Origin of the sequence: Methanolinea sp., assembly GCA_016699325.1 — an archaeon.
In the GTDB taxonomy this organism is placed as follows: Archaea; Halobacteriota; Methanomicrobia; order Methanomicrobiales; family Methanospirillaceae; genus UBA9949.
This window is the reverse complement of sequence record CP064971.1, coordinates 228264-689636: the sequence shown is the minus strand read 5'-3', so window position 1 is coordinate 689636 and position 461373 is coordinate 228264. Positions and strand designations below refer to the sequence as shown.

The following is a 461373-nucleotide window of genomic DNA, read 5'->3' as shown; positions in this document are numbered from 1 at the left end:
ACCCTCTCGATGAAGCATGGCTTGCCGATTTCGTCCGGCTCCACGAAGAGGTGCTGGTCATCGAGGAACTTGCACCGGTCCTCGAAGAAACGGTCCGCGAGGTTGCCGGATGCGTCACGGTTTACGGGAAGAAGGACGGGCATTCTCCCTACGAGGGAGAATTCTCCCCTCCAGCGGTTGCCCGGATCATGGCTTCATGCGGGTTTCATCCATCACGGACCTTCCCGGAGGTTTCTCCCAGGGCGGACCTGCCCCCCCGCCCCCCGATTCTCTGTGCAGGCTGCATGCACCGGCCGGTCTTCTACGCCATCAGGAAGGTATTCAGGGATGGTATCTATCCCAGCGATATCGGGTGCTACACGCTGGGGCTTCAGCTTGGTGCCGTCGACACCACGATCTGCATGGGCGCCTCGATCACGGTCGGCAGCGGCATGGTTCATGCCGGAGAAGAGCGGGAAATTGTGGCCACGATCGGGGATTCAACCTTCCTGCATACCGGCATCCAGGGGCTGATGAATGCGGTCTACAACGATGCACGGATGACGGTGGTCATCCTCGATAACCGGACAACAGCGATGACCGGCCACCAGCCAAACCCGACCACCGGGCTTACGGCATGCGGGACACCTGCTGTCCCTGTCTCGCTCGAAGCGGTCTGCAGGGCTTGTGGTGTGGCGTTCGTGGAGACGGTCAACCCCTACGATATGGCAGCCCTTACCGCCGCACTGAAGGATGCCAGGGAGCGCCCGGGGGTAAAGGTCATCATCGCCAAGCAGTTTTGTGTCATCACTGCCCGCCGTGCGGGGATCAGGAGGGGAAGATACCTGGTAGATCCTGAACCCTGTACCGGATGCGGCATCTGCATTGCATTCGGCTGCCCGGCCATCGAACGACATGATGAAAAGGCGTTCATCAATGAACTCTGCAGCGGCTGCTCGGTCTGTGCCCAGCTCTGCCCTGCCGGGGCGATCCGGAAGGAGGGTGCACGATGAGCGGAGGGTATGATATCATGATTGTCGGGATTGGGGGACAGGGGACCATCCTTGCCTCTAATATCCTGGGTGAGGCCTGCCTGATGGAGCAACGATCGGTCCGGGGCGCAGAGACCCACGGAATGGCCCAGCGCGGCGGATCGGTCGAGAGCCATATCAGGATCGATGGAAGGTACGGACCGCTGATCGCTCCCGGCACGGCGGACCTGCTCATCGCGTTCGACATGCTCGAAGCATTGAGGTATTCCCACTTCCTGAAAGACACGGGAAGGATGGTGGTCAACCGCCACATGGTCGTCCCGACATCGGTCTATGTCCAGAAGCTCTCCCTGCCTTCTGAGGAGGAGATCGTCTCGCTCCTGGCGGCAAAAGACCTCTGCCTCATCGATGCCGATGCGATCGCCCGGGAAGCGGGAAGCCCGCTTGCTGCAAACGTGGTGATGCTCGGAGCGGCATCGCACCATATGCCCCTGGCCGCAGATTCCCTGGCCAGGGCGATCGAGCGCCTGGTCCCCCCCAATACCGTGGTGATCAATACAAAGGCATTCGAGCTGGGCCGTGCAGCAGGGGAGACCTGCTGATCCGGGCAGGGTTTCCGCGTGAACCGGCACCTCGGCCCGTTTGAGGCAGACAGGATCTACCAGGGAGACGCCCTGGAGATGATGGCACGTATCCCGGCAGGATCGGTCGACTTGGTTGTTACCGATCCACCGTTTGCCATCGAATTCCGGGCGCAGCGCATGAACTATAACCGCACGGGACGGCATGTACTCGACGGTTACAGGGAGATAGCTGCGGATGACTACGCGGAGTTCACCCGCTCCTGGATGGGAGAGGCGTATCGCGTCCTCTCCGGTTCGGGGAGTCTCTACGTATTCTCGGGCTGGAACCGCCTGAAGGATGTCCTCTGCAGCCTCGACGATGCCGGGTTTGTCACCCTCAACCATATCATCTGGAAGTACCAGTTCGGGGTATATACCCGGAAAAAATATGTGACCAGCCACTACCACATCCTGTACGCCGTGAAAAACCCACGGCAGTATACCTTCAACAAAATGGACCATTACCCCGAGGATGTCTGGGTGATCAACCGCGAGTACTGGAAAGGAAAGCAGAAGACTCCCACCAAGCTTCCCCTGGAACTGGTCCGGAAGATCCTGTGCTATTCGAGCAATCCCGGAGACCTCGTTCTCGACCCGTTCCTGGGATCGGGCACGGTGGCAGTCGCCAGCAGGGAAACCGGGAGGCACTTTCTCGGGTTTGAGATCGTTGCCGAATACATCGCATTCGCAGAACAGCGCCTGCATGATGCGCCAGCCCGGATGGACAAAAAAACGTGAACGCTGAGGGGGAGATTTGAACTCCCGAGGGGCTGGACGCCCCACAGGCTTTCCAGGCCTGCGCCCTACCGCTAGACTACCTCAGCCAAGAAAAATGCATCCATACTGTACGCAGGGCATTTTTTTAAGGCTATCTCTTCCCGGGAGGCCGGGATGATTCCTTAGCCCTCTTCCAACCCCGGGGATACGTGCCCGTTTTCATGAAGACCGATGTTGGTGCAACCACCAGTCCGTGGTCCATTTCCCCGGCATCACGGGATGATACCATGGACCTGCCAAGACCGATCAGCTCTCCCTTCTCGGTAACCAGCACAACGGCCGCGCCACGCTCGAACCGGTCTGTCCCGGCGAGCCCTGCCCGGGCCAGCACGGCGCCGTGGCAGACCGCATCCACGGCAGAGTCCCTGACAACGACGCGGGGGACGCCCTCCAACGCGTCAATCGGGGGGCGAATCATCGAACCCAGGCCGGCGGGATCCCCCTGCGATGCCCGCACAACCGCATCTTTGAGCTGCTGGAGTGTTACGGCATCGCGCTCGTGGAAATTCCCGGCCATGGTCCGGCGCAACTCTTCCATGTGCGCCCCGCAGCCAAGTGCAAGCCCGATGTGGTGGCAGAGGGAGCGGATGTACGTGCCGGCATCGCACCGGATCTTCAGGAGGAACGATCGCCCGGAAACATCCAGCAGCCCAATATCCTGCACGGTTCGTATCCTGAGATTCCGGGCCACCGCGCTCTTTCTCGGCGGGCGCTGGTAGACCCTTCCCGTGAATTCCGCCAGCATGGACTGCATCTGTCCGGCGGGCACATCCGCATGAGTCCGGAGCAGGCAGACATATTCCTTATCCCCGGCAAGGAGGAGGGGGGCCAGGCGCACCGCGTTGCCAATCATCACCACCAGAACGCCGGACACCCCGGGATCGAGCGTTCCTGCGTGTCCAACCGGGGCGCCGAGGATCCCACCGGCCCATGCCGTTACCTGGTGGCTTGAAGGCCCCCGGGGTTTATCGATGATAAGGATGCCGGTATTCGTAATCCGGGAACCCGGAAACTCGGGGGTCATAGGGCGCGGGTCCTGCCGGGACTGGTTGCAAGGAAGGAATTGAGCGCCCGGAGGGTCCCGTCAAGCGAACCGTCACCGGTAACAGAAGGGACGACCCCGGCCCTGCACATGGCTGACGCGGTTGATTCACCGATAGCCATGAGGAGAAGTCCGTTCCGCCTCTTCCAGATAGCCCGTTCGAACGACATGGCGCTGGTGAAGAGGATGGCCTGCGCTTTTACGAGATCCAGTTCATATCCTGTAGGGATGAGCGAGTATATCCGGATTTCTTCAGGGATACCCCCGGCGTTCCTGATGCCGCTGATCAGGCCGGGGTTCGGGACGTCAGCGCGTGGGATACCGATCCGCTTATTTTGTATCCACTCCCCGAGGAAGGGGACAAGGGCAGACGAGTAGTAGCGGGGAAGGATCTCGGACTCGATCCCGAAGTGCCGGAGCGTTCTTGCCGTCTGGGGTCCTATGGCAACCACCCGGGGCCAGCGAGAGAGGCGGGGTGCAATGATCTGTGCAGGGAGCGCACTCGTGAAGAAGAGGCAGTCGTACAGGTTCTTTTCGACCGACTCCACGAACCTTGAGACAAGGGACTGGTTGATATCGGCCCGGAGCGGAGCTACAGAGTAGCACGTGTGTCCGAACGCCCGGCACCGTGCAGCATCCGTCGTCTCTTTTCCAGCGAGCCTGGTTACCGCGATGTTCATGTACCTGCACCCACCTGGTATGAATAATCCGGTTTCGATGTATTTATCTGCATCTCCCCGCAATGTTGCCCGGATGATGGGATTTCTCGCCGGGGTTGCCGCGGGCATCGTGCTCGGGGCCATCAGCGGGCTCGTGCCGGGGATCCACGTCAATACCATGGCCGGTGGCCTGCTCGCTGTCCAGACATCCCTGATACCGGTGTTCGGACCGGAAATGGTCGCGGCGGCAATGGTCGCGGCCCTGATCACCCACACATTTCTCGATACCATCCCCAGCACCTTTCTCGGGATTCCGGACCCTGATACCGCGCTCTCGGTCATCCCATCCCACGCGCTCTGCCTCGAAGGTAAAGGAGAAGAAGCGGTGAGGATAGCCGCGCTCGGGAGCGCAGGAGGTTTCATTGCCGGCATCCTGGTCGCGCTTGGCCTCCTTCTGGTGGCCCCGTATATCCAGAGTACGGTGGACTGGGGGGCAGGAATCGTCATTACCGCAGTGGCGGCCTTCCTTGTCCTGTGGAGCGAGTCTCCGGTGCATGCCTTTACGGTCTTCCTGGCATCCGGGCTGCTAGGCATCTTTACTTTCCATTTCGGGTTCCTCTGCATCTCACCCCTTGGATCCTCTGGCATGCTCATGCCGCTCCTTTCAGGGCTCTTTGGTATCTCCATCCTTCTGGTCTCCGGAAGCGGAAAAGTCCCGGAACAGCGGTTTTCCGGGCTATCTCTTTCCCGGAGAACCCTGATCAGGGGAGGTTTTGCAGGAACGGCTGCCGGTGTGGTGGTGGGCTGGCTCCCGGGACTCTCGAACGCCACCGCAAACGCGGTCATCGCCACCGGTACTCCGTATGACAGGGACCCCCGTGAGTACATCTTTGCCACCAGCGCAGCCAATACCGTCAATGCGGTGGTAGGACTGGCAGCATTTGCAGCGATTGCCCGGATGAGGAACGGGGTCATGGTCGCCCTCTCTTCGATCGAAGTTCCCCCCCTTGGCACCCTCATCCTCGCTGCAGCGCTTGCCGCATGCTGCGCCTACCTCATCACCATCCTGCTGGCAGGTTCCGCCTGGCGGCTGGGGGGAATCGATAAACAGGGGGTCAATCGTGCGGTGATCGCCTTCATGGTGGTACTCACCTTTCTCCTGTCAGGATTTTTTGGGCTGTTTGTCCTCCTGCTCGCGACCATGACCGGCCTCATACCACGGCTGCTGAACGTGCCCCAGCTCTTCTGCATGGGGGCAGTCATGGTCCCGGTCATCCTGTTCTCGTTCGGAGTTCCGGTTCTGTGAACGGCGGATTTACGGGAATACGGTTGTGGAGCAGGCTAATGACCCCGCAGCCCCATTAATAATGTACCATGGAATCCTACTGGTTCGGCGATAGAGAGGGCCCGGTATGCCATCCTGTCCACGATGATCCCGTGGTCTGTGCCGTGCGGGTCGAGAGCCTTGCAGAGGACGGCAACGCCTGCATGCCGGACTGGAGGGTTGCGGTCCGGTGCGGGGTGGTCCGCGACAGGGGAGAATACCTGGAACGCCTCCGGGACGTTTCATTCGCCCTTGCCAGGAGGAACCTTGAACGAGCCCTTTTTACCCGTTCGTCAGGACTAATCCAGATGGTCCGGATGCTCGACCTGCTCGATGAAGTCATCAACCTCCTGACCGAAAGGGCGGTGGAATGGCACCATGCCACCCGGCCGGGCTTCAGCCGCAAACGGGTGCTCCCGGCCGGCCGCAGCCACAACGAGCTGATACGCGAGGATGCTGACGATGCCCTTGCCGGCCTGCTCGATGAAATCGACCGGCTGAAAGATCGGCGATCAGAGCTCATGAAGGAGGTCTCCAGAAGGGCCGGGGAAGCGCTCCCGAACTGCAGCGCCCTTGCCGGTGGACTGGTCGCAGCCCGCCTCGCTGCAGAAGCCGGGGGAATCAGCGAACTGGCGGCCATGCCGGCAGCGACCATCCAGGTTCTCGGTGCGAAAACCGCCCTCTTCTCGCACCTCTCAGCCGGCACGCCGCCACCAAAACACGGGATCATCTACCAGCACGGCAGGGTCCACGGTGCACGTCGGGAGAACAGGGGACGGGTCGCCCGGACCCTCTCGGCCAAACTGGCCATCGCCGCACGCATGGATTATTACCGGAACAGCATCGACAAGGAATTTTTGAAAAGGGCGGAAGAATCGGTCCGCAGAGCAGGGAGAAGGGTATGATCTGGATTGAAGGGCAGCTGGTATCAGAAGGTCCGGGAGGGGTATATGGCGAGCGGATGATCCAGGGCTACCGGGCCTGGGATCCCAAACGGAGCAAGCTTGCCGCCCTCTTTCACCGTGGGGCGGAGCTGGAGCTGCAGGCCGGCCACCGCGTCCTCTACCTTGGTGCAGCAAACGGGACGACTGTCTCCCATGTTGCCGATTATACGGAAGTCGTGTATGCTGTCGAGATCGCGCCGCGGCCCCTTCAGGACCTGCTCGTTGTTGCTGAATCACGGAAAAACATCATCCCCATCCTTGCCGATGCCAGGAGACCAGAGGTCTACCGGTCACTGGTTGAGGAGGTCGATCTTATCTACCAGGACGTTGCCTCCCCCTGGCAGGTCGCGATCCTGCTGAAAAACCTGGGGTTCCTGAAAGAGGGCGGCACTGCCGTCCTGATCTTGAAACCGAGGAGCATCGATGTGACCAGGGACCCTGGCGATCTCTTTTTGGAAGCGGAGCGGGAACTCGTACAGGGAGAACTTGATATCCTTTCGCGGGTCATGCTTTTCCCATACTATCCTGACCATTGTGCATTCATCTGCCGGAAAACCCGGCCGGGCCACCACCCCGGGGAACAAGGAGAAGAACGTTCTGAAGCGAGGCGATAAAAAAGGGGAGCAAGTTATAAGATAACAGCACTGATAGCCCGGAGCAGATTCGAACTGCTGTCGCGGGATCCAGAGTCCCGCATGATTGACCGCTACACTACCGGGCTGAACACCCTAGCATATTACTGCTTTTTCTTAATTAACCTGACTGATTACGGCCCGCTGACCGGCATTTTCCACAGGCCCGGCAGACCTCGTCTATCGGCCGGATCCGGTCTCCTTTCCCGCAGAACGACTCCAGATCATCGACATCGCGCCGATAATAGATGTGCGGTACGAGCGAGATGTGGGTGTAGGGTCCCGGAGGAACCCCCAACCGGGTGGCGATTGCGTTCTGCAGGTGGACCAGTGCGAACATGTTTGCACCTGAAGCAGTGAGCATGTCGTTGCTCCTGAACACGACCTTCATGCCAAGGCGCCCGTCCCTGACCAGGCACTGCAGTAACTGGAGGCAGGGACAATCGTCGAGATGTTCATCGATGGGCGGGTTCCAGGTGATGGCAATACCCCTCCGGGTTACCGGTGATGAGGCGAGTTTCCTGGTGATGTATTCGATCTGGTCGACATGGATCTCCGCCCCCTCACTTGTATAGAGCCGTTCCCCCCAGTTGAAGATCCGGTCGTGATAGTCGTATTCAAAAACGGCAGAAGTGCCATTCAGGAGGTCATCTGCATATTTCTCCATGAATTTTCGTGAAAACCGGGAATGCGGGCTCACCATTGGTTCGGCAAGCGGGTTCTCCACCCTGACAGCGATCTCATCGAATTCGACCGTTGCCTCGCCGTCTTCGGTATCCAGCACCCGGCCCTTCTCAAGCACCATCTTTACCACCAGTTCGTGGGCGATGCCGATGGAAGGTGCCCTGATGATTCGCATACAGGGTATATATGTCGAAGTGGATAATGTAAAGGTAGTGGAAATGGCCTTGATGAGAGAGGTACCAAAAAAATGAATAACGGGCTGTAACCGTGTTCCAGGATCGCTCGTGGTGCCATGCGCGAGGGATAGGTGAATGTAGAAGGATTTATGATCCTGCAGGGTTTCTGATCAGGCAGACCCGAAAAGTGGGAAAAACGCCCGGAATCATATCTTTACCCGGTTTTACCCTTTTTTTCCCGTGTCCTGTTCCGTAATCGACCAAAAAGGATATATTAAGTGTTCCACAAATATTGAACCATATTCCGTTATTCGGAGTATGGAGCACAATGAACCGTTATTCGGCATCTGTCGATTACGAGTCACCTTGCGTGCATTGGATTGAACGTTCAAAATTGGACATGATATGAGTAAGGAGGACAAATGATGACTAAGCGCTTTAGCCTCATGCTGATCTCGCTGATTGCATTGGCATTGCTGATTCTTCCGGCATCTGCCGCAAACAACGTGATTGCAGCGGGCGGAGATGTTTTCATCGGAGAACAGGGTCTTAATGTATCTGCGGCAGTTGCATCCGGATCCACGATCGCATGGTTTGCATCTGGAACGAACCCTGCCACGGATGCCCCGAACTACCAGATCAACGTAGGAGATGCAACTAACTTCTACGTAGCGCCTGCGGACTTCGTTGGAAGGACCGGTAACTGGTATATCGGCGGCACCACAACGGTCGCCTTCAGCTGCGTTGACCCAAGCCTCGATATCAAAGTATGGGACAACAATGCGAACAAGGACGTCACCGGGAAGCAGGTTGTTTCCGGAGAATTCCTGAACTTCAGGGTCGAGACCAACACCTATTCCGTTACAAAACGTACGGGATACAATCCCGCAACCGATGGATTTGTTACCATCAAGGTCAAGACCGCTGACGGTGCCGTATACACTGCACTCTGGCAGAGCCAGACTGTCTCTGTTCCGTTGACCAAGCGGACGGTTGACAAGTCCCTCTGGTACTGGGTTGCAGTTACACCCACCACAGGATGGAACACCGCGGTCACCGATGCTGCCGGATCCAGGCTATACAAGGCCGGGACCTACACCGTGAGCGCCGAGCTGGCTCTCAACAGCATCAAGGACAACTACAAGGCACCTGACGGATCCGACTTTACCGGCAAGACCGTGACCGCACTCAAGACGGTTACCATTGCTGGTGACACGGTCAAGATCCAGGCAAGCAAGGACACCGTAGTCCGGGGCAACCAGTTCTCGGTTACCATCACCGGCCGGCCCAACACTGACTATTATGTCTGGGTCAAGGGCACCGGTGGCATGAGTGGTGGAGCAGGCGACCAGCCCCCGCTGATCTCGTTCGCCCAGGACGGCGTTGCACAGGATCCGGTTGCCGGACCCTACACGATTGGTTCCTATCCGTATGAAGGCGGAGCAGGGCGCACCATCAAGCAGGATGTTCCCGAACAGCCGAACAACGGTGTCCAGTACTACGCACTGGCAAAGACTTCCCCCAGCGGTACCCGCACCATCGGGTTCGTTACCGGTGCAGACACTGATGACAAGAAGTATACCATCCGCGTTGAGCAGAACTTCGCCGGCCAGTACAAGTCCGATGAAGTTGATGTGAAGGTCGAGAAGGGGACCGTGACCGTTGTCGCTGCCGGCGACCAGAGCTACTTCCTCGGGCAGGAAGTCCGCCTCTCCGGCACCAACTCCGAGACCGATGTCGTGTACCTTTTCATTACCGGCCCCAACCTCCCGCCGAACGGTGGCCTGATGTCCGACCCGAGGATCGCGGTCAACCCGTTCGTTGCACCGCCACTCTTCACCAGCACTGATGTCATGGATGATAACACCTGGGAGTACAAGTGGCAGACTGCCAACCTCAACATCGATGCCGGGACCTACACCATCTACGCGGTAGCAACCCCGAACGACAAGTCGAGCCTTTCCGGGACCCAGTACGGAACCGTTTCGGTCATCATCCGCAAGCCCTTCGTGACCGCCCAGGCTTCCCAGTCCACGGTTGCCCAGGGTGACAAGATCTATGTCCGCGGAGTTGCCGAAGGCAAACCCTCACCGGGCGTTGCAATCTGGATAATGGGCAAGAACTATGCAAACCGTGCAACCGAGAGCGTCAATGATGACGGTACCTTCGACTACGAGGTCTCCGGAGCCATCACGTCGACGCTGACCAGCGGGCAGTATTTCATTGTCGTCCAGCACCCGATGTACAACGACGTTTTCGATGTTATCCGCCAGGGAGACTACGTTGTGGGATCCTACCCAACCCGGTGGTCCAACCTGTTCAAGCTCTATGGCGCGGGAAGCCTGCAGGGATCCGATGCGGCCCATGCACTTACCGTTGCAATGGACAACGCGGCCATCGACGATACCTACACCAAGCTCCAGTTCCTGATCCAGGTGCCTGAGATCAAGATCCTCCCGGTCACCCAGAAGATGGTCGGGGACAAGTTCGAGATCAAGGGAACCACCAACCTGGCAGTCGACGACGAGATCCTCGTTGAGGTGTACTCCTCGTCATTCGGACCAACCCCGAAAGAGACCAGCGGTGAGTTCAGCGGTGCTTCCGGAACCGTGAAGGTTGTCAAGGGAACCGAGGGCTTCAACACCTGGTCCTTCCCGGTTGACACTACCACCTTCAAGCCCGATGAGTATATCGTGCAGGCCTCCGCCATCGGCCTCGAGACCGCACAGGACGTAACGGCAACCACGCTCTTCAACGTTGTTGCATATGTGCAGCCGACTACGGCGCCGCCGACCGCTCCACCGACCGCCCCGCCGACCGCCCCGCCGACCGCCCCGCCGACCGCTCCACCGACCACCACGCCTGGTTTCGGTGCACTGGTTGCCCTGATCGGCCTTGGTGCAGTTGCGTTCCTCATCGTGCGCAAGCACTAAACCAAAAAACCCACTTTTTTTAATCCATACCGTAAACTGCCACATATTTCCGGACTCCTTGTTTTATCCCGGCATTTCGGTTGGTGAACCATGCTACCGGCCGAATGACGGCCAGGATCAGCCAGAAAGGAGCATATAGGGGGATATCCCAGTTGTTAATAAACCGGGAAATTCTCCCGATCACTACCGGAGCTGCAGAGCCATGAAATTCACCGTAAAACTGATCGATATCGGAACCCGTGAAGTACTGCTCAATATCGAGGATGCCAGGAGTATTAATGCCCTTGCCGGTGACCGCGTACAGATCCTCAATGAGACCACCGGCGTCTCTGTGGCAGCATTCGTAAGTACCACCACTACCCTTATCCAGCAGGGAGTGGTGGGGATCTACCGGGTTACCAATGAGAAACTAGTGGTAGAGGATGGAGACCAGGTCGAAGTCAGGCTTGCCGATCGGCCAAGCTCGCTCCAGTTCATCAAGAAGAAGATGGACGGGGAACGGCTGACAAAGGATGAGACCTTAGCGGTGATCCGTGATGTGGTGAACCATGATATTACTCCGGCAGAGTTGACCGCATACGTCACAGCCTGCTATATCAATGCCCTGGATATTGCCGAGGTGGAACACCTCACCAGGGCCATGGTCGAGACAGGTGAGCAGATTACCTTCCACACTCATCCTATAGTCGACAAGCATTCGATCGGTGGTGTTCCAGGGAACAAGATATCCCTCCTGGTAGTGCCGATTATAGCGGCAAGCGGGCTGAAAATACCAAAGACCAGCTCGCGAGCCATCACCGGTGCCGGGGGCACCGCAGACCTGATGGAAGTCCTTGCCCCGGTAGAGTTCTCCGCAGAAGAAGTCCAGAAGATGACCCTGAAGGCCGGCGGGACAATCGTGTGGGGGGGAGCAACCAACATCGCACCCGCCGATGATCGAATCATTATCCAGGAATACCCTTTCAAGATTGACGCCCGTGGCCAGATGATTGCCAGTGTTATGGCCAAGAAATACGCGGTCGGAGCCGACCTGGTGGTTATCGATATCCCGGTCGGTGAGGGTACCAAAATCCTGAATGTTCAGGAGGGAAGGAAACTGGCACGGGAGTTCATCGAGATCGGCGAACGGCTGAACATGCGGGTGGAATGTGCTCTTACCTACGGGGATTCCCCTGTGGGGAGGAGCATCGGGCCGAAACTCGAGGTCAGGGAAGCACTCCGCATACTCGAGGGAGAGGTTGAGCCGGGATCGCTTTTCCAGAAGAGTGCTGCCATCGCCGGCATTGCCCTGGAGATGTCCGGAAAGGCCGCCCGTGGAATGGGTGGCCAGATGGCAGCAGATATCCTCAAGAGCGGGAAGGCTCTTGAAAAATTCCTTGAGATCATTGAGATCCAGGGAGGAGATCCCTCCGTGAAGTCTGAAGACATAGTCCCCGGGAAGTACAAATTTGTGGTCAATGCGCCCGCAAGCGGGTATGTCGTGGGAATGAATAACCCTGCGCTCATCAGCATGGCACGCAATGCCGGCGCACCTCACGATCGCGGTGCAGGGCTCCTGCTCCATGCCAAGAAGGGGAACCGGGTGGAGAAGGGCGAACCGATCTTCACCATTTATGCTGAACGGAGCTGGCGACTGGAGAAGGCTATCGAAGAGGGAAGGCGCCTGATGCCGGTGCTGGTTGAAGGGATGCTGCTTGACCGCGTCCCCCATGAGATAAAGTGGGTGTGAAGTGGGACAGGGGAAGACAACCCTGCTCTCCCGAGCAGTATTTCCCGCGACAACCATCTTTTATTGCTCCGAACACTGATACCAGATTATGCAGAGATACGGCGTCTATCTCCTCGCGTCCCTCCTCCTGATAGTCAGCTGTTCCGGGAGTGTTTCAGGAGGTTCCGTGCTCATCCATGTCATCGCGACCGATGACAACATCACCCCTGTCCAGGGGGCCTACGTATATTTCAACGACACCCTTGCCGGCAAAACTGACAAGGAGGGTTTCTTCGAGCTCGCCTTTCCAGGCACCGGTCCGGCACCAATTCAGATTGAAAAATTCGGCTACGATTCATGGTCGGGGTCTGCTGATGCGAATGCAACACAGGTAACGGTGGAATTGCAGCGGTCAAAGATGGCACTCCTGATCCACGTGTACGATGCTGACACGATGGAACCGGTCGAAGGCGCGGGAGTGACGATCGAATCGAACGGAGTCGGGAATGTCACGACTTCTGATTCGGAAGGGACCGCCAGGTTTTTCGTCATGGCGCATGCCGCATACCGGATAGATATCGAGAAAGAACAGTACCAGCCGCATACCCTCGAAGTTGAGATTGGGAATGTGGAAAAGAACGTCCAGGTCATGCTGTTCCGGCAGGATCGGTTCTCTCTCGTGGTGAAGGATGAAGGATCGGGACGTCCACTCCCCGGAGCCCGGATATTCGTCGAAGGAATTGAACGGGGAAGTACCGATCAGAAAGGAGTGCTCACCCTGCCGCTGCCAAGGGGCAAGATCTATCTCATCAGGGTTGTCAGGGAGGGGTACCAGGACTATAACGGGCGCCAGGTTGTCGAGCCTGATACCGCCTTTCTTACCGTCCCGCTCGGAAAAGCACCCTATACCGTCTTTGTGTCGGTATACAATGAAGAAAAAGAACCGGTCGAAGGTGCCCGGATTCTCATCGACAATATGCCTGCCGGAACGACAAGCCGGTATGGGAGGGCAGTGCTCTCAAACCTCACTACCGGCACGTATACCCTGGATGTGCACCGGGAAGGATACGTTTCGGTCGTATCTCCCCTGACCGTTGCCGCACAGGGCGAGGATATCGTCATCGAACTTGCCTATCAGAGGGTGAACGTGACCCTGAAAGCTGTTGAAGGCTCGTCAAAGCCCGTAACGCTGGCGAAGGTCACCATCAACGGAGAGGAAGCTGGATATACGGATGCCGGTGGTATATTGTCTGCCCGGCTCCGTGCAGGTCTTCCCACCACTATCCTGGCAGAAAAGGAAGGATACAATCCAGTAACCATCGTGCATACTCCCGATCCGTCCAGCGAAACCGTCCCTCTCACGATTCGCATGGATAAGAATTACACCTGGCTTCTTCTCGTGATTGGCGGACTGTTTGTTGTGGGAATCCTCGGGGCAGTGCTCGTTTTGAGGAGCCGGGGTACCGGTCGTGTAAAGAGAGGACGGAGAGGTCTCTGAACTCCCCCATCTTTCATCGCGGACCGGAATTCCAACGGGCATCACCGGTGCGATGAAAAAAAATCCATAATACCGGGCATTGCATGAGCCGGAATGCGGGCTCGGAGGTCTCGACTGTTCCTGCCCTGCAGTTGAGAAAGGAAGCGGGGCACGGTTCGTGGCCGGGCATATCCACTGGGAACCGGATCGAAAAGGATCGTCTTTTAGGAAGCGGACCCAGCGGGAATCGAACCCGCGTCCTTGGGTCCGAAGCCCAAGAGGATATCCTCTACCCCATGGATCCGCCCTTCCATTGGTATCATAAGATATTAAGCATTTTCCGCGGTACTACTCTATGGAATGATACTATCCTCGCAGGAAATTGAGAAACGGCTCGGGGGGCGGACCCGGGGCGGTTCCCTGGTCATCAGGCCGTTTTCTGCAGAGTGCCTGCAGCCAGCCTCATACGACCTTCGCATCGCGGAAGATATTGTGCTCCCCCGGTGTATCTGCACACTCGCCCATTCCCGCGAACTTGTCGGGCTACCGGCAGACCTTGCCGCAACCCTCCGGACACGGTCCTCGTATGGAAGGCGGGGAGTACTTGTGACTGCAGGGTACGTCGATCCCGGGTTCCGTGGCCAGCTGACGCTCGGACTCGTTAACATGGGGCCGGAACCGATAGAGATCCATGCCGGCGACCGGGTGGTCCAGATGATCATCCACCAGGTGTCCGGGGGTGGGAGGGCCTATGAGGGGAAATATCAGGACAGCACGGGAGCTGTCGGGGCCAGGTGACCTGTCATACGAACCGGGAGGAATTACATCGAGGTCCAAGAGGGGGGGGGTATCCCCCTCTATCCCATGTCGAATCCATTTCGCCTCTCTATCGGTTCGTATTCGGGCTGATCTTCATTGCTGCGGCACTTGAGAGAGGAATACCGGTCAGAAAAGGGATGGGGGTAGGAAATATCCCATTACTCAAAGATTGTCCGACCCGGGTGACCGGTCGACAGGCTCTGGCCCGGAATTTCCGGTCGCTCCGCTCCCCCCTTCCTTTCTCCGGAGCGATTCAACCCGGGGGACGCGGGAAAGCCCTGCAAGGACGATCAGGACGGCAATATACTGTGTGGTGCTGACCGGATAGTCCCCGGAACGCACTTCCTGGCCGGAGATACTGCGGTCTATCCAGTGTCGAATGGTCATGTAGCCCCGCATGGAAAGCTCGTTCGGTGGGCCGGCCACAAGCACCAGGGCCTTTTGGGCGTCTTTCAGGTCGCAGGATACCGATATCCCTTCGCCAACGGCCTTCCGTGCCATGGTGACCAGCCGGAAAGCTTTCTGGTGGCTTTCCTGGATCGAATGGCTAGCCGGGCGGAGCCTGGTGATGAGATCCGGGTTGAGTGCAGGAATGCGCTCCCGGTCGTAGCCGATGGCTATCCACCCCATCCCTTTGATGGTGTTTAAGATCTCCCCGGAATCCAGGGCCACTTCGGCTGATTCCTCCATAGGTCGGTCGCTCACCTCTCCTGCACGCAGAAGGAGGTTTATCTGCCGTGCGATCATGGCGTTTATCTCGTGGTATCCCCTGGAAACCATTACTGTAGGAATGACTGGTTTCTGCCATGGGAGCCTGAACTCGAAATCGGCCCTACCGGAGATCTCATGGTCTTCCCCCATCCCGGCTGCCCGGTGATACCACAGTTCATTGTCGTAGAGAATTGTGCCGTCCAGGAGCGGAGCGAGCGCAGTAATGGTATCTGCTGCACGTTCCTGCACTGCTTCACCCTCCCGCACACAGGGCAGGGTGAGGATACCGAAAACCGGTTCGTCCATGCGGTCCCTGAGGACCTGCACGAGGTCCGGGATGAGGGAGCACATCGTGCCTCCAAGACCGCTGGCGATAACCAGTGCATCGATATCACCCGGGTCGAGGCTGTGGAGCCTGGCTACAATCTCGTCATGGGGGAGCATATCCGGTGTAACGTGGGTATGGGAGGGGTCGAGGGACTGGAAGAAGATACGGTTCTCGTGAGGAATGGTCTGCAAGCTGGTCAGATCATCGGCGTTGTTATCAACCGCCACAGCATCAATACAGCGGAGTGAACGGGACCGGGTATCATGGAGGCTCAACGCATCGGCGATCCTGCATCCCGCGCCTCCGATTCCGATGAGTAAGACCCTCATTTCCTCCCTCATTCCCTGAAATACCGGATTACCGGCCGATACCAGATTACCCATTGAACGGGTCAAACAAAAAGATTATCGCCCGGTGACCATGGATCTGATCGGGCAGGAGGGCCAGTTACACGGTGTTTTTGTTTCATACCGGGATCGATTTCGTACATTTGCCCTCGATCCAGCTTGAAGCGTCCCGGTGCTGACCCGTCCTTATGAGGCGGCTGGTGAACGGGTGGAAAGCCCTGGAAGGGCAGTGATCTCTCGCGGTGACGATCGCTCGCAGGAACCAATAACTGAAAATCATAAAGCTATTTAATTTTGCGCTTGATATGTAACAGTGAGGTGAACTAACCTTGACAACGTATGGGATAGAATTTGTACCTGGCAATGTTAATGTCAAACAGGTGGTCAACTTCTGCAAGCTTGCAGAATCCAAGGATATTGACTATGCCTGGATCACAAATCACTACAACAACCGTCACTGCTACCCGACTCTCGCCATGATTGCCGCAGCAACCACCACCCTGAAGATGGGCCCGGGAATCATGAACTCCTTTACCGACACCCCGGCAGCGATGGCATCATTCTTCTGCACCCTCAACGAAATCTCCGACGGACGCGCCGTGCTGGGAATCGGCCCCGGGGATCTCTCAACGCTCCCGAAACTGGCAATCCAGCCCGAGAAACCAGTAGGACGTCTGGAAGAGGCAGTGACCCAGATCCGCAGGCTCTGTGCGGGCGAGGAAGTCAAGAAGTCAGGAATGCAGTTCTTTGATTATGACGGTGCAAAGCTCACTGGCGTGAACCTCCCCGGCAAGAAAGGTGTCCCGATTTATATCGGTGCCCAGGGCCCCAAGGTCCTTGACCTGGCCGGAAGGGTTGGCGATGGGGCGCTGATCAACGCATCCAACCCGAAGGACTTCGGAATCGCCATCCCGATCATCAAGGCCGCCTGCGACAAGGTCGGCAAAAAGGGCTTTGATGTCGGCGCCTACACTGCCATGTCCATCGACATGAACGAGAAGAAGGCCCGGAATGCAGCAAAGATCGTCGCCGCCTTCATCGCTGCCGGCTCTCCCCCTGACCTGATCGCACGCCACGGTCTCGATGCAGCGAAAGTGGCAAACATCAAGAACGCCCTTGCAAAATTCGATTTCAAGACTGCCGGGGACAATGTGGATGACAAGACCATAGACGCATTCACCATCGCCGGAACGCCGGACATAGTCCGGCAGAAGTGCGAAGACCTTGCCAAGGCCGGTGTCACCCAGATCATATTCGGATCCCCGCTGGGACCGGACATGACCAACTCCATCCGCCTGCTCGGCAAGTACGTCGTGTAAATCGGTCAGGGCGAAAACCTTTTTTTTCTTTTTGATGCCGGGCTGGCCCTCGCGGTTCGTACAATTTTAATAGGTTGCATTCGAATGGAAACCTGAAGCGATCATGTTCTCGGTGACCGAGATAACCCTGGGAGAGAGCAGGCTTGAGCTGCGCGAAGAACTGCTGACCGGCCACCGGTGCAAGATAGCCCCTGCCCGCCTGAACCGGCGGCTGGACACGGTATACCGGCCACCGGCTCCCGCCCCGGACTGCCCGTTCTGCAGGGAGAACGTCTTCTCTGCAACCCCGACATTTGCTGGCGGGGACCGTATCTGCATCGGTGAAAGCTTGACGTTTCCAAACATGTTCCCGTTTGCCGAGTGGCATACGGTAACGGTCGTCACCGCACGGCATGACGGAGGTGTATTCTCACGATCCGAGATCCTTGACGCCCTCACCGGGCAGATCAGGGCCTTTGAGGGAATCGGGGGGTACAAGAGCATCAACTGGAACTATCTTCCCTCAGCGGGAGCGAGCATCGCCCACCCCCACCTCCAGGGACTCGCTGACCGGCGGGCACCTGCCCTTGCCGAACACTACCTGAACCGGAGTGCCCGGTACCTGGCCAGGAACGGGCGGAGCTACTGGGACGATCTTGCCGACCACGAAGGAAACTCCCCCCGGTTCCTGTTCGAGAACGAGCTTTTCTGGTACGCCCACCATGTCCCCCTTGGTGAGCGGGAAGTCAGATGCATCCTCCCCCTCTCAACCTGTGAGGAATTCAGCTCATTCGCCGGGCAGTTCGCAGACGGGCTCCTCCGCATTCTGTCATTCTACCGGGATCTCGGAACCTATGCCTTTAATATGGCTCTTTTTTTTGACAAGAACAAAAACAGGAACGGATTTTCCTCGTTCTGTTCCATCATATCCCGGATAAACCCCAATGTTACATCGACGAGCGATACAGCATTCATGGAGCGACTCCACCTCGAGCCTGTAATCCTGACCCTCCCCGAGGAGTTCGGACGGGATTTCAAGGATCGGGGCTGAGAAGGGAAGCACTGGGAGGGGACTATAATCCGGGCCCTCACCTGGATAATCCCTGTTCTGGCTTAACTTTCCCAAACTTAATGGAGTTATGGAGTCTGTTTTCTCCTGTCCGGGTATCGTTCCTGCCGATGGAGGATTTCCCGTCCCACCTCCCGGATCCGGGCGTGAAATGGCCCTCCATTTTCAGGACAACTCCTTGCGACCGGACGCCCATGGTCAGGTCTCACCAGGAGGAGGCGATCACCCGTATACGGAACATGAGAGGGACAGGGGGCCGGGAAAGCACGATGAGAAAAAAACGAAGAAAGGTTCCGGACTACTCCGGCTTGCTGATCAGTTTGGTCTTGGAGACGATCACACCGTCCTTCTTGTGGGGTTTCCTGATGATGCCGTCGGCAGCCTTCTCGAGCTCGCGGGCTTCATCGCACAGGACTGCAGCGCAGCGCATCATTTCGTGAGCGCTGGTGACGATGGGGATATATTTCTCCCATTCCTTGGTCATGAAACAGCCCTTGACATTGACCATGGCGACAGCGGATGCGATCTCGTAAGCTGCACGGGCCTTGGCGAGAGCGTAGGGGTTGGTGAACTCTCCCTCGACCGCCTTGTCAGAAGAGACGACAACCTTGGGCAGAACCAGTTCCGCACCCTTCTTTCCGGCTTTTACCTGGTCGATTACCTTGTCGAGCGCCATCTGCAGCTTGCGGAACGCGCCGGTGAGGGCAAGGACCTTTACCAGGTTTCCATTGTAATCAGCCATCTCAATGGGGTCCAGGAACTCCCGACGGGCACCGATCATGGCGTCTCCCTTCATGATGATGTAGCCGAACTTGCCCTCCTTGATGTCAGCCCACTCCTTCTTGGTGGTGACATCGTCGGTGATAAAGACAACCGGGATTCCGGCAGCAGCGAGACGCTCGCGGGCGCCGGTCGGGCCGGGCAGCACCCCGTTCGGCGAAACAACGATGGCAAAGTCGGGTTTCCATGCTACCATGTTGTTGACAACCCGGTCGATATCCTCTGGCTGAAGCTTGGTTCCGCTGGTTGCCATAAAGGTCTGCATGTCCTCACGGTCTGCCCTCTCGTCGAGAAGGAGTTCGGCCATTACGCCGCTTGCGATGTTGCCCAGTTTGGCAACGCCAACTTTAACTACCATGTATGCACCTCTTTTTTCTTTATAACAGGTTACTATTTGTCCGTGCAGATATAAACGTTTTGAAATTCGATTCAAATTCAGTAATTCGGACTTTTATCGCTTTTTTATGGAAAGACCCGTCACTTGTCAGGCAGGAGATTAACAACCTGTTTCTCTTGAAGTCAACTATGTTAACGAAAAATGTTTAAATCTGATCCGCCAAACGGTTGATAATGAAAGATGGGCTGCTGACCGATCGCCAGAAAGAAGTACTGAGATACCGGAAGCAGGGGCTGACCCAGCAGCAGATTGCTGATATCATAAATACTTCGAAGGCAAATGTTTGCACGATTGAAAAATCGGCGATGGAGAATATCAGAAGGGCAAGAGACACGCTGGATTTCCTGTATACTCTCGACGCAACCCATCTCTGCACCATCGAGCCCGGGATGGACGTCCTCGATGTTGCCCCCTTCATTTACCAGGAAGCCGAGCGTATCGGCATCAAAGTCAAATATGATACCATCTCCCTCATCAACAAGATGCGGGAGGCGATTCCAGGACGGCTCCGGGCACGCCATATCAGGGACAGCATAGAAGTCTACATCAACGAAGAAGGGGATCTCTACTTCGGCTGAACCACGAGGGCGATCCGGTAAAAGACTCATGGAAGACCGTGCACCTGAGTCCCGGTGCAGGCCTCGCGAAAGTTTATATTCATTTCTGTATAATAATTATGGAAGCCTCTCTGAGGTTTCCGGCGAAAGCCGGGATTCTCACGGGTTGGCATGCGCGACCGTAAACGGGCGCAGCCGAGAAGGAGTTGTGATCATTCACAACGGGCTGACACGGTGGATCTGATAAGCGCACGGGTGGACGTGGATCTCACACGGCCCGCATGTACCGCGAGAACGGTGCATATGCGCAACGACTCAGTATCTGTTGGCGAAGACCACGTTGGACCTGATGGTCGGCGGAAACGAGAGATCCGCAGGGACCATTCGGACGATACTCCACAGGCCAGGGTTCGCACTGCCGGATGATTTCCGGCAGGCCAGTACCTGAATCCGGGCATCATGCTTTCTCGGAGCAGAACGGGCCACTCGCGGATCGTCTTTCCGTGGGAAACGCCGGGCCCGGAAGACTGCACACAACGTTTCAGATCATACAAGGATTGATACCGAATGCCAAAGATCAACACACCGCGAAAGGGATCCCTTGCATTCAGCCCCAGGAAGCGGGCAAAGAGCCAGGTCCCAAAATACCAGTCCTGGTCCGATTACGAGGGTACGCCGGTGCTGCAGGGATTTGCCGGGTACAAGGTGGGCATGACGCACGTGGTCATGGTGGATGACCACAGGAACAGCCCGACCGAAGGCAAGGACATCATGGTCCCGGTGACCGTCATCGAGATTCCTGCCATGAAGGTGGCAGCGATCCGGGCATATGCCCGGGATACCTACGGCAGGCATCCCCTGACCGAGGTATGGACAGAGAAACCGGATCCGGCCCTGGATAAGCGGATCACCCTGCCCGCATCATATGACGGTGCAGCAGCACGAAAGAAGATCGAGGAAGCGATAGCCGAAGGGAAGGTCGCCGACATCTTCGTCCTGATGCATACCACTCCTGAAAAGATCACCGGCATCCCAAAGAAGGTGCCCGATCTCATGGAGATCCGGGTAGCAGGAGGCCCGGTTGAAGGGCGTTACGAGTTCGCGAAGGGCCTGCTGGGAAAAGAGGTGAGCCTCGCGAGCATCATCAAGCCGGGATCCTATGCGGATATTACCGCGGTCACTACCGGAAAGGGTACCCAGGGCCCGGTCAAGCGCTGGGGGATCAAACTTCGCAAGCGGAAACACTCCCGGGGGGGCAAGAAGCGCCATATCGGAAACCTGGGTCCCTGGAACCCCCACCATGTCCGGTGGCAGGTGCCGCAGGCAGGGCAGATGGGATACCAGCAGCGGACGGAGTTTAACAAGAGGATTCTCTCAATCGGCGACAACGGGTCGGAGATCACCCCGTCCGGAGGGTTCCTCCATTACGGAGTTCTCCGCAACCCTTACGTGCTGGTGAAGGGATCCATCCCCGGACCTGCCAAGAGATTGATCAGGATCCGGCCTGCAATCAGGCAAGGAGAGCACGTTGTCAGGCAGCCCGCGATACAGTTCGTGAGCGTTCAGAGCAAGCAGGGGTGAACAGACAATGAAAGCACAGATCCTAGCACTTGATGGCACGGTTAGAGGGGACATTGAACTGCCCGAGGCGTTTGATGAAGAATACCGCCCCGACCTCATCAGAAAAGCTGTCCTTGCCCTCCAGAGCACCCGCAGGCAGCCGCACGGGACCTACCCCTACGCGGGTATCGAATCCTCGGCCGTGGGCTGGGGCAGTGGCCGGGGAGTATCACATGTTCCCCGTATCAGGACCGGCTCAAGGGCCGCGAAAGTTCCGCAGGCAAAGGGCGGGCGTGAGGCCCATCCGCCAGTGGTACAAAAAGTCCTCCTGCAGCGGATCAACAAGAAAGAGAAACAAAAGGCATTCAGATCAGCACTGGCAGCAAGCGCCTCGGAAGAACGTGTCCGGGCACGGGGGCACCTCTTTCCCGGGCCGCTTCCGGTGGTATTTGAGGACGGCTTCGAGAACCTGGAGAAGACTGCAGAAGTCATTGCTGCCCTGACTGCGGCGGGGGTGTTTCCCGATGTGGAGCGTTCCAAGCAGAGCAAGAAGGTGCGTGCCGGGCGGGGTAAGATGCGGGGCCGCCGCTACAAGCAGCGCAAGAGCCTGCTCATCGTTACCGGTGAAAAAATCCTGAAGGCGGCGCAGAATCTCGCCGGAGTTGACGTCGTGACGTTTGACCAGCTGAATACCGAGCTCCTTGCTCCGGGCACCCTCCCCGGCCGTCTCACGGTCTTTACCGAGAGTGCCCTCATGAAACTGGGAGGGCAGTGAGATGGTGCTGAAATATCCCTATGTGACCGAAAAGGCCATGATGGCGCTGGAGAATGAGAACAAGCTCCAGTTCCTCGTGGACCGGAACGCTACCAAGAGCCAGATCAAGCGGGAGATCGAGCGGACGTTCGAACAGGAAGTAACCGGGATCTCCACGGCAATGACCATGCACGGCGAGAAGAAAGCGACCGTCAGCTTTGCCAACGAGAAGGCTGCCGAGGAGATTCTCAGCAGGCTTGGCATAATGTAGGTGAGAGAGATGGGACACCGCATTATAACACAGAACAGGGGAAAAGGAGGCTCGACCTTCAGGGTACCGTCACACCGGTTCAAGGCAGCACTCCGTCACGCTGGAACCAGTGATACGACAGTACGGGGCACGGTAAGCGATATCGAGCACGATCCGGCTCGCCACACCCCAATCGCACTCGTAAAACTCGAGGACGGATCACGAATGTACATGCTGGTCACTGAAGGTATCGGCATCGGGGACGAAGTCGTCTGGGGGCCGGAAGCCGAGGTCCGGAACGGTAACACCCTCCCGCTCGGATCGATCCCGACCGGGGCATACGTCTGCAACATCGAAGCCAGGCCCAACGACGGGGGCAAATTCGTCCGCGCAAGCGGCGTCCAGGCCATGGTTATCGACAAGAGTGAAGGCCGGGTAGGCGTCCAGATGCCAAGCGGCGTGACAAAATGGTTCAACGCACGCTGCAGGGCAACAGTGGGCATCGTTGCCGGAGGCGGGCGCGGAGAGAAACCGTTCGCCAAGGCCGGTAACAAGTTCTACAAGGTGAGGAATAAGGCCTCGAACTGGCCTCGTGTGCGGGGTGTGGCCATGAACGTCATTGACCACCCATTCGGTGGTGGCGGCCACCAGCATACCGGGCGGCCCAAGACCATTGGCAGGGGGACATCTCCTGGAAGAACAGTCGGACACATAGCGGCCCGGAAGACCGGCCGCGGTAAGAAGTGAGGGGATTGACATGGCAAAGAAGACACAGAAGAGACTGCCGAGACGGCGCGAGGAGTTCACCTACCGCGGCTTCCGGATAGAGGAGCTTCGCAAGATGGGTATGAGCGAGCTCCTGCCGGTCATGCCCGCACGGGCTCGCCGGAAGGCAAGGAGAGGCCTGACACGAGGCGAGGAGCACCTCCTCGCCCGGTTCAGGAGCGGCGAGGCAAAGATCCGGACGCACCTCCGCGACATGATCATTATGCCCGATATGATCGGGAAGGAAGTAGAAATCTATAACGGAAAGGAGTACCTGAAGGTCGAGATCCAGCCTGAGTCGATCTTCCACTACCTTGGCGAGTTCGCGCTGACCAGGAGAAAAGTGACCCACGGGAGTGCTGGTATCGGCGCCACCCGGTCGAGCAAGTATGTACCGCTGAAGTGATGGACAATGGCACGCACAGGTTATTCAACATCCATTTCGGGCGATACCGTGGCCCGGGGAAAAGCAAATGAACTGCCGATCTCCCCGAAACATGCCATGGAGATAGCCCGGTTCATCAGGAACAAGAAGACCGGGGAGGCGGTAGCATATCTCGAGGATGTTGTCTCTGCAAGAAAAGCAATCCCCTTCCGGAAGTTCAACCGCAAGGTTGCCCACAAACGCGGACTCCCCGGCTGGGACGCTGGGAGATATCCGCGCAAGGCATCCCTGGCCTATATCCGGCTGATCCATTCAGTTACCAAAAATGCCGAGTACCTCGGCCTTGATACAGGGAACCTGCGGATCATCCACGCTGCTGCCAACAGGGGGAGAGGCATTGAGGGGATGTTCCCGAGGGCCATGGGCAGGGCAACCCCGAAGCGCCGGGAGACCGTGAATATCGAGGTCGTTGTGCAGGAGGTGCAGTGATGGCGGTAGAGAGAAAGTTCGTTGCCGAGGGAGCGCGACGCGCCCGGGTGGAGAAGCACCTGGTCAGGGAGCTTCGCCGCGCCGGATACGGTGGAATGGACCTGCAGAGAACCCCGCTCGGCACACAGGTAACGATTTACGCCGAGAAGCCCGGTATCGTGATCGGCAAGGGCGGAAAGGTGGTCAGGCAGCTGACCCAGGATCTTGCAACCGATTTCGGGGTCGAATCGCCCCAGATCGAGGTCCAGCAGGTTGCAAACCCAAGCTTCAATGCCCAGATCATGGCCGAACGCCTGGCCAATGCCCTCGAACGGGGCTGGTATTTCCGGAAAGCTGGATCGAGCATCATCAGGAGGGTTATGGAATCGGGTGCCCTTGGATGCGAGGTTATCATCGCCGGAAAGCTCACCGGTTCCCGTGCCCGCGTGCAGAAATTCACCCAGGGCTACGTCAAGCACAGCGGCGAGCCGGTCAATACCCTCGTTGAAAAGGGATATGCAGTCGCCGTCAAGAAGCTCGGCGTCATCGGTGTCCAGGTGCGTATCATACCGCCCGACGCAAAACTCCCCGACCATTTCGAGATGATCAAGCCAAAGGGCAAACCCCTGCCACCCCCCCACATAGAAGTGACCGATGTCGGCGAGGATATCACCAATGACCTCGAGGAGATGATCGAGGAGTATGCAGACGAGACCCTGCTGGAGGAACGGTAATATGGCGATATTCCGCGCACGCGACATCAGGCAGTTCTCTAACGTTGAGTTGCAGGAGCAGATGGATAAGCTCAAAATCGAGCTGATCCAGCACAATGGCAAGGTCAGCGCCGGAGGGTCAACCGAGAACCCGGGGAGGATCCGGGAACTCCGCCGGACTATTGCCCGGATAAAGACCGAGCAGAACCAGAGGAGAACTGCATGATTGCTCCCCGGAACATCCTGCATCACGAGCTTATCGGACTGGATGTTCTGGTCGTGGAGGCAACAAACCCCCTGCACCGGGGCATCAGCGGCCGTGTCATCGATGAAACCAGAAACACCCTCGTTATCCGCACTGCGTGCGGCGACAAGAGGATGCCGAAATCCCATACCCGGTTCCGGTTTTCGCTTGGCGGGGGCGTCCTGGTCGAGGTTGACGGTTCGGCGCTGGTCAATGCTCCCGAAAAGAGGATCACGCAGCATACAAAAAAGAGAGGAACATAATGGCACGAGATATTGGATTGGGCGTCCGGCAGCCTGAAGCGGCATGCAGTGACGCAAACTGCCCGTTTCACGGCAGTTTACCGGTGCGCGGCCAGGTGATCACCGGTAAAGTCGTGAGCGACCGCATGATGGGAACGGTGGTCGTGGAGAGAGACTACCTCCATTATGTGGGCAAGTATAACCGGTATGAGAAGAGGAGCTCGCGGATTCATGCCCATAATCCGCCCTGCATCCAGGCAAAGAATGGCGATACCGTCAAGATTGCGGAATGCAGGCCGCTCTCAAAGACCACCACGTTCGTGGTCGTGGAGGTGCAGCCACCATGAAAGCGAAGCAGTCAACGACCCCGCGGGCCCTCTCCACCGGGACGCGCCTCATGTGCGCCGACAATACCGGCGCCCGCGAAGTCCAGGTTGTCTCGGTATTCGGCTACCACGGCGTTCGGCGCCGGCAGCCAAAGATGGGCCTTGGGGATATCGCAACGGTGAGCGTCAAGAAAGGGACCCCGGACATGCGGCGCAAGCTGGTACGGGCGGTGGTCATCCGGCAACGCAAGGAGATACGAAGGCCGAGTGGATTGCGTGTCGCATTCGATGACAATGCCGTGGTTATAGTTGACGAGAAGAACGAGCCTCGCGGGACCGAGATCAAGGGGCCTGTTGCCAGGGAGGTAGCCGAGCGGTTTCCAAAGATCGGATCCATGGCTACCATGATCGTGTGAGGTGTTGCACTATGGTACGAATTGAAAGCAAACAGCCGAGAAAACAACGGAAAGCACGCTATACCGCACCATTACACCTCCGCAGCAGGCTCATCTCCGCACCGCTCTCGAAAGAGCTCAGGGAGGAGTACAAGAGGCGTTCGGTCCGGGTCATCAAGGGAGACACCGTGAAGGTTCTCCGGGGAGAATCGGCAGGCACGGAAGGGGTGGTGGAAGTGGTCGACACGGGCAGGTTCCGGATCGTGGTGGAAGGAATCTCCATTCCCAAGGCTGACGGGACCGAGATGCCACGTCCGCTCGACCCATCGAACGTCCAGATCACCAAGCTCAACCTCAAGGACGGCAAGAGGGTTGAAAAGCTCGCGGAGGGACGCTGATGTCGGACCATCTCAAGCGGCTCAGGGCCCCTGATTCATGGCATATCCCGAAGAAAACGACCACGTTTATCACCAAGACCGCGGCCGGCCCGCACAACGCGAACGCCATGCCAATTGCCGTCTGGCTCCGTGACCACATGGGATTTGCCCTGAACATGAAAGAGGTCAAGCAGATCCTTGGTCAGCGCGATGTCATCGTCAACGGACGGCCCTGCCGCGACCCGAAGATGGGAATAGGTATCTTCGATATCATCTCCCTGCCAAAAGCCGGGAAACACTATCGAATCCTCCGGGACAAGAAGGGCAGGCACAAGACCATCGAGATCGATGCCGAATCGGCAAGGACCCGCCTGGCAAAGATCCGGGGAAAGACCACAATTCCTGGCGGAAAGGTACAGTTGAACCTCCGGTTCGGAGGCAATGTTATTGCTGACAACCGTTATAAGACCCGTGATTCGGTGGTTCTCACGATATCGCCCGAGGACCGGTTTACCATCGTGGACCACTTCCCGTTCGCGGTGGGGAATATGGCCATGGTCATTGGCGGGAAACACTCAGGGAAAATTGCCCGGATCACCCGGATAGAAAAGATTCCTTCGAGTGTCCCGAACCGGGTGTTCCTCGTCGATGAGCGCGCCGGAACGACCTTCGACACTATAGATTCTTACATCTATATGGTAGGCAGGGAGACCCCCGCTCTTGCCGAATGGGGGATTGAGGAATGAACCAGATGCGCGAGCTCTACGTGGACAAGGTCGTGGTCCACATAGGCGTCGGAGAGGGCGGTGACAAGCTTACCAGGGCTACCGACCTGGTACGCCAGATCACCGGAAACACCCCGGTGAAGAGCAATGCCAAGAAAACCAATCCTACGTTTGGTATCCGGAAGGGGGCTCCTATTAGTTGCAAGGTAACCCTCCGGGGAAAGAAGGCAGGGAATTTCCTGGAAACGGCGCTCAAGATCATCGAGAAAAGGCTTTTTCAGACCCAGTTCGACCAGCAGGGGAACTTCTCGTTCGGGATCGAGGAGCATACCGATTTCCCAGGGATGTCCTACGACCCCCAGATCGGGATATACGGTATGGACATCAACGTTGTTCTCGCCAGGAAGGGCGTCAGGATATGCCGGCGTCACAAGGAGCAGCGGAAGCTGCCGCGGAAACAACAGGTGACCCAGGAAGATTCCCTGGCGTTCCTGAAATCACGTTACAACGTGGAGGTGCGGTAATGGGCGGAGAGAAGACAAAGAAGTTTGGCCGGGGCGCATTTGCATGCACGATGTGCGGTCGCAACCAGGGACTTGTCCGCAGGTACCATATCATGTTCTGCAGGCAGTGCTTCCGCGAATGGGCCCAGAAGATGGGCTTCAAGAAGATGAACTGAGGAGGAAGGTCCGATGGCAAGACTGAATACCATTGCAGACGGGATGAGTGCGCTGAAGAATGCCGCCGATGGCGGCAAACCAAGCGTCATCATCGAGCCGGCCGGAAAACTCCTCGGGGCCATGTTCCGCATCATGCAGGAGTCGGGATACATCACAGGGTTTGAATATCTTGACGATGGTCGCGGCGGGCAGTTCCTCGTCCAGCTGAACGGGAGAATCAACCGGTGCGGTGCCATTTCACCGCGATACAATGTCCGGCTCGCCGACCTTGAATACTGGGAGACGCAGTTCCTTCCCGGGAAAAACTTCGGCATCATGATCCTTTCCACATCGAAGGGTGTTATGACCCACGAACAGGCAAGGAAAGAGGGCGTCGGAGGGCAGCTGCTCGGGTATGTCTATTGAGGTGTGAAGGATGGCAACAGAACGACGTGTAGTCATACCCCCCGGGGTCACCATCGAACTGGACGGTCCGGTGATGAAGGTGAAAGGCCCTAAAGGAGCGCTCGAGCGGAATATCCGGTTCCCCCAGGTTGCTGTGGAAATCGAGGACAGTGAAGTGGTCATCTCCACGGCTTCGGACAGGAAACGGGTCATGGCCATGGTGGGTACCTTCGAAGCCCATGTGAGGAACATGTGCACGGGAGTTACCGAGGGCTTCGAGTACCGGATGAAAGTGGTGTACAGCCACTTTCCCATCCAGCTCAAGCTCCAGGGCAACCGGCTGGAGATCATCAATTTCCTCGGTGAGAAAAAGCCGCGCTTTGCCGCCATCGAAAACGGTGTTGCCGCAAAGATCAGCAACGATGAGATTGTCCTCACCGGGATTGACAAGGAACTCCTGGGCAATTCATCGGCAAATATCGAGCATGCGACCAAGATCAGGAAACGTGATCCCCGTATCTTCCAGGACGGGATCTATATCGTGACGAGGGGACGATGAAGATGGCCGATGAAAAGAAAAGACTGATCCAGGTCCGCTCGGAAAAAGGAGCCCGCTTCAAGCGCGACGGCGCAGGGAAGAAGAAGCAGCTCTCCGAATCCTGGAGAGTGCCGCGGGGGCTCCATTCCAAAAAGCGGCGGCAGAAAAAGGCAAAAGGGCCGCTTCCAACTCCCGGGTACGGCAGCCCGGTAGCGGTCCGGGGAATGCACCCGAGCGGGTACCGCGAGGTGCGGGTTTTCTCGATTAAAGACCTGGAAGGGCTGGATCCTGCCGAAAGCGCCGTTCGTATCGGTGCAGCGGTCGGTAACAAAAAGCGCCGGGAGATCCAGGAACAGGCGCTTTCAGCCGGGCTCAAGATCCTGAATCCCCGGGAAATCGGGAGCCCGGCAACCGAGGTGAGCGACGATGACTAACGTCGCAAACCAGCGGAGAATTGCGGCATCGATCCTTGACTGCGGAGAAAACAGGGTCTGGTTTGACCCTGATCGTCTCGCAGATATCAAGAACGCAATTTCACGAGAGGATATTCGCGCCCTTGTTGATGAGGGCGTAATCAGGGCAACCCAGATTCGCGGAAACAGCCGCGGCAGGGCCCGCGAGAAGATAGCAAAACGCTCCTATGGCCACTGCAGGGGGCCGGGAAGGCGGCGCGGTGCGGCGGGAGCACGTAACCCGCGGAAACGACAGTGGATACAGAGGATCCGGGCGATCAGGAAAACGCTGGCGTCGCTTCGCGAGAGCGGCGAGATCGATCGGAGCATGTACAGGGTGCTTTACCGAAAAGCTGCCGGTGGGCAGTTCAGGAATGTAGCGCACCTGCGGGCCCAGATAGAAATCATTTCCGGGAGGATGAAGTAACATGGCAACGGCAGCACGGTACTTTGTTCCTTTCCGTCGGAGAAAGGAAGGAAGGACCGATTACTACCGGCGGGCAAAACTCGTGGTATCGGACCGGCCGCGGATGGTGGTCCGGAAAACCAACCGTCACATCATCATCCAGATGGTCTCCGCAAGCCTCGAGGGTGATCATACCCTGGTCACCGCCAGTTCTGCAGATCTTGCCCGGTTCGGGTACCGGGGGTCCATGTCAAACACCCCGGCTGCCTACCTGACCGGCATACTCTTTGCGGTCAGGGCATTGAATGCCGATCACCAGAGCGCGGTCCTCGACATCGGCCTTCACAGGGCGACACCCGGATCCCGGGTGTTTGCCGCACTGAAAGGCGCGGTGACTGCCGGGCTCGACATACCACACGGAGAAGCGGTACTTCCCGATGAGTCACGGGTGAAAGGTGCACACATCGCTGCGTACGCGCCCGACCGCGCAGGAAATCTCGTGCAGAACGTGGAAGAGACATTCGACGCCATCATGAAGGAGTTGAGGTGAAATGCCATTCGAGAAGACAGAATGGGTACCGCTCACCGGCCTTGGCAGGCAGGTTGCATCGGGACAGATCACCAGTATCGACCAGGTGCTCGAGAGCGGACGCCCTATCAAGGAACCCGAGATCATCGATATGTTCCTTCCCGATCTCGAGGATGAGGTTCTCGATATCCAGATGGTGCAGCGCATGACCGACTCGGGGCGCAGGGTGAAGTTCAGGGCTGTGGTCGCGGTCGGGAACAGAAACGGGTATATCGGCTTTGGCCAGGGGAAGGATTCCCAGGTTGGCGATGCCATCAAGAAGGCAATTGTCGATGCCAAGATGAACATCATCAAGGTGAAGAGGGGGTGCGGTTCCTGGGAATGCGGTTGTGATGCGGCACATTCCCTCCCCATGAAGGTGGAGGGCACTGCGGGCAGCGTCAGGGTAACCCTGAAGCCGGCGCCCCAGGGAATCGGCCTGGTCACCGGGGAGATCAGCAGGAAAGTGCTCGAACTTGCCGGCATAAAGGATGCCTGGACGTTCTCAAAGGGCCAGACACGGACCACCATCAACTTCGCCAAGGCTACCTTCAACGCCTTAAAGGCGACCAACACGATCCGGATCGGGGGGTCGGTGTGATGTACGCCATCGTTCAGGTTCGCGGCGTGGTCAACACCCGCAGGGAGATCAAGGACACCCTCAAGATGCTCCGGCTCCACCATATCAATCACTGCGTGCTGGTTCCGGACACCCCTGAGTATCTCGGGATGATCAGGAAAGTCAAGGACTTTGTGGCATATGGAGAGGTTGACGCCGAGACCATCGAGACAGTCCTCAGGACCCGCGGGAGGGTTATCGGAAATGCCCCGCTAACAGATGATTACGTGAGGGGCAACTCCCCGTATGGGGGGATCAGCGATCTTGCCGCGGCATTGGCTTCCGGAGAAGCCCGGTTGACCGATATTCCCGGAGTCAAGCCGGTTCTCAGGTTGCACCCGCCGCGCAAGGGATACCGGACCATCAAGCGGACAGCACAACAGGGGGGAGCGCTCGGCTACTATGGCCAGGAGATCAATTCGCTCCTCCACAGGATGAGGTGAAGAAATGCCGGTCAATAAACGTTCCAAGTACCGCGGATCGCGGACATGCGGAGGAGGAACCCACAAGAACCGCCGGGGAGCCGGGAACCGAGGGGGGAGGGGACGGGCTGGTCACCGTGACCATCGGTTCTCCCACTACCTCCTTTCCGGAGAAATCCATAACGGCAAGTGCGGGTTTTACAACCAGACCCGCCGTGACCCTTCCACCATCTCCATTGGTGAACTCGATTCCATGGCCCTTTTGCTCCTTGCCGATGGAAAAGCAACCCGGGAAGGTGACGCAATCCAGATCAATGCAGATCAAATCGGCATCGATAAGATACTTGGCAGCGGAAAAGTCACGTTGAAGATGAACGTTACCGCGAAGTCGTTTTCCGCGCAGGCAAAGAGCAAGATTGAAGAAATGGGCGGTCAGGCCCTGGTCATCTGACCATTTTTCCAGGTGTGCGCATGGGAACACTGTTGGACCGCATGGAACCGCTGCTCGCTGCTATGCCGGCAGTCCGGAGCCCGGAAGGTCATGTCCATTTCAAGAACAAGCTGATCTGGACAGCGGGCATCCTTATCCTCTATTTCGTGATGACCAATATCCCACTCTGGGGTCTTGATCCAAGCTCCCAGGACCTGTTCGAGTTTTACCGTGCGCTCCTTGCCGGTGCGAGCGGATCGCTGGTCCAGCTGGGTATCGGCCCGATCGTCACAGCATCCATTGTGCTTCAGCTGCTCAAGGGAGCGGACATCCTCCACATCGATACCACTGAAGTCCGTGGCCAGGTCATCTATATGGGGCTCCAGAAGCTCCTGATCTTTGCCATGATCATCATCGAGGCGCTGCCGAACCTGGTGGGCGGATTCCTGATGCCGGATCCGGTCATCGCAGACATGTTCTTTGGGGGGAATCTCTTTGCAGTCTCGTTGATAATCTTCATCCAGATCTGTATCGGCGGGGTGCTGATCATGTTCATGGATGAGGTGGTGACCAAGTGGGGGATCGGTTCCGGCGTTGGGCTCTTCATCATCGCCGGGATCTCGCAGGCCATCATCAATGGTCTCATCTCCTGGATACCGGCCCAGGACCAGTATCCCGTTGGGTTCTTCCCGCGGATGGTGGCAGTGGTCATCGATGGGGCCAATTTCATCCAGTACATGGGACCGGAAGTCCTGGCATTCATCACCACCATCGCGATATTCCTCATCGTGGTGTACGTGGAGTCCACCCGGATCGAGATCCCGCTCGCCCATGCCCAGGTGCGGGGTGCCCGGGCCCGGTTCCCGGTGAAGTTGATCTATGCCAGCGTGCTTCCCATGATCCTCGTCAGGGTGCTCCAGGCCAACATACAGATGATTGGGTTGTTCCTGCACAATATCGATATCACGATTTTTGGGACTTTTTCCGGATCGCAAGCGGTCAGCGGGCTTATGTATTACCTGGCACCCATCAATGGTCCAAGCCAGTGGATGTGGTGGGTCCCGGCCTACAACATCACCAATGCGCCGTGGGAGATCATGGTGCGGCTTGCCGTAGACATTACCTTCATGGTTGTCGGCGGTGCGGTCTTTGCCCTGTTCTGGATAAAGACTGCCGGTCTCGATTCAAAGGATGTTGCCCGCCAGATCCAGTTGTCAGGCATGTCGATTCCCGGGTACCGGAGAAATCCCCAGATCCTTGAGAAGTACCTGGATCGATACATCCCCCGGGTCACTGTTATCGGAGGGGTCTTCATAGGGTTGCTCTCCGTCTTTGCCAACCTGTTTGGGGTCATCGGGGCGGTGAGCGGTACCGGACTGCTCCTGACGGTGAGCATCACATACCGGCTCTACGAAGAGATCGCAAGCCAGCAGATAATGGAGATGTATCCATTCATGCGGACCTTCTTTGGAAAGGAGTGAGACGAGAATGGGGAGGAGAGTCATCATTACAGGGGTTCCCGGAGTCGGGAAGACGACGGTGGTAACCGGAGCGCTGAAGGTTCTCGAACAAGAGGGGGTATCCTACCGGACCCTCAATTTCGGGACCTACATGTTCAACGTGGCACAGGTGGAGGGCATCGTACGCGATCGCGACGAGATGAGAAAACTCGACAAGGAGGTTCAGAAACGCCTCCAGAAACGTGCGGCCCAGGCCATGGCACGGGAAGAGGGGGATATCATCATCGATACACATGCATCGATCAAGACCCCTTCCGGCTACCTTGCCGGGCTCCCGGAATGGGTCCTCCGGGAGCTGATGCCTGATACCATCGTGCTTGTTGAAACCAACGAAGACCAGATTCTCCTCCGCAGGCTCTCCGATGAGACGCGGTCCCGGGATCTTGAAGGGTCGTACGGCATAGCCGAGCACCAGCAGTTCAACCGTGCTATCGCCGCGGCGTATTCCATGTACACCGGCTGTGCGGTGAAGTACGTCACGAATGCCGACCTCCTCCTGGATAAAGCAGTCCAGGACATGGCGGCTGTGCTGAGGTGAAACACGTGGCCCGGAAAAGTTACGGTGGGATCATCGCCCTCATCGTTGCAATGGTGCTGATCTTCTCCTATAGCATCCCGGCCGTCCGCGAGGGTGTCGGGGGAGCTCTTAACGCTGTACTCGGACCACTTGCCGGGACGATGCCGTTTTATATCATCATCATCCTGCTCTCCTCCCTTACCGCGCTCTATTCCTCGGTCATCCAGAAGTATACCATCGATTACGAACGCATGCAGGAAGTGCAGGAGCGTATGAAGGTTTTCCAGAAGGAGTTCCGCGAGGCGCAGCTTTCAGGGGACGAAAAGAAGATCAAGAAACTGGAATCGAGGCGGGATAAGGTGATGAAAGAGCAGCTCGAGATGTCGCAGCAGCAGTTCAGGCCCATGGCCTACATCCTGATCCTCTCGGTTCCCATCTTCTTCTGGCTGATTTACCGCCTGAATAACTTTCCCGATTCGATCGGGATCACCATGCCCTTCTTCGGCCAACTCCATCTCAATGACGTGGTGCTCGCCTTTATTCCGGCCTGGATTTTATGGTACATGATCTGCTCACTCACCCTCTCGCAGGTGGTTCGAAAAGCCCTGAATATCGGGGGAATCTGATGCGTATCACGGTGAGCGGGCTTCCCGGGAGCGGGACCACCTCACTGGCAACGCATCTTGCAGAGGTTCTTCAAATTGATCTTATATCGGCCGGAGAGGTATTCCGCAGGATGGCAGCCGAGCGGGGGATGGGTATTGCGGAGTTCGGGAGGCATGCGGAGAAGGATCCTTCGCTCGATCACATGATCGATGAACGGCAGAAAGAGATAGCCCTTTCACACGAGGACATAATCGTGGAGGGCAGGCTCTCGGCATGGTTTGTCCCTGAAGCCGACCTGAAAGTCTGGCTGTTCGCACCGGTCGAGTGCCGGGTCATGCGGATTCAGTCCCGCGATACTATCGCCCACCTTGACAGGGCGGCCGAACTGACACAGGAACGAGAGGCCAGCGAAGCGCTCCGGTACCGGACTTACTATGGGATTGATATCGCCGACCTTTCGCCCTACCATCTTGTTCTCAACTCGAGCCTGCTGTCGGTCGAGGAACTTGGAGAAATTGTCTGCTGTACCTCCCGCCTCATTGCTGCCCGGGCATCCTGAACCACGAAATGTGCCGATGGGCCGGTCCCCTGGCCAGCAGTCATTGGTGCCGGTATCGGCAGCGGCGTGCGGTTTTCGTTCTTTGCGACCGATCTTCCAACCTGTTTTATACCCCCTACCGGTGTATATTCCACATTATTCCCCTTTCAGAATATGATGAAGCCCGAAATCTGTGTGCATATAGTAACGGAATGGGACAACGATGAGCTTGCCAGGCTGTATACTGCCGGAGGCTGGTGGCTCAGGGCGCATGATCCCGCATTCATCCCCATGCTGCTCCGCGGGAGTTTCGCGTTCGCGGTGGCGACCGCAGGTAATAATGGGCCGGCGGTGGGGATGGGACGGGTCATCTCGGATGGCGTCAGCGATGCGTATATCCAGTACCTGGTGGTCATCCCGGAGTATCGGGGGATGGGGGTTGGACGCACGATCGTCCGGGCTCTGCTCAGGTTCTGTTTCTCCCGCCGGATCTACTGGATCGCCCTGATTGCAGAACCCGGGACCGAGGATTTCTATTCCGGCATCGGGTTCGTCCGTATGAAAGACCATGTTCCGCTCCGCTTCAGGGGGACGATCTGATCCATGCTCTCCCTTTGCTGATCCATACCCGCTCGATATGCAGGGCCAGCAACCTTTTACCCGCCATTGGCAGCGGTATTCCCTCTATGGCGCATGCGAAGCAGACGCTCCGGTATAACCGGAATCACCTTGTTGCGGTGTTCCGTGCCATCCGGGATGACCATGAAGGAGGTAACCTGGAGCGCTGCCGGGTTTGGCTCGTACCGGCAGGCAGTACCTTCTACTGAAAGCACGACAAGGCATGTTCAGGTGAGACCCGGGATATGAACATAAAATCAGCCGGCCCTGGAAAGTGGTGGTGGCCCGTGATGGGAAACCCCGTCTTATCCACCACCCAGGGTAAGGGCAAAGGATTGGATCAAACCGTATTTCTGCAGGAGCCCGACAACTCCATCGGCAATAATGCTCACCGCAATGGCCGAAACGAGCATTCCCAGGATTTTTCCAAGGATTTCCGTCACCGTAACACCAAGGATCTGCTGGATCTGGAAAGCGAAACGAAGGATCAGAAACGTTGCAGCGAGCGTCAGGGCAATAGCCACAGCGGTGATGATAAGCCCGATGTCCTCAGATAGAAGGAGCACGGTCGTTATAGCCCCGGGTCCACAGAGGAGCGGAGTGCCGATGACCACCCCTGCCGCGGTATGGGTGTGCTCCTTGGTACTGCCGATATCAATACCGAGCGCCATTTGCAAACCAAGGAGGAAGAGCAGGATTCCCCCTGCAATCTGGAAACTGGCGATGGTTATTCCAAGCGTGCCGAAAATAAAGAAATTGAAGAAGAGGAAGAGGTACATCAGGAAGCCGGCAACCGCTACGGCGATAAGTGCCTGCCGGTTGATCTCGGATGAACTCTGCCCGCTGGTCATCGAGGTGAAAATCGGGACCGAAAGCAGGGGATCCAGGATAACGAAGAGGGCCGCGAATGCGTAGGCAAGGGTGGCGATCGGGTCTGCCATGTTATATTCCCAAAGATACGTCCCGGTAGCGAATAAAGCAATTGGTGTTAAAAAACCCTGTCAATGCCGGGATAAGGAATGGAAAATCAATTCCAGGGATTGCTCAGGATATGACCATACCTGATAGATAGGGGGGTTGATGCCAGATTCTGGGGGGTGTCCGGCAAAATGAAAACCAGGTGGCATATCCCTTGAGCATAATACGGTTTACTTCGATATATTAAAAACTTCTCGATAGGGATTGAAAAATCGGACCTGCCGGTCAGAGCCCCCTCAGTATCACAGTCTCCTGTCCACCAGCCGTTTCGGCCGTCCTTTGAGGCGGTACAGCTCCAGTTCTCCCGGGCCGGTGAACGCGACAACTAGGGTGAAGAGGTCACCGAGCGACCGGGCAAGTGCCGGTTTACACCGGAAGAAGGTTTTCCTGAAAGTCTCGGCAATCTCCTCACCCGGTGTAATGGCAGGATCGGTACACTCCATGCTCACGCGAAGCACGGTTTCCTCTTCTTCGTCACCACCATACACGAATGCTTCATACTCCCCGGTAAGGTATTCCATGTTCTGACGCTGGAAGACTCCCTGCTCGATGTCCACCCGGTTCACGGGAGTTCCGAGGATCCAGACTGTTTCGGCCTCCCGCCGGGGGTGCATGATCTTCATATGGGTTCTTCCGCAGGGACAGGGTTCCCGGGAGAGCACCAGCGTAGTATCCTCGGTATCGTAATTGATCAGGAGGAACCCGGTCTTACCACCGACCGGGAGCAGCGTGGTCAGGACCGCCCTGCCGCACTCACCATCGGGGACAAACGATTGTAGGGCTGGATTGTAGACATCCAGGTGCACAAGGTCTTCAGGGACGTGGAGGCCGTTGCGGACCATGCACTCCCCGCACATGGTCCCTTCCGTGGAGCCGTAGGTATTGAAGACGTCGCGCTGCCAGAGTTCTGCGGCATACGACCGCGACTCCTCGGCGAAGCTTTCCCCTCCGGCAACCAGTCGTTGAACCGATGAGTCCTCCGGCATGAGCCCCTCTTCGAGCATCCGGCGGGCGAGGTGGATCAGCTTGAGGATGCTTCCTACAATCCCGGTCGGCTGGTAGGCGGTGATGATCCGGCTGGGAAAGATGCACTTGCCGGTTGGGATGATTACCATCCCGATATCACGTGCTGCCAGGGTCATGGTGTTTGCCCCCACGTTCATGCCATACGATGCACAGATAATGACCCGGTCACCCTTGCCGAAGCCCTGCGAGACAAAGCTCCGGGCGTATTTCTCCGCGTAGCGCGACCAGTCATCCCAGGTGAGAAAGAAGCTTTTCGGAGTGCCCGAAGTCCCGCTCGTCTCGTGGATGGTGAAGATATCCTCCCAGGCAGCACTTTTAAATTTGAAATCCCCGGTTGCCGGTGGCTGGTTCTCCCGGATAGTCTTCCCGGAGATGAGAGGCAGACCGAGCAGATCTTCGTGGGTGTTTATGGAACCCGGGTCGATGCCGTGCTCCCGGAACCAGGCCCGGTAGAACGGGGAGTTATCCGCTGCGTACCTGACCGTGTATCGCACCCGCTCATCGATGAGGGAATCGAGGTCGTGACGCGGGAGCCGCTCCACCGCTTCGTTGAAGAAGGTGCCTGGTGCCATGGGTAGTGAATGGGTATCCACTTAATTTAAGATGGTATGTCCTGCCAAAGGGAGTTTCACTCGTCTGCCGCATTTGCCATGTCCGCCAAAGAATTTCCGGCTGATGTTTGCCTCTGTGAATGTCCGATGCGTTCCCCGCATCCTTAACAGGAAGTATCAGCCTCATTTGCGGTTATTCGCTCGATCCACAGCTGCCCCCTGTGATAACCTACCACCAGATGGGGGAAATCCCTGTCCGGGAAGGAGGATGACGCCGCTCATAGCAAAGGCTATCATGTTATCCCGTTTCCTGCGGTAGAAAGGCGGGGGGGCGAAATCGGGGAACCCATCTGTGGGAAAAAATGAAAGCAGTTGCTTTTAGCGGTATCTCTGCAGTGGCCGGAACATCCTGGGGCCAGCACCGCTTCTTGGAGTATGGGCCCACCCTCAACTTCAACGCAGAAAGGGCCATCTCCGACAGTACCCGGGAGACCTGGCTCCGGGTTCCAAGAAAAATATCTTTATGTGGTCACCGGGAACCAATGATGAGTGAGGAAAAGACCATGGTCTTTGTCCAGCGATACAAGTGCAAGGTATGCGGATATATTTACTCTCCGTTGAGGGGAGAACCCCACAATGGCATTCCGGCAGGAACGGCCTTTGAGGATCTACCGGAAACCTATATCTGCCCTCTCTGTGGTATGCAGGGAAAGGGTAAGGTAGGGAAGTGGGGTTTTGAGGAATGGAGCCCAACCCGGTGGATCTGCTCCGTGTGCGGGTATGTCTATGACCAGAAGCGAGGCGAGCCGCACCGGGGGATCAAGCCGGGAACGGCATTTGAAGATCTCCCTGATGATTATACCTGCCCGGTCTGCGCGCTCGATCCCAAGATCTCGCTCCATTTCGGCAAGGTCTTGAAGCAGGGGTTCGAACCACTGGAGTTCTGAAGCCCCTCACCCTCTTTTCGCCCTGCCAAACCGGCCCCTGGAGGAATTGGAGGAATAATAGCCTTCTGATCAGGCCAGTTTCCGTGCGGCATCCCGCGCTGCCTGGCGGACCTCCATCTCGTCATCGTCAAACAGGGGTTCGAGTGCGGCGAGAAACCGGTGATCCCCGAGTTTTCCCAGCGCTTCGGCAGCGGCCTTCCTGACCCCTGCTTTCCTGTCGGCGAGGAGCTGCGCAACCGCCGGGGCTGCCCGCCGGTCCCCGATCTCTCCCAGGGCCCATGCGGCACCCTGGCGAGCCCACCGGTCGGTTTCAGACAGGCAGGCAAGGATGGGATCAACCGCACGAGGATCACGGAGGCTCCCAAGCGAACGCAACGTGACCCATACCACGTCCGGGACAGGGTCTGAGAGGAGCGCGATCAGGGGTTCGACTCCCCGCGGGTCTCCGATGGAACCGAGGGCCTCTGCCGCGCGTACACGGAAGGTCGGGTTGCTGTCCGAGAGCTGCCGGATGAGGATCCCGATATTCTGCTCATGACGCTGCTCTTTCCGAAGGATGGCATCCCTGACCGGATCGCGTTCGTTGCCAGGCATGGAAATTCCCGGAGGAATATCGTCATCTCCCTGCAATCAAGTTTCCTGTCCGGCTCTGTTCGCACACCAGGAGGACGAATTCCTATTAATACCGCCAGGTCGATCTCTCTTCATGGGGAGATGACGGAGTCAGCCATGTCCGAGAAAATTGTGCTCCCGACCGATTTTTCAGAGTATGCACGGATGACGGCTCGTCTGGTGAGCGAGGTTCCCGGGGTGAGCGAGGTTGTCCTCCTCCACGTTATCGAAGGAAAACGCGTAACGTCACCCGCCTGGGCCGGGAGCCCGGATACTGCAGCAGCACGAGCGTCAGCAGAACAATCCCTCCAAGAAGAAGGAGAAGAGATTGGCCGGGGGGGAGTTACGGTTAGATCTGAGATAGTAACCTGTGAACGAGGGGGTACTGCGGCAGCAATTCTCAGCGTTGCCCATCGGGAGACTGCTGATCTAATCATGATCGGTGCACGGGGAAAAGGACTGGTGGAGGGGCTCCTCCTCGGATCGGTATCTTCGGAAGTTCTCCGGCATGCCACGACCAGCGTGCTCCTCGTCCGGCACCCGCCTGCGTGGAGCTCCGCAACTCACGTTCGTTCTACCGGTGAGAGAGGTCGAAACAGGCTTTTTTCCAGGGTGCTTTATCCGGTCGATTTTTCGAAGCCCTGCGATGAGGGCTTTGCGTTTATACGGAGCATTCAGGGGATAGAAGAGATCATCCTGCTCCATGTCATCACCCAGGCAGATACCCGGCAGGAGCTGCAGGGTGCGATAAGGGAATCATACCAGGAGCTCCAGGCCCTCTGGGACTCTTTTGATAACGGCAGGACCAGGGTGACCATCCTGCTCAGGTTTGGCAGACCGGCAGATATGATCGTTGATATTGCCGAGAAGCAGGGGGCAACACTCATCTTCATGCCCCGGTTCGGCGCTTCAGATTTTATCAAGACCCTGCCTATCGGAAGCACTGCGAAGGCCGTGGCGCAGCAGACCCGGATCCCGCTGTTTCTCTTTTACCCCGAGATCATCCTCGATGTGGTCGCACGTGAGCTGGAACGGGACGAATTTCCAGGAGCAGAGGAGGTCTGGCGACAGGATTGGCAGCAGAAAGCAGATCCGGGCCGCGACCGTGTCTTCGGGGTGCTGGTGGAGGGAGTCCTGGTCACGGTAGCACGATGCAGGCGGACTCACGGGTTCCTCGAAGTTGACAGTGTCTTCACTATCGAAGAATTTCGCAAACGGGGCTATGCCAGGGAAGTGCTTGAACAGCTGGTTTCTTCCTGCGGCCAGGAGCCGCTCTACCTGTACTCCACGCTCCCGATGGTTGCATTTGCCCGCCAGCTGGGGTTTGATGAAATTGTGGAGGGCGACCTTCCGCCCGCGGTACGGGATCGTCTGAATCTCGCGCGGGAGATGGGCGATGGACCTGTCGTGCCTATGATGAGGCCTGCCGGTGGGTAATGGGTCTTTCCGGAGCAGGAGAACCTTTTCATTTCTTCGGGTACCCAGGAAAGGCGGCTTGCCGGTCAGAACCACGTCCCTCCAGGGAAGCATGCCATTCCAGAGGGGAAATCGCAGATGTTCCTGGCCACGAAAAACCCTTGAAAAAAAGATTAGATGAGTTTGAAGATCGGGTGATTGTCTGCCTTGACATCGATCCCGAGAGGGCGCATCGCTTCCAGGATCACGATATCCATGTAGGCTTGTGCCGTGATCATCGGCTCGACGTTCTCTATCGGGCCGTACATGATCAGGTCGGCACCGAGCGTGCTTGCGACCAGGTTGCAACCGATATCGGGTGCTGACCATGCAGCCTGCACCACTCCCTCCAACCCACCCTGGTAGTGGTGCAGCAACTGCTTGAGGTACGTGTCCTTGCCCTTCAGGGTTTCCAGAAGTTGCGAGGGATTCTTCTTCGAACCCTTCCAGCGCTTGAGCCAGGTCCAGGCAACGGTCATGTTATGGTAAGCACCACCAGTTGGCCATCCATGGATCGCCTTGCAGGCGAGAATCTCACGGTATGCGCTCCCTGACCCGAGACCGAGAGGGGTTGCAGCGGTATCAAGAATTGGGCGGGTAATTCCGCATTCTTCAGCGATGGTGATCATACCTTTGGCCTGACCCGCAACACCACCCTCAACCAGCACCTTCTCCCTGCCAGCCACGGATGGGTCGGCGGGGTTGAAGGCGAGTACAATCGCCGAGTTAACATCGCTGTTTTTGAGTGCTTCGATGTTTTCCGGAAGGATCGAACCGTTAATCGAGTTGTAGATCGCCCGGTTTGCCAGGCCGACATCGGTTACGTATTTGCATGCGTGAGCAAGAGCGGCCGGGACCGAAGAGTCCATCAGGAATGCGGTCTTGTTGTCAATGGTGTCGAACCAGCTGATGTAGCTCTCGAATGCCTGGGGGTACTCAGCGAGGATCTGGATGAAGTGGGGAATACCCACGATGTCCGAGAGCTCCTGGCACCTGTTCCAGAGTGCTTCCGCTGTGGCTTTGTCTATCTTTCCGGTTTTGTCATCAAGCACGATCTCGTGCTTGTTATAGAAGATTGAGCACGCCAATACGGTCGGGTACTCTCCGGGCTGTCCTCCGATTTTGGTGCCGTTGAAGTCCCAAACCTGCTGCTCTTTTCGAATCTGAACATGTTCTTTCACACCTCCATTACATTAAGACGTTGAGTTTCGGGAGCAGTACCAGGAGCAGGATAAACACTGTGAGTCCTGCCACCAGGCCATAGAGGATACCAATGTCCCGACCGATTTTTCTTCCGACGCGCTGGGCGATCTCGGCATCTGCAAACTCGATCTGCTTCTCGATCTTGTCGAGACGCTGCTCGATCTCGAGGAACTGGGGATTAACCCCTGCGACTGCCGCTTCAACACCGCCGGCGGCTTCCTTGACCTCGACGATCATGGGATCGGCGGCGAATGCACCGGGATCGCGTGCCTTGAGCTCGTTTATCTTGGCGGCGATGGTGTTGATGTCCTCGGCCTCCATGATATTGACGAGTTCACACTGCTCCTGGAACCGCTTGATGGCGTCGTCGGCGAGGTTCTCGATGAACGGAATGGCACCTTCTGCCCCGACAACCCTGCCTTCCTTGACCCCGTTTTTGTGGAGGGCCTCCATGGTATTTCCGGCCAGGTGACCCTTGACTTCGGTCCCGCAGAGCAGGAGGAAACGGATATTGGGGTTGGAGATGATATTTGCGATGACCTTCTCCAGTCCGAGATTCTCGGTCTTGCAGGACCCGCAGATGGCGGCTCCCCTGTCACAGATCCCCGTCTCATCGAGGTGGGAACCGCAGGTCATGACCGCAACCGGGTTGTTGGCGTCTCCGGAGTGGAAGTCACCCTTGACGATCGGCCACCCGCTTGCTGGTGATTTCTTTTCTGCCATGTCTCTCACCTCACACAAACACCGCAGGTACCGTAACCAGGATCAGGGCAACGAACAGTCCGATAGCAAACCCGATAATGCCCGATTCGGTGATGGCCGAATCGAACTTGTTTGAGCGTGCGATGATCTGCGCCTTGTAGCGCATGTTCTCGACCATCCGGTCGATTGCGACCATCCTGATGGGTCCTGCCATCTTTGCACCTTCTTCTTCTGCCATTTTCAAATCACCCCATTAACACGAACCCTAGAAGGGCAAATGAGACGATCAGGCCGATCATGATGCCTTCGACCTTGCCTGAGTAGACGCCAGCCGCAAACCTGTTGCGGTACCCGATATCGACGACCATCTTCTCGATCACTTTCATTCTCGCGTGAATCAGGGCGAGTTCGCCTGACATCGGCTGGACCACTCCACCCATCTCTTCGGCACCGCCGGCGGCTTCCTTGACCTCGACGATCATGGGATCGGCGGCGAATGCACCGGGATCGCGTGCTTTGAGCTCGTTTATCTTGGCGGCGATGGTGTTGATGTCCTCGGCCTCCATGATATTGACGAGTTCACACTGCTCCTGGAACCGCTTGATGGCGTCATCGGCGAGGTTCTCGATGAACGGAATGGCACCTTCTGCCCCGACAACCCTGCCTTCCTTGACCCCGTTTTTGTGGAGGGCCTCCATGGTATTTCCGGCCAGGTGACCCTTGACTTCGGTCCCGCAGAGCAGGAGGAAACGGATGTTGGGGTTGGAGATGATGTTTGCGATGACCTTCTCCAGTCCGAGATTCTCGGTCTTGCAGGACCCGCAGATGGCGGCTCCCCTGTCACAGATCCCTGTCTCATCGAGGTGGGAACCGCAGGTCATGACCGCAACCGGGTTGTTGGCGTCTCCGGAGTGGAAGTCACCCTTGACGATCGGCCACCCGCTTGCTGGTGATTTCTTTTCTGCCATATCTCTCACCTCACATCAGATGGAACACGTATATTCCTGCAATGAAGAGCCCCACTGCAAGCCCGTACCAGAAGGCGGTTACCCCTCCGGCTACCGAGAGGTTGTTGTCACGTCCCGGGAATGAGGCAAGCAGGTTGCCCTTTCCTGAGAGCATGTTGACGACATCGTCGGCAATAGCCTCGAGTTCTGCCACTTTCTCGATTACGGGGGCAAGCGACTCCCCTGCTGTAGTCACGATACCGATCATGGGGTCGACGACCAGGCCGTATTCGGGAAGAACCTCAACGTACATGTTACAGTCCCTCCACTTCAGGTATCGGCTTGGCATCAAGCCAGGATGCTGCATCGCGCTTCGAGAGTTCGATATACTTGATGTATGTGTAATACCAGCCAACGACCGCGACGAACAGCGACACTAGTGCCGCACTCATGCCAACGAGGGGCATGGACATGACCGCAGCGGCAATCATGGAAAGGAATCCACATTCGGCTGCAAGGTAGAGCATCCGGTCCTGGGTCCAGCTGGGGCCGAGGCACGCATTGAACGGGTGCTGGATGGCGATACCACCGAGCATGAAGGCCGTGGCGATGAGTGCACCGCCGACGAACGAGGCTTCGTAGCTCGGAAGTGAGAGTCCGAGGATGCTGACGCTGCCGGTTGTAAGTCCCGAAAGCTCGAAGGATCCGCTCATCATGGCGGCGTAACCCATGAGCACCAGGGCCCCGATGATCGCCATTTCCACGAGGGACTGGATCATTACCGGGATCCTCATGTTCAGTACATTGTTGGACAGGTATCCGAGAATTGCCCCGATGACTGCTGCCAGGACTATGGCGATTATGGGTGCAACGATCCCGTATTTGGTCGCAAAAAGCATTGCAATGACACCTGAGCCGAATGCCATCATACCGGCAGACGGGACGCCCGTTCCAATACCGTAGCTGCACAGGTGCTTGATGGTGTGACTTCCCCAGACCAGGGCAGCGACAGTTGCCAGTCCTCCGAAGAATGCGAAGTACTGGGTGCCAGTGAGCACGTTGGCATAGGTGAGGTATACACAGATCACGGTGGCGATGAGGCCGGCGACCATGATCGTGTTGTGGGGAATGCCTCCCTCTATCTTTTCAACTTTTATTGCCATGTCAGCACCTCACAGCGCAACGATCATGATCGCGACCATCCCACAGACCGCGGAGGCGATTGCCGAAGCCACGATAGCACGGGGGAATCGCTTGAACTTGGGGTCATGGGGTCCTTCGATCGTACCGGTGATGTTATACGCAGCAAGCACCGCATTAACAAGGAACATCCCAATGGCGAAGATACCGGCGAGGGTGACGGCGATAGGGAAGACCTGTCCTGGCAGTGCGTTCATCATTCCGGGGAGCTCTTCCTTGTAAACACCAAGGAGCATTATGTAGATGAGCGTACCTCCGGCACCTCCAAAGAGGCCGCCAATGACACCGCCGATATAAGAGACGAACGGAAGCCCGTGTCCCTCAGTCCCCTGCGATTTGTATTCCGCCTGGGTATCCCCGGTAATCGGGTCTTTTGCAACCTTTCCTGATGCCGAGGGAATTCCCATGCCGAAGACGTAGATTACGTTCACGAACATGCAGGTGATGGCCATCATCAGGCCTCCCCCGATTGCACCGGTGATAGTTGCTACAACGATGCCGAGCTCAGCTGCCCAGGCACCGCCGAAGAGTCCGGCAAGCCCGGCTCCGGCCGCAAGCATTGCCACTCCGGTTGCGATACCGGGTGCCTGCCCCATTGCCGCGGGCGCACCGCCGACCGGCACGAAGTGCACCCCGAACCCGATGAAGATTCCGCCCACGATAATGCCGATCAGGGCCATTAACGCCATTCCGGAACCGACGAGGAAATAGGTCGCGGCGATGATGACGAGAAGAATGATGATACCGATGAAGGTCGCGGTCATGTCCATGGCGTCAGCGGCTGTCGGTTTTGCAGCGATCGCGGTCATGCGGATGCCCCCTCAGGCTTCGTATACGGGCCGAAGTTCTTCCGGGCCCAGACCTCGATGTACCGGTCGATCACCATGAATAGCAGGATCAGGATGATACCGACGATGATTGCACCCCAGCCTGCGCCGATCCCTTCGAAGATCACGGTTCGCCAGAGTTCGAAGAAGACGATCAGCCCGAAACAGATTCCTGATGCCGGGCCGCCAAGCTTTGCGGAGAACCAGCCGTTATCAAGAGAGTTCCTGTCACCAGCTTCGGCATACCTGACAATGTTACCGGAAGCAGCGATCGGGACCCCTGCACCGTACTTCTGGTTCTGATACTGCCGCTCCTTCCCATAGAACGGGTTCCCGGTTGCCGACCCTGCTGCACCGAGCGCGATACCCCAAACGATGCCGAGGAGCGGCAACGGGAACGGGTGGCCAAGCGCGGCGTTGATCAGGTGGCATAAGGTCACGGTGGTGAATATGGCGACAAAGGCATGTGCCATGGTCACCGTTGTCATCGACTTCAGGATATCGATGTATACCGGCTGTCCGAATTTAGCGAGACTTGCAATTCTCCCCAGGTATGCGGTGGTAGCATAGATTCCCTGGATGAAGACGGCGATGGTACTTCCGAGAATGAGTGCAAGTATCGGGTTAATCTGCATTGCCATAAAGGCCCAGGCAAGCCCGGCGCCAAGGGCAATCCACAGCCCATATGCCGGCGGTTCACCGGCAATGGCTTTATTGAAGATCCGGTGCAAATATCCCATCTGCGGAGCTAGCTGAACCTGGGAGTTCGGGTCACCCTGTGATCCGATATCAGATTCAGTGTTCTCGGCAGCACCGGCAACGGTGGCAAGTGCCCCTGCCAAAGCAGTTATTCCAATGCCAAATACAATACTTTCCATTTAGCCTCCTCCCTGCGTGCTGAATAGTGCACGAGAGTGTTCATCATGCATTGCCACTCACAACGAGTACAAACCCTTTGTGGTTCAGGAAACAGTTGCGCCGGTAATAAGTTAAAGGTTTCGAAATTTTTGCTTATATACCGGTTTTTTGCGTTTTAATCCCAAAACGGCGGGTTTTCCAGCGATTTTTAACTCATTCACAGTTGACTTAAATAAAGCATGCTTGTTTAAAAGTCAACCAGGCTTTTCATAGCAGAAAAGCGGAGGTCCAGTGGAACGGGAGCAAACCCGTCCATTCACTTCCCATGATATTTCTCGAGAACGTCGTACACCGATCGGATTTCCCTTCCCTGTTTTCGCCCTTCTGCAAGGAAGGTATCGTAATGGGGGCCGGACACCAGGAGAGGCCGGGTGCGGAACATTGCTCCGTGAAGGGAGAGGTCAAAGAAGCGGGCTTCGGCTTCGGTGAGGTGCAACGGGCGGTATTCACCGGTGTGGGGAATAAAAAGCGGGTTTGCCTCCCGCGGTGTCCTGAGAGCAAGAGATGAGAGCGGGGTCGAAGGGAGTGGCTCTGCGATGGAAACAAAGAGGTCATCGAGAATATGCTCAGCGATAAACGTTTTTGTCAGCTCGTGATCACCAGGCTCTTCGCTCGGATAGCCGACGATGAAGCTCCCGGCAACCGCGAGCCGGTGCTGCCGGCATGCCGCGATCGCGTCGGCGACCTGGGAGCTGTTCACCCCCTTTCCCATCTGGGCCAGGACCCGATCGCTCCCGGACTCGATGCCGAAGAAGACCCATCCGATGGTGTATTTCCGGATGGCATCGAGTATCTCGTCACTGATACAGTCGACCCTGATGTCGGGAGCTGAGACATTCCGCGGTCCCATTATCTCTGCCATTCCCGACAGGAGGTCAACAAAGGACCCGGGATCCATCTTTCCGTCCCGGTACTGGTAGAGGGAACCGGTACCGCCGGAGATAGAGATCCTCCGGGCACCCTTCTCTCGGAAGGCCCGGACTTCAGCAAGGATGTCGCCGATCTCCCGGCTCCGGATGGATCTCCCGAAGAACCGGGGCACCTGGCAGAAACTACAGGCCCCGAGGCATCCCCGGTGCGTCTCGATGTAGACATTCGCACCCCGTATGTCCTGGGATCCGATATCATCAGGAATGAGCGGGAGCGGTCGCTCGAGTGTTGACGGGGTAACGGGCGGGTTGATGATTACCTCGCCGTCCCGGACATAGGCAGTCCCGGGAATAGTGCCAGGTGACCCCTGGGTAAGGAGTGAGATGACGACCTCTTCCCCCTCACCGATGACTACGGCATCGGGGGCAAGTTCTCCGAGGACCATTCCAGGGGCTGCCGAGACCGGCCCGCCGACATAGCATTTCGTTCCCGACCGGTGTGCCCGGGAAATAAAGTCCCGGATTTTCGGATCGAGCAGGTGCTGGGTAGAGTAGAGACTAAGAAATACAACTTGGGACGGGTCCGCAGAAAAGTCCCGGTGGAGGGTGACCGAGGCACCGGCCGACCTGAGGAGCCCCCCGATTACCATGGCACCATAGGTATAGAATCCCGGGGAGATGACCTGGACCTGCATTCGCACTGTACCCATACGCTTGAGAGAAATATTAAACTCCTGATTATCCGATACTCTCTGGCACGAATCGGTATCCTGTCCTGATGCCGGGACGGGAGTGTTCATTATACGCATATGAGAAATAATTAAGGGAAGAACCATGCGAATCTGTATTCCATCCAAGGGACCTGAACCCGGAGACCTGGTCGACGAACGGTTCGGGCGTGCACCGTATTATGTGATCTTCGATGCGGAAAGCGGGACGACCGAATCGTATAAGAACCCCGCTGCCGAGGGCATGGGGGGGGTCGGGCCCCGGGCTGCGCAGTTCCTACTCGATAAGAATGTACAGGTGCTCGTCACTGCACGGATCGGTGGAAATGCCCTTGGGGCACTGAAGGCCGGAGGGATCACCATCCTCCTCTACGATCAGGCAGGAAGCACGGTCAGGGACGCCATCGCCGCATACAAGAGCGGAGGGCTGAAGGAACAATAGGCGGTTCATGATAATTACTGTTGCAAGCGGAAAAGGGGGAACCGGGAAGAGCATGGTTGCCGCCAACCTTGCCTGGTCTCTTGCCGCTTCAGACCCGGTAACGCTCGTTGACTGTGACGTCGAAGAGCCGAACCTGCACCTCTTTTTCCCGGAAGCCCGGGCGGTAGTGACTCCGGTGACGATCATGGTTCCGGATGTCGATCCGGACCGTTGCACGCTCTGTGGTGACTGTGCCAGGTTCTGTGCGTTCGGGGCGCTTGTTGCGGCAAAGGACCGGGTACTTTTCTTCCCTGAACACTGCCATTCCTGCGGAGGGTGCACCATCGCCTGCCCCGTGGGAGCGATCGCGGAGATCCCCCGTCCGATTGGGACCGTTACGGAACGAGCAATTACCACCTCATTCAGGCTGGTGACCGGCACGCTCAATGAAGGTGAAGTGCTGGCAGTGAAGGTGATACAGAAAGCAAAAGACGCTGCAGGGAGTGCTGCGTGGGTCATTCTCGATGCCTCTCCAGGGACATCCTGCCCCGTAGTAGAAACCCTCCAGGGGTCGGATGTCTGCATCCTTGTTACCGAATCAACTCCTTTTGGTCTCCACGATCTCGCGCTTGCATATGACGTGACCTCGCAGATGGGAATTCCGTCAGGAGTGGTTATCAACCGGAGCGATGGGAAGGACGAAGCGGCACTACGGTTCTGTAAAGAGAAGAAGATCCCGGTGCTCGCGGTTATCCCGTTCGAACGAAAGATAGCCGAGATCCAGGGTTCCGGAGACCTCATATCCCGCAGGGATCCTGTATGGAAAGAGCGGTTCCGTGCAATCGGCGGGGCATGCAGGGCGCTTTGGGAGGGGGCATGATCCGGTTCGCGGTGGTCAGCGGAAAGGGGGGGACCGGAAAGACGGTGGTTACCGGGGCGATTGCCCAGATATGCATCCGTTCGCGGGTCATGGTCGACTGCGACGTTGATGCCGCAAACCTCGAGTTGCTCCTGAATCCCCAGATCCTCGAACGAAAGGATTTTTACGGGATGGAAGCGGCGTGCATAGATCCCGGTATCTGCACGGCATGCGGGATCTGCAGCGATGCCTGCCGGTTCGATGCAATCTCGATGGTCAACGGGACATTCAGCGTTGATCCCGGCCGGTGTGAGGGCTGCCGGGTCTGCAGGCTGGTCTGTCCTTCCGGGGCGGTCAGCATGCAGCCCCGCATCGTTGGTGAGATCTTCTATTCACAGACTTCCTACGGGAACCTAGTGCATGCCCGGCTCGCACCCGGAGCCGCGAACTCAGGGCTCCTCGTATCGGATATCAAAAAAATGGCGCTTTCCCGAAATAACGACTGCGACTTGATGCTCATCGACGGCCCACCGGGGATCGGGTGCCCGCTTATCGCGACTATCACCGGGACCGATCACGTGATGGTGGTGACCGAACCGAGCGTTTTAGGGCTCCACGATCTCGAACGGGTGGTCCGGGTCAGCCGTAGTCTCAGGACGCAGGTATCGGTGGTTATCAACAAGTCCGACCTCAATTCCCGGATATCGGGAGAGATCAGGGACTATTGCAGGAAAAAGGAACTGGTGTTCAGGGGAGAGATACCCTATGATGAAGCCGTCATGGAAGCGGTACGGATGGGACGGCCGGTAACCGAGTACGATGTTCCGGCATCGGAAGCAATTAGGTGTATCTGGGATAATATATCCCAGGAGCTTTGGTAGCCGAATCATGCATGAACGAGGACCGGAAGGAGCAAGACGGCGAGGCCGCCCACGGGTGCAGCGACGTATTGATCCCTGTGGACCACTCCGCTGCTATGCACCGCAGTGCAACACCCCTTCATTTGAAGAAACCGTTGTAATTCTCCCTGAGGAGCTAGAACTCCTGAAACTTGTCGATCTGAACGGTCTTGCGCAGGAAGAGGCAAGTGCCGTCATGGGGGTCTCCCGGAGAACGATCTGGAAAGACCTCCACGAAGCCCGCAAGAAGGTGGCCGATGCGCTCATCCACGGCAAACGAATCGAGATTGGCAGGTGTGAGCGACGGATTGAGGGTAACTGCCCGCAGGATACCGCGCTCTCCATGGTGCCTGGCGACTGGCTCTGCCGCCGCCGTCACCGGCAGGGAGAATGGGGTAATCGATAGTTCAGACGTGCCGAATACATCATCTTTATATATTTTCACTCATATGAGTAATTAAGGCACCAATGTGCCAGGTGTTGAACACAATGCCAGGATTTGATAGAACCGGCCCCCTGGGACGGGGGCCCATGACCGGGTGGGGCCGGGGCTGGTGTGCAACCGGCCGCCTGCCCGTGCCGCAACAGGGGACGACCCCCCAGGCGGCTGGTACAGAACCTCAGGAACAGGCTCCCGATCAGTCACAGCTCCCTCCTGCATGGCCTGCATGGGGACCCGGACCGGCCGTCTACGGAAGAGGCCGCGGTGGTATCCCCTGGGGATGCGGAAGAGGATTTGGCGGCGGCAGGCGTGGCGGAAGGTTCGGGGGATGGTGCTGGAGATACTGATCCATGGACGGCAAGGTTGAACCGGCAATAAAGCGGATCGCCATCGCAGCTGATGGATCCGGTGTTTCCTCACACTTCGGCCACTGCGAGAGGTACGTAATCTACCATATCAGGGGCCAGGAGATCGTACAACAGGAATATATCATCAGTCCCGGGCACGAGCCGGGAAAACTCCCCCGGATGCTGGCCTCATGCGGGATAACGCATGTTCTTGCCGGCGGCATGGGAATGAAAGCGGTACGGCTCTTCGAAGAGCAGGGTATCGGCGTCATTCTCGGAATACAGGGCTCGGTGGACGAGGTCGCACTCTGCTTTGCACAAGATAGGATTGTGCCGGGCGAGAGCATGTGCGACCACTAACCACGGTATCTTTTTCGTTGCTGTTCTTCCCGGAGAGGTGACCTGATTCACACGGTCGCGAGCCGGGTGTGGCAGGGATTCGCGATCTGATGGACCAGGAAAAAGAATAATCGGGGAAGCGCCTTTCTACCTGCTTACCATTCGCTGCATCAGCGACATTATCCCGGGCTTTTTCGGCATTCGCGGTCCTGATGCCGGCATTTCCAGGCCAGGCCCTTCCTGCATCTCCCGGTCGAGCCGCTCAGTTATCTCGTCAAATATCCTCCTGTACGCGACGCAGTGGGGATCGACCCCGGCAATCTCGCCGCCTGTCGGGACCATGGCATTGTAGGGGCAACCTCCCCTGCAGTAACGGATATGCCTGCACTCCCTGCAGTGTTCGTCGACAAAGGTTTTAAACCGGTCCATGCGCTTCCAGGCATCGGAGCCGGCGAGGTCTTCTCGCGAGGGGTGATCGTACACCAGGCCCATCACCCACTCCGGCATCCCGACATACCGGTAGCACGGGTAAATACTTCCATCGGGGCCAACCGCGAACGTGGTGCCCATGCAGTCGGCAAAGGTGCAGACCGTGCCGTGGCGGACGAGCACGCATTTGACCAGGTCGCTGATGTTCATGATCTCGATCCCGTTTGGGTGCTCAAGAGACTGGTCCAGCAGGTACACGAGCAGCTCACCATATTCACCGGGATCGAGGGTATAGGGTTCCGGGTTGCTGTTTCGCAGGGAAGGGAGCGCAGGGTGGAGCTTGAGGGTGTACCCCCTGCTGTTGAAAAAATGGTAGATCTCTTCCCGCGACTGTGCCGATTGTGCAGTGAAGGTGCAGATAAAGCTCACCCGGAGACCATGGGCCTTTGCAATCTCGTAGCCCTTCATGGTCTTTTCAAAGTACCCTTCTCCGCGCTGCATGTCGTTTATTTCAGGAGGGCCGTCGATGCTTGTTCCGATGGGGACATGGTACTTTGCAAAGATATCTGCTATTTCCGGGGTCATCAACCAGAGGTTGGTCTGGATGGCGAATTCCGGCTTCATCCCGGGTAGGCCCGCAGACAGGAGCGGTAAAGCCTGCCGGTAAAACTCTGCACCGGCAAGCAATGGCTCTCCGCCATGAAACGTGAAGGTGACTCTTTTATCGGGAAACTCCCGGAGCCATTCGATGACCTCCCCAACCACCTCGATGTCCATGACAGGGGACCCCGGCTCCGAGCTCCAGCAGTACCGGCACCGGGCCGGGCATCCCAGGGTCGGGATGAGCATCACGTGGAAGGGGTTCTTCATGCTCAATCTATCTGTTCCACCTCCACCGGCATTATGGCTTCCGATTCAGGCATAAGTGCCGTCGGTCAGACATTCCTTTCATTTCTTTCTTCGGCCATCCGGTGAAAGGATGTGGGATTAGAAAAGTAAAACCGCCCTATCGCGCCGGGGGACGCCACAGCGGCGGAGGGATCCTGGGGGCGAAACCGCGAGGAGCGTCGCTGAGTGTTCTATGTGCATAGCACCCATTGCATACATGCAAAAAATCGGAAAAATACCCCGTAATTGTTGAAAAAAAGTAGGTGGTTTTCCCGGGTCACCTGGCCGGGATGATCAGAGAGCGCTCTCCGGCGGGCATGAACTCGCGGATGGCACCCTTTGCGAACTCGCGCCTGGGCTCGGCGAAGTCGAACTTGAGCGAGGGGTCGGCGAAGGCGATCTTGATCAGCGGGTTGAGCGACCAGGCATCTCCGCGTCCGTAGTGAGCACCACCGACGATAGCGGCGTACTCTCCCTGGTGTCCGACGTTCATGGCGTAGTTCGGATAGTTCGGTCCACGGAACTCTCCGATTGCACCCTCGTCCGGCCTGACAGCGAGCGAGTTTGCGGAACCGCACTGGTCCTGCAGGTCGTAGCCGAAGAACCCGAGCCGTGACCAGCCTTCCTTGTGCATGAGCATGCACAGGTACCAGCCGTTCAGACCGGCATTGGAGTTCCCGGTGGCGATCGAACAGGTCAGACCGCAGGCAGCGGCGAGCACACCGGCACGCTGGGAACCGCCGAAGTGGTCCTCCATGAGGGTCGGGTACTGCTCGTACTGTTCCATGCCGTTCAGGGCGACCTCGGTGGCCATGTCGTTGACGACCTCCTGGGTTGCCTTGACCTTGTCCTTCTCGTTCGGGTTCTGCCAGTCGACTTTGTACTTCTGCTTGATGTAGTCCATCCCGTAGTAGGTGTACTCATCAAGGATGTTGTCCGTGTAGGCAGCGGTTGCGTACTGGGTGAACCCGACACCGCCGGACATGTAGGACCCAAGCCAGATCTGGTCAAACAGCATGACTCCGGCTCCGACGACCTCGAGCGAGGCCCGGGCAGGGTCGTGCGGGTACTTCCTGTCTCCCTGGATCATGTCGGCGAAGTGTCCGAACTTGATGCCTCCCGGTTCGTTCGGGCCACGGGCACGGCGGGCGGGCAGGATGTCTGCCATCTGGATAACCCCGGCGTGCTTTGCAGCGAATGCCAGGTCGGCGACGGCGGCCTCACCGGCGCACATGCGGTAGGCACCGATGAAGGACATACCGATCTGCATCGCAGACCAGCGCGAGGTGGTTCCACCATCGCAGGTTCTTGAGACGATGGTCGGGATGTGGATGGCCTGCCAGAGTGCCTTGCCGACAGATGCCTTGAGCTGGGCAGCCTGCTTGGCCGGGAAGAGCTTGTCGATGTTGATCACGAACTGGGGCTCGAGCGAGTCCATCATCTCCTCGTCACCGGTGAATGCCTTGACGTAACAGTCATCGACCAGGCCGGGGTGGGTCTCGACCATGTGCTCCTGGACCACTGCTGCACCGGGCATGGCGTGGTTGAGCACGTGGAGGTACTCGTTGATGGTCTCGGGGGTCACTTCCTTGCCCAGACGCTTCTGCAGGGTCTGGTGGGCAAGGTCCATGTTGACGATGATGGTCCTCCTGATGTCGTCCCAGAACTGCTGCATGGCAGCATTGTTGACGAAGTGGAGGTCGTCACCCTCAACGAACACGCCGGATCTCGAGACCTCGTAGGTCATCAGCTGGCGCTGTCCGAGCGGGATACCACCCAGGTGGCAGCGGACGGGGTCGTACATGGAGATGCCACGTGACATCGCCATCTTCTTCCCCGCCTCGACGAACTCCATCTTCCTCGGGGACTGCTTCAGGCCCGCGCGGGCATAGAGCACGTTCGTGGACTGGGGGTCTTCGGCGAACTTCTCCTTCAGGGATGCCAGGAACATCTTCTGGGTTCTCTCGATTTTTGCTTTTGCCATATCAATCACTCCTCCGGCATGAATCCATACTTCGTCCTCAGCGTGTGGATGCGCTGGACCCATTCGATGGTTTCAGCATCGTCACGGTAGGCAACGCCGCCGAGCGAGTGGTAGATGGTGGTGTGCGCCTTGAGCCACTTATCATCCTGCGGCTTGCCGGCCTTGACTTCCTTGTCGAGGGGCTCGCCGATCTGGTTCTTGACGTACTTGACCATGTTGGCCTTCTTGTCGAGGACACACCTCTGGAGCATGTCGAACATCATCCCGTCCTCAGCCAGACGGAGCGAGTGCCCGTGCACGGTCGCACCGCGGATGCCGGTGCGTGCCGGGTCGAAGAGCTCGGTGTTGACCAGTTCCTTGGCGTACTTCTCGAGGTCACGCTCGCGGCACTCCACGATCTGACGTCCGGACAGGGTCCCCGGGTCTATTCCGCGGAAGCGGTAGGACTCGAGGTACGACCTCTCGTACGGGTGGGTGGGCGCAAAGAACATAGAGTCGGTGAACTGGATGTATCTGATACGGTCACCGTGCTTGGCACCATCGGTCGGGGTGACCATCTTCCGGATCGGGCAGTCGGGCTCCTGCTGCTCTGCGAGCGGCGGGTGGGCGGTCGGGTATGCTGCACCAGGCGCCCGGTGTCCCATGAGCAGGACGATGTCCTCGTCCGACAGGTCACGCATCTTCTCCAGCTTATAGCCCGGGTTCATGTACTTGCGCCGGTTCTCGGCGACAACGGTGGATCCGGGCCCAAACTGTGGTTTGTATGCCATTTTTTTATCTCTCCTGTGTTTTGATCAGTCTCATCACTGCGCGAATGACTTCCGCCATCTTCTCCCGGGTCGGCGTCTGTCCCCGGGTGACACCGCTGACGATGGCCATCACAGTCCCCTTCGTCTTTACCTTGTCGGGGGGTGGCATCACCAGGGCGGTTTTCACTCCTTCTTTCGCAAAATCCTCAAAATCGACCGGGGCCTGGGACACCACCACTGCCATCACGTCGCACCGCTCGAGTATGTAGCGCACCTTGTGCACAACATGGGAACGGACGTTTCCGTGGTGGAGGATGGCGACCCGGTGTTTCTCGATCTGCTGTATCTCTTTCTCCGTGAGGCCAAAGTATGCGCCGAGGACGGCACCGCCGATATTGGTTGCATCGGGGGGTACACCGCTTCCTGCGTTCAGGACCAGGGTGCTGATAGAGTACTCGACCCCCTGTTGCCGGAGCGCCGAAGTGATATCGCACACGGGCTTGGTGACGTGTCGGCGTCCAGGGGACATGCCGACCACTATGACATCGGGGTATCGGCATTCCGAGATGGTTCCCCTCTGGGCGATCCCACCGCCCTTTCCCATTCCCATTGCCTCCCGGCAATCAACGACCTGAGTGACGCGCCCCATCGGCATAACTACTTGGTTCCCTGGATGATGATCGGACCGGACCTGCTTCCCGGGTCGGTGATTCCAATGATGGCTTTATCGGCATCAGGCCCGTATTTCGCATAGTCCACGATCGTCGGCTCGGTCTTCATGAACCTGCCTTCCTTAAGGGAGTAACTCATTGTGGTGAACGCCTCATCGCACGCTGCCTTGATCTTTGGGATATACTCCTCACTCTCAAGCTCAAGCAGTATGGTGCCGACGTGCACTTCGAGTTCCACCTCCTGTCCGCCCAACGATATGGTCTTTCGCATGGTATGGGGGTTCACGACCCCGCGTGCCGGACCATAGGGGATGCTGGGTGGGATCCGGGGTCCGTTCAACACGACCCTCCTTATCCCCCCCACTGCAAGGATCAGGTTCATCACCCGTTCCGTGGTCTCCGGGTTCATCAGCCGTTCGGAGACGATCCTGACTTGAGGATATGTGGCGTATGTCATTCTATCCAAACTTGCTTCAGACACCTTTGGCTACAGCCTGCAGGGGCTTCTTGAACTCATCGACCTGTCCGAAGGTGTCCTGGTAGATCTTCGAGGTCTGCTCAGGGCCAAACATCTGGGTTCCGGCATCAAGCGAGCATGCAACACACACGCACGGGATACCAACACCGGCAGCGTGCCGGGTGACCACGTGGTTGCCGTTGAAGACTCCCGGCCCGCCGCCACCGTAGATAGAGTGGCTGAAGAACGAGAATCCGACCGCGACTCCCATCACACGGCCGTAGTCACAGCCAGGCAGCCCGGTCTCGTGCTCGAGCAGGTCGTTGAAGTAGAGCAGGGTCGATGAGACTGCCTGGGCAAACCGCCCGGCGCCACAGTTGACCATGGTTGCGGCCATGGTTCCGGCTGCAGCGTAAGCGTTCCAGAGCATCGGGTCCTTCGTCTCGTAGAAGATATACCCGCTCTTGCCCTTCTTGCCGGCCTTGATGACCTTGTCCTCGACAGCCCGCTCGACGATGCTGTGGACAACGGTACCGATGGTCCCGGTCTTGCCGTTTTGCTTGACCACATCGTAGACCATGTTGTTGGCGTTCAGACCCTGGTAGGCGAGAAGGAGCAGCTGGGCACGCTCGAAGGGTCCGATGGCCATTCCCATCTCGAACTCGCCGGACTGCTCAAAGATCGCGGAGAGGGCAGCGGTCTGCATGGCGTTGCGGTGGGTCATCATGGCCACGTGGTTGGCCGGGATGTTCCTCAGCGCATAGCCAAGACCCTCGTTGTTCTGGGGAATGGACAGGATCGAGACGATATTGCCGCCCTGCATGTCCATGGTGTGGGGGTAACCACCCCATATTGCAGACTTGACGTAGGAGGCATCATACATGCCGATCTTGTACTGGTCAAGAATCGCATAGGTAGTTGCCGAGGCCACGGCAGTCGATGCAGCATCGTATGTCGCTGCTGCCTTCAGGCGGGCGCTGGGCACTTCGACGAGCAGCATCTTGCCGCCGCCTACCTTGGTGACCTTGGTATCATCCTTGTCCTCGACGCTGACCATCTTCGCGATCTTGTCGGAAATGGCGTCGACGTCCTTGACGCAGTCACACTTGATCTTGTATCCCAGGATCTGGTTGTTCTTGCCGCCCATTGCACCGGTCTTGAGGGCGTTGTCGATCCCTGCAAGGTTGACCGCAACGGTCCTCTTGGTGAGGTCAATGACCTTCCCAATCCCGGCGTTCTTCAGCGGGCTGATCTTGTCCAGCGCAACACCACTTTTAAGCAGCTTGCCCTGATCGTCATAAAGGTCAACGGTATCTTTGTATTTTGCCATAATAATCCTCGTTGAATCGTTATTAACCACAATACATTCCAATCACTGAATGATGAGCCAAGCTATCTGGTTGGCTGATGATAGATGCCAGTCACTATTGCACGTCCCCTCACGGGACAATCATCTATACTTACTCTCCCGATATAAGATTTCTGCTTTGCAACAGAAAAATTCGTTATATATAAATATCGGAATAATAACAAAAATGAGGAGAATGTTCTTATATAACATATGTTTATGTTCTTTTGAATGTTTATTATGCTATGAGGGTTATTCCTCGTAATACTAAATCAGTTCTGATCTTAAAAAGAATATTAAAGAGCGGTGCGCTCATCATTTAAAAATGGATTAGATCTTCTGGTACAATTTCCCGTATACGATCTGACCTTTACGCTTGGGATGGCGTTCACCAAGATCGCCGTGGAAGAGTGAGAAGAGCCCCTTGTATCCATCGACTTCCAGTTCTTCGTCCTTCACGTACTTGAACCCCGGCATCATCACATCGATGGCCCCAAAGACGTAAATCGTTCCCTCCACCATCTGTCCCCCCACCTTGCTCGGAGCGTTTCCCTTGATGATGATGGTGCCGCCCTCCATGTGGGTGCCAACATGGACGTCCGTACTGCCTTCAACGATGATGGTACCACCGTTCATGAAGTAACCGGTGTCGGACCCGGCATTGCCCTTGACCCGGATGGTGCCGCCCTGCATCCCCCGCCAGTCACCGCGGTACGCGGCGCCCAGGTAGTTGCCGGTATCACCTTCAACGACCAGCTCGCCGCCTTTCATGCCGATACCGGTGAAAGCATTGGTACTGCCCCTGACCAAGAGCTTTCCACCCTGCATCCAGGCGCCTGTATACATGTCGGGACTTTTTTCTATGACGACTTCCCCTGCCGTCATCTTCATGCCGATGTACTTGATCCGGGAGACATCCCCTTTTACAACTATCCTGGTACCTGCCGCAGTGGCCCCAGCGTTCCCGGACACTTCAAAGTACTTGCCGATTGTGGTCTGCTCCCGGCCTTCGTAGGCATGCAGCGCCGCTATCTCGGCAGCCGTTTTCCCGGCAAAGACATCCGGAGAGATGTTGTCCGCTTCGAGGAAGAGTACCGGCTGGGTCTTTATGGTAAGTGTTACCGTTTCCATCTCTCTCACCTCACCGGGCGGCATCGACCTCGATGACCCTGGGGTTGGTCAGGAAGTGGCCGGCCACGTCATAGTTGTTCATGTTCACGCTGTAGTACTTGAGGAACTTGTCACGGATATCTCGCATGACCTGGGGGTTCTCGCTGGTCTTTGCGTCGACCCAGAGCGTCCGCTTGTTGCCGTTTGAGACGATCTCGCCATCGACGACCACCGGTGTTCCGGCCTTCATTACGAACGCCGCTGCGGAGAACGCCTTCTCGATCTCATCGGGCTTGTATGATCTCTCGGGGTTGAAGTTGTAGACCGCGACATCGGCGTCCATACCTGGTGCGAGCCCGCCGTAGATGTTCGCGAGCCCGAGCGCCTTTGCCGGCCCGGCCCGGGTCATCTGGGCGAGTTCGTAGAGCGAGAGTTCCCTGTCCATACCGGCGATGTAGGTAGCATCGACCATCTTTGCGCCATGCTTGAACGATTCGATCCTCTCTTTCCTGGCCTCGGCACTCATCAGCCACTTGATAATCCGGGGGTAGCGGGTGAACGGTCCGGCGTTAGGGTGGTCGGTGGTGATGAACGTCCGCATGTGGTCCCTGGTCATGAGAGCGATCTCGAGCCCGATAGCCCACTGGATCTCGCAGACCTTGATGTCCGGGCTGTACACGTAGGGCACCACGCCGGACCCGGTCTCGAGTTCGACATCGATGTTGGCCCACTTGAGGTGGTTGAGTTCGGTCAGGTGGTGCTCGAACGGCCCGTCTGCGGTCATGGTGGTGGTCTCATCGAGGGTCACACAACCGGTATCGATGGTGATGTTCTTCTGCTTGTTGACGTAGTCCATCACCTCCTTTGACTTGGACTCGAAGTTGCCCCAGTTGTCCCCGCCGTAGGAGTGGAACTGCAGGTGGGTGGAGTGCAGCACCGTGTCCCGCCCGAACTTGTTGTTGGGCCTGATCTTCTCGGCCAGTTTCAGGGAGTCGAGAGTCACGGTATAGTTGCCGGGGTTGCCCAGGCTGTTCTGGTGCACGTGCATGGAGTGAGGCAGGCCCAGGTACTCGTTGGCCTGCATCAGGCCGGTCATGATCTCGGCCGGCGTGATGTCGAAGTAGGGCACCGGGTCGTTCACGGTCAGGCAGTTCAGCCCCCAGCTCCATGCTTCCGTGCCGCCGGGGTTGACCACCTTGATCGCGTAGCCCTTGGACGCCCTGAGCAGCCAGGCGATATACGCAGCGGTGTTCTCGATCTCGCCGTTCTTGAGATACTCCATCACGAACCAGTTGTTCCCGAACACCGGGTAAGCCCCCTCGTCGATGATGGGCGTGTCACGGATCTCTTCGTGCACGTGCCGGGCAAAGAGCGGGGGCATCGCCGCTTCCATGGCCGTGGTATACCCCATCCGGGCATACTCATACCCGGTCTTGAAGGTGGTCGGGATCGAGAACCCGCCGGCCATCCGGCTCCCCTTCCCCTTCGGCCTGTAGGTGAACAACTTGTCCTCGGGCCGGTAGTTCCGCCCCTCGTTCACCTTGGGCCCGGCAATGTGGGCGTGGATCTCCACGGCACCGGCCATCACCGTCTTGCCGGCAGCATCGATCACTTTTGCGCCGGACGACACGTTGTCCACGATCGTGCCGTCCCTGACCGCAACGTCCGCCTTGTCCCCCCTGATCCCCTGCACCGGGTCAAAGACAAACCCGTTCTTTATCAGATACTCGGACATTACTCCACCTCCATCAGCTGATCGAGACGCTGGTTGACCCGGGTCAGGAACTCTTCGTCGGTGAGCATGCCTTCCGGCGGGTCGACAACCTTGCGGGCATCGATCGGGACGTTGTCCATGCGATAGCAGTTGCCGCCGACCTCAACACCCACGAAGGCGACCGGGACGTGGAGTTTGGAGACCTCGCTGGTGGGTGTGATGTGGGGGTCGACGCAGACTGAAGGCAACTGGGAGATCTTCTTCACCGAGCTGATCGGGAAGTGGGCGCCAGGGTCGCTGCCGATCACGAACACCGCATCGACCTCGCCGCGGACCAGCAGGTCGTTGGACGTGGTCTCGCCGGGGTTATACCGCGCAAACCCACGGGAGAGGTCGGTAGCATACGGGAAGCCGAACTGCCAGCCCATGACCTGGCCGGAGCCGGTCACGTTGTAGTGGCCCCGCATGGCCATGATGCTGAACTTGGTGTAGTCGTTGAGATCCTTGGTCAGCATGATGGCGTTGTCGATGTTATGGTTCTTCGAGAGAGACTGGGTCACACCCATGCCGAAGAAGATGATCCCGAACCGGCCGCTCTTGAGCATTTCGGCGGCCTCGTAGATCCTCTCCTTGGGAATCCCGGCCACGGTGTCCGGTAGCCATTCACCGCGAATCGCTACCCGGAACGCCGAGAGTAACTCGTAGTCCCGGCCCTGCTCGATCTGGAAGTGGTAGTCGGCCATCTTGGCAGTGTCGGTCCTCCGTGGATCTACTACTACCACCTTCCGGTTCTTGTGACCCTTGTTGGTGAAGAATCCACGGGGAAAGATCGAGTAGCGCGACTGGTGCCGAGGGTGCGCGTGAGCCGGGTTGCAACCCCAGAACAGGATCCGGTCGGCCCGGTTCTTGATCTCCCCGAGCGTGCAACTCGGGATACCAACGTCCTGGACGGCAATCAATGTCGTGCCGTGGCACACCGTTGCCGTGTTGTCTACAATCGCACCGACCTTCTCGGCAATCTCGTGCCCGACGCTCTGAGCCTCGCAACTCGTTGAACTCCACCCATACATCAGCGGCTTCCTGGCGTTGGCCAGCATCTGCGCCGTATACTCTACGGCCTCGTCATACGAGACTTCCTTGTAGGTGCCGTCCGCCTGTTGCATCCGCGGACGCTTCACCCGGTCCTTGGCCTGGGCGTGCATGAACTTCTCCGCCCCGATCGCACAGGCGTTGTACACGTCCACGATGGTCTTGCCGTCGTCCGTGACCACTACCTCAAGGTCGTCGCAAAGAGTCCCGCAGAAGGGACAGAGAACATCCGTAACTGTCTTGGTCATCAGATCTCACCCCGGCATTTTTTCTGTACCAGCTCAACAGAGCTGAGTACCTTTTCATTTATGGCGATCTCCACCTCAATGGGAACGCCCTTGAACGTGGGCATACCCGTGGAATAGGTATTGGGGTCGGTTACACAATTGGCCCAGGGACCCAGGGGTATCCAGGCCAGTCCCGGGTGGGGACCTTGGGTGGCCTCAATAGCTTTGACCACCACGCTCCCGTGTTTGCTGGTCACCCGGACGTTGGTGTTGCGCCAGGCACCAAGTTTCTTGAGATCGGAAATGTCCATCTCGATGATGCCGCAGGCTTTGGTATAGGCGTCTTTCTCTTTTCCGCCTTCCATGGCAACACCCTGCTGGATGGTGCGTCCGGTGATCAGGTTCAGTGCAATCTTGGTCACGTAATAGTCCTCCGTTTAGCGGGTGAGCTCTTTAAGGGGATTAGGACCAAGGTCGGTTATGGTCTTCACCACGTCTTCAACCACTTTTGCCCACTTTGCCCCTTCCGATGCTGATACAAAGGTCATCCTGAGGCGCTTGTCCTCAAGGCCGATGTTCCGAAGCAGGCTTTTCAACATAAACATCCGCTTTGCACCCTTGTAGTTGCCCTCGAGGTAGTGGCAGTCGCCGAAGTGGCAGCCTGAGACCAGGACACCGTCAGCCCCGTCTGTGAATGCCTTCAGGATGAACAGGGGGTCTACGCGACCTGTACACATCACCCTTACGATCCTGATGTCGGGGGGGTACTGGGTGCGGGCGCTGCCCGCAAGATCTGCCCCTGCATATGAGCACCAGTTACAGATGATCCCGAGGATCTTGGGTTTCCACTCTTCTGCCATTACTTCGCACCTCCCAGGAGGAACGCATCAATCTGGGCGATGATCTGCGGGGTTGCAAAGTGCTGCATCCAGATCGCACCACCGGGGCAGAACCCTCCACAGGTCCCACATCCCTTGCATTTTGCTTCGGTGACCTGCATAACCTTCCGACCGTCCTTCTCGACCAGCGAGAGGGCCTGGTATGGACAGAGGTTCACGCACATGCCACAACCGGCGCACTTCTCCTCAATGCACTGGGCAAAGTAAGGTTCGAGTTCCACTTCTCCCATATGGATCGGGATGCTGGCAGCCGATGCGGCTCCTTCTGCTGATGCGACCGTATCAGGGATATCTTTTGGTCCCTGGCAGACACCGGCAAGGAATACACCCGCTGTGGTGGTCCCGCACGGGTTCAGCTTGGGGTGGGCTTCAAGGAGCCATCCGTCCATCGACCGTGAGACACCGAAGAGCTTCCTCGTCTTGTCGGTCTCTGCTGCAGGCTCGACCGCTGCAGCGAGCACTACCATGTCAACCTCGAGACTGATCGGCCGGTTGAGCAGGGTGTCCTCGGCATTGATGATGAGATTCTTGGTGGTCGGATCCTCGAGAACGTTTGCCACCCGTCCCCGCATGAACTTGGCGCCCTCGTCCTGGATACGGTAGTAGAACTCCTCGTACATCTTTCCAAAAGACCTGATGTCCATGTAGAAGAGGTAGGGCTGGGCATCTGGGATCTTCTCGATGATCTGGTGGGCATGCTTGAGCGAGTACATGCAGCAGAACCGCGAGCAGTAGGGATGGCCAATTCCGGTGCTATCACGGGAACCGGCACAGAGCAGGAAGGCAACCTTCTTGGGAGTTGCACCATCGCTCGGCCGGACCAGGTGGCCGCCAGTCGGACCCGACGCACAGATCAAGCGCTCAAACTCGAGGCTGGTGACCACGTTCTCGTACTTCTTGTACCCCCATTCGTCTTTCTTTTCGATTGGGAAGATGTCGTATCCCGTTGCCAGGATGGCGGTCCCCACCTTGACTTTCACGAGCTCGTCCTGCATTTCAAGGTCGATAGCCTTCTTATCACCGCAGGCCTCAACGCAGAGGTTACACTTGATGCAGGAGTCCCAGTCGATGTGGTAAATGAGCGGCACGACCTGTGGGTGATATATATAGATGGCCTTGCGGGGCTTCATCCCCATCTCGAAGGGGTTCGGCTTGATGACGGGGCAGACCACTTCGCAGTCCCCACACCCGTTGCATCCACCGCCAACGATTCCTTTTGCCTCGGCCTCTTCCATGGAGAGAACCCCTCGTGCCTTCTTGCGGATGGTGACATCGAAGTTGCCGATGTAACCTTCGACATTCTCCACCTCGGCGCAGGTCATCAGCTCGATATTCTCATTCCTGCCCACATCCACCATCTTGGGGGTGAGGATACACTGCGAACAGTCGAGGGTCGGGAACGTCTTGTCGAGCTGGGACATCCGGCCGCCAATGGTCGGGTTTTTCTCGATGAGGTAGGTCTTGATCCCGGCGTTTGCAAGGTCGAGGGCGGCCTGCATTCCGGCAATTCCCGCACCGACGACCATAGCCGCATGCTCAACGGGCACGCTCTTCGGGATGAGATCCTGGAGGAGCGACGCCTTGGCTACCGCGATCCGGATGGCGTCTTTTGCCTTTTCGGTTGCTCCCTCGCGGTCATGCATGTGCACCCAGGAGCCCTGTTCGCGGATATTGGCCATCTCGAACCGGAATGGGTTCAGCCCTCCTTCCTTGCTGGCGGTCCTGAAAGTCGGTTCGTGCAGGCGCGGCGAGCAGGCTGCTACCACGACACCGGTAAGGTTGTGCTCCTTGATGGCCTCCTTGACCTTTCCCTGGCCGGGTGTGGAACACATGTACTGGTAATTGTCTACATGTGCAACGTTCGGCAGGGTCTTTGCATATTCCTGCACGCCTTCAATGTCAACTGAACCGGCGATATTGGTACCGCAGTGGCAAATAAATACGCCGATGCGGGCCTCTTTCTGCTCTTTTGCAGGAGCTTTTTCGGCCGGTGCTGCTGTCTTTACCGGTGCTGCTGCCTTCACCGGCGCTGCCGGCTTTGCGGTTTCCTTCTTCTTGGGAGCGGTCTCTTTCTTTGTCTTTTTTTCTGCCATCTTTTATCCCTCCCTCACAGGATCTTCTCCAGGAACGGTTCACAACTGACCGCATGCAGGTCGAGTGCAAGCTCCTGCGGGCTCATCCCCTGGGCAAGTCCAAGCAGCTCATTGTAGTGGAGCACGGGGAGACCCCATTTCACCCCGAATTTCTCCTCAATCTCGATCTGGCCCCGGTCAAACTGCAGCTGGCAGAATGGGCAGACTTCGGTGAGAGCATCGGCTTTTACTTCCCTCAAGTTGATCATCTTCTCGTTGGTGATATCAATGGCGTGGACCAGATCGTATCCCCGCACCCCGCCGCCTGCACCACAGCAGAGCATCTTGTTCCGGTATTCTACCGGTTCGGCGCCGAGGGCTGCAACCATCTCCTCGATCCAGTAAGGGTGTTCGGTGCTCCCGAAGTGGCGCTCCTTCTTGGGCTTCATGAGGTGGCAGCCATAGTGGACGGCAATCCGTGTCCCCTCGAGCGGCACTGTTACACTGTCGCGAATCTTCTGTAGTCCACAGATCTTGGGGTCGTACAGGAGCTCGGCTAAGTGCCAGACATCGATGGTCCCCTTGAACTCCATGTCGATACCCTTGAGCACCTCGTTAACACCCTCACGGAGTTCTTTGTGATGCTTCAGTTTTTCGTTCACTTCATAAATGGACTTGTAACAGCCATTGCAGATCAAGGCGATATCCTTCTTCATCTGTTCTGCGAGCAAAAGATTCCTCGCAGCCATGGCATACCATATATTCAGGTCGATTGACCCGAACGCACCGGGTGCCGGGCAGCAGCTGGCGCCTTGAAGTTCGAGCAGCTTGATGCCCAGCTTCTCGCTCGTCTTAATGGCTGCTGCCTCACATCCGGGATACCGGTTTGGCGCGATACATCCGAGGAAGAATGCATATTCGTGCATGAAATTTTATCCCTCCCGTTCCTTGACAATCTTGTCGGCTCTCTCTTTGAGGCCGAAGTAATCCAGAATGTACTGGATACCTTTGACATACTGGGGGAATCCATGGGTGGTCGGCGGCTCGGGGTTCAACCCGAGTTTCTTGCGGGCGGCGCGGTTGACATCGTTGTTGGGAACACCGTGTCCGGTTGTATAGATAGCCTGAACGGTCTTCAAGAAGTTGACCGGAATGATATCCCGCTTTGCTGCGAGGTTCCTCATGGCCATGATTACATCGGTAGGGGCTATGTCTCTTGGGCAACGATCAGTGCAGCTGTAGCAAGTTGTACAGAGCCAGAGATCGGGATCGGTCAGGGACTCATCCTCGAGTCCCAGCAGTGCTCTCCTGACAAACTTCCTGATCCGGTAGGAACTCCGCGGTGCCGAAGGGCAGGACGCGGTACAGGTCCCACACTGGTAGCACATGTGGGGGATGGTCATCGAGATTTTCTCGATGGTCTTGGTAAAATCAGGATGGCGCTCGTCCTCGAAGAGACGGGTGTCGGCGAGTTTCTTGTCGAGCGCTTCGGGGTAACCTTTTGTTCTTTGCATATCTGATTCCCTCACGCCTTCTCCATCATTTTCAGCTGCACGCTACCGGGAGTATCCTCCTTGACTTTTGAAGTCCGTGGCGTGAACAACTTCTCCTTGATCTTCCTGAAGAGATCGGTCTCCTTACCCTTGATGCGGATGCCGGTCCGGTGGAGCCTGATGATATCCTCTCCGGGGCAGGCATTCACGCATGCGCCGCAGTAAATGCAGAAATCCTTGTTGACGGCGATAGTGGGCTCGACCTTGCCCTTCAGCTGGCTTGCCGGAACCGGTGACGGCAGGTAGATGGCATTTGCCGGGCAGACCTCGACACAGGTGGAACACCCTCCCGGGCATTTCTCGGGGAAGAACTCGATATCGCCCTCGAATATCTTTTCGATGGTGATGGCCTCGGTCGGACAGTTCTTGGAACACCAGGTGCAGGTGCAGCACATTTCCTGGTCGATATCGACGTTTCCGGGCAGCTTGTCACTCTCCACAACCCGCTCGACAGTGATGCACTCCTCGGGGCATGCCTCAACGCAAATCATGCAGGCGTCGCACTTGGCCTCGTCCCAGATCACTTCACCCTCGACCGTGCCTGTCTCAGCGGTAAAGGGCTTATGCTTCACCTCAATTGCCGGGCAGAGCGCACCGCAAATACCGCAGTATGTGCACTTCTCGTCATCGACCTTGAAGGTGGTCTTGCTGGTCAATGCAAGCTGGCGCTCTTTTCCTCCCTCGCGGGTACCTTCGAACTCGGGGACATCACGGTCGATGGCATCGCGCGGGCAGACATCCTCGCAGATGGTGCACCGGACGCACTTTTCATCGTCAATAGTCGCGACCATGTCATACTGGGGGAATCCTTCTTTCTCGACAATCGGCAGGCGTTCTTCTCCATCGACTTTCAGTGTCAGTGCATTGAATGGGCACAATATCACACAGACACCACAGTAGGAACACTTCACCTCATCGATATCAACCGGCGCAGCATAGGCGACCGCACCTCTCCGGGTAGCACCGACGAGTCCCAATACAATGGCCTCTTCAGGACAGGCTTCAACGCAGATCCCGCATCCGGTGCAGACCTCTGAGTTGAGGACCAATTGGTTTACCTGTTGGAGGAGCCGCTGTTCCTGGATGACATTTACGCCATCCCGCTTTTTGGAGAATTTTGGAAACAGTGTCATTCAATAACCTCTCATTCGCTCCATGTTCTCATTCAGCCAACCCTGGCTTCTGATACGACCGCCCCGCGTCCGGATAGCCGGATCACATCGTGCGGGCATGCCTCGACGCAGACTCCGCATCCGGCGCACAGCTCGGAATTGAAGTCCAATATTATCGCTTTCCCGTGTTTCACCTTGTAGATCTTCTCGTTTGTCACCGGATCCAGGGTGAAGAGTTCAAGCGCATCAACAGGGCATGCGACCACACAATTATTGCAGCCGGTACAACGCTCCATGTTAACGTGCAACGCAAATGCCATGCTTGTATCACGCACCAGCTCTAGATCGATTCAAAAATCGACTAAAAAAGAATGGTTAACTTATACACATAAACCTGTCTAATTTTCCATGGACTTTACCCCTGTGCCATACGGTTATGATAAGTATATGTTCTTTACTTTTTTTAGAATCAATAAACCCTTGGAAAATAAGCCCGCATTGGACTGCGCTCTGTCCGATGTGTACGGGAGGTAAATGCTCATCATGTTTAAACATTTTGTCTACCGTGCGATGTTGAACAAATCTGGGGTAAATATTACAAAAATCTGAAGATTACGACATTCCCATTATTCTACCATGCTACGAGATCCACCGGATCAGCCCAAACGCGCTGAATGTGGCGGCAAGCGTGTGAAGAGCGGAGGGTATCGGGAATGGGCAGATATCATAAAATCCGGGATGAGATGGAAGATCGAGGGAGTGTTTTCTGCCGTGAAATGAATATTCGGCGAATCAGTAGCTGCCTCTTCCCGTGAAGGAATGATGCGTGGAGTAATGATGAATTCAATTGCTACACTATGTTGGTCCCGATGGCTGTATAGGGGGCAATTCAAGATTCATCCTGGTAAAATAAGCCCGGTTTGGAATTGTACAATACAGCAGTCTACTGCGAGCCCGTGACAATAAGAAAAATTATTCACATAGTTCCCAGGTACCTTCTCTCAAAAAGAGGTTTGACATGGAAATAAACGGAGTGCCAATTGATAATACCTATGCGGAAGCGTTTCCCACCTGGATTTCCCGGGTCATCATTACTGCCGTGACCGAAGAATGGGCATACAATGCAGCCGTTGAGGCGACCGGATTTGCCACCTCTGCCATTGGATGCCCCTGTGAGGCAGGGATCGAGAGCATTCTCTCGCCCGAAGAGACTCCCGACGGCAGACCTGGTATTGCTATCCTCATCTGTACAGCCAAGAAGAAGATTAAGGAGCAACTGATAGAACGGATTGGCGAATGCATCATTACGGCACCGACGACAGCAGTGTTCGACGGTCTTCCGGAAGCCGAAGAAAAAGTCCCCGTCAAGCTGCACTTCTTCGGTGACGGGTACGAATACAAGAAAGAGGTCGGGGGCAGGCAGGTATGGGTGATCCCCATCATGTCCGGGGAATATATCGGTGAAGAGGAATTCGGTATCATCAAGGGAGTTGCCGGGGGGAATTTCTTCGTGATGGGGGAGAACCAGATGGCCGCCCTTATGGGGGCCCAGGCAGCGGTCGATGCCATCGGTTCGGTCTGTGGGGTCATCACCAGCTTTCCCGGAGGGATTGTATCGAGCGGATCCAAGGTCGGGTCGAACAAGTACAAGTTCATCCCTGCCAGCACAAACGAGAAGTACTGTCCGACCCTCCGGGAGAAGGTCCCCGACAGCAAGGTCCCTACCGGGGTCAGAGCCATGTTCGAGATTGTCATTGACGGCCTCGATGAAGAGTGTGTAAAGGAAGCCATGGCCCAGGGAATTCGTGCAGCCTGCACCGTACCAGGGGTAAAATTCATCAGTGCCGGAAATTTTGGCGGGAACCTCGGTCCCTTCAAGTTCGAGCTTCATTCGATTCTCTAATTATCTCTCCCTTTTTTTTCCTCACCTCAAACGATCTGCTTAAATATCCCGCCTACGATTATTTTGTTAACGAGATTTTCGGCAACAAAATCCGGAATTCGGCCATCCATCTTTCCGGGAGCCATCATCCATGCCAGACAGAACTGCAGAGCGGCTCATACCAGGATCCGGTCCAGTAAATCGCGGAGACATCCCCGGGGATCCTTATATCATCCAGTATCCCGGCATCGTGGCTGTGACCGATGAGAATGGCCGCGCCATAGAACTGATCGAGTTCTTTGACTGCCTCGGTGGTGCGATGTGGTCAAAGCATCATTACGCGCAGAGCCCTGTGGTCCGATCGGTACGGAACTGCGGCCCCACCATGCGGTACCTGCTGCATCCCGGCCAGGCTGACCTAGATCTCCAGGGCTCGAAGTTCCCTGCGGGAATATGCGGAGCTGCGGTCCAGGATGACGAAATCGAGATCTCCTACGTAGGAATTGGCGGAGGTGGTGTCGGGGCGGCAAGCTGCCGGTCCTTTGCGGGGGGTGTTACCCGGTGCCGTTCCGATCCCGCGGGCGGTGGGAAAAAGGCCGGCTCAACGGTGTGGCTTCCGCGGAGGCAACGGGTCCTGATCGGGGTTGATGATACCGATACGCCTGATGAGGGAGCGACGTGGACCCTCACGCACAACATCGCCCGGGCGGTTGAGGACGATGCATCGCGCTACCTTTCCCACACCATTGTCCAGCTCTTCCCGGTTCCGTACCGGACCAAGAACTGTGTGAGCATCGTGGTCGAGTTTGCTTCATCCGAGCCCGGGATCCTGGTCGAACGCTACCGGGATCTCCTTGAACGATACACGCTTTCCGATGATACCGGGATGGCAGTTTTCACCGGGTTTGACCCCATCCCCCTCCTTCAGTTCGGCCGCCTGGTCAAGCGCGGAGAGGTCCGCCGTGACCTTATCCCAAGGATCGCCGATGGAAGTCTCGATCTTATCCTGGAAGGGAGAGGGATCATCGGTGCTGTTGCAGCCCTGCCATTCTTTACCAGCTATGAGGAGGCGCTCTCGTTGTGGACTGGCTCAGGCTGAAGGCACAACTGCTCGCAGAAGGGACTGCCCGGTTCACCGGCAAAGCAGGAGAACCGTATATCGAACGGTCGACTGCAGGTCCCGGTGCAGGGAGCGGCGGATCCATCTTCTTCTCCACTGCATCGGGAATAGTCCGGCTCACCATCGACCCCCGGAGCCCGGTTGAGGTTGAGCACAGGGGTGGCGGCAGGGCCGTCCTCAGGCATGCCGGTCTCACGCTCGAGGGGTATATCGAACCGGTAGCCCTTCACTGCCCGCGCCAGGCCTACATCACCGTGACCAGTGGATGTATCTACCGGTGTCGGTATTGCGAAGTGCCAATCCTCTCTGCAGGAAGGAAGACCCCAGAGCAGATCGAAGAGATGATTGGTTCGGTGGCAGATCGGATCGACGCAATCTCGCTCACCAGCGGAGTGCTGACCGGCAAGGAGGAGGAAGAGGAGTACGTTCTTGCCATAATCAGACGGATTAAACGTTTTGGAGTCCCAATCGGGGTCTCAATCTTTCCGGGCGAATCCACTGCTGACCGGCTCCATGACCTAGGGGTTGCAGAAGTGAAGTTCAACATCGAGACGGCTACCGCGGATCTTTTCAGCACCATGTGCCCTGGCCTTGACTGGGACACGGTCTGGCGGGCGCTTCGCCGTTCGGTGAGCCTGTTCGGCAAAGGGCATGTCTTTTCGAACCTGATCATCGGTCTTGGCGAGGATGACAGGGACGTGGAAGCATGTATCGCCGCACTCTGCAGTGAGGGTATTATCCCCGTTGTCCGTCCTCTGAACCCTGCCGGTGAACTGGGCCATTACGCCCGTCCGACTGCCGACAGGCTCCTCAGAGTATACGCTATCCACGCCAGGCACCTCCGAAGTGCAGGCCTTGATCCCTGTAATGCTCTAACCATGTGCCCTGCGTGTACCGGTTGCGACCTGGTTCCCGGGAGGGACGGGCCGCTATGAACGGCTACGAGGTCCTGGCCCGGGCACTACAGTCCTGTGCCGACCGGATCTATGCCGTTCCCGGCTACCCGGTGACCGGGCTTTCACATGTGACGGGTGCGGAACCGGTCACGGGCGAGAAGGTTGCACTCGAATACGCCTTTGGCGATTCGCTCTCGGGCAGGAGGGCTGCGGTAATCATGAAGAATGCCGGCCTGAACGCCTGTGCAGATCCGCTCATCCAGGCAACATCACAAGGACTCCGGAGCGGGGTGGTGATCGTTGCCGGCGATGATCCAGAGGCTGAAGGGTCAACCACTACCCAGGATTCGCGGTATTACGGGGAGATCGCCCAGATCCCGGTGCTTGAGCCGGGAGCCGAAACCTGCTCGGAAAGCGTCGAGGTGGCATTCTCTGCATCGGAGCGGTTCTCCCGGGTGACGCTTCTCCGGGCCACTCCCGCGCTTCTTTTCTCCCCTGCAGAGCAAAGGGACGTTGCCCGGATAAACCGGTCCGGGACTCTCGCCCCTGCTGACCTGACCATGCGTGGACGCGCTGCCCGTTCGGCAGAACTCTTCAACGAGATGTTTGCCTGGTCCTGCGACCACCCGCTGAACCGGTTTTCCGGGGGTGTAGCGGGCATCGGAGCGGCTCATGGCGACTCCCAGGTGGTGACGGTCTACCCCCCGCCACGGAATCTCGCGTCGTGCAAGGATATCCGGGAGATTGGGAGACCGTTTGTCAGGGAACACAGCATCATCCAGCCTCCGGGACCGGCTGCTGTACCCGAGACCATCTGGGAGCGGGGATACTACCGGACCTTCTGCCAGGGATGCCCGTTTCTGCCGGTGTTCGAGATCCTGCATGCCCGCAGGATGACGGTCGTACCTGATGCGGGATGCTCGATTCTGGTGCTGAACCCGCCCTACCGGCTCGGTATCGCGAACTACGGCCTGGGAACCGCAATAGGAGTGGCCGCCCGAAGTACCGGGGTTGCCCTGATCGGTGACTACGGGCTCATTTCTTCCGGCATCCCGAGTCTCATCGATGTGTATGAAAAGAAGATCCCGTTGCTCTGCATTGTCCTGAACAACCGGTGCATGGGCATGACCGGCGGACAGGAAGTGCCCGATCCTGCCCGGTACATATCCTGGGCAGATCCGGTGACGGTGGGGTCCTCGGACCGCGAGGCGCTCGGCCGCCTGCTGGTTCCACCGGTAGATCCGGTGACGGTTATTGTCGAAGGGCAATGCCCTGAGGGGAGGAACCATGAAACCATTGCATGTTGAGATCTGCGATGTTACACTGAGGGATGGGGAGCAGACCCCCGGGGTGTCGTTCACCTGCGAGGAAAAGCAGGAGATAGCCCACAAGCTGGATGCTGTCGGCATCGATGTCATCGAGGCCGGATTCCCTATTGTATCGCCCTATGAAAAGAAGTGTGTCTCCTGCATCGCGCGGATGGGCCTTGAAGCCCGCATCTGCTGCCTTGCCCGTGCCAGGCCCGGTGATGTGGAAGTTGCTATCGACTGCGATGTCGATATGATCAGCGTCTTCATTGCTACGTCGGACCTCCATATCCGCCACAAGTACCGGAAACCTCGCGATCAGGTCTTTTCCGAAGCCCTGGACATGATCGATCTCGCCCGGGACCACGGCCTGCGGGTCAGGTTCGCCGCCGAAGATGCCTCACGAACCGATATCAATCTCCTCAAGGAACTCTACCGGAGCGGTGAGCAGCGCGGAGCAGATCTCCTCAGCTTTGCAGATACGGTCGGGTGCCTGGTCCCGACAGAGATGTATGCCATCATGAGCGACCTGGTGGCTTGTGTGAGCCGACCCCTCTGCGCGCACTGCCACAACGACATGGGCCTGGCCACGGCAAACACCATCACCGCTGCTGAGGCAGGGGCATTCCAGTTACACACGACAGTGAATGGGATCGGAGAACGTGCAGGCAATGCAGCCCTTGAAGAAGTCCTCGTTGCGCTGAGAATGAAGGCCGGAATCGACCGCTATGATCTCACCCACCTGACCGAACTCTCTGCAATGGTCGAACGGTTCTCGGGAATCACCCTCCAGAAGACCAAACCGGTGGTTGGTGCACATGCGTTCTCGCATGAAAGCGGCATCCACATCGCTGCCATTCTTGAAGATCCACAGACCTACGAATTTTTCTTTCCCGAGATGGTCGGGGGGCAGCGCCGGTTCATTCTCGGGAAGCATACCGGGAAAACAGCACTGGAGCATATTGTGGCAACGCTTGGATACCATTTGAACGACCAGCAGATCTGCACGATACTTGATGAAGTCAAGGAGCTTGGGGAAAGCAAGATCGGCATTACTCCCGAGGCGCTTACAGCCCTGATCCGGCATGTCCGCAAGGAGAAATAATCAATGACCACCCTATCCGAACGTATCCTAGGGGCGCCAGCTGGCGAATACGTGGACCGCCCGGTGGACCGGGCCTATGTCCATGACGGGACTGGAGTGCTGACCCTTGAGGCGTGGCGGGCACTGGAGAGCGGTACGATCGCCTGCCCGGGCAGGGACTATGTGCTCTTCGATCATATAGTCCCGGCAAATACCTCCACCACCGCTGACCTCCAGCACGAGCTGCGGCTGTTTGCCCGTGGCGCAGGGATGCACTTCTCGGATATCGGTGATGGGATCTGTCACCAGCTGATGGGGGAGGGAGCCGCCCTTCCCGGAGAGATAATCGTTGGAGCAGATTCGCATACCTGCACGCTTGGTGCCTTCGGGGCGTTTGCAACCGGAGTGGGTGCCACGGATATGGCGGTCATCTGGGCTTCCGGATCGACCTGGTTCAAGGTTCCCGAGACCATTGCCCTCTTCCTGTCCGGCCGTCTGTCGGGGCATGCAGAGGCCAAGGATCTCGCCCTGACCTATGTCTCGCGCCTGGGGATGGATGGTGCCAGCTACCAGGCTCTCGAATTCATCGGTGAAGGGGTGACGCACCTCTCCATGGACTCCCGCATGACGCTCTGCAATCTGGCGGTTGAAACCGGTGCAAAGACCGGGCTGTGTTACGCTGATAAAGTAACGGTTGCGTATCTCGAGTCCTTTGGAAAGATCGTAGAAACCCAGCCCCCTCCTGCCTGCAGGTACAAACGGGAGCTGGATATCGATATGGGGGAGATTGTTCCTGTCATTGCCGTGCCTCCCAGGGTGGATACCATTATCCCGGTATCAAGCCTGTCCGGTACCCCTCTCGATCAGGTCTTCGTGGGGACCTGTACCAACGGCAGGTACGAGGATCTCTCGAGGTTTGCATCAATCGTCCGGGGGAAGAAGGTCAAGGTGCGGACCATCGTTGCCCCTGCATCAAGGAAAATTCTCGAGGATGCTGCCATGACTGGTATCCTCGCGGTGATCCTCTCTGCCGGATGCACAGTAGTCCCGCCCGGGTGCGGTCCGTGTCTGGGCGCCCACATGGGGGTTATCGGTGAGGGGGAAGTCTGCCTTTCTACCGCAAACCGGAACTTCCGGAACCGCATGGGTGTCGGAGGGGAGATCTACCTGTCCTCGGTCTCGACTGCCGCGGCCAGCGCCCTTGCCGGCGAGATCGCCCTCCCTGGAGGTGAGGAATGAGGATCGAGGGCCGTGCTGTATGCCTGCCGCCGGATGTTGACACCGATCTCATTATCGCCGGTCGCTACCTGAGAACAAAGGATCAGAGCATCTGGGCGGCACGTGTGTTTGAAGACCTTGACCCTTCCCTTGCAGGAAAGATGAAAGGTTCGGTGATCATCGCCGGGAAGAATTTCGGATGCGGGTCATCGAGGGAGCAGGCTGCAGTGGCACTCAAGGGAGCGGGGGTGGTCTGCATCATTGCCCCCTCGTTTGCGCGGATATTTTTCAGAAATGCCATCAACCTTGGCCTTCCCCTCGCTCAGGCAGAACTCCCCTGCCGGGAGGGAGACCGGGTGGTCATCGATCTCTCCACGGGAACGGTTACTGCGGGAGGAACCACGAAAAACATTTCTCCGCTTTCACCACATATGCTCGAGATCCTCGCGTCCGGAGGTCTTATCGAGCACAGGAGGAAGAAGCGATGATCTTTCCCCGGCACTGCAAGGAAGTGGGCTACGCCTCGAACCAGCCCTGTGGCGACCAGGTCTACTTTCTCTCGCGGTTCCTGATACATGAAACAGGACGTGGTCATGAGATTCTCGAGGTTATCCCCGGCCCGGAGGAAACATGCCTGATGAGGCCCGTTGCAGGGGCCCGGGTTCTTGCAACAGATGGCGAGGTGTCGTGGTACCCTGAAAAGGTGCAGCTCCATGACCGTGCGGAACTGGTCCGGCTTGCGCGTGAAACGGGATCGCGCTGCACGATATTCACCGGCCGTGATGAACACATCACGTTTGTCCTCGATCCCGATCTCGCGGAGTTCCAGACACTGTCCGTGTATGATGTGACCCCGCCCCGCCCAAGCCTCTCGGCAACCATCCGGGAACTCGAGGAGGCTGGGATGTTTGCCGAGCTCGATGTCGTATTCGAGCACACCCTCAGGGACATCTCCCAGATCGATGCCGAGGTGTTTCCTTGCCGTGCTTCAGGCTTTCCAAAGACGCTTGATGCGGATCTCCTTCTCGGGGGAGAACGGGTCGCCGGATGCCTGACTGCCCGGGAACTGTTGAAGGAATGTTACCGAGACGAGTTTGTGGTGACCGATATCTGTCCCCTGTCCATGGTCGCTGAGGAGCCCTTCATCACCCGGTGCTGCCGGAAGGAGCGGGAGGGTATCGGGATGTATGCGGGAAGGTTTGGGGCCGTGGTGCACTGGGGGGCATCTCCGTTCGAGATCTTTACAGCGGTAAAGAACCTGCTGGCCGCATGGAGGGAACGGCCATGAAGATTGCCGTTGTCGAGGGAGATGGCATCGGCCACGAAGTTATTCCTCCTGTCCGTGACATGCTGGCACTGCTCCGGCCGGATATCGAGTTCTTCGAGATCGAGGCGGGATACGGAAAATGGCAACGCACCGGGCATGCCATTACCGATGACGATATTGCAGCACTGCGGACCGCAGATGCCATCCTGTTTGGGGCCACCACTACCCCGCCTGCCCCGGATTACCGGAGCGTGATCGTCAGGATCCGGAAAGAGCTCGACTTGTACGCAAATGTCAGGCCGGTGAAGGGTTCCCAGGTGGACTTGATCGTCGTGCGGGAAAACACCGAGGGACTCTACTCGGGGGTTGAGAAAATCGAACAGGATACCGCCTGCACGGTCAGGTGTATCACACGGAAAGGGAGCGAGCGGATCTCCCGCTACGCATGCATGCTCGCCTCCAGGCGACGAAACCTGACAATCGGGCACAAGGCAAACATCCTCAGGTCCGATGTTTTTTTCCGGGATATCTGCATGGATGTGGCCCAGAAGACCGGGGTGCAGGTCAGGGAATGTTACATCGACGCGCTCTGCCTCGATGTGCTCCTCCATCCGGGAGAATACGATATCATCGTTACCACGAACCTGTTCGGGGATATCCTGTCTGATGTAGCCGCCTACCTGGTGGGGGGTCTCGGACTCCTCCCAAGTGGAAATATCGGAGAAAACCATGCCCTCTTTGAACCGGTTCACGGGAGTGCACCGGATATCGCAGGGCGCGATCTCGCAAACCCCATTGCCGCGATGCGAAGCGGGTCGATGCTCCTCGCCCACCTGAAGGACGAACCATCCGCTGCACTCATCGACCAGGCTATCGAAGTGGTCCTCCGGAAGGGAATAATGACCCGTGACCTGGGAGGGACAGCGGGAACAAGGGATTTCTCACGGGCGGTGAGAGACGAGCTGTCACGACTTATATGCACCGGATAAAAATGTATGGTATGGATGCTCCGGGCACTCGCCCCCGTTGCTTTGTTCTGGCATCGAACGAAAGCTACTGATGACCTGTTCGTGGCATTCCCATCCTGCGAAGATCCCGTATGAATCGCCGGCGGTGAGGCAGTACCGTGGTCGGTTCACGTTCGGGGTCTCCGGGTAATCGGGTTAATCCCCGTCTTACCAGAAGGGCATCCCTTCTTTGCCCTCATAAATTGGTCTGATAGGATCGGTTCAACGCGGGTCCCGGATGGCTCAGGTTCGTAAAGCCAGGTCTTCTCCCGCTGCGCCGGTTCCGGAAGCGAGTGTTTATCTGGAAAGGGTGTCCACCCCAAGGAGGGACAGGGATGGTCAGGGTAGGGGTGCATGTATCGATTGCCGGCTCGATTGCAAAGGCGGTTGAGCGGGCGGAAGCTGCCGGGTGTGATACCTTCCAGATCTTTTCGCGGAATCCCCGGGGCTGGGCATTCAAGGAACTCGATCCTGACCAGGTAGCGCTGTTTCGCGAGAACCTTGGAAAGAGCGGGATGTTCCCGGCAGTCGACCACATGCCGTACCTTCCCAACCTGGCTACGGGTAAAGCCGAGTTCTACGAAAAATCGGTCATGACGCTTGCCGCCGAACTTTCAAGGTGCGGGATGCTTGGCATCCCGTATCTCGTGACCCACCTGGGCCATCACCTGGGTGAGGGGATCGAGATCGGCAGGAAACGGGTTATTACCGCTGTGAACCAGGCACTTTCCGCAGTCGACAACAACGTCGTCCTCCTGCTCGAGAACACTGCAGGTGAAAAGAACGGGGTCGGATCGACTTTTGAGGATATTGCCGCGGTCCTGGAGGGAATCGAGGCCCCGGGGAGGGTTGGGGTATGCTTCGACACCTGCCATGCCTTCGGGGCCGGCTACGAGCTTCGGACGGTACAGGGGATCGAAGAGACCGTCAGCCGGTTCGACGATGCGATTGGTGTGGAGAACTGCATGCTGATCCACCTGAATGACTCAAAGGGCTACCTTGGAAGCGGTCTTGACCGCCATGAGCATATCGGTCTTGGGAATATCGGGGAGGAAGGCTTTCGCCTCGTCCTCTCACACCCCTTCTTCAGGTCACGGCCGCTCATCTGTGAGACGCCGGTCGATGACCGGAGGGATGATGCCGGAAACATCCGTGTTGTCCGCAAGCTTGCCGGAAAGTAGGTGCACCGGCCTGTTCCGGTTTACCATGAACAAGATCTGTGGGACTGCTGCGGGCGAGGGTTTCCGGACCGTTTAACCCGGACCTCCTGGTAAGAAAAACCCGGGTGAATGTGAAAACGGAATGACCCTGCTCACGCTCAGTTTTTTGCTATTGCCAATACATCTACCCTGGTAGGAGTCCTTACCCGGAAAGTATGACAACGTCGATGTCCGGCAGGGAACAGATCTCCATGGCGAGGCTGAACTCATGATCCGTTTCCTTGCAATGATTGACCAGAGTCCGGGATTTCAACTTCTGCTGCACCGGAGAGGACAACCTGAACCCCGGACAACTGCTTTCCTCCCAGGCCCGTTGACTTTGAATAGGAAGAGACCCTGCTTAATTGATGACGGGGCACCTGTCACCACTCCAAGTACCTGTACCAGTGTACCTGCACCGCATCTGGGCTGCTGCAGAAACCTGTTGCCGTCTCATCCGCCAAAGTTCCAGAACGATGACTTTTTCGTCATAAGTTCTTGCATAATTGTCCAGTTAACGTCAAAAGTGTTACATATGTCCAGTTAACGTCAAAAGTGTTACATAAGTACTACCCAGGGTTATTTCTCTGGCTCTGTCAACTGCTATCATGCCGGATTTGCAGGAAATATTAACGCCAAGATATGGTTCATACGGCAATTGGATGTCCTTTCCGTATGCTTTGAAAATGATCTGATCAAAAGGCCCTTTACAGAGCCGGGGCACATCAGGATCCTGGTGACCTGCCCGCTCCCCGGCGCCTATTATAACCGGAGGGAACACATAGATAGGTGTGAAGGCGAAGTTTGACGGGACCTGCGTCCGGCTCGGAAACGAGGGACGGATCCTGTACGACCAGAGCGGTTACGGGAGGCCCGATGATGATGGCATCCGCCTCTCCCCAGAAGAAGCCTGCTACCTGGTCCACCGGGGCAAAATTTCAATTGAAGGTTTCCCATTTGACACTCTGATCGCCCATTTCGCCCGGCACCCTGAATTCCTCCGCACCTTTCTCGTGTACCGCGACCTTCGGGAGCGAGGCTATGCCGTCCAGAGCGGTCCCCACGATTTCCGTGTCTTCCGTCGGGGCGAGCGACCAGGGACCGGCAAGTCCCAGTATATGATACGGGTGCTTTCCGAACGGAACCTCATCGAATTTGAAACTCTTATCCACGAGGCCCTGGCATCATCACGGATGCGCAAGCAGCACGTCCTTGCCGTTGTTGATGATGAGAACGAACTGACATACTACGAGATCAAGGTCCAGAAGCTTCCCGATGCCGGTGAGAAGCCCGGTTTCGGCCCTCTGGAAGGTGTGCTTGTCGGCAGGTCGGCTCTCGTGCATCCTGTCCTGCCCCCGGACAGTACCGCTGCCGGTTACGGCATGAATCTCGATGCCGAACGGATGATTCTCGCCCCGCTTGAGATCATTTTCCTCATGGCAAACGGTACACTGGCACTTCGGGACGGTGAAGAAATGATCGATGCAGACCGGTACTTTACACTTGCCGCGGCAGCGGACGTGGAACTCAGCGAAAAGGCTGCTGTGTACCGGGATCTGCGACAATGCGGGTATATTCCCAAGACCGGGTACAAGTTCGGGCACCATTTCCGGGTCTATTCCGGGCAGAAGATCCACTCCGAGATGCTGGTGCATGCCATCGCCGGTGGAGTCAGGTTCCCGATGAGCAGCATCTCCCGCTCGGTCAGGCTCGCCCACAGCGTGAAAAAAAAGATGTTGTTTGGCCATCAACATACTACGGGAATTCAATACGTCGAGTTTGCGCGAATCAAACTGTGAGAGAGAAAGCATGGTTGAGATAAACCCGTGGGCGAACCAGCAGTCCATTGATGTCGACCGGCTCTTTTCCGAGTTCGGGATCGAACCCATCGGAAATGTCCTCGATATTCTTCCAGAAGTGCCCATGTTCATAAGGCGGGGTATAGTCATCGGGCACCGGGACTATCTGCAGATCGCCGGATGCATCCACGATAAAAAACCTTTTCATATCCTTACAGGGTTTATGCCATCGGGCCACCCACACCTGGGGCACCTGATGGTGATGAAGGAGGTCGTCTGGCATATCCAGCAGGGTGGATCAGGCTATATCACCATCGCCGACCGGGAGGCGCATGCGGTCCGCGACACCAGCTGGGAGAAGTGCAGGGAATATGGCAGGGAGTACCTGGCCTGTCTCTATGCCCTCGGATTTGAAGGGAAGACCTACTTCCAGAGCAGGAACGAACGACTCAAGGATCTCGCCTTCGAATGTGCTACGAGGGTGAATTACTCCGAGCTCCAGGCAATCTATGGTTTTGCATCAGAGACCTCGCTTGCGCACATGATGTCGGTCATCACCCAGGTCGCTGACATTCTCTACCCGCAGGTGGACAGCTTCCCCGCACCAACCGTGGTCCCGGTCGGTGTCGATCAGGACCCCCATATCCGCCTCACCCGAGGTGTTGCTCACAAGCTCCGGATGTTCACCGTTGAGGATCGGGGGGACTATATCAGCGTGCGCTCAAAGAACGCTCCCCAGGGCGCCCTCGAAGCGGTCCATGCCCGGTTTTCCAAATCGAAGAAATACGAGGGGCATGTTGACATCAAGGGCTCTGGGTGTGATGACGTGAGTACGGCCGTCAGGGAAATCGAGATCTCTTTCGGAGGTTTTGGGTTCTTTGCCCCATCATCGACCTATCATGTCTTCATCCCCGGTCTCCAGGGGGGAAAGATGTCGAGCAGCACGCCCGAGAGCACCATCAGCTCACCGAACCCGATGAGGTGGTGAGAAAGAAGGTGATGGCAGCCCTCACAGGTGGACGGGCTACCCTTGCCGAACAGCGTGAACAGGGGGGGGAGCCTGAGAAATGCCCCATCTTCCTGCTCAACCTCTTCCACATGATCGAGGACGACGGCGAGCTTGAAGAAGTGCGCAGGAAGTGCCGGTCCGGGCAGATGACTTGTGGCCAGTGCAAGAAGGAGACTGCCGATCGTGTCATCTCGTTTGTCCGGGAAATGCGGGAGAAGATGGCTGCGGCCGAACATCTGATCGAGGTGTGAGAGATGGATCTGACAACTAACGAAAAAAAACTCCTCGTGGCCCTCGCGCCGCTTGACAGCGCCAAGCCTTCGTATCTCGCGGAACTTTTATCGGTTTCCGAAGAGGCGGCGATCCAGTACGCCTACCTGCTCCAGGATCGCGGCCTTGCCGTCGTGGATCGGAGAGTGGTGAAGCACTACGCGCTCACCGACGAGGGACGGTGCTATGCCGACTGTGGCCTCCCCGAGCGCCAGCTGTTCGATAGTTTCTCCCATGCTATCCCCCTGGCCGAACTGACCCGGCATCCGCTGGCGAAGATCGGTATCGGCCAGATGCGGAAGAAGGGCTGGATCACGATCCGGGATGGAATGGTTGAAAAGACCGGCAAGACCGCAGAAGAGGATGATGAATCCGCGTTGCGCAATCCGGTGGAAGGAAAGAAAGGGGTCGCAGAGCTTGTAAAACGCGGCCTCCTTCAGGAGATTGAAGACGTTAGCTACCTGATCTCCATCACAGATGCAGGCGTTGCTTTCGCCCGGCAGGGTATCGAGATCCAGGATGAGACAGGGACGCTCACCCGGGATCAGATTGTATCAGGAAGTTGGAGGGATCTCAAGCTGCGGAGGTATACCGTAGAAAAGATCCCCCGGAGGGTTTATCCCGGTAAGATCCATCCCTACCAGCGGCTGATCGAGGAGATGCGCCAGATCCTCCTCCAGATGGGATTTACAGAAATCTACGGAGGGATCGTCCAGAGCGCCTTCTGGAACTTTGATGCCTTGTTCCAGCCCCAGGACCACCCTGCGAGGGAGATGCAGGACACCTTCTACCTTGGAGAACGGGCCTGTCTTCCTCCATGCTTCGAGAAAGTCCGGGACATGCATCTCCACGGGGGGGCGACGTCCTCAAAGGGATGGGGGGGGACCTGGAGCGAAGAGAAAGCCTCCCAGTGCGTGCTTCGCACCCATTCCACGAGCCTGACCATCCGGCACCTTGCAGAACACCCGGACCCCCCGGTCAAGGCGTTCTCAATCAGCAGAGTGTATCGCCGGGAAGCGATCGATCCGACCCATCTGCCCGAGTTCGAGCAACTGGAAGGGATTGTTATGGACGAGGGAGTAAGTTTCTGCAACCTGCTCGGATTTTTAAAAGAGTTCTACAACCGGATGGGATTTGCCGGCGTCCGCTTCAGGCCGGGATACTTCCCTTATACTGAGCCCAGCGTGGAACCGGAAGTCTATGTCCCATCACTCGGGTGGGTCGAGATGGGTGGGGCCGGGATCTTCAGGGAGGAAGTCACGGCACCGTTTGGGCTTGAGTGCCCGGTCCTCGCCTGGGGCCTAGGGGTGAGCCGCATCGCGATGCTCCGGCTCGGCCTCACCGATCTTCGCCTGCTATACAGGAGCGACATCGCCTGGGTCAGAGACACCCCGTCACTCCTCCCTGATCAGGTGCCGGGAGGTGTGTGAGTTTGGCCGTCATCTCCCTTCCCAACCGGTATCTCGAACGGCTGACCGGGGCTGATCGAGATCAGATCATCTCCCGACTCCCCCTGCTTGGCTCGGATATCGAGCGGATTGGTGAGGATCACATCGATGTCGAGTTCTTCCCCAACCGGCCCGACCTCTTTTCTGTCGAGGGCGTTGCACGGGCGCTGCGGGGATTCCTGTGCAAGGAGACCGGTCTTCCGGAATACCGCGTGACCCCTTCAGGGATGAAGTTTACTGTTGATCCCCGCCTCGCCGGAATCAGGCCGGTTATCGGTTCTGCGGTGATACGGGGGGTCTTGTTTGACGAAGATGCAATCCTCTCAGTGATGGGCCTGCAGGAAGCGCTCCACTGGGCAGTCGGCAGGGGGAGGAGCAAGGTTGCCATCGGGATCCATGATCTCGACACGGTAACCCCCCCGTTCCACTATCTCGCCTCGGAAAGAACCCGGAAATTCGTACCGCTTGACTTCCAGCAGGAGCTCTCCATGGAAGAGATACTTGCCCATCACCCGAAGGGTCGGATGTTCTCCCAAATCGTTGAAAATTTTCCCCTCTTCCCCCTGATTGTGGACGATCTGGACCAGGTTCTCTCTTTCCCCCCTATCATCAACGGCGAGCTGACCCGGGTGACCACCAGCACCACGAACCTCCTTCTCGATTGCACCGGGACCGATGAGCGGGCAGTGCGGACCGCGGTCACCATCCTCTGCACGGCAATGGCCGAGACCGGAGCCCAAATAGAGAGCATCGAGATCGAGGGTGTGCGCTGGCCGGATCTCTCCCCGGAGGTCCGGGTCGTCAGGACAAACGACTGCAACCGGCTGCTCGGCACCAGCCTTTCCCCCGAGGAGATGGCAGAGCTGCTCCAGAGAATGCGGTATGGAGCGGTTAAGGAAAACGAGGGAATGGTCCGCGTCGAAGTACCTTGTTACCGCTCCGATATCATGCATGACTGGGATCTGTTCGAGGATGTCGCCATCGCCTACGGGTACGAGCGGTTTCCTGCGGCAATCTCCCCTACATTCTCCATCGGAGAAGCTCACCCTGTCAACCAGATCGGTTCCCTGGTGCGGCAGGTTCTTGTCGGTTTTGGATTCACAGAAGTGATCCCGTTCACGCTCTCTAACGAGGCAGTCATGTTCACGGCGATGCGTCGGCAGATTCCACCCGACCTGCTCAGGGTCCTGCATCCCATTACCGAGGATCACACCTTGCTGCGGACCGATCTCATCCCGCTCCTGCTGGAGATATGCCAGCTGAACCGTCACCGGGAGCTACCGCAGCGGATCTTCTGCGTGGGAGATGTGGTCCGGGGACTGGAGACCTACCCGAAGGCTGCATTCGTGAGCCTCCACCCGTCAGCAGATTTCACCGAGGCTTATGCCCATGCCGACGCGATTTGCCGGGAACTTGACCTTCCCTTCACGGTCCGGGAATCGGAAGACACGGCATTCATCGATGGGCGACGGGGAGATGTTGTCGTGGGCGGAAAACAGGCAGGGGTGTTTGGGGAGATCCATCCAGCCGTCCTAAATTCCTTTGAGATCGAACACCCTGTTGCGGCATTGGAACTCGATCTCAGAGCCGTACCGGGATTCCCCGGTTCGCCAAGTACTCCTTGACCTGCCTTACAGTATACTGGCCGTAGTGGAAGACGCTTGCCGCCAGGCAGGCATCGGCCTTCCCATAGGCGAAACCTTCATAGAAGTGTTCGAGCATTCCCACGCCGCCACTGGCAACAACCGGAATCCCGACGGCCTCGGATATCGCACGGGTGATGGGGATATCGAACCCCATCTTGGTACCATCGGTCTCCATGCTGGTGAGAAGGATTTCGCCGGCACCCTTTTCTTCTGCTTCAATAGCCCACGTGACGGCATCGATACCGGTCGGCTTGCTCCCACCGTAGATGACTACCTCGTACCAGCAGCTGGACCCATCCGGGAGCGATACGGGAATGGCATCCGGGTTCTCCCGGTAGTTTCTCCTCACGTCCTCTGCAAGCACGATGCACTGGGTCCCGAACCGGGACGCTCCCCTCGCGATGAGGGAAGGATCGAGCACGGCGCTGGTATTAACACTCACCTTGTCCGCTCCCGCGCGGAGAAGCTGCTGGATATCCTCATCCGATCGGATGCCGCCTCCCACGGTGAGCGGGAGGAAGAGCTGGTCGGCAGCCCTCCCGATAACTTCGAGCATCGTCCCGCGGTTTTCCTTTGATGCAGTGATGTCCAGGAAGACAACCTCATCCGCCCCCTGGTCATTGTACCGCTGAGCAAGCTCAACCGGGTCGCCGGCATCTCGGAGATCGATGAAATGTGTTCCCTTGACAACCCTGCCGTCCTTGAGGTCGAGGCAGGGGATTATCCTTCGTGTCAGCGCCATAGCTAACAATCGGTACCGAAAGACTATCATTCTTTCCGGATGCCGGTAGGAATCCGGGGGGTTTTATCTGATGCCAGTGGGAAGTACTATGCCGGGAGGCTATGGCCGCGAAAGATACATCCTGCAAGCCCGGGATGGCGGTTCACCGGCTCATGGTGCACTATGGATACAGGAACGCAAAAGATCGACTGGGCACGCCAGTATATGCCGGTACTTGGTGCGATCAGGGAGAGGTTCATGGAAGAGCGTCCCCTTGCAGGGTGCCGGATCGGCATGGCCCTGCACGTGGAGGCAAAGACGGCAAATCTTGTCGCAACGCTGGCAGCAGGCGGTGCAGAGGTCTCCATAACCGGCTGCAACCCGCTATCGACCCAGGACGACGTCGCCCATGCGTTGAACCGCATCGAAGGGGTGACCTGTTATGCGAAACGGGGGGCAGGGGTCGAAGAGTACTATGCTGCCATAGACAGCGTGCTCGACTTCCGACCTGAGATTGTCATTGATGATGGCATGGACCTTATCTTTCGCCTCCACACCAGGCGGACCGAGATCATAGATTCGGTCATTGGCGGATGCGAAGAAACCACCACCGGTGTCCACCGGCTGCGGGCAATGGCCCGTGACAACCAGCTCCGCTTCCCGGTCATTGCCGTGAATGATACGCCCATGAAGCGGTTCTTCGATAACGTGCACGGGACCGGAGAAAGTTCACTCACCGCGGTCATGGTAACGACGAATGTCCTGGTGGCCGGCAAATGCGTGGTTGTCGCCGGGTATGGATTCTGCGGAAGAGGTCTGGCCCGCAAGCTCCACGGGCTCGGTGCACGGGTTGTGGTCACCGAAGTGGATGCACGACGGGCGCTCGAGGCCTATATGGACGGGTACCAGGTCATGCCCATGGATGAAGCCGCCACCCGTGGCGAAATCTTCATTACCACGACCGGTAACACCGGCGTGATTTCGGCAAGGCACATTGCCAGGATGCGCAACGGAGCCATCCTTGCCAATGCCGGCCACTTCAACGTGGAGATAGATGTCCGGTGGCTCGAGGAACATGCAGATCGCGTCATCAGGAGGGATGGTATCGATTCATACGAGGTCGCCGGGAAGACTATTCATGTCCTTGCAGAAGGACGCCTGGTGAATCTCGCCATCCCGAAGGGAATGGGCCACCCTGTCGAAGTCATGGATCTCAGTTTCGCCCTCCAGGCGCTCTGCGCCCGCCACATCAGGAACTGTGGGCGCGAGATGGAGCCAGGTGTCCACGCGGTCCCCGAGTTCATCGATGAGAGTGTGGCACGGGCAAAGCTCGGGGCACTCGATATCGCAATCGACACGCTCACCCCCGAGCAGGACGCATACCTGCGGAGCTGGACCGAAGGGACATGAACCGCATCTTTTCTTCATGGAGCAATCGCCAGGGCCAGATCCCCATCCTGCCGGGGAATAACCCACTGGATTTATTCCGGTTTGTCATGTGTTATTTTTCTGGTATGTCCCGCTCACTTCTGCCGGCACATTCTATGTAGGATCAGGCGCGAGTTTTTTTTTCTTGCAGGCCCCAATCCCGCCAGGTCACATCAGCTATGGCCCGTTGTAAGGCGCTGGCGGGCACAGAACAGGTATTCCTGGGCATAACCTGCATATTGCCCAAAAAGTGCCCGCCCCTCCCTGACAATACGGTTGTAACCTGCTTTAGCCGGAAGACCGTAGCACTGCTGCATGATGCGGGCGATCCAGACATCCACCGGAAATGCCTCGTAACGGGCGAAGGCAAAGAGGAGCACGCAATCGGCAACTTTCGGTCCGACTCCTTTGAACGCCATGAGCTCCCTGCGCGCTTCCTCCAGTGGCAGGGAAGCCAACCGCTCTGCCCATGCGGGGTCTCCGGCAATCGTGTGTGCAGTCTCCCACAGGTATCCTGACCGGTAACCAAGGGTGCATCGCCGGATATCGCACAGCCCGGATGAGGCAACCGCTTCAGGCTCAGGGAACCGGTAGCGCGTCCCGTATGCGGTCTCGATCGGCTCTCCCATGGTTTCGGAAAGGAGTCGAATCTTCTTCCTTATTGCGGGGATACTGGTATACGTGGCGCAGATATAGGAGGCAAGGCATTCCCAGGGTTCCTGCCTGATGATACGCAGGCCCGCGCAGTGGCCGATAGCCTCATGGATGATTGGATCGCGGTCAATTGACCTGAGGATTGCGTCCAGATCGAGGTCAAGCTGGAAGTATGAACGGACGGTTTCCAGGTTGCCGGATTCGCACATGAGCAGGTCTCCTTCCTGCCGGATACGGATCACATCGTTGCCAACGACTCCTTCCCACCAGTCCCCTCGCCACTCCCACCGGAATACCTGCCCGCAGCCGAGCGTCAGGTCGAGGGAGAATAACCGGGCAGGGATGGTAATCCGGAACATGCGTGCAGAGGAGGTGGGGCGCCCGCATAAGAAATAGGTCTCTATACTGCCTTCCCGGCAGGTATGAACCATCCTGTGATTCCGAGGCGATGAAAACCCCGGGATCCCCGGTCTGATTTTCTTTCATGCTTCACACGTATGGTTTTAATGCAAAGACTTGCGATTTTTACGTATGGAACTTATTGAGACCCTCAAAACTTTTCTCGAGAATGGCGAGGACTGGGAGCGGAAAGTGACCTCTATCCAGGGGGTAACTATCCTGAAGCTCCCGCAGACAAAGTCGCGCCCGGCATCACTTGCGGTTGAGATCAACCCGCTCACCGGGAAGGGGACGCCCATGAAGAAGAAAGGTGTCATGATTATGGGATCAGAAGAACTTGAAGCCTTCCGGAATATCTTCAACAATCAAAAGATGGACGTGTTGATCACCTCCATCGAGGCCATTACCCCCGCGCGTAAAACGACAAAAGGCGAGAAAGAGGACATACTCCAGGTCTGACCCCTGCCTTTACTTCTTTTCATGGCAGGATAGGAATATATGCCCATACGGGCAAAATGAGATTAAAACAGGTCAGAATTTCCCGGGGAGTCTGTTGTATGGGCTTGCCAGTCTGTCGGAAGATACCGGTATCAGCAGGTGTTTCAATGGTTTTCCTCGTTCTCATCCTCACTGCAGGATGCAGTTCCCCTCCTGATCGTTCCGGAGAAAAACCCCCGCCTCCCGAAATCCTGGTCGATTATCAGCGAACGGGAGGCATTGCCGGACTCAACGACCACATGGTGGTGTTCGACACCGGTGACGTTGTCTATGTGCGGAACACCGGTTCGGGCACCTTCACCCTCGCTAAAAGCTCGCTGGATGAACTCGGGGGGGTTCTCGAGCGTGCGAACATCATTTATCTGGCACCGGATTATCCGGCAGAGCAACCTGGAGCCGACTACTTCTCCTATTCGATAACGTACGATGGCAAGACCGTGACTGCGCAGACCGGGGGAGAACCTCCTGAACTCGTTCCGGTTATAATGTGCCTCGACTCACTGCTTGCCGGGCATTCCTGAACTGTGCAGTCAAACAGGGATTCCGGATTCTCAAGGATAAACCGTTCAGGAATGGCGAGTTCCTCCTCAAGAAACCTCCGCGTATTCAGGCTCTTGCCATGATTATGGCACTCTGTATCTATGTATCGGATTGCTTTCCCCCTTCTGACGCACCAGGTCAATGCCCTCCTGATGGGGCAGGGGGCTACACCACGAAGGACAGCCTCAAAGCGGGGGGGTGCTATGACAATGAGTTTATTGGGATCGTTTCCCTCCTGATCTGACAAAGAACGTGATTGTATGATCATCATCCAGTTTTTCGTGCCCGGAATCGCCCATATCTCTTACCTCGTTGCCGCAAACAAGACCTGTGTGGTCATCGATCCCTCCCGTGACATCGGACGTTACCTCGATGCTGCCCGTGGCATGGGTCTCCGGATCACCCATATCTTCGAGACACACCTGCATGCTGACTTCGTTTCCGGCCACCTCGATCTTGCCGAGGCAACCGGTGCAGAGATCGTAGTCCCGAAAGCAGGGAACTGCGCATTCCCGCATATCCCAGTGTCCGATGGAGACGAGGTAAAGCTTGAACATATCCGGTTCACGGTTCTCGGTGCCTATGGGCACACGCCCGATGAGATCTGTTACGTCGCAGCCGATACCAGCAGGGGAGATTCACCGGTTGCCTTGTTCTCGGGAGACACCCTCTTTGTCGGAGATGTCGGGAGACCCGATCTCTTCCCGGGAAAAGCAAGGGAACTGGCAGCCGCCCTCTACGATAACCTCCATGAAAAGATCCTGAAGCTCCCGGACGAATGCGAAGTATATCCTGCCCACGGCATGGGATCGCTGTGCGGGAGAATGATGTCGGCAAAACGGACGACCACCATCGGCTACGAAAAGAAGTACAACTACGCGCTCCGCATCCAGAGTCGTACGGAGTTTGTCAGTGTGCTTACCTCTGACATGCCTGCCGCACCGGATCACTTCGCCCGCTGTTCGGTCATCAACCGGGCCGGACCTGCCCTGATGAAAGACCTGGTACAACCTGCCCCGCTCGACCCGGGAGCGTTCTCCGCCTCTATCCGTCAAGAACGCGCGATCGTCCTGGATGTACGGAGTTACCCTGCATTCTCCGGGATGCACATTCCCGGATCGTGGCATATCGATCTCACCGGCAACTTTGCTACGCAGGCCGGATGGGTACTCCCCCCAGACCGGGATATATTCCTGGTGGTTGATGATCGGCGGCAGGCCGAGGAGGCAACGCTCCAGCTCCGCAGGGTCGGCTTCGACCACATCCCCGGGTTTCTTGAAGGGGGGATGCTCCTGTGGGGATCTGCGGGACTCCCCATAGACCGTGTGTCGGTCATGCCGCCTCATGAGGCACACACCCTCGTCACTTCCGGAGATGCTACCCTCATCGATGTCCGATCCCGTGAGGAGTGGCAGGCGGCTCACGCGGGGCAGTCGATCCATATCCCCTGGCACGATCTCAGGACAAGATACATCGGGCTCGATCCTGCAGGTCATTATATCGTCATGTGCCGTGGAGGCCAGCGTGCCAGCATCGCGGCGAGCATCCTGAAGATGCATGGTTTCTCCCGGGTCTCCAACCTCGGGGGCGGCTACACGGCATACCAGCGGGCGGGATTTGCCCCCTGATGCGGGGGGTTATATGAAGTGCATCATTCCCGTCCCGCGGAAGAGCGATGATGCTAAAATGTTTCTCCTTGATGAATTGGCAGTACTTTATCAGTGGAGCCGGGAATCGGGGTTTTTTCTGATCAACGTCCCTTTTCGGCAGACCATCCGCTCGGTGTATCGATGGAAAAACCATCGTTTCGCTCTTTTGATACAGGGCTGACTACCGGTTACCACAGGTCAGCCCCGTCATGATCCCTTTCTCCTTGAAAGAAGGAACGGGAGGATCAGAACGATGGCAACGATGATCCAGAACTGGCCGAACCATGCGAGCCAGTTCTCCCGTTCCGGAGGGTAGAACCGGAGCTCGGCTGATCGGGTTGCATTCCAGGTCACCAGGAGGGAACCATCCTTCTGTTCCGATACCGTAGCGTCCGGCGGGCTGATGGCACCGATAAACCGGTTCCGGACATCGAGGCCGGGAGGGACATTCACCACAACCCGATAGGGTTCGGAAAAAGAGACGACCATGTGGTTCTGGACGATCGGCCCGTTATACCGCACCGTGTAGTTCCCCTTTGGAAAAGTGATGACCGATCGGTCGCTCCAGGAGAACGTACAGGGAGCGCAATCGCCGGAAAGGGAGACCCCGGTCACCTTGATCGGGATCCGCTCCCCCAGAAGCCCCGTCTCGGTGAACTCGAACCGGTCCGCATTCTCCACCTGCACTGCTCCCTGGTAGACGGTCCCGTTTGGTGCGATCCGGTACTCTGCCGTGAGCGCAAGGGCCGGGACAGCGATCAGGAAGAACGCAATACCGAGAGCAGCGACTGCAGATCGGCATCGATCTCTATCGGGGTTTCGCATTGTCGTATCACAGTATCAGGATCTTTCAGGAGATGCCCGGTCACAACGCACACCACCCGCTCCTTCCGGTCAATTTGACCGGCCTCGGCCAGCTTCCGGACTCCGGCAACCGAAGCTGCAGACGCCGGCTCTACGCCAATCCCTTCCTTACGCGCAAGGTCACGCTGCATGGCAAGTATCTCTTCATCGCTCACCAGCTCTGCCGTCCCGCCGGTCTTCCTTATTGCCGATAGTGCCTTTTCTGCATTGACCGGAGCGCCGATCCGGATCGCAGTGGCAACAGTCTCGGGATTCTTCTCGGCTATGACCTCAGGAAGTCTCTCCCGGATAGCCCGGACAACCGGACTCGACCCGGCAGCCTGGATACCGGTCATCATAGGGAGACTGTCGATGAGGCCGAGGGCGAGCAGCTCGGTGAGCCCCTTGTACACTGCTGAAATGTTGCCTGCATTGCCGATGGGGAGCACCATCCGGTCCGGGACTCCCCCAAGCTGGTCGACAGTCTCAAAGCCGATGGTCTTCTGACCCTCGAGGCGGAACGGGTTAACCGAGTTGAGCAGGTAGAGCCCGTGGGTGAGGCAGAGTTCCTGGGTCATCTCCAGTGCCCGGTCAAAGTTGCCCCGGATCGAGATGACTTTTGCCCCATGCATGAGGGCCTGGGCCACTTTCCCGAGTGCCACCTTGCCAGCCGGGAGGAGCACTACTGCAGGGATCCCGGCCTTAGCTGCATACGCGGCAAGGCTTGCCGAGGTGTTCCCGGTGCTTGCACAGGCCACCGTGGTCTTGCGCAGCTGGAGGGCCATGCTCACCCCTACCGTCATACCGCGATCCTTGAAGGAACCGGTCGGGTTCATTCCCTCGTGCTTGGCATAGAGGTAGGGGAGCCCGATCTCTTCTCCTATCCGTTCCAGCTGATAGAGGGGAGTCCCTCCCTCCTGGAGGGTGACCGGCGCAATGGTCACCGGGAGTAGTTCACGGTACCGCCAGACCGAGAGCGGGCGGCGGTTCCACGTCTCACGCTGCACGGTGATCGAATCAAGATCGTACTCGACTGCAAGGAGGTGGCCGCAGCTTGGGCAGGTGTAGATGGTCTCGCCAGATCCGAACGATTCGCCACAGTACACGCAGGTGAGGCGATACATACCTGTATTGTGGTTGTTCATTCCTCATATACACGAGGGATGCAGCCGGCAGGGAGCCATGCGGTGTTCAGCCGCTCCCGGGATCGTTGAACTGGGAGTACAGTTGCGGATTCTGGTCTCCTGCAACCGGAAACTCTTCCCTGACCCTTTCGACATAATCCCGGTCTAGAGAAACGGGGAACGCGATCTCGGCACTCCCAGCCTCGGCAATGATCGTCCCCAGGGGATCGGCGGCAATCGAGTGTCCGTTATAGGAATCAACCGGTGTCGTTCCGATGGTATTGACTCCGACCACGTACATCTGGTATTCAACGGCACGGGCCCTTATTAAGAGTTCCCAGTGCCCGATCCGGGACGCGGGCCAGGCGGCTGGTACGATCATGGCCTGCACATTTTTCCGGGCATATGCGGAGAAGAGCCCCGAGAACCTGAGATCATAGCAGATCGCGATGCCACAGAGCATTCCATCGAGCGTAAACGTTCCAGGCCAGGTGCCGGGGACATAGGAAACGCCCTCGCGGGCAGGAGAGAAGAGATGACTCTTTGCATAGGATGCAAGTTCCTCCCCGTCGTTATCTACGACAATGCATACATTATGTGGGCCCTGGTTGGATGCTTCCCGGAACGATCCGAGGATGGCGATGCCGGCATCCCTCGCAAGTTCTTTAAGGGAAGAGACGATGGGGCCTGTTCGGTCCTGGATGTGCAGCAGCGATTCCGGGTCCCAGCCGGTAGCGAACTGCTCTGGAAAGCAGGCGAGCAAGCCACCCTGCCGTGCAGCCGAATGAACAAACGGTTCTGCTTTTGCCAGGGTGGCTGCAGGATCTTCCCAGACGCTCCGCATCTGCACTCCGAAGATCTTCACACCGGAAAATTGGCGCTTGGAATTATGTGAGCTTTTCGGCTCCAGATCAGCCTGAGAGGGCGGGGAAGGCCGAGACGAGCCCGTTGATGACAAACTGGACGGCGATGGCAATCAGGAGCATTCCCATCAGGCGGTTGATGGCCCGGAACTCCTTCTGGCCGATCCTGGATACGATGGTGTCCGAGCGGATCATCATCAGGTAGGTGAGGAGGACAGCCGCCAGGATCGATATGATAATCATCGCTATGTCCGGGAAGGAACCAGCCGCCTCACTCACGAGCACGATGATCGTTGTGATCGCTCCCGGCCCAGCGATCATGGGGATTGCGAGCGGGGTCACCGAGATATCCTCTGCTTCCATGCTCTCATATTTCTCGGTAGCCGTCAGCTTCGTGCGTGAAGTACGGGCGTACACCATCTCCATGCCAATCACGAAGAGGAGGATACCCCCACCGATCCGGAAAGCATCGATGGTAATCCCGAACACCTGGAGGATAAGGCCGCCCATCAGGGCAAAGGCGATCAGGATGAGAAGAGCATACCGGCAGGACTCCTTTGCCACATCCCGCCGGGTGAGGGGGTTCATCCCCGCGGTCAGGGTCACGTAGGTTAGGGTAGCCCCGAGGGGATTGACGATAATGATGATCGATGAGAGGGAGAGAAGGGCAAACGTGACCGCATCCCCTGTCATACAGTGTTATGTAAGCAGAGAAAAAAAAGAATCTTTCCTGCCGGGGAAACGTTACTCGTAGAGGACAGCCTCGTCTGCGCGTCGGTACGAACAGAGCTCACCCGCCGGGAAGTGTAAAGCTATCTCCCGTCGGGCACTTTCCGGCGAATCAGAAGCGTGTACCACGTTCCTGCCGGTGTCTATGGCAAGATCTCCCCGGATGGTCCCGGGAGCGGCCTTGGCAGGGTCAGTCGACCCGACCATGGCCCTTACCACCGGCACTACGTTCCTTCCCTCCCAGACCATCAGGAAACAGGGGCCGCTGGTAATGTAATGGCGAAGTGATGGGAAAAACGGTTTCTCCAGGTGCTCCCGGTACTGCTCCATCACCCGTTTCTCGGGTATCTTCTCGAGCCGTGCCGCGACCAGGCGGAGGCCTTTTCTCTCGAGCCGCATGACGATGCAACCGATCAGGCCGCGGGCAACACCATCGGGCTTGACCATCACGAAGGTCTGGTCCACGGCCAGTTCACTCCTTTCCTCTCGCTTTGCGCGCAGCCTTTGTCCAGAGAACCCTGCGTGGTGCGCGGCCGAGCCGGAAATTGTTCTCGCACTTTGAGCTGCAGAAATAGAAGATGGAACCGTCTTTTCTCACAAAGAGTTTTCCGGTGCCGGGCTCAATGGCCTCACCGCAGAAACTGCAGTTCTTCCGCTCAACCATATCTCTCACCGCCTCGAGAGCTTCTTTGCCTCACGCTCAGTCTCGAGGAGCATCAGGACATCCCCTTCACGGATAGGACCGACCGTGTTCCGGGTGATGATGCGCCCCTTGTTGGGACCATCGAGGATCCGGCACTTCACCTGCATCGCTTCCCCGTGCATCCCGGTGGAGCCGATGACCTCGATCACTTCAGCAGGGGTACCTTCGTCGGCCATGATCCTCTCACGCTCTCAGGCCGCTGATCTGCTTGGCGATCTCATCGATGAGATCTTTTGCTTTGCCGGGCTTGACAATTGCAGCAGCAGTCGATCCGACTTCAAGTCCGCTCGCGGCCCCGATATCATTCTGCTTGTTGATGAAGAGGTAGGGGATCTTCTTCTCTTCGCAGAGCGGGGCAAGGTGCATCACGATCTCTTCTGGCTCGACATCCCCGCCGATGAAGACCATTGTGGCAAGGCTCCTCTCGATTGCTTTCGTCGCCTCATTTGCACCCTTCTTGATCTTGCCGGTATCCCTGGCAATTTCAAGAGCTTCGAGTGCCTTGTTCTGAATCTCTTCAGGAACCTCGAATTTTATGTACGTCTTAGCCATAACTCACCTCATTCAGGAGTAGCGTAGTCTCCCTCATCACTCATCAGTCAGAAACGACGATGTAGCCATATCAGTTCGACAGGAATGGCAATAAAGGTTTTTGACCTTGCGGGGAGAGTTTCAGGTGGAGATCTGGTAAACCTGGACTCCCGATCGCTCGTACAGGAGGGGCAGTCCTGCCTCTTCCACCCGGACATTGTAGCGTTCCCGCTCTGCATCACCGACATACAGGTGGGTCGCGTTGTATTTTTTCATCAGGGTGAGGGTCTGTCCGGGTTCCTCGTAGATAAGTCTGACATCGTTGGTCCGTTCCCAGAACCAGCCATTCGCGCGCCACATGAACTCATGGAAGGGCATGCCGATAATGGTCGGGATCCCGGTAAATGACGAGATGCGGGAATAGTAGGTGTAATCTCCACCCTCGGCTTCCACGATAGCGGTTACTCCATCGAGCGACCGGAGAAAAGCAACCGCTTCGGCATCGCCCGGATGGGTTGATGATAGGTATGCAAGGCCATCAAGGGTGGTGTCCCTGTACTGGTATTCGAAAGAGATAACAAGGGGCGAGATGAGGAGGAGGGCGATTGCGCCGGCCAGGAGCCCGAGGCGGAGGTTCCGGGGTAGTTCCCGATGTGAAACAAGGGGGGTAAGCACGGTTGCGATCATGGAGAATCCCGCGGACCCCATCAGGATCCATGCCGGGAGGTAGAACTTGAAGACGGTATTCATCCGGAAGTAGACCTCCCCCATGTTATCCTTCAGGTAAAGAAACTCGCAGAGGATGATAACCGTGAGACCAAATATGGCCAGCAGGTCTGCGGGATAGCGTTTCCTTTTAGCCAAAAAGTATGCCAGCGGGAGGGCTGCAATCCCCGCAGCCGCGTATCCCGCCAGGGCAAACGGTATAGGAGTCAGGAGGAGAAGCGGGCATTTCAGGATATCCCTGTACAGGGCAACGAGGAACAGAACGATGAAGATCCCGTGAACGAGGAGGAATGCGAAAACCGGTGTCGGGGTATGGACAAGACCGACACCCTGAATCCCGCGGGAGGTCATCTGGAAATAGAAGGGGGCGTAGATAAGAACCGAGAGGAGCGGGACGCAGAAGAGGAAACTCCAGTCCTTCGCAAGCAAGCTGTTGCCCGGCACCCTGCCTGAACCCTGGCGCCGGCTCGCCATGTTCTCCTCACGGGGCGGAGGGGGTGCATCAGACCTGCCATAATACCAGATAAGGAGGCCAAAGACCACCGTTACCGGAGCGTATAGGATCACATCCCAGGAATTGATGAGCGGCATCGATCCCAGGGAGAGGGCAGCAAGTCCTATCATGACCATACGTTCGTTTCTCCCGGCATCCTTCCATGAGAGCAGGGCAGAGACAAGAATGAATAACAGGAACACCTGGTTGAAAAGGGATATCACGTGGGCGTGAAGATCCCCCCACACGAACGAGAAGATCGGATACTCGTTGATGGCATTGGGGATGGTCCTGGTGCTGTCCCAGAGGACCGATCCGAGCCCCTTTCCCTGGAACAGGTTCCAAAGGAATGATGGGTTCACCACGAGCAGGGTGAGAAGCGGGAGCCACCGCAGCCGCGGGGTAAGCAGATGGGCGAGGGCGTACAGCGACACGGCCGCGTTCGCGAGCACTGTAGGGAGGGCCAGGTTGAATACCACCGGTGAGGGGATGGTGGTTACCACACCCAGCGCACCAAACATCCAGTACCCGAGGTAGTAGTAGACATTTAAGAACCCTCCGGCAAACCAGGGATCGAGCGGCGGGACAACCGGAACCCGCATGATCGAGCCCAGGAATGCGTGGTCCATGAACTTCTCGGCATAGGATATGCTTGGGTTGACGAACCGGAGCTCGAGCATGAAAACGAAGAAAATCAAGAACACCAGGATCCAGCGCCACTGGCCGGAAAAAGAGCTCCGGGCATACTCCCGTCTCATCGCAAAATATGCGAACATGATGATGAACGGTGCAAAAGCTGCCTGGACAGGGAGGTGGAAGAGCCCGCAATACCAGGAGATAAGGGTAAATGCGAGCAGGGAGAAGGGAAACGAGACAGGATAAGCGAATTCGCGGAGGGCCGGCCGAAGTGATGGCCAGACCGAGAGCTGGAGAAAAAGGAGCAGTGCAAGCCACGCCAGAAGCGAGACGAGCTGGAATTCAGGCTCCACTCCCATCACCCCCGTACATCTCTCTCCTGAACGCGGATCGGATTGTGTCGATAACCCAGTCGCCAAAGAAGTAGATGGAGACGATACCGCCGGCCAGGGTGACAAGGTTCTTGATAAGGTGATCGATGACAGCGATCAGGGTGGCAATGGCAGGATCGATTCCGGCCACAGTGAAGGTGAGAGCCACAGAGAGCTCATATGTACCGACCCCTCCCGGGGTAAGTGGAACGGCCTTCACCAGGTTCCCGATGACGATTGCCAAAATGACGACTGCGAAAGGGATGAACTGCTGGAACATCATGGCTACGAAGAGGCAGACCAGGACATCGAATATCCAGATCACGAATGACTGCAGGGATATTGACAGGACCGAGGGGAGCGAGAGCGAGACTGCCCGGATTTGGTCGAGTATAGAGAGGATGACCCGGATATACCGGTTTTCTGACACGAACCGTCCTGAAAAGTAGAGAAAGATGAAGAAGGCCGCACCGAGCGCAAGGGGGACGAGGATGATGGTGTAGAACCAGGCGGGTACATCGAGGACGAAGAAGAGGGAGAGGGCACCGAGAAGGGCGACGGTCACAATATCAAAGACCCGCTCAACCACGAGGGAAGATATGCCCTGGGAAATGGTCGAGCCGTATTCATGTCGAAGAATGAACACACGCACGAGATCGCCAAGCCGGGCAGGAACGATGAGGTTTGCGGTCTGACTCACAAAGATGCAGCCGGTGGAAAAGAGAAGCCCGCAGAAGACTCCCACTCCCGAAAGAATGACCTTGTACCGGAACCCCCGTAGCAGCCATGCACCAAGGCAGACAGCGGTTGCAAGGAGGAGATATCCCCACACAATATGCTTGAAAGCGGTGACAAGGTCGTCCCTGACCCGGAAGAGCATGAAGGCGATGATCCCGAGTGCGATAAGGGTCGAGACGACAATCGCACTAATCTTCCGATACATGCAACTGCCACCAGAGCCGGAGGATAGATCGTCCCATATCCCAGATATCGCGTCTCTTCACGGTTGTCTTCTTTCCCTGTTTCCAGACCACCGGAAACTCGAGGATCTTGTATCCGGCATGCCCTGCCCGTACCAGTACTTCGGTATCCCAGAACCAGTGGGTATCTTTGACTGCAGGGAGGAGGGCGAGGAGTCGTTCCCGGTTGAACCCCTTGAACCCGCACTGGTGATCGTGCAGCTTGCTGTTCAGGATTACCCGGACGAGGAAATTGTATCCGCGGCTTGCAACCTCCCGGCCCTGGCTTCGGTCAATCCTGCTCTTCGGAAGGAGGCGGGATCCGGTCGAGATATCATATCCGTCCCAGATAGCCGAGATCAGGGTCCGGAGATGCGAGAGATCGGTTGCAAGGTCTACATCATAGTAACAGACCACTGGTCCACGGGCCTCCCGGAATGCCCGGGAAAGAGCCCTTCCCCGCCCGAGCCTCTCATCGGAGTGGAGCAACTGCACCCGTGGATCGCTGGTGCTGTAGGCACGGGCCACAGCAGCAGTGCCATCGGTGCTTCCGTCTTCAGCGATGATGATCTCGAAGTCTTCGCCGAGCTCTTCGAGCATGCGAATCGAACGGGAAATGGCTGTTTCGAGCGCTTCGCGGTCGTTGAAGACCGGTATCACCACGCTCACACCGGTCATGGCTCCCCCCTTGTCCGCTCAAGCTCCCCCGCGACAGCAAATCCGGCGGTGATGGACCCATCCATGCTCCGTTCCGGGTAGTTCGATGGGGAAAACATCCCGGCCCAGAAGAACCCCTTTGCCCTGTAGGCAAGGATCATATCATGGTATCCGGTGGAAAAAACAGGACCGGCAAGCGGATCAACCGCCATCCGTACCCACCTGATTGATGATTCGGGCACGTGGAAAGTGTTGCAGAAGTGGTCCTGCATCACTGTATCGGCACGGGCAGGCAGTGTCCCGGTGAAATACGAGGCAAGGTATACAATATGCCCGTTGTAGCGTTCGGAGGGAACGAAGTTGGTATGGGTGATGACTGCCCCATAGGGGGCAGGATCCTTCATGTTCAGCCAGTAGATTCCTTTGGTGACCTGCTCATCGATCCCGATAGTGAGGCAGGCAGCTCCCTGGTAGGGTACTGGGGGAAGGTCCGGTCCGCCGGCATGGGTAAGGGCCTGGGGCGGCACGGTCGAGACGACCGCATCATAGCGCCGATTGTTTATCCTCCATTCACTACCTTCCCGTGCAATGGTTGTGACCGGGTCGTTGAGACGGATCGTGCAGTCTTTCCCGGTGGCCTCGGAGAGGGCGTCCACCAGTACCTGGAACCCTCCCCGGAGATATCCGAGTCGTTCCCCGGAGAGACCGCGGTTAGAACGGATGGCTATCCGCCCGACCAGCCAGGCTGCAGAGACCCGATCCCGTAGCTCACCGAATTTACTCCGCATGAGCGGTTCGAAGAATGATGCATAGGTTCTCTCACCGACCTCACCGATGATGAAGTCTCTGGCAGTGATTGTATCGAGCGCCTCTGGATCCATATTCCGCGATCGTATGGTGAGCAGGGCAAGCTTTGCCTTGTCGGTCAGCGAGAGGAGCGGATAGCGGAGAATCTCGGCAGGGGTATTGAGCGGGTAGATGGTCCCGCCGGCGAAATATCCTGAAGTCCCCCGGAGCCATTCGAGCCTGTCTGCGATCCGGAGCTCGGACAGGAGGGCGAACAGTTGGTGGTCCTGCGTAAAACAGTGGTGATAATACCGTTCAATCCAGTAATCATCCACCTGGTGTGAAGAGAGGCAGCCGCCGAGATGGCTATTTTTCTCGTAAATATCAACTTCGTTCCTGGGTGAGAGCCGCAGTGCAGCTGCGAGACCGGCAAGTCCGCCCCCAATAATGCATACCTTCATAGAGGGAGTTCAAGGTAGTTATTTGAAAAGAGGGATAAAAAAGGCTCCGGAAACCTATACAGCGATTATAAGGCTTCTGAGGTCATGAATATTACAAGAAAGTTTTTGAACTTCCGGAGGCAAACAATTAGTTGAGCATTTTATATAGTCACAGGAAAATGCAGCTGGTTGGTGTTTCTGCTCCATGAGGATCTTTTTCATCGGGTTTGGCCAGGCGGGAGGAAAGATTGTCGATATGTTCATCGAGCAGGACAAGAAGCTCGCCAGGGGCAGTTTCAGGGGTATTGCGGTAAATACTGCCAGAACAGACCTGATGGGTCTCAAGCATATCGACCTCAAAGATCGGATCCTGATCGGCCAGACCGTGGCGAAAGGGCATGGAGTCGGTACGGACAACGCTGCCGGAGCAAAGGTTACCCTTGACGAGGCCGATACCATCATCAGTGCCATCGACCGCCGTGGTACCCATGATGTCGACGCTTTCATGATCGTTGCCGGCCTCGGCGGTGGGACCGGGTCGGGTGGAACCCCCGTACTGGTCCGCCAGCTCAAAAAGATATACCATGAACCGGTCTATGTCCTGGGGATCCTTCCCGCACCCGAAGAAGGAAGACTTTACTCTCTGAACGCAGCAAGGAGCCTCGCCACACTTACCAAGGAAGCAGACAACACCTTCATTTTCGACAACAGCGCATGGAAGAACGAGGGTGAGAGCATCAAGAGTGCATTCTCACGCTTAAACGACGAAATTGTCAGGAGGTTTGGGGTCCTCTTCAGGGCAGGCGAGGTCGGCAGGGCCGGTGTCGGTGAGATGGTGGTCGATTCAAGCGAGATCATCAATACCCTCCGGGGAGGTGGCATCAGCACAGTGGGATATGCCATTGCAGCGGTCAGCAGCAGTAGATCCCGCACCTCGGTATCTGGTATTATCGACGGAATCAAGGGTTCGATCCGGAAGCGGGAGGCGGCCGAGGAAGTACTTCTCGGTGAGGACCGGACGGCAAAGATCATCTCCCTGACCAGAAGGGCGATGCTTGGCAGGCTCACCCTCCCCTGCGATTTCTCCACTGCTGAACGCGCCCTCGTCATTGTGGCAGGTCCGCCGGATGAACTTGACCGCAAAGGGATCGAGAAGGCTAAAAGCTGGGTGGAAGAAAATATTGCTGGTGTCGAAGTACGGGGCGGGGATTACCCGGTTTCCAGCAGTTACGTGGCATCTGTCGTCCTGCTTGCCACCATCGGGAGCGCCCCCCGGATCCGGGAACTCCTCTCAATTGCACGTGAAGCCCGGGATGAGGTTGAACGGTCAAAGGAACGCCAGCCGCTTTCCATTGATGAGGATATCGAACCGTTGTTCGAGTGATTTGATATGAGAAGATTGTTACAGTTCACGGGAATCCTGTGTGGTATCTTCTGCCTGGTGTGCATCGTATCGGCTTTCTCCGTTGAAAATATTGCCGTCACCCCCAGCGGAGACCTCGTATCTGGGGTAAGCCGGGGGTCCGCATCGTTTGTCATCAAATTCTCAGCTACAGGGGGATACACCTTCTCTAGCGATCACAACATTCAGATGGACACCGAGCTGGATGATGCTAACTGGATGTATTCAATCTATCTTGACGGTATTGAGAACCCCTCCAAGAGCGAGACCGGACCAAACATCAGGCTCTCGGGATGGGAACTCTCCTACCCGTCAAACCGAGAAGTCTCTCTCAAGGTGAAGGTGGAAGGGACAGCCCCGGTCGTGAACGTGTCACAGGAACATATCCTGGTCAGGGTGCGAGAACTCGATAACCGGAATTCCGTGGTTTCAGGAAGCGAGGTCGTCAGGAAAAAAATGGTCCTGAACCCTGCGACCATCGGAGAATCGATTGCATATGAGGAATCGGTGCTGACCGGCCTGCGCCCACGGATTGACCAGCTTGCGGCCGGCGGCATTGACATTACGTCCCTTCAGACTAAGTTCGGACAGGCAACTAACCTCCTTGAAAGTGCGGCAACTACCCGCGACATTGCCCGCGCCCAGTTCGAACTCACCCAGGCTGCCTCCCTCATCGACCAGCTTGAATCCGAGTTGGTGATCCTCGAGGCGCAGAAGGCGATTGCCGATGCGGAGTCATCGATCGGAGAGACTGAGGATCTGATCAATTATTTCCGGGTCAATAAGAGCATGAGCTCCGACGCCCGACTAATGCTAATCCTGTCAAAGTGGGAGATTGCCGCCGAGAGACTGACGGCGGCCAAAGACCTGAAGGCCGGGGCCGAAAAGCTTGCCGCGGAAAACAATCCGGGTGCCACAGAAAAATTCGAGGAAGCCGCAAAAAAAGCACAGGAAGCAGCAGCAAAGGGGAATGAAGTTCTTGCTGACGCACAAGCCCTGAAGGAGGATGTCGATTCAAATCCATTTGCCGCGCTCGGAGGAATCGGCAGCGCCATTTCCGGGAACATCATAACCATCCTGATCATCGTGGTAGTCGCAATCCTGGCGGTCATCAGTATCGTCCTCTTCAAACGGAGACGCCGCTGGGACGAGCTCGGATAAACCTTTATTTTTCATAAAAGAATATGGGTTTTCCAATCCATTACCGGGGCATTCCATGAGAATCGCTTCCCCGTGCTTCATGGTGTGTTCCCCGTATTCGAACGGTGTCAGAGGAACGGGGCCTCGTTATCGTTCCTCCATCTCGATAGATGAATGCCTATTACCCGGTATAACACTGTAACACTGTTTTGGAAATTCACGTTCCTGTTGACGTTTGCGGGAGTCTGCCTACCGCAACAGCATCCCGGGTGAGATAGAACTCACCTTACAGCCTTCACCGCATCCAAAGTGATACCTGGGGTCCGATATCCGTTCAAGTTCAATACCAGGTATGCCAGACCCGGGAGAGGAAAACCAGGATGGCTGTCAGACTAGCGGTGGAGGGATTCCGGCCTTTTCGAATAAACCAGGTTTGGTGAAGACATCGATATTGATGCTCCCCAGCTTGCCATCCCGCTTGAAATAATATTCAGGTATCCGATGCTCATTGTCGTAGATTGAAAACCAATAGCTGATTTTGTACGTTGTTTTATTGAACCCCTCAAGGGCTGCATAACTGTTGAGGTCATGGGTGATTACCATGTCCGGATCGATCTGGTAGACCAAAGGCTCATCGATGATTTTCCCATAGAATCGCATTCTCTCCCATCTCTCTCCCCGGTAATACCACGGAAGCGGCCAATAGTTTTCAGATGCGATGACCACGGTATCCGAAGCATCGATCAGGGCCATGACCGTTCGCATATCCTCGGAGTTCTGCACCTGGACGATCGGCTCGTTTATATCGGCCGGAATAAAGCAGACATGGCATGTCATCACGATCAGGAAGAGGCACGAGATCACTGCGATTACGGTCTTCCTCGGTGTCATGAGGTAGACAGAGACAAAGATCATCGGGAGGAGCTGGTGGATGATCAACCAGGGCACTTTCTCCCCGATATAGGCATAGGCGGCCATAGAAGAAAGCATCCAGAAGATGCAAAAAAGGAAGAAGAGTTCTTTTTTATCCCAGCTTGCCCGTTGAGCCTGTTGAGGGGTTATAACCTCCGCGGATGGATCAACCACCGTCTCAAGCCCTACCTTCCCCGCTCGTCCGACACGGGTGCCGAGGAAATGGAGCGGGCAATGCCGCACCGCAAACTGGGCTGTGCCAAAGATTGCCAGTAGAAAGATCGGCACCTCGTAGAGCAGGAAGAGAAGGATATAGAAAAACCATGGACCGCAGATCCGGCACATCCCGTGCATGGCCACCCAGTGCTCATAGGCCCGGATCCACCCTGTTTGGATGATCTCGGGATGCATGCCGAACGATGAATACAACACCACCATGATCCCAATAGTGACAATCAGCCCTGCAACAGTATCCCGGAGCCAGGTTTCCGGCAGCCTGATCTTCTTCCTGAAAATCGAGGCCAGTGCAAAGATGGTGAGGAGAACGAGAAATATAGGCATGTCCTCTTTCAGCGACATCCCGCAGCCTATGGCAAGGCCGGTCAGCAGCGCATACCGCAACCTGCCCCGCTCAAGGTAGGCAAGGATGGCGGCAAGGATCAGCACGGTGAAGAAGAGCTGGAAAATATCATGGCGGAGGAAGCGTGAGAAGTAGACGAGGGATGGTGATACGGCGACAAAGAGCGAAGCCACCAGGGTCTGGCGCTCGTCGAGGTAACCAAGGGTATGGATCCAGTATACCACAGGAATGATTGCCGCCCCGAAGAGTGAGGGGAGGATCCGGGCGACAATGTCCGAGTCACCGAACAGCGAGAACATCCCGGCAGTGACATAGTAGAGGAACGGACCATGGTACATCGGGTCATAGGCATACGACCCGTCTGTCATCAGGTTCCAGGCGAACCAGGCATGGACCGCTTCATCGTGGTGGAAGAGCTTGAGGTCCAGGACCGAGAAGCGGAGCAGCAATGCCAGTAAAAAAATGATCAAAAAGAGGTTTCTGAAAGAAAACCAGGTCCGGATCCGAGACTGAAATCCGGCGGGCAATCCGCTCCCTCAGCTCTCGAGAACTATCTCGATGCCGATATCTTTCGGGACCTGGGTTCTCATCAGCTGGCGAAGCGCCCTTTCATCGGCATCTATGTCAATCAACCGCTTGTGCACCCGCATCTGCCAGCGGTCCCATGTTGCGGTACCTTCGCCATCCGGGCTTTTCCGGATGGGCACGACCAGTCGTTTTGTGGGGAGGGGGATGGGGCCTGCCATATTTACCCCGGTCCTCTCCGCAATCTCCCTGATCCGATCGCAGACCATTTCAACCTTCTTGAAATCGGTCCCTGTCAGGCGTATCCTGGCCTTCTGCATGATATTCACCGCGATGTTGGGGAATCGGAGTTATCTCATCTGCTTGGCCTGGATTCCAATGCACATCCCGGCGGCAATGGTGCTTCCCATATCACGGATCGCAAACCTGCCGAGCTGGGGGAGCTCCTTGACATTCTCGATGACCATCGGTTTGGTAGGTTTGACCTGGACGATAGCCGCATCACCGGTCTTGATGAAGGTCGGGTTTTCTTCCTTGGTCTGTCCGGTCCGCGGATCAAGTTTCTTCTTCAGCTCGATGAAAGTACATGCCGTCTGGGTGGTGTGGCAGTGGAACACCGGAGTGTAGCCTACGGTGATGGCACTCGGGTGCTGGAGCACGACGATCTGTGCGGTGAACTCATCGGCAACGGTCGGTGGTGCATCGGCTGGTCCGCAGACGTCGCCGCGGCGGATATCACCCTTTCCAAGCCCACGGACGTTGAATCCCACATTGTCCCCCGGGATTGCCTGGGGGATCTCTTCGTGATGCATCTCGATGGACTTGACTTCGCCTTCCTTGTTGGCCGGCATGAACGAGACCTTCATGCCCTTCTTCATGACGCCGGTCTCGACCCTGCCGACAGGGACTGTCCCGATACCGCTGATTGAATACACGTCCTGAATGGGGAGCCGGAGCGGCTTATCAACCGGTTTCTCGGGTTCCTTGAGCATGTCGAGGGCTTCGAGGAGCGTCGGGCCGGTATACCATGGTGTCTCCGTGCTCTTCTTTGCGACGTTCGTACCCTGAAGAGCGCTGGTGGGGATGAAGAAGGTCTCTGCGGGCTTGTAGCCAACCATTTGCAGGAGGGACGAAAGATCCTTCTTGACCTCCTCGTAACGCTTCTGATCATACTTGGCCGCATCAATCTTGTTGATGGCGATGATCAACTGGCTGATGCCGAGCGTCCGCGAGAGGAACACATGCTCCTTGGTCTGCTCCATCACTCCGTCCGGTGCCGCAACCACCAGGATTGCTGCATCAGCCTGGGATGCGCCGGTAATCATGTTCTTGACAAAGTCCCGGTGGCCCGGGCAATCTACTACGGTGAAATAGTACTTGGGCGTATCGAACCTCTTGTGAGCGATATCGATGGTGATGCCTCTTTCACGCTCTTCCTTGAGGTTATCCATGACCCAGGCGAACTCGAAGGTCGCCTTTCCCTTTGTCTCTGCTTCTTTCCGGTATCCCTCAATGATATGGGGAGGTACGGCTCCGGTCTCGAACATGAGTCGTCCTACCATTGTTGACTTCCCATGATCGATGTGTCCGATAACCGCCAGGTTAAGGTGGGGCTTCTCAGCTGCCATAAACATTCCTCCGATAAAGACAAACTGCAGAAGTACAGCCTGTTTACGCGAGTAGTATGTATTGGAAAGGGATCCTTATTAATCATTTCGATGAGCGATATTTGAGTAGTTTTCACGAAATAACGAGAAAAACCGGTATTATCATATCTTATGGGTGCAGTACCTCCTTCCCATCATGAAGACCCTTGCAATTACCCGGGATGAAAAGAACGTCCGTGTAACCGTTGCGTGTGCTGACGGTGATGTTTCGGTGCACCGCAATTGCGCGTTCTGCATTCACTGCAAAGGGATCCGAATCGGTGGCAAATCGTACCCGTCTCCCCAAGAAACTGCCATGAAAACAAGCAGAGGGGGGGTTTCTGGAGACGAAGCGCTGATGAACGCCGCCATGCAGTTCAATTCCCTGATCGTTTCCGCAACGGCAATAGAGTGCGATGACGATCAGAATTCCGGGTTCAGGTCACGCTACCGGCGTTAACCTCACTCTCGGTGATAACCCCGGGCGTAAACAGATCCTCATCTGGTATCTGGTTCTGGATTTCTGATCTGAAGGTATCGAATTGCAGGTCATCCAGTTGATCCGAGAGGAGTCTCCCGCTCCACGCGTTCCGGTAAACCCAGGTGACAACCTTTTCAACTACATCGGCTGCGGCGCTGCTAGTCCGTACCGCCACCAGCTCGCGTCCAATCTTCGGATGCCTTCCCCGGTTTCCTCCCACGGTGATGAGATAGTAGGGACCCGATGATTTGAGGAGATCATACGGACAGGAACGGATGCAGACCCCGCAATCCACGCATTTTTCACTGTCAAGAACCGATATCCCTTTCTTGATGGTAATAGCACTTTCCTGGCAGTATTCAACGCAGGTTCCGCACCCGGTGCACATTCCCGGTACGCGTATTGGTTCGATCTTTCCCATGACCCCGATCTCGTTGAGCATTGGGCTTGTACAGGCATTCGGACATCCGGAGATTGCTATCCGTAATTTCACCGGCATCTCCTTGCCAAAGAGCCTCCTGTCGATCTCCCTGGCAAGTGCAACGGCATCGATATTGCCGAAGATGCAGCGCTGATTGCCGGTGCAGGCGATGACGTTCTTTACCTCGTCCCTCTCTGCACCGAGGGGAGTACCATTCATTGAAAGATCGCGCGAGATTCCTTCGAGCCGATCCGGAGGCATGCTGGGGAGCTCGATGGTCTGGCGAACTGTCAGCTGTACACCCTCGCCGCCGTACCGCTCGACGATATCTGCGATGCCCCTTAACTGGTCTGCAGAAATCATCCCTGCCGGAATGCGGGTTCTCACCGCGCAGTATTCCGGGTTCCGTTCCGTGATCACGCCACCTTTCTTGTAAACTCCAAGATCCTTGAACATCAGAGAAATGATACAGGTGCCGTACCTAAAAAACTGTGCTCCCAGGAATGATGACCAGGGTGGCAAGAACGATGGCCCGGGTGATTTCTCCAGATGCGCCGACCACATCCCCGTTCACTCCGCCAAAAAGGCGGCAGGAGATCGAGAGCAGGCCGGCAGGAACGACGACCATGACCGTTGCAGCACCGGCAAGTTTGAGCGGCGATAGCGGAAGGAGAACCAGCGGAGCACACAGAAGGAAGGAAAGGACCGGAAAATAAGGTCGCGATGCCCGGTGGAGAGCGGAATGTATCCCCTCGTGGAAGGGAGGTCCGTAAGCGGTGAGAAACGCCATTGAGAACTTGGCGGTTACCTCAGCGGCAACCAGTGCCGGCCAGAGGATCGGCGAAGACGCCATTGCGGCAAAGGAGACAAGGGTTATGGCTCCTCCCATGGCCATTCCTCCTGCGCCGATTTGCCGGTCGGCCATGGCTTTCTGTCGACTCTCGCGGTCTCCGTGGACCATGAGCCCGTCGCCCAGATCGAGCAGACCGTCAAGGTGGTGCGCTCCGGTAACGAGGATGATAGCAGCGACCGCAGCTGCTGCTGCAAGGAGGGGTTCAGCGATCCAAAATGCACAGATCCCGGCAAACCCACCGGTCACGTAACCGGCAACCGGATAGAGCCATGACCAGCGCGCAAACGAGTCGATATCTGCCTGTTCCCCCAGCGGGAGCACCGTGGTGAACTGGAGCAGGGCACGGATCGGACTCAGCAGCATTCGCTATAGAGGCGGGACGTGCAGCCGGCGATGAGCCCCGCGACAGCATCGTCAAGAAACGGCCCGAGTTCCGAGAGGACTCCCGGCTTCTTCTGGTCGTACCTGGTGAATTCGAACCGGGCATAGGTCCCCCCGATGCACTCGGCGATGGCCATGCCGATAATCTCATCGGAGAGCAGGAAGACCGGGTCTCCCTGGATTTCCGGATCGGTGGATCCGAAGATCTCTTCCTCAAGGAGGATGGCACCGAGCATGAGAGAGGCGATATTCGGGTCACCGAGATATTTCCTGATCTTTTCCCGGATGGCTCCCGCAGCCGATCCTGCATCCATCCCATGGGGTACATAGAGGGCCATGGCGGCGACGACCATATCATCGATGGAAATCCCCCTCTCCCCGAGGCGCTCTTCGATTCTGAACATTAGAGAAAGATCTTTTCCCGGTTTCCTTATTAGGGTTGCCACCTTTATCCTGGGTAAAGTGCACGCCGTAGAAATAATTCCCCTTCCGCCAACTGGCTTGTTCGATGCTGTCTGCCGCATGAACTGCAGCATTCCTTGTACCCCTTAACTGGAAATCTAATCGTGATTCCGGCGGGAAAGATAGCTTGATGCTTCGCAAGGTGCGAGGTACCAGGGAAGATCCGCATGCCCTTTGTCTCAACGAATCCGGATATGTTCCCCCGGAGGCCCATTTTCTGCAGCATACTCTCCAACACCCTCCTCTCCATGGTTCCCGGGATCTCCGGGGCAGGGCCGACTCCGGAAAAAACCCTGTTGACCCCAATCCTTGATGCGGAACTGATTGCCGAAGGATCGATATCCAGCATGCCGGTCAAGCCAAATACCCCGACCGGGTGTCCGACGCCGGCATCCATCACCCGGGCCGTCATGGAACTGACCGGACTCTCCCCTCTCTTCATCAATGCCGGGCTCGTGCATCGCCCGACAGTACCCTGTCTCGATGTGTATGGAACCCCGGGCGATGATCCCCGGTTCGGCGATGCTGTGCCCGATGCAGAACTTCTTTTCGGCCGCGGAGAATTGCTCGGCGCCTTCCTCGGGCAGGTCTCTGATCTCCTTGTCCTCGGCGAGTGCGTTCCCGGGGGTACCACCACTTCGCTCTGCGTGCTCCGCGCTCTCGGTTACCCGGCCCGCGTGAGCAGCAGCTATATCGAGAATCCGGTATCCATGAAGGAGGAGATATGGAGAATCGTTGCCGGGAGGATTTCCGAATCTGGGCTCTCATCACCGCTGGACACGGTGAGAATCGGGGGTGATCCGATGATCGCGGTGGCTGCGGGAATCGCCGCCCGTTACCCTGGTAACCTGTTCCTTGCTGGCGGAACCCAGATGCTCTCGGTCGCCGCATTGGTGCGGGCAATAGGTAGACCAGCACCCCGCATCGCTACCACCTGCTACGTGAGGGACGACGCTTCTGCGAACTTTGCCGAGATGGCAGGTCGTATCGGATCAGAAGTGTTCTACATAGACCCCGGGTTCGGGGAACTCGGACATTCCGGTCTTGCCCGGTACTGTATCGGGGAGGTCAAGGAAGGAATGGGTGCTGGAGGGGCCATGCTGCTGGCCTTCCTGCAGGGATACAGCCCTGCCGCAATCCGCGGGAAAATCCTCGAATTCGCCCATGCCTACTCCTGAAAAGAGGCCTTATTACCACCGCCGATCAACTTATCAGGGAATGCTCCCGATGTACGTGGTTAACCTCTACGCACAGATGAACAACCGGATCCTGCGGATGCTCCGTGACCTTGAAATTTATCCCCGGATAATCCCGAACGCCACCCCTCCCGAGGAGTTGGCAATCGGGTGCCTGGGGTTGGCTCCGCAGTGTTCCGTCAGGCTCGCCACCCCGCCGCTCTGTGAGAACGAAGCCATCGCCGTTCATAACCGGAACACCCACGGGATCCAGTGGCAACCTGAGGTGAACCATCCTGACAATGGCAGGCTGGTCTTCCGCCCCTTCAACCACATCATCTTCGAATGCGGTTCGTTATAACGGATATCCATGATAAAAAGAAGCACCCTTGCCCGCATGGTTCGGGATATCGGTTTTTCATGCACCCGGTGCGGCGTATGCTGCAAGGGGACGGACAACCTGGTCATGGTGTCGCCCCAAGAGGTCTGCCGGCTGGCAGAGGAAACCGGACTCGAGTCCGGTGATATCGCCACCCCCTACCCCGAGTTTGTCGAGACCAGGGGCGGAGGAAGCATCACGTTCGAATGGGCGGTCCGGAAACATGGGGAGGCATGCAGGTTTTATTCCGGTGGGCTCTGCACCGCTTATGCGGCACGGCCCTGGATATGCCGGACGTTCCCGTTCATGCTTGACAACGAGCACCTAATCGTATCGCACTGTCCTGGTATCGGCGGCAAAATATCGCGGAAGGAAGCATGGGATCTTGCCGGACTGCTCCTTGAACGGAGAAGGGCTGAGCTTACTGAAGAGGAGCGGGTCCGCCAGGTCCTTTCAGTGTGCAGAATTCCACCCGGGTGCCAGGTTCTCGTTGACGGCACGGGATTGAAGGTGCTCTGATGGGTGAACTGCGGATTATCGGTACCGCTCATGTCTCAAGCGAGAGCATTGCAGAAGTCCGCCAGGCCATCGCTGACTTTTCGCCCGATGTGGTTGCAGTTGAGCTCGATCCTGGCAGGTATGCCGCCCTGAAAAAGCATGTCCAGGAAGCATCGGTATCAGATGTGCTTGAGGCAAAGACTTTCGCCCAGCTCCTCGTCCAGTGGCTCCTAGCTTACCTCCAGCGGAGAATTGGGCTCGATGTGGGAGTAGAGCCCGGGGCAGAGATGAGAGCAGCCGTCGAGGAAGCAGAAGCGCGTGGCATCAGGGTTGACCTGATCGACCGGGATATCCGGATTACACTCCAGCGGTTCTGGCGCTCGCTCTCACTTATCGAGAAAATTCGGATGTTCTATGCCCTGGCGGTATCAGTCGCCTCCATGGATGGGGAGGAGATCGACATCGAGGAGTTGAAAAAACAGGATGTTATTTCGGCGGCACTGGAGGAATTCCGGAAGTTCTCTCCCAACGGTGCCCGGGCTCTTATCGATGAACGGGATGCCTATCTCGCCCACCAGATCATCAGGCTTTCGAACAAGTATGATCGCATCCTGGTGGTGATAGGGGCCGGCCACCAGGACGGGGTAAACCGGTATCTCGCGGATCATGCCACCCTCCCTCCCATGTCCGGGCTCACCGCTGAGATCAAACCGCGTCCCTGGGGGCTAATCTTTGGGGCGATAGTCACCTTTCTCTTTATATTACTGCTCGTTGCCATAGGATTTTCAGGGGTTGGGATCGAGATCCTGTTCACCGCGCTCGTGTACTGGGTGCTCATCCACGGTCTGCTGACCGCTGCCTTCACGCTCATGGCCCGGGGCCACCCGCTCTCGGCTGCCACCGGCTTTGCCGTCTCCTGGTTCACGGCATTAAACCCGCTCATCGCCGCAGGGTGGTTCGCAGCTATCGTCGAGGCAAAGATACGAAAGCCGGCGCCGTCCGATTACCGGAAGATCTTTGAGGCAGAGACATTCACCGAGATGATGCGGATCCCGCTTTTCAAGGTCGTTTTAGTCGCCGCACTGGCAAATGTCGGGAGCACACTCGGGACCATCCTCTATTTTATCTTCATCTTCCCTATCCTCGGAATCGATCCCGGGGTGCTCATCAGCGAGGGAATTGGAAACATGATCGCGGCGATCCAGAACCTCCTGTAGCTAGTTCAAAACGAAACGCACCTATTGGTTTTCCATTTCATATGCTCGACAGCAGAGCAGTCATAGGGATTAATAAAAACTACACCCCGATTTTTTTTTATTTTTCATTCATGGATCCCCTCAGGGAACCAGATGGTTCTCCGAGCGGAAAGTATTTGTCCGCGCTGTTGCCACAAACTCCTTGTGAACTCTCATGTACCCGTCTTTTTTACCCGCACTGGTCTGCTGCCTGGCTGTTGTTATTGCAACGGCAACCGCGTCAATGGGAACGATTTCTCCGTCGGGTGCTGTTTTTATCGGTGAAGACGGTATCGATATTTCCGGTACCGGTGTCACTGCCGGGTCAACCATTGTCTGGTATGGTATGGGTGGAACCATCGGCTCGGCGCCTTCAGCAACGGTGTTTGTTACCGATCCCTCCGCTTTCTACGTATCGCCGGGGCTCTTCCAGGGCAAGACCGGTTCCTGGTTCACCGAGCAGGGCATTACTCCAGTATTCTATGTCCAGGAACCGCAGATCTCGCTCCGGATCTTTGACGAGACCGCCGATTTCGAGATCACCCCTTCCACGGTCTGGGTGCCCAGGGGTGATGCGATCGGGTTCCAGGTCGATACGACGGTCTCTATCCTGGCTGCCCGCCCCGGCTCTCCTGGTTCACCGGTGACAATCAGGATTCGCGGGCCCGATGGCATCGAGTATTCCGCTGTTGACGGTTTTCCGCTCGAAAATATACTGATCGATTCGCCAAACTACCGGACCGGACCGGTATGGTTTACCGGCGACTACGGGAACGGGAACTACACGGTATGGGTCGAGAGCACCGGAAACAACATGAACGATAACTATCCAAGCCAAGGAAAGACCATCTCCGCCCCGGTGACCTTCCTTTTGCAGCGTACAAACCCGCTCATAGCTGCAACGACTGCTGCTGCCACAGTCACCACCACTTTCCCCGCCACAACATCATCCACGGTCCCGCAGACGGCCCTCCCAACACCTGCTCCCACGACCCTTATGCCAACCACTCCTGGTACTGTCCGCTCCACCGCGACGCCAGCCTCTTTGCCAGGTTTTGGTCACGGTGCAGCCATTCTCGCCCTTGCGGCAGGATTGATTGCGGTGCGGATCCGGAAATGATCGCCACGCCATGTAAAGAAACCATTTTTTCTCCCCGCGAATAAGGGATTATTATGAACGTGGGAACAACCATCATCAAATGCCGCCACAGCGTCAGGTCATTCAAACCGGCCCCGGTTGAAGATCACATCATCCGGGATGTCCTCGAATGTGCACGCCATGCCCCGACGGCGATGAACAAGCAGCCCTGGCTCTTCGGGGTTATCCGTGAAAAAGCCCTCCTGAAGAAGATCGCCGATCTCACCGACCACGGGAAGTTCATCGCCGACTCCGTAGTCTGTTTCGCAGTGTTTGGAGAGCGGGATGCGAAATACTATCTCGAGGACTGCTGTGCGGCGACCGAGAATATCATCCTGGCTCTCCAGGCCTACGGAGTGGGTTCCTGCTGGGTTGCGGGTGATAAAAAATCCTATGCCCCTGCGGCCAGGGCCCTCCTCAATGTTCCGGAGAAGTATACGCTGGTCTCGCTTGTCCCGGCCGGATACCCCGCTGATATCACCCTCCAGAAAAAGAAAGACCTGGATACCATTGTGTTCTTCGAGGCCTTCGAGCAGGAATAACCTATCCGCGTTCACAAACGGCTTCTGGTAACAAAACTTATTTATTTTCTGCAGGTTCAGTCCGAAGTGGTGAAACCTGATTATGGAAGGAAAAGATCTCGGATCCCTTATTTACGGGTTTGATATGGCTGCCGGGGAAGCGCTCGGCAAGCGGGAGAGTCATACCCCCAAAATCGATGCGCCGTCGAAAGCTAAGCCTGATGAGGCAATCACCGTGAAGGTCTCAGTCGGTCCGCACCCAAACACCGTTGAGCACTCCATCCGCTGGCTGGCAGTCTTTTTCTATGAAGAGGGGAGGGCATTTAACCCGATCACCCTGGCCAAGGTCTCGTTCAATGCACCGACTACCGAGCCGGAAATCAGCCTGAAGGTGAGGCTCCCCCGGACCGGAGTCATCCATGCCCTGGAGTACTGCAACCTCCATGGGCTCTGGTCCGGGAAAAAAGAGATCACGATTACCTAACTTTTTTTTAACAGGATCCAAGTCCAAAAAGATAAACAGCCTTCGCTGCCTACATAAAAAGATCTTGTACAAGGTTAGTTATTCATCGCTTCAGTGTGAAGCTCCAACTTCATGCAGGTTTTTTAACTATTCCGAAGTTCCTATGCTGGTTCTTCCTTTGGCATGACTTTTACCGATTTCAGGTAGAAAAACCCGACCACGGCAAAGGTCACCATTGGGGAGAGCCAGGCCGGTATGTGGAACCCGAAGCTGTCGAGCACCATGATGCATCCCAGGAAAAGGACCGAATAAATGGCCCCGTTCTTGAGGTAGAGGTACCGCTTGATCCGGTCAACGTTGCTGATGGTGATCTGTCGCACCACGATCGCACCCAGACCGTTACCGATGATTATGAGGGGGACCGAGAGGGTGAAGGCAAACGCACCAAGTATCCCGTCAATCGAGAACGTGGCATCGATCACTTCGAGGTAGAATATCTTGCTCCAGTCCGACATGGTGCCCCCCATCATCTTTCGTTCCTGTTCCTCGGCATTCTGGCGGAAACCGTGCACGATGAAGAATGCCGTCGATCCCATAACCGCAGCAAATGCCATCATCGGATTGACCCGGAGTGAAAACCAGACCAGCAGCGCCAGGAGGATCGAGACAATGGCAAAGAACCATACCCCTTTTGATGCGATGTAGCACTCGCCCCGGAGGCCATAGTTTTTCTCTTCGAGGAAAATCCAGTGCAGGAAGAGGAAGAGGAGGAACGTCCCGCCCCCCATCAGTAGTATCGGCGCCGATGCTTCGATCGCGGCAATGACTGCAGGATCGTTTGAGAAAGTGGCGGTCAGCGCCCCAATCGGCCCAAGCGACGGTGTGGACATCCAGATGATCAGCCAGGGGAGAATGCCGCGGATCATGAAAACAGCAAACAGCAAGCCCCAGGCCATGAACCACCGTCTCGCCCACTGGGCCATCGTGGAGAGAACCTCGGCGTTGATGATTGCATTGTCAATACTGCAGACGGTCTCAAACAAGCAGAGACCGGCAATGGTAAGGACGATGGAGAGGAGTTCCATGTTTGGGCAGTGAGAGAGTTGCCCCGGTTCCCATAAAAGATGAACTCACGCATTTCCCGGGAAAGCAGGAGAAATCCCGGTGTGAAAGGTTCTGCGCTGCACTAGGGTGCGACAGGCTTCCCCAATTATTATCTATTCCTCTCCCTACCAGTAGGTATGAAACGGCCGGTTCTCCAGGTTGCACTCGATGTGCTCGACCTCCCGCGGGCGATCCAGATCGCCCGTGAGGCGGTTGCAGGGGGTGCGGACTGGATTGAGGCAGGGACACCGCTGATCAAGAGCGAGGGGATGAATGCGGTCCGGAGTCTCCGGTCGTACTTTCCCAGTCATGAGATTGTTGCTGACATGAAGATCGCCGATACCGGTGCTCTGGAAGTGGAGATGGCGGCAAAGGCCGGGGCTTCGGTGGTCTGCGTCCTCGCCGATGCCGATGATACGGTGATTTCAGAAGCAGTTCGGGCGGCATCCTTATACGGGGTCCGCCTCATGGCAGATCTGATCAATACTGCACAACCCCTGGAACGGGCGGAACAGCTGGAGCGTCTCGGTGTCCAGATCATCAATGCCCACGTCGGCATCGACCAGCAGATGATTGGCAGGAGCTCACTCTCACTCCTCGAATCGCTCCGGGGAGCGGTGGGAATGGAGCTCGCGGTCGCCGGAGGTCTCGATGCCGGGACTGCGCCTCAGGCCGTGGCACAGGGGGCAGACATTGTCATCGTTGGAGGAGCCATCACGCGATCGGCAGCGGTCACCGACTCCACTCGTTCGATACGTGGGGCTATCGACAATCCCCCCGCTGCACCTCCTGTCCGGGCTACACATAATGAAGCCGTGGCCGAGATCCTCGCAAAGGTCTCCTCTCCGAACGTGTCGGATGCCATGCATAGGAAAGGTGCGATGGCCGGGATCACCGCCTTGTGCGGCGGACTCAGGGCAGCCGGGCAGGCAGTCACCGCCCAATCGTTTCCCGGCGACTGGGCAAAACCCGTTGAGGCGATCGACCATGCCGGACCAGGAGATATCCTGGTCATCAATAACGAGGGAAGCACGAGTGTTGCCTGCTGGGGGGAGCTCGCGACCCTGAGCGCCATCCGCTGTGGGGTTGCAGGCGTGGTCATCGATGGCGCGGTGCGCGATATCGATGATATCAGGAATCTCTCATTTCCGGTTTTTGCCCGGGCCGTAGTGCCGAATGCCGGGGAGCCAAAGGGGTTTGGTGAGATCAATTGCGAAATCCGGTGTGGCGGCCAGCTGGTCCGTCCCGGTGACTGGATTATCGGGGATGAAAGCGGTGTGGTGGTGATCCCCGGCGAACGTGCCTACGAGATAGCCCGCAGGGCGCTTGAAGTGAAAAAGACCGAAGAGCGGGTCCGTGAAGAGATACGGCGGGGGAGCACGCTCTCGAAGGTATCGGAGCTGGTCAAGTGGGAGAAGAAATAAGACCTGCTGTCCGTCAGGGCCGCTGAATCACTGGGGCGGACTGGCAAATAAGAAGGAAATGGTATTACTGGAACATCGAGCTTTCCAGGAGCGTACCCCCGCCTTTCGTGATGACGGAGATGGCAGCCCCGACATCGTCCACCCGCAGGATCAGGACAGCGGCATCCCTTCCCGAATAGGCATATGAGTATTCGATGTTGATCTTTCCGTCACCGAGAATCCGGGCAATCTCGTAAAGGCCCCCGGGGATATCCTTCATCTGCACGGCAATTACATCGGTAAAAGCAACATTGAACCCGATGCCCGAGAGCTTCTCGAAGGCTTTCTGCGGTTTGTCGACCAGTGCCCGGACCACCCCGAAGCCATCCGCTTCGGCGATGGAGAAGGCGAGGATATTGATCCCCTCTTCCTGGAGGGCTTTTGCAATAGCGGCCAGCCTCCCGGGCTTGTTCTCTGAAAATATCGATATCTGCCTGATAATGAACTTCTTCTGTTCCATCTTCAGATCTTCCTCCTGTCGATAACCCGTTTTGCCTTTCCCTCGAACCGCGGGAGCGAACCCGGTTCGACCAGCTCCACGTTTACCGCGACGTTGAGGGCGTTCCTCAGACGATGTTCCACGTTCTTTCGGATAGCCATGAGGTCGGTGATCTTATCGGAGAATGACTCTTTTCGCACTTCAACCTTGACCTGCATGTCATCTAGGGCCCCCCTCCGGTCCACTTCAATCATGAAATGCTGGCCGACCTCGGGGACGGTCATCAGCGTGTATTCCACCTGGGAGGGGAAGACGTTGATGCCCCGGATGATCAGCATGTCGTCCACCCGGCCGGAAATCCGGTGTACTCTTGGGTGGGTCCTGCCACAACCACAGACATCATCGTCATACGATGTGATATCCCCGCTCCTGAACCGGACCATGGGCAGGGCTTCCTTCTGGAGCATGGTTATGACCATCTCGCCCTGCTCGCCTGGCGGTAGCTGCTCCCCGGTCTCTGGATCGAGAACCTCGACATAGGCAAGGTCCGCCCAAACATGAAATCCGTTTTGTTCGGTGCACTCGCAGAACATCGGGCCGGAGAGCTCACTCGTGCCGTAGATATCATAGGCTTTAATCCCCAGCCATTCTTCGATCCTGGCCTTCATGTTATCCGACCAGGGTTCAGCGCCGAGGATGCCGATCCGGAGGTTGGTATCGTTTCTTATGCTCACCCCCATCTTCTCGGCCTCCTCCCCGATGTGGAGGAGGTAGGACGGGGTGCAGGCGATCGCGGTCGTGTGGAGATCCTGCATCAACTCAATCTGCCGCTCGGTATTCCCGACACTGGTCGGGAGCACGGTGACCCCGATCCGTTCAGCCCCATAGTGGAGCCCGAGACCTCCGGTAAAGAGCCCGTAGCCGTAGCTCACCTGGAGCACATCACCCCGCCCCAGGCCGCATGAGACGAGCCCGCGGGCAAGGGAAGCGGTCCAGTTGTTCAGGTCATTCTGCGTATAGCCCACAACGGTCGGTTTGCCGGTCGTCCCCGAAGAAACGTGATAACGTATGAGGTCCTCTTGCCCGGCTACAAAGATCTTGTCCGGGTAATGGTCCCTCAGGTCGTTCTTTACCATGAAGGGCAGTTTGCGGATATCTTCCAGTGACCTGATATCGTCGGGGTGAACCCCCGCCGATCTCATCCGGTTGTGATAGAAGGGGGAGAAGCTGTACAACCGGTATACCAGCGTCTTGAGGAGCCGGTATTGCAACCTCCGGATATCCTCACGGGGCATTTCTTCGATTCGTGGATCCCAGCACTTCACTTATATCGCCTCCCGTCGGTCGATGACCCTCTTTGCCTTTCCCTCGAACCGCGGGAGAGATCCCGGCTCCACGAGTTTAACATTGGTCCGGAGCTCAAGGGTGTCCCGAAGCTCCTTGACCACCTTCTTCTGGATGCGGGATAAGTCTGCGAGCTCTCCGGAAAAGTGGGCGCGGTTGATCTCAACTTCGATAATCATCTCATCAAGGTGATTGACTCTGTCCACATACACCATAAACTGATTCCCGACCTCCGGGATTCTGAGGAGCACATGCTCGATCTGGGACGGGAAGACGTTGATGCCCCTGATCACCAGCATATCATCGCTCCTGCCGGTGATACGGGCGATCTTTTGCGCCCTGCCGCACGGGCATTCATCGGAAAGCAGCATGGTGATGTCCCCGGTGCGATAACGCAGGAGGGGCATGGCTTCCTTGACCAGCGGGGTGACCACGAGCTCCCCCAGTTCTCCTGGACCAAGCATCTCTCCGGTTTCCGGGTCTACGATCTCCACCAGATAGGAATCGTGCCAGATATGGAGTCCGTCCCGTTCAGGGCATTCGAAAGCAACCCCGGGACCGAACAGCTCCGAAAGGCCGTAGCTGTCAAAGGCCGTCACACCAAGCCGCGATTCGAGTTCTCTCCGCATGGCATCGGACCAGGGTTCTGCCCCGAACATGCCTGCCCGGAGGGTTGCGAACTCCACCCCCATCTCCTCAGCCACTTCTGAAAGGTGCATAGCGTAGCTGGGGGTGCAGTGGATGGCGGTTACCCCGAAATCCTGGATCATCTGGATCTGCCGCCGGGTATTGCCGGTCGCGCTGGGAATAACGGTGAGACCGATCTTCTCCGCTCCATAGTGCATACCAAGCCCGCCCGTGAACATACCATAGTTGACCATGTTCTGGAAGACATCGCCCTCCTTCAGCCCGATCATGATGAGGTTCCGGGCAATCAGCTCTGCCCAGGACTCGAGGTCTCTCCGGGTATAGCCGACAACGGTCGGTTTTCCTGTTGTGCCCGAAGTGGTGTGGATCCGGACAACCTTCGAGAGCGGGACGGCAAGGAACCCGAACGGGTACCCGCCACGGAGATCCTGCTTCCGGGTGAAGGGGATCTTCCTGATGTCATCAAGGGTCCTGATATCCGCGGTCCGGATGCCCGCCTGTTTGAACTGCTGCTGGTAGAACCTGACCGATTCGACCTGGGAGAGGGTCCACTTCAGGCGTTTCAGCTGGAGGCGTTCAAGGTCTTTTCCCTTCAGGGTCTCAGTCTTCTTGTTCCAGAACATCGCCGTACTCATCCCGTCCTCCTCCCGGTTTCCCGGGGCCGGATTCCTTCCAACCGATTTGGCTCCATGGTGCACCGTTCACAGATGGCCGGATTGCCGCGTGATACGGTATATATCAGGTACATCTCCTGAAAAATCTTGTCAGGGTATGGGATAGCGGAGCGATCGGGCAGGAGAACAAATTTCCGGAATCCCGGTTAAAACGATGTATTGATGTAGGCGCTTGCCCAATTTCTGCATAGAGGCACACCTGGTGTCGGGCCGTTTTGGAGGGGGAATCATATCGTTCAGGTGCCATGGAAGACGGTAACGGGTTTTGGTGCACACCTCAAGGCGACCAGGAGCACGCTCATCATCCAGCGGGGCGGGCACAAGGAAGAATTGCCCCTCGATTCCATCCACCATCTTCTCCTGATGGGGGGCCATTCCCTTCACACATCGGTGGTCAATTCACTCCTCCGCTCGGGAAAGGCGATCTCGTTCTTTGAAGCGGATGGCGAACCTCTGGGAACCCTTCGCCGATATGGCGATCATCCGGACGAGGTCATCCGCAACCTCCAGGCCCAGGTCCCGTCCCATTCGTATGCCCTTAAGCTGGCCAAGGCAGCCACTATCAACCGCATCAGCCTGATAGAAGCGCTTGGAGAAGGGATTGCGGAGCCGTTCCTTTATGAAGGAGAGATCGACATCATCCGCCAGCACCTCGCCGAGTTCGAGAACCTTGTCCGGATTGATGAAATCCGGAGGGTATACCGACTGTTATCATCGATGTATTACGAGATAGTTGCCCGGACAGTATCTCCCGTGCACGGGTTTCGCAGGCGTACCAGCCGGCCCCACACCGATGTGGTCAATAGCATCCTCTCGATCGGCTATGGGATGCTTTTTGGCAATGCCTGCGTTGCCGCGATCGGTGGTGATTGCGACCCTGACCGGGGCTTTCTCACCATTGGGAGGGCCGGACTTGTCCATGACCTGACCGAACCTTTCAAGCCAGTCATGATCGACCTGCCGGTTCTGCGATTGGTCTACGAGGGTCTCGATCCCGAGCACTACGAGTGCGGGACCGGGCGCTGCATCCTCTCCGATAGTCTCATGGCCCAGCTGGTGAAAATCTTTCAGGGGACCATACGGCAGGACGTCTTCGATAAGCAGGTGCTCGTGTTCAGGGAATCGCTGACCGGGACGAGCGATTTTTTCGTGGTTAAGGTTGAACCTGACCGTCCTTGCACAGGCACCTGACCGGATCACCGAAAGGGCAGTTTATGGTTCCGTCCTCCTGACCTGGAAGTCCACGAAATGGATCAACGGATGATCCGATATATCGATATCCCGTATCATCGCCCCGGGACACGCATAAATCATCGAGACGAATTTTTCGAGCAGTATTGGGTCGCTCGTGGCGATGGCAAGGACGCTCCCGTCCGGCAGGTTCATCACCTCGCCCCTGACATTGAGCCGTCCGGCAAGGGCGCGGATGCAGTTACGCATGCCCACCCGCTGGACTTTTCCAAAAATGCGTATCTGGATCGTCTTCTGTTCGGGGGCAGAATGCCTCCCGGGTTTCCGGGCAGACACATGCTCTTCTCGGGTCTTGTCTTCCACACCCTCTCCCGCTGATTCTGTTGCCCGATGATCGTAATAGTCTTTCCTCCGCAACCGCCGCCTTATAGCGATGTTAATATATAGCAGCATGTGGTTTATGTCGTGTCCGGAGATGGGCATACCGGCACGGAAATAATTGGCTTATAGACGTTAAAAAAGGAGAATAAGGCTAAGAACTCATTTTTATCGTGCTAGCAGGATTGCATGCGGTTCAGTATCTCATCGTAGAAGTAATGCGCTGTCCCCGCATCGGCTGATTCGACAATTACCCTAACCAGGGGTTCGGTCCCCGAAGGCCGGACCAGTGCCCAGGAATCGTTCCTGTTGATCCGGATTCCGTCCGTCCAGTCGATTGTGTCGTGCAGGTAGGTTTTCGCGAGGGCTGAGACCAGGGCAGCAGGATTATCCACCGGGAACTTGCCAGCGAGCAGGGTGAACTCTGGCAATTCGTCGACCAGGGCGGAGAGTGGACGCCGGCTCCCGGCAAGGATGGATACCATCACGGCAGCCGTCATGCCTCCGTCCCGGCAGTACTGGTGGGCCGGGTAGATTATCCCTCCGTTCCCTTCACCGCCAAGGGCAACCGGTATCCCCTCTGCCTGGAGTGCAAGCATGGTCCTGGCTACGTAGATGCTTCCAACCGGCGTATAGTAAACGTCGCACCCATGCCACCTGGCAACCGTCTCGATGAGGAGCGACGTGGAGACCGGGGTGACCACGGTCCCTTTCGTCTCGCGGCAGATCCAGTCCGCGACCAGGGCGAACTCCTGGTTCTCGCTGATGAACCGGCCATTCTCATCGATGATGACTGCCCGGTCCGCATCGCCGTCGTGTGCAACCCCAAAGTGTGCCCCTGTTGCCTGTACCAGCTCGCACAATGGTGCAAGCCCCTCAGGCGAGGGTTCCGGGAGCCGTCCCGGGAACCGCCCGTCCATGTGTCCGTTGACGGTAAGGACCCGGCATCCCAGGCGTGTGAGAATCTCGGGGGTTGTGTAACAGGCGGCTCCGCATCCAGGGTCTACAACTACGGTCATTCCATCACCGGGCCTGGCCGGGAACTGCTGGACAACGGCATCCACGTATTCCGAGGCGCAACCAGGGACGGTATGTTCACTCCCGGTATCGTCCCAGGCAACAAGGTCAAACCGGCGCCCGAACAGCCGGTCCTCCAGCAGGACTGTCTGCTCATCACCCATTTCTACTCCGTCGGACTCGATGATCTTCACACCATTGTATTCGGGAGGATTGTGTGATGCGGTGATTACTGCGCCGGCATCGAAGTGGTTGCGAACCAGGTACTGGAGCGCAGGGGTGGGGAGGATGCCGCAATCGGTAACATCGCAGCCGGTTGCCAGGAGCCCGGCTTTCAGTGCACCCGCCAGTGCGGGTCCCGATGTCCGGGTGTCCCGCCCTACCGCTATTCTTCCTTTCCGCATGGATCCCAGGGCAAGGCCGATGGACAGGGCGAGCTCGGGGGTCATTTCGGTCCCAACAATTCCCCGCACGCCATTTGTGCCGAACAGCCGTTTTTCAAGCTTCGCGGGGAACATACTATCAGTCCTCCCATTGGACCGGGGTCGTCAGCGGGAGCAGGATCTCGTTGGCGAATAAAGCAGCCTTAATGGCGCTGTTTGGGTCCGCGGCGCACACGCCGAGATGGATCTCGGCAGAGCGCCTGCCAGGGATATTTCCCGAATGGCAGAGCCGTACAATCAGGGCGCTATCAATCTCGTTGATTTTCCTGACCAGGTTGGCTTCTGCATCCGATATCGTGTTACGGTCTGCCTGCTGGGGACAGGCAAGCGTGCACGTGAGGACCGTATTACCAGGAGAGCATCCTTTCCGAAACGCCTGCGCGAACCCTTCAGCGGTGGTGAACTCCTCGCATGCATCGAGCCGGGCTATAACATCGTCTACTGTGGGATCGGTCATCAGCACGTTCTCGGCATAACCAAGTTTCCCGATCACGAACTTCGGGAACGCCCGGGACTTGAAACCCTCTATGATGGCTATCTGCACCCCTGCATCGCAGAACATTACGAGTATGTTTTCGAGGTCGGTCTCCCTGACCACGGAAATGGTTTTCCTGCTGTCGATTCCTGCAGATATCTTTGCCCCTGCTTCAAAAAACAGGGTGGTGTCCTTTCCCTCTTCGAGGCTGACATCATGGTGCCCGATATGCTTGATGACTCCGATGGGGCCATATCCTTTCATGGCTGGGATCAGGGAGCTGATAAACGTGGTCTTTCCGGTTCCTGAAACTCCTGCGATATGGACTATCTTCACCCTGATCCCTCCTCTCCAGCGTTTTCCCCATCTTCCCGTGAACGGAGGAGCGCCGCAGCGGCTTCACCGACGCTTCGCATGACATCGGAAATCCGTTCTTCGATTTCGATCTCCTCATCGATCTCGAGTGACGATTTTTCTACTTCGAGCAGGAAGCGGGCGACCTCGCTCGCTTCAAAGAGGAGGTCATCGAGCTCTTCCTGGGTGAAGAACCCGCACATGGCGCCATAGAAGAAGGTTGCGCCTGACTTGGCGACCTTCTTCTTAAATGAGTTCCGGGCCTGGTTGACAGCCTGGGCGGTGTAGCTTTCCTGCATGAAGGGCACGAGTTCGGGGAGATGCTGCCCGATAAAAGTCATCTCCGCCCCGTTCCGGGTCCGGAAGTCAGTGCAGAGGCGGGCAATCGCCCACTCCCGGGCAGTGACATAAGTCCTCCTCCTGAGAAACTGGTTCACCTTCCGGTAGGCCGCTCCATCGACCTTTTTGAACTTTTTGTATTTATTGACATCTTCCTGCCCGAAATGCTGCGCCATGTGATACCGTTATGCCCCGTGCATATTATATACTGCGGGTCATCGGGGCTCTCGGGAGGGGTGCGTGCTCCTTTGCATATAGCATCATATGGTTCATGGAATGAGGGTGGATCGAGCATACAGGCCATCAAGAATCCAAAGATCCAACCACCTTTCCAGATTCTAAAGGCACATCATTTTTATTTTTTTTCAATTCTAATATTAACCGAGAGCCGATTGTTCTTGAGAGACTGGAGAGACGGTCAGGGCCCATCCGTTCCCCCCAAGAACCGTGAGGGAGCGAATGGCATGTACCGATGCCTCCGGACCCCTAACCATCTCTGGATTAACAGGTCTCCTGGAGGCCTGGAGTTAATGTGGGGCCCTCTTTCCTTTCTCAAGGATATGATCGCGATTGAAAGGTGTTCATCTGGCAACACTCTTGAATTGTCTCCAGACGCTGCTGAGTTGTACAATTCCAAACCCGGGATTATTTCACCAGGATAAACTTGGATTAATCCCTATACAGCCATCAGGACCAGCATATTGTTGCAATTGAACTCCATCATTACTTCACGTATCATTCCCACAGATAGAGGCAACTACTGATTCACCTAAATATTCATTCATGGCAGAAATACCCCATCTATCTTCCATTTCATCCCGGATTTTGTGATATCTGCCCATTCTCGATACCCTCCGTTCTTCACACGCTCGCCGATACATTCAGCGCGTTTGGGCTGATCCGGTGGATCTTGTAGCAGCATTCTCCCGTGTCTTGGCTCCTGGTTTGACTCCTCGTTTTTCCATGGTGTTGAAGACATGGACCCGGTCATATCCTCCACAACCGCGAACCTGGCATATAGAATGTTTTTTCCCACAATTCTCAGTTGCCTGATCAGGATGCGAGGCAAACATAGGTCATCCTGCACCGGTTCATCCGCGACCTCAAGGCCAAGGATATGATCAGTCTCGATGTCAATCATTGCGTGAACTTTAATCCAGCCTCTCCTGACCCTCCGCTTCTCGCGCATCCACTCTCCTCCTGGTCGTGACTTTGATCCCGGTGTTATCGACAGCTACGACTGCATCATGGGAGAGGATTCGAGGAGATCAAGTTCTTGATCCGGCATAAAAAAGGGTGATATAGTCGGCGGATCGAAGACCTGGAATGAAAAGGGAGAGCTTCTTTGTGAATCCTTCCACATGGCGATAAGGCACCTGGAGGAAGGGATGGCTGCAAGGCCATCCACTGCATGAACAAATCCGGGTACTGGAATGGGTGGCCACCTGTCCCCGTACTCATTCTGGCGAGATGGCTGGCCCAATGGTCTATGAAGTCGGAAAAAGAGTAGAACTCGCCTCGCTTCACGAGTCGTTCATTATATACGGTCCAATCCGGGTATCTACATGCGGACGTCCCCATCGCTTTTTCTTTGACATGATAACCAGTTGGTGAAAAAAAAGAGGTTGGAAAATACGGAGCAACATGGGGTAGGTATGATCAGGAATTTTTCTTTTCAGATATTCTTCGATCCGGCATTGTGTGTTGTAGTAACTAATTTTCATCCCGGGGGCATGTGTGACCTGACAGTCTCATGTGCGTTTCATTCTCTATCTCGATCAGTGGATCATGTGCCTTTTTAACAGGATCCAAGTCCTTAAAGGCAAACAGCCTTCACTGCCCATAAAAAAAGATCTTGTAAAAAGGCTAGATTATTCATCCCTTCGGTATGAAGTATCAGCTTCATGCAGGGTTTTTAAAAAAAGAGAAAGGCTGCAGTTGTAATGAAGAGGACATCATTCCTGCTCATGCTTTTTCGCCAAATTTAAGATTATCCACATATCGCGTTTTCTTCAGCAGTCTTGACTGAAAAGGATGAAACATATGACCCACCGGTCCGGATGTCATTTGTGAGCGAATATGAAGCCGACTTTTCCCTGATCCTCTTTTCCAGTACAGACCCATAACACTTTGAGGTTCCCGTGCCTTTCTTTTGAGTACCTCCTTCACACGTACAACTCCTCTCGTACCATTTCAGAGATAAGCATCACCATGTGGTTTGCGGTTGATACCCCCACCAGGCGGTAATGGATGCCCCCCATATCCCAGGCTTTCCGGGAGAACGTCATTGTGACCCTTCTTTGCGGCAAATGTGTATTCTGCGCAAACCTTTAATTATTGGAAAAAATAAGAATAGAACATGGAGGCGGGCTTTTTTTCCGAATGGCTCGGAAGGTACCGCCATTACCTGAGAATGCGCAATTATTCCTCCCGGACCATCCAGAGCTACGAGCAGGTGGTCCGCCGCTTTGCCTACTATGTCTGGCTCCGCCGTACGACCGATCCCGAGAAGATGCTGGTTTACTGGGACAACCTGTCGCGGGCCCGCCTGGACACGGATGTCGAGGTGAAGCCGGTGATGATTACCGACTACCTCACCTTCCTCTCCTCGCTCAAGACCTACAAGCCAAAGACCATCCACCGGATCATCTCGACCCTGAGCTCCTTTTACCGCTTCCTCTATTCTCAGGGCGCGGTCTCTACTAACCCGATGTCCGGAGTGGAGCGTCCCAAGATCAAGGGCCAGGAGCTCCGGTATCTGAAGCACAGCCAGGTGATCCGGCTGATCGACTCGATTGAAGACCCCCGCGACAGACTGATCGTCAGGGTCATCTATGCCACCGGAGTACGGGTCTCGGAGCTCTGCGCCATGAATATCGAGGACATCGATTTTGAGGACGAGACCATCCGGGTACGGGGTAAGGGCGGCAAGATCCGGATCGTGTTCATCGACCGCGAGACGCTCGAGGAGATGGCCGATTTCATCGGCACCCGGATCGAGGGACCGCTCTTCCTCGGACAGATGGGCCACCACATCTCCCCCCGCTCGGTGCAGCACATCTTCAAGCTTTACGCCCCTGCGGGAATCACCCCACATAAGATCCGGCACAGCTATGCAAGCGAGCTTTACCGGCGGTCGAAGAATCTCCGGGTGGTCCAGGAGAACCTTGGTCATACCTCGATCAAGACCACCGAGATTTACCTGCACACCGATCTCGACGAACGTAAACAGGTATACCAGAAGTACTTCCCGCTGTCTGAGGCAAACAACCGGGTGCCGGGAGATCGGCACAAGTCAGAGCGGGAACGGGATTATCCTTAGGCCTTTCGCTGACCATTTCTTCGACCTTCATCCCCCGTGTTTTATCGGTTTGGCATCAAACCTGGGATCCATCACCGGTAGCGTTCACCTGCCACCGGGATAGGAAGGGGTTGTCACAGGCCTCCTCCATGGGTTCGGCAGACCTCCCCCCCAGGTGGCTATACCGATCAACCCTTTTTCCAATCTTGGTCGGGAAATCACAGCTCATGACCTGGATACCCCACAGCTGAATTCCTCACCAGGCCCGGGCAAAGGCGTTCTCCTACAGGAAAATTGCGAAATGAATATTTGTAAAAAGATAAATCCTTTCCATCTTTATTTCCGAAAAATGTTGAAGAATTCTTCTCTTCTTTGGAGCGATCAACCCCGGTTCCGCCGGGGGAATAAACCGCATGACGCTATATGTAAGGACGGTTCCTTTTTTCCAACCTGCAGGGTCAACCAAGAAAAAAACAGGGTTTTTTCCGGTTGTATCATGGTACTAAGATATGCAAAATGGTATAAAAAAACAAAAAACCCGTCAAGTAATCGTTGAATCCTTGAAATAACGGATTTATCTCTGAATCGCTTTTTCCTGGATCGGCACCGAACCTCTTTTAGCCTTCCGGGAGCACATGTGCTGCTAGGGTGAACAACGAGCCGGATATTCCCGCTTCATGGGAGAGACTGCATACCTTCCTTGCAGGGCGGAAATCACCCGTTGCGTATGTCCTGGGTCAAGGCGATGCCGGGAAGAGCACGCTCTGCCGCTTCCTTGCCAGCAGCTATGCCGGCCCGGTCGCCTACCTGGATGCAGACACCGGGCAGTCCACGATCGGGCCTCCGGCCACGGCCGGCCTAGCCATCTGCACCGGGAAACCTTCCCGGGTACGGGAGACGTTTATCCGGTTTGTCGGCTCCACATCGCCCCAGGGACACCAGCTCCAGCACCTGGTCGCTACTGCCCGGCTCCTTCCCCTTGCCCGGGAGCAGGGAGCCGGACCGGTACTAATCGATTCACCGGGCTTTATCGAAGGACCGGTGGCCGAAGAGTTCCAGGTGCGGATGATCGACCTCCTGCACCCCGACCTGGTAATTGCAATCCAGAAGGGACACGAGCTCGATGGTATCCTTGCAAATTTCCGGTCGCGGACCGGCATGACCACTATATCCATTGCCCCCTCACAGTATGCGCGGAGACGCTCCCGGGTATGGCGGGCACGCTACCGGCAGGCGCTGTTCCGGGCTTATTTTTCCGGGCATCGTGCTGCCGAAATTCCCCTGGAAGGAAAGGGATTCCACGGGAAGATCCCGGGCAGTTTCCGGGACGCTGACTGGCAGAACCTGCTGGTCGCCCTCTGCGATCCTGATATGCTTGTGGTCTCGCTGGCCATTGTGGAGGGTCTGGACCTGGCCGGAGGCGTCCTTGAAGTCCGTGTCCCCCCTCTCGACCTCTCGCGGGTCGCATCCGTCCAGGTGGGATCGATCCGGCTTGAGCCCGGCTTGGAGTTTTCCGTGGAGGGTTGATCCTGAGCGAAACACCAATAAACCATATTTTCCACCTCGCTGACACTCCCCGGGCCCTGCCAGCCGCCAGAGTGCTCCGGGATGCAATGGGGCTTGTTCAGCTATATCCCAGGACTCCGGCGCTGGGCCATGGTCCGTCTTAAGCGTGACAGGGATACAATGGAAAGCCGGGTTATCACGTTAGAAGTCTGCCACCGCGGTGGGGGTGGGCAGGGAAGGCGAAATCCTCAAAATTGTCAAGGAGAAGCGGAACAGGGTCCCAATCTCACCAGCAGAGCAAGCTTCCTCATAATGCCATCCCCCAGTCAAAAAAATAGTTATCGTCGACGCAACAGGAACAGCGCACAGGCAAGACCTGTTACCACCAGCACAGCCGGCAGTGAGCTTTGGGTCGGTCGTGTGGTCGCAACCGGGGTCATGGTCGCTGAGACCGGGGTGTTCTGGTTCGTCTGGACCACGATGGTGGCCTGCCAGTCGCTGTAACCCGGGTTCCTGAGCAGAACGATGTGGCTTCCGGGCGAGACCGAGGGGAGCGTTACCGGTGTGATGCCCATGTAGACGTCGTCCAGGAAGACCTGGGCGCCGGGCGGTGAGGAGCTGACCGACACGGTCCCGGTGTTGGGTGTCCTGGTAGGGGTCGGGGTGACCGTGTGGAGGGTCTGGCTTACAGTGGTGGTCCCGCCGCTGGTCACCTGGACGTTGCCCACCCAGTCGGCGAAGCCGGCAAGGGAGAGGCGGACCTGGTGGGTGCTGGGCGCCAGTCCAGAGGCCAGCGCCGGGGTTATGCCATAGTATACGCCATCAACGTAGGCATTTGCTCCCTGGGGGGTGGTCACCATGTAGATCGACCCGGTGGCGGGACTCAAAGGAGAGAGCGTAGCGGTAACCCTGGCGGTGCTGCCCGCTGAGACGGAGACCGTGGTCGTCCAGCTTGTATAACCGGACTTGCTCACCGCGAGCTGGTGGGAACCCGGGAGAACGTTGGTGAAGGTGCAGGGAGTGGTCTGGCTGTAGTGGCCGTCAAGGACCGCTGAGGCCCCCGAAGGGTTCGACTCCACGTATATCGATCCGTACTGCTGGGTGGGGATGAGGTAGGCATTCACCGCGATGGTCTGGCCGTTGTCCGGGTTGCCGGAAAGGCTGGTGGACCAGTCCTCGTAGCCGGGGAGGGAGAGCGAGACAGTGTGGCCGGGAGTCCCGGTCGGCGATACTTCAACTGTCACCGGGGAGCGTCCCTTGTAGGAGCCGTCAAAATACACGCTCGCCCCGGAGGGGACCGAGGAGATGGCGTAGTACCCTTTCCCCCCGCCGATTGGGGTTTTTGGCGGAGTGACCGGGATGAAGACCAGGTCATAGCTGAGATGCACCGTCTCCCCGGTAAATGGGTTGCCATAGTAGGAGTCCTCGTAGTCGTAGTATCCGGACCTGGTCAGCCGGATAGTGTGGGAAGGGTTGCCGGTGACGGCGACCTCGAAGGTCACCGGGGTCGTCCCCTTATAGGAACCATCGAAATACAGGGAGGCCCCGGACGGATCCGAGCTGATGTCAAAGTAGCCGGTATCGCCGCCGATGGCAGCGGTCGCAGGAGCAACCATGGAAAGTCCGCAGACCAGGATTAAAATGATCGATGTGGTGGTGAAGAACGAGCGGGTAATCATGAAGAGAAGGTTGTTGTACCAGTATAAAATCCCTCACGGGATAGTGGTCTGGCAGGGTGGTGCGCTCCAGGGTTGGACCAACAGGCCGGGGAATCTCCAGGAACCATCATCTCAATTTCGGGATAACCTGCAGCCCGGTAACCTTCGCCGGGTCTTTCCTGTCAGCCGGAAGGTAATGCCGGAATAACTTTCCATCTCTCTTTCCATTGAACTTAATGACGGACAGGCAGCTTCCGAAAACCGCTCTTCAGTCCCGGTACGGGAGTGATGTATCCCGTCACCCTCCGATGGTGTGGGAGAATTCAAAGAAGTTACGGCTGGGTACCCTTACTGGGGTAACCCCATAGCCTTCATCCTTCAGTGCGGACAGGATCCGCTCCTGGTGACCGCGGTTCCGCACCTCCATCTCCAGTGCAACCCGGACGATATCAAGAGGGAGGTCGCCCGAGCCGCGCTCCTGTTCCACCCGGACAATAACCCCATTCTCACGGGCAAGGAGGGAGAAAAGCGACGGGAGCGATTGCGGGCCTTCAGGAAGCTCGATAATGCACTGGAGGATCCTGCCCGCCTCAAAGAGGCCTCTGCGAAGGATCTTTTCCAGAAGGAAAGCATCGATGTTTCCTCCGCCGATGACCAGAACAATCTTCTCCCCGGGCCGGTAGCGGACCTTCCCTGAGAGGAGGGCGGCAAGAGGGGCTGCACCTGCCCCCTCGGCAAGGACCTTCTTTCGCTCCAGCAGGGCAAAGACCGAGCTTACAATCTCCTCGTCTTCGACCAGGACAACCTCTTCGACAAGGTCACGGATGATGGGGTAGGTGACATTGCCGGTCCGTGTCACCCTGATACCGTCGGCAATGGTCTGATGGGATTCGATGGTGACCGGCTCGCCTGCCCGGAGTGCACTCACCGCAGACGGGCAGGCCGAAGCCTGTACCCCGATTACCCGGATAGCAGGTCTTCTCTCCTTCAAAGCCGTGGCAATGCCGGCGATCAGCCCGCCACCGCCGATTGGAGTAATCACCATGTCCACTTCTGAAAGATCCTCGAGGATCTCGAGCCCGATTGTTCCCTGCCCGGCAATTACCGCTTCATCATCGTAGGGGTGGATGAAGGTCATGTCCCCGGATGTTGCACGGTTCATCGCGTAATCGATACTGTCCTGTAGGGTGGTTCCTTCGAGGATGATGGTGGCCCCGTATCCCGCAGTCGCTTCCTGCTTGCTCGGCGAGACCCAGACCGGCATGACGATCATGGAAGGGATCCCCGCGATGCCTGCGGCCACCGCCACCCCCTGGGCATGGTTCCCTGCCGATGCAGCAATGACCCCGTTTCTCCCGATGGATGATTGCTGCGAGAGGATTCTGTATGCCGCACCCCGGACCTTGAATGAACCAGCCTTCTGCAGGGTCTCGAGTTTCAGGTACACCTCTGCTCCGGTCATCGCAGAGAAGGTGGGGGAATAGACCAGTGGCGTCCGGATTATTTTTCCTTTCAGGAGTTCTGCCGCCTCTGTTATCCCGGCATGGGTGACCATATGATGCGTAAGCTGTGTTGTTGCTGTTCTTATCGATTATGGCGGGAATCAGGCAAGGCGGGCCTTAATATTTCTGCCGGGTTTGGCATCTCATTGCCAGGTCCAGGAATGGAATGCATCACGAGATCTGGTGGTCCTGCTCACCCGCTTCCAGAAGATCGCCCTTACTACCCCGGCTCCTCTCATGGCCATCGATGTCCTTGAAAGCTCAATGGACAGTGTTCTTCTCATTGGTCTTTGCCGAGGCAAATGCATCGTTTGCCCGGTTAATTGATGAGCCGCCCCAGGTTCATCACGGCCACCGGCTTCTCCACGCATACGGGGTGATTTAAAGATCGTTCTCTTCACCCCTGGTTCAACCTTCAGGAACCCGAGGATGAGCGCTGGCACGGAGGAGACATCATCGGCTATACTGCGGCTGCCGGACTGGCAGCGGTGTAATACCGCTGCTCATCATCGCCAACTGCTGCAGGGACAAGTGCATGCACCGGGGAGAAGTGCATGCGCCGTAGGTTTTTGGATCTGGCAATTCACCTTGTTATACCGGGTATGCCTGAAGAACCGATATAAATCAGGAGATTCCAACCATCTCCTATGAAGATGGGGATGAAGACTCTGATCCTTGCAGGGGGAAGCGGAACCCGGCTCTTTCCCCTGAGCCGGGGACGCTATCCCAAGCAGTTCCTTCCCCTCTTTGACTCGCTCTCCCTTTTCCAGACGACCCTTCGCCGGGCGCTGATGCTCTCCTCTCCAGATGACATCTCCGTGGTTACCAACCGCGATCAGGAGTTCATCGTGCGGGACCAGGCTGCGGCTATAGGGTGCGACTGCCGCATCATCTCCGAGCCCGCGGGAAGAAATACCCTGCCTGCGGTCTTCTTTGGTATGCAGGAGATCGAGCGCGAGTCCGGTCCATGCCACGTCGCCATCCTCCCCTCAGACCACCTGATCCACAGCGGTCCGGCCTATGCCGAGGCCTTCAGGAAAGCAAACCGGCTTGCCGGGGAAAACCTGGTACTCTTCGGCGTGAAAGGAGCTGCTCCCCACACGGGATACGGGTATATCCGCCCGGGAAGGGCGATCGGTGAGGGATACCTGGTCGAGTCCTTCACCGAGAAGCCTGACCTGGAGATGGCCCAGGTGTATCTCCGCGAGGGGTATCTCTGGAACAGTGGCATGTTCCTTTTCTCGACACAGCTGTTCTTTGACGAGTGCCGGGTTCATGCACCGGCAGTCGCCGAAGCCTTCCGGCACCCGGTTCCCGCCGCGTATGAAATGACCCCTGCAGTCTCCATCGATTACGGCCTGATGGAGAAGACCGGCAGGGCGGCGGTCGTTCCGCTCGAGACCGCCTGGAACGATCTCGGGTCGTTCGATTCGTTCTACGAGATCTTTGATAAGAATGGAGACGGGAACGCGGTCAGGGGAGAGTATCTCGGCCTCGACTCTCACCGGAACCTCATCATCGGGGACCGCCTGGTCATCACCGTAGGACTCCATGATACGGCCGTGATCGATACCGGCGACATCACCTTCATCGCCCCCCGTGACCGGACCGGGGAAGCGAAACGGGCAGTCGAGATCCTGAAAGAACGCAACGATCCCCGGGCTGACTTCCACGTGACAGAATACCGGCCCTGGGGCTCGTTCACCCGGCTCGAAGACGGGCCGTCATACCGGATCAAGAGGATCACCGTCCCGCCGAAACGCCGGCTCTCTCTGCAGATGCACCATCACCGGAGCGAGCACTGGGTGATCGTGCATGGTACAGCGAAAGTCAATGTCAACGGTGAAGAGCGGTTGCTACGGAAAGGGGAGAGCACCTTTGTACCCATAGGTTCGGTCCACCGCCTGGAGAACCCGGGGCTCGTCCCCCTCGAGATCATAGAAGTCCAGATCGGGGAGTATATCGGAGAAGACGACATTGTCCGGTTTGACGATGACTATAATAGAAGCCCGGAACACTGAAATGAACCGTGAAAAAGGCAGCATCGTTTCATGGGAGGAGTGGGTTTTTCCTGTGTAATTCGGTCGTTTCAAATTCCATTTCCCCAGGCTTCATCCAGGGCAACCCTGCTTCTCCGTGATCAGGTATCCGACCTCCGGGCACAGCACAACCAGCTCCTTTCCTCTAACGGTTCGGTCAACTCCTAAACTATATTTACCCGCCAGCTCATGCTTATACGGTGGGTATGACTGCAGGAAGAGGGTTACTGCTGTTGCTGTCGCTGCTCGTGCTATGCGGTGCAGTCCAGGCGGTGCAGGCTGAAGCCACCGCCACAGGAAATCCGACAACGGCAGGCGGGTGGTATGAGCTCGGCAATACATATATGAATGGAGGCCGGTACGATGGGGCACTTCATGCCTATGAAATGGCGATTGCACTCGCCCCCGACTTTGCGAAAGCCTACTTTGCCAAAGGGCAGGTGCTGGCCACCATCGGAAGCCATTCGGAAGCCATTGATGCCTACAGGAGTGCGATAGCCGCAGACCCGGCGCTTTCCCAGGTCATCGACAGTTACCTGGTGACCTCGGAAAAGATCGTCTTTCCCGATATCCCCAGCGGTTCCCTGGTCACCGGTTCCTGGGCTTCGGGATGGAACTACCTTGTGATCGACAACCGGCAGGGAACAACCGACTTGGTGGTTGCACTGGTCCCCGTTCGATCGGAAGGGGCGTCTACGGCAGTCTATGTCAAGAAAGGGTATTATCACTACTTGGAAGGAGTCGTGCCCCAAGGATTGTATACTTTTTACATCTCGTACGGCAGGCTCTGGAATGCCCGGGAGAAACGGTTCGAGGAAAACGCAGGTTATCTCCAGTGGGCAACCCCCCAGTACTTCCCGGGAACACTTGGGTACGGCTATACCATGACTTTCATCGGGCCAGTCTACCCCCCGTCATGGTTCGTCTATAATTTGAACCCTATTCCGGAGAACGATTTCCCGAGCCTGTGATTCGCATGGATAGCGACGATATCAAGCTGATCGAGGACAAGCTCTACCTCATCGAATCCAATCTCCGGGCACTACGAGAATACCTGGATGAACGGATCGAGGAGGTTGAGGGTCTCGAAGATGAGATAATGGCCATCGTGAGGAAGCAGAAATAATTCCTTTTTCGAATGAAACGCAACATGAGACTAATCAGGCCACATGATCCCCGATGAAAACCGCGGGTGCAGCGTTCATACCTAAACCACTTCGTGGTCTTCGTTTTTTTATGCCCGATGGCAGGGCAGTCAGGCATCGGCGGTTCAAAGGAAAATGGCTTTCGTCATTTTCACTCCCTACCCGGTCAGGAAATCATGTGTTTTTTAAAAAGAGCAGGCTCTGTCTCCTTGTGCCAAACGGCCCGGAAATCCACGGTACCCCTCCGCAGAGCCGTTATATATCCAGGATTCACATATTTACTCACCTCTGTATACCAGAGGGCCTGTTAACCCCCGTAGTGTAGCGGTCAATCATGCAGGACTTTGGATCCGGCGACGGCGGTTCGAATCCGCCCGGGGGTATCGGCCTGGACACCACGCACCGATCACCTTTTTATTGCTGTCCGGGTCCGCCATTTTTACGGGATTTGCCCCTTTCTTCCCACCTCCCCGGTCCTGATAAGCCTCGTGATGAAGGCGCGAGCCCAGATGTAACCGACCAGGCCACCGAGTATGTTTCCGGCGACGATACCCATGAAGACCCCCATCTCGCCGAACCCGAAAACGATCGCGAGCAGGTAGGAAAATACGGCGATGAAGACCAGGTTCCGAAATAGGGTGATCACGAGCGAGGTGATGCCATGCCCGGTCCCCTGGAACACCGAGGAAGAGAACATCCCCAGGGGGGCAAATGGGTAGAAGAGGCACATGGTCTGGAAGAAGAGGATGAACATCGGCACGAGGTAGGCGCTCTCGGGAGCGTAGGTAAAAAGGGTCGTAATCCAGGGGGCGAGCATGTAGGTAAGGAGGCTCGTGACCAGCGCGATGACCACCCCGATGGAGATGGCATACCGGTGCGCATCCCGGATCTTGCCATATTCACGCGCTCCGTAGGCAGCACCAACGACCGAGACCACCGATGTGGCGATGGCGATGAGGGGGACTATCGCGAACATGACGATCCGCCATCCGGAGGTAAAGACCGCAACTGCATCGGTTCCGGCGACCAGCACCAGGATGGCGTTGTTGATGATCACCACTATCGACATCAGCAGCATCTCGATGCTCGCCGGAAACCCCACCCCGAGGATGGCGCGAAAAGCCTGCGGGTCCGGGGAGAAGTTCCGCAGCGTGATGGTCACATAGGTATCCTTCCTGACAAAGAACCAGTATCCGAGCACCAGGACAACGGCAAAAATGGAGATGACCGTTGCCCATGCCGCACCGGCCACCCCGAGCCCGGCCCAGTAGATCAGGATCGGGTCAAGGACGATGTTGAGGACCGATGAGAGGGCCATGGCGTACATGGTCCGCTTGGTATCCCCCTCGGCCCGGAGGATGGCGTACGCCATCTGTACGATAAGGAAGAAGATGGACCCAAGGAAGATGATACTCCCGTACTCCACCGCGAGGTCTGTCACCGATCCTGCCCTCATGAGCTCGACAATAGGGCGCAGGTAAAGTACCAGGGGGATGAGCAGCACGGCAGACACTGCCACGGATAGGACTATGGCATGGGTCGCGGCGTTGTCCGCCCCCTGCTTGTCCCGGGACCCGATCCTCCGGGCAACAACCGAGGTCGCGCCGGCACCAAGTCCGGTGGAAAGGCCCATCAGGATCATGAACAGCGGGGTGATGAACCCGACCCCGGCCAGGGCATCAGCCCCAAGGCCGGCGACCCAGGCGGCATCGGCCAGGTTGTAAATCGCCATCAGCAGCATGGCGATGATCATGGGTCCGGAAAGCTTCCGGATGGCCGTCTTCGGATCACCGCGCAGGATGCTCACCCCGCGGGTCACGGTCTCCTGGTATGCCGGACCCGGTCCCGCGGATTCGGCCTCAATCGCAGCCATGCTCACGCCCCGTCCCGGCAATGGCGATACTGTGTTCTGCAAGGGCCCGGAGCAGCCGGATCAGGACGGGGCGGTTTGTTTCCGGAACTACGGAGAGGAGGGCTCTCTCCCAGGCTGCGTCGATCACCCGGAGATCGTCCCTGACCTCTGTTCCCTTGCCGGTCAGGAACAGCCCGTAAGCCCGGCGGTCGGCGGGATCGATCTTCCGGCAGATGAACCCGCCGTCTTCCAGGCGTTTTACCGCCCTGGCGATGGTGGCCTTGTCGAGGTGGAAGTGCCGCGCCAGAGCCTCCTGGGGAATACCCTCCCGGTGGGAGAGGAAGAGGAGGATGGGGAGCTGGCTGGCGGAAAGCCCGAGCGGTCGTAACCGGGTGTTCAGGGCGATGATATGGTTGCGGTGGATTACGGAGATGAGGGCTCCGAGTGGCATGTCCGGGTGCATGAAAAACCTCTCAAATGTTTTCCGGGGAGGCTCAAGAATGTTGTCCTCGCAACTGTTGCGTGATCAACAATGTCGGGCCCCGGGAAGGGTTGTAGCGGGCTGGCACCAGGTGTACCACCCGCTGGGTTCAAACAGGAGAAGGGATAATCAGCTGGCATGGAACGTTTGTCCTGCCCGCGCTGCGGTGCGGAATTCTATCTGCAGACCGGCTGCCGGGTATGCGGCCCTCCTCTGCCAGGCCCGCATACCTGTCCCGAATGCGGGGCGGTCCTCTGCCGCATGATACCGTCATACTACGTACCGGGTGGCTGGGACGAGGAGTAATGCTTCGATGAGTGCTATTAGCGGGGTGGACTGGTAATGAGCAGTTACCGGCTGGTCGATACGGAGACCGGCATGATCATCCGGCACTATATCCGCACCCTCCGGGAAGCCGACCGGGAGCGCGAATGGTATGAAAAAGCGACCGGGAGCAGGATCCGGATCATCAAGGTGTTTGCCGGTGATAACAGGGGAGGTGCTGCTGCCGGGGGACGCGGTGAGACAGGCGGGGATACCGCGGGACTTTGCTGTTCGACTTTAAAGCCTGGTCCAGCCTTGTGAACTCCCTGCGATCCATAAGCAGTGGTATGCCTATCAGGACAGCTTCAGGATGACCGGGGCCAGCCGTTACATGCCTTCCCGGATTTCGTCCTCGCCGGAGCTGGTGAAGTTCAGCCGGATGGTATCTTCGCCGCCACCATCCACGTAGAATCGGGGTCCGGGGAGGATCTCTATGCCCTGCTGGCCTCCATGGTCATCCCCGGCCCGATTTTCATGGGGAACGGGTTCTCGATACCGAAGGGAGGAAAGAGCCTGAGAACCATCCCCCATCTCATAACCTTTTTATACATTTCCGGGCGAAAATTACCGGAGTTTACATGGATTACATCGAGCTTGTCAGGGGTATGCTCTTCTCGCCGGTCGAGACTTTCCAGAAGGTTAAGACAGCGGATCTCGGGGATGCCCTGAAGTACTTCTTGATCCTGGTGCTCATCAACACCGTGCTTTCGGTGATCATCAGCCTTGTCGTTCTCTCATCGATGTGGGTGGTATACAGCAGCATCTATGAAAGTCTCGGCATCGTCGTCCCGGCTACTATCGGGGCCGGGATGGTGGCTATCGCCATCCTGATGATCTTTGGCAGCATCTTTATCCTGTTCATCGCGGCGGCCTGGCTTCACCTCTGGGTATACATCCTTGGCGGCAGGAAAGGCTACATCGAGACTCTCAAGGCAATCGCCTACGGAGCAACTCCTGAGCTCCTCATCGGATGGATACCGTTCATCGGGTTCATCGGGTCGATCTGGTCATTTATCCTCACTATCCTGGGCGTCCGCGAACTCCAGGAGATGTCCACCGGCAAGGCGGCAGCAGCAGCCATCATTGCCGTGGTGGTGCTCGCGATCATCATCATCCTTGTTGCCGCCTTTTTATTCATCGCCTACATGGAAATGATGCAGGTACCGATGAATCTCTATTAATTTTTTATTGGGAAAAGCCGCTGCACCGGGATTACCAGGATCTGCCGACAGGCCCATGGATGAGGGCCGCTGGGAGACGAGGCCACCTGGAATTCGAGCGTTTCTTCCCAGCCGGGACTGTGATCTATCGATCATTCCGGAGAGTAAAGCTCGCTTTGGTGGGTGCATTCCATAACCTCCTCATGAAAGGCGGTTATCCACCTTGTCGCATCCACCGCTGTGAAGGGGTTAAGCCCGGGGCGCAATGCCCCGGGAAATAAACAGGAAGTCCTCACTTCGTGAAGCAATGCGGATAAAAAAAAGGTGGATGAACCGCCACGATACTCCATGGAGGATTGACCAGTCCCTACTCGCCTGCATCACAGATGGCGAGCTGGTACATCCAGTCCAGGAGTTTCGGGCACTCGATCACGTTGCACTCGATATCGCAGGCGATGCAGGGGATCAGCTCTTCACCGGCAAGGAGCTGCCCGGGATCGACCGGCATGCGGTGTGCCCTGAGGATAAAGGTCCTGATCCCGTTTTTCCGGAACTCGACGCGCTCGATCTGACCGGAATCGAGGAGCTTTTTCACGATCCGGGAGCATTTCCTGCTGTCCACCTCGAGGATCTTCCAGAGATCGCTCTGGAGTACCCCTTCGGGCTTTTGCTGGATTACCTTCAGCGCTTCTTCTTCTGACCGGGTCATCAGGCGCTCGGAGAAATTGAGAGGATATTGTTCCCGCGGATCACGACCGTGCCGAGGTTTCTTCCACGGTGGCCATCGATGAACTCGGTCGTCTCATCCATATGGATATTGAGGTACTCATCAACGGCCACCAGGCGGCCCTGGAGCTTCCGGTTGTCGTCCTTGATCTCGACGGTTATCTTCGATTCCACGAGAGAGAATACCTTCTTGATTGGCAGTACGATACCGTTCACCATCTGCCATTCATTGGCGCTGTCTGAATATTAAAGGTTGCCTCATGGGCACGACCAGCCGGTTTCCGGCGGAAAAATGGTTATTCCGGGATCGGTTTCCAGCGGTCCCGGAACCTCTTTTCCACGTTCGGGAGCGTCGTGTACTCCATCTCATCGAGCGACAGCCGGTGAGGCTCAAACGGCCCATGGGCACGCAGGATATCGGCAAGCTCGTTGCAGCGGTCGCGTACACGGTCGAATGCCGGGTCGTCAAACATGTCGGCGGGACCGATTAGCTTCCCGTTGCAGACCTGGAACCCGAGGCAGAGGACCCGCGGAGGCCCGTCGAAACGGGTGCAGTTAGCTTCAGGCAGGCCCACCGGCATAAAGGGGCCGTGGTGGGACCCCCGCATCCATCCGGCAACGATAAAGGGAATGGCGAATGGATCCAGGATCTCACCGACCGCGGGAAGACCGCTCTGTCCCCGAACGATCATGACCGGGTCGTCCTTGCCGACATATTTGCCGGCGATAAGGCTGAGGCGCTGGGTACTGGTCGAGGCGGCGACGACCCCGTCCTTTCTCCTGACATACTTGACCACGTAGCGGGACGGCGCTCCGATGTAGGCGAGCAGGCTGTAGATCTCCTCGGGGGTCCGGAACTCGATCTTCCGCTTCTCCATGACATCGTGAACCTCGAAAATGAACCCGTCGTGCATGGTTGGATCGATGACCAGTCCCGGAGTGTTGAAGGGATCGGCGAACATCTTGTACAGGTAAAAGTTCCAGGCTCCCGGCTCAGTCTTGTCGGCCATGAAGAGCAGGACCGGGTCGGAGCCCCGCTCTTCGAACTCCATCTCGGCCACACCGGGCCCCATCCCCTTCACGTTCCCGGAAAAAGCCTCGGAGAGGATATCCTGGCCGGCACCGTAGAGCTTCATCTCTTTTGCCAGTTTCGTGCACTCGGTGAAGACCTTCCAGGCGAGGGCATGGATCTTCTCATCGTCTTCCCCCCTGGTATGGGTCATGATAAGCTCCATGTCATCGCCGCAGTGGGTCACAAAGGAATCGATCAGGAGCTTCCCTTCTTCCTCCCTGAGCATCTTGGCTGCCTTTTCAAGAATTTTCGGATGGGTCCGGGAGTGGCCTGGAAAACTCCCGATATCGGCCTTGATCAAAGAGATTGTCGTCGTAGGCATCAGAAATCACTCACTAATAGATGACTGCAGGATGATAAAAGAGTGTGGGTTTTGGGGATTCAGGGGTTCACAGGAACGGCCAGGGCATAGGAGATCTCAAGCACACCGTGCCTGCAGGAGATCTCAACCGTCTCCTCCTGGGCGGGAGGAACCCGTGCACTCGCCCGGTAGAACCTTTCCCCGTCCTTTGCCCAGATGAATACGCGGTCGTGGCGGAAGAGAACCTGGATGTCCCCGGGTGCGATACCGGGAAATTCGGTCACAAGGGTGGCCCGGTTTCCAAAGGTGTGCACCTCGATCCCAGGCTCCGTCCCATCGCCCCGGACCAGCTGGCCGGGGTTGCCGGAAGGGGGAACGATGATCTGCACCCCGATGAACACCGGTGCGCCCCCGCCCATCTCCATGATCTGCCGGATCATGTCGTCAATGCCCTGTCTCTTGTCTGGTGGTATATCGGTCATGGTTTCGTTGGTATCTGTTCAGTCAGCCTGCGGTCTTCTTCAGCTCTTCCTCGACCTGGTGGGTTAGCCGCTTGATCTCGTTCCAGTCTTTCGTCCGGCTGAACACGAGGCCCTCAAGGGTGCCCGTATCCGGTTTTGCCCCCCTGCGCAGCGCGGCACGCTTGATGGCACCAAGCGCACTCTCGAGTATCTCCCGCTGGTCCTGGTTGTAGAGGAGCTCCCAGGCCTGCCGCTCCGCTGCTTCAAGTGCGTCCCGGTCAAGCGATGCCCGTACCTTTTTCTTTGCCGCATCGAAGTGCTTCCGGGTGATACGAACGTTGATTGCGGCATCGGCTATCTCGGTCTCCTTCTTCCCGGCCATGGCCACGATGAATTCCCGCATGGCGGAAAGCTTCGCCTCCCGGACCAGGGCCTCGATATCCGCACCCACGTAGTTGTCGGTCTCTGCTACGAGATCGTCGATGCGCACGTCCGAGGCGAGCAGGGCTTCGGCCTGGCGGAGGTAGACTTCGAAGATCTTCCTCCTGCTCTCCCGGTCCGGCGGCGGGACATAGATGTGCCGCTCCATCCTGCCCGGGCGCATCAGCGCCGGGTCGAGCATGTCCGGGCGGTTGGTGGCCCCGATCACGGTCACGTTCTTCAGCTCCTCCAGGCCGTCGAGCTCGGTCAGGATCTGGCTGACCACGCTCTCGGTCACGTGCGAGGAGCCCACGTAGGTGCCCCGCCTGGGAACCAGGGCATCGACTTCATCGAAGAAGATGATCGAGGGTGCGGCCTGCCGCGCCTTGCGGAAGACTTCACGGACCCCTTTCTCCGATTCCCCGACCCACTTGGAGAGGAGCTCGGGTCCCTTGACCGAGATGAAGTTGCACTCGCTCTCGTTTGCCACCGCCTTGGCAATCAGGGTCTTCCCGGTACCTGGGGGGCCGAAGAGGAGGATGCCTTTCGGCGGCTTGGTCTGCAACTTCTCAAACACCCCGGGGTACTTCAGCGGCCATTCGACCGCCTCTTTGAGCTCCTGCTTGACCTCCTCGAGTCCGCCGACATCCTCCCAGGTGACATCAGGGATCTCGACCAGGACCTCCCGCATGGCACTTGGCTCCACGTGCCGGCGGGCCTCGTCGAAGTCCGTGCCGGTCACCCTGAGCTCATCGAGGAGCTCGGCCGGGATCTCCCTGTCAAGGTCGATCTTCGGCAGGATCTTCCGGAGGGCATGCATCGCGGCCTCCTTGACCAGCAGCGCGATATCGGCCCCGACAAACCCGTGCGTGGTGTCGGCGTACTCCTCGACTTTGACGTCATCGGCGAGAGGCACGCCCCGCGTATGGACCTGGAAGATCTCAAGCCTCCCTTTCCGGTCGGGGATCCCGACCTCGATCTCGCGGTCGAACCGGCCCCCGCGCCGCAGTGCCGGGTCGAGTGCGTCGGGGATGTTCGTTGCCCCGATTACCACCACCTGGCCCCGGCCCTTGAGGCCATCCATCAGGGAGAGGAGCTGGGCTACGACCCGGCGCTCCACCTCGCCCTTGGTGTCCTCCCGCTTGGGGGCGATCGAATCGAGTTCGTCGATGAAGATTATCGCCGGGGCATTCTCCTGGGCCTCTTCAAAGACCTCCCGGAGCTTGCCCTCGCTCTCCCCGTAGTACTTGCTCATGATCTCCGGCCCTGAGATGGTGATGAAGTGGGCATCCACCTCGTTTGCCACCGCTTTTGCGATCAGGGTCTTCCCGGTCCCGGGCGGTCCGTAGAGGAGTACCCCTTTTGGCGGCTCGATCCCCAGCCGCTCGAAGAGCTCGGGATGGCGAAGCGGGAGCTCGATCATCTCTCTCACCATCTCAAGCTCCCGGGAGAGACCGCCGATGTCCTCGTAGTGGACGTCAGAGACCTCTTTTTTCTTTCCCTCTTCAGGCTTGTAGGGGGTCTCCTTGAGTTCGATCTCGGTCTCGTCAGTTACTACGGCGGGGCCCCGCGGGGAGACCTTGGCAATAACCAGGGTGAGGGGGTTTCCAATCACGTCGACCCTGACGGTCTGCCCCTCCATGACCGGGCGGCCCCGCAACACGCGGGCCAGGTACTGCTCTCCACCGACAAGCCGGATCGGCTGGGTCGGCTGGATCACCACCTTCCTGGCGATCCCGACCTCGACCTTCCGGATTTTCACCTTCTCATCGACACCAGTCCCGGCATTCCCGCGGATCGTCCCGTCGATGCGCAGGATTCCCAGGTTGGTGTCCTGGGGGAAGCCCGGCCAGACGATGGCGGTCGCCCGCCTCTTGCCCAGGATCTCGATAACATCGCCTGATACCACGTCCAGCGCCCGCATCATCTCGATGCTCAGGCGGGCGATGCCCCGGCCGGCATCGTCCCTGGCCGCCTCTTTGACCACAACTTCGGCGTACTCTGTATCTGCCATGGAAATTCAGCCCAGTATTTACTTAAAGTTAGTGATGCATATTACATAAATATTTGCATAGTTACCGGTGAGAAATCCGGATAATCCCGGTATCGGTCACGATGATGTCCATGGGCACATCGTAATCATCTGACGGGATCCGGTCCAACTCGAGGCAGGAGAACGCCACCCCGATCTTTTTCATCCAGGGATGGTCCGAGAGGAACCGGTCATAGTAGCCTGCCCCGTAACCGAGCCGGTATCCCCGGCGATCAAAGGCCATCATCGGCACCACCACGAGTTCTATATCGGCAGGATCCGCGGGGATCTCGCACCCCACCGGTTCAGGGACCGAGAACGTGCTCGGGACAAGCACCCCGGGATCGCGGAGAAAAGAGAGGCGGAGCGTCCGGGTCTCCTGCTCGATTACCGGTACCACGACCGATACCCCCTGGTCAAGCAGGGCGGCGATCAGGCCATGGGTGTCCACCTCGCCTGGTTTCGAGGCGTAGACCATGACCGGGTCCACACCGTCTATGAGGTCCAGCACGAAGCGCCCGATCGCCGCTGACCGCGAGGAGATCTCCCCTGGTTCAAGGCTGCACCGTATCGCCCGTGCACGTTCCCGTACAGCCGATTTATCCCGGTCCATTCGTGGTACATGGTGGGAAAATCCAGCAGATAATGGTGTGGATCGGCGACCCGCAGGGCGGATGATGGTCACTGACCATATGTTTTTATATCGCCATCTGCTTATTGCTCCCTGTAGGAGGCAAAATATGCCATACCGCTGGAACAAGAAAGTTGACGTTGATGAGACCATCGTGGTCATCAAGAATGTGCTCGACAAGGAAACCGAACTCCCGAATTGGCTGGTCAACGCCATATACGGGGCTATCCGGGACTCGGATCCTGCAATGGCGAAGTACTTTTATGAAGGGGTGAAGAAGTACGCTCCCACCGCCATGAAGTACTTCGAGGAAGGTTCGACCAGGGCACCAATCTGAAAAATTCCTTTTTTTTTGGAAAAAAGTTAGAAATTGAAGTGCCGGTTCACGATCTTCAGGGCACAGTAATCGCCGCACATGGTGCAGGCATCGGTATCCGCAGGCATCCGTTCGTCCCGGATCTGCCTGGCACGGGTCGGGTTCATGGCCAGCTGGAACTGCCGCTCCCAGTCGAGATCGCGGCGGGCATGACCCATCTCGAGGTCCGCGTCCCGCTTCCTGAGCTTGATCATGTCCCCGACATGGGCAGCGATCCGGGAACTCATCACGCCCTCGTATACCTCCTCGGGCGTGGGGAGCGCGAGGTGCTCGGAGGGGGTCACATAGCAGATGAAATCAGCACCGTAGGCCGATGAGAGCGAGGCCCCGATGGCGGCCACGCGGTCGTCGTATCCCGGGGCAATATCGGTCACCAGCGGGCCGAGCATGTAAAAGGGCTTCCGGTTGGTCACCCTTTTCTGGAGGATGACGTTTGCCTCGACCTCGTCTATGGGGATGTGGCCCGGACCTTCCACGATGACCTGGACGCCCTGGGCATGGGCCTTGTCTGCAAGCTCGGCATTGATGATCAGCTCCTGGATCTGGGCCCGGTCGGTGGCGTCGTGCACTGCGCCGGCACGCATCCCGTTGCCGGTGGAGAGGGTGACCTCGTGCTCCTTCATGATCTCCAGCAGGTAATCGAACTCCGAGTAAAGCGGGTTCTCCTTGTCGTTATGCAGCATCCACGCCGTCATGAATGCCCCTCCCCGGGAGACCAGCCCGCCGTGCCGGCCCTGGTTTTTTAGGCGCTTGACGGTTTCCCAGTTGATGCCGGTATGGATGGCCATGAAGTTGGTCCCCAGCTTCGCCTGCTCGGCCGTGATCCGGAAGAGGTCGTCCTCGCGCATGTGGACCACCGCGCCGTCCCTCCGGGCGGCTTCGATGAAGGCCTGGTAGAGCGGGACGCTCCCGACCGAGAGGGTGGTATTGGCGATGACCTGTTTGCGGATCTCGGTGAAGTCTCCCCCGGTCGAGAGTTCCATCAGGGTATCTGCGCCTGCCCTCTCCGCCATCCGGGTCTTCTCGATCTCCATGGGGATGTCAACGATATCTGAGGAGGTGCCGACGGATGCGTTCACCTTGGTCCGCAGGCCTTCACCGATCCCGCAGAGTTTCACTTCGCGGTAGGGGGAGATCGGGATGACAATGTGGCCTCCGGAAATTCCTCTCCTGATGAAGTCCTCGGTCACTCCTTCCTGCCGGGCCACGACACGCATCTCTTCGGTGATGGTGCCCGACCTGGCGCTGTCTATGAGGCTCATGGATAGAAGTTTCTCAAAAGACCTGATAAAGGCTCTTTTTACGATTACGGACTAAATCTTGCTTGTCTTCTCAACAAGTAAATTTGATTTACGTTTACGCAAAGTAATTTTAACAGAGGTCGGGCGGTCGTTTTAACCGCTTTCAATAGTTTGAAGAAAGCCGCTATGCCATGATCTATGGAATGGTGAGAGGAGTGAAGGTCAACTACGGAGGCTTTGTAGATCTTTCTACCAAGGACTGGCCGGGAAGGGCAGTCTGCACGGTGTTCTTCCGCGGCTGCCCGCTGCGCTGCTCCTACTGCCATAACGCAACCATCCAGACCGGGAAAGACGAGCGGGATGCCGGGGAGATTATCGCCCTTATCGATGCCGCCCGCCCCCTCGTCTCGGGAGTCATCTTCTCGGGCGGTGAGCCAACAATGCAGCCAGCCCCCCTCGCCGCTCTTTGCCGGGCAGCAAAGGATCGGGGCCTGCTCGTGGGCATCCAGACCAACGGCTACTTCCCTGACACCCTGGCACTCCTCATCGACGAGGGGCTGGTTGACCGGATCGCCCTTGATTACAAGTCGCGGTGGGAAGGGTATGCCAAGCGATGGGAAGGGTATGCCGGGTCCTGCAGCAGGGACTACGCGCTCCAGGCCGACCGGTCGATCGCGATCTGCGAGGACGCCCGGATGTCGGGCAGGCTACCGGAATTCGAGATCGTGCTCACCATATTCTGGGGAAACGAGCGGGAGATCATCGGGATTGCCGACCATCTGCCGCGGGGGACCCTCGTGCTCCAGCAGGGGATCCGGAAACGGTTCTGGAAAGAATGGACCGGCACGGACCAGGCGGGGGGAAGTGTGCGGAAGAGCCGGCGGGAAATCGAGGGGGAGCGGGCACCCCTGAGCTACGAGGAGCTGGCAGTGCTCGCAGAATCGATGAAACGGCTGGGCCGGATGATCAGGATTCGGACCCGGGAGCAGGGAGAAGTGGTGTATGAAAGTGATCGGGGTTGTTGGCCTTCCTGCCAGCGGTAAAGGAGAGCTTTCTCGGATCGCCCGGGCCATGGGTATTCCCGTGGTAGTGATGGGAGACGTCATCCGGGACACCGTGATCCGGTCCGGTCTCCCGGTCACCGACAGGAATCTCGGGGAAATGGCAGGCAATCTCCGGAAGGAGCGGGGAATGGCAGTTGTTGCGGACCTCTGTATCCCGGAGATCGAGCGACAGGCCGCCCCGGTGGTCCTGGTTGACGGTATTCGCGGCGATGCGGAAGTCGATCTCTTCCGGTCCCACTTTCCCGGGTTCATCCTCATCGGCGTGGACGCACCGTTCGAAGCCCGGCTGGCACGCCTCTCCTCGCGGGGCAGGGAGGACGACCGGCTCGACCGCGAGGAGCTGAGAGAGCGCGACCGCCGCGAGATCTCCTGGGGGCTGGGGCGTGCCCTTGCCTGTGCCGATATGCTCATCCTCAATGACCGCGACCTGGAGGCTTTTGGGGACCAGGCACGGCAGCTCCTCGAAGGTATCAGGGAGGACAAATGCCGGTAACCCCCTATTTCTCCTCATCGGCACGGGTGTGGGACGCCATCGAGTGGGTCTTTGGGATCGAGGATGCCGGTTATTCAGGGTGGGAGATTGTCGCAGACGGGTCGTATCGCCTGGACAATGCCGATACCATCGCCCGTATCGATGAGGTCATCCAGAGCACCCGGCTCGGTATTACGGTGCACGCCCCCTACGGAGACCTCAACCTCGCAACACTCAACGACCCGATCTGGCGGGAATCGATCCGGCAGATTTGCACCTGCATCGAGGCAGCCTCGGCGTGGACCGACCGGGTGACCATCCATCCCGGATACCTTTCTCCGGCAGGAAAGATCATGCCCGGCCGGGCATGGGACCAGCAGAAGGAGGCGCTCCGGATTATCGGGCGGGTGGCATCGGATTGCTCTGTCATGGCCTGCCTCGAGAACATGATCGCCCTCAGGGAGTACCTCTGCAGGGAGCCCGGGGAACTGTTCGGCATGGTGGACGGGATCGAAGGGATTGGAGTGACCATCGATATCGGGCATGCCCACACGGTCGGAAGGGTCCGTGAATTCCTCCCCTTCCTCCCCAGGGCATCGCACCTGCATATCCATGATAACCACGGTGCGAGCGATGAGCATCTCGCCATCGGTGCCGGCACCATCGACTGGGACCTCGTCGGCCCCTGCATCGTCCGGGACTATACCGGCGTGGCGGTAGTTGAGGGGCGGTCGCTTGAAGAGGGAAGGATCAGCCTCTCCCGGGTGCAGGGGTGGCGGGCGTGAGCGGGGAGACCCTGCACGTCTTTTTCCTCGGGACGGCCGGGGCGCTCCCGACCCCGATGCGGAACCCGCCCTGCATAATGGTCCGCCGGGGATCCGATACGCTCCTGTTCGATTGCGGGGAGGGGGCCCAGCAGCAGATGATGCGGGCCCGGACCGGGTTTACCGTGGACGCCATCTTCGTTACCCACTGGCACGCCGACCATTTCCTGGGTATCGCCGGGCTCGCCCAGACGCTCTCCTTCATCGGGAGGACGGAGCCCCTGCCGGTTTACGGGCCGGTATGGGTCCATGAAGCGGTATCGGCGATCCGGGCCCTCTCCCGTTACAACCTCCGGTTCCCCCTCTCATCGGTCCAGATGTCCCACGGATCCGAGATACGGTTCACCGGGTACCGGGTGAAAGCTTTCTCCACCGACCACGGGATGGAGAGCATCGGCTACATCCTCGAGGAGGACAGCCGTCCCGGGCGGTTCAGCAGGGAAGAGGCCGTCCGGCTGGGAGTGCCGCCGGGACCGCTCTTCGGGAGGCTCCAGCGCGGGGAGACGGTCTGTATCTCCCGTGACGGGGTGGAAGTCCATATCTATCCCGGTGACGTCATGGGCCCTCCCCGTCCCGGGCGATCGATCATTTATACCGGCGACACCCGTCCGGTGCACCGAACCATACTAGAGTTCTGTAAAAGCCCTGACCTCCTAATCCACGATGCCACCTTCGATGACCAGGAGATCGGGCGGGCGCGGGAGGTCTACCATGCCACCGCAGGGGAAGCAGGCGAAGCGGCCCGGGCACTCGGGGCCCGCATGCTCGCCCTCGTCCATATCAGTTCGCGGTACACTTCGACTGCCGGTCACCTGAAGGACGCATCCCGGCTGTTCTCCGGGACGGTGATAGCCCCTTCAGACCTCGATGTCATCGAGATCCCCTTCCCTGAAGAGGGATGATGCTCCGGGTGGTTTTTCCATACAATGATAAGCGGCGCCCGCGCATGGGTACGTAGAGTTTCGAATAACGGATGAGGATCATATCGGTGAATGTATGGATAACCCAGATGACGTAACGGTATACCGCTTGGGGCCGGGTTGCGACCTTGGCGATGTCGAACAGGGCAAGGTCTACATCGGTCGCGTGCAGGGGTTTGCCAACTTCGGCACTTTCGTCCAGCTGAACGAACGGATGAAGGGGCTGGTTCATAAGAGTAATATCAGGACCAGGCACAAGGAACGCGAGACCATCCTGGTCAGGGTCAGGAACATCAGGGATAACGGGAATATCGATCTCGAAGAGGTGACTTACCCGGTCTACACCGTTGAGATGGTTGAGCGGAAATCCACGACCGTCCGGCTCGCGGAGCTAGGCACCAGGGTGGGACGGACCGTCAGGATCGAGGGCGAAATCGCCCAGATCAAGCAGACGAGCGGCCCGACCATCTTCACCATTGTCGACGAGTCAGGTACCGAGAACGCGGCGGCCTTCATCGAAGCCGGTGTACGCGCCTACCCCGATGCAAAGCTCGGGGATATCGCCGGCATCACGGGCGAGGTGATGGTCCGCAACAACCAGCTCCAGATCGAAGTGGAGTCGCTCTCCATCCTCTCCGGGGAGGAGGAAGCGCAGGTAAGGCAGCGGATCGAAAGGGCGCTCGACCAGCGATCGGAACCCCCAGATATCCCGCTCCTCGTGCGGAGCGAGGTGCTTGAGAAGCTCAGGCCCAGCATGCGGGAGGTCGCCAAGATCATTCGGCGTGCGGTCTTCACGGCCCAACCGATCATCCTCCGTCACCATGCCGATGCCGATGGCATCTGTTCTGCGGTGGCTATCGAGCAGGCGGTGACCTCGCTCATCAGGGAATCCGGCGGCGATTTCGATGCCGACTACTTCCTCTTCAAGCGTTCCCCTTCCAAGGCTCCGTTCTACGAGATCGAAGATGTCACCCGGGATCTCGATTTCGCATTGAAAGACCATGTCCGGTTCGGCCAGAAGCTCCCCCTCGTGCTCCTGACCGACAACGGGTCCACCGAAGAGGATCTCCCCTCGCTCAAGGTCGCGCAGGTCTACGGGATCTCCGTCGTGGTTGTCGACCACCACCACCCCGACGAGATCATCGACCAGTACCTTGCCGGGCACGTGAACCCGTACCATGCCGGCGGCGATTTCGGGATCACCGCGGGGATGCTGGGGACCGAAGTCGCACGGCTCATCAATCCCGCGGTCGAAGAGGCCATCAAACACATCCCTGCTATTGCCGGGGCAGGCGACCGTAGCGAGGCGCCCGAGCGCAGGCTCTACCATGACCTGGTGCGGGACCGCTACTCCGACCAGGACTGCAGGGATATCGCCCTTGCGCTTGATTACGAGCAGTTCTGGCTCCGGTTCAACGACGGTCGCGAGATAATCAAGGATATCCTTAACCTGACCGGGGAACCAGGGCGGCACCGGAAACTGGTCGCTTTGCTCGTCGAGGGAGCCAACGCTGCGATCGAGGAGCAGATGAATGCCTCGATGCCCCATGTCCGCCACCAGACGCTTGCCAACGGGGCCGAGCTCTTCCTCCTCGATGTTGAGATCCATGCGCACAAGTTCACCTTCCCCCCGCCGGGCAAGACCTCAGGCGAAGTGCACGACCGCCTCTGCCAGAAACATGCCGGATCCCCGGTAGTCACCATCGGGTTTGGCCCTGACTTTGCAGTGCTCCGTTCCAAGGGAGTGATGATGAATATCCCGAAGATGATCCGCGAGCTCCACGAGGAGATACCTGGTGGCGGGATCAGCGGCGGGGGGCACCTGGTGGTCGGGAGCATCAAGTTCGTGGAAGGCATGCGTGATGAAGTCCTGCAGGGCCTCATCGGGAAGATCTCACGGGTGCAGGCAGGGGTCTGAGGGCAGGGGCGTTCTCCAACCTCCTGGTTCGTCATTATAACCTTTTGGTAAGTGCGATGAAATTCGCAGTTAATGGTCTGGTTTCGCAAAAGAACTTATTTATATGCTTTCTTCCAGGATTACTATACAGATAGGTATTTATACATAAGGGAGACAATTACATCTCACACTGCTGAGGCGATACAATATGTCATCGGGTAACATCCGGAACCGGTACAATGAGACCCAGCACAGGATCGTCACCTACCTGCTGGGCGGGTTGTCGAAAGGCAAGCACTATTTCAAGTCAAAGTACATTGCAAAGGAGCTTGGGCTTTCAGCAAAGGAGGTGGGGACCAACATGGCCATCCTCTCCGAGATCTGCCAGGAACTGGCGATCATCAAGTGGAGTTATTCGAACAGCACGACCTGGATGGTGACATCCCGGGGTGCGTAAATTCCGGAATTGCACCTTTTTTTATGGCGAAGATCGCAATGTTCGAATCGGCCATCGAGTTCGTGGCCATCGTCAATGAGCACAAGGACTGCCTGATGGCCCAGGACAACACCCAGGACGACCCGTCCGTCCTGTGGTTCAACATCGACGTTCCCAAGGGTCATGGCCTCAAGGCCGGGGACCGGGTCCGGGTCACCATCGAGAAAATTTAACCGCCCACCTGCTTCCCGGGGCCCGTGCCGCCCCGCTCCGTTCTTCCCCCGGTGGGTGAAACGGGGCAGAACGGGAAATTAGATATGTAATCCTCGCCCAGTCTATAAGAGCGGGGCCATAGGGTAGCCTGGCCATCCTAGGAGACTGGGGGTCTTCTGACCTGCGTTCAAATCGCGGTGGCCCCATTCCAGAACCTTTTGAGGTGCCAGGGATTTATGAAGTTCGATGACCGTTGTTTTGGATGTCTCCTCTCCCGGGTCAGCCTCGAGTGTCGTCTCTGCGGTGCCGGAGAGGAGAAGACGCGGGAGGTGCAGGAGAGCTGTGCGGCCCTGCTTGGAGAGCTCCGGCATGCACCACTCCCCAACCCCCAGGTCGCAAGTGCCATACACCGCCGGGCATACCAGATGCTGGGATCAGCGGATCCCTTTGTCGCACTGAAGGAGGAGAGCACCCGGGAAGCCATCGCGGTCTGCCGGGAAGTCCGGGGCACGCTCTCGGGTTTCCGGGACTTCGTGCTTGCCTCTATCATCGGCAATACCTACGACTATGGGGTCAAGGGGCACACCGTGACCGGGGACTTTCTCTCCTACTTCCGGCAGGAGTTCGCGGCCGGCCTTGTCATCGACGATTGCGACCGGATCCGCAGGCTGCTCTCCCGGGTGGTCTACTTCACCGACAACTGCGGCGAGATCGTCTTCGATCGCCTGCTCCTCGAGGAACTGAACCGGCTGGGATCATCAGTCACCCTCGCGGTCCGGGACGCGCCCATCCTGAACGACGCAACTCTAAAAGAGGCGCGGGCGCTGCGCCTCGATCGGTTTGTCCGGACCATCACCACCACCGGATGCGGCTGCGAACTGGCGGTGCGGCTCGACTGCATGCCGGAGGAGCTGGCAGAGGCCGTTGAGACCTGCACCCTGATTATCGCCAAGGGCATGGCCAACTATGAATCCCTCTCTGAATATACCGGCCTTCCTCCGGTAGCCTTCCTGATGGCAGTCAAGTGCGAACCGATTGCCGAGGAGATTGGGGTCCCGCGGGGTTCAAAGGTCGCCATGCTCCGCGAAAGCGACCGGTAGGACAGTTTTTTTTGCCGGGGGATCAGTACGGCCCGGTCAGGGGCGGGCCGGTCATGATGACCTCCACCAGCAGGTCCTGGAAGAAGGCCGGCAATACCACCAGCCAGGTGAGGATGGCCATGACGATCGCTGCAGCGGCCCACAGCCGGGACAGGTGCTGGAGTTCCTCGACCCCGATGATTCCCACTACCAGGGTCCAGAGGAGGCCGATCGGCGGTCCGATATAAGGGACCCACCCTGTCAGCATCAGGGCGGTCAGGCTGTAGAACACCGACCGGACGGTCTGGACAACTCCTTTCCTGCCTCCGATCAACCAGACCCAGAAGTGGAGGAGAAGCGCGTAGACGAGGGCAAAGAGCCAGGAAAATACCAGTAACGCCAGGAACTTCATGACGAGCAGTTCGATCCGGTCGATCCCGAACCGGAACCCGAACAGGGCAAGGAACGGGTGGTTGAACACCCCCATGGCGGTCATGACCGTTGAGAGGATGGCGTAGATGACGGCGATGAACAGGAAATACAGGAGGGTGTCCCTGGCATCCTCATCGGCAACCTTCCAGAACGATTCTGAAGGATTAAAGAGGAATCCCCGCATTTTGTCAGGGACCGTGAACGCCATTCCATCACACGTGCGCGGTGGTCTCATATATAGGTAGCGTATCGGCGGAGGCACCGGTCCGGCAGCAGAAGGACCGGTACTGCGGGACCGTCCAACCATTTTTTCTCCCTGCCCGGCATACCATGTCACATGGCCGAGCAGATCAGCCTTACCATCGGCTGGATCATGATCCTCATGGGGACCGCGTTCCTGGTTCTCGAGACCACCAGCCCGGGGTTCTTCATCGCCGTTCCCGGAACGGTGCTCATCATCCTTGGGGTGTTGTTCGTCCTTGGCGTGAACGTCTTCTCATCGCTTGCCGGGATCCTCCTCGGGGTGCTCATCGCGCTCGCCGTATCTCTCGTGACCATCTGGATGTACCGCAGGATCAACCCGGACGAGGCTTACCCTGTCACCATCAGCAGGGATTCTCTTCTCGGGCGGGAAGGGATCGTGACCCGGAAAGTCATTCCCGATTCTCTCGAAGGCAAGGTCCAGGTCGCCGGGCAGGAGTGGAGTGCCCGGAGCGAAACCGGAGAAATCGCTGCAGGGGTCCGGGTGAGGGTGGTCAGGTCCGAGGGAGTTCATATCGTTGTCGAGGAAGTGAGAGCATGAAGAGAGAGAGAGCATCCCTTCGTGGATGCGTCATACGGTCCTGCCCGGGAGGCGAACGGACATGGCTGTCCTAGAGACGCTGGTTACCATCTTTCTGATCACCGCCATCGTGATCATCTTTGCCCGGGGAGTGGTGATCATCCAGCCCTACGAGCAGGGCCTCCAGATCCGGCTTGGCCGCTACATCGGCCGGATGAACCCCGGGTTCCGGTGGGTCATGCCCCTCATCACCAACGTGGTGAAGCTCGACCTCCGGACGCAGGTGATGGATGTCCCTTCCCAGGAGGTAATCACCAAGGACAATTCCCCGACCAACGTGGATGCCATCGTGTACATCCGGGTCATCGACCCCGAGAAGGCATTCTTCGAGGTCTCCAATTACCGGATGGCCACGGTGGCCCTCGCCCAGACGAGCCTGCGCGGGATAATCGGGGACATGGAGCTCGATGAGATCCTCTACAACCGGGACATCATCAACACCAGGCTCCGGGATATCCTCGACCGGGAAACCGATGCCTGGGGCGTGAAGGTCGAGCGGGTGGAGATCAAGGAAGTCGACCCGGTCGGGGCGGTCAAGCAGGCCATGACCGAGCAGACCGCGGCAGAGCGGGCCAGGAGGGCAGCGATCCTCCGGGCAGACGGCGATAAGCGGTCGGCAATCCTCAAGGCGGAGGGGACGAAGCGGAGCATGATCCTCGAGGCCGAGGGTGACCGCCAGAGCAAGGTGCTCCGGGCTGAAGGGGAGCGGATCTCCCGCATCCTCCAGGCGCAGGGGGATGCGCAGGCCCTCCGGATCCTCTCGGTGGGCTCCCGTCCTCTGGACAAGAAGGCCATCACCGTCCTCTCCCTGGACACGCTCAAGGAGATGTCATCGGGCCAGGCCACGAAGATCATCTTCCCCTTCGAGATATCCGGCCTGATCAAGCAGGCAGCAAAGTTCATCGGGGCCGAGGAAGAAGCACCGGTCGAGCGGCCGGAAGGAGTGCTGCCTCCCGAAGAGATCCTCGGGACCGTCCCGACCTACGACGAAGTGAGGGCAATCCTCAAGGAGATGGACACCAAGATCGCCACCGAGATCTCGGTCGACGAGCTGAAGGATATCGGCAAGGCGAAGCGGCGGCCTGCCGATGAATTTATCGAGGAGATCGGGAAGGACGAGGGCTGAAGCAACCATCCCCGGTCGTTGTTCAAGCAGGCATGAACCTGCCTCAGGCATCCCTTCATGCCTGTCCCTCCCAATGGGCACAAGTGCTATTATTAAGCCCTGTTCCCTGCTCCAGGTGGCGTCCTACGGGCCCACGATCGAGAAGAGGTGGGGGAGCATGATCAGGGAGAGCAGGATGACCACCATCAGGGTGGAGACAGCTGAGGTCACCACCGGGGCGAACCGCAACCATCCCCTCCGCTCGAAAGCCCGCTCGACTCCTTCCTTCAGGATGTATCCACCGTCCAGGGGGACCATGGGGATGGCATTGAAGATGCCCACGCTGATATTGATCCAGCCGCACCAGAAGAGGAAATGGATGATCCCCCAGAACCCGGCAAAGGGCGCGTTGTAGAACTGCTGGGCAGGGGTCTCAAGAGCCAGGATGCGGAACGGGTTTCCAAACCCGGTGATATCAAAGGGTACGGTCAGGAACCGGAGGAAGCCGATGGGAGAAATGCTGTCGCCGATGGCCTGGAGGATCAGCTCCCCGTGGTAATACGAGATACCCATGAATCCCGATTCGTGGGCCGGCATCCCTTCCGGCCACTCCGTCAGGGTCAGGTCGTGGTCGGAGCGTGTGCCCCCGTGGAGCACGGTTAGGGTGATGGTATCGCCCGGCCGGGTGGCGTTCAGGAGGTCCGAGACCTCGCCCGGGGTCTGGACTGCCGTGCCGTCCACCGCCTGGATGATGGAGTAGGCAGGGACCCCTGCCTGGTCCGCGGAAAAATTCTGGAACACGCCACCGATGATCGGCCCGGTGACCGGCACGACCAGGCCCATGAGCAGGATCATCACGATGAAGCAGATCGCCCCGATCACTATGTTGTTGGTGATCCCGGCCCCGAACATCCGGATCTTGCGCATGCCCGTGGTCCGGTCCAGGTCTTCTTCATCAGGCTCGACGAAGAAACCGATCGGCACCACCAGGAGGAGGGCCCCGAAGCTCCTGACCGCGATATTCTCCACCCGGGATAGGATGCCGTGGCCGAACTCGTGGATGGCGATGGTGATCACGAATGCCAGCCAGACGGCGATGGTTGAGGGTATATACTCGTTGATCCCGGGGATCAGGAGGATGTTCTGGGGGGCGTAGATCCCGGTCGGTGGGGGGCGGACAGCGAAGGTGAACTGGAGGGAGAGGATGAGAAGCACGGTCATGCCGATGGAGATGATCACCACCATCACCACCCCGAAACTGGCATAGATGCGCAGGAAGGTCGAGAAGCGTCGGAACCGGTCGAAGAAGCCGACCTTCATGCTCTTTATGGCCATGATCGGGCCGTAGAAAACGATGTGGTCGGAGAAGAGACCTTTTTGCCTGACAACGAGCGCTCCGACAGCATAGACTGCGACGAGGAGCATCAGTACCAGGAGCCAGTCCATTCTTCAGATGTGGGGAAGGATGGCAGATAACGGTTTGGATAAAGGAAAAAAGGTCGTTTCTCTCCCCTCCTCCCGTGATGCGGCACCTGGCTTTACAGGACAAAAAAGCGCGAGAGATCGGACTGTTCGGCCTGGCAGACCAGGGCCCGCGTGGTCTCCCACGATGCCCGGGCGCAGGAGGGCGGCCTCCCGTGATCCCGGATGTACCGGTCAAGGAAGGCGATGGTCTTCTCGTCAGAGGGGTACCCGCTGCCGATCTCGCCGAACGATGCTGCAAGGTCGCCAATGATCCGGTCCCGTGCGACCTTGGCAACGATGCTTGCCGCTGAGACAACGGGCCGGTTCTCGTCTGCATGGTGCTCGGCCGTGACCCGGCAGGGAAAGTCCAGGCAGGCGGCTACGGTCCGGCCGTACCGGGAGGCGATGACGTCACAGGCGTCGACGTAGGCCCGGTGCGGCCGGAGTTCCGCGATCACCCGGGCATGGGCGCGGGCCACGAGGAGGTTCATGCTGGAGTTCCGGCGGAAAGCGTCGATGTCGCCGGAATCGATCACCAGGACCGCTGAACGGAGGCGGGTGGTGATGAGGTCTGAGAGGCGGGCCCGTTCTGCCTGGCGGAGCGCCTTTGAGTCCTTCACCGGGATCCCGTCGAGGTCCCCCGGGGTGTGGCAGGCGACCGCGGCGACCACCAGGGGGCCTAGCACGGCGCCCTTCCCTGCTTCGTCCACACCGCAGAACATCGTATTCAGTAATACGATGCACAAGATATTTCAATGCCAATGATGGACGGAGAACTATGTACATTATCATTGTCGGGCTCGGTGGCATCGGGAGGAGCCTGACAGCGCAGGCGGTCGAGCACGGCGATAATGTGGTTATTATCGACCGTAACGAGCAGCGCTGCAGCGACATGCTCGAGCACTACGACGTGCTGGCCATCACCGGCAATTCCACGGACAAGGCCACACTGGAGGATGCGGGGGTGGACCGTGCCGATGCGCTCGTGGCCACTACCAGCGACGACTCGGTGAACCTGATGACCTGCTGGCTTGCCAAGCGTTACAAGGTCCAGAACGTGGTCTCGATCGTCAACCAGACCGGGCACTCGGACCTCTTCAAGGAGGTCGGGGTGAAGATCAGCGAGAATCCCGATGAGCTGGTGGCTTCGCGGCTCTACTACTGGGCGAAGAACCCGATGCTCCAGCAGCTTGCCTCCATCCCCGGGGGGACCATTTTTGAAGTGATTGCCGAGAAGGGGGCACCGATCGTGGACAAAGAGATCCGCGAGCTCAAGGTCAAGGACTTTGTCTTCATCGCCATCCGGAGGCTCGGCGGAGAGCTGATCATTCCCGGGGGAGGGGTCAAGATCCGGCCCGGGGACACCATCACGGTGTTCACCAAAAAAGAGGCGGAGAGCGAGACGCTCGAGCTCCTCAACCGCCAGCTGCGCAAGTCACCTGATTGAGGCCATCAGGCCGGCAAGGTCGGCGAGGAGGAGGGGGTTTCGCTTGATGATCTCCCTTACGAGCGATATGGTCGAGAAGTCCTTCAGGTCCAGCGCTTTTGCCGAGTGGATGATGGCGTTGAGTTTGGCGTCCGAGAGGGTGATGAACTTCTCCTTGATGTGCCAGTTCCGCTCGATGGCCTTGCCGAGGGGGGAATTCCGCCAGCCTTCATCGTAGGGCATTAGGGCTTCCTTCGTGCAGGCGCCGTCCGCGATGGCTCTGGCCCCCACTTCGGCTGCGAGGCGGCCGGTGAACATGGCATTGTAGATGCCCCCGCCGGTCATGGGGTCGACGACCCGGGCTGCATCCCCGATCACCATCAGTCCGTCCATGACCGTTGATTCGAGGGGCCGGCAGACCGAGACCCCGCCCACGACGCATTCGATGGTTTTTCCTGCTGGGAACCTGTCGGCAACGAACCGGTCGAGGTAATCCTTTGCCCGGTTCCCGGGGCCGCTCTTCTTGCCCGAGATCCCGATCCCCACGTTGGCAGTCCGGTTTCCCTTGGGAAAGACCCAGACGTAGCCTTCCGGTGCGATGGTGTTTCCAAAGTAGAAGATGGTGATGGAAGGATCGATGTCGATGTCGGTCATCAGGTACTGGGCTGCGCTCATGATCTCGCGGACCGGGATAGTGGTATCGATGCCACACCAGCGGGAGAACTTCGATTCGACTCCATCGGCCGCGATCGTGAGATCGGCATGGACCTTCTTCCGCGACCCGCAGTACTCCAGGACGGCGCCTTTCACGGCTCCGCCGGAGAGGATGGGTGCCGAGGCCCGGGTCTTTACCATCACATCGGCGCCGGCTTCTGCTGCCTGCCAGACCAGTTCGCGGTCAAAGAACTTCCGGTCGAGGATATAGCCGACCTTGCTCCCGGCAACCTCCGAGGCAAGCTTCATGGAGACGCCGTCGGGGGCGACCAGTTCGGCGCCGGTGACCTCGGCAGATATCCAGCGTTCATCGGGCTTGATGAACTCTGCGAGAGCTTCCTTCCCGATACCCTCTGCGCACCGGACGGGAGCCCCGATTGCCGGCCGTTTTTCTACGAGGAGTACGGAGTACCCAGCCGTCGCCGCCGTCCTCGCTGCCAGGGCCCCTCCCGGCCCGCCACCGATGACGAGGATGTCGTAGGAGTCCTTCACTTCATCACCTCCAGGGCCCCGAGCGGGCAGACCTTGGCGCAGATACCGCACGAGGTGCAGCTCTCATCGACCTCGAGGTAGGCATCGATCAGCTCGAGCGCACCCTCGGGGCAGATCGAGACGCAGCACCCGCAGTACCCGCAGATGTCACGGTGAATCTTCAGCATCTTTATGCTATAGGCGCGGAGCACCCATAATCCTTTCTTCAGGATACTTCACAAATCTCCCGCCGTTCATAAAAATAATCGTTAATCGGGCTTATCTTTCCGATTCAAAAAAAGAAAATGACCCGTATCGCCCTCCCCCGCCAGGAACGAGGTGCACCCGGGACGAACGGAAGGCATCGACGGCCCGTGCGACCCGGTCGTCCACCAGGGCGAGTTCGCCGACCGGCACCGTGGTCAGGACCCGGATCTCGTCACCGAATGCACCGATGAACCGGTCATACAGCTCCCGGCAGGAGCGGGTCGCCGGTGACGAGGTGCAAAGGACGGTCCTTATGATCTCGGGGAGGGGGATGATGTGCAGGTAGGGCGGGCGCTCCGTGGGCTGCCCGGTTGAGAGGCCGGCTGCCCGGTCGGCGACCCCCCTGGTGATCTTTCCGCCGTCGTCCGGGCATTTCCACCGTGCGGCCTCTGCCTCGGTGCGGCTGAACTGCCGGAAGCAGCGGGAACAGGCAGTCCGGCTGTACTTCCCCTGCTCGGGGAAGAACCCGGCATTCAGGAAGATGGACCCTTCTCTGATGGCGTCGATCACGCCGCCCGGCGTCTTCTCCCTGATCGTCAGGCCGGTGAACTCGCGGCCGAGCCGCGCCGGGTCAGGGCTGTGGGCATCGGAGTTGGTGAGGAAGGGGATGCCGGCCAGTTCCGGGATCGCCGTCCCGTAGCTGTTGTCCGCGGAGAGGCCGAGTTCGAGGAAATCAACCGGCTCTTCTCCGTAGCATTCCCCGGGTGAATCAAACGATGCGTAGAGCGATGTCCAGGGGGTGAATGCATGGGCGGGTCCAACCAGACCCTCGGCGGCATGAACTGCACGGGCGATCGCTTCCCCCGGGAGGTTGATGCGGGGCCGGCCGGTGCGGTGGAGGTTCCCGGCATGCGGTGCAAGCCTCGCCTCCAGCTCCCGGCAGCGATCGAACGAGTCGAGGACGATGAGGTGGTGGACGCGGTCCTGGTCCTCGACCTCTGTGGTGGGGACCACGAGCACGTCGGTCTCGCTGCGGAGGGCCTCCCTCCAGAGGTCCCGCCACCCGGCATGGAGGGCATCACCGCTGCCGAGGATTCCGATACCTTTCTTCCTGCAGGAGGCGAGGAGAGCCCCAGGGAGCATGTTCTTCGAGGAGGCGATGGAAAAACAGGAATGGATGTGCAGGTCGGAGAAGAGCTGCATGTCACACGAAGTAGCGGAGCTCGTCATCCTGCGAGATGCGGTCCCCATCGACGAGCTTCTGGAGCATGAACTCCATCTCCTCGGCCCGCTGCTCGAGCAGGGTCGGGTCGACCTCGATCCCGATGAGGGTTGAGACGACACGGAGCAGGCTTGCCGCGCTCCTGGGGTCCACGAGGTAGCCCGAGGTCTCGCCCATGAGGCAGATCCCTTCTATTCCCCTGTGGAGGCCGAGGCCGAGGAGCAGGCCTGCCGCCCCGACGATCCCTCCACCCGGTTCGTCGCGGCTCACGATCGCTCCCGCGGCCTCCACGCTCTCTCGCAATGACGACTGGTTCACGGCGCCGAGCACCCGTGGTTCCTCGACCAGGTGGCCGACCCCGTACCCTCCCAGGGTGTAGAGCCGCTGCACACCGCAGGCTTCGGCAATGTCGAGGTAGGCATCGGCGAGGAGGTAGTGTCCTTCCGCAGAGGTCGCCTGGAAGTCGCCCACGAGGAAGAGGAGACGGTGCGTTTCGCCTTCGTAATAGTATACCTCGTTGTTGGCCAGCCGGACGGTTCCCTGTTCATCGATGATGACCTGGGGCGGGAAGAAAATGGACGCGATCTCGGCGATCTTTTCTGCCCCGAGCTCCCGGACCAGGTGTTCGGCAACCAGTTTGCCGACATGGCCGATGCCCGGGAGACCTTCGATGAGCACCGGGGCGGATATCCCGTCCCCGGGAGTCCTGTCGATGAAACGGACGGTTATGTCATCCATGTTCGGGCAATCCTCCGCTCGTGACCGTATCGGTCTTCGGGAGAGAACCGGGCGGGGTGTGGGGACCCGGTGGCATGTCCGCAGACCGGGCAGGTGTCCCGGAGGGTATAGGTAAAATCACGGGGGCAGCGCCTGATCCGGGCGGTCATGTGCTCTTTCCGGACTTCGGTTTCTTGACGAACCTGCCCTCGCCGCCGGCCCGTTCCACAACGCCGATGGCCGCGTTCGCCGCCTTTTCGATGGCTTTCTCCGCCTGCTTGTAGTCCGGAGCAGTGACCTTGATCCGGTAGATCGGGGCGCCAAGGTAGGTCAGCTCGATCTCCGTGTCGGCGATCTTTGGTTCGGCACTCCGGAGCGCCCGCCGGATGATGTTCACCCCGTCCGGTTTCATGGTGGTGAGCACCAGGTTCCCGGAGACCGTGACCCGGGGGATCTTGACATTCTCCCGGGCGACCGTGGCCAGGGCCGCAATGACTTTCGCTGAGAGGTCGATCTTTTTGAGGGAGTCTTCACCGCCGGACACGATCTCTTCGAAGACCGAGTAGAGGTCGCCGTACCTCTTGATGAGGGCGGCCTTGATCACCTCGGGGCTCTCTCCGGAGGCTTCGGCGGCAAATCCTATCCACTTTGCCGCCTTAGATTCGTTCTTCCACTCGCGGATCTTCTCGCGCCGCTGGTGGTCATTGACGTCCTTTAAGGAGAGATCGATATGGCCCCGGCTCCGGTCGACGTGGAGAACTTTGCAGACCACCTTCTGGCCCTCGCGGATATGGTCGCGAATGTACTTGATCCAGCCCGTGGCGATCTCCGAGATGGGGATCAGGCCTTCGAGCCCCTCGTACTCATCGAGGGAGACAAACGCTGCAAAGTCCTTGATGTTCCTGACCGTGCAGACCACCAGTTCACCGGCCGAAGGCCATGATCGCTCACTCATGCGGGTTACTCACTCGTAGGTTTCCAGGATTTTCGCGGTGATCCGCGCCTTTCCGCCCGCCGGTTCGGCGAGGACCCTGCCGCAGACCACGCAGTCTACCACGGTGCTCGCTTTCTCGAACACGACCTGCTCGTTCTCGCAGTCCGGGCACTTCACCTTGGCGAACCGGCTCCGGTTTTTACGCGACTGTTGTACCATGGGATCACTCCGTCAGCTCGAATTTTCCGACCCGGAATCCCGTGCGCAGGTGAGCCCTGCCGCATGCCTTGCAGCGGTACCGGACGTTGATCTTCTTGGTGGGCTTGTCCCCTCCGGGAACCTTGGAGAACTTCCCCATGTTCCCGACCGTGCTCCGCCGCGCCTTCTGGCGGTCGATCCAGTGGAGCCCGGTGGTCCTGCCCTTCTTGACCTTCTCCACCTCATGGACCTGGTGATTCCTGCAGAACGGGCAGTAGGTCCTGAATTTCACTGGCATTTTCATGGTATTTACCTCGGGTTACCCGGTATGGAATATCAATATCATTTGCCCGGGTTTATATTTAAGACTATGTTGCGCTCACACAGGACTTCGGCGTTCCGGAGGGGGAGCATCACCAGGTCCTCCCTTTGGAGCTGGTAGATCCGGCCATCGACCCCCATGAACGGTTCCATGTCGGAGAGGATCCGGGAGAGCACGTAGTCGGCCCCGGAGGACTGGGCTTCAAGCACCCCGGCACACCGCTCGGCCTCGGCGGCAGCCTCGGCCCGGCTCACCCCAGCCCCTGCCGGCGGGACCGGGATGAGGCGGCACCGGGAATGGGATATCGCCAGCGTTATGGCATCAAACATCTCCCGTTCCTCGGGTAGCATCCGTTTCAGTTCATCCCGCTCGACGTACTGCCCCTCTTCCTGGGTGCGGGCGAGGGCGAGGATCTTCTCGGACCGGAGCATGAAGAGGTCGTGGAGGGTCTCCCGGATACTGCTCACCCGCTCGATCAGGATCCGTGCCCGGTCGGAGAAGGGGTCCTCGCAGGCATACACCTCGGAAAGGAGCGTTTCGAGGTTCTTCTCCGCCGAATGGTAGAGGTCGTGGGGGATGGCGAGGAGGCGGCCGGTCTCCCGTTCCGAGAGGAGGATGCTCCTGAGTTCGTCGAGGTGCATGGTTCAGGCCCTCCCGGCGATCTCGGCCAGGCCCCGGCAGCAGAGGAATACGGCGAGGGCTTCGGGCACGACCGATTCTCCTTTCGCGACCCGGTACCGGTTGCCAAGGAGAGGCATCGAGAGCTCGATTTGGGAGTCCACCCTGACATCCCGGGTGCCGAACACCACCGCGTCCGTGAGCGGGTCAAAGTCATCGAGCTCGCGTATGGAAAGGGGGGTGACCCGGAACCCGCTCCCCCCGTGGAGCGAGGTGGGCATCCGGATGAGCCGCTTCACGTCGGTGGTGACCGGTTCATCGGCAAGGGCTGCCTTTTCCCGGAGAAGGGAGATGAACTTCCCCTCTCTCTGGCCGGCGAGCGCCCGGACCACCCTGCCGATGGTTGCATCCTTCAGGTTCACGGCAGGGGGGCTGGCCGCGAGCGCTGCCCGGAGGTCACCGGCCCGCTTCAGGAACTCTTCCGCGGTCACCTTCCCCACCCCTTCAAGCGTCAGGAGATCGGCGAGAGCCTCTTTCTGGTCCATCCCCTCCAGCACCAGCAGGTACTCGGTCAGTGCTGCTATATATCGCTGGTGCCATCCGCGGGGTGAAGGTGAAGGCAGGAAGAGGATGGTCCCGGGATCGATCCCGATCCCGCAGAGGTAGTCGATCAGCTCCCGGCGCTCGGCGCTCCCCCACCCCCGCACTGCGATCTCCCTGATGTGGACATGGTAGCCCCGCCCCCCTGAGAAGACGAGGTCGATCTCCCGCTCCGCAAACCCGAGTTCCCCGGTGAGCATGGCGATCAGCTTGGTGGTCTCTTCCTTGACCCGGGAGAGCATCATGTCATAGGGCCCCCGCACGATGTGGTCGGCATCGAGATCAAAGACTATATCGGCGCCGAGCCACCCCTTCTCCGGCATGGTTGGGGCATGTGGCATGCGGTAGTAGGCGACCGAGTAGTAGAGGTGTGCCGGGGCCATGTTCCGTATGTACTCGAGCAGCTCGTTGTTCCCGGTAAACCCGATGTGACGCCGCATCCGGATGTCGGGGTAATCGGGATCGAAGAAGACAAATGCCCATTCCCGCTGCCCGGCCGAAGGGGGTGGGGTGAGTATGCCGGCCCGGTAATAGTCCGAGAACCGCTGCTTCACGAATTCGAGGGTCGCCGGCTTCATCCCAGGTCCTTGATCATATAGGGCCCCCTGCGTTCATAGCCCTGCCTGCGGTAGTAGGGCCGCACCCCGATGCCGCTCATGACCGCCACCTCCCGGTACCCTGCCCCGGCGGCAATATCTTCGGCAAGCCCAAGGAGCTCTCTGCCTGTCCTGCGGTGCTGCCGCTGATCGGGGAGAGGCGCCATGCCCAGCGGCACGATGCTGCCGTAGACATGGAGTTCGCGGAGGAGGGCGGCTTCCCGGACTTCATCCCGCCACCGGAGACCTCCGGTACGGAGGCGGGCAAACCCGACAAGGGCATCGCCGGATACCGCGGAGATGAAGTGCTCCCGCCCCCCGGCACAGTCGTAGCCATCCCAGCGAAGCTCGGCAGGTCCGCCGGCCGGAAACCGGCCTGCTTCACGGCAGCGAATGCAGCGGCAGCGCTTATTCCACGATGAGAGGCGCTGCTGGCAGAGCTGGCGGAAGTTGCTGTGCCGGGAACCGGCGACGATGAGTTTGGCCGGGATGTCACGCTGGATGCGCTGGAGGCGGACATAGTCGGGGAGGAGCGATTTCCCGTATGCGATGAGATCGATCAGGGTATCCTCGTCGTATGGGCTGTACCGCCCTTCCTCCCAGAGCTGCTCGATCTCGGACCCCGGGGTCACGAGGGTCGGGTAGATCTTGAGGAAATCGGGGCGAAAGGAAGGGTTCCTGAAGAGCTCTTCAAAGAGCCGGCAGTCCTGCCCGGGAGTGCTCCCGGGAAGGTTGGGCATGACGTGGAACCCGACTTTCAGGCCGGCATCCCGCAGGAGGCGGTTGGCGGTCACGGTATCCTCTGTAGTGCACCCCCGCCGGTTGAAGGCAAGGATGGCATCGTCGATGTGCTGGACCCCGAGTTCAACCTTTGTCACACCTAGGGAGAGCATGCGGCTGATCTCCCCTGTCCCGCACCAGTCAGGCCTCGTCTCGAACGTGGTTGCCACGCACCGGACTGCCGCGTACTCGTTTCCCCGGAACAGGGTGGCAGGGCCGGCACCTTCCGGGGCAGGGTGGCCCCGGTATTCGTTCATCGCTTTCACACAGGAGGCGACAAACCATTCCTGGTATTCCGGCGGGCGGGCGGTAATGGTCCCCCCCATGACGATCAGTTCAACCTTGTCCACGTGGTGGCCCAGCTGCTCGAACTGTTCGAGGCGGGACTGCACCTGCCGGTAGGGATCGTAGCCGTGCAGCCGGGCCCGGAGGGCTGCAGGTTCTTCGCCGGTGTAGGACTGCGGCGACTGGAACGGGTGGTCGGGACCTCCGGGGCAGGGGAGGCACTTCCCATGGGGGCAGGGAAAAGGGGAGGTCATGACCGCGACCGGTGCCACACCGGAGAGGGTGCGGGTGGGCTTGACGAGGAGAACGGTCCGAAGACGGTCACGCTCGCCGGGGAGGGCGGCGGCAAGCAGGTCGGAGTTCCGGGGGATGGTGGGCAGCCCGTGCTTCCCGCAGACTTCGACCTTGACCCGCGTGACATCGGAAGGGGGTATGTCCCGGGAAAGGAGTTGATCGATGATCTCCCGGTGAACGTCCGGACCGGCCATAAAAGGGTTAATGTTCGACGACGGCCTTCTCCGGGACCATCTCGACGCGCATGGGGTGGTTTTGGGAATGGAGGTGGGAGACTATCTCGTCGCCGAGGGCAAGGATAGCTTCCTTGTGGCATTTCTTGTTTTTGTGGATGTGCACAGGGGAGATTTCAAGAGAATCGTAATGCTTGGTAGGGATTTCATGGTTGGTGATGTTTTCAGAGTATCTTTTAATGTGGATCATCAGCATGTGGAGATGGAGGAGCTCTTCTTTTTGCACACTATCACCTTCTTCACGTCATCTTTTTTCAGAGAAACAAGATATTCATTTTGGGTGATCTTTATATCCATCTTTTCGCATGCAGCAGGGTCGCTCACGGGACTGGCAATTGGGGACGCATTGGGTGCGCCCCTTGAAAGCTTCCCTCCGCCGCCCCAGAAAGTCACGGAAATGAAGTATTCTTTGAAAAGGGACCTGGAACCGGGTTCCTGTACCGATGATACAGCCCAGGCCCTCGCCCTTGCCGAGTCCCTCGCCACCTGCCACGGGTTCTGTCCATACGACGTGATGAGGAGGTTAATCGCAAGGTACGAACTGCACCCCGGTGTTTACGGGCCCACCTCCAGCAGGGTCTTTGAACTGGTCCTGGGCGGGTGGGACCCGGCCCTTGCCGCCCGGTCCGCCCACCTGGCGAGCGGGTCGTCCCGGAGCAACGGCAGCGTGATGCGGGGCCCGCCGATCGGGATCTTCTATGCAGGGCCTATGGTCGAGGCCTGCAGCGAGGCTTGTTCACGGCTCACCCATGACGACCCCGTTGCCGGTGCATGCTCGGCGTTCGTGAACCGCATGGTCAGCGACCTGTGCCGGGGGGCCTCCCGGGAACGGGCCTACGGGCGGGCCCTCTCCCGGTGCCGGGACGAGGAAGTGGCCGCCATGCTGGGTGATTTCCGGCGGCATGAACCGGTCCCCGGACTCGACTGCCTCCTTGCCACCCATGCAGCCCTGGCCGTCTTCATGGGGGGCAGGAGTTTTGAAGGGGTGCTGGTGGCAGCGGTGAACCTCGGTGGTGATGCTGATACGGTCGGTGCCATCTCCGGGGCGATGGCCGGTGCCGCATCCGGGATCTCCGCCATCCCGTCCCGGTGGCTGGCGTCCCTCCGGGAACTTCCCCTGGTCACCTCGACGGCTTACCGGCTCTGGGCAGCGTCACGCGAATGAGGAGGCTCCCGGCACAGCGTGACCGCCGTTTTCAGACCGGCATCAACTCGACGAGGTGCAGGTTCCGCCCTCTCTCACAGGTTTCCGGGACGTTCCCGATCACGTCCTGCACGATATACTTCTCCCCCTCGACCAGTCCCTCGGGGTGGCAGAGGTCGAAGTTTATGCAGTCCTCCCGGGAGCATGAGAACTCGAACTGGATCTTCGTGTTCCTGATGGCCATGTCGGCGCTGATGAGCACCGGGATCGGGGACTCCACGACCTCGACTGACAGCGCACCGTTGAGGTGCACCGGGCAGCTGTGCTCGGTCTTGCGGACGGCGACGATCCGGTACCTCCGCCCTTTCTTCAGGTTGTTGCAGGCCTTGGAAAGCTTGCAGGACCCGCATTCCCCAATCGTCCCTTCATAGATGAACTCGAGCCCGTTCTTGGCCAGCTCCTTTCCGATCAGCGTCACTTTCGGTTTTATTTCTGCCATCGATCATTCCTCATACAGCATTTGGATCAGGTGTTCCGCGGACTCGAGGGAGAGGCCCATATCGAGGATGGTGAACCGTTCCGGCCGGATCTCCTTTGCCGCGAGCAGTGCCCTGGCAGCGGTCGCATCCGGGATACCCATCTCTCCCGGTGTGACCGGGGCGCCGATCTGCCGGAGCGCCTGGCGGATCTCCCGCCAGTTCCCCCCGTGGAGGTACATGGTGATGATGGTCCCGATGCCGCAGGCCTCGCCATGGAGCGCCCTGCCCGGGGCAAGTCGTTCCAGTGCATGCCCGAACTTGTGTTCCCCCCCGGACCCCGGGCGCGATGACCCGGCAATGCTCATGGCAACCCCGGACGAGACCAGCGCCTTGATCACGAACCGGGCGCTCTCCTCATGGCAGGGCCTGATGCTCCGGGCGTTCTTCATCAGGAGTTCGGAGGTCATCCGGGAGAGGGCGATGGCATACTCGGAGATCGGTTCCCCGCGGAGCCGGTGGGCAAGTTCCCAGTCGAGGCAGGCGGTATAGTTGGACATGATGTCGGCACAGCCTGCGGCCAGCAGCCGGTGGGGGGCGCGGGCGATGACCGCGGTGTCGGCGATGATGGCGATGGGGGGATGGGCTTGGAGCGAGGCGCTCCCCCCTTCCATGGGCACCGAGGCGCGGGCCGAAGCGATGCCGTCGTGGGAGGCTGCGGTCGGGACGCTGATGAACTGGCGGTCGAGGTTAAAGGAGGCGATCTTTGCGGTGTCGATGACCCGTCCGCCTCCCACGCCGATAAGGAAGTCCAGGCCCCGGGCCGCCTCTTCGGCCTCCCGGATCACCTCCATGCTGATGGTGTCCGAAACAAAGGTGTGGATCTCGAACTCCTTCGAGAGGAGGGAGATGACCCTCTCCGCGGCAAGGTCGCGGGTATGGGTGCCTGTGACCACGAGCGCAGACCGGCCGAGCCGCAGGTCCGAGCAGACGCCGGGGACGTGGGTGAGTGCGTCGTGCCCGATCACCACGTCGCGGGGGAGCTGCATCCACCGGGAGCGCTCCGAGCTTTTCTGCTTGAGTACTTTAATATCGTCTGCACTCATTAGGATCAGGAATGATTAGGGAATTCATCTACAAATATTACATTGATCCCATCAGGTACGGCCAGCCGTACAATATTGTCGATACCCTCACCTATGCTCTGGTCCTTATCGTGGCGATCTACCTCATATACCGCTGGCTGAGCGCCTCGAAGATCGTCCGGGTCGATGGGACATTCGTGGTGGCGACCCTGCCCTTCGTTGTGCCTCGGGGGGCTCTCACGGGTGGTCCAGGACACCGGGATGCTTACTTCGGCCTGGCAGTTCCTGCTGGTGACCCCCCTGATCTATTTTGTCCTCTTCTTCTTCACGGTCTGCGCCCTGGTTGCAAGCGCCCAGCTGCAGAAAGCGGGTATCGTGGGAGACTACGTGCCGCTGTATTCCGGCACCGGGATCGCCGCATGTATCGCCGTGGGGGGTCTCCTGGCCTGGTTTGGCATGGGAAACGGCATCATATCCGCCCGGGTCTTTGCTGCCATCATGGGAATGACCCTTGTCGCTACCGTGGCTGTGTATGCCGCGATGCGCTACCTCCTGCGCTGGAAGTACGTCGTTGATCCTGTGTACCTCGCCCTGATCTCCGGCCAGATGCTCGATGCCAGCGCCACGAGCTACGGGATCGAACTCCACCCCGTCTCCTACCAGGAAGTGCACGTGGTGGGATCGAACCTGATCGAGCTCTCCGGGACGGCATTCGTCATGTTCCCGCTCAAGCTGGCCGTCCTCTTCCCCGGGATCTGGATCCTCCAGCGCTACCGTGGGGAGAGTCCTGAGGCGCTCTGGCACCTCATCCTCCTCGCCATGATCACCGTGGGGCTCGCCCCCGGTGTCAGGGACATGGTCAGGATGGTGCTGTATGTCTGAGTTCTCCCGGTATGCGATGGTCACCATCTTCATCTTCCTTGCTTCGTGTGCGGCAGGGGTCATGGTATCGTCCGGGGACCCCGGTGCCGGTGAGCAGCTGCTCGGGCTGTTCCGCGAAGCCATCGTCGGCGAGATTCTCGACAGCGCACCGTCCGTGCTGGCCTTGAAGCTGTTCGTAAACAACCTCCAGGCATGCACGTTCATGTTCCTCGGAGGGGCATCCCTGGGGCTGCTTACGGCATTCATCATCCTGGCCAACGGGGTGGTGATCGGGGCGGTGGCCGAGCTCGTGCGGCAGCAGCAGGGGCTGCTCTGCATCGCGGCGGCCCTGGTCCCCCACGGGGTCTTCGAGATTTCGGCGTTCGTGATCTCGGGGACGCTCGGGTTTCTCCTGGCCCGGGACCTCTGGCAGGAATGGAGGGGGGTCGGGGATGCGGCGGCGTCATCGGTGGCGATGGGAAAGACCTTCCTCTTCGTGGTCGTCCCCCTCGTCGCCGTCGCCGCGTTCACAGAGGTCTTTATTACGCCGGAAATCCTACGTTTGGTAGCTTGAGGTTTCTTTCATGGACGATGAGCAGGGTGCCCTTCCCGGAAAGGAGGATTTCAGCGCATGGTACAACGAGCTCCTGTGGCGTGCCGGGGTCATGGACGTCCGGTACCCGGTCAAGGGCCTGTATGTCTGGTTCCCGTTCGGGTTTGCACTCCGCCGGAACGTGTACGGGGAACTCCGGGCGCTGCTCGATGTCGACCACCAGGAGGCGCTCTTTCCCCTGCTCATCCCGGAGACCGAGCTGGCCAAGGAATCGGAGCACATCAAGGGCTTCGAGGACGAGGTTTACTGGGTCACCCACGGCGGTGCATCCCCCCTCGACGTGAAACTTGCTCTGCGGCCCACCAGCGAGTGCGCCATATACCCAATGTACCACCTCTGGGTCCGGTCCCATGCCGACCTCCCGCTCAGGCTCTACCAGGTCGTGAACTCGTTCCGGTACGAGACCAAGCATACCCGCCCCCTGATCAGGCTCCGGGAGATCACCTCCTTCAAGGAAGCCCATACGGTCCATGCCACGTGGGATGACGCCGAGTGCCAGGTCGCAGAGGCCATCCGGCTCTACCGGGCCTTCTACGATATCCTAGCGATCCCGGTGATCATCTCGAAGCGGCCCGACTGGGACAAGTTCCCGGGCGCCGATTACACCATCGCCGTGGACACCATCATGCCTGACGGCCGGACCCTCCAGATCGGGACCGTTCACCACCTCGGGGACCATTTCTCGAAGACCTTCTCCATCACCTACGAGGATGTTGACGGGGAGCAGCAGTTCGCCCACCAGACCTGTTACGGGATCTCCGAGCGGTGCATCGCCGCCCTGATCAGCATGCACGGCGATGACCGGGGGCTGGTGCTGCCGCCGTCGGTGGCTCCGGTCCAGGTGGTGGTGGTCCCGATCACCATCGGGAAACGGAAGGACGAGGTGCTGGCAGCTGCGGAGGAGGTCGGGCAGCGTCTTACCGCGGGGGGCATCAGGGCAAAGGTCGATGCCCGGGACCTTCGTCCCGGCGCGAAGTACTACTACTGGGAGATGCGGGGGGTCCCCCTCCGGCTCGAGGTCGGCCCACGGGACATCGATGCCGGGCAGGTGACGGTGGTGACCCGGCTCGGCAATAAGAGTACCGTCTCCCGTGCCGGGCTCGAGGAGGGGGTATGCTCTGCCCTGGCCGGGTTTGCATCCACGCTTACCGACAGGGCGAAGGAGCACGTGAGGACGCATATCCGGTTGGTATCGAGCATCGAGGAGCTGTCGGCAGCGGTCGAGCAGGGCGTGGCGGTGGTCCCGTGGTGCGGGAAGCGGGTGTGCGCCGATTTCATCGAGGAGAGCGTGAATGCGAGCGTGCTTGGGACCGACATACGCTCGGAGTTCATCCCGGAGTGCAGGGGTCCCTGTGCCGCCTGCGGAAAGGAAGGGGACGGGGCGCTGGTGGGCCGGTCGTATTGAACCACTCCTGGTTTTCCCACTCGAAAAAAAGGTATACGACCTCCCCACGAGATGAAGAAGCCGCATGCTTTTTTTTTTCCCCAAGAAAGCGGTTCATACTGCAATGCATGTCGCAGAGGAATGAGGATCTTCTACCGGCAGAACGTCTTCAGCGAGTCCTTTAACGGAGGAGAGCGATTGACCATCCCGGCTTTCGGCTTCTCCCGCGGGTTTGCAACGGTGGCTTCTCACCCGGGAAGACCCTGTGAATGTGCAGAGTAATTGCCGCCTGCTTTCCGGGTAAGGAACCTGTATATCGTTCTCCTTTTTTTTACCCTGCATGTTTTTGCGGGAGCTGTGCAAGGTCACCGGCAGGATGCCCGGCCGGAGTTGTTCGCCTGGGTTTCCTGGAATGTTTATCCTGCCGGCGACTCCCTTTCACGGAGAACCGGGCCATCAACGTTACGAGATCACGGACTTTTCAGGGTCCATCACTGGTTGAAGGGTCATTTGATCTCGTAATGGCATTTTTCCTGCTGTCATGCGATGTACCGGTGATGATACATCCCTTCTCCCATGTTTCCATTGCATACGCGGGAGCTCAGGGGGGAGCGACCTCGTGCCACGCGAGAAAAACCCAAAAAAATTTACGATAGTTTCCTGCCTCAGCACCCGGGGCAGAAGAACAGGAACCGGGACCTCGGGGTGGAGAGGTCCCCGGAGACGACTTTTTTCCCGCCGGCGATATAGATCTTCCCGCACCCGGCGCAGCGCTTGGGCCGGACCCGGTCTAGCCGTGTCATGGGCACTTCGAGCATGAACCGGGTTTCAGGCTTCTCCTGGGATGTGCCGCATTCGTTGGCAAGCTGCATGACCTGGAGGGGGCTTGCCCCGAGCTCCAGGAAGCGCTTGAAGAGGAAGTAATGGAAGACCAGCCAGGTGAGGTCGGAGCGGTCGAAGAAGTCTTCGAGCTCGTTCTCCGGTTCGCTGAAATCTCCCACCTCGCTTCCGCAGAGGGGGCAGCACCCCTTGACGAGCTCGTCGAAATAGACTTCCTCGCGGCAACCAGGGCAGGTCGTATGTATGTGTATTCGCGATGTCATGGATGGTATTTCGGGGTTTTGTTCGTGCTGCTCGGTTTGAAAAGGAGCAGGGTATTCCCGCGTGCTGTAGTGAGTGGTCCGCATTACGGTACCGTGCTATTCACCGCACGCCTGGGTGCGGCACGGCAGGCCGATGTGCACGGGCAGGCCCGTGCTGCTCCTTCCCCTGCCGTGACCATCATCCATTGTCAGGCTGTTTCTTCTGTTTGTACCAGCATACCATAAAACTTTATTCTGAAGCAGGCGGAATTACCGGATAAAATCGCGAAAATAAAGGTAATATAAGGTTTTTTTGGTCGTGTCCGGCCCGGGCCCGGCCGGTCAGCGCAGGAGGATACCAAAGACGCCCGAGAGGCATTCCAGCGCTTCCCGCCGGTTCCCCTGGCGCATGGTGGTTATCCCCCGGGAGACGAGCTCCCTGATGTCGTTTTTGTCGATGCCGTAGGCGACCATGAAGCACCTTCCCGATTCGTCCAGGTTGCCGAGCATGAAGTGGCAGTTGCTCATGATCACCCAGGCATCGGCATGGTTGGGGTCCTCAGCGATGACCCGGGAGAGGCATTCGATGGCTTCCCGGTACATCCCCCGCTTGCTCAGGGAGAGCCCTTTCCAGTAAAGGATCCGGCTGCCCACCGTGCAGAGCGACTCTGCTCGTTCAAGGCAGGCCACGGCCCGTTCGTGCTGGCCGGAAAGGGCATGGGCGATCCCCATGTTGATCCATGCCGTGCAGTAATCGGGGTAGATACGGAGGGCGTGGTTGAAGGAGCTGATGGCTTCCGGGTAGCGCTTCAGCTGCACCAGGGCGTATCCCCGGTTCACCCAGGCGCCGATGTACCTGGGGCGGAGGATGGTGGCATTGGTGCAGCACTCAAGCTCGGCGTCCCACTTCCCGAGTTTCCCGAGCGCATGCCCTTTCAGGTTCCAGGCCTCTGCGCAGTTCGGATCGATCTCCAGAGCCTGGTCGCAGCAGGCGATCCGGTCCTCGAACCTTCCCTGTTTGCCGAACGCAAACCCTTTCTGCAGCCATGCATCGACCGATCGCGGGTCGAGCTCGAGCACGCGGTCGCAGATCCGGATCTCCTCGTCGTACCTACCCAGCTTGCCGAGGGCGAACCCTTTTCCGAGCAGGGCCTGGATGCTGGTGCGGTCTTTCCGCAGCGCCTGCCCGAACCAGAACAATGCCTCGTGATGCAGCCCCTTTCGGGAGAGGCGCACGCCCTCGGCGCAGAATGCCCCGGCCTTACCCTCGCGCATCAGGTACTGGTACCGGCCGGGGCTTGTCCCGCAGTACTGATCCCCTGTCCCCGGTGGCCCCCCAGCGGCCACGGCACGTTCCATTACAAAGAAATGATCGGATGATGGTGATAAATCCTCTCTTTTCTGACTTATTTGCCAAACTGCCTGCGTTGCACACCTCCCATCCTGAAAATGCGGGGGGGTCGTCGCAGATCTTAATCCCTGTATCGTTTTTCAATATCCGTCCTGGCACCGGTATAGGTGATATCGTCGTGTGGGATCCAGGCCGACCCCTGCCGGTAGACGTATTTGTAGGTGTAGGTGTCCCGGGGGTAGTCGTAAGACAGGATCATGATGCCCTGGTGGGGGGATGTTTCTTTCGTTGCGACCTCTCCGACCCCATATTCCGGGCTGTATTCCCGTTTCAGCAAAGGGAGGTTGAAGGGGTTATCGACATTTCCCCATTTGTACGGGTACCGGGTCTCGAAGTCATCGAGCCCGAACGTATGAGACCCGCCCCCTTCGTAGAACGAGACCTGCCCGAAGTCGCCCATGATAACCGTTCTCGTCGAATATTTTGTTTGGGCGGGATCGTAGGACTGGACCACCTCGCCGATCCTGTCGATCGGGTTCACGATGACGATATCCCCAATTCCGTATTTTGGGGCGGGAGCCGGTGGTGATGTTGCCCCTGGTCCCCGGCCCTGGCCAAGCCCGGCCTGCCTGAGGGTATCCGAGCAGCCGGAACAGCACAGGAGCAGTCCAAGGACCCCGAGTAGGACAATGATCTTCCCCCACATACAGAGCGGATCACTGCGCTATATGAAATACGTTGCGCTCTATCGCTGGGTCCGGCGCAACAGCCCAGCCCTTGATACCGGTATCCAGGGCAGAGGGAAGATTATTCCTTCGGGTGCTCCACACTGTCTGCAGGTATGCAGAGCAATCCCGCGGCCTGCACCATCGCCGGGTCGGACTCGGGCGGCGGTGCCGGTATCCAGGCCGACCTGAAGACCTTTTCCGCCATCGGGGTCTGGGGGACGACGGTGATCACCGCGCTGACCGCCCAGAACACGCAGGACGTGTACCGGGTCTGCATGGTGCCGGAGGCGATGGTCGCCGCCCAGCTGGAAGCGGTCATGGCCGACTTCGATATCCGGGCCTTCAAGACTGGCATGCTCGGGTCGGCGGCAATCATCCGGACCGTAGACCGGGTGCTCCCGCCCCGCTGTCCGCTGGTGGTGGACCCGGTCATGGTGGCCACGAGCGGTGCGAGGCTGCTTGACGAGGGCGCAGGGGATGAACTGATCGGCACACTGCTTCCCAGGGCGACAGTGGTGACCCCGAACATCCCTGAAGCGGTGGTGCTGTCCGGGATGGAGATCTCCACCATCGATGAGATGCGGGAGGCGGCGCTGGCGATCATGGAGCTTGGGCCGGAATACGTGCTCGTCAAGGGCGGCCATCTCGAAGGGGCGGAGGTGGTAGATCTCCTGGTCGGGCCGGGCCCGGAGCTGGTGCTCTCCGGCGCCCGGTATCCCCACGATGTCCATGGTTCAGGGTGCTGCTTCTCGGCGGCAATAACCGCGTATTTGGCGCTTGGGTGCACGGTCCCGGAGGCGTTCCGGGAGGGCAAGGCGTTCATTGCTGCAGCGATCAGGGAAGCGGTGGTGAGCAAATCGGGGAGGTACAGCGTGAATCCCCCCCGGGGAAGGAGTGGGAAAGGGTAATGCAAGGTATTCTGGGGGCATGCATCTCCTGCCCCGGATCTTCGATCAGGCTGGTCCGTGGAAAGTCCGCGATCCTGCCGTCGTGGGCAGGGTAGAGGAAAAACCCCTGTTTCCGGTCCGGGTTTACCCCTCCCGGGATGGTATCTGGCACCCCAATCGGGGCTCAATAAAGGCTTTTTTCCCCTGAAAAGTACCGGTTGCCACCTTCCCGCAGGGGAAAGCTGTTCACCGGCCCGGTAAAGTCCCTTATAACGGTTAATTTCATGAATGGCGCGATATCCAGGCCAATAATTCCTGCTCTTTACCCGGCCCGGGACCCGGGGTCCCTGGGGGCAGGTATTTCATATCACCCTCAATGAGAACCTCCCCTGTAATGCATCCGTGAAGGTCGGTTTTTCGATGGAAATTGCGGAATAATGGTGGGTCCGGCGGCCTGTTATCGTCTCCTGGCTGTGCTGGTAAATGGTGAAATGATTCCTGGGGTTCGCCGAATCCGTCCGTTTGCCGAATGGAGCCCGCAAATGCCCCGGATCGCGACCCCGCCACCAAGAATATATCCAATGACGACATCTGTGTATTTGCCACACGGTCCCGGCCTGCCGGGAACGGCTGCCGGCGAGCGGACCTTCTCGGACTTTATCGTAGCGAGCGGACGCTCCCGATCACTTTCCCGGGGCGGACCGGTGGCAGGAAAACGGCTATGGATCAGGAAACCACAGCACAACGACAACGGGCGATGGCAGCGGTTGGCTGCCACGCCGATGACATCCAGCACGGCACGAAGAACAGCGATCCGGACACGCCCCTTTCCACCCGGCACACGTGGGTGGCGGGGGTCGTATCCTGCCAACCAAATCCCCTGCCATCACGGGAATACCGGGGCGATGCCCGGTGACGCGGGGACACCCGCCCTACGTGGCCATCGATGAAGCGCAGCGGTATGCTGCAGCCCTGGGGTGCCTGGTCATGGCGGTGAACGCGCAACGGCCCGTCATGCCGTTTGACTTCGTCACCTACCACCACGGGCGGATGGCGCTGGTCAAGGTCCGCCGGCTCCGGTATGCCGGGTACGGGGTCGCCGATATAGCGGTCACCTGCCGGGACGAGATCGCCGCCCTGCGGGCCATGCCCGTTTCGCCGGGTGTCTCCCTGCAGTTGCACGTCAGGGGTCCTGGCCGGCACTGGCACTGGTACCTCGTCCTGCCGGACAGGATCGAGAGTGCCGGGAGCGGGGGCCCGGTGCAGGGTCCCCGGAGAACCTGTCGCCCCGGCCACGGGAGGCTGGTCTCCGGCCAGCAGACCCTGGACTGGGCCGTCCTGTAAAATGGAGCCGGACCGGGCTCCATTCCCTAATTTCCTTTCATTTTTTGCCAGTTACATTTTCTTTTTTATATTCTCGGACTCCATGAACATTCACCGGGCAAATTTATATATACGAAGGAGCGCGAGTTCTGGTTTATACATTGTTTGCCTTCACAGAAGGGCAGTACTGATTCAATCAAGGTGGATCAATTCATGAAGACTATCAGAACTGATGAAGAGGCAGTATCGCCGGTAATCGGCGTTATTCTCATGGTCGCTATTGTCGTGATCCTCGCGGCAGTGATTGCGGCCTTTGTGTTTGGTATGACTGGAACTGTTCAGGGTTCCAAGAGTATAGCTGCAACAGCTAAGTATGTTGGTCCCAACTCAGTTGAGGTGACGTATCAGGGTGGAGCTGATCATCTCAAACTTACGTATTTAGTACTCACGATAAATGGTGAATCTTACAATTCCACACAAGCCACTCCGTTCTACTCTAACTCTACAGCGGGAGCACAACCAGCTGTTGGCACAAAATTCCTGTTCCCTAATCAGAAACCAGTCACCGAGAATACGGTTGTGGTTATCGGTAGATTTACCGATGGAGCTGATCAGGTTATTCTTGATCAGAGAGTCTAATCAGGTTCTAACCTTTTTTTTTAGTTATAAAATTTTCCAGGCAGGATTCTTATAAGAAGCTAAATCATCAGAACTAGGACTTTTAAGGGTAATCGAAAGTAATCATGCCACCATTCCGAATGATTCTCCTTCTCCTCAATTCGTCCATGATTTCTACCGTTTGGCTTTCCGAGCGTCACAGCCCACACTTCGCAGAGCACGGAGATGAGATAGAACCGGGTGGGTTCTGTCACGCCTGTTTATCTCAGTTATCAAGGAAATCTTGATCCACTTCATATTCCTAACCGGGCATTACAGCACATTTATTAGAACACAACAATAGTGTCTTTTTACATCTGGGGGGAACATCAATGCATCGGAAATATTTCCTTTATAACGACGAGGCCGTATCCGTCACCATCGGCACCACCCTTCTCGTTGCCATCATCGTCATCCTCGCTGCGTTCGTCAGCGCGGTAGCATTTGGAATGGTCGGAGCATCAATAACATCAAAGGTCGTGGGAATGACCGTCGCCACCGGTTCGCTCTCCAATGCCAGTCCCACCGCGCTCATCACCATTCATGGCGGGACCGATCTTGAGCGCCTGATAAGCCTCGAATATGCCATGAACGACACCATGACGTATCGCTTCGTCACCGATATCAACGGACATATCATTGATCCTGGTTCAGGTTATCCTCTACAGGTTGGAGACGTGCTTGCAACGGGATGCGATTCGCCGCTTGGGAAACGTCTTCTCATCAGGGGAACCTTCACCGATGGATCCAGACAGGTGCTGTTTGATAAGAACTTCTAACCCTTTCTCCGAACCAATATGCCCGGGATTTTTTTTCGGAACGACAAACAAGTATCGGAATAACTTTTATGTCGATAACGTTTACCCAAGCCCTTTCTCCCACCGCTGGTCCTTCTCGCTCCCCTTCATGCAGAAGTCCTTCCCGGAAAGCCCGAGCTCCTGGTAAACGGTGCACTGCGGGCAGGTGCATCCCCTGTCCTCGCGGATGCACCGGAAGCTCATACCGAGGATGCAGAAGAGCACTTCGCCGTTTCCCTGGGCGCAAATCGAGTAGCTCGGGCAGGACGGGCAGATGCAGGCCCCCTTTGCCCGGTCATAGGCACTCCACCGCTCCTCCTTCCTCACCGGCAGGAGCTCCTTCATCTTCCCCTCAAAGGTGTCCATCGTGAAATCCCCTGTGCTTCTGGTTGGCGGGGGGAGGATATCAAACATTACGGTGGCGGTGGAAAGGACAGGGCACCATCCGCGGGAGGTACGATCGGGATACTCCAGGGAACGGTCATCGCAGTCTTCCGGCAGGATGCTATACCAACCGCCATGTCGCAAGACGGCAAACCGGCTCCGCCAGGCGATGAAGTTTCCGCCCCGGGAGCCCCCGGGCTCCATCCCCCGGGCTCCATCCCCCGGGCTCCATCCCCCGGGCTTCATCCCCCGGGAGACCTGGCGATGAGGCGGTAAGCCGTCTCATCGATGACGCCTGCGACCAGGAACCGCCCGGCAGGGAGACGCCGGCAGGGACAGAGGAAGCGATCGAGGATATCTGCCAGGGGAAAGCCCCCGACCCTCGGCGAAAATGCCGGGAAGCCCGGTGTCTGAACGGTATATGCCGCCGGGTTCACCCCCGGCGCTTATACGGGGCTTCCCGGTACGGGCAACAGGGGCAGGCTCTGGGGTTGCACACGACGGCGATGCGGACCGGGCAGCCACCATCGATGGGAAACTTCCGCTGGAGGATGCGGTTGGGCCCCCGTGGTGGACAGAGGGCGCTCGCACAGGATCCCCTCTCCCCGGACTGGCGCCAGGAAACCGGGAGGGTCGTGGGACCTATCCGCTTTTCTCGCTGAGAGCCAGCCACTAACCGGACCGTCCTGTCGATCGGGGCCATGACCCGGTCATCTCTGTCATTGAGACCGGGGGTTGCCGGGACCGCTTATCGGATTCTCTACTCTGAAGAGGTCGCCGGAGAGGCGGCCAGGCTTTACCGGGCGCCTGCCCGTGGCCGAATCACCGGGCAAAACAACACGGAGGGGAACCGGTCCCGGGTGGCACCAGTCCCGGGAACTGCCCAGGCTATGCCCTTTTGCCGTCCTGCAAAGAACTATGCTCCCCAAGCGAGGATCACTATACACGACTTATGAAAATTACCCTGTTTTTCGACAACCCTTCCCTTCCTCCGGAGGTCCCGCCGTGAGAACCCTCTCCTTCGCCGACCTCGGCCTCACCACGGATATCCAGCGGGCGGTGGGCGACCAGGGCTTCGAGGAACCCACCCCCATCCAGTCCCTCGCCATCCCCCTGCTGCGGGACGGAAAAGACGTCATCGGCCAGGCCCACACCGGGACCGGGAAGACCGCCGCCTACGGTATCCCCATCATCGAAGCAGTGAAGCCTGGCGAGAAGAAACCCCAGGCCCTGGTAATCTGCCCCACCAGGGAGCTCGCCATCCAGGTCTCCGAAGAGCTCCGGAAGCTTGCGAAGTACCGGAAGGGAATCGTCATCCTCCCGGTCTACGGCGGCCAGCCCATCGAGCGGCAGCTGCACGCCCTCCGGTCCGGGGTGCAGGTGGTGATCGCCACCCCCGGCCGGCTCCTCGACCACCTCGACCGGCGGTCCATCGACCTGTCCGCGGTGCGGACCGTGGTGCTCGACGAAGCCGACGAGATGCTCGACATGGGCTTCCGGGACGACATCGAAGCCATCCTGAAAAAGATCCCCGGCCAGCGCCAGACAGTGCTCTTCTCGGCGACCATGTCAAAAGAGATCAGGGATCTCTCGGCCAGGTACCTGAACGACCCCCGGACCGTCCAGGTCATGCACGACAGGCTCTCGGTGCCGAAGATCGAGCAGTCTTACTTCGAGGTCCGGGAATCGGGAAAGATCGATGTCCTCTCCCGGCTCCTCGACCTCCACGACCCTAAGCTTACCCTGGTCTTCGCCAACACCAAGCGGCGGGTCGACGAAGTGGTCAACCACCTCCAGGCCCGGGGATACCTCGCCGAAGGACTCCACGGCGACATGAACCAGGCCCAGCGGGAACGGGTCATGGCAAAGTTCCGCGAAGGCCGGATAGACATCCTGGTCGCCACCGACGTGGCAGCCAGGGGGATCGACGTCCCCGATGTCGACCTCGTCGTCAACTTCGACGTCCCCCAGGACCCCGAGTACTACATCCACCGGATCGGGCGGACCGGCCGGGCCGGCAAGTCCGGCACATCGTTCACCTTCGTGTCCGGCAGGGAGATGTGGAAGCTCCGGGACATCCAGCGGTTCGCAAAGATCCGGATCGCCCAGCAGGCGGTCCCGGCAGCCCACGAGATCACCCTCCGGAAAGCCGAGATCCTCACCGGGCGGGTGCGGAGGATGATCGAGGAGCAGGACCTTGCCCCGGCCACCGCCCGGGTACAGCAGATGATGGGGGACGAGTACACCTCGCTCGAGGTCGCCTCGGCCCTGCTCCTGCTCCTGTCCGGCGACGGGCCAAAGCCGGATAAATGACCGGTCCCCGTGGGAAAATACCCGTAATTATTTGAGCAATCTGGCTTTGGGATTCAACAATTATTTATTCCTGGACTCTCCACCAGTACCGTGACAACCCGGAGCACCCGATGATCAACATACTGCTCGTCCATGACAACAGCGAACTCATCGACGCCACCCGATCGCTCCTCGAGAAGGGCGGGGAGGTCCGCGTGGATACCGTCGGATCCACCAAGCAGGCCGTCGAGGTGCTCAGGGACCGGAACTACGACGTCATCGTCTCCTACTACCAGCTCCCGGAAGTGGACGGCATCGAGTTCTTCCCCGAGATGAACGGGATCGGGCTGTTCAGGGAGCTCCGGGCCCAGGGGAACACCACGCCGTTCATACTCTATACCCGTCTGGGCCGCGACCGGGTCCTCTTAAAGGACCTGAACAGCGCCGGCGAGGTGGTGTTTTCGAAGGGACTCGAGCCCCGCTCCCCCCTCACCGAGCTCCGCGACCTGGTCTACCAGGCCGTGCTCCGGAAGAAACTCGAGCGGGAGCAGGTGCTGCGAACCGACCTCCTCTCGTCCCTCCTCTCCCTCACCCCCATCTGGATCTGCCTGATCCGGGGGGGCGCCATGGAGTGGGCCAATACCCGCATGTCGTCCGGGCTGGGGTACGAGGAGGGCGGGCTGGTGGGGAAGAATGCGACCGCCCTTTTCGCCGACCGGGAATCGTTTGAACGGGCCTCCCGCGAACTCACCCTGAGCATCGATGCCGACGGCTGGGGGCGGGCCGAGACCATGCTCAAGAAGAAGGACGGAAGCCCGGTCCACTGCCTGCTCAGGGTCCACGCCATCGACACCCGCGATCCTGCACGGGGCCAGGTGATGGTCGTCGAGGACGTCACCGAGAAGAAACGGCTGGAAGAGGCGGTCAGGGAGAGCGATATCCGGACCCGGGAGCTGCTGATGCACGCCGCGAGCATGATCATGAAGATCGACCTTGCAGGGAATATCACCTTCTTCAACACCTTTGCCCAGAACTTCTTTGGCTACTCCAGGCAGGAACTGCTCGGGAAGAACATCCACGGGACCCTGATCCCCGCCGGCGAGGCCGGCGGCCGGGAGGCGACCGGTTTTGCAAGCGACGCGGCCCTGAACGGGGAAGGGGTCGCGGTCCGGATCAGCGGGATGCGGACCCGGGACGGCTCGCCGGTCTGGGTGGCCTGGACCACCAGGGCCATCCGGGACGCCGGGGGGCACGTCAGCGAAGTGGTCTGCATCGGCCACGACATCACCGACCACACCAGCCGGGAACGGCCGCGGATCAGCACCGCCATGTGGAAGGAGCGGGTGATCGGCGGGACCGACATCAGCGACGAGGTCTTCGACGCGGTCTTCTCCATCTGCCTCGAGATCTCCCGGGAAGGCCGGGAAGGCAAGAAGGTCGGCACGGCGTTCATCATCGGCGATACCGAGAACGTGCTCGCCAAGTCCCGCCAGCTGATCCTCAACCCGTTCGCCGGCCACCACACCGCAGACCGGATGGTCACCAACCATGACCTCAAGGAGAACATCAAGGAGCTCGCCCAGCTGGACGGCGCCTTCGTGATCCGGGGTGACGGCCTGATCGAGGCCGCTGCCCGCTACATCACCATCGACACCAGCGCCGTGGGTGTCCCGAAAGGGCTCGGGACGCGGCATTCGTCGATCGCGGGGATCACGCTCGTGACCGGCGCCATCGGGATCGTGGTCTCCCAGAGCGGGGGGAAGATCTCCATCTTCCGGAACGGGCGGATGGTCCAGGAGATCGCCTGAAACCCTCCGGCGGCCGAATAGTTGAATGCCCGCGGAGTAGATGGGATCTCTCATGGAGACAGGCGGGCTCTCGCGGTCGCTCGGGTTTGTCGAGGTCACCCTCTCGGGAATCGGCATCATCCTCGGGGCCGGGATCTATGCCCTGATCGGGACAGCGGCAGCCGGGGCCGGTAACGCGGTCTGGCTCTCGTTTGCCATCTCCGCGGTGGTCGCCCTCTTTACCGCGCTCAGCTATGCCGAGCTCTCCTCGATGTTCCCGAAATCAGGGGCCGAGTACGAGTACACGGCGGCCGCGCTGGGGGAGTTCGTGGCCTTCGTGGTCGGCTGGCTGATCATATTCTCAGGCATCGTCGGTGCGGCCACCGTGGCCCTCGGGTTTGGCGGCTACCTGGGTGGACTGCTCATCATACCGCGCCTCCCTGCCGCAATCGGGCTGATCGTCGTCCTCTCCGTGATCCTGGTGGTGGGCGTCAGGGAGAGTGCGCTGCTGGCCGGGCTCTTCACCGTGGTCGAGGGGTGCGGCCTCGTCCTGGTGATCATCGCCGGGCTCCCGTACCTGGGAAAGGTCGACTACTTCGAGATGCCGCTCGGGATTTCCGGGGTCTTCACTGCCGCAGCGCTGGTCTTCTTCGCCTACATGGGCTTCGAGGAGATGGTCAAGTTCTCCGAGGAGACCACCGATCCGGAACGGACCGTGCCCCGGGCGCTGATGGTGGCGCTCGCGGTGTGCACCGTCCTCTACGTACTGGTCTGCTTCTCGGCGGTGAGCGTGGTGGGGTGGGAGGGCCTGGCCGCTTCCGATGCACCGTTCGCCGCAGTGGCGGTCGCAGCCTGGGGACCGGGGGCGGCCCGGCTCCTCTCGGTCATCGCCCTATTTGCCACGGCAAACACCGTGCTCCTCATGCTCCTTGCCTCATCCCGGATCAGCTACGGCATGGCCCGGTCAGGGACCCTGCCCCGGCCCCTGGCCCGGGTCCACGCCACGCGCCGGACCCCGTGGGTGGCGGTCATCGTGGCCGGCATCGGGGCGTGTATATTCCTCTTCCCCGGAGATATCGAGTTTGTGGCCAACGTCTCGAACTTCACCCTGTTCGTCACCTTCCTGGTGGTGAACGCATCGGTCATCATCCTCCGGCTCCGGGACCCGGGGCGGGCCCGCCCGTTCAGGGTGCCGGGCAGGATCGGCCCCCTCCCGGTGCTGCCGTTCTTCGGCATCGCCTCCTGCCTCTTCCTCTTCGTCCAGCTGACCCCCGAGGTGATCGGGATCGGGACGGTCCTGGCCATTACCGGCTGTATTGTCGCCCTGTTTGCCGGGAAGAGGAAGTGAAGGGCCGGGACTACCCGGGACGATACGGGGTGTTGGTGGACAGGCAGACGGCGGCTTTGTCCATGATCGCCGGGAGGTCGCGGGAGTCCCGCCAGTCGTCCATGAGCAGCTCGGCCGGCGACCCTCCGACGATACGCTCCCGGATGAAGGGGAGATACGGGCGTTCGCCGGGAGCGGCATGCCGCTCTGCCATGCGGAAGAGGCGGAGCAGTTCGGGCTCAAGCCCGGCCGTCCCCCTGGCAATGGCCTGCCCGGTCATCTCGAGAAGGGCCCGGCGGTCGGATTCAAGGCCCAGGAGATCGGCCCGCAGCAGGGCCCGGATGAAGGCGCAGAGGGCCATGTCGGAGGCGACGCACTCCTGCTCGTCCATGACCTTGAGCTCGACGCAGGGCCGGGAGAACCTGACGATAACCCCGTAGGAGGCCACCCACTCCTCGCAGAGCACCGATCCTCCCTTCGTGCGCAGTTCCCTGTACATCCCTTCGAGCCAGTCCAGGTACTCCTGCCGCGAATGGAGCAGGTCCGGGACGATCCCGTTGCAGATACGCGGGACCTGGCGCTGGTTCTCACGGTAAAAGAGAAGGCGGCTGTCCATGGACCCGGATGGTGCCCCCTCCACAAACGGCGAGGCGGCGCTGACGGCCACCAGGTAGGGGATGAGGGACCGGAGGGAGTTGAAGAGAGCGACCAGGGAATCATCCCCTGCATACTCCAGGTTAACCTGGAGTGACTGGATGTTTAGCCAGCCGTGCTGGGAGAGGCCAAAGATCCGGTCATACGCCGCGTAGTAGTCCTCTTCCTCCTGGTCCCAGACCGCGGTCTCAGGGAGGCGGAGCGAAGGGTGCATCCCGAGCCCGAGGAGCCGGTACCGTCCCCTGAATTTCCGGGAGAATGCCGCCACCCCCCCCGAGACCATCGCGTCGAGCTCCCGGACCGATGATGCCGGGTGATGGGGGACCACTTCGATGACCGTCTTCTGTAGCTCTTTCCCGAGCTGGACGCACCCGAACGATGCCTCCGGTGAAGGCCCGCCGTGCAGTTCGGCAAGGATCCGGTCGGATTCCGGCCTGGGGAAGAGCCCCGGGCTGTTGATCGAATACTCGTGCTCGGTCCCGATCAGCACCGGAGACCAACTCCCTGCAGGACCCCGGCGGGCCCCGGTACCCGGAAGATGACCCCGTGCCCGCTGCCCGGAACGGGCGGAACGGCCCGCACCAGCTCGTCCCCGGCCACGGCCGGCAGGAGGGCACCGGCTTCCGGCTCCTCGCCGACGGGTCCGGACAGGAAAAAGGGCTCCCCCCGCCCCGGCCAGGCCCCGGGCACCCGGCCCACCGCGCCGGAAGGAAAGGGGCCTGCCGGGCAGCGTCCCGCGCCGGGCACCAAGCCCACCCTGCCCGCTGCACGGCAGGAGCACTCCCGGCACCCGGTGGAACGGGGCGGGTGCCCAGCACCAGTGGTCCCGCTGACCGGGCCACGGGAGATCGGCATGAAGGCCTCCCGTCCCCTGCACCGCTCATGGGCGCCCCCGGCGATAAAGGACCACGGACCGGCCATGGGCGCCCCCTCACCGCTCCAGGAGATGGCAGATGATCTTATGGTAAACCTCGGGGTAACATTCGTCCTCGCCGCCTTCGAGCGAGGGGTTGTCGTTGACCTCGATGACCGTGCAGTCGCCGTTGCTCGATTTCAGGTCGACCCCGTAGAGGCCGGTGCCGACCGCCCGCGCTGCCTGGATGCCGGTCGCAATGACCTGGGACGGGGCCTGCCCTGCCGGGATGCTCTCGACGGCGCAGTAGACAACGTGGCCGTTGACCGAGTCCTGGATCTTGAAAGTGGTGTCCGGGATGGTGTACTTGCAGACATAGAGGAGTTCCCCGTCCAGCACTCCCACCCGCCAGTCGTACCGGCTCTCCACGAACTGCTGGGCAACGATCCAGTCCGACAGCCTGGTGAACCGCTTGGCGACCTGCAGGAATTCCCCGGGGTCGTGGACTTTCTCCACCCGGAGCGAGAACGACGTGGACGGCTCCTTGAGGATGAGCGGGGACCCGATCTCCCCGAAGATGTCGCGGATCCGGTGGAGGGTTAGATCGTGCCGGGAAAGAAAGAGGGTCCGTGGGATGGGCACGCGGTGCTGCATGAGCCGGGAGTACATGTTGACCTTGTCCGAGCAGATCCTGATCGAGTCCGGGTCATCGATGACCGGGATCCCGTTTGCCTCGGCCATGCGGGATGCGACGTAGGTCACGTTCAGGGGATCGGTACGGGCCCTGATGAAGAGCGCGTCCATGGCCGGGACCTTCCTGATGTCGACAGGGAAGAGGAACTCGGCGGAGTGTCCCATCTCCTCGGCAACGTCCCGGCAGCGGATCAATGCATTGAGCTGCTCGGCGCTGGAAAGCGTCCTCCGGTCCACGAAGATCCCAAGCCTCTTCATAGGAACTCCTGGCCTGACATGAAGATGCGCAGCAGGGATTTCTCCGGCTTCGAGAGCGCCGAGTACCGGGCCGGGGCCAGCGATGAGAGCAGGTGAGTGTCACCGCGCTTTACCAGGACCATGGTGACCAGGGGGAGGTGGAACTCCTCAAACAGCAGTGCCGCGAACCGGGAGAGCTGTTCATTATGTCCATGGGTGCGCCCAAAGATGGCATGGACGGTCACCACCTCGTCACCATTGTCGAGGGGCTGGTAGCAGAACGGGTACTTGCCGCTGTTGGTGATGTGCCGGATCACCTCTTTTGCCCGTTCCATGCCCCATACCACGGCATACCCCGACGTGCAGGAGAAGTAGTTGAGACCGTAGAGGATGGCCGGCACCTCCACGAAGGACTGGGAGATGAAGCAGCTGGCAACAGGTATCCCGGCCCGGGAGGCCTGGTCAAGGCAGACCGGGACGATGGAGGCATCGAGCACCGACCGGCTGCCGGGATGCACCCGTTCCCCGGCAAGTTCCCGGGAAAGGATGAGGTAGTAGGGTTCGGTCTTGTAGCCGTACTGCTCGCTCACCACGAACAGGCTGCCGTCCCGGGTCACCAGGTAGGTCGAACCGCTCCGGAGCCGGCGGTGATGGCCCGCTCCTGCCGTCTCATGGGGAGACGGCCAGCGATGGTCCGGGGGCTCTTCAGGGGGGGAAGATTCCTCTGCGTGACTATCGTTCATCCGGTGAAAAACACGCTCCGGGGGTTGTGGCGGCAGGGAAGAACAGGATCAGTCCACTGGGAGAGCGGATGATAATCATGTAAAAGAGCCCTTGTTTCCGGACAGTTCGGGGTATTCATGGGGGACCACAGGCTGCAGCTGCAGGTTATCCGTGTATGTTCGCCATAGCTATGGTTCACCATCAGGAATATAAACCTGGCTGTCGCCCGCCCCTCCCCTGTCCAGGCATGGACCCCGGTCCACCTCACCTCCCCCGGGACCGCGGCACGGGGATCATCCCCCTCCGGCCCGGGAACGCCGGTCCCGGTGCATGACTCCGTGACAGCCCCGCAATGCCGAACAGCGCAAGAGCTTATATCACCCTGTTTCTCCATAGTTCCCTTTGAAGGGTCATGGAAGGCACCGTACTCGAACTGACCGATATCACCTGGGGAAAGACTGTCGAGGAATCCGATCTCCCGGTTCTCGCCATGTTCTATAGCCCGACCTGCCCGCACTGCAGGACCATGGAGCCGTATTTTCGTCAGCATGCGCAGGAATTTGCAGGGGCCGCTGTGTTCGTGCGGATCGATATCACCGCGAACCAGTGGACGGCGGAACGGTTCGGGGTGAAGAGCACCCCGACCTTCAAGATGTTCTGCCACGGCAAACCGTTCCAGGAAATGGTTGGAGCAGTATACCCGGCGCTCCTGAAGCGCATGGTTGAAGAAGCCCTGAAGAGCGGTTCGGAGTGCGTGCGGGCATCGACGGAGATCAACTACGATATAAGCGGGTACGGGTAGGTCTTCCGGCCATCCCTGGGCGCGGAGTGGTAAACAGGGGAATGGCAGTTCCCGGTGACCACCCCGGAAAAACGAGTTCCTCCCGGGACCCCTGCCGGGACCCGCACCGAGGCCCGGGGCGGTTGCTGTTCCCGTCCAGGTCATACCCTATCCCCCTCCCCGGTAAGTTTTTTCACCCGGGACAAACAAATTTGTTGTTATTAATATGACAACACTATGGAGGGCTGCCCCCTGCCTGGGCTTTCTCATCATCGTGCTGATGCTGGCCGGGACCCTGGCGGCTGCCGCCCCCCAGTACCTTGCCGGCGCACCGGAATTCAGGGGAGTGGTCGAAGGCCCGGACGAGATCCCGCCCGGGACCACGACCACCCTGGTCATCCACCTTGAAAACCGCGGAACCGATCCGCAGAAGATCGTCTCTTCCGTGGGGAGCGCCGGCCCGCCGCCAAGCACTGCCATCGGGATCACGGCGACGCTTGCTGCCGGAGATGCACCCCTCGTCCTGAAGACCGGCCCCCAGATGGTCGGAAACCTGGCTTCCGGGGAAGGGGTGCTCATCCCCTTCGTGCTGACCGTGGTGCCCGGTGCCATGGGGGGTGAATACCAGCTCCCCCTCACCCTCTCCTACACCTGGCTTTCATCAGAAGAACAGGTGGGGAGAGAGAGCGTTATCTACCGCTACACGAAAGAGGAGGTACTCGTCCCCATCCCGGTGCGGATCAAGGACGTGGTGAGGGTCGGGGTCGCGGGCATGCAGACCGGCAACCTCACCGCCGGGGGCGAAGGCGTCCTCACCCTCCGGCTCGAAAATACCGGGTCCCTCGAGGGGACCGGGGCGGTAGCCCGCATCCGCCGGGCCGGCGAGAGCCCGGTTATCCCGGAGGCCGGGACCGTGTACATCGGCACCTTCTCACCCGGGACCGTGCATGAATGCCGGTTCAAGGTGAGGATCGATGAGACCGCGGAGGCAGGATCCTATCCCCTGTACGTGGAGGTCGACTACCGCGGCCGGTCGGGCGAATCCCTGACATCGAGACCAGAGACCACCGGTATCCCGGTTGCCGGAAAAATAACCTTCGGTGTCCACTCCGGTTCCCCCCTTGTATACCGGGGCACCAGGGTACCGGTTGACGTCACCTTCGAAAACACCGGCCCTGCACCAGTCTACAGCGCACAGGCCCGTATCAGTGCCGTAGAGCCCTTCACCGGCTACCGCGACACCGTGAAACTTGGCGATCTTGCGCCCGGTGAACAGGCATCTGCCCGGTTCGAAATCGGCGTCGATAAGGCCGCAACGCTGAAAGAGTACGGGCTTACTGCCGAGGTCCGGTATCGCGATGAAACTGACCAGGACCGGGTCTCCGATCCCCTCACCGTAACCGTCACGGTCGGCGAACGCACCGGGCTCATCCGCATCTTTTCAAACCCGCTCATCCTGAGCGTTATCGCGGCGCTGGGAATCGGCATCGTCTACTACCTGAAGGTGTACCGCACCAACAGGATCAACCGGCCGGAAGGATAGAGACGGTTTACGCCGGGCCGTGTAGTCCAGGGCCCGCACGGCCCTGCCCGGCATCCTCCTGGATGCACTCCGAAGCGCGTAATGAAACGCAAATGAGGTTTCCGAATCCACATCCCCTAGGGATGAAATATCCCAAATACCGTTTTCACACCGTTTGCCGGATGGCAGGGCAGTCAACGGAAAAATCCCACCCGGGGATCTCTCAAGGGGCCCCGGGTAACCTGTTCCGTCGCCGGAAATCCTTAAGATGCAAAACCGCTGGCAGGATTACCGGGAAACGGGTACGGCATCCAAAAAAAAGGTGGGGAGGTTTACTTGAATATATCGAAGATCTGGTCGCTTCCGGTTGCAGCCAGTCGGTCCCGCTCTTCCCGCTCCTCGACAAGGGCGAGCAGCGGCAGGGACATGTCGATTCCCGGGACATGGCCGAACATCTTCTCGAGCTCCACCTGCTGGGCGTGCATGAAGAGGGCGTTCGGGATGTCCATGGCGCACAGTTCCTGGCACTGCCCGCAGTTGATGCAGGAGTCGGCGATGTGGGCGAACCTGATGAGCTGGAACATGAAGTTCGGAGGGAGCTCTCCGGGCTTGACCAGGTAGGGCTTCTTTGTGCTGCACTCCACGCAGTAGCAGATCGGGCAACTGTCGATGCACTGGTAGCACTTGATGCACCGGGAGGTCTCCTTCACGATCTTCGCCAGGCGGTCCCTCCCGGTACCGAGCCCCTCGAAATCATGCTTCCGCCACTTGTCGGCGAGCTTGTACATGGCGTTCTCGACCTTGCCCCGGATCTCGAGGCCCTTCGGGTTGGGCGCCTCGGTCTTCAGGACACCGGCCTTGACCGCCTCGTCCAGGAGCATGGCCCCCTTCTCGCTGCAGACCTCGACAAAGGTCGCCTTGCCGGCCTTGTCGCCGATGACCCCCCAGTTACCGCAGGCGAGATCGGCCTGGCGGGGGACCTTCAGCTTGCAGCGGCGGCAGTTGGGACGCCGGCCGTACCCGGCCTCTTCGAGGTCGTCGATGGAGATCCCCTTGTGACCACCCTCGTACTCGATGATGAACTGGCCCTTGTCGATCTCTTCCTTGTGGACCGTGTCGGGGTCGACCTCGAACTTCTCCCTGATCATCTTGCGGGCCGTGATGGGGCTGACCGTCCCGCCGCAGTTCACGCCGATCATGATGATGTTGTCCAGGTTGACCTGCTGGCGCTTGGCGAGCTCGTAGAGTCCCATCATGTCGCACCCCTTCACGGTCATGGCGATCTTCTTGTCCTGGGCACCGTCAAGGTACTTCTTGACCAGCTTGGAGAGGAGCAACGTCCCGCAGTGGAGGGACCCGGCAGTCTTGTCGAGCTCTTTGGGGTCGGTGATGTAAGTCGGAACCGCGTCGTAGACATCCTGCCCTCTCTTCACGGCAAAGACCCCATCGACCATCTTCTTCTCGAGCGCAAACTTGAGGAGCTGGGTCACCGCGCCGCCGCACTCTGCTTTCTTCTGGAGCTCATCGTCGGTGGTCCAGGCGTAGAACATGTCACCTTTCTTCGACATTTACTTCCCCTCCGCTATCTTTTCGACCTTGATGGCACAGGCCTTGAACTCCGGGATCTTGGCGATGGGGTCAAGGGCATTGTTGGTGAGCACGTTTGCAGCGCACTCCTTGTAGTGGAACGGCATGAACATGACCCCCTTCATGATGTCCTTCGTGACACGTGCCGGGACAGTGACGCTCCCGCGCCTGGTCGTGGCCCTGACCATCTCCTCGTCCCTGATCCCGAGCGCCTTTGCATCCTCAGGGTTGATCTCGATCCAGCCGGTTGGCTCCTCGTTTTCGAGTGAGTCGGACCGGCGGGTCATCGTGCCGGTGTGCCACTGCCAGATGCAGCGCCCGGTGGTGAACACGAACGGGTACTCGGCGTCGGGGACCTCAGCCGGGGGCTTGTAGGGCACAGCAAAGAACTGGCCCAGGCCGTCGGGGTGGGCGAACTTCTCCCTGTGGAGGATCGGGGTCCCGGGGTGCTCGGGGGTGGGGCATGGCCAGTGGGCAGCTTCAGGCTTGTTGAGCCGTGCATAGCTCATCCCGGCGTAGGACGGGGTGACCTTCCGGATCTCCTCGAAGATGTCCTCGGCGCTGTTCCAGGGGAACTGCTTTTCATAACCCATCTTTGCGGCGATCTCCTTGATGATCACCCAGTCCAGCTTTGCCTGTCCCGGCGGGTCCTGGGCCTTTCTCCACATCTGGACACGGCGCTCGGTCGAGGTCTGGGTGCCGTCCTTTTCTGCATAGCAGCAGGCAGGCAGCACTACGTCAGCGAACTCCGCGGTCTCGTTCATGAAGATGTCCTGGACGACCAGGAACTCGAGGTTCTTCAGGGCCTTCTCCACGTGGTGGATATCAGGGTCCGAGAGCATCGGGTTTTCGCCCATGATGTACATGCACTTTAGCTCGCCGGGCTTGTCGGCCAGCACGTCCATCATGACCGTCACCTCATAGCCGTTCTTGCCCTCGGCGATGCCATCGGGGAAGCCCCACGCGTCCGAGAACTTCTTGTGGGCCGCCTCATCGATGACCTTCTGGTACGCGGTGTATACCACCGGCAGCGCACCCATGTCGCAGGCGCCCTGCACGTTGTTCTGGCCGCGGAGCGCGTTGACCCCGGTCCCGGGCCGCCCCAGGTTCCCGGTCAGCATCTGGATGTTGGCAACCGACCTGACGTTGTCGACCCCGGTGGTGTGCTGGGTGATGCCCATCGAGTAGAGGATGCAGGCCGATTCGGCCTTCCCGATCCATTCCGCGGCAGTCTTGAGCTGGTCGGCCGGGATACCGGAGATCTTCGAGACGTTCTCGAGGCTGTACTCCGGTTTCATGACCTCTTCTTTCAGCTTGTCAAAGTCCTTGGTCCGGTTCTTGATGAACTCCTTGTCCTCCCATCCGTTCTTCAGGATCTCCTGCATCAGGCCGTTCAGGATGGCGACATCGGACCCTGACCGGAACTGCATGTACAGGTCGGCCTGCTTGCCCGTCGGGGTGAACCGTGGGTCGGCATAGATCAGCTTGGCGCCGTTCATCTTGGCCTGCATCACTCTCCTTCCGATCAGCGGGTGCTGCTCGAAGGTGTTGCTCCCGAGGATGAAGACGCACTTTGACTCGGCAATATCGCCGATCGAGTTGGTCATCGCGCCCGAGCCAAACGTCGAGGCAAGCCCGGCGACCGTCGAGGAGTGGCAGAGCCTTGCGCAGTGGTCAATGTGCCGGGTCTTGAGCACGCCGCGCGCGAACTTCATCATCGCGTAGTTCTCCTCGTTCGAGACACGGGCTGAGGAGAGGCAGGCGCACTCATCGGGCTTGTACTGCTTGAACTTCTTGGCGATCAGGTCATATGCTTCGTCCCAGGTCGCCTCGACGAACTTTCCGTCCTTCTTGATGAGCGGGGTTGTCAGGCGATCGGGATGGTTCACGAACTCGTGGGCATAGGCGCCCTTGGGGCACACCTTGCCTTCATTGACCGGAGATCGGTGGTAAGGAGCGACGTCGACCACCTTTCCGTCTTTGACCACGAGGTTGAAGGTGCAACCCGTCCCGCAATAGGGACAGGTCGTCTGCACATATTTTACGTCCATGGTAGAAACCTCGAACATACAGATCTCGGACACCATTCTTATTTAACAGTAATGATTAACATCGCTGAGATTGATGATTAATGGTGGGCCACTCAGTGCGGGGAGGACCGGCACCCGTTTGAGAAAAGCCCTGTTCCGGGAGTAATTGCGATGAAGAAACGGTTAAATGGAAAACTGCACCCGGCCGGGAGGAGGTGCCCGGCATGCGCCCTGTAAAAGTGCCCCCCATGCTCCAGACGCTGGTCCAGGTCGGCCTGTCCGCGGTCGAGGGGAGAGAGTTTTCGATGCTGGACTCCTGCCCGCACTGTGGCGGGGAGGTGAGCGGGTATGACAGGAAGGTGCGAAAATTCGTCACCCTCATCGAGGGCGGGTCCGCACGGGATATCCACGTTGTGGTGCGGCGGTTCCGGTGCAGCCGGTGCGGGGCAATCGTCCCGGCACGGGCACCATTCTACCCCGGAACGCGGATGGGATCCCCGGTCGTCGATCTCTGCATCGTCCTGTCCCGCTCCCTCACGCCCGGGAAGACTGTTGCGCTCATGAGGGCGCTCGGCATCGCGGTCGACCGGGGCACGGTACGCAACCTCCGGGCCCGGGACTCCGGTGAGATACCTACCACGGAGATGTTCGGGACGGTCCTGCCGCAGTCAATGGTCTCCCTCTTGCTGGCCGCCTTCAGGAACCTCTAGGCGGCTCCCGTCGTATGGGCAGTAGGCAGTCTTCCGGTCGGCGGTCTCAAAGCCGCACCGTGGACAGCGCCTCACCGGTCTTCCCCGGGAAAAGAAAGGGATGAGCGGGATGAAGAGGAAGACGAAGAATAACGGGAGCCCGAGACTGTACAGGAACACCGTCACCGCGAGAGAACCGGCGAACAGGACCAGGCTCAGCTGCCAGGGCTTCGTAGCGCCACCTCCCGCACCGCGAAGGCCGGCAGGGCACCGGCCGCTGCCCCCAGCTCCCGGGCAAGATCCCTGCCGCCAAGGATGGACGAGGCAAGCCCGGACCCGGTGCCGGCACATAGGGTCTCCCCCGTTTCGTAACGGCGGCGGGCAGCATCGACCGCGGTACAGATGAGGGACCGCTGGGCATCCCAGAAGGCAGCGGCAACAGCGCAGGCCCCCTCTTCCCCGATCTCCTCGAGGTCGGCACATACGACCCGTGCGAGCCTCCTGAGGCAGGAGTCCCGGTCCCGCCCCTTCCCGTCAGGAGTCGCGGATGCATAACCCGCGGCGGTGATGTGCCCGAGCACCAGGTGGGCATCGCCGCTGCAGGCAAAATATTCCGGGCAGACCGGGGTGGGGATGCCCGAGAGGACGACCTCCCGGATAACTGCCGGGATGGTGGTCCGGAGCAGGCCGGTATAGACCAGGGTGCCGGACTGGAGGCGGGATAGATCGGTCAGCCCCTGCAGGGAACCGAGGGAGACCAGGGGGATGATATCGGTCGTGGTGCTCCCGAGATCGACCAGCAGGCCCCCCTGGTGGCGCTCCATCAGGTAATCGGCGGAGACGAGCCAGTTTGCAGCGGCAAGCTCCGGCACGGGGTCCCTGTGGAACCGCCCGTCTGTCCCGTAGAACACGGCACTGGGAAAGACCTCCCTGACCGAGTCGACGATGAACCTGATGCCCTCGGTCTTCGAGCTGAAACAATCGGCGAGCTCCCCGGACATGACCACCGCCGCTTCTTCGCCGTGAGCGCGGTAGGGACGGAGGATCTCCGGGAGCGGGCCGTTTTCCCAGAGCGGGCAGTGATGGATAACGGTCCCCTCTCCGGTCGCCACCTTCAGGTTTGCCCCACCGACATCGATCCCGATCACAGCCGCTCCACCCTGCCGTGGCAGTCGAACCGGGCCCGGCCGGCGAGGTGCACGGCATCGGGACCGCCCCCTTTTGAAGCCGCGACCAGGATATCTGCGATCTCCTCCTCCATGCAGGCCGCAATCCCGACGATGCTCGTGGTGATCCTCGGGTTGACATCAACGATGTACGGGCGGTCGGCAAGCACGATGTCGATGCCGGTGTAGCCCTGGCAGCCGAGGACGTTCAACGCCCGCGTGGCAGCATTGACAATTTCATCCTGGCGATCGTGGATGACCGGGGTCTCGCCGCCATGGTAGTGGAACTGTCCCTGTTCATCGATGCTGATGTCCTGGCGGTTGACCGCAAGGAGCAGCGGAGGTTTCCCGGTGTAGTAGCTGCAGGCATCTCCGGTTACCCTGCTCCCGACCAGGCTCACGCTCAGGTGTTCGCCGTCGATGAACCGCTGGGCAAACTCCCCGGGCCCCGGGCTCTCCCTGGTGAGGCGGACGCCCTTCGCAGCGCATCCCTGCTCCGGTTTTACCACCCGGAGGCCCCCTCCCCCCTCTTCCGGCACCGCTATCCCGTTCCGGGCGAGGATTTCGGCGCTCTGCCGCTTGTTTGCGCAGATCGCGGCATTCATGCTCCCGCACCCGATATTATGGGTCAGCTGTTCGAGTGCCGAAGTGAAGGCGAAAAGGAGGTGATCGGGGGCGATCACCAGCCCCACCTCGCAGGCCGGAGCGAGCCGCCGTATCCCGGCAAGAAAATCGCCGTGCCCGGGATGGACGACTTCGTAACCGCACCGCTCGAAGCTGTCCCGGATGACGGTGAGCATGGCGGCACCTTCCGGTGCAAGGAGGGGGTCATGGGCAACCGAATATTCAGCAATGAATGCCCTCATACATGATCAGTAGCCCTGCCTCTGACATGAGGCTGACGATCGGTCAGGTTTTTCGTGCCGTCCGGCAAAGTCATGGTGAACGATGAAGCATAAGATCCTGCTCACCAACGATGACGGTATCAACTCCGCGGGGCTCTGGGCCGCCTACGAGGCCCTCAGCCCCATTGCTGAAGTGACGGTAGTCGCCCCGGCAACCCAGCAGAGCGCGGTGGGCCGGTCCATATCCATCTTTGAACCGATCCGGGCATATGAGGTCGTCCAGAACGGAGTCCGGTCATACGCGGTTGGGGGAAAGCCTACGGACTCGGTCATTATCGGGCTCTATGCTCTCGCACTCGGGCCTGACCTGGTGGTCAGCGGGATCAACATCGGGGAGAACCTCTCCTACGAGTCCATCATGACCTCGGGGACGGTTGGTGCGGCGCTCGAGGCGGCAAACCAGGGCACCCCGGCCCTCGCCTTCTCCCTCCAGGTCGAGGACCAGGGGGACAAGTTCGACGATCCCCAGTTCCACCGGCAGAGTTTCGCGGATGCCAAGAAGGTGGTGCAGGAAGTGACCAGGACCTTTCTTTCCCGGAAATTTCCACCCGGAGCCGATGTCATCAACGTCAACATACCATCTCAGGTGCGGGGAGGATACGAGGTGACCCGCCTCTCGGACAAGCTCTTCCGGACCGGGGTTGAACGGCGCATGGACCCCCGGGGGCGGCCTTATTTCTGGATAAACGGGCCGCTGGTGGACGATGCCGATGAAGGGACCGACGTGCACGCAGTCCGGAAAGGAAATATCTCGATCACCCCGATTACCCTCGACTGTACCGCGGGGACGGCTGAAAGTGAGCTGCGGCGGCTCTTTGGAAGCGAGGCTGGCAGGGCGGGGAGACCATGACCCGGACTGGAGGCAGGGCTGGTGGTAAAGATCCGCAGGCTGATGATCTGAAACGCGAGGCAGGATACCATGCCGCCGGTATGGTCGAGGACGGAATGGTGGTAGGCCTTGGAACCGGTTCTACCGTTGCCTTTACCATGGACCGTATCGCGGAGCGGGTCCGTGAAGGTCTCCGCGTCAAGGCTGTCCCGACCTCGTTCCAGACCGAAATGAGGGCACGGGACTGTGCCATACCCCTGGCAACGCTCGACGATTACCCGGAACTGGACCTTGCAATTGACGGCGCCGACCAGGTGGACGGAAGCCTCCGCCTCATCAAGGGAAGAGGTGCGGCCCTGGCCCGGGAAAAGTGTGTGGCTGCTGCCGCAGAAGAGCTGGTCATCGTGGTCGATGAGTCGAAGATATCCCCTGTCCTCGATGTTCCTGTCCCGGTGGAAGTGATACCGTTTGCGCTCCGGCCGGTTATGCTCGGCATACAGGCCCTCGGAGGAGACCCGGTCCTTCGCGAGGGAACCGGGAAGGACGGCCCGGTCATCACCGACAATGGAAATTTCGTGCTCGACTGCTCATTCGGGATCATCGGGGACCCTGACCGGCTTGAAGGACTCCTCTCCCTGATGCCCGGAGTGCTTTCCTGCGGGCTCTTCTGTGCGTTTGCCGACAAGACCACGGTGGTCGTGGGAAGAAGCGAGGGTTGCCGGAAACTAACCCGGTGAGCCACCAGGGCCCCTGCCAAAAAAAACATGATCGCCGTGGGAGCATGAAAATGCGAAAGGCATTTTCACGAAAGGATCACTGGATATAGCTCCTGATCTCCTGGATGAGTGAGATCTGGATATTTGCCTCTTCCCGCTTTTCCCGCTCTATTGCATCGACGATCTCCGCAAACGGGTTCAGCAGGTGATAGATCTTGACCGGTCGCCCCTTGTTCTCTGCCTTGACCTCGCGGTTGCCAACCCATTTCTGCCCTGCCAGGGCAGACATCGCCAGGCTCACTTCGGGCTGGCGAAGATCGGTGCCACGTTCGATCTCACGGGAAGTGGCTTCGGGATTGTGGGCAAGATAGACCAGGACCCTTGCCACGTTCCTCTTCATACCGGTCCTGATGAGGAGGTTTGCCAGGTTTTCTTCCTCCTGGGTAAAATACATCACATTCTTTGTTCTCATCATGGCGCACCAGAATAACAAAAAATATACGAATTTAATATATAAAAGTATTATTATTCACGACCAGGCATTTAAAAAAGAATATGATACACGTTGTCCGGTCAGGAATAAAAAATTTTTGAAGGGCTCCTGGTCAGAGCAGTCCGAGGTTCTTGAGGTCGTTTAGGATCTTCTGGACCGCCTTCCTGGCATCGTCCGGTTCTTTTCCGCCGGTGATGATCAGTTTGCCGGACCCGAAGAGGAGCACCACGACCTTCGGGTTTTCCAGGCGGTACACGAGTCCCGGGAACTGTTCCGGCTCGTACTCGATCCGGTCCAGGTTGAACCCGACGGCGATCTTGTTGAGATTGATCCCGGAACCGAGGTCCGCGGAGGTGACGATATTCTGGATCTTGTAGCTGAGTTTTTTGGGTATATCGATGTCCAGTCCTCGGAGCAGGTTTCCGAGTATCTCGAGCCCCTCGGAGAGGCTCTCGATGCTCTTTGCACCGGTCAGCACCACTTTACCGGAACCGAAGACGAGCGCCGCGATCTTTGGGTTCTGCATCCTGATGACGACACCCGGGAACCTCTTCTTATTGTACTCTGCATCTTTAATCTGGGAAGCAAGCGCCGGGAGATCCAGGTAATCCGTCACCTTCGCCGAGGCAACGATATTTTCAATTTTGAGAGAGTCCTCTGGCTTGGTCTTCATATTTATAAATGCCACAGGACAGTATATAAACAGTTGGGTGTTTCCGGGGCATCGGCTGGCAGCATTCCCCCTTCGTAAAACCAGGGTACCACCTGGCCTGCCAGGGCGGTGTTTTGCATCCCCCGGGAAAAGTGGATGCAAACCCGGCCCGCTCAGGGGGGAAAACAGTCACCATTTCCCGGGTTGGAACGGTGGGAAAAAGAACCGGCACCAGTTTGTCTCTCTCTGGAAAAATGGATGGGCCGGGGTATTATACCATTCTCCCTCAGGTTTTCCTTCCCGCGAGGAAAACAGCGCCGGCCAGGATGGCGAGTACGGCCGCCATTCCCGGAAAGACCGACTGCGTGGGAAGAGGAAGTTCTTCGACCTCCACCATCTCGCGGGCTCCTGTTGTTTGTGGTGGGGCGGGTTGGGTCTGATCGGGTTCAGGCAGGGTGGCAGCACCAGGCTCGGCGGGAACTCCCGCCAGGGCATCCTTTGCAGAGCGTATCTTTTCAGCAACCCCGGTAATGGCCGGATTGATCGCGAGCGCCCGCTGATAGCTGGCAACAGCCTCCTCGTGGCTGCCGGCTGCAGACAGTGCGTCGCCCAGGTGTTCATAAAGGGTGGCCTCTGCGGGATCGAGTTTTATGGCCTTCTGAAACGCAGTCGCCGCTTCACCAGGCTGTCCCAGCTCGAGAAGTACCTTTCCAAGACCCGTCCAGGACCTCAAGGCATAGGGATCGTAATCGAGGGCTTTCCGGTAGGCCCCGGCAGATTCTTCATACAGCCCTTTACCGGACAGGTCATCCCCTTTCAAACGCCAGACAAGGCCATCCTCAACAGAACCTCCGCCGTGGGACGATGAACTCCCGGACCCTGGTGAAGCCCCATCTGTCCCCGAGCTGCTGCTCCCGCCCGGCGTATCCTGCGAGCTTCCGGCATCACCCCCGCCCGTCCCGCCACCTGTCGAAGAACCACCGAAATAGTCTACCAGATCTTCCAGGGATGCTCCCCAGGTAGGGTCATCACTGAAATCAGGGGGACCCCACCCGCCTTCCGGCGCGGCGCTGCACGCGTCACAGCCTGCCGAGACAAGAGAAACAAGGCAGTATCCAGCAACGATTATCGCAACGATGGTTGCCCGTAATGACATGAGAGGTACTTGGAAATGCTGTCCAATAAAATATTCCGGAATACCTCTCAATTTCTGTTCAAGGGCTTTTATCGATCAAACGCTTGATGCGGAGGGCGATCCTGCCGCTTCCCCGGTTACCACGTGGCGGGCAGGGAGAAGGTGTTTTTCATAACGCTCCCGGGCCTGTACCACCATGCTCTCCTCTCACAGGACCCGGGAGGGTGCCCGGGGACCCTGGAGCAGCCGGATGGGCCTCAATCGTATTCGCGCCAGGTGTGGCCGCACTCGCAGCACCGGAAAAAACGGACTTCGCTCTCATCGGCCGAACGGAGCTGGCGGAGCCACCAGAACGCAAGGTTGTGCTCGCACTTCGGGCACTTGACGGCCGTGGTGGGAAGGGTCCTGACCGTCCCTTCACCTTCGACGATAACGATCTCCTTTTCGCTCCTTTTCCTGGTGATGTGGAGCTGATCATCGCTGGTAATCTTCCTTATGTACCCACATTTCCGGCACTTCATCTGGCCCCCGGACGAGATCATCAGGCTCTTGCACTCCGGACAGAACATTGCTTTACAAATGCGTTTACATGCATGATTAAGGCTTGGGACAACGCCGTATCGGGAACACCGGTGCGGATGTCCCTCATCAAAACCCTTTTTCAAACCGTAACTGATTACTATGGGAATGAACGGGTACCTGGTGCTGGCCTCCTGCGTCTTCTTCCTGGCCTTTCTCATCCCTACGAGGTTTAGGAACTGGTGTGCCATTTTCGGGTGGACGGCGATGATCCTCTTCCTCTTTTCGGAAGTCCCCTCCTACCTCTCCATCAACAACTACCTCTACCCCGCCCTGGCCGTGCTCTCTGTCCCGTTTCTCGCAATCACGATAAAATACCTCCGTTTGCGGGACGAACGGGTCGAACACCTCTCCCGTGCCGCCGCCGCCGCCTTCCTGGTATATGCACCCTTTGCATTCACGCCCCTCGGCGACCGGCTGATAGCGGTGGTCGTCGGCCAGACCCTCTGGCTGCTTAATGCGCTCGGGTATGACGCAGCGCTCGTGGCATGGAACATGGTGATCAGGAACGGCTTCCGCGTCGAGATCATCCTTGCCTGCACCGGTATCCAGGCTATCGCCATCATGCTCGGGGTCGCAGCCGCGGTCCCTACCACCGCCCGGCAGAAGATCCTTTCGTTCCTGATCATCGTACCGACCATCTATGTCCTGAACCTGGCCAGGAATGCGGCAGTCATCATCGCCTATACCGGCCAGTGGTTCCCGTACTTCCCCGGTATTGCCGGGAACGGGGAATACGGCTACGAGAGCTTCTTCTGGGCCCACAACGTCTTTGCCGAGCTTTTGGCCCTGGTGCTCCTGATCGGCATAGCCTACACCCTGTTCCGGGTTATTCCGGGGCTTGGGGATCTCGCCGCAGGCCTTTACAGCCTTTATGCGGGAGAGATCAGGAGAGTCTTTTATAGAGATAGATGATCCGCTGGATTGCCGATACGTTGGTCCCGATGGCGATCAGCACCACGGCGACCCAGATAAACCCGGTCAGCCCCCCTACGACCAGCACGAGGATGGTCTCGGGACGCCCGAAGAACCCGACACCCTCCAGGGGGTCCTCTATCTTCCCGTCGACTCTCTCCTGGTACCCGGTCTCGGCATACACCACCGGTTTGATGAATGTGTTCATCAGCGAGCCGATGATGGCGATTGCCACGACCGCATAATCGGCTGAAACCGTGAGACCGCCGAACCGGGACAGGATGGCGGTCCCCGAAAGCCCGATGGCGAGGATGACCAGGGCATCGACATACTTGTCGACAATCCAGTCAAATACCGAGCCAAACTGCGTCTCCTTCTCTGTCCGCCGGGCAACACTCCCATCGACCAGGTCGAGAATCGCGGAGAAAAAGAGGAATATGCTTCCGATTGCAAACATCCGGCAGACATAACAGACCGCACACAGCAGCCCGAACAGGAGGGAGATAAGGGAGATCTGGTTCGGAGAGACCCCTGCTCTGCAGAACACGGTGGCGATGGGCTCGATATGCTTGAGGAACCGCGGCCGGAGTGCGGTTATATTCATGGATCATCTAAGTAGCAGGATAGAGGATAAATAGTTGTCACAGGAAGCTCCCGCTCCTGAGACAATGCTATTATGGAGCAGCACGAAATTTCTTGGAAAGGAGTCTTTTGTGGCAGAATCAACGGAACGCCCGCATGTACTGATGATGTCAGAGATAACCGCTGACGGGAAGCTGACGCTGAAGAAAGGATGCTCGAGCAAGATCCTGATGAAGTACATGGACCCGGCCACCGATGTCCTCCTCCACCGTACAAGGGCTGCCTATGATGCCATCATGGTCGGGTCAAATACCATACGGATCGACAACTCCTACCTCACCGTCCGGAGTGTCGAGGGAAAAAATCCCATCCGGGTAATCCCTGCGAGCATGGCCGATATCCCGCCCGGATCAAACGTACTTTCCCCCGATGCGCCGACCATCATCGCTGTCTCGGAGCGGGCACCCCCCGGGCGGGTCCAGGAGCTCCGGGACGCCGGGGCAATCATCGTGGTGGCCGGGACCGATCATGTCTCCCTTCCCCGGCTCATGCAGATCCTCACCGCGGATTTCGCGATACATAAGCTCATGATCGAGGGGGGCCCGACCCTGAACTGGCACATGCTCCACCACCGGCTCGTGGACGAGATCCGCCTGATCCACCTCCCCTTTATCGTCGGTGGGTCGGATACGCCCTCGCTGGTCGGCGGGATGCACATCGAGTCAGAAGAGGAGATGATCCGGCTTGCCCTGAAGAACTTTTACCTCTGCGGGACCAACCTGGTGACCGAGTACGATGTCCTCTATACGGGCGGGGGCAGTGGAGATGCCGCCCGGACAGGCTGAGCGCTCGTTGAGGACGAGAAACCATATCCTCGTGGGGGTCCTGGTACTGGCGGTCATTCTCATCGCTGTCCTGCTTGCCGCCCTTCTGCCCGGAGTGTTCCACGACCTGGGAATCTCGGTCATAAGCATCGAGGGGGTCATCGTTACCGGGGGGTCCGGCAAAGGGTACGCGGGGAGCGTCACGGTTGGCGATGCGATCCGGGACGCGGCAAACGATCCGATGGTCGATGCCATCGTGCTCCGCGTCAACAGCCCTGGCGGGACCCCGGCCGGGGCGCAGGAAATCATCGCAGATATCGTATATGCGAAGGAAAGAAAGCCGGTGGTGGTCTCCATGGGGGATATCGCCACCTCCTCTGCCTATTACGTCAGCGCCTATGCGGACCGGATTTATGCCAGCCCCGATACCATTACCGGTGGTATCGGCACCTCCTGGACCTTTGCTGATATCAGCGGGTGGATGGAGGAGGAGAACCTGAGCGTCGAAGTGATAAAGTCAGGGAGCATGAAGGACATGGGCGCCGGGTACCGCCCCCTCACCGAGGAAGAGCGGGAGTATGCCGGCCAGGTCGTGAACCGGAGTGCAGAGCGGATCATCAGCGACATCCTCTCCCAGCGCCCCCTTGACCGGAGCATGATCAAGGACGCACGGGTCTTCCGCGGGGAAGAGGCGCTCGATCTCGGCCTTATCGACGAGATCGGTAACCTGCACGACGCCATTTCAGGCGCCCGGGCCATCGCGTGAACACGGCTCTCACCCTTTCCAGGAGCGGGATCCTGGTTTATCCTGGCGGATTGGGTTGAGGCGCCCTGGTCGGCGATTACGTGGCCGAGCAGGAATTTATATCATCGCCCGGGGGTCGGCCTTCATGTACTCGCGGCAGATGGTGGTGGCATACTGCCCGGGAGGAAGCGAGAACGAGAGCCTGGCACTGTCCTCCCCGGCCATGGCACAGACATCCGCGGTGAGGGAAACCGGCCGGGCGGCCCCCTCGAACCGGGCCTTTACCAGGTCGCGGACCGAGCAGAAATCTTCTTCCCGGATACCGTCCTCTTCGAGCAGCCGCTCCATGGCCGCCTGGTCTCCTGAAACCTGCCCCGGCCTTCCGCAGCCCGGCATCCGCAACGCGATCCGGCATCGCCCCCGCTGCAGCTGGAGCCGGGCGCTCCCGATATTCCGGTCGGTGACCCGGTCCTCGCGGCCGGTGAGAAACAGGAGCCGGTCTCCGGGGAGAGGATCGATGAGGTTGCCACCGTCCCGTATCCGTTCGGATAGGGCCCGGTTGAAGAGCCATGACTGGTAGGCGCTCACGAATAGGGAGAGGATCTTGGGGGGGAGTGTTGCCAGCGCACCGTGGTAGTCGCCCGGGCTGCCGGCCAGGTGGTGGAGCATCGATCGCTCGTAGGAGAGCGGGAGCGGGAATTCCCGGATGGCCGCCCGGACGTCGCCGGAGGAGAGGAAGGAGGAACGGGCGTTTCGGACCTCTCCGGGCTCATCGGGGAAGGCTTCCCCGATATAGCAGAGCACCGCCCCTTCAAGGTCGCCCTTCAGCAGGCATCTGCCGACCGCGTGGGTGATAGGCCTGGTGACGCCGAACCGCTGGATCCCGAAGTAGTTTGGAACCCCGGTCCTGCAGACCTCTGATACCCGGGCGATATTCTCCCCGAGGTTGGCCGTGACCGCCTCCCGGATGGTGATGTCAAAGCGGTTTGCCACGTGTGACCCGAGCGTTATGGGGGACGGTGACCGGCCCACCACTTCGAGCCCGATGTCGCGCAACCGAACCCGGCCGATATCTCCGGGGGAGATCCCGGGAATCGAGATCAGCTGGCTTGTCACGGCATGTTTATCCTTGGTTCCGGCAAAGCCGATTTTCTTGTAGGATATGCCCAGCTGCCGCCCTATCTCCCGGAGCGCCCGCTGCTGGTCCCAGCCCTTCTTGGTCAGGCGGAGGATCAGGAACGGTCCTTCATCGCCGGTAACGGGCGCTATCTCCTCAACCATGAAGTCTTCCGGGCTTGCCCGGAGCCTCCCGCCAATCCCCGGCGTATCGCTGGCATAGTACTCCATGCCGAGGGCAATTTCGAGAGGGTAGCGGCTCTCCATCATAGCAGCGGGAGCGCCGCGGTTATCCGGTCCATCTCTTCAGCCTTTGCCGGCCCAAGCCCGAGCGCCGTGACCGTGCCCGGCGGGATCTCGGTCATTCCGGCGTCCTGCACCAGTGCCGCGGAGACCCCGGCCGCCTCGGCAATGGCCTTCAGCTCGTAGAGGTCACGCTCCCCGGAAACCTTCAGGACCACTTTCTTCTGCCCCTCTGCCATCCATCTCCTCCGGGATGCCGTGTCGGCCTTCTCGGAGGCGAGTAACGCGGCATGGGCCGCCTGTGCGCACATCTTGCCGCAGCTCATCCGGAGATCAGAGCGGATCACCAGGCACTGCTTCCATGCAAACTGCGGGCTCTTCTCCATGTGCATGCAGGTTGCACCGCACCCATCAAATAAATGGCCTGAGGCTGACCCCTTTCCAGGCAGGCGGAACTGCCAAACCATGATAGCCTGCCAGGCCCCATAGATGGGGGGGAAACGCGCCCGATGCGGACCTACGATGTTGTGGTGATCGGAGCCGGACCGGCGGGAAGCATGGCTGCCCGGCTATGCGCCGGCCAGGGGCTCTCGGTCTGTCTCATTGAAGAGCATGGGACCATCGGCCATCCCGTCCAGTGCGCCGGGCTCCTCTCGGTTCCGGCATTCCACGAATGCGGGGTGTCGCGCAAATCGGTCCTCCACGAAGTCTCCGGGGCGCGGATCCGGAGCGCGCAGGGATCGGAGCTTTACTTTGATGCCGGCAGGACGCGGGCCGTCATCGTGGACCGGGGAATGCTCGACCGCGAGATGGCCATGCAGGCTGCCGGTGCAGGGGCCGAGGTCCGGCTGAAGACCGCGTACCGTGGGAAGAGCGGTTCGGCGGTCCGGACACGGGGGGTGCGGGGACGGGAAGAGGTAGGGTTCCGGGTTCTGATCGCCGCCGACGGACCAGGAAGCCCGGTGGCCCGATCGCTGGGTATGCCCAGGCCCCCTGTCTTCCTCGCAGGGCTCCAGGCAGAGATCAGGAGGGACATGGACCAAGGCGCAGTCGAGCTCTACCCGGACGCCTCCCCGGAGTTCTTCGGGTGGATCATACCCATTGGAGCGGGGAGGGCCCGGATCGGCCTTGCCGGAACGCAGGACGTTTTCGGGAGGTTCAGGGCGTTCTACCGTGGGGCTGGCGGAGGAAGTATCATCAACCTGGTGAGCGGGACCATCCCGCTCGGGGTCATGGAGCGGACTTACGGCCATGGCACCCTCTTTATCGGAGACGCGGCAGGGTTCCCCAAACCGACATCTGGCGGAGGGGTCTTCACGGGTGTCCGGTCGGCGGCCCATGCCGCAGCGGTCGCCGCGGAGGCGATCCGGAAGCACGATACAACGGACGCTGTCCTCTGCGAGTACGAGAAGCGATGGAAAGCAGACTTCGGGCGGGAACTCGCACTCGGTATCAGGTTCTTCAGGCTCCGGCAGCAGCTCTCCCCTGCCGACATCGACCGGTTGATCGCGGTACTGGACGACCCGGCAACCAGGGCAGAAATCTGCCGGTATGGGGACATGGATCGGCCGGGAGCCATCATTCGCCGCCTGCTGAGAAACCCGAAGGTGGTTCCTGTCCTGGGGATACTGCTCAGGGGAGAAATATCCCGGATACTCAGGGGATAGTCCTTTTTACCCATTTGTTCACACGATAAATAGGCGAACCAGTGGAGTTTGCCTGTATCCTGTTTTTCGAAATTCATTGTCAGGCCTTTCATTTGTCATCCTGCTCTCGTCAACCACATGGGTTTCGGGACCTTCTTGCCGGGGGGCGGAGACCCGGGCTTCCGGCTGATTTTGCCCTTGCACCTGGCATGATGATACGGTACCTCTTCGTATTCGGGCAGATGTACCGCAGGGATTGTGCAGACCCTTGAAAGCAAGGCTTTCAACCCGTTTGACCGGGATCTTCCCTACAGGTACCGGATGCGCCAGATCGGATATACCATAGGAACAATGTTCGTCCGTTCCTATGAACAGGGAGAACGGGTGTATATCAGTATGCTCTGCCGTGGTTATGGGAAGCACAGTCACCTGTTCACCAGGACAAAATCCTTGAAACACTGCTGAGTGGATTTTCCTCATCGTGAGTATCGTTTTTTATTGTCGTTATTCCGGTCACTTCCTGGATATCGCATTTCGAACTATTTTTATTCTGATTGACAGGGCGGCACTTATACATGGAAATGCCTCCGGCACCACTGAGGGAATCGCGTGGTTTTTTTAAACCTGCCATTGATACTGATCCATGGAAAGCAAGTTTGGCAGGGGGTTCATCACCAGCATCACGCTGATCTGCAGGCACTTTGCACTGCCTCCCGAACAGGCCTTCTACGGGGCGGCAGACCACCTCGATGGCCTCGTGATCCCGCCCCAGTTCAGGGGGACCGAGATCGAGGAGCTGGTGACCCGGCTCCGGAAGCGGATCATCTGGCACCAGCCGGGCAGCATGGACCGGGAAGACGCGGCCGAAGTGATCCGGATCATGGACCGGCTGGTTATCGCCATCGATAAAGCACTCGGGATCGCTGACCCTGACCTGGGTGAATTCCGCTGAATTTCTGGCCCTGTAATCACCATTAAGTGGTTCTGCGACCAATATATGGTGTGAGGGGACAGATATTTTCCACAATACCTTTTCTAGCGGAGGGCAGTGATGAACGATGCATATGATGCGTCCCACATCACCGTGCTGGAAGGCCTGCAGCCGGTCCGGGAGCGCCCTGCCATGTATATCGGGAGCACGGATACCCGGGGTCTCCATCACCTCGTCTATGAGGTGGTCGACAATTCGATCGATGAGGCGCTCGGGGGTTACTGCACCACTATCTGGCTCACCATCCACGCTGACTGCTCGATCTCGGTCCTGGATAATGGCCGGGGCATCCCGGTAGACGTGATGCCCGGCACCGACCGGAGTGCTCTCGAAACAGTGCTCACCGTTCTCCACGCCGGGGGCAAATTCGACAAGAACAGCTACCAGGTCTCGGGGGGCCTCCACGGGGTCGGAGTCTCGGTGGTCAACGCCCTCTCCGCCCGGCTCTCGGCCGTGGTGTACCGGGACGGAAATGTCTACGAAATGCGGTTTGCCAGGGGTTCCGTGGCATCCCCGCTCTCCGTCCGCGAGGAAAGCCTTGGCGAGATGCAGGAACGCTACCGGGCGTGGTACGGCAAGCGGACAGGATACACCGGTTCCGAACGGAGGGAGTTTCTCCGGCTCTTCGAGAAGGAACTGTCGGGAACCCGTATCTCCTTCCTGCCGGATGGGAGCATCTTTGAGACCCTGAAGTTCGATTACGATGTCCTCTCCCACAGGATGCGGGAGCTTGCGTTCCTGAACCCCGGTCTCCAGATCAGCATAGTGGACGAACGTCTCGGTGATTCAGAGACCTTCTGTTACAAGGACGGGATCAGCGAGTACGTCCGGTACCTGAATGGAAGCTCGGTTCCAACGCACCCCGATATCATCGTTATATCCAAGAAAGATGCAGAGAACCGGATCGAAATCGATGTTGCCATCCAGTATGTCAACTCGTACTCGGAGCAGGTATTTGCCTACGTCAACAGCGTCAACACCCGGGAAGGCGGCACGCACCTTGAAGGTTTCCGGAGTGCCATAACCCGCGCCATCAATGCCTCGGCACGGAGAAACAACCTGATCAGGGACTCGGCCCTCACCATCCGCGGAGAGGATATCAGGGAAGGGCTGACTGCCATCGTGAGCATCAAGATGGCCAACCCCCAGTTCGAAGGCCAGACCAAGACGAGGCTAGGCAACAGCATTGTCCGGGGCATCGTCGACTCCCTCGTCTACCAGTCGCTCTCCGATTACTTCGAGGAGAATCCCAGGGTACTCGCGGCCATCGTTGAGAAGGTGATCGCCGCGGCCAGGGCCCGGGAAGCTGCCCGGAACGCCCGCGAGCTGGCAAGGAGAAAGAGCACGCTCGAGACCTCCGGCCTCCCGGGCAAACTGGCCGACTGTTCGGAGCGAGATCCCGAAAAGAGCGAGATATACATCGTGGAGGGAGACTCGGCAGGCGGCTCGGCCAAGCAGGGGCGGGACCGGCGGTTCCAGGCCATACTCCCCCTCAGGGGCAAGATCCTGAACGTGGAGAAGGCAACCCCGCACAAGATCCTGAAGAACGCGGAGATCCAGGCCCTCATCTCCGCCATCGGGAGCGGGGTCGGGGAACAGTTCGATGCCGAGAAAGCCCGCTACCACCTGGTCATCCTCATGACCGATGCCGACGTGGACGGCGCCCACATCAGGACGCTCCTGCTCACCTTCTTCTTCCGTTACATGAAGGAACTGATCGAGAACGGCTATGTCTACATCGCGCAGCCCCCGCTCTTCAGGATCACCAAGGGAAAGCAGGAACGGTATGCCTTCCGCGAGGACGAGATGCGGCAGATCGTGGGGGAGCTCGGGGAAAAAGGTGTCAGCGTCCAGCGCTACAAGGGCCTGGGAGAGATGAATGCCAGCCAGCTCTGGGAGACGACCATGGACCCGGACCGGCGGGTACTCAAGCAGGTCACCATCGATGATGCCGTCTATGCAAACGAGATCTTTGAGAAGCTGATGGGGGAGAATGTCGATGCCAGGAAGGAGTTCATCAAGCGGCATGCAAAAGAGGTGACCAACCTTGACGTCTGAAGAACAGGGCCCGGCCGTCCAGGCCGCCCCCGCCGCATCCCGGGTGGTCCCGATCACCATCGAGACCGAGATGAAGTCCTCCTACATCAACTACGCCATGAGCGTGATCATCGGGAGGGCCATCCCCGACGTGCGGGACGGGTTAAAACCGGTCCACCGGCGCTCGCTTTTCTCCATGTGGGAGATGGGCAACACCAGCGACAAGCCCACCAGGAAGAGTGCCCGCGTGGTCGGGGACGTGATGGGAAAGTACCACCCTCACGGCGACGCGGCGATTTATGATACCATCGTCAAGATGGCGCAGCCGTTCTCCTACCGCTACCCGCTCATCGAGGGCCAGGGGAACTTCGGCTCGATTGACGGCGATGCACCGGCCGCCATGCGGTACACCGAGGTGAGGCTGGAACCCATCGCCGAGGAGCTCCTGAAGGATCTCGAGAAGGAGACCGTGGCCTTTGTCCCGAACTTCGATGAGTCGCTCACCGAACCGACCGTGCTTCCGGCAAAGATCCCAAACCTCCTGGTCAACGGGTCGAGCGGGATCGCTGTCGGGATGGCCACCAACATGCCGCCCCACAACCTGGGGGAGGTCTGCGATGCGGTCTGCAGGTGCATTGAGCAGCCCGGGTTATCGGTTGACGACCTGCTTACCGTCCTGCCCGGCCCCGATTTCCCGACCGGCGGGATCATCATGGGCAGGGAAGGCATCCGGGCCGCCTACGAGACCGGGCAGGGCAAGGTCGTGGTCCGGGGTGTGGCCGAGATCGAAGAGCGCGGCACCAGGGGCGACCGGATCGTGGTCACCGAGATCCCATTCCAGGTGAACAAGTCCCGGCTCATCGAGCATATCGCCAAGCTGGTCAAGGAGAAGAAGATCGAGGGGATCTCCGATATCAGGGACGAATCGGACAAGGAAGGGCTCCGGGTGGTGATCGACCTGAAGAAAGGCACCATCCCGGGAATCGTCCTCAACCAGCTCTACAAGCATACCGCGCTCGAGAGCACGTTCGGGATCATCAACCTCGCCATCGTCGACAACCAGCCCCGCTATCTCCCGGTGCTCGAGCTTATCGGCCAGTTCATCCTGCACCGGGTGGAGGTCATCCGCAGGAGGAGCGAATACGACCGGAAGAAGGCCGAGGAACGCGTGCACGTCCTGGAGGGACTCCTCCTTGCCCTAGACCGGATTGACCAGGTGATCGCCGCGATACGTGCTTCGGACACGGCTGAAACGGCAAAGGAGGCGCTGATCTCCCTGTTCGGGCTCGACGAGGTGCAGGCCCAGGCCATCCTCCAGATGCAGCTCCGCCGCCTGGCTGCGCTCGAACAGCAGAAGATCCTCGGTGAGAAACAGGAGCTCGGGAGGGAGATCGCCACCCTGACCGAGCTGCTCTCCGACGAGCGGAATATACGGGCCGAGATCCGGAGGGAACTCGTTGCCGCCAAAGAGAAGTACGGAGACGCCCGGCGCACCCGGATCAGCGCCTCGGCAGTCTCCATCGACAAGGAGGACATGATCGAGGACAAGACCGTCCTCGTCTCCCTAACCTCGTTCAACTACATAAAAAGGATGGATATCGACACCTACCGGCAGCAGCGGCGGGGAGGGAAGGGGGTCATCGGGATGTCAACGAAAGAGGAGGACTACGTCGAAAATGTCTTCATCGCCAGCACCCATGACTACCTCCTCTGCTTCACCAGCAACGGGCGCGTGTACTGGCTGAAGGTATACGAGATCCCGGAAGGCTCCCGCACCAGCCGCGGGAAGGCAATCGTGAACCTGCTCAACCTGGGGGACGAGATGGTCACCACGGTCATCCCGGTCAGGGAATTTTCCCCGGGGCTCTTTCTCATGTTCGTGACCCGGCTCGGCAGGATCATCAAGATCCCGCTCAAGGAGTTCTCGTTCCCCCGCTCGGTAGGGACAAATGCCATAAAGCTCCTGGAAAACGACCAGCTGGTGGACGTTATCGTGACCGATGGAAACAGGGAGATCGTCCTGACCAGCAGCTTCGGCCAGAGCCTCCGGTTCCACGAGGACACCGTGCGCACGGTAGGCAGGAATGCCCAGGGTGTGCGCGGCATGAAGCTTCGTGGCGGGGACACGGTGGTTGCCATCACCCTGCTCGAAAAGGATCACCTGCTCACCATCTCCGACGCCGGGTTTGGCAAGAGAACCGAGTTCGATGATTTCCGGGGGCATGGGCGCGGGACCATGGGCGTCCGCAACATCCAGCTCGGCCGCAACGCCGTGGTCATCGCCTCATGCGCTGTCTCCAATACCGATGAGATCATCGTGATGACCGCATCGGGGATCGTCATGCGCACCGCGGTCTCTGAAATCCGGGTTATCGGGCGCGGGACCAAGGGGGTCAGGATCATCCGCCTGGAAGAAACCGACCGGGTGGTCGGCGTGGCCGTTGTCCCTCCCGAGATCGAAACGGGTGAGAACGGGGAGCGGGAGCAGGACTCCGCCGGGCCCGGGACCGCAGGCCAGGAACAGCCAGGAAGCGGTGGTACCGGAGAGGCGGAATAAGAAAAGACCGGGCCATCCCGGATATCTCCTCATTTTTTTAACCCCGGGTTTTTCCATCCGGTGGGTACTGTGCCACCTGCACACGGGAACCTGTCCCGCGAAAAAACCTATACAACCGGGAGTTGTTCATGATAGAGTATATGTACCGGAAGGGTTTTGAGGTAACGACCAGGGCGGAAGGCGAGATCATCGATCTCACCCCGCGGATCAGGGATATTGTCAGGGAAAGCGCGGTAAAAGAGGGACTGGTCCACGTGTTCATCACCGGTTCGACTGCCGCTGTCACCACCATCGAGTACGAACCCGGCGTGCTCTCTGATTTGAACGCCGCACTATCACGGGTTGCGCCCGATAACATCCCCTATGCCCACGACAGCAGGTGGGGGGACGGGAACGGCAGGTCGCATGTGAAGGCATCTGTCATCGGCCCGTCGATCACCATCCCGGTCGGCGACGGAGAGCCGATGCTCGGCACATGGCAGCAGGTGGTAATGCTCGAACTTGATGTGCGCCGGGGGAGGACCAGGACGGTCATCGTAACGGTGGCGGCGTAAGGCCGGTACGATGCCGGGACCAGGGCCCCGGCCCCGGAAAAGAGTCCTGCTCAGTCGAGCGGGATGGTCTCGAGCGTTGAGACGAGCTCCCAGATACGGGTCCGTGCATGGACCGGCATATTCGGATCATTGCTGATCTCATCGATCTTTGAGATTGCTTCGGCCGCACGAAGCCCGGTCCCCTTGTTCTGGTTCAGCAGCAGCTGCCTGGTTTCATCGGCAACCCGGCGGATGTTCCGGGGGATGGTGCTGTCGTCCATGATGTGCTGGAGCATCTGGATACATTTATCTATGGTCTTTTCGGGATTCGGCATGCTGTCCCCTCTTCTTTTAGTAATCAACTATTCCCATTTATATAGTTTGATAAAACATATCAGTTCGGACGTGCCCTCATGAAAAGCGAAGACGAGATCATGGCAGAGTACCTGCTCAAGGGGGGAAAGATGCTCTCGGCCACCTGCCCCTCCTGTGGCTGCCCCCTTTTTGAGATCGATGGCCAGACCCTGTGCGTTGTCTGCAGGGAAGCAGAAAAACGGGATGAGCCGGCCGGGATCAGGGGAGAGCAGCCTGCATACGCCGCCGGGACGATCAGGGTCCGGGGAGAATCTCCCCGGGGAACCTCCCCCGCTCTCGCCGTCACGCTCGAAGAGACTCTGGTCGCGCTCTCCCTCCGCATCCGGGAGGAACCGGACCCCGAACGGGTGATGGTCCTCGTGAACGCCCTCAAGAGGGGGATCGAAGCCCTCCGGCTCCTTGGCTAGGAATACTCCCTACGGGAAAGATCGGCGATCCGGCGGGCTTTCTTCTGCCCGATACCCCGGACCCGGGCCAGTTCTTCTTCAGACGCATCGACAATGGCCCGGATCGACCCGAGTTCAGAGAGCAGCTCCCGCGCATTTCTCGCCCCGATCTCCGGGAAAGAGGCTATCACCAGTTCCATCTCCTCCCGGGGGGAGCGGGCGGTCTTGTGGAGCGGGATACGGGGTTGGCGATCCCCACGCTCCCCCTCCCGGCGGGCGATGACCGCCAGCAGCTGGGCGGTATCATCTTCGTCACGGGTGAAGAACACCGCGATACCGAGATCGATGGCGATCGCCGCGAGCGTCCCTCGCAGCGCGTTCTGGTGGATGTCGCGCTGGGAATAAAGGTCTCCCCCTTCGATGATGAGTACCGGCCGCAGGGCCTGGGATGCAAGGTCCCGCAGCTGGCCGAAAAGATCGCGGTCCACCAGCGTATCGACAAAGTCCCGTGACCGTTTCCGCTCGACCAGGATCCGGTCGTTGATGGCGTAATCACCTGATTCCAGCCTGCGGATCGAGATCCGTAACCCGAGACTGCTCAGCCGTTCCACGACCCGGGAGGAGGTCTCGCGGTCATCCACCACGATCTCCGGCCGGTCCTCGGTGAACTCTTCGATCTTCGTCTGCAGCGCCCCGGGTGCAGGGGCCGGGGTATCTATCTCTATCCTCCCACCAATGCGCCGGATCCCGCTCGCCATGGCCTTCTCACGCGCCAGGCTCACGAACCGGTAGGTCTCATCAGAGGTCCCCTTGGTGACCAGCACCACCACCCGCCCGCTCCCGCTCCTCCCGGTCCTCCCTTTCCGCTGAATGCTCCTGATCTCGGACGGTACCGCCTCATAGAAGATGACCATGTCGGTCGAAGGCACATCGAGCCCCTCCTCCCCGACCGAGGTGGCGACGAGCACCCTGAAGGCCCCGGCCCGGAACCGGTCGAGTGCCTCGATCTGCTTCTTCTGGGAGAGGCCCCGCTCGGTGTCTTTCGTGGCCTGGCCCACGAACCGCTCGGCAGGGATACCGCGTGAGTCCAGGAAATCGACGATCTGCTGGACCATGTCCCGGAAGCTTGCAAAGACGATGATCCTGCTCTCCGGGAATTCCGAGAGCTGGCGCTCCGCCACCTGGGCCACGATCTCCATCTTTGGGAGGAGCTCACCGGTCCACGACATGCAGCGTTCCCGGAGACTGGCGAAGGCAGGGTCGCGTGCCAGCCGCCCGGCAGCTTTTGACCCGCCACCGGTCGTCCCCTCTGAAAAGAGGCGGGTGATATAGCCGGCGAGCACCCGGCTCCCCTGCGATTCGGCAAGCGAGACGGCATGCCGAAGCTTCATCACCTCGGCGTACAGGGATGCGGCAGCATACCCGGCCGGATCGCGTTCCTGGATCCGTTCCTGGATCCGGGCGTTGAGGGCCTGGAGGCTCTTCATCGAGAGCTCCTGGCGGTGGGGGACGGTATAACCTAGGTCACCGAACCGTGCAAGCCTGCGGTCCAGCAGTTCGTTCAGGTCATCCACTGCTGCTTTGAGCGCAGGGGGGAGAGGGACTTCGATAACCTCGATATCCCGCTGGTGGATGTAGGGGGCGACATCGGCATCATGCTCTGACCGCGTCTCGATGATCCCCGTGCCGAGGTTCCGGCAGACCTCCTGCACTTTCTCCTCTTTTCCGCCCGGCGAGGCGGTCATGGCTAGGATCAGCGGCGATCGGGCGGTCTCGCGGTACCGGCCGGCGATGAATACGTAAGCGTAATTGCCGACCGCACGATGGCACTCGTCAACGATAAGCAGGCTGACATCATCGAGCGTATAGGCACCGGAGAGGAGGTCGTTCTTGATCACCTGGGGCGTGGCGAAGATGACCCTGGCTCCCAGGAACTCTTCCCGTCTCTCGCCCGGGGGACTCTCGCCGGTGAAGACCCTCCATGAACCCTCATCTCCCCCGGCAGCAAGGTACTTCCTGAAGAACCGGTAGTGCTGTTCGACCAGCGGTTTGGTCGGGGCGAGCATCATCACCCGCCCCCCTTCGTTGTAGAGCCGGGATGCCGCCACCAGGAGGGCGATGGCCGTCTTGCCCAGCCCGGTAGGCAGTACCACCATGGTATTGCCATCCAGCGCCCGCATGGCGATCGAGAGCTGGTACGCCCTCGACTCCAGGCTCTCCGGGCGGATGAGAGGGTGGGTGATCCAGTCCATATCAGAGTCCGGCAAAACTCCTGCGTCCCTCGATCAGGGACCTGACGAAGCTACCGATCCCCTCGATCGGGACCCTGACCTGGCGCATGCTGTCCCGGTCACGGAGGGTAACCGTCTGGTCTTCCCTGGTCTCATAGTCAACTGTGATCGCAAACGGGGTGCCGACCTCGTCCTGCCTGCGGTAACGCCTCCCGATCGCTCCGGAGTCGTCGTACTGGGCAAGGATCCCCTGCCCCCGCACGTCCTCCACGATCTCCCCGGCAATCTCCGGCAGCCCGTCGCGGTTCATGAGGGGCAGCACCGCGACCTGGACAGGGGCGATTCCCGGGGGTAGCCTTAGCACCCGGCGCTCCTCGCCCTCGACCATCTCTTCGAAGTAGCTGTGTTCAAGCACGGCGTAGATCATCCGGTCGATCCCGTAGGAAGGCTCGATGACGTGGGGGACGACCTCGGCCCCGGGAACTTCGACGACCTCTTCCTTCACCGTGTAGAGGTCCGGGGTTATCCGCACGGGGTTGCCGTCGATGGTGACGGTCAGCCCCTCCGGCCCCGGGACTGTCGCGCAGAGCGCCTCGGCCACGGCCCTCGCATTTCCGCGGAACCGTGGGCCGAGCGCCCCCATGTCAGGGACCACCCGTATCCGGCTCTCTCTCCGGGGAGTATCGTAGGGGATGAAGACCGAGAACCGCTCCCCGCTCTGCCGCTCGTGGGCGCGGAGGTCGTAATCGGTCCGGTCCGCAATCCCGACCGTCTCCACCCACCCGAACCGGTCTGAGTAGATCTCGGCATCCCAGCAGTCTTCGGCGTAGTGAGCGCGTTCGTCAGGGAGGTGCTGCCTGAACCGGAGCTTTTCGGGGTTCACCCCGATGGATACCAGCAGTTCGTGGGTGAGGGCAAGGTAGTACGCCACGTACTGGTTGGCGACCGTCCCCTCCCTGACCGCCTCTCCCATGGTGCAGGGTACCGGCGGCTGGTTCTTCTCCTGCCGGGCAATGGAGAGGAGCGGGACCCGATACCCTTCGTACCGGGAGAAAGCAGGGTGGTTCTTCTCCCCGGGATGGACGAATATCTCGGCCTCGGCCTGCGTGAACTCGCGCAGCCGGATCATTCCCTGCCGTGGTGATATCTCGTTCCTGAAGGACTTGCCGATCTGGACCGCGCCGAACGGGAGCTTGTCGCGGTAGAACCTGAGCAGGCGCTGGAAATCGGTAAACATCCCCTGTGCGGTCTCCGGCCTGAGGTACCCCCTGCGCTGGGAACCAGGGCCGATTGCGGTCTGGAACATCAGGTTGAAATTGAAGACCTCCACCGGTCCAAGCACTTCTTCGCATGCCGGGCAGGGGAGCGTGCAGATCAGGCGCGCCAGGTCTTCGGTGCCAAGCACTGATGCGCCGGTCACGCCATGCGCTTCGGCGATATGGTCGGCCCGCAGGAACTCCCTGCAGCTGGGGCACTGGCACATCTTGTCCGAGAAACCTTTCACGTGGCCCGAGGCTATGAAAATGTCTTCCTGCCCGATGGTCGGGCACTCGATCTCGTAGTAGCCTTCCTGGATGATGTAAAACTTCCTCCAGGTGTTCTCGATGTTCCGCTTCATCATCGATCCGAGCGGACCGTAGTCGATAAAACCGGCCACCGAACCGTAGCACTCCGATGTCGGCCAGATGAACCCCCGCCGTTTTGCCAGGTCCATTATCCTCTCATAGGTATCACTCATGGCGATCACGGTGCTTTAATTCTATTGGACATCCGGGACAAAAAGCTCTCTGGGAAGGGAAGCGGCGGGGGTGGTGGGGGGCCCATTCCCAGGCGCAGGGGACAATCGGCCACTGTCACAAAAACCTGGATAAACACGCGTGCACGGTTTAAAGCCTTTTCCATTCGTATTTTCACCAGGGCAGGGCCAATGAGATAGTCTTAAATATATTGCCCGGTATGTATTTCGGTAATTCAAACATGCAGGACGACAACAGGAAATCGCAGTTGTTCCAGCTCTTTGCCGACATTTCGGGGAAAACAAAGATTGTTGAACCGATGAAGAAAATTCACGGGACCCTGCGCGACCGTGAAGCAATTGAGCGGGAAATCGCCCTTGTCATGCGGGAAATACTGGAACAGGGGCTTTTTAAGACGAAACTGAAACCAATCCAGCTGGCGAAGCTGGTCTCGGCGTACTATGCAGGGAGGAACGACACGGAGATCGCACGGGAACTGGGGGACGAGAAGCTCTCAAAGACTGTTGCCCGGGCACGGGTGAGGCTCAAGCTCTTCAGGGACCTTGATTTCCGGATGCCCTTTGACAGGGAAAAGATGGAGGAACTTCTCGATTCCGGCAAGACCATGAAGGAGGTCAGCGATGAGCTGGGGGTGAGTCCCTCAACACTCCGGGAGTACCGCCATGTCATCGAGCAGCGCGACGACGCGAGTATCGATCCTTACCTTGAACGGATTAAGGACGTGATGGAAGATCGCGACCTCTCCGAGCAGATGACCCGGAGCGCTACCAGGGACGCCCTTGGTGAATCGATCGATATCACGGAAGCAGAACTGATCGACGTCGCCTGAAAGGCAGTAACTCTCCGAACTTTTTTTCTGTCCAGGGGGAGTATGTAACAACCATGGACCTCACCTTTCTCGGGCATGCATGCGTGCTCCTTTCCGGAAAAAAATCAGTCCTGGTCGATCCGTTCATCCCCGAGGGAAAGCTCCCGGCTGATATAGACCTGGTCGCCGTCACCCACGGCCATGCCGATCACCTCGGGGAAGCAGCCAGGCTCAGCCGCCCGACCGTGGCGATCAACGAGGTTGCAAAGTACCTGAAGGATCAGGGAGTCCCCGCAGAGGGGATGAACCACGGGGGAATGGTCACCATTGACGGCGTTTCCTTCAGGATGACCCCTGCCATCCATTCTTCGTGGATCGAGGAGGCAGGACCCGGCTATAATGGCGGCGGGTCTGCCGGCTTCGTGATCGGTATGGAAGGGGTGTCCGTTTACCATGCCGGGGACACGGCGCTCTTCTCGGACATGAAGCTTATCGGAGAGCTCTACCACCCGGACGTGGCCCTGCTCCCCATCGGCGGCCGGTACACCATGGCCCCGGAGGAGGCGATGATTGCCGCACGGTTCATCGGGGCCCCGCTGGTCATCCCTATCCACTACAACACCTGGCCGGTAATCCGCCAGGACCCGGTGCCGTTCAAGGCTGCCCTCGAGAGAACGACCGATATCCAGGTGGAGATCCTCAAACCCGGAGACACGATTTCCATCCCCTGATCGTTCTTCCGGGGCGGCCTGCTTTCCCCGGAATGCAATCGGTGCGGGTGCAGCGTGAAGGGCGGGTAATGAAGATCCCGGGGCCCGGGAGACCCTCCGATTCCCTTTCTCTCCCCCTGGGACCCGCAGACTAAAAGGAGGGTTCTCATCGCCGGGCAAGGGTGGTGGTGCACTATCCGGGCATGATGAAGCATTCCCCGGGACCCTTGAGGGGCACGAGCGTGCAGGATGAAATTGCCGGAGGCATCTCCCGGGAAAACCCCCCGTGGCCGTCCTGCCCGCCGAGCATAAAAAGAGTAAAAAACCGCATGCGGTTTTCACCAGGGCGGGATTCGGCCCGGAAGCCCCAGGTGCGTTTCACTGGAAAAAAAGGTGGTTCTTTTTCACGTGGACCCGGTCCTCCGCCGGTCCGGTATGAGGTGGATTCGGAGGATCCCGTTGCACGAATTGCAGATGTAATACTCTTCCGTCCAGCAGGTGGGGCAGGCCCATCTCCCGCACAGGGTGCACTGGCGAAGCTCGTTCAGGGGAAAGGAACTGCTGCAGAGATCGCAGGTGAAGCGCGCGAAACTGGCCGGGTCTTTTCCGGGCGGAACCCCCGGTTTTCGCATCACCGGGACATCCGCCCGTATCCGGGCGAGGAGGTCCCGCCCGCCCTTCAGGCCGGCATCCTTACTTCTGGCCGATCTGTTCTTCCAGAGCACTCAGCCGACCCTCCAGGTTCTTCAGGTTCTCCTCCATCGTTTCCGAAAAACCCTTGAGTGATGCCACTTTTGCTTCGTTCGCCTCAAGGATCTGGTCCTTTGACTGCCGGAACGACTGGAGTTTGGTCCGGGTGACGAGCGACCATTCATCGATCATCATCTCGAACCGGCGGTCGAGATACTCATCCACCCTGCTCTCCATCGGCCGCCGGAGCGATACATCCCCTTTCACCCCTCGCCAGTAGTAGTAGATGACAAACAGGAGGATGGCGACGATGATGACCATCAGTGCAGCCTCAAGCGGCGTCATCGCCGGGCCTCCTTCAACCGCGCAAGGCGTTGTTCGAGATATTCCAGCTTTATCCTGGCGCTGGTCTCGAAGGACCCGACCTCCTGTGCAGCCTCCTCAATCCTTCTGAGACGGGTCTCGAAATCGCCGAGATCGTTTTCGGTGGCAAGGTCCCAGTCCCGGATCAGGTCCTTCATCCTCCGGTCCAGGTAGGCATTCATGTAGCTGTCCATCCCGGGCATGGTCAGGCCTCCAGCTCGCGGATGCCGGATTCAAGGACGGCCGCCCGCTTCATTATCTCGTCCCTGCCCTTCTCGAGGTTCCGGATTTCAGCCGTGATCGCATCCAGCCGGTCATCGAGGTCATCGAGGGTGTGCATGGTGATCAGCCTCCACTCGCTGATGATCGCGGACATGTGGGCGTCGTAGTACCGGTCAAGGCTCTTGTCCAGGGAGGGCAGCTTTGACCCGATTGTTCCCGGAAGGGCGGCCAGCGATTCCCTGAACGAGGGTTTCCTGGCCATTTCCCCCGCTGCTGTCTCAAACATCATCATCACCGCAGCCTCTTCTCCTCGTCTTTGATCTTTTCGACCATCCGGTCGAGCTTCGTTATCTTCACCATGTTCTCGAGCCGCTCGATCCTCTTGTCAACGATGCTGTGTTTTGCAAAGATATCGGTTGCAAGCGCTGCATTCTCCTCGTCGAGCGTGCGGATCTCGCCCAGTTGTTCGGGTGAGACACGGAAGAACGACCGGCCGGGCTGTCCCATCTCGGTCTTCATCAGGTTCAGTTTCTCTTTTTCAAGGTCGATCTCAGCGAGCCTCGGTGTGTTCCGCCACAACCGGACCTCCCTGATGATGAAGTAGAAGACGATGAGGATGATAACCAGGATGATGATCCAGAAGACCGACTGGAACCACGTCCAGTAGGGTGATGTCGAGGCGGCTACGGCTGTTGTTGCATCTGCCACAGGTCATCTCCCCCGAAATTACAGCTCCTTTCCGCCTTTTTTCGGCACTACCTTTCCAGCCACGTCCTTTGCACCTTCCTCAACGGCCTTCCCCGCTTTTGTTGCCCCTTCTTTCACGAACTCCCCGGCTCTTGTTGCCTCCTTCGTGACCTTTTCTGCAAGGGTGACCTTTCTCATCACCGAGACCATGTCACCTTCGGCAACACCCAGCGATGCTATATCTTCAGGGCTCAACATGATGACCGATTTGTCGACCATGGTGTCAGCATACCCGGTCACGCTGACGGCCCTGGTCCTGTCATCCCATACCGCCGGGTACCTGGCGATGAGGAAGGCATCTCCCTCTTTTGCGGAAAGCAACGGCATCACCGATTCATGTACCCTGGCACGCCCCCTGCTCGGGAATGTGCGGACTTTCACCTTGAGTGTAACTGCGTCCTCCATAGCAGTCAGAGATGATATTCGATCCTATTAATGCTTATTCACCATGCGTCGATATCCGGTCGATAGAGGGATAACCGCAGCGATCGGTGAACGGGCGTGGGAACCGGGTTTTTTGGGGAACTCCGGGATCCAGGGAGGTCTCCCGGAGGAAAGGAATTAACCGGAAGGTGAGAACTCGAGGTCACCCTCCTCCACCACCAGCCCGGAATCGCGCTCGTAGGGAAGGGTGCTCCACAGGAGGTCGTCTTTCACCCGGTACCCGGCCCTGAGTACCGTCTTCACCGGGGCGGGAATAACGAACCGTTCCGGCTTTTCCCCGGCCCTGTACTCGTTTTCGAGGACAACTAGCAGGGAATGTCCCCCGTCCCGGGTGTAACAGTAAAATGGAGCGGCATCGTCGGGCAGGGGGTGCGGGTAGCTCCGGCCGGTGAGCACCCAGGGACCGAGGTCCGCCTCCCTTATGATATCGTCGCGCCTGGTCATGGCAGGCGGGACCTGGTTTTCAGAAATCGGTCATCACCCGGAACTGGTCGATCTCTTCCCGGTTCAGCTGCTCGAGGAAAAGGTCGGCCTGGGTATGGGGGTCCTTGCTGGCGGTAATCGCCCTGCCGACCACGATGATATCGGCACCTGCCCTGACAGCGTCCCTGACCACGTCCACCCTGATCCCCCCGGCGGTCGCAACAAGGAGCTTTCCACCCGCTGCCTTCTTCAGGGCCGGGATATCGCCCCAGGCATGGGCGGTATCCTCGGCATCGATGGCCCGGTGGAGCTCGACAACGTCCGGCTTTGCCTTGAGCGACTTGAGCACCTTCACCGGGTCGGCCACGTTCAGCATGTCCACAAAGGAGTAGATCCCGGTCTTTTTTGCCTCCGCGATCGCCTTCTCCAGGGTCTGCAGGGGGGCAAGGCCGGATATGACCACCGCATCTGCCGAGGAGTCGGCAGCCATGCGGGCCTCGAGGTTGCCGGTATCGAGCACCTTCATGTCGGCGATGATGAAGGCGTTTGGCCGGATCTTCCGGATCTCGGAGATGACCTGGAGGCCGAATTTCTTGATCAGCGGGGTCCCGGCCTCGATCAGGAGGTGGTCGTTCTCGGGGAGTTCAGAGAGGACGGATGCCACTTTCTTCATCTCGACGAGGTCGATGGCGACCTGGAGATAGGGAGGGTCCCACAGCCGCTGGACCTTGAAGCCCATGACCGCGTGGGCCGAGCGGTCCTTCTCGTAGAGGATGGTTGCCCTGTCCGGGAACCCTTCCATCGCCCTACGGAGGGCGAGTTTCATGGCCCCGTAGTTGAACCGGTAGATGCGGTTGAAGTCGGCAGCACCGGGATCGAGATACACGCTCGCCAGCACCACCAGCGACTCGAGGTCATGTGTGCCAAACGCTCCCTCTTCGACGAAATCGGCCACGGCCTTTGCCACAGCGGCCTGGACCGGGCCGAACATCTCCCGGACCTGTCCTTCTTTCTTCAGCGTCACCTTGGGGATGACCAGCGTTGCCGGCTTGGTAAGGAGGTTTGGCCGCACGACCGCGAGAAGCGGCGTGTGCCCGGCAGAGAGCTGGGAGAGGGCATTGGCAAACGCTGCGCCGACCGGACCCTCTTTCTCACCGATAATGAGGTCGATATGAGCCAGTTCGGGCCCGTCGCCGACCAGTGCTTCACCTACAAGATACATACCATACTCCGCATTCCTGCCTACTAGGTTTGGGATGGTAATTTAAAAACCCCACGGCCAGCGACGGAAAAACGATACCAGGCAACCCGGAGAAATGTGGGGCCGGTGAGATTTGAACTCACGATCGACGGGTCTCTCCGACATGCGTCAGTGCTCCAACGGATCATCACCAGGAATCAGGAGACCCATTGTTCATCATCCACACGACGCGAAAGACCGCTGGAGCCCGTCGCCATTCCGGACTAGGCCACGACCCCTTCCTCTAAAAAATCGCCGTGACCCGATTTAATGGTTGTGGATTGGAATATCAGTAATTCTATATCCTGCGACCGCCTCATGTTCTGGGATGGTCCTGCGGAGCTATGATTGCGGCACCTCACCTTCCCCTCTCCTCGGCTTGACAATCGGCGAAATGCTCAATTCCATAGCGGCACGTTTCCCTGGCACCGAAGCCGTGGTATCGGTCCACCAGGGCATCCGGTGGACCTGGCGGGAGCTCCTCGAAGAGGTGAACAGGATCGCCCGCGGCCTCATGGCCCTCGGGGTGGGCAAGGGTGACCGGGTCGGGATCTGGGCGATGAACTATGCCGAGTGGATCGTTGTCCAGTTTGCCACGGCGAAGATCGGGGCAATCATGGTGAACATCAACCCGGCCTACCGTACCTACGAACTCGGATACGTCCTGAAACAGGCCGAGATCCAGACCCTGATCCTCCAGGGGCGGTTCAAGACCTCCGATTACGTCGGTATGTTCTACGAAGCCTGTCCCCGGGCCACCGAATCGCGCCCGGGCCGGCTGATCAGCGAGAAGTTCCCGTTCCTCAGGAACGTCATCTTCCTCGGGGATGTCCCCCATAACGGGATGTTTACCTGGCCCGATCTCATGGGGCGGGGGCAGGAGGTCAGCATGGACGAGCTCGTGGCCCGGGAAGAAGCCCTCGGTTTTGATGATGCCATCAACATCCAGTATACCAGCGGGACCACGGGGTTTCCGAAAGGGGTGGTGCTGACCCACCACGGGGTGCTGAACAACGGGTTCATCATCGGTGAAGGAATGAATTTTTCTGAGGAGGACCGCCTCTGCATCCCGGTCCCCTTCTACCATTGCTTCGGCATGGTGCTCTCGAACCTCGCATGCATGACCCACGGCTCAACCATGGTGCTCCCATCCCCTGCCTTCAGCGTCGAGGACGTGCTTAAGACCATCGAGCAGGAGCGGTGCACGGCACTGCACGGGGTCCCTACCATGTTCATTGCCGAGCTGGCGCACCCGGACTTCCCGAAGTACTCGATGAGCACGCTTCGCACCGGGATCATGGCCGGGTCCCCCTGCCCCATCGAGGTGATGAAAGACGTCAGCCGCAGGATGAACATGTCCGGGATCGTGATCGTGTACGGTCAGACCGAGACATCACCGGGGCTCACCATGACCACCACCCGGGACCCGCTCAACCGGAGGGTCTCCACCGTTGGCCGCGTCTTTCCCCACACCGAGCTCAAGATCGTTGATCCCTCGAGCGGCCGGGTCGTCCCGCGGGGAGAGATCGGAGAGATATGCGCCCGGGGGTACTGCGTGATGAAGTGCTACTATAACAACCCGAGCGCGACGCACGCCACCATCGATCCCGAAGGATGGAACCATACCGGGGACCTCGGCACCATGGACGATGAGGGATACGTGAAAATCGTCGGCCGCCTGAAGGACATGGTCATCCGGGGAGGAGAGAACATCTACCCCCGGGAGATCGAGGAGTTCCTCCACCGTCACCCGAAGATCGCCGATGTCTACGTGATCGGCGTCCCGGACGACAGGTACGGCGAGGAACTGATGGCGTGGGTCATGGTGAAGGGGCAGGAAACCCTGACTGCGGACGAAGTCAGGGAGTACTGCCGCGGGAAGATCGCGCATTACAAGGTTCCGCGGTACGTGAAGTTCGTTTCCGAGTTCCCGATGAGCGTGACCGGGAAGATCCAGAAGTTCAGGATGCGGGAGGCCTCGATCCGCGAACTCGGGCTCGAGGATGTCTCGCAGGTGGAGACGGCATAATCCCTGGCGCCGGTGCCCGCCACGGAACCGGCCACCGGCCTTTTCCTGGAGCGGCTGCCCGTTCCCATACCCGGTTCCAAACCGGTCCGATGGCCACCCATTGGGGGTAGCCGCGGGACTGATAGAGGAGCACAACCCGCGGGCTGTAACCAGGGAGCCGGGTTAATTCAGGAAACGGCCGGACAAAATATTCCTGTCCTTCTCTAACCGTTGTTTTTCAGGGTTACCACCAGTACATCGGGATTGGTATCTCACGCACCCCCCGGGCCCCGCCTCACCAGGTCAGCAGCCGCGGCGGATGCTCTCCTGATGACTTCCTCCTCGCCGGGGATGATCCGGTCCTGCATCAGTACTTCCCCGTGGCATATGACGGTCCGCACCGCAGAGCCGGAGCAGGAATAGACCAGGTTCGATGCCGGGTTGTGGAGGGGGGTATTGCAGACCGCGTACCGGTCAAGCAGGATGATATCGGCAGGCTGGCCGGGTGCCAGCGTACCGTTCCCCAGTCCCAGCGCACGGGCACCGGCCGCTGTGGCCATATACAGGGCTTCGGGGGCAGGGAGGATGGTCTGGGAGTTCCAGTAAAATTTCTGCAGGAGGGCTGCGGTCTTCATCTCCTCGAAGAGGTCGAGGTTGTTGTTGGAGGCACACCCGTCTGTGCCGAGGGTCACGTTCACCCCGGCATCCCGCAGCCAGGGATAGGGAAGCGCCCTGCCTACGGCGAGTTTCATGTTGCTTGCCGGGTTGTGCGCTACGTGCACCCCCTGTCTACCGAGCAGTGCACACTCCGCCTGGTCGAGCCAGCACCCGTGGGCGGCCAGGGTCCGGGGAGAAAGGAGCCCGCAGTCGTCGAGGAGCCGGACCGGTCTTCGGCCATGCTGGCGGACCGCATCGGTCACCTCTCTCTCGGTTTCGGCGAGGTGGACCTGGACGATGATCTTCTCATCAGCACTTTTCTCGGCGCACCAGCAGAGTCCCTCCTCCGAGACCGTGTACACGGCATGGGGCCCGAGTGCCGGCTGTATCTTTGGGTTTCCCATCGACCGTATGGCCTTTATCATCCGTTCCGTCGCCGCGATCTCGCGTTCACGCCGGTCGGGATCACAGAGATCGATGAACCCGTAGGAGAGCACGGCCTTCACGCCGGAGTCGGCGACCGCCCTTGCCGCGTCCTCCATGAAGAAATACATGTCTGCAAAGGCGGTGGTCCCGCTGCGGATCATCTCGAGGCAGGCAAGACGGGTGCCCCAGTAAACATCGTCGCCGGTCAGGAGGGCTTCGAGCGGCCAGATCTTCTCCGAGAGCCAGTCCTGGAGAGGCAGGTCATCGGCATACCCGCGCAGCAGCGACATTGCGGCATGGGTATGGGTGTTGACCAGCCCCGGGAGGGCAAGCAGGTCCGCACCCGGGATCCGGTACCCGGCGCCACTCCTGCAGGAGACCCCGATGCCCTCCCCAGCGGCCTCGATGAGGCCGGTATCGCCGATAAAGATATCGCGGCGCCCCTCCAGGGTCAGGACGTCCTCGATCAGGATCGAACCACGCCGGTCCGGGAACTCAACGGCACGCTCCGTCATGCGATCCCCCGCACGATAGCGCCGACCACCCTGGTGGTGCGTTCCCGGTGGACAGCAGCAGATGCAAGCATGTGTTCGTAGGTCAGAGGCTCCTCCGAGAGCCCGTTGGCATAGTTGTCGATGGTGCAGAGGGCGGCGACCTCCATGCCGAGCTCGACGGCCAGCGTTGCCTCGGAGGCGATGGTCATTCCGACGATATCTGCCGACCGGGCGAAGGCACGGACCTCGGCGACGGTCTCGATCCGTGGTCCCCTGGTCTGGACATAGATCCCTCCGGCCCGCGCTTCAGGGATAATTGATCCCAGGAGGTGACGGAGCGAAGGGGTGAACCCGGGGTTGACATGCCGGATCCGGTGTTCGTGGATGGAGGGGATCGTGCTGGTGCTGGCATAATCGTCCGGGATGACCAGCGAGCCGGGGACGATCTCCCGGTGCAGCGATCCGGCCGAGCCGATTGTTACAACCCGCGTTACCCCGAGGATGGCAAGCGCCGCGAGGTGAGACCGGAAGTTGATGCGGTGCGGGGGCCGTCCGCCCTGGTGGCGGAGGAGGAGTGCGTAATCCCCGCAAAAGACCTCGGAGTTCCCAAACGGGGTGTGCACCATGGTCTTTTCCAGTTCCGGCAGTTCAGCGTAGAGCAGGCTTGTCCCTCCGATAATCCCGAGCATCCCGGCCACACCTTCCATATCCATACTAGTGAGGTGAGGCCATGATGGTATCAGTTTCGATCAAAGGACCAGGGCTCCGCGTGGATCGGGGGAGTGGACGGCGTGGGCAATACCTGTGCCCCCCGGGGTGTTCCCCTGGCGGGGACCATTGCCGCACTCCTTTGTGATGTGCTACCCGGACATCGGGGAGGCGCTCCATGCCTTTGACCGGTTTTGCAGATCCCGGTATCGCTCGGATCTTCTCCCTGCGATACGTGGTGCAACGGGAAGCAGGAGCCGCTGACCGGCACGTGCCCCCGGTGCGTCAAGGGGGTCTGCTCGACACTCCCCGTTCAAGTCGCGGGAATATGCGTAACCATCCCCGAAAGAAGTCCGTTGGGAGCTTTACGCCGGTGGTTACCCCGGTGTCAGGATCGTGTTCCCGGGAAGGATCACCCGGGAAGACATCACACCGCGTGCCGGGACACCGTGGACACCTCCGGGGCCGGCTGGGCCAATCGCAAACGGCCCGGTGATAGATTTTGGCGTGGACACCGTCTCCATTGACGAAAAATCCTCCGTGAAACGCCGGAAAGGAGAGCGGGAAGAAGCAGGTGTGGCAGTTCCCGGGCCAGAGAGCGCCGGGTGATGCCTGCGGCACACCCCGCTCCGATGGCGCGGCCCCCCCGTTTCTCAACTCATATCCATGACGGGATTAGTGCAGCAGCGCGCCGCCCATACCGAGCGCGCGCAAAGCAGGTGGCTGCGTTCTTAGCAGCTCCTCCTCCCGCGTGAAGGAACACCGGACCGGTCCGGGGAAACGAGAATACATCTTTATCTCATGGACGCCTAGATTATGGGAGCGGGCCGATAGATCAGCGGAAGATCGCTTCCTTGGCATGGAAGAGGCCGCGGGTTCAATTCCCGCTCGGTCCATGATCCCCTGGTTCCCAAAATCACAAACCGGTGATTTTTTACCAGTTCCCGGCGTAGAACGGTTGATCACCCGTGGGACTCAAAGAGTGGCTCATACCACAGGACAAGATATTCTTCGACCTTTTTGACCGCCTGATGGCAACCGTGGTGCTGGCGTCGTACCGGCTCGTCGATCTCGTGGACGACTTCACCGATGTTAAAACCAAGGTCGATAACCTCGAACGGCTTGAGCATGAAGGGGACAAGATCACCCACGAGATCTACGAGAACCTGAACCGGACGTTCATCACCCCGCTTGATCCCGAAGAGATCTCGAAACTCGCCTCTGCTCTCGATGACATCCTGGATTACATCGAGGGGACCGCCCAGACCATGTACACCTATGGGATCACGGAAACCGATGCCTACATGGTCGAGCTGGCAAAGATCATCCAGCTCTCGGTGGTCGAGCTGGAGGACGCCGTGAAGGGGATCCGCACCATGAAAAACCCGCACCAGGTCGAGCACCGGTGCATCGAGGTGAACCGGCTCGAGAACCTTGCCGACGATATCCTTGCCCATGCCATCAGCAACATCTTCAAGACCCAGGACCCGATAGCCATCATCAAGGGCAAGGACATCTACCAGCACCTCGAAATCGCCACCGACAAGTGCGAGGACGCGGCGAACGTCCTCTCCGACATTGCCATCCGGCATTCGTGAGACCCCATGGACCCTATACTGATTCTGGGAATCATCCTCGCACTGCTCTTCAATTTCGTCAACGGGCTCAACGATGCCGCAAATTCGATAGCGACCGTGGTCGCCACCCGGGTGCTCACGCCCCTGCAGGCAGTCCTCCTTGCAGCATGCTTCAACATGGTGGGCCCCCTCGTGTTTACCACCGTGGTGGCGATGACCATCGGCAAGGGGATCGTGAGCCCGGAGTTCATGACCACCCAGGTCATCCTGATCGGGCTCATATCGGCAATTCTCTGGGTGAGTATCTCTTCCTACTCCGGCATCCCGATATCGGCAAGCCATGCGCTGGTCGGCGGACTGATCGGGTCTGCAGCGGCGTTTGCCGGGCTCGGTGCCATCCTCTGGCCCGATGCAGGAACGGTCGCCAGGCTGGTAGTCTACGCCGGGATCGGGGGTGCTGCCGGGGGGATCATCCTTGCCCTCCTGGGGTACCTGAAAGGAGAAGAGGACCTGGTCCACATCACCGGGCTTGGTGCCTTCTGCGGCATGGCCATCAGCATCCCGGTCATCACCGTAATGAAGATTCTCCCGGTCAGCGGGATTCTTGCCATCCTGGTATTCATCGTGGTCGCCCCTGTCATCGGGCTGATCACCGCCTTCCTGATCGGGAGCGCGGTCATCAGGCTCTTCCGGAATAAAAACAGCAGGACCATGAATTCCCTGTTCCGGAAACTCCAGCTCCTGTCCGCGGCATTTTACAGCATCGGCCACGGTAGCAACGATGCCCAGAACGCCATGGGGATCATCACCGCCATCCTGGTGGCCGGAGGGCTGCTCTCGGAGTTCGTTGTGCCGCTCTGGGTGGTCATCATCTCGGGCTCAGCGATCGCCCTGGGGACGTTCCTCGGCGGGTGGCGGGTGGTCGAGACCATGGCCACCAAGATCACCAAGCTCCGTCCCTACCAGGGATTCTGCGCCGAGACAGGCGGAGGGATCGTGCTCGCCTTCGTCACCGCTTCCGGGGTGCCGGTATCCACGACCCATGCCATCAGCGGGGCGATCATGGGTGTCGGGGCATCCCGGGGATATTCAGCCGTCCAGTGGGGGGTGGTGCGAAGGATCGTGGCCGCGTGGATCCTCACCATTCCCCTGACATGCGCCTTTTCATTCTTCTCCTTCTATCTTTTCAGGCTGTTCGTGCAGGGGTGAGGACAGCGGGGCAGTGGCCGGAACGGGGAGATGCGAAAGACCGCATCAGCCAGCCAGGTGCGGCTGGAAGGTCTCCCGGAAGAAACGGCAGCCATCCCGGACCGGGCATATGGAACACCGCGGTTTCCGGGCCCTGCAGACCGCCCGGCCGTGCCGGATCAGGACATCGTTGATATCCCCCCAGCATTCCCGGGGAAAGAGGGCCATGAGATCCTGCTCGATCTTTTCGGCGCGGGTCTCTCTGGTAAACCCGATGCGGCGGGAGACCCGGGCAACATGGGTATCGACCGCGATCCCGGTGTTGATACCGAAGGCGTGGGAGAGGACGATGTTCGCTGTCTTTCTCCCGACACCGGGCAGCGTGAGGAGTTCGTCCATGCTGTCCGGCACCTCTCCACCATATTCCCCGACCAGTTTCCTTGCAGCTGCCCTGATGTTCCGTGCCTTGGTGCGGTAGAGGCCGATGGTCCTGATCCGGCCTTCGAGGTCGTCCAGCACGGCCCCTGCCATAGCCTCCGGTGTGGGGTACGCGGTGAAGAGATCTTCCACGATCCCGTTCACCGCCCGGTCGGTGGTCTGGGCCGAGAGCATGGTCCCGATCAGTGCCTGGTAGGGCGAGGAGAAGGGAATGAAGTGACGCCGGCCGGAAAGATCGCTGTACCGCTCGGAAAGGGTCTGGAACAGGGCAAGGGCTCTTGATCGGTGCATGAGAGGATGGGGTAGGGCAGATTCGAACTGCCGTCAAAGCGTCCCAAACGCTCTAGGATGGACCAGGCTACCCTACTACCCCGCACGGGAGAAAGAATGTTGGGCGGGCCGGGAAAAAAGGGTTTGGTTCAGAAAAGCCCGGCCGGCTTTTTCCCGGTCGCCGTGACCAGGCTCCCGGAATGGCGCCCGGCAAGGAGCGCGTCTTCGAGGGCCAGCGGGTCTGTCCCGTCGATGACCAGCAGGGGTATGCCGCTTCGCTTCACGACCCTGGCAGCGACCATGTCTATCACCATGTTTGCACCTGCTGCAGGGGATGCACCTCCCACGATCCCGAGCAACCGGTCAGCGGATATCACATCGAGTTTCCGGGCTGCGGGATCGGTCTTCGGGTCGGCGGTGTATATCCCGTCTACCGAGGTCAGGTTGACGATGAGGTCAGCGCCCACCCGTTCGGCAAGCACCGCGGCCACGGCATCGGTCGTCTGTGCAGGGGTGATGCCTCCCATGATAACGATCTTTCCGGACGCTGCAGCAGCACAGGCCTCGGTCTGGGAAGCGGCAACTGCCGGCACGGCAGCATCGCCGAGCGCACCGGCGAGCAGGGTGGCGTTCAGGCGGGTGACCAGGATCCCGATCTCGTCGGCCAGCGCTTCATCAAGCCCGATCTCCCTGGCCGCAGAGATGTAGCGCCGGGCTTCTCCCCCGCCGCCGACGACCACGAACAGGTTCACCCGGCGGGAGATCCTGGAGAGAACACCGGCATAGGCGGTAACGCGGTTACCTTCGAGGGTAGGGACAAGGACCGACCCGCCCAGTGAGAGGACGACCTTCTTCATCGTCCCAATGTTTCATGATACGCTACATATACCTATTGTGACGATGTTCCAGTGTCCGGCCTGCGGGAGCAGGGAGATCTACAGGGTTGCAGGCGGGTGCATGGGTGAGCTTTACCGGTGCAAGGAGTGCGGGTATTTTGGGGCGTTCATCGTGGAAGTCGATGAAGACCGTTCGCCTGGCAGGCAACGGGGACCGTGATCAGGCTGCAACCGGCATGTTTATGGTGGTTATCCCGCATCCCTCCTCATGGAGCATCTGCATGAGGCTCGGCAGTACCATCACGGCGAAGACACGGCCGTGGTGTGCTCGCTTTGCAATCATCGCTGCACGATACGGGAGGGAAAGCATGGTATCTGCGGTGTCCGGGAGAACCGGAACGGGACCCTGTACGCCCTGACCTACGGGAAGGTGAGTTCGGAAGCCGTTGATCCTATCGAGAAAAAGCCACTATACCACTTCCTCCCCGGAACGCTCTCTTACTCGATCGGGAGTATCGGCTGCAACTTCCGGTGCGAGCACTGCCAGAACTGGCAGATATCGCGGGCGGATTTCACCGGCATAACGCTGCGCGACATATCCCCGGAAGAAGGGGTGCAGAGGGCACTGGCGAGGTCGTGCGCCAGCATCTCCTGGACCTACAATGAACCGACCATATGGCACGAGTATGCCCTTGACATGGGGAGGCTTGCAAAAAAGCAGGGGCTTGCCACCGTGTATGTCACCAACGGGTACATCACCGAGGAAGCGCTGCGCGAGATCGCCCCCGTTCTCGATGCATTCAGGGTGGATATCAAGGCCTTCACCGAGGAATTCTATAAAAAAGTCTGCGGGGCAAAGCTCCAGCCGGTGCTGGACTCGACCGCCCTTGCCAGGGAACTCGGGATGCACGTTGAGGTGGTCAACCTGGTCATCCCCGGTCTGAACGACTCCCCCGGGGAAACCGGGGCGCTCATCCGCTGGGTCGTGGAGCATCTTGGGCCCGATACGCCGGTGCACTTCACCCGGTTCCACCCCGACTACCAGATGCGGGACCGGGAAGCGACCCCGGTGGCCACGCTGGAACGGATCTGCCGGCAGGCGCAGGAGAACGGGCTGCACTATCCCTACGTGGGAAACGTCTTCATGCACCGCTACGAGAGCACCTGCTGCCCGATCTGCGGGGCACTCCTCATCGAACGCCGGGGTTTTTCCGCGGTGAAAAGAAACCTCGCCGGACGCCGGTGCACCGCGTGCGGGGCAGAGATCGCCATCGTAGACCATGTCTGAGAAACCTGGCCGGAGGCCGGCCTTCATCTCCGACAGGATGCTCGGGACGCTCTGCCGGTACCTCCGGTTCATGGGATACGATACGCTCTCGGCAAACAGCCTGCGGGAAGGGAACCGGAAGGAGGACAGCCTCCTCCTCGAGCTGGCCGGCCGGACCGGGAGGACCCTCCTCACGAAGGACCGTGACCTTGCGGAACGGGGAGGTGACCGGGCCTTCCTGGTCATGGGGGCCGATGTCCTCGACCAGGTCAGGGAGCTTTCCAGGGTCGGCCTGGTCGTCCCGGAGATCCGCCTGACCCGTTGTTCGCTCTGCAACCGGCAGCTCCGGCCGGCAACAGAAAACGAGATTGCCGGTGCAGACTATGCACCGCGGAACCGGACCGGTCTCCGGTTCTTCTGGTGCCGGAACTGCAAGAAGCTCTACTGGATGGGTTCTCACGGAGAAAATCTCGAAAAAAGAATAAGGGAAGGTCTCTGATACGGTTCCTAGGAACTCTTTGCTGCCGCGGCTTTCTCGTTGATCTGGGCGCGGCGTTTCAGCCACACCAGCTCCTTGTCCTCCCATCCGAAATTCTGCATGGGCAGGATCTCGACTTCGCGGGGAACAGATGCGGTATCCGTGCCGCTGGGGACAACGAGGATCTTCTTCGGGTTCGCCAGCGCTGGTATCGGGTCGGTCCTGCTCATGTCAGAGAGGATGTCGCCGGTCCCCGGAGCGACGATCCGGTCAAAGGAGACCAGCACGTGGGCCCCTTCTGTCCGCCCCAGGATCCGCCTCCATACGACGAATCCCTGCTTCGCTCCCACTGTCTTTGCCGCTGGCTTGATCTGCCATCCGTCAACGCTGGGATAGAGTTTCCTGAGCTCCTTTCTTACAAATCCGTGCATGATGTCGTCATTGGATCCCATGGTCAATCACGGCAAGAAAGAGATTGACGCCGGATGGTAAAACTGTTTGGTTTACCTCATTTCATCCCCGGCGGTGCACCACAGGGTTTTTAGGCGGGATCTTCAATAGTATGGTGGCTGGTGAACAATGGACGCACAAAATGGGAGCGATCCCCGGGATACTGCAGGGCACTGGCCGGGATGCACGTCCCTTGACCATCCATCGCTCTTCATCAACCGCGAACTGAGCTGGATCGCCTTCAACAGCCGGGTCCTCGAGGAGGCGATGGACGTGAGCCATCCGCTCCTTGAGCGGGTGAAGTTCCTTTCCATCTTCTCGAACAACCTGGATGAATTCTTCATGATCCGGGTCTCAGGTCTCCAGCGGCAGGCAGCACGTGGGGTCCGGGAGGCCCCTCCCGACGGCATGGGCCCGGCACGGCAGCTTGCCGAGATCCACCGGGCCCTCGGCCCCCTCCTCCACCGCCAGACCGGGGTCTGGCACCAGGATATCATGCCAGCGCTTGCCGCCCGCGGGATCCGGGTGCTCTCCTGCAACTCCCTCGATCCCGGGCAGCGGGCAGCCCTAGGCGATATGTTCATGGCCGGGATCTACCCGGTCCTCACCCCGCTGGCCTTTGACACCTCCCACCCGTTCCCGTTCATTTCCAACCTCTCCCTCAACCTTGCGGTTACCGTGAAGGATCCCGGTTCGGGAGAGGAGCATTTCGCCCGTCTCAAGGTGCCGACCAGTCTCTTTCCAAGGCTGATCGTGGTCCCCTCCGGGGAACCGGGAACGACCAGGGGCACGGGGGAGACCTGCCTGGTCTTCCTCGAGGACCTGATCGCTTCGCACCTGGACACGCTCTTCCCGGGTTTCGAGGTTGCCGAAGCATACCCGTTCCGCGTCACCCGTGACGCGGATTTCGAGATAGAAGAGGACGAGGCAGGAGACCTCCTCACTGCCGTTGAAGAGAGCGTAGAGCAGCGGCGGACGGGATCACCGGTGCGGGTCGAGGTTGCTGACGGTATGCCCGGTCCGGTTTGCGACCTGATCGGGAAGAAACTCGGTCTCCCCAGCTCGACATTCTACCGGTTAAAGCCCCCGCTCGGCCTGGCGGATCTCTCCTTCTTCTCGTCGCTCGACCGGCCTGACTTGAAGGACACCCCGTTCATCCCATCGGTTCCTGCCGTCGTGGAGGAGCACAACGGCCTGTATCCTGCCATCAGGGAGCGGGACCTCCTGCTCTTTCATCCGTACGAAAGCTTCATGCCGGTCATCGATTTCCTCCGGCAGGCAGCGCGTGACCCGGAAGTCCTGGCCATCAAGATCACGCTCTACCGGGTAGGGAAGGACTCGCCGGTCATCGATGCGCTCCTCGAGGCCCGCGAGAACCGCAAAGCCGTTGCCGCCGTGATCGAGCTCAAGGCCAGGTTCGACGAGGAGAACAACATAACCTGGGCACGGGCGCTGGAGCGGGCGGGAGTCCACGTAGTCTACGGCCTGCCCGGGCTCAAGGTCCATGCCAAGATCTGCATGGTGGTCAGGAGGGAGAAGGACGGGATCCGGACCTATGTCCACATGAGCACCGGCAACTACAACGTGCAGACCAGCCGGGTCTACACCGATCTCGGCTATTTTACCGCCGACCCTCAGACCGGTGCCGATGCGGCCGACCTCTTCAATTCACTCACCGGTTGTGCACGGATATCATCGTTTCGAAAGCTCCTGGCCGCGCCGGCCGGGATCAGGTCCGGGATCCTCTCCCGGATCGATCGCGAGATCGTGCGGCACAGCGAGTCGGGAGACGGCCGGATCATCTTCAAGCTGAATGCCCTGGTCGACCGGGAGTGCATCACCGCCCTGTACCGCGCATCCCGGGCCGGTGTGAAAGTCGACCTCCAGGTCCGTGGGATCTGCTGCCTCCGGCCGGGAGTCGCGGGGATATCGGAGAACATCACCGTTACATCGATCGTCGGCAGGTTCCTCGAACACAGCCGTGTGTACTACTTCCGGAACGGTGGCAACGAGGAATTCCTCATCGGGAGCGCCGATCTCATGCCGCGGAACCTTGACCGGCGGGTGGAGATCCTCTTCCCGGTATCCGATCCGGGCATCTGTTCCGGTCTCCGCGACCTGGTCATCCCCATACACCTCAGCGACAACGTGAAGCTGCGGGTGATGCTACCGGACGGGACATACCGGCGGGCGATCCGGGAAGAGGGGGTGCCGGTGGTGAATGCACAGGAATGGTGCGTCCGGCACCGGGGGGCATGGCAGCATGGCCAGGCCGCCCGCTGACCGGGGATCGCAGGACCAGGCGGCCACGACCTGCCTGTATGGGCTGCAGTACATCAGGGAATCGTGGCAGGCACTGGTCAGGGAGGCGGAAGGGGCGAGGACCGGAGACGATCCCGAGCATGTCCACCGGATGCGGGTCGCCTCCCGGAGGCTCCGGGCAGCGATGCCGGTCTTCAAGTCCTGCTTTCCCCGGAAAAAATACCGGTTGTGGCAAGAGGAGATAAAATCCATCACCGCCTCGCTTGGCGAGGCCCGGGACCTCGATGTCCAGGTTGCATTTATCGGGGAGTATCTCGGCAGGCACGGGTATGACTGCCCGGAGGGCGGAAGGCCGGCACCGGGAGCCTGCCCCCCGGACATCGCGGCCCTGCTCCGGGACCTGCGGCAGAAACGAAGGAGCGTCCAGCCAGCAGTCGAGGCTGTGGCGGTATCGCTGGGGGAGGGCGGGGCCCTCCATGGGTTTGGCATGGCGCTGGCCAATCCCCGGCCCGGCACCAGGGGCCGGGATAAGCCCGGGAAACTTGCCCGGAAGGCGCAGAAGACCATCTCCTCCCGTGCTGCCGGTCTCCTGGCGTATGACCCGGCGGTATATGACCCGGACGCCGTCACCCGCCACCACGAGATGAGGATTGCTGCAAAACGGCTCCGGTACACCCTCGAGATTTTCAACCGTCTCTCCGGCGGGGCACTCAAGACGGCCATCCGCAGGATCCGTGCGATCCAGGACGTCCTTGGCCAGGTGCACGATTGCGATGTGTGGATCGGGTACCTCCCTGCGTTCATGCCTTCCCAGGAACCGGGACCTGCCGGGGACCCCAGCATCCCAGTAAGAGATCCTGCCGCGATCCCGGCCCTCCTGGAAGACCGGGCCCGGGAACGTGACCGGTTATACCGGGTGTTCGTAGAGATGTGGGACCGCCTGAAGGATGACCGGTTCTTCGAAACGCTGGAGGAGGCGGTCCGGCACCTGCCGGAAATGCCTGGCAGGTGACCCGGGAGAGCGCTTCCGGGCAGGCCTGGAGACGGGAGCACACCTGGGCCCCCTGCCCGTTCTGTCCCTGGCAAAAGGATATCTCTCTTCAAAAACAAACCAGTTCCCTGGAACAGCCTGGTTTCGCGGGAACAGCGCCATGATTGTGCTCGGAATAGACCCCGGCCTGGCCATTGTCGGGTACGGGATACTCGAGGTGGAGAACGGGCGATCGCGGGCGGTCTGCTATGACTGCATCCGTACCTCGGGCCGGGAGAAAGGAACCCCGGAGCGCCTGGAAGAGATCTACCGTGGCATATCCGACCTCATCCGGCACTACCGGCCGGCCTGGCTGGCCATGGAGAAGCTCTTCTTCTCCCGGAACGTCACCTCGGCCATGAATGTCTCCGAAGTGCGGGGGGTCATCCTCCTCGCTGCCTGCCAGAACGGGGTCCCGGTGGCTGAATATACCCCAAACCAGGTCAAGCAGGCGATTACCGGGTCCGGGAAGGCCGACAAAAGACAGATGCAGGAGATGATCCGGCGGTTGCTGGATCTCCCGGCAATACCGAGACCCGACGATGTCGCCGACGGCCTCTCCGTCGCCCTCTGCCATATCCATGTCATGAGGTCTCCATGATCGCGCAGCTTTTCGGGGAGGTCGTATCCACCGGCGAGGGCTCGGCGATCATCGAGACCGGCGGGATCGGGTTCGAGGTGAGGATGACCGGCCCGGATCTCCGCCTGCTGGCCGGGGCTCCCCGGAAGGTCCGTGCGTATACCCTTCTCGTGGTCAGGGAGGACGAACTGGTGCTGTACGGGTTCCTCCACCCGGCCGGTCTTTCGATGTTCCGCATGCTGATCGGCGTCACCAGGGTTGGCCCGACCCTTGCCCTTTCGGTCCTCTCCCAGATCAGTATCCCGGAGTTTGCCGCTGCAATCCTTGATGAAGATGAGAAGGTGCTCACCAGGATATCGGGGATCGGCCAGAAGAACGCCAGGCGCCTCATCCTCGAGCTGAAGGACAAGCTCCGGAAGAAAGCGGTGGAGTTCGAGGGTACCGCGCCGGCCGGGACCGACCCGGTCCGGCGTGATGCGGTGAGCGCGCTGGTGGCACTCGGCTTTGCGGAGCGCGAATCGAGGGCAGCCGTCGACCAGGCGCTGGCAGCTGACCCATCCCCGAAGGTTGCTGAAGCAGTCAAGGCCGCGCTGGCCGTCCTCAGGGAGCAGTAGCATGGAGGAGGGCATCGTCTCCCCAGCGCTCCGGGAAGGCGAGGTCGAAGAGCCGGGGATCCGGCCGGGCCGCCTCCCGGACTTCATCGGGCAGGACGCGATCAGGGAGGCGCTTGCCATCGCCATCGATGCGGCCAGGATGCGGAATTCGCCGCTCGACCATGTCCTCTTTTCCGGGCCTCCGGGTCTGGGCAAGACCACGCTTGCCCACATCATCTCCCGGGAGCTGGGAAGCAATATCCAGTGTACCAGCGGGCCGGTCCTCGAGAAGGCGGGCGATCTTGCCGCCATACTCACCCTCCTCGGAGAAGGGGACATCCTCTTTATCGATGAGATCCACCGGCTCCCCACCATCGTGGAGGAGATCCTCTACCCGGCCATGGAGGATTATGCCATAGATGTGATGATCGGCGAGGGGCCGAGCGCCCGGGCCATCAAGATCGATCTCTCTCCATTCACGCTGGTCGGGGCCACCACCCGGGTGGGCCTCCTCTCTTCACCCTTCCGCGACCGTTTCGGGATGGTCTTCCGGCTCAACCTCTATTCCCCGGAGGAGCTGACCCGGATCGTACGGCGCAGCGCGGGCGTGCTTGGCATCCCCATCACCCCCGATGGGTGCGCGGAGATTGCCGGGAGGAGCCGGGGCACCCCGAGGATTGCCAACCGCCTGCTGCGCAGGGTGGGAGACTATGCCCTGGTCCGCGGTGACGGGTGCGTCAGCGGCACGGTTGCGGACCAGGCACTGACCCTGCTCGGCGTTGACCGACTCGGCCTCGATGACATGGACCGGAAAATCCTGTCCGTGATCGTCGACGACTTCGGGGGGGGCCCTGTCGGGCTGAAGACCATTGCCATCTCGATCGGCGAGGATCCACGGACTATCGAGGAGGTGTACGAACCCTACCTCATCCAGACCGGCCTGATCAAGCGGACGCCGCAGGGGAGGGAGGCGACGCCCGCGGCAAAGGGGTACATCCGGCCCTCGTGGTGGTGACAAAGGAAGAGAGCTGTTCGGCCAGGCATTTACACGGCCCGGCCCGTCCCCGGCATCCTGTTATTCAAAAGCCCGGGGCGGGAAGACAGGAACATTATCCCCCGGGCTGCCAGCCCCTTTCGGCGGCCCGTCCCCGGCCAACGGTCACCGCCACCACCAGCCCAAGGCAGGCGACCACCAGGAACGCCAGGAAAAACGACGAGAACTCGGCAATGAAACCGGCGATGAAGGGCATGATGCTCATCCCGCCATAGCTCGCTGCATTGAAGAGCCCCATCACCACTCCCTGGCGAGCCTCTGACGTTGCGAGGAATGCCAGCTGGGCGATCATCACCACCCCGGCAAGGGCTCCCACCAGGATAAAAGAGAGCGGTGTGAGGAACACGAGCATCACCGCACCAGCCATCCCTACCGCTGCAACCCTGAGGGCCGGGATCGGCGGGAGGTGGATACGGGAGACGATCACCACAGTAATGGCAGTCGAGATGCTCATGGCGGCGACAGTCATCCCGAGGACGCCCGGTGACAGGCTGGAGAACTCGGGATACAGCACGGTGAGTGCCCCTGTCGTCCCGAGCATGATAACGGCCGAGAACCACAGCCAGAAATAATCCCCGGCCACCCGCACGAGCCGCTGCAGGGTCTCGCTCACCGTCTCGGGAGGGAGAGCGCGCCCCGGCCCGGGTGCGAGGAACACGCTGGCCACTGCCGGGATGGCGGCCGAAGCGGTGAAGAGCAGGATGCCGGACATCAGCGCACCCGATACCTCGACCAGCCACCCTCCCCCGATCAGGCCCGCCACCAGGCCGATGTTGAGCATGGCCATGAACGTGCCGCTCCCCGCCTCGTGGTCCGGGCGGGCATTGATCAGGGAGAGGGCTGACGGGACGAACAGGCCGGCGCCTATGCCCTCGAGAAGGCGGAAAAAGATGAGGAGGGGCGTGGAAGGGACCGCAGCGATGAGGAGACCTGAGAGGAGGGTGAGGAGAAGCCCGGCCCGGACAAGGGGGATTTCCCCGATGCGGTCGGCAAAGAATCCCGATGGGAGCACCAGCAGGAATGCCCCGAAGAAGTAGGCGGAATAGATCGCTCCCTGGCTGAAGGTGCCGTCACCGAACCCTGCAAGGATGGGGACGATGGCGTTTGAGAGGGCCATCACCGAGAAAACGCCCAGGCACAGAGAGATACGTGCTCTCATATCATCCGGTAGGTTTCAAGGTTCATCGGTGAATGGGTCTCGATGTGGTAGCGCTTGTAGAGCGAGCTTGCGAGATCGATGGTGTTGTTCTCGTCGCCGTGGATGGTGAAGATCTTCTCGGGTTTCGGCTGGACATGCCCGACGTAGTTGATCAGCTGGCGCCGGTCGGAGTGGCCCGAGAAGCCGTCGATGGTAACGATCTCCAGGTTGATCAGGATGGTCTCCCGCCGCCCGATCGGTACCTCCCGCCACCCTTTCTGGATCCTGCGGCCCAGTGTTCCCTCAGCCTGGTAGCCGACGAAGACGAGGGTGTTTCGCTCGTCCTGCGCCAGGTTGCCGAGATATTCCATGACCGGCCCGCCGTTAAGCATGCCGCTCGTGGTGATGATGACACAGGGGTCGCCGTTTATAATCCGCTCCCGGAGGTCGGTCGAGTCGACCGCGACAAAGCAGTCTGCAAGGAAGGGGTTAAGGCCTTCCTTGAAGATCTGGTTGCGGAGATCGCTGTTCAGGTACTCGGGGTACGTGGTGTGGATGGCCGTTGCCTCGCGTATCATCCCGTCGAGGGCGATCTTCACCTTCGGGATCTTTTCCTTCCGGATACCCTCCTCGAGGGCGAGCATGACTTCCTGGGATCGGCCGACGGCAAATGCGGGGATGATGACCTTGCCGCCCCTCCCGATGGTCGTATTCACCGTCTCGTAGAGCTTTTCTTCGGCATCGGCCCGGGGGGGCTGGATATCACCGCTGCCGCCGTACGTGCTCTCCATGAAAAGGGCCTCCAGGCGGGGGAACTGGTTGGTTGCAGGATTAAAAAGCCTGCTCTTGCTGTAGTTGAAGTCCCCGGTAAAGGCGATATTGTAGAGCCCGTCGCCGATATGGAAGTGGGCGATTGCCGATCCCAGGATGTGCCCGGCATTGTGGAACGTGAGCTTGATATCGGGCGCGATATCGGTGACACTCCCGTAGTTGAGCACGATGGAATGCCTGATGTAGCTTTTTACCTCGTTTGAGCTGTAGGGAATTTTACGGTCTTCCTTGGATACCACGTCGAGATAATCGAGCTGGAGCATGGCAGAGAGGTCCCGGGTAGGCGGGGTATTGTAGACCGGGCCGTCATACCCGTACTTGAAGAGCAGGGGCACCAGGGCGCAGTGGTCGAGGTGGGCGTGGGTCAGCACCACGGCATCCAGCTGGGAGAGAGGGTGGATCTCGGGCACGTAGAGGTACGGGGTGTTGTTGCTGTTGTCCGGTTTCTCTCCGCAATCGATCAGCACCCTGCTCTCAGGGGTACTGAGCAGGAACGCCGCCCTGCCCACTTCACGGCAGCACCCGAGCATGGTCACCCTGACCCACTGGTCCCTGCTCATGACATCCCGGTGGATCCTCCTCCCGATGGTCCGCAAAAACGCCTTCCGCTCCTCGTTCACCGAGCGCAGGTACTGGCGTATCTGTTTCACCGTCGAGCTCTCGATGGGCGGGGTCCGGACCACCTTGGGGGTCCAGCCGATATGCCGGGTGATCTCGCGCAGGGTTGCCCCGTTCTTGCCGATGACCACCCCGGGCTTTTCGGCCTCGATCAGGACTTCGCCGGTGTCTGCGTCAAAAAAGATATCCGTTATCCCGGCACTTTCCGGCACGACAGCCCGTATCTCGGTCACCGCCCGTTCGGGGTCTTCGAGCACGTTTGGCCGGACCACGATCCGTTTCCTGAGGTCCCGGGCTAGGATCCTGATGAGGTCCGCTTCATCGGCGAACCGCTTCGGATCATCGGTGTAGATTACGAGCTCGGGGCCTTCAAATTCCACTTCGGATACGGTGATGCCGGATGGCACCTTCTCGTTGATCTTGTCCTTGAGTTCTTTCAACCGTTCTTCAATAAGCATCAGATCATTCCTAAAAAGAGTGTTATGAGGTCGTGGCAAGAGCGTACTTCTTTTCGATCTCCTCGTCGGTGATCTCCAGGTACTCGTCCCTGGTTATCACCACGACATGGATACCTTCGCCTGAACCGGCGTCCCTTTTCATTGCCGCCCGCACTGCCCGTATGGCGAGTGCCACCGCCTCGTCCCGTGGCATCCCTTTCCGGTACCGGTCCTCGAGCACTCCGTAGGCCATGGGCGAGCCTGACCCCGTCGCCACGCTCTCCTCTTCCCTGGTTGCCCCCCGAGTGCATCAACCGAGAAGATGGATGGCCCGGATTCATCGACCCCGCCGACAAGGAGCTGGACGTAGAACGGGAAGACACGGTTGTTGTTCAGGATATTGGAGAGCAGGGTGGATGCCGCTACAACCGACATCGGCCGCCCGCGCCGGATATTATAGAGGCTGCACTCGACGGTCATGAGCCGTGCCATCTGCTGGGCATCGCCGACGCCGCCGGCGGTGGTCATACCGATGCGGTCAGCGATCCGGTATACTTTCTTGGCTTTCTTGCTGGCAATCAAATACCCCATCGTGGCCCGTAGCTCGGTGGCGAGGACAACACCATCTTCAAAGACCAGTCCCACGGTGGTCGTCCCCTTCAGGGGTTCCTGGGCTCCTTCAATCATATATACACCCCAAAATACAGAAAACGCTGGGAAAACTTCTCAAAAGCGCTTCACCACAATACACGTCATAAGAAAATTTAAAGGTTTTTATTGTTCCGGGTGTTGGCAGAGCGCGGCGATCAGGTCGCGGTCAAAGAGCATGGCCACCAGTTTCTTGTCACCGTTCACCACGGGCAACTGGTCAACGCGTCCGCGCTTCATCTTCAGTGCGCACTCGCTCACCTCGGCATTCAGGGGGACGGAGATGACATTGGTGATCATCGCTGACTTGACCGGGCGCTCCGGCAACTGGATGCGGGAGATGCCGTACGAGATGGTGTGCATGTCGCGGATGCTCTCCCATGTCCATTCGTCATCATCGGTCCCGTTCGAGAAATCGCTGATCTCGACCATGTCCTCGATGGACGAATGGCGGATCAGGTCCCGTTCGGAGATGATGCCCTGCAGCCTGCTCTCTGCATCGAGGATGGGGATAGCCTCGAACCCCGATATCTCCATGATCCGGGCGACGAGCGGGAGCGGGGTCTCTTCCCAGAGGGCATAGGTCTGCGAGACGTAGCTGTCCTTGATCTCTTCCCTGATCCGCATCTGGGAGAGGGCATGGATGAGGTTGGCGACCGAGATGAGGCCTACGAGCTCCTCGCCATCAACGACCGGGAGTCTCCTGACATTGTAATCGATCATGAGGCGTGCTGCTTCCTGGACCGGGGCATCGGGACGCACGGTGACCGGGTTGCTGGTCATCAGCAGGCCGAGCTGGGTCTCATCGGACTTCCGGAGGAGGTCTTTCCGGGTGATGATCCCCACCAGTTTGCCGCCCTTCAGCACCGGGACTCCGCTGATGCCGGTCCGTTTCAGTATCTTCAGCACGTCGTCGCGGTTCCCGGGTATCTCGACCCGGACAACCTCACTGGTCATAAAGTCTGCAACGTTCATTTCTGTGAGGGTCTTACCACCATGACCGTTCTAGGACAGTTCGCGACCACGAACGAACTGACGCTCCCGAGCAGGAGCCGGTCAACCTCGCTCTTTCCATGCGATCCCACAACCACGAGGTCTGCGCCGATCTCACCGGCAGCCTTCACGATCTCGTTGCCGGCATGCCCCTGCCGGATGGAGGTCTCGATCCTGACACCCTTTTTTTCAGCCATCTCGCGGGCTGCTTCAAGGGCACGGGTTCCTTCCTGCTCGAGTATGCTGTACATGATCTCCCACGTGCTGTCCATAGGCAGTGATGAGAAGAGACCGGTCTCCACAACATAGATCGCGTGCAGGGATCCTTTCCATATCCGCGCTTCTTCGATTGCCGCCCCCAGCGCCTGGTCACTGATCTTTGATCCGTCTATTGCTACCAGTATGTGTTGGAACATGGGTACCCCCAAAAGAGCTTTTCTATTAATGTAATTTCATGAATTAATAACTCTTTTGAGGATATTGCACGCCCCGGCCCTGCTGGCCAGTGTCCTGACCGGATCGCGGGAGAGCCAGAGGTTGGAATCCCCCGGTGCGATCACCAGGAAATTTGCGGGAGACTTCTCCCGGATGAAGTATGGTCTGCCGGCAAGGGCCGAACCGGCAACGGCGGCCCGGAGCACCTCTTCCGGGGACACACGGTACACGGTGGTGAGAAACGACATCTCCCTCCAGGGATCGGGCTGCACGGTCATGCAGTTGTCGGTCCCGACCAGGAGCGGTACTCCCCGGCGAAGCATCTCCAGTACCGGGGGTCTGTGCGCGCTCCCGGTCACCCCGAACAGCCAGTTCGAACGCGCGCAGACCGCGACCGGGATCGCCTCGTCGGCACACCGCTGCAGGTGCTTCCCCGTGGCATGCGTGCAGTGGACCATGAGATCGGGCTCGTACGAGAGTGCCGCATCGATATCGAAGCGATCCCGTTCGCCGGCATGGAACGCGACCAGCTTCCCGGCATTCCTGGCCCGCGACACCACCTCGTCAAGAGACGGGACATCGCGCACACTGCTTATCCCGGCACCGTCGCCTGCCAGTTCTCCGCCATCCCTGCCAAGGATGAGGGGCCGGCACGGCAACCCCTCCCCGGCACGCCCGAGCGCCTCCACCCCGGCCACCCCTCCTTCCCGGAAATCGGCGAACCCTGCGGTCCCGTACTGGTACATGGCCCCGATGGTGGCGCGCATCGCCGCGACCAGGTCATTTTCCGGTGTTGCAGCAAGGATCCGGTGCTTCAGTCCGTGCGGTGGAGTGACGGTCTCTTCGAGGTCTCCAGAAACCGGGATGTCCATGGCCACGCTGTCCCCTACATGGGTATGGGCATTGAATAGGGCCGGGCATATCCATGCTGCCGGGCTGCCCGAGGTCTCCTCGATGCGGTGGATACGTCCCCGTTCCACCACGATGGTTACATCCCTGGCCAGCAGTTCCTCGTAGAGGAGTGCCCGGCCCTCTACAACGAGATCCCCCGCACCCATGGGTCCTGTCACCGTTTTTATATAGGTTGAAAAGGAGAAATAATCTGGTATGGCAAAGAAATCTGGCGGCAGGCTGATATCGTCTGCCGGCCTGGTCAACTACTACGAGAGCGAGGACAAGCGGGCCATCCACATCAACCCGTACACGGTGATCGCGGTTGCCATTGCACTGTCAGTCCTCGTCATCGTCCTCAACTTCCTATTCTGATCACCCCGGCCGGACCACCCTTTTTTTTGAGCGGGACCAGGTCTTTTGCGGCATCACTATTCTTTCAGCCGTTTCCTGATGATGTCCTCTTCCGGGGTGAAGTAGATGGTATCGTGGCCGTCCCAGTCCGGACAGTTGTGGAAAACCACGACCGGGACCGCGTTGTCGCTTTCCCCCATCACGAAATTTGCAAACCCGGCGATCTCATCGGCGACCGCTTCCTCGGTGATCTTCAGCTCGTGCCCGAACAGGTCGCGGTCCCCCCGGAAATCGCGGATGGCCGGCATGCCGCTCCACCCTATCGCATGCCCGGTCTGACCCCTTCGGAATGACCGGCCGCAGGTATCGGTCACGATCACCCGCACGTCCTTCCCGGTCCGTGCACGGAATCCTTCCCGGAGCTCGGCTGCCGCAGCCATCGGGTCAGGGGGCAGGAGGATGATCTGGCCGTCTTCGATATTGCTCTGGTCGACCCCGGCCCGCACACCGACATGGCCGCAGGGAAGCTCGCAGAGCACGAAGGGATATTCGAGGATGACATCCCGGGAGGAGTCGAGGACCGCCTGGATAAACCTGGGGTCTTCCTTTGTCCCGCCTGCTATCCTGGAGGCCCGCTCACCCGGGACGATGTCTGACAGGGACCGGGTATAGCCTTTCGCTTTTGAATAAACGGAAGAAGCGATACAGACAATATCCCGGTCTGCGAGGACTACCCGCTCTGAGATCAGGGCGCAGAGATCATCGCCCTTTCTGATGAGCGGGAGCCCGCGGACCCCGACGGCGGTAATCGGTTTTTCTCGCATATGTTCTCTCTTGGGTCGCGGTTAATGATAAAGCGGGTGTCTATCCGGGAGGGTCTCAAGGGCCGGCATGGGGCGCAATATATATCCTCCCAGCACGGTAATACCCGGTTAGGATGTACCTCATCATCCGCTGTGGCGGATGCAGGGCTTTCACATATGTCGACCGGTTCCAGCAGTGGAAACTCTGCCCCAATTGCGGGGAGACCATCAATGTCACCGGATCTCCGGTGTATCTCGAAGTCGAGGAGTTCACCATGGCAGAAACCATCATCCGGCAGCTCCAGGCCCACCTTGATACCCGCCGTAAAAAAGACCTCTCTCCCGAAGAAATATCCGCGCTGCGCCACCAGTACGCAGAGTGGCTGAGGAGCCGGGTCTAGGGAACTACCACCGTTTTCCGCATCCCGGGCAGACCAGGGTCACCACCCGTCCGCAGTTCGGGCAGATGAGTCCCTGCCGGGCCCGGTACTCCACCGGTTTTCCGCAGTTCCTGCACAGGATATCGAGTTCGTACCCGCAGGTGTGCCGGAGCATCTGATCTCCCGTGGAGGTTCCTCTGTTAAATAGGTTCGCCTCTCCGCGGGTGGTCATTCCACGGCATACCGCAGCAGGGCGGCAATCCCGCCCAGGCCTTCCAGTTGCTTTCCCGGTTCGAACTCGGAAGAGAAGACCACGATTGCAGCATTCATCAGCTCGGCCCGGTCGATCAGGTGAACGATCCCTTCGTCCCTGAGAAGGGAATCGAGCACCAGGAGCCGTTCACAGGCCCCGTAATCGACTGCCCGTTGCACTTCGGCCCTCCCGTACGCAGCCGGGAGACCTTTGCCGATCCGTCCGAGCAGTTCGTTTATCGTTCTGACCTCGTTGCCAAGCTGCAGGTCCTCGTGGATCCTCTCCAGGACACCCTGGCCGATGACCTCCTGGACTGCTCCCGATCCGATCCTCCGGGTCTCTACCACGATGCAGCGGGCTGCCACCCCGGGGAGCATCGACTGTAGGTACCTCATGAAGTCCTCCTTGACAAATCCCGGCCCGGCGACCACCAGGGGGCCCGTTATCGATGAGAGGTGGGAGGCCACCCGGGCAAAGAAATCCTGGCGGGTGCCCAGGCCCGACTCCTTTCCGCTCCCTGCCGTGCAGGAAAGGACCCCTTCGGGTCCGAACTGGCGGATCCTGAAGAGTTCTGCATCCCCCTCCTCGATGGCCAGGATGTGGACCGCTTCGTATATCGAAGTCCTCACTGCCCGGTCGACCCGTTCGAGCTCGACCTGCCGCCAACGCTTGATAACCGAGATCTCGTACCCCGGCTCGATGTTCAGGGTATGGTGTGCGCCGGTCTCGGGGCCCTGTTCGATCACCCCGTGGATGCGGAGCCGGTTGGCGAACTTGTGGAACTCGACCTTGCCGACACGTATCCCGAGACGTACCGGTCGTTTCTCGGCCTTTTCAGGCCGTATGCGGTCTGGGGGCGTCTCGACCGACCGCAGGGTGGTGGCAAAGACCAGGTCGCCGGGACCAACCAGGTGGGAGAGGTGCCAGAGGTCGTCAAGGCTCTCGGGAAAGAGCCGTATCTCCCCAAACGACCTCTGGAGTTCTCCCGTTTCGGCTTTCATCTCTCCACCATATCGGACCCGCCCGGCGGGACGAACGCAGCGATCGATTCTGCCGAGAGCACGCCCTTCAGCCCCTTCGCCTCATCTCCGAGCCGGTCCCGCAGGACCCGCAACAGCTTTCTTGCGATATCATTGGGCTCGAACGTGCCGGGCCTGAGGGTGACGAAGAGGTCTGTCCTGGCCGATACCGCGGAGGGAGGCCCCCCGATCACCGCGATCTCGGGCTCACGCTGCAGTCCGATGGCAACGGCAAGCGGGACGTCCCGGTAGTAGTCCCGTTCCCCCCTCACCACGAACGAGCCCCGGCCGATGTACTCCCCGGACTCCGGAGTTTTGCTCACCTGGGCAGGCCTGACCGCATACACATCCGCGGAAAAATGGCCGCTCCGCCATGCGCCCGAGTACGAGGCGGCAAACTGCGCCACTTCGTCCATCCGCCCGGTCGCCCCCTTCACGATCACCACGCTTGCGCCATGGACGTCGGCATGGACAAAAAGATCCCCTCCTTCCATGTACTTCCTGACCAGCTCCTCGTTCTGGGAGGCATCTTTCCCGCCGAGAACCAGCACCCCGTCGCTTGTTGAAAACCAGCGGAAGCGGTGGTACCACCGTCGCTTCATGACCGGGGCCTGGACCGTCTTCTTCTTGGCTTCCGCGACCACCGGCCGCTCCATTGCCGCCCGGGCCCCGGCAATCTTCTTCTTAAGTTTCCTGTTCGCATCATAGTAGCGTCCGATGCTTGCCTCGAGGCCTTCACGGACAAAAAGGGTGACCCGCTCCCCGATATCAACGTCCACCGACGCTTCTGCAGGGTTGACGGAGAGGATCCTTGTTGCCGGGCCGGAATGCTGGGCGGAAAGGATTTGCGCGATCTCCTGCCACGACTTTGTACTGCTGGCCCTCTCCAGCGTGTTGATGATGTCCTGGAGGAGGGGGTACGACCCGTACATCAGTTCCACGATCCTCTCGTTCCGGGCAACCCGGCCCTCGTACCGGGCGAGCAGTTCGGCCTGCCGGGCGCGGATACGCTCTTGCCTGCCCTGTTTCTCTGCGACCTTCACCGCAGCCGTCTCCGGTGCCGGGACAGGCGGATAGAACCGGTCCAGCGCCAGGTTGAACGCCGGGATCCCCTCTGCCGCGGCAGGGGCTTTTCCCCCTGCGGGCAGGACTGCATTCCCCTGCCTGAGCGGGGCAATCTCCTGTTCCGCTTCACGGATAAGCCGGTGGAGTTCCCGGTACAGGACACCGGCATCCGCCTCCCGTGCCGGGATGGTCTTGTCGATCCCGGCCCTCCTGCATAGCTCTTCGGCATACGCTCCGCCCAGCATGACCCCCACGGCAAGGGCCCTGACCAGGTCCCGGTCTTCTTCCAGGAGGTACCGGCTGAACTCTTCGGGCGAAAAAGTGGAAGGGTCCGGGGGCGGAAAGACGTACGGCACGCCGGCCACCACGTCCCGTTCCCGGAACCGCTGGGGGCGCATCGGCTGGATGATGGTGTAGTGCTGGTCGCAGAGTACCACGTTTCCTTCATCGTAGAGTTCGACAACGAGGTGGTACTCGGTCCCGCGCTTCCCGATATCGAAGGTAACGATCCGCTGGATGCCGTGCTGCTTGATGGAGAGGACCCTTCCGCCCGAGATATGCTTGCGCAGGAGCATGGCAAACGGCGGTGGAAATTTCGGGGGGTGGGGGAGGGCGCTCGTGAGGTGGGCACGCTTCCCGCTCTCGATGAGCAGGAAGAACCGGGCACGTTCCCGGCCATGGAGACGGAACACGAGGAAGCCGGGAGGGACCAGGTAAACCTTGGCGATCCAGAGCGGAAGGAGACCGGCCCACTCCGTAACCACCGCCCGGAGATCGATCCCGCTCATACCCTCGCGTGTTGCCATGGGGGATACCAAATTAGATATGAGGCAACGACCTAAAAATAGGACTACTAGGTGTCGTGATGAGTGCCGAAGAGATGGAGGATAAACCGGTCATTACGGGCAGGAAAACTCCTGAAGAGAAGAGCGCGGAGCACCTCCAGCGGATCCAGCGGTCCCTGGTTGCCTGTGTGATGGGGATCGTGACCGGGACAATATCCTTCCTGGCAATCGACCCTGCCAACACCCTCGGGTTACAGAGCCATACCCTCCTCGCCCTGGTCATCATGGTTGCAGGGGTGGTGGTCCAGCGGCATATCTTCCAGGCCATGCGTCTTGGGCCGGCATCGCTTGGGAAAAAGGACTGGTTCTACCAGGGGTTCATGACCTTTGCCTTCTGGTTCATAACCTGGACGCTCCTCCTGACCGGCACATTGTCGTGATCCCAGCATGCGGATAGCGGTCGTCCACAAGGATCGGTGCCACCCGCGGAAATGCGGTACCGAGTGCATCCTCTACTGTCCCAGGGTGCGGACCGGGGACGAGACGGTTGTTATCGGCGAGGACGGAAAAGCGGTGATATCCGAGGAGCTCTGTGTCGGGTGCGGGATATGTATCAAGAAATGCCCGTTTGAGGCAATCGATATCGTCAGCCTTCCTGAAGAGCTCGAGCAGCCGACCCACCGGTACGGGGTGAACGGGTTTGCCCTGTACGGCCTTCCGATCCCGGTCGAGGGGAAGGTGACCGGCATCCTCGGGGCGAACGGGATCGGGAAGAGCACGGCGGTCAAGATCCTGTCCGGCCAGATGACCCCGAACCTCGGGATGTTTGAACGCACGGCCGGGTGGGAAGAGGTGCTCAGGCAGTATGCCGGGACCGAGCTCTTCGAGTACCTGCTTACCATCTCGACCAAAAAGCTGAAGGTGGCGGTCAAGCCCCAGTACATCGATTACATCCCGCGGGTCTTTTCAGGAACCCCGGGCGAGCTCCTCGCATCCACAGACGAACGGGGCAGGCTTGGGGACTACATTGCCGCCCTCGGTCTCGGACCGGTCCTCGGTTCAGATATCGCGACCCTCTCGGGGGGAGAGCTCCAGCGGGTGGCCATCGCCGCCTGCCTTGCCCGCGATGCCGATTTCTATTTCCTCGATGAGATAACGCCGTTTCTCGATATCTACCAGCGGATGGCAGCGGCACAGCTCATCCGGAACCTTGCAGCGTCGCGCCCGATCGTCATCGTTGAACATGACCTGGCGATCCTCGACATGCTGGCAGACACGGTGCATGTTGCATACGGAAAACCGGCGGTGTTCGGGGTTATCACCCAGCCCAAGGGGGTCAGGGTGGGGATCAACCAGTACCTGGAAGGCTACCTCCCGGAAGAGAACGTCAGGTTCCGGGAATACCCGGTGGTTTTTGAGAAACGCGCCCACGAGAAGCAGGCACGACGGGAAACCCTCCTCGAGTTCCCGAAGATGGAGAAGAGGTATGACCGGTTCCACCTCAGGGTCGGGGCCGGGGATATCCGGGCCGGGGAAGTGCTCGGCCTGGTCGGGGCAAACGGGATAGGGAAGAGCACCTTTGCACGGCTGCTCGCCGGCGTTGAAGAGCCGGACGGAGGCCCGGTCGAGTTGAAGGCCCGGGTCTCCTACAAGCCCCAGTACCTCAAGGCCACCTCATCCGATACCGTTGAATTTTTCCTGCGGCAGAATACCCGGATCTTTGACACCCCGGTGTACCAGCACGACATCATCGAGCCGCTTTTCCTGGCCCCTCTCCTCCAGTCCCCGATCGATACCCTCTCGGGGGGAGAGCTCCAGCGGGTGGCCATCGCTGCCTGCCTGTCCCGCGATGCCGACCTCTACATCCTGGACGAGCCGAGCGCCCACCTGGACGTAGAGCAGCGGGTCCGGATAACCAGGATGTTCCGGCACCATGCCGATGGCCGGGAAGCGGCAATCCTCGTCATCGACCACGACATCTACCTCATCGACATGATCAGCGAGCGGGTCCTTGTATTTGACGGTGAACCGGGTATCACAGGTGAAGCGACCGGCCCCTTCGGGATGCGTGAGGGCATGAACCGGTTCCTCTCCCGGCTGGGAGTCACCTTCCGGAGGGACCGGAGCGGGAGGCCGCGGATCAACAAGCCAGGGTCCTACCTCGACCGCGACCAGAAGGCGAGCGGCGAGTTTTATTATTACACCGAGGATTCCGGATAAAGGCCCCTGGATGACTTCCGGCATGGTGGCAGGTCAAACAATAGCCTGATGCATAAAAAAAAGATGAAATGCCTCAGACATTAAAAAAAAGGGTTATTGGTCCCCTACTCGATCTTCCACTCTTCTTCGGACATCTCCTCCTGATCCATGCGCCTTTTAAGGACGATGGCGACGATGACTCCCACGATGATGATTGCCACGACAACGATGATCCAGAGATAGGAGGGGGTCCCTCCGGTTGGTTGGACAGGGATCGGGGCGGTGGTCGGCGTGGTTGTCGGTGGTCTCTCGGCAAAGAGGGCAAAGATGCTGGTATGGGTGATCTTGGCACTCACCGCGCGTGCGCCCGGGTCGACCGTTGCCGGAATGTCTTCCCATGCTGAGGTGGCCGGGTTGTACCACTTGAGGAAGAGGTGCCGGTCCTTGATCCCTGCCCAGTCTTCTCCCGAGACCATGATGGTCAGGGTGATATAGGGATCGAAGGATGCGCCGCTCGGTTCTATCTCGTAGGCGTACCCGGCATAGGAGTATTCTGCGCCGGCCGCGACCGGTGGGACCCCGGAGTCAGGTATCCTTTTGATCGAGAGGGAAAGGAGCGGTTCCCCGAGTGACGTGGTCGGCCTGACTCCTGCCAGCATCGCGATTATACCGGTGTTGTCCGGGGAGGCGATGGTGACCGACTGGGAGAGGGCGAGGTCCGAGTTCAGCGGGAGGTTTCCTGCCGTGATGACCGGGGTGGGGGTCACAGTCGGGGTGGGGGTCACGGTCGGGGTGGGGGTCACGGTCGGGGTGGGGCTGCCGATGGCGTAGAAGCCACCTCCACCTCCACCTCCACCTCCTCCACCACCACCCGCACTGCCCTGGCGGTGGACGGTGATGTACTGTTCCCTGGTCTTGGAACTCTCCCCAAGCACATTGGTGACGGTAAGGGTGACGGTGTACTTCCCGTTGTTATACTTGTGAACCGGGTTCTGGAGGTTCGAGGTCTGTCCGTCTCCAAATTCCCAGTGCCATGTTTCGGGTGGTCCGGTGGAGAGATCGGTGAACTGGACGTCCAGGAGTTCATAGCCGGCGGACGGATAGGCGCTGAAGTCAGCGACCGGAGCGGTCAGGTTCGCCCGGAGATGCAGTTCCGTGAGACTGCCGGCTGAGAAGGGGAAGGTCGATGTCCATTCCTGGCCCGCACTCACTTCTGCCCGTGCCCCGCTTACATAGAACTCGATGGGGGTATTGTGATCCAGGTAGCCCTGCACCACCAGTCTCTGGTCATAGGCCCCGGTTCCACCGTAAAGGCCAGGGTTCGTGACAGTAATGGGGTTACCCGGACCCTGGACGATGCCGGCTGCCCGTGCCTCGATGGATGTCCCCGCGGGTGCAGGGGTGCTCATCCCGATGGTCACGGTCCCGTAGAACTCGTGGGGGCGGTGTGGCAACGAGGTCGGGCGGGCGGTTACGGTCTGGGTCGGAACGGCAGTGGGTGGCCTGGCGGTCACGGTCTGGGTCGGGACAGCAGTGGGTGGCCTGGTGGTCGGTACGGGGGACGCTGTAGGGACCGGTGTTTGGGTGGTCGCAGGTGTCGGTTGTGGAGATGATGTCGGCCCGGGGAGCGTCCCGGTGTTGAGGTTCAGACGGGTGCTCGTTTCAGGCTGGAAGGTGTACGAACCTGACCATCCACTTCCCGCCGTCACATCATACACCTGGGCTTTCACTCCGTTGATATAAAATTCAACCTGGAGCGAACAGCCGCGGGCGACACAGTCGTTGTACTCCTGGGAACCGACCTGGACCATCAGCCGGCTATCGAAGGGGCCGGGGCCTCCATAAGTGCCAGGGGATACTGTAGTGAACGTGCCATGGGACGTTCCCCACATTTTCGCGATGATGGACGTACCGACAGGTGCGGGAGCACCATTGATGGTGACCGTCCCATAAAACTCGTGCGGCTTGAGAGGAATTATTACATCGTCGGCACTGGCAATCCCGATGATTAAAACCAGCAGCAGTGAAAAAATGAAGAGATTCTTGGACATTATTCCTCCTTTCTCTTCATTTGTTTATGAACTTAACGACGCAAGGATCCATGGGTAGTAGGCCCGGTCGCCGTTCATGAACATCCAGTAGCCCTTGGTCGGCTGCATCTGCTCAGTCCAGTGTGGATAGTAGTTGAATATCGGACTCTCGTAGGACTGTGCAGGGGCATTCCATCCGATGACCTGAACCCACTTCTTAAACGGATGATCATCTACCGTACCAAGGGTTACCTGTGCCGACCGGGGGATCACATCCGAGAAGCCGATCGCGTTCCACCCGAGGTAGACATTCTTGGTGGGAGGTGTCGATGCTCCACCGCTCTTGAAGGTGAGAGGTACATCCTTTGCTCCGACAGAGTAGATCCAGATACCGTCCAGGGGCCTGACCGGGCTCGATGCGGTCATCGCCTCCCAAATGCCGGTCTGGGCATCGTAGAGGAAGACCGACCGGCCGGCGGTGTCCACTCCTGCAAACACGGCACCGGCGGTGTTGCACCCGTCAGCCAGGGTCCTTGGTGTCGAGATAAAGTTCCATCCGCCCTTCAGGGAGATCCTGTCAGAACCCGGGACCGGGGTGGGAGTTGGCGTCGGAGTCGGCCCGACCCCGGTCACGGTGATATAGTTCTGCTTGGTTGCTGACGAGGAGCCGTAGGCGTTTGACACGGTCAGGGTCACGGAGTAATTCCCGGGGCTCAGGTAGGTATGTGACGGGTTCTTCTCACTTGAGGCCACTCCGTCACCGAAGCTCCACGACCATGATGTCGGGGCCCCTGTCGAGATGTCGGTGAACTGGACGGTCAGCGGTGCGGGGCCGGATGTCGGACTCCCGGAGAAGTCCGCCTGCACCGCGGTGTTGCTCTCGACCTTGAAGGTGAGGACTTTGATCTTGTCATCGATGTTCGGGTCGTTGAACCCCTGGATCAGGGCCTGGGACGCAGCAGTCCCGGCTTTCCGGTCAGGTCCATCGATCACGAAGAGCTTGCTCCACCGGACCGGGCTTGCACTGATCACATACTCCTTGTTGGAGTCGTAGGTGTAAACACCACAGCACGTCCAGAGGCCATTGCTGCAGCACTCGTCACAGCAATCCGAGTAATGGTAGCGGTTGCATATGCTACAGTCGCAATCACCGCAACCGCAGTCGTACCCGCAATGCGGGCACCACCACGAGTTCAGCCACTTGTCGGGGATGATGTCCAGCTTGTGGTTGTACATGGGGTGCTGGACAATCACGGTGTATGTGCCCGGCTCAAGCATGAGAGTGTTGAAGTATTTGGCCAGGTTGAACGAGAAGGTCCCTCCGGGGCAATCGACATCGACGATACCAAAGATGTACTTGTGGCCTGCGACCTTGTCCTCGCCAAACACCCAGAAGGCGACCTCGGCACAATCCGGTCCGCACTCCAGGCAGGAATCCTTCCGGATGCCGGTTGCCTGGCCGGATACGGTAATGGATGGCGGAGAGCAGCAGATGATCTTGAGCACCTTGGGGTGAACATCGGCGCTAATATCCGGGTCAAGGAACTTCAGCGGCTTCTTTGCCCATGCTGCGCAGGAATGTCCAACCGGGTCACACTCGTGGCAGGGGATCCCTTCCAGCAAGGGGACATCGTTTGGTTTGCTGGCGGCATAGATGGTGTAGTCCCCGAGGTCGATCTGGATATTGCTCGTGTCCCAGAGATACTCCCAGGTGTTGTCGGAATTGACCGGGACTACCGTGAATGTTGATGGGATATTGTTCCGGACAGTGTTTCCCTGCAGGTTACCGCCGACGCAGTCCTGGCAGGGTCCACTCATCAGGAGGTAGACATAACCGCTGGGATCGGTACTGGTCCCGCGGATCCAGATCTTGTCGCCAAGGTACGTGCTGGTGGTCGGTGATCCATACGCATACAGGTTGAAGGTAACCTGTCCCCTGTATACAGTAACAGAGGTCTCGATTGGGATTTGGGGTTTGGTGAAGATCTCCGGAGTTATGAGCAACCCGGCAATGGTGTAGGTCTTGTCCGGTGCCGTGTCAATGTTGGTAAGGAAATCTATGGTCCTCATGCCTTCCGCATCGGTCCGAACCCTGACAAAGTAGTCTTTCGGGTCGGGCTTATCGGCGCCTACATCATAGATGTGCTTGATGCATCCGTCACATTCGAAACAGACGAACTGCAGTGATGAATCGCGGAACACACCTTCCTGGTTATATGCAATGGTCGGTGGCTGGTCGCATTCCTCTCCTGACATCCTGATGCAGTCATACCGTATCCAGACCACATAATCCGTGTCGGGATCGCCACTCACGGTGACCGAGAACGCGTCTCCCCGGATAAGGGAGGGCTTGTTGACGGTGAGTATAAGCGGCTTTGACTCGAGTTTCACCGTCTTTGTGACACTTACTGTCTTTCCGATATAGTTCTGCCCGGCGGCATCCTTGTAGTTGTCTTTTATCCCATTGACGTTGGATTCTGCCCAGACCCTGTACTGGCCGCTCTGGTACACACGGGCATTCGACGAATCTTTATACCCGGTGTTCCACCCTTTGGTGGGATTGTTCTGGACTACCCAGTACCAGATCGGTTCATTTACTGCAAGGCTGGTCAGCCCGATGCTCTGGGTAGCGGACTGGTAGAGAGCAGTATAAACAGCACCATCAGGGCTCTGCACCTTGATGGTCATGAAACCCTGACCGCCATATCCCGGCCTGCTGGTGATAGTGTAGAGGTTGGTCTCGATCCTGAAGTTACCGAAATTCCCAACCGGGATTGATTTCCCGCTGACGTCTTTTCCGGTATTCTGGTCCCATACGTAAATTGCTATCGATGGATCGACGACATTGAAGGCGACCTGGCCCCGGGTAGTTCCGCCGTCCCAGTGGTACCAGTTACCAACGAAGCCGACGTACTGAACGGGGTCAACGAAATAACTGTTCTGTGCCGAGGAGGGAATCGTGATAATCTTGTCCGGGAATAGAGGATCGGTTCTGAAGTGTGCGACCTGGGTGAATCCCCCCATTGGAGTGCGGATGTCCAGTCCTTCCTCACCAATAAAGACGTCCCCGCCCGTTGCTATCCTGGTGATTGTCGGGGCAGGTGTCGGGGCAGGTGTCGGGGTTGGTGTAGGAATAATTGTTGGCGTCGGAGTTGGTGTCGGGGTCGGGGTCGGAGTCGGTGTGGCGTAGGTTACGGTCAGGTCCAGCTGCCGGGTGGTTCCCTGGGCGAAGGGGGTGGTCTGGGCTGCCCAGTGGCCTCCTCCGACATTGACCCAGAATGATACCTGGTGACCGACATCGCCGGCCTCGCCGAACACGAGCAGTTTCTGGTCCCAGTCACCTGAACCGCCATACCGGCCGGCGACCTCAGTGTCCACGAATCCACGTGCATTTCCGTCGATGTAGGCCAAAACGTGAGTGTTCACCGGTGCAGGAGCGCCGTTTACGGTCAGGCTCCCATACAACTCCAGAGGGAGACCCACCGCAGCTACGCCGGGAATCCCTAGCATGATGAGGGCGATGATCCCTAATGCAATGAAAATTGGATGTTTCTGTCTCATCTATACCACCACCGTGAGGGTGTCGTTATTGTTCATGCTAATCCAGTAGCCCTTGGTCGGATACATGGGCAACCCATCGTTGCTGTCACGGATGATGGGGCTATCGGGGTTGTTGCCTTCGTGATACCCGAGCAGGGTGCCCCAGTTCCCATCCAGGCCTCCCATGATGGTCAGGAAGTTGTGTGCAGACATCGATGTCGTCCCTGCATACCCAACAGCGTTCCAGCCGGCATAAAGCTGCTTCGGATAGGGGGCAGGCGGGGTGACGGTGTCGAAGGTCAGCGGGACATCAACCCGGGTAACCGAGTAGACCCAGTAGCCATTCAGCGGCTGGAGGGTATCACCGGCCATCACCTGTTTCCACATCCCGTTTTGGGCGTCCCAGAGGAGGATTGCATGCCCGCCGAGGTTCACCCCGCCAAAGACCTGGAATGCCGTGTTATGCCCACTGGCCAGCCGTTTCGGCACCGAGACGAAGTTCCACCCCGGATACAGCTTGATGATGTTGGCCGGAGGTGCCGGCGAGACGGTAATATAGTTGGTCTTGACGTTTGTGTTAGCCCCTCCGTCGTTGGCAACCGTGAGTGTCACGGTGTAGGTACCAGCGGTGTTGTAAACGTAGAGCGGACTCTGCGTTGTCGAGGTACTGCCGTCACCGAAGTTCCACTGCCAGGAGGTAATTCCCAGTCCGGTTGATTCATCGGTGAACTGCACCGTTAGCGGGGCATCTCCGGTCCGCGGATCTGCATTGAACAATGCGATGGGCGGGATGTTCCGGACGTAGATACAGTTGTTCCAGGTCAACGAGTTCTGGCCCTGGGCGTTACTGACCGTCAGGGTGACATCGTACCAACCTGGTGTCGTATAGGTGTGGATCGGGCTCTGGAGGTTGGATGTGCTTCCATCGCCAAAGTTCCATGACCATGATGTGGGGCTGTTGATGGACGTGTCCCTGAACTGCACGGTAAGATCTTCAATCCCGTCACGCGGTGAAGCGGTGAAGTCAGCGACCGGGAGCAGGACATCCGAGACCCTGATGTATGCAGCTTTGGTCTCCGAGTCGGACCCTCCGGCGTTCGTTACCGTCAGTTTCACGGTGTAGTCACCGTTTGTGGAGTACCTGTGGCTTGGATTTTTTGACGTTGAAGTGACTCCGTCACCGAACTCCCAGTAGTAGGTCATCGGACTTACACTGGATGAAAGGTCAGTGAAGTCTACAACCAGTGGTGCTGACCCTGTCCGTGGAGTGCCGGTAAATTCAGCGACAGGGGGCTGTTCCAGGAGGTTCACTACTTTGGTTTCTGTATCCGGCAGATGATCATAGCCCATCCTGGTCAGGGAAACGGTATAGGTACCGAGTTCCTCGTAGACATGTACCGGTGCAGACCTGCCAGGGCTGTCCCAGAAGGTTGCAGTTGTTCCATCACCAAAGTCCCAGACGGATTTGAATCCGCCTCCAAGCGAAGTGTCAACGAACTGGACCGTGAGCGGCTCTCCGCCTTGAGAGGGATACCAGGTGAAATCAGCATCAGGGAAGACCTTCACAACCTGCATCGTGGTGTCAGTAAGGCCCTCGGGCGTTTCCACCGTCAGGAATACATAATAGTATCCCGACTGGATGAACGCGTGGCTTGGGTTTTTAGCAGTCGAAGTCCATCCGTCAGATGCCTGCCAGTAATAGTCAGCAATGGTGCCCAATGACGTGTCGGTAAACTGCACGGTCAGAGGAGAATGTCCGGTATCGGGTGTCGCGATGAAGTCGGCATCCGGGCGGACCTCTATGACTACGGTCGTGGAAACCGGGTCGTGGATGTTGTAGTACGCAGTGAGTTTCACGGTGTAGATACCAGTATTTTCATAGGTATGGGAAGCCGTCTGGCCGTGCTGGTAGTGTCCATCGCCGAACTCCCAGAGCCAGTCGACCGGGTATCCTCCGGCAATACCTTCAAAGTTGACCTCGAGCGGGACCTGTCCGCTGGTGGGGAAGGCATTGATTGCCGGAGTATCGCCAACCGGTATGGCTTTCCAGATTACCGTGCTCCAGACACCGTTGGCTCTGACCCAGTGGCTCACATACTTCGTCCCCCAGAACTGGTAGGTATACTCAGGGTCCTGCTCGGTGGACTCAGGCCAGAATCCACCATAGAAATTCCAGTAGAACTCATCAGGGTTGCCTGATGACGTATCGGTGAACTGGACGGTCAGGGGGGCATCTCCGGAATCAGGGTCCGCTATGAAGTCAGCAACAGGTCGTACCACAACGACGACTGTATCCTGCGTTCCTCTGCCCTGCTCATCGAAGACGCGAAGGGTTACATCATACACTCCAGGTTTGGTAAACGTGTGAGAGACGTCCTGCTGGTTTGCAGATGTCCCGTCACCAAAGGTCCAGAGCCAGGTTGTGGGTGTATAGGTTGATACCCCCTGGAAATCGATGGTAAACGGCATGTCTCCCATGAGCAGCCACCAATCGTGCGGAAGAATTGATGCCACCGGGATTGGGTCTGCTGATACAACGATATAACTGTTCTTTGGTATGTCATCCGATTTTGCAAATGCAGGATTTGCAGGGTTGGGATTGGTCACCCAGAGATGGACGTCATACGAGCCTTCCGAAGAATAAACATGGAATGGATCGCGTTCATGTGATGATCCGCCATCACCAAAGGTCCAGTAATACTCGGTATCCGGGGTTGTTCCGTAGCTCCGGTCGATGAATGACACTTCGAGCGGGTAATAGCCGCTCCTTGGAGTGGCAATGAAATCCGCGATAGGCTCCGGAACCATGGCGTGAATGACCATGGTCTTTGAAGCGCTGCCACCGGTATTGGTCACCGTAAGTTCCACGGTGTAATCTCCTGCGACGGTATAGGTATGGACGGGGTTCCTTTCGTCCGATGTGAGTCCGTCGCCAAAGTCCCATGCCCAGTCGGTACAATCGCCGCTCGACATGTCAATGAAGTTCACGGCGAGAGGAACTGTTCCGGACTGCGGCGATGCCGTGAAATCGGCCACCGGCCCGAGCGGTGTCCTTACATCGATATAGTTCACCTTCGTCTCGGTATCGCTGCCGAATGTACCGGTGACGGTCAATGAGACGGTATACAACCCGGGGTTCATGTACTTGTGGACTGGGTTTTGCTCGGCGGACGTCCCCGAATCCCCAAAGTCCCAGTGATACGTAGTACCGGTAACGGTTGAGGTGTCGGTGAAGGTAACCGTCAGTGGTGCAGGTCCAACAAGAGGTGTAGCGGTGAAGTCAGCCTGCGGACCGACATGAACGACTGTGGTGTTCAAACTTGTACTGGCGCATTCCGCCACAGGACACCTGGAGGCGGTAAACGTGACAGCGTAGGTTCCATCAGAGGTGTAGGTATGTGACGGATTCTGCAGGGTGGACGTATCACCGTCACCGAAGTCCCAGAACCAGCAGGTTGGGTTGCCAAGGGAAGTATCGGTGAAGTAGACCGTGAAGGGAACTTCTCCACCAGGTGTAGATGGATTAGTAGTGAAGGATGCGACAAGCGGGTTCCAGAGCGGGAAGTTATCGACGTTCAGGGATGCCAGGTAGAGTGAGAGGTTGCAGAATTCGTCATCATTCGGTCCTGTTACCTGGGAATGTCCGGTTCCATCCGGCTCTGCCCAGTAATTCCCGCTGATGTACATGCCGCCGACGATATTTGGACCCGGTTGCTTCAGGACATTCCAGGTGTTCTGGAATATCATGTCTCCGAATGCAACATTGTAGGTGTTGTTGAAGCAGTTGTTGAAAATGTTGTTATAGGCCGAGGCGTTCACCTGCATACCGACTTCGCCATTGCCGTAGATCACGTTATCTTTCACGGTATGCGCATTCGCATAGGCGAGGTGGATGCCCATCCGGTCGTTCTCTGCGACCTTGTTCCCGGTCAGGACGTTTTGTGAGGTGATCCGCACGTAATCGTGGCCATGCACGTATATACCGGTGATTTCGTTATTGTGCACCACGTTCCCTTCCAGCCGGTTCACATCACTTAGTAAAAATGCCGAAACAAGGTTGACTTCACCGATGTCTATTCCTATCGGGTTGTAGCTGACATGGTTGTCCCGGTAGGTGTTTTTCGATGCACCACGGCTGATAATACCGTACATCCCGTTGTGGTGAGCTTCATTGCTGTCGACAAGGTTTTCCGTGGTATCCCATGGGAGATTTTCATCCCCTTCACCTAAGTCAAAATCGTTCAGGGATATCCCGGCAATATTGTTCTCTTCGACCGAATTTGAAGAAACAACATTGTGTGATGAGTTGGTTAGGTTGATCCCGTCCCACCCGTTGCGCCAGGCGTGGTTATCGTCAACGGTGATACCATTCCATTGAGCATATGGAGGGGTGTTCCAGAGGAAAATACCATTATTTCCATTGCTGTCAGCAGTGTTTTTCCGGACTGTGGAGTCGTGACAATATGTCAGGTTAATCCCATGGTGTGCGTTCAGGTTTGCAGTATTCCGGGAGAAGATATTGCCTGAACCGCCGTCATCATTGATTCCATCGATTTTGTTCGAATTTGCAGTGTTATTATCGATGGTGTTCTGATTACATAAAAGGAGGTAGATGCCGATGTCATTGTTATTTGCAGTATTTCCCTGGATTTTGCCATCGAAGTAGCCCTGGCAGAAGATACCCTCAAACCGGTTGCCAGTGGCGGTATTCCCGATGATGTCGACGTTGTTTGTGTTCCAGGTGAAAATACCATAAGCATTGTCACTCAGTTCGTTGTTCTCGATCAGGCCGTCAACGACCGGATAATAATCTATGCCAACGTCAAATTCACCAAGAATCCTGAAGTTCTTGACATGGACCCGTTCAAGTCCCGGGTTGACCATGATACAGTTCTGATCGGGGACATAGCCCAGACTGAGATAGTAATCGGTCCGTGAGGAGTTCACGACACCGGTGATGGTGTGGCCATTTCCATCCAGCACCACGTCAGAGGCAAGAATCTTGAAGCAGGGTTCCCAGTACTCGGTTCCATTGTAGTACACCGTTCCGTTGTAGTTGAGGACGTCACTCATCAGGACATAGGTGCCGGGTGAGTCGATAACCGTAGGTCCGTAGATGTAAGTATCTGCACCGGCTATCGCGGGTACGAATGCCAGGGCGGCGATCAGGAAGCAGATTATTGCCTGCCCCCGGATTTCCGTATGGTTTTTTGATTCAGATGACATTGTGATTCCCTCCTACCTCACGACCACATAATTGGGAATCGTAATACTGTAGTAGTCTGTCGGGCTGTTTTTCACAGTCAGTGTGACCGAATACAACCCCTTAGCACTGTATACGTGGTTAATCGGCGCCGGCACCCAGTACCACGTCCCCGGGGGAGTACCCACAGACACCAGGGGTGAGCCGTCCCCGAAATCCCAGGTGTAGGTGGTCTCTTTCTGGAGCCTCACGGGATAGGGGTAGAACGTTGCATTGAACGGTGAACTGCCGGCTATCCGGTCAACGCTGAAGAACGTGGTTCTCCCGTTTATGTTGGCCCGGAGCGGACGTGCTGGAGTGTTGACGAAGATATACCCTGTTTTGGTCTCGGTATCAGAGAGGCTATCGGCACCGGTCACGGTCAGGCTGACCGTGTAGACGCCGATCGACGAGTAGATGTGAGTCGGGTTCTGAAGTGTCGAGGTTGTACCGTCCCCGAAGTCCCAGAGCCAGGACACCGGAGATCCGGTTGACTGGTCCGTGAATGCCACAGTCAGCGGATAGACTCCTGATTGCGGCGTGCCGGTGAATTCAGCCTTCGGATAGACACTTATCGCCTGGGTTGCAGGCGGGGTGCCGTTTACTCCACCACCCTGGGCAACGAGGGAAACACTGTAGATTCCGGCGGTATTGAATACATGAGTGGCATTCTGAACCGGAGAGGTTCCGTCACCGCCGAAATCCCAGAACCATGCCGTGGGGGAGCCTGTCGACGTGTCATTGAACTGGACGGCCAGCGGTGCATAGGGAGTCGGAACCGTGGTGTAGTTCGAAGTGAATGAATTCAGGGGCCGAACCGTGATGTAATCCGTGACATTTGTCGTGTTCTGCCGGAAATCGTTTCCACGAACGGTCAGGTTGATGCTGTAACGCCCGGCAATAGTGAAGACGTAATTCGGATTCTGCAGGTTTGAATCAACCACCCCATCCTCGTTGAATTCCCAGGACCAGTTGTTGGGAAATCCCGTTGAGGTATCGGTGAAATGCACGTTCAATGGTGCATTCCCGATTGTGGGGGTGCCGGTGAAGGAAGCGAGTGGATCGACCTGGATGTAATTGATCTTCGTTTCCGTGGCTCCAAAAACCCCATTTTCGTATACCGTCAGGTTCACGGTATAATTTCCGGTAGAGTTATAGGTATGCAGGGGATTCTGCTGGTTTGAATCAACCACCCCGTCATTATTAAAATCCCAGTACCATGTGAGATTTGTCCCTGTGCTACCGTCAGTGAACTGGACGGTGAGAGGGGCAAATCCCGATGTCGGAGTGCCTGAAAAATCCGCTGTCGCGGCCTGGCCTGCTGAAATTGTGCAGAACAAGGCAATAAGTGCAAGGATAACTTTGAGGCATCCCGTTCTTTTACGATCTCGATACGTGTGATGTTCTGACATACATGCCACCTTGGAATATCTCGCAATGGCCAGAAGTACACAACGATGAATCTATAAGTATGCCTGCCATTGATGCCACCTATAAATCCACCACTCGGTCATTCCGACTGTCGCGTTGGATATATGAGTTCTCTAATATCTTTTATCTTATAAAGATTTCGCAGCTTTTCACTCCCAAATTCAAATGGAAGGCCCCTGTTATGCCAAACAGGGCACCCTGAGGACTCTGGTTGGGTAATAATGAGACTGGGGATTCTGTTAGACCAGTAAGCCTTTTTATCGAGGTAAAACATGAATCGGGAAAATAATCGGGGGTTTCGGGGCGGTATAAAAGGTTATGCCGCGCCCGGGTCGCCGGGTGCCCTCCGGTCCGGAGTTCACGTCGATACAGGCAGAAAACGCGCCCTTATTCAGGAGTTCCTTACACCCTGTGCTGGTTTCTCCCGGAATTTTATAAAAAAAGAAAGTTAATCCTCATGGACGGGACTAGGTGACGGTGATGTATCCCGGTTTCTGAACCTTGTAGCTGCCGGGCCCGTATGATACCCGCAGGGTGACGGTGTAGACTCCCGGGTTCTGGTAGACATGGACGGGGTTTTGCCCGGAAGAAGTCGCACCATCCCCGAACAACCAGGTCCAACCGGCAGGGTTGCCGGAAGAAAGGTCGGTGAACTGGACGGTGAGGGGAGCGTTTCCGGACAGGGGTGAGGCTGTGAAATCTGCAGTGGTGCCTGTGGGAACCGGGGTGGGCACGGTTGTTGGTGGTGGGGAGATCACCGCCATGAGAGTCTTGTAGGCATTGATCCTTCCACCTGACAGGACATACCAGTTCAGCGGGCTAAAAAGGACTCCAACCCTGTCCCGGAGGAACCAGTAACCCTGATCAAGTCATCAAGCACATTTGCCAAGCGCGGAAGAATGTCGGAATATCTCCCGGAACCGGGTCACCGGCTACATCACAACCACCATGATAATTTCATCTGCCTGGATGTCATCGCTCGCTGTTCCATCAGGGGATAGTGGTTTACCCGTGAACCCGCCGGAACCCTCCTGCCATCAACAACCCTGCACTTCACCGGCAACTCATCTGAAAAAAATCCCGGCCCCAGGAATGCCATTACGAAAAAGGAATACATCACCTGCCTGACCGGGACATATCTTTTATTTGAGCCTGCACGGTTTTGATTATTGGGGTTAGGAAACATCTGAATTCTCCCCGAAGAGATATACATCATCGATACGGCGTTCAGCATCCCGGGCGTCTCCCCATACACGGGAGGCATCCCTGAAATTGTCGCGTAACAACCAGCTCCGGCAAATATAATAAACCCCGTATGGAGATGGCACCTTGATTGAACTGTGCCGCTAAGCACCGTTTACCCTGCAGCCCGATACCTTCCGCCTGTAAAGTCCAGGTTCCCTGGCAGTCTCCCTGGGCCCTTCCCCGAAACACTCGCCTTATCACCCTCAACTCCAATACCTTCACCATGGACGTGGAGGAATATGTCCGCCGCCATCTCCGTGCAGGGGAGGGAGATGATGCGATCGAGCGGGAACTGGCAGGCATCGTCCGCTCGTACAAACCCGATGAAACAGCGGAGTACGCCCGATCGTTTGCCCGGGCCGTCCTCGCCGAAGTGCGGAACACGGAAGGACTCTCCGGCGACTTCTTCTCCTATTTCCCGTCACGGACAAAGATGGGGGAGTTCGGGGTCGGTTCCCGCGGAACTGGTGATTTCTTTGTCCACCGCCAGATCGCCCGCATCATCGGGAAGACCGGTGCATCGGTTGGCGTGGACGAGCTCGATGATGCCGGTGCTGTTGCGCTTGCGCCCGGCATGAACGGTCCACGGTTCGTGGTCTGCTCGGTGGACGGCATGCACTCGCGGCTCTCCGATTTCCCGTTCCTTGCCGGTTTCCACGTCACCCGGGCAACGCTCCGGGACGTCTACGTGATGGGCGCCCGCCCCCTCATGCTCTTCTCCGATATCCACGTTGCCGATGACGGGGACATCGCAAAGATCTTTGACTACACGGCCGGTATCTGCGCCGTGGGAGAGCTCATGGACGTCCCCCTCGTGGCCGGCTCGACGCTGCGCATCGGGGGCGACATGGTGCTCGGTGACCGGCTCACCGGCTGCGTTGGATCGGTGGGACTGGCACGCCACCTGACCGCACGCAGGGAGACGCGCCCCGGCGACATCGTCCTGATGACCGAAGGATCCGGCGGCGGAACCATCGCCACCACCGCGCTTTATTCGGGATACGCCGAAATCGTTGAGGAGACCATCAACCTCGACTTCCTCCGGGCGGCCGATGCCCTTATCAAGAGTCCGGCGATAGACCTTGTCCACTCGATGACCGATGTGACCAACGGGGGACTCAGGGGTGATGCCCATGAGATGGCAGAGACTGCCGGCTGCCGCATCCTCGTGGAACAGGACCGGGTGGCAGACCTGGTCCGGCCCGGAGTCCGCAGGATGCTCGAGGAGCTGGAGATAGACTACCTCGGCGTCTCGCTCGACGCCCTTCTCCTCACCCTGCCCCCCGGTGCCGTCGACGAGGTCTCTGCCGTGGTCAGGTCTTCCGGGGTTGCCATCCGGGAGATAGGGCGGGTGGAAGCCGGCTCTCCCGGGGCATTCCTGGTGGTTGATGGGGAAGAGCAGCCGTTCATCCCCCGGTTCCGCGAGTCGGCATACACCCCGGTTAAAAAGGTGGCAGACCGGCGCCCGCGAGACCAGGAGGCCATGCGGGAAGCCGTGCTCCGGGCTGCCGATGCGGCGGTTGAAAAAAAGGCCCGGGTGGTGGACCGGCTCCGGCCCCGGGCCTGATCTATTCCGGCTTTACGCCCCGGGCAAGGATGTTATAAGCAAGCCGGGGGACTTTCTCCTCCACGAACGGCTCGATCTTCCGCGCGAGGTCAAAGAAGGGATCGGCAAGGTTGAGATGGGCAAACGAGCATCTCCTGACCTGTATTGCAGCAAACCCGGCATCCTCGAAGAGTCCGCGGATCTCGCCATCGGTGTAGTAATGCTCCCCAAACGATCCCATACCGATCCCGCGGACCTTCATGGCCTCGGCCATGCTGTAGATTGCAGGAAGGCCGGACGTGAAAAGGTTCCTGCCGAGCGTGCAGATGGCGATGACTCCCCCGGGCCGAAGCACCCGGCAAGCCTCGGAAAGCATCTGCTCCGGTCTCCTGACATAGCTGAACGCAAGCAGGCTCGTGACGGCATCAAAGCACCCGTCCCGGAACGGCAGCACTTCTGCATTTCCCCAGGCGACATCACTCTCGCGGCACCGTGACCGTGCCCGCAGGACCATTCCCCGGGAAAGGTCAAGCCCGATCCCGAACCCTCCATGCTGTTCGCAGGCGCTCAGGAAAAGGCCTGTCCCGCAGCCGAGATCGAGGATCCTCCCCGGCATGGGAATACAATCCATCACCTGCCCTGCGATGTGGGCATAGTAGAACCGCCCCCTGTTCCTGTTATACCGGTTGTCGTAGATATCCGCGATATCATCGTAATGCTGCCTGACTTTCTCGAGCGATTCACTCATCCGAAGATCTCCTGGACGATCCGTGCAGCCATGGCATTCAGCTGGATATACTCGTTGTTGCACCGCGTCAGCCGGTAATCCGTGTCGGCAAGGATGGAAACGAGGCGGGGGTCGTTGTAATCCCGCCGTACAGCGGCATGCAACTCCGACATGACCTCCCCTGAGGGGAGACCGTACTCGATCATAAGTGCTTCAAACTTCCTGATAGCGGAAGGGAGATCAGCGCCTTCAATGGCTGCCAGCGCCGCATTTGCGATCCGGGACGTCTCGGTCTGCGACCAGCTGACAAGGCCGGAAGCGCCGTCTGACCCGGACCGGACCTGCAGCAGCATGATCGCCTTGCGAAGGTCCCCTCCCGCCGCATGGGCGATCAGGTCGATTTCATCGGCAGGAATGCCCTGCCCGGCAGGGAACTCGCAGTTCAGGACAGCCTGCAGGTGTTCTCCGATCGCACCGGCACTCAGCGGAGCGAAGAAGAAGGGAAGGCACCGGGAGCTGATGGCAGGGATGATCCCCGACGAGCGGGTGGTCACGTAGATGAACCGGCACGTCCTGCTGTACCGCTCCATGATCCGGCGGAGCGCCTGCTGCGCCTCCCGGGTGAGGGCGGATGCCCCTTCAAAGATCACGATGCGGAACTCTGCGTCGAGCGGGCGTACGGAGGCGTACCACCTGGTGATATTCTTGAAATTGGTAAGCAGGCTCTCCTCTTTCCGGTAGATATGGGCATACCGCTCGTTGCCTTCAAGGTACTTTTTCCCCTGCTCAAAGAGATCCATGGCCTGGATCGTGGTGGTATTCTCACCGGCCCGTTCACCGAAGAGCTCCCTCCCGAGACATTCCACCGCCGCGCTCTTCCCGGTCCCTGCCGGGCCGGTTACGAGGAGGTGAGGGAGCGACCCCGACCGTGCAGCGCTCCTCATCATGGAGATGACCTGGTCCTGACCGATGATATGGTCAAACGTTGCCGGCCGGTACTTCTCAATCCAGAGCATGTTCGAGCCTCCGTATGATATCGCGGATGGCCTCCCGCAGCAGGTCCCGGTTGTCGAATCCGAGGGAAAGGGCCCGGGACTCCTCCCGGCCGAGTTCCCGGCAGAACCGGGCGATAGCAGGAAGGGCCCGGGTCAGTTCATCGACGATGGTAAGGTCCGCGCTCCGGGCTGTCCGGGAGAGCGGGTTCAGATCAATGGCAATTACCGTCTTTTTCATGGCGCGCAGTGCCTGGCACCGGTCGCCGTCCTCCAGCGGGACCAGCACAACATCCGCAGTCCCAATCCCCTCCTTCAGGCAGAGCGCCCGGTCGTGTGAGAGCGGCAGCAGGCGTTCCGGCACCCCGGAGAGCACCCGGACACCATGGTCTTCGAGCAGCCTGGTAACCCTCTCCACCCGCCCCGCTGAGCGGTGGAATAGGTTGACCTCCACGGCCGCCCCGGAAGCGTCCTGGAGGTCGGCGACAAGCCCGGCGGCGAGGGCTGCAGTGTTCCCGTTCACTGAGATGACGGGGTGCGTTGCCGAGAGGAGAAGGGCGGCAGCAATCCGCTCGGCCCGGAGCGCTGCAGGGCTCGTCTCCTCCCCGATGAGGTAATCGAACGCCTCGCCCCGGCCATGGGCGGTGAGGCCTTCCAGAACGACGATCCCTTCGCGTGCGCACCGGGCAAGGTGCTCCCGTGTTGCGAGGGAACGGTGGCGTGGGTGGTCGCCCGGGATCACCGCTGCACCTCCGTGATCCTGGCCCCCGATTCCGCCATGTGGAGTTCGAATACCTCTCCATACCCGGAGAGGACTTCCCTGGCTCCTTTTCCCAGTGCAAACACACCGTTTCCGAGCATGGTCATGCTTGCCGGCACCCCCTCCCGGTCGCACTCCGCGAGAACCTCGCGGACGGAAGGGGTCAGCAGTCCGCTTTCCTCTGCAAAGAGCCTGGATAACGCCAGGAACTCCGCAGGAGTGTCGGGGCGCTTTCCCGGGTAGGCAGCCGAGATCCGCTCCAGTACATCCGGTGATCCCAGGATCCCCGGCGAGTAGAGAGGGCCGAAATTGACCGCGTATACCGGACCGGCAACATCGAAGTAGCGGATGATCTCTGCTCCCGGCCCGGCCCCGGTCCGGTAGTCCCGCCCGCCGCCCTGGCAGGCAGCAACATCGCCAAGGCCGGTATGGTGGAGGATCTCCGCTTCATGGGCCAGTGCGGTCCATTCCCGGGGGGACAGGCCGGTGCCGCAGATGGTATTGATGGCGCAGGCGGCGGCCATAAGTGCCGATGCAGAGAGGCCGAACCCTGCCCCGATGGGGAGCGTGCAGCTGGTCTGTATCCGGACGCTGCAGGGGAACTTCCCTGCGAGCCAGGAGAGGGGGGGTGCATCGGTGAACTCTTCAAGGACGCTCCCGTCAGCGCTGAACCGTCGTGCACAGACAGACGGCTCGTCCGAGAACGATACCCTGACCGATACCCCCTCCCTGATCACTATCCCGGCCCCGATGCTCCCGGAACTGGAGGGATGGGACCTCATCACCGGGGAGAAGTACCCTGAGAGATGACCAGGGCAGTACGCGGACACCGACCGTATGCGTCTTTTGTCTCCCATCGTGCTCCTCCAGGCCGGGCGCTGCAGGTTTCCCATTCTTACCGGGCGGCCTCCCGGGCGAGGATCTGCTGCCATATTGCAGCGGCAAGTTCTTCTTTGCTCCCTTCAACCGCAACCCGGGGACCCTCTCCCAGGATGACCGCCGATCCATGGGAAGACCCCATGCTCTCCGGTCCGTTCACCACCACCATGCGAGCGCCCTTTGCGAGCAGTTCCCGCGCCGCATCCTCTTCGTCCGATCCGAGCTTGAACGCCACGGTGGGGACCCCCCAGCCGGTCATCACCTCGTCAAGCAGCTTGGGAAGGGGGTGCAGGGTAAGGGTGACGGGCCCGCCGCTCCGCAGCTTTCCCGGGTACGGGACCGGGGAGAAGTCCGAGATCGCAGCAGCGCTGATGTACAGATCGGGAGCCTCTTCCCGGCAGATCCGGAGGACCGCTTCCCTCATCTCCGATGCGCTGGCAGCCGGGACATTGTGCACGCACGGGATACTGTTTCCATGCACGACCGTGACTTCTGCCCCGAGGCGGAAGGCCTGGAGGGCCAGCTCCCGTCCCATCTGCCCTGATGAGCGGGTGGTCAGCACCCTGATATCGTCGACCGGTTCCCGGCAGGGCCCGCTCGTGATCAGGACGTTCCTTCCGCCAAGCGGCCTTCCCAGGAGGGCCCGCTCGCAGCGGAGGACGATCTCCTCCGTGTCGGCAATCTTTGCCTTACCCTCCTCGATCCGCGGAGCGACAACCTCAACGCCCCAGGATTCGAGCCTGGCCAGGCAGTCCCGGACACCGGGGTGGCGGAACATGCTGTGGTGCATGGCGGGCACGACAAGAACCGGCATTCCCCTCCCAAGCGCGGTGGTGGCGAAGGTGGTGACCGTGGTATCATCGATACCTCCTGCGATCTTGCAGAGGGTGTTTGCCGTGCAGGGCGCGACAAGGAACAGGTCGGCGGCCCCTCCGTCACCGCAGAAAGCGACGTGTTCCACCCTGCCGGTGATGGCAACCACTGTCTCCTGCCCGGTTGCAAAGGTCAGGGCATCGGGGTGGACGATACGGGTGGCCGCCTCGCTCATGACTGCAGTCACGCAGGCCCCCTTCCGCCGCAGGGCATGGACCAGCCGGATGGTCTCCACGGCGGCAATGCTCCCGGTCACCCCGATAACTATCTGCTTCTCCCTCAGGCTCTCTCTCATCAGGCCACCTTCAGGTCAAGGACATAGTGCCATGTGTGCGGTGCAACCTTTTTTATCCTCCGGATTCCGTCCTCCTGCACCCATCCCCTGCAGGTTCCGGGGATGTGCGGAGGGCATGACCCGGTGGCATGGAGGTGGATGGTCCCGCCGGGAAGGACATGGCCTGCCGCCTTTTCGAGGAATGCCTGAGAATCGAAATGGCCCATGATGACCCGGTCGTACCACCCGTCCAGGAGATCGCGGCAGTCCCCGCATTCGGGTACCACGCGGGACGCCACCCGGTTCTCCCTGATGTTCCGGCAGAGATAGCCGTGGGCGACCGGGTTGAGCTCCATGGCGTGCACCAGCGCGCCAGCCCGGGCCGCGGGGATGGTGAAATGGCCGATGCCGGCAAACATATCGGCGACCCGCTCCCCGCTCCCGATGGTCTGCATCATGCGTTCCTTCTCGGTCCGGTTCCCGCGGGAGAACATCACCTGCGACGGGTCAAAGCGGAAGGTCATCCCCATCTCCCGGTGACAGACCTCTCCGGGCTCTCCCCTGAGCACCCGGACATCCGGGATGCGTTCAACACCGCTGCAGGACCGGACCCAGAGGATGGCGGACGGCTTCTTCCAGGCCTCGACCTGGTCGATCTCGGCCGGGGTAGGTTCGTCCCCCTGAAAGACAGCAATCCTTCCGGCCATGAAGTAACCTCTTCCCTGGTAAACTGCCTTTTTTGGGATATCCACCTCCCAGGGGTGGCCGTCCCGTACCGGTACATAGGCAACGGCCCCGGTAACATAGGGACGCCGGTCCCGGTCGACCCAGTCCGCATCGTGCACCGACCTGAGCAGCTCGACCGGGATCCGACGGCTCCTCATGATCACCCCAGCAGGACCATCCTGCCTGCAGCCTTGAGGACCCGGACCCCTCCGCCGGGCTTCACCTGCATTCCCGGCGGGATCCGGCACTCCGTGCTCTCACCGGTGACAGGGTCGAGGATGCCGATGGCATCTCCCTCCCTGAACGTGACCAGGTATTCGACGGCATCGCGCACGTTCCCGATAAGGGCTTCGATCTTCTGTTCCGGGACCGAGCGCTGCTGGCCGCTGGCGACATCGATCACCCTGACATCGTGGCCGTCGATACCCTGCACCTCTGCATACCGGCCATGGACCATGATCACGTCTCCCCTCGAATATTTCGGGAGCCTGACCAGGTATGTCACGCGGTAGAGCCTCTTTCCCGCCCGCTCTCCGACCAGTTTCGGGTGGGTTGAGGAACGTCCACCCATGGCCCTGACGATAGCCATGGCGATCTCGTGGCCGATCCGCTGCGACCCGATGGTGATATCAAGGCCGTCCGGAGTCTCTTCCAGGTCGGCGATGAACGAGAGGCGCTCTCCGGAAGCGGCCAGCGCCTGCTCGGTTTCGCGGGCGATCCGTTCGGCGTTCCGGATCTCCCAGGGGAATGGTTTTCTCCCGTTGGCCCTGACCTGGACCACCCCTTCATAGTAATTTCCCGACATCCGGCTGCACCGGTCGCACTGCTCTTTCTGCCAGACGATCCCGATCCGGCAGGAACCTTCTACCAGTTCGCCGAACAGGGTCCCCGATATCCGGCAGTCCGCAACCGAGCGGTTGCTGCCTGATTCACGGATGCTGATGGAGATCTCGGGGTTGCGAAGCTCCGGCACGATCTCGATTTTTCTCCGGACGAGGTCGCGTGCGAGGTCTTCCCGGGGGATATGGGTCTCGACCCAGAGACCTGCCTCTTTCCGGGCACCGCAACTCGGGCAGAAGACGTCGACGATGCGTGCCGGGCAGGAGAACCAGCGTAGCTGTGCTACCCTGCAGGCTCCGCACAGTCCGCGGTCTTCGGACGGACGACCGCAGCGGGGGCAGATGTTCTCCCTGATCCTCTGGTTAAATTCTGATGATTTGGGCATGGGGCACGGAACCGATACGAATACACCCGTCTTTCCCGATCAGGCCGATCTCGATGGCAAGAGACACCGTTCGCTCCCCCATAAGGTTTGCATTCTCGGCACGGGAGAGCGCGGCCCTGACCTCTTCGGGAGTCGCGAGGTCGTTTCCATAGAAGGCCTCGGAGATGTGGATCTCGAGGTCACCGTGGGAAATCCGGCCATTGAGTAGTTCCCGGTCGCAGACGGCGACGACTTCATCACCGGCAGGAGTGCGGTGAATCTTCAGGTACATTGTTTATATGTCAGCGGGGTGAGCACATAAAATAATACAACGGGAAATTCGCGGTCACCTGGAGATCTCGACGCCGTACACCCGGGAAGGAGTCTCGGCATGGATACGGTGCGCATCCTCAAAGGTGATCAGCCCGTTTGCAAGCAACCTGAACGTGGCCCGGGGCACCGATTTCGGGCCGATGACCGCCCCCGGCCTGCTGTTCTCGTCCATGTAATCGCTTTCCATGGTGAAATACCGTCCCGCCGAGGCCAGGTCAGGGATTGCCGGGTGGGTGGCGATCATCGAGGGAGTAAGGGGGGTATCCGGCGTTGCATAGTGCTTCACCACCCGGTATGAAGGGAGCCCGGCGCGGGCGGCACGGTCCACCACATCGGCGCACGGACCGCTTTCTGCATGTATCTGGACTGCACACCCCAGGCGTGCGGCCAGGGAGAGGGCATGGGAGAGCACCTCGTTTGATGCGTCAAGGACTTCCGAGGGTACTTCGTAGTGGGGCCGTCCGCTCTTGAGGGCCACAGCCCTGCCATCCAGGACGTACTCCCCGGCGATATCAAGGCCGCGCTTCATCACGGATACCACGGTATCGAGCGGAATCCAGTTGAGTAGACGTGACATCTCGGCCGGGTGGACTCCGAGGACGACAAAGACCGTGAGCCCGAGTTTCCTGACTGCATTGGCAACAGCGATGGTCTCATCGAATACCTCCCTGAACTCCTCCCCCGTGTCAGGGACTATTCCAAACGACAGGGAAGGCTTGGAGACCATGAAGAGATGGGTTCCCCCTGCCCGCTGGAAGTCCCGTGCGGCGGCAAGCCCCCTGCCATTCCGGGGGTCGATATGGATATGGTCATCGGTGATCGGGATGTCAGGGTTCTTCATAGCAGCGGATGATCTCCATCATGGGGTATTCTCCCTTCTTACTGAGCCGGGCATGGCAGCACGACCTCTGCACTTTCGTAACCACGTCGGCAGAAATCATCGTCCCCTTCAGCTCGGAATAGCCGAACTCGTTTCTCTTCATCGCCCGGTCGATGCTGACGCGCACTTCGCGGACGAATGGCTGGAGGCTGATGCTCTCCCGGATGGCCGTCTCGAGCGAGATTGCAGTGTCCGGTGAGACCGGTGTTCCCACGAACTGGTGGTAGAGCGCTCCGAGCTTGATGCCTGCCTCAAATATTGCCTGTTCACGCGTCCCTGTCATGGTATATACCTGGATGGACCGGGAAAAAAAGGTGTCAGATGAGCTTGATGATGCCCTGTTTGGGCTCCATGGCTTCGCCCTGGCGCAGGAACATATCGATCTGTTTCTGGATCTCGTCTTTATGGTAGCCCTGCCGGGCGATCTGATCGATCACTGCCTGCTTCTGCGCCCGCCCTGTCTCATCGGCCAGCTGGCGAATGACCTCCTTGATGGTGCGGATGAGGTCCCGCCTCCCCTTCGATATACCGGTCACAACCTTGTCGATGTCAAAGCTCCCGGTCTTGGGATCATAGGCCACCTGCCGCAGGCAGGTATCCACGATCCCGATCACCCGTTCGGCATCCGCGAGCTCGATATCGGGCGAGAGGCGGATCCGGGCGCTGGCCTCTGCAAGCCTGACCAGGGCCTCCAGCTGGCGGGCGGTGACCGGGACCGGCTTCGTCGACTCCGATGCCAGGCCCCTGAGCCGCATGTAGTAATCGACCAGCGATTCGCGGGCGGCATCAGAGAGACGGGGGAAACAGGTCCGCCTGGCATAGGCAACGTATTTGCGGAAAAGCATCGGTTCTATGTCCGGAGTGACCGGTTTGAGCTGCTCCCGGATATACTCATCATCCACTCCCGGGATGGGGCTCTTTGCATGCTGCGCGATGGTCTCTCCGATACTGTGGGCCTTGAGGATATGCTCGGCAATCGCGCCGTCGCGCTTGGGATCCGGCTTGTCACCCATGATGAAAATGAGGTCGAACCGGGAGAGCAGGGATGCCGGCATGTTGATCTGCTCACCGAGAGGGGTAAATTCATCGAACCGGCCGTACTTCGGGTTCGCTGCGCCGAGCAGGGCGCACCGCGATTTCAGGGTTGCGGTGATTCCCGCCTTGGCTACGCTGATCGACTGCTGTTCCATCGCTTCGTGAAGCGCGCTCCTGTCGTCTTTCTGCATCTTGTCCATCTCATCGACCGCAGCGATCCCCATGTCTGCCAGGACGAGTGCTCCGGCTTCCAGTGTCCAGCGCCCGTCGCCGAACTCGTCTTTTACTGCGGTCGCGGTCAGCCCGGCGGAAGTGGAAGACTGGCCGCTGGTGTAGATCGCCCGCGGGGAGAGCTTGGCCACGTAACGGAGCAGCTGGCTCTTGGCAATACCGGGGTCTCCGATCAGGAGGACATGGATGTCGCCGCGCAGGTGGCTGCCATCCGGCATCTCCTTGGTGATGCCGCCGAAAATCTGGAGTGCGATGGCCTCCTTGACATCCTCGTTGCCAAAGATGGTCGGTGCGATGGAGTGGGTGATCTTGCCGTAGATATTCGGGTGTCGTGAAAGGGAGAGTATCTCGTCCTCGTCCCTGTCATCGATCTGCACCTCTTCAAACTCCTTTTCGGAGATCTCCATCGAGTTGCATTCGAGGTAAATGTCGAATATGGTGCTCTTCTCGCCGTGGCTGACCCGTTGCATGGACCGGAGGATACCGTTGATGATCACCCGGTCACCCGGCGCCACCTTCCCGGTCATGTCATCGGTGGCATCGACATCGAGTGTCTGCGGCTGCTCCCCGCCCCGGAGACCCTCCGGGGATTCCTGTATCCGGAGTTTCTGCGAATCGGTGAACCGGGAGCGTTTGGGGATGAGCTCCAGTTTCTTGAAGGTACACCCGTCCGTTGCACAGCCGTCCGGTTCCCTGAACTTCCCGTACCCCTGCTCGCGGACGGTGATATGCCCGGCGGGGCACCTGAAGTGCGCCTCAACCACCCGGGGCCGGACCTCCGTGGTCTTCCGGAGAATTCCTTCCACGCTGATGAAAGTGTTGATGTGGTCGGACCGGATCTGGCGGATGGCGATCTTCCGCGGGAGGTTGATGAACCGGATATTGATCTCCCTGGCAGACTTACCGTCCCGGGTCTTTATCAGCTGGTGCGTGGCGATCGATGACCGGACATCCCCGATCACCTTCCCCGGGTTGCTGAGCAGTTCATCGGCCATCCGTATGCCGGTCTTCCCGAAACTTTCGAGTTCCCGGTAATCGATGAAGAGCGACCGCTGGTACGGGAATTCCCGCGAGAGTGCAGAGAGCTCCTTCTTGTAGCGGCTGCGCAGAAATTTGCTCCAGTCTGCATCGCGGTCGATAATTTCGGTCCGGGGCTCGCTGTCCATCCCTCTCACCTTCATCCGGAGCGCCGGGCAATGATCACGAACTGGGCGATGAGCGCATCCATCTGGATATCGCTGTTGGCACCTTCGGAGAGCCGGAAATCCGTTGTCCCCAGCTGATCGATGAGTGCTACACGCAATCCATCGTCCATCGGCCGTTTCATGATGGCCCGGTAGCACTGGTTGATCAGTTCGTTCGGGGCAATCCCCCGCCCATGGAGTAGGTCTGTAAGGACGTGTTCTGCCCCTTCAAAATCTCCGGACAGGGCCAGCGTGAGGAGTTCCTCGATCTCCTCCGGTTTTGCCGTTGCGGTGATGGCATAGACCCCGTCCTTGGTTATCTCGGGGGAGAGGATTGCGGCACCCTGGAGGGCATTGATGGCTTTCCGCATGTCGCCCTGGGCAATATATGTGATTGCCATGACTGCATCATCGGCAACGTGCAGGTTTTCGCTCCTGGCGATGCGGTGGATCTCCTCGGCTATCGCTTCCTTGGCAAGCGGCCTGAACCGGTAGATGGCGCACCTGCTCTGGATGGGATCGATGATCTTTGACGAGTAGTTACACGAAAGGATGAACCTGCAGGTCTGGGCAAAGCTCTCCATCGTCCTCCTGAGTGCAGCCTGGGCATCCGGGGTCAGGGCATCGGCTTCATCGAGGAAGAGTATCTTGAAAGAGGCATTTCCGAGCGGGGAAGTCCGGGCAAACTGCTTGATCTGGGTCCGGACCACATCGATGCCGCGCTCGTCGGATGCATTCAGCTCCCGGAAGTTCATGTGCCACCCATCGCCGAAAAATTCCCGTGCGAGCGCGACTGCCGCCGTGGTTTTGCCGACCCCCGCCGGGCCGGTGAAGAGCAGGTGGGGGAGACTGCCTGCTTTCACGTAGGACTTGAGACGCTCCACGATCTCGTCCTGCCCGACGATATCTGCAAGGAGTGCCGGCCGGTACTTCTCAATCCAGATGGTGTGGCTCTCGTCCATTCCGTATCCTCTTTCAATATTAGGGGTTATGGTATATCAGTATCTGGCTTGTGTGATAAAAACAGGGACCGTGTATCCCGAAACTGCCTGGAGGAACAGCGCAGGCAAAAAAAAAGATTGTTATTTTTCAAAGAGTTCTGCGCCCTTCTCCTTCTGGTAGTAGTAATAGGCAAGGCCTGCGAGAATGATGATCACCAGGATGATGAGGATCAGCCATGCCAGCGGGAACTGCGACCAGGACGGCTGGGCGGGTGGGATGGTAGTGGTGGGGACCGGGGCAGTCTCGGTCTCCACAGGCTCCAGTGTCGGTGGTGGTGTGGTTGGTGTGGGAGTTATGTTTCCATTTTCCTGTGGAGTGGGGGTAACAGTGATGGTTGGGGTGGGAGTTGGGGTGCTGGTGGCGTAGTAGCCACCTCCACCACCACCTCCGCCACCGGTCCCCGTCTGCCGGAAGGATGCGACAATGGTGTGGTTTTCACGGACATTTTCAAAGGACCAGGTATATAGTGCTCCTTTGGAAACACCGTCCACGGTTACGGCCTGGACCGTGTAGTACGAGAGCGGGGCGATATTGAAGGTGACATTTGCTCCTTCTGAGACTGGAACGAGACCGCTCGGGTTGATAGATCCGCCGTTTCCTGCTGTGGCGTTGATATAGAACAGCCTTCCAGGTGAACTGACGTTGATGAACCCGGGCTTTGATACAGACCCACTGCCGAAATCGTTGCTTGCGGTGAGGTTAACGGTGTATGACCCTGCAGTGAGGTATGTGTGGACAGGGTTCTGGAGGGCCGATATGGTCTGATCACCGAACTCCCAGGACCACGAGCCGGGATTGTTGCTGGAGGTATCAGTAAACTGGACGGACAGCGGGGCAGTCCCGGATGTCGTATTGGCAGTAAACCCGGCAACCGGAGGCAGCTGCCCGCCGTGAACGGTTATGAAATCCGGCCGTACCAGTGAGCTTGTGCCCGCCGGGTTGCTCACGTTCAGGCTCACCGTGTACGTTCCCGGAGACTGATAGGTATGGACGGGGTTCCTGCCGTTCGAGGTGAATCCGTCGCCAAAGTCCCAGAACCACGATGTGGGTATGTTCAACGATGTGTCAATGAACTGCACGGCAAGCGGGGCTGTTCCCGAAGTCCTGTTTGCCGTGAAATTGGCGACTGGTATGTCGGCGGGAGGAATTTCCGTTACCCGGAGATTGAGTTCTGTCAATCCTCCCCATATGTAGGGATAGGTCATCTGCCAGTCTCCACCGGCACCGACATCGTAGCATTCGGCACGGATGCCGTTTGCGTAGAACGAAATCGGTGAACCTTCGGGGATCGAACCCTGGATGATGAGGTTCTTTGTGTCGTTGACCACATCACCGTACCGTCCCTTCACATCGGTAATTACAAACCCCCCGCCGCCGCTGACAACACCTGAAATGAAGGTGCCGGCAGGGGCATCTTCATCGACAATGGTGATTGCCCCATAAAAGGCGTGGGGCAGCGGTGGCAGAGGTGGCAGAACGAAGATGTAATTCTGTTTTATCTCGGAATCGGTCCCATCGGCGTTGGTAACCGTTAGACTGACAGTATACAACCCTTCATCGGTATAGACATGGACCGGATTCTGGGTGGTGGCTGTTGTATTGTCACCGAAGTCCCAGACCCATGTATCAGGGTCATTGGTGGAAGTGTCGGTGAATGCGACAGAGAGCGGAGCCGGGCCTGAAGTCTTGTTGGCGGTGAAACCGGCAACCGGGGGTTGCGGTGGAATCTCCTGGATTCTGAGATTCAGCTCGGTGACTTTGCCCGAAGTGAATGGGTAGGTCGCCTGCCAGTTACCTCCGGCAGCAACATCATAACACTCGGCGGCAGACCCGTTGAGGTAGAAGGTGATGGGCGTCCCGTTCACGATTTGTCCCTGGACGATGAGTTTTTCACCTGATGCCCCGGGTTCTCCATACTGCCCGGGTTTGTCCGCAACAATGGATCCCCCTCCTCCATGAACGGAGGCGGACACGATAGTTCCCGCCAAAGAAGGTTGCCCACCGATGGTAATTGCCCCATAGAATAGATGGGGAGGTTGCGGGATTATCGGCCCCACTACGATGAAGCCGGGTTTGCTGATCCAATCCGACCCTGCATTGTTGGTGACGGTGAGCTTCACGGTATACGTCCCGGGATCTGTATACGTATGGACCGGGTTCCTGTCGGTTGCAGTTGCACCGTCACCGAAATCCCAGTGCCATGAAGAGGGGCTGTTGAGGGAGGTATCCCAGAACTGAACCGCTAAGGGAGCATTTCCAGAGGTCCGGTTTGCGGTGAAATTGGCAATCGGAGGGTCACAGGAATACCCATAAAATGTCCCACATGTCGAATCTGTTCCACAGTCGTTCGTAACGGTCAGGCTCACCGTATAGACCCCTGGAACAGTGTAGGTGTGGGCGGGGTTCTTCTGGGTGGACGTTCCACCGTCACCGAACTGCCAGAACCAGGTGTGCGGGTCGTTGGCAGAGGTATCGGTGAACCCGATCGTGACCGGGGGAAATCCACAGCTCTTATTCATCTCGAAGGATGCAACCGGCGGCGGACAGGGTTGAGCGGTGATGTACGCCGGCCTGGAGGCGGAATCGCACCCGCATTCGTTTGTGACAGTGAGGGTCACGGTGTAAGTGCCAGGAGTGGTATAGGTATGGACAGGGTTCTGTTCGGTGGAAGTGGCACCGTCACCGAACTGCCAGAGCCAGGTATCCGGGCCGTTTGTGGAGAGGTCAGTGAACTGGACGGAGAGGGGGATCTTCCCGCAGGTCTGGTTGGCCGAGAAGTCGGCCACCGGCAACGGACAGGGTTCAGCGGTTATAAACTCTTGTTTCGAGGCTGAATCGCACCCGCACTCGTTTGTTACGGTGAGGGTCACGGTGTAAGTGCCAGGAGTGGTATAGGTATGGACAGGGTTCTGTTCGGTGGAAGTGTCACCGTCACCGAACTGCCAGAGCCAGGTATCCGGGCCGTTTGTGGAGAGGTCGGTGAACTGGACGGAGAGAGGGGCCTTACCGGAGGTTCTGTTTGCCGAGAAGTCGGCCACCGGCGGCGGACAGGGTTCAGCGGATATAAACTCTTGTTTCGAGGCGGAATCGCACCCGCATTCGTTTGTTACGGTGAGGTTCACGGTGTAAGTGCCAGGAGTGGTATAGGTATGGACCGGGTTCTGTTCGGTGGAAGTGTCACCGTCACCGAACTGCCAGAGCCAGGTATCCGGGTCGTTTGTGGAGAGGTCGGTGAACTGGACAGAGAGGGGGATCTTCCCGCAGGTCTGGTTGGCCGAGAAGTCGGCCACCGGCGGCGGGCAGGGTTCGGCGGTTATAAACTCTTGTTTCGAGGCTGAATCGCACCCGCACTCGTTTGTTACGGTGAGGTTCACGGTGTAAGTGCCAGGAGTGGTATAGGTATGGACCGGGTCCTGTTCGGTGGAAGTGTCACCGTCACCGAACTGCCAGAGCCAGGTATCCGGGTCGTTGGTGGAGAGGTCGGTGAACTGGACGGAGAGAGGGGCCTTACCGGAAGTCCTGTTTGCCGAGAAATCGGCCACCGGCGGCGGGCAGGGTTCGGCGGTTATAAACTCTTGTTTCGAGGCTGAATCGCACCCGCATTCGTTTGTCACGGTGAGGGTCACGGTATAGTCCCCGGCTACCGTGTAGGTATGGACAGGGTTCTTTTCGGTGGAAGTGTCACCGTCACCGAACTGCCAGAGCCAGGTATCCGGGTCGTTTGTGGAGAGGTCGGTGAACTGGACGGAGAGAGGGGCCTTACCGGAGGTCCTGTTTGCCGAGAAGTCGGCCACCGGCGGCGGACAGGGTTCAGCAGTGATATACTCTTGTTTCGAGGCTGAATCGCACCCGCATTCGTTTGTCACGGTGAGGGTCACGGTATAGTCCCCGGCTACCGTGTAGGTATGGACAGGGTTCTTTTCGGTGGAAGTGTCACCGTCACCGAACTGCCAGAGCCAGGTATCCGGGTCGTTTGTGGAGAGGTCGGTGAACTGGACGGAGAGAGGGGCCTTACCGGAGGTCCTGTTTGCCGAGAAGTCGGCCACCGGCGGCGGACAGGGTTCAGCAGTGATATACTCTTGTTTCGAGGCTGAATCGCACCCGCACTCGTTTGTTACGGTGAGGTTCACGGTGTAAGTGCCAGGAATGGTATAGGTATGGACCGGGTCCTGTTCGGTGGAAGTGTCACCGTCACCGAACTGCCAGAGCCAGGTATCCGGGTCGTTGGTGGATAGGTCGGTGAACTGGACGGAGAGAGGGGCCTTACCGGAGGTCCTGTTTGCCGAGAAGTCGGCCACCGGCGGCGGGCAGGGTTCGGCGGTTATAAACTCTTGTTTCGAGGCTGAATCGCACCCGCACTCGTTTGTTACGGTGAGGTTCACGGTGTAAGTGCCAGGAGTGGTATAGGTATGGACCGGGTCCTGTTCGGTGGAAGTGTCACCGTCACCGAACTGCCAGAGCCAGGTATCCGGGTCGTTGGTGGAGAGGTCGGTGAACTGGACGGAGAGAGGGGCCTTGCCGGAAGTCCTGTTTGCCGAGAAATCGGCCACCGGCGGCGGGCAGGGTTCGGCGGTTATAAACTCTTGTTTCGAGGCTGAATCGCACCCGCATTCGTTTGTTACGGTGAGGTTCACGGTGTAAGTGCCAGGAATGGTATAGGTATGGACAGGGTTCTGTTCGGTGGAAGTGTCACCGTCACCGAACTGCCAGAGCCAGGTATCCGGGTCGTTGGTGGAGAGGTCGGTGAACTGGACGGAGAGAGGGGCCTTACCGGAGGTCCTGTTTGCCGAGAAGTCGGCCACCGGCGGCGGACAGGGTTCAGCAGTGATATACTCTTGTTTCGAGGCTGAATCGCACCCGCACTCGTTTGTTACGGTGAGGTTCACGGTGTAAGTGCCAGGAATGGTATAGGTATGGACAGGGTCCTGTTCGGTGGAAGTGTCACCGTCACCGAACTGCCAGAGCCAGGTATCCGGGTCGTTGGTGGAGAGGTCGGTGAACTGGACGGAGAGAGGGGCCTTACCGGAAGTCCTGTTGGCGTTGAAATTCGCTACAGGCGGCGGACAGGGTTCAGCAGTGATATACTCTTGTTTCGAGGCCGAGTCGGACCCGCATTCGTTTGTTACGGTGAGGTTCACGGTGTAAGTGCCAGGAATGGTATAGGTATGGACAGGGTTCTGTTCGGTGGAAGTGTCACCGTCACCGAACTGCCAGAGCCAGGTATCCGGGTCGTTTGTGGAGAGGTCGGTGAACTGGACGGAGAGAGGGGCCTTACCGGAAGTCCTGTTGGCGTTGAAATTCGCTACAGGCGGCGGACAGGGTTCAGCAGTGATATACTCTTGTTTCGAGGCCGAGTCGGACCCGCACTCGTTTGTCACGGTGAGGGTCACGGTATAGTCCCCGGCTACCGTGTAGGTATGGACAGGGTTCTGTTCGATGGAAGTGGTACCGTCACCGAACTGCCATGACCAGGAAGTCACGTTGTTTTGCGAGGAGTCGGTAAACTGGACTGAGAGGGGAACCTTGCCGGAAGTCCTGTTTGCCGAGAAGTCGGCCACCGGCAGCGGACAGGGTTCGGCGGTGATGTACATGGGTTTGGAAGCAGTGCCGGACCCGCAGTTGTTCATAACAGTGAGGTTCACCGTGTAAGTGCCAGGAGCGGTGTAGGTATGGACCGGGTTCTGTTTGGTTGACGTTCCACCGTCACCGAACTGCCATGACCAGGAAGTCACATTGTTTTGCGAGGAGTCGGTAAACTGGACTGAGAGGGGAACCTTGCCGGAAGTCCTGTTTGCCGAGAAGTCGGCCACCGGCTCGAGGCATAACGCAACAATCGTCCCGGAGGTGGTATTGGTTCCACAGTTGTTCTGCACCGTGAGGTTCACGGTATAGTTGCCGACCGTGGTGTAGGTGTGCAGAGGATTCTGCTCGGTGGACGTTCCGCCGTCACCGAACTCCCATGACCACGATTCAGGTGTCCCGCTCGAAAGGTCGGTAAACTTGACGTCCAGCGGGGCATATCCGGAAGATGGATTGGCTTCAAACACTGCAATGGGGGGTATACAGCAGGTCTCCTCGTCCCAGACCAGCGCTACGAATCCACCTCTCCCGGCAGGAGTAAAGGCCGGGGGATAAGGATCGCTTGCCGGCATGTTATCAGACCATGTCACTCCTGAGATAAACACCCCGCATTTTCCATCTGCTGCAATACCATACGCCTCTTCCTTGTTGCTTCCCCCGAAATAGGTTAAGTATGCGGGGTAACTCTCTCCTTCGGCAAACTTTGCAATGAATGCATCCGAGACGCCGCCGCCGTAATGGGGCTGGGACGCATTGATGGTTTGCATGTTTTCTGCCTTGGTTATTCCAGTGATATACACCGAGCCGGCGGGATTGACAACGATTCCTCTTCCTTCATCGAATCCCGGCCCGGTCAGATACGTGGAGAGGTTGAGTGCATTTCCGGAGGGTTCCAGACGAGTATAGAAAGAACTGATCAATCCCGGATTTACCGGTTTGAAGGCGTTCTTGGTCGGGAAGTTACGTGACCGGGTGAGTCCCGTTACATGGACTGATCCATCACTGCCGACATCAATCGCCCGCGCCCCATCCATGTCTGATCCACCGATATAGGTAGAATAAACAAACGGATCGCCAGCAGGTGCGATCTTGGTCACGAAGGCGTCGCTATACCCGCCAAAGGTGGGATAGGCAGCATTTTTAACCGGGAAATCCCATGAAAATGTTTCACCGGCAATGTAGGCATAGCCAGCTTCATCGACTGCAATGCCGTACCCGGTTTCCATGACCTTTCCGCCGACATATTCAGTATCGATGAGTTCTCGCCCGTCGCTCCTGATTTTCAGCAGGTAAGCATCGGAAATACCGCCCCGAGAAGTCCGTTTCATTGTGCTGGGAACAGAGAAGGAGCTGGATTCGGTAGATCCGGTGATGTACGCGTTGTTCGCTCCATCAAGTGCAATGGCATACCCATAATCGTTGTTATTTCCCCCCAGGTAGGTTGAGTAAACAAGCGATGACCCGTTGGGAGCCAGCCGCATGACAAACGCATCGTTGAGTCCCGCGTTATCTCCCTGGAGAGGGTTTACAACCGGGAAATTGGTGGAGTTGGTGGTACCGACCACATAAACCCCCCCGCTGGCATCTATCTGTATTCCATATCCGGCATCGTTGCCTTCGCCTCCCAGGTAGGTGATGAAAAGCGGGAGCGTCCCTTCAGGGTTGATCTTGACAACAACGACATCGGTACCACCGGCATTGGATCCCGTACTGCCTGCTGACACATTGTAGGGGGTGGAAAACGTCCTACCGGTCACGTAGGCGTTCCCCTGCGGGTCCGATGCAACACCATATGCTTCACTCACGCCCAACCCCCTGAGATATAGCCCGTATTTCAATACCGGGTCGATGACCAGGTCGTAACCGGGGTCATAGTCCCCCACCATGAAACCGACACCTCCCTGGCCGGTCATGCGATAGGAAGAACTGACTTCGACAATTGATCCCTCTATCAGCTGGTAACAGTAGGGAGCGCTATGAACGACCGGACCTGCCCGGGTCGTGAGTACCAGGGATCCGTCCGGGGCAAGTGAGAGACCCTCCTGGCCGGAGTATTCAAGAATGATGACGCCAGGATCGGCACCGGGCCGGACGATATATGTGCTCTTGAGACCATCCGGCAATCCTTCGTATACGAGATCGATTCCCGGGTAAAGTCCAACGTACTTGATCCCACGATACATCTCCACCCCGGTTATCCATGCCTCCGGATCGTTGCCGGTAAGGAAATTGGCACTGCAATCGAGCCTCTCCATCCCCGCCAGTGTCACAGCATCTGATGCACCATCAAACCTGAACCCTACCAGTGCTGTTTGCCCGCTTTCCGGTGAAACCAGAGAGAGATCGGAACCCCAGGCGCCAAAGGAGATCGGGCCGGAATCCGAGATGGCCATGAAGATTACGTTGTCCGGGAACTGCCCGGCATTTCCCATGAACAGGAGGGGAAATGACAACGATGCTCCGATTTGTTCACCTGGTCCATAGATTGTAACCCCGTCCCTTTCGCCACCAGAAAGAACGAGGGCTGGTGCTGTTGCAAGAGAACCATCCCCTGCCGCATTCATGCAGAGAACCCCGGCTAAGGGCACCAAGAGTAATAACAACAACAAGATGCGATTTGTTTTCATAAAGAGCCCTTTATGTGAGATGGTGAAGTCCTTATATATAAATTCTTCTGACGATACGCCTATTTTTTTTCTCTTTTTACACAGGAAGCGATTAAACCAGACATAAGGCGCTGCCCTGCGATCTCGTTTACCTGCGTTGCGCACAAGGTTTTTTGTCCCTGAACATAATGGATATTTTCTTTCACCACCAATCCTCTACCTGAAAAGGAGAGGGGAACTACCCCAGTACCATGAAGTACCCCTCCGGAGATGGTCGGTTTTGGAAGGAATGACAAGGGTGTTTGCCGGGGAATATGCACGGGCACGGCTCCCTCTGTTCCAGGAACGGATCCTGACACCTACCGGCGCATGCTGTCGCCTGATCTTTCTTGCCGGGGCCCTGACAGAGACCGGGTTCCGGGGACCCGACCGGTGGTCCGGCCGGGTGGCAGACCCGACCGGTGTTTTCGAGATCCGGGCAGAGCGCCCTGACCGGGAGCAGCAGGACGCACTCCGCGACCTTTCCGTGCCCTCTTTTGTGACCGTGACCGGAGAGGCAGTTTTCTTCTCCGGGGATGCGGGACCGGGGGTCTTGCTCCATTCCCTGGGCGAGTCTACTCGGGCGATCCGGGACCGCTGGGTCATCAGGACAGCAGAGATCACCGGTGGCAGGATAGCCCTCCTTACCGATGCGCTCCGTTCCGGGACCGGTCCGGGACCGGTTGTTGCCGCCCTGGAGCAATACGCCATGACAGGCAATTGTATACGGGAGATGGCCGGGATGGTCTGCCATGCCCTTGATGGAGTGATGCCGTCGTCCGAAGCATCCCGCTCACAGGAAGATATTGCCGCAGCAGTGCTCGCCATCATAAAGGAATCTGGTGGAAAGAAAGGTATCTCTTACGACGATCTTGCCGCCATTGCCGGAGCATCCGGCATCGGTGGACGAGAGCTCCGGGAGGCGGTCCGGTTCCTCCTCGAAGAGGATGAATGCTACCAGCCAGCACGAGAGGTCTTCAAATCGTTATGAACCTCGGCTTTTTTGGGAAAGGGCCGGCGCTGCTGGTCACCAATACGAAACGGGTGCTGGTGGTCGCAGACCTTCACCTGGGAATTGAATCCGACCTGGCCCGCCACGGGCTGCATTTCCGGAGCAGGAGCCAGGAGCGGCTGGAACGGCTCGAGGCCTGCATCACGGATGCCAGCCCCGACCTCCTCCTCATCCTGGGCGATCTGAAGCATGGCGTTCCGCTCACTTCCCGCCAGGAGTTCCGGGAGATCCCGGGGATCATAGAACGGCTCAGATCCCATGTGGCGGTGCAGATCGTCCCGGGCAACCACGATGCCGGCATTGAGAAGTTTTTCGAGCCTGGCGAGATACTGCCGAAAGAAGGGGCCGTGGTCGACGGGACAGGGTATGTTCACGGGCATATGTATCCTGACCCGTCGCTTGCCGGCCTCCTGATAATCGCCGGTCACCACCACCCGCTGGCCAGCCTCAAAGACGAGGTGGGCTGTGCCATGCGGTCCCCGGTCTACCTTTTCTCACCAGTGGATGAGCAGTGCCTGGGATTTCCTCCCGGGGATCGCATGCTCACCCGGACACTGTTCATGCCGGCCTTCAACGAGCTGTCCGGCTATGACCTGGTGCGCACGGCCCGGGAACCGTTCTCCCCCCTGTCCCGCTGTATCAGGTGGGAGGCAGCCGAGATCTTTCTCCCAGATGGAACCTTCATCGGTCCGATCTCGTCCCTGGAGGAGCATGGAACAGACCAGGTACCTTGACCCCCGGATCCGGGAATGTATCCGGAAGCGGGGATTTGCAGAGCTTTCCGAGATCCAGGCCCTCGCCCTCCCCCAGGTGCAGGCCGGGAAACACCTGGTCCTGATCGCGCCGACCGGGACGGGAAAGACGGAGAGCGCGATGATCCCGGTCTTCGATGCCCTCCTGAAGGAGCGATCGGGCGGGTTCTCTGCCCTCTACATCACCCCGCTTCGGTCGCTGAACCGGGATATGCTCCAGCGTCTCTCCTGGTGGTGCAGGGAACTTGGTATCACCGTGGGTGTCAGGCACGGTGACACCACCACGACCGAGCGGAGGAAACAGGCCCTCTCCCCCCCGGAACTCCTCATCACCACGCCCGAGACCCTCCAGGCCCTCTTCATGGGCAAAGTGCTCCGGAAACACCTGCGGAACGTCCGGTACGTGATTGTCGATGAGATCCATGAGCTGGCCGGCGGGAAGCGGGGAGCCCAGCTTGCGGTTGCCCTGGAGCGGCTTGCCGAATATTCCGGGGAGTTCCAGAGGATAGGGCTCTCGGCCACGGTCGGGAACCCTGGCGAGGTGGGGCGGTTCCTCTGCGGGGACCGGGAGTTCTCAGTGGTGGAAGTCGAAGTCACGAAGCACCTCGAGATCTCGGTCGAGTTTGCCGGAGACACGTTCGAGATGCAGGCCCGGTGGATCGGGGAGGCCATCGACCGGCACGCCTCGACCCTGGTCTTCGTGAACACCCGCGCCACTGCCGAAGCGCTCGGGCACCATCTCTTCTCCCGGGGGGACGTGGAAGTTCACCACGGGTCGCTCTCCCGCGACGTCAGGATCGATGCGGAAGAGCGGTTCAAATCAGGGCAGCTCCGGGGGCTGATCTGCACGTCGTCAATGGAGCTCGGGATCGATATCGGGCATATCGAGCACGTGATCCAGTTTGGCTCCCCCCGCGAGGTCTCCCGGCTGGTCCAGCGGATCGGGCGTGCCGGCCACAGCCTGTACGAGACCTCCCGGGGAACCATCCTCGCCACCGGCTTTGACGACCTCCTCGAATCGCTGGTCATTGCCCGGCGGGCGAAGGCGGGGGAGGTCGAGCATGTCCACCCTCCGGTCAACCCTGCCGATGTTCTCGCCAACCAGGTTGCCGGGCTCACCGTGGAGTACGGGAGGATCTCCCGTGGCCGGATCAGGGACATCCTTTCCCGGTGCTCGACATTTTCGTCGGCCGGGGACCTCATCGACAGGGTCTGTGCCCAGGCTGCCGAGCACCACCTGATCCGGCTTGACGGCGACGAGGTTATCACCACCCTCCGTGCCCGTCGCTACCTCGCTGCCAACCTCTCCATGATCCACGATGAACGGAAGGTGCAGATCTTCGACATGGTCTCCAGGAGGACCGTGGGAACGCTGGACGAATCCTTCGTGGTCGGGTCGGTCTACACCGGGGCCGTGTTCATCACCAAGGGACAGCTCTGGCGGGCCCTCGACATGGAGGAAGGGAGGATCATCGTCGAGCCGGCCCGCAGGGTGAAAGGGGAACTTCCCTCGTGGGAGGGCGAGCAGATCCCGGTTCCCTATGCGGTTGCACGGGAAGTCGGGGAACTGAGGAGGACCCGTTCGTTTAAGGTCTATGGAGCAGGGGAGGTACCGGAGCAGTTTGCCTCACGGTTCCTCGCCGAGATGGACCGGAACCGGAGCAGGATCCCGGATGACACGCTGATCGTGCTCGAAGGCGGGCAGGAAGGAGTGGTCTGCAACTGCTGCGCCGGTCACCGGGCAAACGAAGCGCTCGGGAGAGCGATCTCGGTCCTCCTCTCTGCCCGGTTCGGGACCACGGTGGGAATCGAGATCGATGCCTATCGAATCCTCTTCAGGCTCCCCTCTCACGTGGGCACCGCTGAGGTCCGCGAAGCCCTCTGCGGGCTCGACCCGGCCCACGTGGAAGGCATCCTCCAGATCGCCATGAAACGGACCGCGCTCTTCAAGTGGAAGCTCGTCCAGGTCGCCAAGAAGTTCGGGGCAATCGATCCCGACGCCGACTACGAGCGGCTGAGCAGCTATAAACTGATCGAGCTCTTTGAAAACACCGTGGTCCAGGAGGAGACGTACCGGGAACTCTTCACGGTCTACATGGATGTGGCTGCCGCTGGCCGGATCCTAGCGGGGGTCCGGGACGGGAGCATCACCGTGGAGACCGGAAGGCTCTCCCTGCTTGGGGCAGACGCCCTCTTCTCATCGCGGGACCAGATGCCCCCTCCCCTGGCCGACCAGGCTGTCCTCTCTACCCTGCGGCGCCGGATTGAGGGACAGGAGATAGTGCTCGCCTGCATGAACTGCCGGAAATGGAAGAGCCGGACCGTTGCCGGCAGGGTCCAGGACCACCCTGTCTGTCCCCGCTGTGGTGCCCGGTTGATCGCCGTGCTCAAGCCCTGGGAGGAACCACAGTATGCCGCTGCAGCCAGGAAAGATAAGTCAGAAGAGGAAAGAACGACCGAGGCCCGGCTTCTCAGGAATGCCAACATCGTGCTCTCGGGAGGAAAAAAAGCGGTACTTGCCCTTGCCGCAAAGGGCGTCGGGCCGGAGATCGCTTCCCGGATCCTCGCCACGCTCACCGAGGGTGACGCCTTTTTTGCCGAGATCCTCAGGGCAGAACGGAACTATATCCGGACCCGGAAATACTGGTGAGTCAGAGGACGTTTGCAAGTTTCTGTTCGAGGAGGTCGAGGCCCCGCCTGATATCCTCGAGGTTTTTGCCCCCGGTCAGGATGATCTTTCCGGAAGAAAAGAGGAGCGCGACGATCTTCGGGTCGCCAATCCGGTAGACCAGCCCCGGGAACTGCTCGGGTTCGTACTCTATATTCTCGAGGTTGAGGGTGATGACCAGCTTGTTGAGATTTATGTACTTCCCGATATCGTACGAGCAGACGATGTTGGTGATGGCGACCCGCGGCGTTTCATAGGTCTCCACTCCAGCCTTTTTCATCTCCCTGATTATCTGATCGAGCCCTGTCTTTAGGGCCTCTTCGTCCCTGATGCCGGTAAGGACCACTTTTCCCGAGGAGAAGATGAGCGAGGCGATCTTCGGCTTATCTATCCGGAAGACCGCGCCGGGGAACCGTTTCGTATTGAGTTCGCAGGACTTCACCCGCGCTGCAATTTCGGAGAGGTTGATGGAATCGGCTATTGCACCCGATGCAACGATATTCTCGATCTTCAGCGAATCGTACTTCGCAGGGATCATGTTCTTCGTATATGATCCCCGGAACACGATAATACTGTTGAAGTGAAGAAGATCCGGCCGGATATAAAAAGACACGTTGATGTCGGATAAAGGCAAATTTTTCTAATTCATGATGGACAGGTATCAGGATTACGAGACCCTCTGCCGTGATTTCCGGATAGAGGTCCCGAAATACTACAATTTCGGGTTCGATGTGATCGATGCGTGGGCAGAGAAGGACCGGAACAAGCTGGCCATGATCTGGGTCAACCAGCAGGGGGAAGAGAAGAAATACTCGTTCCGGGACTTAAAAAACCTCTCAAACCAGGCGGCCAACATCCTGGTCAAATACGGTATCCAGAAGGGCGATCGTGTGCTGCTTATGCTCCCCCGTGTCCCGGAATGGTGGATCTTTGTCATCGGCCTGATCAAGCTTGGAGCGGTGCTGTGTCCCTGCCCGACCATGCTCACCACGAAAGACATCCGCTACCGGCTGAATGCCGGGAAATTCAAGATGATCATCACCAACATGGAGCATTCGGCAAAAGTCGAGCAGGTAACGGAGGAATGCTCAACGCTTACCTGCAGGTTCCTCGTCGATGGAGCGCTCCCGGGATGGGTGAGCTTCCCAAGCGAACTCCTCTACCCGGCCCCTGTCTCGTTCCGCTCGGTCAGTCACCCCTCGGGGAAAAAAACCCTTGCCACCGACCCAATGCTCATCTACTTCACATCGGGCACAACCGGTGAACCTAAGATGGTACTCCACAACCAGAGCTACCCGCTCGGCCACCTCGTTACTGCCAGGCTCTGGCAGGATGTCTCGGAGCAGGATGTCCATTTCACCTCGTCTGATACCGGGTGGGCGAAATGCGCCTGGGGCAAGATATTCGGCCAGTGGATTTGCGGAGCCTGTATCTTTGTATACGATGTGCGGGGGAAGTTCAAGGCGACCGAGCTCTTGCCCCTCCTCGAGAAGTACGAGATCAGCACTTTCTGCGTCCCTCCCACCATTTACCGGATGCTGATCCTCGCTGACCTCGGAAAGTTCGACCTTCGCGAGCTGCGCCGTTGCACGAGTGCCGGTGAACCGCTCAACCCCGAAGTGGTCCGGGTCTGGAAGGAGGGAACCGGCCAGACCATATCGGAGGGCTACGGCCAGACCGAGACCGTATGCTGCATCGGCACGTTCCGGGGAATGGAGACCCGGCCGGGGTCGATGGGCCGGCCGGCCCCGGGCTGGCACGTGGAACTCCACGACGATGATGGAAACCCGGTCGTGCAGGGCGAGGAGGGGCGGATTGCGATCTCCCTTGATCCGCGCCCGGTGGGACTCTTCATCGAGTATATCAACAGTCCCGAAGCGAACGCTGCCTCGTTCGTGAACGGCTTTTACTACACCGGTGACAAGGCATTCATGGACAAGGACGGCTATTTCTGGTTCGTAGGCCGCGATGATGACATCATCAAGTCATCCGGGTACCGGATCGGCCCCTTCGAAGTGGAGAGTGCGCTGCTCGAGCACCCTGCCGTCCAGGAATCCGCGGTAGTTGGATCGCCGGACCTGATCCGGGGGGTGATCGTGAAGGCCTTCATCGTGCTCAGGCCGGGGTTCGAGCCTTCCGAGACCCTGATCAGGGACATCCAGTCCCATGTCCGCAGGACCACCGCTCCCTACAAGTACCCCCGGGCCATCGAGTTCGTCGATGAGCTTCCAAAGACCCTCTCGGGCAAGATAAGGCGAAACGAGCTCCGGCAGCGGGAACTGGAAAAGTCGCTGACCGGGACTTGAGGGAAGCGACCTTTCTCCATACCATCTCTCCTGTTTCTTTGTAGCTGCCTTCAAGTTCGGTGATGGCATCCCTCACCAGTCCGTTCCTTGATGGTCCCATCCGCCCGGTGTATGACGCTGCCTTCAAGTTTGGCGATAGCATCCCACACCAGGACCGTTCGCCGTTTTTCTTTCCTTCCGATAGTGCGGAATGGCCCGGTCGTGGAAGGGACTGCTCCGGAAACACCCTTCCATGGCGGGACTGAGGCCAGGGTACAGGGCATGACCAGGATGTCTTCCCTTCATGATGCCCGAACAGGAACAATCTCCAGCGGCCCATTTTACCAGGGGTATCCTCGCTGTGGTTAAAAAGACACCTTAAAGACTCCTCGTGAAAAATATATCCGTTCATATGTCGTGTGCCGGGTACACCATGGAGGATTACGATGAGACGTACCGGGATTTCCGGATCGAGGTCCCGGAATACTATAATTTCGGTTTTGAGGTTATCGATCGGCACGGCCTCGCCGACCGGAACCGGCTGGCCATGATATGGGTGAACCAGGAAGGGAAGGAGAAGACATTCACCTTCCGTCAAATGATGAACCTCTCGAACTCGGCGGCAAACATGCTGCTGAAGTACGGGGTCAAGAAGGGCGACCGGGTTATCATAATGCTCCCCCGCGTTCCCGAATGGTGGGTCTTTGCCATCGCCTGCATCAAGCTCGGGGCGGTATTCTGCCCATGCCCGACCATGCTCACCGCAAAGGACCTCCGTTACCGGATCAATGCCGCAAAGATCAGGATGGTCGTCACCGATGCAGAGAACGCCCCGAAGCTCGAGGAGATCTGCTGTGATTGCCCGACGCTTGCCGGCAGACTGGTCATCGACGCCCACCTCCCCGGCTGGGTTAGCTACATCGAGGAGACCACCTACCCGGCCCCTGTCTCCCGGAGCCTGGTGAAGGTTGCCGGCATGGAGAAGACGAAGAGCACCGACCCTATGGTCATCTACTTCACCTCCGGCACCACCGGGGAGCCGAAGATGGTGCTCCACAACCACGCCCTGCCGCTCGGACACGTGACCACCGGGGCATTCTGGCTCGATCTCAGGGAAAACGACCTCCATTTCACCCTGGCCGACACCGGCTGGGCCAAGTCGTCGTGGGGCAAGTTCTTCGGACCCTGGCTCTGCGGGGCCTGCATGCTGGTCTACGACATCCGGGGACGGTTCAAGCCGACCGAGCTGTTACCGGTCCTCGAGCACTACGAGGTGACGGTCTTCTGTGCCCCCCCGACGGTTTACCGGATGCTCATCCTCGCCGACCTCGAGAAGTTCGATTTGAAGGAGCTCCGCCACTGCGTCAGCGCCGGAGAGCCCCTCAATCCCGAGGTGATCCGGGTCTGGAAGGAGGGGACCGGCCTGACCATCTATGAAGGCTACGGCCAGACCGAGGCCGTGCTGGTGATCGGAACCTTTCCCTGCATTGAGCCCCGGGCCGGATCTATGGGAAAGCCATCCCCGGGCTGGCAGATCGAGCTCCAGGACGAGGACGGCAAACCAGTCCCCCAGGGTGAGGTGGGCCGGATAGCCATCCGGGTAAAGCCCGACCGGCCGGTCGGTCTCTTTGACGGCTACCTCCATGACAGGGAGGCCAACGAGGAAGTCTTCATCGGCGATTATTACTACACCGGCGACAAGGCCTCCATGGACAAGGACGGTTATTACTGGTTTGTTGGCCGCGACGATGACGTGATCAAGTCCTCCGGCTACCGCATCGGCCCCTTCGAGGTGGAGAGTGCGCTGCTCGAGCACCCGTCGGTCAAGGAGGCAGCGGTGGTCGGGTCCCCGGATGTCATCCGGGGCATGATCGTGAAGGCCTACATCGTGCTGAAGGAGGGTTTCCAGCCATCCGAGCAGCTGGCAAAGGACATCCAGGAGTTCGTCAAGAAGCATACCGCTCCCTACAAGTATCCCCGGGCCATTGAGTTCACCGAAGACCTCCCTAAGACCATCTCGGGCAAGATACGGCGGAACATCCTCCGCGAGCGGGAGCTTTCGGGGGAAGGGCGAACCATCCGCGAAGACGAGTGAAGGGGGAGGAGTCCCCGGGAAAAACCGGCACCGGGATGTCCGGACATCGCAGCCGGGAAATCTCATCAGGGCGGGGGGAGACTTTCAAGTGCATCGAGAGCAGGATTCCGGGATTATCCCACGGTGCCCCGTCAAAAAAAACACACATCTTTATTTCTCTGCACCGCCTATGAGATAGAGGTGCGAGGGTAGCCAAGCCAGGTCAACGGCGCTGGATTCAGGGTCCAGTCTCGCAGGAGTTCTTGGGTTCAAATCCCATCCCTCGCATAATATCCTAAGGTTCAATGCCTTCGGGCTTTGTTTATATACCCACTTTGCAAACAGCTCCTTGTATGCCTTCCATATGTGCTTTTAGCCGGAATGGTTATTTCAAGCAGAATTCACTCAAAGGAGCAATTACAGGCCATCGCCCCGTTCTATTACACAACGCCGTTGTATTCGGTGGTGCGAATTTTTGATTGGGTGCAAAGGAAGGCACCAGTGTTCGTGGGGAGAGAGCAGGTGGAATCATGAATATCATTTTCCGAAATATTTCCGGAAGTAACATATAATCGAGTGAAAAGACAAAATAAACAATATGCTTCCTTGGAATCAGCGACGCGATTTAAGCTTACTTGAGAAGGAAGCGATTGAATTGTATATCCAATCCGGTGAAGTGATAAACGCCTATCTTCGCGATCCAATAACGCTTCCAAGACCATATCGACCCTTTTTTCAGAAATTTATGACCCAGTTGGATAGTGCGCTTGAGAAGTCTCCACTGAACAAGCAAGTGATATTGTATCGAGGAATAACCGGGCAATATGCAGATGAATTCCTCGAAGATGTGGGAAAAGGAAAAAATGAGTTCAGTGATGAGGGTTATGTTTCGTTTTCATCGAATGAAGATATTGCAGAAGAATATGCCATTGAATGCCAAAATCGTGGAATTATTTTTGTTCATGAAGGAAAACGAAACGATAACGTGTTATTTATAGGTGGCCAGGAACAAGAATTTCTTTACCCGAGAAAAACTTCCTGGCGTATTATCTCATGTAAAACAATAACAACTGGTAGTTGTATAATCACTTTTATCTATATTGAAAGGAAATGATGAACTAAAATGGCAATGAAAAAGAAGTATCTTTGGGAAAAAGGCGAGATAGCATTACGAGAGTCACCTTTAAGCCCAACAAAAAAAGAAATAGAACATGCCGATAAGATACTTGAGAAAGCAATTGGGCGATGCTCTTCTAAGAAAAAAATCAAGGTATAAACCATTTAAGCAATATTTAAAAATCCGCAAAATTTCTTTCATTTGTCGATTTGGATGTTCTAGTAAAACAAGCCGAACCATACGGAACGGGATTCGTTCGAGCACAAAAATTAAGAAGGGAGAGCAGAATCGTTGGGGTTCATCAGGCAGATTTTCTCTTCCCACCCTGTATCATATCAGCAAGCTTCACCTCGGGATGATGGTATCTTTTCATGTTGATAGTGATGCGGCCTGCCTGGATTGCCTCCCGCGGACACCAGTGCAGGCAGGCGAAACACTTCTCGCAATGATTCGACCAGACAGGTTTGTTATCAATCATGGCAATATTACCTACGGGGCAGATCCTCTGGCAGACTCCACAACCATTGCATTTTTCGTCCGCAACCAATGTTAAGGAATTCCAACCTTTCAGCAGAACCTGCGTAAATAATGGCAGAAGGATTGGAATCGCCTTCAGAAAAAAACCGGAGAATATGAAACTGACAACCTCATTGCTGGTTTCTAAGGTTCCTTGTTTTCGGGCGAGAACATAATCAGAAATGATTACTTGTTGCTGCTTCCAGCTGGCAAACATCTGTGCATGCTCGGTGCTGGAGATGGCCGCCGATCCAAACCCGTTATGCGGCATACGCACCACAAATCCTCCGGCAAGTGTCCCCCCACAGGCGCTGAGTTCCCTCTTAACGTGTTGCATGGCCTTGCCTGGTGTAATACCATAAGTACAGACAGCAAAGATGTATTTTGTCTTGGGATTGTCCAGTTTTGTGATAAACCGCCCGATGATCCGCGGTGGTTTAAAGTCATAAATCGGAAATACCATGCCGATCACCGCTGCATCGGTCTGAATCCTGTCCTGATCGATCACCGCCGTGACAGGGATCAGCGTTCCATTGATTTTTTCGGCAAGATCTCTTGCGACCACAAGTGAATTCCCGGTTCCGGAAAAGTAATAAATCTCTGTACTCGTTTTTGCTCCCCCCTTAAGACCAATCCCCTCTTTATGCTCTTTATTTCGTTTACTACCAATTCCTCATGAATACTTTCATGTGCCATGGTGGATCTGCAGCGGCCCGAGCAGCGCCAGTTGCCGAGTGCATCAGCACGAGGTCGAGCACAGCAACTCACTGATCATCCACGTTCAGTTTGGTAGTACACCGAAGCGGTCCATTTCAATGATCCGCAAGGTACGGGAATAGCGCCGATGAGGGCCGGGGATGTTCTCATGACTGCATCCATGGAACGAGCGTTGCGCGGCATTCTGGATACCTTTATGGCCATCTGATATGAGAAGATCAACTCTCCTCAGTCCACGATCTTTCAGGTCAGAGAACAGGTCTTCCCAGGTAAGTTCATCCTCACAGTCTGCAATCCTGGCACCCAGGATCTCCCGGACCCCGTCATTCCTGATGCCAGCAATCACGAGCAAGACCTTATTCACATACCTTATTCCGTCTCTGACCTTGAAATACGAAGCATCCACGAAAAGGTATAGGGGATATGTGATTCAACGGGACGTGAAAGAAATCCTATGACCTTTTCATCAAGTTCTTTCACAATACTCGATACATATGAGGCTGAGATTTTTTCCACACCGAGAGTAGAGATCACATTCTGGATCTTCCTTGTGGATACCCCCTGAAGATACGACTCAATTATCGCATTCTCCAATGCCTGCTCCACCCTTGAATATCGTTCAAATACCTGTGTCTTGAACGGGATATCCCGCAATAAGGGTTTATCGAGGGATAATGAGCCATATCGTGATTTGAGTGATCGAGACCTGGTACCATTGCGATAGGTTCGCCTTGATCCTGTTCTCTCGTACCTCCCGGCCCCGGCCAGCTCATCTGCTTCTCTCTGCATCACCTCGTTCAGAAACCAGGTGATAACGTTCCTCATTCCTTCTTCGTTATCGGTAAGGTAATTTACTACGAGATCTTTACTATTCATTGCCCTGTATTCCTCCGTTGTCAATTTAGAGTGGATACAGGGAGTCTTCAATTTTACAGCTTTATATGCACACTACCATGTCGGCCATAACATAATCTTAAAAATCGCGTTTGCTGTGCCCAGAATTGAGATCGAAATATATAACGAATTGAACCGCGATTTCGATTATTAACGTGAGGAGATGTCAACTATTTATTTAACCCCTCCGGATCGGGACTCGATCAATGCCTGCATGAATTCAAAGAATCTTTACGACAGAATCCCTTTAGCACACGCCTTATTGTTCCCTCATCCGGACTTGCCCGCTTCATCACGAATCAATTGAACGAGGAATTTTCAGCGTTAAGGAAGGATGCAGTGACGACACCAGCTCGCTTTGCGGCGGGACTCCTTCGCCAGAAATCTCCCGGCTTATTATTAATTGATGAAATGTTGGCAAGGCAGATTCTTTACGATATCTTACAGGATACGGATAAAGGTAGTATATTTGCCCGATTCGGAATCAGTCCGGGAAAGGTATCTGACCTTTTCATGCTCTTCCAGGAAATCCGTGCGTATCAGAACGAAAATGCGTTCTTTTCACAAGAAAAAAATCCGAAAATTGCTGAATTACAGCGTCTCTATTTCCAATATCAGTCGATTCTCTCTCAAAATAATTTCATCGACGGGCCCTCATTATTCGGACGTGCCGCGGCAATCCAGCCTGATAAGAATCTCTGCCTCTTCGTCTACGGTGTTAGAAGCCCTTATCCTGATCTCCAGATTTTTTTTCAGAACCTGAAACGAAATGTCGCATCTTTCACATATTATCATCCTTATACAGAGAACCGTAAAATATTCACAGATAGGGGGGAATGGTTGTCAGATAGTCCAGTACCGATCCTTCCAGACACCCATTACTCAGCGTTCTTGCAGCTCTTCTCCGGAGAAAAGTCCGGTAATCGCTCTTCGATGAAGGTGTTCATTCGTGAGTTCAGGTCCCCGAAAGAAGAGGTGGAATCAATTGCCCAGGAAATTATTCGCCTTGTCGATGAAGGTTTAGCCTACAGCGAAATCGCGATTGGAACACCTGACTTATCTTCGGTAACCTCTCTTATCAACAACGTGTTCCCGCAATTCGGACTCCCGTTCACATCTTCCGCAACGATTCCCCTTTCATCATCTCCCGTTATCCAGGCGTTCGTTCAATTACTAGAGATACCTTCCAGAGGATACAGGCGTGAAGACCTCGTTGAAGCATATTCATCGCCCTATCTTGGTCTCCTGAACGCGAATTCCCCTGTGACTCCAATAACTGTTGATAAGATAGCCAGAGAAGCATTCATTATCGATGGATTATCTTCGTGGACGACCTCTCTCCCGCAGCTCACAACGCGGTTACGGGATTTATTTTCCTCGCCGGAGACTCCCGAATATAGAAGAAAAGAGATCGAACGGGAAATCCAGCAGATCGAAATGGTTAGTGCGATTACACAACCGATCCTACAACATTTGAAAAGTCTCGAACCTTCGGGGACGTTGCAGAAGCACATTAACAGTGTGCGAGCATTATTTTCCAGTTTAAAAATAAATCCGTCTAAAATTGCCGGCACTGTCCAGGAAGGGGAAGACCTACGGCAGTTTTCTACGTTATTGTGCGAGATGGAAAAAAATTCTTCGCTCTATAGAGGCCGGGAGATCGAATACCCTGATTTTGTGAAAATATTGAAAGGAGAATTGCAAAAGCGGAGGACCCAGCGACATCGCACAGGACAGGGAATCCGGGTGATCGGTATACGTGAGTTGCAGGATCAAAAATTCCCCATTCTGTTTCTGATGGATCTTACGAACGAAAGGCTGCCGTACGTCCCTGGCCATCTTCCGTATCTCACAGATTCCGAAGAGATGGTGCTCAATCCAGATATGAAACGCATGAACCTTCGGGATGAGCGATTTTATTTCATTTCGGCATTGTGTGCATCAACCCGCGGCCTCTACGTTACCTGTACAAATGCCCCCGAAAAGGATGGGCTCATCCCGTCGCCCTTCTTCAGAGAAATTCAACAGAACATTCCTACCCTAGAGTGGATCCCCTCACCTCCCGAGGCCTCGACAAGATTTCGACAGGCATATGCGGGGAAATGCCTTGGCGGGCGAACACTTCCCAATCCCAGTATACTACCAGAGATTGCGGACCCGATACGATTGGCGGACCTCTTGAGTAGAATTAATATCGAATATTTTCATCGCACCGGCGAATACGATTCACCCTTTGACGGCGTTCTTTGTGAAGATGTAGAGATTTGCGCCTGTCTAGATGGTCGGTTCGGGGACGAGCGGATATATTCGGTGTCTGTATTGGAAAAATATGCAAGCTGTCCATTTTCCTTTTATTTGAATCACGTATTGGGGCTCGAGGCACTGCCTGACGTGGAGATCACACTTTCTCCCGCGGATAAAGGGACCCTCATTCACCATATTCTGGCGCAATTTTACGCGCAATGGATCCATGAGAGAGGAACCCCGCCTCTCGCGGAAGATCGCGATCGTGCGTTGCAGCAATTACGGTTAATAACGGAAAAGGAACTGGCGGATTTCGGCAAAGACGGGCCCGCGTGGGATGCCTTGAAAAGTGATCTCCTGGGGATGGGAGGATATCATAAGGGGATCCTCGAACGTTTTCTGGACGTCGAAATCGCTCGTGCGCAATCCCGGCTCTGTCCAGCGTTCTTTGAATGCAGTTTTGGATTTGAGGGCGTTGGGAATAGCATCTCTCCTGAGCCAGTGACCATTCACGTCAAGGGCGAGGAAGGCGCATCGTTCAAAATTCGCGGATTCATCGATCGGGTCGATGTCTCGGATGATGGCACATTTACGATTAGTGATTACAAGGCCGGAAACCATCCAAAATTGTCGGAGATAATGAGCGGGAAATCGCTACAATTGCCCTTATACCTGCGTTCGTTTGAAATATTAACAGGGAAGAAAGCGGCCGCGGGTGCTTATTACAAGATTCACAGAAAGGAGGTCTCCCACCAAGCAGAACTCTACGATCCTGCCCATCCCCAAGTGATAGAGGTATTCAGCGCCAGGAGCAGGATGGGGGATACATGTTTTGACGAGGTGATCGAACAGTCCATCCGTTCAGCATGGACATCCATACAATCTATCAGGTGTGGCCTCTTTCACCCTCCAAAAGATCCCTGCGAGTCTTCAGCTTATTGTGATTTTAGAAAAATATGCCGTTTCAGCAAATTCCGTGTCCTAGAACTTGGGGAATCTGAAGGGGGTGATGATTGATGCTTACCGAAGCGCAAAAGAAAGCCCTCGCTTATGACAAAAGCCTCTGTGTGACGGCAAGTGCCGGGACAGGTAAGACTCACACTCTCGTTCACAGATACCTCCACCTCATGGAGGATTCCGGATGCAAACCATCCGAGATACTTGCTCTCACCTTCACGGACAAGGCGGCAGCCGAGATGAAAGACCGCCTCCTCAAAGAAATTTATAAGAAAGAGGGACCGTTCTGGAACGAGATCAAAGACGAGATGATTTGGGCCCGCGTGAGTACGTTCCACTCCTTCTGCCGGGGGCTCATCAAAGAATTTTCCATGGAATCGGGTATTGATCCATCTTTCGCGGTGCTTGATGACATATCTCTCACTAAAATCATGAACGAAGGAATCCAGAAACTCTTCACGAGAACGGAACACGACGAGATTCGGCACTGTACGACACGCTGTCTTGTCGCTTGGGGGGAGCATCAAACCAGGATGTATCTCGAAACTCTCTATAGAAACCTAACTTCGCCACTTTTCAGTACTTCCATCAAATTTAAACGACTTAACCCAATTCGCCAGAAGCAATTTACCAGTGATTTGGCGCCTCCAGGCTACCATATCTCTTGATAAAATCTCCAAGAATTGGGCGTATTTCTGGGGAGAAGTTGGAAATGATCTTGACAGGATACCCAAAAGAAGGGTATATGATCGTAAGTGTCAAATTCGTGAGATAATTTTTGAGGACTTTCAGATTTTTCACGACGGGATCTTTACAGAAAAGTTGTGTCAAACTCACCAGGACTTTGGTGAGGAAAACGATCAACACGCACCGATCACCGCGTGTTTGGACCAGTGCCGGATCGGCCGGAGCTCGGCTCCTTCTTTGAGGTCCCGGATGAACTTCTCTGCACGGTCACGATTCTTGTAGGCATTCAGGATGTTTTCGGGATCATCATCGATGGTTGATTCAAGCACGAAGAAACCTTCAAGACCGGTTACATAGGGGTTGGGGATATCGCCAATGATCTTCTGGAGATGACCACGGGCGATGATCCAACCCCTCAGGAGTGATATACTGGCCGAGATCTTTTCCGCGTTCAACCTTCTTTGTGAGAACCTTCCCCTTCTCCAGGTCTTTCTCAAGTTTCCTTGCTTTCTTCGTCAACTGGTCACAGGCCAGGTCGTCACAGAAAAATATGTACCGGACTTCTTCGCCATCCCGATATTTGACACATGAATAGACCCGGTTGCCAGAAACGAATGAAACCTGGCTTTCTTTCCTGGCATGGTAGATCGTTATCTCGTTCCGGTATGGTCCTTTCTTCTTTGCTTTCAGGGTCAAATAATGGAACTTCAGATCGCGGATCCTTCGTTTGTTATCCTGGGTATTCCCTCCACAGTCAAACACCAGAAGACTGCCTTCAGGAAGAACGCTCGAGCATAACCGGATCAGCATCTGCATATGCTTTTTATCCTGAACATTTCCTTTCTGGATGGTCAGCATCGTCGGTATGTTATTGAGGCCGACACTGATCCCAAATGCGATCTGGAGTTTCCCTGGCTGATTGTCCCGGGAATACCCTAACTCCCCCAGCGGACATTTTGTCCCCTCAAAGTAACTCGAACTGAAGTCCACGAACTGGGTTGGATCCACGAGGCTCTGCTGGGAGATCCAGCGTTGAAACTGGTCAAGAACAATCGACTTTCTTTCTCCCAGTCGTTCCAGAGTCCGATACAAACTCCGGTCTGAAATTGTATCTTCAAACCCCAGTGTCTTGAGAAGTTCGTCGGGGTAAAGTCCAGAATCTTATTGATCGATACCGATTGATTGAGTTTGTTGCTGATGCGACCCTTTACGGATGGTATGAATGACTTGCTTCGACCACCAACTCCGCCAAGAACTGATGCGAAAAAGTTGGTCTCCGAATCAATTTTATCGATTAATGCTATATTACCTAATGAGAAGGCTGTGTTTTTTTGCATGAAATTATATAAACCCTACATTTCGCAGGTCGACCTCACAAAATAATATTTTCCGAACGCTGGCCCCATGACATCAAGAATTTGAATCACTTCCTCGTCCAGATTCACGATAAACCGCTGTATCTGCGAATTTAGGGTGACTGTGACTTCCGCCGGTCTCATGAACAGAGTAAAGATCCATTTCATGGTCGGGTTCTGGATTGGCTTTTTCAGCTGGTTTTTCACCGTTTTCCCTGTCTTTTGAGTTGGGACCGGATATGCCACTCGGCTACTGCATAGACGAATAGGCAGAGCACCATAACCATGGAAAGCGCTTCAATCCTGGTCTCTTTCTTCAGGAAAACTTCGGCAACCCGGAAACTCTTATCCTTCAGAAACCGGAACCCCCGCTCAACCGATTGCTGCCCCTTATAATATTTCAGGATAGTGTCCGGATCCAGGTCAAGATCATTTGTTGCCAGGATGAACCGTCCGAGACGTGCTTTCTCCTGCTCGATCACATCCGGAACGATCTCAAGCGGTGAATCGACGAAGAAAACTGTCTCAACAGCCTCATCCTTGCCCGGGCGCCCTTTTCTTCCGTTCTTCTTTTCGTCTTTGAGAATACTTGGACCCTATCAGCGGACAGGTAAGGGTACGCATCAAACCACAACCGTGCAGCCATGCGTGCATCGGGCTCACAGGCAAATTCCTTGGCACAGAGCTTCTTCCATGATTTACGCGCTTTATCCAGCCGCTTGGCCAGGTTCCTCACATAGTTATTCTCACCTGCCATCCGCCTCTTCTCGGAATTACCACGGTCCATTTCTGGTCAATTCCGGCGTAGGTAACGAGACGCTCATGAAACGAGTATCCTTCCTCCTTCCCCGGGACCATGGGAATATCGGCAAACAGCAGCGACTTGACTTCATCGATGGTAGCAGGGGGATGGCTGATCCAGAAGGTATGCTGGCCGAGTGTCTGCAGGTTGGGAGCGGTATAGAACGCACTGTCGGCGATATAGTAGGCCTTGTCTTCGAGATTCAGGTTCTGCTGTACCTTACGAATGGTCTCAAGGAGGATCTTCTTGTCTGACTCATTGCCGGAGTACGGCTGAGTGAACAGCGGGATGCCGTGATGGTTGGTTACCATCGCAAGGACGAACTGCTTGAGGTCCCAGCGGTGATCTTTATTGTGACCGTAGGTGATCTTGATGGTCCGGAAGTCGTCATCGTCATCGGTGTCATAGTCACCGTGAACACTGAAACTGGTTGTGTCAGCATGGAGGAGGTGGGTGCCAAACGAGAGTTTTTCCATGACTGCCACTACGATATCATTGAACAGGTCGGTGCTTCCATACTCGTAGATACGGTCGAGTGTCCGGAGGAGAACATCGTCGTTCAGGTGGTCCGGGGTAACACCAGGGCCGAATAACTGTTCTGTCGAGAGGTTGGTGAAAAATCGCGAGAAGAAATAGAGCCGGCGTTCATTGAAGCCTAGACCGTTCAGGAGCATGGCCTTGACAATCGCTGAATGGGGAGGATATGGTTCCGTGTCTTGGGCAGGGCGTCATCGATTACTGCTGATATTCCGAGTTCATCGATCATGCCGGCCACCAGACCGAGATGGGCAATCTGCTTAGAACTGAAATTCTTCGCCGTGAATTGAGATACAGGCTCCACAGAATATGTATTGCTGCGCTAAGATATAACCCTAAGTATTTTATTTCCAGAAATCGTGGGGCCACGTGCGAAAGGTGGGATATAACCCTAAGTATTTTATTTCCAGAAATCCTGGGGCCACGTGCGAAAGGTGGGATAAACACTACCTTCTCATCCTTCTTCTGGCGAAGTCAGGTAGAAAACGCCATATCGCCCGATCATTTTTCACGTCTTTCGAATCGGATCCTGATGGCGTCATCGAGGACTGGCGGGCTTCCTTAGAGTCCATCCGGCAACAATTGATTGATTCACTTCGCACCAATGAGGATTTTATGGCCGCTCTCCGCTCTCTTTCGGAGCTTGCAGCGGGTTACGGAGGTGAAGCGGACGCGGCCACCAGGTATCTCGACCAAATCGGTACGTACCTTGATGACGTCCTCTCCGCCAGTTCTACCGACCAAGTGTGCGGAGCTCTGGCGGCACTTGCCACAACCAAGGGCGGAAGGACGAATATGGGGAGTAAAAAGGTATTTGGGGGCCATCTGGAAGACCTCCGAAAATCGTATATTATCGTGAGTGTGACCGTTAAAGCACTCCCCATAGATATTCTCACAATAAATCTCGATCCCGGCTCTCCGGCTATGGAGGTCACCCTTGATCTGATCAGAGCTCTTTATACCACATACTCTTCGTTCGAACGCTATGTCGAGCAAGAGAAACGCAAAATGGGAATGATCGATTACACGGACATGATAGATATCGCATACCGAACGATACAAGCCCATCCATCAATTGGGGACATCCTCAACAAGCGCTATCGGTTTATCATGGTGGATGAATTCCAAGACACTGATCCCGTCCAGAACGGTATTATCCTGAAAGTCCTCTCGTTCGGAGAGGAAAATCCCAAGAAACTCTTCGTAGTTGGAGATCCGAAACAGTCTATTTACCTGTTCCGCGATGCCGATGTCACCCAATTTAAACAGGTAAGAGATACTATCGAACGATGGGGGGGGGAGGAGATCCCTCTCGATGAAAACTTTAGGAGCACTCCATCAATAATCAATTTCGTAAACGGTCTGTTTGGGAGAATTTTCACTGATACGGGAAATCCCTGGGACTTTTCCTACGAGAGAATATGCCCAATAAAGAAAAGGGAACGCGACCTCGGTTCAGTCGAACTGATTTTTACTCCGGAAGGAAAATCCTCGCTTCTATCCGCAATTCTGGAATTCGAATCGCTGGCACGGGGAATCCGGCATCTGGTGCGAAATGGGGAGAAGGTAGTGTACTGGGATGAGGAAGGAGAACACCTAGATGCCCCAAGGGCTCCGACCTATCGGGATATTGCACTATTGATTGAGACCCGGACGCACCTCCTTTATCTCCTCTCCGCGCTCTCAAAACAGGAGATTCCGTTCAGGGTGCATGGGGGTATCGGGTTTTACCAAACCGAAGAGGTGATCGACCTCTTTAATGTCCTGTCGTTCCTCTGCAATCCGTCCGATGACATCGCTCTCTACGGGGTATTGAGATCTCCCTATTTCGGGCTCTCCGATGCCGATCTCTTCACAATCTCCAAAGGGCGGGGGGAGGGACTCTACAACCATCTTGCGGCTTCACGGGACGACCGAATGCAAAGACACACATCAATCCTTTCCGGTTGGCTCGATGAAGTGCGCCGTCTTCCCCCCTCCATTCTACTTCAGCAAATCATTGACGATACAGATATTTTCCTTGTATATTCCGCCCTTCCAGATGGGATCCAAAAGATCGCAAACCTGGAAAAAATCTGCGAATATGTCAGGGAGAAAGAACATCTCGGTTTCTATACGGTCGATCAGCTGGTCAGAGACCTCACGCTGCTTATCGATAACGAAGAAAAGGAGGGTGAAGCCGAACCTGAGTCCGATGAGGATGTCATCACCGTCATGACCGTGCACGGATCGAAGGGGCTGGAATTTCCGATCGTATGGATTCCCCGCTTGTCCGAGTCGATGGGAAATAATTCTGATCCTATCAAGGTCGATTATTCTCTTGGGCTTGGGATTAAGATTCCATCCATGGATACAGATGGTGAATTGGAGACATCCCCGCCGCTTTCACTGATTGATTACATCAATCGGCAAAAGGGCTTCGCGGAATACAAGCGGCTCTTCTATGTTGCAGCAACCCGGGCAAAGGACCATCTCATCCTTTCGGGGACTGTCATCGATCCCGATCGCGTACCGGAGAATCCCAATGAGTACACGAGCCGAATGCAAATGCTCCTCGGCCACCTGCAATTCGGTATTCCTGAAGAGGGTGAATCATACGATTTCCAAGGAATTCCGGAATTGTCCCTCAGGGTTTCCAGAGTGAAATGGGGAGATGGGTCTTCATTCACCGCCGGACAGAGAGAGATAATCGTTCCGAAAGAGATTGATACGCGTTCGTTTAATGATCTTAAACAATACAGCCCTACAGCAGAAAGATCGGAACGCACATTCAGTCCAACCGAAATCGAACTCTACCTCCTATCTCCCGTTGAACATATGGAGAAATATATTCGAAAAATCCCTGACAGGCAGTCGTTAGAAGCCTCGATTCTTGAGAAACGACCTTGGACAGAAGGACAAATTCTCCACGAAATCTTTTCGGGGATCCCTCCCGAATCGGTCCTTCGGTCTCGTGGCCTTCCTGTAAAGAGGGAGGACATTGAGCATTATCAGTCACTCTATGAAAGGTTCAGATCCTCTCCTTTAGTGAGAGAAAGCGATCAAAACTATGTCGAATTTCCCTTTTTAATACAATTGGAAGGATTCAGAATCCAGGGATATATTGACCTCCTCGTGCATAACAGAGATGGGTGGGCCGTAATTGATTACAAAACCGGAAAACCCGGGAATGAAGGAAAGTATGATCTACAGATGGCCCTCTACAAAATGGCTGCGGAGTCGATAACGGGAGAAAAAGTAAAGATATATGTGTATTTTACTGAAACTAACGAATTTATTGAATTAAACCCGGATATTGAACAATTCAGGAAAATAATTTACACGAGCTGCTCTGAAATTCTGAAGGTTGAAACCTCCTAAAATTATAAGAATAAATATGAAGAACGTTGGCTTGTTGATGTTCCGAATAGGTCTTTTTCAAAAATTTGGATGAGAAGAGAGGAATGTCGGCGATTCTTCTGATAATTTAATACCCACTCCCCCGCCCTTCCATCGCGCCGGGGGATAGGTAAGTATCCCCCTCTCTCACCCTATGGACCGGGCTCCTCCCCGCCCTAACATGTTCGTTTTCACCATCCCTCCGTCGATCCAGAAAAGTTCTCATATTCTCATTCCTGGACAAATTCTCCCCATGTTCCAGTGCATCATCCATCCCCCGCCCACCCCTGGTTCCCGGCCCGGTAAAGAGCAGATTTTTTAACCCCTGTTTTCCTTTAATTTGAAAGAATAACTGAAAATTGCGCCTAATTAGTGGGGGTGTGAACGCCATCACCCTCCAAGAGACCCTCAGATGCGTGAAGGCGGGAAGAATAAACGTAAAACAGGGCCCGATTTCGTTCAAGGACCCGTGTCCCGATAATCTATATGGCCTGTTATATATTTGACCAATTATGTTGTTCCCGCTTCATTTTCTACTGTTATCTGCTCCCTGTCGCTCGCAGGGTACAACCGGTGGCAATATGTTCAATGATACTCCCCCCGGGAAAATATCCAATGGATAAAACCAGGCGACGATCTACCATAACGCCCGCCGCACCCCGCCAAACCCCCCGGGTCTCGTCAATGCCGACCGACAGATCACTACCATCCCCCTGTTTCCCGGTCCACCTCGACAGCAGCCCAATGATATCATTCCCGGACTCAAACAGGCCAATCCTGGGCGCCACCGTCCGGGAGGCGGGACATTCCCGAGTGACGCACAGGAAGGGAGGCGCGGGTCGCATCTCCAGGCACCGGTCCGGCAGTACCTAGAGTTCATCGAGGAACCGATCGCGGTTATTGAGGAAGTCCCGGTAGATCCGGAAGTACTCCGTCTCTTCGTACACGACCTTCCGGAGCGGTGCAGAATCGAAGCTGTAGATCTCTGCGTCCGGGTAGGCGAGGAGGATTGGGGAGTGGGTAGCGATAATGAACTGGACCGAGCCGGTTGCCGTGGTCCTGCGGAACAGCCGCAGGAGTTCGAGCTGCATCCGGGGCGAGAGGGCATTTTCGGGTTCGTCGAGGAGGTACAGGCCTGGTATCCTGAACCGGTTCTCGAAGAAAGTCATGTGGGACTGCCCATGGGACCGCTCAAGCAGGGAAGCGTCCCCGAAATATTTCAGCGATTCCGGGTCGGCGACCGCCCATTCGTCCAGGGCTTCGGCGAAGTGGCGGAAGATCTCGGATGCAAAAAACGATCCCCGGGACTCCCCGCCATCCCCTTCGAACGCAAGGTAACGGTAGAGATCGTCCTCGTGGGGATTGTGGTGGTACCGCACCCTCTGGTGTTCCTCCCAGATGTGGATGCCGCTCTTCCGGGCAATGGCCGACAGCAGGGTGGACTTCCCGGTTCCATTCTCCCCGATAAAGAAAGTAACCGGCCGGGAAAACCCGATGCAGTCCGTCTTCCTGAATATCTCAAGATTGAAAGGATAGCGGTGCCACTCCGGGAACCTGTCATGGAGCAGGCAGAGCCGGGTCAGTATCACACCAGTACCGTTTCTTCTGCGATCTTTTTATCATTCCGGAAGAATTTTCACGGGCTTCCCCGATACGTTCAGGAGTGATTTCCACCGACGCCTCTGCAGTGCAAAAGACCGGGCGGGAAAGAACGAAAACGCCATCGATTTTTACCGGCAATACGGGGAGGATATCCAGCACGCCACCGGGAATCCCGCATTCCTGTCAGACCATGAAGCGTGGGGGAGTTTTGAGGCACTCGTCTTCCACCTCGATCGCGCCCTTGCGGTCAGTTACGGATGTGCTCTGTCCCTTCTGCGGGACTCTTTGCGACGACCTTGAGGTCCGTATCCTCCCGCGAGCACCCCCTCTTCTATGGCACACACCGTGAATCTGCCCGGCAATTTTCTCTTCATGCTCGATATGGAAGAAAAGATCGGTTGAGATGGTTCCGAACGAAGACTCACCCCTCATCTTATCCGTGACCCGGGATACCCCTCTTTACCGGCGATCCGCGGCAACCCTCCCGGAAATGCGTCCGCCGGGGAACTGCCGGTAATGGTTGAGCATGCCCGGCGATCCTTCACTGCTGCTCGATGATCGGGCCGGCGAAGTGCTCTACCCGCGGGACGTGGCCTGGGCTGCCACAGGGGCGACCAGGGTTGAACTGGACCAGGACCCCGGTAATCACGGGAAGAATAGATATGGCGGGATGCGCACCACCGCTGGTGCCAGGCTGGTATGGAGGAGGCAGGACATCTCCCTACGGAGAGCTCCCTCCATTCCCGACGGCGGTATGGAGTGGCGGACAGGGCAGACCCTTTCCCGGGCGGCCGGCACGGCCCCGGAAAATCACCTCCAGGTCCCTGAATATAGCCGGCATCCCCCCAGGACCGCCTTCCTGTGCTGCTATCAAGGAATCGCCGGTCAGCTCCAGCATGTTGTCTCATTCACAACAAATCATTTATCAGCCAGCCCTGCCAACCTGTGAGCACGAATGGCCTTTAAAAACCCGTTTGATCTCCTTGCCGGAGCGGTCACCGGCCGGCCCCGTGTAGTGATTGCGGCAGTTGCGGTACTGATGGCCTTCGCCCTTGTCGGTACCACGATGATCACCATGCAGACCGGCTCGGAAACCTACATCGACAAGGACACCGAACGGGGGATGCTTCTTGACAAATACTCCCGCACGTTCCAGTCCGACAGCATCATGCTCATCATCGAGAGCGATGACATCCTCAACCCCGATGTCCTGGCCTATACCGACCGGCTGCACCGGGACCTCGAGGATGAACGGTACGTGGCCGGCGTATCAGGGATCGTCGACCTTGTGAAACAGATGAGGGACGGAACGATACCGGGATCGAAGGCCGAGGTCGCGATGGCGCTCGAAGGGGTCCCGGCCAGTACCGTGGAACGCTACGTCCCGTCAAACCTGATGACCATCTCCGTCATCGCCCTTGAGCCAGGGCTCTCGCAGGAATCACAGGCAGCCGCTGTCAGGAACTTTGAATCCATAATCGCCGTATCGAATCCGCCTCCCGGCATCGAAGTCACGGTCACCGGGAACGCTGCCTTCCAGCAGCAGATGATGGGGGAGATTGGGTCATCCATGGGCCGGTTGATCCTCATCGCCATGGTGCTGATGGTGGTAGCGGTCGGGTTGCTCTTCTCCCACATGACTTACCGGTTTTTGTCGGTCGGCATCGTTGCATCAGGGCTGGTACTTACCTTCGGCGTCATGAGCCTTGCCGGTATGCAGATCAGCATGGTCGCCATCGCTGCTTTTCCGGTCCTGATCGGGATCGGGATCGATTATGCCATCCAGTTCCATTCCCGGTTCGATGAAGAAGCACGGTCCGTGTCGACGCAGGAAGCGGCAAGGACCACCATCACCAGGGCCGGCCCCGCCGTGCTCTACGCGATGATCGCTACCTCCATGGGATTCCTGGCCATGATGGTCTCCCCGATCCCGATGCTCCGTGATTTCGGAGTGCTCTGCATCATCGGGGTGGTTTCATGCTACTCCATGGCCCTGGTAACAGTGCCCACGCTTGGAATCCTCCTTAACTATAAACCGAAAAACCTGTCCGGGACAGGGGGCAACGGGAAAACCCACCATATCGAGAAGTACAATTCTTTCCTCGGTGTAGTTTCCACGCGGGTGGCAAAGAGCGCGGTCCCGATCCTGATCCTGTGTGGCCTCCTGGCATTCATGGGTATCCAGCTCGACCAGGAGATCATCATCAACACCAACGAGGACTCTTTTGTCCCCCAGGATATGCCGGCGGTCATCGACCTGAAAAAGGTGAGCAGGACCATGGGTTCTACCTCCTCGCTCCCGATCTTCGTCCGCGGCGACAACGTCCTTGATGCCCGGACCATCTCCTGGATGTACCGGTTCCAGCAGTACGAAACCGGGAGAAACGACAAGATCACCGGCTCTGCCAGCATCGCGGATATCGTTATGCAATATAACGGAGGGAAACTTCCGGCCGGCAATCATGAGTTAAAGACCGTGATGGACCGGATTCCAGAAGACCAGCAGAGACGCTACCTCAATGGGAACAGCGAGGCCATCATCGAGTTCTCAACCATTGACATGGAGAACGAGGTGGCCATGTCTATGATCGCCGGCGTGCGCCAGGATATCGACTGGAACCCCCCTCCACCGGGTATAACGGCGACCGTTACCGGGATGGGGGAGATGTTCACCAACCTGATCGAGGAGATTTCGCGGAGCAAGACCACGATGACCCTGCTTGCCTTTGCCCTGATCTTTGGTGTCCTCTTCCTCGTCTTCCGCAAGGTTGGCCGGGCGATAATACCCGTCATCCCCATCATGATGATCGTAGGCTGGAACGGCCTGATCATGTGGCTGCTCGGGATAGACTATACCCCGATGACCGCAGTGCTCGGTTCGATGTCGATCGGCGTGGCATCGGAATACACCATCCTGATCATGGAACGGGTCTACGAGGAGCGTGAGCGGGGCCTCGCCCTGGTACCGGCCATCACCCAGGGGGTCGGCCGGATCGGTACGGCCATCACCGTCTCGGGATTGACAACGGTGTTTGGTTTTGGAGCGCTGATCGCCTCGAGCTTCAACATAATCAGCAACTTCGGGCTCGTGACGGTGATTACGGTGGGGTTCTCGCTTATCGGAGCCATCGTGGTCATGCCTGCCATCCTCGTCCTCATCGGGCGGCTGGAAGACCCGGCGCAGTCACCGCAGTGAGCGGACACTTTTTTTCCCACCACGGCCCATTATCTCTTCCATGAGCAGCAGGTGCGACCTTGTCCTCGCCGATGTGACCCTCCCTGATGGCAGGGTGGCCGATGTCTCGATCCGGGAAGGTAACGTCCGCCATACCGGAGCGCCGCTTCCGGCAGAGCAGGTCATTTCGTGCCGGGGACTGGTCGTCCTGCCCGGGGCCGTTGACATGCATGTGCACTTCCGGGGCGGCATCCAGCGCGAGAAGGAAGACTGGGAGAGCGGGACCATGAGCGCGCTTGCCGGGGGAGTGACGGTCGTCGTCGATCAGCCGAATACCGTCCCCCCGCTTACCAGCCCTGAAGCGTTCCGGAACAGGGTAGCGGAGGCCGGCCGGAACTCCCTCTGCAACTTTGCCATCAATGCCGGGGTAGCTCAGGGGACCGATCTCATTGCCCTCTGGCGTGAAGGAGCCATGGCGTTTGGCGAGATCTTCATGGCGCCATCAAGCTACGGGGAGCCCCTCTCCCCCCCCGCCCTCTCCGCAGCCCTCTCCGCGATCGGCAGGCTCGGTGCTCTTGCCACCATCCATGCCGAGAAGGCAGGCCCGGCCCGGCCGGACGATCTTGCCGGGCATGACCTGAACCGGCCGGCAAAAGGAGAAACGGAAGCCGTCAGGGAGGTTGCCAGGGCGTACGGAGAGCATACCCGCCTCCACTTCTGCCACCTGAGCGCTGCCGGGTCGGTTATCGCGGCCGGGTCATCATCCCGGGAAGTTACCCCCCACCACCTTTTCCTCTCGGTAGATCAAAGTATCCCCGGTGATACCCTGAGGAAGGTCAATCCCCCGATCAGGAGCGAGAAAGAGCGAAGAGATCTCTGGCGGATGTGGGAACGAATCGATGTAATTGCCTCTGACCATGCCCCCCATACCCTCCGGGAGAAAAATGTCCCGTTCCGCGACGCGCCTTCGGGAATCCCCGGCGTTGAGACCATGCTCCCCCTGCTCCTGGCCAGGATGAAGGAGGGTCTGTTCTCACCGGCATCGCTGATAGAGAAGACCTCCTGGCGGCCATCCGACCTCCTGGGCATCCCCCGGGCCGGGTTCCTGCCAGGGGAACGGGCCGATTTCGCTCTCTACGGAGATGAAGTAATTGCCATCTCGGCCGATGACCTCCACAGCAGGGCAGGATGGACCCCGTACGAAGGGTTTCCCGCGGTCTTCCCCTCCCAGGTCATCCTGGGAGGAGCCCCCGCATACCGGGAGGGGGAATTTATCGAAGCGGCACCGCGCTGGTTCCCGGGAAGGGGTTATCATCCCTGACAACCCATATATATACGTGCCGATACAGCGCAGCCATAGGTCCCCGGGTGATCTGCTGGCGAAGACCTGGAAATGAGCTGCGGGACAACCCGGTTGTGCGACAGGCACCGCCCGGCTGAGGGTAAAAACAGGAGAGGGACGGTACCAGCCACCGATGACCCGTGGTTGTTAAGGCCGGGCGACAGATAACGTTCATGACCGATATTTCAGCAGCCGTCTCTTCAACCGGGGACGGAGCGGTTATCACCGTCGAAGTTACTGCAGGTGCGAGGCGGGCCCTCTTCCCATCCGGCTATAACGAGTGGAGAAAAGCGCTCGGGTGTTCGGTGAAGGCCCCGGCCCGGGAAGGAAGGGCGAACCGGGAAGTCATTGCCATAATAGCCGAAACGCTCGGCGTGCCTGGCATGAATGTACACATCCTCTCCGGGGAGACCTCCTCGATCAAGAAGATCATGGTCGCAGGAGCCGATCCCAGGTCCGTGATGGGCAGGTTGACCGCGGCGCTCGACGGTGCATGAATTTATCTCCTTTGTAAAATAATTTACAAAATATTCAGGCATCATCATATAGTTTATCTTCTCTGAAAGTCAATTTGTAAGTACCTATGGTCAGGCATTCAGGACATTGCATGATGCATGGGGGTGCGTTTCATTGTACTCATCAGATACTACCAAGTACCTCATTCACCTTTACCTCGAAGCGGAGGGGGTGGTCGAGAAACCCGACGTAGTGGGGGCCATTTTCGGCCAGACCGAAGGGTTGCTCGGCGAAGACCTTGACCTCCGTGATCTCCAGCGGACGGGCCGGGTCGGAAGGATCGACGTCCAGATCTCCAGTAAGAAAGGCGAGACCAGGGGGGATATCTTCATAGCATCCTCGCTCGACCGTGCCGAGACGGCTATCCTCGCCGCCTCCCTCGAGACCATCGACCGGGTTGGTCCCTGCGTGGCCCGGGTGAGGGTTGTCTCAATCGAGGATATCCGGGTGAGCAAGCGACGAAAGATTGTTGATCGGGCCAAGGAACTCCTGATCGGTTCATTCGAAGAAGGGACCATCGACAGCACCGAGTTGATCGACACGGTCAGGGAGAGCATGCGGATCGAGAAGATCAGCACCATCGGCGAGGAAAAAATCCCGGCAGGGCCGAACGTGCTCGATTCCGATGCTATCATCGTGGTTGAAGGGCGGGCGGACGTCATCAACCTCCTGCGGTACGGCATCAAGACGGCAGTTGCGGTGGAAGGGACCAACATCCCCGGGGCTATCATCGACCTGTGTGAGAAGAAGACCGCAACGGCCTTCTTTGACGGGGACCGGGGTGGCGACCTGATACTCCAGGAACTTCTCCAGGTAGCCGAGATCGATTATGTCGCCTACTCTCCGCGTGGCAAGAGCGTGGAGGATATGTCGCGCAAGGAGATCATCAAGGCACTGCGGAACAAGGTCCCCGTCGAGTATGTCAGGGAGCAGGAAGCAGCCGAGGAAAAGCCCGGGCCCGAACTGCCGGCAGAAACCGCGCCCCAGAAGCGCCCGGGAAAGACCTTCCATCCGAAGCGGAAAACGGGACGCCCGGAGACGCTTTCGGACCAGATCGATGCCGTCCGTGGAAAGCGTATCGCCAGGTTCCTCGGTGCCGACCTCTCCGTTATCCGGGAAGCGAAACCCGACGAGATCGAGAAGGTTGCAGAAGAGCTGAACGGCGATGTTGCGGGGCTTATTACCGATGGGGACATCAACCAGCGGGTGCTCGACCTCATGGTGAGCAAGGGGCTGGAGTATGTTGCCGCCCGGGATTTTAAGGGAATTATCAAGCGGCCTTTGACGATCAGGCTTTTAAAAATCGCCTGAGATCCCCCCAAAGATACCTATTTATTTTCCAGATGCATCATGAATACATTGGAGTGGAAATCCCCATGCACAAAGAGGAACTGATATCGCTGCACCAGATGCTGTATGAGATCAAGGACTTTTTTGAAGGAAACAACCCCGAATTGAAATTTTCTGATTATCACTCCTTAAAAATCAACCCCTCGCAACTCCACAAGAGCAAGATGGAGCACAAGTATGCCATCTTCGTACTGGGAAACGAGATCGCCAATGCCATGAAGGACGTTGAGTTCTCCGCTTCCGGGAGGATCTCGGCGCGCATGCGGGAACTGGCGGCAAAGACCCTGAGAGAGATGGAATACATCCAGTAAAAAACTCTATTTCCTGAGCAATCGCTCTTTTTCGAGGAGGTATTCCGCGAGCAGGCGGGGTATCGGGGTCGCCATGCAATGCCAGTTCGGGGTCCCGTTGACCTCGAGCACGCAGAAGCCCTGACCGTAACGGAGCAGGTCAACACCGCCATAGTCAACGCCCACCGCCCGGGCGGCAGCACCCGCGATCTCCTGCATCTCAGGGCTTATCCCGACCGGCATTCCAGTCCCTCCCTGGTGGATATTGTGGGCGAGCGTATCAGAAGTTCGGGCAATCGCTCCGACCGCTTTTCCGTCGATTACGAACACCCGGAAGTCGCGGTCGTTGGGCACGTATTCCTGGAGATAGTACGGGGGATTCCCCAGCCGGTCGGCAGAGTCAATCAGGAATATGCCGTGGCCGTCAAACCCATACACCGGCTTGATCACCACCTTACCCTGTTCTTCGAGAAACCGTTCCGCCACCTCCCGGGATGCAGTGAACAGGGTCCGGGGCGTGGCGATACCGTGCCGTACCAGAAGGGCGCTGGTCATCACCTTGCTTGCGCATGTGAAGATGGAGAGAGGGCTGTTTACCACCGTGTTGCTGATGGAGAGGGCGTGGAGTACCTCGAACTGGTGTTCGTCCTGCTTCAGGCCGCAGGCCCAGATGAGCTCTCCGGAGAGTTCGGTTGCGAACGGATCAATCCCGTCGAGGTCGAGGTACCTGAAGGAGCCGCCGAGGGTTCGGATCTCCTTGGCCACCATCGCCGTCGAGTTGTCATCGGGGGTGTCGGTAGGCTTGGGGACAATGTGGATCATGGCTTGGCTGCAGGTACATTACACGACATTCCAGATAATCCCCGCGGCATGGTGGGGAGGCACCTTCTTTTAAGATCAGGGAGAATTTTTTTTTATGCTGTACTACCCGAACCCGGCCGAAGGACTGGATATCCTGGCGGTCAACAGTGCCATAGAAGAGGCGTTTGCCGAGCATGGGCGGGGGAAGGTCCAGATGCCGCCGAAAGTCTATATAGCCTTTGATCACGGCGATTTCAGGACTATGCCCGCCTACATCCCCTCTCTGAACATCGGGGGAGTCAAGATCGTGAACGTCCACCCCGGGAACCCTGCCGCAGGGCTTCCCACGGTCATGGCACTTACCGTGATCCTCAGTCCCCAGACAGGGCTTCCCGAGGCGATCCTGAACGCCACTGCCCTGACCGATCTCCGGACAGGAGCAGCAGGAGCCATCGCCGCAAAGTATCTCAGTGCCCGGAAAAGCGTTGTCCTTGGCATGGTGGGGAGCGGGCGCCAGGCCCAGGCCCAGCTGGGCGCTCTTTCCCTGGAACTCTCCATCACGGAGATACGGGTCTGGAGCCGCGCCGAAAAGAATGCCCGGATCTTCTGCGAGCGGCATGCAGGTTACGAATGCAGGAGCATGTCCCTTGAGCAGGTCGCCGATTGCGATCTCCTCGTCACCACCACCCCATCGCGGAAACCACTGGTCAGGGGCGACTGGATCCGTGACGGCACCCACATCAATGCCATCGGGGCCGATGCTCCGGGCAAGCAGGAGCTCGACCCTGCCGTCCTTTCCAGGGCAACGGTCTTTGTCGATGACCTTGCCCAGGCGGTCCATTCGGGCGAGGTCAATGTCCCCATCAGCAGGGGTTTATACTCTGCGGACCGGATCGCGGGAACCCTGGGAGAGGTGGTGCTGGGGAGGAAGGGGAGAACAAACGAACGGGAGATTACCATTTTTGACTCCACCGGGCTTGCCATCCAGGACCTGGCCATCGCGGTCATCGCCATGCAGCACGGGAACTCCATCCAACTCATGTTCCCCTGATGTGAAGTTCCAGGACAGGCGGTTGCACCGATACACGGAGCGGGCCATCTCTCCGGGGCAGACCAGGGGACTCCGGGTATCCTTGGTAAGTTACCAGGAAAAAAATTACCCGTGTCCCCTGGCGGCCGCAAGGCACGCAGGAGGAAAATGCCGGATACCCAATTTCCTGTGAAAAAGGTCAATCCTTCCTGTACTTATTCCAGACGATCTCACGGTATACCGGGCCGCTGTTGTAGGTGCAGAAGGGGATAAGCCGGCCATCGGGTGTTGCATAGTGGATACAGCAGCGCTGGACACGGCCGAGGTCGTAGTTGTAACGGTCCATGAAGTGCATGGTGCCGATGAAGAGGGCGTTCCAGTGGAATTCGCGGAGGGCATCGAAGTTCTGCATCACCAGGGTCTTGCCGATCAGCTTCCAGAATTCCATCGTGGAACCATGTTCGCTCTTCCTGACCGATTCATGCATCTCGCGGATACCTTCGATGAGCGATCGGTACTTGGTCAGCGGTCCTCCTTTCCTCAGCTTCTCGGTCATGCTTTCGACGGACTTGAAGAAGCTCTCCACATCGATCATCCGGTTGATGGGAACCATGCCCTGGTCGGTGATAAAGACGTAGGTGGCTGCACCGCAGTGCTGGTGTGCGGTAAACCTGACCTGAGGCTTGCCGGTATACGCCTCGACCAGGTCGGAGAACGGCACAACACAGGGTACCGGATAGAAATCCGCCTTGCGGATGGTACCATCGGTCTGGTCTTCGATATCCTCGAGCAGCTCGGGGATGGTAATCCGCTCCCGCTGCACGTCTTCCTCGCTTGCGGCCCCGGTGAATGCGATTGGCTGGTAGTTCACCCCGCGGACCACCTTGATGTGCTCGGCAGCATAGCGGATTATATCCCCCACTTCATGGTCGTTTCTTCCCCTGATAATCGTGGGGACGAGGACTATCCCGAGGCCGATCTCTTCGCAGTTCCTGACTGCTTTTTCATCGGAGGCGAGCTTGGGGTTGGTCTCCTTCGAGACCCCGTCAAAATGGAGATACACCGTGGAAAGACCGGCTGCCATGAGTTCCTCGGCATATCCTCTGTCCTTTGCAAGCTTGATGCCGTTTGTTGCCAGCTGCACCTGGGGAAACCCAAGCTCCTTTGCTTTCCGGATAATTTCAATCAGGTCATCCCGCATCGTCGGTTCGCCACCGGAGAACTGGACTGCCGGGGCAGGGACCGGCTTTTGCTCCCGGAGCATCCGGAGCATGGCGACGATCTGGTCAAAGGAGGGTTCATAGATGTACCCGCAGGCCCGTGCATTGGCAAAACAGAAATCACAGTCCAGGTTGCACCGGTTGGTAAGGTCGATGTTTGCCAGGAGGGTGCCGGATTTGTGGTTCGAACACAGACCACAGTGTTCCGGGCAACACCCCTCCAGAGTGGTGACATTGGGGTTCTCAACGCCCCTCCCGATGGATTCGAACGCCTCAAACTTGTGCCATAAACCGGCATCGGACCAGTAGAGATCCCGGAAATGCCCGTGCTCCGGGCAGGTCCGTTCCAGCCAGATTCTACCATCCTCTTCGTTGATATTGCCCTCAAGAACGGCATTGCAGATCGGGCATAGGGTCTTGGTTGTCTTCACTCTCACGGGGTTCCCCTCCGATCCTTCATAGAAGTGGTTAGATTCTGGGATATCTTAATGCTTATATCTGCTGTTTATTACAGATACTGGGGTATTTCCATGAGCCCCGATCTCATTTTATTCTCACTGGCGTCTGCGCTCTGGATCATGCTGCCGGCATACCTGCCGAATTCAGCGGCAGCCGTCCTCGGGGGCGGGGCGCCAATTGACGGGGGTCATGTGCTCTGGGATGGAAAACGGATATTCGGCGACGGAAAAACATGGCGGGGGCTTTTCCTGGGGATCCTGGCCGGGATAGTCGTCGGGCTGGTCCAGATAGGGGCCCGGGATCATGCCGGACTCCTGGCCCTCCCCGGGCTCACGTTCCCGGTGGTGGTGATCCTTGCTGCCGGAGCCCTCCTCGGGGATCTCGCCAAGAGTTTTTTCAAACGGAGGCTTGGCAAGGATCGCGGTGCAGAATGGTTGATTGCAGACCAGTATGACTTTGTAATCGGTGCCTTTCTCCTGCTCATGCTCCTGGAGCACGAATGGGTGATGGCGACCGTCACCCCCCTCATGGTGATCTGGATCATCATCGTGACCCCCCTGCTGCACCGGGTGGTGAATATTATCGGGTATCTTGCCGGAGTAAAAGATGTACCATGGTGAACAGGATCGCTGAACTGTTGCGGGAGCATGGGGCGGTGGTGTTCGGGGACTTCACCCTTGCCTCGGGAGTAAAGAGCTCCTACTACCTTGATGTGAAGAAGGCAATCACCCACCCTGCGGTTCTTATGGCAATCGGCGAGGAGATGGCACGCCAGGCGGACTTTGACGTTGTTGCGGGAGTGGCCGTCGGAGGTGTTCCCATTGCCGTCGCCACCGCGATCGCCAGCAGAAAGCCGTATGCCATCGTCAGGAGCACCGAGAAGTCCCACGGAACGGGTGGGCGAATTATCGGGAGCATCTCCGGAAAACAGGTGCTGCTTGTTGAAGATGTCACAACTTCCGGCGGCTCGGTTATCAGGGGTATCGAGGCACTCCGGGCCGGGGGAGCACGGGTCGATACGGTTATCACGGTGGTCGACCGCGAGGCCGGGGCAGCAGCAGCGCTCGGCCGCCTTGGGATACGCCTGATCGCACTCGCAACTGCCGGTGATGTTGTGCAGTTACCGGATTGAGAGACGCACTTTTTTAAAAAAACCTTGCATATACATGACTATGAAGGTGCTTGTTGTCGGAGGAGGGGGCAGGGAGCATGCGATTGCCAGGGCTCTCTCCTTCAACAAAGAGGCAACCATCTTTTCGGTCATGGCAAACCGGAACCCCGGGATTGCGGCAGCAGCAGAAGAGATCCTGATCGAAAAAGAGACCAATGTTCCTGCCATAATTCGGTTTGCCACGGCACGACAGATCGATTATGCGGTTATCGGGCCCGAAGCCCCCCTCGAGGCCGGCATCGTCGACCGGCTTGAGGAAAGAGGGATCGCCTGTATGGGTCCGACGGTTTCAGCCGCCCGCCTGGAGACCGACAAGGGTTTCTGCCGGGAGATGATGCATGCCCACGGAATCGCCGGATGCCCGGCATACCGTGTCACCCATACCGCCAGGGATGCCGAAGCATTCATCCGCGGGTATGAGGGAGACCTGGCAATCAAGCCCGCCGGGCTGACCGGGGGAAAGGGCGTCAGGATCATGGGTGAGCACCTAGACCGGGAAGGAGCCATCCGGTATGCTCGGTCCCTGGGCGGCAACGTGGTGCTCGAGGAACGCCTTATCGGGGAAGAGTTCACCCTCCAGGCGTTTGTCGATGGGAAGCACCTGGTCCCCATGCCGCTTGTCCAGGACCACAAGCGGGCCTTTGAAGGCGACCAGGGCCCGAACACGGGGGGGATGGGGTCGTATTCAATGCCGGACCATTCCCTCCCGTTCGTGAGCAGGAAGGACGAGGAGAAGGCCCTCGCCATCATGAAGGATGCGGTGGTTGCCATGGGTAAAGCAGGGTTTCCATACCGGGGAATCCTGTACGGCCAGTTCATGAACACTGCCAGGGGGCCGATGGTCATCGAGTTCAATGCCCGGTTCGGTGACCCTGAAGCGATGAACGTGCTCTCCTTACTCGAGTCCGATCTACTGTCCATCATCGAAAAGACCGTGGCTGGAACCCTCCCGGCTGCGGATATCCGGTTCTCGAACAGGGCCACCGTCTGCAAGTATATCGTGCCCGAAGGTTATCCGGAAAAGCCCCTGGCCGGGGAAGAGCTGAATATCCCGGAGAGACCGGAAGCAATCATGTATTACGCCAGTGTTGATGAGCGCAATGGTCGCTTCTTCACCCAGGCCTCGCGGACCCTGGCATTCGTGGGCATGGCGGAAAGCCTTGAGGCGGCAGAGCATATCGCCGAAGGTGCAGCCTCGTCGGTCAGGGGGCGGGTGCGCCACCGCCGCGATATCGGGACTGCCCGCCTGCTGGAACAACGGATAGCACACATGCAGGAGCTCCGATGAACAGGGATCTGCTCTCCATCCTCGACCTCTCCGCAGCCGAGCTGGAGGTTCTCCTCGGTGAAGCGGCCAACCTGAAGATGCTCCGGAAGGCCGGGCGCCCCCACGAATTCCTGAAAGGAAAGGCGCTTGCCATGGTCTTTGAGAAGGCTTCCACCCGGACCAGGATCTCGTTTGAGACGGGAATGTACGAGCTCGGCGGACATGCCCTGTTCCTAAACCCCGGCGACCTCCAGATCGGGCGGGGAGAGGAGATAAGGGACACCGCCCGCGTCATGTCCCGTTACGTGGCTGGAATCATGATCCGCGCCTACCACCACGAGCATATCGAGGAATTTGCCCGGTGGTCATCGGTCCCTGTTATCAACGGGCTATCCGACCGCGAACACCCCTGCCAGATCATCGCCGACCTGATGACCATCCGGGAGCATTTCGGGACGCTTTCCGGGCTGCGGGTGGCATGGGTCGGGGACGGGAACAACGTCTGCAACTCGCTGGTGCTGGCATCTGCACTGACCGGCTACGAGCTGACGGTCGCCTCGCCGGTCGGGTTCCAGCCTCCCGGAGAGGTGGTTGACCGGGCCCGGGCGGAGGGGGGATCGGTCAGCCTGGTCAGGGACCCGGTGGATGCGGTGGCAGACGCTCACGTGGTGGTAACCGATACCTGGGTCTCCATGGGGGAGGAAAGCGAGAAGGCGGAACGTCTTAAGGCGTTTTCCGGTTATACCGTGACTTCTGCCCTGATGAGGAAGGCCGGGCCGGAAGCGATCTTTCTCCATTGCCTCCCGGCACACCGCGGCCAGGAGGTTGCTGACGAGGTCATCGAGGGGCCATTGAGCCTGGTATTCGATGAGGCCGAGAACCGGCTCCATTCCCAGAAAGCCCTGCTGGTGAAGTTGATGGGGAAGGAGATCAGGGGAGCATAGCAGGAACCTCCTCCTGCCCGTCTCTCCTGGTTATCTTTTTTTCCACTACGTTAGTGGAGGCCTTCCGCAACGAGCTGACCCTGTCCTCTCCCTCCCCGGGACCTGTTGGAGACTGCCGGGGGTTTTTTCCGGCCGTATAACCGGAAAAAGGGGTCATGACCCGTGCCCGGAACTCGCTCGCCGTTATGAGATGAGGGCCTGTTTGCGCAGGAGCTTCCGAAGAACCCTTTTTAAAAGAACCTCTCCCCGTACCTGTCAGTCGCGGATGACTTCGTGGTACATCCCATCCCGTTCTTCGATGTAGAGGACGGCCGTCCTGTTCCGGATGGCTGGCTTTGGAAACTTTCGCACCCTGACGATCCCGGCTGTCACCGGATCTCCCTGGAGGGTTGTCACCCGCGAAACCCCTGCCGAAAGGAGGTCTTCCACGCGGATATCACCTGAAAAGTCCCGGAGGTTCCGGAACAGGATGTACCGGCCGTCGTTTCCCGATGCTGCAAGCCCGATGCCTGCCAGTGCTCCGATGACCCCCCCGTTTGTCCCCCCAAGACCGGCAAGCCGGATGCCGCACTTCCGGGCCAGGGCACGTGCCTCGTCCTGTGTCCTGACCGTCATTTTCGCCTCCAGCCCGAACGCGGTTATCTCCAGCGGGACGTCATCGTGGCCAGCAACAGCGAGGCCCGGGTCGCTTCCCGGGATGAAATCTGATAGCATGAGGTCTTGCACCTGTTCGAAGACGGCATCGGTATCAGCCCCGTTCTCCAGGTGGATGACTGCACAGCTGTTGTGCGAGGTATACGGGATATCGGGATGGACAAGGAGCTGGTGCCGGCTCACCCCGGCAAGCTGGTATCCGGCATTCTGGAGGTCGTGGGCGATTGACCGGGCAAGCCGCCCGGTTCCCCGGGACTCGCGGGTATCGGTGTCGTCGAGGGCAATGTAGAGGGTCATGGGATCAGGTACCTCTGGAATGAAAGCTATTGACTTCCTGCGTTAATGGAGCTATCTGATTTGGCTTGGGGACTGTTTTGCCAGGAAGTTACCGTTAATGATGAGCATAAATTTATATTCTCGTTTCCGGAGAGACTCAGTTAACGCCAAAGATCCGGTGAAGTTAAAACTCACACAGGCACCCGATGGGATGCTTATTCCCCGATAAATTTCTTCAGCTCGTTGTAGAGATAGGTCTGCACCTCTTCCATGACCTCTTTCTTGCCCCGGAACGCAAGTAGCTCGCGTTCATCGCCATCCATGTTGGCGAAATAGAGACGCTCTTTCCTGGCTACCAGATCGACTTCGAATTTCTTGAGGATATCCGCAATCATTTTCCGGGGAACACCGGGGGGTATCAGCAGGTCGAACAGCTGCTCTTCCTCCTCGTTTTCCTCAGGTCCGGGAGGATTCCTGCTCTCATCATTCTGCATGGTATCTGCCATTTATTCAGTTCCCCTTCCTTATTTTCCTACCTTAATTCTCCGGGCCATAATGCACGGCCCGCCCCGGACCCCGCCGATTGGATTCTTGGGCTTCCCAAGAGAGTTCATGCACCGGCCCATCAGCGCTGCGCCGCGGGCCAGCCCATCATCAACGAACACGATCCGGTCGTTGGGCTGGTCAAACATCCCCCGCTCGGCCACCCCCTCCACGATATATTCCGGTTTCCTTCCGGAGATTGCCGCCCGCCCTGTGAACCCGATGGTGGAGTTCGGGAATACCAGTCCCTCTTCACGTGCGACATCGATCAGCCGGAGGGCCATGGTGGCACACACCCGGTCGACCACTTCGTTGAGGAAGCCCAGGCTGTGGTTCTGGTAGATTTCCGTCCCGATCTCGGCCAGGGCCGGGAGCGTGCTCCCGTTTTCGCCGGCATCACTGCCGATAAGCGCCACGCCGGACTCCTTGGCGACGTCGGCATATACCGGGACTCTGCCAAACCGGCGCCGCTCGGGTGGCACGACACGGATGTCAATGAGCTCGTGGCACCGCTTCACGTAGTCCCTGACCCGGTCGCTCTGCCCTTTCAGGGAAAAATCGGTAACCACGCTCCGGTCCCCGAAGATATCGAGTGCCGTACCGGTCCGGGAATCGACCAGCCCGGTCCCCTTGATGAGGGCATCGGGGATTGCCCCTGCCAGGCCACAGAAGTTACCGATAGTCTTGGCAAACGGGTTTGGGTCGGTAGGAGCAACATCGCTCGTGATACGCCCGTCAAGGGTAGTGCCGAAATCGATGGAGATGCACGGGTTCCGGAAATCGACCTGGGTCCAGGTTGCGCCTTCCTTGATCCCCGCCATGGCAAGCTCACCTTCCATCTCGTTTGCCACCATCTCCACCCCGGTACTTCCCACCGGGGGGATGACTCCTGCCACTGCGCCAACAAACACGACTTTATCGGCGTAGCTGAACGGCTGGAGCTTCAGCGGCTGGTTGGCTTTCGACATGGGGGGGGTCATCTTCTTGGGCGGCACCCCTGCATTCAGGCAGCCGTTGGCCAGGGCGAGGACAAAAATACCTACCTGGTCCGGAGAGTCCATGGCTGCAACGACTCCCGTGCTCCTGACCACGAAATCGAGGTCCTTTGTGATATCCAGGTGCGCCTCTTCATGGCACTGGATGAGCGTATCGCGCACCAGATCGGTCACCGACTCCTTGGTGAGCTTGGTCCCGTCGAGGGTTTCACCGAAGATCTCCTCCCCGGGCCTCGGTTCCCGGACCTCCCTGCTCATCTTCACCGTTTTATTGATGACATAGGACATTCCGGTTTCGAGGTTCACCCCGGTAAGGATACATTTCGTGGTGGTGTTGCCCATCTCGACCGAGGCTACGATGAAATAGGGTTTTACTTTATATTCGGGAATATAGACCCCGGCCCCGTGCGCGATGGATGGCGGCGGAGGACTTTCCACGATGTGTGGCCGTGGTTTAAAAAAACGATCAAAAAAGCGTGCGCACATATAACGAAATGTCAGGGTGAGTAGTCCCATATATCTTTCGATTTTCCCCATTGCCCCTCCCTTCTCGGTCATTTTCATCAGGGAACCTGCTCTGGTTTCTTAGACCCCCTGGTGCAGGAATTTTTATTACCGGAACAGGATCATAGGGAATGTGCATGAAAGGGATATCCTGGAGGATGCTTGTCGGGATTGTTTTCGTTATCATCCTCCTCCTCGTCATCATCGTGCTTATCGCCGCGGCTCTTCTCCTCTCGACTGGCAATCCTCCGGAAGGGGAGATATCAGGACTGTACGGGCTTGTCTATTCCATTGAGTCCGTGCTTACCGGAATTATCACCTGGGCCGCCGAGTGGATCGAGTTCATAGCAGGCCAAATCGGCAGGATTTCCGGGGCTCTCTAGGCTTCAGGGTGGAAAACCCGGCTTCTTTTCATCTGCCATCCTGATAATCATCGATGCAAGCCGCTCAACAGCGGCCAGGGCCGTCGAGCCGGTAGGGAGAGAAGCTACCGGGCTGTCCTGGATATCTGCACGCTCAACTGCCGGGTCCTCCGGGATAAGCACCGGTTTTCCGAACACAGCCGGCAGGTTATCGAGGGCTGTCCCCTTCCAGCGGTTCAGCACCAGCAGGACCGGCACCGTGCCAAGCCCAAGCGTTCTGGCTAGCTCCCGGATCCGGCATGCGGTCCGGATGCCGCGCACTCCCGGATCGCTCACGATCAGGATGAGGTCGGGAACGCCGATCGTTCCCCGGGCAAGGTGTTCCATGCCGGCCTCGTTGTCTATGACCACGAACCGGTAATCGCGTTCGAGGAGCTGCATGCTGGTGGTCAACAGGTTGTTTGCAAAGCAGTAACACCCGGTCCCCTCAGGCCTTCCCATCGCGATGAGGTCAAAGCCCCCTGCCTCAACCAGGGATTTCCTGAATCGGAGGCTGATATAGTCACGGCGGTTCATCCCGGGGGGTATCTGCCGGGTGAATGCTTCCTCACGAAGCGACCCGAGCGTCCCCCTGATCTCGATACCGAGCGCTTCATGGAGGTTGGCATTGGGGTCGGCATCGACCGCGAGGACTGGCACCTGGCCGGCGGATATCAGGCATCGGACGAGCAGGGCGGCCACCGTGGTCTTCCCTGTTCCTCCCTTCCCGGAAATGGCAATCGAAAACGGCCTCATCCCTCATATCCCTCCCTGGCCTGCAGCGAGAGCGTCCGCGTGGCCTGCATGATCCGGTATGCCGTTTCCCGGTCACCTGACTGGATGCCACAGGTAGGGGTGATTACCGATTGCCGGTAGAAGGTTTCCGGTGAACAGAAGCCGGTGACCTGGTCGCGGATACCGGTAAAGACCCCTGAGAGCTGTTCCGGGGTGCACCCGGAAAACAGGTCGGGCTGTGACGGGACGATCCCCCAGGCAACGATCCCCCCTCCCTCGAGGTATTCTGCGAGGGCATCCTGATACAGGAGGAATTCCCGGGCACCGGTGTACGCGTCAAACGATATCAGGGAGGGAGAAAGGTCCATCACGAACTCCCAGTCGGTGTTGGAACAACAGTGAATCCCGAGCCCGCCCCTTACCATCCCGGCAATATCGTGCCAGCCTGCGGCAACCGTATCGCGGCTCACGGGCACCACCGATGACCCCAGGGACGCCAGGTAAGGCTCGTTCAGCACCACCAGCGTGGAAGCGACACCTGAAAACCGGTGCATCGCATCCTCGCACCACCGTGCCCTGAGGGCGATCATCTTTCCCAGCACATCGGCGAACTGGTCATCGTAGTAAACCGGGCGGCGGTTCTCGTCTACCACCTGCATCCCGAAGGTCACGGGACCGGTCACCTGGGCCTTCAGGAAGACGGACCCGGTAAGATCCCTGCCGGCCATCTCGGGAAAGGCCGAATAGTATTCAGGGGAGAGTGCGTAGGGGGCGGCGTTCTCCTGCAAGAAATCGAGGTAAATCTGCTCCATTTCCGAAGCAATGTCTCGCGTGGGATCGATTCTGAGCTTTCCGTCGCGCACAACCCCTCCGGGCAGGTTGGCCGAATCGTTCACCACGATGGTCTCCAGGATGCCCCGGTTGGGGAGGGTCGGGATGTAGGGGATCCCGGGAAAGAGGGAGAGAACATCATCGCAGGCCTGGCGGGGATCGGTATGGGGAAGGGCGCCTATCCCAGTAGCCCGGCTTTCAGGAGGGGGAAGGAGGGATCTCATGGTGCGCCCCGTCGCAACCGGCACTTCTCGAGCATCTCCTCGACCATCGGGAACAGCGAGAGGTCGGTATGTGGCAGGAAACAGCTCCCGGTATACTCGTCCATGAACGATGGTTCGGCATTCAGCTCGATGTAGGCGATTTTCCGTGCGATCTCATCGAGAAACTTTTTCTTCCGCCGGTTGAGGAGAACGAGGTTTGCTCCCTCGATTGCACCATTGCCTATGGGGGAGATGTGCTCGACCGGCACCTCGGGGATGAGACCGATCGTAATGGCGTTCTCCTTGCTGATGTAGTTGCCGAACGCTCCTGAAAAGTGAATACGGGCGATATCATTCCTCGTTATCCCGGCCTGGTTCATCAGGGTCAGGCAGGCGGCAAGAACGGAGGCTTTGCTCATGATCAGCGCTTTTATGTCGTTTTCGGTGATGACGATATCCTTACCGATGCCGGTCTCTTCTTTCCATGCAACGACAAACTCCGGAACCTGCCTGCCACTCCTGATACGTCCGTGGGCGATGGCGGTGTTGATCCTGCCGGTCCGGTCGATGACGCAGGCACGGAGGAGTTCTGCGAGCAGGTCGATCAGGCCCGACCCGCAGAGCCCTTTTGGCCTGGTATGCATTATGGTACGGTAGGCAGGGGTAAGGGTCTCGAGATCGAGCGATATCTGCTCGATTGCACCGGCATTTGCCCGCATGCCAAAGAGCACCTCACCCCCTTCGAGGGCCGGACCGGCAGCGCCGGCACAGGCAAACATCCAGTCCCTGTTCCCGAGCACCACCTCGAAGTTCGTCCCGATATCGATGAGCAGCGAGATATCCTCACGCTCGGCCATGCCCGAGGCAAGAATGTCGGCAATGATGTCTCCCCCGATGAAATCGCTCACTGCAGGGAAGATGAAGAGACCTGAATTTTCCCCCACCTCGAGCCCGGCCCGGCCAGCAGCAGCGGTGAGGTATCGCCGCACCACCGGGACGTAAGGCTCCTCGATCATGTAGGCCGGATCGATGCCCATCAGGATATGGGTCATGATGGTGTTTCCGGCGACAACCACTTCATAGATATGGTCACGGTCCACGCCGGCATTGTTGGCCGCTTCGGTGATGGCGGAATTGATGCTCTCCGCGGCAAGGGACTGGAGCTTCTTCAGGCCCTCTTTCCGGGCATAGGTGACGCGGGAGAGGATATCCTCGCCGCAGCTTATCTGCCGGTTATAGGCCGAGGCGATACCCATGATGCTTCCATCGATGAGGTTCCTGAGATAGACCACTATGGTCGTAGTCCCCAGATCCACTGCTGCACCGTAGCAGGCGGGCGTGGTATCTCCCCGCTCGATGTCGATGAGGCGGTACCCCCCCGGGACCAGCACCACCGTTGCCGTCACCTTCCACCCGCTCTCCCGGAGCACCCGTGGTATCCGGCGGATGACTTCGAGCGGGGCGTAGATAACCCCTTCTTTCGGTCCGCCTGCTCTCTCGATCCCCCACAACAGACGGGTGAGATCGGGCGAGGGATCATCAAGGCTCGGGGGGGAAAGGTGCAGTGCATACTTCCAGACCGCCGGGTTGAGCTCAGTGGCAGTCCCCATGACATCGATCAGGATCTTCTGCTCCTGCACGATGGATTCTTCAGGGATAAACACCAGGACATCCTCGGAGAGGAACGTCTGGCAGGCCAGGCATGCCCCGGCCTCGAGCTCTTCTTCGGTAAAAAACTTCCCGTACTTCCCGCGGTCGAAGTCATACCTGCCGCTCTTGACGTATACGGTGCATTTCCCGCACTTCCCGAGACCGCCGCAGACAACGTTCATGTGGATCCCTGCCTGCTGGGCAGCCTTGAGAATGCTGCTTCCGCTCCGGACCTCTGTCTTCCTGAATCCCGGGAGAAACGTGACGGCTGGCATGGTCTTTCAGGTCCACTCTTTTTCGAGAAATTCAGCGATATCTGCTGCATCCCGTGGTCCGACAAGCACTTTCCACCCGGTCTCGTCCTCGATTCGCCCCGAGAGCGGGGCGGCATAGCCGGGGATTATCAGGGTCCGGTGGCTGACCAGATCAGGTACCCCGAACCTGTTCAGGGATTCTTTGACCAGGCTCTCAGATAGTTTTCCCGAAGCAACCGCGGTAAGCACAGAGAGTCCCTCGGTATCAACGATGAGCATCAGCGAGTCACGGCCGGAAGCCTCGAGGTATCCCTGCAGGGTGAAGTAGGTCAGAGAGAAGTTGACGGTCAGGAAGACCGGTGCATCGGGCCCGGGATCACCGACCTTGTAGATCCCCGGGGTGATCTGTATGGGTTTCTGGGGATCGGTATAGATGTTCTGGCGGAGGACGAGGAATGCTTTCCGGGTTGCCGGGGCAATGACGTCAGCTACCAGGACCGATCCGTACTTGAGCACCCCGCAGATGAGGGCCGCGTCCGTAAGGCCTGTTGCCCGGGTGTCGATGAAGACAGGGTAGCCGAGTGCAGGAGTTGTCCTGGTTATGGCATGCTGCCGCACAGCGGTAACGGAGTTCAATGTCTCGTGGAGGGAGTGGGATGTCAGGTCAAGGACGAGGTGGGAGGCTCCCTCGGCAGCACAGAGCCCGGAGAGCCGGGTCAGCGCATCAAGGTCGGGAGCCCTGATGGCGAGCGGGCACCCGTACCTGGCTGCAAGAGCGCACATCTCCCGGTACTGGCTTTCGTCCGCGGCATGGATAAGAGGCCGGTAATTGCCGCAGACCGCAAGGCCCGCCTCCTGGACGGCAGGGTCCTGCGCCATCAGCACTTCCGGGAGGTCGGCAATTGTTTCGACCGCCTCTACGGCTTTTCCAAAAGCTGATGGAGAACCGCTCTCGGAGCATACAGCGATACCGTTCATGCGCAGGTCCAGGCCGATCCGCACCATCAGGTGGTCCCTGACATCTGCAACGATTTTCTGGATCGTGTCTGCGTCCATCCGGTCCGAGACTACGGTCATGATACCTGGTTCATGGAAGAACGTCTTTTCATGCCGGAACAAGACGATCTCGTCACCAACGGTGAACGAACGCTCCCCGACTCCCAGCCTGACCCGCTGGACCGGGGGACGGGTGGAGGCCCCCAGAAGCTCCCTGACTTCCTCGTCCAGGTACGGGCAGTCTTCCGGTTTCACCTTGCCGCCGGCCAGCTTCATGGCAAAGGTGAGGCAGGTCGGCTCACCACACTCCTTGCAGTTCTTCTTTGGAAGGAGCTTGTAGATGTCGAGCGCCTTGAGTGCCATCCTACCCTCCTCCACCGGGTGATGACCAGAGGGCGTCGATACCAGCTCTCAGCGGCGCGATCGTTGACGGATGGCGGACGCAGACAATGGAGGCTCCGGCAACGGCAGCGGGGAGCATGGCATAGAGTTCCCAGGAGACCGAGACGCTGTCGCTCTCAGAAGGATCCGCTTCCCTTACCTCCTTGACCGTGAGCGAATCGGTGGCGGAGCTGATCATCGGCATGGCCAGGTCGTCATCCCCTTTCAGGGCTGCCGTGCGAATCCGCTCCATGACGGAGTATGAATACTCGAACCCGTACCCCAGGGCACCGGTGTAGGGGTCGATGACAATCCGGTCCTGGGAAAGCCCGATCTCGCGGAGGAGGATGTTCAGTTGCTTGGCCAGGTTGATATCGATGGGTGACTGGGCGATGACCAGGTGGCCGAATGCCATGGCAGCCGCGGCTATGCTCCGGTAGTGCCCGGCCTCAGCGGTCCCGATGAGGAGACGCTCACCCTCACCGGCCTCGCCAATCCTCCGGAACACCTCGCTGTCAAGCTCGGGATCGTTGCTTCCCTCAACGATCAGGGGAAGCCCGGTTGCCTGGAGCACGTTTTCCACCGTTGAAGTGACCGATTCGAAATCAGAAAATCCCCGTTTCCGGGTACTGGTCAGGAACAGGCGGATCAGATCGGGGGCGTATTCCTGCCCGGCCCACCGGGCCCATTCAGCGGGATCGGATGCCCTGTCTCCGAGAAACCGGTTCACCGGGGCGGGCCAGAGAGACCGGTCGTCACAGATCTCGTAGGCAACTAGGGGCCGGTGGCCGGTCGGGGGAGTGCCGATGAACGGGAGATCGCGCTCGCCGCCAACCGTCACGGTTCCGGTCCTGGTACCGCCATCTGCCCTGGAAGCACCGATAGTAACGCTCCGCACTTCTCCGGTCCAGTCCGAGAGGGTCTGTACGGTCATGACCGGCCTCACAGGAGTTGCTTCATGCCCAGGGCAGGGTGGTTCACCCCGGCCAGGAACGCGGTGAGATCCTCAATGGTCTCCGCGACATTCTCATCGGCGATCTTTTCAAACATCCCGGCAAGCCCCCGCTCTTCAAGTTTCTGCACAAGCCGCTCCCTGAGTTCTTCCCTGAGCATGGACGGCATCCAGACCAGCCTCCCGATACCCCCTTCTGCCTGGAGGAACCGGTCGCTTACAATAAAGGCCTTGGAGATGCCGGCAAACCCCGGTGTCTGGGCCCCGCCTCCAATGGTCCCGGCCAGGGTCGAGAACGACATACCGGAAGGAGTGTCCCCCCTGAACTCGCGGTTGACCACCATGAACCCGTTCACCTCCGGCAAAAGGACCGCTATGCATTCGAAGCACCCGCAGCAGGTCATGGGATACTCCATGACGCTGTACAGGGAGCACCGGTCCACTTCGCCGTGGGAAGCTTTCTTGACGAACCGGTTCACTCCCTCAAACTCCCCCCGCTCGGCATCGATGACCTTCCCTTTCGGGACAGGCTGGTTCGCCCCGGATGGGGCTATCTCGTAGGCGATTTTCCCATCCAGCCAGGTGATGGCCCCACAGAGCGCAGGCCGCTCGGGGGTGATGATGCAGACGTGGTTTGGAGCGAATGTCTGGCAGAGGGTGCAGGAATAGAAGCAATCGACATCGGTATCTCTCATGCCCCTGATCCGGTCGTCCCGCTCAGCATAGATCTCTTCCGCCTCTCTCTTTGCTGATATAACCCCCTGTTCATCGGTTATCAGGGTCACCTGCACGGCGTCGAGGAGGTCTGGGAAGTCCATGCGGAACTTCGCCGCTATCAGCTTGCCGAGATGCTCGATCTTCACCCCGTGGGAGACAGCTTCTTTCGAGATCCGCACCCATATGATGTCCCGCTGGGCAACATGCCAGGTTCCTTCACCGTAATTCACGAAATTGTGGATTCGCCGTTCCAGCACCGGTTCGTACTCCTTCTTCATCGCCTTTCCCGCGACTTCGACGATGATCCCAAGCGGCACCGCAGATCCCTGCCTCATTTCACCGATCTCGGGGCCGATAACCCGTATCCTGCCATCTTCCACCTCCGAGGCGGGGCGGCTGCGGAGGAGTTCGAAGGCCGTGGAACGTCCGCCGCCAAACTCGACAAACATCTCCTCTTTCCTGATGCTCTTTCCCTCGAAAGCCGGGGAACAGGCCATGGGAATGGGAATCGCAGTTACACTCACCTTGATCCCCTTGAGGTCCATTCCTGTCCTGACCGCCTCGGAGGGGCTCACCCGTATCCACTCGTTTCCTTCGTATTCTCCCGCGGAGAGGATCGGGATGCCGAGGAGACGGAAAGCATCGAACAGGGCGGTCTCCTCATCAGTGAGGCCCGGGAACACGATAGCGATCGCTCTGGCCCGTTCCCGGGCATAGGAGAGCAACCTCTCCCCGTCCCCCGGGGTCACGCCACCAAACATCATCGCCACCCTGGCGAGAATATCGATGAAGTGGATGGCAGATGAAGGAGACTCCCCGAGGGGAACCAGCCTCAGCTCCGGACCGACCCTCACCCCGGCACCCCTGAGGCTGTCGACTATTCCACCGGAGAGAAACGTGAGCATGTACTTCTCCTGGAGCTCCCGGCACAGTGCGGAAGCAGCGTCGGGAGACTGCGGTGTGCCCGCGACAGCTGCCAGGCCGAGGATGCTCCCGTCCACCAGGGAATATCCAAGGGTCCGAAGGACGGCATCGGGGAGGAACCCGGTATAGGGGGGAGGGGCTTTGCCAGCCGTTGTCTCAGCGGCGGCAGTAAGGCACTCGACGGCAACCAGTGGATTCTCACCGGTGGATTGGAATGCCGCCCGCGCCTCATCCGCCGAATGGACCGCATTTCCGGTGAGTGCATAGCTGACCGGCAGGTGATAGGCGGTCTCTTCGTAGGAGAACGTCCCGGAGAGATGTTTCATCCTTTCTTTTAATGACTCCTTTCCCAAAATAATCGCGTTTTCCACGTGAATCATCGAAAGTACACCCTGTTGTTCATTGATATCAGCACGTGCCAGTATATGGGTTTGGATCGGCCGGAAACACCGGCCACATTTACATCCCGGGCCCCGGGTCCGGTGCTTGATATCCTTAAATAGTGTTCCGGGGTCATTCTTATACAGGGAGCAATCGGAAGATGAAACTGGAGCATGTCCCGGGCACAAAGAAGGGAACCGTTGTCCTGTATGCGCTTTCCACCTGCGGGTGGTGTGCGAAGACCAAGGATCTCCTCAAAGAGATAGGAGTAGAACACTCGTATGTCTATATCGATCTCCTTCCGGAAAACGAACTGGAAGAAGCGCTCCGGGAGGTCGAACGGTTCAACCCAAAAGGTTCGTTTCCGACCCTGGTTATCGATAACCGGAAGGTGATCATCGGTTACCGGGAGCAGGAGATCAGGGAGGTACTGGGATGATAACGGAAGCGGAAATCGATGCCCGGCACAGGCAGCTTGACCGGGAGGCCAGGGAAGGCGGATACTACCTCAACCCCGACAGTGCATTCACCCGGAACCTGGTCCGGGGCCTGCTGGTAAACGAACAGCGGTACGGCTACATGGCATGTCCCTGCCGCATTGCAGCCGGGAAGAAGGAAGAGGATCTCGACATCATCTGCCCCTGCGACTACCGGGACCCTGACCTTGCCGATTTTGGGACATGCTACTGCGCACTCTATGTCAGCGGCGATGTATTCGCAGGAAAAAGCACGGCCGGCCCTATCCCGGAACGGCGTCCGACGCGGGCAGAACGGGAAGAAGCCCGCCGGAAAAAGGCTGGAGAAGCCCTGGTACAGGTCTCGTACCCGGTATGGAGGTGCAGGGTCTGCGGGTACCTGTGCGCCATGGATAAACCCCCCCTGGTCTGCCCGATCTGCAAGGCGAAGCAGGACCGGTTCGAACGGTTCCTCTGATACCCACGTCCTCGGCGTCCAGGTCCTGCTCGAATCTGAACGATAAAATAACCTCATTGCCAACATAGTACCATGGACAAACCGGTGCAAGTCGAGGTAGTCGGTCTGAAGGATATTTCGTGCTCTCCGTTTCCCTGCGACCATACCCGGAGCTGCGGCCTCTACGACTGTTATCCTTCGGGAAAACTGCTTGTGGCCTTTGATGCCCTTCAAAAAGAGATACATGCCGAGTACGAAGGCCGTGTTGAAATGAAGCTTACCCTGATCGACGACGGTGTTCCGCCGCATATCGAAAAAATTATCGAGAAGTACTACCCGCCGCTCCCGATCTTCCTCGTGAACGGCGAGTACGTCCCGATGGGTCGTATCTCGCTGCCGATGCTCCAGAAAGAACTCGAACGCGTGTTCCGGGAAGGTTAATCCACCCTCGACAGGAGGCCGGATTCAAGGTCGTAGTACAGCCCTGTTATCTGGACTCTCCCGGCCTCGAGTGCACTCTTCACGATGGGGTAGGTCTTCAGGTGCGCTATCTGGAGCCGGATATTCTCGGTCTCGATCTGGCGTGACCGCTCCCGCCGTTCATCCGGTGTCCGGGGCGGCTTTACCCGGGCATCGACCTTATCTTTTGCTTCGCGGGCGTTGTTCAGCCAGAGCGGGATGTAAGCGTCGGTACTCTCCTGGTCGAGTGCTTTCATGGCCCCGCAATCGGAATGACCGCAGATCACGATGTCCGTAACCTTCAGGTGCGCTACCGCGTACTCGAGGACCGTGGCAAAGTTCCAGTCGTGGACCGGGACGATATTGCCGATGTTTCTCTGGACAAAAATCTCCCCGGGCGGCTGGCTGGTTATCCGTTCCGGCGGGACCCTTGAATCGGAGCAGCCGATCCAGAGCACCCTCGGCTTCTGGCCGAGCACCAGGTTCTTGTAAAGTTCAGCATTCGCATCGAAATCGGTCTCACGAAACCTCATATTTCCGAGGATCAGGTGTTCAATCATGATGGGTGTTCCCGTTCTTTCGTATCCGGCACCGACCTGCAGCCGACTGCCGTAAGGGTGTATGTCTTTCCCGATCGATTTAAACGTTGATGTTTTTCCCGGTTTCAGCAAAAAGCGTACCTTATCACGTGCCGTGCTGATCCCTCATGCTGGCTGAGATGGAGATAACCCACGTACCGGTCCGTTTCCCGGAAATCGATGTTGCGAGGGGAATTGCGGTGATCATGATGGTTGTATTTCATACCGCCTTCGACCTCAGGTTCCTTGGGTGCGTCCCGCTCAACGTCTCTACGGGATTTCTCCGGCTCCTGGCCCTCTCAACAGCCAGTCTCTTCCTCTTTCTCGTAGGCGTATCTCTCTCCATCAGCGCTGCCCATGCAGGGACCCGGCTGACCAGGAAGGATTTTATCCTGAAATACGTTATCCGGGGAGCATTCATTTTTGCGCTCGGCATGGGGATTTCTGCTGTCACGAGGATAGTCATTCCCTCGGAGTATGTCAGGTTCGGCATCCTCCACCTGATCGGTTTTTCGGTCATGGCAAGTCCTTTGTATTCGCGGTCCGGCTGGCAGAGCCTTCTCCTGGGGGCGGTCTTCATCGCTCTTGGACCGGTCATGGCCGGGATCAGGGGAAGCCCGTGGCTGCTCGTGTCAGGCATCCACCCCCCGGAGTTCTCCAGTGTCGATTACGTCCCGGTCTTTCCCTGGATGGGGTTGGTCCTGACCGGTGTATTTGCCGGTACTGCGATTTACCCGGCGGGGAAGAGGAGGCCAGGCTCGCCCGGATTCACCTTCCCCCCGCTCGAAGTCCTCGGGAGGCACTCGCTTGCCATCTACCTGGTCCACCAGCCGGTCATCATAGCGGTCATCCTCCTGTTCTCCGCAGTCCTGGGGATGAACTTCGCCTTTCCGGCCGGTTAAGGGGGAGAGCGGCCTTCATCCGTGAAGACAGGGATGTCCCGGAAGGTGTCGGCATCAAAAAGACCCCGGTCGGTGATCCGCAGGTGCGGGATGACCGTCAGTGCAAGGAACGAGAGATGCATGAATGCGTCATCAATACCCCCGAGGTGTTCCACCCGGCTGTTCAGCTCCTTCATACCTGCAACAACTTCTTCCCAGGGCCAAACCGACATCAGCCCGGCGCATTCGAGAGGCAGAATAACATCGTCACGTCCATCCGCCACTGCCAGCCCTCCCCCTGCTTTGATCACCAGGGATATGGCCCGGCAGATATCCTCGTCACCTGTCCCCACCGATACGATGTTATGGGCGTCATGGGATACGCTCCCGGCAATGGCGCCGGACTGAAACCCGAACCCGTGTACGAGCCCGGTCCCGTGGAGTCCGGGAGCATACCGGTTGCAGACCACGGCCTTGATTATGTCGCGGTCCAGGTCGGGAATATCACCGGCCCTGAGCGGAAACGTGAGATGCTCTGTCACGACCCGGTGCGGGATGAGCCCGATAACACTGGCACAGCCTGACCCGTTAAGGGCGATATCCCCCGGTCGCGGCGGTATACACCTGAAATTTCCCGGCAGCGGGGTGCAGGCCACTGCCCGTTCCGGCACGATCCGGCGCCCTCTCCTGAATGTCTGCTCGACAGCGAAGGGGACATCCGGAGAAAGGACACAGAAATCAGCGACCCGGCCCGGAACGAGCGCTCCCCGGTCGTCCAGCCTGAACCGTTCGGCGGGGGAGAGCGTTGCCACACGCAGGGCGGCTTCCAGCTCGACACCGCTGGCAAGCGCTTTCCTGATGCAGTCATCAATATGCCCTTCTGATGCCAGGAGGTCGGCATGCCGGTCATCGGTGGCAAATGAAATGCGGTGGGCGTTCCAGCACGATATGATCAGGGCGAGGACCTGGATGTCCTTCTCGGTGGACCCCTCCCTGATATACAGGAACATACCCTTCGAAAGCTTCTCCAGCGCTTCATCAATGCTGGTGCTTTCGTGGTCGCTCTGGATCCCGGCAAGGATATATGCCAAAAGATCATTTCCGGAGAGGAATGGGGCGTGGCCGTCAACAATAGGAAGGAGATCGAGTTTCTCCATGATCCCGGGATCGGCGGCCAGCACACCAGGGACGTCCATGACCTCACCAAGGCCAAGCACCCCTGCCCGGCCCCGGAACGGTGCAAGGTCTGTCGCAGTGAGGACCGCTCCGCCGGTGTCAGCCGGTGTTGCCGGGACGCAGGACGGCAGCATGATAAATAGGTCGAGGGGAAGCGTCTCATGGAACGAGAGCATGAATGATATCCCTTCGGATCCGCATACGTTGGCTATCTCGTGGGGGTCCGCAATCACGGTCGTTGTCCCGTGGGCGGCCACCAGCCGGGCAAATTCGGGCGGGCAGAGGAGGGAGCTCTCGATATGCACGTGGGCATCGATGAGACCGGGAACGACTCTCCGGTTCCTCAGGTCGATCTCGGTCCTTGCCTGAACCTTTCCGGAACCGATAACTACCCCTCCGGACACGGCAAAATCCCCCGGGTCCCAGTCGCCGGTGAATGGGTTGAAGACTATAGCATTCCGGAAGAGAATATCAGCGGGTTGCAAGCCCCGTGCGATATGGATGAGAGTTCTCCTCGGGAAACTGCCAGGCTGAAGCGGCATCGGGCTTTCACTCATACACTCTGGTATGTTTGACAGGAAAAAATACCGGTGCAAAGGCAGCCAGTGGACAGGGCTTTCTCCCGGAGTTGTCGTCCTAATCTCTGCAGCCATCCCCAACCCACGATCCCACTGCAGCCAGTATTCTCCATCACCAGGGGCCTGGAGAGAATGAACACGGCCTTTTCAGAGCGTGCGATCCCGCACCCGGGCTTACCACACCAGGCATGAGGGAGCCACTCCCCTTTCTCGAAAGGAGGCATTCAATATGTATATCCGCCATGAACGAGGAAAAGTTGGTACAATGCAGGTTTTCCTCATCAGTGGGCTGTTGTTTTGTGGTTTCATCAGCCTGGTCCTATCCCTGGTCCTCCTGAAAGCCGCCGCAACAATCGATGGGCTCCCCCTGGCAGAGGGGGAGGTGCGGGACAGGGGTATCGGGAGCCCTGTTGAGTTCACCCGGTTATCGGTAAAACTGTTCTGGCCGCTCTTTTTCTGCGGGGGATGGATGGTGCTCCAGCACCAGTCGAGAATTCTCTTTATCGCAGGAATTGCGATGCTCGCCAGCCTTGTTCTCTTTCTCATCACGGCCGTCGTGTTCTCGATGGCCGTCCTCAACCAGATCGGTTCAGGTAGAAACACAAAAAAGGTCTCCTCCCCCGAGACGAAGAGCGGGAAACGACGTTCCAGACTATTTTCGGTGTTAAGGATTCAGAAAGATGGAGAATCCCCCCGGGTGCGTTGATCGGCGCCACACAATACCAGCGCCTGCAGCTACCCGAACAGCTCTTTTGACCGCTCAAGGGCGGCTACGGCAGGGAGGGTCTTTCCGGTGAGGAACTCGATACAGGCACCTCCTCCGGTAGATATATGACTGAAATCGTCATCGATTCCCAGTTTTTCCACGACCGCAGTGGTATGGCCCCCGCCAACGATGGAGAACTCGACCTCCGATGCCGCCTTCAGGAGCTCGTAGGTGCCGGTGGAAAAATCAGCATCTTCGAAGACACCGGCAGGGCCATTGAACACGACGGTGCCCGCTCTCCTGATGCGTTCAGACATTGCCAGCACCGATTCCATGCCGAGATCGAGGATCGGTGCATCCTGCGGGATTGCCGTGACCGGGTATTCAGCCCGTTCACCCCCTTCCCGGACGGCAACCCACCTGGGAAGAATAATCCTGTCAGGATATCCCTCCAGCAGATCCCGTGCCATCTCGATCTCCTTGTGGTAATTAAGCTGGTCGATGAGCTGGATGGACGGCTGCCCGATATCATGGCCCTGTGCGGCGAGAAAGATGTTGGCGATGACTCCGGTAAGGATCACTTCATCGGCGATCCGGCGTTCCAGCATATGTGAAGCCACGGCGATTGAATCGTCGGCCTTGGTGCCGCCAAGCACAATACAGACCGGCCGGGGAGCGTTTTCAAAGACGCGGGAAAGGGTGAACACCTCCTTCTCCATCAGGAGCCCGGCCACCGACCGCATCACCATCGGCAGTCCGACCATGGTCGGCTGCGAACGATGTGCGGTGCCGAACGCGTCGTTCACGAAGATATCGCTGAAAGATGCAAGGTTCCGGACCAGGTGAAATTTTACTGCTTCTTCTGGTTTCGCGGTAAGGTTTTCCTCGGCGTTGAACCGGACGTTCTCAAGCATGATCACCTCGCCAGGCCGCATCGACCGGATGGCTTCCCGGGCACACCGCCCGAAAATGTCATCGATGTAGCTGACCGGCCGCCCGATCAGGTGCTCGAGCTTCTCAGCATGGCCTTCGAGAGTTGTGAAATCTTTTTTTCCCGGCCGGCTCTGGTGGGTCACGATCACCAGCCGCGATTCGCGAAGAGCATGGACCGTTGGGAGATGCTCGCGGAACCGCTTGTCATCGAGGATGGTACAGGAGGAAGGATCGATAGGGGAGTTCAGGTCAAGTCGCAGCAGCACGGTCTTTCCTGCAACAGGCACCTCGCTCAACCGCCCTATCGTAACCATATCCATGCCCTCCCGGTCACGCGTTCCTGGCCTTGATCTTCTTCAGCCTGAAGAGTTCTTCCCGCTCCATCTCGTCGAGCCGCATCTTGATGAAGTCGCGGGCCTCGGTGAGCTCGGGTATCACCTTGAACTCGAGGGCATTGACCCGCCGCTTGGTGGACTCGATCTCGTCGAGGAGTTTCTTCATGGTAGTCTCGATCTCCGCACTTTCAATAATTGCCTCCACCAGGTCTTCGTAGGCAGATGCGGCCTCGTCGATTGCAGAAGTGGTCCCGAGGAGCCCGTAGCCACGGTCGACCAGGCTCTTCCTGACCTTGGAAGACTCGATCTCGGGTACAACCACCCCCATGATGTTCTTGCTCGCTACCCTGATGTCCGGTACCTCCTGAACAGAGAACGCAGCAGATTTTACCCCGATTGCCCCTTCCACGGTCTCGGCAAATGCCATCATCTGGCCGGCACGCAGATACTTCTCAAGCAGGCCGCTCTGGCTGTCTTTCGCGGTCTCGAGCACCTTGAAAAATTCAATGATCAGGCCATCGCGCTTCATCTTGAGGATCTTATACCCACGCTCTGAAAGGGCGATACGCCGCTTCAGGTTTATCAGTTCTGACCGGGTGGGTTTGATATCGCGCAGTGCCATGTGCCGTTACCCCTGGGCCTTCTCGGCTTCCCTGAATTTAGGGTGGTACTTGTTGATCAGGTCGCGGTCGATACGGACGAGCTGCTCGACCGGGAGCGTGGACAGCAGGTCCCAGCCGATACCGAGTGTATCGAAGATACTCCGGTCCTCATCGAGGCCCTGGCGGACAAACCGGTTCTCGAACAGGTCAGCGAATTCAAGGAACATCCGGTCCCGCTCTGACAGGGCGTCTTTTCCCACGATTGCAACGAGACCGCGGAGATCGTTTCCTTCTGCGTACGCCGCATAGAGCTGGTCAGAGACCTTCTTGTGATCCTCACGGGTATGTTTCGCCCCGATCCCGAGGTTCATGAGCCGGGAGAGGGAGGGGAGGACGTTGATAGGCGGATAGATGCCCTTCCGGTGCAGCTCGCGCGAGACAACGATCTGCCCCTCGGTGATGTACCCGGTCAGGTCAGGGATGGGGTGGGTAATGTCATCGCCCGGCATGGTCAGGATCGGGAACTGGGTGATCGATCCCTTCTTGCCCTTGACGATACCTGCCCGCTCGTAGATACCGGCAAGATCCGTGTACATGTATCCGGGATATCCCCTGCGGCCCGGCACCTCTTCACGGGCTGCCCCGATCTGGCGGAGCGCCTCGCAGTAGTTGGTCATGTCGGTCAGGATGACGAGCACGTGCATGTCCAGCTCGAATGCAAGGTACTCAGCGGTGGTCAGGGCAAGGCGCGGGGTGATGATACGCTCGACGGCCGGGTCATCGGCAAGGTTGAGGAACACCACCGCCCGCTCCAGTGCGCCGGTCCGCTCAAAGTCCTGCATGAAGTGGTTGGCTTCTTCCTTCGTGATACCCATCGCCGCAAATACCACGGCGAAGGATTCCCTGGACCCGAGCACCTTCGATTGCCGGGCAATCTGGAGAGCAATATTGTTGTGGGGAAGTCCGGCACCCGAGAAGATCGGGAGTTTCTGTCCCCTGACAAGGGTGTTTGTGCCATCGATGGTGGATATCCCGGTCTGGATGAACTCCTCAGGCGACGCCCGTGCGTAGGGATTGATTGCGGCACCGGTGATATCGAGCCGCTTCTCCGGGACGATCTCCGGACCCCCGTCAATAGGTTTGCCGCCGCCGGAGAGGATGCGCCCGAGCATCTCCTTTCCGACCGGCATCTTGATGGTCTCACCTAGGAATCGCACCCCGGAGTCCTTGCCGATGCCTGCCGTAGTCTCGAAGACCTGGACCACCACGAGGGAATCGCTGGTATCGAGTACCTGCCCCCGCTTGATGGAACCGTCCCAGAGTGCGATATTGACCAGTTCGCCGTACCCGACCGGTTCGGTCTTCTCGACGAAGACGAGCGGGCCGGCGATCTTTGATATCGTCCTGTACTCCTTCATGCTGACGACCTCAGGGTATTGATTTCTGCATCTATACTCTTCTGGATGCGTTCCAGCTCCGGCCTGTAATCCCGGATGAACTTGATCTGGGGCAGGTCGTTCTTGGACTTGATGGCTATGATCTGCGCCGGGGATACCCCTGCAGTCTGGGCAGCATACGCGAGGTCGGCATAGCCTTTGATCGCCTTCATCACGTCATACTGCTTTGCCATGTCGCAGAAGGTGTCGACCGCGTCGTAGGCGTTCTGCTGGAGGAATATCTCGCGGATCATCCGGGCAATCTCAATGGTCAGCTGTTCTGCCTCAGGGAGTGCATCAGACCCGACCAGCTGGACGATCTCCTGGAGTTCGGCCTCCTTCTGGAGCACCTCCATTGCCCATGAACGGAGCACGTTCCACTCCGGGGACACTTCACGGTCGTACCAGTCGTGGAGGGTATCCAGGTACAGGGAGTAGGAGTTGAGCCAGTTGATCGCCGGGAAATGCCTGCGCTGGGAGAGCTTGGCATCCAGTGCCCAGAAGACCTTCACGATACGCAGCGTGTTCTGGGTGACCGGCTCCGAGAAATCCCCGCCGGGCGGCGAGACAGCTCCGATGACCGAGACCGACCCGTTCTTCCCCGAGAAGGTCTTCACGAGGCCTGCCCGCTCATAGAACTCCGAGAGCCGGGCGGCAAGGTACGCAGGATACCCTTCCTCGCCGGGCATCTCCTCGAGCCGCGAGGAGATCTCCCGCATCGCTTCCGCCCAGCGGGAGGTCGAGTCTGCCATCAGGGAGACATCGTAGCCCATATCCCGGAAATACTCTGCGATGGTGATCCCGGTATACACCGATGCTTCACGGGCAGCCACCGGCATGTTGCTCGTGTTTGCAATCAGGACCGTCCGCTCCATGAGGGGCTTTCCGGTCTTGGGGTCTTCGAGTTCCGGGAACTCGGTCAGCACCTCGGTCATCTCGTTGCCGCGTTCACCGCACCCGATGTACACCACGATCTCGGCATCACTCCACTTTGCGAGCTGCTGCTGGGTCACGGTTTTCCCGCTCCCGAACGGACCGGGAATCGCTGCGGTGCCCCCCTTGGCTATGGGAAACAGCCCGTCCAGGATCCGCTGCCCGGTGATAAGCGGGATGGTCGGGTTCATCTTCTCCAGGACCGGGCGCGGAACCCGGACCGGCCATTTCTGCATCATGGTGAGCTGTACCCCTCCATCGAGGGTGCAGATGACCTCTTCAACGGTATAGGAACCAGCTTTGATGCTCTTTACCGTGCCTCCCTGAACATTGGGGGGTACCAGGATCCGGTGGACGATATTTGCCTCCTGGACTTCCCCGATGATCGAACCGGGCGACACCTTGTCGCCTTCCTTTACAAGCGGCTTGAACTCCCACTTCTTCTGGTGATCAAGCCCGGTCGCCGAGACCCCCCGATGGATAAAATCACCCATCTTGTCGACAAGGACAGACAGGGGCCTCTGGATCCCGTCATAAATGCTGGTCAGGAGCCCCGGCCCGAGCTCCACGGCGAGAGAAAGCCCCGTGTTGATAACGGGTTCTCCGGGTCTGATCCCTGAGGTGTCCTCATAGACCTGGATGATCGTCTCGTCACCCTGGATCTTGATCACCTCGCCCATGAGCTCCTCGTGGCCGACCTTCACCACGTCGTACATGTGCGCGTCAATATTGACCGCAGTGACGACAGGGCCGGCAATCCTCTTGAGGACTCCTTCCTGGCCTTCCTCTTTCTTCGCTGTTACTTCCACAGATCAACACCCACTGATCGCTTAATTCTCTCCCTCATGGACAACCCTCCTTCCTCGGCACCGACCGCAATAACCGTCGGCTTAACCGAATTCTCAAGCGTGGCCTGGAGCCGCCGCGGGATTCTGTTCATGTCCTTGCTCTGGAGGACGAGAATACCGACGTTCCCGTCATCAAGGACCCTGGTGATGTATTCGGCGAGCTTCTCATCGGATTCGACGGGGTAGGTTTTCCTGATCCCCGCGAGCCTGAAACCGAGGACAAACTCGCTGCTGCCGATCACTGCTATCTCCATATCACATCACCAGGTATCCCCGGATACGGTCGGTCGGCAGGTTCACTTCCTTTCCCCGGGCAATCGCCCGGAGGTTGAAGATCTCATATTTCTTCTTCTCAAGGTAGGTGAGAATGGGGTGTATCGAGAACGGGTTCATCTTGGAGAGAGACTCCATATGGGTAAGCTGGACCTTGATCAGGTCTATTTCGATCTCCCGCAGCGTCTTCCGGCCACCTGCCAGTTCATCGAGGAGCAGGAGCAGCGGTTTCAAACGCACCTTTGATTTCAGGGCATCGATGAATTCCTGGTCCTCCTCGATGTTGATGAGCTGCTGGAATTCCTCGATCGAGAACACCCCTCCGTCAATTACCATGGTCCGTGCGTCTTCGTGCAGCCGGCCTGCCCGGAGCCTGAACATGTTCCTGATATTGGTGATATCAATATCGAGCATGATGTACTGCAGGAACTGCCTGCCGCCCTTGAACCCGCTACGTGCTTCTGCGAGCAGGTTTGCATAGAACTGCTGGTAGAGCTCATTTTCCACCCTGGCAAACGATTCCTCCTCCAGGGCAGCAGCAAACCCGGCTGCAATGACCGGGTATACCGATTGCCCCTTGAGCGCTTCCAGGATCTGCTCCGGGCTCTCCTCCTTGATCAGCCGGTCAAGGAAGGCCCTGTCGAGTTCACCGGCAGGCACCATGACCTCCCGTATCTTCCCTGGTTTCATACCCTGCATCTTACCCCTGAAGATGGCGAGAACATTCTGGATGTCCCACCTCCTCAGGTATGACTGGGTAAAGCGCTTGAGAACGCCGGGGGTGATCAACTGGATATTCTGATACTCTTTTGCCAGGTTCCAGGACAGCGCAAGTTCGATGAGGTCGATTCCGGTGAACGAGGTGGCAAGTTCATCGATCTCCTTTTTGTACTGGGTCTCTTCAATGAAACGGGTTATTTCCGGGATCCCCATGTTCAGCAGCCGGAGGTAGTCCTCCCGCTGGATGAGCTTTGACTTTCTCACCCGCAACCTCGTACAGACGTAGACATAGGGTTTGGGGCCTGAGGTAAAATCAGACATCCTCTTTCACCTTACCCGAACAGGATCCCCGATGCATCCTTCAACCCTGTCTCCCATATGCCGTTCAACATCGTCTGGTAGCTGTAATCGATCAGGAGTTCACCGTCTTTACTCTCGATGATGACCCCTCCGTCAATTGCGACCGGGTCACCCCTGATATATCCTTTAAAGGAGGGGTCTGCGGAGAGGATGCTGCCGAGGGTATCACTGTCCCTGGCAGCGGAACGGACAATGCCTTCAGGGATCTCTGGCAGAGCTCTTGAAAGAAGGGTCTTCATCGCGTTCCGGTGAAAGTCTTGTGGAAGCCCCGCTATGGTCGAGAGGGCAGCTGCATAGACCTGGTCGAGAAGCTCCTTCTGGGTATTCAGGAGCCTGCGTTTGACGATCAGGTTTGCAGCAGAGACTTCCTGGCTCATGATGTGGCCTGCCTGCCGCTCCACGTCCTGGTCGACAGACAGTTTGATCCGCTCTGCCTTCTCCTGGGCAGCCTGCAGGATACTTCTGACTTCTGCCTGGGTCTCTTTCCTGATATGGTCCGCTTCTTTCTTTCCCCTCTCCCTGATCTCTTCGATGACCACTTCCAGTCCCATGGTCTGCTCCGGTAATTAGAATATCAGAAGCAGCGCGACCACGAGACCAAAGATGACGATAGTTTCAGGAATAACGGTCAGCAGCAGGACCAGCCCGAAGACATCCTTGTTTTCGGCAGTTGCCCCGACGGCTGCAGAGCCGATGGTCATCTCTGCGATAGCTGTCGCAAGTCCGGTCAGTCCTACAGCGAGCGCGGCACCAATTGCCTTCATACCCAGCTGTGATGCCTCTACCATTTCAACGGTCATTAATGCAATTTCTTCTCCTGCCATTTTTTTAGTCCTCCATGAATCTTCGTTTCATACCAAAGGGATTGTACTTCTCTCCACCACCCTTGTAAAACTTGGTGAAGAATTCGACGTAGTTCAACCTGAGAGACTGGAGTCCGCCGCCGAGCAGCCCCAGGATGGCATTGAAGAGGTGCCCGAGGAGAAACACGAATACTCCCATGATGATGAACACGATACTGATAATACCGAAATTTTTCAACTGCGGTTCAATGATCAGCCCGATGGCGATGTAGTTCACCACCATGGCGATAGCAACTGAAGAGAGCCCCACACCCATCAGACGTGCGAACGAGAGCACGTGGGACAGGATGGTGGGAAGTTCGACGATCTCGAGCGCCGATTCCCGGATAATGAGGGCGATGCCGATAACCGCCATCATCCCTCCTATGATAACAGGGAGGGAGATGCCTGCAACAAGTGCCGGATATCCTGTGAGGTCAGGCATGAGCGGCAAAGGGAATGCGGACCAGATCATGACCAGGATACCCCACATCACGAGGATCCAGCCAAGGTTTGCCAGCATCGCAAGGGTCCGGTGCGACCCGTGCCCGTACCGGGCATGGTTGAGAATACCCAGCAGCCTTCCGAGGGTGATGTATGCAATCCCGATCCAGGCGGTCATGATCATCAGTTCCGGAACAGCAGGTCCGTGACCATGACTTCCTTCCACGACCCCGATGTTCAGGTGCCTGTTCGGCATGATAGAATCAAGCCCGGGTATACTGAAGCCCAGGAACTCGCTGTACAGGAATCCAAAGATGATGCTCGAGATAGCAGCATTACGCAGCACGTTCAGCAGCATCCGGGCATCATCACCCGTGATGATCTTGCGGAGCCCAAGGCTCATGGCAAGCAGGATCAACCCGTACCCCACGTCGCCAAGGATAATCCCGAAGAATACCGGGAATATTATAGCCATGACCAGCGTGGGATCGATCTCGGCATACTTGGGCCGCGAATACACGTCCAGCAGGAACTGGCTCGGCTTTGCGAAGTTGACATTGTGGTACTCGACCGGGGGAAGATCGTGGCCTGGTTCAGCCGGCCGATCAGCGACAAACGCCCTGCCGCCCGTTGCCGCAGCAACCCCGTCCTTCAGGGATGCGACCATGTTGGTCGGGACCCAGCCTTCTGCCACGAATGCATGGTCCGTTGTTGCAAACCGGAGCGGAGCCTCTGACCGCTCAGCATCCAGGGACAGGAGTTCATCGCAGGAAGCCAGGAATTCGGCATGCTCCTTTCTGAGATCTTCGATCCTTGCCAGGATACCTCCAATCTCATCTTTTATCGCGTCCCGCTGTGCACGATACGCGCCAATCCTCGCCTTTGCCGTCCCCTCCTCATCGGGAATAGGGATTGCCTGGAACTGGGCATCAAGGAGTTTTCGCTCTACATCCTGGCGGTACTGCACCGGGACGGCTGCAACGAACAGCTTTCCTCCTTTTGACTCGGAGTAGTATGCTTCGTGCGGCACACCGGGATCGAATGTCCTGGCAACGGATCCGGCAAAGAAAGTCAGGGTGTCGTATCCTCTGAGCAGTGCAAGGTCGACCGGCATTTCGGCAAAGGGGGTAAGTCCCTCGATCTTCTGATCAAGCTCCCTCGCCTGGTTCTCGAGCACCATCCTCCGGGAGATGAGCTCTTCCACTTCTGCTTCTATTGCAGGGAGCTCGTGCTCGATTTGCGCCTTCAACTGCGACTCCCTGGCCTTCTCGCTGGGAGTAAGATCTTCCGGCCGCACTGAGAAAGCTGCAATAACGGAGCGCAGCCGGAGCAACTCTTTCGAGGTTTCACCGGCTCCCTCCATAGGAACCCCGATCCGGAACCCTGCATACTCTTCCGCATCGTTTTCGACAAAGTCCTCGATGTGAAAGAGCCGCTGGCGCTGGAGCTCCGCGATAACCGGTGCCAACAGGTCGTTTGGTGCAGCGATGAGAACCCTGCTCATCTCCTCAGGCGCCAGCATGCAGCTTCTCCTTAAACCGCGAAACAAGCAGTTCCACGGCGGAATTAAGGTTCTTACTGCCTTTTGCCCTGAGTTCAGCAGCCCGTTGCTCGCCTTCCTTCACGATATCGGCGTGCCTTTTTTCTGCCTGCTGCCGTGCCTCTGCAAGCCGCATCTTACGGTACTCTTCAGCACTCGCACCTGCCTTCATCACAAGGTTGTCGGCTTCGAGGTCTGCATCAGAAACACTGCGTTTCCTTTCAGCCATAACCGTGCTTATCAATGTCTTGTACTCTTCTTCGGTTGCTTTGATGTTCCTTAACACATCAGTCTTCATCCAACCTCCTCTTTCGGCAGATGAAATGTTAGCCGTGAACTGTTCTTATATCTGTTGATTTTTTCCCCCCCGTAAACGCGGCATTTCATGAAAAATAGCCTGATTCAGGGAAAAATGGGGAAGAATTCCCGAAATCCGGAAGGATTCGGGCAATCCTTCCTGCGCGGGAACGTGCCTTTCCGCGTGGGTTCACGGATACTCGATTTCGGCGGGGGAGGTCCGGTCGAATCGCAGGGACGGGTGGACGAGGCCCATCGTAGCGGTTGCAGGGACATTCCGGATCTCGATGAAACCCTCGCCCCCCGAAAGGATCATCCCGGCCAGCTCTTCGGAAGAACAGAGGAGGTGCTGTTCAGGGTGGGTCCCCCGCTGGATTCCACAGGAGAGGAGGATTTCCGGAGCAGCGGAGATCAGGTAGCGAAGCCTCAACGAACCGGGGTGTCCCCGCGGCAGCACGACCACCGGATGCCGGAAGGTTCTCACCAGCTCAAGCAGCATGAATGCCGGTTCAATCGCGCCTCCCTCGGGAGCAGATACAGCCACGACATCGCTTTCTTCCAGGGTGGTGCAGGTCTCTCCGGTGGGGGTCTCGAGGCAGAGGGAGAACCGGTTTTTGACGGTCCCTGCGAGGACAAACGACCGGCTCCCCTCGACCAGGAGCAGGGTTTCCCGGCCGGGCAGAAGGTAGCGGATATGCATTGGACACTCCATTTTTCGATTGAAACCCATATGAGACTGTCGGGGTCATATATCCCGCCCTGCTCGAGAACCGCGGATGCTGTTTTCATACCAGCCGCCGATGACCACCGCGTCCGGGCATAAAAAATGAAAACAGCGGAGCCATCTTCACCTTGCCTGACCGTCTCTTTCAAAGGGCTCAGGTGATCTCTTTGAGAGTGTGATGGAATTCGCCGTTCTCCTGGTCAGCTGGCAGGGTACCCCAGGAGCTGCATGATGATCACGATGAGGGTGCCTGGTACTCCTCCCAGGGCGCAGAGGACGAGATTCACCAGTGAATACTCGATATCGGGTTTTCCGACATATCCCATCAGGTCAAAGTAGTTGACCGAAAAGAGAATAACAAGCCCGATAACCGAGTTGATAAGGATCTTCACGATATCTTTGACGATGAAGACGAGGACGGCTGCGATGAGGACACCGGCCAGGACCAGGGCAAGATCGATCGACATCCTATCCTCCAATGATGTGCTGATCGTTTAACCTTATGGAAGGGAGGACCAGTGACCCGATGTTCCGCCGGTCCTGGCCAAGACCGGCGACGCTGGTGAGGAGATCAAAGACATTCCCGGAGAGCATTGCCTTCCTGACCGGGGCCTCGAACGTCCCGTCCTTCACCCGGAAAGGATTGGTGAGTTCAACCGAGAAGTCGCCGGAGAGCGGGTTTGCGGTGTGTGCCCCGACCACGTCCTGGATGAATATGGCGGGTTCATCCATCAGGGCGGTTTCCGGTCCTGCGATCACCATGTTGTGATGGCCAATGGCAGGAAGCCCGCCTGAACCGGAACGGACCGCACTCCCGGTGCTTTCCGTACCGTGACGGTACGCGGTCTTAAGGTCGTATGCAAACTCCCTGAGGGTACCGTCCGTTATAAACGGTACCCTCCGGGTCGGTGTGGCCTCGGCATCCCACCTGGTACTTCCTGGCCTTCCCGGAAGGAGCGGGTCATCGTAGACCGAGATTGCAGGGTCGGCAACCGGTGTCCCGATCAGCCCGGCAAGCCGTGAACGCCCGGCATGGACGTTCCTGCCCGAAAGTGCCGGGACGAGGACTGCGGAGATGAGCTGGGCTGCGGCAAGAGGAGAGAGGACAATGTCGTAGGTGCCGGTGGGGATATCGGAGCCGTTCACCGAAGATGCGGCAAGAAACCCGGCACGGTCTCCGATCGACGCGGGATCGAAATCGGGTGAGCAGGAGGTCTCGAACTCATACCCCGTTGAATTCTTCCGGATGGTCTCGAGCGATGCGGATACCAGGCTCTGGTTCCGGGAATACCATGTCCCGTGGCTGTTGGCGATGGCCACCGTTCCCGTGGACATCGTGGCTCCGCCCGATGTGACCTGGACCGGGTGGCACATGGCACCTTCCACCATTGCCTCGAGCATCCCCTGCACGGCGACAGGCCCGGGCCTGACGGCAGGGTCATACGAGAGATCGGGGCCCCCGAGCGACTGCGGCTCAGGCAGGCCGTTCCATGCCTGCGGGGTAGCAAGCCTCCCGCTGGCAAGTGCCGCCTCAAGGCACCTTTGCCAATCGGCCGGGTTGCTGGTTGACGAGGTACCGATCTTTCCTCCGCTAATGGTCCGGATGGAGAGGCTGACGTGCCGGGATTCGATGGACCTGCTCACCACTTCCCGCTTCAGCTCTGCAGAGACTGACTGCCCTTCCACGAGATAGACTTCGATCTCATCGGCAGACCTGCTGCCGGTTCTCAGAACATCGTCAAGAATCTCCACTGCCGCCCACCACAGCACCGTCAAGGAGAAGATAGGGTGCACCGTCGCTTACCGGAACGCTCTGCCCTCCCTTGCCGCAGAATCCCTGGTGCATCTTCACCTCGTTTCCACAGAGGCATATCGAGAAGAGTGTCTTGAGGATCTCACCGGAAAGCGAGACGTCCCGCACCATGGTCGTGCAATCACCATCCTCGATGAGGTACCCGTATTCCGCATTGAACTGGAACACGCCCCGCCCCGGGTCGACCTGGCCTCCCCTGGACCCCTTCAGGAGAATTCCATGCCTGCATTCGGCGAGAATTTCCTCCCTGGTGCTCTCCCCGGCCTCGAAATAAGTATTGCTCATCCTGACCAGCGGGGGCTCCCCTGCTGCTGCCCGGGCATGGCCGGCCTGGCCGTTGCCGACCGCGGCAAGCGTCTCCCTGGAGTGGAGGTAGTTCGAGAGTATCCCCTGCCGGATAATCTCCGTCCGGCCGGTAGCCGATCCCTCGGCATCGAACGGCTCAAAGCCGAACTCGGGAAGGGATGGATCGTCCACGATGGTCACTGCAGCGGTCCCGATCCGCTCGCCGATCTTTCCGGCGAGCACCGAACTACCTTCCTGGACGAGGTCCGCCTCGCTGGCATGGCCTACCGCCTCATGGGCAAAGACCCCGGCCAGCTCGGGATCAAGCACCGCCCGCATGGTCCCGCCGCGGGCAGGCCGTGCGTCCAGCAGCAAGATCGCTCGCTCCGCCGCAGAACGGGCCAGTTCCTGCTGGTGCCGGATATTGAGCCCCCTGATGGTGTGCCGCCGCTCGTATCCCATCTGGAGGGTGCCGTTTCGCGCTGCAACGACAAGGACGCCAAACCCGCTCCGGCAGGTCTCGAACTCGTTCTCATAACCGGTGCTGTCGCAGAACCGGGTTTTCTCGAACCGCTCGATGTAATTGATCCGGGTATTCTGGATCCCGGGGATCCGTGCCGACCGCTCGAGTTCAAGGAGGATCCCGGCCTTCTCTGCGAGACTGACATCGCGGGGATCCTCGGCCATCCGGGGCACTTCATGACTCCCACGCACCGGCTGGGAGAGGGATATGTCCTCCTCGCAGATGGCGGCGATGGATGCTGCCCGGTCAACCAGGGAGCCGATTTCGTTCCTGCGAACCTCCTGGAAGTCGTCGACGGTGAGGATCCCCCATCCCTGCCGCGAGAGTGCACGGATTACAGCATGATCGAAAAACGAGCTGGCTGCGGATTCGCACACGCCGTTGTCGATATCGATGTGGGTTACCTGGCCCTGCACGTGGCGGATATCGTAGTACCGGACACCGGGCATGGTATCAGACTGCAGAGGGGGAGAAACCGGAACCTTCGATGAGTTTTCCGGAGGTTGAAATCGCCACCCTGCGGAGCTTGTTCAGGAAACCTTCGCGGTTCTCCGGGACGAGAGCGATCTTGAGCACCTCCTCGATATTGTCAACCGGGATGACCTTCACCTTCTCCCGGTATCGTTCTTCGATGAGGACATCATCGAGGTTGGCTGCCGGGATCAGCACCGTGGATATCCCCGCCTTTGCTGCGGCCTCGATCTTGTAGGTAACCCCGCCGACCGGGAGCACATCGCCCCTGACCGAGAGCGACCCGGTCATGGCAATATCCTGCCGCACCGGGATCGATTCTATGGCGCTGATGACTGCCGTCGCCACCGAAATGGATGCCGAATCGCCTTCCACTCCGCCGTACGTCCCGATGAACTGGATGTGGACATCCATATCGCGGATATCCTTGCCGGTGAACTTTTTCAGGATGGCCGAGACGTTCTTGATCGATTCCTGGGCGATCTCCTTCAGCATACCGGTGGCGATGACCGTGCCGCTCGCTCCCTGCGCAGTGGTCACCTCGGCCATGATCGGGAGCACGGATCCCGAATCGCTGCCCATGACCGCAAGGCCGTTGACCCTTCCCACGCGGGTCCCCTCGATGACAGTCAGCTCGTACTCGCGGCTCCTCCCGATATATTCGTCGGAGACCTGGTCCTCGATAGATCGGGCAGTCTTCTTTGCCGCGATCACATGATCGGCGGTGGTGACATCCGCCCCCTGCTGGCGTGCGAGGTCGCCCGCGACCCGGATCAGGCCACCCATGTCCCGGAGCTTGAGGGTCAGGTGACCCTTCCGGTTGGACCGACGGCGAGCCTCCCTGATGATCTCTTCCATGGCGGTTTTATCGAAGTGGGGGATCTTTCCGTCGTTTTTTATCTCCTGGGCGATGAACCTGATGAACTTCTCGCGGTTCTCGGGGGTATCGGGCATACTTTCACCCATATAGACCTCGTAGCCGTATCCCCGGATCCGGGACCGGAGCGCGGGATGCATTCCCTGGATGGCGTCAAGGTTGCCGGCCGCAATCATGATGAACCTGCAGGGGACCGGTTCGGTCCGCACCATCGCCCCGCTCGACCGCTCGCTCTGGCCGGTAATGGGGAATTCGCCTTCCTGGAGTGCGGTGAGCAGGTTCTGCTGGGAGTGAGGGGTTAGGGTGTTGATCTCGTCGATGAACAGCACTCCCCTGTGCGCCCGGTGGATAGCCCCGGCCTCGACCCGGTCATGGCTCGGTGTCTCGAGCCCGCCGCTCTGGAAGGGGTCGTGGCGGACATCTCCAAGAAGCGCTCCTGCATGCGAACCGGTGGCATCGAGGAAGGGGGCAGTGGCGGTGGCATCGTTGGTCACCAGGAGCTTCGGGACCATGGCCTCCTCGCGTGGGGTCGCATACCGCATAGCCATGAAGACGAATGCAGCGGCGATGATGCCCATTAACCACTGGTAGGTTATGAACGAATAGCCCACGATAGCAAAGATCAGGAGCATTAGCAGAGTGTTCCTGAGCTGTATCTTCTTGCGGGCCTCAGCCTTGTGGGCGGTGACGATCTGCTTGCCCCGCCCGGCCGGGACTGTCCTGACGATGGGGTTGTTCGGGTCGTCCGAGTTGGGGTAGACCAGGATATCCTGCATGTCCTCCTTGGGCAGCAGCTCGGCCATCGCCTTGGCCAGCATCGACTTGCCGGTCCCCGGGCTCCCGATCATCATCACGTGCCGCCTCTGGATAGCGGCTTTCCTGATGACTTCGACTGCGTGTTCCTGCCCGATCACCTGGTCGATGAGGCTTTGGGGGACGTCGATCTCGGATGAGCTCTCCTCATGGATGTCCAGGGAAAAAAGTTCCTCCTGGCTCTCTTGACCGGATTCCACGTCTTCCATGCTCGGATTTACCTCACGAAAAGATATACGGTAATATAAATTATGCATGGTAGTTTAAGTACTTTCAGCATGAGGTAGGATCGGATGAAAGTTATCAGCACCGAGTATTCGCAGGTCCTGGCAGCCCGTATCGCCCGCGAAGGCGGTTGGGACCTCGTAGACGTGAAATTTTCACGGTTTCCTGACGGCGAACACTATCTGCGGGCCGGATGGATAGACGATGAGATCCTGGTCGTGGGAAGCGTGGTGGACAGCGATTCGCTCGTCCAGCTCCTCCTGCTCATCGATGCCTGCTCCGGTTCCCCGCCCATCCTGCTCCTCCCGTACATGGGGTATGCCCGGCAGGACAAGCAGTTCCATCCCGGCGAGCCGCTCTCGGCACGGGCCGTGGCACGGGCACTCTCATCGGCAGTATCCCGAATCTATACAATAAATATCCACGATCCGGCAGTGCTGCGCCATTTTACCGTTCCTGTCGAGAACCTGTCTCTCGCCCCTGAGATCGGTGCGTATCTTGGCCGCTGCGGGTATACCGACCCCCTCATCCTCGCCCCGGATGGCGGGGCCGTGCCGTTCGCAGCAACGGTCGCCGCCGTTGGAGACTGGGACTGCGACCACCTTGAGAAGACCCGCATTTCAGGAGACGAGGTGAGGATCGAGCCAAAGCGCCTCCCTGTTGAAGGGAGAGAGGTGGTCATCGTTGACGATATCATTTCAACGGGCGGGACCATTGCCACGGCAGCCGGGCTCCTGTCGGCCCAGGGGGCACTGAATGTTACGGCAGCCTGCGTCCACGGTGTCTTTGCCGGCGGGGCATATGCCCGGTTGGTCGCATCAGGGGTTTCCCAGGTCGCTGCCAGTGATACGATCGAACAGGCCTGCAGCGCTTATTCAGCGGCAGGGACCGTGGTGAGCGGAACCCGGTGAGATGCTTCGCATCGATGGATCGCAGCTGGAAGGGGGCGGCCAGATCGTCCGGGCGGCTGTCGCCCTCTCCGCGGTCACCGGGACCCCTGTCGAAGTGGTCTCCATCAGGAAGAAGCGGCCCCGCCCGGGCCTTGCCAACCAGCACTGTGCCGCAGTCAGGGCCGTAGCCCTGGCATGTGAGGCCCGTGTCACGGGCAATGTCCCAGGGAGCGCCCGGCTCTCCTTCATTCCCGGCCCCATCGTGTGCAGCGATATATCGGTTGATGTCGGCACGGCCGGGAGCATCCCGCTGGTCCTCCAGGCCTGGCTTCCCGTGGCACTCGAAAAAGGGGGCTCTCTCCAGGTGCAGGGCGGAACGGAAGTGCAGTTCAGCCCCACCATCGATTATTTCACCGAAGTGTTCCTCCCGGTGCTCGGGCCGGCCGGGACCGGCGTGCAGGTCGACATCCTCCGCAGGGGATATTATCCAACAGGCGGAGGGGTCGTCCGTATAACAGTCGAACCGGCTGCCATTCCGCGGATAACTGCCAGCGGGGTGGAAAATCGGGGCATCAGGTCCTGCTCATCCGGGCTGCCAGGGCATGTGGCTGACCGCCAGGCGGCCAGCGCCCGGGACTTCCTCGTGAAAGAGACCGGCAGGGAGTACCCGGTGAGCATCAGCCGCTTCCCGGGCCCGGGAACCGGGAGCTCCTGCACGGCCTGGAACGGTGCGAAAGGGTCCTGTGCCCTTGGAAGGAGGGGGCTTGCGGCAGAGAGGGTTGGGGACACAGCGGCGGCGGGACTGGTGGCAGAGCTCCGGTCCGGTGGAGATGTCGATCTGCACCTGAGCGACCAGCTCCTGCTGTACCTTGCCCGTGGCGGGGGATCCTATACCGCTCCGGAGTTCACCCTCCATGCCCGTACCATGTGCTGGCTCCTCTCCCTGTTCGGGTTGCCTGTAGAAGTCAGGAAGAACTACCTGGTGGAGTTCCGGCGATGAGGGCGGTACTCGATGCTTCAGCCTTCTTCTCGGCAATCGCGCTGTCCGGCGAGCTTTATACCACCCCCCATGTTGTTGCCGAGCTGAAGGACCTGCGTTCAAGGGTCCGTCTCGACCTGCTCTGCGAATCGGGCCTCACGGTCCGGGAACCGGGGCGGGAAGCGCAGGCCAGGGTCAGGGATGTTGCCGGACGGATCGGAGAAGGAGAAGCGTTATCAGAGACTGATCAGGGCGTCCTTGCCCTCGCCCTCGAGCTCGGGGCGGAAGTCGTCACTGATGACTACGCCCTCCAGAACGCAGCATACCGGATGGGTGTCCCGGTCATCCCCATCCACCAGAAGGGAGCACGGCGCATCACCTGGCAGTACCGGTGCACCGGGTGCGGGAGACCGTACGAAGGGCCCGGAGAGTGCCCGGTGTGCGGGGCTGCAATTAAAAGAAGAATTAAATAGCGTTGTGCATACTTTTCTTGCAATGTCTTCGCTTGACGAGCTGATCCAGCGAGCACGGGCACTTCTTTCAGATGGCCACAGCCCCGGGCAGATTGCCGACGAGCTGAGCCTCTCCGTAGAGACCGTCACCTGGCTCCTGACCCAGCAGAAGGGTGGTGTAACCCCGAAGGATGTCGGTATCGACTGGACTGCCGTGAGCAGCAAGGGCCCGCTGCTCGATGACCTGGCCATGATGATGCTGAAACTCTATTACTCGGCTGCCAGCAGCGAGCCGAAGGGTGAAGCCCCGCCCGAACTGTTCCCCAGTGCTATCGTGGGGATCGCGATCTCGGGGATCCCGATTGCCACCCTCATCGCTGTTGCCGAAGACGTGGCGCTCGCCATATACCACCCTGCAAAACAGAGCACTAGAGATCCTCCGGTCGGTTCGATCAGCGGCAATTTTGCCCAGATTTCAGGGGAACGGTGCATTATCGTTGATGACGTGATCACTTCAGGGACAACCATGCACGAGGTTGTCCGGTATGTCCGCAAGCACGGTGGAAACCCGATCGCAGTCCTGGTTCTCTTTGACAAGCGCGGCATCAGGGATATTGACGGCGTGCCGGTATACTCGCTCTTCAGGATTTCCCGTATCGACTGACACGGATACTCACACTCTTTTGAAATATGGATTGGTTTATATAGAAGTTCAATTCCATTTTTTACCACATTGGAGGATAACCGATGCTTGGAGGACAACCAATTATTATTCTCAGGGAGAATGTGGAGCGGAACCGCGGGCTTGAAGCCCAGCGCTCCAACATTGCTGCCGCAAAAGCTATTGCCAGCGCGGTGAGAACCACCCTCGGCCCCCGGGGGATGGACAAGATGCTCGTCTCCGGGACCGGCGATGTTACCATCACCAACGACGGTGCAACAATCCTGTCCGAGATCTCGGTCCAGCACCCCGGTGCAAAGATGGTCATCGAGGTTGCCAGGGCTCAGGACGAGGAGGTTGGCGACGGCACGACAACTGCCGTCGTGCTGGTAGGATCGCTAATGGAACAGGCCGAGCGTCTCATAGTCCAGAAGATCCACCCCACCCTCATCGCCCAGGGATACCGCATGGGTATGCACAAGGCACTCGAGATCCTCGATGAACTCGCCGTGACCATCGATCCGTATGACCGGGGAAATCTCGTCAGGATCGCCGATACCGCCATGACCGGCAAGTCGATCGAATCGGTCAAGAGCAAGCTTAACGGCATCGTTGTCGATGCGGTCATGACCATTGCAGAAAAGAAGGACGGGGCCATCGTTGCCGATGAGGATAACGTCCTGATCAAGAAGCAGCGAGGAGACACGATGGACGACGCCGAGCTCGTACGCGGCGTGGTGCTGGACAAGACCCGGTTCTCTGAAGAGATGCCCCGGAAGGTCAGGAACGCAAAGGTTGCGCTGGTTGCGACCCAGATGGAGATCAAGAAAACCCAGGTCAAGGCAAAGATACGGATCAGCAGCCGCGACCAGATCAGCGCATTCTCCACCCAGGAGCGGGAAGCCCTCAAGAAACTGGCCGATGCGGTCATCGACAGCGGTGCCAACGTGCTGCTCTGCCAGAAGAGCATCGCCGATGCAGTCGGCTATTACCTCGCAAAGGGAGGGGTGCTGGCTGTCGAAGATGTACCTGAAAAGGACATGAAGTTCGCAGCCCTGGCACTGAATGCCGAGATCGTGAACAAGCCCGAGGACCTGACCGAAAAGAGCCTCGGAATTGCGGAGATCGTTGAGCAGCCTGATGATATCGAGATCGTGAAGATATCCGGGTGCCGGAACCCCAAGGCGGTCACCATCCTGCTCCGGGGCTCGACCGAGTATCTCCTCGATGAGCTTGAACGGGCGGTTGTCGATGGCACCCGTGTCGTCATGGATGCCATGGAAGACGGGAAGATGCTGGCCGGGGGCGGATCGGTTGAGACCGAGCTCCTGATGAAGATCCGTGACTTTGCAGCAACGGTCGGCGGAAGGGTGCAGCTTGCCATCGAGGCCTACGCCGCTTCCTTCGAGGTCATTCCCCAGACCCTTGCCGAGAACTCGGGGTTCAATCCTCTCGACAAGCTGGTCGAGCTGAAAAGTGCCCACGCAAAGGGGAAGAAGTATGCCGGGCTCAATGTCTACAACGGGAAGATCATCGATATGCTCAAAGAGGGAGTGGTCGAGCCTCACCGGTCCAAGCGCCAGTCCATCCAGAGCTCTGCAGAAGCAGCCATCCTACTAATGCGGGTGGACGATATGATGATCACCCAGCAGAAAGAGCCGGCAGGTGCCCCGCCCTCCTAACCCCGTGAGCAGGTCGACAGAACCTCCACACACTCCTCTTTTATCTCGGCATCCTGGGGGATGCTCCGCTTTCCACGGAGGATTAGGACGGTATCGGGAATGATCCCGAGTGAGAGCAGGGCTTTTTCATAGGTATCCCCGGCCTTTCCGTGGTATTCCACGACCTCGTTCCCGGGCAGGAGGACAAACCGGCAGGTGACCGTCATTCGATACCATTATACTGGTGGCCAAGAAAAATATGTGATCTCTCTGGCCGAGGTAGTCTAGCCCGGGAAGGCGATGGTCTCGAAAACCATTGGCGCCCTGCGCCTCGGGAGTTCAAATCTCCCCCTCGGCGTCTTTTCAGGAATTACCCGGGATTTCAGTTTATCCCGGATAGGTTATTAAAAAAAAGCCCTGGCAGCGTGTTCATGATCACGCGGCTTCTCCTGTTCAGCCTCTTCGTGGCAGCGGGTCCGGCAGAGAGGATAGTGACGAGACGGATCAGGGAGTCCGGGGTTCCCGTGACGATTTTACCCCGATGCCTTCGAATGTTGCCACCAGGCGGTCACCTTCGAACACTCTCACATGGTAGAGGGAATGGCGGGCATCCTCCCCCACCCGTTCAGCAACCGCTTCAAGTCTCCCGGCAGCAGGGGAAAGGTACATGATCGAGGCTGTAACCGCCACTTCCGGAGGATCTTCCATGTTGGCAGCGATCCCGAATGCCTGGTCGGCCAGTGCGAATATTGCTCCTCCATGGATTGTCAGGTTGGGGTTCCCTTTACCTTCGGGGTCCATCACCACCCGTGCCCATCCAGGGCCTGCCGCAATGATCTCCATGCCGAGCAGGCAGGCAAAGGGGGAACGGTTGAAGGACTCGATCCGTTCATGCCGCCCGCCCAGGTCATGCGGTCCGGCGCCGTTTCCGGTCATGCACACCCATGGTGCCAGGAGGTCATCCCCCTGCACCCCAGTCCGTTACCCGGGGCTGTCATTTTTTATACTCTTTCCTCGAGTAAGAATGCTTTTCCGATTCTCCTCCCTTTGCTACGATGTACATCCATTCGTAGAGCGACCTGACGGTCCCGAACTGCTCGTAGCGGCGCATGGAGAAAAAGACCCGCATCCGGTTCTCAAACTTCACCCGCCCCTGTTCTCTCATCCGCCGTGCTATCTCGAGATCGTCTCCCGCGTCGATGCAGGCATACATCCCGGCCCCGATGAAGGCTGCTTTCCGAAACGCGCTGTTGCATCCAAGGGTATAGAAGAAGAGACCGGAATAATAGCCGAAGCGTGAGAACATGTTGGCCAGGGCGAGAAAGAGATGGTTCTTGATCCCTTTCTCGACAGGGTCGACCGGACCGTACAGCTGGACCACCGATCGGTCGCGCTCGAACCCTTCCCTGATGACCTCGAGCCATCCGGGAGGGATAATGCAGTCGGCATCCGTGGTGGCGATGATATCTCCCGCAGCCCTCAAAGCACCATCGTTCCGGGCGCCGCCGACTTTCCTGCTCGTCTGGACAAAGACCAGGTCTGCATACCGTGCCGCAATTTCCCGCGTCCTGTCCTTTGAGCCTCCATCGACCACGATAACCTCGTACTGGTCGCGGGGGAGGGTCTGTCGCTCCAGCGATTCGAGGCAGGCGGCAATGTTGTGCTCCTCGTTGTATGCCGGGACTACCACGGAGATCATGCGTCCACCAGTTCCCTGTACAGAGCGAGGTGGCGCTGTGCGATATCCCTGATATCGAACTTTTCAGTGAACGCCCGGGCACCTGCAGCACATGATGCGAGCCTGCCGCTGTCATCGATCAGGCTGGCTGCATCTTCCCGCGACCGGAAATAGAGGATGTTTTCTCCGAATATATCGTGGAACTCGGAGATGTCGCGGGCGATAACCGGCAGGCTGCACGAGAGTGCTTCCATGATAACCAGGCCGAATGTCTCTGCGTAGGAGGGCATGAAAAACAGGTCGGCAGCACTGTAGGGCGAGACGATCTCTTTCACGTACCCGGGATAGATGACATTCTCGCCGCACCGTCGTTTTAACCGCCGGATCCTTGTCCAGTCCTTGGAAAGGGCCCCGTACGGGAACCCTCCCACCCATACAAAGGTCTTTTCCGGTAACATCCGTGCCAGGGCAAGGAAGTCATAGAGTCCTTTTCGCGGCGTAAGCTGGGCAACCGAGAGAACCACTTCCTGGTCTTCAGGAATGCCAAACCGTTCACGGAAAGCAGCCCTCTTCTCATTATCCCTCTGGAAGTAAGTCCGGTTGACACCGTTCGGGATACAGGTCACCGGAATATCTGGCACCATGGCCGTCACTTCATCGGTGCACGGCTGGGAAATGGTAATGATGTGGTCGAATTTCCGGTAGATCTTCGGGTATCGTTTGTTGATGAATCGTGCCAGTGCAATGTTATCAAGGTTGACCCGCGGTGTCGAATGGGCGGTCAGGACTGTTTTTCCCCGTGCCATCCGCCGGTTCAGCATTGCAAGGGGGCCGAAGGTGTGGTAATGGATGAGATCGGCCCTGCCCGGCAGGCCCTTCCAGGAAACCTCGACTCCTTCCAAAGACGCAATTTCCCGGTACAGGGTCTTTGCCACAGTGGCGCAGCCGATGTACTTGAAAAAGAGCATGTCCTCAACGTAAAATCTGACCTTCACCCCGGCCACCCCGTATACTCCATGACGCTCCGGATACAGGCGTCCATGTTCAGGTATTCAAACTGGGCAAATCTCCCCACGAGATCTATCCCAATCTTCCGGCAGTAGTCCCGCACCATGGCAATGGTATCGGGATACTCCAGGTCGTATACCACGTATGCGAACCGGTGCCGGTCAAGGCCGGTGTAAACGATATCCCCTGCCGAGACGAGATCCATCTTTTCCAGCGATTCCACGACATGGCTGACAATCTCCCGGTCACTCATGCGGGAGACCGGGTCGCCATCGTTGTAGGTGATCTCGGTAAGGATTGATCCATATCCTTCCGGCGTTACTTCCCTGCTGTAGTTGGAAGGAAAGGATACCCGGTTCATGAGGCCGAGGCCGGGGTCAGGGATGTAGAGCCAGGAGATATCCGGGACATCCCCCCGTGTCCCGATGTACACAGAGCAGACCGAGTTGTAGCGGAGGGCATCCACCGCGTCCTGGACCTCCGGCGGAACACCCTGGAGGGCGGCAAACAGGTTCTGGAGCGGCATGGTGCAGACCACCCGGTCTGCCTTCACGGTCCGAATCCCATCCCCGATCTCCCAGCCCCCTCCGGCCTTCCGGAGGCTTTTGACTTCAAATCCACAGGTGATACAATCATTCACAGGCCCGGCAAGCGCCTGGACAAGGGCTTCGATTCCTCCCCGTACCGGGTAGGAGAAGACTGACTGGTGGGTGTAGCCCTCGGTCTCGATGCCGACCGCGGATTTGATGATGTCATCCACCGGAGGTCTCGGAACCCGTCCCTCGACCCAGTGGGGAGACATCCGGTCAGGAGGGAAGTTCCAGATCTTGCTGTTGTAGGGAAGGAGGTAGCACTCGGCAATCCCCTTCCCGAACGTGGTCGTGATCCAGTCTGCGAAGGTCACCACCGGGGGGAGTTCACCTTTCTCGGCAGCAATCAGGGTCCTGATGAACTCCGAGAGGCAGTAGTAGCAGTCCTCCCTGGGGAGATCGGAGAGGCCGTTTTCAAACGGGTACTTCACGAACCGGCCTTTATAAAAGATCTTCGTGTTGCGCACCCGCTCGTCCCGGTTCTCTCCGAGCACGGAGAGCATGAATTCCAGCACCTCGCGGTCGCGGGAGAAGATGATGTGGGATCCGCCGGTATCAAAGGTGAATCCCGCTTCACTGCGGGAGCGGCAGAGCCCGCCGATCCTCTCTTCGGCCTCCAGCACGACGACCTTGCCGCCCTGCTCGCGTAGGATCCGGGCGAGGGTGATCCCGGAAAGACCGCCCCCGAGGATTGCAGTCGTCACTTCACTATACATCGGACTCATGGATTTATATGAGCTCTGCCACGGCCGGATCATGCCGACCCAGAGGATATTTTGCTGATGAAGTGCCACCCGGGAGTGTGGAGTGGACCGATGGATACTGATCTGAAGGTAGGAGGAGTCACCGTCACCAATCTGGACCGGGTCCTCTACCCTTCTTCCGGGGTGTCCAAGAGGGATGTCATCGAGTACTATATCAGGGCCGCCCCCCGGATGCTTCCGTTCTTCTCTGGCCGGCCGCTGGTCATGCAACGGTTTCCCGAAGGAGTGGGGCAGGCGGGCTTTTACGAAAAGAATGCCCCTGCCGGTACACCCGGTTTTGTAACCCTGCATCGCCACTATTCCCGGTCGGCAGAGCGGGAGATCCGGTACGTGGTTTGCGACCGTGTTGAGACGTTGATCTGGATGGCGAACCTGGCAGCGCTGGAACTGAACATCGTGCTTGCACGAACCGACGACCCCGAGCGTCCGGACATCATGCTCTTCGATCTCGATCCCGAACCGCCGGCAGGATTCACCGAGGCGGTGGAGACGGCACAGGGGCTCGGTGAAGTTCTCGGAGAACTCGGGCTCTCTTCCTTTGTAAAAACCTCCGGAAGGAAAGGTCTACACGTGGTCATTCCCCTGGAACGAGTCTACCGGTTCGAGGAAACACGATCCTTCGTGCACGCTCTCGGCATCCTTCTCTCCCGGCGCCTCCCCGGGGTGGTATCGGAGCTTTCCGGGACCCACGTGGCCGGGACGGTCTTTGTGGATTACCTCCAGAATGCGGCCTGGAAGACCATGATCGGCCCGTACAGCCTGAGGGCTACCGCGGAGGCCACGGTATCGATGCCCCTTGCCTGGGAGGAGCTCCGGGAGGGGCTCGTGCCCGAAGACTTTACTATTCATACGGCGATTTCCAGAACAGGAGATCCATGGAAGGGGTTTTTCGACAGGGCAGAACGCCTGCCAAAGGTGAACCATGATTGAGGAAGAGCAGGAGTCCGGCCCGGTTCCGCGCCGGGCGTTCTGGACCGGGAGCATCAGTATCGGTCTCGTGAACGTGCCGGTCCGGTTGATGGTAATGGTCAGGGAGCATACCATCTCCTTCCGGCTGCTGCACCGGAAGGATGGCCAGCCGATCCGATACCAGCGGGTCTGTACCAGCGAGGGAAAGGAAGTTCCCTGGGAGGACATCGTCAGGGGATACGAGGTCCGGGAGGGAGAGTATATCATGATTGAGAAGGACGAGCTCGAAGCAATCAGGCCGGAATCTGACCGGCGAATCCGTATCGACCGGTTCATTAACGTGCTTGAAGTGGAACCGGTCTTCTATGACCGGACCTACCTTCTTGTCCCGGACGGGCCTCCCGAGGCCTATGCACTGCTCATGGAAGCGTTCCGGAAGAAGGGACGGGCCGGGATCGGCCGGATCACGCTCCGGACCCGCGAGTATCCTGCCCTTGTCCGGGAGTACCGGGACGCCCTGATCCTGACCACTCTCCACTATCCCGATGAGGTGACCGATCCCGCTGTGGTCGAGGAACTCTCTTCCATCCCGGCTCCGGGAAAAAAAGAGCTCGCCCTGGCCGAGCGTATCATCGATGACCTCACCGGGGAGCTCGACCTTGCCGGTTACCACGACACCTACCGGGAGCGGATCGAGGAACTGATCCAAAAGAAGATGGAGGGCGAGACGGTCCACGTCGAGAAACCAAAGGCCGCTGAGACCCGGGAGCTCGTGTCCGCGCTCGAAGAGACCCTTGCCCGGCTGAAGGAGTCGCGATAGGGATGGATCGAAAAACCATGGGATGCCGGGAGGCGGTCTGAACCATGCCGCTCAGGGAGTACCGGGAGAAGCGGGATTTTTCGAAGACCGGAGAGCCGGAAGGAAGTGAAAGACAACCAGGCGGTACCGGGAAGATCTTCGTCGTCCAGGAGCACCAGGCTAGGCAACACCACTTCGACCTCCGGCTGGAGCGGGACGGGGTACTGGTCTCTTTTGCGGTGCCAAAAGGTATCCCGGAGAAGCCTGGTGAGAAGAAGCTCGCCGTCCGGACCGAGGATCACCCCCTCGAGTATGCCGATTTCGAGGGAACCATTCCCAAAGGGGAGTACGGCGCAGGAACCGTGACCATATGGGACCGGGGGCTTTACGAACCGCTGGAATGGAAGGACGACAAGATCGAAGTGGTGATGAAGGGGGACCGGCTTTCCGGGCGCTATGTCCTGGTCCGGTTTAAAAAGGCGGAAGAGAAGGACTGGCTGCTCCTGAAAGCGAAGGATGATTAAAAGGACCCCGGTCCGGTGCTGCTGGCAGCCGCACCGTCGGGTCTGGATGGCGCTCTGAAAGATCACCCAATTGTCGGTTTCGAATTAAACATGGGATAACACAAGGCATGCCATGAAATACCTCGGATCATCAGCCATGGAGCAAGGATATTACTCTTATTTCCCCTGAACCGTTTGAATTGCACGCATTTTTCTGAAGTCTCTTATAGCCACCGCTACCAGACTCCCTGCCGTTTGAGAGTCCCCCAACCGGACAATATTAAATGAAACCGATGAAAACCAGGTTTTTAACATGCACTCTCTCAACAGTTATGTCCAGGACATTACCACCTTGGTAGGTTCGATCCGCACATCCTTTCATCATACATCTCTTCTGGCCTCCTGCGAAAGGAAAATATTTCAAATCCCTGCCTGCTCCCTATAAACAACATACTGGTTCCCGTCACTGAGGGTGACCGGCTGGAAGAGGATGGTCTTACATTCCCCGTCTGCACACCGCACATCATAAATGCGGGACCTGACCTGCCCTGTCCCGGCATGCAGGAGGTCTTTCTTCCAGGCGGTGACAGCTTCCTTCCGGCATTCCGGGTCCGGAAATGCTCTTCCGAACCACTCGCGGCCGGTGGGGATATCAGAAAGAGTATAGCCAAAGAGATCGACAAATGCCCGGTTGAGGAAGGTATAGCAGCCTTCAGAATCGATGATGCTCATTGCGCCGGGGAGGAGGTCTAACACTTCGCGGAAGCGTTGTTCGCTCCTGAGGAGGGCATCCGCGGTCATCCGCTGGGCAATGGCGATGGATGCCTGCCTGATGAACGATTCGAAGATCTGTCGGTCTTCAAGGATCTCTCCCTGCGGCACGAAAATTCCAACAAGCCCGAAGAGCTGGTTCTTCCAGATCAACCCGATACAATAGAATTTTTCGATACCGAACCGGTCAAGGATTGCATCGCAGATCTCGCCTGGGATCTGCCGGAAGCAGATATCGTAAAATGAGGCGGTTTTCGTTCCGGAACCTGGACGGAGTACAAATTCCTGCGTCGTGAAAATGGATTCGAGGGTTTCATGATAGGGGGCATCGAAGATTGTGGCTGTTGGAAAAACCAATCCAACGGGATCCCTCCCCAGCAACTCGATCAGGCCCTCGTGAAATTCAGGACCGGCAATGGCCCGGATAGAAAATTCTTTTAGCAGCTCGTCATAGGACTGGACATATACAAGGCCTTTCGGTATGATCTCAAGGATTCGGTTGACAATGTAATTGAAAATATTGGCATCGGGTGCCAGATCAACCAGTTCCATCGCGGTTCTTGCCAGGAACTCCATATTCCGGAGATAGTGCTTCTGTTCGGTAATGTCCTCAAGCACCAGGGTACATCCTTTTCCCCCGTCATCGAACGTGGTAGGGATCACCTGCATCTGGAAGAAGAGATCCTTCCCGTCACCCCCGTGCCGGAGATTGGTGATGATCTGTTCCCTCTCCAGACTTCCAATGACCGCGAGAGCTTCCGGTGAAGATACGACGGGGATCTCAGCTTCTTCGAGCGTTCTTCCCACCAATTCTTCCTTTGGCCGCCGGAGTGTTTTTTCACACTGGTCATTGACCTGAATGATCCTCTGATGGTCGTCAAGCACCAGGATCAGGTTCTTCGTGAAACAGAGAAAAGCAGAGAGGGGGACCCTCCGGGCGGTATAGTAGACCTTGGCATTTCCGATCAACCGCAGTTCGACCTTCCCGGAAACCTCCAGGATATCGAGCTGCCGTGAAACCTTTTCCCGGGACACCCCGGTCTTTTTTGCAATATCGCTGATGGTCAATCCCTTGGGCTGGAACTTAAGGATTCTGAGGATCTGCGGTGCGAGCTCGGGCTCTCGTTGCATCTTGTGAAAGTTATCGTGTCAGGAAAATAAAAACACATCGCCATCCCGGTATTTGACACATGAATATACCCGGTTGCCGGAAACGAATGAGGCCTGGCTATCTTTCCTGGCATGGCAGATCGCTACCTCGCTCCGGTATGGTCCTTTCTTCTTTGCTTCCAGGGTCAAGTAACGGGACTTCAGATCGCGAGCGTCTTGAGAAGTTCGCAGGGGGTAAAGTCCCCCCCTGCCCCGGGGAATTCTTGACCTACACAAGGGACGGGATCCGAACCCTGTTGTGAGGTGAGGAGCCCCTATTCCCCTTCCACGAGCCGCTTCGCAAACGCCCGGGCGTTCTCCAGATCCTGCACATCGGGATGACCCTTGTTTGCCCAGGTGAACCCTAACAATCCGGCGGCGCCGGGACACCGGAACTTGCCGACGATCCGGGCACCCTTGCCGGTGAGCAGTTCTTCCATGCGCTTATCGTACTTCTCGTCCGGACCTCCTGCGGTATGGAAGAGGAAGACGTCTTTATCCAGGCGGGGGACCTTTTTGAGAAGTTTGAACAGGGACTTGTGGTACTTGCCCATATAGATGCCCGACCCGAACCCGACCAGGTCATACCGGGCAATCTCCTCCGGCCCGACCTCATCGACCTTCTTCAGCGTCGCTTTCATGGCTTCGGCCATGGTCTTTGCGACCTTCTCGGTGTTCATCTTGCTGTAGGACTTGTAGATGATGAGGATGTTCATGGATGCAAGGTCTGTGAGGGAGGGGATAAAGGTGGTGGGAGAAAAAACAGGCGCATGAAGCGGCAGAACCGGGTTACCTGTCCTGGGAGGAACAGTATGCCGGGCTCACATCTCTCCCGGGGAAAGGACGAAATCAGACGGGTATGCCATGAATGCCGTAGCAGAAAAAGACAGGCCAATGGGTTTCCTGGCCGAAAGGCCGCCTGGACGCCATTGCAGACGACGTATTTGCGATAGTCATCACCCTGCCCGCCCTCGTTCTTTCGATACCCCGGGTCTTTGAGGACCTCACCCCTGCCCCAGTCCACGAGTGGCCTGTCTTCCTGCGTGTGTCATCAGTTTAATGCGAATTATCGGTTGTGATAAACCGGGATTTGAAATTCAGTGGAGCATCACCAAATAAGAGAACACGTTTTTTTTGGAAATTACGTGTTTATATACCTAACTTCGCCACTTTTCAGTACTTCCATCAAATTTAAACGACTTAACCCAATTCGCCAGAAGCAATTTACCAGTGATTTGGCGCCTCCAGGCTACCATATCTCTTGATAAAATCTCCCCGCGGGGGGGGCGTTTTTGGGGAGAAGTTGGAAATGATCTTGACAGGATACCCAAAAGAAGGGAAGGATCGTAAGTGTCAAATTCGTGAGATAATTTTGAGGACTTTCAGATTTTTCACGGGATCTTTACAGAAAAGTTGTGTCCAACTCCCCGGACTTTGGTGAGGAAACGACCCATACACCTGATCACCACGTCGTTTGGACCAGTGCCGGATCGGCCGGCTCCCTTCTTTGAGGTCCCGGATGAACTTCTCTGCACGGTCACGATTTTTTGTAGGCTCAGGATGTTTTCGGGATCATCATCGATGGTTGATTCAAGCACGAAGAAACCTTCAAGACCGGTTACATAGGGGTTGGGGATATCGCCAATGATCTTCTGGAGATGACCACGGGCGATGATCCAACCCTCAGGAGCGATATACTGGCCGAGATCTTTTCCGCGTTCAACCTTCTTTGTGGAACCTTTCCCTTCTTTCCCGGTCTTTCTCAAGTTTCCTTGCTTTCTTCGTCCACGGTCACAGGCCAGGTCGTCACAAAAAAATATACGGACTTCTTCGCCATCCCGATTTTGACACATGAATAGACCGTTGCCAGAAACGAATGAAACCTGGCTTTCTTTCCTGGCATGGTAGATCGTTATCTCGTTCCGGTATGGTCCTTTCTTCTTTGCTTTCAGGGTCAAATAATGGAACTTCAGATCGCGGATCCTTTGTTTTCCTGGGTATTCCCCCCAGTCAAACACCAGAAGACTGCCTTCAGGAAGAACGCTCGAGCATAACCGGATCAGCATCTGCATATGCTTTTTATCCTGAACATTTCCTTTCTGGATGGCGACGCCATCTGGCGCAGGAGTTTTTCCAGGGCATCGATCTTCTCGGCATCACCGGTGACCGAGAGGGTCACCGTCTTTGAACCCACATCGATGATCTGGGCCCGGAAAATGGTGGCAACCTGCATGACCTCGGCGCGGCTGGTTCCCGGGTCGGCCGAGACCTTGATCAGGGCCAGTTCCCGCTCCACCCGCTCGTTCTCGGTGATGTCCGAGACCTTGATGACGTCGATTAGCTTGTTGAGCTGCTTCATCACCTGCTCGATCTGGGCATCATCCCCGATGCAGACGATGGTGATCCGGCTCATGCCCGGCTCCTCGCATACTCCCACGGCGAGGCTCTCGATGTTGAACCCCCGCCGGGAGAACAGGCCTGTCACCCGGGAGAGGACCCCGGCCTTATTCTCGACGAGCACGCTGAGGGTGTGGGCCTTCATTCCACGTTACCCCCGATCATCTCGTTGATTGCCGCCCCGGCCGGGACCATGGGGAAGACGTTCTCCTCCCGCTCCACCCTGAAATCCAGTATGAACGGGCCATCGGTATCGATCGCCGCCGTGAGCGCCGGCACAACGTCATCCGCGGACTCCACCCGCATCCCCTCCACGCCATAGGCATTGGCGACTTTCACGAAGTCGACCGGTGGGAGCTCGGTGAATGAGTAGCGGCGGTCGTGGAAGAGCTCCTGCCACTGCCGGACCATTCCCAGGAACCGGTTGTTAAGGATGGCCACCTTGACCGGGATGTTGTTGGTCGCCACCGTGGAGAGTTCCTGGATGTTCATCTGGAAGGACCCATCGCCGGCGATATCGAAGATAACCTGGTCGGGACGCGCGAAGTGGGCTCCCATGGCGGCCGGGAAACCGTAGCCCATGGTGCCGAGCCCGCCCGATGTGATCCAGGTCCGTGGTTTCCTGAAGCAGAAGTACTGTGCGGTCCACATCTGGTTCTGCCCGACCTCGCTCACGATGATCCCTTCGCCTTTGAGCAGCTCGGAGAGCTTCTCGACCACCAGCTGGGGACGCAGCACACCATCTCTCCTGTAGGTGAGGGGGTGTTTCTCCTTCCATCCCCGGATTCTGGCCTGCCACCGGTCATACTCCTTCTTCCTGCGGACCTTTACCAGCATGTCCTGGAGGACCGACTTCGTGTCTCCCACGATGGGGACATCAACTTTTTTGTTCTTCCCGATCTCGGCCGGGTCGATATCGATGTGGATGATCTTTGCCTGGGGGGCAAACGTGTCCAGTTTCCCGGTGACGCGGTCGTCGAACCGGGCACCGATGGCGATCAGGAGGTCGGACTCGGTCACCGCGAAGTTGGCCGAACGGGTCCCGTGCATCCCGAGCATCCCGAGGTTCAGGGGATGGTCACAGGGAACCGCGCCGAGTCCCATCAGGGTGGTGGTGATGGGGATTCCCATCGTATCGACGAAGGATATCAATTCCTCCGATGCGTCGGAAGAGATCACCCCTCCCCCGGCATAGACAAGGGGCCGCTCAGCCTCGAAGATCAGTTCGAGCGCCTTGTCGATCTGCTTGGCATGTCCGCGGATGGTCGGCTGGTAACCCCTGAGCATGACCGGTTCGGACTCCGGGAATTCGTATTCGATCGGCTTATTCGAGACATCCTTCGGCAGATCGATCAGGACCGGCCCCTTCCTCCCGGTACCCGCGATGTAGAAGGCCTCCCGGAGCACGTGCCCGAGATCCTCGGTGCGCTTCACCAGGTAGTTATGCTTGGTGATCGGGAGCGTGATGCCGGTGATGTCCGATTCCTGGAATGCATCGTTCCCGAGCAGGCTGGTCGGGACCTGTCCGGTGAGGGCCACCATGGGGACCGAGTCCATATAAGCCGTCGCAATCCCGGTCACGAGGTTGCAGGCTCCCGGTCCGGACGTGGCCAGGCATACGCCGACACGGCCGCTGGCACGGGCAAACCCGTCAGCAGCGTGCGCGGCCGCCTGTTCATGCCGTACAAGGATGTGCCGCAATGACGAGTCGTAGAGTTCATCATAGATCGGCAACACTACACCACCGGGGTACCCGAATATGGTCTCAACCCCTTCGCGCTGCAGCCCTTCAACCAGGATTCTTGCTCCGGTCTTCATGTTCTTCCCTCAAAAGTCTGTTCATTCCGGCGATAACCGCTTCGACACTTGCCATTATGATGTCTGTGCGGGCGCCTCGAGAGGTAATTATCTTTCCGTCTTTACTTAATCTTACCGTCACGTCCACGAGGGCATCGGTCCCGCCGTGTATTGCGTCAACGTGGTACTCCTCAAGCGCGATATCGCCAACGGCCGCAACCGATTTGCGGAGTGCCCCCATAGCCGCGTCAACCGGCCCGGTCCCCGTGGAAGCGCTGGTTATCTCTTCACCGAGTACATCCAGGGTGACCGAAGCAGTGGGAATGACATTGCTCCCGCTCACCACAGTGAACTGCTTCATTTTCAGGACCGGCCGGCACTCGATGGCCATCACCGCTTCAGCCACAGCCATGAGGTCGGCATCGGTGATCCGCATCCCCTGGTCACCGAGTTCCTTGATTCTCATGAGGATCTCTCTCAACTGGCGTTCGTCAGGGTGGTAATGGAGCTCGGTCAGTGCTGCTTCGACCGAGGCAGAACCGGAGTGCTTTCCGAGCAGGATACGCCGCTTCCTTCCGATTATCTCCGGGGGGACCGGTTCGTAGGTGCTCGGTTCGCGGAGGACCCCATGAGCATGGATTCCGCTTTCATGGGTGAACGCCATCTCTCCGACAATGGCCTTGTTGGTCGGGAGACCCACACCTGTCAGGCGGGAGACCAGTACTGAAAGAGGGTAGAGCTCCCTGGTCTTTATCCCGGTACGGTGATTGTAGAGGATCTCGAGGGCCATTACCAGTTCCTCGAATGGCACGTTACCGGCCCGCTCGCCGAGACCGTTGACCGTGGTGTGTGCGCAGGTTGCTCCTGCGCGGAGAGCGGCCATGGTATTGGCCATCCCCATCCCCAGGTCATCATGGCAGTGGATGGAGAGCGGTGCCAGGCAGAGCGGGGGGATGATCTCCGCAACCCGATCAGGGGTAAGAAGCCCGACCGTGTCACAGAAACAGAGCCGGTCGGCTCCCTGCGCAAGCCCTTCCTGGTAAACCTCGCGGACGAATGCCGGATCGGCACGGGAGGCGTCTTCACCGGACAGTTCCACGATGAGGCCACGCTCCTTGGCGTAGTTTACCGCCGACATGGCCATCTTTAATACCTTCTGGCGGGTCTTTCGCAGCTTCTTCTCGATGTGCAGGTCGCTAACCGGGATGACCAGGTGCACCGAGTCCGCACCATAATCAGCAGCATAATCGATGTCCTGTTGCACAGCCCTGACGTAGGTGCAGATCTCGGCTGCCAGCCCGGCTGATGAGATGAGCCTTAGTGCCTGGCGCTCTCCCTCTGATGCCGCCGCCGACCCGACCTCGATGACATGCACGCCGATGTCGGATAGTCGCTGTGCGATCTCGAGTTTTTCAGAGGGTTTCAATGAGACGCCGGGAGTCTGTTCCCCGTCCCGTAAGGTGGTATCAAAAAAGCGTACTTCGCTAGAGAATAAAACGATCTGTCATGGAAATTCCACCACAGAAGTACAGCTGGTGGTCATGGATACTTAAGCATTTGGATAAGGCCGGTAAAAAAAGATTATTTAAGCCTGGACAGTGACATCCCGCTCACCGCTCTCGTATAGCAGGGTCACATACCGGGTGAAGAATACCGTGAGGAACGGAGAGATGATCAACTGGAGTATTCCCCCGATAAAGGGGATCGATCCCAGAACGACCTGGACAACGAGGACGATTGCCCCCCCGATGATCAGGGCGAGTATGTAGGAACCCCAGCCGATCCTCCCAATCGTGGCAATGATGGCTGAAAAATTGAATGCCTCGCCAATCCTGCCTGTCCGGGCAAACCGTACCACACCGATTATCGCGAAGAGTCCGATTATAATAGCGACAATCAGGGCGATGAGAATGCCAAGAATGGCTCCTCCGATGAGCGGGAGAAGGGCCTCGAAGTCGGGCCCTGTCGAGAGTGCGGCCATGAATACAGCCCCGATCGAAAATGCAAGGATGATGATGACCGGGATGGTGTAGATAATCTCGATGAGGAGATACCTGATACCATCTGAGAACATCTTTCCGAAGCCTGAGACGGCCGGCAGGGGAACCTCTCCCCTGAATATTTTCACCATGTAGCCCATGAAGAATGTTCCGAGCAGCAATGCCACGATGAGTGCAACGGCAAAGGCCGCGATAACCGTCGGAATACCGGTTACCGTTCCGGTCATGAATAAGGGGATCATTGCCAGCAGCGCAAGACCGAACGGAATGACGGGTAACACTGACAGCACTATCAGCAGGATCCAGGTCACCGGATTTCCCAGCAGGCCATCCTTGGTATATCCAAAGGAATCACCCAGTAATTTTCCAAAGTCCATGTAATTCACCTGTCTTTCACTCATACGTTCCGGTGAACGGATTAAAATAAGTATCGTGACCGGTCAGTGACGGAAGTAGCGCACCCCGGTGAAGATCATGGCCATGCTCAGGGTGTTTGCCGCGGCAATCACCTCGGCATCGCGGATCGATCCACCCGGCTGGATGAGGGCTGTTGCTCCAGCGGCAGCAGCGATCTCCAGGGTGTCTGGGAACGGCAGGAAGGCATCGGACGCGACCACCGACCCGACCAGGGAGAAGAGGGACTTGTCGATAGCGATCTTTGCAGCATCCACGCGGCTCATCTGGCCTGCTCCGATTCCGAGCGTCCGCTGCCGGTCGGCAAAGATGATGGTATTGCTCCTGGTGTGCTTGCAGACTTTCCAGGCCAGGGTGAGTGCCGTAAGCTCATCCGGTGTCGCATCGCGGTCTGTTATCACCTTCCAGTGCTCACGGTAAGGAGGTGTCTCCTGCAGGAGGAGCCCGCCATCGATAGTCCGGAACTCGGGTCCGGATACCGGGCCGGGGAGGACCAGGACCCGCATGTTCTCCTTCCTCTCCATGGCCTCCAGGGCATCAGGGGTGAATGACGGTGCGGCAAGGACTTCAACAAAAGTCGAACATATCTCCTCGGCAAGAGGGAGCCCGACCTCGCGATTGACGGCGACGACCGATCCGTAGGCCGAAACCGGGTCGACATCGCGGGCGCGGACATAGGCTTCGAGGACGTGATTGCCAACCGCGACCCCGCAGGGGTTGTTGTGTTTCACGATGACGGTTGCAGGCTCATCGAATTCCCGAATCAGGCCGGCAGCAGCATGGAGGTCAAGGTAGTTGTTGTAGGACATCTCCTTTCCCTGGAGCGGGACTGCAGCAGCAATGCCGGTCTCACCGAAGACAGCGCCCTTCTGGTGGGGGTTCTCCCCGTATCGGAGCCTCCTGCCGTTCCGCACCTGGATGGAGAAGATTTCAGGGAGGTCGCGGCCTATCCTCTGGAAGTGATTGCTGATCGCAGCATCATACGCGGCAGTCAGGGCAAACGCCTTTTTTGCCAGTTCGAATCGCTGTTCCTGGGAAAAGCCTCCTGCGGCAAGTGCATCGAGAACCTGACCATAATCGGCCGGACTGGTGACGACCGCAACATTGCGGAAATTCTTTGCTGCTGCCCGGATCATCGCCGGCCCCCCGATGTCAATATACTCGGTGAGCTCCGCAAGATCGGAAATGGTTGCAGACATGTCCTCGAAGGGATAGAGGTTTGCTACCAGGAGGTCAATAGGGTGGATACCGTGTTCGGACATTGCAGGGTCGTCAATACCCCGCCGCCCCAGCAGGCCCCCGTGCACCCTGGGATGGAGGGTCTTGACCCGCCCGTCCATCATCTCCGGGGAGCCTGTATACGCTGCAACTTCGGTGAAACCGATGCCTGCTTCCCGGAGCAGGCGGCCGGTCCCGCCAGAGGAGAGGATCCCGACCCCGTGACCGGCCAGCGCCCGTGCCAGTTCCACGATCCCCCGTTTGTCCCATACTGAGATGAGCGCCCACTTCATGAAGAACTACTGTGACATGATCGGTTATCAGGTTGACCCCGGGGGCAGGAGCAGTGCGGGGAACCGGTATTGTCGGGCTTCTTCCTTGTGAAGGGTTATCCCCCCGGCCCTTCAATATGTGAACACGATGAGAGAGCCTCCCATCAAGAAGGTGCTTTACTGGTGTCCCCGCTGCAATGTCCCCCTGCTCGGGCAGGGCTGCGCATGCGGAGGACAGGGAGAACGAATACCACTCCTCCGACCCTACGACGTACGTCCCGCTTTCGGCACCGACCGGAATATGCTTTCCACCCTCCTCCTCCAGAGGTTTGGTACCGGCGATCTTCCAGAGATAATCCTCTTCAATAAGGCCGGTGGGCTCGACCGGAACGACCTGGTGATTGCCAACGGGGCCCGGTTCGGGTGGCTCTCGTTTCATCCCTGCACCAGGCGCTGGTCCTTTGTCCCTGAACAGGAAGCGCTTCCTTTCCTGCTCCCCCGTGCCCGGGCCGGGATAATCGACCTTGAGACGGCGTGCCGGGAACCAGAGGCGATTTCCGGCCGGAAGATAGGGGGAAAACGGGTTGCAGTCTGGACCGATCTCACGGACGGCCCGGTCATCGTCCTGTTTCGCGGGATGGCCGGGACGGGGATTCTTTCCGGAGACCGTCTGAAAATCAGGAAGATTGGCGTTGTGCCGGTGAGCGAATATCCCGATCCGGGCTGGAATGTCGCGGTGGAGAGGAACCGGATTCACCTGAAGAACCTTGAGCGGCACGCCGTCCGGTTCATCCGCCGGCATATGTACGACCGTCCGCGCGTGAACGTCTCCTTTTCGGGAGGCAAGGACAGCACCGTGGCCCTTGAGCTTGCCAGGAGGGCTGGTGTGACAGAAAGTTACTTCATCGATACCGGGATGGAATTTCCAGAAACGCTCTCATTTGTGGACGAGATGGGAATCGCGGTCCGGCTCGAAGGAGGAGGTCTTCTCAGGCACATCGCAGAACAAGGGCTCCCGACAAAGGATAACCGGTGGTGCTGTGAGCTGGTAAAGCTCCTCCCGGTAAAGCTGTGGCTCGGTGAGAAAGGTGAGTGTGTAACCATACAGGGGAACCGGTATTACGAATCCTTCTCCAGGGCAGGGTTGCCTCCGGTCAGCGAAAACCCGTTCCACCCCGGCCAATTGAATATCTCTCCTGTCCGGAACTGGCGAGCGCTCGAAGTCTTCCTCTACACCTGGTGGCGCAGGCTCGCCGTGAACCCGCTCTACGAGATGGGGTTTGAGCGCGTAGGGTGCTGGATGTGTCCGGCAATGCTGGAGAGTGAGTTTGAACTGGTGAGGACCGTTCATCCGGACCTGCATCACCGATGGCTCACGGTCCTGCAGGAGTATGCGGGAAAGCAGGGCCTCCCCCCTGAGTTTATCGGCTGTGGGCTGTGGAGATGGAAACATCCCCCTCCCAAGATGCAGGAGCTGTGCCGGGAGAACATGTCCCACGCCGCAAAGGAAGGGTAACCAGGGTTTTTCCCCCCACGCTGGTTGTGGGACCACTGGGACCACCGTTCCCAGCCGTCGTTTTCCGGCGGGTATGTAAAGAAATGATTTTATAGAACTACAATGCAATAATTATCTGATCGACCTATGACTCAGGACAAAGAGGAGGAATTTATCGAGCCAGTTCGGGAAATGAACGAAGAATCTTCCCCTGAACTTGCATCCCCCTCCCCTGGGGAGCTGCAGAAAGAGTACCAGGAACTGAACGATCGGTTTCTTCGTCTTGCTGCTGATTTTGAGAATTTCAGGAAACGGACGGAACGGGATTTCGATCTCCGGGTCAGGTTTGCCATCGAAGAGTTCGCCACCGAGCTCCTAGAGGTGATCGACAATTTCGAACGGGCCCTGAAAGAAAAAGATTCAGGAGCTCGGGAAGGGCTGGTACAGATCCACAAGCTCTTCAGGAGCATCCTCGAACGGCATGGCATCCGGCCGCTGGAATCGGTGGGTAAACCTTTCAACCCTGCCGAGCATGAAGCGGTTGCCTCCATCCCCTCGGATTGCGATGAAGGGATTGTCGTCGAGGAGTTCTGCCAGGGATACTGCATGAACGATCGGGTAATCCGCTACGCGAAGGTGGCGGTTTCGAAAGGAAAAGAAGGTGAGTGATTTGTCAAAGGATAAAGTGCTCGGAATCGATCTCGGGACTACGTTCTCCTGCATGGCCATCATGGAGGCAGGAAAACCCATCGTGATACCAAACGCCGAGGGTGGAAGAACCACTCCGTCTGTCGTTGCGTTTACCAAGGAAGGCGAGCGCCTGGTGGGGAGCCTGGCGAAAAGGCAGGCGATCACCAACCCGACCCGCACCATCCATTCCATAAAACGGCGGATGGGTTCTTCGGAAAAGGTGAAGATCGACGACAAGCAATACACCCCCCAGGAGATCTCGGCGATGGTACTGCAGAAGATGAAGATCGATGCAGAAGCCTACCTCGGGGAGAAGATTACCAGGGCAGTCATCACCGTTCCTGCATACTTCAACGATGCCCAGCGCCAGGCAACCAAGGATGCCGGCAAGATTGCCGGACTCGAGGTGCTCAGGATCATCAACGAACCAACCGCAAGTGCGCTGGCCTATGGGATCGACAAGGAACATGATGCAACCGTGCTCGTTTACGATCTTGGCGGAGGGACGTTCGACGTCTCCATCCTCACTCTCGGAGACGGAGTCTTCGAGGTGAAAGCGACGTCCGGGAACAATCATCTCGGCGGTGATGATTTCGATCAGCGGGTCATGGACTGGCTGATCGAAGAGTTCAGGAAGAAGGAAGGTATCGACCTGAAGTCCGACCCTATCGCCATGCAGCGGCTCCGGGATGCTGCCGAGAATGCCAAAATCGAGCTATCCCAGACGATGAAGACCACCATCAACCTGCCCTATATCACTTCGACTCCTTCGGGCCCCAAGTTCCTGGACATCGATCTTACCCGGGCAAAACTCGAGCAGCTCATCGGTGACCTTGTTGAGTTGACCGTGCAGCCTGTCAGGCAGGCATTGAGCGATGCGAAGATGAAGCCGGAGCAGATCGACCATGTCCTGCTCGTTGGTGGATCAACCCGGGTGCCGCTCGTCCAGGAGACAATCAGGAAGATCCTTGGCAAGGATCCGGACAAGGGCATCAATCCGGACGAGTGCGTGGCGCTCGGAGCAGCTATCCAGGGAGGGGTTCTGACCGGAGAGACAAAGGATATAGTCCTCCTTGACGTGACCCCGCTCACCCTGGGTATCGAAACGCTCGGCGGTATATCCACCAAGCTCATCGATCGGAATACTACCATCCCCACGCGGAAGGGCCAGATCTTCAGCACCGCCGCCGACGGCCAGACCAGCGTAGAGATCCATGTCGTCCAGGGAGAACGGGCCCTCGCCAAGGACAATTTCACGCTCGGGAGGTTCCAGCTGACCGGGATTCCCCCCGCGCCACGGGGAATACCCCAGATCGAAGTCACGTTCGATATCGATGCCAATGGTATCATCCATGTCTCGGCAAAGGATCTCGGGACCGGGAACGAGCAGGCCATCACCATCAAGGGCGACAGGAAACTTTCGGAGGACGAGATCAAGAGGATGGTGGATGCTGCAAAACAGTTCGAGTCCGAGGACAAGGCAAAACGTGAGGAGATCGAGCTCCGGAACCTGGCCGACTCTGCAGTCTTCAATGCCGAAAAGATGCTGAAGGAGAGCGGAGACAAGATGGATACAGGTGACCGGGAGAAGATCCAGGGCTGCATCGATGCCGTTAGAAAGGCTCTCGAAGAGGACAACAGTGAAGCGATCAGGAAAGAGATGGAGGCACTCACCGAAGCAGTATACGGTGTGACCACCAAGATCTACCAGAAGGTACAGGCCGAACAACAGGCGAAGGCCGGAGGGGAAGCGGGCCCGGCTGGCGCAAACGATGACACCGTGGTTGATGCTGATTACACCATGAAAGACGAGTGAGGCAATGGCCGCCGGTGACTACTACGAGATCCTGGGGATCCCGAAGAATGCCGATGAAAAAGAGATAAAGAAGGCCTATCGCACCCTCGCCCGGAAATACCATCCCGATATCTGCAAGGAACCGGGCGCCGAAGAGCGATTCAAGCGGATCAACGAGGCTTATAGTGTCCTCTCGGACCCACAGAAGCGCGCCCAGTACGACCACGTAGGTCACGAAGGGTATACCAGCGCTTCCCGCGGATCGTATGCGGGGGGAGGCGGTTTTGGAGGGTTTTCTGCCGACTTTTCCGGGTTCGGCGATATTTTCGATTTTTTTGGGGGAGGATTCGGCGGACAGCGCCAGACCGGACCCCGGGCCGGCTCCGATCTCCTCATGAGGCTCACGATTAGCCTCGAGGACGCGGTTTTCGGAACGGAGAAGGAGATCGAGGTCTCCCACACCGAACCCTGCCCGGTTTGTGAAGGGACGGGGAGCGAGACGAAAAAACGCGTTAACTGCAAGGCATGCGGGGGAAGCGGGCAGCTCCGCCAGATGAGCCAGACCATCTTCGGTCAGTTTGTCAGGATGAGTACCTGCCCTGAATGCCGGGGGTTGGGCAAGGTTCCCGAAAAGCGGTGCCCTGAATGCCGCGGGACAGGAGTGACCCAGGCCAGGAGGAAAGTCCAGGTCAGGGTGCCTGCAGGCATCGATTCCGGGATGCGCCTGCGCATGGAGGGGTATGGCGAAGCGGGAGATTTCGGAGCAGAAAGCGGCGATCTCTTCATCGAGATTATCGTGAGACCCCATGACCGGTTCACCCGTCACGGTGACGATCTTGAGGTGGAAGCCGAGATCAGTCCTGCCCAGGCAGCAGCGGGATCGGTAATATCCGTGGAAACTCTCGACAGGAAAACGATCGAGCTCACCATTCCGCCGGGCATTCAGCACGACACCGCCCTGAAGATCCCGGGAGAGGGTGTACGGAGGAGAGGCAGACCCGGCGACCTCCTGGTGCGGGTGAAGGTGCGGATCCCCCGCCAGCTAACGCCCGAACTCCGGGAGCTCTACGAGAAGATCCTCGAGATAGAAGGATCCCGGGCCGGGCAGGAGAAAAAAGGGTTTTTTTCAGGCTTCATGGGAAAGAAATAAGCCATGTCTGTTCGTATCCTCGCTCCTGCCTTATTTTTCTGCTGCGAGCTATTTTGAGCGTTCCTCACCCAGTACCAGGAAATGAAGGTGATTGCCGAGCTCTCGGGAGAGCACCCGGGACTACCGTTCGCGGAACTGGGCCTTGTCGGTGAGATCCTCGACCGGAGGCCGCAGGTAGCAGTCGTGGACTGCAAGAGTCCCGGAAATCTCTCCCGGCTCTCCCTCACCCATGCCGTTTCCGAGTACCTCGGCGAATGCGAGGCCGACAGCCGCGCATTTGCCCGCCTGCTGAAAGACCTGGCCCTCTGCACTGGGGGAACCTATGCAGCCCGGGTGAAAAAAATGGAAGGGTGCACCATGACTGGACCAGCCCCGGAACTCGAACGCCTGATGGGTTCTCTCATTGGAGGCAGGGTCCGGCTGGAAAATCCTGACACCGAGTACCGCGCGGTATGCTCAGGGGAACGGTGGTATCTCGGCAGGCTGATCCTGAGGATCGATCGCGGCTCCTTTGGTCGCCGACGGCCTGGGGATCGGGCATTCTTCCACCCCGGGGTCATGATGCCCCGGATGGCCAGGGCGCTGGTCAATATTTCCCTGGTCCAGGCAGGGGAGATCCTGCTCGATCCATTCTGTGGTACCGGCGGGATGGTGCTCGAGGCCGAACTGGTCGGTGCACAGGGTGCAGGAAGTGACATCGACCCGCTCATGGTGGCAGGAAGCAGGAAGAACGTTCCGGGGGGGTTCTTTTTCCGGGCCGATGCCACTGCTCTCCCGGTCCGAAGCTCCGGCATCCATGCTGTGGCAACCGACCTTCCTTATGGCCAGTCGGTCTCGATCGCGGCCGGAAGCATTGATACCCTCTACAGTGGTACGCTCGAAGAGATACGGCGGGTGCTCATGCCGGGGAGGAGAGCGGTGGTGGTCACGCACCGCGATATCTCGCGGCAGGCCGGTGAATTGATGGAGGTGGTCGCCACCTATTCCCAGCGGGTTCACCGGAGCCTGGTCCGGAGGATACTGGTGCTACGGAAATGACGCCCGGGGGAGAGGAGCGTCTCAAAAGGATAAAAGAGGAACAGTGTTTAACCTTTAGGTAGAGTGCAGCCTCCCCGGAGCAGAAAACCCTATGGACAGTAACCAGTTCCATGCCTGCAGCCGTTCTGTCACCGGCATCAGGCAAGAAAACGAAGATGCCTGCGAAATACTCAGGATCTCTCACCCGATGGGATCATTCCTGCTGCTCGCGGTGGCCGATGGCCTTGGCGGTCATCCGGCAGGGGAAGTGGCAAGCAGCCTGGCGGTCCGGACGCTCTGCGGCATCGTCCATGACCAGTTGCTGCATCTCCCGGAACCTGACCTGGCATCGCTCGAGGCCCTGATGAAGATGGCCTTCCGGGAGACGAACAACCGTGTCATTGCCATATCCGAACAGGAAGAAGGCCTGAGGGGAATGGGGACTACGCTCGTCGCTGCCCTGATCAGCGGGGAAGGATGCTGCACCATCGGGAACGTCGGAGACAGCCGTGCCTACCTGATCGGAGAAGAGCTGGAACGGCTGACCCGCGATCACTCACGGGTCCAGGAACTCGTGGAAGAAGGGCTCCTCTCAAGGGATGAAGCTGAGCACCACCCCCTCCGGAATATCGTGACCCGCATCATCGGGCGTAAAGGAGACGAGGCAGACATCACCAGCATACAGGTAGGAAATGCCCGGATACTGGTCTGTTCGGATGGGCTGCTCGATGGCCTGACCGAGGACGAGATTTTCGCCGTGGCTGCAACGGAACCGATCCCTTCTGTCTGTAATGCGCTCATCGAGGCGGCCCTGGCACGGAGCAGGGACAACATCTCCGTGGTAGTTGCCGGGCGGACCGAGATGTAAAAATGGGGGAATTATTTTTTTGACCCCGGGGCGGCGGTCACGATCTGCACCGCTTCCACCACTTCGGGAAGCATCTCTGCCGGGAACCCAGCCACCATCTCGTCATCCTGGATGCCGGAGTACTTCCGTGAACCGTCACACCCCAGTGAGTAGTTCGGTCTTCCGGAGAGATAGGTCTGCGCAGTGACGTCTGCACAGACCGACTGGATTCCGGAAAACTCCGATTTGATCCTTCCTCCCAGCCGGTAGAGCGTTGCCTGGGCGAGTTTCAGCATCACGCGGGGGGGCGCAACCATGAGTATGACATGGGGAATAAATGGGGTTTTTTCAAGCGGTGCGTAGAGAATGGCATGGGTGAAGCCGGATTCCAGGTGTGGAACACTGGAAATCGTGCGCCTGCACGCCGGGGGACTCTCGAACTTGCCAAGCTTGAAGTAGAAGTCACCGGTCTTCAGGCTCTGGGAAAGCTCCCGGAGGCCGAGAGCCCAGGCACCACCGTAGCACTCGTGGTTCTCATCGGTGGTGTAGAAAATCTTGCCTTCCTTTCCTGCCAACGTCACCATCATGCAGTGCCGGATTGTCCTGTCCAGTTTCTCTATTCCGTCCGGGATATCGTCCTTCGCATGGATAAACCGGAGTGCGACAGGGGAAGATTTCAGGGCAAGGGAAGTCTTAAGCACTTTTGATGCCCCGGCATAGTCAGTCTTCTCCAACATGGGATCATCACTTCTGTATGAACCGATCTTCTGCAAAAGAGCTGATAAAATCGTCTATTCCGTCAAAGCCGCCGGAGTTTCTGGTCCACCTTTTCAAAGAAATTGCGTCCGATGTCGACGATGAGGGCCGGTTCACGCGATTTTCGGACCACGATGGTTGCCTGGCAACCAAGGTCGATACTCCTCTGTCCATCGAGGACCATGGTGGCCGGTTTCGCGCTCTCCAGCCGGATTTCGAGGTTCCGGTCACTGCTGATGACATGGGGACGCGAGGAGAGCATGTAGGGCGCCAGAGGGACCAGCAACACTCCTTCAATCCGGGGATCGACGATCGGCCCGCCGGCACTCATCGCATACGCGGTTGAACCGGTGGGCGTGCTGACGAGGAGTCCATCAGCCCTGAAGTGCTCGGACAGGACACCATCGATGATTACGCCGAACGAGAGCATCTTTGCCGGCCGGCTGGTCACCACCAGGGCCTCGTTCAGGACATCCCCGACATGCCGCCCTTCGACCATGAACGAGAGCCGCATCCTCCGCTCGATTGAAAAACCATCAGATATCTCGAGAAGGATATCCGCTGCGTCAGCCGGTTCCACATCGGCAAGGAAACCGACCTCCCCCCAGTTGATCCCGATGATGGGCAGTTGCCGCGGCATCTTCTGCACCGTGAGCAGGATAGTACCATCACCGCCGACGATGACAACCAGGTCGGGGTCTGCCCCCGCGAAGGGGATCCCGGCTATGCCGATGGCTGCTGCAGTCTCTTCCTCGAAAAAGACCCTGTGCCCGGTACCCTTCATCCTAGTTCCCAGCGACTCCGTAAACGAGAGCGCTTCGCGGTTGTCAACCCGCGAGACCAGCAGGAATTTCATGCCATTACCTCAGATATTCGATGATCTTCTGGTGCATCACGCCGTTTGTCGCCACCATGCATTTTCCGATGGTCACCTTCTCGGGAAATACCAGGGGCTTTCCATCGAGATCGCTCACCACTCCTCCCGCTTCGGTGCAGACCAGCATTCCAGCTGCAGCATCCGTCACGCGCAGCGTCCCGCGGAGGTCGATGAAGCCATCGATCCTCCCGCAACCGATGTAACAGAGTTCGAGTGCTGATGCCCCCAGGAGACGCCACCTGCGGACTTTCTGTCCAAGGCTGAGAACCCCTGCCGGGTCAAACCTCCTCCCGTACAGCGAGAGCGCACTCTGTTCGAGAGCCATGGTCGTTGACACGGTGATCGGTTTTCCATCGAGAAATGCTTTCTTCCCTCTCTGTGCACTGAATGTTTCCCCTCCTGCAAGGTCACGGACAAATGCATCCCGGATTATGCCGTCTTTTGCATAGGCGATGGAAAGCGCATAGAAGGGAATTCCTGCGACTGCGTTATAAGTCCCGTCAACAGGGTCCAGGAAAAGCGTTCCTTCATCTCCGTCAAGTTTAACCTTTCCCGCTTCCTCGCTGATGAGGGTTCGCGCCAGGGGACATTCTTCAAGGTACGCGAGGATGCAGGATTCTGCCACCTGGTCGATCAGCTGTGTCGGACTACCGTCTGCCCCCATGCCGGTTCTCACTCCCCCTTTCACAGTACCTACGAGCGGAGCGATGGCCTCGGAAACCGCGTCGGCCATTTCATTGCAACAGGTGAAGAAGTCCATTGGCATTCCGGGTGAACGGTAGAGTGTATTTTATCTAATACGATACAGATAGATTAAATACTTCATGATGAGTGTGGATCCATGAAAGAGCAGACAGAAGTGGGAAAGCTGAAAGAAGGCCGTTGGGTGGTGATCGATGATGAACCTTGCAAGATCCTCGGGATATCGATCTCGAAGCCCGGTAAGCACGGGGCGGCGAAAGCCCGGATCGACGCCATCGGACTCTTTGACGGAGTGAAACGGTCCATCGTGCAGCCGGTTTCTGCAAAGACCTATGTTCCGGTTGTCGAGCGGAAGAGCGGGCAGGTTATCACCGTCAGCGGGTCAACGGCAACCCTCATGGACATGAAAGATTACACAAATTTCGAAGTCGAGATCCCCCCCGAGAAAGCGCAACTCTTCGAGGTTGGAAAAGAACTGCCCTATATCGAGGCGCTGGGAAAAAAGAAGCTCGATATTGACTGAACCCGGTCACCTTTTTTTAGCCGTTTTTCAGCGTGGGTCCTGCCCGGGTCGCTATCTCGTATATAATGCCGTTGTGGCGCCGAACTGGGAGACATGGCCGAGCATCGCCCCGACGAGGTCGCCCTTGGTTGCACCAGGCCCGAGATCGAGGAGGGTATCGAGGCCGTATACTTTGAAGGTGTACCGGTGGGTCGAGCCGGGCGGGGGACACGGGCCTTCGTAACCGATAGTTCCAAAGTCGTTACGCCCCTGCACCGCTGAAACGGGCATGGTCACAGTCCCGGTTTTTGGGATCCCCCGGGGGACTTCACCGGTGGGCGGGATGTTCCAAATCAACCAGGGACAAAACGAGCAGCAGGTTCGCTGAAAAGGATTGACGGCCATCACGGCAACCGATTCAGCCGCAAGCCCCTTTATCCGCAAACGCGGGGATTCATTCCCCCCGTCGCAGGTATGGGTGGGAGGAAAAGAAAGGAAATCGAGCGATACGACCAGCTTGTCCATGGACTGAATTCGCCCCGGCTGGTATTTAGGCGTTCCTTTCCGGCCGGGAAAAGAACCATTATACTATGGCAAGATACGCTGGAGCAGGATGGAGCAAAACAACATCCGCACTCTGGCCTGCTTCACGGACGGGGCTTCGCGGGGAAACCCTGGACCATCGGCGTATGCCTACGTACTGGTTTCCATTGATGGCCAAGTGGTTGAAGAGGGTTCAGGGTTTCTTGGCAGGAGAACGAACAACGAAGCCGAGTACCGGGCGCTCATCGCAGGGCTCACTGCTGCTGGACGCCTCGGAGCCACGTCCCTGGAGGTCTATTCGGACAGCGAGCTGATGGTCCGGCAGATGACCGGTTCGTACCGGGTCTCTTCGCCACGATTGCGCCCTCTCTACCAGGAGGCGCAGGCCCTCACCCGGCATTTCCGGGGAGTGACCTTCCGGCCGGTGTCACGGGAACACCCGCTCATCGTGCGGGCAGATCGTCTCTGCAACCGTGTCCTTGATATGCACCAGGAATGATGATGAACAATTACAGAGGTGCGGGTGGTATTGCCCCCAGGTATATATCTTTATTTTTATACCCCCAACAAAGTATGACAGGCAATAGTGAGGCTTTTTATGGCTGACAAGAAGAATCCCACACCTGAAGAATGTGACCAGCAGTGCGAAAGCTGCCCTAGTGCTGCGACCTGCGATGTGGCTAAAGGCAAGACCGCAGGCCTTCCCAAGAAGGCAGATATCGATGTGAAACATGTAATTCTCGTGCTTTCCGGAAAGGGGGGCGTTGGGAAATCGACAGTGTCCGTGAACCTGGCATTTTCCCTGGCTGCTCACGGCTACAGGACCGGATTGATGGACCTCGATATCCACGGCCCCAACCTCCCGAAGATGCTCGGTATCGAGACCCAGAAACTCACCACCCTCGGGAACATGATCGAGCCGATACAGGTCACCGGGAACCTGTCCGTGGTCTCCATGGGTTTTCTTCTCCCTGATATCAGCACACCGGTTATCTGGCGTGGACCGATGAAGATGACCGCCATCTCCCAGTTCCTTTCCGAAGTGGACTGGGGCTCACTGGATTTCCTGGTGGTTGACCTTCCACCCGGAACAGGAGACGAAGCCCTCTCCATCATCCAGCTCGCGCCCAATGTCCGCGGGGCGATCATCGTCACCACACCGCAGGATGTCGCCACCATGGATGCCCTCAAGGCAGCAAAATTCGTCGAGAAGCTCGACATCCCGGTGATCGGGATCGTCGAAAACATGAGTACCCTGGTCTGCCCACACTGCCACAAGGAGATCGACATCTACGGCAGTGGCGGCGGAAAGAAGATTGCCGATAAGCTGGGGGTACCCTTCCTGGGATCGATCCCGTTCGACCCGGAAATGAGGAAAGCCGGTGATGAAGGCCGTCCCTTTATCATCAGGAGCAAGGACAGCCCTACCTGGAAGAGCGTGGATGCAGTGATGGAAGAACTCGTCAGGGCGGTTGAGGACTGAAATGGGGCTCCGGGATGTGATAGAGGGGGGCAGAGACCCTCTCGATATTTATAACGACATCCTGGCAATCCTCGCCGATATCCAGCTCTTCCCGGCCTCTCTCGAGCTCATTTACCGCAAGGCGATGGCCTTCTCCGAGGAGGATCTCGATCGTCTCCGGTTTGCCCTGCTTCGCCTCCAGGTCTATTCGGATATCAACCGGAACATGGACATGGAACAGGCGCAGAAGATAAAATACGTCTCCCAGGTGCTCGAAAAGATCATTTTCGGATCCCTCCTCCTCGAGCACGAAGAGATCAGTCACGGGTAGCCGGGGCGGTCTTCCCTCCCCCCTCTCCGTTCTCTCCGCCCGGTTCCCGGTTAGGGATAACAAAGATGTCCTTTTACGGCAGATCTATTCTTTTGCGAGGATCCCATGGCAAAATATACCTGCGTCGCAAAAATGCCCAATGATCCCGGCGCACTCCATTCCGCAGTAGCCCTCATTACCCGGTACCAGGGTAATATCAACCGCGTCCAGTTCGATCAGCGGATCGATCCCCGTGTCGTATTCTTTGAAATAACCTGTCCCGATGATTCCTGTGCCCGGATAGAGGATGGACTTGCCGAACTCGGGTACCTGCAGGATTCCCTCCAGCCCCTGCATGTACTCAGATTCTCCCTCCCCCTGCCCCACGAACCCGGTGCACTCTGCGCTTTTCTCGATGTTACCACCTCTTCGCGGGCAAACATCTGCGCCATAGATTTCGACGACCGGGGACGGCATCCGGACCGGATGACCATTACCCTGTCCGTTGAAGAACATGCGGCTGCGGAGCGGCTCCTCGATACCCTTAAATCACGGTACCCGATTGAGATCCTCGAGTACGACAGTACCGGGAAAAAGCTTGACGATACCGTCTTCTATCTCCGCCTTGCCCAGCAGATCAGGGAAATAATCGGGGATTCACAGGAACCGTTCCTCCTTTCGTTCCTCGGAGACATCAACCATGCTGTCCAGGAGCTGATGAATCTCGGCAAGGACCCAAGGACGATCTTCGAGAGCTTTCTCCAGACAGGAAGAACACTTGCCGGGACAACCGGTGATCGCTTCTATGCTGATATCCAGACTCTGGCCCTGACCCCCTATCTCACCCTGCACTGCATCCAGCCGCCCTGTGGCGGGAACATCTTCCTCATGGATACGCCCGATGGTATCACCGTGGTGGATACCGGTTACGGTATTTATATGCAGGATATTGTACGGCTCCTCGACGGGCTCATCCCAGGATGGAGCCGCAGGGTATCGGCCCTGGTCATCACCCACGGTGATGCCGACCACTGCGGTGCGGGCGGAGCATACCCTGTCCCGGCACAGCTCCACCCCGGGACCCTGGAGGTGATCCGGGCGGCAAACCGCGCCTATGGATCGCGGAGCGAGACATCGGTCCTCGAAGAGATATACACGACCATGATCAACCTCTTCTCCCGGTTCACCCCGCCCCTACGGTTCATCCCCTTCAGCACGGATCCGCTCGGTTACCGGGCAGGATTCCCTGTTATCGGGATGGTGGATGCCGGCAGGTATCGCTTCGAAGTGCTTGAAAGCCCTGGTGGACACCTGCATGGCCAGGTATACCTGTACTGCAGGGAGATCGGGGTCCTCTTCACGGCAGATACAGTCATCAATTTCGGGCACCTCACGCCAGACCGGGCAGCGTACAACACGCTCGCAGTCATCCTGGTAACATCGGTGAATGTCGACAGCGAAGTGGCAAAGCACGAACGGTCCAGGGTGCTTGACCTGGCACGGGAATCTTCCGGGTTATATGAAAACGGCAGAACATCCTGCCTCCTCTGCTGCGGGCACGGGCCGGTCTCGGTCCTTTCAGGGGACAAGCTTGTTCCGTTCGGGGATACCAGGCACTATGACCCTGCTGGATAAGACAGGTCGGTTCCTGGAGAGAGGATTTCCAGCGCTGCGATAATCAGGGCATGGGCAGCATCCCTGATAACCGATGTGCCAGGAGCAAATGAGCTGCTGTGCAGGTAACCGCCGGAGTCACCACACCCGACGCGGAAATAGCAGATCGGAACAGGGGGGTCCCCCATTCCAAAGATGCCGAAATCCTCGCTCCCGGTGACCGGTTCGATCTTTCGGACCCTGTCCGGGCCGTACGTTTGCAGGAACGCCTCCGCAACCCGCCCTGTGAGCACGGAATCGTTTTCCATGGGCGGGACCGATTCGGGCAGGATAGTGATTCGTGGCAGGCGATCCGGGGGTATCCCGCCCGCCCTGGCAACCCCGTCTGCAACCCTTCGGATGGCGGTAAGGAGACGGTCACGGGTCTCCTTTTTAAAGTAGCGAATGTTGATCTGGAGTGAAACTTCATCGGGAATGGCATTGTGTTTCGATCCCCCGTGAACCGTTGCAACGGTCAGGATGGCCATCTCGGTTGCTGCGATCTCCCGGCTGATGATGGTCTGGAGAGCGAGTATGACCTGTGCTGCGAGCACCACCGGATCGCGGGTCGTCTCCGGATGGGCTGCATGGCCACCGATGCCCCGGATCACCATGTCTAGCGATTCTCCACCGGCAGATATCATACCCTCCCGGTAGCCGATATATCCCGGGGGAAGTTCGGGAGCCACGTGCAGGGCAATGGCAGCGTCCGGCCGGGCGAACCGTGTGTACAGGCCGTCGGCGATCATCCGGGCCGCACCGGATGCCGATTCCTCGGATGGCTGACCGATCAGCATGAGCGTCCCCTTCCACGAGAAGGTCAGGGCAGCGAGCGCCCGGGCTGCCCCGACGAGTGCGGTCATGTGGACATCATGGCCGCAGGCGTGCATGACGTCCACTTCGTTACCACGGGCATCCTTCATCCGCGCCCGGCTCTGCCAGGGGAGCCCCGTCTCCTCCCTGATCGGCAGGGCGTCCATATCGGCCCTGATCATCAGGACCGGCCCTTCACCGTTGTGAAGGAGTGCAGCCACCCCTGTCCCCCCGATCCCGGTGGTGACCTCGTAGCCTGCATCACGAAGCTTTCCGGCAAGGTGGCGTGACGTCCACTCCTCCTGTCCTGAGAGCTCGGGATGAACATGGAACTCCCGGTAGAGCGCTTCCAGGGCCGGGTATTCCCGGTCAAGAATTTCATATGCCAGGGCGGAGAGATCGGAGCGGGATCGCATCGTACATCACACTATGTTCTTTCTTCGGTGGCGGGCCTCTTTGCCATTCTCCTGTCGCGACCAGGTGGAATCGCGATACCGGGAGATGGACAGGCCGAGGGACTGCTGCCCGGTATCGATACCGATAAACCGCCTCCAGGTCGCACAGGCGGCAAGCCACATGGCGGAGCTGCCGGTGAAGGGATCGAGCACAATTCCATGTTCACGCAAAGAGGCAAGGATAATCCGCTTCAACAGGGAGCAGGGTTTCTGGGTGGGATGGCGCCCGGAGCGCTTCTCCCGTCCTCGCGGTGAGGGGACGCTCCACACAGTTCTCATCTGGCGGCCCGCCTTTTTCAGGTTGCCCCCGGTCCGGCCACCGGTCTTGAGGAGCTCGCAGTTGAAGGTGTGCCGTGAGTCCCGTTCTTTAAGGGCCCGGATCAGGGTTTTGTTGCTGACGGCAAAATGCCGGATGAAGAGGTTTGGTGGAGCGCTAGGTTCGTACCAGCAGATGTAGTTCAGGATATGAAATCCTCTCTCCTGGAGAGCAAAACCGCAGGAGTAGATGGAATGGTATATCCCGTTGATCCATATCGAGCCGTTCTCCTTGAGGACTCTCCTGCACTCCCGGATCAAGCTCTCGTGGAACCGGAAATCTTCCTCAATCCCGGAACTGGCATCCCGGTCTACCCTGTCAACCGGCGCCCGCCTCCCTGCATGGTTGTAGGGCGGATCAGCGAAGACGAGGTCGACCGACCTGTCGGGCAAGGCCTTCAGCATCCTTGTGCAGTCACCGTGATTCAAGGTAAATGTCCCATCTGAAAAGTATGGTTCACAGCTCATGGAGTTCGCAACCTTTTTTAAGCGGGCCCCTGTCCTGCCTGCCGGTTTCAGAGAAAGGTTTGCTCCTGGGCGCATATAAACCATGAGCAGCGGCCAGGTCATCTGCGAAATCGTCATGTAGTTTGCGGGAATATCCTGATCCGAAATGACGCACAAGAAGGGAGTGCAGGATATGATGCGGCAGATGGCATCACAGATCCGGGCCACTGCCGATCGCATCCAGGACAGGGAGATCGATGCGTTCATCCATGAAATCCTCACCACCGACCGCATCTATGTCATGGGTGCCGGGCGGTCGGGCCTCGTAGCCAAGGCCTTCGCCATGCGGTTGATGCAGGTCGGCCTGACGGCTTTCGTGGTAGGCGAAACCATCACCCCCGCGATGAGAAGAAATGACCTCCTGGTCGTCTTCTCGGGTTCGGGCCGCACCAAGACCATCGCCGATATCGCAGAGACGGCGAAAGATATCGGGGGGAGGGTTGCCCTCATCACGTCGAACCGCCAATCAAGGATCGGCAGTATTGCCGATGTCATGGTAATCATCGAGAAACAGCGGGACGAGATCAGGGACGAGACTGCCGAATTCGAGGTGCGCCAGATGACCGGTGAACACAAGTCCTTTGCACCGCTGGGAACCCTCTTTGAAACTGCGGCAATGGTCTTTGCAGATGCCTGCATCTCCCAGCTGATGGAGGTTTCCATGGTGGATGAGAAAGAACTGAAGAACCGGCATGCAAATATCGAGTAGGAGATGGTATGAAGGACTTCCGCATTGCGAAACGATGCCTCGGCATCGAGATATCAGGGATCCGGAAACTGTTCGAAGCGGCGCGACCAGGTTCGATCAACATGGGGCTCGGCCAGCCTGATTTCGATACCCCCGATCACATCAAGGAGGGCGCGATAAGGGCCATCCGGGATGGGATGACCGGGTACACTTCGAACATGGGTATCCCGGAACTCAGGGAAGCTCTCTCCCGCAAGTTCAGGGATGAGAATAAGCTGGAGTACCAGCCCGACCAGATTATTGTAACCGCCGGTGCGAGCGAAGCCCTCCATATCATCATGCACGCCCTGATCGAGGATGGCGACCGCGTGCTGTTTGCAGACCCGGGGTTTGTGTCCTACGGGTCGCTGGCACTCCTCGCGGGAGGAAGGCCAGAGGGGGTACCTCTTGATGCAGAGCTCCGGATCGATCTCGAGGAGGCGAAGACCCGGCTTGATGGGGCCAGGATCTTTGTTCTCAATTCACCCGGGAACCCGACAGGGGCGGTCGAGACAGAGGAGTCCATCAGGGCGCTCGTTGAATACGCCAATGATGCCGGCGTAACCGTTGTTAGTGACGAGGTGTATGAGCACTTCATTTATGAAGGGACCCATTGGAGCGCTGCCCGTTTCGGTGAGAATGTCATCACCGTGAATGCCGCAAGCAAGACCTATGCCATGACCGGATGGAGGCTCGGGTACCTTGCCGGCCCGAAAGAAATCACGGAGCAGTGTCTGAAAGTACACCAGTATGCGCAGGCCTGTGCCACTTCGATATCCCAGTATGCGGCGCTCACCGCATACACCGGACCTCAGGATTGTGTCGGTCTCATGCGCGACGAGTACCGGTGGCGGCGTGACTTCCTCTACGGAGCATTGAGGGAGATGGGAATCGTGTTTCCCTGTCCCCAGGGCGCCTTCTACCTCTTTGCTCCCCTTGGAAAGCACCTGATCAACAGGATTCTCGGGAAGGGGGTAGTTATAGTTCCCGGTGAGGCATTCGGCTGCAATGCACCGGAGTATGCAAGATTGAGCTATGCAGCCTCGCGAAGCGACCTGCAGACTGCCGTGGAACGTATACGGGCTGCACGGAGTGAATGATGATGGTACGGGAATTGCTGAAAAAACTCTCCAATGCCCACGGCCTTTCCGGAAGTGAAGGGAGCGTGATGGCTATTGTAAAGCGCGAACTGAAAAACCATGTTGACGAGATTCACGATGATCCGCTCGGCAACCTGATAACGGTCAAAAAAGGAAACGACTTCAAGGTCATGCTCGCGGCCCACGCTGATGAGATCGGGCTGATGGTCAAATCGATCGACGAAAAAGGTTTTCTTCGGTTTGTAACACTTGGAGGGTGGTATCCTCCAACCCTCTACAACCAGCGGGTCATCCTGCATGGTGCAAAGGGCCCTGTTCCAGGGGTCCTGGGGGGAAAACCGCCTCACAAGATGGACGAGGAAGAGCGGAAGAAAGGGGTGAAGGTCGATGATCTCTTCATCGATATCGGGGCCAGGGACCGTGAAGAGGCAGAAGCGGCCGGAATCGAGATCGGCACTCCGGGTACGATGGACCGGCAGGTTGTTGAGCTCGTCAACGGCCGCATGACCGGCAAGGCCTTTGATAACCGGGCCGGGGTAGCGGTGCTGGTACGGACCCTCCAGAAGGTCAGGTCGCCATTCACCATTTACGGAGTTTTTACAGTCCAGGAAGAGGTCGGGCTGAAAGGGGCACGGACGAGCGCCTATTCCATCGATCCGGACTGTGCGGTGGCAACTGATGTCACCTTTCCCGGTGACCACCCCGGCATCGACCAGAAAGATGTCCCGGTGGAGCTGGGGAAAGGCCCCATTATCACCATCGCTGATGCCAGTGGACGGGGGCTGATCGCGAGCAGGGCGATGGTGGCCTGGCTGAAGGATACAGCCAAAAAGCATGACATCCCTGTCCAGCTTGAGGTTGGATCGGGTGGGACCACGGATGCCACGGCAATCCACCTCGAACGGGGAGGGATACCCAGTACCACCCTCTCGGTTCCCACCCGGTATATCCACTCACCGGTAGAAGTTCTGGATCCCACCGATATCGAGAATGCCGTGGAGCTCCTGGTCCAGGCCCTGAAGACCAGACCGAAACTGTAGTGCGTTTACCGGTCCAGCACCTAATCATTTTTTACAATTTTTATCCAGATCAACACAACCGATTACTGCCTCTCATCGCTCCTGGAACGAATAAAGAGAAATTACCGGTCTCCAGGCTTCCAACGTGAGAGAAATGCCTTCTCATTCCTGTGGGCCTGCAAGGGGTAAAGCTGATATGTACTGGCCGGATGTTCATTCCGGGTTTGATACCTCACCATCATGACCTTTAATTTCGGATTACAGCACTGAAGGATACGAATTTTTTTTAAAAGAAATATGGCGGATATTTCCTTTTTACCACAGGTTCCCGTTGATTCTGGTATTTTAACGCCATTCGTTACTCAGTTATCTTGTATAAATTGTTAAGCTACATTGTATAAATTCTGAAATTTGCACATATCGATTCAATTGTCTAACAATGTCAGACCTGACCATTAATCGTGAAGTTGCTGCAGCAACTTCCTGTATATTGGAATTTTATCTCCAAAGATGGCGCATAAAAGCGAAAAAAGCCTAATTTTCCATCATCTTCAAGGGAAATGTTTATATACATTACATGAGACGATATGATGAATACATTTATATCATGAATTTGAAGGCTGATTCGGGTCTCATTTCATGATTGGCGAATGTATACTCACATGCATGATGAGGTGTTCACATGAACATGAAAGGGGTACTGCAGATAGCACTAGTGATGCTGGCAGCCACCCTGCTGGTGCTCCCGGTTTCCGGGACATTTGCAGTGACCGGCATCACCCCTGACACCTGGGTCAATACCGGGACGGTATTCATCACCAACCTGTCAGGGACGGACTTCCCGGAAGCCGCCAGCGTGAGGCTCACTTTTCCCGAGGAGACCAATATCACGGGCCAGTATGTCACGTGGGTAGGGCCGACAAGGATCACCTGTGTGTTTGATCTCGAAGGTGCAGCAGCAGGTGACTGGGATGTAGTCGTTGTGAATAATACCGATGCTGAAGAAGCTGTTCTGGCTGGCGGGTTCTCGGTCCGGAATCCCGCACCAGTCATCACCGCCATCACACCGGATGAGGGAGTAAATACCGGGACCATCTCGATTACCAGCCTGGCCGGTGCCAATTTCCTCCCGGGAGCCGGGGTTGTCCTTACAAAAAAGGATTCTACCAACATCTCCGGCACCAGCGTGGTCGTGGTCAACCCGACCAAGATTGAATGCCAGTTCGACCTGACCGGTGCGGCAACCGGCGACTGGGATGTTGTGGTCACCAATAGCGATGGTCAATCCGCGACGTGGGCCGAGAATTTCACGGTCCGTTATCCGAAACCATCGGTGTTCGGTATCTCACCGGATTCTGGAAAGAACGATGAAGTCATCGGGATCACCAACCTTGCCGGAATACACTTCAGGAATGGTGCGAGCGTTGTCCTGACCCGTGACGGGGAGCCGAACATCACCACCATAGACGAACCTATCGTCACGCCAACCAGGATCCTCTGCTTCTTTGATCTCATCGGCAAAGAGGTCGGAGCATGGAACGTTGTGGTGAAAAATCCTGATGGTCAGTCCGATACCTACCCTGCCGGCTTTTCCATCTTCTATCCCGAAGCGCCGAATGTGACCGGGATTACCCCGACAAAAGGGGAGAACAGCGGCACGGTTGCAATTACCGGGCTTTCGGGAACCGGGTTCCAGCCGAACGCTACGGTAAAACTGACCCGTACCGACCAGCCTGACATACCGGGTACTTCGGTGGACGTCATCGGCTCGACCATGCTCACCTGCGAATTTGACCTCTCCGGTGCAGAGGCGGAGACCTGGAATGTTGTCGTCACAAACAGGGACAGGCAGTCGGCAACCCTTGCCAGGGCATTCACGATAACCTACCCGGCACCCACCCTCTCTGCGGTGACTCCCAAAATCGGCCTAAATTCCGGGACGATGAATATCACCAATCTCTCGGGGACTGGATTTCTTGACGGAGCCACGGTCACCCTTTTCCGTTCCGAGGAACCGGATATCGCGGCATTTCCCGTGACCGTGGAATCCCCGGAACGCATCTCCTGCACAGTGAACCTGTCCGGGGCGAAACCAGGTTTATGGAGTCTCCGGGTGACAAACCCGGATTTCCAGGAGGATGAGTTGCCGGATTCGTTCAGGATTGTCCATCCCGCGCCATCCGTCACGGGGATTTTTCCCCCATCAGGGACAGCGGGAGATGTCTTTTCGGCAGTGGTGACCGGGCACTCCTTCCTCCCCGGGGCTACAGTCAACCTGACCAGGGCCGGAGGGGCCACCGTCCCGGCTGCAGTATCTGCGGTTACTCCGACGACAATCAACTGCACGTTCGATCTCTCCGGGATAACGGCCGGGCCCATGAGCCTGGTCGTTACCAATCCTGACGAGCAGTCAGACAGCGTTTCGGATGCCTTCACCGTGAATAACCCGGCACCATTTGTGAGCGATGCATCACCCGACAGGGGAAGCAATGACGGCAATACGGGGATTATCACCCTGACCGGGACAGGGTTCCTCGATGGAGCGGAGGTGAAGCTTGCCCGGGACGGGCAGCCTGACATTCCTGCCAAAGGGAAACCGGTGGTAGAGAACCAGACTACCATCTTCTGCTTCTTTGATCTGACCAATGCGAAAGTCGGGTTCTGGGACGTCGTCGTCACCAATACCGACAGGCTCTCCGGGGTCCTGGCAGACAGGTTCCTTATTTCCTACCCGGCCGCCCCTGAAATAACCGGGATTGACCCTGTCTCGGGGGTCAATACCGGCCCGGTAACCATCACCAGCCTTTCAGGAACCGGATTCAGGCCGGGTGCGACCGTGAGGCTCGTGAAACCCGGCAAGACCGCCATACAGGGAACAGGGGTTACCGTAGCAGGTCCCGGACATATCACCTGTACATTTAACCTTGCAGGTGCAGAGACCGGGGACTGGGACATTGTGGTCATTAATGACGACGGACAGCAGGGGATTCTTCATGGCGGGTTTGCCATACGTTACCCTGCACCAGCACCACAGTCTGTCACTCCCTCGTCAGGCTACAATAACGGTACGCTGTTCATCACCAATCTCTCCGGGAGCGGATTCCTGCCTGGAGCAGCAGTCAGGTTGACAAAAATGAACCAGTCGGACATCGTTGCGACCAACATCACGGTTGTGAGTTCCAACAAGATTACCTGCCAGGTCAACCTCGCGGGAAGGGAACCGGGTCCATGGAACGTAGTGGTGGTCAATACAGATTCCCAGGTCGGCATCCGCACAAACGCCTTCACCATTGAGAACCCGAATCCTACCGTGAGCAGTATTTCTCCCAACAGGGGTGCGAATGACACCGGGGCCCTGAACTGCTCTCTCACCGGCACCGGGTTCCTTGACGGTGCTACGGTACATCTTATAAAGACGGGCAAGGAACCCATCACCGCAACTTCTGTTAACGTTGAAAGCCGGACAAAGATCACCTGTACGTTTAATCTCACGGGAAGGGAACCCGGAAGATGGAACGTCGTGGTAATCAACCCCGGTCCGAAATCCGGCACGCTCGGGTCAGGATTTGAAATCACGCAGCCTCAACCGGTCCCTGAGTTCACGGCAGACCCGCTCTTCGGTACAGCACCGCTGACAGTCCGGTTTACTGACCAGTCAACAAACAGCCCGAGTCTATGGCTCTGGAACTTCGGTGATGGTACGACCGTGGCGGGACTCGATCAACAGAACCCGGTGCACACCTACCAGGAACCCGGGCAGTATACGGTCCTCCTCCAGGTGACCAACAGGGGCGGATCAGCCCAGCTTGTAAAGCAAGCATTTATCACCGTAGTGTCAACTCCGGTCGCGAATTTCACCGCCGAACCAGTGAATGGATCCGTACCGTTGTTGGTGCAATTTGCCGATACCTCGAGTGGAAAACCGGTTAAGTGGTTCTGGACTTTCGGCGATGGTGGATTCTCCACCCAGCAGAATCCCTACCACCTCTACCAGAAAGCCGGGAACTATACTGTATCACTGACCGCATATAACCAGGCCGGGTCAGACACTGTCACAAGGACAGACCTTGTCAAGGTGACTTCGCGCCCGGTGGCAGCGTTCACCGCCAACCGGACGGTGGGGATCGCTCCTCTTGCGGTCAAGTTCACCGACATTTCCCAGGGTTCTCCCACCAGCTGGTCATGGAAGTTTGGAGATGATGGAGGGATCACCGAGCAGGACCCTGTCCACGTCTTTACCAAACCAGGCGTCTATTCCGTGCAGCTGACGGTCTCCAACAGCGCCGGTAGCAGCACCGAAGTGAAAGAGGGTTATATCACGGTGAACCAGGACTTGATGGCCGACTTCGACTTCACGGTGAGCAACAATGACATGGTTGCTCCCCTCACCGTTGCCTTCACCGACCGGTCAATCGGAAAACCGCTCAGCTTCTCCTGGAGATTCGGTGACGGTTTCGTCACGAACGAGAGAAACCCAATCCATAATTATCAGAACCCCGGGACCTATGCTGTCACACTCTCCGTGCATGATCTTATGGCGAGCAGTTCGGTAACAAAGACCATCGTGGTGAAGTCTCCCCTTAAAGCAGACTTCTACGCCTATCCTGTCACGGGATCGGCACCGCTCACGGTTGCCCTTACTGATACATCGGTGGGCCAACCGGTGCAGCGGTACTGGGTGATCAACAAGGGACTGAGTGTCATCGTCCTGAATCCCGGTGACAGCCAGGAGCTATATACCATAAATGAACCCGGCCTCTACAACGTCACGCTCAACATTACCGATGCGTACGGTTCGACCAGCGAGGTTGTGAAAACCAACTATATCAACGTTCTGGAATTCCCACCCTGATAGGGTTGGGTTTTCCCCTATTTCCTTTTCTGGATTCCCGGCAAGCGTTCCTGTTCCTGCCGCTCCTTCAGGTTCCGAACCCTGTCCCGGATGCGGATAGCCTCTTCGAACTCGAGGTTCTCTGCGGCTATCTTCATCTTCGCCTCGAGTTCTATGATCAGGTCCGGGATATCCTGGCGGGGGATGTGTTTCGTATCTTTCAGGTCAGCCTCCTTTTCGGGGATGGCCTTGATGATGGTCTCGGGCACGATGCCGTGGACCCGGTTGTACTCCACCTGGAGAGCCCTCCTCCGCTCGGTCTCCGTGACTGCCGTCCGAATGGAATCGGTGACTGAATCGGCGTAGAGAACCACTTTCGCGTTGATGTTTCGTGCCGCCCGTCCGATGATCTGGATGAGGCTTCGGGCATCGCGGAGGAATCCTTCCTTGTCGGCATCGAGGATGCCGATGAATCCCACTTCCGGGATGTCGAGCCCTTCGCGCAGCAGGTTGATCCCCACCAGGACATCGAACCTGCCCAGGCGGAGCTGCCGGATGATCTCGGTCCGCTCCAGTGTGTCGATCTCGGAGTGGAGGTAGCGGGTCCGTATCCCCTGCCGGGCCAGGAACTCGGTCAGCTCCTCAGCCAGGCGCTTGGTGAGCGTGGTCAGCAGGGTCCGGTCCCCGTGGCCTACGGCGATCCCGATCTCACGGATCACATCATCGGTCTGGCCTGCTATCGGCCGGATCTCGACCACGGGGTCGACGAGCCCGGTCGGGCGTATGATCTGCTCGACCACCCGTGATGAGACAGAAAGCTCGTATGGCCCTGGGGTGGCCGAGACGAAGATGACCCGGCGCATGTACTGCTCGAACTCGCGGAACATCAGGGGACGGTTGTCAAACGCGCTCGGGAGACGGAAACCATAGTCGACGAGGGCTTCCTTCCGTGACCGGTCCCCCCTGTACATCCCGTGGAGCTGGGGGATGGTCTGGTGGCTCTCGTCAACGAAGAGGAGGAAATCCTCCGGGAAGTAATCGAGGAGACAGTAGGGTTTCTCCCCTGGTTTCCTGAAGTCGAAGTGGCGGGAATAGTTCTCGATCCCCTTGCAGGTTCCGGTCTCTTCGATCATTTCAAGATCATAGAGTGTCCGCTGTTCGAGCCGGTGCGATTCAAGCATTCCGAGCTCAGGGAGTCGCAGGTCCAGTTCTTCCCGAATCGAGGAAAGAGCCAGTTTCTGGAGTTCAGGGGGAATGACATAGTGCCGGGCAGGAAAGACGTGGAAATAACGCATCTTCTCCACCAGGTCCCCGGTTGTCCGGTCGATTTCCGTGATCCGATCGATCTCGTCCCCGAAGAGCTCGATCCTGATGATGTTGTTTGCATACCCCGGGACCAGGTCGATGGTATCCCCCTTCACCCTGAACCTGCCGGGGATGAGTTCAACATCGTTTCTCTCGTAGAGACTGGCGACCAGGCTTGTAAGGAGGTCATTTCTTCTGATTCGGTCCCCCACACCGAGCTCGAACCCCATGTTCCGGTAGTGCTCCGGCCGGCCCAGGCCATAGATACAGGAGACCGAGGCGACGATGATTACATCGGGCCGGGAGAGGACCGATGCCGTGGCTGAGAGCCGGAGCTGCTCGATCCTGGGATTGATCTGGGCATCCTTCTCGATGTACTGGTCCCGCTGGGGGATGTAGGACTCGGGCTGGTAGTAGTCGTAGTACGAGACGAAGTACTCGACTCTGTTGCCAGGGAAGAATTCTTTGAATTCATTCCAGAGCTGGGCAGCCAGCGTCTTGTTGTGGGCGATGACCAGGGTCGGCCTCTGCACCCGGGCGATCACGTTTGCCATGGTATAGGTCTTACCCGAACCGGTCACCCCGAGCAGGGTCTGGAATCGCTCGGCTCCTTCCAGCCCTTCCACCAGTTTTTCGATAGCCTCGGGCTGGGAACCCCGGGGTTGGAACGGGGCATGAAGCGAGAAGCCGGTCATGGGACCGCCTCCTTTTTACGCAGCAGCCGGTGGTAGGCAATGGCGAACCGGTGGGCCTCATCCCGGATCTCCTGGAGGTAGAGGGACCCCTTCTCTTTCTTCGAGACAGGGAGGGGGAATGCCCGTCCAGGAATGTAAATCTCCTCGTTTTTCTTGGCGAGGGCAATGACCGGGACACCAAGGCCGAGGGCATTCAGCTCGCCTTGTGCAGCATGCATCTGGGTTCTTCCTCCATCGATGAGGATGAGATCGGGAAGTTCACCGCCTTCCTTCACCAGGCGGGTATATCGCCGCCTGACCACTTCAGCAATCGAAGCCGGGTCATCGATTCGATCGATGGTCCTGATCCGGAACCGCCGGTAACCCTTCTTGTCCGGCCTGCCGTCCCTGAACCTGACCATTGCCCCCACAACCGATGAACCTGAAAGATGTGAGATATCGAAACATTCGATGACTGAAGGAGGAGAGTCAAGGGTGAGGGCTTCCTGGAGCTCGAGGATCTTTGCGTGGCCGCCCAGGGATACGGCCTCGATATTTGTGGCAACCAGGTCGAGGAGGCGTTTTTTGGCTCCCATCTTCGGGACGGTGACGGTCACCTTCCCTCCCTTCCTCACCGCGAGGAACTCCCCGATCGAATCACCGGCAGGGTCCGGGATAACCACCTCTGACGGGACCGGGTTCTCGGAGTAGTACTGGACCAGGAACTCTTCGAGAAAATCAGGGTGCCAGTCGAAGGAATACTCACTCTTGTTCCCGAGCGTCCCTCTGAACACGTTGAAGAGCATGAGGTGGACGGTCCCTGCATGGACGGCATAGTTGATGATGTCTTCGTCACCTCTCTTTCTCCGGGCGATATCCTGCCGCTCGGATAGGCGTTCGAGCGCCCGTATCTGGTCCCGGAGCATGAGGGCCTGCTCGAACTGCTCTGATGCCGCAGCTTCTCCCATTTCTTCCCGGAGGCAGGCCAGGAGCTCCCCTGTCTTCCCCTTCAGGACCAGCGAGGCTTTCCGGACGGCATCGTCATACCGTTCCCCGGTCACCTCACCGATACACGGTGCGCTGCAGGTATGGATATGATAGCGGAGGCAGGCCCGTTTCGGGAGCTTCCTGCAGGTCCGCAGGCGAAAGGTCTTGCGCACAACATCGCGGATATAGTCACGTTCGGCAGCCGAGACGAAGGGACCAAAGAACTGACCATCCCCAACCGCCTTCCTGGCAATCCTGATGGCAGGAAAGGGCTCGGCGGTCAGTTCGATATACGCGTACTGTTTTGCATCCCGCAGGTTGATGTTGAACCGTGGCTGGTGTTTCTTGATCAGGGTATTTTCGAGGATGAGGGCTTCGACCTCGGATCCGGTGATGATGAAGTCGAGCGCTGTTGCGGCGGATAGCATCATCGCGGTCTTCTGTTCGTGCCCGCTCCTCCGGAAGTAGCTTGCCACCCGCCTGTTCAGGTCTTTTGCCTTGCCCACGTACAGGACCCCGCCATCACCGTCCATAAAGAGGTAACAACCGGGAGCATGCGGGAGGGACGATGGAGCGTTCATGGTCGAGCCAGCATCTTCTTCAGGAAGAGCCCGGTATAACTCTCCCCGTTCGAGGCCACTTCTTCGGGAGTCCCGGTGGCGACCACAGATCCACCCTCATCTCCTCCCTCCGGCCCGAGATCGATGATATAGTCCGCTGACTTGATCACATCGAGGTTGTGCTCGATGACCACGACGGTGTTTCCCTTGTCGACCAGCCTGTTCAGGACGGCGATCAGCTTCTTCACATCGTGGAAATGAAGGCCGGTTGTTGGTTCATCCAGGAGGTAGAGGGTCCTGCCGGTGGCTTTCTTGGATAACTCCCTCGTGAGCTTGATCCGCTGGGCCTCCCCACCCGAGAGGGTGGTCGAGCTCTGGCCGAGCTTGATGTAATCGAGCCCGACGGCGGAGAGGGTCTCGAGCTTGTGGCGGATGGAGGGGATGTTGGCGAAGAGCTGGAAGGCTTCTTCAACGGTCATGTCCAGTACATCGGCGATGGATTTTCCCTTGTACTTTACCTCCAGGGTCTCCCGGTTGTAGCGCTTCCCCCTGCACTCCTCGCACTCGATGTACACATCGGGGAGGAAGTTCATCTCGATCTTGATCAGGCCATCGCCTTCGCACGCTTCGCAGCGCCCGCCTTTCAGGTTGAAAGAGAACCGACCCGGCTTGTAACCCCTGAGTTTCGCTTCTTTCGTCTCGGCAAAGACACGGCGGATCTCATCGAAGACCTTGGTGTACGTGACCGGGTTGCTCCGCGGGGTCCTGCCGATCGGGCTCTGGTCGATGACGATAACCCGGTCGATAGCGGAATCGAGCTCGAGGCTCCGGTATGCACCGGGAGTGACCCGGGAATGGTAGAGCTTATTCTGGAGGGCATGGTACAGGGTGTCGTAGATGAGCGTCGATTTCCCGCTCCCCGAAACACCCGTCACTACGGTGAAGACGCCGAGCGGGATCTCGACCGTGATATCCTTCAGGTTGTTCTCCCTGCATCCGGTGATCCGCAGCCACCGTTCATGCGGTCGCCGCTGCAGGGGGGTTTCGATGGCAAGCGTCCCGGCAAGATACTGCCCGGTCAGCGAGGCCCTGTTTGCGGCGATCTGGGCAGGGGTCCCTTCTGCCACGACATGGCCCCCGTGGAGACCCGCACCCGGTCCCATATCCACGACGTAATCAGCGCCCCGGATGGTATCCTCATCGTGTTCGACCACCACCAGGGTGTTTCCGAGGTCGCGCAGGCGGCGGAGGGTATCGATCAGCTTCTGGTTGTCCTTCTGGTGGAGCCCGATGGAGGGTTCATCGAGGACGTAGAGGACACCCATCAGGTTTGACCCGATCTGGGTGGCGAGGCGGATCCGCTGGGCTTCGCCGCCGGAGAGCGTTCCGGCGTTCCGGGAGAGGGTGAGGTAGCCGAGCCCGACCTTTTCCAGGAAATCGAGGCGGCTGGTGATCTCCTTGAGGATCTGGCGGGCGATCTCATGCTCCTTCTCGGTCAGGTCGAGGTTGCGGAAGAACCGGATACAGGAGGTGACCGGGAGATCCGTGATATCGACGATCGACCGGTCGTGGATCCTCACCGCCAGGATCTTTGCCTTCAACCGCTTTCCCCCGCAGACCGTGCAGGGCGAGACGCGCATGAACTTTTCGAGCTCGCGTTTCCGGTACTCGGACTGGGTCTGGTGGTAGAGCCGCTCGGACTGTGGGACAAGCCCTTCCCACTCCCCGGTATGCGCCCAGTGGGCATCGCCATTCCTCGCCCGCATCGAGAACCGGATACGATCGGATGACCCGAACATGACTGCATTGTACTGATCCTCTGTCAGGTCTTTTATTGGGGTGAAGATGGAAAACCCGTGGTGACGGGCCACTGCAGCAAGGTACTGGCTCCGGTACCCGTCCAGGAAGTTACGGTAGAGGGCAACTGCGCCGTCAGCGATGGAGAGGCTCCTGTCCGGGATGATGAGGTCGGGATCGAAGTCCATCCTGAAGCCAAGCCCGTTGCACTCCTCGCAGGCGCCGAACGGGCTGTTGAAGGAGAACATCCGCGGCTGGAGTTCTTCGAAGGTCATGCCGCAGACCGGGCAGGCCATGGTGGAAGAGAAGAGCGATTCCCTGCCCGATTCATCGATGGAGATGAGCAGTCCTCCTGATTTTTCAAGCGCGTTCTCGCAGGCCTCGACCAGCCTGGCCCGGTCTGTGACCTCCAGCCGGTCGATAACCACTTCGATATCGTGTTTCCGGTAACGCTCGAGGGTGAACTCCTCGTCGGTCCTCCGGATCTCCCCGTTGATCCTGACCCGCATGTACCCCTCGCGGTTCAGATCCCTGACGAGCTGCTGGTAGGTCCCTTTCTTCTGCCTGACCACGGGAGCAAGGATGGTAACCATCCCGTTCGTGTCCACGGCAATCAGGTTGGCGATCCGTTCCGGGGACTGGGCCTCGATCCGGATGTTGTGCTCCGGGCAGTACGGGACTCCGATCCGCGCATATAGCAGCCGGAGATAATCGTAGATCTCGGTGACCGTCCCCACCGTGCTCCGGGGATTCTTGCTGGTGCTCTTCTGCTCGATGGAGATGGCGGGGGAGAGGCCCTCGATAGCATCCACGTCGGGCTTGCTCATCAGCCCGAGAAACTGGCGTGCATAGGCAGAGAGGGACTCGACATAGCGGCGCTGCCCCTCGGCATAGATGGTATCGAAGGCGAGCGTCGACTTTCCTGACCCTGACAGCCCGGTGATCACGATGAACTTGTCCCGGGGAAGTTCGACGGTAATATTCTTGAGGTTATGCTGCCGTGCTCCCCTGATGACGATCTTCTTCATCTTTCTGCGGGATCAGGTTTTCCCTTGAACCATAAAGAGATCCTTGTTCTGGAACCCCTGGCAGGGAGGCTCCCGGTTGATCCTTCCACCATACTCCGGAAGAGCGGGTTAACCACTACATTTCCCACACTCTGGACGGCAAAAGGGTACTGCACTCCAGCAGGTCGGGCACCGACAACCCAGAATCCGACAGCACCGTGGCGATGATCGGCTACGCCGCATTCCTCGACCGGCGCGATCCGGAAAACCCCCCTTTTTACCGAACAAAAATGAAGACGTGCGGGTGCAGGCTGCCCAATCCGGGAAAAAAGGGAAGCCGCTAATCCCCGGTTTCCGTTTCCTCATCGCCAACGAAACGGAGTTCCCAATCGTCCTCGTCGAAGACGATCGTTCCGGCGCCCTCGCAGACCGGGCACTCGATGCTCTCCGGTACATTCCGGCAGGCATCCTGCTGCCGGTCCTCGTCTTCGCCAACCTGGTCACCAGTCGGGATGTGAAAATACCGTCGTGTCTCATGCGATGGGAGGGCCTGGCAGATCTGGAACTGTTCGTTCGGGATAAGGCCGGTCCCCTTGCACCTGCGGCACTTGAGGACGATCATGATGGTATGGTTACGTGCTTGTATGTATTCCCTGATAAGGGGATCAGGAATGGATCGGAGAGTTCCTGTAAGGAGATACTTTCACATCGGATTTCTTCCATCATCACTGGTAACTGATACCTGGTCACCGATCCTCCTCACCATGGATCTTTAAAAGAAAGCTTTCGATGACAGAAAAACAGTTAATTCACCATGACCCCTTCTGTCTCCATTCCAATTCCCCATTCCGGATGCGAGAAAGCACCGGGCACAACCGCCAGGCACCTGATGGTGGTATCACTGTTCCCGGGGTGTTCTGATGAGGTGCTGTCGGTACATCGTCTCGAGCTCGGAAAGGGCACTCACCGGCGTGGGGATAACCCGGGACTCGTTGTTGAGTATTGCCTGTGCGAGCTGCCGGAAAATATCTGCTTCCCGGGAGGAAGGGGCATGCTCCACAACGGGTTTCTCTTCCAGCTCGCAAGCCTGAATGATAGGGCTCCGGGGGACGAACTGGACAAATGAAGTTCCCAGTCTCTCGGCAAATGCCGGGATAACGGCACGCTCGAACGCTTCATTACCGTTGCTGTTGCAGATGATTCCGGCAAGCCCTGTATCCCCCCGCTTTGCGAGGCGCTGGATTGCCCGGGCGATGTTGTTTGCCGCATAGATGCTCATAAATCCGCCGGAACAGATCAGGTAGATCTCCCTTGCAAATCCTTCGCGGATCGGCATCGAGAACCCACCGCAAACAACGTCACCGAGGACATCATACATCGCTACGTCAATGTTGTAGGTCGAAAATGCATCGAGGTCTTTTAATATCTGCAGTGCGGTCAGCACACCCCGGCCGGCGCACCCGATTCCCGGTTCCGGGCCTCCGGCCTCGACAAGATAGACCCCTCCGGGGGACTTATATACGATGTTATCGAGATTGATCGTATACTCGTCCTTCCCTATCCTCAACTGTTCCCGGTGTTCTTCCAGCACCGCAGGGATGAATTTTCCTCCGGCGAGGATCCGTGTTGAGTCCCGCTTGGGATCGCAGCCGACCTGCATCACCGTGCACCCCATCTCATGGAATGCTGCCGACAGGTTCGATGCGATGGTGCTCTTCCCAATCCCTCCTTTGCCGTATATCGCAATCTGTCTCATCTTCTCTTCACCACTTCGCCCGGTAGCTTCTCTCCTTCGAACGCCACGCCATCGTCCATTCGTTCTGTACACACTCAAAGAGGTTGAGGATACCGGTATACCCGAAGTATTCCCGGTTGATCATCCTGAACTGGCGCATCATCTTCACAACTTCGACAACATACGCAACGGAAAGTCCTTCGCTTGCATGCCGTTCGATGGTGCTGCCGAAGACGACCCGGGGACTGACCTCCTGGATACTCTTCCGCGTCTTGTATACATCGGTCCCATACACGACTTTCGGACTGAGCCCGAGACTGTTCAGTTCTTCTTCAAGCAGCCTCCGGACCGATCGCTGCGAAGTATACAGGGCAACAAGGTTGGGGGTCATCTCCATCTCCTCGGTTACGAACCGTACCAGCGGGATCCCGATCGTGGCATCGGCAACGATGGCAGTGGGGGTTCGATAGAGAAACCGGGCCATCGGCCATTTACGCCGGCACGTCGCAGTCACCATGCGTTCGCCTTCCGTAACCATGGTTTCCGCGGCATCCAACCGATCAAATCTCTCTCCGATGGCAGTGAGCCAGCGCTGGATATTGGTCATCCCGATAGGCAGGGGTATCCTCGTGCAGATCTGTTCTGTACCAAACATCGAAGACAGATAATCCGCTGTTTTCTGTCCTGCATCATGGCTTAAGAGGAGTGATGTCTCGGCAGATGCAACCTTTTTTATATCGGAAACGGGAGTCCGGTGTGTCAGTGTGGCAACTACCGGGATGCCCATCCGCGCCAGGACCTGCTGTACCCATGACAGGTCTGCCGTCCAGGTCGGGTTGGCATTTGCATGGGGAGCAATGAGGCATACCGAACCCGGGATCTTATCAGCACTCTCCTCTACCAGTTGCTTCAGCATCGCTTCCAATGCGATGTCGATTCCGTCGTACTGTGAGCCCCTGAACCCTGCGCAGGAGATTGGGATGAGCCTGAAGGGAACCGCTGGCTGCATCTCCTCACAGACAGCCACAATATCATCACCGACAATCTCCGGTCCACATGCACTGATAACGAACAACACCGATATGGGGAGATCTCTTGTGTCCCCGATGGTGCGGGCCAGGAGGTCTTCTCCCCCGTGCACAATTTCATCCACGCATAACTTCGTGCAGAGTGTCATCGTCTCCATGTAATCGCATTCCTGCCAGGAAAATGCGTTATTGACGAGATATTCGCACCCTTGCGGTGAATGGGAAAGGAGTGCAGACCCGGAGACCCCAAGTGCCGTCTGCGCAGCACCGTTGAACGCACATCGGAGATAGGGGTCCGTGCACGTTTCAGGCGCAGGGGTCTGTCCATGCACCCGGGTACCTCCCATCCCGCTACTTCGTTGTTGGTCCATAGAGCATTCCCCGTAACAGGCGCGACCGTGGAAGGTGGTTATTCTCGAGTGCCTGCCGGACAAGGGCAGCGATGTTCGTGATCCCCCGGAAGCCGTACTGGGGTTGGAATGCCGGGTTCATGAGTGTCAGGTTTACGACCGGGCAGGGCGGGAACCGCCCGGCATTTCCAAAGAAGATGGGATCATCATAATCCCGGACAATGGCCTCGAGCTCGTCCTCTGTCTCTTTCGAGGAACGGAAACTCCCCAGGTGAAACAACCCCCTGGTGAGAATGATCTCCGGGTTGATCCCGGTCTCAAGGATGAATTTGATGCTGGGCATACGTTCCTTGATTGTGTAGGGATGGACATTGATAACCACCGGGTAGGCGCCGAACTCCTCAGCCATCCTCGCCAGTGAGAGGGCTCGTATTGGCCCGGGAAACTCAGATATTTCAATAATTGCAGTCTTACCGGCAAGGGCCCGCTTCAGGTAGGCCAGATCGTCTTCAACCTTCCGGGTCTCGCCCTTGATAACCTCCAGCGCTTCCCGCTCCCTGCCGAGAGGGCCTGCAACACCGAGGAGCCATTCCTTGGTGGCGTCAAGACCGTAGGGCTGCCCGGTCTTGCTGTAGGGGATGCCAAACCGTTCCTGCATGAGATCCCCAAGCTTCTGGCCCCAGTCGTAGCACCACGAGGCATTCAGTTCGACCTCCCGGGCATGCCTGATCTGATCAACGGTGCATCCTCCTGCAATGACAGCATTGATCCGTATCCCGGTATCACGGAGGAGCCGTTCGATCTCATCAATATCCCAGTCAAACTCCGTGGGAGGAGGGCCCCACCGGGCCCCGAGGATGTTGATTGCCCCTTTCATCGTTGTTTTCGGGGGCTCCATCAGTTCCATGATGAGCCTGAAAGCATCTTCATAGCCGCTCCGGAAGTCCCCACCGAAGCCTTCGCTCCGCAACGCCAGCACCCGGCAACCGACCAGCCTTTCAGCCTCCCGTGCAATGCTCTCGACGTCATCACCGATGATTCCCGAACAGCAACAGGAGAGGATAACGATTAAGTCAGGATGATACTTCCTGTACGCTTCCTGCACTGCTTCAAGGAGTTTTCCTTCACCTCCATAAATGACGTGGCTCTCATCAAGAGTGGTACAGGCCGTCGGTTCAAGCGGAATTCCCCGTATCTCGCAACATTCCCTGGTCCTGACAAAATCAGACATGTAGAGGGGGCACCCGGTAGGACCGTGTACCAGGGGAACGACATGACGGATTCCACTGATGACATAGTATGCGGTGAAAAACTTGCACATGGGAGCATGCGATGCCTGCAGTTTCGGAATCAGCTCGCCGGTTTCGACTTTATTCAGTAGTTGCTGTAGATTGCCGTGAAATACGATGAAATCCCTGTCCATGGTTCACTATGCCCTCCTTGTGTGCCAGGGATATTTACCAGTTTGTTCCACGGCAAAAGGAGGGCATTCAAAAACGTTATACCATCCCACGTCATTTTCATATGAAGACGTATCATTCGTTGGTATTGTCTTCCCAGTGTCCCGGTAGGGTAGTGGATATCCTAGAAGCCTGCGGAGCTTTTGACCCGGGTTCAAATCCCGGCCGGGGCGTAAGAATCGAAGGTTTTAACCCCTTCTTTTTAACCTCACCCCAGGCGCAGGTCAGGGATTTTCGAAATATTTTCGAGTCATAATTGTTATGGACTGGTCCTCGGAATATGCACTATCAAAACTTGTGTTCTGTTTTCCCAATTCTACTACCTGGATGGTATGCAGCCTAGCTCAGTGATTGTGCTCGATGGCACAACGCTCTCCGATGAGGTGCAGGAGATTCTCAAGTCCGCGACCACCAGCATCCGGGAGCCTATTGAGTACCGGACCGTGACGAGGGAACGGAGGGTGAGGGTCTGCACCATCCCAGAGCGTTGCGTATGGTGGGTGGCGAAGGCCGAGGGGTCAGGTGACGACCAGTTCCTCAACCGGATGATCACCTGCTGGATCGATGGATCAAGGAACATTCAGTGTTTGAATTCACCAGCATGCAGATCTACACCGTCACTCATCGTATGGGCGGAAAACGAGGTCGTCCTGCATTAAATGAACCATGCAGCATCTGCTATAAACTGGATGCAGAAATCAAACTGAATCTCTTTTCTTGCCCTTCTCTGGCGGTGGGCTCACTAAATTCCAAGAGAATTATTTCTTTTTTTTCAAAATTTTCATAAATTGATTCGAAATAGACCCCCCTTGTTTTTTCCATTTTTTATAATATTTCAATTGCAGAGCACGCCACTTTGAGATTTGGTTTTTAATTTCTTCCAACGAATTAAAGTCCTGTTGATATTCCTCTTCAAAAACATCAATACTAATTACCTTCGATGCTTCCCTTAATCCCTGAATATTTTCAATGTTGGAATGTACTTCATTAGTAATCTTTTCAGTTATTCTTCGAATTCGAGATAATTCGCCTTCAAAATTGCAGGTATAAATTGAACGTGTAATGGCGTTGAATTCTTCTTCGTCCTTTGTGTCTATTTCGAGCACTTGATGTCTGTCGAAAATCCATATTTGACGCTTCCGAATCAGATCTAATATTTTCTCTTCATCTTTAATAACATCAAAAATCTCATCAAGCTTATCCAAGAGTTCCATATTCCTTTTAAGAAAATGCGCAATTTCATTTTTCTGTGATTTTCGAATATTTGCCAACTGATCAATATTTTTGGCAAGATCCTGATATTCACCTTCTAACCGACTTTGTATAATCGATAGATTGGTATTTTTAGGGAAATATTCCGGATCTATGTTTTGGAGAGAGCCAAGTAATTGTTCAGTGGCTCGAACCCAATCATATGTGAGAGCTAATTGTTTGGAAAATTCCTCTGATTCTATTAGATTTTGAATTTCTATCCAAAGGGCTTTGTCTTTTTTGTATATGTCCCAAACCTGTAAATTTCCTTGAAAATATTTGTTCAAAGAAAAGACTTCATTGAACATTTCCTTATATTCTTTAATTTGATTTTGAACATCTCCACATTTGGTTTTGATGAGATTAATCTTTGAGAAATATTTTTTCTGAAGGTTATTGATGGTTTCAAGCTGAGTTGAGATTGAAGATATCTGATTTTCAATCAGTTTAAGTTTATTATCGAGCGAAATCATATTTTTTTGAAAAGGAAGTAGTAGACGTTTCTGTTTCTCTCCGAGTGTTTTTATATTTCTTACTAAGGTAACTCTCTGAGTCTCGAGGTTATTGAGGACTTTCTCGATTTTAACGAGTGTTGCGGGATTATCCCCTAAATAATTGGCAATTGTAAATTCCGCAAACTTTTTATCGTCTTTTTCCGAGACATCCCAGAACCAGTGAGTGCGGTTTATCCGGTCTTGATTTTGTTTCGTTAGAGATAGTTGAGAGAGCAATTTATCGACATTGGACTTTGCAAATCTTATTCGGTCATTAATAGCGACCAATGAGGTATCCATTGATTTCCTCATTTTATAGAATTCACATATATCTTTGAGGGCAAGAATGCCCAGTTTTTGGCTCTTATCAAAATCCGTATTGAACCACTTAGAAACCGCATTTTTAGCATCTGGTGTGAGATCGTGTTGATATACAGTGGTTGGAATTTCCCTCATCTTACAAACGAGATAATAAACATAAGCCAGCTGATCACGATCCAAATAACCAATGCTCTGGGTTATTGAATGCTTGCCATAGCTAATGTCAACTTTACATCCATTAAGCATCAATTTACCTAAACCCAAATATACGGCGGTGATGTCAGTAAAGATTTCACTTTCCAATGTGCTTTGATTGTTTAAGCCAGAATAAAATCCATGGATATGAAGAAATTTATGCGATAATTCATGGGATAGTGCTGCTAAAATTGATAATTCATTATCAAGATTTTCGGAAATCTCAAGAAATACATAATTTTCTTCATGTTGCAGTTCAATGTGGGCCCCCGTTTTCTCATCAAGTCGCTTATTATTAACAACAAAAATGTATTTTCCTAACCCAATATATTCTCCAATTTTCTTCGCTGCCTTGTTTACTGTATTAATATCTAATGGAATTAAATGAAAGGGAGGTAAAGGGTCCAGATTTACAGTATCTCCAAAACTATTCTCCAATGATTCAATTTGTTTAATATATATCATTCTTAATTAAAACCCACCTTTCGCACGTGGCCCCACGATTTCTGGAAATAAAATACTTAGGGTTATATCTTAGCGCAGCAATACATATTCTGTGGAGCCTGTATCTCAATTCACGGCGAAGAATTTCAGTTCTAAGCAGATTGCCCATCTCGGTCTGGTGGCCGGCATGATCGATGAACTCGGAATATCAGCAGTAATCGATGACGCCCTGCCCAAGACACGGAACCATATCCTCCCCCATTCAGCGATTGTCAAGGCCATGCTCCTGAACGGTCTAGGCTTCAATGAACGCCGGCTCTATTTCTTCTCGCGATTTTTCACCAACCTCTCGACAGAACAGTTATTCGGCCCTGGTGTTACCCCGGACCACCTGAACGACGATGTTCTCCTCCGGACACTCGACCGTATCTACGAGTATGGAAGCACCGACCTGTTCAATGATATCGTAGTGGCAGTCATGGAAAAACTCTCGTTTGGCACCCACCTCCTCCATGCTGACACAACCAGTTTCAGTGTTCACGGTGACTATGACACCGATGACGATGACGACTTCCGGACCATCAAGATCACCTACGGTCACAATAAAGATCACCGCTGGGACCTCAAGCAGTTCGTCCTTGCGATGGTAACCAACCATCACGGCATCCCGCTGTTCACTCAGCCGTACTCCGGCAATGAGTCAGACAAGAAGATCCTCCTTGAGACCATTCGTAAGGTACAGCAGAACCTGAATCTCGAAGACAAGGCCTACTATATCGCCGACAGTGCGTTCTATACCGCTCCCAACCTGCAGACACTCGGCCAGCATACCTTCTGGATCAGCCATCCCCCTGCTACCATCGATGAAGTCAAGTCGCTGCTGTTTGCCGATATTCCCATGGTCCCGGGGAAGGAGGAAGGATACTCGTTTCATGAGCGTCTCGTTACCTACGCCGGAATTGACCAGAAATGGACCGTGGTACATTCCGAGAAGAGGCGGATGGCAGGTGAGAATAACTATGTGAGGAACCTGGCCAAGCGGCTGGATAAAGCGCGTAAATCATGGAAGAGCTCTGTGCCAAGGAATTTGCCTGTGAGCCCGATGCACGCATGGCTGCACGGTTGTGGTTTGATGCGTACCCTTACCTGTCCGCTGATAGGGTCCAAGTATTCTCAAAGACGAAAAAGAAGAACGGAAGAAAAGGGCGCCCGGGCAAGGATGAGGCTGTTGAGACAGTTTTCTTCGTCGATTCACCGCTTGAGATCGTTCCGGATGTGATCGAGCAGGAGAAAGCACGTCTCGGACGGTTCATCCTGGCAACAAATGATCTTGACCTGGATCCGGACACTATCCTGAAATATTATAAGGGGCAGCAATCGGTTGAGCGGGGGTTCCGGTTTCTGAAGGATAAGAGTTTCCGGGTTGCCGAAGTTTTCCTGAAGAAAGAGACCAGGATTGAAGCGCTTTCCATGGTTATGGTGCTCTGCCTATTCGTCTATGCAGTAGCCGAGTGGCATATCCGGTCCCAACTCAAAAGACAGGGAAAACGGTGAAAAACCATGCAAAAAAGCCAATCCAGAACCCGACCATGAAATGGATCTTTACTCTGTTCATGAGACCGGCGGAAGTCACAGTCACCCTAAATTCGCAGATACAGCGGTTTATCGTGAATCTGGACGAGGAAGTGATTCAAATTCTTGATGTCATGGGGCCAGCGTTCGGAAAATATTATTTTGTGAGGTCGACCTGCGAAATGTAGGTTAAAATACAAATAACAGGATATTAAAATTTTCGGGATTTGGCCGTCTACCGCACAACATGAGGTGCAGGCACGCCCGCGGAATCTTTATGGCCGGTCCTGGTGCTGAATGGGACCGGCCTATCGAGGTATGAATAGAGGGTGGTGGAAGTGATAACAAGCATCCGTGTGAAATGCCCGAAATGTAGCACCGAGCGGACCTACATGGGATCAAAGGTTGCCGTCATTGAAACATCAAAAAGGCCGATTCGGATAAAATGCTCGAAATGTTCAGCGAGTATCAGGCTGAACTAAGACTGCATGCTGTCGGATTATGGGAAAGTCTTATCCCATATTTAGTTAATTTCACCTTTACAATGTGCTTCTGTATCCCCAATTAATGGATAGTCCTGCACAAAATCCCAGGTAATTGTGGTAATTATTGTATGCAGGCATTTTTCTGAAGTCTTTGATAGCTACTGCTACCAGACTCCCTGCCGTTTGAGTATCCCCAGCGGACAAAATCATAGTTAGAACTACTCACTCTGCTGATTGCACGATTCCTGCGTTTATCCCTGATGGTCAGTGGACGGCCCCGGGCCGCCCGTTTCAATGGTTATCCAATGCTGCACGTGATTGCCCCTGAAATAACCCTTATCCCGATACACAGTCTCGCCCGGCATCGAAAGAGTCTACCTGGCTGTCATGGACTGATGTAGTGGAAGTCTCGATGCGCCGGATCAGATGACCTTCTCGGTCTGTAAAGCCCATGAAACTTGTAACTGAAGCATGGTGCTTCCCCCCGTACTACCCTTGCTTCTCCTGCTCTCCCCTTCTTTACCACATGATGCCTCAGATGAGGTAGCCCCCCGGTCGGCGGTAATTATGGCTGCATCCCGAATGACACCTCGTGTAATTTTGGGAGCCCTTGAGAATGGTTACTCTCTTATAGGCTTCGTTCGGCCCAAGCGTCTCAAAGATCATTTGGGATTGCTTTGATCAGCTAAGATAGAGCTTTTACGGTTGAAGTCCGGTTTTTTAGAAATCCTCAATGATACGTTTATCGGTCACCGGGCCTACCTTGTTCAGATGCGAACCAATCGTCACCAGTACTTCCTTGACCTTGCCCTCCGCTGCGCCCACCAGGGAACCTGCCTCCGCAGGAATTTTGGAGCCATCATTGTGGACGAGTATAACACCATCGTCTCGACCGGTTATACGGGAGCACCGAGGAAACAGGTAGACTGCACGGAGCTGGGGCGGTGCTGGAGGAAAGACCACGATATCCCTTCCGGATCCAACTACGAAAAGTGCCGGAGCGTCCATGCCGAGATGAACGCTCTCCTCCAGGCCGGAAAACTGGCTCGGGGATGCACGCTCTACCTTGCCGGGTTCGAGGTCGAGTCCGGGGAACTCACCCGGATCTGGCCCTGTTTCCTCTGTTCCAAGATGATCGTGAATACGGGAGTCAGGGCAATCATCATGCGGACCGGCCTGGAAACCTATGAGGAGATCGACCCGGTTGTCCTCTACCAGAAACGAAGCAGGGAAGCATTGGGAGAGGGCAGTTAAGGCGATGCCTGGAAGCACCATGCAGCCCTCTGAACAGGAGGGCTCCCCCCCTTCCCCGAACCCTTGGGGGCCTCTCACATTTTTTTAAGGTGTTATCCTCATGTTCCAGCTCCTGCAGGCGACAGAAGAGATATCTTTACCAGTTTACGGCATCCCAACTGAGAAAAACGACCACATGATTCCCTGGTCAAGGCACATGCATACAGAGTGGAAATGTCAGGGGTTCATTCTCACATTAAATACGGGAGCCAAGCGCCTGGTAAAAACTCCATGCACCACTGCTGCAGGGATTTCGCCCTGGAATTGTTGATTATCCGTTGCCCGGTGAGGAAGTTCAAAAAGGCTTCTCCCCGGGAGGCACGCCTCGGAGCACATAAAAAATAAGGGCGAATAACACCAGGAATTCTTTTTATCTCCCATGAGATCGTCCACATCAAGTCCCAATCCGGCCAGGAAAGACTCTGCGGAGCGATCGCAATTCATCCTGCTGGCACTCCTGCACCTGGACCCACCACCGTGCCAGCAACCCGTATGTCAGGTGACGGCCCGCCTCACCCTGTGCATTATTTAAACCTTCATGATGATTCTCTTGAGAAGAAGACAGGGCACGCCCCGGCCCCGCCAGGTGAGGACAACGTTCGCCATACGGTTCTACAGGATCTACGATACCGGAAAGGAGATCGATATCAGCCGGCTCGAAGAGGCGCTCTCATCAGGCCATACCATCGCCCGATCAACCTTCACCCGGGTAAAACCAAAATCGATAGCCATGGATATGCCACCACTGCTCCTGCGGCTACCGCAGGTGGTTGCGACGGTTGGGGGACTTGAGACAAAGCTCGGGGTTATTGCCCGCGTATATGATATCGGGGCGGTAAGCATCTGTTTCCTGCTCGAAGACATGGAGGCACCGGCCGGGGATCTCCGCCATGCAGCCCTCCGCAGTGCCGGACAGGATGGTCTAGAGCCGGTGTTTCTGGATACTGTTGATCGGATACGCGGGATCCTGGGTCCGCTGCTGGAAGATTTCTCGATCGACCCCGGATTTTTTGAGGATTATACCATCTTCATCGCCGATCGAAGTGATCCGGCAATCGATCCGGTTGTCGTGCTGCTCGGGGAAGACCGTACCTTCTCACCGCAGACAAGGGAGGACACCCTCAAAAATTCCCATTCCTACGGTACCGATGACCTGACCATCCTCTCCTGGGATACCGCCCTCCTTATCAGCAGCGAACCTCCCTGGGATATCCTCGAGTTGATCGAATTCGCCAATGTCCAGGCCCTGGAGTTCCGCTACTACGACCGCAAACTCACCCGCCAGATGGAGCGGATGTATGACGATATCGAGGATGCCGACAGAAAGTCGTTCTATATCCGTCTTCGCCAATACCACCGGATTATGTCACGCCTGATGCAGGACCAGGCAGAAATATCGGATATCACGGAAAAGGTCGACAATCTAATCAAAGTTACCGAGGATGTCTACTATGCCCGGGTCTATGCTACCGCCCTTCACGTCCTCAGGATATCCCAGTGGCGCGATGGACTGAACCGGAAGATAGGGATTATCCGGAAGAACTACGAGATGCTTTCCGATGAGGTGCATATCCAGCACTCGAATTTCCTGGAGCTGGTAATCATCCTCCTTATCGCATTTGAGATAGCAATCTTCATCGGGCAGATATTCTGGATATGTTAGGGATGGGTCAGATGAGTGCCATATCATGTTCATCTGGGACGGTCGATGCATATCACGGCCCTGTACCTGCCTGCCATTTCTGGTGATCTCCATGCTTTCCCCGGAAATCTTCCTCTCACTCACCATCTTTGTGGCCCGTATCGGCGAGACGAGCCTTGAGACCATCCGGATGGTATACGTCACCCGCGGCCATCCGTACCTTTCAGCCGGAATTGGTGCCGTCAAGGTAGCGATCTGGCTCCTTTCAACGGGACTGGTCATCACAAACCTCGACAATTTATGGGGTATAACCGCTTACATCGCCGGCTATGGGATCGGTACGGTGATCGGGATGCAGCTAGAAGAGAAGATCAGCATCGGGAGCGTGGTGGTCAGGATCATCACCACCGAAACCACTTCGTCGCTCATGGAACGGCTGAGCCGGATGGGATATGGTCTCACCCGGCTGGAAGGAAGCGGGTGTTTCTCGTCAAGCGTAACGGTGCTCCTGACCATCGTTCCGCGACGGAAGCTCGGCCAGCTTCTGGATGTCCTGAAACGTGAGTATCCCGATGTCCTCTTTACCGTTGAAGACGTCCGGAAAGCAAGCGAGGGGGTTCGCCTTTTCCACGGCACACGGTCGCGGTGGCTGGAACGCTTTTTCGGGTGGTAGTGCCCCTAGGGGCAGTTACATATACTGTCATGTGCTGATTGCTTCCTCAGAGAGGATGGTGCATACGCAATGACCGAAGAAACCAAACCAATTCTCATCGGGGAGCGGCAGGACGTGTGCGAACTCGACCGTGCCCGTCTTGCCCTGATGAACCCCGAGCTCATCGAACAGAAGAAAGAAGAACGAACCTTTGACGAGGCGGCCAAACCGTTCGTCGAGATGACCATGAGGGAGGGTATCGAGACGGTCTGGGATCGGTTCGAGATGCAGCAGCCCCCGTGTAAGCAATGCGAATCCGGTCTTTCCTGTTCCCGGTGCGCGATGGGTCCATGCCGGATAATACCCCCGTACCGTATACGCGGTGTCTGCGGGGCCGATTCCGACCTGATCGTGGCCCGAAACCTGCTCGATACCATTGCCACCGGCGCAGCCGCACACTCGGACCATGGGCGGGAGATCGTATCGACCCTCTACGGTATAGGCATTGGAACGGTAACCGACTACGTGATAGCCGATCCTGAAAAACTGAGGCGCCTTGCAGAAGAGTACGGGCTGAAGACGGACGGAAAGGATGATCGGAAGGTTGCCGGAGAGCTTGGCCGGGCGATGCTTGAAGAGTACGGGTCGGTCAAGGATTCGCTCCAGATTGCACAGCGTGCTCCGAAGGCTACCCGGGAGATCTGGGAGAACACCGGGATATCCCCTCGGGGAGTCGACAGGGACGTTGTGGACGCCATGCATCGGGTCCACATGGGGGTAGGGGCCGATTATGCAAACATCCTGGCCCACGGACTCCGGGTATCCCTCTCGGATGGCTGGGGGGGTTCGAGCATGGCCACCGAGATATCCGATGTACTGTTCGGGACCCCGGAGCCCAACGAGTCGCTGGTAAACCTTGGGGTGGTCAAAAAGAGCCATGTCAATATCTCTCTGCATGGCCACAACCCCATGCTATCAGAGATGGCGGTGAAGGCGGCACAGGATCCCGAGATCCTTGCGCTGGTCAAAAAGGTGGGGGCAGCCGGTGTCAACCTGGTCGGACTCTGCTGCACGGGAAACGAGCTCCTGATGCGGAAGGGGATCCCGAATGCCGGCAACCACTTCAACCAGGAACTGGTTATCACCACCGGGGCGCTCGAGGCCATGGTCGTCGACTACCAGTGTATCTTCCCCTCGCTTCCCAGGACAGCGAGCTGTTACCACACGCATGTCATCTCCACCAGTCCGAAGTCCAAGATCCCCGGATCCTATTATGTTGCGTTTGAACCGGAGGATGCTTATGCAACGGCAAAGACCATCGTGAAGATGGCGGTTGAAAACTTCCCGAACCGGAACCCCGGCAGGGTCTTCATCCCGATCGAGCCGGTCAAGGTGCTGACCGGTTTCTCGGTCGAAGCAATCAGGGGAGCGCTCGGCGGGACTTTAAAACCGCTCATCGACCAGATCGCCGCCGGGAATATCCGGGGGGCGGTCGGGATCGTGGGCTGCAACAACCCCAAGGTGAAGCACGATTACGGTCACGTCACGCTCTCGAAGGAACTTATCAAGCGCGACATCCTCTGCGTGGAGACCGGTTGTGCGGCCATAGCATCCGGGAAGGCTGGGCTTCTCCAGCCCTCTGCCGCATCGCTGGCGGGCCCGGGACTCCGGGTGGTCTGCGAATCGCTGGGGATCCCCCCGGTGCTGCACATGGGCTCCTGTGTCGATTGTTCCCGCATCCTGCATCTCGCCGCGGAGCTTGGCAATGCCCTGAACATCGGCATCCACCGTCTCCCGGTTGCCGGAGCTGCCCCGGAGTGGTACTCCCAGAAGGCAGTCTCGATCGGCTCATATTTCGTGGCATCCGGGGTCTACACGGTGCTCGGCGTCATGCCAAAAATTACCGGGAGCCCGCCGGTGGTTTCGTTGCTGACCGAGGGACTGAAAAGTGTCGTGAACGCTTCGTTTGCCGTCGAGCCGGACCCCCTGAAAGCTGCCGACCTGATCACGGACCACATCGAGAGGAAGCGGACCGAACTCGGGATCTGATCCCACCCGTGGTCTCTTTTTCTCATGGCTGTTCGCGACCGGATCCGAATCGTCATTACCGGCAAGGGGGGTGTCGGCAAGACCACCCTCACCGCGCTGCTCGCCCGTTGCTTTGCGGATAAGGGAATGCAGGTGCTTGCTGTCGATGGGGACCCGCAGCAGAACCTCGCCGCCACGCTCGGGATCCCTCCGGATCACACCATCACGCCGCTTGCCGAGCGGAAGGGGTATATCGAGGAGAAGATAGGTGCCGGGCCGGGACGCGGCGGCCTGATGATCCTCAATCCCGATATCGCAGACGTTGTCGACCGGTTCGGAATCCCTGCCGGGAAAAACATCCGGCTCCTGGTGATGGGTGGGGTGAAAAATGCGGGCTCCGGGTGTCTTTGCCCGGAATACACCCTTCTCTCCGCGGTGTTCCGGAACGCGAATGTTCTCCCTGACGACGTGGTGCTGCTCGATACCCCGGCAGGGCTCGAACATTTCGGCCGGGCAGTGGCCCAGGGGTTCTCTCTCGCCCTGGTTGTCTCCGACCGATCGTACAACGCGATCTCGGTGGCCAGAGAGCTTCGGCGGCTGGCATCCGAGTGCGGGATACGGGAAACGGTCCTGGTGGTGAACCGGGTCGAACAGGGTATCGACCGCCAGGCGCTGCGGGAAAAACTCGGCGCGGGTTTTTCCACCATCCGGTACATCCCGGCCGATCCATGCATTGCCCGGCATGAACCCTCGGTAGTGCCGGTTTTCGAGGGCCAGTGCCCGGTTGTGGAGGCGGTCCGGGCGCTGGTGCATGATATCCTGGCAGGGGGGTGAGCGCTACTCAGGTCGCCCGCCAAAACCCCTGTGGAGCCCGTAGCTCTCTGCATACCCGATTGCATCCAGGTATTCTTTTTTTGTGATTCCCCGCATCAGCGATGTCCGGAACGGGTGACCGGATTCGGCCTGGATTCTTCCGCAAGGCCGGTACTGGTCCATGATGTTCACATAGGCATCCTCGGATATTTCGTTTGCAATGAACGCCATCACGAGCTCCGTATCGGCAAGATTATCGGGCAGGACCAGGTGCCGGATGATCAGTCCCCGCTCCGCGATCCCGTCCCGGACGACCAGGTCGCCGGCCTGCCGCTGCATCTCCCGGATGGCAGATTTCATGATCCCGGTGTAACCAGGAGCATCGGAGATGGCTGCGGCGATCTCGTCCCTGCCGTACTTGGCGTCCGGCATGTAGATATCGATGATACCTTCGAGCAGGCGGAGGGACTCCAAAGTATCATAGGTCCCTGTATTGTAGACGATTGGGATGCTGAGTCCTCTATCGGCAGCGATGGAAACAGCCTCGATGATCTGGGGAACGAAATGCGTCGGCGAGACCAGGTTGATATTGTGGCACTGCCGGTCCTGGAGAGTGAGCATGATCCCGGCCAGCCGCTCGCAGGAGATCTCGGCGCCTTCGTCAAGCTGGCTGATGCTGTAGTTCTGGCAAAAGATGCACCGCATGTTGCAACCGGAAAAGAAGATGGTTCCCGATCCGTACCGTCCCACCAGCGGAGCTTCCTCGCCGAAGTGCGGGCCAAAACTCGCCACCTTCGGCAGCAACCCTCCCCGGCAGTAGCCGCGTTCATCGAGGGTGCGGTCAACGCCGCAACACCGCGGGCAGACTCTGCATGAAGAAAGGAGGTCGTATGCCTGTCGGGCACGGACCGCCAGTTCCCCTGACTTGGAGAGGGCACGGTAGGAGGGCACGGTCATTGAGCAGGATATGACAACGGCCGCTTATCTATCCACCGGCCCATTCCCGGATCAGGGCAGCACTCAAAAAACCAAAAGAGTAAAAAAGAGAGGAGGCGACTGGAATACTACCGCTGCACGTTTGCAGCCGTTCCAGGTGATGATGATGGCAAAACTGAACGCGGATATGAAGACACTCTTTAGCAGGACAAAGCTCTTCCCGGTGGCCACGGCATCAAAGGCCGGTATTCCGAACGTCGTACCGATCGCCTACGTCAGGCTGGTAAGCGATGATACCCTCTGGATTGCAGACAACTTCATGAAAAAGACCCTTGCCAACCTGAAAGAGAACCCTCATGCTGCGATCTACATATTGGACCCGGACAGCAAGGAGTGTTACCAAATCAAGGGAAACATTGAGGTTAAAAACAGTGGTCCTGACTTTGACACAATGAAAGAATGGGTGCAGGGTGCAAAACCGGGTATGCCGGCAAAAACCCTCCTCGTGATGAAGGTGACCGAAGTCTACCAGTGCGCACCCGGTCCGGATGCAGGAAAAAAGATCCTTTAAATTTCATCTCTTTTTTGTTTGGACCAAAAAGCTATACGGTATCCGATCCATTCCCGCACATTTCCTGAAAAACCCGGAAATACCTTCCAGGGTACCATAGGTCCGGGTCCGTGAGAGAGGCGATACAAGGGGGGAGGGTAAGAGGTTCATGTGAACCTCCCCCATCCTATCGTTCACGGTATCCCGGGAGAGACAGGCTTTGTCGGTGTGCAGGAACGATCCGGGATATGGGAGAAGGTGGCGGTGGTGACTACACCCGTATCGGCCGAAGTAACAGTCTTTCCCTCAGCAATGCGTTGCGTCAGGCCCGCCTTCGGTAAGCACGGCGGCCGTTCCATTCCTGATCCTGGCATTGATGTCATCAATTGTCTCCATGGCAGGCAGGAACTCCTCATACTTCTACCGTCAATCCATCGGTAGCGGTGATGAGTCCGGGGCAGTCCCGGCTGTACCTCCTCTGAATTTCGAACCGATCTTCGAGGGTTGTATACTTGTGAGCTGCGAAGTGGATCAGGGCCAGTCGCTTCGCTCGGGCGTCCTTTGCGATCCGGACAGCCTGTTCCGGGTTCAGGTGTGGCCAGTCAGGGCTCTCCTCACCGGGTTTAAGGCCGCATTCGGTAATCAGGAGGTCTGCGTTCCGGGCAAGCCTAACGGCATTTTCGCACCTGCCGGTATCGGTGCAGAAGGCAATGGTGCGCGAATCAAGGGTGATCCTGTATCCGAAACAGGGGACCGGGTGAACAAGGGGCCTGCACTCCACGGAGAACGGGATTGTATGTTCGCCTTCGGCCAATTCAATAAATTCCACCCGGTAAGGAAGCTGTTCGAAGGGAACAGTGAACGGCTCCCGGACAATGGAGTGTAGCATTGCAGAAAGACCGATCGGCCCGCAGATGGTGAGGGGGTTGCGGAACCTGAATTTCACGAGGGTATGCAACCCGACGACATGGTCAAGGTGGTAATGGCTAATGAACAGGAATACCGGCCTCTCCTGGCTGATGTAGCGGTCAGCTTTCGCTATTCCGTTCCCGGCATCGAATATAATCGTGTATTTTTCGGACTGGACGAGTACCGAGCAGGTATTCCCGGTAAGGGTATCGTACCACCCGTTGGTTCCGAGAAACGTGACCTTCATTTCCAGTTGATGGGATGGATGCAGAGAAAAGGATACGGTATCTGTGCCCAGGGTGTGAGGAAAAAGATGACTGAGGTGTATCGGTCACCGTGATGACCATGGTCTCTTCGGCCGGGGTTTTTAGGCGTTCTCCCCTCCTTTCGTCCACCTTATCACCGCGGTGGGCCGTATTGCGGCATGCACAAGCCTGCCTGATGTATCGGGGCGCAGCACCCGTGAGAAGAAGGCGGTCACCGGAGAGCGATCCCTGATATCCGGATAATGCATCGTTACCCAGGTTTCGACGGCTTCCTCGACAGATTCGTACGAGGATCTCCAGGCTGCCTGGTAGATATTGACATCGGCAAAGATTCCGGAATCGTGGAGGATGTTTACCGGGAAAATATAATCCGGGTAACCTTTCTGCAGGACGCCCTCCTTGCCAAATACCTCCCGGTAGAGCACCATCTCTTCGGCCCCTCTCCATTCTCCTGCATGCCAGAAGAGGTACACGGATCGCTTCGCTGCCCGGTCAAGCTTGGCAAGTGCGGACCCGAGATCATAGAACCCAAGCGAGAAAGCGGCGATGACCACATCATGGGGTTCGATATCGCGGCCGATCTCCACGTCCTCCCACTTCATCTGAACACAGGAGTAGTTGCTGTGACCCGCCCGCTGCATCCGCTCGCGGAGCACATTGAGCATCCCCCCCGAAGGATCGAGGGCGGTTACCCGCGCGGCCTTCCCGGCGAGGGGAACTGCAAGCCTCCCGGTCCCGGCGCCCATGTCGAGCACGGTATCACCCGGCCGGATATCAAGAAACCCGAGATCCAGCGCCGTAGCCTCGTGATCGTCTCGGGTCCCACGCTGGTATGCGGCTGCACGTTTGTCCCAGATGGCCGCGGGGTCGCGATCCTTCCGGGAACGTTCAATTGATTTGACACGGATCGCTTTCCAAAGCTCGTTCCAATCGATGATCCGATACATGAACAGGTACTATCCTTTCCAAGGTATATACGATCGGAACACCCGGGAATTTATCCCGGCTCAGAGTACTTATTCCTCTGAACAGCCCCCTCTGCATAGTTCCTTGGTACTGCGGATGACGATTATGCTGATCCCAACGCCAAGGGAATTTGCAACAATCATCCCTGGAATTGACGCCATTACAATCTCAACTGCTTCGGTAAAAGGCTGAATCAGCACTAATGCCAGGGTTCCATGCAGGAGCTCGATTGCCACCGCGAAAATCATGGCCGGGATGATATCGATGAGTGCTCCTTTCCTGTACTGATATACCAGGCCTGCCAGCAATCCCGCAAGTATAGTTGCCAGCGCGCAGGCAATGGCGGAATCCCCTCCGATAATGAGGCGGTGACTGCCACCGATAAGTCCAACGGCGAAACCGGTAAAGGGACCGCCAACCAGTCCGGCCACTACCGGGGCGATATCGCGGATGTTGCTGATGGCACCGTAGCTGGTAGGAATCCCGATATAGGTTCCGAAAATGGAGAACAGGCCGAAAAGGAGCGTGAATGCGATATAATCGCGCATCTGTGCTTCTTTAAATATCACCCGCTGAATGGTCTCAATCTTCGTGGCGATCTCCATGAATACAAAAATGAAGATCTCAGTTGATGCAAAGAGAGTCAGGTGTTCTCCGAGGAAACTCTGTGTACTTCCTGCCGCGGACATGGATCCCTCCGGGAATCGCTAAATATTAATAAAACACCCTAATTGCTCTTATATCAACCGGAATTTTTGTTGAACCCCATGGCCAGGGACGGGGTGGAGGGAATGAACAGGGAACATTCCTGCAGCAGGGGCCACCGGGAAAAAAGACGGGGATTCCAGCTCAGGTCATTTCCGCTTCCGCTGCTCGACCAGGCGGGCCTGGATACCGTAATAGGCCGATACCCCGATGGCATGGGTCTGATCCATGGAGTCACTGTCGAAAGAGGCGAGATCCCCGGAATAGACGCTCTCGGGCGATGAGCGGCCGAGCACCCGGCAGCACCCCTTGTAAAGCTGGACGTCGACTGTTCCGGTCACTTTCTCCTGGGACTTTGCGATGAAGGCATTCAGATCATGGAACAGCGGTTCGTGGACAAGTCCCATGTAGGCGAGCTCGGACCACCGGTCATCGACCATCCGCTTGAAGCTCAGTTCCTGCCGGGTCAGGGTGAGGAGCTCGAGGTCGGCGTGTGCGGCAAGGATTACCGTAGCTGCAGGATGCTCGTAGATCTCGCGGGCCTTGATGCCGAGGATTCGGTCCTCGATTATATTGCTCCTGCCGATGCCGTGCTTTCCGGCGAGACTGTTCAGGGAAGATATCAGCTCCAATCCAGACATGTCCACCCCGTTCAACCTGGTCGGGATGCCCTTCAGGAAATCGATTGTGGCAATTTGAGGATTCGCCGGAGCTTTTTTGGGGGATACAGTCCAGGTATAGATCTCTTCGGGAGGGTGGTATGCAGGATCTTCGAGGCGCCCGCCCTCGATACTCCTGCTCCAGAGGTTCTCATCGATGCTCCAGGGCTTCTCCTTTTTGACCGGGACCGGGATGCCATGTTCCCGGGCGTACTCGATCTCCCACTCCCGGGTAAGGTTCAGCTCACGGATCGGGGCAACAACGTCCAGCCCCGCGATCCTGAAGATAAAATCGAACCGTAGCTGGTCGTTCCCTTTACCGGTGCAGCCATGAGCTACTGTGGTTGCGCCCTCCTGCATGGCCACCCGGACCACTTCCTCGGCGATAAGGGGACGTGCCAGTGCCGTGCCCATCGGGTAACCCTCGTAGGATCCGTTCGCCCGGATAGCGGGGAAGATGTACCCGTTGACGAATTTTTCCCGGGCATCAATGGTATAGTGGACATCGGCAAGCCGTTTTCCTTTTTCGGTGGCTACCGCCACATCCTCGTCCCGCTGGCCGACATTGACGGCAACAGTCACCACCCGGTCAAACCCGTACCGCTCCTTGACGAGCGGGATGCAGACAGAAGTATCGAGGCCGCCTGAATATGCCAGAACGACAGTTCCTTTTCCCATGGTAAACGCTCCGTGCCAGTCGGCACGTTGTACCCATTCATTGTCACGTCGCAGATGATAAGAGTTTCAGAGCGCCACGTGGGCTTTGGAACGGGATCAGCACCCTGCCACAGCACTCCTGGAATGGTGGCATGGAATGACTCGGTTCAATGCAGTCACGGCATTCCTAAGCCACGGTGGTAGTGCGAGAGAGGCTCGATGGTGACCTGCTCTTTCTGGATGGCCTCGATCGCCATGGCCGCGGCTCGCGCTGCCTGGACGGTGGTAATGTAGGGGACGCAGTAATCAACCGCCGCCCGCATGATCTGGTAATGGTCTTTCCGGGACTGCTTGTCAGACGGGGTGTTGATGATAAGCCGGATCTCGCCCTGCCTGAGGAGATCGATCACGTTCGGCGATCCTTCCTGCACCTTCCGCACGAGACTGGCTGCTATCCCGGCCTCGGTAAGGTAGTCCACCGTTCCCGATGTGCCGTAGAGCGAGAGCCCGAGTTCGGTGAGCTTCCGGGCAATCGGGATGACCTCATCCTTCTGTTCCGAGATAACAGAGATGAAGACGTTACCGCGTATCGGGAGCTCGTTGTCCGCTGAGATCGATGCCTTGTAGTATGCCCGGCCGAAATCATAGTCAATGCCCATGACTTCTCCGGTGCTCTTCATTTCAGGTCCGAGCACAGTATCGACGCCAGGGAGCTTGTTGAAGGGGAGAAGCACTTCCTTGACCGCCACATGGCAGAACCTCTGCGGTTCCGAATACCCGATATCCTTCAGTTTCCTCCCGAGCATCACACGGGCCGCGATCTTTGCCAGAGGGATGCCGGTCGCTTTGGAGACGAATGGTACCGTCCGGCTTGCCCGTGGGTTGGCCTCAAGTACGTACACCACGTCGTCCTTGACCGCAAGCTGGATATTCACCAGCCCTATCACACCGAGGCCGAGCGCGATCTTCCTGGTATAGTCCCTGACCCGCTCGATGATTCCCCGGGAGAGGGACTGGGTCGGGATGACACAGGCCGAATCGCCGGAATGTACCCCTGCCTCCTCGATGTGCTCCATGATTCCGCCGATGAGGACATCCTCTCCATCACAAACCGCATCCACGTCAAGCTCGATGGCATTCTGGAGAAAGGAATCGATAAGAACGGGGTGGTTCCTGCTGACCCGCACCGCTTCTTTCATGTAGGACTCGAGTTCGATCTCATCGTGGACGATCTCCATGGCCCGGCCGCCAAGCACGTAAGAAGGCCGCACAAGCACGGGATAACCGATGGCAGCGGCCTTTGCCCGTGCTTCTTCGAGCGATGTGGCGGAACTGTTGGGGGGACTTGGAATATCCAGATCCCTCAGGAGTTCACTGAAACGGTCGCGGTCTTCGGCGATGTCCATCGAGTCCGGGCTGGTCCCGAGAATCCTGGCCTCCATACCAAGCCTCCTCATCTCATCGTGAATGGGAACCGCCAAGTTCACGGCGTTCTGGCCGCCGAACTGGACCATCACACCCATGTACCGGTCCTTTTTCAGGATGTTCATGATGTCCTCAAGCGACATTGGCTCGAAGAAAAGCCGGTCCGAGGTATCAAAATCGGTGGAAACGGTCTCTGGGTTGTTGTTCACGATATGAACCTCGACCTGCTCTTCCCGGAGAGCCTTCACCGCGTGCACCGTGCAGTAGTCAAACTCGATACCCTGTCCGATCCGAATCGGCCCGGACCCGAGGATGAGCACTTTCTGCCGGTCACTGGTAGGTATCTCGCATTCTTCATCCCACGTGGAGTAGAAGTAGGGAGTTTTTGCCGGAAATTCCGCGGCGCAGGTATCCACCATCTTGTAGGTGGGGTCCTTGCACAGGATCTCGACTTCGTCCCGGTTCATTCCGGAAAGCTCGCAGATCTCGGTGGTGGTAAAACCGTATGCCTTGGCCGTAAGGATATCATCCGGGCCCGGGCAATCGCAGAGCAATTTCTCCATTTCTACGATGTTCCGGACCTTTTCAAGGAAGAAAGGGGCGATGTGGGTGAGGGCCTGGATCTCTTCAAGGCTGAATCCGGCCTTGAAGGCATCAAAGAGGGTCCCGAACCGCTCATCAGTTGGACGGGAGAGGATCATCCTGATTTCGCTCGGGTTGGTATGGTGATCGATATCGGTGTCAAGCGATCGCAGTGCCTTCTTGAACGCTTCTTCAACGTTTCTACCAATGGCCATCACCTCGCCCGTACTCTTCATGGCCGTGGTGAGCGTTCGGTCGGCTTTCTTGAACTTGTCAAAAGGCCACCGGGGAACTTTGACAACAATATAATCGATAGAGGGCTCGAATGACGCAGGGGTCGATCCGGTCACCGAATTGGTAATCTCGTCCAGGCGGAGCCCGATAGCGATTTTTGCCGCCACCCGCGCAATGGGATATCCGGTCGCTTTCGAAGCGAGTGCACTGGATCGAGAGACCCTGGGATTCACTTCGATAACACGGTATTTCCCGTCCCGGTAGGCAAACTGGATATTGCATCCTCCCTGCACATCGAGCGCACGGATGATCTTGATCGATGCGCTCCGCAGCATCTGGAACTCATCGTCGCGGAGCGTGAGGATCGGCGCCACCACGACACTCTCTCCGGTGTGAATCCCCATGGCATCCACGTTCTCCATGCCGCAGATGATGATACAGGTATCGGCAGAATCCCGCATTACCTCGAATTCGATCTCTTTCCACCCGACCACACTCTCCTCGACCAGAACCTGGTGGATCCGGGATCGGGTGAACCCTATCTCCATGATTCGCGCCAGTTCGTCCCTGGTATGGGCAATTCCTCCGCCCGAACCTCCCAGCGTGTAGGCCGGCCTGACGATGGCTGGAAGGCCGACAGTTGCCACAGCTTCATCGAGCTGTTCCATGCAGGTGAGGATCATGCTCTTTGGTACCGGCTCCCCGATACGCTCCATCAGGGAGCGGAACTTCTCCCGGTCCTCGCCCTGGTAGATAGCCTCAAGAGGGGTTCCGAGGATCTCGACATTCCGCAGCGCCCCCCGTTCAGCGAGTTCTGCGGTCATGTTCAGCCCGGTCTGGCCCCCCATGCCGGACAGTATCCCGTCCGGTTTTTCTTTCTCAATGATCTTCTCAATGATGTCGGCCTTTATGGGTTCGATATAAATAACGTCGGCCATTTCCGGGTCGGTCTGGATAGTGGCCGGATTGGAATTGACCAGGATTACCTTGACCCCCTCCTCCCTGCAGGCGCGGCAGGCCTGCGAACCGGAAAAATCGAACTCCGCAGCCTGCCCGATCTGGATTGGGCCAGAACCGATAAGAAGCACCTTCCGGATATGCTGTTTCCGGGGCATCATTAGAGCCTCCCGAACATGATATCGAAGAACGGTATCCCTGAATCCTGCGGTACGCCGTGGGCCTCCGGGTGGAATTGTACACAGGTGATGTCGAGATACCTGTTCTCGAATCCTTCCAGCGTTCCATCGTTCACATTTGTATAGAGCACCCCGCAACCCTCGGGAAGAGAATCGGCGGCGACGGCAAATCCATGGTTCTGGGTGGTGATGTAAACACTCCCGTCCTTATACCGCACTGGCTGGTTACTCCCCCTGTGGCCGAACTTCATCTTGTATGTCAAGCCTCCGAGGGCAAGGCAGCAGACCTGGATCCCCATGCATATCCCGTATATGGGAAGGGTCCCGGCGAGATCGCTGACGCAGCGGATGGCATCCTTTGCCCGAACCGGATCGCCCGGGCCGTTGCTGATGAAGAGGGCGTCGGGGCGGCAGCCCTCGACCTGATCGGCGGTTGTATTGTGAGGAAAAACATGGATATCGGCGTTCCGCCTCTTGAACGAGAGAATAACGTTCTTCCTGATGCCGAGGTCGATTACGGCAATTCTCTTCCCGCCCCCCTTGATATGATAGGGATTGCGGCATGAAACTGCAGGAATGAGCTCCTGGTCGGAGATGGGGGTGACTTTCCGGGCACGGTCGACTGCATATGCTCCGTTGTCGTCACCTACCACAAGTGCTGCCCGAAGCGTTCCTTCCCGACGCGTCTTGATGGTCAGCATCCTCGTATCGACACCCTGGATACCGAGAAGACCCTGCTCTTCAAAGTAATCCATGATGGAGGGTTGCGCCTCCGGAGCCTGGCAGATCTCGCGGGCCACGCAGCCCATCGACCAGACCTTCGGGTGCTGGAAGTTGCGCCTGTCGACTCCATAGTTCCCAATAGTCGGAAAGGTAAACATCAGGATCTGTCCATGGTAATTCGGATCGGTGAGCGCCTCCATATAGCCGGACATCTGTGTGGTAAAGACCAGTTCCCCAGAACACTCACCATCTGATCCAAACCCATCACCCAGCACATAGGTGCCATCCTCAAGACCCAGGACCGCCTTCATCGTTCCATATCTATTGGGAGCGAATTGTTTTAATAGATAGCGTGGCAGTGAGACGAACGGGGGGAGAATGGCAAAGATCCTGTGTCCAAAAGGCGCATTACCCAAAATGCAGGCCGAAAATGATCTGCCTGCCCGGGACAGGGAAAGAAATGATAAAGCTAAGATGCAACAAATTTTCAACTGTGAGGGCAGGAGATTGGTGATCAGATTGCGACAATTCCCACTCTCTTCCTGGTGACAGGAGAATTAGAGGATGAACAAGATGGAAAAACGGATGTTTCCCTCTTTCTTTCAAAAGACACTCCTGTGAGAATCGATCTTCAGGAATTGCCCTGCCCACCTCCCGGAAATCCCTGTGATCTATCCAGTCTTAACGTAAAATTTGGGTGGATCTACCACAATTACCCCAATTAAAACTGAATAAAACGAGTTAAAAGATTTAGAATTAAGAAATAACCGAAATTCTCTCTTCATTTCATGAATAATAAATTTTAAGTCGAGATAATCCAAATATATGGACCATGGTTGTCCCGACAAAGGTTTTTTTCACGAAGGGTGTTGGCGTGCATAAAGATCGCCTCGCCTCCTTCGAGCTGGCTCTCCGGAAGGCATCGATTGAGAAATACAACCTGGTCTATGTCTCGAGTATCTTCCCTCCCAATGCCCGGATGGTTACCGTGGAAGAGGGCATCAAGCACTTCGAACCGGGGACGATCGCCTATTGCGTGATGGCAAAAAATGAGACAAACGAACCAAACCGGCTGATATCTGCGGCGATAGGCCTCGCCCTGCCCAAGGAGCCACAGGAATATGGGTATCTCTCCGAGCACCATGCATATGGTGAAACGGCGGAAAAGACCGGGGATTATGCCGAAGATCTTGCAGCCACCATGCTTGCCACCACGCTCGGGATTGAGTTCGACATCAACAAAGCCTGGCAGGAGCGTGAGCAGATCTACAAGGCAAGTGGCAAGATCATCAAGACAACCAACATCTGCCAATCGGCCCAGGGAGACCGTAAAGGGCTATGGACCACCGTGCTCGCTGCCGCAGTCTTTGTTGTAGAGTGACGGGCACAGAGCCCACCAACTCTCTCCATTTTTCTCTCTCTAAAAAAACGGCTCATATCGTCCCGAATAAGCACGGAAAGGACATAAAAATTAAATACGGATGAATACCATCCTCACCTAATGACGGCAAGCCGCACACTGTTACTCATCTGTACATTCTTCCTTGTTATACTGACCATTCTTGCAGGCTGCATCAAGCCTCCCGAGAGTTCATCCTCCGGCAGTTCCGGAGGATCAAGCTGGTTTTCCGGCGGGGAGAAGGGGACATCGGATGGCGGTGGGAAGAATACCGGGGCCGGAGGAAGTGTCGCGAATGGGAAGGGTGCCAGTAGCGGTACAAGCCCTTCTTCCACAGAAACCAATCTCATGGTCCCTGCGACGCCGTTTGCGTCCGGGACTCCGCCACCCACGACTTCATTGTATACCCGGCTTCCAGATCCAACCCCTGAGGTACCTGAATACGTGGCAATCTTCTTCGAAACCCTCGCGTTCAAACAGAACAAAACAGCCTATACCTACGCCCTCGAACACCCGCCAATGATAATAGAGATGTGTATCAAGCCCAACATGACTACCCGGACCATATGGTATGAGGACCGCCCGGGAGGAGGGAAAGGGAAGACTGGGGGGAAAACTCAGACGGTCACCACTATCAGCCCGGCAGCCTGGTTCGAAGTCACGGTCAGGGACCAGGCATCCGGTAGCATCGTGGCACAGGAAGGCTTCGCAAAATCCTACGGTGTTGAAAACGCCAAAAAGCTGACTATTCGTTCCGCGGGGACCTACCTCGTCGAGTTTTCCGGAAGCGATCTCTCAGCAGAGATCCGGATCCGGGTGCCAGCGACCGGGACCCAGACCGGGATGCCGCTCGGGAACATGTCCTGCGGAACTTTTCTGCTCTAAAGAGGGTCTTCAGGGGAGATATCCTCAAGATCCTCCAGCTTATTGATATTCGTGAACGTAATAAGGGCCGGATCCGTCTGGCGAAGCTGTTCGATGGGAAAAAAACGGGAGTGGAGTTCCCTCACCATGTCCCTGAGGGAAAGGGAGGTGTGGTCTTCAAGGTACTGCAGGAGCGGTTCTTTCCTGTATACGGCATGGAGCGGCTCGAGCATCTCGCGATCCCAGGCGGGTATAACGGCGTCATATTCTTCCCCCAGGGCATCGAAGAGAACCTCGACCACCGCGGTGCTCACGCAGGGCATATCGCAGGCGCAGACAAACAGGATATCCCCATGGGAGGCCAGAACGCCGGCGTGGATCCCGCCGATGGGCCCGATGCCCTTCTTGATGTCGCTCACGCACCTGACACCCCTGAGATGGGAAAACCGCCTGCACTGGTCGCCATCCCTGGCCACCAGGACGATCTCGTCCACTACAGGAAGCAGGGAATCGACAAGGCGTTCGATGAACGTTCTTCCTCCGAACCGGAAGAAGTATTTCTCCATGCCGTTTGCCCGCCGCGCTTCACCGCCCACCAGGACGATTGCCGACCTCATGGTTCCATGCTCCATCAGGCCAGTTCCTCACGGGAACGTGCCAGGTTCGTAATGCACTTGCTGCAGGAAGTCAGGATGCCATGGAGCGCACCCCGTCCAACAACGGTGCCCTTCAGAAACCCGATCCCGGTCACCCTGCCCCGCGATAGTTCCTGAAGAATGGACGACCGGTTATCCGCGGTCGCCGGTATCTGAACACTGCGGAGAAATGAAAGATACTCTTCTGCGTTCTTCCAGGGTAACAGAGCTATCTCAGCGATCGCCACGGCAAACGCCTCGCGGGTTATGCACCGGATGATACCCCAGCTGTGGGGGGCCAGGAGAGCACTATACGCACCCCCCACCAGCTTTCTGACAGGGTTCAGGGCAGTATTGGACCGTGTCTTTGCCCGGAGACCGGACCTGATGTCAGAGCTCTCTCCGACCGGGATCCAGGTCTCCCGCACCAACCATACCAGGGGAGTGGCCGAGGCATCCTGGCCCGTTGGGAACCGGCCGGGTGTCATGGCCCCTCCTTTAACGGTAACATGGACTGATCAGCTGTGACAGGTCCGGCATTGGACGACCGGCGGACAGTATATACAGAGGCGGCTTTGGAAAGCTTCGCCGCAACCGGGAGACTGACCGCCCCTGCCCCAAGCACCAGGATGTTCATGAACCTCAGTCCTGTTCAAGTGAAGATGAAGGGATGCTCTCTGTGATGAAACGTTTTTTGTTCTTCTTCTCCATGGAGAGCAGAAGGATCTTTATTTCTGGATCGGGCGAAAACCCTCCCGGTCCGCCCTTTGCAACGACCCGGTGGCAGGGGATGATGAGCGGGACAGGGTTTCGTGCCATAGCCTGCCCGACCACCCGGGGACCGGTACCGACCCTGGCAGCGATCTCACCGTAGGTTGCGGTCTCACCATACCGAATCGACCTGACTTCGTGGTAGATTTCAGCATACCGGGTGCCTGGAGGAGAAAAAGCGGGCTTCAGCTGCGAAAGATCTGCCGATCTGCCGCTTAGATACTGCTGGATCTGGAAGGGGACCGGACCTTCTTCAGGCCTGGACCGGGTGAACCGCACACGGTAGATCTTATCACCGGACCACAGGACTTCGACAAACCAGAGCCCGAACCTGGTAAAACCTGAAATCACTTCCACTTCTTCACCGCCGCGGCAAAGGAATCGATGCTGCATTCTGCCATCTCGTCGCGGATCCAGGACGGAAGCCCGGATCTCACCCGTGGTTCAAGAAACCTCTTCTCGCCAAAGACCAGCATTCCTCGGTCCTCGGGGGCCCTGAGCACTCTCCCGATAGCCTGCTCTGCCCGGTTGAGCGCAGGGAGCGTGTAGGAAATAAATTCACCATCAGAGCCAAACTTGTGCCGGTAGTAATCGATAGTCATCTGCCTGACCCGGTTGAAAGGGGCGAGGGGGAGGCCGACCACCATGGCTCCGGCGAGGAGATCGCCCCGGTAGTCGAGCCCTTCGCTCCACTTCCCACCACAGACAGCAAAGAGGATCCCCGATGATCCCCGGGCCGGAAGGGAAAGGAATGTTTTCAGGAGATCTCCTGCATCCCGGGCATCCTTCGGCTCAACGATGAGGTTGCGGGAGGACAACCGGCCTTCGAGGATCCCTGCATAGGTCTCGAGGATTTGGTACGAGGGAAAGTAAACAGCAAGGTTCCCTGCAAGTGAAGCAAAGGTGGTGATGTAACGGGCGATACGATCGGTATTCTCCCGGTTCTGCCGCATGGAAAATGCGGTCGTGATATCGCCGGCACAGAGCACCATGCGGTTGCTGGGTGGAAAGATATTCGGGAGGGTTTTGGTCATGACATCCAGTTCTCCGAAATAGTACCTGCGAAAGCTCTCAATCGGCGAGAGCGTCCCGGATATGAGGATGCAGCAATGATGAGACCGTGCCAGCTCCTGGAGACGGCCGGAAGGGTCGATATTTCGGACCTCGAGAACGATTTCGTCACCATCCCTGCGGAAGACGGTCAGGAAGGCAGGGTCCGGTGCCGAACAGGTGAGCCGGACCATGAAAGCGGTGAGAACCTCAACAGCGGTGGTAGCATATTCTCCGGCTGCCCTGTTCTTTTCCCGGATGTGTTCTGATATCTGCATCAGGTCGTCGACCACCTCGCTCAGGTCACGGTAGAGCGATCCGCGGACTACGATGCGGTCAAAGATGGACGGGTCAAACCAGTCCTCTGCCTCGTGGGAATTCCTGAGCCCCTCCATGAAATCGCCGATGTTCCGGATTATCTGTGTCACTGCGACGGCCTGCTTCAGTTGTCTGCGAAGGCCAAGGATCTCGCGCTCTGCCTGGAGAAGTGCAGGGCCTGAAATTGCCGTGTTCATCACCCCCTGCATCACTTCCCCGCAGTTATGGGCCTCATCGATCAGCAGGTGGACTTCGTGTGGCTCGATTCCGAGTGATCCATAGAGCTGGGTTCGGATTTCATCATCAAAGAGATGGTGGTAGTTGACCACCACCACATCAGATTTCTGGGCTGCGAGAAGGAGCATCTCGTAGGGACAGATACCCGCCCCCATCTCGCGGAGTTCATGGGGAAGGACCCGCTCTCTCGTGATCCGGTCGGCCCGGTTTCGGAGGGTTGTCGAGGGTAACATCCGGAGCGCATTCCCGTCGCCTCCGGTAAATACCCTGCTTTTTATAAAGTAAGGACAGATGATGGGGTGCTGTGTATCGAGTTTTTTCATCTGCCGGATGATGACAGGGTCCCTGGACGGGACCAGCTGCCCTGTTCCAGCCCGCTCTCGCATCAGGGAGGTTGAAACTGCCTTGACTCCTTCGCAGCGGCGGTAGACATCCCCTCCACCGGAAAGGGGGCATAGGCTCCGTTTCCCGATGAGGTAGGAATAGGCGAGCGTTCGCTTCCGGCTCCTGACGAGCTCGAGTTCCCGGATGAAGGTGGTGAGCTGGCTAATCGTTCGCACTGCGACAATAACCTTTTTCCCGGCGCGCTCTGCAAGGAGTGCAGAGACGATGCTCGACTTACCGCTGCCGGTAGGTGCGTCGATCATGGCAATACCGCCGTTGCGGGCGCATGTGGCGGCCAGTTCCAGCATCTCGCGCTGATACGGGCGATAGGTCTCGTAGGGAAACCAGGCATCCAGCTCGTCCATTACTAGTAGTAAGTCCGGACTGGTTTTTATTGTTACAGAGGAGATATCTCTAGCCATGGCTATCCATCCCATCGAGTACCGTTACGGGACTCCGGAGATGCGGGCAGTCTGGAGCGAGGAGAACCGCTTTGCGTGCATCGTCCGGGCGGAAGTCGCGCTTGCCTGTGCTGCTTCGGAATTCGGGCTCGTACCGCCAGTTGCAGCCGATATCATCAGGGAAAGCGCTTCACGCGCCCGGCTCTCGCGGGCTAAGGAGATCGAGGTCGAGATTAACCACGATATGATGGCAATCGTGAAAGCCATTGCCGAGGAATGCGGCGAAGCCGGGGGATGGATCCATTACGGGGCGACCTCGAATGATATCCTTGATACGGCCACCGGCCTCCAGGTGAAAGAGGCGCTCGATCTGATCGATGCAAAGCTCCGTTCCCTCCTCGCAGTACTCCTTGAGCGGAGCCTTGCCACAAAGCACCTGGTCTGTGCAGCCCGGACCCATGGCCAGATCGGGGTGCCCACCACGTATGGTCTCCGGTTCGCCATCTGGGCAGCAGAAATCTCCCGCCATCTTGACCGGCTGGTCGAGCTGAGGCCGAGGGTTGCAGTAGGCCAGTTGACCGGGGCGGTCGGAACCCAGGCTGCCCTCGGCGAGAAGGGGATCGAGATCCAGGAGCGGATGATGGAGATCCTCGGCCTGTCACCCGTTGAGGTCTCAAACCAGGTGATAGCCCGAGACCGGTATGCGGAGTATTTCATGTTCCTTGCCAACATTGCCACGACGCTTGACAAGATCGGAATAACCCTGCGCTCACTCCAGCGGAGCGAGATCGCGGAGGTCGAGGAGGCGTTTGGGAAAAAACAGGTCGGGTCGAGCACCATGCCCCACAAGCGCAATCCCATCAGGAGCGAGCAGGTCTGCGGACTTGCCCGCATTATTCGTGCTTCAATCGAACCGGCGCTCCAGAACAATACGCTCTGGGACGAGCGTGACCTGACCAATTCATCGTGCGAACGGATACTCTTTCCCGAAGCAACCATCCTTGCCGACCACATCATCAGGCTCATGACCACCGTGCTGGAAACCCTCACCATCCGCGAGGAGAATGTCCGGAAGAACCTCAACCTTCTCCATGGCATAAACATGGCCGAATCGGTCATGATGCGGTTGGCGGAAATGGGAATGGATCGCCAGCAGGCTCACGAGCTTGTCCGGGTAGCGAGCATGGAAGCCATCGCGGCAGGGATCTCGCTTGGTGAAGTGCTGGGGGAAAACAAAGACGTAACAGCATGCCTTTCTCGAAACGAGATAAAGGCGCTCCTTGACCCGGAACGCTACACAGGGACTGCCGTCCGCCAGGTTGAGCGGCTGGAAAAAAGGCTCTTGGCCCGGCACCTGAAAGCCTGAGCCGGGATTGCGGTGGGCGGCGAAGGAATCACCTCCTGATGTAAAAACTGGCACTCCTGCCTGAGTCTGGACAGGTCGAGCTGCCTGCACGCTTCAATCCTGATGTAAATCCATAGTTGGAAAAAAAACTCTGCTCGTTATTCCCAGAGCCCTGAGGGCATCGAAGGAAAGGAACGTGGGTTTATATTCATCGCTGCGATGAGTATTCTTCCCGGGAATTCATATCATCCCAAAGAAAAATATTCCGTGCTGACCTTTTAATCGGTGGCTTTAAAAAAGGTGCGTAGTATGGAAAAGTCAGACATGGCCGGGTTGCCGGGAATGCGGACCGTTGTGCGCATGCAGATACCAATTTTTTATAAAATGATGATCAGTATGCTCTTCGTTGCCGTCATACCTATACTCCTGCTGAGTATCGTTACCGTGGGGGGAGTCCAGCCGATCATCACGGTATTCGGGATTGGGGGAACTATCGTTCTCATCACTCTGATCACCCTCATCGGGATCCTGATCTGCAGTTATCACCTGTCCACGCTCATTGCCAGGCCGATAGTACAGCTATCGCAAGTCGCAGACGAGCTTTCGCGGGGGATCGTTCGTGAGCCGGAATTACCGGTGGCCCGGAACGATGAGATAGGGACCCTGTCCCGCGCCTTCTCGAAAATGGTGAACACCTACCGGCTGCTCGATACCCTGGCCCAGGATCAGCAGTATGGAAGTTCACACGGGTATGTGAAGGAATAGGTGGTGACTGATGACCGAAAGCCTGGTGATACGACAGGACACCGGAAATGATCCTTCCAAAGTGCCGTTGGAGATGAACGATATCCTCAAAATCAGGGGCGTTGATGGCATTTTCCTGATCGGGAATAATGGGGCGGTCATGTCCGCTGACGGGTGGCTTGAGCCGGACACAGATGGATTGTCTGCCTGCAGTCTGCGTCTCATCTTCGAGTCGGGAATGATCGCAGACAGAGCTCGGGATGGCCCCCTAATCCAAATCTTTCTCGAGTTCAAGGATAGGATCCTCATAATCGAAGAAGCGGATCATGACCGGTTGATCGCGGTCATTGCCAGTCCCGATGCAAATATCGGGCAGATCAGCTACCACATGAATAAGCGGCGGCAGAAGCCGGTGCCGGCGCTATGAGTCCAGCTGTTCCAAGAGGCATACCGATAGGCCGGATCGAGGCCTCACTGACCTGGCTTCTCTCGCATACCACGCGGTTCCAGGGAGCGATCATAGTCCGGATATCCGGGGGCGAAGGGCTGATCCTCATCGAATACGGGCGGCCTGCGGCTTTCCTGTTCAATCTGGGCGAAAGGACCATCCTGGGAGAAACGGCCTGGCGATTCTTCGCACAGCATGATTTTCTCCACGCCAGTCTGCATCGTTATACCGACCATGAGTTCCAGGAGGCCATGACTTTCGTGGGACCTGGAGCATGGATACGGGAGCGCGATAAGGAAGCATCAGAGGCTCCCCCGTCTATGAACCTGTCCGAAGAGCTACAGGAATCAGGAAGGATTCCACAGGGCACCACAACCAGAGGGCCTGTTACCGTGGGTCCCGATCCCGTTAAACGCGAATCCCTGGGGAAAACGGGCAGGCCCCCCAGCGCTGCAGCCTTCGCGGTACCGGATCGGGAACGATCATTAGAAGATGTTCTTGGTCAGCTCATTGAAGTTCCCGGGGTCTGCGCGACTGCGTTCTTCCGGGACGGCTCGATTATCACATCAGTGGGAGGTCGCGCTCTCGAAGATCTGGTGGATCCGGCCGAAGAAGTCCTGTTCTCTGCCTTCGAGGTGCTTCCGCTGCTTTCGCCCGGCCCCCTTGTCCAGGTAACGATCCTGCTATTTGGCAGCAACATCACAATTGTGCCGTACGATGACGGGTATCTCCTTATCCTGACACGGCCTGAGATCAACCTCGGGCAGATCCGGAAATTGGTTCATGAAGTGGCGCATGCCGCAGCGGCGTGAAGGAGAAGAGAACCGGATAACAGTGCTTTAGCGGGCGGGAACAGTTACTGGCTCCCTTGGATCGAAACGGGGTGCGACACCAGCTGGAAATTCTGGGCAACAGGGAAAAACCGATACTATCTACCTGAATTCGCCCCTGGCCAGTGTGACACAGCTTTCCTGTAAAAGATCCCATCGTGAAAAATCTGAAAGTCCTCAAAAATTATCTCCACGACACACGATCATAAACCCCTCATCTGTGTATCCTGTCAAGATCATTTTCAACTTCTCCCCAGAAACACGCCCTACTCTTGGAGAGATATGGTAACCTGGAGGCGCCAAATCACCGGTAGAATAGCTTCTGGCGAATTGGGTTAAATCGTCTTAGTTTGATGGAACTACCAAAAAAAAGTGGCGAAGTCAGGTGTCCCAGCCCAGCTGAAGGATATTAAAATCTGGCATCGTAATTACTTGAAAATTGGAATTGTGATTTTCATATGGCAGGTCACCGTTTTCCTCATGCGTGTGCCATCGTCACCGTGATTTTTATCCTTCTTTCCGGTACTCCGGTTTTTGCAATGGTGCCGGATGAAATTGAACCACACCACATCTCCCTTGATTCCGCACGGGTACTTGCCGATGCAGCGTTGCTCGAGTTTGTTCTTGCAGGCAGTCCCGGCGCACTATCCGGTTCATGGGAAGGATCTCATATTGCTCCCGGTCCGATTACTATCTACGATATAAATGGCGAACCACTCTTTTTCCATTTTGATGTCATGCGTGATGGTGCCATAATCGGTGGCGTGAAGATTGGTGCAAGCAGGATCCTCCCGTCATCGGTGATGGCCGTTGAACTCACCCCGCGGTATTGGGATGTTAACGAATCAGGGGAGGTGGCAGAGGCTTCGCTCCTTCATATGTGTCCCCAATGCAGCATCACCTCCTCGGAACCGGTGTGCTATAGTTATCCGAAGATAGGCCAGAGGATTACTTTTGTCCAATGGGGCTCTGAAGTCGAAGAGGAGTTCATATTCGATCCAACAACCTCCACGCAGGTTCCAGAAGACTGGTCGTGGTCTTATTATAATAGCCTTGATGATGCAACCGGTCCTCCTAATAGTGTTGCCTGGGACGAGGAAGAAGCCATACATCGCCTGGTTCTTGAGAAAGCACGGATATACGGGTATCCCGGAACCAGCTTGAATCAGGAGAAAATGCAAGCTCTCCGCAAAGCGACCTTTCCGGAATATCAGGTGGGTTCGAGCGGGGCCGGGGTTCTTGGAGCTGGAGAAGCACCTTCTACAGGAAAGAAAGTTCTCCCCATTACTCTCTACCCCCAGAAGAAGGGTGATTGGTGTGCCGTTGCCTCAATACAGATGATATCAGACTATTTTGGCACCTATTTCGACCAGGACGACATCGCCCGCCTGACGAATACCAAGGGGGGAATGTACGTTGAAGATCAGGTGGAGTTCTTGATACTACACCTCGGGAAGCAGGAGACGTATGCTGATTACAGCCCTTCGTTCCAGAAAGAGGTGTATGAGATCGAAAACAACCGGCCGTTTGGAAGCAATGTCGAGTCTTTCACCATCGCGGGTGGCCATGCACGGGTGGGTGCAGGATACAATGACGATTGGGGGAGGAATGAGATTTACATTTACGATCCCTGGCCGATGAACCAGGGATCGGTTTATTGGGAACCATACTCTTCCGTAAACCATATCTGTGACGTATTCATTCGTGGATCGGATACTCCCCGGATAGAGCCTCCGGTTACCCGTTTCAGCTACACGTTTGATAAAACCACCGTAACCTTCATTGATCTTTCAACGGAGAACCCGGATTCGTGGTACTGGACATTTGGTGATGGCACTATCTCAACTTCACAGAACCCCACGCATACTTATGCCCAGCCCGGTTCCTACTGGGTGACCCTCACCGCTTCCAACAGCGGTGGAAGCTCGCGATCCATTCTTGCGGTTTATATCCCTGGAGATACACCATCGCCAACTGCAACACCTATCACCACACCAACGGTGTCAATCAAACCCACGATATTCCTGAAGGTGTATCCTACGGTTGTGCCGACGACCGTTCCGACTGTACCCGTAGCGACACATCCCACGATATTCCCGAAGGTGATTCCTACGGTTGTGCCGACGACCGTTCCGACTGTACCCGTAGCGACACATCCCACGATATTCCCAAAGGTGTATCCTACGGTTGTGCCGACGACCGTTCCGACTGTACCCGTAGCGACACATCCCACGATATTCCCGAAGGTGTATCCTACGGTTGTGCCGACGACCGTTCCGACTGTACCCGTAGCGACATATCCCACGATATTCCCGAAGGTGTATCCTACGGTTGTGCCGACGACCGTTCCGACCGTACCCGTAGCGACATATCCCACGATATTCCCGAAGGTGTATCCGACATCGTCTCCAACCACACTGCCGACAGGATCCCCTTCAAGGTATATTAGTTCTTTTATACCGGTCGCGAACTTCAACCACATGTCAAAAGGAACCTCCGTAATCTTCGTTGACACTTCAGTTGGTCCGACGGGTTGGTTATGGGATTTTGGGGATGGAACGAGCTCTACTGAAAGCGATCCCATTCACACGTATAAAGAGCCGGGAACGTTTACTGTATCCCTCAAAGTTACAAATAGCGCAGGAAGTTCAACAATTTCCAAAACTCTTACGGTTGGTTCATTCGCGGTAGGATGATATCCGGCATGTGGAAATGCTGTGTCATCCGTAGGAGTATGGAGGGCCAGGAAACATCGGTAATGGACTTTTCATCTCCAAAAAAACCTACACTTTCTCCAATGGCGCCCGAAAATTTCATGTATTTCATGATACACACGGGAGTTGGGCTTTCTCCCAACCTCCGCCACCATTGTGTTGCCAACCCCGACTCGTTAAGAGGGGGGCACTCATTGCTGTTGTTTCTTCCCAGGCACCGGGTAGGCACCGCCAGCTTCGAAAAAAAACTATACCAAAATTATAACTCTTCTTTTTCCTGCCGCCGGAACGTCTCCACAAGGTTCACTTCTGTAATCTCAGGGATGAACTCCAGGGCTTCATGCACGATACGACTCCGCCATAGCACCCAGCGGCGGTCATAGTTGATTCCCGGTGGCAGGGTGATGGTGACGATACCATCGTTGAATGCAACTTCAATGTCCCTGCCGGTAAAGAGACGGATGAGACCTTTCACCTTTTCCACGATGTCGCTGACCGCGGTCTCGATCCTGAACCAGTAATGTAGTTCCTTTCCTGCCAGCGGGTGGTTGAAATCTACCAGCACCCGGTTCCCGATGATATCCACTACGGTCCCCTCACCCCTGTCCGGAACCTTGATGGTTATCCCGACCTTGGGCTTTTCCTTGAATGAATTCTTATTGAAGGCTTCGATGTGTTCCTTTTCGCGGGGGCCAAAGGCCTTCTCCGGGGGGATATCGATCTCGCCTTCATCTCCGACTTCCCTGCCTTCAAGCGCTTCATCGAGCCCGAGGATGACATGCTGGCTGCCGATCCGGATCGTCACCGGCCCATAGAGGGCCCCGGGGCTGTGAACGCCGGCATCCTTTGCCGCTTCTTCATCGGTGGTATCGAATACCGCGCCGGCGACGCTGCCGGTATAGCTGAGCGAGACAAAATCACCCTTTTCTAACGGCATAAACTCTGCACCTCTGTCTATATAACAAAGGGAGAATGATACATAAACCTGTGGAAGGCTGAATGCGATGCTCGAGGTAGAGATCAAAACACGCGTGGAGGATCTTGGAATGATCCGGGAGCGACTCCTCCTCAACCATGCCACCCCGTCGGCCCGTGTCCACGAACACGATATCTACTACAACGCTCCTGACCGCGATTTCGGGACAACCGATGAAGCACTCCGGCTGCGGTATACCGGAGACGGGTGCCTGCTCACCTACAAGGGGCCGAAGATGAGGGAGTACAGGCTCAAGGCCCGCGAGGAGTTGAACACGGGAGTCGAGTCCGGGAGCGTCATGGGGGCGATCCTCGAGCGGTTGGGCTTTATGCCGGTTGCGGAGGTGGAGAAGCAGAGAGAGTACTACGAATACCGGGGAGCACTGGTCTCCCTCGACGAGGTAAAGGGACTTGGCACGTTTGTCGAGATCGAGGCCCGCACCAGCAATGCACATGAAGACCCCCAGGAATTCGTCATGGAAATCGCAAGAGAGATCGGGGTGGAGGGAGAGCCGATCCTCTCCTCCTACCTAGAACTCCTGCTCGTTAAACGGTGATCAATTCTATTCCTATCACCTTTGGCTCCGGACCGAAATGGATAAGGGCACATTCGCCTGTTGCAGCTACGCCAGGATTGACGATCCTGACACCCTCTCTTTCGGCAATACCCCTCGCTTCGTGGATATGGGCGCAACAGACCAGGTCGAATGATGGCATGTGCTTCAGAACGCTCCGGCTTCCCACGTGATTTCCCCTGGCACGGTCGAGGATTCCATAGGGCGGCGCATGGCTGATCAGAACGTTGTGCAGGGCCTCTCGCCGCTTGGGAATGACTGCTGACAGGATGGTGTCGATCTGGTGGTCGGTCAGTTCAAACGGCGTGTTGAAAGGGGTCGGGTTGGATCCGCCGACGCCAATGATGGAGATTTTCCCGAGGCTGATATGGGCTGAGTGGAGACAGACGCACTCCGAGCGTTCGAGGAACTCGATCATATCACGCGGATCGCAGTTTCCGGGCACGGCAAAGGCCGGAACATCGATGCGCGAGAGGAGATCGGTGGCCGATTCTGCAGGACCCATGTTGGTTATATCGCCTGCTATAAAGACAGCATCAGGGTTCAGGTCAAGGAACGCATCAAGTTTTCCGTATTCCCCGTGGAGATCGGCCAGGAGGAGAACGTTTTCCATACCCTATCCATTCAGTCCCGGCATTAGAAAATCCTATCTCCAGCGAACGCCACGATCCGGTCAGTTTCCCCTGGAGGGCAAGCGAGCCGAGGAGATGGGAGAGATCGCGGGAGAGCGGCCGGGGGCTCGACATCCCCAGCGGCGTGCCAGGGAGCGGGAGGAAGGAATGAGCGTGTATCTTCCCGTACCGGGCAATCCACCGGACGAGCTTGGCCGTTGCCCGCTGGTCATCATCGCTCTCGAAGGGAAACCCGACGATGATATCGACAACCGGGGTCAGGCCCACTCCGGTGCACAATTCCACCGCTTTGACCACGTCTTCAACGGTATGCTCGCGGCCAATCCGTTGAAGGACGGAATCGCTCCCGGACTGCGCGCCAAACTGGATGGCAGTGTTCGCGCAGTATCTCGTGACAAGGCCAAGCGTTTCCTCCGTAATAAATTCGGGCCGGACTTCGCTTGGGAACGTGCCGAAGTAGATGTTGTTCCTGAGGGTGGACAGGAGTTCCCTGAGTCGATGGGGACGTGGCTTTCTTCCATCCGATCCATAGGCAAAGGCATTCGGGGAGACAAACCTGGCATCCCGGTGCCGGGAGGCGTAATGTACGATGCCTGCCACGCTCCGGTGGCGCATGACCGTTCCGAATATCCGCGGGGTCTGGCAGTAGGAGCACGAGAACGGGCATCCCCGCGAGATCTCGACGTATCCTTTCATCCGCGAAAAGGCAGGGTAGGCATCGAGGATGACGCTCGATGCCGGGGGACTATAGGATTCGCGGGTAGCTATACCAGGGAGCGTGACAGGCTGATGGTCCCTTATACACGAAAGGAGTGCCGGGACAAGATACTCCCCCTCCCCGACCACTACGTAATCGGCATATCCGGAGACCTGACGCCAGCAGGCGGTAGCATGGGGCCCTCCTGCAATGGTGATGCAGTCTGCTTCCGCGATTTCAGGCGCAAGATCGCGGACATTCAGGGAATTGAGACTGTAGCAGGTGACATCGTTCCGGGGACGATCCGTTGGTTCGAGGAAGAAGCCTTCCCGCTCGCAGGCAGCATAGAGTGTGGCATATGTATTCCTTGTCGCAGTGGTATACCGCCAATTCACCTTCATATCCGCCTTCCCGGAAATAAAAAAGAGGACAATCCAGGGATCACGCCCTGGAACGGCAGGGGAGGAGCCGATCGATAACCTTGCAGGTGCTGCCGGTGTTGAGGGTGACCCACACCTTGATCCGGTCAGTTCCCCTGGTGCCATGGAGCACCAGCAGCTCATGCGGCTGGTTCAGGGAGGAGGCTTCCTTCATATTCGATGGTTCCTTCGGTTCCATTTACCTGTACAAGGGCACCTGGTTTTAACCGGCCGATTGCTACTTCGGGCTGGTCCACCAGAGGGATATCCCCGATGATGGCGCCGACAGCGATGATGGGGTCTGCCTGGGTATTGATGATCGCTGCCGGAGCCTTCCCGTTCCTCTTCAACGCATACAGGACATAAGAGCCAACAGTCGACCCCTTTCCGTGCTCGAAAGCGAGCACAGTACCCGCGATACTCCGACCCTCCAGGGGATGACCTTTCTCGACCACGATGCCGGTCTCTGGATCGACCCCGGAAAGAAAAGAGATGGGAGCGGGGCTCACCAGGAGCTCGCCACTACCAGTACCCCGTGATATTCCCCGTGCCCGGAATAGCAAAATCACACCTAATAAATGTTAGGAAAACGAGTATAATAGTAATATGGAAGAATCCATCCTCAATACAGGAGGTGACTCCGAGCTTGCCTCCAAGCTGAAACTTCAGGATCTCGAGTCTCAGATCCTCGACCTCAAGGTCAGGAACGAGGAGCTGGGAAGAGAGGTCGCCCAACTCCGGCGGGAGAATAATCAGCTGAAGAGGATGCCACTCTTCGTTGCCGTTGTTGTCGATATCCTCGGCACGGGTGAAGTCTATCTCCGGCAGCAGGGCAATAACCAGGAATACATCACCCACGTGAACGACGATCTCCTCCAGCAGCTCAAGCCCGGGACCAAGGTTGCCGTCAACAACGCCCTCTCCATCGTGAGAATCGTGGGCAACATTTTCGATTCACGGGTCAGGGTAATGGAGCTCGATGAGTCTCCAGCGGTGACCTTCGAGCATATTGGCGGACTGGAGAAAGAGATCGAAGAAGTCCGGGAAGCGGTTGAGTATCCTCTCACCAAGCCGCATATCTATGAGCGGGTGGGAGTTGAGCCTCCAAAGGGGATCCTCCTCTACGGTCCGCCAGGGACCGGGAAGACCCTGATTGCAAAAGCCGTTGCGCACGAAGCCAGGGCAACCTTCATACGGATGTCCGGGAGCGAACTGGTGCACAAATACATCGGTGAAGGAGCCCAGCTGGTGCGGGAGCTTTTCGCGCTTGCCAGGGAGAAGTCCCCATCCATCGTATTCATAGATGAGATCGATGCGGTGGGATCCACCAGGACCAATGACGGGACGTCTGGCAGCGCTGAGGTCCAGCGGACCCTGATGCAGCTCCTCGCTGAGATGGATGGTTTTGACACACGGGGGGATGTAAGGATCATGGCAGCCACCAACCGTGTTGACATGCTCGATCCCGCCCTGCTGCGCCCTGGCAGGTTCGACCGTGCGATCGAAATCCCCCTGCCGGATTCTGCAGCCCGGAAGGCAATCCTGGAGATCCATTCCCGGAAGATGCGACTCGAAGGCGTTGACCTTGACAGGATCGTAGAGATGACCGAGGACACCACGGGAGCCGAGCTTCAGGCAGTCTGCCGTGAGGCTGGTATGATGGCGGTCCGGAGAGAGGCAACCGGCGTCTCGCAGGATGATTTCGAGAAAGCGGTCCGGAAGGTCAAGGCCGAGGTCATCCTGGATCTCCGGATGTATACCTGACCATTTCACCAAATCTGAACTTTTTTTTCCTGCAGGATTTTTCTTAACCCGTTGGTGGCGACTTTCTTTGCATGCTCTCTGTTGCCCTTCCCATGGGGCAGCTTCACCGGGAATTCCGCGATTGACCCGGAGCGCCTATAAGTCCCACATGTGCATATATTGATCAACAGCCAAATGAATGTCCTTTTCCTGCCACGGGAGGGGGTTTCCCTCTACCGCGAACTCCTTGCGTCCGAGACAAGCCGGGAGGCTCTCCGGTTCTACCGGCCGCGGGAGACACATCGCGGGGTGGAGATAACGGTAGCAACGCTCAGCAGCGCCCTTGCCCTTGCCGCAGATCTCCGCTGGTATCTGAAGCGTTACATGCGGGGGGTTCTTTTCGAGATTGCTCCTGACATATACAGCTCCCACCGCCTGGCCCGGGAAGTGTACTACGACCGGGAGATCTCGCTCTCCGATCACTGGGATTTCAGGCTCATATACCGGATGCAGGATGGATTCGTGGTCCATGAAGAGCAGATCCTTCCGGGGTCAGAACGGCGGTGTTCAGGGCCGGCCGAGATCGAAGTCTGGTGTACCGAAGATGAATATCATGGGGGGAGTGATTCGATTGCTGAGAAAGGCGATGCCGGACAACAGGATGAAGAGGAATGACGGGGTCGATGGGTCTCACGGGATTCGACACTGGTATACCAACTGATAATTCCATTTGATTTACTTCTTGTTACAATAAAATAATTTAATTCTCAAAGTCGCACATAATCCCCTGTACCTTGCAGGATATAATTCTCCTGAAGGTATGATTGCAGGTGATACCATGGAAAAATCTTACAAGTTTGTGGGAATAATGGGATTGTTTTTAATTGTAGGGTTCCTGCTCCTTTCTGCAGGATGCACCGAAGATAAAGAGGCGCCGCTGAATGTATATGTTGCAGCGGGCCTCAAGAAACCGATGGACGTGGTGATTGCGAAGTATACCAATGCCACCGGCATCACAGTCATCCCCAACTATGGACCATCTGGCGGACTCTACACCCAGATCAGCCAGGGACAACCCTGTGACCTGTACTATTCTGCGGATTATAACCTTATCGAGAAACTTGAAGCGGAGGGCAAAGTATCCGAGGCAGAGAAGTTCATGAATGAGTTTGTCGTGTTGACCGTTTCAAAGACCGGCAGGGAGAAAGGGATCACGACAGCATCCAACCTCACCGGTAAAAACATCGTTGTTGCGGTTGCCGATCCAAGTGCTCCGGTCGGGGTCTATTCCGAGAACGTATTGAAGAACCTCGGGCTTTGGGACCAGCTGAACGCCCTGGGCAACATCAAGACCCGGCCGGGCACCGTGAATCAGGTGGCCCTGATGGTGCAGAGTGACGAGATAGATGCCGGGTTCACCTACAGCAGTACGGCTGTACTCTACAATCTCGATACGGTTGAGAAATACAGCTACGACCTGTCGGAAGAGATCGTCTTTGGCGATGCGGTAATCAAGGGAGGAAACGAGGCAGGTGCAAAGGCCTTCAGGGACTTTGTCCGGCAGAACAGCGATGAGTTCACCCAGTACGGCTGGGAACTGTATGCGTAAGGTGAGTATCTGGGAGGTCCTCTTTGTCCCCCTTTTTTTCCTGCTTATTGTCTACCCGGTCCTGGCCATCATCGGGAACGTGACAATCGAGGGGATGATAAAGACCTTTGATGACCCCATCTTCTGGGACTCGGTCAAGAACACGCTCGTAACAGCCTTCTTTGCCGCTCTGCTCGGAGTGATGATGGCGCTTGGGTTCGGCTACTTCTACATCTTTCACCCAGGGACGATCGTCTACAAAATCGCCGATTTCATGAACGATCTTCCCATTGCCCTCCCCCATACCGTAGCCGGTCTCGCGTTGCTGCTCGCATTCGGAAGAAACATGTTCGGGTTCATCGGACCGACCGGTCTCGCGTTCACCCTCGTCGCCGTTGTACTTGCCATGTTCTTTGTCTCATACCCCCTGGCAGCCCGGACCATCGCTTCCGCTGCCGAAGAGATTGACAAGGAACAGATCAACGTGGCCCGGACCCTCGGCGACAATCCGCAGAAGGCATATCGGCGGGTCGTAATTCCCATGCTTGGGGAAGCGATCTTTTCGGGATTTGTACTGAGTTTTTCCCGATCCATATCGGAATTCGCCGCAGTCATCATGTTCGGAGGTAATGTGCCGGGGATGACCCAGGTGCTTGCCAGTTACGTATTTACCAAGGTCGAGGAAGGTGAGGTAAGCATGGCAGTGACTGCCAGTGCGTTCTGTATCCTGCTTTCCCTGATGCTGGTGGTAACCCTTCGTATGCGGGAGAAGTTGCATGCTCGAAGCGCAGAATCTGCATAAATCGTTCTCAACGCACCATGTGCTGAAAGGAATATCAATCACCGTTCATCCCGGCGAGATCCAGGTCCTGATCGGGCTGAACGGATGCGGCAAGACAACGCTGCAGCGGGTACTCACCGGCATCCTGGAGCCGGACCAGGGAACGGTCATGATCGGGGGGCAGGATATCACGCACCTTTCTCCTGAAGACCGCAATGTCGGATACGTACCCCAGCACACGGCGCTGTTCAGGCATCTCACGGTAAGGGAAAACATCCTGTATCCCCTGCAAAACGGCAGGGGATCTGAGGAGACCTTCCACCAGGTCGTAAAGTTACTCTCTCTTGAACCCTACCTGGACTGGAAACCCCACAAGCTATCAGGAGGCTACCGCGCACGGGTAGCCCTTGCAAGGGCGCTGGTATCAGCGCCGCGGGTTATGCTCCTCGATGAGCCTATCACCGAGGTAGATCGGGCAAAGAAAGAGTTTATCCTGCCGCTTTTCCGGGAGGTACTCCTGCAGTTGAACGTCCCGGTCCTGTACATCACCCATGACCCGTGGGAGGCAGCCCAGATTGGAACCTCTTTCTCGGTCATGAAAGATGGGATCGTCCATCGAATCGATTCACCCGAAGAGGCGTTTGCGCTGATCCGGGAACAGGCACGGAGAAATGGGGAATAACTCCCCAAAAATTTCTTGTTTTTGATATCTACCTCAACGAGCGCCGATCAGCGCTTTAATCTCCTTATGAAAGTCCCCCTCTCTTGGATATTTGCAGGAATGTTCAGGATCTTCGCTGTAAGCAGGTTCCGGTGAGACCCGGAGCAATCTTCATCTTTGCCTGGATGCTTGTTTACCCTATCTCATGATCGCACAATTGGCAGGGCATTCTGTAATTTGTGGGAGCCTTCATCGCCGGGATCCTGCCAGGAGGCGCTTTTACAGTCAGGGAAGAAAAAAAAATACAAAAAGACTTCATCCCAGGCCGGCGTTCACGCAAACATTGCACCAAAGCTGCTGGTTAATCTCTTGCGATCGAAGTCGAGCCCGATCTTCTCGATTGCATTTAAGAAATCGCTCCTCGAGACAGCATCATGATCCCTACGGATGGCAAACATGCCCGCCTCCATGCATATGGCCCGGAGATCAGCGCCATTCTTTTCCTCCGTGAGGAATGCGATCTCGCGGAGGTCGACCTCATCGTCAAGCCGCATCTTCCGGGTGTGCACATTCAGGATGGCAAGCCGACCCTCGACATCCGGCAGCGGAATCTCGATAATACGGTCGAACCTGCCCGGTCGGAGGAGCGCCCGGTCAAGGATGTCGATGCGGTTCGTCGCTCCGATGATCTTGACATCCCCCCTCTGCTCGAAACCGTCCATGCCGGCGAGTAGCTGCATCAGTGTCCGCTGCACTTCCCGGTCACCGGAAGTGGTGGCCTCGGTCCGCGAAGCGCCGATGGCATCGATCTCGTCGATGAAGATGATAGTCGGTGACTTCTTCTTTGCCAGGTCGAAGAGCTCCCGCACCAGCCGGGCACCCTCCCCGATATACTTCTGGACCAGCTCTGAGCCCACCACCCGGAGGAAATAGGCATTGGTCTCGTGGGCGACCGCCTTGGCGAGCAGGGTCTTTCCGGTCCCGGGCGGTCCATGGAGGAGGACTCCCTTGGGCGGTTCTATCCCGATACGGTCAAAAACTTCGGGTTTCTTGAGCGGGAGCTCGACAGCCTCACGGATCTCGAGGATCTGGCGGTCAAGGCCTCCGATATCATCATAACTTTCCTCAGGGGTCTCGACCACTTCCATACCGTAAACCGCAGCATCGTAACTCTCGGGCAGGATATCGATGACCGCCAGGGACTGCTGGTTGAGCGTGCACCTGACCCCTGGCTTGAGGTTTTCAGGGTCGATGCACATGGAGCTCCGGACAAGGAACCGCGGCCCGGCGCTGCTCCTGACGATGACCCGGTTGGCATCGACTACATCCGTGACCGTGCCGATGACCAGGGGAGGGCTCCGGAGCTGCTCAATCTCGCTCTTGAGCTTGCGCACCTCCCGTTCATAGCGGATCTTCTGGGTCTCGATGTACCGCTTGTCCGACTCGACCTGGCGGAGCTGTTCACGGAGTTCCAGGTTCCGGGTCTCCATGTTGGTTACGCGGTCGAGAAGGTATCGGCATAATTCCTCAGGATTCTGGGGCTCCTGCGGCTGCCGGGCGCTTTCTGCCATCTTTTTCCTCAATTAACTATATAGGGAAAAATGGCTATAAAGATGTTTGCGAGTGGAACATGCAATGTGAAATGTGCGGCGCTAAGATCCAGGGGCAGGCAAAGACGGTCAGGATCGAAGGGGCCCTGCTCGAAGTCTGCGCCCAGTGTGCAAAGTACGGGACCGAAGTGCAGATACCGAAGAAATCTGAAGGAAGAGGAAAGCCGGTTGCCGTGAAACCCGTCCCTTCCCCGTCCCCGGTCCGCCGGCACCGCGATGTTCTTGACCTGATCGAGGGGGAGATTGTCGACGATTATGGTAATCGTATCCGGAATGCCAGGATGGAGCGGGGCTGGACCCAGAAAGACCTGGCCATGGAGCTCAAGGAAAAGGAACTCCTCATCAAGAAGATCGAAAAAGGAGACCTGATACCGGAAGATGATGTCCGGATCAAGCTCGAACGGACGCTTAACATCCGTCTTATCGATACCGCTGAAGATACTTCGGATAAAAAGAAGGGGGGGAGGGTAGTTCCAACCCTCGGAGATGTCATCTCCATAAAAAAAAGCCATAAATAAGCTTCCGCGGGCTCCTCTTCCGCTGGTTCAAATCTTACATACCCGCCCCTGCAGCATCTGTCCATGGATTTATATAGCACCTGGTGCAAACCGATATCCATGCAAGGTGAGTGTTTTTTCACCGGTGAGTGTTTTTATCACTCCTAGATCGGCTCACACACGTTGCATAACGGTTCTTCGGAATGCTGTTCCCGGAGCCGTGGCTGGTTCCAGCTGGTCCTTTTATTTTAGTTTCTTTAGTTATTTTGGCTATTGTGCCTGATTTTCCGTGAGCTCATTCCCTGAATGCGGCGCAACGGAGGAGGAGTGTGGTATGAGAGGAAAAGAAATTCGTCTGGAACGTATCATCGATCGAAACACCCGGAAGACCATCATCGTTCCCATGGATCACGGGGTCACGAACGGCCCGATTGCAGGACTTATCGACCTCGGTGATGCTGTCGACCGTGTAGCAGAAGGAGGAGCGAATGCGGTGCTCGGCCATGTTGGGCTAGCCCTGCACGGGCACCGGAAGAGCGGGAGGGATGTGGGGCTGATCCTGCACCTTTCGGCAAGTACCGCCATCGGGCCGGACCCGAACGAAAAAGTGCTGATCAACTCGGTTCAAAACGCACTCAAGATGGGCGCTGACGCAGTTTCGGTACATATCAACATCGGTGCCGATTCAGAGGCCAGAATGCTTGCTGATCTCGGGGGTGTGGCAATCGCGTGTATGGAGTGGGGCATGCCTCTCCTGGCCATGATGTATCCCCGGGGGAGGAAGATTGAGGATGAACATAGCTCTGATCATGTTGCCCTGGCAGCCCGGGTTGCCGCAGAGCTTGGTGCAGACATGGTCAAGACTGTATACACGGGAGACCCTGATAGTTTCCGGCTCGTCACCAGGGGCTGTCCGGTCCCGGTGGTCGTGGCTGGCGGGTCGAAGACCGATGACCGCTCAACGTTGGACCTGATTGAAGGGGCTATGATTGGGGGGGCCACTGGCATCTCCATCGGAAGAAATGCGTTCCAGCACCCGAACCCTGCCAGGTTTATCAGGGCGGCAGCGCTCATCGTGCATGAAGGGCAGAGCGCAGAGGAAGCCTGGAAGCTATTGAAGTGATGACCTATGATCGGAAAAGAGATCCGGATAGAGCGAATTATCGATCGGAATACCGGAAGGACTGTCATCGTGCCCATGGATCACGGGTTTACCCTAGGCCAGATTGAAGGGCTTCTGGACATGACCCAGGTGATTTCGGATGTCAGTGAAGGGGGTGCGAACGCGATCGTGCTTCACAAGGGAATCGTAAAGCGGGGACACCGGAGAAAAGGCAGGGATATCGGCCTGATTATCCACCTCTCGGGGAGCACTTCGCTCAACCCAGACCCGAACGATAAAGTACTGGTCTGCACGGTGGAAGAGGCGGTGGCGCTGGGTGCGGATGCGGTCTCCATCCATATCAACCTCGGTGCGCCGAACGAATCAAAGATGCTGGAGGACGCGGCAGGGGTGGTCAGGGACTGCAAACGGTGGGGCATGCCCCTGCTGGTGATGATTTATCCCAGGGGTAAGGGGATCGACCCATTCTCTCCCCAGGCCGTTGGCCACTGTGTGCGGGTCGCCGAAGAACTCGGTGCCGATATGATCAAGACCAATTACACCGGGGATCCTGTCAGCTTTGGAAAGATAGTCAGGGCCTGTTCGGTCCCGGTTTTCATCGCCGGTGGGGAGAAGGCAGGAGATCTTGAGACTCTGAAAGCGATTCACGATTCCGTGAATGCCGGTGGAGCTGGGGTCTGTGTAGGAAGAAACGCCTTCCAGCGGGAGAATACAACGGCATTTGTCAGAGCACTCTGCTACGTTGTCCATGACGGGTGGGACCCCGGGCGTGCGCTCTCGGAGCAGCCATGAAAGAATTCTGGGTCGACGTGCACCCCTGGCGAAAAGAGCTTGCGACCGCGGCAATCGAAAGCGGTGCGGATGTAATCGTGACCGAAACAGCCGCAAAGGTAAAAGCGCTCGGCAGGATGACGGTGCTTTCGGATGATGGGGATCTCAGGTGGGGAATTGATGTCGGGGAGGTCGTCATAACGGGCACGGAAGGAATGGAGGAAGCGGAGGCCATGGCCAGAAAAGGGTTCGTGGTGGTGGAGACCAGTAACTGGCGGATCATACCGCTTGAGAACCTTGTCGCCTCATCTGACAGGATCATTGCCGTGGTAAGGTCTGAAGAAGAGGCCGAACTCGCGCTGACCGTGCTTGAGAAAGGCGTGCGGGGAATCCTCCTGAAAGATCCAACTCCTGCCCTCATCCGGAAGATCGGAACACGGATCAGGGCCGGTGTCGGGAAAACCGACCTGGTCCCCTTCACGATCACCGATGTCCGCCCGGTCGGGATGGGTGACCGCGTCTGCGTTGATACCTGTTCCATGATGAAAGAAGGAGAAGGGATCCTCGTGGGAAATACCTCTTCGGCGTTCCTGCTCGTCCAGGCCGAAACCCTTGAGAACCCCTATGTGAGCCCCCGCCCTTTCAGGGTTAATGCCGGCGCGGTGCACGCCTACACCCTCGTTCCCGGTGAGAAGACCGCCTATCTCTCGGATTTATCGGCCGGGGATCATGTCCTGCTCGTCGATCATGCCGGGATGCTCCGCGATGCGGGGGTGGGCCGGGTGAAGATCGAGCAGAGGCCGCTCCTCCTGGTCGAGGCCGAGGCTGACGGTGTGAAAGCGAGCCTGGTGCTCCAGAATGCAGAGACAGTCCGACTGGTTGGCGAAGATGGAATCCCCATCTCGGTTGTTGCGCTCGCACCAGGAGACCGGGTGCTCGGCAGGACGCTCCAGGCCGGGCGTCATTTCGGTATTGCCGTGAAAGAGTCGATTATCGAGAAGTGACAGGATGAAGGTTGGAATCATCGGTGGAACCGGGAAGATGGGACGACTCTTTTCCGGGGTCTTTGAAAGGGCAGGGCATGAGGTGCACGTGTGCGGGAGAACAACCTTCCTGAGCTGTGTGGACCTGGCAGAGGCATCAGATCTGGTCATGGTCTCGGTACCAATCCGGGATACGGTGGATGTAATTCGTCGTATCGCTCCACTGCTCACTCCCGACCAGATCCTCTGCGACCTCACATCGCTGAAGACCGGTCCCGTTGCGGCAATGTTGGAATCGGCGGCCTCGGTTATCGGGTTTCACCCTATGTTCGGACCCGGCGTCCCCTCCCTCAATGGCCAGATTATTATCGTTATTCCGGCGCGATGCAGCAGGGAGACGCTTCGTGCGCTTTGCTCGATCTTCGAGCGGGAGGGAGCCTCTGTCACATTCTCCACGCCCGAAGAGCATGACCGGATTATGGCTCTGGTTCAGGGACTGACCCACAGCGTTACCCTGATGGTGGCCGAAACCATGCGGCGGGTCGGCGTCACGCCCGAAGATTCCGCTCCGTTCATGAGCCCGGTTTACCAGATCGAGATGGGACTGGTCGGGCGGCTCCTCTCCCAGTCCCCGGAGTTGTACGGAGATATGCTCATGCTAAATCCGAATGTTACGCCGGTTCTTGCTGCATGCAAGGAAGCCCTTGAAGATTTGCTGAGGATAGTCACTGCAGGGGATAAAGAAGCGTTCAGCGATCTATTCGAGAAGAATGTAACGCACTTCGGATCGTATTGCGACAGGGCAACGGCAGAGACCGATTACCTGATCCAGGCAATGGTGAACCGATGACGATCCTGGCCCTTGGTCCCGAGGGCACTTTCTCGCATGAGCTTGCGGTCCGGTCTTTTCCCCCCCCGATCAGGCTGATCCCAACCATTGCCGGGATTTTCTCCCTGGTTGAGGCAGGTGTCTCTGACGGTGTGGTGCCGATCGAGAACAGCGAGGCGGGCGGGGTTGGCCCGACGCTCGACGGGCTACTGCAGCACGAGGTCTTCATCACCGCTGAGCTGTTCCTGCCGGTCCACCACCACCTGGTATCAAAGGTCTCCCTGGATGAGATCGGGGTGCTCTATGTCCACCCGCAGACCCATGAGCAGTGCAGCAGGTTCATCGATGAACTGGGAGTTCCGGTCATCCACACCAGCAGCAACGCTGCCAGCGCCCAGGCGATGACCGGCTCACCGAAGTCCGGGGCCATCGTCTCACGGATGAGTGCCGATCTGCATCGCCTGCCCATTATAAGGGAGCATGTTGAAAACAACCCGTCCAATACCACCCGGTTCGTCGTGATTTCGAACCGGAGAGGGGATGAGCGGGGTTGCACGAAGTGCAGTATCCTTGTCGATCCCGAGCAGGATCGGGCCGGACTACTCTACGAGCTCCTTGGGATCTTTGCCACGCGGGATATCAACCTTACGAGAATTGAGTCACGCCCGTCCAAGCGGGGGATGGGCAGATATATTTTCTTCATGGACACCGATTACACTCCTGCCTGGGAGGATGCCCTTCGGGCGCTCCGCGAGAAGGCGCGGTTCCGGGAGCTGGGGTGCTATCGGGAACTGGAGGTACCGGAATGGACGTGACTCTTGGAAAGGCGGAAGGGATCGATATCAGGGTCAGCGCACCCGCCTCAAAGAGTTATACCCACCGGGCTCTCATCACCGCGGCACTGGCGGATGGGAGAAGCGTGATTGAACAGCCCCTCGATGCAGCCGATACAGCCATCACCGTCAATGGGCTGACCCGGCTCGGGATTCGGATCGATGGGAACAGGGAGCGATTGGTGGTGCATGGATGCGGTGGAGCGCTGGGCTGTCGCGAAAACACCGAGCTCTGGATGGGAGATTCAGGGACCAGTTGCCGGCTTCTAACCTCCGTTGCGCTCCTCTGCGGCAACCCGGTCATCATTTCCGGGAGCCCCCGTTTGCACGAACGTCCCATCGGCGGGCTTGTCGAGCCCCTCAACAGTATGGGAGGAAGGATCAGGTACCTTGGGTCTCCTGGCTTTCCTCCGTTACTTATCGAAGGGGAGCTGGCAGGAGGGGTGGTCAGCGTGGAGAACAGCGTGAGCAGCCAGTATGCATCATCACTCCTCCTTGCCGCCCCCTGTGCCCGTTCTCCGGTAGAACTGAAATTGCCTCCAGGGGGTGTGTCCCTGGCGTATCTCGATGTGACTGTAGATGTCATGGCTTCGTTCGGGGTCCATGTGCAGCGTCGCG

General features: G+C 57.9%; 456 protein-coding genes, 11 tRNA genes and 8 pseudogenes (2 of these 475 running past the window's edge). 230 read left to right on the top strand and 245 right to left on the bottom strand.

Features of this window, described 5'->3' with window-relative positions; translation table 11 throughout:
• From iorA to IPI71_03590, 3 genes are all read left to right on the top strand, one after another.
• A protein-coding gene (gene iorA, locus IPI71_03600) for an indolepyruvate ferredoxin oxidoreductase subunit alpha (GenBank protein ID QQR71599.1) crosses the window boundary here: on the top strand, positions 1-992 show its 3' portion. The gene continues 778 nt to the left of window position 1, outside the view; only the last 992 of its 1770 coding nucleotides appear in the window; its start codon lies off the left edge, out of view; its stop codon occupies positions 990-992.
• The gene (locus IPI71_03595) at positions 989-1573 is read left to right on the top strand and encodes an indolepyruvate oxidoreductase subunit beta (GenBank protein QQR71598.1); all 585 of its coding nucleotides are present in this window, start codon (positions 989-991) and stop codon (positions 1571-1573) included. The genes iorA and IPI71_03595 overlap by 4 nt, the downstream gene beginning before the upstream one ends.
• A 78-nt stretch (positions 1574-1651) precedes the next feature.
• Positions 1652-2332 (top strand): site-specific DNA-methyltransferase, encoded by a 681-nt coding sequence (locus IPI71_03590; protein QQR71930.1) that lies wholly within the window; start codon positions 1652-1654, stop codon positions 2330-2332.
• Between the two features lies 1 nt (position 2333).
• Here IPI71_03590 and IPI71_03585 read toward each other — a convergent pair.
• From IPI71_03585 to IPI71_03575, 3 genes are all read right to left on the bottom strand, one after another.
• Positions 2334-2418: transfer RNA gene (locus IPI71_03585), tRNA-Ser, on the bottom strand.
• Between the two features lie 44 nt (positions 2419-2462).
• Positions 2463-3395: an RNA-guided pseudouridylation complex pseudouridine synthase subunit Cbf5 gene (locus IPI71_03580; GenBank protein QQR71597.1), complete on the bottom strand. Its 933-nt coding sequence runs from the start codon at positions 3393-3395 to the stop codon at positions 2463-2465.
• The gene (locus IPI71_03575; protein ID QQR71596.1) at positions 3392-4093 is read right to left on the bottom strand and encodes a uroporphyrinogen-III synthase; all 702 of its coding nucleotides are present in this window, start codon (positions 4091-4093) and stop codon (positions 3392-3394) included. The genes IPI71_03580 and IPI71_03575 overlap by 4 nt, the downstream gene beginning before the upstream one ends.
• 73 nt (positions 4094-4166) lie before the next feature.
• Here IPI71_03575 and IPI71_03570 point away from each other — a divergent pair, with 73 nt between their 5' ends.
• From IPI71_03570 to IPI71_03560, 3 genes are all read left to right on the top strand, one after another.
• The gene (locus tag IPI71_03570) at positions 4167-5378 is read left to right on the top strand and encodes a tripartite tricarboxylate transporter permease (GenBank protein ID QQR71595.1); all 1212 of its coding nucleotides are present in this window, start codon (positions 4167-4169) and stop codon (positions 5376-5378) included.
• 68 nt (positions 5379-5446) lie between these two features.
• Positions 5447-6301, top strand: coding sequence for an RNA-processing protein (locus tag IPI71_03565; GenBank protein QQR71594.1), 855 nt, complete (start codon positions 5447-5449; stop codon positions 6299-6301).
• On the top strand, positions 6298-6954 hold the full coding sequence (locus IPI71_03560) for a fibrillarin-like rRNA/tRNA 2'-O-methyltransferase (GenBank protein QQR71593.1): 657 nt from the start codon (positions 6298-6300) through the stop codon (positions 6952-6954). The genes IPI71_03565 and IPI71_03560 overlap by 4 nt, the downstream gene beginning before the upstream one ends.
• Before the next feature lie 34 nt (positions 6955-6988).
• On the opposite strand, the gene IPI71_03555 is transcribed toward IPI71_03560, so the two are convergent.
• Both IPI71_03555 and IPI71_03550 read right to left on the bottom strand, forming a co-directional pair.
• Positions 6989-7061, bottom strand: a tRNA-Gln gene (locus tag IPI71_03555).
• A gap of 32 nt (positions 7062-7093) precedes the next feature.
• A complete protein-coding gene (locus IPI71_03550) occupies positions 7094-7831 on the bottom strand; it encodes a thymidylate synthase (GenBank protein QQR71592.1) in 738 nt (245 codons plus the stop codon).
• 426 nt (positions 7832-8257) lie between these two features.
• On the opposite strand from IPI71_03550, the gene IPI71_03545 reads away from it, so the two are divergent.
• The 3 genes from IPI71_03545 (at position 8258) to IPI71_03535 (ending at position 13971) form a co-directional block, all read left to right on the top strand.
• Positions 8258-10765 (top strand): DUF3821 domain-containing protein, encoded by a 2508-nt coding sequence (locus IPI71_03545; protein QQR71591.1) that lies wholly within the window; start codon positions 8258-8260, stop codon positions 10763-10765.
• 202 nt (positions 10766-10967) lie between these two features.
• A complete protein-coding gene (locus IPI71_03540) occupies positions 10968-12494 on the top strand; it encodes an AMP phosphorylase (protein QQR71590.1) in 1527 nt (508 codons plus the stop codon).
• Between the two features lie 88 nt (positions 12495-12582).
• On the top strand, positions 12583-13971 hold the full coding sequence (locus tag IPI71_03535) for a carboxypeptidase regulatory-like domain-containing protein (GenBank protein QQR71589.1): 1389 nt from the start codon (positions 12583-12585) through the stop codon (positions 13969-13971).
• A gap of 211 nt (positions 13972-14182) precedes the next feature.
• Here IPI71_03535 and IPI71_03530 read toward each other — a convergent pair.
• A tRNA-Arg gene (locus tag IPI71_03530) sits at positions 14183-14254 on the bottom strand.
• 56 nt (positions 14255-14310) lie between these two features.
• Here IPI71_03530 and IPI71_03525 point away from each other — a divergent pair.
• Entirely contained in the window at positions 14311-14748 is a 438-nt protein-coding gene (locus IPI71_03525; GenBank protein QQR71588.1) for a dCTP deaminase, read from the top strand.
• Positions 14749-14931: 183 nt separating this feature from the next.
• Here IPI71_03525 and IPI71_03520 read toward each other — a convergent pair whose 3' ends face one another.
• Complete coding sequence (locus IPI71_03520) at positions 14932-16137, bottom strand: hypothetical protein (protein ID QQR71587.1); 1206 nt, start codon at positions 16135-16137, stop codon at positions 14932-14934.
• A gap of 347 nt (positions 16138-16484) precedes the next feature.
• Between IPI71_03520 and IPI71_03515 the strand changes: the two genes are divergently transcribed.
• The gene (locus IPI71_03515; protein ID QQR71586.1) at positions 16485-17474 is read left to right on the top strand and encodes a 5,10-methylenetetrahydromethanopterin reductase; all 990 of its coding nucleotides are present in this window, start codon (positions 16485-16487) and stop codon (positions 17472-17474) included.
• A gap of 103 nt (positions 17475-17577) precedes the next feature.
• Positions 17578-18504 carry a galactose-1-phosphate uridylyltransferase gene (locus tag IPI71_03510; GenBank protein QQR71585.1) on the top strand — a complete coding sequence of 309 codons (927 nt, stop codon included), beginning with the start codon at positions 17578-17580 and terminating at the stop codon, positions 18502-18504.
• Between the two features lie 316 nt (positions 18505-18820).
• Here IPI71_03510 and IPI71_03505 read toward each other — a convergent pair whose 3' ends face one another.
• The gene (locus IPI71_03505) at positions 18821-19660 is read right to left on the bottom strand and encodes a F420-dependent methylenetetrahydromethanopterin dehydrogenase (GenBank protein QQR71584.1); all 840 of its coding nucleotides are present in this window, start codon (positions 19658-19660) and stop codon (positions 18821-18823) included.
• A 212-nt stretch (positions 19661-19872) separates the two neighbouring features.
• Between IPI71_03505 and IPI71_03500 the strand changes: the two genes are divergently transcribed.
• The 29 genes from IPI71_03500 (at position 19873) to IPI71_03360 (ending at position 35740) form a co-directional block, all read left to right on the top strand.
• Positions 19873-20277: a Tfx family DNA-binding protein gene (locus IPI71_03500; protein ID QQR71583.1), complete on the top strand. Its 405-nt coding sequence runs from the start codon at positions 19873-19875 to the stop codon at positions 20275-20277.
• Between the two features lie 546 nt (positions 20278-20823).
• Positions 20824-21837, top strand: coding sequence for a 50S ribosomal protein L3 (locus tag IPI71_03495; protein QQR71582.1), 1014 nt, complete (start codon positions 20824-20826; stop codon positions 21835-21837).
• Positions 21838-21844: 7 nt separating this feature from the next.
• Complete coding sequence (rpl4p, locus tag IPI71_03490; protein QQR71581.1) at positions 21845-22591, top strand: 50S ribosomal protein L4; 747 nt, start codon at positions 21845-21847, stop codon at positions 22589-22591.
• Between the two features lies 1 nt (position 22592).
• Positions 22593-22841 (top strand): 50S ribosomal protein L23, encoded by a 249-nt coding sequence (locus IPI71_03485; protein ID QQR71580.1) that lies wholly within the window; start codon positions 22593-22595, stop codon positions 22839-22841.
• 9 nt (positions 22842-22850) lie between these two features.
• Positions 22851-23567 carry a 50S ribosomal protein L2 gene (locus IPI71_03480; GenBank protein ID QQR71579.1) on the top strand — a complete coding sequence of 239 codons (717 nt, stop codon included), beginning with the start codon at positions 22851-22853 and terminating at the stop codon, positions 23565-23567.
• Between the two features lie 10 nt (positions 23568-23577).
• On the top strand, positions 23578-23991 hold the full coding sequence (locus IPI71_03475) for a 30S ribosomal protein S19 (protein ID QQR71578.1): 414 nt from the start codon (positions 23578-23580) through the stop codon (positions 23989-23991).
• 6 nt (positions 23992-23997) lie between these two features.
• Positions 23998-24459, top strand: coding sequence for a 50S ribosomal protein L22 (locus IPI71_03470; GenBank protein ID QQR71577.1), 462 nt, complete (start codon positions 23998-24000; stop codon positions 24457-24459).
• Complete coding sequence (locus IPI71_03465) at positions 24459-25172, top strand: 30S ribosomal protein S3 (GenBank protein QQR71576.1); 714 nt, start codon at positions 24459-24461, stop codon at positions 25170-25172. Before IPI71_03470 ends, IPI71_03465 begins: the two co-directional genes overlap by 1 nt.
• A gap of 1 nt (position 25173) precedes the next feature.
• Positions 25174-25377 carry a 50S ribosomal protein L29 gene (rpmC, locus tag IPI71_03460; protein ID QQR71575.1) on the top strand — a complete coding sequence of 68 codons (204 nt, stop codon included), beginning with the start codon at positions 25174-25176 and terminating at the stop codon, positions 25375-25377.
• A complete protein-coding gene (locus IPI71_03455) occupies positions 25374-25658 on the top strand; it encodes a ribonuclease P protein component 1 (protein QQR71574.1) in 285 nt (94 codons plus the stop codon). The genes rpmC and IPI71_03455 overlap by 4 nt, the downstream gene beginning before the upstream one ends.
• Positions 25658-25984, top strand: a complete 327-nt coding sequence (locus IPI71_03450; GenBank protein QQR71573.1) for a 30S ribosomal protein S17 — start codon at positions 25658-25660, stop codon at positions 25982-25984. The genes IPI71_03455 and IPI71_03450 overlap by 1 nt, the downstream gene beginning before the upstream one ends.
• Positions 25981-26379 (top strand): 50S ribosomal protein L14, encoded by a 399-nt coding sequence (locus tag IPI71_03445; protein ID QQR71572.1) that lies wholly within the window; start codon positions 25981-25983, stop codon positions 26377-26379. Before IPI71_03450 ends, IPI71_03445 begins: the two co-directional genes overlap by 4 nt.
• Before the next feature lie 11 nt (positions 26380-26390).
• Entirely contained in the window at positions 26391-26756 is a 366-nt protein-coding gene (locus tag IPI71_03440; protein QQR71571.1) for a 50S ribosomal protein L24, read from the top strand.
• Positions 26756-27481 (top strand): 30S ribosomal protein S4e, encoded by a 726-nt coding sequence (locus IPI71_03435; protein QQR71570.1) that lies wholly within the window; start codon positions 26756-26758, stop codon positions 27479-27481. The genes IPI71_03440 and IPI71_03435 overlap by 1 nt, the downstream gene beginning before the upstream one ends.
• On the top strand, positions 27478-27984 hold the full coding sequence (locus tag IPI71_03430) for a 50S ribosomal protein L5 (protein ID QQR71569.1): 507 nt from the start codon (positions 27478-27480) through the stop codon (positions 27982-27984). Before IPI71_03435 ends, IPI71_03430 begins: the two co-directional genes overlap by 4 nt.
• Positions 27984-28139, top strand: a complete 156-nt coding sequence (locus IPI71_03425; protein ID QQR71568.1) for a 30S ribosomal protein S14 — start codon at positions 27984-27986, stop codon at positions 28137-28139. Before IPI71_03430 ends, IPI71_03425 begins: the two co-directional genes overlap by 1 nt.
• A gap of 13 nt (positions 28140-28152) precedes the next feature.
• Positions 28153-28545 (top strand): 30S ribosomal protein S8, encoded by a 393-nt coding sequence (locus tag IPI71_03420; protein QQR71567.1) that lies wholly within the window; start codon positions 28153-28155, stop codon positions 28543-28545.
• Positions 28546-28555: 10 nt separating this feature from the next.
• On the top strand, positions 28556-29083 hold the full coding sequence (locus tag IPI71_03415) for a 50S ribosomal protein L6 (protein QQR71566.1): 528 nt from the start codon (positions 28556-28558) through the stop codon (positions 29081-29083).
• Positions 29084-29085: 2 nt separating this feature from the next.
• Entirely contained in the window at positions 29086-29496 is a 411-nt protein-coding gene (locus tag IPI71_03410) for a 50S ribosomal protein L32e (GenBank protein QQR71929.1), read from the top strand.
• Entirely contained in the window at positions 29489-29941 is a 453-nt protein-coding gene (locus IPI71_03405; protein QQR71565.1) for a 50S ribosomal protein L19e, read from the top strand. The genes IPI71_03410 and IPI71_03405 overlap by 8 nt, the downstream gene beginning before the upstream one ends.
• A 1-nt stretch (position 29942) precedes the next feature.
• Complete coding sequence (locus IPI71_03400; protein QQR71564.1) at positions 29943-30470, top strand: 50S ribosomal protein L18; 528 nt, start codon at positions 29943-29945, stop codon at positions 30468-30470.
• A gap of 1 nt (position 30471) precedes the next feature.
• Positions 30472-31089: a 30S ribosomal protein S5 gene (locus IPI71_03395; GenBank protein ID QQR71563.1), complete on the top strand. Its 618-nt coding sequence runs from the start codon at positions 30472-30474 to the stop codon at positions 31087-31089.
• Positions 31089-31550: a 50S ribosomal protein L30 gene (locus IPI71_03390; GenBank protein QQR71562.1), complete on the top strand. Its 462-nt coding sequence runs from the start codon at positions 31089-31091 to the stop codon at positions 31548-31550. The genes IPI71_03395 and IPI71_03390 overlap by 1 nt, the downstream gene beginning before the upstream one ends.
• A gap of 4 nt (positions 31551-31554) precedes the next feature.
• Entirely contained in the window at positions 31555-31980 is a 426-nt protein-coding gene (locus tag IPI71_03385; GenBank protein QQR71561.1) for a 50S ribosomal protein L15, read from the top strand.
• A gap of 20 nt (positions 31981-32000) precedes the next feature.
• Positions 32001-33440: a preprotein translocase subunit SecY gene (secY, locus tag IPI71_03380; GenBank protein QQR71560.1), complete on the top strand. Its 1440-nt coding sequence runs from the start codon at positions 32001-32003 to the stop codon at positions 33438-33440.
• Positions 33441-33447: 7 nt separating this feature from the next.
• Positions 33448-34017 carry an adenylate kinase gene (locus tag IPI71_03375; protein ID QQR71559.1) on the top strand — a complete coding sequence of 190 codons (570 nt, stop codon included), beginning with the start codon at positions 33448-33450 and terminating at the stop codon, positions 34015-34017.
• A 50-nt stretch (positions 34018-34067) separates the two neighbouring features.
• On the top strand, positions 34068-34622 hold the full coding sequence (locus IPI71_03370; protein ID QQR71928.1) for a DUF106 domain-containing protein: 555 nt from the start codon (positions 34068-34070) through the stop codon (positions 34620-34622).
• Positions 34622-35161, top strand: a complete 540-nt coding sequence (locus IPI71_03365) for an AAA family ATPase (GenBank protein QQR71558.1) — start codon at positions 34622-34624, stop codon at positions 35159-35161. Before IPI71_03370 ends, IPI71_03365 begins: the two co-directional genes overlap by 1 nt.
• Before the next feature lie 156 nt (positions 35162-35317).
• Entirely contained in the window at positions 35318-35740 is a 423-nt protein-coding gene (locus tag IPI71_03360) for a GNAT family N-acetyltransferase (protein ID QQR71557.1), read from the top strand.
• Between the two features lie 56 nt (positions 35741-35796).
• On the opposite strand, the gene IPI71_03355 is transcribed toward IPI71_03360, so the two are convergent.
• The 3 genes from IPI71_03355 to ftsA all read right to left on the bottom strand — a co-directional run bounded on the left by IPI71_03355 (position 35797) and on the right by ftsA (position 38334).
• Positions 35797-35973 carry a hypothetical protein gene (locus IPI71_03355; protein QQR71556.1) on the bottom strand — a complete coding sequence of 59 codons (177 nt, stop codon included), beginning with the start codon at positions 35971-35973 and terminating at the stop codon, positions 35797-35799.
• Between the two features lie 90 nt (positions 35974-36063).
• Complete coding sequence (locus IPI71_03350) at positions 36064-36699, bottom strand: MarC family protein (protein ID QQR71555.1); 636 nt, start codon at positions 36697-36699, stop codon at positions 36064-36066.
• Between the two features lie 279 nt (positions 36700-36978).
• Entirely contained in the window at positions 36979-38334 is a 1356-nt protein-coding gene (gene ftsA / locus IPI71_03345) for a coenzyme F390 synthetase (GenBank protein ID QQR71554.1), read from the bottom strand.
• Between the two features lie 542 nt (positions 38335-38876).
• Here ftsA and IPI71_03340 point away from each other — a divergent pair.
• On the top strand, positions 38877-39260 hold the full coding sequence (locus tag IPI71_03340) for a rubredoxin (protein ID QQR71927.1): 384 nt from the start codon (positions 38877-38879) through the stop codon (positions 39258-39260).
• A gap of 69 nt (positions 39261-39329) precedes the next feature.
• Here IPI71_03340 and IPI71_03335 read toward each other — a convergent pair whose 3' ends face one another.
• Complete coding sequence (locus tag IPI71_03335; protein ID QQR71553.1) at positions 39330-39854, bottom strand: HEAT repeat domain-containing protein; 525 nt, start codon at positions 39852-39854, stop codon at positions 39330-39332.
• Between the two features lie 135 nt (positions 39855-39989).
• Here IPI71_03335 and IPI71_03330 point away from each other — a divergent pair, with 135 nt between their 5' ends.
• Positions 39990-41309 (top strand): GNAT family N-acetyltransferase, encoded by a 1320-nt coding sequence (locus tag IPI71_03330; protein ID QQR71552.1) that lies wholly within the window; start codon positions 39990-39992, stop codon positions 41307-41309.
• A 152-nt stretch (positions 41310-41461) separates the two neighbouring features.
• On the opposite strand, the gene IPI71_03325 is transcribed toward IPI71_03330, so the two are convergent.
• The 9 genes from IPI71_03325 to IPI71_03285 form a co-directional block, all read right to left on the bottom strand.
• The gene (locus IPI71_03325) at positions 41462-42490 is read right to left on the bottom strand and encodes a tetrahydromethanopterin S-methyltransferase subunit H (protein ID QQR71926.1); all 1029 of its coding nucleotides are present in this window, start codon (positions 42488-42490) and stop codon (positions 41462-41464) included.
• Between the two features lie 25 nt (positions 42491-42515).
• Positions 42516-43253: a tetrahydromethanopterin S-methyltransferase subunit A gene (gene mtrA, locus IPI71_03320; protein QQR71551.1), complete on the bottom strand. Its 738-nt coding sequence runs from the start codon at positions 43251-43253 to the stop codon at positions 42516-42518.
• 10 nt (positions 43254-43263) lie between these two features.
• Positions 43264-43470 carry a tetrahydromethanopterin S-methyltransferase subunit F gene (locus IPI71_03315; GenBank protein ID QQR71550.1) on the bottom strand — a complete coding sequence of 69 codons (207 nt, stop codon included), beginning with the start codon at positions 43468-43470 and terminating at the stop codon, positions 43264-43266.
• Positions 43471-43477: 7 nt separating this feature from the next.
• Positions 43478-44200 (bottom strand): tetrahydromethanopterin S-methyltransferase subunit A, encoded by a 723-nt coding sequence (locus IPI71_03310; protein QQR71549.1) that lies wholly within the window; start codon positions 44198-44200, stop codon positions 43478-43480.
• Between the two features lie 10 nt (positions 44201-44210).
• Positions 44211-44492: a tetrahydromethanopterin S-methyltransferase subunit B gene (gene mtrB / locus IPI71_03305; GenBank protein ID QQR71548.1), complete on the bottom strand. Its 282-nt coding sequence runs from the start codon at positions 44490-44492 to the stop codon at positions 44211-44213.
• 1 nt (position 44493) lies between these two features.
• The gene (locus IPI71_03300; protein ID QQR71547.1) at positions 44494-45342 is read right to left on the bottom strand and encodes a tetrahydromethanopterin S-methyltransferase subunit C; all 849 of its coding nucleotides are present in this window, start codon (positions 45340-45342) and stop codon (positions 44494-44496) included.
• 9 nt (positions 45343-45351) lie between these two features.
• Complete coding sequence (locus IPI71_03295; protein ID QQR71546.1) at positions 45352-46188, bottom strand: tetrahydromethanopterin S-methyltransferase subunit D; 837 nt, start codon at positions 46186-46188, stop codon at positions 45352-45354.
• Entirely contained in the window at positions 46185-47084 is a 900-nt protein-coding gene (locus IPI71_03290; protein QQR71545.1) for a tetrahydromethanopterin S-methyltransferase subunit E, read from the bottom strand. Before IPI71_03290 ends, IPI71_03295 begins: the two co-directional genes overlap by 4 nt.
• Positions 47085-47380: 296 nt before the next feature.
• Complete coding sequence (locus IPI71_03285; GenBank protein QQR71925.1) at positions 47381-48688, bottom strand: TIGR04014 family B12-binding domain/radical SAM domain-containing protein; 1308 nt, start codon at positions 48686-48688, stop codon at positions 47381-47383.
• A gap of 139 nt (positions 48689-48827) precedes the next feature.
• On the opposite strand from IPI71_03285, the gene IPI71_03280 reads away from it, so the two are divergent.
• From IPI71_03280 to IPI71_03255, 6 genes are all read left to right on the top strand, one after another.
• Positions 48828-49163, top strand: a complete 336-nt coding sequence (locus IPI71_03280; protein ID QQR71544.1) for a NifB/NifX family molybdenum-iron cluster-binding protein — start codon at positions 48828-48830, stop codon at positions 49161-49163.
• 7 nt (positions 49164-49170) lie between these two features.
• Positions 49171-50022, top strand: a complete 852-nt coding sequence (locus tag IPI71_03275) for an ATP-binding protein (protein QQR71543.1) — start codon at positions 49171-49173, stop codon at positions 50020-50022.
• Positions 50019-50882: an ATP-binding protein gene (locus IPI71_03270; GenBank protein QQR71542.1), complete on the top strand. Its 864-nt coding sequence runs from the start codon at positions 50019-50021 to the stop codon at positions 50880-50882. The genes IPI71_03275 and IPI71_03270 overlap by 4 nt, the downstream gene beginning before the upstream one ends.
• 7 nt (positions 50883-50889) lie before the next feature.
• Positions 50890-51306 carry a DUF134 domain-containing protein gene (locus tag IPI71_03265; protein ID QQR71541.1) on the top strand — a complete coding sequence of 139 codons (417 nt, stop codon included), beginning with the start codon at positions 50890-50892 and terminating at the stop codon, positions 51304-51306.
• An 83-nt stretch (positions 51307-51389) separates the two neighbouring features.
• Positions 51390-51689, top strand: coding sequence for a DUF5320 domain-containing protein (locus IPI71_03260; GenBank protein QQR71540.1), 300 nt, complete (start codon positions 51390-51392; stop codon positions 51687-51689).
• Positions 51690-51692: 3 nt separating this feature from the next.
• On the top strand, positions 51693-52049 hold the full coding sequence (locus IPI71_03255) for a dinitrogenase iron-molybdenum cofactor biosynthesis protein (protein ID QQR71539.1): 357 nt from the start codon (positions 51693-51695) through the stop codon (positions 52047-52049).
• A 126-nt stretch (positions 52050-52175) separates the two neighbouring features.
• On the opposite strand, the gene IPI71_03250 is transcribed toward IPI71_03255, so the two are convergent.
• The 16 genes from IPI71_03250 to IPI71_03175 all read right to left on the bottom strand — a co-directional run bounded on the left by IPI71_03250 (position 52176) and on the right by IPI71_03175 (position 68650).
• Positions 52176-53327 (bottom strand): TIGR04083 family peptide-modifying radical SAM enzyme, encoded by a 1152-nt coding sequence (locus IPI71_03250; protein QQR71538.1) that lies wholly within the window; start codon positions 53325-53327, stop codon positions 52176-52178.
• A gap of 295 nt (positions 53328-53622) precedes the next feature.
• The gene (gene mcrA, locus IPI71_03245) at positions 53623-55329 is read right to left on the bottom strand and encodes a coenzyme-B sulfoethylthiotransferase subunit alpha (protein ID QQR71537.1); all 1707 of its coding nucleotides are present in this window, start codon (positions 55327-55329) and stop codon (positions 53623-53625) included.
• Between the two features lie 5 nt (positions 55330-55334).
• Positions 55335-56099: a coenzyme-B sulfoethylthiotransferase subunit gamma gene (gene mcrG, locus IPI71_03240; protein ID QQR71536.1), complete on the bottom strand. Its 765-nt coding sequence runs from the start codon at positions 56097-56099 to the stop codon at positions 55335-55337.
• Between the two features lie 4 nt (positions 56100-56103).
• Positions 56104-56733 (bottom strand): methyl-coenzyme M reductase I operon protein C, encoded by a 630-nt coding sequence (mcrC, locus tag IPI71_03235; GenBank protein QQR71535.1) that lies wholly within the window; start codon positions 56731-56733, stop codon positions 56104-56106.
• Positions 56734-56735: 2 nt separating this feature from the next.
• On the bottom strand, positions 56736-57206 hold the full coding sequence (gene mcrD / locus IPI71_03230; GenBank protein QQR71534.1) for a methyl-coenzyme M reductase operon protein D: 471 nt from the start codon (positions 57204-57206) through the stop codon (positions 56736-56738).
• Positions 57207-57222: 16 nt separating this feature from the next.
• Positions 57223-58536 (bottom strand): coenzyme-B sulfoethylthiotransferase subunit beta, encoded by a 1314-nt coding sequence (gene mcrB / locus IPI71_03225; GenBank protein ID QQR71533.1) that lies wholly within the window; start codon positions 58534-58536, stop codon positions 57223-57225.
• A gap of 348 nt (positions 58537-58884) precedes the next feature.
• Entirely contained in the window at positions 58885-59685 is an 801-nt protein-coding gene (locus tag IPI71_03220) for a formylmethanofuran dehydrogenase subunit C (GenBank protein QQR71532.1), read from the bottom strand.
• Positions 59686-59695: 10 nt separating this feature from the next.
• Positions 59696-61399 carry a formylmethanofuran dehydrogenase subunit A gene (locus tag IPI71_03215; protein QQR71531.1) on the bottom strand — a complete coding sequence of 568 codons (1704 nt, stop codon included), beginning with the start codon at positions 61397-61399 and terminating at the stop codon, positions 59696-59698.
• Positions 61399-62715 (bottom strand): formylmethanofuran dehydrogenase subunit B, encoded by a 1317-nt coding sequence (locus IPI71_03210; GenBank protein QQR71530.1) that lies wholly within the window; start codon positions 62713-62715, stop codon positions 61399-61401. Before IPI71_03210 ends, IPI71_03215 begins: the two co-directional genes overlap by 1 nt.
• Positions 62715-63116, bottom strand: coding sequence for a molybdopterin dinucleotide-binding protein (locus IPI71_03205; protein QQR71529.1), 402 nt, complete (start codon positions 63114-63116; stop codon positions 62715-62717). The genes IPI71_03210 and IPI71_03205 overlap by 1 nt, the downstream gene beginning before the upstream one ends.
• Before the next feature lie 15 nt (positions 63117-63131).
• Positions 63132-63554: a hydrogenase iron-sulfur subunit gene (locus tag IPI71_03200; protein QQR71528.1), complete on the bottom strand. Its 423-nt coding sequence runs from the start codon at positions 63552-63554 to the stop codon at positions 63132-63134.
• Complete coding sequence (locus IPI71_03195; protein ID QQR71527.1) at positions 63554-65686, bottom strand: CoB--CoM heterodisulfide reductase iron-sulfur subunit A family protein; 2133 nt, start codon at positions 65684-65686, stop codon at positions 63554-63556. The genes IPI71_03200 and IPI71_03195 overlap by 1 nt, the downstream gene beginning before the upstream one ends.
• Positions 65687-65700: 14 nt before the next feature.
• Positions 65701-66591 (bottom strand): CoB--CoM heterodisulfide reductase subunit B, encoded by an 891-nt coding sequence (gene hdrB / locus IPI71_03190; protein QQR71526.1) that lies wholly within the window; start codon positions 66589-66591, stop codon positions 65701-65703.
• 6 nt (positions 66592-66597) lie between these two features.
• Positions 66598-67179 (bottom strand): CoB--CoM heterodisulfide reductase subunit C, encoded by a 582-nt coding sequence (gene hdrC / locus IPI71_03185; protein QQR71924.1) that lies wholly within the window; start codon positions 67177-67179, stop codon positions 66598-66600.
• An 11-nt stretch (positions 67180-67190) separates the two neighbouring features.
• Positions 67191-68351, bottom strand: coding sequence for a 4Fe-4S binding protein (locus IPI71_03180; protein ID QQR71525.1), 1161 nt, complete (start codon positions 68349-68351; stop codon positions 67191-67193).
• A 32-nt stretch (positions 68352-68383) separates the two neighbouring features.
• Positions 68384-68650 (bottom strand): 4Fe-4S binding protein, encoded by a 267-nt coding sequence (locus IPI71_03175; protein ID QQR71524.1) that lies wholly within the window; start codon positions 68648-68650, stop codon positions 68384-68386.
• 698 nt (positions 68651-69348) lie between these two features.
• On the opposite strand from IPI71_03175, the gene fhcD reads away from it, so the two are divergent.
• The 14 genes and pseudogenes from fhcD to IPI71_03105 all read left to right on the top strand — a co-directional run bounded on the left by fhcD (position 69349) and on the right by IPI71_03105 (position 85461).
• Positions 69349-70233 (top strand): formylmethanofuran--tetrahydromethanopterin N-formyltransferase, encoded by an 885-nt coding sequence (gene fhcD, locus IPI71_03170; protein QQR71523.1) that lies wholly within the window; start codon positions 69349-69351, stop codon positions 70231-70233.
• Between the two features lie 130 nt (positions 70234-70363).
• A complete protein-coding gene (locus tag IPI71_03165) occupies positions 70364-71311 on the top strand; it encodes a DUF1743 domain-containing protein (GenBank protein ID QQR71522.1) in 948 nt (315 codons plus the stop codon).
• Positions 71293-72267: a radical SAM protein gene (locus IPI71_03160; protein ID QQR71521.1), complete on the top strand. Its 975-nt coding sequence runs from the start codon at positions 71293-71295 to the stop codon at positions 72265-72267. The genes IPI71_03165 and IPI71_03160 overlap by 19 nt, the downstream gene beginning before the upstream one ends.
• Positions 72264-73535 (top strand): indolepyruvate ferredoxin oxidoreductase, encoded by a 1272-nt coding sequence (locus IPI71_03155; protein QQR71520.1) that lies wholly within the window; start codon positions 72264-72266, stop codon positions 73533-73535. Before IPI71_03160 ends, IPI71_03155 begins: the two co-directional genes overlap by 4 nt.
• On the top strand, positions 73516-74640 hold the full coding sequence (gene aksA, locus IPI71_03150) for a homoaconitate hydratase (protein ID QQR71519.1): 1125 nt from the start codon (positions 73516-73518) through the stop codon (positions 74638-74640). Before IPI71_03155 ends, aksA begins: the two co-directional genes overlap by 20 nt.
• A 3-nt stretch (positions 74641-74643) precedes the next feature.
• Positions 74644-75858 carry a 3-isopropylmalate dehydratase large subunit gene (locus tag IPI71_03145; protein QQR71518.1) on the top strand — a complete coding sequence of 405 codons (1215 nt, stop codon included), beginning with the start codon at positions 74644-74646 and terminating at the stop codon, positions 75856-75858.
• Complete coding sequence (locus tag IPI71_03140) at positions 75855-76325, top strand: 3-isopropylmalate dehydratase (GenBank protein ID QQR71517.1); 471 nt, start codon at positions 75855-75857, stop codon at positions 76323-76325. Before IPI71_03145 ends, IPI71_03140 begins: the two co-directional genes overlap by 4 nt.
• Positions 76322-77125, top strand: a complete 804-nt coding sequence (locus IPI71_03135) for a hypothetical protein (protein QQR71516.1) — start codon at positions 76322-76324, stop codon at positions 77123-77125. The genes IPI71_03140 and IPI71_03135 overlap by 4 nt, the downstream gene beginning before the upstream one ends.
• Positions 77122-78093: an isocitrate/isopropylmalate dehydrogenase family protein gene (locus IPI71_03130; GenBank protein ID QQR71515.1), complete on the top strand. Its 972-nt coding sequence runs from the start codon at positions 77122-77124 to the stop codon at positions 78091-78093. The genes IPI71_03135 and IPI71_03130 overlap by 4 nt, the downstream gene beginning before the upstream one ends.
• A 353-nt stretch (positions 78094-78446) precedes the next feature.
• Complete coding sequence (locus tag IPI71_03125) at positions 78447-79292, top strand: deoxyribonuclease IV (protein ID QQR71514.1); 846 nt, start codon at positions 78447-78449, stop codon at positions 79290-79292.
• Between the two features lie 809 nt (positions 79293-80101).
• On the top strand, positions 80102-81109 hold the full coding sequence (gene endA / locus IPI71_03120) for a tRNA-intron lyase (protein QQR71513.1): 1008 nt from the start codon (positions 80102-80104) through the stop codon (positions 81107-81109).
• A gap of 10 nt (positions 81110-81119) precedes the next feature.
• Positions 81120-82369, top strand: a pseudogene (locus IPI71_03115) (tryptophan--tRNA ligase).
• A 3-nt stretch (positions 82370-82372) separates the two neighbouring features.
• The gene (locus tag IPI71_03110; GenBank protein ID QQR71512.1) at positions 82373-83818 is read left to right on the top strand and encodes a phenylalanine--tRNA ligase subunit alpha; all 1446 of its coding nucleotides are present in this window, start codon (positions 82373-82375) and stop codon (positions 83816-83818) included.
• 2 nt (positions 83819-83820) lie between these two features.
• The gene (locus tag IPI71_03105) at positions 83821-85461 is read left to right on the top strand and encodes a phenylalanine--tRNA ligase subunit beta (protein ID QQR71511.1); all 1641 of its coding nucleotides are present in this window, start codon (positions 83821-83823) and stop codon (positions 85459-85461) included.
• On the opposite strand, the gene hisF is transcribed toward IPI71_03105, so the two are convergent.
• Complete coding sequence (gene hisF / locus IPI71_03100; GenBank protein ID QQR71510.1) at positions 85418-86224, bottom strand: imidazole glycerol phosphate synthase subunit HisF; 807 nt, start codon at positions 86222-86224, stop codon at positions 85418-85420. The two genes, IPI71_03105 and hisF, sit on opposite strands and share 44 nt — an antisense overlap.
• A gap of 162 nt (positions 86225-86386) precedes the next feature.
• On the opposite strand from hisF, the gene IPI71_03095 reads away from it, so the two are divergent.
• Positions 86387-87613, top strand: coding sequence for an adenosylhomocysteinase (locus IPI71_03095; protein QQR71509.1), 1227 nt, complete (start codon positions 86387-86389; stop codon positions 87611-87613).
• 191 nt (positions 87614-87804) lie between these two features.
• Here the strand turns inward: IPI71_03095 and IPI71_03090 are convergent, their stop codons facing one another.
• Complete coding sequence (locus IPI71_03090; GenBank protein ID QQR71508.1) at positions 87805-88644, bottom strand: 8-oxoguanine DNA glycosylase; 840 nt, start codon at positions 88642-88644, stop codon at positions 87805-87807.
• A 172-nt stretch (positions 88645-88816) separates the two neighbouring features.
• On the opposite strand from IPI71_03090, the gene IPI71_03085 reads away from it, so the two are divergent.
• From IPI71_03085 to IPI71_03070, 4 genes are all read left to right on the top strand, one after another.
• Positions 88817-89143 carry a hypothetical protein gene (locus tag IPI71_03085; GenBank protein QQR71507.1) on the top strand — a complete coding sequence of 109 codons (327 nt, stop codon included), beginning with the start codon at positions 88817-88819 and terminating at the stop codon, positions 89141-89143.
• A gap of 146 nt (positions 89144-89289) precedes the next feature.
• Entirely contained in the window at positions 89290-89703 is a 414-nt protein-coding gene (locus IPI71_03080; protein ID QQR71506.1) for a hypothetical protein, read from the top strand.
• Complete coding sequence (locus IPI71_03075) at positions 89670-89966, top strand: hypothetical protein (GenBank protein ID QQR71505.1); 297 nt, start codon at positions 89670-89672, stop codon at positions 89964-89966. Before IPI71_03080 ends, IPI71_03075 begins: the two co-directional genes overlap by 34 nt.
• A gap of 16 nt (positions 89967-89982) precedes the next feature.
• Positions 89983-91350 (top strand): MBL fold metallo-hydrolase, encoded by a 1368-nt coding sequence (locus tag IPI71_03070; GenBank protein ID QQR71504.1) that lies wholly within the window; start codon positions 89983-89985, stop codon positions 91348-91350.
• 228 nt (positions 91351-91578) lie between these two features.
• On the opposite strand, the gene IPI71_03065 is transcribed toward IPI71_03070, so the two are convergent.
• The 12 genes from IPI71_03065 to IPI71_03010 form a co-directional block, all read right to left on the bottom strand.
• Positions 91579-92196 carry a hypothetical protein gene (locus tag IPI71_03065; protein ID QQR71503.1) on the bottom strand — a complete coding sequence of 206 codons (618 nt, stop codon included), beginning with the start codon at positions 92194-92196 and terminating at the stop codon, positions 91579-91581.
• Positions 92130-93338: a threonine synthase gene (locus tag IPI71_03060; GenBank protein QQR71502.1), complete on the bottom strand. Its 1209-nt coding sequence runs from the start codon at positions 93336-93338 to the stop codon at positions 92130-92132. Before IPI71_03060 ends, IPI71_03065 begins: the two co-directional genes overlap by 67 nt.
• A gap of 67 nt (positions 93339-93405) precedes the next feature.
• Positions 93406-94182, bottom strand: a complete 777-nt coding sequence (locus IPI71_03055; protein ID QQR71923.1) for a carbon-nitrogen hydrolase family protein — start codon at positions 94180-94182, stop codon at positions 93406-93408.
• A 67-nt stretch (positions 94183-94249) separates the two neighbouring features.
• Positions 94250-94894, bottom strand: a complete 645-nt coding sequence (locus tag IPI71_03050; protein QQR71501.1) for an NAAT family transporter — start codon at positions 94892-94894, stop codon at positions 94250-94252.
• Between the two features lie 51 nt (positions 94895-94945).
• Positions 94946-95395 carry a nucleoside-diphosphate kinase gene (ndk, locus tag IPI71_03045; GenBank protein QQR71500.1) on the bottom strand — a complete coding sequence of 150 codons (450 nt, stop codon included), beginning with the start codon at positions 95393-95395 and terminating at the stop codon, positions 94946-94948.
• A gap of 7 nt (positions 95396-95402) precedes the next feature.
• Positions 95403-95594 (bottom strand): 50S ribosomal protein L24e, encoded by a 192-nt coding sequence (locus IPI71_03040; protein ID QQR71499.1) that lies wholly within the window; start codon positions 95592-95594, stop codon positions 95403-95405.
• 5 nt (positions 95595-95599) lie between these two features.
• A complete protein-coding gene (locus IPI71_03035) occupies positions 95600-95809 on the bottom strand; it encodes a 30S ribosomal protein S28e (protein QQR71498.1) in 210 nt (69 codons plus the stop codon).
• A gap of 7 nt (positions 95810-95816) precedes the next feature.
• The gene (locus tag IPI71_03030; protein ID QQR71497.1) at positions 95817-96185 is read right to left on the bottom strand and encodes a 50S ribosomal protein L7ae; all 369 of its coding nucleotides are present in this window, start codon (positions 96183-96185) and stop codon (positions 95817-95819) included.
• 120 nt (positions 96186-96305) lie between these two features.
• Positions 96306-98378 carry a hypothetical protein gene (locus IPI71_03025; GenBank protein QQR71496.1) on the bottom strand — a complete coding sequence of 691 codons (2073 nt, stop codon included), beginning with the start codon at positions 98376-98378 and terminating at the stop codon, positions 96306-96308.
• Positions 98362-99333 carry a flippase-like domain-containing protein gene (locus IPI71_03020; GenBank protein ID QQR71495.1) on the bottom strand — a complete coding sequence of 324 codons (972 nt, stop codon included), beginning with the start codon at positions 99331-99333 and terminating at the stop codon, positions 98362-98364. The genes IPI71_03025 and IPI71_03020 overlap by 17 nt, the downstream gene beginning before the upstream one ends.
• Positions 99317-100027, bottom strand: coding sequence for a glycosyltransferase family 2 protein (locus IPI71_03015; GenBank protein ID QQR71494.1), 711 nt, complete (start codon positions 100025-100027; stop codon positions 99317-99319). The genes IPI71_03020 and IPI71_03015 overlap by 17 nt, the downstream gene beginning before the upstream one ends.
• Complete coding sequence (locus tag IPI71_03010; protein ID QQR71493.1) at positions 100024-101253, bottom strand: NAD(P)/FAD-dependent oxidoreductase; 1230 nt, start codon at positions 101251-101253, stop codon at positions 100024-100026. Before IPI71_03010 ends, IPI71_03015 begins: the two co-directional genes overlap by 4 nt.
• Before the next feature lie 184 nt (positions 101254-101437).
• Between IPI71_03010 and IPI71_03005 the strand changes: the two genes are divergently transcribed.
• Together IPI71_03005 and IPI71_03000 are read left to right on the top strand one after the other, a co-directional pair.
• Complete coding sequence (locus IPI71_03005; GenBank protein QQR71492.1) at positions 101438-102616, top strand: cell division protein; 1179 nt, start codon at positions 101438-101440, stop codon at positions 102614-102616.
• Positions 102617-102622: 6 nt separating this feature from the next.
• Positions 102623-103795 (top strand): hypothetical protein, encoded by a 1173-nt coding sequence (locus IPI71_03000; protein ID QQR71491.1) that lies wholly within the window; start codon positions 102623-102625, stop codon positions 103793-103795.
• Between the two features lie 366 nt (positions 103796-104161).
• On the opposite strand, the gene IPI71_02995 is transcribed toward IPI71_03000, so the two are convergent.
• From IPI71_02995 to tuf, 3 genes are read right to left on the bottom strand one after another with little or no spacing between them, the layout of a single operon-like run.
• Positions 104162-105793 (bottom strand): TIGR03663 family protein, encoded by a 1632-nt coding sequence (locus tag IPI71_02995; GenBank protein ID QQR71490.1) that lies wholly within the window; start codon positions 105791-105793, stop codon positions 104162-104164.
• Positions 105794-105802: 9 nt separating this feature from the next.
• The gene (locus IPI71_02990; GenBank protein ID QQR71489.1) at positions 105803-106111 is read right to left on the bottom strand and encodes a 30S ribosomal protein S10; all 309 of its coding nucleotides are present in this window, start codon (positions 106109-106111) and stop codon (positions 105803-105805) included.
• A gap of 30 nt (positions 106112-106141) precedes the next feature.
• The gene (gene tuf, locus IPI71_02985) at positions 106142-107419 is read right to left on the bottom strand and encodes a translation elongation factor EF-1 subunit alpha (GenBank protein QQR71488.1); all 1278 of its coding nucleotides are present in this window, start codon (positions 107417-107419) and stop codon (positions 106142-106144) included.
• 175 nt (positions 107420-107594) lie between these two features.
• Between tuf and IPI71_02980 the strand changes: the two genes are divergently transcribed.
• The gene (locus IPI71_02980) at positions 107595-107897 is read left to right on the top strand and encodes a hypothetical protein (GenBank protein QQR71487.1); all 303 of its coding nucleotides are present in this window, start codon (positions 107595-107597) and stop codon (positions 107895-107897) included.
• On the opposite strand, the gene IPI71_02975 is transcribed toward IPI71_02980, so the two are convergent.
• From IPI71_02975 to IPI71_02965, 3 genes are read right to left on the bottom strand one after another with little or no spacing between them, the layout of a single operon-like run.
• Positions 107875-108795, bottom strand: coding sequence for a 4Fe-4S binding protein (locus IPI71_02975; protein QQR71486.1), 921 nt, complete (start codon positions 108793-108795; stop codon positions 107875-107877). The two genes, IPI71_02980 and IPI71_02975, sit on opposite strands and share 23 nt — an antisense overlap.
• 25 nt (positions 108796-108820) lie before the next feature.
• Positions 108821-109555 (bottom strand): adenosylcobinamide-GDP ribazoletransferase, encoded by a 735-nt coding sequence (cobS, locus tag IPI71_02970; GenBank protein ID QQR71485.1) that lies wholly within the window; start codon positions 109553-109555, stop codon positions 108821-108823.
• Entirely contained in the window at positions 109546-109977 is a 432-nt protein-coding gene (locus tag IPI71_02965) for a phosphatidylglycerophosphatase A (GenBank protein QQR71922.1), read from the bottom strand. Before IPI71_02965 ends, cobS begins: the two co-directional genes overlap by 10 nt.
• A 225-nt stretch (positions 109978-110202) precedes the next feature.
• On the opposite strand from IPI71_02965, the gene IPI71_02960 reads away from it, so the two are divergent.
• The 7 genes from IPI71_02960 to IPI71_02930 all read left to right on the top strand — a co-directional run bounded on the left by IPI71_02960 (position 110203) and on the right by IPI71_02930 (position 115465).
• Positions 110203-111213, top strand: a complete 1011-nt coding sequence (locus IPI71_02960) for a TIGR00303 family protein (protein QQR71484.1) — start codon at positions 110203-110205, stop codon at positions 111211-111213.
• A gap of 40 nt (positions 111214-111253) precedes the next feature.
• A complete protein-coding gene (locus IPI71_02955; GenBank protein ID QQR71483.1) occupies positions 111254-111571 on the top strand; it encodes a hypothetical protein in 318 nt (105 codons plus the stop codon).
• Between the two features lie 9 nt (positions 111572-111580).
• The gene (locus IPI71_02950) at positions 111581-112108 is read left to right on the top strand and encodes a YkgJ family cysteine cluster protein (protein QQR71482.1); all 528 of its coding nucleotides are present in this window, start codon (positions 111581-111583) and stop codon (positions 112106-112108) included.
• Positions 112108-113304 carry a TraB/GumN family protein gene (locus IPI71_02945; protein QQR71481.1) on the top strand — a complete coding sequence of 399 codons (1197 nt, stop codon included), beginning with the start codon at positions 112108-112110 and terminating at the stop codon, positions 113302-113304. The genes IPI71_02950 and IPI71_02945 overlap by 1 nt, the downstream gene beginning before the upstream one ends.
• Before the next feature lie 193 nt (positions 113305-113497).
• Entirely contained in the window at positions 113498-114442 is a 945-nt protein-coding gene (locus tag IPI71_02940; GenBank protein QQR71480.1) for a DUF3821 domain-containing protein, read from the top strand.
• Between the two features lie 53 nt (positions 114443-114495).
• On the top strand, positions 114496-115002 hold the full coding sequence (locus IPI71_02935) for a nitroreductase family protein (GenBank protein ID QQR71479.1): 507 nt from the start codon (positions 114496-114498) through the stop codon (positions 115000-115002).
• 82 nt (positions 115003-115084) lie between these two features.
• Complete coding sequence (locus IPI71_02930) at positions 115085-115465, top strand: class II SORL domain-containing protein (GenBank protein QQR71478.1); 381 nt, start codon at positions 115085-115087, stop codon at positions 115463-115465.
• 140 nt (positions 115466-115605) lie between these two features.
• Here IPI71_02930 and IPI71_02925 read toward each other — a convergent pair whose 3' ends face one another.
• The gene (locus tag IPI71_02925) at positions 115606-116529 is read right to left on the bottom strand and encodes a DUF475 domain-containing protein (GenBank protein QQR71477.1); all 924 of its coding nucleotides are present in this window, start codon (positions 116527-116529) and stop codon (positions 115606-115608) included.
• 156 nt (positions 116530-116685) lie between these two features.
• Here IPI71_02925 and IPI71_02920 point away from each other — a divergent pair, with 156 nt between their 5' ends.
• Complete coding sequence (locus IPI71_02920) at positions 116686-117972, top strand: orotidine 5'-phosphate decarboxylase (protein QQR71476.1); 1287 nt, start codon at positions 116686-116688, stop codon at positions 117970-117972.
• A gap of 64 nt (positions 117973-118036) precedes the next feature.
• On the opposite strand, the gene IPI71_02915 is transcribed toward IPI71_02920, so the two are convergent.
• The 3 genes from IPI71_02915 to IPI71_02905 are packed head-to-tail and all read right to left on the bottom strand — an operon-like array spanning position 118037 to position 121065.
• On the bottom strand, positions 118037-118471 hold the full coding sequence (locus tag IPI71_02915) for an ACT domain-containing protein (GenBank protein ID QQR71475.1): 435 nt from the start codon (positions 118469-118471) through the stop codon (positions 118037-118039).
• A 2-nt stretch (positions 118472-118473) separates the two neighbouring features.
• Positions 118474-119775, bottom strand: coding sequence for a phenylacetate--CoA ligase (locus IPI71_02910; protein ID QQR71474.1), 1302 nt, complete (start codon positions 119773-119775; stop codon positions 118474-118476).
• Positions 119776-121065: a phenylacetate--CoA ligase gene (locus tag IPI71_02905; protein ID QQR71921.1), complete on the bottom strand. Its 1290-nt coding sequence runs from the start codon at positions 121063-121065 to the stop codon at positions 119776-119778.
• Positions 121066-121356: 291 nt separating this feature from the next.
• On the opposite strand from IPI71_02905, the gene cas1 reads away from it, so the two are divergent.
• Complete coding sequence (cas1, locus tag IPI71_02900; GenBank protein QQR71473.1) at positions 121357-122307, top strand: CRISPR-associated endonuclease Cas1; 951 nt, start codon at positions 121357-121359, stop codon at positions 122305-122307.
• A 21-nt stretch (positions 122308-122328) separates the two neighbouring features.
• Here cas1 and IPI71_02895 read toward each other — a convergent pair whose 3' ends face one another.
• The 5 genes and pseudogenes from IPI71_02895 to IPI71_02875 all read right to left on the bottom strand — a co-directional run bounded on the left by IPI71_02895 (position 122329) and on the right by IPI71_02875 (position 126840).
• Positions 122329-122760 carry an acylphosphatase gene (locus IPI71_02895; GenBank protein QQR71920.1) on the bottom strand — a complete coding sequence of 144 codons (432 nt, stop codon included), beginning with the start codon at positions 122758-122760 and terminating at the stop codon, positions 122329-122331.
• A gap of 101 nt (positions 122761-122861) precedes the next feature.
• A complete protein-coding gene (gene glmM / locus IPI71_02890) occupies positions 122862-124220 on the bottom strand; it encodes a phosphoglucosamine mutase (protein QQR71472.1) in 1359 nt (452 codons plus the stop codon).
• 4 nt (positions 124221-124224) lie between these two features.
• The gene (mobB, locus tag IPI71_02885; GenBank protein QQR71471.1) at positions 124225-124956 is read right to left on the bottom strand and encodes a molybdopterin-guanine dinucleotide biosynthesis protein B; all 732 of its coding nucleotides are present in this window, start codon (positions 124954-124956) and stop codon (positions 124225-124227) included.
• Positions 124953-125489, bottom strand: coding sequence for a hypothetical protein (locus tag IPI71_02880; GenBank protein QQR71470.1), 537 nt, complete (start codon positions 125487-125489; stop codon positions 124953-124955). The genes mobB and IPI71_02880 overlap by 4 nt, the downstream gene beginning before the upstream one ends.
• A 500-nt stretch (positions 125490-125989) precedes the next feature.
• Positions 125990-126840: pseudogene (locus tag IPI71_02875) on the bottom strand (transposase).
• Between the two features lie 832 nt (positions 126841-127672).
• Here IPI71_02875 and IPI71_02870 point away from each other — a divergent pair.
• Together IPI71_02870 and IPI71_02865 are read left to right on the top strand one after the other, a co-directional pair.
• Complete coding sequence (locus IPI71_02870; GenBank protein ID QQR71469.1) at positions 127673-128635, top strand: tyrosine-type recombinase/integrase; 963 nt, start codon at positions 127673-127675, stop codon at positions 128633-128635.
• A 627-nt stretch (positions 128636-129262) separates the two neighbouring features.
• On the top strand, positions 129263-130141 hold the full coding sequence (locus IPI71_02865; GenBank protein ID QQR71468.1) for an AAA family ATPase: 879 nt from the start codon (positions 129263-129265) through the stop codon (positions 130139-130141).
• A 317-nt stretch (positions 130142-130458) separates the two neighbouring features.
• Here the strand turns inward: IPI71_02865 and IPI71_02860 are convergent, their stop codons facing one another.
• The gene (locus IPI71_02860) at positions 130459-131736 is read right to left on the bottom strand and encodes a PEGA domain-containing protein (protein ID QQR71467.1); all 1278 of its coding nucleotides are present in this window, start codon (positions 131734-131736) and stop codon (positions 130459-130461) included.
• On the opposite strand from IPI71_02860, the gene IPI71_02855 reads away from it, so the two are divergent.
• Complete coding sequence (locus IPI71_02855) at positions 131735-131986, top strand: hypothetical protein (protein QQR71466.1); 252 nt, start codon at positions 131735-131737, stop codon at positions 131984-131986. The genes IPI71_02860 and IPI71_02855 overlap by 2 nt on opposite strands.
• Before the next feature lie 90 nt (positions 131987-132076).
• On the opposite strand, the gene IPI71_02850 is transcribed toward IPI71_02855, so the two are convergent.
• Positions 132077-133333, bottom strand: coding sequence for a threonine ammonia-lyase (locus tag IPI71_02850; protein QQR71465.1), 1257 nt, complete (start codon positions 133331-133333; stop codon positions 132077-132079).
• 606 nt (positions 133334-133939) lie between these two features.
• Between IPI71_02850 and IPI71_02845 the strand changes: the two genes are divergently transcribed.
• From IPI71_02845 to IPI71_02830, 4 genes are all read left to right on the top strand, one after another.
• Positions 133940-135301, top strand: a complete 1362-nt coding sequence (locus tag IPI71_02845) for a mannose-1-phosphate guanylyltransferase/mannose-6-phosphate isomerase (protein QQR71919.1) — start codon at positions 133940-133942, stop codon at positions 135299-135301.
• Positions 135302-135519: 218 nt separating this feature from the next.
• The gene (locus tag IPI71_02840) at positions 135520-136290 is read left to right on the top strand and encodes a tetratricopeptide repeat protein (protein QQR71464.1); all 771 of its coding nucleotides are present in this window, start codon (positions 135520-135522) and stop codon (positions 136288-136290) included.
• A gap of 5 nt (positions 136291-136295) precedes the next feature.
• A complete protein-coding gene (locus tag IPI71_02835) occupies positions 136296-136445 on the top strand; it encodes a hypothetical protein (GenBank protein QQR71463.1) in 150 nt (49 codons plus the stop codon).
• 329 nt (positions 136446-136774) lie between these two features.
• A tRNA-Gln gene (locus tag IPI71_02830) sits at positions 136775-136847 on the top strand.
• 56 nt (positions 136848-136903) lie between these two features.
• Here IPI71_02830 and IPI71_02825 read toward each other — a convergent pair.
• Together IPI71_02825 and IPI71_02820 are read right to left on the bottom strand one after the other, a co-directional pair.
• Positions 136904-138337, bottom strand: a complete 1434-nt coding sequence (locus IPI71_02825) for an MATE family efflux transporter (GenBank protein QQR71462.1) — start codon at positions 138335-138337, stop codon at positions 136904-136906.
• Positions 138324-138779: a MarR family transcriptional regulator gene (locus tag IPI71_02820; protein ID QQR71461.1), complete on the bottom strand. Its 456-nt coding sequence runs from the start codon at positions 138777-138779 to the stop codon at positions 138324-138326. The genes IPI71_02825 and IPI71_02820 overlap by 14 nt, the downstream gene beginning before the upstream one ends.
• 360 nt (positions 138780-139139) lie before the next feature.
• On the opposite strand from IPI71_02820, the gene IPI71_02815 reads away from it, so the two are divergent.
• Positions 139140-139382, top strand: coding sequence for a hypothetical protein (locus IPI71_02815; GenBank protein ID QQR71460.1), 243 nt, complete (start codon positions 139140-139142; stop codon positions 139380-139382).
• Positions 139383-139699: 317 nt separating this feature from the next.
• Positions 139700-140302 (top strand): YIP1 family protein, encoded by a 603-nt coding sequence (locus IPI71_02810; GenBank protein QQR71459.1) that lies wholly within the window; start codon positions 139700-139702, stop codon positions 140300-140302.
• Positions 140303-140648: 346 nt separating this feature from the next.
• On the opposite strand, the gene IPI71_02805 is transcribed toward IPI71_02810, so the two are convergent.
• The 6 genes from IPI71_02805 to IPI71_02780 all read right to left on the bottom strand — a co-directional run bounded on the left by IPI71_02805 (position 140649) and on the right by IPI71_02780 (position 145906).
• Positions 140649-140990 carry an Lrp/AsnC family transcriptional regulator gene (locus IPI71_02805; protein QQR71458.1) on the bottom strand — a complete coding sequence of 114 codons (342 nt, stop codon included), beginning with the start codon at positions 140988-140990 and terminating at the stop codon, positions 140649-140651.
• On the bottom strand, positions 140990-141226 hold the full coding sequence (locus tag IPI71_02800; GenBank protein ID QQR71457.1) for a ribonucleoprotein: 237 nt from the start codon (positions 141224-141226) through the stop codon (positions 140990-140992). Before IPI71_02800 ends, IPI71_02805 begins: the two co-directional genes overlap by 1 nt.
• A 77-nt stretch (positions 141227-141303) precedes the next feature.
• Positions 141304-142401 (bottom strand): fructose 1,6-bisphosphatase, encoded by a 1098-nt coding sequence (locus IPI71_02795; GenBank protein ID QQR71456.1) that lies wholly within the window; start codon positions 142399-142401, stop codon positions 141304-141306.
• 59 nt (positions 142402-142460) lie between these two features.
• Positions 142461-142862, bottom strand: coding sequence for a hypothetical protein (locus IPI71_02790; GenBank protein ID QQR71455.1), 402 nt, complete (start codon positions 142860-142862; stop codon positions 142461-142463).
• 22 nt (positions 142863-142884) lie between these two features.
• The gene (locus IPI71_02785; GenBank protein QQR71454.1) at positions 142885-145275 is read right to left on the bottom strand and encodes a CDC48 family AAA ATPase; all 2391 of its coding nucleotides are present in this window, start codon (positions 145273-145275) and stop codon (positions 142885-142887) included.
• A 61-nt stretch (positions 145276-145336) separates the two neighbouring features.
• Complete coding sequence (locus IPI71_02780) at positions 145337-145906, bottom strand: 5-formyltetrahydrofolate cyclo-ligase (GenBank protein QQR71453.1); 570 nt, start codon at positions 145904-145906, stop codon at positions 145337-145339.
• 127 nt (positions 145907-146033) lie between these two features.
• Here IPI71_02780 and IPI71_02775 point away from each other — a divergent pair, with 127 nt between their 5' ends.
• Positions 146034-146261 carry a hypothetical protein gene (locus IPI71_02775; protein ID QQR71452.1) on the top strand — a complete coding sequence of 76 codons (228 nt, stop codon included), beginning with the start codon at positions 146034-146036 and terminating at the stop codon, positions 146259-146261.
• Positions 146262-146287: 26 nt separating this feature from the next.
• On the opposite strand, the gene thiC is transcribed toward IPI71_02775, so the two are convergent.
• On the bottom strand, positions 146288-147562 hold the full coding sequence (thiC, locus tag IPI71_02770) for a phosphomethylpyrimidine synthase ThiC (protein ID QQR71451.1): 1275 nt from the start codon (positions 147560-147562) through the stop codon (positions 146288-146290).
• A 182-nt stretch (positions 147563-147744) separates the two neighbouring features.
• On the opposite strand from thiC, the gene IPI71_02765 reads away from it, so the two are divergent.
• The 9 genes from IPI71_02765 (at position 147745) to IPI71_02725 (ending at position 154467) form a co-directional block, all read left to right on the top strand.
• Complete coding sequence (locus IPI71_02765; protein QQR71918.1) at positions 147745-148584, top strand: anaerobic ribonucleoside-triphosphate reductase activating protein; 840 nt, start codon at positions 147745-147747, stop codon at positions 148582-148584.
• Positions 148544-149098 carry a flagellar hook-basal body complex protein FliE gene (gene fliE / locus IPI71_02760; protein QQR71450.1) on the top strand — a complete coding sequence of 185 codons (555 nt, stop codon included), beginning with the start codon at positions 148544-148546 and terminating at the stop codon, positions 149096-149098. Before IPI71_02765 ends, fliE begins: the two co-directional genes overlap by 41 nt.
• A complete protein-coding gene (locus IPI71_02755; protein QQR71449.1) occupies positions 149089-149862 on the top strand; it encodes a sugar phosphate isomerase/epimerase in 774 nt (257 codons plus the stop codon). The genes fliE and IPI71_02755 overlap by 10 nt, the downstream gene beginning before the upstream one ends.
• Positions 149859-150803, top strand: coding sequence for a ribonuclease Z (locus IPI71_02750; protein QQR71448.1), 945 nt, complete (start codon positions 149859-149861; stop codon positions 150801-150803). The genes IPI71_02755 and IPI71_02750 overlap by 4 nt, the downstream gene beginning before the upstream one ends.
• Before the next feature lie 94 nt (positions 150804-150897).
• Positions 150898-152739 carry a DHH family phosphoesterase gene (locus IPI71_02745; protein ID QQR71447.1) on the top strand — a complete coding sequence of 614 codons (1842 nt, stop codon included), beginning with the start codon at positions 150898-150900 and terminating at the stop codon, positions 152737-152739.
• Positions 152740-152926: 187 nt separating this feature from the next.
• Positions 152927-153175 (top strand): hypothetical protein, encoded by a 249-nt coding sequence (locus IPI71_02740; protein ID QQR71446.1) that lies wholly within the window; start codon positions 152927-152929, stop codon positions 153173-153175.
• Positions 153176-153198: 23 nt separating this feature from the next.
• Complete coding sequence (locus tag IPI71_02735; GenBank protein ID QQR71445.1) at positions 153199-153387, top strand: hypothetical protein; 189 nt, start codon at positions 153199-153201, stop codon at positions 153385-153387.
• Between the two features lie 112 nt (positions 153388-153499).
• Positions 153500-153573, top strand: a tRNA-Pro gene (locus tag IPI71_02730).
• Between the two features lie 30 nt (positions 153574-153603).
• Positions 153604-154467 (top strand): DUF89 family protein, encoded by an 864-nt coding sequence (locus IPI71_02725; protein QQR71444.1) that lies wholly within the window; start codon positions 153604-153606, stop codon positions 154465-154467.
• Between the two features lie 22 nt (positions 154468-154489).
• Here IPI71_02725 and IPI71_02720 read toward each other — a convergent pair whose 3' ends face one another.
• Positions 154490-155086, bottom strand: a complete 597-nt coding sequence (locus tag IPI71_02720) for a YIP1 family protein (GenBank protein QQR71443.1) — start codon at positions 155084-155086, stop codon at positions 154490-154492.
• Between the two features lie 129 nt (positions 155087-155215).
• Here IPI71_02720 and IPI71_02715 point away from each other — a divergent pair, with 129 nt between their 5' ends.
• Together IPI71_02715 and IPI71_02710 are read left to right on the top strand one after the other, a co-directional pair.
• Entirely contained in the window at positions 155216-155680 is a 465-nt protein-coding gene (locus tag IPI71_02715; GenBank protein ID QQR71442.1) for an NfeD family protein, read from the top strand.
• A 61-nt stretch (positions 155681-155741) separates the two neighbouring features.
• Entirely contained in the window at positions 155742-156845 is a 1104-nt protein-coding gene (locus tag IPI71_02710; GenBank protein ID QQR71441.1) for an SPFH/Band 7/PHB domain protein, read from the top strand.
• Positions 156846-156968: 123 nt separating this feature from the next.
• On the opposite strand, the gene IPI71_02705 is transcribed toward IPI71_02710, so the two are convergent.
• On the bottom strand, positions 156969-158270 hold the full coding sequence (locus IPI71_02705) for a site-2 protease family protein (GenBank protein QQR71440.1): 1302 nt from the start codon (positions 158268-158270) through the stop codon (positions 156969-156971).
• Positions 158271-158362: 92 nt separating this feature from the next.
• A complete protein-coding gene (locus IPI71_02700) occupies positions 158363-159010 on the bottom strand; it encodes a ribonuclease HII (GenBank protein QQR71439.1) in 648 nt (215 codons plus the stop codon).
• Positions 159011-159066: 56 nt separating this feature from the next.
• Between IPI71_02700 and IPI71_02695 the strand changes: the two genes are divergently transcribed.
• Positions 159067-159735 (top strand): TrkA family potassium uptake protein, encoded by a 669-nt coding sequence (locus tag IPI71_02695; protein ID QQR71438.1) that lies wholly within the window; start codon positions 159067-159069, stop codon positions 159733-159735.
• Here IPI71_02695 and IPI71_02690 read toward each other — a convergent pair.
• The 12 genes from IPI71_02690 to IPI71_02635 form a co-directional block, all read right to left on the bottom strand.
• Positions 159724-160920: an NAD(P)/FAD-dependent oxidoreductase gene (locus tag IPI71_02690; protein QQR71437.1), complete on the bottom strand. Its 1197-nt coding sequence runs from the start codon at positions 160918-160920 to the stop codon at positions 159724-159726. The genes IPI71_02695 and IPI71_02690 overlap by 12 nt on opposite strands.
• Positions 160917-161087 carry a 4Fe-4S binding protein gene (locus tag IPI71_02685; protein ID QQR71436.1) on the bottom strand — a complete coding sequence of 57 codons (171 nt, stop codon included), beginning with the start codon at positions 161085-161087 and terminating at the stop codon, positions 160917-160919. Before IPI71_02685 ends, IPI71_02690 begins: the two co-directional genes overlap by 4 nt.
• A gap of 91 nt (positions 161088-161178) precedes the next feature.
• Positions 161179-162309 carry an endonuclease Q family protein gene (locus tag IPI71_02680; protein ID QQR71917.1) on the bottom strand — a complete coding sequence of 377 codons (1131 nt, stop codon included), beginning with the start codon at positions 162307-162309 and terminating at the stop codon, positions 161179-161181.
• 1 nt (position 162310) lies between these two features.
• A complete protein-coding gene (locus IPI71_02675; protein QQR71435.1) occupies positions 162311-163066 on the bottom strand; it encodes a proteasome assembly chaperone family protein in 756 nt (251 codons plus the stop codon).
• Positions 163054-163215, bottom strand: a complete 162-nt coding sequence (locus IPI71_02670) for an RNA-protein complex protein Nop10 (GenBank protein ID QQR71434.1) — start codon at positions 163213-163215, stop codon at positions 163054-163056. Before IPI71_02670 ends, IPI71_02675 begins: the two co-directional genes overlap by 13 nt.
• The gene (locus IPI71_02665; GenBank protein QQR71433.1) at positions 163212-164000 is read right to left on the bottom strand and encodes a translation initiation factor IF-2 subunit alpha; all 789 of its coding nucleotides are present in this window, start codon (positions 163998-164000) and stop codon (positions 163212-163214) included. Before IPI71_02665 ends, IPI71_02670 begins: the two co-directional genes overlap by 4 nt.
• 9 nt (positions 164001-164009) lie before the next feature.
• Positions 164010-164198 carry a 30S ribosomal protein S27e gene (locus tag IPI71_02660; protein QQR71432.1) on the bottom strand — a complete coding sequence of 63 codons (189 nt, stop codon included), beginning with the start codon at positions 164196-164198 and terminating at the stop codon, positions 164010-164012.
• Between the two features lie 4 nt (positions 164199-164202).
• Positions 164203-164481 (bottom strand): 50S ribosomal protein L44e, encoded by a 279-nt coding sequence (locus IPI71_02655; GenBank protein ID QQR71431.1) that lies wholly within the window; start codon positions 164479-164481, stop codon positions 164203-164205.
• Positions 164482-164519: 38 nt separating this feature from the next.
• Positions 164520-165140, bottom strand: coding sequence for a DNA replication complex GINS family protein (locus tag IPI71_02650; GenBank protein ID QQR71430.1), 621 nt, complete (start codon positions 165138-165140; stop codon positions 164520-164522).
• Positions 165141-165143: 3 nt separating this feature from the next.
• The gene (gene priS / locus IPI71_02645) at positions 165144-166295 is read right to left on the bottom strand and encodes a DNA primase catalytic subunit PriS (GenBank protein QQR71429.1); all 1152 of its coding nucleotides are present in this window, start codon (positions 166293-166295) and stop codon (positions 165144-165146) included.
• A complete protein-coding gene (locus IPI71_02640; GenBank protein QQR71428.1) occupies positions 166292-167866 on the bottom strand; it encodes a tRNA uridine(34) 5-carboxymethylaminomethyl modification radical SAM/GNAT enzyme Elp3 in 1575 nt (524 codons plus the stop codon). Before IPI71_02640 ends, priS begins: the two co-directional genes overlap by 4 nt.
• A 7-nt stretch (positions 167867-167873) precedes the next feature.
• Positions 167874-168131, bottom strand: a complete 258-nt coding sequence (locus IPI71_02635) for a UPF0058 family protein (protein QQR71427.1) — start codon at positions 168129-168131, stop codon at positions 167874-167876.
• 54 nt (positions 168132-168185) lie between these two features.
• On the opposite strand from IPI71_02635, the gene IPI71_02630 reads away from it, so the two are divergent.
• Positions 168186-169070: an ADP-ribosylglycohydrolase family protein gene (locus tag IPI71_02630; protein QQR71426.1), complete on the top strand. Its 885-nt coding sequence runs from the start codon at positions 168186-168188 to the stop codon at positions 169068-169070.
• A 31-nt stretch (positions 169071-169101) separates the two neighbouring features.
• Here the strand turns inward: IPI71_02630 and IPI71_02625 are convergent, their stop codons facing one another.
• Together IPI71_02625 and IPI71_02620 are read right to left on the bottom strand one after the other, a co-directional pair.
• A complete protein-coding gene (locus IPI71_02625) occupies positions 169102-169548 on the bottom strand; it encodes a UPF0179 family protein (GenBank protein ID QQR71425.1) in 447 nt (148 codons plus the stop codon).
• A gap of 3 nt (positions 169549-169551) precedes the next feature.
• Entirely contained in the window at positions 169552-170631 is a 1080-nt protein-coding gene (locus IPI71_02620) for an NAD(P)-dependent glycerol-1-phosphate dehydrogenase (GenBank protein ID QQR71424.1), read from the bottom strand.
• Between the two features lie 11 nt (positions 170632-170642).
• Between IPI71_02620 and IPI71_02615 the strand changes: the two are divergent.
• The 3 genes and pseudogenes from IPI71_02615 (at position 170643) to IPI71_02605 (ending at position 173489) form a co-directional block, all read left to right on the top strand.
• Positions 170643-171492, top strand: a pseudogene (locus IPI71_02615) (DUF63 family protein).
• Positions 171485-172045 (top strand): stage II sporulation protein M, encoded by a 561-nt coding sequence (locus IPI71_02610; protein ID QQR71423.1) that lies wholly within the window; start codon positions 171485-171487, stop codon positions 172043-172045. The pseudogene IPI71_02615 and the gene IPI71_02610 overlap by 8 nt, the downstream one beginning before the upstream one ends.
• A gap of 10 nt (positions 172046-172055) precedes the next feature.
• A complete protein-coding gene (locus IPI71_02605) occupies positions 172056-173489 on the top strand; it encodes a proline--tRNA ligase (protein ID QQR71422.1) in 1434 nt (477 codons plus the stop codon).
• A 644-nt stretch (positions 173490-174133) separates the two neighbouring features.
• Here the strand turns inward: IPI71_02605 and IPI71_02600 are convergent.
• The 3 genes from IPI71_02600 to IPI71_02590 form a co-directional block, all read right to left on the bottom strand.
• The gene (locus IPI71_02600) at positions 174134-174571 is read right to left on the bottom strand and encodes a hypothetical protein (protein QQR71916.1); all 438 of its coding nucleotides are present in this window, start codon (positions 174569-174571) and stop codon (positions 174134-174136) included.
• A gap of 321 nt (positions 174572-174892) precedes the next feature.
• Positions 174893-175909: a tetratricopeptide repeat protein gene (locus IPI71_02595; protein QQR71421.1), complete on the bottom strand. Its 1017-nt coding sequence runs from the start codon at positions 175907-175909 to the stop codon at positions 174893-174895.
• A 113-nt stretch (positions 175910-176022) separates the two neighbouring features.
• Positions 176023-176607 (bottom strand): hypothetical protein, encoded by a 585-nt coding sequence (locus IPI71_02590; protein QQR71420.1) that lies wholly within the window; start codon positions 176605-176607, stop codon positions 176023-176025.
• A gap of 135 nt (positions 176608-176742) precedes the next feature.
• On the opposite strand from IPI71_02590, the gene thiD reads away from it, so the two are divergent.
• The 5 genes from thiD to IPI71_02565 all read left to right on the top strand — a co-directional run bounded on the left by thiD (position 176743) and on the right by IPI71_02565 (position 180275).
• A complete protein-coding gene (thiD, locus tag IPI71_02585) occupies positions 176743-177537 on the top strand; it encodes a bifunctional hydroxymethylpyrimidine kinase/phosphomethylpyrimidine kinase (GenBank protein QQR71419.1) in 795 nt (264 codons plus the stop codon).
• Between the two features lie 700 nt (positions 177538-178237).
• On the top strand, positions 178238-178432 hold the full coding sequence (locus IPI71_02580; GenBank protein QQR71418.1) for a hypothetical protein: 195 nt from the start codon (positions 178238-178240) through the stop codon (positions 178430-178432).
• Entirely contained in the window at positions 178429-178860 is a 432-nt protein-coding gene (locus IPI71_02575; GenBank protein QQR71417.1) for a hypothetical protein, read from the top strand. The genes IPI71_02580 and IPI71_02575 overlap by 4 nt, the downstream gene beginning before the upstream one ends.
• Before the next feature lie 192 nt (positions 178861-179052).
• Positions 179053-179478, top strand: a complete 426-nt coding sequence (locus IPI71_02570) for a type IV pilin N-terminal domain-containing protein (GenBank protein ID QQR71416.1) — start codon at positions 179053-179055, stop codon at positions 179476-179478.
• A 350-nt stretch (positions 179479-179828) separates the two neighbouring features.
• Entirely contained in the window at positions 179829-180275 is a 447-nt protein-coding gene (locus tag IPI71_02565) for a type IV pilin N-terminal domain-containing protein (protein ID QQR71415.1), read from the top strand.
• 81 nt (positions 180276-180356) lie between these two features.
• Here IPI71_02565 and IPI71_02560 read toward each other — a convergent pair whose 3' ends face one another.
• Together IPI71_02560 and IPI71_02555 are read right to left on the bottom strand one after the other, a co-directional pair.
• On the bottom strand, positions 180357-180923 hold the full coding sequence (locus IPI71_02560) for a DUF2769 domain-containing protein (GenBank protein ID QQR71414.1): 567 nt from the start codon (positions 180921-180923) through the stop codon (positions 180357-180359).
• On the bottom strand, positions 180920-181114 hold the full coding sequence (locus IPI71_02555) for a hypothetical protein (GenBank protein QQR71413.1): 195 nt from the start codon (positions 181112-181114) through the stop codon (positions 180920-180922). The genes IPI71_02560 and IPI71_02555 overlap by 4 nt, the downstream gene beginning before the upstream one ends.
• A gap of 568 nt (positions 181115-181682) precedes the next feature.
• Between IPI71_02555 and IPI71_02550 the strand changes: the two genes are divergently transcribed.
• The 3 genes from IPI71_02550 to IPI71_02540 all read left to right on the top strand — a co-directional run bounded on the left by IPI71_02550 (position 181683) and on the right by IPI71_02540 (position 186104).
• A complete protein-coding gene (locus tag IPI71_02550; protein ID QQR71412.1) occupies positions 181683-182990 on the top strand; it encodes a DEAD/DEAH box helicase in 1308 nt (435 codons plus the stop codon).
• A 110-nt stretch (positions 182991-183100) separates the two neighbouring features.
• Entirely contained in the window at positions 183101-184777 is a 1677-nt protein-coding gene (locus tag IPI71_02545) for a PAS domain S-box protein (protein ID QQR71411.1), read from the top strand.
• A gap of 40 nt (positions 184778-184817) precedes the next feature.
• The gene (locus IPI71_02540; GenBank protein ID QQR71410.1) at positions 184818-186104 is read left to right on the top strand and encodes an amino acid permease; all 1287 of its coding nucleotides are present in this window, start codon (positions 184818-184820) and stop codon (positions 186102-186104) included.
• 10 nt (positions 186105-186114) lie between these two features.
• On the opposite strand, the gene IPI71_02535 is transcribed toward IPI71_02540, so the two are convergent.
• From IPI71_02535 to IPI71_02520, 4 genes are read right to left on the bottom strand one after another with little or no spacing between them, the layout of a single operon-like run.
• Entirely contained in the window at positions 186115-187227 is a 1113-nt protein-coding gene (locus IPI71_02535) for a hypothetical protein (protein QQR71409.1), read from the bottom strand.
• Positions 187221-187658 (bottom strand): hypothetical protein, encoded by a 438-nt coding sequence (locus IPI71_02530; GenBank protein ID QQR71408.1) that lies wholly within the window; start codon positions 187656-187658, stop codon positions 187221-187223. The genes IPI71_02535 and IPI71_02530 overlap by 7 nt, the downstream gene beginning before the upstream one ends.
• A gap of 10 nt (positions 187659-187668) precedes the next feature.
• Positions 187669-188541, bottom strand: a complete 873-nt coding sequence (locus tag IPI71_02525; protein QQR71407.1) for a RimK family alpha-L-glutamate ligase — start codon at positions 188539-188541, stop codon at positions 187669-187671.
• Positions 188538-189263, bottom strand: a complete 726-nt coding sequence (locus IPI71_02520; protein QQR71406.1) for a RimK-like ATPgrasp N-terminal domain-containing protein — start codon at positions 189261-189263, stop codon at positions 188538-188540. Before IPI71_02520 ends, IPI71_02525 begins: the two co-directional genes overlap by 4 nt.
• 392 nt (positions 189264-189655) lie before the next feature.
• Here IPI71_02520 and IPI71_02515 point away from each other — a divergent pair, with 392 nt between their 5' ends.
• Positions 189656-190045 (top strand): thioredoxin family protein, encoded by a 390-nt coding sequence (locus IPI71_02515; protein QQR71405.1) that lies wholly within the window; start codon positions 189656-189658, stop codon positions 190043-190045.
• 205 nt (positions 190046-190250) lie between these two features.
• Positions 190251-191567 (top strand): COG1361 S-layer family protein, encoded by a 1317-nt coding sequence (locus IPI71_02510; GenBank protein ID QQR71404.1) that lies wholly within the window; start codon positions 190251-190253, stop codon positions 191565-191567.
• A gap of 311 nt (positions 191568-191878) precedes the next feature.
• Here the strand turns inward: IPI71_02510 and IPI71_02505 are convergent, their stop codons facing one another.
• Together IPI71_02505 and fdhF are read right to left on the bottom strand one after the other, a co-directional pair.
• Positions 191879-193114 (bottom strand): Coenzyme F420 hydrogenase/dehydrogenase, beta subunit C-terminal domain, encoded by a 1236-nt coding sequence (locus tag IPI71_02505; protein ID QQR71403.1) that lies wholly within the window; start codon positions 193112-193114, stop codon positions 191879-191881.
• A complete protein-coding gene (gene fdhF / locus IPI71_02500) occupies positions 193115-195184 on the bottom strand; it encodes a formate dehydrogenase subunit alpha (protein QQR71402.1) in 2070 nt (689 codons plus the stop codon).
• 203 nt (positions 195185-195387) lie between these two features.
• On the opposite strand from fdhF, the gene IPI71_02495 reads away from it, so the two are divergent.
• Positions 195388-195873 carry a hypothetical protein gene (locus tag IPI71_02495; protein QQR71401.1) on the top strand — a complete coding sequence of 162 codons (486 nt, stop codon included), beginning with the start codon at positions 195388-195390 and terminating at the stop codon, positions 195871-195873.
• A 194-nt stretch (positions 195874-196067) separates the two neighbouring features.
• Here the strand turns inward: IPI71_02495 and IPI71_02490 are convergent, their stop codons facing one another.
• Together IPI71_02490 and IPI71_02485 are read right to left on the bottom strand one after the other, a co-directional pair.
• Positions 196068-197000, bottom strand: coding sequence for a H4MPT-linked C1 transfer pathway protein (locus IPI71_02490; protein QQR71400.1), 933 nt, complete (start codon positions 196998-197000; stop codon positions 196068-196070).
• Positions 196997-197884 (bottom strand): ATP-grasp domain-containing protein, encoded by an 888-nt coding sequence (locus IPI71_02485; protein ID QQR71399.1) that lies wholly within the window; start codon positions 197882-197884, stop codon positions 196997-196999. The genes IPI71_02490 and IPI71_02485 overlap by 4 nt, the downstream gene beginning before the upstream one ends.
• A gap of 82 nt (positions 197885-197966) precedes the next feature.
• On the opposite strand from IPI71_02485, the gene surE reads away from it, so the two are divergent.
• Together surE and rpiA are read left to right on the top strand one after the other, a co-directional pair.
• Positions 197967-198773: a 5'/3'-nucleotidase SurE gene (surE, locus tag IPI71_02480; GenBank protein ID QQR71398.1), complete on the top strand. Its 807-nt coding sequence runs from the start codon at positions 197967-197969 to the stop codon at positions 198771-198773.
• Positions 198770-199489: a ribose-5-phosphate isomerase RpiA gene (gene rpiA, locus IPI71_02475; GenBank protein QQR71397.1), complete on the top strand. Its 720-nt coding sequence runs from the start codon at positions 198770-198772 to the stop codon at positions 199487-199489. The genes surE and rpiA overlap by 4 nt, the downstream gene beginning before the upstream one ends.
• 76 nt (positions 199490-199565) lie before the next feature.
• Here rpiA and IPI71_02470 read toward each other — a convergent pair whose 3' ends face one another.
• From IPI71_02470 to IPI71_02455, 4 genes are all read right to left on the bottom strand, one after another.
• Positions 199566-199940 carry an ArsR family transcriptional regulator gene (locus tag IPI71_02470; GenBank protein QQR71396.1) on the bottom strand — a complete coding sequence of 125 codons (375 nt, stop codon included), beginning with the start codon at positions 199938-199940 and terminating at the stop codon, positions 199566-199568.
• Positions 199941-200073: 133 nt separating this feature from the next.
• Positions 200074-200634, bottom strand: coding sequence for a TATA-box-binding protein (locus IPI71_02465; GenBank protein QQR71395.1), 561 nt, complete (start codon positions 200632-200634; stop codon positions 200074-200076).
• A gap of 265 nt (positions 200635-200899) precedes the next feature.
• Positions 200900-201769 (bottom strand): tetratricopeptide repeat protein, encoded by an 870-nt coding sequence (locus tag IPI71_02460; GenBank protein QQR71394.1) that lies wholly within the window; start codon positions 201767-201769, stop codon positions 200900-200902.
• Between the two features lie 236 nt (positions 201770-202005).
• Positions 202006-202317 carry a transcription factor S gene (locus IPI71_02455; protein QQR71393.1) on the bottom strand — a complete coding sequence of 104 codons (312 nt, stop codon included), beginning with the start codon at positions 202315-202317 and terminating at the stop codon, positions 202006-202008.
• A gap of 118 nt (positions 202318-202435) precedes the next feature.
• Between IPI71_02455 and artA the strand changes: the two genes are divergently transcribed.
• Entirely contained in the window at positions 202436-203242 is an 807-nt protein-coding gene (artA, locus tag IPI71_02450; GenBank protein ID QQR71392.1) for an archaeosortase A, read from the top strand.
• Here artA and IPI71_02445 read toward each other — a convergent pair.
• The gene (locus tag IPI71_02445; protein QQR71391.1) at positions 203214-203846 is read right to left on the bottom strand and encodes a CDP-alcohol phosphatidyltransferase family protein; all 633 of its coding nucleotides are present in this window, start codon (positions 203844-203846) and stop codon (positions 203214-203216) included. The genes artA and IPI71_02445 overlap by 29 nt on opposite strands.
• 64 nt (positions 203847-203910) lie before the next feature.
• Between IPI71_02445 and IPI71_02440 the strand changes: the two genes are divergently transcribed.
• Positions 203911-204669, top strand: coding sequence for a dihydrofolate reductase family protein (locus IPI71_02440; GenBank protein QQR71915.1), 759 nt, complete (start codon positions 203911-203913; stop codon positions 204667-204669).
• A complete protein-coding gene (gene sppA, locus IPI71_02435) occupies positions 204650-205414 on the top strand; it encodes a signal peptide peptidase SppA (protein QQR71914.1) in 765 nt (254 codons plus the stop codon). The genes IPI71_02440 and sppA overlap by 20 nt, the downstream gene beginning before the upstream one ends.
• Before the next feature lie 96 nt (positions 205415-205510).
• Here sppA and truD read toward each other — a convergent pair whose 3' ends face one another.
• Positions 205511-206779, bottom strand: a complete 1269-nt coding sequence (gene truD, locus IPI71_02430; protein QQR71390.1) for a tRNA pseudouridine(13) synthase TruD — start codon at positions 206777-206779, stop codon at positions 205511-205513.
• On the bottom strand, positions 206776-207138 hold the full coding sequence (locus IPI71_02425; GenBank protein QQR71913.1) for a peptidyl-tRNA hydrolase: 363 nt from the start codon (positions 207136-207138) through the stop codon (positions 206776-206778). The genes truD and IPI71_02425 overlap by 4 nt, the downstream gene beginning before the upstream one ends.
• 123 nt (positions 207139-207261) lie before the next feature.
• On the opposite strand from IPI71_02425, the gene IPI71_02420 reads away from it, so the two are divergent.
• From IPI71_02420 to IPI71_02395, 6 genes and pseudogenes are all read left to right on the top strand, one after another.
• Positions 207262-208419 (top strand): NAD(P)/FAD-dependent oxidoreductase, encoded by a 1158-nt coding sequence (locus tag IPI71_02420; protein ID QQR71389.1) that lies wholly within the window; start codon positions 207262-207264, stop codon positions 208417-208419.
• Positions 208367-208863, top strand: a pseudogene (locus tag IPI71_02415) (hypothetical protein). The gene IPI71_02420 and the pseudogene IPI71_02415 overlap by 53 nt, the downstream one beginning before the upstream one ends.
• A gap of 178 nt (positions 208864-209041) precedes the next feature.
• A complete protein-coding gene (locus IPI71_02410) occupies positions 209042-209350 on the top strand; it encodes a hypothetical protein (protein QQR71388.1) in 309 nt (102 codons plus the stop codon).
• A 99-nt stretch (positions 209351-209449) separates the two neighbouring features.
• On the top strand, positions 209450-211447 hold the full coding sequence (locus IPI71_02405; GenBank protein QQR71387.1) for a type IIA DNA topoisomerase subunit B: 1998 nt from the start codon (positions 209450-209452) through the stop codon (positions 211445-211447).
• 70 nt (positions 211448-211517) lie between these two features.
• Positions 211518-213983, top strand: coding sequence for a DNA gyrase subunit A (gene gyrA, locus IPI71_02400; GenBank protein ID QQR71912.1), 2466 nt, complete (start codon positions 211518-211520; stop codon positions 213981-213983).
• Between the two features lie 140 nt (positions 213984-214123).
• The gene (locus IPI71_02395) at positions 214124-214537 is read left to right on the top strand and encodes a YjbQ family protein (protein ID QQR71911.1); all 414 of its coding nucleotides are present in this window, start codon (positions 214124-214126) and stop codon (positions 214535-214537) included.
• Positions 214538-214587: 50 nt separating this feature from the next.
• Here IPI71_02395 and IPI71_02390 read toward each other — a convergent pair whose 3' ends face one another.
• A complete protein-coding gene (locus tag IPI71_02390; GenBank protein ID QQR71386.1) occupies positions 214588-214851 on the bottom strand; it encodes a UPF0147 family protein in 264 nt (87 codons plus the stop codon).
• A gap of 78 nt (positions 214852-214929) precedes the next feature.
• Here IPI71_02390 and IPI71_02385 point away from each other — a divergent pair, with 78 nt between their 5' ends.
• The gene (locus IPI71_02385; protein QQR71385.1) at positions 214930-215298 is read left to right on the top strand and encodes a hypothetical protein; all 369 of its coding nucleotides are present in this window, start codon (positions 214930-214932) and stop codon (positions 215296-215298) included.
• Here the strand turns inward: IPI71_02385 and IPI71_02380 are convergent.
• Both IPI71_02380 and glyS read right to left on the bottom strand, forming a co-directional pair.
• A complete protein-coding gene (locus IPI71_02380) occupies positions 215295-217529 on the bottom strand; it encodes a DEAD/DEAH box helicase (protein QQR71384.1) in 2235 nt (744 codons plus the stop codon). The two genes, IPI71_02385 and IPI71_02380, sit on opposite strands and share 4 nt — an antisense overlap.
• A gap of 1 nt (position 217530) precedes the next feature.
• Positions 217531-219246, bottom strand: coding sequence for a glycine--tRNA ligase (gene glyS, locus IPI71_02375; protein ID QQR71383.1), 1716 nt, complete (start codon positions 219244-219246; stop codon positions 217531-217533).
• Between the two features lie 239 nt (positions 219247-219485).
• Between glyS and IPI71_02370 the strand changes: the two genes are divergently transcribed.
• Together IPI71_02370 and IPI71_02365 are read left to right on the top strand one after the other, a co-directional pair.
• Positions 219486-220094, top strand: coding sequence for a response regulator receiver protein (locus IPI71_02370; GenBank protein ID QQR71910.1), 609 nt, complete (start codon positions 219486-219488; stop codon positions 220092-220094).
• A 53-nt stretch (positions 220095-220147) separates the two neighbouring features.
• Positions 220148-220804 carry a metal-dependent hydrolase gene (locus tag IPI71_02365; protein QQR71382.1) on the top strand — a complete coding sequence of 219 codons (657 nt, stop codon included), beginning with the start codon at positions 220148-220150 and terminating at the stop codon, positions 220802-220804.
• Between the two features lie 172 nt (positions 220805-220976).
• On the opposite strand, the gene IPI71_02360 is transcribed toward IPI71_02365, so the two are convergent.
• From IPI71_02360 to IPI71_02315, 10 genes are all read right to left on the bottom strand, one after another.
• Positions 220977-221114 carry a hypothetical protein gene (locus IPI71_02360; GenBank protein QQR71381.1) on the bottom strand — a complete coding sequence of 46 codons (138 nt, stop codon included), beginning with the start codon at positions 221112-221114 and terminating at the stop codon, positions 220977-220979.
• Between the two features lie 73 nt (positions 221115-221187).
• Positions 221188-221415, bottom strand: coding sequence for a hypothetical protein (locus tag IPI71_02355; protein ID QQR71909.1), 228 nt, complete (start codon positions 221413-221415; stop codon positions 221188-221190).
• A gap of 61 nt (positions 221416-221476) precedes the next feature.
• Positions 221477-221818: a hypothetical protein gene (locus IPI71_02350; GenBank protein QQR71380.1), complete on the bottom strand. Its 342-nt coding sequence runs from the start codon at positions 221816-221818 to the stop codon at positions 221477-221479.
• Positions 221815-222039: a hypothetical protein gene (locus IPI71_02345; GenBank protein QQR71379.1), complete on the bottom strand. Its 225-nt coding sequence runs from the start codon at positions 222037-222039 to the stop codon at positions 221815-221817. Before IPI71_02345 ends, IPI71_02350 begins: the two co-directional genes overlap by 4 nt.
• Before the next feature lie 2 nt (positions 222040-222041).
• A complete protein-coding gene (locus tag IPI71_02340; GenBank protein QQR71378.1) occupies positions 222042-222347 on the bottom strand; it encodes a hypothetical protein in 306 nt (101 codons plus the stop codon).
• Positions 222348-222349: 2 nt separating this feature from the next.
• On the bottom strand, positions 222350-222766 hold the full coding sequence (locus tag IPI71_02335; GenBank protein ID QQR71377.1) for a hypothetical protein: 417 nt from the start codon (positions 222764-222766) through the stop codon (positions 222350-222352).
• A gap of 18 nt (positions 222767-222784) precedes the next feature.
• Entirely contained in the window at positions 222785-223210 is a 426-nt protein-coding gene (locus IPI71_02330) for a hypothetical protein (GenBank protein ID QQR71376.1), read from the bottom strand.
• A gap of 156 nt (positions 223211-223366) precedes the next feature.
• Positions 223367-223693 (bottom strand): hypothetical protein, encoded by a 327-nt coding sequence (locus IPI71_02325; GenBank protein QQR71375.1) that lies wholly within the window; start codon positions 223691-223693, stop codon positions 223367-223369.
• 19 nt (positions 223694-223712) lie between these two features.
• Positions 223713-224894: a bifunctional 5,6,7,8-tetrahydromethanopterin hydro-lyase/3-hexulose-6-phosphate synthase gene (locus IPI71_02320; GenBank protein QQR71374.1), complete on the bottom strand. Its 1182-nt coding sequence runs from the start codon at positions 224892-224894 to the stop codon at positions 223713-223715.
• Between the two features lie 97 nt (positions 224895-224991).
• Positions 224992-225151: transfer RNA gene (locus tag IPI71_02315), tRNA-Trp, on the bottom strand.
• Between the two features lie 89 nt (positions 225152-225240).
• Here IPI71_02315 and IPI71_02310 point away from each other — a divergent pair.
• Positions 225241-226941: an AMP-binding protein gene (locus IPI71_02310; GenBank protein QQR71373.1), complete on the top strand. Its 1701-nt coding sequence runs from the start codon at positions 225241-225243 to the stop codon at positions 226939-226941.
• Positions 226942-227192: 251 nt separating this feature from the next.
• Here the strand turns inward: IPI71_02310 and IPI71_02305 are convergent, their stop codons facing one another.
• Positions 227193-228518, bottom strand: coding sequence for an amidohydrolase family protein (locus tag IPI71_02305; protein ID QQR71372.1), 1326 nt, complete (start codon positions 228516-228518; stop codon positions 227193-227195).
• Positions 228515-229186 (bottom strand): MTAP family purine nucleoside phosphorylase, encoded by a 672-nt coding sequence (locus IPI71_02300; protein QQR71908.1) that lies wholly within the window; start codon positions 229184-229186, stop codon positions 228515-228517. The genes IPI71_02305 and IPI71_02300 overlap by 4 nt, the downstream gene beginning before the upstream one ends.
• A gap of 415 nt (positions 229187-229601) precedes the next feature.
• Here IPI71_02300 and IPI71_02295 point away from each other — a divergent pair, with 415 nt between their 5' ends.
• The 4 genes from IPI71_02295 (at position 229602) to IPI71_02280 (ending at position 231991) form a co-directional block, all read left to right on the top strand.
• Positions 229602-229814, top strand: coding sequence for a hypothetical protein (locus IPI71_02295; protein QQR71371.1), 213 nt, complete (start codon positions 229602-229604; stop codon positions 229812-229814).
• A gap of 215 nt (positions 229815-230029) precedes the next feature.
• Positions 230030-230101 (top strand) — tRNA-Ala (locus tag IPI71_02290).
• Positions 230102-230173: 72 nt separating this feature from the next.
• The gene (locus tag IPI71_02285) at positions 230174-230803 is read left to right on the top strand and encodes a DUF47 domain-containing protein (GenBank protein ID QQR71370.1); all 630 of its coding nucleotides are present in this window, start codon (positions 230174-230176) and stop codon (positions 230801-230803) included.
• 6 nt (positions 230804-230809) lie between these two features.
• Positions 230810-231991 carry an inorganic phosphate transporter gene (locus IPI71_02280; protein ID QQR71369.1) on the top strand — a complete coding sequence of 394 codons (1182 nt, stop codon included), beginning with the start codon at positions 230810-230812 and terminating at the stop codon, positions 231989-231991.
• Positions 231992-232036: 45 nt separating this feature from the next.
• Here the strand turns inward: IPI71_02280 and nth are convergent, their stop codons facing one another.
• The 3 genes from nth to pyrH all read right to left on the bottom strand — a co-directional run bounded on the left by nth (position 232037) and on the right by pyrH (position 233535).
• On the bottom strand, positions 232037-232699 hold the full coding sequence (gene nth, locus IPI71_02275) for an endonuclease III (GenBank protein ID QQR71368.1): 663 nt from the start codon (positions 232697-232699) through the stop codon (positions 232037-232039).
• Positions 232700-232706: 7 nt separating this feature from the next.
• Positions 232707-232781, bottom strand: a tRNA-Pro gene (locus IPI71_02270).
• A 46-nt stretch (positions 232782-232827) separates the two neighbouring features.
• On the bottom strand, positions 232828-233535 hold the full coding sequence (gene pyrH / locus IPI71_02265) for a UMP kinase (protein QQR71367.1): 708 nt from the start codon (positions 233533-233535) through the stop codon (positions 232828-232830).
• 43 nt (positions 233536-233578) lie between these two features.
• On the opposite strand from pyrH, the gene IPI71_02260 reads away from it, so the two are divergent.
• Genes IPI71_02260 through IPI71_02250 form a run of 3 tightly spaced genes read left to right on the top strand, consistent with a single transcriptional unit; the run spans position 233579 to position 235280 of the window.
• A complete protein-coding gene (locus tag IPI71_02260; GenBank protein QQR71366.1) occupies positions 233579-233734 on the top strand; it encodes a transposase in 156 nt (51 codons plus the stop codon).
• A 48-nt stretch (positions 233735-233782) separates the two neighbouring features.
• A complete protein-coding gene (gene amrS / locus IPI71_02255) occupies positions 233783-234802 on the top strand; it encodes an AmmeMemoRadiSam system radical SAM enzyme (GenBank protein ID QQR71365.1) in 1020 nt (339 codons plus the stop codon).
• Complete coding sequence (locus IPI71_02250; protein ID QQR71364.1) at positions 234795-235280, top strand: hypothetical protein; 486 nt, start codon at positions 234795-234797, stop codon at positions 235278-235280. Before amrS ends, IPI71_02250 begins: the two co-directional genes overlap by 8 nt.
• Positions 235281-235288: 8 nt before the next feature.
• On the opposite strand, the gene IPI71_02245 is transcribed toward IPI71_02250, so the two are convergent.
• Positions 235289-235711 (bottom strand): hypothetical protein, encoded by a 423-nt coding sequence (locus IPI71_02245; protein ID QQR71363.1) that lies wholly within the window; start codon positions 235709-235711, stop codon positions 235289-235291.
• Positions 235712-235838: 127 nt separating this feature from the next.
• On the opposite strand from IPI71_02245, the gene ppk1 reads away from it, so the two are divergent.
• From ppk1 to ruvB, 5 genes are all read left to right on the top strand, one after another.
• Positions 235839-237992, top strand: a complete 2154-nt coding sequence (gene ppk1 / locus IPI71_02240) for a polyphosphate kinase 1 (protein ID QQR71362.1) — start codon at positions 235839-235841, stop codon at positions 237990-237992.
• Positions 237931-238983 carry a CHAD domain-containing protein gene (locus IPI71_02235; GenBank protein ID QQR71361.1) on the top strand — a complete coding sequence of 351 codons (1053 nt, stop codon included), beginning with the start codon at positions 237931-237933 and terminating at the stop codon, positions 238981-238983. The genes ppk1 and IPI71_02235 overlap by 62 nt, the downstream gene beginning before the upstream one ends.
• 139 nt (positions 238984-239122) lie before the next feature.
• The gene (gene ruvC / locus IPI71_02230; protein ID QQR71907.1) at positions 239123-239602 is read left to right on the top strand and encodes a crossover junction endodeoxyribonuclease RuvC; all 480 of its coding nucleotides are present in this window, start codon (positions 239123-239125) and stop codon (positions 239600-239602) included.
• Positions 239599-240195, top strand: a complete 597-nt coding sequence (gene ruvA / locus IPI71_02225; protein ID QQR71360.1) for a Holliday junction branch migration protein RuvA — start codon at positions 239599-239601, stop codon at positions 240193-240195. Before ruvC ends, ruvA begins: the two co-directional genes overlap by 4 nt.
• Position 240196: 1 nt before the next feature.
• On the top strand, positions 240197-241189 hold the full coding sequence (ruvB, locus tag IPI71_02220) for a Holliday junction branch migration DNA helicase RuvB (protein QQR71359.1): 993 nt from the start codon (positions 240197-240199) through the stop codon (positions 241187-241189).
• 94 nt (positions 241190-241283) lie between these two features.
• On the opposite strand, the gene IPI71_02215 is transcribed toward ruvB, so the two are convergent.
• The 6 genes and pseudogenes from IPI71_02215 to IPI71_02190 form a co-directional block, all read right to left on the bottom strand.
• Entirely contained in the window at positions 241284-242387 is a 1104-nt protein-coding gene (locus IPI71_02215; protein QQR71358.1) for an MFS transporter, read from the bottom strand.
• A complete protein-coding gene (locus tag IPI71_02210; protein ID QQR71357.1) occupies positions 242384-244273 on the bottom strand; it encodes a beta-CASP ribonuclease aCPSF1 in 1890 nt (629 codons plus the stop codon). Before IPI71_02210 ends, IPI71_02215 begins: the two co-directional genes overlap by 4 nt.
• A gap of 22 nt (positions 244274-244295) precedes the next feature.
• Positions 244296-244939 (bottom strand): annotated as a pseudogene (gene psmB, locus IPI71_02205) (archaeal proteasome endopeptidase complex subunit beta).
• 87 nt (positions 244940-245026) lie between these two features.
• Positions 245027-245875: a CBS domain-containing protein gene (locus IPI71_02200; protein ID QQR71356.1), complete on the bottom strand. Its 849-nt coding sequence runs from the start codon at positions 245873-245875 to the stop codon at positions 245027-245029.
• Complete coding sequence (locus IPI71_02195) at positions 245872-246309, bottom strand: universal stress protein (protein QQR71355.1); 438 nt, start codon at positions 246307-246309, stop codon at positions 245872-245874. Before IPI71_02195 ends, IPI71_02200 begins: the two co-directional genes overlap by 4 nt.
• 36 nt (positions 246310-246345) lie before the next feature.
• Positions 246346-247386, bottom strand: a complete 1041-nt coding sequence (locus IPI71_02190) for an amidohydrolase family protein (protein ID QQR71354.1) — start codon at positions 247384-247386, stop codon at positions 246346-246348.
• 49 nt (positions 247387-247435) lie between these two features.
• Between IPI71_02190 and IPI71_02185 the strand changes: the two genes are divergently transcribed.
• On the top strand, positions 247436-247594 hold the full coding sequence (locus IPI71_02185) for a preprotein translocase subunit Sec61beta (GenBank protein QQR71353.1): 159 nt from the start codon (positions 247436-247438) through the stop codon (positions 247592-247594).
• 56 nt (positions 247595-247650) lie between these two features.
• On the opposite strand, the gene IPI71_02180 is transcribed toward IPI71_02185, so the two are convergent.
• Positions 247651-248397 (bottom strand): coenzyme F420-0:L-glutamate ligase, encoded by a 747-nt coding sequence (locus IPI71_02180; protein ID QQR71352.1) that lies wholly within the window; start codon positions 248395-248397, stop codon positions 247651-247653.
• Between the two features lie 113 nt (positions 248398-248510).
• Between IPI71_02180 and IPI71_02175 the strand changes: the two genes are divergently transcribed.
• Positions 248511-248777, top strand: a complete 267-nt coding sequence (locus IPI71_02175; GenBank protein ID QQR71351.1) for a DUF1922 domain-containing protein — start codon at positions 248511-248513, stop codon at positions 248775-248777.
• Positions 248778-248781: 4 nt separating this feature from the next.
• On the opposite strand, the gene IPI71_02170 is transcribed toward IPI71_02175, so the two are convergent.
• From IPI71_02170 to IPI71_02160, 3 genes are read right to left on the bottom strand one after another with little or no spacing between them, the layout of a single operon-like run.
• Positions 248782-248931, bottom strand: a complete 150-nt coding sequence (locus tag IPI71_02170) for a DNA helicase PriA (protein QQR71350.1) — start codon at positions 248929-248931, stop codon at positions 248782-248784.
• A gap of 53 nt (positions 248932-248984) precedes the next feature.
• Complete coding sequence (locus IPI71_02165) at positions 248985-250010, bottom strand: mRNA surveillance protein pelota (GenBank protein ID QQR71349.1); 1026 nt, start codon at positions 250008-250010, stop codon at positions 248985-248987.
• Positions 250007-251899 carry an NFACT family protein gene (locus tag IPI71_02160; protein QQR71348.1) on the bottom strand — a complete coding sequence of 631 codons (1893 nt, stop codon included), beginning with the start codon at positions 251897-251899 and terminating at the stop codon, positions 250007-250009. The genes IPI71_02165 and IPI71_02160 overlap by 4 nt, the downstream gene beginning before the upstream one ends.
• A 59-nt stretch (positions 251900-251958) precedes the next feature.
• Here IPI71_02160 and IPI71_02155 point away from each other — a divergent pair, with 59 nt between their 5' ends.
• The gene (locus tag IPI71_02155; protein QQR71347.1) at positions 251959-252318 is read left to right on the top strand and encodes a hypothetical protein; all 360 of its coding nucleotides are present in this window, start codon (positions 251959-251961) and stop codon (positions 252316-252318) included.
• Positions 252319-252325: 7 nt separating this feature from the next.
• The gene (locus IPI71_02150) at positions 252326-254098 is read left to right on the top strand and encodes a ribosome biogenesis/translation initiation ATPase RLI (protein ID QQR71346.1); all 1773 of its coding nucleotides are present in this window, start codon (positions 252326-252328) and stop codon (positions 254096-254098) included.
• Between the two features lie 869 nt (positions 254099-254967).
• On the opposite strand, the pseudogene IPI71_02145 reads toward IPI71_02150, so the two are convergent.
• From IPI71_02145 to IPI71_02120, 6 genes and pseudogenes are all read right to left on the bottom strand, one after another.
• Positions 254968-255486 (bottom strand): annotated as a pseudogene (locus IPI71_02145) (PKD domain-containing protein).
• Positions 255487-256152: 666 nt separating this feature from the next.
• Entirely contained in the window at positions 256153-259668 is a 3516-nt protein-coding gene (locus tag IPI71_02140) for a DUF3821 domain-containing protein (protein ID QQR71345.1), read from the bottom strand.
• Positions 259669-264873, bottom strand: coding sequence for a PKD domain-containing protein (locus IPI71_02135; protein QQR71344.1), 5205 nt, complete (start codon positions 264871-264873; stop codon positions 259669-259671). It lies immediately after the preceding gene.
• A gap of 12 nt (positions 264874-264885) precedes the next feature.
• A complete protein-coding gene (locus tag IPI71_02130; protein ID QQR71343.1) occupies positions 264886-266301 on the bottom strand; it encodes a PKD domain-containing protein in 1416 nt (471 codons plus the stop codon).
• 486 nt (positions 266302-266787) lie between these two features.
• On the bottom strand, positions 266788-267084 hold the full coding sequence (locus IPI71_02125; GenBank protein QQR71342.1) for a PKD domain-containing protein: 297 nt from the start codon (positions 267082-267084) through the stop codon (positions 266788-266790).
• Between the two features lie 173 nt (positions 267085-267257).
• Positions 267258-267554 (bottom strand): hypothetical protein, encoded by a 297-nt coding sequence (locus tag IPI71_02120; GenBank protein QQR71341.1) that lies wholly within the window; start codon positions 267552-267554, stop codon positions 267258-267260.
• A 234-nt stretch (positions 267555-267788) separates the two neighbouring features.
• On the opposite strand from IPI71_02120, the gene IPI71_02115 reads away from it, so the two are divergent.
• Complete coding sequence (locus IPI71_02115; protein ID QQR71340.1) at positions 267789-269132, top strand: hypothetical protein; 1344 nt, start codon at positions 267789-267791, stop codon at positions 269130-269132.
• Between the two features lies 1 nt (position 269133).
• Here IPI71_02115 and IPI71_02110 read toward each other — a convergent pair whose 3' ends face one another.
• From IPI71_02110 to IPI71_02050, 13 genes are all read right to left on the bottom strand, one after another.
• On the bottom strand, positions 269134-269859 hold the full coding sequence (locus IPI71_02110; GenBank protein QQR71339.1) for a class I SAM-dependent methyltransferase: 726 nt from the start codon (positions 269857-269859) through the stop codon (positions 269134-269136).
• On the bottom strand, positions 269856-270854 hold the full coding sequence (locus IPI71_02105) for an AAA family ATPase (GenBank protein QQR71338.1): 999 nt from the start codon (positions 270852-270854) through the stop codon (positions 269856-269858). Before IPI71_02105 ends, IPI71_02110 begins: the two co-directional genes overlap by 4 nt.
• Complete coding sequence (locus IPI71_02100; protein QQR71337.1) at positions 270841-271572, bottom strand: phosphopantothenate/pantothenate synthetase; 732 nt, start codon at positions 271570-271572, stop codon at positions 270841-270843. The genes IPI71_02105 and IPI71_02100 overlap by 14 nt, the downstream gene beginning before the upstream one ends.
• Positions 271569-272447: a GHMP kinase gene (locus tag IPI71_02095; GenBank protein ID QQR71336.1), complete on the bottom strand. Its 879-nt coding sequence runs from the start codon at positions 272445-272447 to the stop codon at positions 271569-271571. The genes IPI71_02100 and IPI71_02095 overlap by 4 nt, the downstream gene beginning before the upstream one ends.
• Positions 272448-272485: 38 nt before the next feature.
• Positions 272486-273637, bottom strand: a complete 1152-nt coding sequence (gene coaBC / locus IPI71_02090; GenBank protein QQR71335.1) for a bifunctional phosphopantothenoylcysteine decarboxylase/phosphopantothenate--cysteine ligase CoaBC — start codon at positions 273635-273637, stop codon at positions 272486-272488.
• On the bottom strand, positions 273637-274500 hold the full coding sequence (locus IPI71_02085; GenBank protein ID QQR71334.1) for an SAM-dependent methyltransferase: 864 nt from the start codon (positions 274498-274500) through the stop codon (positions 273637-273639). Before IPI71_02085 ends, coaBC begins: the two co-directional genes overlap by 1 nt.
• 2 nt (positions 274501-274502) lie before the next feature.
• Positions 274503-275567, bottom strand: coding sequence for a 60S ribosomal export protein NMD3 (locus tag IPI71_02080; GenBank protein QQR71333.1), 1065 nt, complete (start codon positions 275565-275567; stop codon positions 274503-274505).
• On the bottom strand, positions 275545-275838 hold the full coding sequence (locus IPI71_02075; protein QQR71332.1) for a DUF424 domain-containing protein: 294 nt from the start codon (positions 275836-275838) through the stop codon (positions 275545-275547). Before IPI71_02075 ends, IPI71_02080 begins: the two co-directional genes overlap by 23 nt.
• Before the next feature lie 54 nt (positions 275839-275892).
• A complete protein-coding gene (locus tag IPI71_02070; GenBank protein ID QQR71331.1) occupies positions 275893-276720 on the bottom strand; it encodes a TatD family hydrolase in 828 nt (275 codons plus the stop codon).
• Entirely contained in the window at positions 276707-277042 is a 336-nt protein-coding gene (locus IPI71_02065; GenBank protein ID QQR71330.1) for a dihydroneopterin aldolase family protein, read from the bottom strand. Before IPI71_02065 ends, IPI71_02070 begins: the two co-directional genes overlap by 14 nt.
• A gap of 34 nt (positions 277043-277076) precedes the next feature.
• On the bottom strand, positions 277077-279191 hold the full coding sequence (locus IPI71_02060; protein QQR71329.1) for a minichromosome maintenance protein MCM: 2115 nt from the start codon (positions 279189-279191) through the stop codon (positions 277077-277079).
• A gap of 11 nt (positions 279192-279202) precedes the next feature.
• On the bottom strand, positions 279203-280171 hold the full coding sequence (locus IPI71_02055; protein QQR71328.1) for a replication factor C small subunit: 969 nt from the start codon (positions 280169-280171) through the stop codon (positions 279203-279205).
• Between the two features lie 120 nt (positions 280172-280291).
• The gene (locus IPI71_02050; GenBank protein ID QQR71327.1) at positions 280292-288355 is read right to left on the bottom strand and encodes a PKD domain-containing protein; all 8064 of its coding nucleotides are present in this window, start codon (positions 288353-288355) and stop codon (positions 280292-280294) included.
• Between the two features lie 322 nt (positions 288356-288677).
• On the opposite strand from IPI71_02050, the gene IPI71_02045 reads away from it, so the two are divergent.
• Genes IPI71_02045 through IPI71_02035 form a run of 3 tightly spaced genes read left to right on the top strand, consistent with a single transcriptional unit; the run spans position 288678 to position 292850 of the window.
• Entirely contained in the window at positions 288678-289427 is a 750-nt protein-coding gene (locus tag IPI71_02045) for a hypothetical protein (GenBank protein ID QQR71326.1), read from the top strand.
• A complete protein-coding gene (locus IPI71_02040) occupies positions 289424-290182 on the top strand; it encodes a metallophosphoesterase (protein QQR71325.1) in 759 nt (252 codons plus the stop codon). Before IPI71_02045 ends, IPI71_02040 begins: the two co-directional genes overlap by 4 nt.
• Positions 290121-292850, top strand: a complete 2730-nt coding sequence (locus tag IPI71_02035; GenBank protein QQR71324.1) for a DEAD/DEAH box helicase — start codon at positions 290121-290123, stop codon at positions 292848-292850. The genes IPI71_02040 and IPI71_02035 overlap by 62 nt, the downstream gene beginning before the upstream one ends.
• A gap of 1 nt (position 292851) precedes the next feature.
• On the opposite strand, the gene IPI71_02030 is transcribed toward IPI71_02035, so the two are convergent.
• Positions 292852-293406 (bottom strand): TATA-box-binding protein, encoded by a 555-nt coding sequence (locus IPI71_02030; GenBank protein ID QQR71323.1) that lies wholly within the window; start codon positions 293404-293406, stop codon positions 292852-292854.
• A 109-nt stretch (positions 293407-293515) separates the two neighbouring features.
• Between IPI71_02030 and IPI71_02025 the strand changes: the two genes are divergently transcribed.
• Positions 293516-295174: an AMP-binding protein gene (locus IPI71_02025; protein ID QQR71322.1), complete on the top strand. Its 1659-nt coding sequence runs from the start codon at positions 293516-293518 to the stop codon at positions 295172-295174.
• A gap of 50 nt (positions 295175-295224) precedes the next feature.
• Here the strand turns inward: IPI71_02025 and IPI71_02020 are convergent, their stop codons facing one another.
• Entirely contained in the window at positions 295225-295437 is a 213-nt protein-coding gene (locus IPI71_02020) for a hypothetical protein (protein ID QQR71321.1), read from the bottom strand.
• A gap of 149 nt (positions 295438-295586) precedes the next feature.
• Between IPI71_02020 and IPI71_02015 the strand changes: the two genes are divergently transcribed.
• The 4 genes from IPI71_02015 to IPI71_02000 all read left to right on the top strand — a co-directional run bounded on the left by IPI71_02015 (position 295587) and on the right by IPI71_02000 (position 298503).
• A complete protein-coding gene (locus IPI71_02015) occupies positions 295587-297248 on the top strand; it encodes an AMP-binding protein (GenBank protein QQR71906.1) in 1662 nt (553 codons plus the stop codon).
• A 182-nt stretch (positions 297249-297430) separates the two neighbouring features.
• Positions 297431-297515: transfer RNA gene (locus tag IPI71_02010), tRNA-Leu, on the top strand.
• Between the two features lie 310 nt (positions 297516-297825).
• Positions 297826-298341: a hypothetical protein gene (locus IPI71_02005; protein ID QQR71320.1), complete on the top strand. Its 516-nt coding sequence runs from the start codon at positions 297826-297828 to the stop codon at positions 298339-298341.
• Between the two features lie 9 nt (positions 298342-298350).
• Positions 298351-298503 carry a hypothetical protein gene (locus IPI71_02000; GenBank protein ID QQR71319.1) on the top strand — a complete coding sequence of 51 codons (153 nt, stop codon included), beginning with the start codon at positions 298351-298353 and terminating at the stop codon, positions 298501-298503.
• Between the two features lie 142 nt (positions 298504-298645).
• Here the strand turns inward: IPI71_02000 and IPI71_01995 are convergent, their stop codons facing one another.
• The 3 genes from IPI71_01995 to IPI71_01985 all read right to left on the bottom strand — a co-directional run bounded on the left by IPI71_01995 (position 298646) and on the right by IPI71_01985 (position 300477).
• Positions 298646-299425, bottom strand: a complete 780-nt coding sequence (locus tag IPI71_01995) for an EFR1 family ferrodoxin (protein QQR71318.1) — start codon at positions 299423-299425, stop codon at positions 298646-298648.
• Positions 299426-299641: 216 nt separating this feature from the next.
• On the bottom strand, positions 299642-299983 hold the full coding sequence (locus tag IPI71_01990) for a transposase (GenBank protein QQR71317.1): 342 nt from the start codon (positions 299981-299983) through the stop codon (positions 299642-299644).
• On the bottom strand, positions 299947-300477 hold the full coding sequence (locus IPI71_01985; protein QQR71316.1) for a transposase: 531 nt from the start codon (positions 300475-300477) through the stop codon (positions 299947-299949). Before IPI71_01985 ends, IPI71_01990 begins: the two co-directional genes overlap by 37 nt.
• Positions 300478-300774: 297 nt before the next feature.
• Between IPI71_01985 and IPI71_01980 the strand changes: the two genes are divergently transcribed.
• Positions 300775-303732: an exodeoxyribonuclease V subunit gamma gene (locus IPI71_01980; GenBank protein ID QQR71315.1), complete on the top strand. Its 2958-nt coding sequence runs from the start codon at positions 300775-300777 to the stop codon at positions 303730-303732.
• Positions 303732-304340, top strand: coding sequence for a UvrD-helicase domain-containing protein (locus IPI71_01975; protein ID QQR71314.1), 609 nt, complete (start codon positions 303732-303734; stop codon positions 304338-304340). Before IPI71_01980 ends, IPI71_01975 begins: the two co-directional genes overlap by 1 nt.
• Positions 304341-304532: 192 nt before the next feature.
• On the opposite strand, the gene IPI71_01970 is transcribed toward IPI71_01975, so the two are convergent.
• The 3 genes and pseudogenes from IPI71_01970 to IPI71_01960 all read right to left on the bottom strand — a co-directional run bounded on the left by IPI71_01970 (position 304533) and on the right by IPI71_01960 (position 307282).
• Positions 304533-304688, bottom strand: a complete 156-nt coding sequence (locus IPI71_01970) for a hypothetical protein (protein QQR71313.1) — start codon at positions 304686-304688, stop codon at positions 304533-304535.
• 10 nt (positions 304689-304698) lie between these two features.
• Positions 304699-305451 (bottom strand): hypothetical protein, encoded by a 753-nt coding sequence (locus IPI71_01965; GenBank protein QQR71312.1) that lies wholly within the window; start codon positions 305449-305451, stop codon positions 304699-304701.
• 260 nt (positions 305452-305711) lie between these two features.
• A pseudogene (locus IPI71_01960) lies at positions 305712-307282 on the bottom strand (IS1634 family transposase).
• 140 nt (positions 307283-307422) lie between these two features.
• Between IPI71_01960 and IPI71_01955 the strand changes: the two are divergent.
• Entirely contained in the window at positions 307423-310413 is a 2991-nt protein-coding gene (locus IPI71_01955; GenBank protein ID QQR71311.1) for a UvrD-helicase domain-containing protein, read from the top strand.
• An 887-nt stretch (positions 310414-311300) separates the two neighbouring features.
• Here IPI71_01955 and IPI71_01950 read toward each other — a convergent pair.
• Together IPI71_01950 and IPI71_01945 are read right to left on the bottom strand one after the other, a co-directional pair.
• The gene (locus IPI71_01950; protein ID QQR71310.1) at positions 311301-312020 is read right to left on the bottom strand and encodes an AAA family ATPase; all 720 of its coding nucleotides are present in this window, start codon (positions 312018-312020) and stop codon (positions 311301-311303) included.
• A gap of 196 nt (positions 312021-312216) precedes the next feature.
• Positions 312217-312465 (bottom strand): hypothetical protein, encoded by a 249-nt coding sequence (locus tag IPI71_01945; GenBank protein QQR71309.1) that lies wholly within the window; start codon positions 312463-312465, stop codon positions 312217-312219.
• Positions 312466-312559: 94 nt separating this feature from the next.
• Here IPI71_01945 and IPI71_01940 point away from each other — a divergent pair, with 94 nt between their 5' ends.
• The 6 genes from IPI71_01940 (at position 312560) to IPI71_01915 (ending at position 318727) form a co-directional block, all read left to right on the top strand.
• Positions 312560-312982, top strand: a complete 423-nt coding sequence (locus tag IPI71_01940) for a hypothetical protein (GenBank protein QQR71308.1) — start codon at positions 312560-312562, stop codon at positions 312980-312982.
• 6 nt (positions 312983-312988) lie between these two features.
• A complete protein-coding gene (locus IPI71_01935) occupies positions 312989-315229 on the top strand; it encodes an RND family transporter (protein ID QQR71307.1) in 2241 nt (746 codons plus the stop codon).
• Between the two features lie 40 nt (positions 315230-315269).
• Entirely contained in the window at positions 315270-316529 is a 1260-nt protein-coding gene (locus IPI71_01930; GenBank protein QQR71306.1) for an amidohydrolase family protein, read from the top strand.
• 194 nt (positions 316530-316723) lie between these two features.
• Complete coding sequence (locus IPI71_01925) at positions 316724-317047, top strand: YggU family protein (GenBank protein ID QQR71305.1); 324 nt, start codon at positions 316724-316726, stop codon at positions 317045-317047.
• Positions 317048-317180: 133 nt separating this feature from the next.
• Positions 317181-318377, top strand: coding sequence for a DNA primase (locus IPI71_01920; protein QQR71304.1), 1197 nt, complete (start codon positions 317181-317183; stop codon positions 318375-318377).
• Between the two features lie 65 nt (positions 318378-318442).
• Positions 318443-318727 (top strand): UPF0058 family protein, encoded by a 285-nt coding sequence (locus IPI71_01915; protein QQR71303.1) that lies wholly within the window; start codon positions 318443-318445, stop codon positions 318725-318727.
• Between the two features lie 6 nt (positions 318728-318733).
• Here the strand turns inward: IPI71_01915 and IPI71_01910 are convergent, their stop codons facing one another.
• A complete protein-coding gene (locus IPI71_01910; GenBank protein QQR71302.1) occupies positions 318734-319528 on the bottom strand; it encodes an ATP-grasp domain-containing protein in 795 nt (264 codons plus the stop codon).
• 94 nt (positions 319529-319622) lie between these two features.
• Here IPI71_01910 and IPI71_01905 point away from each other — a divergent pair, with 94 nt between their 5' ends.
• Entirely contained in the window at positions 319623-320558 is a 936-nt protein-coding gene (locus IPI71_01905; protein QQR71301.1) for an ornithine cyclodeaminase family protein, read from the top strand.
• A gap of 178 nt (positions 320559-320736) precedes the next feature.
• Here IPI71_01905 and IPI71_01900 read toward each other — a convergent pair whose 3' ends face one another.
• A complete protein-coding gene (locus IPI71_01900) occupies positions 320737-322194 on the bottom strand; it encodes a radical SAM protein (protein ID QQR71300.1) in 1458 nt (485 codons plus the stop codon).
• A 93-nt stretch (positions 322195-322287) separates the two neighbouring features.
• Between IPI71_01900 and IPI71_01895 the strand changes: the two genes are divergently transcribed.
• The 4 genes from IPI71_01895 to argF are packed head-to-tail and all read left to right on the top strand — an operon-like array spanning position 322288 to position 325598.
• Positions 322288-322836, top strand: coding sequence for a CDP-2,3-bis-(O-geranylgeranyl)-sn-glycerol synthase (locus IPI71_01895; GenBank protein QQR71299.1), 549 nt, complete (start codon positions 322288-322290; stop codon positions 322834-322836).
• Entirely contained in the window at positions 322830-323348 is a 519-nt protein-coding gene (locus IPI71_01890; GenBank protein ID QQR71298.1) for an orotate phosphoribosyltransferase, read from the top strand. The genes IPI71_01895 and IPI71_01890 overlap by 7 nt, the downstream gene beginning before the upstream one ends.
• A 34-nt stretch (positions 323349-323382) precedes the next feature.
• Positions 323383-324675 carry a phosphoribosylamine--glycine ligase gene (gene purD, locus IPI71_01885; protein ID QQR71297.1) on the top strand — a complete coding sequence of 431 codons (1293 nt, stop codon included), beginning with the start codon at positions 323383-323385 and terminating at the stop codon, positions 324673-324675.
• On the top strand, positions 324672-325598 hold the full coding sequence (gene argF, locus IPI71_01880; protein ID QQR71296.1) for an ornithine carbamoyltransferase: 927 nt from the start codon (positions 324672-324674) through the stop codon (positions 325596-325598). Before purD ends, argF begins: the two co-directional genes overlap by 4 nt.
• A gap of 255 nt (positions 325599-325853) precedes the next feature.
• On the opposite strand, the gene IPI71_01875 is transcribed toward argF, so the two are convergent.
• The 3 genes from IPI71_01875 to IPI71_01865 form a co-directional block, all read right to left on the bottom strand.
• Positions 325854-326549: an ABC transporter substrate-binding protein gene (locus IPI71_01875; GenBank protein QQR71295.1), complete on the bottom strand. Its 696-nt coding sequence runs from the start codon at positions 326547-326549 to the stop codon at positions 325854-325856.
• 194 nt (positions 326550-326743) lie between these two features.
• Complete coding sequence (locus tag IPI71_01870; protein ID QQR71905.1) at positions 326744-327022, bottom strand: hypothetical protein; 279 nt, start codon at positions 327020-327022, stop codon at positions 326744-326746.
• A 30-nt stretch (positions 327023-327052) separates the two neighbouring features.
• Positions 327053-328552 carry a methanogenesis marker 14 protein gene (locus IPI71_01865; GenBank protein ID QQR71294.1) on the bottom strand — a complete coding sequence of 500 codons (1500 nt, stop codon included), beginning with the start codon at positions 328550-328552 and terminating at the stop codon, positions 327053-327055.
• Positions 328553-328707: 155 nt separating this feature from the next.
• Here IPI71_01865 and IPI71_01860 point away from each other — a divergent pair, with 155 nt between their 5' ends.
• Positions 328708-328953 carry a hypothetical protein gene (locus tag IPI71_01860; GenBank protein ID QQR71293.1) on the top strand — a complete coding sequence of 82 codons (246 nt, stop codon included), beginning with the start codon at positions 328708-328710 and terminating at the stop codon, positions 328951-328953.
• Between the two features lie 3 nt (positions 328954-328956).
• On the opposite strand, the gene IPI71_01855 is transcribed toward IPI71_01860, so the two are convergent.
• From IPI71_01855 to cdhC, 6 genes are read right to left on the bottom strand one after another with little or no spacing between them, the layout of a single operon-like run.
• Positions 328957-329727: an AAA family ATPase gene (locus IPI71_01855; protein ID QQR71292.1), complete on the bottom strand. Its 771-nt coding sequence runs from the start codon at positions 329725-329727 to the stop codon at positions 328957-328959.
• Positions 329724-330761: a hypothetical protein gene (locus IPI71_01850; protein ID QQR71291.1), complete on the bottom strand. Its 1038-nt coding sequence runs from the start codon at positions 330759-330761 to the stop codon at positions 329724-329726. Before IPI71_01850 ends, IPI71_01855 begins: the two co-directional genes overlap by 4 nt.
• Positions 330758-332665, bottom strand: coding sequence for a DUF4445 domain-containing protein (locus tag IPI71_01845; GenBank protein QQR71290.1), 1908 nt, complete (start codon positions 332663-332665; stop codon positions 330758-330760). Before IPI71_01845 ends, IPI71_01850 begins: the two co-directional genes overlap by 4 nt.
• A gap of 6 nt (positions 332666-332671) precedes the next feature.
• Positions 332672-334003, bottom strand: a complete 1332-nt coding sequence (locus IPI71_01840; GenBank protein QQR71289.1) for an acetyl-CoA decarbonylase/synthase complex subunit gamma — start codon at positions 334001-334003, stop codon at positions 332672-332674.
• Between the two features lies 1 nt (position 334004).
• Positions 334005-334955, bottom strand: a complete 951-nt coding sequence (locus IPI71_01835) for an acetyl-CoA decarbonylase/synthase complex subunit delta (GenBank protein ID QQR71288.1) — start codon at positions 334953-334955, stop codon at positions 334005-334007.
• A gap of 8 nt (positions 334956-334963) precedes the next feature.
• Positions 334964-336994 (bottom strand): CO dehydrogenase/CO-methylating acetyl-CoA synthase complex subunit beta, encoded by a 2031-nt coding sequence (cdhC, locus tag IPI71_01830; protein ID QQR71287.1) that lies wholly within the window; start codon positions 336992-336994, stop codon positions 334964-334966.
• 161 nt (positions 336995-337155) lie between these two features.
• Here cdhC and IPI71_01825 point away from each other — a divergent pair, with 161 nt between their 5' ends.
• The 3 genes from IPI71_01825 to IPI71_01815 all read left to right on the top strand — a co-directional run bounded on the left by IPI71_01825 (position 337156) and on the right by IPI71_01815 (position 338348).
• A complete protein-coding gene (locus tag IPI71_01825) occupies positions 337156-337434 on the top strand; it encodes a glutaredoxin family protein (protein QQR71286.1) in 279 nt (92 codons plus the stop codon).
• Positions 337431-337928 (top strand): ferredoxin:glutaredoxin reductase, encoded by a 498-nt coding sequence (locus IPI71_01820; protein ID QQR71285.1) that lies wholly within the window; start codon positions 337431-337433, stop codon positions 337926-337928. The genes IPI71_01825 and IPI71_01820 overlap by 4 nt, the downstream gene beginning before the upstream one ends.
• 72 nt (positions 337929-338000) lie before the next feature.
• Complete coding sequence (locus IPI71_01815; protein QQR71284.1) at positions 338001-338348, top strand: hypothetical protein; 348 nt, start codon at positions 338001-338003, stop codon at positions 338346-338348.
• Here the strand turns inward: IPI71_01815 and IPI71_01810 are convergent.
• Positions 338345-338926 carry a carbonic anhydrase gene (locus IPI71_01810; GenBank protein QQR71283.1) on the bottom strand — a complete coding sequence of 194 codons (582 nt, stop codon included), beginning with the start codon at positions 338924-338926 and terminating at the stop codon, positions 338345-338347. The genes IPI71_01815 and IPI71_01810 overlap by 4 nt on opposite strands.
• A 158-nt stretch (positions 338927-339084) precedes the next feature.
• Between IPI71_01810 and IPI71_01805 the strand changes: the two genes are divergently transcribed.
• Positions 339085-339846, top strand: a complete 762-nt coding sequence (locus IPI71_01805; GenBank protein ID QQR71904.1) for a DUF1624 domain-containing protein — start codon at positions 339085-339087, stop codon at positions 339844-339846.
• On the opposite strand, the gene ade is transcribed toward IPI71_01805, so the two are convergent.
• Complete coding sequence (gene ade / locus IPI71_01800) at positions 339843-341543, bottom strand: adenine deaminase (protein ID QQR71903.1); 1701 nt, start codon at positions 341541-341543, stop codon at positions 339843-339845. The genes IPI71_01805 and ade overlap by 4 nt on opposite strands.
• Positions 341544-341808: 265 nt before the next feature.
• Here ade and IPI71_01795 point away from each other — a divergent pair, with 265 nt between their 5' ends.
• Positions 341809-342285, top strand: a complete 477-nt coding sequence (locus IPI71_01795) for a hypothetical protein (protein ID QQR71282.1) — start codon at positions 341809-341811, stop codon at positions 342283-342285.
• A gap of 29 nt (positions 342286-342314) precedes the next feature.
• Here IPI71_01795 and IPI71_01790 read toward each other — a convergent pair whose 3' ends face one another.
• From IPI71_01790 to lonB, 15 genes are all read right to left on the bottom strand, one after another.
• Complete coding sequence (locus tag IPI71_01790; GenBank protein ID QQR71902.1) at positions 342315-343532, bottom strand: phosphoglycerate kinase; 1218 nt, start codon at positions 343530-343532, stop codon at positions 342315-342317.
• Positions 343533-343548: 16 nt separating this feature from the next.
• Positions 343549-344175: a V-type ATP synthase subunit D gene (locus IPI71_01785; GenBank protein QQR71281.1), complete on the bottom strand. Its 627-nt coding sequence runs from the start codon at positions 344173-344175 to the stop codon at positions 343549-343551.
• A 6-nt stretch (positions 344176-344181) separates the two neighbouring features.
• Complete coding sequence (locus IPI71_01780) at positions 344182-345573, bottom strand: V-type ATP synthase subunit B (protein QQR71280.1); 1392 nt, start codon at positions 345571-345573, stop codon at positions 344182-344184.
• Positions 345570-347333: an ATP synthase subunit A gene (locus IPI71_01775; protein QQR71279.1), complete on the bottom strand. Its 1764-nt coding sequence runs from the start codon at positions 347331-347333 to the stop codon at positions 345570-345572. Before IPI71_01775 ends, IPI71_01780 begins: the two co-directional genes overlap by 4 nt.
• The gene (locus IPI71_01770; protein QQR71278.1) at positions 347324-347626 is read right to left on the bottom strand and encodes a V-type ATP synthase subunit F; all 303 of its coding nucleotides are present in this window, start codon (positions 347624-347626) and stop codon (positions 347324-347326) included. Before IPI71_01770 ends, IPI71_01775 begins: the two co-directional genes overlap by 10 nt.
• A 1-nt stretch (position 347627) precedes the next feature.
• Positions 347628-348686, bottom strand: coding sequence for a V-type ATP synthase subunit C (locus IPI71_01765; GenBank protein QQR71277.1), 1059 nt, complete (start codon positions 348684-348686; stop codon positions 347628-347630).
• 11 nt (positions 348687-348697) lie between these two features.
• A complete protein-coding gene (locus tag IPI71_01760) occupies positions 348698-349276 on the bottom strand; it encodes a V-type ATP synthase subunit E (GenBank protein QQR71276.1) in 579 nt (192 codons plus the stop codon).
• A gap of 15 nt (positions 349277-349291) precedes the next feature.
• Positions 349292-349549, bottom strand: coding sequence for an ATPase (locus tag IPI71_01755; GenBank protein ID QQR71275.1), 258 nt, complete (start codon positions 349547-349549; stop codon positions 349292-349294).
• A 4-nt stretch (positions 349550-349553) separates the two neighbouring features.
• Entirely contained in the window at positions 349554-351533 is a 1980-nt protein-coding gene (locus tag IPI71_01750) for a V-type ATP synthase subunit I (protein ID QQR71274.1), read from the bottom strand.
• Positions 351520-351849, bottom strand: coding sequence for an ATPase (locus IPI71_01745; protein ID QQR71273.1), 330 nt, complete (start codon positions 351847-351849; stop codon positions 351520-351522). The genes IPI71_01750 and IPI71_01745 overlap by 14 nt, the downstream gene beginning before the upstream one ends.
• Before the next feature lie 189 nt (positions 351850-352038).
• Positions 352039-352548: an alpha/beta hydrolase gene (locus IPI71_01740; GenBank protein ID QQR71272.1), complete on the bottom strand. Its 510-nt coding sequence runs from the start codon at positions 352546-352548 to the stop codon at positions 352039-352041.
• A 224-nt stretch (positions 352549-352772) separates the two neighbouring features.
• A complete protein-coding gene (locus IPI71_01735; protein QQR71271.1) occupies positions 352773-353039 on the bottom strand; it encodes a pro-sigmaK processing inhibitor BofA family protein in 267 nt (88 codons plus the stop codon).
• A gap of 1 nt (position 353040) precedes the next feature.
• Entirely contained in the window at positions 353041-354342 is a 1302-nt protein-coding gene (locus IPI71_01730) for a TldD/PmbA family protein (protein QQR71901.1), read from the bottom strand.
• Complete coding sequence (locus tag IPI71_01725; GenBank protein QQR71270.1) at positions 354311-355642, bottom strand: TldD/PmbA family protein; 1332 nt, start codon at positions 355640-355642, stop codon at positions 354311-354313. Before IPI71_01725 ends, IPI71_01730 begins: the two co-directional genes overlap by 32 nt.
• Positions 355643-355646: 4 nt before the next feature.
• Entirely contained in the window at positions 355647-357563 is a 1917-nt protein-coding gene (lonB, locus tag IPI71_01720; GenBank protein ID QQR71269.1) for an ATP-dependent protease LonB, read from the bottom strand.
• 84 nt (positions 357564-357647) lie between these two features.
• Between lonB and IPI71_01715 the strand changes: the two genes are divergently transcribed.
• From IPI71_01715 to IPI71_01695, 5 genes are all read left to right on the top strand, one after another.
• Positions 357648-358490: a ribose-phosphate diphosphokinase gene (locus tag IPI71_01715; GenBank protein ID QQR71268.1), complete on the top strand. Its 843-nt coding sequence runs from the start codon at positions 357648-357650 to the stop codon at positions 358488-358490.
• 1 nt (position 358491) lies between these two features.
• Positions 358492-359469, top strand: coding sequence for an RNA 3'-terminal phosphate cyclase (locus tag IPI71_01710; GenBank protein ID QQR71267.1), 978 nt, complete (start codon positions 358492-358494; stop codon positions 359467-359469).
• Positions 359466-359921 (top strand): nucleotide-binding protein, encoded by a 456-nt coding sequence (locus IPI71_01705; protein QQR71266.1) that lies wholly within the window; start codon positions 359466-359468, stop codon positions 359919-359921. Before IPI71_01710 ends, IPI71_01705 begins: the two co-directional genes overlap by 4 nt.
• A 22-nt stretch (positions 359922-359943) precedes the next feature.
• On the top strand, positions 359944-360564 hold the full coding sequence (locus tag IPI71_01700; protein ID QQR71265.1) for an orotate phosphoribosyltransferase-like protein: 621 nt from the start codon (positions 359944-359946) through the stop codon (positions 360562-360564).
• Positions 360565-360647: 83 nt separating this feature from the next.
• Positions 360648-362243, top strand: coding sequence for a thermosome subunit (locus IPI71_01695; GenBank protein ID QQR71264.1), 1596 nt, complete (start codon positions 360648-360650; stop codon positions 362241-362243).
• On the opposite strand, the gene IPI71_01690 is transcribed toward IPI71_01695, so the two are convergent.
• On the bottom strand, positions 362240-362449 hold the full coding sequence (locus IPI71_01690; GenBank protein ID QQR71263.1) for a thiamine S protein: 210 nt from the start codon (positions 362447-362449) through the stop codon (positions 362240-362242). The genes IPI71_01695 and IPI71_01690 overlap by 4 nt on opposite strands.
• 46 nt (positions 362450-362495) lie before the next feature.
• Here IPI71_01690 and IPI71_01685 point away from each other — a divergent pair.
• Positions 362496-362580 (top strand) — tRNA-Ser (locus IPI71_01685).
• A gap of 146 nt (positions 362581-362726) precedes the next feature.
• Here the strand turns inward: IPI71_01685 and IPI71_01680 are convergent.
• From IPI71_01680 to IPI71_01665, 4 genes are read right to left on the bottom strand one after another with little or no spacing between them, the layout of a single operon-like run.
• On the bottom strand, positions 362727-363158 hold the full coding sequence (locus IPI71_01680) for a PaaI family thioesterase (protein ID QQR71262.1): 432 nt from the start codon (positions 363156-363158) through the stop codon (positions 362727-362729).
• A gap of 58 nt (positions 363159-363216) precedes the next feature.
• A complete protein-coding gene (locus tag IPI71_01675; GenBank protein QQR71261.1) occupies positions 363217-363921 on the bottom strand; it encodes a glycosyltransferase in 705 nt (234 codons plus the stop codon).
• The gene (locus IPI71_01670; GenBank protein ID QQR71260.1) at positions 363918-364895 is read right to left on the bottom strand and encodes a glycosyltransferase family 4 protein; all 978 of its coding nucleotides are present in this window, start codon (positions 364893-364895) and stop codon (positions 363918-363920) included. Before IPI71_01670 ends, IPI71_01675 begins: the two co-directional genes overlap by 4 nt.
• On the bottom strand, positions 364892-366223 hold the full coding sequence (locus IPI71_01665; GenBank protein QQR71259.1) for an FAD-dependent oxidoreductase: 1332 nt from the start codon (positions 366221-366223) through the stop codon (positions 364892-364894). The genes IPI71_01670 and IPI71_01665 overlap by 4 nt, the downstream gene beginning before the upstream one ends.
• A 90-nt stretch (positions 366224-366313) precedes the next feature.
• Between IPI71_01665 and ligD the strand changes: the two genes are divergently transcribed.
• The 3 genes from ligD to IPI71_01650 are packed head-to-tail and all read left to right on the top strand — an operon-like array spanning position 366314 to position 368494.
• Positions 366314-367192, top strand: coding sequence for a non-homologous end-joining DNA ligase (gene ligD / locus IPI71_01660; protein QQR71258.1), 879 nt, complete (start codon positions 366314-366316; stop codon positions 367190-367192).
• Positions 367185-367991: a Ku protein gene (locus IPI71_01655; GenBank protein QQR71257.1), complete on the top strand. Its 807-nt coding sequence runs from the start codon at positions 367185-367187 to the stop codon at positions 367989-367991. The genes ligD and IPI71_01655 overlap by 8 nt, the downstream gene beginning before the upstream one ends.
• Positions 367992-368035: 44 nt before the next feature.
• Complete coding sequence (locus IPI71_01650; protein ID QQR71256.1) at positions 368036-368494, top strand: ATP-dependent DNA ligase; 459 nt, start codon at positions 368036-368038, stop codon at positions 368492-368494.
• A gap of 399 nt (positions 368495-368893) precedes the next feature.
• On the opposite strand, the gene IPI71_01645 is transcribed toward IPI71_01650, so the two are convergent.
• The 9 genes from IPI71_01645 to purH form a co-directional block, all read right to left on the bottom strand.
• Positions 368894-370375 carry a PAS domain S-box protein gene (locus IPI71_01645; protein QQR71255.1) on the bottom strand — a complete coding sequence of 494 codons (1482 nt, stop codon included), beginning with the start codon at positions 370373-370375 and terminating at the stop codon, positions 368894-368896.
• Positions 370376-370393: 18 nt separating this feature from the next.
• Positions 370394-370543 (bottom strand): hypothetical protein, encoded by a 150-nt coding sequence (locus IPI71_01640; protein QQR71254.1) that lies wholly within the window; start codon positions 370541-370543, stop codon positions 370394-370396.
• Positions 370544-370668: 125 nt separating this feature from the next.
• Positions 370669-371109, bottom strand: a complete 441-nt coding sequence (locus IPI71_01635; GenBank protein ID QQR71253.1) for a flavodoxin — start codon at positions 371107-371109, stop codon at positions 370669-370671.
• Between the two features lie 675 nt (positions 371110-371784).
• Positions 371785-372465: a hypothetical protein gene (locus IPI71_01630; GenBank protein ID QQR71252.1), complete on the bottom strand. Its 681-nt coding sequence runs from the start codon at positions 372463-372465 to the stop codon at positions 371785-371787.
• Positions 372453-372935 carry an acetolactate synthase small subunit gene (gene ilvN / locus IPI71_01625; GenBank protein ID QQR71251.1) on the bottom strand — a complete coding sequence of 161 codons (483 nt, stop codon included), beginning with the start codon at positions 372933-372935 and terminating at the stop codon, positions 372453-372455. The genes IPI71_01630 and ilvN overlap by 13 nt, the downstream gene beginning before the upstream one ends.
• Positions 372932-374608: a biosynthetic-type acetolactate synthase large subunit gene (gene ilvB, locus IPI71_01620; GenBank protein QQR71250.1), complete on the bottom strand. Its 1677-nt coding sequence runs from the start codon at positions 374606-374608 to the stop codon at positions 372932-372934. The genes ilvN and ilvB overlap by 4 nt, the downstream gene beginning before the upstream one ends.
• A complete protein-coding gene (locus tag IPI71_01615; GenBank protein QQR71900.1) occupies positions 374580-376088 on the bottom strand; it encodes a 2-isopropylmalate synthase in 1509 nt (502 codons plus the stop codon). The genes ilvB and IPI71_01615 overlap by 29 nt, the downstream gene beginning before the upstream one ends.
• Positions 376089-376172: 84 nt before the next feature.
• Positions 376173-376964, bottom strand: a complete 792-nt coding sequence (locus IPI71_01610) for a DUF4013 domain-containing protein (GenBank protein ID QQR71249.1) — start codon at positions 376962-376964, stop codon at positions 376173-376175.
• A 63-nt stretch (positions 376965-377027) separates the two neighbouring features.
• Positions 377028-378512, bottom strand: coding sequence for a bifunctional phosphoribosylaminoimidazolecarboxamide formyltransferase/IMP cyclohydrolase (gene purH / locus IPI71_01605; GenBank protein QQR71248.1), 1485 nt, complete (start codon positions 378510-378512; stop codon positions 377028-377030).
• Between the two features lie 127 nt (positions 378513-378639).
• Between purH and IPI71_01600 the strand changes: the two genes are divergently transcribed.
• From IPI71_01600 to IPI71_01575, 6 genes are all read left to right on the top strand, one after another.
• A complete protein-coding gene (locus IPI71_01600) occupies positions 378640-380007 on the top strand; it encodes a phosphoadenosine phosphosulfate reductase family protein (GenBank protein QQR71247.1) in 1368 nt (455 codons plus the stop codon).
• 126 nt (positions 380008-380133) lie between these two features.
• Complete coding sequence (locus IPI71_01595; protein ID QQR71246.1) at positions 380134-380655, top strand: nucleotide exchange factor GrpE; 522 nt, start codon at positions 380134-380136, stop codon at positions 380653-380655.
• 1 nt (position 380656) lies between these two features.
• Positions 380657-382492 (top strand): molecular chaperone DnaK, encoded by a 1836-nt coding sequence (dnaK, locus tag IPI71_01590; protein ID QQR71245.1) that lies wholly within the window; start codon positions 380657-380659, stop codon positions 382490-382492.
• 4 nt (positions 382493-382496) lie between these two features.
• Positions 382497-383621 (top strand): molecular chaperone DnaJ, encoded by a 1125-nt coding sequence (gene dnaJ, locus IPI71_01585; GenBank protein ID QQR71244.1) that lies wholly within the window; start codon positions 382497-382499, stop codon positions 383619-383621.
• A gap of 81 nt (positions 383622-383702) precedes the next feature.
• Positions 383703-384659: an RNA methyltransferase gene (locus IPI71_01580; protein QQR71243.1), complete on the top strand. Its 957-nt coding sequence runs from the start codon at positions 383703-383705 to the stop codon at positions 384657-384659.
• 91 nt (positions 384660-384750) lie between these two features.
• Positions 384751-385506: a serine/threonine-protein phosphatase gene (locus tag IPI71_01575; protein ID QQR71242.1), complete on the top strand. Its 756-nt coding sequence runs from the start codon at positions 384751-384753 to the stop codon at positions 385504-385506.
• Positions 385507-385517: 11 nt separating this feature from the next.
• Here the strand turns inward: IPI71_01575 and IPI71_01570 are convergent, their stop codons facing one another.
• The 3 genes from IPI71_01570 to IPI71_01560 all read right to left on the bottom strand — a co-directional run bounded on the left by IPI71_01570 (position 385518) and on the right by IPI71_01560 (position 387878).
• Positions 385518-386222 (bottom strand): DUF169 domain-containing protein, encoded by a 705-nt coding sequence (locus IPI71_01570; GenBank protein QQR71241.1) that lies wholly within the window; start codon positions 386220-386222, stop codon positions 385518-385520.
• A 62-nt stretch (positions 386223-386284) separates the two neighbouring features.
• On the bottom strand, positions 386285-387097 hold the full coding sequence (locus IPI71_01565; GenBank protein QQR71240.1) for an NAD(+)/NADH kinase: 813 nt from the start codon (positions 387095-387097) through the stop codon (positions 386285-386287).
• Between the two features lie 4 nt (positions 387098-387101).
• Complete coding sequence (locus IPI71_01560; protein QQR71239.1) at positions 387102-387878, bottom strand: bifunctional fructose-bisphosphatase/inositol-phosphate phosphatase; 777 nt, start codon at positions 387876-387878, stop codon at positions 387102-387104.
• An 81-nt stretch (positions 387879-387959) separates the two neighbouring features.
• On the opposite strand from IPI71_01560, the gene IPI71_01555 reads away from it, so the two are divergent.
• Entirely contained in the window at positions 387960-388343 is a 384-nt protein-coding gene (locus IPI71_01555; GenBank protein QQR71238.1) for a translation initiation factor IF-5A, read from the top strand.
• A gap of 51 nt (positions 388344-388394) precedes the next feature.
• On the opposite strand, the gene IPI71_01550 is transcribed toward IPI71_01555, so the two are convergent.
• Entirely contained in the window at positions 388395-388847 is a 453-nt protein-coding gene (locus IPI71_01550; GenBank protein QQR71237.1) for a YbhB/YbcL family Raf kinase inhibitor-like protein, read from the bottom strand.
• Between the two features lie 88 nt (positions 388848-388935).
• On the opposite strand from IPI71_01550, the gene IPI71_01545 reads away from it, so the two are divergent.
• The 4 genes from IPI71_01545 to IPI71_01530 all read left to right on the top strand — a co-directional run bounded on the left by IPI71_01545 (position 388936) and on the right by IPI71_01530 (position 392272).
• Complete coding sequence (locus IPI71_01545) at positions 388936-389364, top strand: ribonuclease HI family protein (GenBank protein ID QQR71236.1); 429 nt, start codon at positions 388936-388938, stop codon at positions 389362-389364.
• A 99-nt stretch (positions 389365-389463) separates the two neighbouring features.
• Positions 389464-390348 (top strand): Mrp/NBP35 family ATP-binding protein, encoded by an 885-nt coding sequence (locus tag IPI71_01540; protein ID QQR71235.1) that lies wholly within the window; start codon positions 389464-389466, stop codon positions 390346-390348.
• A 1-nt stretch (position 390349) separates the two neighbouring features.
• Complete coding sequence (locus IPI71_01535; GenBank protein QQR71899.1) at positions 390350-390658, top strand: hypothetical protein; 309 nt, start codon at positions 390350-390352, stop codon at positions 390656-390658.
• A 105-nt stretch (positions 390659-390763) separates the two neighbouring features.
• Positions 390764-392272, top strand: a complete 1509-nt coding sequence (locus IPI71_01530; GenBank protein ID QQR71234.1) for an MBL fold metallo-hydrolase — start codon at positions 390764-390766, stop codon at positions 392270-392272.
• Here IPI71_01530 and IPI71_01525 read toward each other — a convergent pair.
• Positions 392254-393519: an amidohydrolase gene (locus tag IPI71_01525; protein QQR71233.1), complete on the bottom strand. Its 1266-nt coding sequence runs from the start codon at positions 393517-393519 to the stop codon at positions 392254-392256. The genes IPI71_01530 and IPI71_01525 overlap by 19 nt on opposite strands.
• 6 nt (positions 393520-393525) lie before the next feature.
• Complete coding sequence (locus tag IPI71_01520; protein ID QQR71232.1) at positions 393526-394278, bottom strand: site-specific DNA-methyltransferase; 753 nt, start codon at positions 394276-394278, stop codon at positions 393526-393528.
• A 208-nt stretch (positions 394279-394486) separates the two neighbouring features.
• Between IPI71_01520 and hxlB the strand changes: the two genes are divergently transcribed.
• The 4 genes from hxlB (at position 394487) to IPI71_01500 (ending at position 402078) form a co-directional block, all read left to right on the top strand.
• Positions 394487-395089 (top strand): 6-phospho-3-hexuloisomerase, encoded by a 603-nt coding sequence (hxlB, locus tag IPI71_01515; GenBank protein QQR71231.1) that lies wholly within the window; start codon positions 394487-394489, stop codon positions 395087-395089.
• 8 nt (positions 395090-395097) lie between these two features.
• Entirely contained in the window at positions 395098-396207 is a 1110-nt protein-coding gene (locus IPI71_01510) for a pyridoxal phosphate-dependent aminotransferase (GenBank protein ID QQR71230.1), read from the top strand.
• Between the two features lie 2 nt (positions 396208-396209).
• On the top strand, positions 396210-397247 hold the full coding sequence (locus IPI71_01505; protein QQR71229.1) for a M42 family metallopeptidase: 1038 nt from the start codon (positions 396210-396212) through the stop codon (positions 397245-397247).
• A 661-nt stretch (positions 397248-397908) separates the two neighbouring features.
• Positions 397909-402078 carry a PKD domain-containing protein gene (locus IPI71_01500; GenBank protein QQR71228.1) on the top strand — a complete coding sequence of 1390 codons (4170 nt, stop codon included), beginning with the start codon at positions 397909-397911 and terminating at the stop codon, positions 402076-402078.
• A gap of 17 nt (positions 402079-402095) precedes the next feature.
• Here the strand turns inward: IPI71_01500 and uvrB are convergent, their stop codons facing one another.
• The 7 genes from uvrB to IPI71_01465 form a co-directional block, all read right to left on the bottom strand.
• Positions 402096-404057 carry an excinuclease ABC subunit UvrB gene (uvrB, locus tag IPI71_01495; protein QQR71227.1) on the bottom strand — a complete coding sequence of 654 codons (1962 nt, stop codon included), beginning with the start codon at positions 404055-404057 and terminating at the stop codon, positions 402096-402098.
• Positions 404054-405604 carry an excinuclease ABC subunit C gene (locus tag IPI71_01490; protein QQR71226.1) on the bottom strand — a complete coding sequence of 517 codons (1551 nt, stop codon included), beginning with the start codon at positions 405602-405604 and terminating at the stop codon, positions 404054-404056. The genes uvrB and IPI71_01490 overlap by 4 nt, the downstream gene beginning before the upstream one ends.
• Complete coding sequence (gene uvrA, locus IPI71_01485; GenBank protein QQR71225.1) at positions 405601-408408, bottom strand: excinuclease ABC subunit UvrA; 2808 nt, start codon at positions 408406-408408, stop codon at positions 405601-405603. The genes IPI71_01490 and uvrA overlap by 4 nt, the downstream gene beginning before the upstream one ends.
• Positions 408409-408727: 319 nt before the next feature.
• Entirely contained in the window at positions 408728-409009 is a 282-nt protein-coding gene (locus IPI71_01480) for a hypothetical protein (GenBank protein ID QQR71224.1), read from the bottom strand.
• 276 nt (positions 409010-409285) lie between these two features.
• The gene (locus IPI71_01475) at positions 409286-410143 is read right to left on the bottom strand and encodes a nitrogenase iron protein (GenBank protein ID QQR71223.1); all 858 of its coding nucleotides are present in this window, start codon (positions 410141-410143) and stop codon (positions 409286-409288) included.
• Between the two features lie 7 nt (positions 410144-410150).
• Complete coding sequence (locus IPI71_01470) at positions 410151-411497, bottom strand: nitrogenase associated protein (protein ID QQR71898.1); 1347 nt, start codon at positions 411495-411497, stop codon at positions 410151-410153.
• Between the two features lie 4 nt (positions 411498-411501).
• The gene (locus tag IPI71_01465; protein QQR71222.1) at positions 411502-412923 is read right to left on the bottom strand and encodes a nitrogenase associated protein; all 1422 of its coding nucleotides are present in this window, start codon (positions 412921-412923) and stop codon (positions 411502-411504) included.
• 138 nt (positions 412924-413061) lie between these two features.
• Between IPI71_01465 and IPI71_01460 the strand changes: the two genes are divergently transcribed.
• Positions 413062-413133 (top strand) — tRNA-Arg (locus tag IPI71_01460).
• A gap of 159 nt (positions 413134-413292) precedes the next feature.
• Positions 413293-413619 carry a hypothetical protein gene (locus IPI71_01455; GenBank protein ID QQR71221.1) on the top strand — a complete coding sequence of 109 codons (327 nt, stop codon included), beginning with the start codon at positions 413293-413295 and terminating at the stop codon, positions 413617-413619.
• Between the two features lie 99 nt (positions 413620-413718).
• Here IPI71_01455 and IPI71_01450 read toward each other — a convergent pair whose 3' ends face one another.
• A complete protein-coding gene (locus IPI71_01450; GenBank protein ID QQR71220.1) occupies positions 413719-415686 on the bottom strand; it encodes a hypothetical protein in 1968 nt (655 codons plus the stop codon).
• A gap of 91 nt (positions 415687-415777) precedes the next feature.
• Between IPI71_01450 and IPI71_01445 the strand changes: the two are divergent.
• The 6 genes and pseudogenes from IPI71_01445 to IPI71_01420 all read left to right on the top strand — a co-directional run bounded on the left by IPI71_01445 (position 415778) and on the right by IPI71_01420 (position 424171).
• A pseudogene (locus tag IPI71_01445) lies at positions 415778-417425 on the top strand (IS1634 family transposase).
• Positions 417426-418493: 1068 nt separating this feature from the next.
• Positions 418494-418976 carry a cytidine deaminase gene (locus tag IPI71_01440; protein QQR71219.1) on the top strand — a complete coding sequence of 161 codons (483 nt, stop codon included), beginning with the start codon at positions 418494-418496 and terminating at the stop codon, positions 418974-418976.
• A gap of 580 nt (positions 418977-419556) precedes the next feature.
• A complete protein-coding gene (locus IPI71_01435) occupies positions 419557-420678 on the top strand; it encodes a hypothetical protein (protein ID QQR71897.1) in 1122 nt (373 codons plus the stop codon).
• A gap of 91 nt (positions 420679-420769) precedes the next feature.
• Positions 420770-421330: a DUF2179 domain-containing protein gene (locus IPI71_01430; protein ID QQR71218.1), complete on the top strand. Its 561-nt coding sequence runs from the start codon at positions 420770-420772 to the stop codon at positions 421328-421330.
• 69 nt (positions 421331-421399) lie between these two features.
• Positions 421400-423358 (top strand): anaerobic carbon-monoxide dehydrogenase catalytic subunit, encoded by a 1959-nt coding sequence (gene cooS / locus IPI71_01425; GenBank protein ID QQR71217.1) that lies wholly within the window; start codon positions 421400-421402, stop codon positions 423356-423358.
• 24 nt (positions 423359-423382) lie between these two features.
• Positions 423383-424171 carry an AAA family ATPase gene (locus IPI71_01420; GenBank protein QQR71216.1) on the top strand — a complete coding sequence of 263 codons (789 nt, stop codon included), beginning with the start codon at positions 423383-423385 and terminating at the stop codon, positions 424169-424171.
• A 3-nt stretch (positions 424172-424174) separates the two neighbouring features.
• Here the strand turns inward: IPI71_01420 and IPI71_01415 are convergent, their stop codons facing one another.
• Entirely contained in the window at positions 424175-425107 is a 933-nt protein-coding gene (locus tag IPI71_01415) for a radical SAM protein (protein QQR71215.1), read from the bottom strand.
• A 145-nt stretch (positions 425108-425252) separates the two neighbouring features.
• Here IPI71_01415 and IPI71_01410 point away from each other — a divergent pair, with 145 nt between their 5' ends.
• Positions 425253-425657 carry a pyridoxamine 5'-phosphate oxidase family protein gene (locus IPI71_01410; protein QQR71214.1) on the top strand — a complete coding sequence of 135 codons (405 nt, stop codon included), beginning with the start codon at positions 425253-425255 and terminating at the stop codon, positions 425655-425657.
• A gap of 391 nt (positions 425658-426048) precedes the next feature.
• Here IPI71_01410 and IPI71_01405 read toward each other — a convergent pair whose 3' ends face one another.
• The 6 genes from IPI71_01405 to carA form a co-directional block, all read right to left on the bottom strand.
• Positions 426049-426792, bottom strand: a complete 744-nt coding sequence (locus IPI71_01405) for a ribonuclease Z (protein QQR71213.1) — start codon at positions 426790-426792, stop codon at positions 426049-426051.
• A 120-nt stretch (positions 426793-426912) separates the two neighbouring features.
• A complete protein-coding gene (locus IPI71_01400; protein QQR71212.1) occupies positions 426913-427758 on the bottom strand; it encodes a methyltransferase domain-containing protein in 846 nt (281 codons plus the stop codon).
• A gap of 69 nt (positions 427759-427827) precedes the next feature.
• Positions 427828-428466: an ECF transporter S component gene (locus tag IPI71_01395; protein QQR71211.1), complete on the bottom strand. Its 639-nt coding sequence runs from the start codon at positions 428464-428466 to the stop codon at positions 427828-427830.
• 165 nt (positions 428467-428631) lie between these two features.
• On the bottom strand, positions 428632-429819 hold the full coding sequence (locus tag IPI71_01390) for an argininosuccinate synthase (protein QQR71210.1): 1188 nt from the start codon (positions 429817-429819) through the stop codon (positions 428632-428634).
• A 155-nt stretch (positions 429820-429974) separates the two neighbouring features.
• Complete coding sequence (gene carB / locus IPI71_01385; GenBank protein QQR71896.1) at positions 429975-433154, bottom strand: carbamoyl-phosphate synthase large subunit; 3180 nt, start codon at positions 433152-433154, stop codon at positions 429975-429977.
• A gap of 2 nt (positions 433155-433156) precedes the next feature.
• Positions 433157-434209 (bottom strand): glutamine-hydrolyzing carbamoyl-phosphate synthase small subunit, encoded by a 1053-nt coding sequence (carA, locus tag IPI71_01380; protein QQR71209.1) that lies wholly within the window; start codon positions 434207-434209, stop codon positions 433157-433159.
• 521 nt (positions 434210-434730) lie between these two features.
• Between carA and IPI71_01375 the strand changes: the two genes are divergently transcribed.
• Positions 434731-435279, top strand: a complete 549-nt coding sequence (locus tag IPI71_01375) for an arginine decarboxylase, pyruvoyl-dependent (GenBank protein ID QQR71208.1) — start codon at positions 434731-434733, stop codon at positions 435277-435279.
• Positions 435280-435399: 120 nt separating this feature from the next.
• On the top strand, positions 435400-436182 hold the full coding sequence (locus tag IPI71_01370; protein QQR71207.1) for a hypothetical protein: 783 nt from the start codon (positions 435400-435402) through the stop codon (positions 436180-436182).
• Here IPI71_01370 and IPI71_01365 read toward each other — a convergent pair.
• From IPI71_01365 to IPI71_01350, 4 genes are all read right to left on the bottom strand, one after another.
• Positions 436179-436778: a molybdenum cofactor guanylyltransferase gene (locus tag IPI71_01365; protein QQR71895.1), complete on the bottom strand. Its 600-nt coding sequence runs from the start codon at positions 436776-436778 to the stop codon at positions 436179-436181. The two genes, IPI71_01370 and IPI71_01365, sit on opposite strands and share 4 nt — an antisense overlap.
• A 14-nt stretch (positions 436779-436792) precedes the next feature.
• Complete coding sequence (locus tag IPI71_01360) at positions 436793-437284, bottom strand: hypothetical protein (protein QQR71206.1); 492 nt, start codon at positions 437282-437284, stop codon at positions 436793-436795.
• 154 nt (positions 437285-437438) lie between these two features.
• The gene (locus IPI71_01355) at positions 437439-437924 is read right to left on the bottom strand and encodes an MGMT family protein (GenBank protein ID QQR71205.1); all 486 of its coding nucleotides are present in this window, start codon (positions 437922-437924) and stop codon (positions 437439-437441) included.
• Complete coding sequence (locus IPI71_01350; GenBank protein QQR71204.1) at positions 437915-439921, bottom strand: ATP-dependent DNA helicase; 2007 nt, start codon at positions 439919-439921, stop codon at positions 437915-437917. The genes IPI71_01355 and IPI71_01350 overlap by 10 nt, the downstream gene beginning before the upstream one ends.
• Positions 439922-439976: 55 nt before the next feature.
• Here IPI71_01350 and IPI71_01345 point away from each other — a divergent pair, with 55 nt between their 5' ends.
• The 5 genes from IPI71_01345 to IPI71_01325 all read left to right on the top strand — a co-directional run bounded on the left by IPI71_01345 (position 439977) and on the right by IPI71_01325 (position 446020).
• Positions 439977-441323: an adenylosuccinate lyase gene (locus IPI71_01345; protein ID QQR71203.1), complete on the top strand. Its 1347-nt coding sequence runs from the start codon at positions 439977-439979 to the stop codon at positions 441321-441323.
• A 288-nt stretch (positions 441324-441611) separates the two neighbouring features.
• Positions 441612-442067: a HAMP domain-containing protein gene (locus tag IPI71_01340; GenBank protein ID QQR71202.1), complete on the top strand. Its 456-nt coding sequence runs from the start codon at positions 441612-441614 to the stop codon at positions 442065-442067.
• 10 nt (positions 442068-442077) lie between these two features.
• A complete protein-coding gene (locus IPI71_01335; GenBank protein QQR71201.1) occupies positions 442078-442473 on the top strand; it encodes a roadblock/LC7 domain-containing protein in 396 nt (131 codons plus the stop codon).
• Entirely contained in the window at positions 442470-443306 is an 837-nt protein-coding gene (locus IPI71_01330; GenBank protein QQR71200.1) for a hypothetical protein, read from the top strand. Before IPI71_01335 ends, IPI71_01330 begins: the two co-directional genes overlap by 4 nt.
• Positions 443307-443863: 557 nt before the next feature.
• Positions 443864-446020 carry a PKD domain-containing protein gene (locus IPI71_01325; GenBank protein QQR71199.1) on the top strand — a complete coding sequence of 719 codons (2157 nt, stop codon included), beginning with the start codon at positions 443864-443866 and terminating at the stop codon, positions 446018-446020.
• A 277-nt stretch (positions 446021-446297) separates the two neighbouring features.
• Here IPI71_01325 and IPI71_01320 read toward each other — a convergent pair whose 3' ends face one another.
• Positions 446298-446975 (bottom strand): FKBP-type peptidyl-prolyl cis-trans isomerase, encoded by a 678-nt coding sequence (locus IPI71_01320; GenBank protein QQR71198.1) that lies wholly within the window; start codon positions 446973-446975, stop codon positions 446298-446300.
• Between the two features lie 67 nt (positions 446976-447042).
• Between IPI71_01320 and cyaB the strand changes: the two genes are divergently transcribed.
• Positions 447043-447570 carry a class IV adenylate cyclase gene (gene cyaB, locus IPI71_01315; protein ID QQR71197.1) on the top strand — a complete coding sequence of 176 codons (528 nt, stop codon included), beginning with the start codon at positions 447043-447045 and terminating at the stop codon, positions 447568-447570.
• On the opposite strand, the gene IPI71_01310 is transcribed toward cyaB, so the two are convergent.
• The 4 genes from IPI71_01310 to IPI71_01295 are packed head-to-tail and all read right to left on the bottom strand — an operon-like array spanning position 447560 to position 449899.
• Entirely contained in the window at positions 447560-448201 is a 642-nt protein-coding gene (locus tag IPI71_01310; GenBank protein QQR71196.1) for a metallophosphoesterase, read from the bottom strand. The genes cyaB and IPI71_01310 overlap by 11 nt on opposite strands.
• Entirely contained in the window at positions 448149-449318 is a 1170-nt protein-coding gene (locus IPI71_01305; protein QQR71195.1) for a TIGR04013 family B12-binding domain/radical SAM domain-containing protein, read from the bottom strand. The genes IPI71_01310 and IPI71_01305 overlap by 53 nt, the downstream gene beginning before the upstream one ends.
• Positions 449319-449358: 40 nt before the next feature.
• On the bottom strand, positions 449359-449511 hold the full coding sequence (locus IPI71_01300) for a hypothetical protein (GenBank protein QQR71194.1): 153 nt from the start codon (positions 449509-449511) through the stop codon (positions 449359-449361).
• Positions 449477-449899 carry a DUF126 domain-containing protein gene (locus tag IPI71_01295; protein ID QQR71894.1) on the bottom strand — a complete coding sequence of 141 codons (423 nt, stop codon included), beginning with the start codon at positions 449897-449899 and terminating at the stop codon, positions 449477-449479. Before IPI71_01295 ends, IPI71_01300 begins: the two co-directional genes overlap by 35 nt.
• Before the next feature lie 43 nt (positions 449900-449942).
• On the opposite strand from IPI71_01295, the gene IPI71_01290 reads away from it, so the two are divergent.
• The 5 genes from IPI71_01290 (at position 449943) to IPI71_01270 (ending at position 454130) form a co-directional block, all read left to right on the top strand.
• Positions 449943-451100: a proteasome-activating nucleotidase gene (locus tag IPI71_01290; GenBank protein ID QQR71193.1), complete on the top strand. Its 1158-nt coding sequence runs from the start codon at positions 449943-449945 to the stop codon at positions 451098-451100.
• Positions 451101-451274: 174 nt separating this feature from the next.
• Complete coding sequence (locus IPI71_01285) at positions 451275-451754, top strand: hypothetical protein (protein ID QQR71192.1); 480 nt, start codon at positions 451275-451277, stop codon at positions 451752-451754.
• Positions 451755-451917: 163 nt separating this feature from the next.
• A complete protein-coding gene (gene modA / locus IPI71_01280) occupies positions 451918-452688 on the top strand; it encodes a molybdate ABC transporter substrate-binding protein (protein QQR71191.1) in 771 nt (256 codons plus the stop codon).
• The gene (locus IPI71_01275; GenBank protein ID QQR71190.1) at positions 452681-453469 is read left to right on the top strand and encodes an ABC transporter permease; all 789 of its coding nucleotides are present in this window, start codon (positions 452681-452683) and stop codon (positions 453467-453469) included. Before modA ends, IPI71_01275 begins: the two co-directional genes overlap by 8 nt.
• On the top strand, positions 453444-454130 hold the full coding sequence (locus tag IPI71_01270) for an ABC transporter ATP-binding protein (GenBank protein QQR71189.1): 687 nt from the start codon (positions 453444-453446) through the stop codon (positions 454128-454130). Before IPI71_01275 ends, IPI71_01270 begins: the two co-directional genes overlap by 26 nt.
• A 311-nt stretch (positions 454131-454441) precedes the next feature.
• Here IPI71_01270 and IPI71_01265 read toward each other — a convergent pair whose 3' ends face one another.
• Positions 454442-455680 carry a proteasome-activating nucleotidase gene (locus IPI71_01265; GenBank protein QQR71893.1) on the bottom strand — a complete coding sequence of 413 codons (1239 nt, stop codon included), beginning with the start codon at positions 455678-455680 and terminating at the stop codon, positions 454442-454444.
• 59 nt (positions 455681-455739) lie between these two features.
• On the opposite strand from IPI71_01265, the gene IPI71_01260 reads away from it, so the two are divergent.
• From IPI71_01260 to aroA, 7 genes are all read left to right on the top strand, one after another.
• A complete protein-coding gene (locus tag IPI71_01260) occupies positions 455740-456237 on the top strand; it encodes a TIGR00270 family protein (GenBank protein QQR71188.1) in 498 nt (165 codons plus the stop codon).
• 313 nt (positions 456238-456550) lie between these two features.
• A complete protein-coding gene (locus IPI71_01255) occupies positions 456551-457339 on the top strand; it encodes a class I fructose-bisphosphate aldolase family protein (protein QQR71187.1) in 789 nt (262 codons plus the stop codon).
• A gap of 6 nt (positions 457340-457345) precedes the next feature.
• Positions 457346-458131 (top strand): class I fructose-bisphosphate aldolase family protein, encoded by a 786-nt coding sequence (locus IPI71_01250; protein QQR71186.1) that lies wholly within the window; start codon positions 457346-457348, stop codon positions 458129-458131.
• Positions 458128-459114 (top strand): 3-dehydroquinate synthase II, encoded by a 987-nt coding sequence (locus IPI71_01245; GenBank protein QQR71185.1) that lies wholly within the window; start codon positions 458128-458130, stop codon positions 459112-459114. Before IPI71_01250 ends, IPI71_01245 begins: the two co-directional genes overlap by 4 nt.
• A gap of 4 nt (positions 459115-459118) precedes the next feature.
• Positions 459119-459943 carry a prephenate dehydrogenase/arogenate dehydrogenase family protein gene (locus tag IPI71_01240; GenBank protein QQR71184.1) on the top strand — a complete coding sequence of 275 codons (825 nt, stop codon included), beginning with the start codon at positions 459119-459121 and terminating at the stop codon, positions 459941-459943.
• Positions 459940-460737, top strand: coding sequence for an ACT domain-containing protein (locus IPI71_01235; protein QQR71183.1), 798 nt, complete (start codon positions 459940-459942; stop codon positions 460735-460737). Before IPI71_01240 ends, IPI71_01235 begins: the two co-directional genes overlap by 4 nt.
• A protein-coding gene (gene aroA, locus IPI71_01230) for a 3-phosphoshikimate 1-carboxyvinyltransferase (protein ID QQR71182.1) crosses the window boundary here: on the top strand, positions 460728-461373 show its 5' portion. The gene runs 620 nt beyond the window's last position; the window shows 646 of its 1266 coding nt (coding positions 1-646); its start codon is at positions 460728-460730; its stop codon lies off the right edge, out of view. Before IPI71_01235 ends, aroA begins: the two co-directional genes overlap by 10 nt.

Coding starts and splice junctions, on each gene's coding strand:
- IPI71_03595 (QQR71598.1), top strand. CDS start 989: ATGAGCGGAGGGTATGATATCATGATTGTCGGGATTGGGGGACAGGGG.
- IPI71_03590 (QQR71930.1), top strand. CDS start 1,652: ATGATGGCACGTATCCCGGCAGGATCGGTCGACTTGGTTGTTACCGAT.
- IPI71_03580 (QQR71597.1), bottom strand. CDS start 3,395: ATGACCCCCGAGTTTCCGGGTTCCCGGATTACGAATACCGGCATCCTT.
- IPI71_03575 (QQR71596.1), bottom strand. CDS start 4,093: ATGAACATCGCGGTAACCAGGCTCGCTGGAAAAGAGACGACGGATGCT.
- IPI71_03570 (QQR71595.1), top strand. CDS start 4,167: ATGATGGGATTTCTCGCCGGGGTTGCCGCGGGCATCGTGCTCGGGGCC.
- IPI71_03565 (QQR71594.1), top strand. CDS start 5,447: ATGGAATCCTACTGGTTCGGCGATAGAGAGGGCCCGGTATGCCATCCT.
- IPI71_03560 (QQR71593.1), top strand. CDS start 6,298: ATGATCTGGATTGAAGGGCAGCTGGTATCAGAAGGTCCGGGAGGGGTA.
- IPI71_03550 (QQR71592.1), bottom strand. CDS start 7,831: ATGCGAATCATCAGGGCACCTTCCATCGGCATCGCCCACGAACTGGTG.
- IPI71_03545 (QQR71591.1), top strand. CDS start 8,258: ATGACTAAGCGCTTTAGCCTCATGCTGATCTCGCTGATTGCATTGGCA.
- IPI71_03540 (QQR71590.1), top strand. CDS start 10,968: ATGAAATTCACCGTAAAACTGATCGATATCGGAACCCGTGAAGTACTG.
- IPI71_03535 (QQR71589.1), top strand. CDS start 12,583: ATGCAGAGATACGGCGTCTATCTCCTCGCGTCCCTCCTCCTGATAGTC.
- IPI71_03525 (QQR71588.1), top strand. CDS start 14,311: ATGATACTATCCTCGCAGGAAATTGAGAAACGGCTCGGGGGGCGGACC.
- IPI71_03520 (QQR71587.1), bottom strand. CDS start 16,137: ATGAGGGTCTTACTCATCGGAATCGGAGGCGCGGGATGCAGGATCGCC.
- IPI71_03510 (QQR71585.1), top strand. CDS start 17,578: ATGTTCTCGGTGACCGAGATAACCCTGGGAGAGAGCAGGCTTGAGCTG.
- IPI71_03505 (QQR71584.1), bottom strand. CDS start 19,660: ATGGTAGTTAAAGTTGGCGTTGCCAAACTGGGCAACATCGCAAGCGGC.
- IPI71_03500 (QQR71583.1), top strand. CDS start 19,873: ATGAAAGATGGGCTGCTGACCGATCGCCAGAAAGAAGTACTGAGATAC.
- IPI71_03495 (QQR71582.1), top strand. CDS start 20,824: ATGCCAAAGATCAACACACCGCGAAAGGGATCCCTTGCATTCAGCCCC.
- rpl4p (QQR71581.1), top strand. CDS start 21,845: ATGAAAGCACAGATCCTAGCACTTGATGGCACGGTTAGAGGGGACATT.
- IPI71_03485 (QQR71580.1), top strand. CDS start 22,593: ATGGTGCTGAAATATCCCTATGTGACCGAAAAGGCCATGATGGCGCTG.
- IPI71_03480 (QQR71579.1), top strand. CDS start 22,851: ATGGGACACCGCATTATAACACAGAACAGGGGAAAAGGAGGCTCGACC.
- IPI71_03475 (QQR71578.1), top strand. CDS start 23,578: ATGGCAAAGAAGACACAGAAGAGACTGCCGAGACGGCGCGAGGAGTTC.
- IPI71_03470 (QQR71577.1), top strand. CDS start 23,998: ATGGCACGCACAGGTTATTCAACATCCATTTCGGGCGATACCGTGGCC.
- IPI71_03465 (QQR71576.1), top strand. CDS start 24,459: ATGGCGGTAGAGAGAAAGTTCGTTGCCGAGGGAGCGCGACGCGCCCGG.
- rpmC (QQR71575.1), top strand. CDS start 25,174: ATGGCGATATTCCGCGCACGCGACATCAGGCAGTTCTCTAACGTTGAG.
- IPI71_03455 (QQR71574.1), top strand. CDS start 25,374: ATGATTGCTCCCCGGAACATCCTGCATCACGAGCTTATCGGACTGGAT.
- IPI71_03450 (QQR71573.1), top strand. CDS start 25,658: ATGGCACGAGATATTGGATTGGGCGTCCGGCAGCCTGAAGCGGCATGC.
- IPI71_03445 (QQR71572.1), top strand. CDS start 25,981: ATGAAAGCGAAGCAGTCAACGACCCCGCGGGCCCTCTCCACCGGGACG.
- IPI71_03440 (QQR71571.1), top strand. CDS start 26,391: ATGGTACGAATTGAAAGCAAACAGCCGAGAAAACAACGGAAAGCACGC.
- IPI71_03435 (QQR71570.1), top strand. CDS start 26,756: ATGTCGGACCATCTCAAGCGGCTCAGGGCCCCTGATTCATGGCATATC.
- IPI71_03430 (QQR71569.1), top strand. CDS start 27,478: ATGAACCAGATGCGCGAGCTCTACGTGGACAAGGTCGTGGTCCACATA.
- IPI71_03425 (QQR71568.1), top strand. CDS start 27,984: ATGGGCGGAGAGAAGACAAAGAAGTTTGGCCGGGGCGCATTTGCATGC.
- IPI71_03420 (QQR71567.1), top strand. CDS start 28,153: ATGGCAAGACTGAATACCATTGCAGACGGGATGAGTGCGCTGAAGAAT.
- IPI71_03415 (QQR71566.1), top strand. CDS start 28,556: ATGGCAACAGAACGACGTGTAGTCATACCCCCCGGGGTCACCATCGAA.
- IPI71_03410 (QQR71929.1), top strand. CDS start 29,086: ATGGCCGATGAAAAGAAAAGACTGATCCAGGTCCGCTCGGAAAAAGGA.
- IPI71_03405 (QQR71565.1), top strand. CDS start 29,489: ATGACTAACGTCGCAAACCAGCGGAGAATTGCGGCATCGATCCTTGAC.
- IPI71_03400 (QQR71564.1), top strand. CDS start 29,943: ATGGCAACGGCAGCACGGTACTTTGTTCCTTTCCGTCGGAGAAAGGAA.
- IPI71_03395 (QQR71563.1), top strand. CDS start 30,472: ATGCCATTCGAGAAGACAGAATGGGTACCGCTCACCGGCCTTGGCAGG.
- IPI71_03390 (QQR71562.1), top strand. CDS start 31,089: ATGTACGCCATCGTTCAGGTTCGCGGCGTGGTCAACACCCGCAGGGAG.
- IPI71_03385 (QQR71561.1), top strand. CDS start 31,555: ATGCCGGTCAATAAACGTTCCAAGTACCGCGGATCGCGGACATGCGGA.
- secY (QQR71560.1), top strand. CDS start 32,001: ATGGGAACACTGTTGGACCGCATGGAACCGCTGCTCGCTGCTATGCCG.
- IPI71_03375 (QQR71559.1), top strand. CDS start 33,448: ATGGGGAGGAGAGTCATCATTACAGGGGTTCCCGGAGTCGGGAAGACG.
- IPI71_03370 (QQR71928.1), top strand. CDS start 34,068: ATGGTGCTGATCTTCTCCTATAGCATCCCGGCCGTCCGCGAGGGTGTC.
- IPI71_03365 (QQR71558.1), top strand. CDS start 34,622: ATGCGTATCACGGTGAGCGGGCTTCCCGGGAGCGGGACCACCTCACTG.
- IPI71_03360 (QQR71557.1), top strand. CDS start 35,318: ATGAAGCCCGAAATCTGTGTGCATATAGTAACGGAATGGGACAACGAT.
- IPI71_03350 (QQR71555.1), bottom strand. CDS start 36,699: ATGGCAGACCCGATCGCCACCCTTGCCTACGCATTCGCGGCCCTCTTC.
- ftsA (QQR71554.1), bottom strand. CDS start 38,334: ATGGCACCAGGCACCTTCTTCAACGAAGCGGTGGAGCGGCTCCCGCGT.
- IPI71_03340 (QQR71927.1), top strand. CDS start 38,877: ATGGTCTTTGTCCAGCGATACAAGTGCAAGGTATGCGGATATATTTAC.
- IPI71_03335 (QQR71553.1), bottom strand. CDS start 39,854: ATGCCTGGCAACGAACGCGATCCGGTCAGGGATGCCATCCTTCGGAAA.
- IPI71_03330 (QQR71552.1), top strand. CDS start 39,990: ATGTCCGAGAAAATTGTGCTCCCGACCGATTTTTCAGAGTATGCACGG.
- mtrA (QQR71551.1), bottom strand. CDS start 43,253: ATGGCAGAAAAGAAATCACCAGCAAGCGGGTGGCCGATCGTCAAGGGT.
- IPI71_03315 (QQR71550.1), bottom strand. CDS start 43,470: ATGGCAGAAGAAGAAGGTGCAAAGATGGCAGGACCCATCAGGATGGTC.
- IPI71_03310 (QQR71549.1), bottom strand. CDS start 44,200: ATGGCAGAAAAGAAATCACCAGCAAGCGGGTGGCCGATCGTCAAGGGT.
- mtrB (QQR71548.1), bottom strand. CDS start 44,492: ATGTACGTTGAGGTTCTTCCCGAATACGGCCTGGTCGTCGACCCCATG.
- IPI71_03300 (QQR71547.1), bottom strand. CDS start 45,342: ATGGCAATAAAAGTTGAAAAGATAGAGGGAGGCATTCCCCACAACACG.
- IPI71_03295 (QQR71546.1), bottom strand. CDS start 46,188: ATGACCGCGATCGCTGCAAAACCGACAGCCGCTGACGCCATGGACATG.
- IPI71_03290 (QQR71545.1), bottom strand. CDS start 47,084: ATGGAAAGTATTGTATTTGGCATTGGAATAACTGCTTTGGCAGGGGCA.
- IPI71_03285 (QQR71925.1), bottom strand. CDS start 48,688: ATGCAGGTCCAGGTCATCTCCCCGGGATTCTATACCTATGGTGCCATG.
- IPI71_03280 (QQR71544.1), top strand. CDS start 48,828: ATGCGAATCTGTATTCCATCCAAGGGACCTGAACCCGGAGACCTGGTC.
- IPI71_03275 (QQR71543.1), top strand. CDS start 49,171: ATGATAATTACTGTTGCAAGCGGAAAAGGGGGAACCGGGAAGAGCATG.
- IPI71_03270 (QQR71542.1), top strand. CDS start 50,019: ATGATCCGGTTCGCGGTGGTCAGCGGAAAGGGGGGGACCGGAAAGACG.
- IPI71_03265 (QQR71541.1), top strand. CDS start 50,890: ATGCATGAACGAGGACCGGAAGGAGCAAGACGGCGAGGCCGCCCACGG.
- IPI71_03260 (QQR71540.1), top strand. CDS start 51,390: ATGCCAGGATTTGATAGAACCGGCCCCCTGGGACGGGGGCCCATGACC.
- IPI71_03255 (QQR71539.1), top strand. CDS start 51,693: ATGGACGGCAAGGTTGAACCGGCAATAAAGCGGATCGCCATCGCAGCT.
- IPI71_03250 (QQR71538.1), bottom strand. CDS start 53,327: ATGAAGAACCCCTTCCACGTGATGCTCATCCCGACCCTGGGATGCCCG.
- mcrA (QQR71537.1), bottom strand. CDS start 55,329: ATGGCAAAAGCAAAAATCGAGAGAACCCAGAAGATGTTCCTGGCATCC.
- mcrG (QQR71536.1), bottom strand. CDS start 56,099: ATGGCATACAAACCACAGTTTGGGCCCGGATCCACCGTTGTCGCCGAG.
- mcrC (QQR71535.1), bottom strand. CDS start 56,733: ATGCCGATGGGGCGCGTCACTCAGGTCGTTGATTGCCGGGAGGCAATG.
- mcrD (QQR71534.1), bottom strand. CDS start 57,206: ATGACATACGCCACATATCCTCAAGTCAGGATCGTCTCCGAACGGCTG.
- mcrB (QQR71533.1), bottom strand. CDS start 58,536: ATGGCAAAATACAAAGATACCGTTGACCTTTATGACGATCAGGGCAAG.
- IPI71_03220 (QQR71532.1), bottom strand. CDS start 59,685: ATGGAAACGGTAACACTTACCATAAAGACCCAGCCGGTACTCTTCCTC.
- IPI71_03215 (QQR71531.1), bottom strand. CDS start 61,399: ATGTCCGAGTATCTGATAAAGAACGGGTTTGTCTTTGACCCGGTGCAG.
- IPI71_03210 (QQR71530.1), bottom strand. CDS start 62,715: ATGACCAAGACAGTTACGGATGTTCTCTGTCCCTTCTGCGGGACTCTT.
- IPI71_03200 (QQR71528.1), bottom strand. CDS start 63,554: ATGGCAGAAGAGTGGAAACCCAAGATCCTCGGGATCATCTGTAACTGG.
- IPI71_03195 (QQR71527.1), bottom strand. CDS start 65,686: ATGGCAGAAAAAAAGACAAAGAAAGAGACCGCTCCCAAGAAGAAGGAA.
- hdrB (QQR71526.1), bottom strand. CDS start 66,591: ATGCACGAATATGCATTCTTCCTCGGATGTATCGCGCCAAACCGGTAT.
- hdrC (QQR71924.1), bottom strand. CDS start 67,179: ATGCAAAGAACAAAAGGTTACCCCGAAGCGCTCGACAAGAAACTCGCC.
- IPI71_03180 (QQR71525.1), bottom strand. CDS start 68,351: ATGACACTGTTTCCAAAATTCTCCAAAAAGCGGGATGGCGTAAATGTC.
- IPI71_03175 (QQR71524.1), bottom strand. CDS start 68,650: ATGGCATTTGCGTTGCACGTTAACATGGAGCGTTGTACCGGCTGCAAT.
- fhcD (QQR71523.1), top strand. CDS start 69,349: ATGGAAATAAACGGAGTGCCAATTGATAATACCTATGCGGAAGCGTTT.
- IPI71_03165 (QQR71522.1), top strand. CDS start 70,364: ATGCCAGACAGAACTGCAGAGCGGCTCATACCAGGATCCGGTCCAGTA.
- IPI71_03155 (QQR71520.1), top strand. CDS start 72,264: ATGAACGGCTACGAGGTCCTGGCCCGGGCACTACAGTCCTGTGCCGAC.
- aksA (QQR71519.1), top strand. CDS start 73,516: ATGAAACCATTGCATGTTGAGATCTGCGATGTTACACTGAGGGATGGG.
- IPI71_03145 (QQR71518.1), top strand. CDS start 74,644: ATGACCACCCTATCCGAACGTATCCTAGGGGCGCCAGCTGGCGAATAC.
- IPI71_03140 (QQR71517.1), top strand. CDS start 75,855: ATGAGGATCGAGGGCCGTGCTGTATGCCTGCCGCCGGATGTTGACACC.
- IPI71_03135 (QQR71516.1), top strand. CDS start 76,322: ATGATCTTTCCCCGGCACTGCAAGGAAGTGGGCTACGCCTCGAACCAG.
- IPI71_03130 (QQR71515.1), top strand. CDS start 77,122: ATGAAGATTGCCGTTGTCGAGGGAGATGGCATCGGCCACGAAGTTATT.
- IPI71_03125 (QQR71514.1), top strand. CDS start 78,447: ATGGTCAGGGTAGGGGTGCATGTATCGATTGCCGGCTCGATTGCAAAG.
- IPI71_03110 (QQR71512.1), top strand. CDS start 82,373: ATGGATCTGACAACTAACGAAAAAAAACTCCTCGTGGCCCTCGCGCCG.
- hisF (QQR71510.1), bottom strand. CDS start 86,224: ATGGCGCTGACACGAAGGATAATCCCCTGCCTCGACCTCAAGGACGGC.
- IPI71_03095 (QQR71509.1), top strand. CDS start 86,387: ATGGATACAGGAACGCAAAAGATCGACTGGGCACGCCAGTATATGCCG.
- IPI71_03090 (QQR71508.1), bottom strand. CDS start 88,644: ATGTTCCGGATTACCATCCCTGCCCGGTTATTCTCCCTCGACCTGACG.
- IPI71_03085 (QQR71507.1), top strand. CDS start 88,817: ATGGAACTTATTGAGACCCTCAAAACTTTTCTCGAGAATGGCGAGGAC.
- IPI71_03080 (QQR71506.1), top strand. CDS start 89,290: ATGGTTTTCCTCGTTCTCATCCTCACTGCAGGATGCAGTTCCCCTCCT.
- IPI71_03070 (QQR71504.1), top strand. CDS start 89,983: ATGATCATCATCCAGTTTTTCGTGCCCGGAATCGCCCATATCTCTTAC.
- IPI71_03065 (QQR71503.1), bottom strand. CDS start 92,196: ATGCGAAACCCCGATAGAGATCGATGCCGATCTGCAGTCGCTGCTCTC.
- IPI71_03060 (QQR71502.1), bottom strand. CDS start 93,338: ATGTATCGCCTCACCTGCGTGTACTGTGGCGAATCGTTCGGATCTGGC.
- IPI71_03055 (QQR71923.1), bottom strand. CDS start 94,182: ATGCGGAGCGTCTGGGAAGATCCTGCAGCCACCCTGGCAAAAGCAGAA.
- IPI71_03050 (QQR71501.1), bottom strand. CDS start 94,894: ATGACAGGGGATGCGGTCACGTTTGCCCTTCTCTCCCTCTCATCGATC.
- IPI71_03040 (QQR71499.1), bottom strand. CDS start 95,594: ATGGTTGAGCGGAAGAACTGCAGTTTCTGCGGTGAGGCCATTGAGCCC.
- IPI71_03035 (QQR71498.1), bottom strand. CDS start 95,809: ATGGCCGACGAAGGTACCCCTGCTGAAGTGATCGAGGTCATCGGCTCC.
- IPI71_03030 (QQR71497.1), bottom strand. CDS start 96,185: ATGGCTAAGACGTACATAAAATTCGAGGTTCCTGAAGAGATTCAGAAC.
- IPI71_03025 (QQR71496.1), bottom strand. CDS start 98,378: ATGGGAGTGGAGCCTGAATTCCAGCTCGTCTCGCTTCTGGCGTGGCTT.
- IPI71_03020 (QQR71495.1), bottom strand. CDS start 99,333: ATGTATCGGAAGATTAGTGCGATTGTCGTCTCGACCCTTATCGCACTC.
- IPI71_03015 (QQR71494.1), bottom strand. CDS start 100,027: ATGACCGGTGTGAGCGTGGTGATACCGGTCTTCAACGACCGCGAAGCG.
- IPI71_03010 (QQR71493.1), bottom strand. CDS start 101,253: ATGAAGGTATGCATTATTGGGGGCGGACTTGCCGGTCTCGCAGCTGCA.
- IPI71_03005 (QQR71492.1), top strand. CDS start 101,438: ATGAGGATCTTTTTCATCGGGTTTGGCCAGGCGGGAGGAAAGATTGTC.
- IPI71_03000 (QQR71491.1), top strand. CDS start 102,623: ATGAGAAGATTGTTACAGTTCACGGGAATCCTGTGTGGTATCTTCTGC.
- IPI71_02990 (QQR71489.1), bottom strand. CDS start 106,111: ATGCAGAAGGCCAGGATACGCCTGACAGGGACCGATTTCAAGAAGGTT.
- tuf (QQR71488.1), bottom strand. CDS start 107,419: ATGGCAGCTGAGAAGCCCCACCTTAACCTGGCGGTTATCGGACACATC.
- IPI71_02980 (QQR71487.1), top strand. CDS start 107,595: ATGAAGACCCTTGCAATTACCCGGGATGAAAAGAACGTCCGTGTAACC.
- IPI71_02975 (QQR71486.1), bottom strand. CDS start 108,795: ATGTTCAAGGATCTTGGAGTTTACAAGAAAGGTGGCGTGATCACGGAA.
- cobS (QQR71485.1), bottom strand. CDS start 109,555: ATGCTGCTGAGTCCGATCCGTGCCCTGCTCCAGTTCACCACGGTGCTC.
- IPI71_02965 (QQR71922.1), bottom strand. CDS start 109,977: ATGTTCAGAATCGAAGAGCGCCTCGGGGAGAGGGGGATTTCCATCGAT.
- IPI71_02960 (QQR71484.1), top strand. CDS start 110,203: ATGCCCTTTGTCTCAACGAATCCGGATATGTTCCCCCGGAGGCCCATT.
- IPI71_02955 (QQR71483.1), top strand. CDS start 111,254: ATGCTCCCGATGTACGTGGTTAACCTCTACGCACAGATGAACAACCGG.
- IPI71_02950 (QQR71482.1), top strand. CDS start 111,581: ATGATAAAAAGAAGCACCCTTGCCCGCATGGTTCGGGATATCGGTTTT.
- IPI71_02945 (QQR71481.1), top strand. CDS start 112,108: ATGGGTGAACTGCGGATTATCGGTACCGCTCATGTCTCAAGCGAGAGC.
- IPI71_02940 (QQR71480.1), top strand. CDS start 113,498: ATGTACCCGTCTTTTTTACCCGCACTGGTCTGCTGCCTGGCTGTTGTT.
- IPI71_02935 (QQR71479.1), top strand. CDS start 114,496: ATGAACGTGGGAACAACCATCATCAAATGCCGCCACAGCGTCAGGTCA.
- IPI71_02930 (QQR71478.1), top strand. CDS start 115,085: ATGGAAGGAAAAGATCTCGGATCCCTTATTTACGGGTTTGATATGGCT.
- IPI71_02925 (QQR71477.1), bottom strand. CDS start 116,529: ATGGAACTCCTCTCCATCGTCCTTACCATTGCCGGTCTCTGCTTGTTT.
- IPI71_02920 (QQR71476.1), top strand. CDS start 116,686: ATGAAACGGCCGGTTCTCCAGGTTGCACTCGATGTGCTCGACCTCCCG.
- IPI71_02915 (QQR71475.1), bottom strand. CDS start 118,471: ATGGAACAGAAGAAGTTCATTATCAGGCAGATATCGATATTTTCAGAG.
- IPI71_02905 (QQR71921.1), bottom strand. CDS start 121,065: ATGTTCTGGAACAAGAAGACTGAGACCCTGAAGGGAAAAGACCTTGAA.
- IPI71_02895 (QQR71920.1), bottom strand. CDS start 122,760: ATGCTGCTATATATTAACATCGCTATAAGGCGGCGGTTGCGGAGGAAA.
- glmM (QQR71472.1), bottom strand. CDS start 124,220: ATGTTCCCCGCGAAGCTTGAAAAACGGCTGTTCGGCACAAATGGCGTG.
- IPI71_02880 (QQR71470.1), bottom strand. CDS start 125,489: ATGGCGCAGCATTTCGGGCAGGAAGATGTCAATAAATACAAAAAGTTC.
- IPI71_02870 (QQR71469.1), top strand. CDS start 127,673: ATGGAGGCGGGCTTTTTTTCCGAATGGCTCGGAAGGTACCGCCATTAC.
- IPI71_02855 (QQR71466.1), top strand. CDS start 131,735: ATGGAAAGTCCGCAGACCAGGATTAAAATGATCGATGTGGTGGTGAAG.
- IPI71_02860 (QQR71467.1), bottom strand. CDS start 131,736: ATGGTTGCTCCTGCGACCGCTGCCATCGGCGGCGATACCGGCTACTTT.
- IPI71_02850 (QQR71465.1), bottom strand. CDS start 133,333: ATGGTCACCCATGCCGGGATAACAGAGGCGGCAGAACTCCTGAAAGGA.
- IPI71_02845 (QQR71919.1), top strand. CDS start 133,940: ATGAAGACTCTGATCCTTGCAGGGGGAAGCGGAACCCGGCTCTTTCCC.
- IPI71_02835 (QQR71463.1), top strand. CDS start 136,296: ATGGATAGCGACGATATCAAGCTGATCGAGGACAAGCTCTACCTCATC.
- IPI71_02825 (QQR71462.1), bottom strand. CDS start 138,337: ATGGCTGCGATTGAGGCCGAATCCGCGGGACCGGGTCCGGCATACCAG.
- IPI71_02820 (QQR71461.1), bottom strand. CDS start 138,779: ATGCACCCGGACATGCCACTCGGAGCCCTCATCTCCGTAATCCACCGC.
- IPI71_02815 (QQR71460.1), top strand. CDS start 139,140: ATGAGCAGTTACCGGCTGGTCGATACGGAGACCGGCATGATCATCCGG.
- IPI71_02810 (QQR71459.1), top strand. CDS start 139,700: ATGGATTACATCGAGCTTGTCAGGGGTATGCTCTTCTCGCCGGTCGAG.
- IPI71_02805 (QQR71458.1), bottom strand. CDS start 140,990: ATGACCCGGTCAGAAGAAGAAGCGCTGAAGGTAATCCAGCAAAAGCCC.
- IPI71_02800 (QQR71457.1), bottom strand. CDS start 141,226: ATGGTGAACGGTATCGTACTGCCAATCAAGAAGGTATTCTCTCTCGTG.
- IPI71_02795 (QQR71456.1), bottom strand. CDS start 142,401: ATGCCTACGACGACAATCTCTTTGATCAAGGCCGATATCGGGAGTTTT.
- IPI71_02790 (QQR71455.1), bottom strand. CDS start 142,862: ATGACCGATATACCACCAGACAAGAGACAGGGCATTGACGACATGATC.
- IPI71_02785 (QQR71454.1), bottom strand. CDS start 145,275: ATGGCAGATACAGAGTACGCCGAAGTTGTGGTCAAAGAGGCGGCCAGG.
- IPI71_02780 (QQR71453.1), bottom strand. CDS start 145,906: ATGGACCGGGATAAATCGGCTGTACGGGAACGTGCACGGGCGATACGG.
- IPI71_02775 (QQR71452.1), top strand. CDS start 146,034: ATGCCATACCGCTGGAACAAGAAAGTTGACGTTGATGAGACCATCGTG.
- thiC (QQR71451.1), bottom strand. CDS start 147,562: ATGAGCCTCATAGACAGCGCCAGGTCGGGCACCATCACCGAAGAGATG.
- IPI71_02765 (QQR71918.1), top strand. CDS start 147,745: ATGGTGAGAGGAGTGAAGGTCAACTACGGAGGCTTTGTAGATCTTTCT.
- fliE (QQR71450.1), top strand. CDS start 148,544: ATGAAAGTGATCGGGGTTGTTGGCCTTCCTGCCAGCGGTAAAGGAGAG.
- IPI71_02755 (QQR71449.1), top strand. CDS start 149,089: ATGCCGGTAACCCCCTATTTCTCCTCATCGGCACGGGTGTGGGACGCC.
- IPI71_02745 (QQR71447.1), top strand. CDS start 150,898: ATGGATAACCCAGATGACGTAACGGTATACCGCTTGGGGCCGGGTTGC.
- IPI71_02740 (QQR71446.1), top strand. CDS start 152,927: ATGTCATCGGGTAACATCCGGAACCGGTACAATGAGACCCAGCACAGG.
- IPI71_02735 (QQR71445.1), top strand. CDS start 153,199: ATGGCGAAGATCGCAATGTTCGAATCGGCCATCGAGTTCGTGGCCATC.
- IPI71_02725 (QQR71444.1), top strand. CDS start 153,604: ATGAAGTTCGATGACCGTTGTTTTGGATGTCTCCTCTCCCGGGTCAGC.
- IPI71_02720 (QQR71443.1), bottom strand. CDS start 155,086: ATGGCGTTCACGGTCCCTGACAAAATGCGGGGATTCCTCTTTAATCCT.
- IPI71_02715 (QQR71442.1), top strand. CDS start 155,216: ATGGCCGAGCAGATCAGCCTTACCATCGGCTGGATCATGATCCTCATG.
- IPI71_02710 (QQR71441.1), top strand. CDS start 155,742: ATGGCTGTCCTAGAGACGCTGGTTACCATCTTTCTGATCACCGCCATC.
- IPI71_02705 (QQR71440.1), bottom strand. CDS start 158,270: ATGGACTGGCTCCTGGTACTGATGCTCCTCGTCGCAGTCTATGCTGTC.
- IPI71_02700 (QQR71439.1), bottom strand. CDS start 159,010: ATGTTCTGCGGTGTGGACGAAGCAGGGAAGGGCGCCGTGCTAGGCCCC.
- IPI71_02695 (QQR71438.1), top strand. CDS start 159,067: ATGTACATTATCATTGTCGGGCTCGGTGGCATCGGGAGGAGCCTGACA.
- IPI71_02685 (QQR71436.1), bottom strand. CDS start 161,087: ATGCTGAAGATTCACCGTGACATCTGCGGGTACTGCGGGTGCTGCGTC.
- IPI71_02680 (QQR71917.1), bottom strand. CDS start 162,309: ATGCAGCTCTTCTCCGACCTGCACATCCATTCCTGTTTTTCCATCGCC.
- IPI71_02675 (QQR71435.1), bottom strand. CDS start 163,066: ATGGATGACATAACCGTCCGTTTCATCGACAGGACTCCCGGGGACGGG.
- IPI71_02670 (QQR71434.1), bottom strand. CDS start 163,215: ATGACCGCCCGGATCAGGCGCTGCCCCCGTGATTTTACCTATACCCTC.
- IPI71_02665 (QQR71433.1), bottom strand. CDS start 164,000: ATGAGTGAGCGATCATGGCCTTCGGCCGGTGAACTGGTGGTCTGCACG.
- IPI71_02660 (QQR71432.1), bottom strand. CDS start 164,198: ATGGTACAACAGTCGCGTAAAAACCGGAGCCGGTTCGCCAAGGTGAAG.
- IPI71_02655 (QQR71431.1), bottom strand. CDS start 164,481: ATGAAAATGCCAGTGAAATTCAGGACCTACTGCCCGTTCTGCAGGAAT.
- IPI71_02650 (QQR71430.1), bottom strand. CDS start 165,140: ATGCACCTCGACGAACTCAGGAGCATCCTCCTCTCGGAACGGGAGACC.
- priS (QQR71429.1), bottom strand. CDS start 166,295: ATGAAGCCGGCGACCCTCGAATTCGTGAAGCAGCGGTTCTCGGACTAT.
- IPI71_02640 (QQR71428.1), bottom strand. CDS start 167,866: ATGGCCGGTCCGGACGTTCACCGGGAGATCATCGATCAACTCCTTTCC.
- IPI71_02625 (QQR71425.1), bottom strand. CDS start 169,548: ATGGCAGAAATAAAACCGAAAGTGACGCTGATCGGAAAGGAGCTGGCC.
- IPI71_02620 (QQR71424.1), bottom strand. CDS start 170,631: ATGAGTGCAGACGATATTAAAGTACTCAAGCAGAAAAGCTCGGAGCGC.
- IPI71_02610 (QQR71423.1), top strand. CDS start 171,485: ATGTCTGAGTTCTCCCGGTATGCGATGGTCACCATCTTCATCTTCCTT.
- IPI71_02605 (QQR71422.1), top strand. CDS start 172,056: ATGGACGATGAGCAGGGTGCCCTTCCCGGAAAGGAGGATTTCAGCGCA.
- IPI71_02600 (QQR71916.1), bottom strand. CDS start 174,571: ATGACATCGCGAATACACATACATACGACCTGCCCTGGTTGCCGCGAG.
- IPI71_02595 (QQR71421.1), bottom strand. CDS start 175,909: ATGGAACGTGCCGTGGCCGCTGGGGGGCCACCGGGGACAGGGGATCAG.
- IPI71_02590 (QQR71420.1), bottom strand. CDS start 176,607: ATGTGGGGGAAGATCATTGTCCTACTCGGGGTCCTTGGACTGCTCCTG.
- thiD (QQR71419.1), top strand. CDS start 176,743: ATGCAGAGCAATCCCGCGGCCTGCACCATCGCCGGGTCGGACTCGGGC.
- IPI71_02580 (QQR71418.1), top strand. CDS start 178,238: ATGGATCAGGAAACCACAGCACAACGACAACGGGCGATGGCAGCGGTT.
- IPI71_02570 (QQR71416.1), top strand. CDS start 179,053: ATGAAGACTATCAGAACTGATGAAGAGGCAGTATCGCCGGTAATCGGC.
- IPI71_02565 (QQR71415.1), top strand. CDS start 179,829: ATGCATCGGAAATATTTCCTTTATAACGACGAGGCCGTATCCGTCACC.
- IPI71_02560 (QQR71414.1), bottom strand. CDS start 180,923: ATGAAGCCCGGGGGATGGAGCCCGGGGGATGGAGCCCGGGGGATGGAG.
- IPI71_02545 (QQR71411.1), top strand. CDS start 183,101: ATGATCAACATACTGCTCGTCCATGACAACAGCGAACTCATCGACGCC.
- IPI71_02540 (QQR71410.1), top strand. CDS start 184,818: ATGGGATCTCTCATGGAGACAGGCGGGCTCTCGCGGTCGCTCGGGTTT.
- IPI71_02530 (QQR71408.1), bottom strand. CDS start 187,658: ATGGCCGGTCCGTGGTCCTTTATCGCCGGGGGCGCCCATGAGCGGTGC.
- IPI71_02525 (QQR71407.1), bottom strand. CDS start 188,541: ATGAAGAGGCTTGGGATCTTCGTGGACCGGAGGACGCTTTCCAGCGCC.
- IPI71_02520 (QQR71406.1), bottom strand. CDS start 189,263: ATGAACGATAGTCACGCAGAGGAATCTTCCCCCCCTGAAGAGCCCCCG.
- IPI71_02515 (QQR71405.1), top strand. CDS start 189,656: ATGGAAGGCACCGTACTCGAACTGACCGATATCACCTGGGGAAAGACT.
- IPI71_02510 (QQR71404.1), top strand. CDS start 190,251: ATGACAACACTATGGAGGGCTGCCCCCTGCCTGGGCTTTCTCATCATC.
- IPI71_02505 (QQR71403.1), bottom strand. CDS start 193,114: ATGTCGAAGAAAGGTGACATGTTCTACGCCTGGACCACCGACGATGAG.
- fdhF (QQR71402.1), bottom strand. CDS start 195,184: ATGGACGTAAAATATGTGCAGACGACCTGTCCCTATTGCGGGACGGGT.
- IPI71_02495 (QQR71401.1), top strand. CDS start 195,388: ATGCGCCCTGTAAAAGTGCCCCCCATGCTCCAGACGCTGGTCCAGGTC.
- IPI71_02485 (QQR71399.1), bottom strand. CDS start 197,884: ATGAGGGCATTCATTGCTGAATATTCGGTTGCCCATGACCCCCTCCTT.
- surE (QQR71398.1), top strand. CDS start 197,967: ATGAAGCATAAGATCCTGCTCACCAACGATGACGGTATCAACTCCGCG.
- rpiA (QQR71397.1), top strand. CDS start 198,770: ATGACCCGGACTGGAGGCAGGGCTGGTGGTAAAGATCCGCAGGCTGAT.
- IPI71_02470 (QQR71396.1), bottom strand. CDS start 199,940: ATGAGAACAAAGAATGTGATGTATTTTACCCAGGAGGAAGAAAACCTG.
- IPI71_02465 (QQR71395.1), bottom strand. CDS start 200,634: ATGAAGACCAAGCCAGAGGACTCTCTCAAAATTGAAAATATCGTTGCC.
- IPI71_02460 (QQR71394.1), bottom strand. CDS start 201,769: ATGTCATTACGGGCAACCATCGTTGCGATAATCGTTGCTGGATACTGC.
- IPI71_02455 (QQR71393.1), bottom strand. CDS start 202,317: ATGTTCTGTCCGGAGTGCAAGAGCCTGATGATCTCGTCCGGGGGCCAG.
- artA (QQR71392.1), top strand. CDS start 202,436: ATGAACGGGTACCTGGTGCTGGCCTCCTGCGTCTTCTTCCTGGCCTTT.
- IPI71_02445 (QQR71391.1), bottom strand. CDS start 203,846: ATGAATATAACCGCACTCCGGCCGCGGTTCCTCAAGCATATCGAGCCC.
- IPI71_02440 (QQR71915.1), top strand. CDS start 203,911: ATGCTATTATGGAGCAGCACGAAATTTCTTGGAAAGGAGTCTTTTGTG.
- sppA (QQR71914.1), top strand. CDS start 204,650: ATGCCGCCCGGACAGGCTGAGCGCTCGTTGAGGACGAGAAACCATATC.
- truD (QQR71390.1), bottom strand. CDS start 206,779: ATGATGGAGAGCCGCTACCCTCTCGAAATTGCCCTCGGCATGGAGTAC.
- IPI71_02425 (QQR71913.1), bottom strand. CDS start 207,138: ATGGAGAAGAGCCCGCAGTTTGCATGGAAGCAGTGCCTGGTGATCCGC.
- IPI71_02420 (QQR71389.1), top strand. CDS start 207,262: ATGCGGACCTACGATGTTGTGGTGATCGGAGCCGGACCGGCGGGAAGC.
- IPI71_02410 (QQR71388.1), top strand. CDS start 209,042: ATGGAAAGCAAGTTTGGCAGGGGGTTCATCACCAGCATCACGCTGATC.
- IPI71_02405 (QQR71387.1), top strand. CDS start 209,450: ATGAACGATGCATATGATGCGTCCCACATCACCGTGCTGGAAGGCCTG.
- gyrA (QQR71912.1), top strand. CDS start 211,518: ATGAAGTCCTCCTACATCAACTACGCCATGAGCGTGATCATCGGGAGG.
- IPI71_02395 (QQR71911.1), top strand. CDS start 214,124: ATGTACCGGAAGGGTTTTGAGGTAACGACCAGGGCGGAAGGCGAGATC.
- IPI71_02390 (QQR71386.1), bottom strand. CDS start 214,851: ATGCCGAATCCCGAAAAGACCATAGATAAATGTATCCAGATGCTCCAG.
- IPI71_02385 (QQR71385.1), top strand. CDS start 214,930: ATGAAAAGCGAAGACGAGATCATGGCAGAGTACCTGCTCAAGGGGGGA.
- IPI71_02380 (QQR71384.1), bottom strand. CDS start 217,529: ATGGACTGGATCACCCACCCTCTCATCCGCCCGGAGAGCCTGGAGTCG.
- glyS (QQR71383.1), bottom strand. CDS start 219,246: ATGAGTGATACCTATGAGAGGATAATGGACCTGGCAAAACGGCGGGGG.
- IPI71_02370 (QQR71910.1), top strand. CDS start 219,486: ATGCAGGACGACAACAGGAAATCGCAGTTGTTCCAGCTCTTTGCCGAC.
- IPI71_02365 (QQR71382.1), top strand. CDS start 220,148: ATGGACCTCACCTTTCTCGGGCATGCATGCGTGCTCCTTTCCGGAAAA.
- IPI71_02360 (QQR71381.1), bottom strand. CDS start 221,114: ATGCGGTTTTTTACTCTTTTTATGCTCGGCGGGCAGGACGGCCACGGG.
- IPI71_02355 (QQR71909.1), bottom strand. CDS start 221,415: ATGCGAAAACCGGGGGTTCCGCCCGGAAAAGACCCGGCCAGTTTCGCG.
- IPI71_02350 (QQR71380.1), bottom strand. CDS start 221,818: ATGACGCCGCTTGAGGCTGCACTGATGGTCATCATCGTCGCCATCCTC.
- IPI71_02345 (QQR71379.1), bottom strand. CDS start 222,039: ATGCCCGGGATGGACAGCTACATGAATGCCTACCTGGACCGGAGGATG.
- IPI71_02340 (QQR71378.1), bottom strand. CDS start 222,347: ATGATGTTTGAGACAGCAGCGGGGGAAATGGCCAGGAAACCCTCGTTC.
- IPI71_02330 (QQR71376.1), bottom strand. CDS start 223,210: ATGGAGGACGCAGTTACACTCAAGGTGAAAGTCCGCACATTCCCGAGC.
- IPI71_02325 (QQR71375.1), bottom strand. CDS start 223,693: ATGACCAGGCGCGACGATATCATAAGGGAGGCGGACCTCGGTCCCTGG.
- IPI71_02320 (QQR71374.1), bottom strand. CDS start 224,894: ATGTATCTTGTAGGTGAAGCACTGGTCGGCGACGGGCCCGAACTGGCT.
- IPI71_02310 (QQR71373.1), top strand. CDS start 225,241: ATGGTCCTGCGGAGCTATGATTGCGGCACCTCACCTTCCCCTCTCCTC.
- IPI71_02305 (QQR71372.1), bottom strand. CDS start 228,518: ATGACGGAGCGTGCCGTTGAGTTCCCGGACCGGCGTGGTTCGATCCTG.
- IPI71_02300 (QQR71908.1), bottom strand. CDS start 229,186: ATGCTCGGGATTATCGGAGGGACAAGCCTGCTCTACGCTGAACTGCCG.
- IPI71_02280 (QQR71369.1), top strand. CDS start 230,810: ATGGACCCTATACTGATTCTGGGAATCATCCTCGCACTGCTCTTCAAT.
- nth (QQR71368.1), bottom strand. CDS start 232,699: ATGCACCGATCAAGAGCCCTTGCCCTGTTCCAGACCCTTTCCGAGCGG.
- pyrH (QQR71367.1), bottom strand. CDS start 233,535: ATGAAGAAGGTCGTCCTCTCACTGGGCGGGTCGGTCCTTGTCCCTACC.
- IPI71_02260 (QQR71366.1), top strand. CDS start 233,579: ATGTTCCAGTGTCCGGCCTGCGGGAGCAGGGAGATCTACAGGGTTGCA.
- amrS (QQR71365.1), top strand. CDS start 233,783: ATGGAGCATCTGCATGAGGCTCGGCAGTACCATCACGGCGAAGACACG.
- IPI71_02250 (QQR71364.1), top strand. CDS start 234,795: ATGTCTGAGAAACCTGGCCGGAGGCCGGCCTTCATCTCCGACAGGATG.
- IPI71_02245 (QQR71363.1), bottom strand. CDS start 235,711: ATGGGATCCAATGACGACATCATGCACGGATTTGTAAGAAAGGAGCTC.
- ppk1 (QQR71362.1), top strand. CDS start 235,839: ATGGACGCACAAAATGGGAGCGATCCCCGGGATACTGCAGGGCACTGG.
- IPI71_02235 (QQR71361.1), top strand. CDS start 237,931: ATGCACAGGAATGGTGCGTCCGGCACCGGGGGGCATGGCAGCATGGCC.
- ruvC (QQR71907.1), top strand. CDS start 239,123: ATGATTGTGCTCGGAATAGACCCCGGCCTGGCCATTGTCGGGTACGGG.
- ruvA (QQR71360.1), top strand. CDS start 239,599: ATGATCGCGCAGCTTTTCGGGGAGGTCGTATCCACCGGCGAGGGCTCG.
- ruvB (QQR71359.1), top strand. CDS start 240,197: ATGGAGGAGGGCATCGTCTCCCCAGCGCTCCGGGAAGGCGAGGTCGAA.
- IPI71_02215 (QQR71358.1), bottom strand. CDS start 242,387: ATGAGAGCACGTATCTCTCTGTGCCTGGGCGTTTTCTCGGTGATGGCC.
- IPI71_02210 (QQR71357.1), bottom strand. CDS start 244,273: ATGCTTATTGAAGAACGGTTGAAAGAACTCAAGGACAAGATCAACGAG.
- IPI71_02200 (QQR71356.1), bottom strand. CDS start 245,875: ATGAACGTTGCAGACTTTATGACCAGTGAGGTTGTCCGGGTCGAGATA.
- IPI71_02195 (QQR71355.1), bottom strand. CDS start 246,309: ATGTTCCAACACATACTGGTAGCAATAGACGGATCAAAGATCAGTGAC.
- IPI71_02190 (QQR71354.1), bottom strand. CDS start 247,386: ATGGGTGCGGGGGATCTCGTTGTAGAGGGCCGGGCACTCCTCTACGAG.
- IPI71_02185 (QQR71353.1), top strand. CDS start 247,436: ATGGCAAAGAAATCTGGCGGCAGGCTGATATCGTCTGCCGGCCTGGTC.
- IPI71_02180 (QQR71352.1), bottom strand. CDS start 248,397: ATGCGAGAAAAACCGATTACCGCCGTCGGGGTCCGCGGGCTCCCGCTC.
- IPI71_02175 (QQR71351.1), top strand. CDS start 248,511: ATGTACCTCATCATCCGCTGTGGCGGATGCAGGGCTTTCACATATGTC.
- IPI71_02170 (QQR71350.1), bottom strand. CDS start 248,931: ATGCTCCGGCACACCTGCGGGTACGAACTCGATATCCTGTGCAGGAAC.
- IPI71_02165 (QQR71349.1), bottom strand. CDS start 250,010: ATGAAAGCCGAAACGGGAGAACTCCAGAGGTCGTTTGGGGAGATACGG.
- IPI71_02160 (QQR71348.1), bottom strand. CDS start 251,899: ATGGCAACACGCGAGGGTATGAGCGGGATCGATCTCCGGGCGGTGGTT.
- IPI71_02155 (QQR71347.1), top strand. CDS start 251,959: ATGAGTGCCGAAGAGATGGAGGATAAACCGGTCATTACGGGCAGGAAA.
- IPI71_02150 (QQR71346.1), top strand. CDS start 252,326: ATGCGGATAGCGGTCGTCCACAAGGATCGGTGCCACCCGCGGAAATGC.
- IPI71_02140 (QQR71345.1), bottom strand. CDS start 259,668: ATGAGACAGAAACATCCAATTTTCATTGCATTAGGGATCATCGCCCTC.
- IPI71_02135 (QQR71344.1), bottom strand. CDS start 264,873: ATGTCATCTGAATCAAAAAACCATACGGAAATCCGGGGGCAGGCAATA.
- IPI71_02130 (QQR71343.1), bottom strand. CDS start 266,301: ATGTCAGAACATCACACGTATCGAGATCGTAAAAGAACGGGATGCCTC.
- IPI71_02125 (QQR71342.1), bottom strand. CDS start 267,084: ATGGCGGTGATCTCCCCACCACCAACAACCGTGCCCACCCCGGTTCCC.
- IPI71_02120 (QQR71341.1), bottom strand. CDS start 267,554: ATGCTGAACGCCGTATCGATGATGTATATCTCTTCGGGGAGAATTCAG.
- IPI71_02115 (QQR71340.1), top strand. CDS start 267,789: ATGGACGTGGAGGAATATGTCCGCCGCCATCTCCGTGCAGGGGAGGGA.
- IPI71_02110 (QQR71339.1), bottom strand. CDS start 269,859: ATGAGTGAATCGCTCGAGAAAGTCAGGCAGCATTACGATGATATCGCG.
- IPI71_02105 (QQR71338.1), bottom strand. CDS start 270,854: ATGCTCTGGATTGAGAAGTACCGGCCGGCAACGTTTGACCATATCATC.
- IPI71_02095 (QQR71336.1), bottom strand. CDS start 272,447: ATGGGAGACAAAAGACGCATACGGTCGGTGTCCGCGTACTGCCCTGGT.
- coaBC (QQR71335.1), bottom strand. CDS start 273,637: ATGAGAGAGAGCCTGAGGGAGAAGCAGATAGTTATCGGGGTGACCGGG.
- IPI71_02085 (QQR71334.1), bottom strand. CDS start 274,500: ATGAGGAGCCGTCGGATCCCGGTCGAGCTGCTCAGGTCGGTGCACGAT.
- IPI71_02080 (QQR71333.1), bottom strand. CDS start 275,567: ATGCCCAAATCATCAGAATTTAACCAGAGGATCAGGGAGAACATCTGC.
- IPI71_02075 (QQR71332.1), bottom strand. CDS start 275,838: ATGTACCTGAAGATTCACCGCACTCCTGCCGGTGATGAAGTCGTCGCC.
- IPI71_02070 (QQR71331.1), bottom strand. CDS start 276,720: ATGAAGAACCCTGACATCCCGATCACCGATGACCATATCCATATCGAC.
- IPI71_02065 (QQR71330.1), bottom strand. CDS start 277,042: ATGACAGGGACGCGTGAACAGGCAATATTTGAGGCAGGCATCAAGCTC.
- IPI71_02060 (QQR71329.1), bottom strand. CDS start 279,191: ATGGACAGCGAGCCCCGGACCGAAATTATCGACCGCGATGCAGACTGG.
- IPI71_02055 (QQR71328.1), bottom strand. CDS start 280,171: ATGGACGAGAGCCACACCATCTGGATTGAGAAGTACCGGCCGGCACTC.
- IPI71_02050 (QQR71327.1), bottom strand. CDS start 288,355: ATGAATGCGGCAGGGGATGGTTCTCTTGCAACAGCACCAGCCCTCGTT.
- IPI71_02040 (QQR71325.1), top strand. CDS start 289,424: ATGAACCTCGGCTTTTTTGGGAAAGGGCCGGCGCTGCTGGTCACCAAT.
- IPI71_02035 (QQR71324.1), top strand. CDS start 290,121: ATGGAACCTTCATCGGTCCGATCTCGTCCCTGGAGGAGCATGGAACAG.
- IPI71_02030 (QQR71323.1), bottom strand. CDS start 293,406: ATGATCCCTGCGAAGTACGATTCGCTGAAGATCGAGAATATCGTTGCA.
- IPI71_02025 (QQR71322.1), top strand. CDS start 293,516: ATGATGGACAGGTATCAGGATTACGAGACCCTCTGCCGTGATTTCCGG.
- IPI71_02020 (QQR71321.1), bottom strand. CDS start 295,437: ATGCCCTGTACCCTGGCCTCAGTCCCGCCATGGAAGGGTGTTTCCGGA.
- IPI71_02015 (QQR71906.1), top strand. CDS start 295,587: ATGGAGGATTACGATGAGACGTACCGGGATTTCCGGATCGAGGTCCCG.
- IPI71_02005 (QQR71320.1), top strand. CDS start 297,826: ATGCTTCCTTGGAATCAGCGACGCGATTTAAGCTTACTTGAGAAGGAA.
- IPI71_02000 (QQR71319.1), top strand. CDS start 298,351: ATGGCAATGAAAAAGAAGTATCTTTGGGAAAAAGGCGAGATAGCATTA.
- IPI71_01975 (QQR71314.1), top strand. CDS start 303,732: ATGCTTACCGAAGCGCAAAAGAAAGCCCTCGCTTATGACAAAAGCCTC.
- IPI71_01945 (QQR71309.1), bottom strand. CDS start 312,465: ATGAGGGGTGAGTCTTCGTTCGGAACCATCTCAACCGATCTTTTCTTC.
- IPI71_01940 (QQR71308.1), top strand. CDS start 312,560: ATGCCCGGCGATCCTTCACTGCTGCTCGATGATCGGGCCGGCGAAGTG.
- IPI71_01935 (QQR71307.1), top strand. CDS start 312,989: ATGGCCTTTAAAAACCCGTTTGATCTCCTTGCCGGAGCGGTCACCGGC.
- IPI71_01930 (QQR71306.1), top strand. CDS start 315,270: ATGAGCAGCAGGTGCGACCTTGTCCTCGCCGATGTGACCCTCCCTGAT.
- IPI71_01925 (QQR71305.1), top strand. CDS start 316,724: ATGACCGATATTTCAGCAGCCGTCTCTTCAACCGGGGACGGAGCGGTT.
- IPI71_01915 (QQR71303.1), top strand. CDS start 318,443: ATGCACAAAGAGGAACTGATATCGCTGCACCAGATGCTGTATGAGATC.
- IPI71_01910 (QQR71302.1), bottom strand. CDS start 319,528: ATGATCCACATTGTCCCCAAGCCTACCGACACCCCCGATGACAACTCG.
- IPI71_01905 (QQR71301.1), top strand. CDS start 319,623: ATGCTGTACTACCCGAACCCGGCCGAAGGACTGGATATCCTGGCGGTC.
- IPI71_01895 (QQR71299.1), top strand. CDS start 322,288: ATGAGCCCCGATCTCATTTTATTCTCACTGGCGTCTGCGCTCTGGATC.
- IPI71_01890 (QQR71298.1), top strand. CDS start 322,830: ATGGTGAACAGGATCGCTGAACTGTTGCGGGAGCATGGGGCGGTGGTG.
- purD (QQR71297.1), top strand. CDS start 323,383: ATGACTATGAAGGTGCTTGTTGTCGGAGGAGGGGGCAGGGAGCATGCG.
- argF (QQR71296.1), top strand. CDS start 324,672: ATGAACAGGGATCTGCTCTCCATCCTCGACCTCTCCGCAGCCGAGCTG.
- IPI71_01875 (QQR71295.1), bottom strand. CDS start 326,549: ATGACCCTCTACATTGCCCTCGACGACACCGATACCCGCGAGTCCCGG.
- IPI71_01870 (QQR71905.1), bottom strand. CDS start 327,022: ATGCAGAATGATGAGAGCAGGAATCCTCCCGGACCTGAGGAAAACGAG.
- IPI71_01865 (QQR71294.1), bottom strand. CDS start 328,552: ATGTGCGCACGCTTTTTTGATCGTTTTTTTAAACCACGGCCACACATC.
- IPI71_01860 (QQR71293.1), top strand. CDS start 328,708: ATGAAAGGGATATCCTGGAGGATGCTTGTCGGGATTGTTTTCGTTATC.
- IPI71_01855 (QQR71292.1), bottom strand. CDS start 329,727: ATGAGGCCGTTTTCGATTGCCATTTCCGGGAAGGGAGGAACAGGGAAG.
- IPI71_01850 (QQR71291.1), bottom strand. CDS start 330,761: ATGAGATCCCTCCTTCCCCCTCCTGAAAGCCGGGCTACTGGGATAGGC.
- IPI71_01845 (QQR71290.1), bottom strand. CDS start 332,665: ATGCCAGCCGTCACGTTTCTCCCGGGATTCAGGAAGACAGAGGTCCGG.
- IPI71_01840 (QQR71289.1), bottom strand. CDS start 334,003: ATGGCACTCAAGGCGCTCGACATCTACAAGCTCCTTCCAAAGAAGAAC.
- IPI71_01835 (QQR71288.1), bottom strand. CDS start 334,955: ATGACCGTACAGACCCTCTCGGACTGGACCGGAGAAGTGCGGAGCGTT.
- cdhC (QQR71287.1), bottom strand. CDS start 336,994: ATGATTCACGTGGAAAACGCGATTATTTTGGGAAAGGAGTCATTAAAA.
- IPI71_01825 (QQR71286.1), top strand. CDS start 337,156: ATGAAACTGGAGCATGTCCCGGGCACAAAGAAGGGAACCGTTGTCCTG.
- IPI71_01820 (QQR71285.1), top strand. CDS start 337,431: ATGATAACGGAAGCGGAAATCGATGCCCGGCACAGGCAGCTTGACCGG.
- IPI71_01815 (QQR71284.1), top strand. CDS start 338,001: ATGGACAAACCGGTGCAAGTCGAGGTAGTCGGTCTGAAGGATATTTCG.
- IPI71_01810 (QQR71283.1), bottom strand. CDS start 338,926: ATGATTGAACACCTGATCCTCGGAAATATGAGGTTTCGTGAGACCGAT.
- IPI71_01805 (QQR71904.1), top strand. CDS start 339,085: ATGGAGATAACCCACGTACCGGTCCGTTTCCCGGAAATCGATGTTGCG.
- ade (QQR71903.1), bottom strand. CDS start 341,543: ATGCCGCTTCAGCCTGGCAGTTTCCCGAGGAGAACTCTCATCCATATC.
- IPI71_01795 (QQR71282.1), top strand. CDS start 341,809: ATGTATATCCGCCATGAACGAGGAAAAGTTGGTACAATGCAGGTTTTC.
- IPI71_01790 (QQR71902.1), bottom strand. CDS start 343,532: ATGGTTACGATAGGGCGGTTGAGCGAGGTGCCTGTTGCAGGAAAGACC.
- IPI71_01785 (QQR71281.1), bottom strand. CDS start 344,175: ATGGCACTGCGCGATATCAAACCCACCCGGTCAGAACTGATAAACCTG.
- IPI71_01780 (QQR71280.1), bottom strand. CDS start 345,573: ATGAAGGAGTACAGGACGATATCAAAGATCGCCGGCCCGCTCGTCTTC.
- IPI71_01770 (QQR71278.1), bottom strand. CDS start 347,626: ATGGAGATAGCAGTGATCGGCAGCAGCGAGTTTGTCCTCGGTTTCAGG.
- IPI71_01765 (QQR71277.1), bottom strand. CDS start 348,686: ATGTCTGATTTTACCTCAGGCCCCAAACCCTATGTCTACGTCTGTACG.
- IPI71_01760 (QQR71276.1), bottom strand. CDS start 349,276: ATGGGACTGGAAGTGGTCATCGAAGAGATCAGGGAGAGGGGAAAGAAA.
- IPI71_01755 (QQR71275.1), bottom strand. CDS start 349,549: ATGGCAGGAGAAGAAATTGCATTAATGACCGTTGAAATGGTAGAGGCA.
- IPI71_01750 (QQR71274.1), bottom strand. CDS start 351,533: ATGCTGGCGCCTGAGGAGATGAGCAGGGTTCTCATCGCTGCACCAAAC.
- IPI71_01745 (QQR71273.1), bottom strand. CDS start 351,849: ATGAAGACTGATGTGTTAAGGAACATCAAAGCAACCGAAGAAGAGTAC.
- IPI71_01740 (QQR71272.1), bottom strand. CDS start 352,548: ATGCATATCCGCTACCTTCTGCCCGGCCGGGAAACCCTGCTCCTGGTC.
- IPI71_01735 (QQR71271.1), bottom strand. CDS start 353,039: ATGTCGATCGATCTTGCCCTGGTCCTGGCCGGTGTCCTCATCGCAGCC.
- IPI71_01725 (QQR71270.1), bottom strand. CDS start 355,642: ATGCCCGGTGTCCGGTACTACGATATCCGCCACGTGCAGGGCCAGGTA.
- lonB (QQR71269.1), bottom strand. CDS start 357,563: ATGGAAGACGTGGAATCCGGTCAAGAGAGCCAGGAGGAACTTTTTTCC.
- IPI71_01715 (QQR71268.1), top strand. CDS start 357,648: ATGAAAGTTATCAGCACCGAGTATTCGCAGGTCCTGGCAGCCCGTATC.
- IPI71_01710 (QQR71267.1), top strand. CDS start 358,492: ATGCTTCGCATCGATGGATCGCAGCTGGAAGGGGGCGGCCAGATCGTC.
- IPI71_01705 (QQR71266.1), top strand. CDS start 359,466: ATGAGGGCGGTACTCGATGCTTCAGCCTTCTTCTCGGCAATCGCGCTG.
- IPI71_01700 (QQR71265.1), top strand. CDS start 359,944: ATGTCTTCGCTTGACGAGCTGATCCAGCGAGCACGGGCACTTCTTTCA.
- IPI71_01695 (QQR71264.1), top strand. CDS start 360,648: ATGCTTGGAGGACAACCAATTATTATTCTCAGGGAGAATGTGGAGCGG.
- IPI71_01690 (QQR71263.1), bottom strand. CDS start 362,449: ATGACGGTCACCTGCCGGTTTGTCCTCCTGCCCGGGAACGAGGTCGTG.
- IPI71_01680 (QQR71262.1), bottom strand. CDS start 363,158: ATGACCGGAAACGGCGCCGGACCGCATGACCTGGGCGGGCGGCATGAA.
- IPI71_01675 (QQR71261.1), bottom strand. CDS start 363,921: ATGATCTCCGTGGTAGTCCCGGCATACAACGAGGAGCACAACATTGCC.
- IPI71_01665 (QQR71259.1), bottom strand. CDS start 366,223: ATGAGTCCGATGTATAGTGAAGTGACGACTGCAATCCTCGGGGGCGGT.
- ligD (QQR71258.1), top strand. CDS start 366,314: ATGGATACTGATCTGAAGGTAGGAGGAGTCACCGTCACCAATCTGGAC.
- IPI71_01655 (QQR71257.1), top strand. CDS start 367,185: ATGATTGAGGAAGAGCAGGAGTCCGGCCCGGTTCCGCGCCGGGCGTTC.
- IPI71_01650 (QQR71256.1), top strand. CDS start 368,036: ATGCCGCTCAGGGAGTACCGGGAGAAGCGGGATTTTTCGAAGACCGGA.
- IPI71_01645 (QQR71255.1), bottom strand. CDS start 370,375: ATGCAACGAGAGCCCGAGCTCGCACCGCAGATCCTCAGAATCCTTAAG.
- IPI71_01635 (QQR71253.1), bottom strand. CDS start 371,109: ATGAACATCCTCATCATCTACAAGTCCTACAGCAAGATGAACACCGAG.
- IPI71_01630 (QQR71252.1), bottom strand. CDS start 372,465: ATGCAGATGCTGATCCGGTTATGCTCGAGCGTTCTTCCTGAAGGCAGT.
- ilvN (QQR71251.1), bottom strand. CDS start 372,935: ATGAAGGCCCACACCCTCAGCGTGCTCGTCGAGAATAAGGCCGGGGTC.
- ilvB (QQR71250.1), bottom strand. CDS start 374,608: ATGAAGACCGGAGCAAGAATCCTGGTTGAAGGGCTGCAGCGCGAAGGG.
- IPI71_01610 (QQR71249.1), bottom strand. CDS start 376,964: ATGGACTTTGGAAAATTACTGGGTGATTCCTTTGGATATACCAAGGAT.
- purH (QQR71248.1), bottom strand. CDS start 378,512: ATGAAGTGGGCGCTCATCTCAGTATGGGACAAACGGGGGATCGTGGAA.
- IPI71_01600 (QQR71247.1), top strand. CDS start 378,640: ATGAGAGAGCCTCCCATCAAGAAGGTGCTTTACTGGTGTCCCCGCTGC.
- IPI71_01595 (QQR71246.1), top strand. CDS start 380,134: ATGACTCAGGACAAAGAGGAGGAATTTATCGAGCCAGTTCGGGAAATG.
- dnaJ (QQR71244.1), top strand. CDS start 382,497: ATGGCCGCCGGTGACTACTACGAGATCCTGGGGATCCCGAAGAATGCC.
- IPI71_01580 (QQR71243.1), top strand. CDS start 383,703: ATGAAGGTGATTGCCGAGCTCTCGGGAGAGCACCCGGGACTACCGTTC.
- IPI71_01575 (QQR71242.1), top strand. CDS start 384,751: ATGGACAGTAACCAGTTCCATGCCTGCAGCCGTTCTGTCACCGGCATC.
- IPI71_01570 (QQR71241.1), bottom strand. CDS start 386,222: ATGTTGGAGAAGACTGACTATGCCGGGGCATCAAAAGTGCTTAAGACT.
- IPI71_01565 (QQR71240.1), bottom strand. CDS start 387,097: ATGAAATTCCTGCTGGTCTCGCGGGTTGACAACCGCGAAGCGCTCTCG.
- IPI71_01560 (QQR71239.1), bottom strand. CDS start 387,878: ATGGACTTCTTCACCTGTTGCAATGAAATGGCCGACGCGGTTTCCGAG.
- IPI71_01555 (QQR71238.1), top strand. CDS start 387,960: ATGAAAGAGCAGACAGAAGTGGGAAAGCTGAAAGAAGGCCGTTGGGTG.
- IPI71_01550 (QQR71237.1), bottom strand. CDS start 388,847: ATGGACAAGCTGGTCGTATCGCTCGATTTCCTTTCTTTTCCTCCCACC.
- IPI71_01545 (QQR71236.1), top strand. CDS start 388,936: ATGGAGCAAAACAACATCCGCACTCTGGCCTGCTTCACGGACGGGGCT.
- IPI71_01540 (QQR71235.1), top strand. CDS start 389,464: ATGGCTGACAAGAAGAATCCCACACCTGAAGAATGTGACCAGCAGTGC.
- IPI71_01535 (QQR71899.1), top strand. CDS start 390,350: ATGGGGCTCCGGGATGTGATAGAGGGGGGCAGAGACCCTCTCGATATT.
- IPI71_01530 (QQR71234.1), top strand. CDS start 390,764: ATGGCAAAATATACCTGCGTCGCAAAAATGCCCAATGATCCCGGCGCA.
- IPI71_01525 (QQR71233.1), bottom strand. CDS start 393,519: ATGCGATCCCGCTCCGATCTCTCCGCCCTGGCATATGAAATTCTTGAC.
- IPI71_01520 (QQR71232.1), bottom strand. CDS start 394,278: ATGCTGAAGGCCTTGCCCGACAGGTCGGTCGACCTCGTCTTCGCTGAT.
- hxlB (QQR71231.1), top strand. CDS start 394,487: ATGACGCACAAGAAGGGAGTGCAGGATATGATGCGGCAGATGGCATCA.
- IPI71_01510 (QQR71230.1), top strand. CDS start 395,098: ATGAAGGACTTCCGCATTGCGAAACGATGCCTCGGCATCGAGATATCA.
- IPI71_01505 (QQR71229.1), top strand. CDS start 396,210: ATGGTACGGGAATTGCTGAAAAAACTCTCCAATGCCCACGGCCTTTCC.
- IPI71_01500 (QQR71228.1), top strand. CDS start 397,909: ATGAACATGAAAGGGGTACTGCAGATAGCACTAGTGATGCTGGCAGCC.
- uvrB (QQR71227.1), bottom strand. CDS start 404,057: ATGACCGGCTTCTCGCTTCATGCCCCGTTCCAACCCCGGGGTTCCCAG.
- IPI71_01490 (QQR71226.1), bottom strand. CDS start 405,604: ATGAACGCTCCATCGTCCCTCCCGCATGCTCCCGGTTGTTACCTCTTT.
- uvrA (QQR71225.1), bottom strand. CDS start 408,408: ATGAAGAAGATCGTCATCAGGGGAGCACGGCAGCATAACCTCAAGAAT.
- IPI71_01480 (QQR71224.1), bottom strand. CDS start 409,009: ATGATCGTCCTCAAGTGCCGCAGGTGCAAGGGGACCGGCCTTATCCCG.
- IPI71_01475 (QQR71223.1), bottom strand. CDS start 410,143: ATGAGACAGATTGCGATATACGGCAAAGGAGGGATTGGGAAGAGCACC.
- IPI71_01470 (QQR71898.1), bottom strand. CDS start 411,497: ATGGGAGGTACCCGGGTGCATGGACAGACCCCTGCGCCTGAAACGTGC.
- IPI71_01465 (QQR71222.1), bottom strand. CDS start 412,923: ATGGACAGGGATTTCATCGTATTTCACGGCAATCTACAGCAACTACTG.
- IPI71_01455 (QQR71221.1), top strand. CDS start 413,293: ATGCAGCCTAGCTCAGTGATTGTGCTCGATGGCACAACGCTCTCCGAT.
- IPI71_01450 (QQR71220.1), bottom strand. CDS start 415,686: ATGATATATATTAAACAAATTGAATCATTGGAGAATAGTTTTGGAGAT.
- IPI71_01440 (QQR71219.1), top strand. CDS start 418,494: ATGCGAACCAATCGTCACCAGTACTTCCTTGACCTTGCCCTCCGCTGC.
- IPI71_01435 (QQR71897.1), top strand. CDS start 419,557: ATGATTCTCTTGAGAAGAAGACAGGGCACGCCCCGGCCCCGCCAGGTG.
- IPI71_01430 (QQR71218.1), top strand. CDS start 420,770: ATGCTTTCCCCGGAAATCTTCCTCTCACTCACCATCTTTGTGGCCCGT.
- cooS (QQR71217.1), top strand. CDS start 421,400: ATGACCGAAGAAACCAAACCAATTCTCATCGGGGAGCGGCAGGACGTG.
- IPI71_01420 (QQR71216.1), top strand. CDS start 423,383: ATGGCTGTTCGCGACCGGATCCGAATCGTCATTACCGGCAAGGGGGGT.
- IPI71_01415 (QQR71215.1), bottom strand. CDS start 425,107: ATGACCGTGCCCTCCTACCGTGCCCTCTCCAAGTCAGGGGAACTGGCG.
- IPI71_01410 (QQR71214.1), top strand. CDS start 425,253: ATGGCAAAACTGAACGCGGATATGAAGACACTCTTTAGCAGGACAAAG.
- IPI71_01405 (QQR71213.1), bottom strand. CDS start 426,792: ATGAAGGTCACGTTTCTCGGAACCAACGGGTGGTACGATACCCTTACC.
- IPI71_01400 (QQR71212.1), bottom strand. CDS start 427,758: ATGTATCGGATCATCGATTGGAACGAGCTTTGGAAAGCGATCCGTGTC.
- IPI71_01395 (QQR71211.1), bottom strand. CDS start 428,466: ATGTCCGCGGCAGGAAGTACACAGAGTTTCCTCGGAGAACACCTGACT.
- IPI71_01390 (QQR71210.1), bottom strand. CDS start 429,819: ATGGGAAAAGGAACTGTCGTTCTGGCATATTCAGGCGGCCTCGATACT.
- carB (QQR71896.1), bottom strand. CDS start 433,154: ATGCCCCGGAAACAGCATATCCGGAAGGTGCTTCTTATCGGTTCTGGC.
- carA (QQR71209.1), bottom strand. CDS start 434,209: ATGAAGGCGGTCCTGGGTCTTGAGGATGGCACCTATGTGCTGGGTGAT.
- IPI71_01375 (QQR71208.1), top strand. CDS start 434,731: ATGGTTGTCCCGACAAAGGTTTTTTTCACGAAGGGTGTTGGCGTGCAT.
- IPI71_01370 (QQR71207.1), top strand. CDS start 435,400: ATGACGGCAAGCCGCACACTGTTACTCATCTGTACATTCTTCCTTGTT.
- IPI71_01365 (QQR71895.1), bottom strand. CDS start 436,778: ATGAGGTCGGCAATCGTCCTGGTGGGCGGTGAAGCGCGGCGGGCAAAC.
- IPI71_01360 (QQR71206.1), bottom strand. CDS start 437,284: ATGACACCCGGCCGGTTCCCAACGGGCCAGGATGCCTCGGCCACTCCC.
- IPI71_01350 (QQR71204.1), bottom strand. CDS start 439,921: ATGGACGAGCTGGATGCCTGGTTTCCCTACGAGACCTATCGCCCGTAT.
- IPI71_01345 (QQR71203.1), top strand. CDS start 439,977: ATGGCTATCCATCCCATCGAGTACCGTTACGGGACTCCGGAGATGCGG.
- IPI71_01340 (QQR71202.1), top strand. CDS start 441,612: ATGGAAAAGTCAGACATGGCCGGGTTGCCGGGAATGCGGACCGTTGTG.
- IPI71_01335 (QQR71201.1), top strand. CDS start 442,078: ATGACCGAAAGCCTGGTGATACGACAGGACACCGGAAATGATCCTTCC.
- IPI71_01330 (QQR71200.1), top strand. CDS start 442,470: ATGAGTCCAGCTGTTCCAAGAGGCATACCGATAGGCCGGATCGAGGCC.
- IPI71_01325 (QQR71199.1), top strand. CDS start 443,864: ATGGTGCCGGATGAAATTGAACCACACCACATCTCCCTTGATTCCGCA.
- IPI71_01320 (QQR71198.1), bottom strand. CDS start 446,975: ATGCCGTTAGAAAAGGGTGATTTTGTCTCGCTCAGCTATACCGGCAGC.
- cyaB (QQR71197.1), top strand. CDS start 447,043: ATGCTCGAGGTAGAGATCAAAACACGCGTGGAGGATCTTGGAATGATC.
- IPI71_01310 (QQR71196.1), bottom strand. CDS start 448,201: ATGGAAAACGTTCTCCTCCTGGCCGATCTCCACGGGGAATACGGAAAA.
- IPI71_01305 (QQR71195.1), bottom strand. CDS start 449,318: ATGAAGGTGAATTGGCGGTATACCACTGCGACAAGGAATACATATGCC.
- IPI71_01300 (QQR71194.1), bottom strand. CDS start 449,511: ATGAAGGAAGCCTCCTCCCTGAACCAGCCGCATGAGCTGCTGGTGCTC.
- IPI71_01290 (QQR71193.1), top strand. CDS start 449,943: ATGGAAGAATCCATCCTCAATACAGGAGGTGACTCCGAGCTTGCCTCC.
- IPI71_01285 (QQR71192.1), top strand. CDS start 451,275: ATGAATGTCCTTTTCCTGCCACGGGAGGGGGTTTCCCTCTACCGCGAA.
- modA (QQR71191.1), top strand. CDS start 451,918: ATGGAAAAATCTTACAAGTTTGTGGGAATAATGGGATTGTTTTTAATT.
- IPI71_01275 (QQR71190.1), top strand. CDS start 452,681: ATGCGTAAGGTGAGTATCTGGGAGGTCCTCTTTGTCCCCCTTTTTTTC.
- IPI71_01270 (QQR71189.1), top strand. CDS start 453,444: ATGCTCGAAGCGCAGAATCTGCATAAATCGTTCTCAACGCACCATGTG.
- IPI71_01265 (QQR71893.1), bottom strand. CDS start 455,680: ATGGCAGAAAGCGCCCGGCAGCCGCAGGAGCCCCAGAATCCTGAGGAA.
- IPI71_01260 (QQR71188.1), top strand. CDS start 455,740: ATGCAATGTGAAATGTGCGGCGCTAAGATCCAGGGGCAGGCAAAGACG.
- IPI71_01255 (QQR71187.1), top strand. CDS start 456,551: ATGAGAGGAAAAGAAATTCGTCTGGAACGTATCATCGATCGAAACACC.
- IPI71_01250 (QQR71186.1), top strand. CDS start 457,346: ATGATCGGAAAAGAGATCCGGATAGAGCGAATTATCGATCGGAATACC.
- IPI71_01245 (QQR71185.1), top strand. CDS start 458,128: ATGAAAGAATTCTGGGTCGACGTGCACCCCTGGCGAAAAGAGCTTGCG.
- IPI71_01240 (QQR71184.1), top strand. CDS start 459,119: ATGAAGGTTGGAATCATCGGTGGAACCGGGAAGATGGGACGACTCTTT.
- IPI71_01235 (QQR71183.1), top strand. CDS start 459,940: ATGACGATCCTGGCCCTTGGTCCCGAGGGCACTTTCTCGCATGAGCTT.